At 73.4% G+C, this 461,373-nt stretch carries 360 protein-coding genes, 5 tRNA genes and 7 pseudogenes (2 of these 372 running past the window's edge); 155 read left to right on the top strand and 217 right to left on the bottom strand.

The window, feature by feature from the left end; genetic code table 11:
- A protein-coding gene (locus tag AC5K6T_RS03605) for an ROK family protein (RefSeq protein ID WP_493205540.1) crosses the window boundary here: on the bottom strand, window positions 1-553 show its 5' portion. Its footprint begins 650 nt before the window's first position; the window shows 553 of its 1,203 coding nt (coding positions 1-553); it begins with the start codon at window positions 551-553; the stop codon falls past the left edge of the window.
- 284 nt (window positions 554-837) lie between these two features.
- On the opposite strand from AC5K6T_RS03605, the gene AC5K6T_RS03600 reads away from it, so the two are divergent.
- The 3 genes from AC5K6T_RS03600 (at window position 838) to AC5K6T_RS03590 (ending at window position 6,834) form a co-directional block, all read left to right on the top strand.
- Window positions 838-2,511, top strand: a complete 1,674-nt coding sequence (locus tag AC5K6T_RS03600) for an amylo-alpha-1,6-glucosidase (protein ID WP_493205538.1) — start codon at window positions 838-840, stop codon at window positions 2,509-2,511.
- On the top strand, window positions 2,508-4,448 hold the full coding sequence (locus tag AC5K6T_RS03595; RefSeq protein WP_493205536.1) for an amylo-alpha-1,6-glucosidase: 1,941 nt from the start codon (window positions 2,508-2,510) through the stop codon (window positions 4,446-4,448). The genes AC5K6T_RS03600 and AC5K6T_RS03595 overlap by 4 nt, the downstream gene beginning before the upstream one ends.
- Window positions 4,449-4,716: 268 nt before the next feature.
- Complete coding sequence (locus AC5K6T_RS03590) at window positions 4,717-6,834, top strand: alkaline phosphatase family protein (RefSeq protein ID WP_493205535.1); 2,118 nt, start codon at window positions 4,717-4,719, stop codon at window positions 6,832-6,834.
- On the opposite strand, the gene dusB is transcribed toward AC5K6T_RS03590, so the two are convergent.
- Together dusB and AC5K6T_RS03580 are read right to left on the bottom strand one after the other, a co-directional pair.
- Window positions 6,835-7,992: a tRNA dihydrouridine synthase DusB gene (dusB, locus tag AC5K6T_RS03585; RefSeq protein WP_493205533.1), complete on the bottom strand. Its 1,158-nt coding sequence runs from the start codon at window positions 7,990-7,992 to the stop codon at window positions 6,835-6,837.
- Between the two features lie 146 nt (window positions 7,993-8,138).
- On the bottom strand, window positions 8,139-8,972 hold the full coding sequence (locus tag AC5K6T_RS03580; RefSeq protein ID WP_493207313.1) for a helix-turn-helix transcriptional regulator: 834 nt from the start codon (window positions 8,970-8,972) through the stop codon (window positions 8,139-8,141).
- Between the two features lie 495 nt (window positions 8,973-9,467).
- On the opposite strand from AC5K6T_RS03580, the gene AC5K6T_RS03575 reads away from it, so the two are divergent.
- The 3 genes from AC5K6T_RS03575 (at window position 9,468) to AC5K6T_RS03565 (ending at window position 11,873) form a co-directional block, all read left to right on the top strand.
- Window positions 9,468-10,856, top strand: coding sequence for an MFS transporter (locus tag AC5K6T_RS03575; protein WP_493205531.1), 1,389 nt, complete (start codon window positions 9,468-9,470; stop codon window positions 10,854-10,856).
- A gap of 229 nt (window positions 10,857-11,085) precedes the next feature.
- The gene (locus AC5K6T_RS03570; RefSeq protein WP_493207311.1) at window positions 11,086-11,547 is read left to right on the top strand and encodes a hypothetical protein; all 462 of its coding nucleotides are present in this window, start codon (window positions 11,086-11,088) and stop codon (window positions 11,545-11,547) included.
- A complete protein-coding gene (locus AC5K6T_RS03565) occupies window positions 11,544-11,873 on the top strand; it encodes a hypothetical protein (RefSeq protein ID WP_493205529.1) in 330 nt (109 codons plus the stop codon). Before AC5K6T_RS03570 ends, AC5K6T_RS03565 begins: the two co-directional genes overlap by 4 nt.
- 120 nt (window positions 11,874-11,993) lie before the next feature.
- On the opposite strand, the gene AC5K6T_RS03560 is transcribed toward AC5K6T_RS03565, so the two are convergent.
- A complete protein-coding gene (locus AC5K6T_RS03560) occupies window positions 11,994-12,131 on the bottom strand; it encodes a hypothetical protein (protein ID WP_493205527.1) in 138 nt (45 codons plus the stop codon).
- 94 nt (window positions 12,132-12,225) lie between these two features.
- A complete protein-coding gene (locus AC5K6T_RS03555) occupies window positions 12,226-13,608 on the bottom strand; it encodes a glycine--tRNA ligase (RefSeq protein ID WP_493205525.1) in 1,383 nt (460 codons plus the stop codon).
- 160 nt (window positions 13,609-13,768) lie between these two features.
- On the opposite strand from AC5K6T_RS03555, the gene AC5K6T_RS03550 reads away from it, so the two are divergent.
- From AC5K6T_RS03550 to AC5K6T_RS03535, 4 genes are read left to right on the top strand one after another with little or no spacing between them, the layout of a single operon-like run.
- On the top strand, window positions 13,769-14,743 hold the full coding sequence (locus AC5K6T_RS03550) for a zinc ABC transporter substrate-binding protein (RefSeq protein WP_493205523.1): 975 nt from the start codon (window positions 13,769-13,771) through the stop codon (window positions 14,741-14,743).
- A 17-nt stretch (window positions 14,744-14,760) separates the two neighbouring features.
- Complete coding sequence (locus AC5K6T_RS03545) at window positions 14,761-15,528, top strand: metal ABC transporter ATP-binding protein (RefSeq protein ID WP_493205521.1); 768 nt, start codon at window positions 14,761-14,763, stop codon at window positions 15,526-15,528.
- A complete protein-coding gene (locus AC5K6T_RS03540; RefSeq protein ID WP_493205519.1) occupies window positions 15,528-16,430 on the top strand; it encodes a metal ABC transporter permease in 903 nt (300 codons plus the stop codon). The genes AC5K6T_RS03545 and AC5K6T_RS03540 overlap by 1 nt, the downstream gene beginning before the upstream one ends.
- Before the next feature lie 58 nt (window positions 16,431-16,488).
- Window positions 16,489-16,905: a Fur family transcriptional regulator gene (locus AC5K6T_RS03535; protein WP_493205517.1), complete on the top strand. Its 417-nt coding sequence runs from the start codon at window positions 16,489-16,491 to the stop codon at window positions 16,903-16,905.
- 66 nt (window positions 16,906-16,971) lie between these two features.
- Here AC5K6T_RS03535 and AC5K6T_RS03530 read toward each other — a convergent pair whose 3' ends face one another.
- Both AC5K6T_RS03530 and recO read right to left on the bottom strand, forming a co-directional pair.
- The gene (locus AC5K6T_RS03530) at window positions 16,972-17,805 is read right to left on the bottom strand and encodes an isoprenyl transferase (RefSeq protein ID WP_493205516.1); all 834 of its coding nucleotides are present in this window, start codon (window positions 17,803-17,805) and stop codon (window positions 16,972-16,974) included.
- Window positions 17,806-18,065: 260 nt separating this feature from the next.
- A complete protein-coding gene (gene recO, locus AC5K6T_RS03525) occupies window positions 18,066-18,821 on the bottom strand; it encodes a DNA repair protein RecO (RefSeq protein ID WP_493205514.1) in 756 nt (251 codons plus the stop codon).
- Window positions 18,822-19,156: 335 nt separating this feature from the next.
- Between recO and AC5K6T_RS03520 the strand changes: the two genes are divergently transcribed.
- Genes AC5K6T_RS03520 through AC5K6T_RS03500 form a run of 5 tightly spaced genes read left to right on the top strand, consistent with a single transcriptional unit; the run spans window position 19,157 to window position 25,898 of the window.
- Window positions 19,157-20,749 carry an ABC transporter substrate-binding protein gene (locus tag AC5K6T_RS03520; RefSeq protein WP_493205513.1) on the top strand — a complete coding sequence of 531 codons (1,593 nt, stop codon included), beginning with the start codon at window positions 19,157-19,159 and terminating at the stop codon, window positions 20,747-20,749.
- Window positions 20,750-20,753: 4 nt separating this feature from the next.
- Window positions 20,754-21,716 (top strand): ABC transporter permease, encoded by a 963-nt coding sequence (locus AC5K6T_RS03515; RefSeq protein WP_493205511.1) that lies wholly within the window; start codon window positions 20,754-20,756, stop codon window positions 21,714-21,716.
- A complete protein-coding gene (locus tag AC5K6T_RS03510) occupies window positions 21,713-23,959 on the top strand; it encodes a dipeptide/oligopeptide/nickel ABC transporter permease/ATP-binding protein (protein ID WP_493205509.1) in 2,247 nt (748 codons plus the stop codon). The genes AC5K6T_RS03515 and AC5K6T_RS03510 overlap by 4 nt, the downstream gene beginning before the upstream one ends.
- Window positions 23,956-24,975 carry an oligopeptide/dipeptide ABC transporter ATP-binding protein gene (locus AC5K6T_RS03505; RefSeq protein WP_493205508.1) on the top strand — a complete coding sequence of 340 codons (1,020 nt, stop codon included), beginning with the start codon at window positions 23,956-23,958 and terminating at the stop codon, window positions 24,973-24,975. Before AC5K6T_RS03510 ends, AC5K6T_RS03505 begins: the two co-directional genes overlap by 4 nt.
- Window positions 24,972-25,898 (top strand): dihydrodipicolinate synthase family protein, encoded by a 927-nt coding sequence (locus AC5K6T_RS03500; protein WP_493205506.1) that lies wholly within the window; start codon window positions 24,972-24,974, stop codon window positions 25,896-25,898. The genes AC5K6T_RS03505 and AC5K6T_RS03500 overlap by 4 nt, the downstream gene beginning before the upstream one ends.
- A 585-nt stretch (window positions 25,899-26,483) precedes the next feature.
- Here the strand turns inward: AC5K6T_RS03500 and AC5K6T_RS03495 are convergent.
- The 3 genes from AC5K6T_RS03495 to leuA form a co-directional block, all read right to left on the bottom strand.
- The gene (locus AC5K6T_RS03495; RefSeq protein WP_493205504.1) at window positions 26,484-27,671 is read right to left on the bottom strand and encodes a sialidase family protein; all 1,188 of its coding nucleotides are present in this window, start codon (window positions 27,669-27,671) and stop codon (window positions 26,484-26,486) included.
- Window positions 27,672-27,861: 190 nt separating this feature from the next.
- A complete protein-coding gene (locus AC5K6T_RS03490; protein ID WP_493205502.1) occupies window positions 27,862-28,560 on the bottom strand; it encodes a tellurite resistance TerB family protein in 699 nt (232 codons plus the stop codon).
- 185 nt (window positions 28,561-28,745) lie between these two features.
- Window positions 28,746-30,467 (bottom strand): 2-isopropylmalate synthase, encoded by a 1,722-nt coding sequence (gene leuA, locus AC5K6T_RS03485; protein ID WP_493205501.1) that lies wholly within the window; start codon window positions 30,465-30,467, stop codon window positions 28,746-28,748.
- A 361-nt stretch (window positions 30,468-30,828) separates the two neighbouring features.
- Between leuA and AC5K6T_RS03480 the strand changes: the two genes are divergently transcribed.
- The 3 genes from AC5K6T_RS03480 to AC5K6T_RS03470 all read left to right on the top strand — a co-directional run bounded on the left by AC5K6T_RS03480 (window position 30,829) and on the right by AC5K6T_RS03470 (window position 33,931).
- Window positions 30,829-31,881 (top strand): M4 family metallopeptidase, encoded by a 1,053-nt coding sequence (locus tag AC5K6T_RS03480; RefSeq protein WP_493205499.1) that lies wholly within the window; start codon window positions 30,829-30,831, stop codon window positions 31,879-31,881.
- Between the two features lie 291 nt (window positions 31,882-32,172).
- Window positions 32,173-32,439: a protealysin inhibitor emfourin gene (locus AC5K6T_RS03475; RefSeq protein ID WP_493205497.1), complete on the top strand. Its 267-nt coding sequence runs from the start codon at window positions 32,173-32,175 to the stop codon at window positions 32,437-32,439.
- A 157-nt stretch (window positions 32,440-32,596) separates the two neighbouring features.
- Window positions 32,597-33,931: a GH1 family beta-glucosidase gene (locus AC5K6T_RS03470; RefSeq protein WP_493205496.1), complete on the top strand. Its 1,335-nt coding sequence runs from the start codon at window positions 32,597-32,599 to the stop codon at window positions 33,929-33,931.
- Window positions 33,932-33,993: 62 nt separating this feature from the next.
- Here AC5K6T_RS03470 and era read toward each other — a convergent pair whose 3' ends face one another.
- Window positions 33,994-34,947, bottom strand: coding sequence for a GTPase Era (era, locus tag AC5K6T_RS03465; RefSeq protein WP_493205494.1), 954 nt, complete (start codon window positions 34,945-34,947; stop codon window positions 33,994-33,996).
- Between the two features lie 309 nt (window positions 34,948-35,256).
- Between era and AC5K6T_RS03460 the strand changes: the two genes are divergently transcribed.
- The 5 genes from AC5K6T_RS03460 to AC5K6T_RS03440 all read left to right on the top strand — a co-directional run bounded on the left by AC5K6T_RS03460 (window position 35,257) and on the right by AC5K6T_RS03440 (window position 38,994).
- Complete coding sequence (locus tag AC5K6T_RS03460; RefSeq protein ID WP_493205492.1) at window positions 35,257-36,327, top strand: PhoH family protein; 1,071 nt, start codon at window positions 35,257-35,259, stop codon at window positions 36,325-36,327.
- 13 nt (window positions 36,328-36,340) lie between these two features.
- On the top strand, window positions 36,341-36,838 hold the full coding sequence (ybeY, locus tag AC5K6T_RS03455; RefSeq protein ID WP_493205491.1) for an rRNA maturation RNase YbeY: 498 nt from the start codon (window positions 36,341-36,343) through the stop codon (window positions 36,836-36,838).
- Between the two features lie 7 nt (window positions 36,839-36,845).
- Entirely contained in the window at window positions 36,846-38,147 is a 1,302-nt protein-coding gene (locus AC5K6T_RS03450; protein WP_493205489.1) for a hemolysin family protein, read from the top strand.
- A complete protein-coding gene (locus tag AC5K6T_RS03445) occupies window positions 38,144-38,503 on the top strand; it encodes an MmcQ/YjbR family DNA-binding protein (protein WP_493205487.1) in 360 nt (119 codons plus the stop codon). The genes AC5K6T_RS03450 and AC5K6T_RS03445 overlap by 4 nt, the downstream gene beginning before the upstream one ends.
- Window positions 38,504-38,640: 137 nt before the next feature.
- A complete protein-coding gene (locus tag AC5K6T_RS03440) occupies window positions 38,641-38,994 on the top strand; it encodes a cytidine deaminase (RefSeq protein ID WP_493205485.1) in 354 nt (117 codons plus the stop codon).
- A 217-nt stretch (window positions 38,995-39,211) separates the two neighbouring features.
- Here AC5K6T_RS03440 and AC5K6T_RS03435 read toward each other — a convergent pair whose 3' ends face one another.
- The gene (locus AC5K6T_RS03435; RefSeq protein WP_493205484.1) at window positions 39,212-40,339 is read right to left on the bottom strand and encodes a PfkB family carbohydrate kinase; all 1,128 of its coding nucleotides are present in this window, start codon (window positions 40,337-40,339) and stop codon (window positions 39,212-39,214) included.
- Between the two features lie 322 nt (window positions 40,340-40,661).
- Here AC5K6T_RS03435 and AC5K6T_RS03430 point away from each other — a divergent pair, with 322 nt between their 5' ends.
- The gene (locus AC5K6T_RS03430) at window positions 40,662-41,903 is read left to right on the top strand and encodes an MFS transporter (protein WP_493205482.1); all 1,242 of its coding nucleotides are present in this window, start codon (window positions 40,662-40,664) and stop codon (window positions 41,901-41,903) included.
- A gap of 60 nt (window positions 41,904-41,963) precedes the next feature.
- On the opposite strand, the gene AC5K6T_RS03425 is transcribed toward AC5K6T_RS03430, so the two are convergent.
- The 9 genes from AC5K6T_RS03425 to hrcA form a co-directional block, all read right to left on the bottom strand.
- Entirely contained in the window at window positions 41,964-42,953 is a 990-nt protein-coding gene (locus AC5K6T_RS03425; RefSeq protein ID WP_493205481.1) for an adenosine deaminase, read from the bottom strand.
- Between the two features lie 101 nt (window positions 42,954-43,054).
- Window positions 43,055-43,963, bottom strand: a complete 909-nt coding sequence (locus AC5K6T_RS03420; RefSeq protein WP_493205479.1) for a ribonuclease Z — start codon at window positions 43,961-43,963, stop codon at window positions 43,055-43,057.
- Window positions 43,964-43,969: 6 nt separating this feature from the next.
- On the bottom strand, window positions 43,970-44,323 hold the full coding sequence (locus AC5K6T_RS03415; RefSeq protein ID WP_493205477.1) for a histidine triad nucleotide-binding protein: 354 nt from the start codon (window positions 44,321-44,323) through the stop codon (window positions 43,970-43,972).
- A 666-nt stretch (window positions 44,324-44,989) separates the two neighbouring features.
- The gene (locus AC5K6T_RS03410) at window positions 44,990-46,579 is read right to left on the bottom strand and encodes an IS1182 family transposase (RefSeq protein WP_493205476.1); all 1,590 of its coding nucleotides are present in this window, start codon (window positions 46,577-46,579) and stop codon (window positions 44,990-44,992) included.
- 63 nt (window positions 46,580-46,642) lie between these two features.
- The gene (locus tag AC5K6T_RS03405) at window positions 46,643-49,846 is read right to left on the bottom strand and encodes a S41 family peptidase (RefSeq protein WP_493205474.1); all 3,204 of its coding nucleotides are present in this window, start codon (window positions 49,844-49,846) and stop codon (window positions 46,643-46,645) included.
- A 384-nt stretch (window positions 49,847-50,230) separates the two neighbouring features.
- Window positions 50,231-50,971: a 16S rRNA (uracil(1498)-N(3))-methyltransferase gene (locus tag AC5K6T_RS03400; RefSeq protein ID WP_493205473.1), complete on the bottom strand. Its 741-nt coding sequence runs from the start codon at window positions 50,969-50,971 to the stop codon at window positions 50,231-50,233.
- Window positions 50,971-52,113, bottom strand: a complete 1,143-nt coding sequence (locus tag AC5K6T_RS03395; protein ID WP_493205471.1) for a nitronate monooxygenase — start codon at window positions 52,111-52,113, stop codon at window positions 50,971-50,973. The genes AC5K6T_RS03400 and AC5K6T_RS03395 overlap by 1 nt, the downstream gene beginning before the upstream one ends.
- A gap of 237 nt (window positions 52,114-52,350) precedes the next feature.
- A complete protein-coding gene (dnaJ, locus tag AC5K6T_RS03390; RefSeq protein ID WP_493205470.1) occupies window positions 52,351-53,487 on the bottom strand; it encodes a molecular chaperone DnaJ in 1,137 nt (378 codons plus the stop codon).
- On the bottom strand, window positions 53,488-54,504 hold the full coding sequence (gene hrcA, locus AC5K6T_RS03385) for a heat-inducible transcriptional repressor HrcA (RefSeq protein ID WP_493205468.1): 1,017 nt from the start codon (window positions 54,502-54,504) through the stop codon (window positions 53,488-53,490).
- Between the two features lie 352 nt (window positions 54,505-54,856).
- On the opposite strand from hrcA, the gene AC5K6T_RS03380 reads away from it, so the two are divergent.
- Both AC5K6T_RS03380 and AC5K6T_RS03375 read left to right on the top strand, forming a co-directional pair.
- A complete protein-coding gene (locus AC5K6T_RS03380) occupies window positions 54,857-55,588 on the top strand; it encodes an MBL fold metallo-hydrolase (protein ID WP_493205466.1) in 732 nt (243 codons plus the stop codon).
- Between the two features lie 31 nt (window positions 55,589-55,619).
- Window positions 55,620-56,498 (top strand): DUF3097 domain-containing protein, encoded by an 879-nt coding sequence (locus AC5K6T_RS03375; RefSeq protein WP_493205465.1) that lies wholly within the window; start codon window positions 55,620-55,622, stop codon window positions 56,496-56,498.
- Between the two features lie 344 nt (window positions 56,499-56,842).
- Here AC5K6T_RS03375 and hemW read toward each other — a convergent pair whose 3' ends face one another.
- From hemW to lepA, 4 genes are all read right to left on the bottom strand, one after another.
- Window positions 56,843-58,075, bottom strand: a complete 1,233-nt coding sequence (hemW, locus tag AC5K6T_RS03370; RefSeq protein ID WP_493205463.1) for a radical SAM family heme chaperone HemW — start codon at window positions 58,073-58,075, stop codon at window positions 56,843-56,845.
- 255 nt (window positions 58,076-58,330) lie between these two features.
- Window positions 58,331-60,199 (bottom strand): SpoIIE family protein phosphatase, encoded by a 1,869-nt coding sequence (locus AC5K6T_RS03365; protein ID WP_493205461.1) that lies wholly within the window; start codon window positions 60,197-60,199, stop codon window positions 58,331-58,333.
- A 405-nt stretch (window positions 60,200-60,604) separates the two neighbouring features.
- Entirely contained in the window at window positions 60,605-62,479 is a 1,875-nt protein-coding gene (locus AC5K6T_RS03360; RefSeq protein ID WP_493205460.1) for an AMP-dependent synthetase/ligase, read from the bottom strand.
- 579 nt (window positions 62,480-63,058) lie between these two features.
- A complete protein-coding gene (gene lepA, locus AC5K6T_RS03355) occupies window positions 63,059-64,930 on the bottom strand; it encodes a translation elongation factor 4 (protein WP_493205458.1) in 1,872 nt (623 codons plus the stop codon).
- Between the two features lie 263 nt (window positions 64,931-65,193).
- On the opposite strand from lepA, the gene rpsT reads away from it, so the two are divergent.
- Window positions 65,194-65,460 carry a 30S ribosomal protein S20 gene (gene rpsT, locus AC5K6T_RS03350; protein ID WP_493205457.1) on the top strand — a complete coding sequence of 89 codons (267 nt, stop codon included), beginning with the start codon at window positions 65,194-65,196 and terminating at the stop codon, window positions 65,458-65,460.
- 321 nt (window positions 65,461-65,781) lie between these two features.
- Here the strand turns inward: rpsT and AC5K6T_RS03345 are convergent, their stop codons facing one another.
- The 9 genes from AC5K6T_RS03345 to leuS form a co-directional block, all read right to left on the bottom strand.
- Complete coding sequence (locus AC5K6T_RS03345) at window positions 65,782-66,177, bottom strand: nuclear transport factor 2 family protein (protein ID WP_493205455.1); 396 nt, start codon at window positions 66,175-66,177, stop codon at window positions 65,782-65,784.
- Window positions 66,178-66,494: 317 nt separating this feature from the next.
- Window positions 66,495-67,481 (bottom strand): DNA polymerase III subunit delta, encoded by a 987-nt coding sequence (gene holA, locus AC5K6T_RS03340; RefSeq protein ID WP_493205453.1) that lies wholly within the window; start codon window positions 67,479-67,481, stop codon window positions 66,495-66,497.
- Window positions 67,482-67,887: 406 nt separating this feature from the next.
- The gene (locus AC5K6T_RS03335; protein ID WP_493205451.1) at window positions 67,888-68,133 is read right to left on the bottom strand and encodes a hypothetical protein; all 246 of its coding nucleotides are present in this window, start codon (window positions 68,131-68,133) and stop codon (window positions 67,888-67,890) included.
- A gap of 129 nt (window positions 68,134-68,262) precedes the next feature.
- Window positions 68,263-69,108 carry an arylamine N-acetyltransferase family protein gene (locus tag AC5K6T_RS03330; protein ID WP_493205449.1) on the bottom strand — a complete coding sequence of 282 codons (846 nt, stop codon included), beginning with the start codon at window positions 69,106-69,108 and terminating at the stop codon, window positions 68,263-68,265.
- A gap of 4 nt (window positions 69,109-69,112) precedes the next feature.
- Window positions 69,113-71,938, bottom strand: a complete 2,826-nt coding sequence (locus tag AC5K6T_RS03325) for a ComEC/Rec2 family competence protein (protein WP_493207310.1) — start codon at window positions 71,936-71,938, stop codon at window positions 69,113-69,115.
- Between the two features lie 134 nt (window positions 71,939-72,072).
- On the bottom strand, window positions 72,073-72,759 hold the full coding sequence (locus tag AC5K6T_RS03320) for a helix-hairpin-helix domain-containing protein (RefSeq protein ID WP_493205448.1): 687 nt from the start codon (window positions 72,757-72,759) through the stop codon (window positions 72,073-72,075).
- A gap of 654 nt (window positions 72,760-73,413) precedes the next feature.
- Window positions 73,414-74,259: a DegV family protein gene (locus tag AC5K6T_RS03315; protein ID WP_493205446.1), complete on the bottom strand. Its 846-nt coding sequence runs from the start codon at window positions 74,257-74,259 to the stop codon at window positions 73,414-73,416.
- Between the two features lie 72 nt (window positions 74,260-74,331).
- Complete coding sequence (locus AC5K6T_RS03310) at window positions 74,332-75,159, bottom strand: hypothetical protein (RefSeq protein ID WP_493205444.1); 828 nt, start codon at window positions 75,157-75,159, stop codon at window positions 74,332-74,334.
- 268 nt (window positions 75,160-75,427) lie between these two features.
- Window positions 75,428-78,301, bottom strand: coding sequence for a leucine--tRNA ligase (gene leuS / locus AC5K6T_RS03305; RefSeq protein ID WP_493205442.1), 2,874 nt, complete (start codon window positions 78,299-78,301; stop codon window positions 75,428-75,430).
- A 633-nt stretch (window positions 78,302-78,934) separates the two neighbouring features.
- Between leuS and AC5K6T_RS03300 the strand changes: the two genes are divergently transcribed.
- A complete protein-coding gene (locus AC5K6T_RS03300; protein WP_493205440.1) occupies window positions 78,935-80,221 on the top strand; it encodes a cytochrome b/b6 domain-containing protein in 1,287 nt (428 codons plus the stop codon).
- Complete coding sequence (locus AC5K6T_RS03295) at window positions 80,218-81,831, top strand: NADH-ubiquinone oxidoreductase-F iron-sulfur binding region domain-containing protein (RefSeq protein ID WP_493205438.1); 1,614 nt, start codon at window positions 80,218-80,220, stop codon at window positions 81,829-81,831. Before AC5K6T_RS03300 ends, AC5K6T_RS03295 begins: the two co-directional genes overlap by 4 nt.
- Window positions 81,832-81,963: 132 nt before the next feature.
- Here AC5K6T_RS03295 and AC5K6T_RS03290 read toward each other — a convergent pair.
- The 10 genes from AC5K6T_RS03290 to AC5K6T_RS03245 form a co-directional block, all read right to left on the bottom strand.
- A tRNA-Ala gene (locus tag AC5K6T_RS03290) sits at window positions 81,964-82,036 on the bottom strand.
- Window positions 82,037-82,254: 218 nt separating this feature from the next.
- Complete coding sequence (locus AC5K6T_RS03285; protein WP_019523121.1) at window positions 82,255-82,488, bottom strand: hypothetical protein; 234 nt, start codon at window positions 82,486-82,488, stop codon at window positions 82,255-82,257.
- A 3-nt stretch (window positions 82,489-82,491) separates the two neighbouring features.
- On the bottom strand, window positions 82,492-82,671 hold the full coding sequence (locus tag AC5K6T_RS03280; protein ID WP_493205435.1) for a hypothetical protein: 180 nt from the start codon (window positions 82,669-82,671) through the stop codon (window positions 82,492-82,494).
- A 439-nt stretch (window positions 82,672-83,110) separates the two neighbouring features.
- Window positions 83,111-83,183 (bottom strand) — tRNA-Ala (locus tag AC5K6T_RS03275).
- A gap of 103 nt (window positions 83,184-83,286) precedes the next feature.
- Complete coding sequence (locus tag AC5K6T_RS03270) at window positions 83,287-83,952, bottom strand: histidine phosphatase family protein (protein ID WP_493205433.1); 666 nt, start codon at window positions 83,950-83,952, stop codon at window positions 83,287-83,289.
- Window positions 83,949-84,395 (bottom strand): ribosome silencing factor, encoded by a 447-nt coding sequence (gene rsfS, locus AC5K6T_RS03265; protein ID WP_493205431.1) that lies wholly within the window; start codon window positions 84,393-84,395, stop codon window positions 83,949-83,951. The genes AC5K6T_RS03270 and rsfS overlap by 4 nt, the downstream gene beginning before the upstream one ends.
- A 68-nt stretch (window positions 84,396-84,463) precedes the next feature.
- On the bottom strand, window positions 84,464-86,401 hold the full coding sequence (locus AC5K6T_RS03260) for an LCP family protein (protein WP_493205429.1): 1,938 nt from the start codon (window positions 86,399-86,401) through the stop codon (window positions 84,464-84,466).
- 17 nt (window positions 86,402-86,418) lie between these two features.
- Window positions 86,419-87,195, bottom strand: coding sequence for a nicotinate-nucleotide adenylyltransferase (gene nadD, locus AC5K6T_RS03255; RefSeq protein ID WP_493205427.1), 777 nt, complete (start codon window positions 87,193-87,195; stop codon window positions 86,419-86,421).
- Window positions 87,196-87,275: 80 nt separating this feature from the next.
- Complete coding sequence (locus tag AC5K6T_RS03250; RefSeq protein ID WP_493205426.1) at window positions 87,276-87,440, bottom strand: hypothetical protein; 165 nt, start codon at window positions 87,438-87,440, stop codon at window positions 87,276-87,278.
- Window positions 87,441-87,603: 163 nt separating this feature from the next.
- A complete protein-coding gene (locus tag AC5K6T_RS03245; protein ID WP_493205424.1) occupies window positions 87,604-87,765 on the bottom strand; it encodes a hypothetical protein in 162 nt (53 codons plus the stop codon).
- A gap of 174 nt (window positions 87,766-87,939) precedes the next feature.
- Here AC5K6T_RS03245 and AC5K6T_RS03240 point away from each other — a divergent pair, with 174 nt between their 5' ends.
- The gene (locus tag AC5K6T_RS03240) at window positions 87,940-89,136 is read left to right on the top strand and encodes a M48 family metallopeptidase (RefSeq protein WP_493205422.1); all 1,197 of its coding nucleotides are present in this window, start codon (window positions 87,940-87,942) and stop codon (window positions 89,134-89,136) included.
- 21 nt (window positions 89,137-89,157) lie between these two features.
- Here the strand turns inward: AC5K6T_RS03240 and AC5K6T_RS03235 are convergent, their stop codons facing one another.
- The 27 genes from AC5K6T_RS03235 to AC5K6T_RS03105 form a co-directional block, all read right to left on the bottom strand.
- Window positions 89,158-90,231: an SCO2583 family membrane protein gene (locus tag AC5K6T_RS03235; RefSeq protein WP_493205420.1), complete on the bottom strand. Its 1,074-nt coding sequence runs from the start codon at window positions 90,229-90,231 to the stop codon at window positions 89,158-89,160.
- Window positions 90,232-90,373: 142 nt separating this feature from the next.
- Complete coding sequence (locus AC5K6T_RS03230; RefSeq protein ID WP_493205418.1) at window positions 90,374-90,949, bottom strand: SCO2584 family spore wall biosynthesis protein; 576 nt, start codon at window positions 90,947-90,949, stop codon at window positions 90,374-90,376.
- A gap of 610 nt (window positions 90,950-91,559) precedes the next feature.
- On the bottom strand, window positions 91,560-92,846 hold the full coding sequence (locus AC5K6T_RS03225; RefSeq protein WP_493205416.1) for a glutamate-5-semialdehyde dehydrogenase: 1,287 nt from the start codon (window positions 92,844-92,846) through the stop codon (window positions 91,560-91,562).
- A gap of 378 nt (window positions 92,847-93,224) precedes the next feature.
- Complete coding sequence (locus AC5K6T_RS03220; RefSeq protein ID WP_493207308.1) at window positions 93,225-93,665, bottom strand: DUF8830 family protein; 441 nt, start codon at window positions 93,663-93,665, stop codon at window positions 93,225-93,227.
- Between the two features lie 198 nt (window positions 93,666-93,863).
- Window positions 93,864-94,991 carry a glutamate 5-kinase gene (gene proB / locus AC5K6T_RS03215; RefSeq protein ID WP_493205414.1) on the bottom strand — a complete coding sequence of 376 codons (1,128 nt, stop codon included), beginning with the start codon at window positions 94,989-94,991 and terminating at the stop codon, window positions 93,864-93,866.
- Between the two features lie 382 nt (window positions 94,992-95,373).
- Window positions 95,374-97,668 carry a hypothetical protein gene (locus AC5K6T_RS03210; RefSeq protein WP_493205412.1) on the bottom strand — a complete coding sequence of 765 codons (2,295 nt, stop codon included), beginning with the start codon at window positions 97,666-97,668 and terminating at the stop codon, window positions 95,374-95,376.
- Between the two features lie 187 nt (window positions 97,669-97,855).
- The gene (locus AC5K6T_RS03205; RefSeq protein ID WP_493205411.1) at window positions 97,856-99,355 is read right to left on the bottom strand and encodes a D-ribitol-5-phosphate cytidylyltransferase; all 1,500 of its coding nucleotides are present in this window, start codon (window positions 99,353-99,355) and stop codon (window positions 97,856-97,858) included.
- A 1,007-nt stretch (window positions 99,356-100,362) separates the two neighbouring features.
- On the bottom strand, window positions 100,363-101,808 hold the full coding sequence (gene obgE, locus AC5K6T_RS03200) for a GTPase ObgE (RefSeq protein WP_493205409.1): 1,446 nt from the start codon (window positions 101,806-101,808) through the stop codon (window positions 100,363-100,365).
- A gap of 107 nt (window positions 101,809-101,915) precedes the next feature.
- The gene (gene rpmA / locus AC5K6T_RS03195) at window positions 101,916-102,170 is read right to left on the bottom strand and encodes a 50S ribosomal protein L27 (RefSeq protein ID WP_365884299.1); all 255 of its coding nucleotides are present in this window, start codon (window positions 102,168-102,170) and stop codon (window positions 101,916-101,918) included.
- A 14-nt stretch (window positions 102,171-102,184) separates the two neighbouring features.
- A complete protein-coding gene (rplU, locus tag AC5K6T_RS03190) occupies window positions 102,185-102,505 on the bottom strand; it encodes a 50S ribosomal protein L21 (RefSeq protein WP_493205406.1) in 321 nt (106 codons plus the stop codon).
- 533 nt (window positions 102,506-103,038) lie between these two features.
- The gene (locus AC5K6T_RS03185) at window positions 103,039-107,298 is read right to left on the bottom strand and encodes an Rne/Rng family ribonuclease (protein WP_493205404.1); all 4,260 of its coding nucleotides are present in this window, start codon (window positions 107,296-107,298) and stop codon (window positions 103,039-103,041) included.
- A gap of 262 nt (window positions 107,299-107,560) precedes the next feature.
- On the bottom strand, window positions 107,561-108,367 hold the full coding sequence (locus AC5K6T_RS03180) for a TIGR03936 family radical SAM-associated protein (protein WP_493205402.1): 807 nt from the start codon (window positions 108,365-108,367) through the stop codon (window positions 107,561-107,563).
- Window positions 108,368-108,413: 46 nt separating this feature from the next.
- Window positions 108,414-109,661, bottom strand: a complete 1,248-nt coding sequence (locus AC5K6T_RS03175; protein WP_493205401.1) for a hypothetical protein — start codon at window positions 109,659-109,661, stop codon at window positions 108,414-108,416.
- 229 nt (window positions 109,662-109,890) lie between these two features.
- On the bottom strand, window positions 109,891-110,193 hold the full coding sequence (locus tag AC5K6T_RS03170; RefSeq protein WP_493205399.1) for a DUF1540 domain-containing protein: 303 nt from the start codon (window positions 110,191-110,193) through the stop codon (window positions 109,891-109,893).
- A gap of 254 nt (window positions 110,194-110,447) precedes the next feature.
- Window positions 110,448-111,647, bottom strand: coding sequence for a hypothetical protein (locus AC5K6T_RS03165; protein ID WP_493205398.1), 1,200 nt, complete (start codon window positions 111,645-111,647; stop codon window positions 110,448-110,450).
- 294 nt (window positions 111,648-111,941) lie between these two features.
- Entirely contained in the window at window positions 111,942-112,361 is a 420-nt protein-coding gene (locus tag AC5K6T_RS03160; RefSeq protein WP_493205396.1) for a hypothetical protein, read from the bottom strand.
- Window positions 112,362-112,817: 456 nt separating this feature from the next.
- Window positions 112,818-114,791: a TIGR03960 family B12-binding radical SAM protein gene (locus AC5K6T_RS03155; protein ID WP_493205394.1), complete on the bottom strand. Its 1,974-nt coding sequence runs from the start codon at window positions 114,789-114,791 to the stop codon at window positions 112,818-112,820.
- An 82-nt stretch (window positions 114,792-114,873) separates the two neighbouring features.
- Window positions 114,874-116,688: a CYTH and CHAD domain-containing protein gene (locus tag AC5K6T_RS03150; protein ID WP_493205393.1), complete on the bottom strand. Its 1,815-nt coding sequence runs from the start codon at window positions 116,686-116,688 to the stop codon at window positions 114,874-114,876.
- An 84-nt stretch (window positions 116,689-116,772) separates the two neighbouring features.
- Window positions 116,773-117,972, bottom strand: a complete 1,200-nt coding sequence (gene rodA / locus AC5K6T_RS03145) for a rod shape-determining protein RodA (RefSeq protein WP_493205391.1) — start codon at window positions 117,970-117,972, stop codon at window positions 116,773-116,775.
- The gene (gene mrdA, locus AC5K6T_RS03140) at window positions 117,969-120,272 is read right to left on the bottom strand and encodes a penicillin-binding protein 2 (protein ID WP_493205389.1); all 2,304 of its coding nucleotides are present in this window, start codon (window positions 120,270-120,272) and stop codon (window positions 117,969-117,971) included. The genes rodA and mrdA overlap by 4 nt, the downstream gene beginning before the upstream one ends.
- A 191-nt stretch (window positions 120,273-120,463) precedes the next feature.
- Window positions 120,464-121,141, bottom strand: coding sequence for a rod shape-determining protein MreD (gene mreD / locus AC5K6T_RS03135; RefSeq protein WP_493205388.1), 678 nt, complete (start codon window positions 121,139-121,141; stop codon window positions 120,464-120,466).
- A gap of 14 nt (window positions 121,142-121,155) precedes the next feature.
- A complete protein-coding gene (gene mreC, locus AC5K6T_RS03130; protein ID WP_493205386.1) occupies window positions 121,156-122,100 on the bottom strand; it encodes a rod shape-determining protein MreC in 945 nt (314 codons plus the stop codon).
- 155 nt (window positions 122,101-122,255) lie between these two features.
- Window positions 122,256-123,275 (bottom strand): rod shape-determining protein, encoded by a 1,020-nt coding sequence (locus AC5K6T_RS03125; protein WP_006133575.1) that lies wholly within the window; start codon window positions 123,273-123,275, stop codon window positions 122,256-122,258.
- Between the two features lie 273 nt (window positions 123,276-123,548).
- On the bottom strand, window positions 123,549-123,962 hold the full coding sequence (gene ndk / locus AC5K6T_RS03120; RefSeq protein WP_493205385.1) for a nucleoside-diphosphate kinase: 414 nt from the start codon (window positions 123,960-123,962) through the stop codon (window positions 123,549-123,551).
- A gap of 313 nt (window positions 123,963-124,275) precedes the next feature.
- A complete protein-coding gene (locus AC5K6T_RS03115; RefSeq protein ID WP_493205383.1) occupies window positions 124,276-124,617 on the bottom strand; it encodes a DUF4233 domain-containing protein in 342 nt (113 codons plus the stop codon).
- Window positions 124,618-124,625: 8 nt separating this feature from the next.
- On the bottom strand, window positions 124,626-126,134 hold the full coding sequence (gene folC, locus AC5K6T_RS03110; RefSeq protein ID WP_493205381.1) for a bifunctional tetrahydrofolate synthase/dihydrofolate synthase: 1,509 nt from the start codon (window positions 126,132-126,134) through the stop codon (window positions 124,626-124,628).
- Between the two features lie 659 nt (window positions 126,135-126,793).
- Window positions 126,794-129,418 (bottom strand): valine--tRNA ligase, encoded by a 2,625-nt coding sequence (locus AC5K6T_RS03105; protein ID WP_493205379.1) that lies wholly within the window; start codon window positions 129,416-129,418, stop codon window positions 126,794-126,796.
- Between the two features lie 138 nt (window positions 129,419-129,556).
- Here AC5K6T_RS03105 and AC5K6T_RS03100 point away from each other — a divergent pair, with 138 nt between their 5' ends.
- Window positions 129,557-130,510, top strand: coding sequence for a hypothetical protein (locus tag AC5K6T_RS03100; RefSeq protein WP_493205377.1), 954 nt, complete (start codon window positions 129,557-129,559; stop codon window positions 130,508-130,510).
- Between the two features lie 222 nt (window positions 130,511-130,732).
- On the opposite strand, the gene clpX is transcribed toward AC5K6T_RS03100, so the two are convergent.
- The 5 genes from clpX to AC5K6T_RS03075 form a co-directional block, all read right to left on the bottom strand.
- Entirely contained in the window at window positions 130,733-132,019 is a 1,287-nt protein-coding gene (clpX, locus tag AC5K6T_RS03095) for an ATP-dependent Clp protease ATP-binding subunit ClpX (RefSeq protein ID WP_493205376.1), read from the bottom strand.
- A gap of 195 nt (window positions 132,020-132,214) precedes the next feature.
- Window positions 132,215-132,895: an ATP-dependent Clp protease proteolytic subunit gene (locus AC5K6T_RS03090; RefSeq protein WP_493205375.1), complete on the bottom strand. Its 681-nt coding sequence runs from the start codon at window positions 132,893-132,895 to the stop codon at window positions 132,215-132,217.
- A gap of 50 nt (window positions 132,896-132,945) precedes the next feature.
- Window positions 132,946-133,551 (bottom strand): ATP-dependent Clp protease proteolytic subunit, encoded by a 606-nt coding sequence (locus AC5K6T_RS03085; RefSeq protein ID WP_493207305.1) that lies wholly within the window; start codon window positions 133,549-133,551, stop codon window positions 132,946-132,948.
- Between the two features lie 649 nt (window positions 133,552-134,200).
- A complete protein-coding gene (gene tig / locus AC5K6T_RS03080; RefSeq protein WP_493205373.1) occupies window positions 134,201-135,592 on the bottom strand; it encodes a trigger factor in 1,392 nt (463 codons plus the stop codon).
- Between the two features lie 252 nt (window positions 135,593-135,844).
- Window positions 135,845-135,921: transfer RNA gene (locus AC5K6T_RS03075), tRNA-Pro, on the bottom strand.
- A 166-nt stretch (window positions 135,922-136,087) separates the two neighbouring features.
- Here AC5K6T_RS03075 and AC5K6T_RS03070 point away from each other — a divergent pair.
- Window positions 136,088-136,158, top strand: a tRNA-Gly gene (locus AC5K6T_RS03070).
- Window positions 136,159-136,899: 741 nt separating this feature from the next.
- Here the strand turns inward: AC5K6T_RS03070 and AC5K6T_RS03065 are convergent.
- Window positions 136,900-137,094, bottom strand: a complete 195-nt coding sequence (locus AC5K6T_RS03065; protein ID WP_493205372.1) for a hypothetical protein — start codon at window positions 137,092-137,094, stop codon at window positions 136,900-136,902.
- Window positions 137,095-137,663: 569 nt separating this feature from the next.
- Between AC5K6T_RS03065 and AC5K6T_RS03060 the strand changes: the two genes are divergently transcribed.
- Window positions 137,664-138,863 carry an acyltransferase family protein gene (locus tag AC5K6T_RS03060; RefSeq protein WP_493205370.1) on the top strand — a complete coding sequence of 400 codons (1,200 nt, stop codon included), beginning with the start codon at window positions 137,664-137,666 and terminating at the stop codon, window positions 138,861-138,863.
- A 51-nt stretch (window positions 138,864-138,914) separates the two neighbouring features.
- On the opposite strand, the gene AC5K6T_RS03055 is transcribed toward AC5K6T_RS03060, so the two are convergent.
- Window positions 138,915-139,349, bottom strand: coding sequence for an HD domain-containing protein (locus AC5K6T_RS03055; RefSeq protein ID WP_493205368.1), 435 nt, complete (start codon window positions 139,347-139,349; stop codon window positions 138,915-138,917).
- Between the two features lie 185 nt (window positions 139,350-139,534).
- A complete protein-coding gene (locus AC5K6T_RS03050; RefSeq protein WP_493205367.1) occupies window positions 139,535-140,707 on the bottom strand; it encodes a SpoIIE family protein phosphatase in 1,173 nt (390 codons plus the stop codon).
- Between the two features lie 171 nt (window positions 140,708-140,878).
- Here AC5K6T_RS03050 and AC5K6T_RS03045 point away from each other — a divergent pair, with 171 nt between their 5' ends.
- On the top strand, window positions 140,879-142,153 hold the full coding sequence (locus tag AC5K6T_RS03045; protein WP_493205366.1) for a GNAT family N-acetyltransferase: 1,275 nt from the start codon (window positions 140,879-140,881) through the stop codon (window positions 142,151-142,153).
- A gap of 376 nt (window positions 142,154-142,529) precedes the next feature.
- On the opposite strand, the gene AC5K6T_RS03040 is transcribed toward AC5K6T_RS03045, so the two are convergent.
- Window positions 142,530-143,336: an Fpg/Nei family DNA glycosylase gene (locus AC5K6T_RS03040; protein WP_493205364.1), complete on the bottom strand. Its 807-nt coding sequence runs from the start codon at window positions 143,334-143,336 to the stop codon at window positions 142,530-142,532.
- A 46-nt stretch (window positions 143,337-143,382) separates the two neighbouring features.
- Complete coding sequence (locus AC5K6T_RS03035; protein ID WP_493205363.1) at window positions 143,383-143,868, bottom strand: ribose-5-phosphate isomerase; 486 nt, start codon at window positions 143,866-143,868, stop codon at window positions 143,383-143,385.
- Between the two features lie 218 nt (window positions 143,869-144,086).
- Here AC5K6T_RS03035 and AC5K6T_RS03030 point away from each other — a divergent pair, with 218 nt between their 5' ends.
- Window positions 144,087-145,694 (top strand): amino acid permease, encoded by a 1,608-nt coding sequence (locus tag AC5K6T_RS03030; RefSeq protein WP_493205361.1) that lies wholly within the window; start codon window positions 144,087-144,089, stop codon window positions 145,692-145,694.
- Window positions 145,695-145,840: 146 nt separating this feature from the next.
- Here AC5K6T_RS03030 and AC5K6T_RS03025 read toward each other — a convergent pair whose 3' ends face one another.
- On the bottom strand, window positions 145,841-147,457 hold the full coding sequence (locus AC5K6T_RS03025) for a serine/threonine-protein kinase (RefSeq protein WP_493205359.1): 1,617 nt from the start codon (window positions 147,455-147,457) through the stop codon (window positions 145,841-145,843).
- Between the two features lie 316 nt (window positions 147,458-147,773).
- On the opposite strand from AC5K6T_RS03025, the gene AC5K6T_RS03020 reads away from it, so the two are divergent.
- The gene (locus AC5K6T_RS03020) at window positions 147,774-148,547 is read left to right on the top strand and encodes a hypothetical protein (RefSeq protein ID WP_493205357.1); all 774 of its coding nucleotides are present in this window, start codon (window positions 147,774-147,776) and stop codon (window positions 148,545-148,547) included.
- 85 nt (window positions 148,548-148,632) lie between these two features.
- On the opposite strand, the gene AC5K6T_RS03015 is transcribed toward AC5K6T_RS03020, so the two are convergent.
- On the bottom strand, window positions 148,633-149,214 hold the full coding sequence (locus tag AC5K6T_RS03015; RefSeq protein WP_493205355.1) for a biotin transporter BioY: 582 nt from the start codon (window positions 149,212-149,214) through the stop codon (window positions 148,633-148,635).
- 539 nt (window positions 149,215-149,753) lie between these two features.
- Here AC5K6T_RS03015 and AC5K6T_RS03010 point away from each other — a divergent pair.
- Together AC5K6T_RS03010 and AC5K6T_RS03005 are read left to right on the top strand one after the other, a co-directional pair.
- Window positions 149,754-151,139, top strand: a complete 1,386-nt coding sequence (locus AC5K6T_RS03010) for an amino acid permease (RefSeq protein ID WP_493205354.1) — start codon at window positions 149,754-149,756, stop codon at window positions 151,137-151,139.
- Between the two features lie 223 nt (window positions 151,140-151,362).
- Window positions 151,363-152,004, top strand: a complete 642-nt coding sequence (locus AC5K6T_RS03005) for a superoxide dismutase (RefSeq protein WP_493205353.1) — start codon at window positions 151,363-151,365, stop codon at window positions 152,002-152,004.
- A 105-nt stretch (window positions 152,005-152,109) separates the two neighbouring features.
- On the opposite strand, the gene AC5K6T_RS03000 is transcribed toward AC5K6T_RS03005, so the two are convergent.
- Entirely contained in the window at window positions 152,110-152,766 is a 657-nt protein-coding gene (locus AC5K6T_RS03000) for a mycothiol-dependent nitroreductase Rv2466c family protein (protein ID WP_493205351.1), read from the bottom strand.
- A 199-nt stretch (window positions 152,767-152,965) separates the two neighbouring features.
- Here AC5K6T_RS03000 and pepN (AC5K6T_RS02995) point away from each other — a divergent pair, with 199 nt between their 5' ends.
- Window positions 152,966-155,551 carry an aminopeptidase N gene (gene pepN, locus AC5K6T_RS02995; RefSeq protein WP_493205349.1) on the top strand — a complete coding sequence of 862 codons (2,586 nt, stop codon included), beginning with the start codon at window positions 152,966-152,968 and terminating at the stop codon, window positions 155,549-155,551.
- Window positions 155,552-155,771: 220 nt separating this feature from the next.
- Here the strand turns inward: pepN (AC5K6T_RS02995) and AC5K6T_RS02990 are convergent, their stop codons facing one another.
- Together AC5K6T_RS02990 and AC5K6T_RS02985 are read right to left on the bottom strand one after the other, a co-directional pair.
- The gene (locus AC5K6T_RS02990) at window positions 155,772-156,248 is read right to left on the bottom strand and encodes a hypothetical protein (RefSeq protein ID WP_493205347.1); all 477 of its coding nucleotides are present in this window, start codon (window positions 156,246-156,248) and stop codon (window positions 155,772-155,774) included.
- Window positions 156,249-156,471: 223 nt separating this feature from the next.
- Entirely contained in the window at window positions 156,472-157,743 is a 1,272-nt protein-coding gene (locus tag AC5K6T_RS02985) for a helix-turn-helix domain-containing protein (RefSeq protein ID WP_493205345.1), read from the bottom strand.
- Between the two features lie 964 nt (window positions 157,744-158,707).
- Here AC5K6T_RS02985 and rfbB point away from each other — a divergent pair.
- The 4 genes from rfbB to AC5K6T_RS02965 are packed head-to-tail and all read left to right on the top strand — an operon-like array spanning window position 158,708 to window position 162,232.
- Window positions 158,708-159,721 (top strand): dTDP-glucose 4,6-dehydratase, encoded by a 1,014-nt coding sequence (gene rfbB, locus AC5K6T_RS02980; protein WP_493205343.1) that lies wholly within the window; start codon window positions 158,708-158,710, stop codon window positions 159,719-159,721.
- A 5-nt stretch (window positions 159,722-159,726) separates the two neighbouring features.
- Entirely contained in the window at window positions 159,727-160,683 is a 957-nt protein-coding gene (locus AC5K6T_RS02975) for an ATP-grasp domain-containing protein (RefSeq protein ID WP_493205342.1), read from the top strand.
- Window positions 160,680-161,798 (top strand): DegT/DnrJ/EryC1/StrS family aminotransferase, encoded by a 1,119-nt coding sequence (locus AC5K6T_RS02970; RefSeq protein ID WP_493205340.1) that lies wholly within the window; start codon window positions 160,680-160,682, stop codon window positions 161,796-161,798. Before AC5K6T_RS02975 ends, AC5K6T_RS02970 begins: the two co-directional genes overlap by 4 nt.
- Window positions 161,795-162,232 (top strand): low molecular weight protein-tyrosine-phosphatase, encoded by a 438-nt coding sequence (locus AC5K6T_RS02965; RefSeq protein ID WP_493205338.1) that lies wholly within the window; start codon window positions 161,795-161,797, stop codon window positions 162,230-162,232. Before AC5K6T_RS02970 ends, AC5K6T_RS02965 begins: the two co-directional genes overlap by 4 nt.
- Here AC5K6T_RS02965 and AC5K6T_RS02960 read toward each other — a convergent pair.
- Window positions 162,214-163,413 (bottom strand): UDP-N-acetylglucosamine--N-acetylmuramyl-(pentapeptide) pyrophosphoryl-undecaprenol N-acetylglucosamine transferase, encoded by a 1,200-nt coding sequence (locus AC5K6T_RS02960; RefSeq protein WP_493205336.1) that lies wholly within the window; start codon window positions 163,411-163,413, stop codon window positions 162,214-162,216. The two genes, AC5K6T_RS02965 and AC5K6T_RS02960, sit on opposite strands and share 19 nt — an antisense overlap.
- A 360-nt stretch (window positions 163,414-163,773) precedes the next feature.
- Here AC5K6T_RS02960 and AC5K6T_RS02955 point away from each other — a divergent pair, with 360 nt between their 5' ends.
- Complete coding sequence (locus AC5K6T_RS02955) at window positions 163,774-164,853, top strand: hypothetical protein (protein WP_493205334.1); 1,080 nt, start codon at window positions 163,774-163,776, stop codon at window positions 164,851-164,853.
- A 126-nt stretch (window positions 164,854-164,979) separates the two neighbouring features.
- On the opposite strand, the gene AC5K6T_RS02950 is transcribed toward AC5K6T_RS02955, so the two are convergent.
- Window positions 164,980-166,746 carry a TIGR03767 family metallophosphoesterase gene (locus tag AC5K6T_RS02950; RefSeq protein WP_493205332.1) on the bottom strand — a complete coding sequence of 589 codons (1,767 nt, stop codon included), beginning with the start codon at window positions 166,744-166,746 and terminating at the stop codon, window positions 164,980-164,982.
- Between the two features lie 289 nt (window positions 166,747-167,035).
- Between AC5K6T_RS02950 and AC5K6T_RS02945 the strand changes: the two genes are divergently transcribed.
- Both AC5K6T_RS02945 and AC5K6T_RS02940 read left to right on the top strand, forming a co-directional pair.
- Window positions 167,036-167,599 carry a CGNR zinc finger domain-containing protein gene (locus AC5K6T_RS02945; protein WP_493205331.1) on the top strand — a complete coding sequence of 188 codons (564 nt, stop codon included), beginning with the start codon at window positions 167,036-167,038 and terminating at the stop codon, window positions 167,597-167,599.
- A gap of 170 nt (window positions 167,600-167,769) precedes the next feature.
- Window positions 167,770-171,054, top strand: coding sequence for a S8 family serine peptidase (locus tag AC5K6T_RS02940; RefSeq protein WP_493205329.1), 3,285 nt, complete (start codon window positions 167,770-167,772; stop codon window positions 171,052-171,054).
- A gap of 129 nt (window positions 171,055-171,183) precedes the next feature.
- On the opposite strand, the gene AC5K6T_RS02935 is transcribed toward AC5K6T_RS02940, so the two are convergent.
- Window positions 171,184-172,209 (bottom strand): hypothetical protein, encoded by a 1,026-nt coding sequence (locus tag AC5K6T_RS02935; protein WP_493205328.1) that lies wholly within the window; start codon window positions 172,207-172,209, stop codon window positions 171,184-171,186.
- Window position 172,210: 1 nt separating this feature from the next.
- Entirely contained in the window at window positions 172,211-172,750 is a 540-nt protein-coding gene (locus AC5K6T_RS02930; protein WP_493205326.1) for a sigma-70 family RNA polymerase sigma factor, read from the bottom strand.
- Window positions 172,751-173,186: 436 nt separating this feature from the next.
- On the opposite strand from AC5K6T_RS02930, the gene AC5K6T_RS02925 reads away from it, so the two are divergent.
- Both AC5K6T_RS02925 and pepN (AC5K6T_RS02920) read left to right on the top strand, forming a co-directional pair.
- A complete protein-coding gene (locus AC5K6T_RS02925) occupies window positions 173,187-174,203 on the top strand; it encodes an aspartate-semialdehyde dehydrogenase (protein WP_493205324.1) in 1,017 nt (338 codons plus the stop codon).
- Window positions 174,204-174,503: 300 nt separating this feature from the next.
- On the top strand, window positions 174,504-177,086 hold the full coding sequence (gene pepN, locus AC5K6T_RS02920; RefSeq protein WP_493205322.1) for an aminopeptidase N: 2,583 nt from the start codon (window positions 174,504-174,506) through the stop codon (window positions 177,084-177,086).
- Window positions 177,087-177,240: 154 nt separating this feature from the next.
- On the opposite strand, the pseudogene AC5K6T_RS02915 reads toward pepN (AC5K6T_RS02920), so the two are convergent.
- Window positions 177,241-178,179, bottom strand: a pseudogene (locus AC5K6T_RS02915) (EamA family transporter); the annotation flags it as partial.
- 121 nt (window positions 178,180-178,300) lie between these two features.
- A complete protein-coding gene (locus AC5K6T_RS02910) occupies window positions 178,301-179,659 on the bottom strand; it encodes an MFS transporter (protein ID WP_493205320.1) in 1,359 nt (452 codons plus the stop codon).
- Window positions 179,660-179,792: 133 nt separating this feature from the next.
- On the opposite strand from AC5K6T_RS02910, the gene AC5K6T_RS02905 reads away from it, so the two are divergent.
- Window positions 179,793-180,353: a MarR family winged helix-turn-helix transcriptional regulator gene (locus AC5K6T_RS02905; protein WP_493205318.1), complete on the top strand. Its 561-nt coding sequence runs from the start codon at window positions 179,793-179,795 to the stop codon at window positions 180,351-180,353.
- Between the two features lie 376 nt (window positions 180,354-180,729).
- Here AC5K6T_RS02905 and AC5K6T_RS02900 read toward each other — a convergent pair whose 3' ends face one another.
- From AC5K6T_RS02900 to AC5K6T_RS02885, 4 genes are all read right to left on the bottom strand, one after another.
- Window positions 180,730-180,987 carry a hypothetical protein gene (locus AC5K6T_RS02900; protein WP_493205316.1) on the bottom strand — a complete coding sequence of 86 codons (258 nt, stop codon included), beginning with the start codon at window positions 180,985-180,987 and terminating at the stop codon, window positions 180,730-180,732.
- 67 nt (window positions 180,988-181,054) lie between these two features.
- The gene (gene malQ / locus AC5K6T_RS02895) at window positions 181,055-183,256 is read right to left on the bottom strand and encodes a 4-alpha-glucanotransferase (protein WP_493205314.1); all 2,202 of its coding nucleotides are present in this window, start codon (window positions 183,254-183,256) and stop codon (window positions 181,055-181,057) included.
- Window positions 183,257-183,457 (bottom strand): hypothetical protein, encoded by a 201-nt coding sequence (locus tag AC5K6T_RS02890; RefSeq protein WP_493205312.1) that lies wholly within the window; start codon window positions 183,455-183,457, stop codon window positions 183,257-183,259.
- A gap of 724 nt (window positions 183,458-184,181) precedes the next feature.
- Window positions 184,182-184,718, bottom strand: coding sequence for an HNH endonuclease (locus AC5K6T_RS02885; protein WP_360213324.1), 537 nt, complete (start codon window positions 184,716-184,718; stop codon window positions 184,182-184,184).
- Between the two features lie 362 nt (window positions 184,719-185,080).
- Between AC5K6T_RS02885 and AC5K6T_RS02880 the strand changes: the two genes are divergently transcribed.
- The 12 genes from AC5K6T_RS02880 (at window position 185,081) to AC5K6T_RS02825 (ending at window position 202,731) form a co-directional block, all read left to right on the top strand.
- Entirely contained in the window at window positions 185,081-186,178 is a 1,098-nt protein-coding gene (locus AC5K6T_RS02880; RefSeq protein ID WP_493205310.1) for a mechanosensitive ion channel family protein, read from the top strand.
- Window positions 186,179-186,564: 386 nt separating this feature from the next.
- The gene (locus AC5K6T_RS02875; RefSeq protein WP_493205308.1) at window positions 186,565-187,776 is read left to right on the top strand and encodes an ROK family transcriptional regulator; all 1,212 of its coding nucleotides are present in this window, start codon (window positions 186,565-186,567) and stop codon (window positions 187,774-187,776) included.
- A 294-nt stretch (window positions 187,777-188,070) separates the two neighbouring features.
- Window positions 188,071-189,336 (top strand): 6-phospho-beta-glucosidase, encoded by a 1,266-nt coding sequence (locus tag AC5K6T_RS02870; RefSeq protein ID WP_493205306.1) that lies wholly within the window; start codon window positions 188,071-188,073, stop codon window positions 189,334-189,336.
- Window positions 189,327-190,295 carry an N-acetylglucosamine kinase gene (locus AC5K6T_RS02865; protein WP_493205305.1) on the top strand — a complete coding sequence of 323 codons (969 nt, stop codon included), beginning with the start codon at window positions 189,327-189,329 and terminating at the stop codon, window positions 190,293-190,295. Before AC5K6T_RS02870 ends, AC5K6T_RS02865 begins: the two co-directional genes overlap by 10 nt.
- Window positions 190,296-190,637: 342 nt before the next feature.
- Window positions 190,638-192,110: a GlnX family signal transduction membrane protein gene (locus AC5K6T_RS02860; RefSeq protein WP_493205303.1), complete on the top strand. Its 1,473-nt coding sequence runs from the start codon at window positions 190,638-190,640 to the stop codon at window positions 192,108-192,110.
- A gap of 14 nt (window positions 192,111-192,124) precedes the next feature.
- Window positions 192,125-193,144 carry a glutamate ABC transporter substrate-binding protein gene (locus AC5K6T_RS02855; protein ID WP_493205301.1) on the top strand — a complete coding sequence of 340 codons (1,020 nt, stop codon included), beginning with the start codon at window positions 192,125-192,127 and terminating at the stop codon, window positions 193,142-193,144.
- Between the two features lie 344 nt (window positions 193,145-193,488).
- Complete coding sequence (locus AC5K6T_RS02850; protein ID WP_493205299.1) at window positions 193,489-194,820, top strand: hypothetical protein; 1,332 nt, start codon at window positions 193,489-193,491, stop codon at window positions 194,818-194,820.
- A complete protein-coding gene (locus tag AC5K6T_RS02845; RefSeq protein WP_493205297.1) occupies window positions 194,817-197,534 on the top strand; it encodes a serine/threonine-protein kinase in 2,718 nt (905 codons plus the stop codon). Before AC5K6T_RS02850 ends, AC5K6T_RS02845 begins: the two co-directional genes overlap by 4 nt.
- Window positions 197,535-197,537: 3 nt before the next feature.
- Window positions 197,538-199,334, top strand: a complete 1,797-nt coding sequence (locus AC5K6T_RS02840; RefSeq protein ID WP_493205296.1) for a PP2C family protein-serine/threonine phosphatase — start codon at window positions 197,538-197,540, stop codon at window positions 199,332-199,334.
- A 111-nt stretch (window positions 199,335-199,445) separates the two neighbouring features.
- Window positions 199,446-200,792, top strand: a complete 1,347-nt coding sequence (locus AC5K6T_RS02835) for a vWA domain-containing protein (protein WP_493205295.1) — start codon at window positions 199,446-199,448, stop codon at window positions 200,790-200,792.
- A gap of 98 nt (window positions 200,793-200,890) precedes the next feature.
- Window positions 200,891-202,087 (top strand): FHA domain-containing protein, encoded by a 1,197-nt coding sequence (locus AC5K6T_RS02830; RefSeq protein ID WP_493205294.1) that lies wholly within the window; start codon window positions 200,891-200,893, stop codon window positions 202,085-202,087.
- Window positions 202,088-202,326: 239 nt separating this feature from the next.
- Entirely contained in the window at window positions 202,327-202,731 is a 405-nt protein-coding gene (locus AC5K6T_RS02825; protein ID WP_493205293.1) for a globin, read from the top strand.
- A 240-nt stretch (window positions 202,732-202,971) separates the two neighbouring features.
- On the opposite strand, the gene AC5K6T_RS02820 is transcribed toward AC5K6T_RS02825, so the two are convergent.
- The 7 genes from AC5K6T_RS02820 to AC5K6T_RS02790 all read right to left on the bottom strand — a co-directional run bounded on the left by AC5K6T_RS02820 (window position 202,972) and on the right by AC5K6T_RS02790 (window position 213,177).
- Window positions 202,972-203,643, bottom strand: coding sequence for a DUF8185 domain-containing protein (locus AC5K6T_RS02820; protein WP_493205292.1), 672 nt, complete (start codon window positions 203,641-203,643; stop codon window positions 202,972-202,974).
- A complete protein-coding gene (locus tag AC5K6T_RS02815; RefSeq protein ID WP_493205291.1) occupies window positions 203,640-204,080 on the bottom strand; it encodes an acyl-CoA thioesterase in 441 nt (146 codons plus the stop codon). Before AC5K6T_RS02815 ends, AC5K6T_RS02820 begins: the two co-directional genes overlap by 4 nt.
- 5 nt (window positions 204,081-204,085) lie before the next feature.
- Window positions 204,086-205,750, bottom strand: coding sequence for an energy-dependent translational throttle protein EttA (gene ettA / locus AC5K6T_RS02810; protein ID WP_493205290.1), 1,665 nt, complete (start codon window positions 205,748-205,750; stop codon window positions 204,086-204,088).
- 531 nt (window positions 205,751-206,281) lie between these two features.
- Complete coding sequence (locus AC5K6T_RS02805; protein WP_493205289.1) at window positions 206,282-207,706, bottom strand: Cys-Gln thioester bond-forming surface protein; 1,425 nt, start codon at window positions 207,704-207,706, stop codon at window positions 206,282-206,284.
- A 312-nt stretch (window positions 207,707-208,018) separates the two neighbouring features.
- Entirely contained in the window at window positions 208,019-208,504 is a 486-nt protein-coding gene (locus AC5K6T_RS02800; RefSeq protein ID WP_493205287.1) for a single-stranded DNA-binding protein, read from the bottom strand.
- A 398-nt stretch (window positions 208,505-208,902) separates the two neighbouring features.
- Entirely contained in the window at window positions 208,903-210,555 is a 1,653-nt protein-coding gene (locus AC5K6T_RS02795) for a YfjP family GTPase (protein WP_493205286.1), read from the bottom strand.
- A 1,014-nt stretch (window positions 210,556-211,569) separates the two neighbouring features.
- Window positions 211,570-213,177 (bottom strand): dynamin family protein, encoded by a 1,608-nt coding sequence (locus tag AC5K6T_RS02790; RefSeq protein WP_493205284.1) that lies wholly within the window; start codon window positions 213,175-213,177, stop codon window positions 211,570-211,572.
- 317 nt (window positions 213,178-213,494) lie between these two features.
- Here AC5K6T_RS02790 and AC5K6T_RS02785 point away from each other — a divergent pair.
- Together AC5K6T_RS02785 and AC5K6T_RS02780 are read left to right on the top strand one after the other, a co-directional pair.
- Window positions 213,495-213,567 (top strand) — tRNA-Arg (locus tag AC5K6T_RS02785).
- A 615-nt stretch (window positions 213,568-214,182) separates the two neighbouring features.
- Complete coding sequence (locus AC5K6T_RS02780) at window positions 214,183-214,455, top strand: chaplin (protein ID WP_493205282.1); 273 nt, start codon at window positions 214,183-214,185, stop codon at window positions 214,453-214,455.
- Between the two features lie 260 nt (window positions 214,456-214,715).
- Here AC5K6T_RS02780 and AC5K6T_RS02775 read toward each other — a convergent pair whose 3' ends face one another.
- From AC5K6T_RS02775 to AC5K6T_RS02745, 7 genes are all read right to left on the bottom strand, one after another.
- Complete coding sequence (locus AC5K6T_RS02775; protein WP_493205281.1) at window positions 214,716-215,582, bottom strand: tyrosinase family protein; 867 nt, start codon at window positions 215,580-215,582, stop codon at window positions 214,716-214,718.
- Entirely contained in the window at window positions 215,566-216,099 is a 534-nt protein-coding gene (locus AC5K6T_RS02770; protein ID WP_493205280.1) for a tyrosinase family oxidase copper chaperone, read from the bottom strand. Before AC5K6T_RS02770 ends, AC5K6T_RS02775 begins: the two co-directional genes overlap by 17 nt.
- Window positions 216,100-216,311: 212 nt before the next feature.
- Window positions 216,312-216,830 carry a hypothetical protein gene (locus tag AC5K6T_RS02765; RefSeq protein ID WP_493205279.1) on the bottom strand — a complete coding sequence of 173 codons (519 nt, stop codon included), beginning with the start codon at window positions 216,828-216,830 and terminating at the stop codon, window positions 216,312-216,314.
- 236 nt (window positions 216,831-217,066) lie between these two features.
- Window positions 217,067-217,567, bottom strand: coding sequence for a DUF5949 family protein (locus AC5K6T_RS02760; RefSeq protein WP_493205277.1), 501 nt, complete (start codon window positions 217,565-217,567; stop codon window positions 217,067-217,069).
- A 484-nt stretch (window positions 217,568-218,051) separates the two neighbouring features.
- A complete protein-coding gene (locus tag AC5K6T_RS02755; RefSeq protein ID WP_493205275.1) occupies window positions 218,052-218,342 on the bottom strand; it encodes a hypothetical protein in 291 nt (96 codons plus the stop codon).
- A gap of 549 nt (window positions 218,343-218,891) precedes the next feature.
- A complete protein-coding gene (locus tag AC5K6T_RS02750; RefSeq protein ID WP_493205273.1) occupies window positions 218,892-219,821 on the bottom strand; it encodes a hypothetical protein in 930 nt (309 codons plus the stop codon).
- Between the two features lie 270 nt (window positions 219,822-220,091).
- Entirely contained in the window at window positions 220,092-220,331 is a 240-nt protein-coding gene (locus tag AC5K6T_RS02745; RefSeq protein ID WP_493205271.1) for a chaplin, read from the bottom strand.
- A gap of 701 nt (window positions 220,332-221,032) precedes the next feature.
- On the opposite strand from AC5K6T_RS02745, the gene AC5K6T_RS02740 reads away from it, so the two are divergent.
- The 8 genes and pseudogenes from AC5K6T_RS02740 (at window position 221,033) to AC5K6T_RS02705 (ending at window position 231,112) form a co-directional block, all read left to right on the top strand.
- Window positions 221,033-222,346, top strand: a complete 1,314-nt coding sequence (locus AC5K6T_RS02740; RefSeq protein ID WP_493205270.1) for a glycosyltransferase — start codon at window positions 221,033-221,035, stop codon at window positions 222,344-222,346.
- Window positions 222,343-223,761, top strand: coding sequence for an exopolysaccharide biosynthesis polyprenyl glycosylphosphotransferase (locus tag AC5K6T_RS02735; RefSeq protein WP_493205268.1), 1,419 nt, complete (start codon window positions 222,343-222,345; stop codon window positions 223,759-223,761). Before AC5K6T_RS02740 ends, AC5K6T_RS02735 begins: the two co-directional genes overlap by 4 nt.
- A 4-nt stretch (window positions 223,762-223,765) precedes the next feature.
- A pseudogene (locus tag AC5K6T_RS02730) lies at window positions 223,766-225,163 on the top strand (O-antigen ligase family protein); the annotation flags it as partial.
- A gap of 461 nt (window positions 225,164-225,624) precedes the next feature.
- Window positions 225,625-227,343, top strand: coding sequence for a murein biosynthesis integral membrane protein MurJ (murJ, locus tag AC5K6T_RS02725; RefSeq protein WP_493205266.1), 1,719 nt, complete (start codon window positions 225,625-225,627; stop codon window positions 227,341-227,343).
- Window positions 227,327-228,079, top strand: a complete 753-nt coding sequence (locus tag AC5K6T_RS02720; protein WP_493205265.1) for a polysaccharide deacetylase family protein — start codon at window positions 227,327-227,329, stop codon at window positions 228,077-228,079. The genes murJ and AC5K6T_RS02720 overlap by 17 nt, the downstream gene beginning before the upstream one ends.
- On the top strand, window positions 228,076-229,227 hold the full coding sequence (locus tag AC5K6T_RS02715) for a glycosyltransferase (protein WP_493205264.1): 1,152 nt from the start codon (window positions 228,076-228,078) through the stop codon (window positions 229,225-229,227). The genes AC5K6T_RS02720 and AC5K6T_RS02715 overlap by 4 nt, the downstream gene beginning before the upstream one ends.
- The gene (locus AC5K6T_RS02710) at window positions 229,224-230,006 is read left to right on the top strand and encodes a lipopolysaccharide biosynthesis protein (protein WP_493205262.1); all 783 of its coding nucleotides are present in this window, start codon (window positions 229,224-229,226) and stop codon (window positions 230,004-230,006) included. Before AC5K6T_RS02715 ends, AC5K6T_RS02710 begins: the two co-directional genes overlap by 4 nt.
- The gene (locus tag AC5K6T_RS02705) at window positions 230,003-231,112 is read left to right on the top strand and encodes a GNAT family N-acetyltransferase (RefSeq protein WP_493205261.1); all 1,110 of its coding nucleotides are present in this window, start codon (window positions 230,003-230,005) and stop codon (window positions 231,110-231,112) included. The genes AC5K6T_RS02710 and AC5K6T_RS02705 overlap by 4 nt, the downstream gene beginning before the upstream one ends.
- Window positions 231,113-231,155: 43 nt before the next feature.
- Here AC5K6T_RS02705 and AC5K6T_RS02700 read toward each other — a convergent pair whose 3' ends face one another.
- The 3 genes from AC5K6T_RS02700 to AC5K6T_RS02690 form a co-directional block, all read right to left on the bottom strand.
- Window positions 231,156-232,532 (bottom strand): glycoside hydrolase family 26 protein, encoded by a 1,377-nt coding sequence (locus AC5K6T_RS02700; RefSeq protein WP_493205260.1) that lies wholly within the window; start codon window positions 232,530-232,532, stop codon window positions 231,156-231,158.
- A 1,224-nt stretch (window positions 232,533-233,756) separates the two neighbouring features.
- Window positions 233,757-233,984, bottom strand: a complete 228-nt coding sequence (locus tag AC5K6T_RS02695) for a chaplin (RefSeq protein ID WP_493205258.1) — start codon at window positions 233,982-233,984, stop codon at window positions 233,757-233,759.
- A gap of 305 nt (window positions 233,985-234,289) precedes the next feature.
- On the bottom strand, window positions 234,290-234,703 hold the full coding sequence (locus AC5K6T_RS02690) for a rodlin (protein ID WP_493205256.1): 414 nt from the start codon (window positions 234,701-234,703) through the stop codon (window positions 234,290-234,292).
- A 291-nt stretch (window positions 234,704-234,994) separates the two neighbouring features.
- Here AC5K6T_RS02690 and AC5K6T_RS02685 point away from each other — a divergent pair, with 291 nt between their 5' ends.
- Window positions 234,995-235,393 (top strand): rodlin, encoded by a 399-nt coding sequence (locus AC5K6T_RS02685; protein WP_493205254.1) that lies wholly within the window; start codon window positions 234,995-234,997, stop codon window positions 235,391-235,393.
- 441 nt (window positions 235,394-235,834) lie between these two features.
- Window positions 235,835-236,230, top strand: a complete 396-nt coding sequence (locus AC5K6T_RS02680; protein ID WP_493205252.1) for a rodlin — start codon at window positions 235,835-235,837, stop codon at window positions 236,228-236,230.
- 179 nt (window positions 236,231-236,409) lie between these two features.
- On the opposite strand, the gene AC5K6T_RS02675 is transcribed toward AC5K6T_RS02680, so the two are convergent.
- The 6 genes from AC5K6T_RS02675 to iolC all read right to left on the bottom strand — a co-directional run bounded on the left by AC5K6T_RS02675 (window position 236,410) and on the right by iolC (window position 245,771).
- Entirely contained in the window at window positions 236,410-237,264 is an 855-nt protein-coding gene (locus AC5K6T_RS02675; RefSeq protein WP_493205250.1) for an ABC transporter permease, read from the bottom strand.
- Window positions 237,261-239,915: an alpha/beta fold hydrolase gene (locus AC5K6T_RS02670; protein ID WP_493205248.1), complete on the bottom strand. Its 2,655-nt coding sequence runs from the start codon at window positions 239,913-239,915 to the stop codon at window positions 237,261-237,263. The genes AC5K6T_RS02675 and AC5K6T_RS02670 overlap by 4 nt, the downstream gene beginning before the upstream one ends.
- A 382-nt stretch (window positions 239,916-240,297) precedes the next feature.
- Window positions 240,298-241,800 (bottom strand): CoA-acylating methylmalonate-semialdehyde dehydrogenase, encoded by a 1,503-nt coding sequence (gene mmsA, locus AC5K6T_RS02665; protein WP_493205246.1) that lies wholly within the window; start codon window positions 241,798-241,800, stop codon window positions 240,298-240,300.
- A 14-nt stretch (window positions 241,801-241,814) separates the two neighbouring features.
- Complete coding sequence (gene iolD, locus AC5K6T_RS02660) at window positions 241,815-243,692, bottom strand: 3D-(3,5/4)-trihydroxycyclohexane-1,2-dione acylhydrolase (decyclizing) (RefSeq protein WP_493205244.1); 1,878 nt, start codon at window positions 243,690-243,692, stop codon at window positions 241,815-241,817.
- Window positions 243,689-244,501, bottom strand: coding sequence for a 5-deoxy-glucuronate isomerase (gene iolB / locus AC5K6T_RS02655; protein ID WP_493205242.1), 813 nt, complete (start codon window positions 244,499-244,501; stop codon window positions 243,689-243,691). The genes iolD and iolB overlap by 4 nt, the downstream gene beginning before the upstream one ends.
- 319 nt (window positions 244,502-244,820) lie before the next feature.
- Window positions 244,821-245,771 carry a 5-dehydro-2-deoxygluconokinase gene (iolC, locus tag AC5K6T_RS02650; protein ID WP_493205240.1) on the bottom strand — a complete coding sequence of 317 codons (951 nt, stop codon included), beginning with the start codon at window positions 245,769-245,771 and terminating at the stop codon, window positions 244,821-244,823.
- 339 nt (window positions 245,772-246,110) lie between these two features.
- Between iolC and AC5K6T_RS02645 the strand changes: the two genes are divergently transcribed.
- The 4 genes from AC5K6T_RS02645 to AC5K6T_RS02630 all read left to right on the top strand — a co-directional run bounded on the left by AC5K6T_RS02645 (window position 246,111) and on the right by AC5K6T_RS02630 (window position 248,909).
- A complete protein-coding gene (locus AC5K6T_RS02645) occupies window positions 246,111-247,040 on the top strand; it encodes a sugar phosphate isomerase/epimerase family protein (protein WP_493205238.1) in 930 nt (309 codons plus the stop codon).
- Window positions 247,041-247,299: 259 nt separating this feature from the next.
- On the top strand, window positions 247,300-247,500 hold the full coding sequence (locus AC5K6T_RS02640) for a helix-turn-helix transcriptional regulator (protein ID WP_234847426.1): 201 nt from the start codon (window positions 247,300-247,302) through the stop codon (window positions 247,498-247,500).
- Window positions 247,501-247,664: 164 nt separating this feature from the next.
- Window positions 247,665-248,612, top strand: coding sequence for a PrsW family intramembrane metalloprotease (locus AC5K6T_RS02635; protein WP_493205235.1), 948 nt, complete (start codon window positions 247,665-247,667; stop codon window positions 248,610-248,612).
- Window positions 248,613-248,678: 66 nt separating this feature from the next.
- Entirely contained in the window at window positions 248,679-248,909 is a 231-nt protein-coding gene (locus AC5K6T_RS02630; RefSeq protein ID WP_493205233.1) for a heavy-metal-associated domain-containing protein, read from the top strand.
- Window positions 248,910-249,893: 984 nt separating this feature from the next.
- Here AC5K6T_RS02630 and AC5K6T_RS02625 read toward each other — a convergent pair.
- The 4 genes from AC5K6T_RS02625 to AC5K6T_RS02610 form a co-directional block, all read right to left on the bottom strand.
- A complete protein-coding gene (locus AC5K6T_RS02625; RefSeq protein ID WP_493205232.1) occupies window positions 249,894-251,183 on the bottom strand; it encodes a citrate synthase in 1,290 nt (429 codons plus the stop codon).
- A 365-nt stretch (window positions 251,184-251,548) separates the two neighbouring features.
- A complete protein-coding gene (gene recD2 / locus AC5K6T_RS02620) occupies window positions 251,549-253,804 on the bottom strand; it encodes an SF1B family DNA helicase RecD2 (protein ID WP_493205230.1) in 2,256 nt (751 codons plus the stop codon).
- 29 nt (window positions 253,805-253,833) lie between these two features.
- Window positions 253,834-254,028 (bottom strand): DUF397 domain-containing protein, encoded by a 195-nt coding sequence (locus AC5K6T_RS02615; RefSeq protein WP_493205228.1) that lies wholly within the window; start codon window positions 254,026-254,028, stop codon window positions 253,834-253,836.
- A gap of 8 nt (window positions 254,029-254,036) precedes the next feature.
- On the bottom strand, window positions 254,037-254,867 hold the full coding sequence (locus tag AC5K6T_RS02610) for a helix-turn-helix domain-containing protein (RefSeq protein WP_493205226.1): 831 nt from the start codon (window positions 254,865-254,867) through the stop codon (window positions 254,037-254,039).
- 241 nt (window positions 254,868-255,108) lie between these two features.
- On the opposite strand from AC5K6T_RS02610, the gene AC5K6T_RS02605 reads away from it, so the two are divergent.
- Entirely contained in the window at window positions 255,109-255,519 is a 411-nt protein-coding gene (locus AC5K6T_RS02605; protein ID WP_493205224.1) for an ATP-binding protein, read from the top strand.
- 105 nt (window positions 255,520-255,624) lie between these two features.
- Here AC5K6T_RS02605 and AC5K6T_RS02600 read toward each other — a convergent pair whose 3' ends face one another.
- The gene (locus AC5K6T_RS02600) at window positions 255,625-256,137 is read right to left on the bottom strand and encodes a DinB family protein (RefSeq protein ID WP_493207304.1); all 513 of its coding nucleotides are present in this window, start codon (window positions 256,135-256,137) and stop codon (window positions 255,625-255,627) included.
- A gap of 455 nt (window positions 256,138-256,592) precedes the next feature.
- Here AC5K6T_RS02600 and AC5K6T_RS02595 point away from each other — a divergent pair, with 455 nt between their 5' ends.
- The 3 genes from AC5K6T_RS02595 to AC5K6T_RS02585 all read left to right on the top strand — a co-directional run bounded on the left by AC5K6T_RS02595 (window position 256,593) and on the right by AC5K6T_RS02585 (window position 259,842).
- Window positions 256,593-257,711, top strand: coding sequence for a helix-turn-helix domain-containing protein (locus AC5K6T_RS02595; RefSeq protein WP_493207302.1), 1,119 nt, complete (start codon window positions 256,593-256,595; stop codon window positions 257,709-257,711).
- A 342-nt stretch (window positions 257,712-258,053) separates the two neighbouring features.
- Window positions 258,054-258,443 (top strand): effector-associated constant component EACC1, encoded by a 390-nt coding sequence (locus AC5K6T_RS02590; RefSeq protein ID WP_493205222.1) that lies wholly within the window; start codon window positions 258,054-258,056, stop codon window positions 258,441-258,443.
- A 322-nt stretch (window positions 258,444-258,765) separates the two neighbouring features.
- A complete protein-coding gene (locus AC5K6T_RS02585) occupies window positions 258,766-259,842 on the top strand; it encodes a LacI family DNA-binding transcriptional regulator (protein ID WP_493205220.1) in 1,077 nt (358 codons plus the stop codon).
- A gap of 361 nt (window positions 259,843-260,203) precedes the next feature.
- Here the strand turns inward: AC5K6T_RS02585 and AC5K6T_RS02580 are convergent, their stop codons facing one another.
- Together AC5K6T_RS02580 and sigJ are read right to left on the bottom strand one after the other, a co-directional pair.
- On the bottom strand, window positions 260,204-260,662 hold the full coding sequence (locus AC5K6T_RS02580; protein WP_493205219.1) for a carboxymuconolactone decarboxylase family protein: 459 nt from the start codon (window positions 260,660-260,662) through the stop codon (window positions 260,204-260,206).
- An 88-nt stretch (window positions 260,663-260,750) separates the two neighbouring features.
- Window positions 260,751-261,641 carry an RNA polymerase sigma factor SigJ gene (sigJ, locus tag AC5K6T_RS02575; RefSeq protein WP_493205217.1) on the bottom strand — a complete coding sequence of 297 codons (891 nt, stop codon included), beginning with the start codon at window positions 261,639-261,641 and terminating at the stop codon, window positions 260,751-260,753.
- Window positions 261,642-262,325: 684 nt separating this feature from the next.
- Here sigJ and AC5K6T_RS02570 point away from each other — a divergent pair.
- Complete coding sequence (locus AC5K6T_RS02570; RefSeq protein WP_493204867.1) at window positions 262,326-263,210, top strand: IS982 family transposase; 885 nt, start codon at window positions 262,326-262,328, stop codon at window positions 263,208-263,210.
- A gap of 19 nt (window positions 263,211-263,229) precedes the next feature.
- On the opposite strand, the gene AC5K6T_RS02565 is transcribed toward AC5K6T_RS02570, so the two are convergent.
- A complete protein-coding gene (locus AC5K6T_RS02565; protein WP_493205216.1) occupies window positions 263,230-263,655 on the bottom strand; it encodes a VOC family protein in 426 nt (141 codons plus the stop codon).
- Between the two features lie 195 nt (window positions 263,656-263,850).
- Here AC5K6T_RS02565 and AC5K6T_RS02560 point away from each other — a divergent pair, with 195 nt between their 5' ends.
- Together AC5K6T_RS02560 and AC5K6T_RS02555 are read left to right on the top strand one after the other, a co-directional pair.
- Window positions 263,851-264,651: a sugar phosphate isomerase/epimerase family protein gene (locus AC5K6T_RS02560; RefSeq protein ID WP_493205214.1), complete on the top strand. Its 801-nt coding sequence runs from the start codon at window positions 263,851-263,853 to the stop codon at window positions 264,649-264,651.
- Window positions 264,652-264,939: 288 nt separating this feature from the next.
- A complete protein-coding gene (locus tag AC5K6T_RS02555) occupies window positions 264,940-265,113 on the top strand; it encodes a hypothetical protein (RefSeq protein ID WP_493205213.1) in 174 nt (57 codons plus the stop codon).
- 348 nt (window positions 265,114-265,461) lie between these two features.
- Here the strand turns inward: AC5K6T_RS02555 and AC5K6T_RS02550 are convergent, their stop codons facing one another.
- Window positions 265,462-266,307: an NAD(P)H-binding protein gene (locus tag AC5K6T_RS02550; protein WP_493205211.1), complete on the bottom strand. Its 846-nt coding sequence runs from the start codon at window positions 266,305-266,307 to the stop codon at window positions 265,462-265,464.
- Window positions 266,304-266,729 carry a nuclear transport factor 2 family protein gene (locus AC5K6T_RS02545; RefSeq protein WP_493205209.1) on the bottom strand — a complete coding sequence of 142 codons (426 nt, stop codon included), beginning with the start codon at window positions 266,727-266,729 and terminating at the stop codon, window positions 266,304-266,306. The genes AC5K6T_RS02550 and AC5K6T_RS02545 overlap by 4 nt, the downstream gene beginning before the upstream one ends.
- An 87-nt stretch (window positions 266,730-266,816) precedes the next feature.
- On the opposite strand from AC5K6T_RS02545, the gene AC5K6T_RS02540 reads away from it, so the two are divergent.
- The gene (locus AC5K6T_RS02540) at window positions 266,817-267,428 is read left to right on the top strand and encodes a TetR/AcrR family transcriptional regulator (protein ID WP_493205207.1); all 612 of its coding nucleotides are present in this window, start codon (window positions 266,817-266,819) and stop codon (window positions 267,426-267,428) included.
- A gap of 162 nt (window positions 267,429-267,590) precedes the next feature.
- On the opposite strand, the gene AC5K6T_RS02535 is transcribed toward AC5K6T_RS02540, so the two are convergent.
- The 14 genes from AC5K6T_RS02535 to AC5K6T_RS02470 form a co-directional block, all read right to left on the bottom strand.
- The gene (locus AC5K6T_RS02535; protein WP_493205205.1) at window positions 267,591-268,214 is read right to left on the bottom strand and encodes an OmpA family protein; all 624 of its coding nucleotides are present in this window, start codon (window positions 268,212-268,214) and stop codon (window positions 267,591-267,593) included.
- Window positions 268,215-268,221: 7 nt separating this feature from the next.
- Window positions 268,222-268,803, bottom strand: coding sequence for a hypothetical protein (locus tag AC5K6T_RS02530; RefSeq protein ID WP_493205203.1), 582 nt, complete (start codon window positions 268,801-268,803; stop codon window positions 268,222-268,224).
- Window positions 268,804-268,840: 37 nt separating this feature from the next.
- Complete coding sequence (locus AC5K6T_RS02525) at window positions 268,841-269,437, bottom strand: pilus assembly protein TadG-related protein (RefSeq protein WP_493207300.1); 597 nt, start codon at window positions 269,435-269,437, stop codon at window positions 268,841-268,843.
- On the bottom strand, window positions 269,434-269,622 hold the full coding sequence (locus AC5K6T_RS02520; protein WP_493205201.1) for a Flp family type IVb pilin: 189 nt from the start codon (window positions 269,620-269,622) through the stop codon (window positions 269,434-269,436). Before AC5K6T_RS02520 ends, AC5K6T_RS02525 begins: the two co-directional genes overlap by 4 nt.
- 81 nt (window positions 269,623-269,703) lie before the next feature.
- Window positions 269,704-270,468 carry a response regulator gene (locus tag AC5K6T_RS02515; protein WP_493205199.1) on the bottom strand — a complete coding sequence of 255 codons (765 nt, stop codon included), beginning with the start codon at window positions 270,466-270,468 and terminating at the stop codon, window positions 269,704-269,706.
- Window positions 270,465-271,847 carry a sensor histidine kinase gene (locus AC5K6T_RS02510; RefSeq protein WP_493207298.1) on the bottom strand — a complete coding sequence of 461 codons (1,383 nt, stop codon included), beginning with the start codon at window positions 271,845-271,847 and terminating at the stop codon, window positions 270,465-270,467. Before AC5K6T_RS02510 ends, AC5K6T_RS02515 begins: the two co-directional genes overlap by 4 nt.
- Window positions 271,848-272,095: 248 nt before the next feature.
- A complete protein-coding gene (locus AC5K6T_RS02505; RefSeq protein ID WP_493205198.1) occupies window positions 272,096-272,983 on the bottom strand; it encodes a DUF5936 domain-containing protein in 888 nt (295 codons plus the stop codon).
- A 10-nt stretch (window positions 272,984-272,993) separates the two neighbouring features.
- Entirely contained in the window at window positions 272,994-273,941 is a 948-nt protein-coding gene (locus AC5K6T_RS02500; RefSeq protein ID WP_493205196.1) for a type II secretion system F family protein, read from the bottom strand.
- Between the two features lie 9 nt (window positions 273,942-273,950).
- Window positions 273,951-275,288 (bottom strand): TadA family conjugal transfer-associated ATPase, encoded by a 1,338-nt coding sequence (locus tag AC5K6T_RS02495; protein ID WP_493205194.1) that lies wholly within the window; start codon window positions 275,286-275,288, stop codon window positions 273,951-273,953.
- Between the two features lie 20 nt (window positions 275,289-275,308).
- A complete protein-coding gene (locus AC5K6T_RS02490) occupies window positions 275,309-275,623 on the bottom strand; it encodes a TadE/TadG family type IV pilus assembly protein (protein ID WP_493207296.1) in 315 nt (104 codons plus the stop codon).
- A gap of 484 nt (window positions 275,624-276,107) precedes the next feature.
- A complete protein-coding gene (locus AC5K6T_RS02485) occupies window positions 276,108-276,434 on the bottom strand; it encodes a pilus assembly protein (protein WP_493205193.1) in 327 nt (108 codons plus the stop codon).
- A 281-nt stretch (window positions 276,435-276,715) separates the two neighbouring features.
- Entirely contained in the window at window positions 276,716-277,993 is a 1,278-nt protein-coding gene (locus AC5K6T_RS02480; protein WP_493205191.1) for a CpaE/TadZ family protein, read from the bottom strand.
- A gap of 10 nt (window positions 277,994-278,003) precedes the next feature.
- Entirely contained in the window at window positions 278,004-278,711 is a 708-nt protein-coding gene (cpaB, locus tag AC5K6T_RS02475; RefSeq protein WP_493205189.1) for a Flp pilus assembly protein CpaB, read from the bottom strand.
- A 338-nt stretch (window positions 278,712-279,049) separates the two neighbouring features.
- Window positions 279,050-279,892: a hypothetical protein gene (locus AC5K6T_RS02470; protein ID WP_493205187.1), complete on the bottom strand. Its 843-nt coding sequence runs from the start codon at window positions 279,890-279,892 to the stop codon at window positions 279,050-279,052.
- A gap of 470 nt (window positions 279,893-280,362) precedes the next feature.
- Between AC5K6T_RS02470 and AC5K6T_RS02465 the strand changes: the two genes are divergently transcribed.
- Together AC5K6T_RS02465 and AC5K6T_RS02460 are read left to right on the top strand one after the other, a co-directional pair.
- Complete coding sequence (locus AC5K6T_RS02465) at window positions 280,363-282,072, top strand: chitinase (protein WP_493205186.1); 1,710 nt, start codon at window positions 280,363-280,365, stop codon at window positions 282,070-282,072.
- Window positions 282,073-282,807: 735 nt separating this feature from the next.
- Window positions 282,808-284,163 (top strand): M14 family metallopeptidase, encoded by a 1,356-nt coding sequence (locus AC5K6T_RS02460; RefSeq protein WP_493205184.1) that lies wholly within the window; start codon window positions 282,808-282,810, stop codon window positions 284,161-284,163.
- Window positions 284,164-284,190: 27 nt separating this feature from the next.
- Here AC5K6T_RS02460 and AC5K6T_RS02455 read toward each other — a convergent pair whose 3' ends face one another.
- From AC5K6T_RS02455 to AC5K6T_RS02440, 4 genes are all read right to left on the bottom strand, one after another.
- The gene (locus AC5K6T_RS02455; RefSeq protein ID WP_493205182.1) at window positions 284,191-285,066 is read right to left on the bottom strand and encodes a hypothetical protein; all 876 of its coding nucleotides are present in this window, start codon (window positions 285,064-285,066) and stop codon (window positions 284,191-284,193) included.
- 134 nt (window positions 285,067-285,200) lie between these two features.
- A complete protein-coding gene (locus tag AC5K6T_RS02450) occupies window positions 285,201-285,611 on the bottom strand; it encodes a RidA family protein (protein ID WP_493205181.1) in 411 nt (136 codons plus the stop codon).
- Entirely contained in the window at window positions 285,608-286,375 is a 768-nt protein-coding gene (locus AC5K6T_RS02445; RefSeq protein WP_493205179.1) for an IclR family transcriptional regulator, read from the bottom strand. The genes AC5K6T_RS02450 and AC5K6T_RS02445 overlap by 4 nt, the downstream gene beginning before the upstream one ends.
- 15 nt (window positions 286,376-286,390) lie before the next feature.
- Entirely contained in the window at window positions 286,391-287,455 is a 1,065-nt protein-coding gene (locus AC5K6T_RS02440) for a sugar kinase (RefSeq protein WP_493207294.1), read from the bottom strand.
- 349 nt (window positions 287,456-287,804) lie between these two features.
- On the opposite strand from AC5K6T_RS02440, the gene AC5K6T_RS02435 reads away from it, so the two are divergent.
- Complete coding sequence (locus AC5K6T_RS02435; protein WP_493205177.1) at window positions 287,805-289,085, top strand: amino acid deaminase; 1,281 nt, start codon at window positions 287,805-287,807, stop codon at window positions 289,083-289,085.
- Between the two features lie 183 nt (window positions 289,086-289,268).
- Window positions 289,269-290,879: an N-acyl-D-amino-acid deacylase family protein gene (locus AC5K6T_RS02430; RefSeq protein ID WP_493205175.1), complete on the top strand. Its 1,611-nt coding sequence runs from the start codon at window positions 289,269-289,271 to the stop codon at window positions 290,877-290,879.
- Window positions 290,880-291,019: 140 nt separating this feature from the next.
- On the opposite strand, the gene AC5K6T_RS02425 is transcribed toward AC5K6T_RS02430, so the two are convergent.
- Window positions 291,020-291,931 (bottom strand): S1 family peptidase, encoded by a 912-nt coding sequence (locus AC5K6T_RS02425; RefSeq protein ID WP_493205173.1) that lies wholly within the window; start codon window positions 291,929-291,931, stop codon window positions 291,020-291,022.
- A gap of 281 nt (window positions 291,932-292,212) precedes the next feature.
- Here AC5K6T_RS02425 and AC5K6T_RS02420 point away from each other — a divergent pair, with 281 nt between their 5' ends.
- Window positions 292,213-293,424, top strand: coding sequence for a pyridoxal phosphate-dependent aminotransferase (locus AC5K6T_RS02420; RefSeq protein WP_493205172.1), 1,212 nt, complete (start codon window positions 292,213-292,215; stop codon window positions 293,422-293,424).
- Window positions 293,425-293,540: 116 nt separating this feature from the next.
- Window positions 293,541-293,960: an SCO4983 family protein gene (locus AC5K6T_RS02415; protein WP_493205171.1), complete on the top strand. Its 420-nt coding sequence runs from the start codon at window positions 293,541-293,543 to the stop codon at window positions 293,958-293,960.
- A gap of 541 nt (window positions 293,961-294,501) precedes the next feature.
- On the opposite strand, the gene AC5K6T_RS02410 is transcribed toward AC5K6T_RS02415, so the two are convergent.
- On the bottom strand, window positions 294,502-296,325 hold the full coding sequence (locus AC5K6T_RS02410) for a phosphoenolpyruvate carboxykinase (GTP) (RefSeq protein WP_493205169.1): 1,824 nt from the start codon (window positions 296,323-296,325) through the stop codon (window positions 294,502-294,504).
- Window positions 296,326-296,892: 567 nt separating this feature from the next.
- Here AC5K6T_RS02410 and trhA point away from each other — a divergent pair.
- The 3 genes from trhA (at window position 296,893) to AC5K6T_RS02395 (ending at window position 298,999) form a co-directional block, all read left to right on the top strand.
- Window positions 296,893-297,615, top strand: a complete 723-nt coding sequence (gene trhA, locus AC5K6T_RS02405; RefSeq protein WP_493205167.1) for a PAQR family membrane homeostasis protein TrhA — start codon at window positions 296,893-296,895, stop codon at window positions 297,613-297,615.
- Between the two features lie 175 nt (window positions 297,616-297,790).
- Window positions 297,791-297,946: a hypothetical protein gene (locus tag AC5K6T_RS02400; protein ID WP_493205165.1), complete on the top strand. Its 156-nt coding sequence runs from the start codon at window positions 297,791-297,793 to the stop codon at window positions 297,944-297,946.
- A 321-nt stretch (window positions 297,947-298,267) separates the two neighbouring features.
- A complete protein-coding gene (locus AC5K6T_RS02395; RefSeq protein ID WP_493205163.1) occupies window positions 298,268-298,999 on the top strand; it encodes a Mut7-C RNAse domain-containing protein in 732 nt (243 codons plus the stop codon).
- Window positions 299,000-299,093: 94 nt separating this feature from the next.
- On the opposite strand, the gene AC5K6T_RS02390 is transcribed toward AC5K6T_RS02395, so the two are convergent.
- Window positions 299,094-301,139: a thioredoxin domain-containing protein gene (locus AC5K6T_RS02390; RefSeq protein ID WP_493205161.1), complete on the bottom strand. Its 2,046-nt coding sequence runs from the start codon at window positions 301,137-301,139 to the stop codon at window positions 299,094-299,096.
- 268 nt (window positions 301,140-301,407) lie between these two features.
- Here AC5K6T_RS02390 and AC5K6T_RS02385 point away from each other — a divergent pair, with 268 nt between their 5' ends.
- The 3 genes from AC5K6T_RS02385 to AC5K6T_RS02375 all read left to right on the top strand — a co-directional run bounded on the left by AC5K6T_RS02385 (window position 301,408) and on the right by AC5K6T_RS02375 (window position 303,110).
- A complete protein-coding gene (locus AC5K6T_RS02385; RefSeq protein WP_181802840.1) occupies window positions 301,408-301,791 on the top strand; it encodes a transposase in 384 nt (127 codons plus the stop codon).
- Between the two features lie 203 nt (window positions 301,792-301,994).
- Window positions 301,995-302,201, top strand: a complete 207-nt coding sequence (locus AC5K6T_RS02380) for a hypothetical protein (protein WP_493205159.1) — start codon at window positions 301,995-301,997, stop codon at window positions 302,199-302,201.
- 3 nt (window positions 302,202-302,204) lie between these two features.
- On the top strand, window positions 302,205-303,110 hold the full coding sequence (locus AC5K6T_RS02375) for a transposase (RefSeq protein ID WP_493207293.1): 906 nt from the start codon (window positions 302,205-302,207) through the stop codon (window positions 303,108-303,110).
- A gap of 410 nt (window positions 303,111-303,520) precedes the next feature.
- Here the strand turns inward: AC5K6T_RS02375 and AC5K6T_RS02370 are convergent, their stop codons facing one another.
- The 4 genes from AC5K6T_RS02370 to AC5K6T_RS02355 form a co-directional block, all read right to left on the bottom strand.
- Entirely contained in the window at window positions 303,521-303,931 is a 411-nt protein-coding gene (locus AC5K6T_RS02370; RefSeq protein WP_493205158.1) for a hypothetical protein, read from the bottom strand.
- Window positions 303,932-303,965: 34 nt separating this feature from the next.
- Window positions 303,966-306,407: a glycoside hydrolase domain-containing protein gene (locus AC5K6T_RS02365; protein ID WP_493205156.1), complete on the bottom strand. Its 2,442-nt coding sequence runs from the start codon at window positions 306,405-306,407 to the stop codon at window positions 303,966-303,968.
- Window positions 306,408-306,499: 92 nt separating this feature from the next.
- Entirely contained in the window at window positions 306,500-307,783 is a 1,284-nt protein-coding gene (locus AC5K6T_RS02360) for an ATP-grasp domain-containing protein (RefSeq protein ID WP_493205154.1), read from the bottom strand.
- 197 nt (window positions 307,784-307,980) lie between these two features.
- Window positions 307,981-308,334, bottom strand: a complete 354-nt coding sequence (locus tag AC5K6T_RS02355; protein ID WP_493205152.1) for a hypothetical protein — start codon at window positions 308,332-308,334, stop codon at window positions 307,981-307,983.
- 55 nt (window positions 308,335-308,389) lie between these two features.
- On the opposite strand from AC5K6T_RS02355, the gene AC5K6T_RS02350 reads away from it, so the two are divergent.
- Window positions 308,390-309,457, top strand: coding sequence for an IS630 family transposase (locus tag AC5K6T_RS02350; protein WP_493205150.1), 1,068 nt, complete (start codon window positions 308,390-308,392; stop codon window positions 309,455-309,457).
- Between the two features lie 932 nt (window positions 309,458-310,389).
- Here AC5K6T_RS02350 and AC5K6T_RS02345 read toward each other — a convergent pair.
- The gene (locus tag AC5K6T_RS02345; protein WP_493205148.1) at window positions 310,390-310,932 is read right to left on the bottom strand and encodes a hypothetical protein; all 543 of its coding nucleotides are present in this window, start codon (window positions 310,930-310,932) and stop codon (window positions 310,390-310,392) included.
- A 364-nt stretch (window positions 310,933-311,296) separates the two neighbouring features.
- A complete protein-coding gene (locus tag AC5K6T_RS02340; protein WP_493205147.1) occupies window positions 311,297-311,425 on the bottom strand; it encodes a hypothetical protein in 129 nt (42 codons plus the stop codon).
- Between the two features lie 183 nt (window positions 311,426-311,608).
- Between AC5K6T_RS02340 and AC5K6T_RS02335 the strand changes: the two are divergent.
- Window positions 311,609-312,501, top strand: a pseudogene (locus AC5K6T_RS02335) (IS3 family transposase); the annotation flags it as partial.
- Window positions 312,502-312,756: 255 nt separating this feature from the next.
- Here AC5K6T_RS02335 and AC5K6T_RS02330 read toward each other — a convergent pair.
- Window positions 312,757-312,912: pseudogene (locus tag AC5K6T_RS02330) on the bottom strand (DUF255 domain-containing protein); the annotation flags it as partial.
- A gap of 585 nt (window positions 312,913-313,497) precedes the next feature.
- Window positions 313,498-314,712: a hypothetical protein gene (locus tag AC5K6T_RS02325; RefSeq protein ID WP_493205145.1), complete on the bottom strand. Its 1,215-nt coding sequence runs from the start codon at window positions 314,710-314,712 to the stop codon at window positions 313,498-313,500.
- Between the two features lie 238 nt (window positions 314,713-314,950).
- Here AC5K6T_RS02325 and AC5K6T_RS02320 point away from each other — a divergent pair.
- Window positions 314,951-315,043, top strand: a pseudogene (locus AC5K6T_RS02320) (Uma2 family endonuclease); the annotation flags it as partial.
- 14 nt (window positions 315,044-315,057) lie between these two features.
- Here the strand turns inward: AC5K6T_RS02320 and AC5K6T_RS02315 are convergent.
- Window positions 315,058-317,511: a SpoIIE family protein phosphatase gene (locus tag AC5K6T_RS02315; RefSeq protein ID WP_493205143.1), complete on the bottom strand. Its 2,454-nt coding sequence runs from the start codon at window positions 317,509-317,511 to the stop codon at window positions 315,058-315,060.
- Window positions 317,512-318,379: 868 nt separating this feature from the next.
- On the opposite strand from AC5K6T_RS02315, the gene AC5K6T_RS02310 reads away from it, so the two are divergent.
- Window positions 318,380-318,760 carry a VOC family protein gene (locus AC5K6T_RS02310; protein WP_493205141.1) on the top strand — a complete coding sequence of 127 codons (381 nt, stop codon included), beginning with the start codon at window positions 318,380-318,382 and terminating at the stop codon, window positions 318,758-318,760.
- Between the two features lie 132 nt (window positions 318,761-318,892).
- On the opposite strand, the gene AC5K6T_RS02305 is transcribed toward AC5K6T_RS02310, so the two are convergent.
- The gene (locus tag AC5K6T_RS02305) at window positions 318,893-320,089 is read right to left on the bottom strand and encodes an FAD-dependent oxidoreductase (protein WP_493205139.1); all 1,197 of its coding nucleotides are present in this window, start codon (window positions 320,087-320,089) and stop codon (window positions 318,893-318,895) included.
- Window positions 320,090-320,552: 463 nt separating this feature from the next.
- Between AC5K6T_RS02305 and AC5K6T_RS02300 the strand changes: the two genes are divergently transcribed.
- Window positions 320,553-321,062, top strand: coding sequence for a helix-turn-helix domain-containing protein (locus tag AC5K6T_RS02300; RefSeq protein WP_493205137.1), 510 nt, complete (start codon window positions 320,553-320,555; stop codon window positions 321,060-321,062).
- A 93-nt stretch (window positions 321,063-321,155) separates the two neighbouring features.
- Here the strand turns inward: AC5K6T_RS02300 and AC5K6T_RS02295 are convergent, their stop codons facing one another.
- The 4 genes from AC5K6T_RS02295 to AC5K6T_RS02280 form a co-directional block, all read right to left on the bottom strand.
- Window positions 321,156-321,875, bottom strand: coding sequence for a tryptophan 2,3-dioxygenase family protein (locus AC5K6T_RS02295; protein WP_493205135.1), 720 nt, complete (start codon window positions 321,873-321,875; stop codon window positions 321,156-321,158).
- Window positions 321,872-323,113, bottom strand: coding sequence for a pyridoxal phosphate-dependent aminotransferase (locus AC5K6T_RS02290; RefSeq protein ID WP_493205134.1), 1,242 nt, complete (start codon window positions 323,111-323,113; stop codon window positions 321,872-321,874). Before AC5K6T_RS02290 ends, AC5K6T_RS02295 begins: the two co-directional genes overlap by 4 nt.
- Window positions 323,114-323,188: 75 nt before the next feature.
- Window positions 323,189-323,947, bottom strand: a complete 759-nt coding sequence (locus tag AC5K6T_RS02285) for an SDR family NAD(P)-dependent oxidoreductase (RefSeq protein ID WP_493205132.1) — start codon at window positions 323,945-323,947, stop codon at window positions 323,189-323,191.
- The gene (locus AC5K6T_RS02280; protein ID WP_493205130.1) at window positions 323,940-324,731 is read right to left on the bottom strand and encodes a thioesterase II family protein; all 792 of its coding nucleotides are present in this window, start codon (window positions 324,729-324,731) and stop codon (window positions 323,940-323,942) included. Before AC5K6T_RS02280 ends, AC5K6T_RS02285 begins: the two co-directional genes overlap by 8 nt.
- A 209-nt stretch (window positions 324,732-324,940) precedes the next feature.
- Between AC5K6T_RS02280 and AC5K6T_RS02275 the strand changes: the two genes are divergently transcribed.
- Entirely contained in the window at window positions 324,941-326,182 is a 1,242-nt protein-coding gene (locus AC5K6T_RS02275; RefSeq protein WP_493205128.1) for a cytochrome P450, read from the top strand.
- 117 nt (window positions 326,183-326,299) lie between these two features.
- Here AC5K6T_RS02275 and AC5K6T_RS02270 read toward each other — a convergent pair whose 3' ends face one another.
- Complete coding sequence (locus tag AC5K6T_RS02270) at window positions 326,300-328,315, bottom strand: amino acid adenylation domain-containing protein (protein ID WP_493205126.1); 2,016 nt, start codon at window positions 328,313-328,315, stop codon at window positions 326,300-326,302.
- A 193-nt stretch (window positions 328,316-328,508) separates the two neighbouring features.
- Here AC5K6T_RS02270 and AC5K6T_RS02265 point away from each other — a divergent pair, with 193 nt between their 5' ends.
- The 7 genes from AC5K6T_RS02265 to AC5K6T_RS02235 are packed head-to-tail and all read left to right on the top strand — an operon-like array spanning window position 328,509 to window position 345,445.
- Complete coding sequence (locus AC5K6T_RS02265; protein WP_493205124.1) at window positions 328,509-329,822, top strand: condensation domain-containing protein; 1,314 nt, start codon at window positions 328,509-328,511, stop codon at window positions 329,820-329,822.
- Window positions 329,812-336,411, top strand: coding sequence for an amino acid adenylation domain-containing protein (locus AC5K6T_RS02260; protein ID WP_493205122.1), 6,600 nt, complete (start codon window positions 329,812-329,814; stop codon window positions 336,409-336,411). Before AC5K6T_RS02265 ends, AC5K6T_RS02260 begins: the two co-directional genes overlap by 11 nt.
- Window positions 336,408-341,807: an amino acid adenylation domain-containing protein gene (locus AC5K6T_RS02255; RefSeq protein WP_493205121.1), complete on the top strand. Its 5,400-nt coding sequence runs from the start codon at window positions 336,408-336,410 to the stop codon at window positions 341,805-341,807. Before AC5K6T_RS02260 ends, AC5K6T_RS02255 begins: the two co-directional genes overlap by 4 nt.
- Window positions 341,804-342,946, top strand: coding sequence for a saccharopine dehydrogenase NADP-binding domain-containing protein (locus AC5K6T_RS02250; RefSeq protein ID WP_493205119.1), 1,143 nt, complete (start codon window positions 341,804-341,806; stop codon window positions 342,944-342,946). Before AC5K6T_RS02255 ends, AC5K6T_RS02250 begins: the two co-directional genes overlap by 4 nt.
- On the top strand, window positions 342,943-344,022 hold the full coding sequence (locus AC5K6T_RS02245) for a Gfo/Idh/MocA family oxidoreductase (protein WP_493205117.1): 1,080 nt from the start codon (window positions 342,943-342,945) through the stop codon (window positions 344,020-344,022). Before AC5K6T_RS02250 ends, AC5K6T_RS02245 begins: the two co-directional genes overlap by 4 nt.
- Entirely contained in the window at window positions 344,019-344,810 is a 792-nt protein-coding gene (locus AC5K6T_RS02240; protein ID WP_493205115.1) for a thioesterase II family protein, read from the top strand. The genes AC5K6T_RS02245 and AC5K6T_RS02240 overlap by 4 nt, the downstream gene beginning before the upstream one ends.
- The gene (locus AC5K6T_RS02235; RefSeq protein WP_493205113.1) at window positions 344,807-345,445 is read left to right on the top strand and encodes an O-methyltransferase; all 639 of its coding nucleotides are present in this window, start codon (window positions 344,807-344,809) and stop codon (window positions 345,443-345,445) included. The genes AC5K6T_RS02240 and AC5K6T_RS02235 overlap by 4 nt, the downstream gene beginning before the upstream one ends.
- Window positions 345,446-345,540: 95 nt before the next feature.
- Here the strand turns inward: AC5K6T_RS02235 and AC5K6T_RS02230 are convergent, their stop codons facing one another.
- Complete coding sequence (locus AC5K6T_RS02230) at window positions 345,541-346,920, bottom strand: FAD-binding oxidoreductase (protein WP_493205111.1); 1,380 nt, start codon at window positions 346,918-346,920, stop codon at window positions 345,541-345,543.
- A gap of 162 nt (window positions 346,921-347,082) precedes the next feature.
- Here AC5K6T_RS02230 and AC5K6T_RS02225 point away from each other — a divergent pair, with 162 nt between their 5' ends.
- Window positions 347,083-347,433 carry a VOC family protein gene (locus AC5K6T_RS02225; RefSeq protein ID WP_493205109.1) on the top strand — a complete coding sequence of 117 codons (351 nt, stop codon included), beginning with the start codon at window positions 347,083-347,085 and terminating at the stop codon, window positions 347,431-347,433.
- Between the two features lie 5 nt (window positions 347,434-347,438).
- Window positions 347,439-348,593: a class I SAM-dependent methyltransferase gene (locus AC5K6T_RS02220; RefSeq protein ID WP_493205108.1), complete on the top strand. Its 1,155-nt coding sequence runs from the start codon at window positions 347,439-347,441 to the stop codon at window positions 348,591-348,593.
- A gap of 277 nt (window positions 348,594-348,870) precedes the next feature.
- On the opposite strand, the gene AC5K6T_RS02215 is transcribed toward AC5K6T_RS02220, so the two are convergent.
- From AC5K6T_RS02215 to AC5K6T_RS02185, 7 genes are all read right to left on the bottom strand, one after another.
- Window positions 348,871-349,755 carry an alpha/beta fold hydrolase gene (locus tag AC5K6T_RS02215; RefSeq protein ID WP_493205106.1) on the bottom strand — a complete coding sequence of 295 codons (885 nt, stop codon included), beginning with the start codon at window positions 349,753-349,755 and terminating at the stop codon, window positions 348,871-348,873.
- Between the two features lie 21 nt (window positions 349,756-349,776).
- The gene (locus AC5K6T_RS02210; protein ID WP_493205104.1) at window positions 349,777-351,141 is read right to left on the bottom strand and encodes an NAD(P)/FAD-dependent oxidoreductase; all 1,365 of its coding nucleotides are present in this window, start codon (window positions 351,139-351,141) and stop codon (window positions 349,777-349,779) included.
- A 2-nt stretch (window positions 351,142-351,143) separates the two neighbouring features.
- Window positions 351,144-351,974, bottom strand: a complete 831-nt coding sequence (locus AC5K6T_RS02205; protein WP_493205102.1) for an ABC transporter permease — start codon at window positions 351,972-351,974, stop codon at window positions 351,144-351,146.
- Window positions 351,971-352,786, bottom strand: coding sequence for an ABC transporter permease (locus AC5K6T_RS02200; protein ID WP_493205100.1), 816 nt, complete (start codon window positions 352,784-352,786; stop codon window positions 351,971-351,973). The genes AC5K6T_RS02205 and AC5K6T_RS02200 overlap by 4 nt, the downstream gene beginning before the upstream one ends.
- A complete protein-coding gene (locus tag AC5K6T_RS02195; RefSeq protein ID WP_493205098.1) occupies window positions 352,783-353,721 on the bottom strand; it encodes an ATP-binding cassette domain-containing protein in 939 nt (312 codons plus the stop codon). Before AC5K6T_RS02195 ends, AC5K6T_RS02200 begins: the two co-directional genes overlap by 4 nt.
- Before the next feature lie 53 nt (window positions 353,722-353,774).
- Window positions 353,775-354,044 (bottom strand): acyl carrier protein, encoded by a 270-nt coding sequence (locus AC5K6T_RS02190; protein ID WP_493205096.1) that lies wholly within the window; start codon window positions 354,042-354,044, stop codon window positions 353,775-353,777.
- A 74-nt stretch (window positions 354,045-354,118) separates the two neighbouring features.
- The gene (locus AC5K6T_RS02185) at window positions 354,119-355,783 is read right to left on the bottom strand and encodes an AMP-binding protein (RefSeq protein ID WP_493205095.1); all 1,665 of its coding nucleotides are present in this window, start codon (window positions 355,781-355,783) and stop codon (window positions 354,119-354,121) included.
- Window positions 355,784-355,932: 149 nt separating this feature from the next.
- Between AC5K6T_RS02185 and AC5K6T_RS02180 the strand changes: the two genes are divergently transcribed.
- The gene (locus AC5K6T_RS02180; protein WP_493205093.1) at window positions 355,933-357,540 is read left to right on the top strand and encodes a (2,3-dihydroxybenzoyl)adenylate synthase; all 1,608 of its coding nucleotides are present in this window, start codon (window positions 355,933-355,935) and stop codon (window positions 357,538-357,540) included.
- A gap of 113 nt (window positions 357,541-357,653) precedes the next feature.
- On the top strand, window positions 357,654-358,409 hold the full coding sequence (locus AC5K6T_RS02175) for a 4'-phosphopantetheinyl transferase family protein (RefSeq protein ID WP_493205091.1): 756 nt from the start codon (window positions 357,654-357,656) through the stop codon (window positions 358,407-358,409).
- Here AC5K6T_RS02175 and AC5K6T_RS02170 read toward each other — a convergent pair.
- Window positions 358,364-359,578 carry a cytochrome P450 gene (locus tag AC5K6T_RS02170; RefSeq protein WP_493207292.1) on the bottom strand — a complete coding sequence of 405 codons (1,215 nt, stop codon included), beginning with the start codon at window positions 359,576-359,578 and terminating at the stop codon, window positions 358,364-358,366. The two genes, AC5K6T_RS02175 and AC5K6T_RS02170, sit on opposite strands and share 46 nt — an antisense overlap.
- A gap of 197 nt (window positions 359,579-359,775) precedes the next feature.
- Here AC5K6T_RS02170 and AC5K6T_RS02165 point away from each other — a divergent pair, with 197 nt between their 5' ends.
- Window positions 359,776-361,014, top strand: a complete 1,239-nt coding sequence (locus AC5K6T_RS02165) for a cytochrome P450 (RefSeq protein ID WP_493205090.1) — start codon at window positions 359,776-359,778, stop codon at window positions 361,012-361,014.
- 216 nt (window positions 361,015-361,230) lie between these two features.
- On the opposite strand, the gene AC5K6T_RS02160 is transcribed toward AC5K6T_RS02165, so the two are convergent.
- Window positions 361,231-363,636, bottom strand: a complete 2,406-nt coding sequence (locus tag AC5K6T_RS02160) for an AfsR/SARP family transcriptional regulator (RefSeq protein WP_493205089.1) — start codon at window positions 363,634-363,636, stop codon at window positions 361,231-361,233.
- Between the two features lie 1,148 nt (window positions 363,637-364,784).
- Here AC5K6T_RS02160 and AC5K6T_RS02155 point away from each other — a divergent pair.
- Both AC5K6T_RS02155 and AC5K6T_RS02150 read left to right on the top strand, forming a co-directional pair.
- A complete protein-coding gene (locus AC5K6T_RS02155; RefSeq protein WP_493205088.1) occupies window positions 364,785-366,062 on the top strand; it encodes a DUF6623 family protein in 1,278 nt (425 codons plus the stop codon).
- A gap of 230 nt (window positions 366,063-366,292) precedes the next feature.
- Complete coding sequence (locus AC5K6T_RS02150; RefSeq protein WP_493205086.1) at window positions 366,293-369,517, top strand: tetratricopeptide repeat protein; 3,225 nt, start codon at window positions 366,293-366,295, stop codon at window positions 369,515-369,517.
- Between the two features lie 763 nt (window positions 369,518-370,280).
- Here the strand turns inward: AC5K6T_RS02150 and AC5K6T_RS02145 are convergent.
- Window positions 370,281-370,529, bottom strand: coding sequence for a hypothetical protein (locus tag AC5K6T_RS02145; RefSeq protein WP_493205084.1), 249 nt, complete (start codon window positions 370,527-370,529; stop codon window positions 370,281-370,283).
- On the bottom strand, window positions 370,522-371,403 hold the full coding sequence (gene mca, locus AC5K6T_RS02140) for a mycothiol conjugate amidase Mca (RefSeq protein ID WP_493205082.1): 882 nt from the start codon (window positions 371,401-371,403) through the stop codon (window positions 370,522-370,524). Before mca ends, AC5K6T_RS02145 begins: the two co-directional genes overlap by 8 nt.
- Window positions 371,404-371,602: 199 nt before the next feature.
- On the opposite strand from mca, the gene AC5K6T_RS02135 reads away from it, so the two are divergent.
- The gene (locus tag AC5K6T_RS02135) at window positions 371,603-372,001 is read left to right on the top strand and encodes a DUF4307 domain-containing protein (RefSeq protein ID WP_493205080.1); all 399 of its coding nucleotides are present in this window, start codon (window positions 371,603-371,605) and stop codon (window positions 371,999-372,001) included.
- Window positions 372,002-372,188: 187 nt separating this feature from the next.
- The gene (gene greA, locus AC5K6T_RS02130) at window positions 372,189-372,689 is read left to right on the top strand and encodes a transcription elongation factor GreA (RefSeq protein WP_493205078.1); all 501 of its coding nucleotides are present in this window, start codon (window positions 372,189-372,191) and stop codon (window positions 372,687-372,689) included.
- A 78-nt stretch (window positions 372,690-372,767) separates the two neighbouring features.
- Here the strand turns inward: greA and AC5K6T_RS02125 are convergent, their stop codons facing one another.
- From AC5K6T_RS02125 to ilvA, 3 genes are all read right to left on the bottom strand, one after another.
- Window positions 372,768-373,616 carry an ABC transporter permease gene (locus tag AC5K6T_RS02125; RefSeq protein WP_493205076.1) on the bottom strand — a complete coding sequence of 283 codons (849 nt, stop codon included), beginning with the start codon at window positions 373,614-373,616 and terminating at the stop codon, window positions 372,768-372,770.
- Window positions 373,613-374,635 carry an ATP-binding cassette domain-containing protein gene (locus AC5K6T_RS02120; RefSeq protein WP_493205074.1) on the bottom strand — a complete coding sequence of 341 codons (1,023 nt, stop codon included), beginning with the start codon at window positions 374,633-374,635 and terminating at the stop codon, window positions 373,613-373,615. The genes AC5K6T_RS02125 and AC5K6T_RS02120 overlap by 4 nt, the downstream gene beginning before the upstream one ends.
- 731 nt (window positions 374,636-375,366) lie before the next feature.
- Window positions 375,367-376,596, bottom strand: a complete 1,230-nt coding sequence (gene ilvA, locus AC5K6T_RS02115) for a threonine ammonia-lyase (protein ID WP_493205073.1) — start codon at window positions 376,594-376,596, stop codon at window positions 375,367-375,369.
- A 163-nt stretch (window positions 376,597-376,759) separates the two neighbouring features.
- Here ilvA and AC5K6T_RS02110 point away from each other — a divergent pair, with 163 nt between their 5' ends.
- The 3 genes from AC5K6T_RS02110 (at window position 376,760) to AC5K6T_RS02100 (ending at window position 378,534) form a co-directional block, all read left to right on the top strand.
- Complete coding sequence (locus tag AC5K6T_RS02110) at window positions 376,760-377,284, top strand: MarR family winged helix-turn-helix transcriptional regulator (protein WP_493207290.1); 525 nt, start codon at window positions 376,760-376,762, stop codon at window positions 377,282-377,284.
- A 403-nt stretch (window positions 377,285-377,687) separates the two neighbouring features.
- Window positions 377,688-378,191, top strand: coding sequence for a sigma factor-like helix-turn-helix DNA-binding protein (locus tag AC5K6T_RS02105; RefSeq protein WP_493205071.1), 504 nt, complete (start codon window positions 377,688-377,690; stop codon window positions 378,189-378,191).
- Between the two features lie 94 nt (window positions 378,192-378,285).
- The gene (locus AC5K6T_RS02100) at window positions 378,286-378,534 is read left to right on the top strand and encodes a hypothetical protein (protein WP_493205069.1); all 249 of its coding nucleotides are present in this window, start codon (window positions 378,286-378,288) and stop codon (window positions 378,532-378,534) included.
- 3 nt (window positions 378,535-378,537) lie between these two features.
- Here AC5K6T_RS02100 and AC5K6T_RS02095 read toward each other — a convergent pair whose 3' ends face one another.
- Window positions 378,538-379,692, bottom strand: a complete 1,155-nt coding sequence (locus tag AC5K6T_RS02095) for a cystathionine gamma-synthase (RefSeq protein WP_493205068.1) — start codon at window positions 379,690-379,692, stop codon at window positions 378,538-378,540.
- Window positions 379,693-379,842: 150 nt separating this feature from the next.
- On the opposite strand from AC5K6T_RS02095, the gene AC5K6T_RS02090 reads away from it, so the two are divergent.
- The gene (locus tag AC5K6T_RS02090) at window positions 379,843-380,961 is read left to right on the top strand and encodes a hypothetical protein (protein WP_493205066.1); all 1,119 of its coding nucleotides are present in this window, start codon (window positions 379,843-379,845) and stop codon (window positions 380,959-380,961) included.
- A 332-nt stretch (window positions 380,962-381,293) separates the two neighbouring features.
- Here AC5K6T_RS02090 and msrA read toward each other — a convergent pair whose 3' ends face one another.
- Window positions 381,294-381,806 (bottom strand): peptide-methionine (S)-S-oxide reductase MsrA, encoded by a 513-nt coding sequence (gene msrA / locus AC5K6T_RS02085; protein WP_493205065.1) that lies wholly within the window; start codon window positions 381,804-381,806, stop codon window positions 381,294-381,296.
- 332 nt (window positions 381,807-382,138) lie between these two features.
- Between msrA and AC5K6T_RS02080 the strand changes: the two genes are divergently transcribed.
- Window positions 382,139-383,362, top strand: coding sequence for an FG-GAP-like repeat-containing protein (locus AC5K6T_RS02080; protein ID WP_493207288.1), 1,224 nt, complete (start codon window positions 382,139-382,141; stop codon window positions 383,360-383,362).
- A gap of 332 nt (window positions 383,363-383,694) precedes the next feature.
- On the opposite strand, the gene AC5K6T_RS02075 is transcribed toward AC5K6T_RS02080, so the two are convergent.
- From AC5K6T_RS02075 to AC5K6T_RS02065, 3 genes are all read right to left on the bottom strand, one after another.
- On the bottom strand, window positions 383,695-385,137 hold the full coding sequence (locus tag AC5K6T_RS02075; RefSeq protein ID WP_493205063.1) for an MFS transporter: 1,443 nt from the start codon (window positions 385,135-385,137) through the stop codon (window positions 383,695-383,697).
- A gap of 249 nt (window positions 385,138-385,386) precedes the next feature.
- Window positions 385,387-385,770 carry a VOC family protein gene (locus AC5K6T_RS02070; RefSeq protein ID WP_493205062.1) on the bottom strand — a complete coding sequence of 128 codons (384 nt, stop codon included), beginning with the start codon at window positions 385,768-385,770 and terminating at the stop codon, window positions 385,387-385,389.
- Between the two features lie 768 nt (window positions 385,771-386,538).
- Window positions 386,539-387,579 carry an NAD(P)-dependent alcohol dehydrogenase gene (locus AC5K6T_RS02065; RefSeq protein ID WP_493205060.1) on the bottom strand — a complete coding sequence of 347 codons (1,041 nt, stop codon included), beginning with the start codon at window positions 387,577-387,579 and terminating at the stop codon, window positions 386,539-386,541.
- A gap of 173 nt (window positions 387,580-387,752) precedes the next feature.
- On the opposite strand from AC5K6T_RS02065, the gene AC5K6T_RS02060 reads away from it, so the two are divergent.
- Entirely contained in the window at window positions 387,753-388,658 is a 906-nt protein-coding gene (locus AC5K6T_RS02060; protein WP_493205059.1) for a helix-turn-helix domain-containing protein, read from the top strand.
- Window positions 388,659-388,894: 236 nt separating this feature from the next.
- Here the strand turns inward: AC5K6T_RS02060 and AC5K6T_RS02055 are convergent, their stop codons facing one another.
- The 5 genes and pseudogenes from AC5K6T_RS02055 to AC5K6T_RS02035 all read right to left on the bottom strand — a co-directional run bounded on the left by AC5K6T_RS02055 (window position 388,895) and on the right by AC5K6T_RS02035 (window position 397,032).
- A complete protein-coding gene (locus tag AC5K6T_RS02055) occupies window positions 388,895-392,209 on the bottom strand; it encodes a S8 family peptidase (protein ID WP_493205058.1) in 3,315 nt (1,104 codons plus the stop codon).
- A 313-nt stretch (window positions 392,210-392,522) separates the two neighbouring features.
- Window positions 392,523-393,197 (bottom strand): annotated as a pseudogene (locus AC5K6T_RS02050) (ABC transporter ATP-binding protein); the annotation flags it as partial.
- A gap of 323 nt (window positions 393,198-393,520) precedes the next feature.
- The gene (locus AC5K6T_RS02045; RefSeq protein ID WP_493205057.1) at window positions 393,521-394,981 is read right to left on the bottom strand and encodes an ABC transporter permease; all 1,461 of its coding nucleotides are present in this window, start codon (window positions 394,979-394,981) and stop codon (window positions 393,521-393,523) included.
- A gap of 295 nt (window positions 394,982-395,276) precedes the next feature.
- Window positions 395,277-396,548, bottom strand: a complete 1,272-nt coding sequence (locus tag AC5K6T_RS02040) for a L,D-transpeptidase (RefSeq protein ID WP_493205056.1) — start codon at window positions 396,546-396,548, stop codon at window positions 395,277-395,279.
- Window positions 396,549-396,768: 220 nt separating this feature from the next.
- The gene (locus AC5K6T_RS02035) at window positions 396,769-397,032 is read right to left on the bottom strand and encodes a hypothetical protein (RefSeq protein ID WP_493205055.1); all 264 of its coding nucleotides are present in this window, start codon (window positions 397,030-397,032) and stop codon (window positions 396,769-396,771) included.
- A 26-nt stretch (window positions 397,033-397,058) separates the two neighbouring features.
- Here AC5K6T_RS02035 and AC5K6T_RS02030 point away from each other — a divergent pair, with 26 nt between their 5' ends.
- From AC5K6T_RS02030 to AC5K6T_RS02020, 3 genes are all read left to right on the top strand, one after another.
- The gene (locus AC5K6T_RS02030; RefSeq protein WP_493205054.1) at window positions 397,059-397,181 is read left to right on the top strand and encodes a hypothetical protein; all 123 of its coding nucleotides are present in this window, start codon (window positions 397,059-397,061) and stop codon (window positions 397,179-397,181) included.
- 555 nt (window positions 397,182-397,736) lie between these two features.
- The gene (locus tag AC5K6T_RS02025; protein WP_493205053.1) at window positions 397,737-398,054 is read left to right on the top strand and encodes a hypothetical protein; all 318 of its coding nucleotides are present in this window, start codon (window positions 397,737-397,739) and stop codon (window positions 398,052-398,054) included.
- Between the two features lie 47 nt (window positions 398,055-398,101).
- A complete protein-coding gene (locus AC5K6T_RS02020) occupies window positions 398,102-398,920 on the top strand; it encodes a hypothetical protein (protein ID WP_493205052.1) in 819 nt (272 codons plus the stop codon).
- Window positions 398,921-399,029: 109 nt separating this feature from the next.
- Here the strand turns inward: AC5K6T_RS02020 and hutH are convergent, their stop codons facing one another.
- The 3 genes from hutH to AC5K6T_RS02005 all read right to left on the bottom strand — a co-directional run bounded on the left by hutH (window position 399,030) and on the right by AC5K6T_RS02005 (window position 402,801).
- Window positions 399,030-400,568: a histidine ammonia-lyase gene (gene hutH, locus AC5K6T_RS02015; protein ID WP_493207287.1), complete on the bottom strand. Its 1,539-nt coding sequence runs from the start codon at window positions 400,566-400,568 to the stop codon at window positions 399,030-399,032.
- A 217-nt stretch (window positions 400,569-400,785) separates the two neighbouring features.
- Window positions 400,786-401,928, bottom strand: a complete 1,143-nt coding sequence (locus AC5K6T_RS02010) for a GGDEF domain-containing protein (RefSeq protein ID WP_493205051.1) — start codon at window positions 401,926-401,928, stop codon at window positions 400,786-400,788.
- A 69-nt stretch (window positions 401,929-401,997) separates the two neighbouring features.
- The gene (locus tag AC5K6T_RS02005; RefSeq protein WP_493205050.1) at window positions 401,998-402,801 is read right to left on the bottom strand and encodes an enoyl-CoA hydratase/isomerase family protein; all 804 of its coding nucleotides are present in this window, start codon (window positions 402,799-402,801) and stop codon (window positions 401,998-402,000) included.
- Between the two features lie 251 nt (window positions 402,802-403,052).
- Between AC5K6T_RS02005 and AC5K6T_RS02000 the strand changes: the two genes are divergently transcribed.
- Window positions 403,053-403,883, top strand: a complete 831-nt coding sequence (locus AC5K6T_RS02000; RefSeq protein WP_493205049.1) for a hypothetical protein — start codon at window positions 403,053-403,055, stop codon at window positions 403,881-403,883.
- Window positions 403,884-403,960: 77 nt separating this feature from the next.
- Here AC5K6T_RS02000 and AC5K6T_RS01995 read toward each other — a convergent pair whose 3' ends face one another.
- Together AC5K6T_RS01995 and AC5K6T_RS01990 are read right to left on the bottom strand one after the other, a co-directional pair.
- On the bottom strand, window positions 403,961-405,079 hold the full coding sequence (locus tag AC5K6T_RS01995; protein WP_493205048.1) for an adenylate/guanylate cyclase domain-containing protein: 1,119 nt from the start codon (window positions 405,077-405,079) through the stop codon (window positions 403,961-403,963).
- Between the two features lie 303 nt (window positions 405,080-405,382).
- Window positions 405,383-406,240, bottom strand: coding sequence for a biotin--[acetyl-CoA-carboxylase] ligase (locus AC5K6T_RS01990; RefSeq protein WP_493205047.1), 858 nt, complete (start codon window positions 406,238-406,240; stop codon window positions 405,383-405,385).
- Between the two features lie 128 nt (window positions 406,241-406,368).
- Here AC5K6T_RS01990 and AC5K6T_RS01985 point away from each other — a divergent pair, with 128 nt between their 5' ends.
- The 4 genes from AC5K6T_RS01985 (at window position 406,369) to AC5K6T_RS01970 (ending at window position 409,268) form a co-directional block, all read left to right on the top strand.
- Window positions 406,369-407,964, top strand: a complete 1,596-nt coding sequence (locus AC5K6T_RS01985; RefSeq protein WP_493205046.1) for an acyl-CoA carboxylase subunit beta — start codon at window positions 406,369-406,371, stop codon at window positions 407,962-407,964.
- A 20-nt stretch (window positions 407,965-407,984) separates the two neighbouring features.
- Window positions 407,985-408,194, top strand: coding sequence for an acyl-CoA carboxylase epsilon subunit (locus AC5K6T_RS01980; RefSeq protein WP_493205045.1), 210 nt, complete (start codon window positions 407,985-407,987; stop codon window positions 408,192-408,194).
- A 176-nt stretch (window positions 408,195-408,370) separates the two neighbouring features.
- Window positions 408,371-408,499, top strand: coding sequence for a morphogenic membrane protein MmpB (gene mmpB, locus AC5K6T_RS01975; RefSeq protein WP_493205043.1), 129 nt, complete (start codon window positions 408,371-408,373; stop codon window positions 408,497-408,499).
- Between the two features lie 160 nt (window positions 408,500-408,659).
- Window positions 408,660-409,268, top strand: a complete 609-nt coding sequence (locus tag AC5K6T_RS01970; RefSeq protein WP_493205041.1) for a Maf family protein — start codon at window positions 408,660-408,662, stop codon at window positions 409,266-409,268.
- Between the two features lie 280 nt (window positions 409,269-409,548).
- Here AC5K6T_RS01970 and AC5K6T_RS01965 read toward each other — a convergent pair.
- A pseudogene (locus tag AC5K6T_RS01965) lies at window positions 409,549-410,067 on the bottom strand (hypothetical protein); the annotation flags it as partial.
- 458 nt (window positions 410,068-410,525) lie between these two features.
- On the opposite strand from AC5K6T_RS01965, the gene AC5K6T_RS01960 reads away from it, so the two are divergent.
- Window positions 410,526-412,298 carry an acetyl/propionyl/methylcrotonyl-CoA carboxylase subunit alpha gene (locus tag AC5K6T_RS01960; protein ID WP_493205040.1) on the top strand — a complete coding sequence of 591 codons (1,773 nt, stop codon included), beginning with the start codon at window positions 410,526-410,528 and terminating at the stop codon, window positions 412,296-412,298.
- Between the two features lie 324 nt (window positions 412,299-412,622).
- On the opposite strand, the gene AC5K6T_RS01955 is transcribed toward AC5K6T_RS01960, so the two are convergent.
- Together AC5K6T_RS01955 and AC5K6T_RS01950 are read right to left on the bottom strand one after the other, a co-directional pair.
- Window positions 412,623-413,576, bottom strand: a complete 954-nt coding sequence (locus tag AC5K6T_RS01955) for a DeoR/GlpR family DNA-binding transcription regulator (RefSeq protein ID WP_493207285.1) — start codon at window positions 413,574-413,576, stop codon at window positions 412,623-412,625.
- Window positions 413,577-413,790: 214 nt separating this feature from the next.
- The gene (locus tag AC5K6T_RS01950; protein ID WP_493205039.1) at window positions 413,791-415,251 is read right to left on the bottom strand and encodes an NAD(P)H-quinone dehydrogenase; all 1,461 of its coding nucleotides are present in this window, start codon (window positions 415,249-415,251) and stop codon (window positions 413,791-413,793) included.
- 158 nt (window positions 415,252-415,409) lie between these two features.
- Between AC5K6T_RS01950 and AC5K6T_RS01945 the strand changes: the two genes are divergently transcribed.
- From AC5K6T_RS01945 to AC5K6T_RS01930, 4 genes are all read left to right on the top strand, one after another.
- Window positions 415,410-415,847 (top strand): gamma-glutamylcyclotransferase family protein, encoded by a 438-nt coding sequence (locus AC5K6T_RS01945; protein WP_493205038.1) that lies wholly within the window; start codon window positions 415,410-415,412, stop codon window positions 415,845-415,847.
- Between the two features lie 33 nt (window positions 415,848-415,880).
- The gene (locus AC5K6T_RS01940; RefSeq protein ID WP_493205037.1) at window positions 415,881-416,153 is read left to right on the top strand and encodes a hypothetical protein; all 273 of its coding nucleotides are present in this window, start codon (window positions 415,881-415,883) and stop codon (window positions 416,151-416,153) included.
- A gap of 18 nt (window positions 416,154-416,171) precedes the next feature.
- Window positions 416,172-416,996, top strand: a complete 825-nt coding sequence (locus tag AC5K6T_RS01935; protein ID WP_493205036.1) for a purine-nucleoside phosphorylase — start codon at window positions 416,172-416,174, stop codon at window positions 416,994-416,996.
- Window positions 416,997-417,625: 629 nt separating this feature from the next.
- The gene (locus tag AC5K6T_RS01930) at window positions 417,626-419,257 is read left to right on the top strand and encodes a phospho-sugar mutase (protein ID WP_493205035.1); all 1,632 of its coding nucleotides are present in this window, start codon (window positions 417,626-417,628) and stop codon (window positions 419,255-419,257) included.
- 190 nt (window positions 419,258-419,447) lie between these two features.
- Here the strand turns inward: AC5K6T_RS01930 and AC5K6T_RS01925 are convergent, their stop codons facing one another.
- Window positions 419,448-420,080, bottom strand: a complete 633-nt coding sequence (locus tag AC5K6T_RS01925) for a PH domain-containing protein (protein ID WP_493205034.1) — start codon at window positions 420,078-420,080, stop codon at window positions 419,448-419,450.
- A 418-nt stretch (window positions 420,081-420,498) separates the two neighbouring features.
- Here AC5K6T_RS01925 and deoC point away from each other — a divergent pair, with 418 nt between their 5' ends.
- The 3 genes from deoC to AC5K6T_RS01910 are packed head-to-tail and all read left to right on the top strand — an operon-like array spanning window position 420,499 to window position 423,780.
- Window positions 420,499-421,458 (top strand): deoxyribose-phosphate aldolase, encoded by a 960-nt coding sequence (gene deoC, locus AC5K6T_RS01920; protein WP_493207284.1) that lies wholly within the window; start codon window positions 420,499-420,501, stop codon window positions 421,456-421,458.
- A complete protein-coding gene (locus AC5K6T_RS01915) occupies window positions 421,458-422,894 on the top strand; it encodes an aldehyde dehydrogenase family protein (RefSeq protein ID WP_493207283.1) in 1,437 nt (478 codons plus the stop codon). The genes deoC and AC5K6T_RS01915 overlap by 1 nt, the downstream gene beginning before the upstream one ends.
- The gene (locus AC5K6T_RS01910; RefSeq protein ID WP_493205033.1) at window positions 422,887-423,780 is read left to right on the top strand and encodes an aldehyde dehydrogenase family protein; all 894 of its coding nucleotides are present in this window, start codon (window positions 422,887-422,889) and stop codon (window positions 423,778-423,780) included. Before AC5K6T_RS01915 ends, AC5K6T_RS01910 begins: the two co-directional genes overlap by 8 nt.
- Window positions 423,781-423,933: 153 nt before the next feature.
- Here AC5K6T_RS01910 and AC5K6T_RS01905 read toward each other — a convergent pair whose 3' ends face one another.
- Window positions 423,934-424,341 carry a hypothetical protein gene (locus AC5K6T_RS01905; protein ID WP_493205032.1) on the bottom strand — a complete coding sequence of 136 codons (408 nt, stop codon included), beginning with the start codon at window positions 424,339-424,341 and terminating at the stop codon, window positions 423,934-423,936.
- Between the two features lie 125 nt (window positions 424,342-424,466).
- Between AC5K6T_RS01905 and AC5K6T_RS01900 the strand changes: the two genes are divergently transcribed.
- Window positions 424,467-425,102 carry a uridine kinase gene (locus AC5K6T_RS01900; protein WP_493205031.1) on the top strand — a complete coding sequence of 212 codons (636 nt, stop codon included), beginning with the start codon at window positions 424,467-424,469 and terminating at the stop codon, window positions 425,100-425,102.
- A 558-nt stretch (window positions 425,103-425,660) separates the two neighbouring features.
- Here AC5K6T_RS01900 and AC5K6T_RS01895 read toward each other — a convergent pair.
- Entirely contained in the window at window positions 425,661-426,443 is a 783-nt protein-coding gene (locus AC5K6T_RS01895; RefSeq protein WP_493205029.1) for a SigE family RNA polymerase sigma factor, read from the bottom strand.
- Window positions 426,444-426,670: 227 nt separating this feature from the next.
- On the opposite strand from AC5K6T_RS01895, the gene afsQ1 reads away from it, so the two are divergent.
- The 5 genes from afsQ1 (at window position 426,671) to AC5K6T_RS01870 (ending at window position 430,817) form a co-directional block, all read left to right on the top strand.
- Window positions 426,671-427,348, top strand: a complete 678-nt coding sequence (afsQ1, locus tag AC5K6T_RS01890; RefSeq protein WP_493205027.1) for a two-component system response regulator AfsQ1 — start codon at window positions 426,671-426,673, stop codon at window positions 427,346-427,348.
- Complete coding sequence (locus AC5K6T_RS01885; protein WP_493205025.1) at window positions 427,345-429,063, top strand: ATP-binding protein; 1,719 nt, start codon at window positions 427,345-427,347, stop codon at window positions 429,061-429,063. Before afsQ1 ends, AC5K6T_RS01885 begins: the two co-directional genes overlap by 4 nt.
- Window positions 429,060-429,662, top strand: coding sequence for a hypothetical protein (locus AC5K6T_RS01880; protein WP_493205023.1), 603 nt, complete (start codon window positions 429,060-429,062; stop codon window positions 429,660-429,662). The genes AC5K6T_RS01885 and AC5K6T_RS01880 overlap by 4 nt, the downstream gene beginning before the upstream one ends.
- A gap of 230 nt (window positions 429,663-429,892) precedes the next feature.
- Window positions 429,893-430,549: a VanZ family protein gene (locus AC5K6T_RS01875; protein WP_493205022.1), complete on the top strand. Its 657-nt coding sequence runs from the start codon at window positions 429,893-429,895 to the stop codon at window positions 430,547-430,549.
- A gap of 64 nt (window positions 430,550-430,613) precedes the next feature.
- Window positions 430,614-430,817, top strand: a complete 204-nt coding sequence (locus AC5K6T_RS01870) for a PspC domain-containing protein (RefSeq protein ID WP_493205021.1) — start codon at window positions 430,614-430,616, stop codon at window positions 430,815-430,817.
- 92 nt (window positions 430,818-430,909) lie between these two features.
- Here the strand turns inward: AC5K6T_RS01870 and AC5K6T_RS01865 are convergent, their stop codons facing one another.
- Both AC5K6T_RS01865 and AC5K6T_RS01860 read right to left on the bottom strand, forming a co-directional pair.
- Window positions 430,910-431,260 (bottom strand): ATP-binding protein, encoded by a 351-nt coding sequence (locus AC5K6T_RS01865; protein ID WP_493205020.1) that lies wholly within the window; start codon window positions 431,258-431,260, stop codon window positions 430,910-430,912.
- Between the two features lie 165 nt (window positions 431,261-431,425).
- Window positions 431,426-432,589, bottom strand: coding sequence for an adenosine deaminase (locus AC5K6T_RS01860; protein WP_493205018.1), 1,164 nt, complete (start codon window positions 432,587-432,589; stop codon window positions 431,426-431,428).
- Window positions 432,590-432,702: 113 nt separating this feature from the next.
- On the opposite strand from AC5K6T_RS01860, the gene AC5K6T_RS01855 reads away from it, so the two are divergent.
- The gene (locus tag AC5K6T_RS01855; protein ID WP_493205017.1) at window positions 432,703-433,476 is read left to right on the top strand and encodes a dienelactone hydrolase family protein; all 774 of its coding nucleotides are present in this window, start codon (window positions 432,703-432,705) and stop codon (window positions 433,474-433,476) included.
- Between the two features lie 149 nt (window positions 433,477-433,625).
- Here AC5K6T_RS01855 and AC5K6T_RS01850 read toward each other — a convergent pair whose 3' ends face one another.
- Window positions 433,626-434,579 (bottom strand): LysR family transcriptional regulator, encoded by a 954-nt coding sequence (locus AC5K6T_RS01850; protein WP_493205015.1) that lies wholly within the window; start codon window positions 434,577-434,579, stop codon window positions 433,626-433,628.
- A 63-nt stretch (window positions 434,580-434,642) separates the two neighbouring features.
- Between AC5K6T_RS01850 and AC5K6T_RS01845 the strand changes: the two genes are divergently transcribed.
- Both AC5K6T_RS01845 and AC5K6T_RS01840 read left to right on the top strand, forming a co-directional pair.
- Window positions 434,643-436,058, top strand: coding sequence for an MFS transporter (locus tag AC5K6T_RS01845; RefSeq protein ID WP_493205013.1), 1,416 nt, complete (start codon window positions 434,643-434,645; stop codon window positions 436,056-436,058).
- 241 nt (window positions 436,059-436,299) lie between these two features.
- Window positions 436,300-437,313: a sigma-70 family RNA polymerase sigma factor gene (locus AC5K6T_RS01840; RefSeq protein ID WP_493205012.1), complete on the top strand. Its 1,014-nt coding sequence runs from the start codon at window positions 436,300-436,302 to the stop codon at window positions 437,311-437,313.
- Here the strand turns inward: AC5K6T_RS01840 and AC5K6T_RS01835 are convergent.
- The 8 genes from AC5K6T_RS01835 to AC5K6T_RS01800 all read right to left on the bottom strand — a co-directional run bounded on the left by AC5K6T_RS01835 (window position 437,197) and on the right by AC5K6T_RS01800 (window position 446,392).
- On the bottom strand, window positions 437,197-437,583 hold the full coding sequence (locus tag AC5K6T_RS01835; RefSeq protein ID WP_493205010.1) for an STAS domain-containing protein: 387 nt from the start codon (window positions 437,581-437,583) through the stop codon (window positions 437,197-437,199). The genes AC5K6T_RS01840 and AC5K6T_RS01835 overlap by 117 nt on opposite strands.
- Before the next feature lie 98 nt (window positions 437,584-437,681).
- Window positions 437,682-438,965: a thymidine phosphorylase gene (locus tag AC5K6T_RS01830; RefSeq protein ID WP_493205009.1), complete on the bottom strand. Its 1,284-nt coding sequence runs from the start codon at window positions 438,963-438,965 to the stop codon at window positions 437,682-437,684.
- 73 nt (window positions 438,966-439,038) lie between these two features.
- Window positions 439,039-439,428 (bottom strand): cytidine deaminase, encoded by a 390-nt coding sequence (locus tag AC5K6T_RS01825; protein WP_493205007.1) that lies wholly within the window; start codon window positions 439,426-439,428, stop codon window positions 439,039-439,041.
- Complete coding sequence (locus tag AC5K6T_RS01820) at window positions 439,425-440,690, bottom strand: ABC transporter permease (protein ID WP_493205006.1); 1,266 nt, start codon at window positions 440,688-440,690, stop codon at window positions 439,425-439,427. Before AC5K6T_RS01820 ends, AC5K6T_RS01825 begins: the two co-directional genes overlap by 4 nt.
- The gene (locus AC5K6T_RS01815) at window positions 440,687-441,811 is read right to left on the bottom strand and encodes an ABC transporter permease (RefSeq protein WP_493205005.1); all 1,125 of its coding nucleotides are present in this window, start codon (window positions 441,809-441,811) and stop codon (window positions 440,687-440,689) included. Before AC5K6T_RS01815 ends, AC5K6T_RS01820 begins: the two co-directional genes overlap by 4 nt.
- Window positions 441,811-443,358 (bottom strand): ABC transporter ATP-binding protein, encoded by a 1,548-nt coding sequence (locus AC5K6T_RS01810; RefSeq protein ID WP_493207282.1) that lies wholly within the window; start codon window positions 443,356-443,358, stop codon window positions 441,811-441,813. Before AC5K6T_RS01810 ends, AC5K6T_RS01815 begins: the two co-directional genes overlap by 1 nt.
- A gap of 209 nt (window positions 443,359-443,567) precedes the next feature.
- A complete protein-coding gene (locus tag AC5K6T_RS01805) occupies window positions 443,568-444,614 on the bottom strand; it encodes a BMP family lipoprotein (protein ID WP_493205004.1) in 1,047 nt (348 codons plus the stop codon).
- Window positions 444,615-445,348: 734 nt separating this feature from the next.
- Window positions 445,349-446,392 (bottom strand): BMP family lipoprotein, encoded by a 1,044-nt coding sequence (locus AC5K6T_RS01800; RefSeq protein WP_493205002.1) that lies wholly within the window; start codon window positions 446,390-446,392, stop codon window positions 445,349-445,351.
- Between the two features lie 1,248 nt (window positions 446,393-447,640).
- Between AC5K6T_RS01800 and AC5K6T_RS01795 the strand changes: the two genes are divergently transcribed.
- Window positions 447,641-448,522 (top strand): GNAT family N-acetyltransferase, encoded by an 882-nt coding sequence (locus AC5K6T_RS01795; protein WP_493205001.1) that lies wholly within the window; start codon window positions 447,641-447,643, stop codon window positions 448,520-448,522.
- Between the two features lie 25 nt (window positions 448,523-448,547).
- Here AC5K6T_RS01795 and AC5K6T_RS01790 read toward each other — a convergent pair whose 3' ends face one another.
- Together AC5K6T_RS01790 and AC5K6T_RS01785 are read right to left on the bottom strand one after the other, a co-directional pair.
- Window positions 448,548-449,780, bottom strand: coding sequence for a M20 family metallopeptidase (locus AC5K6T_RS01790; protein WP_493207280.1), 1,233 nt, complete (start codon window positions 449,778-449,780; stop codon window positions 448,548-448,550).
- 419 nt (window positions 449,781-450,199) lie between these two features.
- Window positions 450,200-451,195 carry an O-methyltransferase gene (locus tag AC5K6T_RS01785; protein ID WP_493204999.1) on the bottom strand — a complete coding sequence of 332 codons (996 nt, stop codon included), beginning with the start codon at window positions 451,193-451,195 and terminating at the stop codon, window positions 450,200-450,202.
- Between the two features lie 836 nt (window positions 451,196-452,031).
- Here AC5K6T_RS01785 and AC5K6T_RS01780 point away from each other — a divergent pair.
- On the top strand, window positions 452,032-452,916 hold the full coding sequence (locus tag AC5K6T_RS01780; protein WP_493204867.1) for an IS982 family transposase: 885 nt from the start codon (window positions 452,032-452,034) through the stop codon (window positions 452,914-452,916).
- Window positions 452,917-452,997: 81 nt separating this feature from the next.
- Here the strand turns inward: AC5K6T_RS01780 and AC5K6T_RS01775 are convergent, their stop codons facing one another.
- A complete protein-coding gene (locus AC5K6T_RS01775) occupies window positions 452,998-454,584 on the bottom strand; it encodes an IS1182 family transposase (protein WP_493204868.1) in 1,587 nt (528 codons plus the stop codon).
- Between the two features lie 160 nt (window positions 454,585-454,744).
- Here AC5K6T_RS01775 and AC5K6T_RS01770 point away from each other — a divergent pair, with 160 nt between their 5' ends.
- Complete coding sequence (locus AC5K6T_RS01770; protein WP_493204997.1) at window positions 454,745-456,334, top strand: IS1182 family transposase; 1,590 nt, start codon at window positions 454,745-454,747, stop codon at window positions 456,332-456,334.
- 347 nt (window positions 456,335-456,681) lie between these two features.
- On the opposite strand, the gene AC5K6T_RS01765 is transcribed toward AC5K6T_RS01770, so the two are convergent.
- A complete protein-coding gene (locus AC5K6T_RS01765) occupies window positions 456,682-458,010 on the bottom strand; it encodes an alpha-2,8-polysialyltransferase family protein (protein ID WP_493204996.1) in 1,329 nt (442 codons plus the stop codon).
- On the bottom strand, window positions 458,010-458,996 hold the full coding sequence (locus tag AC5K6T_RS01760) for a glycosyltransferase family 2 protein (RefSeq protein ID WP_493204994.1): 987 nt from the start codon (window positions 458,994-458,996) through the stop codon (window positions 458,010-458,012). Before AC5K6T_RS01760 ends, AC5K6T_RS01765 begins: the two co-directional genes overlap by 1 nt.
- 198 nt (window positions 458,997-459,194) lie before the next feature.
- Here AC5K6T_RS01760 and AC5K6T_RS01755 point away from each other — a divergent pair, with 198 nt between their 5' ends.
- Window positions 459,195-460,532 (top strand): DUF6716 putative glycosyltransferase, encoded by a 1,338-nt coding sequence (locus tag AC5K6T_RS01755; protein ID WP_493204993.1) that lies wholly within the window; start codon window positions 459,195-459,197, stop codon window positions 460,530-460,532.
- 284 nt (window positions 460,533-460,816) lie between these two features.
- Window positions 460,817-461,373 carry the beginning of a cytidylyltransferase domain-containing protein gene (locus AC5K6T_RS01750; RefSeq protein WP_493204992.1) on the top strand. Its footprint extends 682 nt past the window's final position, so the window shows 557 of its 1,239 coding nt (coding positions 1-557); its start codon is at window positions 460,817-460,819; its stop codon lies off the right edge, out of view.

Here is a 461,373-nt window from a genome sequence, read left to right as displayed (position 1 = left end):
CCGTGCTCTCACTGAACGCCCTGACCAGCCTGCCTCTTATGTCGTAGCCGTCCCAGCCGGGCATGATCGGCGGCTGGACCACACGGCCCGTCTCGCTGTCCACGGGGCCGGGCACCGCGAGCCCGATGCCGCAGACCTCCTCGGGCCGGTGCCCCGCCTTCTGGAGCAGCTCACCGAACCAGCGGCCCAGCTCCCCGAGCACCGCGTCGGGGCCGTCCTCGATCACCAGCGTGCCACCGTGCTCGGCACGGATCTCCCCCGTCAGCGACAGCAGCGCCACCCGCGCGTGCCGGGTGTCGAGGTCCGCGGCCAGCACGACCGCGTGCTCCCCGTCGAACTCCAGGGTGATGGAGGGGCGTCCACCGAGCGGGGAGCCGACCGGCCCACCCGCCCCCTCACGCAGCCAGCCGGCCCGGAACAGCCGGTCCAGGCGCTGGCCGACCGTGGCCCGGGACAGCCCGGTCGCCTGCTGCAACGCGCCGCGCGTGGTGGCGCGGCCACTGCGCACCAGCTCCAGCAGCTCGCCCGCGCCGGCCTGACTTCTGGCAGTCATGCACACCCCCTTGTGTTTCTCAATCCTGCATTACATAGTGAGTTTTGCGTGTTAAATAGACGTAACTCCACGATGGCCAGTGGTGACCTGGCCGACCGTGTTCCCACCTGCGCTCATCCGTCTGAATCCCTCAAGTCCGCCCGAGTCCGCCCGAGTCCGCCCCCCGCGCCCGGCCGTCGCGCCGAGCGCGGCCGTCCGTGTCCGTCGTCATCCGTCGTCATCCGTCGTCATCCGTCGTCGTCCGTCGTCGTCCGTCCTCGCTGCCATTCTCGCGGGAGCCCCGAGTGGATCGCACTGCCCAGCTCATCGCCCGGCGACCCGGGTCCGCCCTTGTATACGAACTGCCGTCCCGCGCCGACGCGCTGCAGGTCAGAGCGGCCCGGGTGCTGCGGGACAACTGGACCGGAACGTCGACGGTGCCCTCCCGCGGTCTCTACCCCCATCAGTGGTCCTGGGACTCGGCGTTCATCGCCATCGGCCTGCGGCACGTCTCCCCGTTACGGGCCCAGACCGAGCTGGAGACGCTGCTGGCCGCCCAGTGGGCCGACGGACGGATTCCGCACATCGTGTTCAACCCCGCCGTGCCGCTGGACGCCTACTTCCCCAGCCCCGACTTCTGGCGCTCCTCCACCGCCGGCCGTGCCGCGGGCGCCCCGCCCTCGTCGGAGACCTCGGGGATCGTGCAGCCGCCGGTGCACGCGCTCGCCGTCTGGCTGGTGCACCGCGCCGACCCCGAGCTCTCCCGCGCCCGCGGCTTCCTGGCCCGCGCCTACCCCAAGCTCGCCGCCTGGCACCGCTATCTGCTGCACCGTCGCGACCTCGGCGGCGACGGGCTCGCCTCCGTGGTGCACCCCTGGGAGCAGGGCATGGACAACAGCCCGGCCTGGGACACCCCGCTCGCCCGGGTCGCCCCGGCCCCGGCCCGCTCCTTCCGCCGGGCCGACCTCGACCACGGGGCCGCCGAGGACCGGCCGACAGACCTGGACTACGGGCGCTATGTGCGGCTGGCCGCGGACTACCGCGACGCGGGATACCTGGAACCCCCGGACGTACGGCACCCCGGCACCGGCCACGGACCCGACGGAGGCGAGCCCGACGGAGGCGGCTTCGCCGTCGAGGACCCCTCCTTCAACGCCCTGCTCATCGCCTCCGAACACGCCCTCGCCCGCATCGCGCGCGAGCTGGGGGCGACCGGAACCGCACGGCACGCCCGCGCCGAACGTCTCACGGCCGCGCTGATCGGCCGGCTGTGGGACCCGGCGGCGGGCCTCTTCCTCTGCCGCGACCTGCTCGGCGGGCACCTGCTCCCCGAGCGGGGCGTCTTCGGCCTGATCCCCCTGATCCTGCCGGGGCTGCCGCAGGACATCGCGGCCGCCCTGGTACGCACCCTCACCGGCCCGCACTTCGGCCTCGGCACCACCACCCGGCTGACCCCCAGCTACGACCTGCTGGGCGAGGCCTTCGACCCGCACCGCTACTGGCGCGGACCGGCCTGGTTCAACACCAACTGGCTGCTGGAGCGCGGCCTGCGCGCCCACGGCGAGTGCGGACGGGCCGACGCGCTGCGGCGGGCCTTCCTGGACATCGCCGCGACGAGCGGCTTCGCCGAGTACGTCGATCCGTACACCGGTGCGCCCTGCGGGGCCGGGGGCTTCGGCTGGAGCGCCGCGCTCACCCTCGATCTGCTGCACACCCCCGCGCACGGCGGCCCGGACGAACCGGACGGCTGCGGCCCGGGCGGCGGCAGCGGCCGTGACGAGGGCGCCGGGACCGGTACAGCCGCCGGCACCGGCATCGGCACCAACAGCGGCACGGACAGCGGCACCCCCACGGGTGCGCGCACCGGCACAGACACAGGCACAGGCACAGGCACAGGCACAGACAACGGCACCGGCACCGGCACCGGCACCGGCACCGGACGCAAGAGCAACAGGAACAAAGGAGGGGATCGGGGATGACCGATCGGCAGCATCTGCTCCTGCACGGCGGGACGTTCGCCGCCGTGGGCGACGGCGGCGACATCAGCGGCGTACGCGGCGGCAGCCTCCCCGACGGGCTGTTCGTCCGCGACGCCCGGCACCTGAGCCGCTGGCAGCTCACGGTCGACGGGGCGGTACCCGAGACGCTCACGCCCGTGTCCGACGGCGACACGGCGCGCTGCGTCCTGGTGCCGCGCGGCGGCCGGCTGGAGCCCGCCGCCTACACCGTCTTCCGCGAACAGGCCGTCGGTGACAGCTCGTTCGTGGAGACCCTGCGCGTCACCGGCAACCGGCCGGTGCCCACCGTGTTACGGCTGGCGATCACCGTGGACGCCGACTTCACCGACCAGTTCGAGCTCCGCTCCGACTACCGCACCTACGCCAAGCCGGGCGCCGTGCGCCACCGCCAGGTCCTCGACCACGGGGTGGAGTTCACCTACCAGCGCGGAGCCTGGCTGTCCCGGACGACGGTCAGCGCCGAGCCCGCCCCGGACGCGGTGGAGGAGACCGGGACCGGCGCCCGCCGCCTGGTGTGGACCCTGGACCTTCCGCCCTACGGCACCACCGAACTGACCCTGCGCGTGGTGGCCCGCCCGCACGGCGAGAGGCGGGCTCTGCGGGTGCCGGCCTCCCCGGCCGCGGTGGCCCGTCGCCTCCAGGAGACGGAGGGCGCCTTCATGGAGGGAGTGGCCTTCCCCACCGGCTGGCCCGAGCTGGCCGCGGCCTGCGCGCGCGGGCTCGCCGACCTCGCGGTGCTCCAGGTCCCGGCCACCGGCCCGGACGGCGAGGAACTGCGCGTCCCGGCCGCGGGTGCCCCCTGGTTCCTCACGCTGCTCGGCCGGGACGCCCTGCTCACCGCCCTGTTCGCGCTGCCCTACCGGCCGGACCTGGCCGCCCGGACCCTGCCCGCGCTCGCCGCCACGCAGGCCGGGCCGGGCAGCGGCCCCGGCTCCGCCGCGCAGCCCGGCAAGATCGTGCACGAGATGCGCCACGGCGAGCTGGCCTACTTCCACCAGGTGCCCTTCGGGCGCTACTACGGCTCCGTGGACGCCACCCCGCTCTTCCTGGTCCTGCTCGGCGCCTACACCGAACGCACCGGCGAGACCGCGCTCGCCCACCGCCTGGAGCCGCACGCCCGCGCCGCCATCGGCTGGATGCTCGACCACGGCGGCCTCACCTCCCGCGGCTACCTGGTCTACCGCGCCGACGAGGGCGGCCTGGCCAACCAGAACTGGAAGGACTCCCCCGGCGCGATCTGCCGCTCCGACGGCAGCCGTCCCACCGGCGCGGTCATGGCGGCCGGCGCCCAGGGCTACGCCTACGACGCCCTGCGCCGCACCGCCTGGCTGGCCCGCACCGTGTGGGACGACCAGACGTACGCCGCCCTGCTCGAACAGGCCGCCGGGGACCTGCGCGACCGCTTCCAGCGCGACTTCTGGATGCACGACCGCTCCTTCCCCGCGCTCGCCCTGGACGGCGCGGGCCACCAGATCGACGCCCTGGCCTCCGACGCCGGGCACCTGCTGTGGTCCGGGCTGCTCGACAAGGAGTACGGGGAGCTGGTCGGCCGCCGTCTGCTGGAGCCCGACTTCTTCTCCGGCTGGGGCGTCCGCACGGTGGCGGCGGGGCAGCCCGCCTACCACCCGCTCTCCTACCACCGCGGCTCGGTCTGGCCGCACGACAACGCGCTCGTCGCGCTCGGGCTGGCCCGCTACGGCCTGCACGACGAGGCCCGCACCGTCGCGCACGCCCTCGTCGACGCGGCCTCCGCGTCCGGGCACCGCCTCCCGGAGGTGATGGCCGGGTACGCGCGCGACGACCACATCCGGCCGGTCCCCTACCCGCACGCCTGCGTCCGCGAGTCCCGCGCGGCGGCGACCCCGCTGGCGCTGCTCACCGCGGTGGGCGGGGCCTGAGCGCTCCGCCGGAGGTGCCGCGGTCCGGCGCCGGCCGACCCCGGCGCCGTCGTGGCCCCGGTCGCGCGGTTCCCCGCGCCCCTGGAGGGTGCTGCCGGACCGCAGGCGGCTTCGCCCGGCCGGCCGGGCGCTCCCGGTGCCGCGACCGGGAAGGGTTTGCGCGGAGTTTGCCGGGGCGCGTGAACGTCCTCCGGGAGCGTGCCGTACGAACGGAGGGGACCCGGCTTCCGTGCCGCGTCCGCCGTCCCCGTACGGAAGGACCACAGGGGTGCCCGCCTTCACGCGCCTGCGCCGGCTGACCGGCACGACCACGACCGAGACACCCGGAGCCGAGACACCCGGAGCCGGGATACCCGGAGCCGGGACGCCCGGGGCGGAGACTCCCCCGGCGGAGGCGCCCGCAGCCGGAACGCCCGCGACGCGTGCGGCCCATACCGCAACGGCCGAGGGCGAGCCACCCGGGAGCGGGACCGCCGGGACCGAGCCGGCCGAGACCGCCGGAGCCGCCGGAGCCGCCGAGACGGCAGGGGCGCTCGCGGGAGAGTCCTCCGCCGCCGGGGCGCCGGCACCGGACGGCGGCACGGGGGACCTCGGCGTACCGGACGACGGCCCCGCCCCCGCCGCCGCGGACCCGGCAGACGCGGCCCCGGCGGACTCGGGCTCCGCGGACGCGGACCCGGCGGGTGCCGGGCGGCCCGAGCCGACCGGACAGCCCGGGGCGTCCGGGCCCGCCGGTCCGTCCGGGCCCCGCGCCGGCCACGGCTCCCTGGGAGGGATCGCCCTCACGGTGCTGTGCGCGCTCCTGGTGACGGCGGCGCTGCTGCTGCCGAACGCCTTCGCGGCCCTGCGCCCCGACCGGTTCCTGCGGCTGCCCGGCGAGCTGGTCATCGGCGCGATGGTGCTGCTCCTGCTGCCGCGCCGGGCGCACACCCCGTTCGCGCTGTCGGCGGGGCTGGCACTGGGCGCGCTGACCGTCCTGAACGTGCTCGACATGGGGTTCCGGGAGTATCTGGGCCGCGCCTTCGATCCGGTCCTGGACTGGGCGCTGCTCGACGACGCGAAGGCCTACACCGAGGACACCATGGGCGACGCGGCGACCCTCGCCGCGACGGCCGGGGCGATCGCGGCGACGGTCGCGGTGTTCGTCGTCCTGGCGCTGGCCACCGTACGGCTGTCCCGGGCGGTGGAGCGCAACCGCTCACCGGTCGCGCTCGGCGCGCTGGCCGCCGGCACGGTGTGGGTCGTCTGCGGTGCGCTGGGCGTGCAGTTCGGGCGGGTGCCGTTCGCCGCCGACCGGGCCGTCCAGGCCGGTCTGATCGAGGCCCGCCGGGTGCAGGCGACGCTGCGGGACGAGGCGGAGTTCGCGAAGGAGGCGAGGGCGGACTCCTTCGGCGGGACCCCGCCGGCCGAGCTCGTGCCCGACCTGCGCGGCAAGGACATGATCTTCGCGTTCATCGAGAGCTACGGGCGCAGCGCGATCGACGACCCGGCGATCGCGCCCGGCGTGAACGGGACGCTGGACGCGCGCACCCGGGACCTGGAGCGGGCCGGCTTCCACGCCCGCAGCGGCTGGCTCACCTCGGCGACGTACGGCGGCAGCAGCTGGCTGGGGCACTCCACGTTCCTGTCGGGCCTGTGGATCGACAACCAGCAGCGCTACCGCACGGTGTCCACCGGCGACCATCTCACCCTCACCCGGGCGTTCCGCGAGACGGGTGCCTGGCGCACGGTCGGCATCGTGCCGGGTGTGCAGAAGGGCTGGCCGGAGGCGGAGTTCTTCGGCCTCGACCATGTCTACGACTCGTCGCGGCTGGGATACCGGGGCCCGAAGTTCAGCTGGTCGACCATGCCGGACCAGTTCGCGCTGGAGGCGTTCCAGCGGCTGGAGCACGGACGGGAGCACGACAAGCCGCTGATGGCGGAGGTCATCCTGACGTCGAGCCACCAGCCGTGGGCGCCCCTGCCCCGCACGGTCGGCTGGGACGAGCTGGGCGACGGCCGGATCTTCGACGGCATCCAGAAGGCCGGCGTCGACCCGGAGGACATCATCACGTCCTCGGCGCGCTCCAAGGAGGAGTACGGCAAGTCGGTGCAGTACTCGGTGAACAGCCTCACCGGGTGGCTGGAGCGCTACGGCGGCGACGACACCGTGCTGGTGTTCCTCGGCGACCACCAGCCGATCGCCCGGGTCAGCGGCGAGCGGGCGAGCCGGGACGTGCCGGTCACGATCGTCGCCAAGGACCCGGAGGTGCTGGCCGCCGTCGACGACTGGCACTGGACCGAGGGGCTGCGCCCGGACGACTCGGCGCCGGTGTGGCCGATGAGCGACTTCCGCGACCGCTTCCTGACCGCGTACGGGTCGGTGCCGCACCCGACGACGGGCTGATCAGCCGCCGGAGGTGTCCAGTTCGGCGTCCTCGCCGACGCCCGCGCAGTCGTAGGGGTCCCTGAGCCAGCCGTCCGGCAGCACGACCCGGTTGTTGCCGGACGTCCGGCCGCGCGGCCCGTCGGCGCCGGCCGGCCAGGACTGGTCCAGGTCGAGCTCGTCGAGGCCGGCCCGCAGCGCCTCCAGGGAGGAGGTGACGGCGAGCCGCCTGCGCAGCTCGGAGCCCACCGAGAAGCCCTTGAGGTACCAGGCCACGTGCTTGCGGAAGTCGATCACCCCCCGCGACTCGTCCCCGATCCACTCCCCGAGCAGGGTGGCGTGCCGGACCATCACGTCGGCGACCTCGCGCAGCGCGGGCCGGGCCGGTGACGCGCTGCCGGCGGCCGTGCCGCCCTCGAACGCGGCGACCAGGTCCGCGAAGAGCCACGGCCGGCCGAGGCAGCCGCGCCCGACGACGACGCCGTCGCAGCCGGTCTCCCGCACCATGCGCAGCGCGTCCTCGGCGCACCAGATGTCGCCGTTGCCGAGCACCGGGATCTCGGGGACGTGTTCCTTCAGCCGGGCGACGGCGTCCCAGTCCGCGGTCCCGCCGTAGTGCTGGGCGGTGGTCCTGCCGTGCAGCGCGACGGCCGTGACGCCCTCCTCGGCGGCGATACGGCCGGCGTCGAGGTAGGTGAGGTGGTCGTCGTCGATGCCCTTGCGCATCTTCATGGTGACGGGCAGGTCACCCGCGCCGCCGACCGCCTCGCGCAGGATGGCGCGCAGCAGGTTCCGCTTGTAGGGCAGGGCCGAGCCGCCGCCCTTGCGGGTGACCTTCGGCACCGGGCATCCGAAGTTGAGGTCGATGTGGTCGGCGAGGTCCTCCTCCACGATCATGCGGACGGCCTTGCCGACGGTGACCGGGTCGACGCCGTAGAGCTGGATCGAGCGCGGCCGCTCCGTCGCGTCGAAGTGGATCAGCTGCATGGTCTTGTCGTTGCGCTCGACCAGCGCCCGCGTGGTGATCATCTCGCTGACGAACAGGCCCTTGCCGCCGCTGAACTCCCTGCACAGCGTGCGGAAGGGCGCGTTGGTGATCCCGGCCATGGGGGCCAGGACGACGGGCGGCTGGACGGTGTGCGGGCCGATCCGGAGCGGGGCGGTGGTGGGCGTGGACATTCCTCCATTGTGCCGTGCCCGGCAGGAGCCCCCGCGCCGTGCCCGGCAGGAGCCCCCGCGCCGTGCCCGGCAGGAGCCCCCGCGCCGTGCCCGGCAGGAGCCCCGCGCCGTGCCCGGCAGGAGCGCCCGCGCCGTGCCCGGCCGGGTCACCTCGCCTCGCGTGCGAGGGCGACGGCGTGCAGGCGCTCCAGGCGCTCGCGGGTGGTGTCGTCGGACGGGACGTACGTCAGCATCCGCGGCCCGGTCTGCGGCGCGAGCCACAGGTCGGTGTGCTCCAGGGTGAGGTGGCCGACGTGGGCGTTGCGGAACTCCTTGCGCTTGGTGCGGTGGGTGACCACCTCGTGCCGGTCCCAGACCTCGCGGAACTCGGCGGACTCCGCGCGCAGCCGTGCGACCAGCGCCTTCCAGGCGGGCTCGGCCAGGTGCCCGGCCATCGCGGCGCGGAACCGCGCGGCCATCAGACGCCGCGTCTCGGCCAGGTTCACGATCGAGGAGCACCAGTCGTCGTGGGTGTACGACAGGAGCAGGCAGTTGCGGTCCTCGGGCGGTACCGCGTCCAGGTCGCACAGCAGCAGCCCGTAGGTGCGGTTGTGGGCGAGGATGTCGTACCGGCTGTTCTGCAGGCACGCCGGGAACGGCTCCAGCTGCTCCAGCAGGGCCCGCAGCCCCGGTGTCACCGACGGGCAGGCGGTGGTGGGGGCCGGGTCGACGGCGGCGGCGAGCCGGAAGAGGTGGGCGCGCTCGCCGGGGTCGAGCAGCAGGGTGCGGGCGAGGGCGTCGAGGACCTGCGCGGACACCTGGATGTCGCGGGCCTGCTCCAGCCACGTGTACCAGGTGACGCCGACCGCGGAGAGCTGGGCCACCTCCTCCCGGCGCAGTCCCGGGGTGCGGCGCCGGCGGCCGCGCGGCAGGCCCACCCGCTCGGGGGCGATGTGCTCGCGGCGGTGGCGCAGGAACGCGGCGAGTTCGTGCCGGCGCACCCGGTTGTCGGCGGCGGTGTCGCGGGGCCCCGGGGCGACGGGGGCCGCGGAGGCGCCCCGCGCCCCGGAGGCGTCAGCCGGCCGGGAGACGTCACCCGTCCCGGGGGCGTCACCCGTCCCGGGGGCGTCAGCCGCCCTGGAGGCGTCACCCGTCCTGAAGGCGTCGGCCGGCCCGGAGGCGTCCGGTGCCGCGGACGCGTCGCGGGCCGGAGCCCCGGCCCGCGGGCCGGCCGGGCGGGCCTGGTCGGTGGGGTCGCTCGGGGCCGGGGCCGGGGCCGTCGTCGTCATGGCCCCCATCCTCGCGCGGGCCGCACCCTGGTGCCAGGTGGTTCCAGTACCAGGACAAGGACACTCTGGTACCCGGCTGTGCGGCCGCGCAGGCTCGACGGCGTGACACACTCCACCGCAACCTCAACCTCCACCTCCACCTCCACCTCAACCTCCGCTTCCGCCACGCCTTCCGCCGCCCTCCCGCCGGACCGGGTCCGCGCTCCGGTGCGCACGCCCGGCCTGGGCGGCCTGGGACTGTTCACGGTGCTGCTCGGCGCGGCACTCCCTCTGATCGACTTCTTCATCGTCAACGTCGCGCTGCCGGACATGGGCCGGGACCTCGCGGCGGGCGAGTCCGTACTGGAACTCGTCGTGGCCGGGTACGGAGTGGCGTACGCCGTGCTGCTGGTGCTCGGCGGACGGCTCGGCGACCTGTTCGGACGGCGCAGACTGTTCCTGGCCGGGATGGCGGCGTTCGGGCTGACCTCGCTGGCGTGCGGGCTGGCGCCCGGGGCGTGGAGCCTGGTCGGGGCGCGGATCGCGCAGGGCGCGGCGGCCGCGCTGCTGCTGCCGCAGGCACTCGCCACGCTGCAGGCGGCCACCAGCGGTCCGCGCCGGGCGCGGGCGATGGGCCTGTACGGGGCGACGGCCGGGCTTTCCATGGTGGCCGGGCAGATTCTCGGCGGACTGCTGGTGGCGGCGGACCCGGCGGGCCTCGGCTGGCGGGCGGTGTTCCTGGTGAACGTGCCGGTGGCGGCGGCCGGGCTGGTACTCGCCGCGGTCGCGGTGCCGCAGACGCGTTCGGCGCGGCCGGAGCCGGTGGACGGCACCGGTACGGTGCTGCTCGCGGTGGCGCTGCTGGCACTGCTGGTGCCGCTCACGGAGGGCAGGTCGGCGGGCTGGCCGTGGTGGACGTGGCTGTCGCTGGCGGTGTTCCCGCCCGCCGCGGGGGCGTTCTGCGTGGTCGAGCGCCGGGCCGAGCGGGCGGGGCGGACGCCGCTGGTGCCTCCGAGCCTGTTCGCGCACGTGCCGCTGCGGCGCGGGCTGGTGATGGTGCTGCCGTTCTCGGTCGGCTGGGGCGGGTTCCTGTTCGTCACAGCGGTGGCGCTCCAGCGGGGCGCCGGGCTCGGGCCGGTCGCCGCGGGGGCGGCGCTGTCTCCGCTGGCCGGGGCGTTCTTCGTGTTCTCGCTGGCCGGGCCGCGGCTGGTCGCCCGGTACGGAAGCCGCGTGGTGACCGCGGGCGCGGTGCTGCAGCTGGCGGGCGTCGGACTGCTGACCCTGGCGCTGTGGGCGACGTGGCCGGACCCGGGGTGGTGGGCGCTGCTGCCGGGCGGGGTGCTGGCGGGCGCGGGGCAGGCACTGCAACTGCCGGTGCTCTACCGGATCGTGCTGTCCTCGGTGCCGGCGGACCGGGCCGGGGTGGGCAGCGGGGTGATGAGCACCGCCCAGCAGTCGGCGCTGGCCGTGGGCGTGGCCACGCTCGGCACGCTGTTCCTGTCCCTGGTCCCCGGGCTGGGGATGCGGGACGCCCTGGTCACGACGCTGCTGGTGCAGATGGCGGGCGTGGTGCTGACCGGGCTGCTCAGCCTGCGGCTGCCGCGGACCGTGGACTGAGCGGGACGGGTCCGCCCGCCCGGAGCGCGGGCCGGGCGGGACCGGGTCCGCCCCGGCGTGCGGGCGGCTGTCACAGGGCTGTGACCGGAGGTATGGCCTCCGTCACTGCCGCGGCGGGCGGCCACTGGTGGGGTGGGCGGATGCGTGCACCCCACAACGGGCCTTCGCCCCCCGGACCAGGACACCGGCGCTCCGGCCGCGGCGGTGGCACACGGCGGTGGCGCCCGTGATGCTGCTGCCGCTCGTCCTCCTCGCCCTGTGCTTCCTCCTGGCCGGGTGCGTCGCGGTGCTCGGGATGCTGCTGCCGGGCCGGCCCGAACCGTGGCGCCGGCATCTGCTGCTCAGGCTCGCCTGGCTGGCCGCGGCCGGGGCGGCGGCCGTCTATCTGTCGGGCCTGGCGGACGTGGCGCTGAGCGAGCACGCCTTCGGCAACGGCGCGGACTCGGTCCCGGCGCCGGCCTGCCGGGACGGCATCGCCCCGGAGGTCCGGGCGGGGCTGAGCCGTCACCGGGCGTCGTATCTGCCGCTCGCCTTCGACTGCGTCCGCGAGGACGGCAGCAGCTACCCGGCCAACCCGGCCTACGCATGGATGAACCCGGTGTCCGCGGGTCTCGGGCTGGCGGCCGCCGGGCTGGTGACCGGGGCGTGGTACGCGACCGGGTTCCGCGGGCGCGGCGGGGCCGCCCGGTGATCCGGCGGTATGCGCTGCCGCTGCTGCTGAACCTGCTGCTGGGGGTGCCGGCACTGGTCCCGTTGATGTGTGCCCGCTGGTATGCGGCGTACGGCCACTGCGACCTGGACGACCTGCACCGGCCGGACCTGGACGGCTGTACCTACGACCAGATCGAGAACAGCGGGTTCGCCCTGTTCGGTCTGGTCGGCGGGGGCCTGGCCGTGCTCGGGCTGGTCCTGCTCGCGGACGTGGTGCTGCCGCTGCGCCGGGGGCGTCCGCCGACGCCCGCGCTGGTCACGTCGCCCGCGCTGTTCGTGCCGTTCGCCGTGCTGCTGGGCGTCTGAGCCGGCGCGCCACTCGGTACGGGTCCGGGCGCACAGGCCGGGCGCGCGGCTCTCCCGCCCCGGCGCGGGGCCCGGACGGGCGGCCCCGCAGGCCGGGCCCGCAGGCCGGGCCCGCGGGTCTCAGGCGCGCAGGCCACGGACCAGGAGGTCGACGACGGCGGTGAGTTCGGCCTCGATCCCCTCCTGCTCCCCCTCACGGGCGTGGCACGGGCCGGGAACCGGCCGGGCGCTCCAGGCCCGCTGAGCGGCCCGTACCACGCACGACGCCCGCCCGCCGTCCGGCGGTACCGGGCGACGGGCGGGCGTTCGGCGGATCGGGGGCCGCGGCCCCCGGGCGGCGGGGAGCCGGGGGTCAGCAGCCCAGCAGACGGGAGGCCAGGTAGCCCTCGATCTGGTCGAGGGAGATCCGCTCCTGCTTCATCGTGTCGCGCTCGCGCACGGTGACCGCGTTGTCGTCGAGGGTGTCGAAGTCGACGGTGACGCAGTACGGGGTGCCGATCTCGTCCTGGCGGCGGTAGCGGCGGCCGATCGCACCGGCGTCGTCGAACTCGATGTTCCAGTGCTGGCGCAGCGCCTGGGCGAGGCCCTTGGCCTTCGGGGACAGCTCGGGGTTGCGGGACAGCGGGAGCACGGCGACCTTCACCGGGGCGAGGCGGTGGTCGAGGCGCAGCACGGTGCGCTTCTCCATCTTGCCCTTGGCGTTGGGCGCCTCGTCCTCGACGTAGGCGTCCAGCAGGAAGGCGAGCATGGCGCGGCCGACGCCGGCCGCGGGCTCGATGACGTACGGCGTCCAGCGCTCGCCGGCCTCCTGGTCGAAGTACGACAGGTCCTGGCCGGAGGCCTTGGCGTGGGAGGAGAGGTCGTAGTCGGTGCGGTTGGCGACGCCCTCCAGCTCGCCCCACTCGCTGCCGCCGAACTGGAAGCGGTACTCGATGTCGGCGGTGCGCTTGGAGTAGTGGGAGAGCTTCTCCTGCGGGTGCTCGTACCAGCGCATGTTCTCCTCGCGGAGACCGAGGCCGGTGTACCAGTTCCAGCGCTGCTGCATCCAGTACTCCTGCCAGGTCTCGTCCTCACCCGGCTTGACGAAGAACTCCATCTCCATCTGCTCGAACTCGCGGGTGCGGAAGATGAAGTTGCCCGGCGTGATCTCGTTGCGGAACGACTTGCCCATCTGGGCGATGCCGAACGGCGGCTTGCGGCGCGAGGTGGTCTGCACCTGGGCGAAGTTGGTGAAGATGCCCTGGGCGGTCTCGGGGCGCAGGTAGGCGACCGAGCCGGAGTCCTGGGTCGGGCCGAGGTGGGTGGAGAGCAGGCCGGAGAACTGCTTGGGCTCGGTGAACTGGCCCTTGTTGCCGCAGTTGGGGCAGTTGACGTCGGCCAGGCCGTTCTCGGGGGCGCGGCCCTTCTTCTCCTCGTAGGCCTCCTCCAGGTGGTCCGCGCGGAACCGCTTGTGGCAGGAGGTGCACTCGGTGAGCGGGTCGGTGAACGTGGCGACGTGACCGGAGGCGACCCAGACCTCGGGGGCCAGGATCACGGACGAGTCGAGACCGACGACGTCCTCGCGCGAGGTCACCATGTAGCGCCACCACTGACGCTTGATGTTCTCCTTGAGCTCGACACCCAGCGGCCCGTAGTCCCAGGCGGCACGCTGGCCGCCGTAGATCTCACTGCACGGGAAAACGAAGCCACGGCGCTTGCTCAGGCTGACGATGGTGTCGATCTTGTCGGCGGCCACGGTGCTCTCTTCATTACGACGACGGGCGACGAAGCGAGGTGCTTCCAGCGAAGGCCTCAGGTTACCGGCGTTGCCTGCCCCGCGGCCAAATCGGTCCGGTCTTCGGTCCGTTCACCCAGCTTGTTGACAATGGTTTCCATCTTTGCTGAAAATGAGTGTCATGAACGTACGACGACCTCATATATCCGGGATCACCGTCGCGGCCCTCGCCGCCCTCGGCCTCGGCGCCCTGTCCGCCTGCTCCACCGACAGCGCCGCCGCGGGCGGCACGGACCGGCTCGACGTCGTCGCGTCGTTCTACCCGATGGAGTTCCTCGCCGAGCGCATCGGCGGAGAGCATGTGCACATCACCACCCTCACCGAGCCCGGCCAGGAGCCGCACGACCTGGACGTCAGCGCCCGCCAGCGGGCCCGGCTGGAGGAGTCCGACGCGGCGCTCTACCTCTCCGGCCTCCAGCCCGCCGTCGACGAGGCGATCGCGCAGTCCGGCGTGCAGACGAAGATCGACGCGGCCCGGCTCACCGAGCTGGAGGACCTCGGCGTCGAGGACGGCCACGGCCACGGCGGCGAGGAGCACACCGGCGCGGCCGGCGACGAGCACGCCGACGCCTCCCACCTCGACCCGCACGTCTGGCTCGACCCGGTCCGCTACGCCGAGATCGCCGCCGGCGTCGGCAGCGCCTTCGAGAAGGCCGACCCCGGACATGCCGCGGACTACCGCGAGAACACCGACGCGCTGGTCAAAGAACTGAAGAAGCTCGACAGCGACTACGCGCAGGGCCTGAGGAACACGAGGACCAAGGTCTTCTTCACCAACCACGCCGCCTTCGGCTACCTCGCCGAGCGCTACGGCCTCACCCAGGAGGCCATCACCGGCCTCGACCCGGAGAGCGAGCCCAGCCCCGCCCGGATCAGGGAACTCCAGCAGGAGGCGAAGGCCGACGGCGTCACCACCGTGTTCTACGAGACGCTCGTCTCCGACAAGACCGCCAAGACCCTCGCCGCCGACACCGGCCTGAAGACCGACGTCCTCGACCCCCTGGAGGGCATCACCGACGCCTCCCGCGGCGAGGACTACCTCCAGGTCATGCGCGCCAACCTCAAGGCTCTCGAAACGGCCCTGGGCACCCGGTGAACACCATGGAGGACGCCATGAGCGAGCCCGTCATCACCCTGCGCGGCATACGTGCCGAGCTGGGTTCGCGCACCGTCCTGCGCGGCGTCGACCTCACCGTGCGCCGGGGCGAGGTCGTCGCCCTGCTCGGTGCGAACGGCTCCGGCAAGTCGACCGCCGTACGCAGTGTCATCGGGCAGGTGCCGGTCGCGGCCGGCGAGATCGAGCTGTTCGGCACCCCCCGCCACCGCTTCCGCGACTGGCACCGCGTCGGCTACGTCCCGCAGCGCACCACCGCCGCGGGCGGCGTGCCCGCCACCGTCACCGAGGTCGTCTCCGCCGGCCGGCTCTCCCGCGCCCGCCTCGGCATCCTCCGCAGGGCCGACCACGCGGCCGTCCGGCACGCCCTGGAACTCGTCGGCATGGCCGACCGGGCGAAGGACTCCGTGGACGCCCTCTCCGGCGGCCAGCACCAGCGGGTGCTGATCGCCCGCGCGCTCGCCGCCGAACCCGAACTGCTGATCATGGACGAGCCGATGGCGGGCGTCGACCTCGCCAGCCAGGAGGTGCTCGCCCGGACCCTGCGCACCCAGGTCGCCGCGGGGGTCACCGTGCTGCTCGTCCTGCACGAGCTGGGCCCGCTGGAGCCCCTCATCGACCGCGCCGTCGTGCTGCGCGACGGCTGCGTCCTGCACGACGGCCCGCCGCCCCGGGCCGTCGGCCAGCACGCCCTGCCCGGCCACGACCACGTCCACCCGCACGCGGCCCACGACGCCGAGCCGCTCCGCACGGGACTGCTGAGCTGATGGAACTCCTGAACTACGCCTTCATGCAGCGGGCCCTGCTCGCCGCCGTCCTGGTCGGCATCACCGCCCCGGCCATCGGCATCTACCTCGTCCAGCGCCGCCAGGCCCTCATGGGCGACGGCATCGGCCATGTCGCCATGACCGGTGTCGGCCTCGGCTTCATGCTGTCCTGGTCCCCCGTCTGGATGGCCACCCTGGTCTCCGTCGCCGGCGCCGTGCTCATGGAGCTGATCCGCTGGTACGGCAAGACCCGCGGCGACCTCGCCCTCGCCATGCTCTTCTACGGCGGCATGGCCGGCGGCGTCATGCTGATCAACCTCGCACCCGGCGGCGCCAACGCCAACCTGCTGTCCTTCCTCTTCGGCTCCCTGTCCACCGTGTCCGAGTCCGACGTGCGGACCATCTGCGTCCTCGCCGCGTTCGTCATCCTCACCACGCTGCTGCTGCGCCGCCAGCTGTTCGCCGTCAGCCAGGACGAGGAGTTCGCCCGGGTCACCGGGCTGCCGGTGCGCGCGCTGAACCTGCTCGTCGCCGTCACCGCCGCGGTGACCGTCACCGTCGCCATGCGCGTCGTCGGGCTGCTGCTGGTGTCCGCGCTGATGGTGGTCCCGGTGGCCGCCGCCCAGCAGATCAGCCGCAGCTTCGCCGCCACCTTCGCCCTCGCCGTCACCATCGGCGTCGGCGTGTCCCTCGGCGGCACCGTCACGTCGTACTACCAGGACGTGCCGCCCGGCGCGACGATCGTGCTGCTGGCCATCGGCGTGTTCGTCGCCCTGACCGCGCTCGCCGCGCCGCTCGCCCGCCGCAGAGCAGGCGCGGCCGCCGCCGCGCACCCCGCCGCGGACCCCGCGGAGTGCCTGATTCCGGCCGGCCGGGAACCCGGGGAGGGAGTCGGCGTCTGACCGCCCCCGGGCCGGGCTGGCACAATGGCCCGGCAGGCGAGACGTGAGGAGGCAACCGGTGACGACCGCTGGACCGCCCGTCAAGGGCCGCTCCACCCGGCAGCGGGCCGCGGTGGCGGCCGCTCTCGACGAGGTCGACGAGTTCCGCAGCGCGCAGGAGCTGCACGACATGCTCAAGCACAAGGGCGACTCGGTCGGGCTCACCACCGTCTACCGCACCTTGCAGTCCCTCGCCGAGGCCGGCGAGGTCGACGTCCTGCGCACCTCCGACGGGGAGTCCGTCTACCGCCGCTGCTCCACCGGAGAGCACCACCACCACCTGGTGTGCCGCTCCTGCGGCCGCGCCGTCGAGGTCGAGGGTCCGGCCGTGGAGAGCTGGGCGGAGGCGATCGCCGCCGAGCACGGCTACGTGAACGTGGCGCACACGGTCGAGATCTTCGGCACCTGCGCCGACTGCGCGGCGAAGTCCGGCTGACCCGCCCCTCCCGCGGCGACACCGGCCGGCCCGCGACCCGCGCGGCCGGCCGCCGCCGTTCCCGGCTCAGGAGGAGCGGTCCTCCGCGGCCGACAGCTCCTCGTTCGGGATCGCGCCGCCGAAACGCCGGTCCCGGGAGGCGAACTCCAGGCAGGCGCGCCACAGATCGCGCCGGTCGAAGTCCGGCCACAGCACGTCCTGGAACACCATCTCCGCGTAGGCGCTCTGCCACAGCAGGTAGTTGGACGTGCGCTGCTCGCCGCTGGGACGCAGGAACAGGTCCACGTCCGGCATGTCCGGGTAGTACAGGTACTTCTGGACGGTCCTCTCGGTGACCTTGGCCGGGTCGAGCCGTCCCGCCCGCACGTCCTCGGCGAGCGCCCGCGCGGCGTCGGCGATCTCCGCGCGGCCGCCGTAGTTCATGCAGAAGTACAGGGTCAGCCGGTCGTTGTCCTTCGTCTGCTCCTGCGCCACCTGGAGCTCCTTGGCCACCGACTTCCACAGCCGGGGCATCCGTCCCACCCAGCGCACCCTGATGCCCAGCTCGTCGAGCTGGTCGCGGGTCCTGCGGATGAAGTCCCGGTTGAAGTTCATCAGGAAGCGCACCTCCTCCGGCGAGCGCTTCCAGTTCTCGGTGGAGAACGCGTACAGGGAGATGTTCCCCACGCCGATCTCCACGGCGCCCTGGAGCACGTCGAGCACCCGCTCGGCGCCGACCTTGTGCCCCTCGGTGCGCGGCAGCCCGCGCTCCTTCGCCCAGCGCCCGTTCCCGTCCATCACGATCGCCACGTGGTCCGGGACCAGCTCACCGGGCAGCTTCGGCGGCCGCGCGCCGGACGGGTGCGGTTCCGGCGTCCTGTACTCGCGGCGCTGGCGCCCCAGGAACCCGCGTACCACCATGTGCGTCTCGTCTCTCTTCTCTGCGACTGCTTCTCGGACTGCTTCTCGGACTGCTTCTCGGACTGCTACTCGGACTGCTTCTCGGACTGCTTCTTGCCTCGCGTGCGTGCTCCGTCGGGTGCGCCGCCCGCCCGTGCTGTGCGCCCGGGCCCCGTACGTGCTTCCGTGCCCGTGCTCCCGTGCCCGTGCTTCCGTGCCCGTGCTCCGTGTCGTGCTCCGTGTCGTGCTTCGTGCCCGCGCTTCGCTTCCGTGCCGCCCGGCTACCTCTCGACGTGCTCGACGTAGCGGAGCGAGCGGAGTCCGCGCTCCAGGTGCCAGTGCAGATAGGCGGACACGAGCCCGCTGCCCTCCCGCACGTGCCTCGGCTCCGACGCGTCCGCGGTCTCCCAGTCCCCCGTCAGCAGCGCCCCGAGCAGCACCAGTGTCTGCGGCGACGGTACGACGCTACCGGGCACCCGGCAGTCGGTGCACACGGAGCCCCCGGAGGCGACCGAGAAGAACCGGTTGGGGCCGGGCATCCCGCACTTCGCGCAGTCGCCGAAGCTGGGCGCGTAGCCGTTCACGGCGAGGGAGCGCAGCAGGAACGCGTCGAGGACGAGGTGCGGGGCGTGCTCGCCGCGCGCGAGCGTGCGCAGCGCGCCCACCAGCAGCAGGTACTGCTGCACGGCCAGCTCGCCCTCGTGGTCGGTGAACCGCTCGGCGGTCTCCAGCATGGCGGTCCCCGCCGTGTAGCGGGCGTAGTCGCCGACGATGCCGCCCCCGTACGGTGCGATGGTCTCGCTCTGGGTGCACAGCGGCAGGCCCCGCCCGACGAGTTCGCCGCCCCGGGCGAAGAACTGCACGTCCACGTGCGAGAACGGCTCCAGCCGGGCCCCGAACTTCGACTTGGTGCGCCGTACCCCGCGGGCGACCGCGCGCACCCGCCCGTGGCCGCGGGTGAGCAGCGTGATGATCCGGTCCGCCTCCCCCAGCTTCTGGGTGCGCAGCACGATGCCGTCGTCGCGGAACAGGCTCATGCCCTCATTCTCTCGTACGGCCGGCCGGGCGGGGGCCGACGGGGTGACCGGGACCCCGGCGAAGGGGACACCGGGCGGCGGAGCCGGCGCCGGACCCGCGCACGGGGCAGGGAGCCGGCGTCGGTCCCGCACATCGGGCGGATCCGCCCTTACCATGACGAACCCGAGCCGATCGGACGTGCCCGGCGTCCCCGCCCCACCGCCTCACCGTCCCACCGCCCCGCCTCCGCCCCTCACCTCCGCCCTTCGCCACCGCTCCGGCCCCGTGGCCCCGGCGCTCCCCGGCGCTCCCCGGCGCTCCCCGCAGGATCCGACCTCCCCCTGGAGGACCCGACGTGCCCCCTGGTGTCCCGGCCCCGCACCGCCGGTCGCTGCTGAAGTACGCCGGGGCGGTCGGCGCCGCCGGAGCGGTCGGCGTGCTGCCCGGCTGCGGGCCGGAGTCGACGATCGACCTCGGCGGCGGGACGACCCTGACGGCCGTCATCGGCTACGGCAACGACGGCAGCTGGGACCCCACACAGACGGCGTCCGCGTTCTCCATGGCCGCCAACCACCACGTCTACGAGGGCCTGCTCGACACCGACCCGGTGACCCGCGAGCCGTATCCGGCGCTCGCCACCGCGCTGCCCGCCGACCCCCGGGCCACCACCTGGCGGTTCACGCTCCGCCCGGGAGCCGTCTTCCACGACGGGCGCCCCGTCACCGCCGACGACGTGGTGTTCGTCTTCGACCGCGTCCTCGACCCCGGCACCCCGACGCTCGTGCAGGGCTTCTTCGCGCCCTGGCTCGCCTCGGTCCGCGCGACCCGCCGCGACCAGGTCGAGCTGACGCTGAAGTTCCCCTTCCCGGACGGCCTGTCCCGCCTCACCCTCGCCAAGGTCATGCCGCGGCACGTGTTCGGCCGGCCCGGCGGCTGGGACGAGGCCGCCAAGGGCCTCGCGGTGGGCTCCGGGCCGTACCGGCAGACCGCCCACCACCCGAGGTCCAACACCGCCTTCGCCGCGTTCGACGGCTACAACGGCCCGCTGCGCCCGGCGTTCCCGAAGATGAACTGGCTGTCCATCGTGGACGCGGCCCCCCGCGTGGCCCGGCTCTCCGGCGCGGGCGCGCAGGTGTCCGACAACATCCCCTACGCCGACATCGGCCGACTGCGCGACGACGGCCTGTCGGTGGCGGGCGGGGCCGGGATGAACAACCTGTTCCTGATGTTCAACACACGGCACGCGCCGTTCGGCGACGTCCGGGTGCGGCAGGCCCTGCGGTACGCCGTCGACACCGGGCAACTGGTGCGGGTGGCCCTCAAGGGGCACGGCACCCCGGCCTCGTCGTTCCTGGACGAGGGGCATCCGGCCTACCGGCGCGCCCGCACCGTCTACGCCCACGACCCGGACCGGGCGCGGGCGCTGCTGAGGGCGGCCGGAGCGGAGGGGCTGCGCGTCGACCTGCTCGCGGTGAACGTCAGCTGGGTCGTGGACTGCCTGCCGACCATCAAGGCGTCCTGGGACGCGGTCGGCGTCCGCACCACGCTCTCCCCGCAGGAGACGACGGCGGTGTTCACCAAGCTGGACCAGCGGCGCGACTACCAGGTCGTCGCGGCCGCCTCCAACCCCGGCCAGTTCGGCCTGGACGCGGACCTGATCCTGCACTACAACCACGGCCCGCGGAACCTGTGGATGGAGTACGCGCGCTGGACCGGCGACCCGGTCGCGCGCAGGCTGTTCGCGGACCTGGACCGGGCCACCCGCGAGATGGACCCGGAGCGCAGGAGGACGATGATCCAGGACTGCGTCGACGTCGTCGCCGAGCAGGGCGTGCTGTACCCGGTCGTCCACAACGAGCTGATGACCGCCTGGGACCCCCGGCGGCTGACCGGCCTGCGGGCCCAGCCGTACCCGGGACTCAACCTCCTGCGCGCGGCGTGGGTGTGACGCCGTGACCACCGTGCTCGTCATCCTCGCCCGCCGTGTGGCGCTGCTGGTGCCGCTGCTGCTGGGCATCGCCCTGTTCGTGTTCGTCGTGATGCGGTTCTCCGACGTGGACCCGGCGTCGGCGTTCTTCCAGGGCGCCAACCCGACGCCCGAGCAGCTGCACGCGTTCCGCGAGCAGCACGGCCTGCTCGACCCGCTGCCCGTGCGTTACGTCCACTTCGTCGGCGGCCTCCTCCACGGCGACCTCGGCACCAGCGCGCTGACCGGGGCGCCGGTGCTGGACCTGGTGGCGACCGCGCTGCCGCTCACCCTCCAGCTGACCTTCCTCGGGCTCGCCGTCGCGATGGTGCTGGCCCTGCTCGGCGGGGTCGCCGCCGCCCTCCACCGGGGCCGGGCGGCCGACCAGTTCATCCGCGTGGTGTCGCTGGTCGGTGTCGCCGCGCCCGGCTTCTGGCTGGCCCTGCTGATGATCCAGTACCTGGCGGTGGAACTCGGCTGGTTCCCCTCCGGCGGCTACATCAACCCGGCCGACTCGGTCACCGGCTGGCTGCGCACCATGGCGCTGCCGGCGCTCGCGCTGTCCCTGCCGGTCGCCGCCCAGCTCACCCGGGTGGTGCGCACCTCGATGGTGGAGGAGCTCGACAAGGACTACGTGCGCACCGCGATCGGCAGCGGACTGCCGCCCCGCGTGGTGGTCGGCCGGAACGTGCTGCGCAACGCGCTGGTCAACCCGCTGACCGTGCTCGGGCTGCGGGTCGGCTACCTGCTCGGCGGCGCGGTCGTCATCGAGACCGTCTTCGCACTGCCGGGCATGGGCAAGCTGATGATCGACGCCGTGCGCAACGGCGACCCGGCCGTCGTGCAGGGCGTCGTGCTGACCACCGCCGCCGGCTTCGTCGTGGTCAACCTCGTGATCGACGTGCTCCATCTGCTGGTCAACCCGCGCCTGAGGGAGGCGAGCCCGTGATCACGCGCAGGCGTCTGACCGAGGCGCTCAGCCGGCCGGGCGGGGTCCGGGCGCGCCGCCTGCGGCAGTTGCCACGGCCGTCGAAGGCCGCGGTGTGGCTGCTCGCGGTGGTCGCCCTGACCGCCGTGCTGGCCCCGCTGCTCGCCCCGTACGACCCGCTGGACCAGCAGCCGCTCACCGACGGCAGCGGGCATCCGTCGGCCGCGCACTGGATGGGCCAGGACAGCCTCGGCCGGGACGTCATGAGCCGCCTGATGCACGGGGCGCGGTGGTCGCTCGCCATCGGGCTGGGCGCGACCCTGCTGGCCCTGGTGGCGGGGGCGCTGCTCGGCGCGGTCGCGGCGACGTCCCGCAAGCGGGTCGACGAGACGCTGATGCGCTGTCTGGACGTGGTGATGGCGTTCCCGGGGATCGCGCTCGCGGCGGTCCTGGTCGCGGTGTTCGGCGGCGGCATCACGGTGCTGATCTGCGCCATCGCCTTCCTGTTCACGCCGCCGGTGGCGCGGGTGGTGCGGGCCAACGTCCTCGACCAGTACGGCGAGGACTACGTGACCGCCGAGCGGGTGATCGGCGCCCGCACCCCGCACATCGTCGTCCGGCACGTGGCGGTCAACTGCCTCGCCCCGGTCCTGGTGTTCTGCACCGTGCAGGTGGCCGAGGCGATCGTGTTCGAGGCATCGCTGTCCTTCGTCGGGGCCGGGGTGCGGCCCCCGGACCCGTCCTGGGGCAGTGTTCTCGCCGACGGCAAGAACATGGTCCTGACCGGCGGCTGGTGGGCGACCGTGTTCCCGGGGCTGCTGATGCTGGCGACCGTGCTGGCGCTGAACGTCCTGTCCGAGGGCGTGTCCGACGCCTGGGCGGCCCCGGCGCCCGCACCTGCCCCGGCCTCCGCGCCGGCTTCTGCGCCGGCTTCTGCGCCGGCTTCTGCTGCTGCTTCCGCACCGGCCTCCGGGCCCCCCGCGCCGACGCCGTCCACCGGGAGGCCGGCCGCTCCTTCCGCGCCGGCCGCGTCCGCCGCACCGTCCGCCGCACCGTCCGCCGGGCCCTCCACCGGGCCCTCCGCGCCGACTCCTCCCGCCGCGCCCGGGGAGCCCGCCGGGGCCCCTGTCCGGCCCGGCTCCGCTCCCCTCCCGGCGGAGCCCGCACCCGTCCCCTCCCCCGGTGGCGGACCGGGGCCCGGCGCCCCGCTCCCCCCGGACGGCACCCTGCCCCTGCCCGCGCTGCGGGCCGCCGCCGAACGGCTGCGGTCCCGGGCCCGGCCGCTGCCCGCCGGGGAACCCGTACTCGCCGTCGAGGACCTCCGCATCGGCTTCCCCGGCCGTCACCGCGGGGTGGACGTGGTCGCCGGAGCCGGCTTCGAGGTGCGCCCCGGCGAGGTGCTCGGTCTGGTCGGCGAGTCCGGCTGCGGCAAGTCGCTGACGACGCTCACCGTGATGGGCCTCGCGCCCCGGGGCGCCCGGGTACGCGGCCGGATCGCCTTCCGGGGACGGGACCTGACGGCCGCACCGGCCAGGGAGCGGCGGCGGCTGCTGGGCCACGAGATGGCCATGGTCCACCAGGACGCCCTGTCGTCGCTGAACCCGGCGATGACCGTACGGGCCCAGCTGCGGCAGGTGGTGCGGCGGGGCGGCCGCCGCAGCCCCGCCGCACTGCTGGAGCTGGTCGGCCTGGACCCGCGGCGCACCCTGCGCAGCTACCCGCACGAGCTGTCCGGCGGTCAGCGCCAGCGCGTCCTGATCGCCATGGCGCTGTCCCGGGACCCGAAACTGATCATCGCCGACGAGCCGACCACCGCGCTGGACGTGACCGTCCAGGCCCAGGTGATGCGGCTGCTGCTGGAACTGCGCCGGGAGCTGGGCTTCGCGCTGGTCCTGGTCTCGCACGACCTGGCGCTGGTGGCCGACGTCACCGACCGGGTGGTGGTGATGTACGGCGGGCAGATCGTGGAGTCGGGCGTGACCGCCGAACTGGTGGGGGCGCCCGCCCACCCCTACACGCGGGGGCTGCTCGGCAGCGTGCTGTCCCTGGAGTCCGCCGACGCACGGCTGACGCAGATCGGGGGGATGGTGCCCGCCCCGGCGGACTTCCCGGACGGCTGCCGGTTCGCCGACCGCTGCGACCGGGCCGACGCGCTGTGCCGCTCGGTGGTCCCGCAGCCGGCCGGCCCGCCCGCCCACCGGGTCGCCTGTCACCGGCCCGCCGTCGATCCGGCCGCCGGCCCGTGGGGCGAGGTGCCGGCATGAGCGCGCTGGCGGAGCTGACCGACGTGGCCGTCGTGCACCGGGCTCGCGGCGGCGGCCTGCTGCGCCGCGACCGGGTGTACGCGCTGACGGGTGCGTCCCTGTCCGTCGCGCCGGGCGAGACGGTCGGCGTGGTCGGCGAGTCCGGCTGCGGGAAGTCGACCCTGGCGAAGGTGCTGGTGGGAGTGGAGCGGCCGACGGCCGGCTCGGTGGCGTTCCGGGGCCGCGACCTGTGGGCGGTGCCGGCGGCCGAACGCCGGGCCCTGGTCGGCCGGTCGGTCGGGATGGTGTTCCAGGACCCGTCGACGGCGCTGAACCGGCGGCTGCCGGTACGGCGGATCCTGCGCGACCCGCTCGACGTGCACGGCTTCGGCACCGCCCGGGACCGCGAGGCGCGGGTGCGGGAGCTGATGGCACTGGTGGGCCTGGCACCCGCGCTGGGCGACGCGCTGCCGGGGAGCCTGTCCGGCGGACAGCGCCAGCGGGTGGCGATCGCCCGCGCGCTGGCGCTGGAGCCGGGCCTGGTGGTGGCCGACGAGCCCACCAGCGCGCTGGACGTGTCGGTGCGCGCGCAGATCCTGAACCTGCTGCTGGACCTGAAGGAGCGGCTCGGGCTGGCCCTGGTGTTCGTCTCGCACGACATCCAGACGGTGCGGCGGATGAGCGACCGGGTGATCACCATGTACCTGGGCCGCATCGTGGAGGAGTGCCCGGCCGCGCGCGTCGCCGACCGGGCGCGGCACCCGTACACCCGGGCGCTGTTCTCCGCCGCGCCCGGGCTGCTGGCCCCGGCGGAGCCGATCACGCTGAGCGGCCCGGTGCCGTCGGCGTCCCGGCCGCCCAGCGGGTGCCCCTTCCGCACCCGCTGCTGGAAAGCGGACGAACCGTGCTCCGCCACCATGCCGGACTTCTCCGCCCCTTACGGGACAGATCACCGCTTCCGATGTCACCATCCTGTGCAGGAGGACGAGTCGACCCGCGATCTCGCCGCCCAGAGCCGCCCCCGGGAGTCCCCATGACGCTGCCCGTCCCGCTGTCCGGTGTCGTACCGCCCGTGTGCACACCGCTGACCCCGGACGGCGAGGTGGACGTGACCTCGCTGCACCGGCTGATCGACCATCTGGTGGCGGGCGGCGTGAGCGGACTGTTCGTGCTGGGGTCGACCTCGGAGGCGGCGTTCCTGACCGACCGGCAGCGCGGGCTGGTGGTGCGGGCGGCGGTGGACCACGCGGGCGGGCGGCTGCCGGTGCTGGCGGGCGCGATCGACATGACGACCGGGCGGGTGCGCGAGCAGGTGGCCGCCGCGGCGGAGGCGGGCGCGGACGGAGTGGTCGTCACCGCCCCGTTCTACGCCCGCACCCACCCGGCCGAGATCGCCCGCCACTACCGCCTGGTCGCAGCCGCGTCCCCGGTCCCGGTGGTGGCCTACGACATCCCCACCGCGGTGCACACCAAGCTCCCCGGTGGGCTGGTGCTGGAGCTGGCGGCGGAGGGCGTGCTGGCCGGGCTGAAGGACTCCAGCGGCGATCTGGGCGCCTTCCGCGAGGTCGCCGCCGGGGCGCGGGCCCTGCCGGGGTTCTCGGTGCTCACCGGCTCGGAGGTGGTCGCCGACGCGGCGCTCGCGCTGGGCGCGGACGGGGCGGTGCCGGGGCTGGCGAACGTGGACCCCGAGGGGTACGTGCGGTTGTTCCGGCTGTGCCGGGCGGGCGACTGGGAGCGGGCGCGGGCCGAGCAGGAGCGGTTGTGCGTGCTGTTCGGCATGGTCGGGGTGGGTGACCCCGCGCGTATGGGGCCGAGCTCCTCGGCGCTGGGGGCGTTCAAGGCGGCCCTGCATCTGCGGGGGGTGATCGACTGTCCGGTCACGGCCGAGCCGCAGGTGGGGCTCTCCGCGGCGGAGGTGGAGCGGGTGGGGAAGGTGCTTGCTGCGGTGGGCCTGCTTTAGCGCTGGCCGCTTGGGGGGGGCGGGGCCTTCGCTGGGGGTGGTGCCCGTCTTGGCGGGCCTCGGCGCCGTCGTGGTCGGGTGCGCAGTTCCCCGCGCCCCTTCGTGGGCGAATGCGGCGCCGTCGTGGCTGGGCGCGCAGTTCCCCGCGCCCCTGAGGGTGTGGCGCCGGGCGGCGTGAAGAGTGAGCGGGGGCCGCGCTCCCGTCGCAGCTGCCGCGCCGTCGTGGTCGCGTGCGCAGTTCCCCGCGCCCCTTCGTGAGCGAATGCGGCGCCGTCGTGGTCGGGTGCGCAGTTCCCCGCGCCCCTTCGTGAGCGGCTGCCGCGCCGTCGTGGTCGGGTGCGCCGTTCCCCGCGCCCCTTCGTGGGCGAATGCGGCGCCGTCGTGGCTGGGCGCGCAGTTCCCCGCGCCCCTGAGGGTGTGGCGCCGGGCGGCGTGAAGAGTGAGCGGGGGCCGCGCTCCCGTCGCGGCTGCCGCGCCGTCGTGGCTGGGTGCGCCGTTCCCCGCGCCCCTGAGGGTGTGGGGCCGGGTGGCGTGAGGGGTGGGTGGGGGTGTTGGGCGCGGCTCTGGGGGTGGGGGCCGGAGGGGTCAGAAGAGGAGGGCGGAGGGGAGTCTGCGGAACTCGATGGTTTCGTAGGGGCTTTCCTTGCCGGTCTCGTAGAGGACGCCCACGGTGCTCTTGTCGAGGCGGGTCAGGTCGGAGTAGGCGGCTTTGCGGTCGGTGAGGGTGAGCACCTTGGTGAAGGTGCGCCCGCCGTCGGTGGAGCGCCAGACGGCGAGGGACCGGCGGGCGGTGGGCACCGAGGGGCCGGAGAAGAGCAGGGGGGCTCCGGGGCCGTCCAGTTGCAGCACGCTCGCCTGGACGACCGGCACGTCGTTGAGGGTGGGCTGGACGGCATAGGGCCGCTCCAGGGTCTCGCCGCCGTCGGCGGAGTGGCTGTCGAGGCGGTTGCCGGTGGACAGGCCGTGCTGGTCGCGGGCGGAGAAGTACAGGCGGCCGTCGGTCAGCTGGGTGGCGCTGGTCTCGTTGGCGTTGACGAACCCGTCGTAGACGTCGTCGACGAAGCCCAGCCGCCAGCTGGCTCCGCCGTCGTCGCTGTAGAGGGCGTGGCCGCCGTAGTAGCGGGGTTCCTGACCGGTGTCGGTGGAGCCGGCGGGCGGGGCGGCCGAGTGGTTGGCGGGCACGACCAGGCGCCCGGCGTGCGGGCCCGAGGTGAGGGCGACGGCATGGCCGGGCCCGGTGGCGTACCAGCGCCAGCCGGGGCGTTTGACCTGCGCGGTGATCTCGTGGGGCGGTGTGAAGCGGCGGCCGTCGTCCCAGCTGTGCTGCACGAACACCCTGCGGCTCTGCGCCTCGGTGACCTCCCCGCGCATGATCTGCGCCTCGGTCACCGATCCGCTGTTGTAGGAGGTGACGAGGACGACGGTGTCGGTGCGCGGGTCGACGACGGGGGCCGGGTTGCCGCGGGTGTCGCCGCCGCCGGGGGCCACGACGGTGAGCGGGCCCCAGGTGCAGCCGCCGTCGGTGGAGCGGCGCAGCACCACGTCGATGGTGCCGGTGTCGCCGGCCCCGTCGCGGCGGCCCTCGGCGAAGGCCAGGACGGTGCCGCGGCCGGTGGTGACCACGGCGGGGACGCGGTAGGTGGCGTAGCCGCCCTGCCCGGAGACGTAGGGGACGGACCCCGAGCAGCCGGCCGCGGCGGAGACGGACATCGGGGCGGCGAGGGGGCCGAGAAGCACGGCGGCGACCAGGAGGGTGCGGCTCAGTCGGGACATCCCTCTCCCTCAGGGGTGGTGGAGACCCCGATGATCGCACGGTTTCTGACGGATCGTAGTATTTTCTCCGTTCCGTCGTTGCGTGCGTCACCGTCTCCGGGCCCAGGCGTGCGACGGCCCGCTCCACCCGGCGACGAGGGCAGGGTGCGCGGCGCGGGCGGCGGAACCCGAGCCCCGGAACGGGACGGCGTCAGGACGGGGTGCAGGCTGCCGCGAGCAGACGGGTGACGCCCTCCGTGTCGATGGTCAGCGCGGAGCCCACCGTGGCGAGCACCTCGCGCTCGGCCGGTGTGTACGGTCCGTCGGCGAGGGCGATCCGGGCGCCCTGGAGGAGGACCGCGTCACGGCCGGCCGGTGCGAGGTGCGGCGCCAGCGGGTCGAGTGCCTCGTGCAGCTCTATGGCCAGACCGGGCCCGCAGGGCGCACCGTGGACCCGGCCGGTGTCCGCGGCGAGCGCTTCGACGAGGGCGTCGAGCTGCTCCTCGGTGCAGTCGTCGAAGCCGGCCCGGCGGACGGCGTCGGCGGCGGCGCCGAGGGCGAGCCGGGTGCGCGGTCCGCCGCCGGCCGCCAGCACCGCGAGGGCGACGGTGTGCACGGCGTCCCGCAGCATCGCGGAGAACCGGCTGGTGGTGGGGTGGTCGAGGGCGCCGGTGCCGTAGGTGCGGCGGCAGGCGGCGCACTCCACGACCGGGCCGGTCTCGCCGCGGGCCAGGACGGGCACGCCCAGCACGGTGAAGCGGCGGCGGCCGGTGAGCCGCTGGTAGTTGCGGTCGCCGCCGCAGCCGGGGCAGTAGAACTGCCCGTCGCCGACGGCGGTCCACACCGTGCGGGTGCCCAGGATGCGCGCGACCTTGCGGGCCCGGTCGTCTCGTCCCCGTCCTGGCAGCACGTCGCACCTCCTAGACCCCGCGGCAGCATCGCCGCGCTGGCGTGATGTTAGCCACATGACGGAGGCGTAGTCAGCACCCTGGACGAGACCTTTCCGTGACCTGCGCCTCCCGGTGGCCGATATGCGACGGTGCCCCGCCCGCCCGGGACGGGGCGGGCGGGGCGGTGGCGGCGGGCCGGACCAGGTCAGCGAGCGGCGCGGTTGACGGCGGAGACGACCGCCTTCAGCGACGCGCGGGTCGTGTTCGCGTCGATTCCGATGCCCCACAGAACCTTGCCGTCGATGGCGCATTCGATGTAGGAGGCGGCCTGCGCGGAGGCACCCTCGCTCATCGTGTGCTCCTGGTAGTCCAGCAGGCGTACGTCGATGCCGATGGACTGCAGGGCGTCGAAGAAGGCCGAGATCGGACCGTTGCCGGTACCGGACAGGACGGTGTCGGCGCCGTCCACCGTGGCCTCCACATGGAGCGTGTCCACGCCGTCGGTGTCGGTGGTCGACTGGCCGGTGCGGACCTGGATGCGGCCCCACGGGTTGTCCGGATTCGGCAGGTACTCGTCCTGGAAGACCGCCCAGATGTCCTTCGGGGTGATCTCGCCGCCCTCGGCGTCCGTCTTCGCCTGGATGAGCCGGGAGAACTCGATCTGCATCCGGCGGGGCAGGTCCAGCTTGTGGTCGTTCTTCAGGACGTAGGCGACGCCGCCCTTGCCGGACTGGGAGTTGACCCGGATGACCGCCTCGTAGGAGCGGCCGACGTCCTTGGGGTCGATGGGCAGGTAGGGGACGGCCCACTCGATGTCGTCGACGCCGACGCCCCGCGCGGCCGCCTCGGCCTCCATGGCGTCGAAGCCCTTCTTGATGGCGTCCTGGTGGGAGCCGGAGAAGGACGTGTAGACCAGGTCGCCCACGTACGGGTGGCGCGGGTGGACCTCCATCTGGTTGCAGTACTCCCAGGTACGGCGGATCTCGTCGATGCGGGAGAAGTCGACTTGCGGGTCGACGCCCTGGGAGAACAGGTTCATGCCCAGGGTGACCAGGTCGACGTTGCCGGTCCGCTCGCCCTGCCCGAACAGGCAGCCCTCGACGCGGTCGGCGCCGGCCATCAGGGCCAGCTCGGCGGCGGCGACGGCGGTGCCGCGGTCGTTGTGCGGGTGCACGGACAGGCAGACGTACTCGCGACGGGACAGGTTGCGGTGCATCCACTCGAAGCGGTCCGCGTGCGTGGACGGCGTCGACCGCTCCACGGTGGCGGGCAGGTTCAGGATGATCTCGCGGCCCGGTCCGGGCTGGTAGACGTCCATCACCGCCTCGCAGACCTCCAGCGCGAAGTCCAGTTCGGTGTCGGTGAAGATCTCCGGGCTGTACTGGTAGCCGAACTCCGTCTCGGGACCCAGCAGCTTCTCGGCGTACTCGACGACCAGGCGGGTGCCGTCGACGGCGATCTGCTTGATGTCGTCCTTCGAACCGCGGAAGACGACCCGGCGGAACACCGGGGCGGTGGCGTTGTACAGGTGGACCGTGGCGCGGCGGGCGCCCTTCAGGGACTCCACGGTCCGCTCGATCAGGTCCTCGCGGGCCTGGGTGAGCACCGAGATGGTGACGTCGTCGGGGATCGCCCCGGGCTCCTCGATGATGGAGCGCACGAAGTCGAAGTCGGTCTGGCCGGAGGAGGGGAAGCCGACCTCGATCTCCTTGTAGCCCATCGCGACGAGCTGGTCGAACATGCGCCGCTTGCGCTCGGGGGACATCGGGTCGATCAGGGCCTGGTTGCCGTCGCGCAGGTCGGTGGAGAGCCAGCGGGGGGCTGCCGTGATCCGCCGGTCGGGCCAGGTCCGGTCGGGGATGTCGACCTGCTCGTAGCGGCCGTACTTGTGGACCGGCATGGTGCTGGGCTGCTGGCGGTTCGCCATGGGTGCGGGGCTCCTTGGGGTGTCCGGAAGGACGGCCGACGAGGCAACGCCAAGCTCCGCGGGGAGGGAGTCGACCTGGACTACAGGCCCTCGCCGCGGCAGCTAAGAAGAAGCAGCCCGAAACGCATGATGCGCAGCATGCTAGCCGAGCCTCCCCGGGTGCGGCGGTGCGTATCAGTATGCGGGACCGCGACCCCATACCGGACAAAAGGTGCGCTTCTTCACATTCGGCCCGGCGGGCAGGGGTCCGGGGCCCGGGGTGTAGCACAGCGCAACCGTCAAGGGCGGCCGCATCCCCACATTTCACCAATCATGGTTGCAGGTGGTGACAGCCCGGTGGCCCGGTGCGATGGTGCCCGGCATGACGACCGTCTTCTGCACCATCGTCCCGCCGCACGTCCTCGACCGGCTCGCCCGGTCCGAGGACCCCGCGCTCGCCGGACCCGCCCGGCGGACCCTCCAGCGCGACGCCTTCGAGCGCACCCAGCGCCGTCTGACCACGGTGATCGGCGCGCCCGCGGCCACCCCGCCCGACGAGGCGGAGCCCCGCACCCCGCGCCGCACGGTGTACGACGCCCGCCACCGCACCGGCCTGCCCGGCGAGCGGGTCCGCGCGGAGGGCGAGGAGCCCGGCACCGACGCCTCCGTCAACCGCGCCTACGCCGGCCTCGGCGCGACGTACGAGCTGTTCCTCGACGCCTTCGACCGCGACTCCGTCGACGGACGGGGTCTGCCGCTGGACGCCACCGTCCACTACGCGCGCGACTACAACAACGCCTTCTGGAACGGCTCGCAGATGGTGTTCGGCGACGGCGACGGCGAGATCTTCCTCGACTTCACCCTCCCCGTCGACGTCATCGGCCACGAACTCGCCCACGGCGTCACCCAGTACACCGCCAACCTCGCCTACTTCGGCCAGTCCGGCGCCCTCAACGAGTCGATGTCCGACGTGTTCGGCTCCCTGATCAAGCAGCGCACCCTCGGCCAGACCGCCGGGGAGGCCGACTGGCTGATCGGCGCCGGCCTGCTCGCCCCCCGGGTCACCGGCACCGCCCTGCGCTCGATGAAGGCCCCCGGCACCGCCTACGACGACGACGTCCTCGGCAAGGACCCGCAGCCCGCGACGATGGACGACTACGTCCACACCGGGCGCGACAACGGCGGCGTCCACATCAACTCCGGCATCCCCAACCACGCCTTCTACCTCGCCGCCACCGCCCTCGGCGGCCACGCCTGGGAGCGGGCGGGCCGCATCTGGTACGACGTCCTGACCGGCGGCAGGCTGACGGAGGACGCCCAGTTCACGGACTTCGCCGCGCTCACCGTCGAGGCGGCCGCCGACCGCTACCGCGACGGCGCGGAACTCCAGGCCGTCAGCAAGGCCTGGGAGGAGGTCGGCGTCCTCACCGCCTAGATGCCGCCCAGGTGCACCCCCAGGTGCACACCCCAGGTGCACACCCAGGTGCACCCCCAGGGGGACATCCCAGGTGCACGCCCCAGGTGCCGCGCGGACGCCGGGCAGGCCCCAGCAGCGCGTACGGCGGCCGGGCGGCTCCCACGGGGCGGGCGCGCGACTCCCCTGGGGCGGGCGCCCGCCCCAGGGGGGTCCCCGGCGGACGGGCACGGCGGACGGGCACGGCGGACGGGCACGGCGGACGTGCACGGCGGACGTGCACGGCGGGCCGATCCGTACTAGACAGGAATCATGCGGATTCTGGTGAGGCGGACGGGCGGGTTCGGCGGCATCGAGCGGCACGCCGAGCTGGACACCACCGGCCGCGCCGACGCCCGGCAGTGGCACGACCTCGCCGAGCGCGTGCTCGCCGACGGACGGGACGTGCCGCCGGTCGGCGTGCCCGACGGCTTCAGCTACCAGATCACCCTGGACGACGTCACCGTCTACTGCGCGGACCCGCGGCTGACCGACGACCAGCGCACGCTGATCAGCAGAGTCCTCGAGGAAGGCGCCTGACGCTCCTCCCCGCGCCACACCGCCGCCCGGCGCCGACGCCTCCGCGCCCCGCCCGCCGAGCCGCGCCGCGCCGGGGCCCGGCCGCCTCCCCGGCCGCCCGTCGGCTTCCGCGGGCCTTCCGCGGCCGCCCCGTTGACTTCCGTCACCGGCGGTACGGATGATCCGGCGCATGGTGACCGAAGAGCGCGACCCGATGCCCCGCTTCCCGTCCGGTTTCCTGTGGGGCGTGTCGACCTCCGCCCATCAGATCGAGGGCGCCGCGGACCGCCGCGAGGCGTCCGTGTGGGACGTCTTCACGGCCGAGCCCGGCCGGATCAAGGACGGCTCGACGGCCGACGTGGCCTGCGACCACTACCACCGCTACCGCGAGGACGTGGCCCTGCTGGCCGGCCTCGGCGTGGACGCGTACCGCTTCTCGGTGTCCTGGCCGCGCGCCCGCTCCGCCGGCGGCCTGGACTTCTACGACCGCCTCGTGGACGAGCTGTGCGCCGCGGGCGTCCGCCCCGTGCCCACCCTCTTCCACTGGGACCTGCCCGCCGGCCTGGACTGGCGCGAGCGGGACACCGCCCATCGGCTCGCGGAGTACGCGGCGGACACCGTCGAACGGCTCGGGGACCGCGTGCAGAAATGGATCACCCTCAACGAACCCGCCGAACACACCCTGCTGGGACACGCCCTCGGCGTCCACGCTCCGGGCAGCCGGCTGCTGTTCGACGCGCTGCCGGTCGCCCACCACCAGCTCCTCGCCCACGGCCTGGCCGTACAGGCACTGCGCGCGGCCGGCGTCTCGGACATCGGCATCGCCAACTCCCACGGCCCGGCCTGGCCCGCCTCCCGCGAACCGGCCGACCTGGAGGCGGCGGACTTCTACGACCTGCTGCTCAACCGCCTGTTCGCCGACCCCGTGCTGCTGGGCCGCTACCCGGAGGGCATCGCCGAACTGATGCCCGGCGGCCCCGGAGACGTCGAGGCCGACCTGAAGGTGATCGGGCAGCCCCTCGACTGGTACGGCGTCAACTACTACGCACCGACCCGGGTGGGCGCCCCGCAGGGCACCGGGACCGACTTCGGCGGCGTCCGGATGCCGGCCGGACTGCCCTTCTCCGTCCGCGAGATCACCGGCGTTCCGGTGACGGACTTCGGCTGGCCGGTGGTCCCGGACGCCCTCACCGAACTGCTCACCGCCTTCCGCGACCGCTACGCCGACCGCCTCCCGCCCGTCGTCATCACCGAGAACGGCTGCTCCTACGAGGGCGTCGACGACCGGGACCGCATCGCCTACCTCGACGGCCACGTCCGGGCCCTGCACGCGGCCGTGCGGGCCGGGGTGGACGTCCGCGGCTACTTCGTGTGGTCGCTGCTGGACAACTTCGAGTGGGCGGAGGGCTACGCGCGCCGCTTCGGCCTGGTGCACGTGGACTTCGCCACCCTGGCCCGCACCCCGAAGGCGTCGTACGCCTGGTACCGGGACATGCTGCGCGCCCAGCGGTGACGCGCCCGCACGGTCGGGCCCGCACGGTCGGACCCGGGCGGGTCCGGGACCGGGCGTGCGGCTCAGAAGCCCAGCCGACGGAGCTGCTTGGGGTCCCGCTGCCAGTCCTTGGCGACCTTCACATGCAGGTCCAGGAAGACGGGCGTGCCCAGCAGGGCCTCGATCTGCTTGCGGGACTTGATGCCGACGTCCTTCAGCCGCTTGCCCTTGGGGCCGATGATGATGCCCTTCTGGCTGGGCCGCTCGATGTAGACGTTGGCGTGGATGTCGAGCAGCGGCTTGTCGGCGGGCCGGTCCTCGCGCGGCAGCATCTCCTCCACGACGACGGCGATGGAGTGCGGCAGCTCGTCGCGCACCCCCTCCAGGGCGGCCTCGCGGATCAGCTCGGCCACCATGACCTGCTCGGGCTCGTCCGTCAGGTCGCCCTCGGGATACAGGGCCGGGCCCTGTGGCAGCAGCGGCACGAGCAGGTCGGCGAGCAGGGCGACCTGCTTGTCCCCGACGGCCGACACCGGGACGATCTCCGCCCACTCGAAGCCCAGCTCCTTGCCGAGCTGGTCGACGGCGATGAGCTGCTCGGCCAGCGCCCTGCCGTCCACCAGGTCCGACTTGGTGACGACGGCGATCTTCGGCGTCTTCCTGATCCCGGCCAGCTCCTTGGCGATGAACCGGTCGCCGGGCCCGATCTTCTGGTCGGCGGGCAGGCAGAAGCCGATCACGTCGACCTCGGCCCAGGTGGTGCGCACCACGTCGTTCAGCCGCTCGCCCAGCAGGGTGCGCGGTTTGTGCAGGCCGGGGGTGTCGACCAGGATCAGCTGCGCGTCCGGGCGGTGCACGATGCCCCGCACGGTGTGGCGCGTGGTCTGGGGCCGGTTCGAGGTGATCGCCACCTTCTGCCCGACCAGAGCGTTCGTCAGGGTGGACTTGCCCGCGTTGGGCCGTCCCACGAAGCACGCGAAACCGGCCCGGTGGACGTCCTCGGCCGGCTGTTCGGATGACTGGGTGCGAACGCTCATGCCGCCCATTCTCCCTGATCCCCGGGTGCCCGCCGCACCACGCACCCCCGGCCCGCCCGCGCCCGCCCGCGCGGACCCCCGTCGGGGCCGGCCGGACCGGCCCCCCGGGGACCGGGCACGGCCCGCTCCCCGGCCTGTCACGGGCGCGGCCCGCCACCCGCGGGTCACGGAGCGGCATCGCCGGGCCTCCGGCTGCGGAAAAGCCCTCGGCGATGTCACCGGGGAGTCGTAGGCTGGATTGCACCAGACGAACGCGTGTCACGCGGCGGACGCCGCAGAGGAGGATGTGCAGGCCTTCAGCGCCGGCCCATGACTCAGTCACCCACAGCTCACACCCCCGCGCAGGGGCAGGCCCGAGCCCGGTTCACCGTTCCCGCCCAGCACCCGATGGTCACCGTGCTGGGATCCGGCGACTCCCTGCTGCGGGTGATCGAGAAGGCCTTCCCGGCGGCCGACATCCACGTCCGGGGCAATGAGATCAGCGCGGTCGGCGACGCGGTGGAAGTCGCCCTGATACAGCGCCTGTTCGACGAGATGATGCTGGTGCTCCGCACCGGGCAGCCGATGACGGAGGACGCCGTGGAACGCTCGATCGCCATGCTGAGATCGGGCGGCGACGGCGAGGGCCCGGAGCAGGAGACCCCGGCCGCGGTCCTCACCCAGAACATCCTGTCCTCGCGCGGCCGCACCATCCGCCCCAAGACCCTCAACCAGAAGCGGTACGTCGACGCCATCGACAAGCACACCGTCGTCTTCGGCATCGGCCCCGCCGGCACCGGCAAGACGTATCTCGCCATGGCCAAGGCCGTACAGGCCCTGCAGTCCAAGCAGGTCAACCGCATCATCCTGACCCGCCCGGCGGTCGAGGCCGGCGAGCGGCTCGGCTTCCTGCCCGGCACGCTCTACGAGAAGATCGACCCCTACCTGCGTCCCCTGTACGACGCCCTGCACGACATGCTCGACCCGGACTCCATCCCGCGCCTGATGGCCGCCGGCACGATCGAGGTGGCCCCGCTGGCGTACATGCGCGGCCGCACCCTGAACGACGCCTTCATCATCCTCGACGAGGCGCAGAACACCAGCCCCGAGCAGATGAAGATGTTCCTGACCCGGCTCGGCTTCGACTCGAAGATCGTGATCACGGGCGATGTGACGCAGGTGGACCTGCCGAGCGGCACCCGGTCGGGGCTGCGTCAGGTGCAGGACATCCTGGAGGGAGTGCAGGACGTCCATTTCTCCCGGCTGTCGTCGCACGATGTCGTCCGGCACAAGCTGGTGGGCCGTATCGTCGACGCGTACGAGAAGTACGACAGCCAGCACGGCACGGAGAACGGCGCGCACAGGGGCGGCCGGGGCAAGGCCGGGCACAAGGGGAAGTAGACCGAGCACGACCATGTCGATCGACGTCAACAACGAGTCCGGAACCGAGGTCGACGAGCAGGCGATCCTCGACATCGCCCGCTACGCCCTCGCACGGATGCGCATCCACCCGCTCTCCGAGCTGTCGGTGATCGTCGTGGACGCCGGCGCCATGGAGCAGCTGCACATCCAGTGGATGGACCTGCCCGGCCCGACCGATGTCATGTCCTTCCCCATGGACGAGCTGCGCCCGCCCGCGAAGGACGACGACGAGGCCCCGCAGGGCCTGCTCGGCGACATCGTGCTGTGCCCGGAGGTCGCCGAGAAGCAGGGCGCGGAGGCGCCGACGCAGCACACCATGGACGAGGAGCTCCAGCTGCTCACCGTCCACGGTGTGCTGCACCTGCTCGGCTACGACCACGAGGAGCCCGACGAAAAGGCGGAGATGTTCGGGCTCCAGGCGGCCATCGTGGACGGCTGGCGCCAGGAGAGGGGCCTGACCGGCCCGTCCCCGGCCCCCACCGTGGCGTGAGCCGGCCATGAGCCCGCAACTCGTCCTCGGCGCGATCCTGCTGGTGGTCGTGGCCTGGCTGGCCGCGTGCGCGGAGGCCGGCATCGCGCGCGTGTCCAGCTTCCGCGCCGACGAGGCCGTCAAGTCGGGCCGTCGCGGCAGCGCCCGCCTCGCCCAGGTCGCCGCCGACCCCACCCGCTATCTCAACGTGGCCCTGCTGGTGCGGGTGACCTGCGAGATGGCGGCCGCCTCCCTGGTCACCTACGCCTGCCTGGCGGAGTTCGACTCCACCGTCCAGGCGCTGCTGGTCGCCATCGCCGTCATGGTCCTGGTGTCGTACGTCGCGGTGGGCGTGTCCCCGCGCACCATCGGCCGCCAGCACCCGCTGAACACGGCCACCGCCGCGGCCTACGTGCTGCTGCCGCTGGCGCGGATCATGGGCCCCGTCCCCTCCCTGCTGATCCTCCTCGGCAACGCCCTCACCCCCGGCAAGGGCTTCAGGCGCGGCCCGTTCGCCTCCGAGGCCGAACTGCGCGCCCTGGTCGACCTCGCCGAGCAGGAGTCGCTGATCGAGGACGAGGAGCGCCGCATGGTGCACTCCGTCTTCGAGCTCGGCGACACCCTCGTGCGGGAGGTGATGGTGCCGCGCACCGACCTCGTCGTCATCGAGCGGTACAAGACCATCCGGCAGGCCCTCACCCTCGCCCTGCGCTCCGGGTTCTCCCGGATACCGGTCGCCGGTGAGAGCGAGGACGACATCGTCGGCATGGTGTACCTGAAGGACCTGGCCCGCAAGACGCACATCAGCCGCGACGCCGAGTCGGAGCTGGTGTCGACGGCGATGCGCCCGGCGTTCTTCGTGCCCGACACCAAGAACGCCGGCGACCTGCTGCGCGAGATGCAGAAGGAGCGCAACCACGTGGCCGTCGTCATCGACGAGTACGGCGGCACGGCCGGGATCGTCACCATCGAGGACATCCTGGAGGAGATCGTCGGGGAGATCACCGACGAGTACGACCGTGAGCTGCCGCCGGTGGAGGACCTCGGCGACCACCGGCACCGGGTCACCGCCCGCCTCGACATCACCGACCTCGGCGAGCTGTACGGCCTGGAGGAGTACGACGACGAGGACGTGGAGACGGTCGGCGGTCTGCTCGCCAAGGCCCTCGGCCGGGTCCCCATCGCGGGCGCCCGGGCGACGGTCGAGCTGCCCGACGGGCGCAGGCTGCGGCTCACCGCGGAGGCCGCGGCGGGCCGCCGCAACAAGATCGTGACGGTGCTGGTGGAGCCGGAGGAGCCGGCCGCGACCACGGAGGAGCGAACCGAGTGACCCCCGAGGAGCTGCGCGCGCTGTGTCTGTCGTTCAACGCGGCGGTGGAGGACTTCCCGTTCCGCCCGGAGGTCTCCGTCTTCAAGGTGCTGGGCAAGCTGTTCGCGCTGACCGACCTGGGCGCGCGACCCCTCACGGTCAACCTCAAGTGCGACCCGGAGGACGCGCTGCGGCTGCGAGCCGGGCACCCGGGCCTGATCGTGCCCGGCTACCACATGAACAAGCGGCACTGGAACACCGTGACCGTGGACGGTGAGCTGCCCGCGGACCTGGTCGGAGAACTCGTCGAGGACTCCTACGACCTGGTCGTGGCCGGCCTGCCGCGCGCCGACCGGCTCCGCCTCGGCCGGCCCTGACCCGGTGCCGCGCGGCGCCGGCCCGACGCCGGCGGTGCCGCGGCTCGCCCGGGCCCCGGCGCGCCGGCCGGGCGGCGCGCCGGCCGGGCGGCGACCCGGCGCGCGGCGGGTGCGCCGCCGCTCCGTATCCTCGCTCCATGACCGACAGCAACGCGCTCGACCCCGAGGACCGCAAGATCGTCACCCTGGCCCGCTCGGCGCGCGCCCGCAACGGCGTGCCGGAGGGCGCGGCGGTGCGCGACGAGACCGGCCGCACCTATGTCGCCGGGACGGTGGAGCTGGCGTCGCTGAAGCTGAGCGCGCTGCGCACGGCGGTGGCGATGGCGGTGGCGTCCGGGGCGCGCTCGCTGGAGGCGGCCGCCGTGGTGACGGAGGCGGACGCCCCGGCCGGGCCGGACCTGGCCGCCGTACGCGACCTGGGCGGCCCGGGCACTCCCGTACTGGTGGCGGCGCCGGACGGGAGCGTACGGGCGACGGTGAGCGCGGGCTGAGCCCTCCGGAGGCAGGGCCGGGCCGCGGCGGGACCGCCGGGGCCGGGGCGGCCCGGGCCGGCCGTGGTGGGTGACCGGGTGCTGGGCCCCGCCCGGGGCCGGGACGGACACCGGTCTGCACGGTCTGCGCGGTCTGCGCGGTCTGCGCGGTCTGCGCGGTCCGCGTCGCGGCCGCCGGGGCGCGGCCCGTGCCGCACGGGGCGGGGCCCGGCCGCCGTCACATGGACCGGCCGAAGCCGATCGTCGGCACGGCCCGGCGCAGTGGCCAGGGCCGGACGCAGCCGTCGGGCACCAGGGCGTCGAGGAACGCGTAGCGGCGCAGCGCGGCCGGGTCCTGGCCCGGGTGGGACTGGACCTCGCCCCACCAGGCGGCGATCTCGCTCCAGCCGGGCGCCGACAGCGAGCCCCCGAACTCCTGCACCGACAGGGCCGCGGTCAGCCCCGCGAAGGCCAGCCGGTCGGCGAGCGGCCAGCCGGCCAGGGTGCCGGTGACGAAGCCGGCGACGAAGACGTCCCCGGCCCCGGTCGGGTCGAGCGCCTCGACGGCGATCGCGGGCACCTCGGCGGTCTCCCCGGTCCGCCCGTCGACCGCGCAGGCGCCCTCGGCGCCGAGGGTCACCACGGCCACCGGGACATGGGCGGTCAGCGCACGGGCCGCCTGCCGCGGACACCGCGTGCGGGTGTAGCGCATGGCCTCCTCGGCGTTGGGGAGGAACGCCTCGCAGTGCTCCAGGCCGGCCAGCCCGGACAGGTCCCAGGCACCCGTGCCGTCCCAGCCGACGTCCGCGAACAGCCGGGCCCCCTTCGCCGCGGCCCGGGCGATCCAGGGGGTGCGGGTGCCGGGGGCGAGGGAGACGACGGCGGCCCGCGCGGGCGGCGGGCAGTCGGTGGCGGGCTCCTCCGGGGGCGGTTCGTGGCCGTGCGACACCATGGTCCGCTCCCCCTCGTAGGCCATGGACACGGTGACCGGGGAGTGCCAGCCGGGCACGGTCCGGGACGGTCCGAGGTCGATGCCCTCGCCCTGTTCGAGGGCGTCCCAGCAGTACTCGCCGTAGTGGTCGTCGCCGAACGCCGCCGCGAGGCCGGTGCGCAGGCCGAGCCGGGCCAGGGCGGTGGCCATGTTGGCGACGCCGCCGGGGCTGGAGCCCATGCCGCGGGCCCAGGACTCGGTGCCGCGCACGGGGGCGGAGTCGAGTCCGGTGAAGATGATGTCGAGGAAGACGGTGCCGGTCAGGTAGACGTCCCAGGGCGGGTCCGCGGGGGTGCGCAGGCCGGCGAGCGGGTCGACCGCGACCGGGGAGCGGTGCTGCCGCCCCTCACCCGGGGACACCTCGGACGCGCTCACGACGACACTCCCTGGGACACGGTGGACGCATGGTGGGGATGGTGGCCAGTGTGCACCACGACGCCCCGGGGACGGGTCCGGGGACGGGATGCGACCGGTCGGGCGCGACCCGCGAAAAGACGCGCTTTTACCCAGTGAAACACGCAGCAAACGGAGAAGTGACCTAGATCACATCGCAGGCCCTCCCGTGGGCGCGTCCCCGCTTGATACAAATTGCCCGCGCGTTCCTGTCCGTCGACGGTCGTCGCCTCCCTCCCCCTCCGTGCCGTTCAGGCCGTCCGTGCCGTCCGTGCCGCTTCCTCCGCATGTTCCGGGAACGCCTGTGTCCGCCCCCCGCACCACTGCCTGGCCCCTGGTCGCCCTCTTCACGGCCGGGTACCTCGCCCCCTACCTGCTGCCGACCATCGTCGGCCGGCTCGCCACCTACCTTCCGCTGACGACGACCGAGGCCGGCGCCATCGGCAGCGCGCTGCTGCTGAGTTCGGCGGCGGCCGGCTTCGTGACCGCCTCCCTGGTGGAGCGGGCCGGCGCCCGGGCGCTCGCCCGCGCCGGGCTGGCCCTCGCCGCCGCCGGCTACTGCACCATGGCCCTCGCGGACCCGCTGGCGGTCATCGTGCTCGGCGCGGTCGTCGGCGGGCTGGGCTCGGGCACGGTCACCGCGGTCGCCGCCACCCGGATCGCCGCCGAACCCGACCCGCACCGCACCTCCACGCTGGGGCTGCTCGGGGTGTCCGCGCTGGCGGGCGCCGTGTACCTGACGATCCCGCACCTCGGCCCGGGACACGGCCCGGCGCCCGCCGCGATCGCCCTGACCGCGCTCGCGGTGTGGCCGCTGACCGGCCGCCTGCCCGCCGCCGCCGCGGCGGCGGCCGCGCCGCACGCCGGGCTCGCCGGACGCGCCGCACGGGCCGCACGGCGTGCGCGGGCCCCGCTGCCCCGTCTGCGCGCGGGACTGGTCCTCGCCGCCGCCATGCCGTTCTGGTCGCTCGCCCAGAACGCCCTGTGGGGGGTCAGCGGAACCATCGGGGTCACCCAGGCACACCTCACCGAGGCGGCCGTCGGCGCGGTCTTCGCCACCGCACTGGGCGCCGGGCTGCTCGGGGTGCTCGGCGCCGGGGCGCTCGGCCGACGGCTCGGCCGCGCCCTGCCCATCGGCGCCGGTACGGCGCTGATCGCCGGGTGCGTCGCCGTCAGCGCATCGGCCGGCGGCCTGCCCGCCTTCGCGGGCGGCGAGATCGCCTGGAACGTCTGCTACCCGGTCGTCCTGTCCTACCTGCTCGGTCTGGCCGCGTCCCTCGATCCGCGCGGCCGCTGGGCGGTGTACGTCGGCTCGGCCTCCGCGCTGGGCACGGCGGCGGGCCCGCTGACCGGCAGTGTGCTCGCCGCGGAGGCCGGATTCCCGGCGATGGGCGCGATCCTGGCGGCCGGGCTGCTGCTGATCGCCGTACCGATGACGGCGGTCGCCCTCCGCACCGCCCGCGGGCCGCTGCCCGTGGTGGAGATCCCCGTGGACACCGCCCCGGCCGAGGCCCGCCGCGCCTACGACACGGCCGAGGCGGCGTAGCGCCCGGCGCCGCGGGCGTCACGGTCTCACCGGACGCACCTCCCCGCGCGGCCGCACGCGTCAGAAGGCGTACGCCTCGACCTCCGCCAGGCAGCGGGCCCGCCGTTCCTCGTCGTCCTCCAGGAAGGCGGCCAGGAAGGAGTTGCGGGCCAGCTCGCGCAGCTGCTCGTCGGTGAGGTGCAGCTCCCGGCGTACGGCGGTGAAGTTGTCGTCGGCGTAGCCGCCGAAGTACGCGGGGTCGTCGGAGTTCACGGTGCACCGCAGGCCCGCGCCGAGCATCGCGGGCAGCGGGTGCTCGGCGAGGCGGCCGACCGCGCGGAGCCGGACGTTGGACAGCGGGCACAGGGTGAGCGGCACCCGGTCGCGGACCAGCCGGTCCACCAGGGCGGGATCCTCCATGCAGCGCAGCCCGTGGTCGACGCGCTCCACCCCGAGCACGTCCAGGGCCTGCCGGATGTACTCCGGCGGTCCCTCCTCGCCCGCGTGCGCGACCCGGCGCAGACCGAGTGCGGCGGCGGCCTCGTACACCGCGCGGAACTTCACCGGCGGATGGCCGGCCTCCGCGGAGTCCAGTCCCACACCGGTGATCCGGTCCAGGTACGGCTCCGCGTCCCGGAGGGTGCGCAGCGCCGACTCGGCGGACTCGTCGCGCAGGAAGCACATGATCAGGCGGGTCGAGACGCCGTGGTCGGCCTCGCTGCGCCCCAGCACCCGCCACAGGCCCTCGACGACGGTGCCCAGGGGGACGCCGCGGGAGGTGTGGGCCTGCGGGTCGAAGAAGATCTCCGCGTGCCGCACGCCCTGCCCGGCGGCGCGCTCGACGTACGCGCGGGCCAGGTCGGCGAAGTCCTGCTCGGTGCGCAGGACGGCCGTCAGCGCGTAGTACAGGTCCAGGAACGACCGGAGGTCGTCGAACCGGTAGGCCTCGCGCAGGGCGTCCGTGTCGGCGTACGGCAGGGTCACGCCGTTGCGGGCGGCCAGTCCGAAGGCCAGCTCCGGCTCCAGGGTGCCTTCGATGTGCAGGTGCAGTTCCGCTTTGGGGAGGGGCATTACGGCATCGTACGGCCGTCTGGCCATGGTTTGCCGCCTGCGGCCCGGCACGGCCCGGCGACACTCGGCTCCGGTTCCGGGCCGGGGCCCGGGCCGGGGGCTCAGCGTCGTCTGGGCAGCGGCACCCGCAGCAGGTCGTGCGCGACGGTCAGTTCGCCCTCGTACCCGGCGGCCCGCGCCTGGCGCTCGAACTCCCCCTCGGTGCCGGTGTAGCGCTGGCTGAAGTGGGTGAGCACGAGGTGCCGTACCCCGCCGTCCCGGGCCACCCGGGCGGCCTGACCGGCCGTCAGATGGCCGTGGTCGGCGGCGAGCCGCGCGTCCTCGTCGAGGAAGGTGGACTCGATGACGAGCAGGTCGCAGTCCTCGGCGAGGGCGGACACCCCGTCGCACAGCCGGGTGTCCATGACGAACGCGAAGCGCTGCCCGCGCCGGACCTCGCTGACCTCCGCCAGCGGGACGCCGCGCAGGACACCGTCGCGCTGGATGCGGCTGACGTCGGGTCCCGTGATGCCGTGCGCGGCGAGCCGTTCGGGCAGCATGCGGCGGCCGTCGGGCTCGACGAGGCGGTAGCCGAACGACTCGACGGGGTGGGAGAGCCGGCGGGCCTCCAGCCGGTAGTGCGGGGTCTTTGCGACGACGCCGTCCTCCGCGACGGGTGCCTCGGTCAGCGGCACGGTCTCGCGGTAGGCGGTGGCGTACCTGAGGTGGTTGAAGTAGCGCCGGCCGGACCGGGGGTAGTGGGCGGTGACCTCGTGCGGCACCTGGTCGAGGTTGACGCGCTGGATGACACCGGGCAGCCCGAGCGCGTGGTCGCCGTGGAAGTGCGTGACGCAGATGCGGTTCAGGTCGTGGGCCGCCACCCCGGCGCGCAGCATCTGGCGCTGGGTGCCCTCGCCGGGATCGAAGAGGAGGCCCTCGCCGTCCCAGCGCAGGAAGTAGCCGTTGTGGTTGCGGTGACGGGTCGGAACCTGGCTCGCGGTGCCGAGCACCACCAGTTCACGCACGGACACGGCGGCTCACCCCGGGGGCCACTGCATGCCGCGGCCGCCGAGGACATGGGCGTGGGCGTGCCACACCGTCTGGCCCGCGCCGCTGCCGGTGTTGAACACGATCCGGTAGCTCTCCAGCTGGTCCTCGTCGGCGACCGACCGTGCCTCCCGCAGCACGTCCGCGGCGATCTGCGGTTCCGCGGCGGCGAGTTCGGCGGCGTCCGCGTAGTGCACCTTGGGGATGACCAGGATGTGCGTGGGGGCCTGGGGGTTGATGTCCCGGAAGGCGACGGTCGTGTCGGTCTCACGGACGATCGTCGCGGGGATGTGCCCCCCGACGATCTTGCAGAACAGGCAGTCTTCCTGGGGTTCGCCCGCCATGCGGGTGCCTCCTCGGGCCGGATGATCCGTTGCCCCCGAATCGTATCCCCGCCGCCCCCGCCGCCCCCGCCGCCCCTGCCGCCCCTGCCGCCCCGCCCTGCACGACCGCGGGGCCGGCCACGAGGCCCCGCGGTCACCCGCGACCGCACGGGCCACAGGAATCGACACCCCGGCGCAACACCCGCCGGGCGCGCGGGAAGCCGCGCGCCCGGCCGCCCGGCGGCGCACCCGGCCACCACGCAGACCACGCAGACCACGCGACCCCACACCCCGGCACAACCGCCCCCCGAGGGGCGTGGGGAACCCCGCGGCCTCCCACGGCGCGGCCGCGCCCGGCCGACGGGGTCACGGCATCCGCGCCTCCGGCCAGGAGGACCCCGCCTCGCCCGTCCGCAGCCTTCCCTGGCCGTGGCGGGGCCGGCCTGCCGTAGGGCGTGTTTCGAAAGTCCCGCCTGCCTGGCGGCGTCTGGCACGCACGCTCGCCGCGTTGTCGGGCTCGCCCCGATACATCCAGTATCGGGGCGACCCTCCGCCTTGCGATCGCACGCACCAGACGCCGCCAGACCTGCCCTTCGGGCAGACGACGCTACTTTCGAAACACGCCCTAGAAGGCTGCTGAAAATCTTGTTGGGGGCTGTCCGGCCTGAGGCCGGATGGCCCCTTTCCCTATGCGGTGGCGGGGGTGAGGTGCCAGGTGGTAGTGCTGGTCCGGGTGAGTCCGAGGTTGATCAGTCGGCGGAGGTTGAGGGCGGCGGCGCGGTGGTGGAGCCAGATGTTGTTGGCGATCACGCCGCGGTGGGGGACTCTGCGGTTGCCTTTGCCGACGAGCCAGGCGATGGCGCGTTCGACGGGGGGCCGCCATCGGCGGTATTCGTCCTGCCAGGCGGGGTCGGTGGCGGCCTGGTGGCGGGCGGCGGCCAGCAGTTCGTGCTGGGGGTGGACGTTCACGGTGCGTCCGGTCTTGGAGGTGGTGCAGCGTTCCCGCAGGGGGCAGTCGGCGCAGAGGCGTTTGAACTGGGCGGTGCGGGCGCCGTCTGCTTTGACCTGCCCGAGGTTGGCGGTGTGTCCGGCCGGGCAGGTCGCGGTGCCGGCGGCCAGGTCGAGGCGGAAGTCGTCGATGGTGAAGCCGCCGGGGACGGCCGTCCGGATCGGCGGCGGTTTGATCACCAGGGTGTGGCCCTGGCCTTGAAGGCGCTCGCGCAGTTCGCCGGTGCCGTAGGCGGAATCGCCGAGCACGGTTAACTCCGTGCCCTCTTCTTCGTCGGCCAGCAGGTCGGCGGCGATGGCGGCCTCGTGGTTGCCGGGCCCGTAGCCGCCGGTCAGGGCGACGGCGGTGAACAGTGCGGTCTCCGGCTCGAAGGAGACATGTCCTTTGAAGCCGTCCTGGTGGCGGGTGCGGTTCTTGTGGATGTGCCGGGCGTCGGGGTCGACGGTGGACACCGTCCGGTCGGGTGCTGTGCGCTTGGCGATGCGCCAGCGGCCGTCGCGGCCGTCGGAGTCCTTGGCGGGTTCCACGTCCTGTCCGGCGACCAGGGCCAGCAGGCCGACGGCGTCCGCCGCCTTCTCGCCCAGGTTCTGCTCGGGCAGGTGTCCGAGCAGGTTGAGGGCGTCGGTGACCAGCGCGTCGACCAGCGCGGCGCGGGCCGTCTCGTCGTCCCAGGCGATCCTCGGTTTGCCCGGGTTGGTGTAGTCGTGGGCCGTGCACCACCGGCCGGCCGTCTCCTGGCCGCCGGGAACCTCTCGGATCACCCGCCGGATCGCGGAAATGATCTGGGTGACGGTGTCCTGGGTGGCCACCGCGTCATCGAGGACGGTGGAGTCCAGCGCCCGCCGCTGCTTGCCCTTGAGCACCCCGGTCGCGGCCACGACCTCCTTGACCTTGGTGAAGATCCGCGTCGGATCGGCCGAGTTGCGCAGGCGGCGCCGGAAGTACGTCAACAACGACGGATCGAACGCGGTGTCGTGCAGGCCGAGCCCGCAAGCGGCCTTCCACCGCAGGTCACACCGCAATTCCTGAACGACCTCGAAGTCCGACAGCCCGTGCAGGCTCTGCAGCACCACGGTCGCGGCCAGGACCTGTGGCGGCAGACTCGGACGGCCGTTGGACGAGGGATACATGTCCGCGAACATCTCCGCCGGGAACAGCACCTCGCGGTGCTCGGCCAGGAACGCGAACACACTCCCCGCCGGGATCAGCTCCCGGCACGTCTCCCACACATCCGGCCCGACCGGCTCCCCGGCCCATTCCCCCTGCATGCCTACAAGACTGGCCCCGACTCCACCGAGCCGGGGCCAGAACACCAGATTTTCAGCAGCCTTCTAGGCCGGCGGTGGCGTCCGCGCGGCCCGGTGCTCGAGCCCCTCCAGAGCGACCCGCACCGCCTCGTCCAACTGCGGATCCCGCCCGGCCGCCCAGTCCTGAGGCCGCTGGACCACCTCCACATCCGGGTCCACGCCGTGGTTCTCCACCCCCCAGCCGGGGCCCTCCAGCCAGAACGCGTACTTGGGCTGGGTGATCAGCGTGCCGTCGACCAGCCGGTACCGGCTGTCGATGCCGATGACCCCGCCCCAGGTGCGGACCCCGACGACCGGCCCCAGCCCGAGCGCCTTGATCGCCGCGTTGACTATGTCCCCGTCCGACCCGGAGAACTCGTTGGCGACGGCCACGACCGGTCCGCGCGGGGCGTCCTGCGGGTAGCTGTAGGGCTCCATGCCCCGGGGCACCGCCCAGCCGACGATCCTGCGGGCGAGCTTCTCCACGACGAGCTGGGAGGTGTGTCCGCCGCGGTTCTCCCGGAGGTCGACCACGAGGCCCTCCCGCGCCACCTCGATCCGCAGGTCGCGGTGGATCTGGGCCCAGCCGGGCGCCTGCATGTCGGGGACGTGCAGGTAGCCGAGCCGGCCGCCGGAGGCCCGGTGGACGTGGGCGCGCCGGTCGGCGACCCAGGCGTGGTAGCGCAGGGGCTCCTCGTCGGCGAGCGGGACGACGACCACGTGGCGCGGGCCGGCGCCGCCCGCCGGGGCGACGGTCAGCTCCACCGGCCGGCCGGCGGTGCCGACGAGGAGGGGGCCGGGGCCGGTCACGGGGTCCACCGGCTGCCCGGCGACCGCGACGACGGCGTCCCCGGGCCGTACGGCCACGCCCGGCGCGGCCAGCGGCGAGCGGGCGTCGGGGTCGGAGGTCTCCGCGGGCAGGACGCGGTCGACGCGCCAGGCGCCGTCCTCGTGGCGGGAGAGGTCCGCGCCGAGCAGGCCCTGACGGTCGCCGGAGCCGCCGGAGCCGTCGGGGACGACGTAGGCGTGGGAGGTGCCGAGTTCTCCGTGCACCTCCCACAGGAGGTCGACCAGGTCGTCGTGGGTGGCGACGCGGTCGAGGAGGGGCCGGTAGCGGTCGAGGACGGCGTCCCAGTCGACGCCGTTCATGTCGGCGCGCCAGAAGTGGTCGCGCATGATGCGGCCGGTCTCGTCGAACATCTGGCGCCACTCCGCGGCGGGGTCGACGGCCTGCCGGACGCGGCCGAGATCGACGGTGATGTGGGTGTCGCCGGCGGAGTCGGTGGCGGCCCGCCGGTCGCTGGGGACGACCTTGAGGAGGCCGTCGGTCCACAGCAGGACCCGCTTGCCGTCGCCGCTCACCTCGAAGTGGTCGGCGTCGGCGGCGAGGTGCTCGACGCGCTGCTCGGCGAGGTCGAAGCGCTCCAGTTCGGTGTGCGGGTCGGGGGCGTCGGGGGTGGCCCGGGAGGCGCCGAGGACGCCGCGCACGGGGTGCCGCAGCCAGAGCACGCCGTCCTTGGCGGCCCTCAGGTGGGAGTAGCGGGCGGCCTCGACGGGGAACGGCACGATGCGGTCGGCGAGGCCGTCCAGGTCGATGCGGGTGGCGGGGGTGCCCTCGCTGTCGGGGGTCTCGTCCTTGTCGGACACCTCGAAGGGGCGGCCGTGCCGCTGCGGGCCGAACGGGGACGGCGTGGTCGCGGCGAGCGTGATCAGGTGCGGGCGGGAGCCGGTGACGAAGGCGAGGTCGAAGACGTGCTCGTCGTAGACGGGGTCGAAGGCCCGGTGGGAGAGGAAGGCGAGGTGCCGGCCGTCGCGGGTGAAGGCGGGCGCGTAGTCGTCGAAACGCAGCGGGGTCGCCTCGGTGACGGTGAGGTCGGTGGTGTCGGCCAGCTTCAGCTGGCGCAGCGGCCGGGGGCCGGGATGGGACCAGGCCAGCCAGGCGGAGTCGGGCGAGAAGGTGAGGCCGGTGGCGTCGCCGTGCCTGCTGCGGTCGACCTCGCGGACCTCGCCGCTGTCCCGGTCGACGAGCAGGACACGCCCGTCGTGGGAGGCGACCGCGGCGCGGGTGCCGTCGGGGGCCATGGCGAGATCGAGGACGCGGCCGAGCCGGCCGCCGGCGATCCGGTGCGGCAGGGCGCCGGGTGTGCGGCCGGTGGCGGGTGCGAACTCCAGGGCGTCCTCCCCTTCGGCGTCGGTCACCCACGCCGCCCACTGCTCGCCCTCGGCCCGGAAGGTGCGCGGCAGCCGGGCGCGGACGCCGGGCTCGGCGGCGAGGGCGCGGGCGGGACCGGAGCGGTGGGTGACCCAGTGGACCGCGCCGCGCACTCCGACGGCGCTGCCGCGGCCGCTGTGGTCGGGGGCCGCCGCCCCGAACCAGCGGGCGGCGTCCACCGGGTGGGGCTGCCGGTCGGTGCGCTGTCCGCCGAGCCGGATGTCCAGCTGGCGCGGCGCGGCGCCGTCCAGGCCGTCGAGGAGCAGGAGTTCACCGCCGCACGCGTAGACGACCCGCCGGCCGTCGCCGGCGGCGTGCCGGGCGTAGAAGCCGTCGAGGGGGGTGTGGCGGCGCAGGTCGGAGCCGTCGGCGAGGGAGGAGTACAGGGCTCCGGTGCCCTCGTGGTCGGACAGGAACGCCAGCCGGTCCCCCACCCAGCAGGGGTGCTCGATGTTGCCGTCGAGGTCCTCGTGCACCCGCACGAACGCGCCGTCGCCGTCCCGGTCGATCCAGAGCTTGCCCGCGGTACCGCCGCGGTACCGCTTCCACCAGGCGGCCTCACGGCCCATCGGGGCGGACAGCAGCACGGTGGCGGGGCCGGACGCCACGTCGCCCACGGGCCCGTACGGCAGGGTCTCGGCGGGGCCGCCGTCGAGCGGGACGGCGTGCGCCCAGGTGCGGCGCAGGGTGGCCTGGCCGTGGGTGCTGAGGGCCAGGATCCGCCCGTCCGGGGTCCACCCGCGGACCTGTGTCTTCCAGCTGCCCCAGTACGTCAGCCTGCGGGCGGGCCCGCCGTCGACGGGGGCGGTGTGCACCTCGGGGGCGCCGTCGCGGGTGGAGGTCCAGGCGACGTGCCTGCCGTCGGGTGAGATGCGGGGCGTGGTCACGGGAGTGTTGTCGGCGCTGACCCGCCAGGCCCGGCCGCCGCCGAGGGGAGCGAGCCAGACGTCGTCCTCCGCGGTGAAGGCGACCGACTCGCCGTGGACGTGCGGGTGGCGGAGGTACGCCGGCAGGGCGGGGGCTGGGGTCTGCGTCACGCGATCAAGCGTAGGCAGCGCGGGCGGCCGTGGCCCGTGGTTCGGATCAGTTGGCCGTTTTCGGCGGGGACTTCGGCCGGCCCGGGGAGAAGCCGGCGCTCCGGGCCGGGTCCGGCCCCGGCCTGCGGGCGCGGACGCCGGCCCAACCGGTGGCGGGCGGCCGAGCCGGTGAACGGCATGCGGACCCGGACGGGTTCCCCGGCCCGCCGGACCCCCCGGGGTCCGCCGTCGTCAGGACCAGCGTCCGGTACGGCCCAGCAGCAGCGCAGCGGCGGCGGTCCCGGCGGTGGAGGTCCGCAGCACGGTACGGCCCAGCACGTACGGCAACGGCATGCGGACCCGGACGGGTTCCCCGGCCCGCCGGACCCCCCGGGTCCGCCGTCGTCAGGACCAGCGTCCGGTACGGCCCAGCAGCAGCGCAGCGGCGGCGGTCCCGGCGGTGGAGGTCCGCAGCACGGTACGGCCCAGCACGTACGGCAGGGCCCCGGCCTGCTCGAACAGCGCCAGCTCCTCCGGGGAGACGCCCCCTTCGGGTCCGACCACGAGCACGATGTCGCCCCCGGCGGGCAGTTCGGCGGTGGCGAGGGGGCGGCCGCCGCTCTCGTGCAGCACGGCGGCGAAGTCGGCCCCGGCCAGCAGGGCCGCGACCTGTCTGCTCGTGGCGGCGTCGGCGACCTCGGGGAAGCGGACCCGGCGGGCCTGCTTGCCGGCCTCGCGGGCGGTGGCCCGCCACTTGGCGAGGGCCTTGAGGCCGCGCTCGCCCTTCCACTGGGTGATGCAGCGCGACGCGGTCCACGGCACGATCGCGTCCACGCCGGTCTCCGTCATGGTCTCCACGGCCAGTTCACCGCGGTCGCCCTTGGGCAGTGCCTGGACGACGGTGATGCGGGGCTGCTCGACGGGCTCCTGGCGGACCGGGCCGAGGCCGGTCAGCACCAGCCGGTCCTTGCCCTCGGCGGCCTTCACCACGGCCTCGGCCCAGCGGCCCCGCCCGTCGGTGAGGACGACGTCCTCGCCGGGCCGCAGCCGCTTCACCGAGACGGCGTGCCGCCCTTCGGGGCCGTCGAGCACGAACTCGGGCCCGGCGTCGTCGAGTCGGTCGGTCACGAACACCGGAGCCGTCATCAGAACGCACCTCCTCGGGCCGGCCCGTCCGACAACGCTGTCCAGGCGGCGGCGAGTTCGGCGGACAGCAGCTCCACGAGCCGCCCGGCGGGCAGGTCGCACGCCATCCGGTGGCCCTGTCCCGCCCACAGCGACATGGCCTGGGCGTCCCCCGCCTTGGCTGCCGCCTTGCGCAGCGGCGCGGTGAGGTGGTGGAGGTCGGGGTAGCCGGGCGGCGCGTACGGGCCGTGCTCGCGCACGAACCGGTTGACCAGGCCGCGGGCCGGGCGGCCGGAGAACGCACGGGTGAGTTCGGTGCGGGTGAACAGCGGGTCGGTCAGGGCCTGTTTGTGCAGCGGGTGCGCGCCGGACTCGGGGGTGGCGAGGAACGCGGTGCCGAGCTGGGCGGCGCTCGCGCCCGCGGCGAGGACGGCGGCGATCTGGCTGCCCCGCATGATCCCGCCGGCCGCGACGATCGGCAGCGCGACCGCCTCGCGGACCTGCGCGAGCAGGGCGAGCAGTCCGATGCCGGCGCCCTCCGTCTCGGGCTGGTCGCGGTGGCTGCCCTGGTGGCCGCCGGCCTCCACGCCCTGCACGATCACCGCGTCCGCGCCGGCCCGCTCGACGGCCACCGCCTCCTCCACGGAGGTGGCCGTGGCCAGCGTGACGGTGCCGGCGCGGCGCAGGGCCGCCAGGGCGTCCGCGCCGGGCACGCCGAAGTGGAAGGAGACCGCCGGGACCGGGTCGTCGAGCAGCACGGCGAGCTTGGCGTCGTAGCCGTCGTCACGGCCGCTGTCGGGGTCACCCAGCTCGGTCCGGTACCAGGCGGCCTCCCCGGCGAGCTGCTGGGCGTAGAGGTCGACCGCGGCGGAGTGGGCCGGGGCGGCCGCCGGCGTCCCGGACGCCTCGAACGCCGCGTCGGGGTCGGCGCCGGAGTGGTCGGGGCTCGGCATGAAGACGTTCACGCCGAAGGGGCGGGAGGTCAGTCCGCGCAGCTGCTTGATCTCCTGGTACATGCCGTCCGCCGTCTTGTACCCGGCGGCCAGGAACCCGAGCCCTCCGGCCTCGGACACGGCGGCGGCGAGCTGCGGCACGGAGACACCGCCCGCCATCGGTGCCTGCACTATCGGAAGCGGGGCGAGATCGGTCAGCGCGGAGGACATGACCGCATGGTGCCATGTCCCCCGGACAAGTCCGAATCGGGACTTCCGGCGGGTACGGGCCCGGCGCGGAGGCCTTGCGCCGGCCCGTCCGGGGCGTGTTGCGAAAGGCGCGCCGGCCGCCCGGAGGCGGGCCGGGCGGGACGGTCGCCGGCCGCCCCGGCCCCGCGACACGACGCGCCGCGGGGCCGGGGCGGCCGCGCGCGGTCCGCGAGGACGCCGCGCGCGGGGGCCGACGGCTCAGCGGCCGTTGAAGGCGTCCTTCAGCCGTGAGAACAGGCCCTGCTGCCCCGGCTGGAACTGCCCCTGCGGGCGCTCCTCGCCGCGCAGCTTGGCCAGTTCGCGCAGCAGCCGCTCCTGCTCGGGGTCCAGCTTGTTCGGCGTCTGCACCTCGACGTGCACGACGAGGTCGCCGCGGCCGCCGCCGCGCAGGTGGGTGACGCCCCGGCCGTGCAGCGGGATCGACTGGCCGGACTGGGTGCCGGGCCGGATGTCGACCTCCTCCATGCCGTCCAGCGTCTCCAGCGGCACCTTCGTGCCGAGGGCCGCCGCGGTCATCGGGATGGTCACCGTGCAGTGCAGGTCGTCGCCGCGCCGCTGGAACGTCGAGTGCGGCAGCTCGTGGATCTCCACGTACAGGTCGCCGGCCGGGCCGCCGCCGGGGCCGACCTCGCCCTCGCCGGCCAGCTGGATGCGGGTGCCGTTGTCGACGCCGGCCGGGATCTTCACCGTCAGGGTCCGGCGGGAGCGGACCCGGCCGTCACCCGCGCACTCCGGGCAGGGGGTCGGCACGACGGTGCCGAAGCCCTGGCACTGCGGGCAGGGCCGCGAGGTCATGACCTGGCCCAGGAAGGACCGGGTGACCTGGGAGACCTCGCCGCGGCCGCGGCACATGTCGCAGGTCTGCGGGGAGGTGCCCGGCGCCGCGCCCTCGCCGCTGCACGTGGTGCAGACGACCGCGGTGTCGACCTGGATGTCCTTGGTGGTGCCGAAGGCGGCCTCGTCGAGCTCGACCTCGATCCGGATCATCGCGTCCTGGCCGCGGCGGGTGCGCGAGCGCGGGCCGCGCTGCGACGCCGTGCCGAAGAACGCGTCCATGATGTCGGAGAAGTTGCCGAAGCCGCCGGCTCCGAAGCCGCCCGCACCGGCCCCGCCGGCCTGCGTGAGGGGGTCGCCGCCGAGGTCGTAGACCTGCTTCTTCTGCGGGTCCGAGAGCACCTCGTAGGCGGCGTTGATCTCCTTGAACCGCTCCTGGGTCTTCGGATCGGGGTTGACGTCCGGATGCAGCTCGCGCGCGAGCCGCCGGAAGGCCTTCTTGATCTCGTCCTGCGAGGCGTCGCGGCGCACGCCGAGAACGGCGTAGTAGTCCGTGGCCACTTACGACTCCGCCAGGATCTGTCCGACGTACCGTGCCACTGCGCGTACCGCTCCCATCGTTCCCGGGTAATCCATGCGGGTCGGGCCGACCACGCCGAGCTTGGCGACTGCCTCGCCGCCCGAACCGTAGCCCACCGACACCACCGAAGTGGAGTTGAGCCCCTCATGGGCGTTCTCGTGACCGATGCGCACGGTCACGCCCGGATCCTTCGCCTCGCCCAGCAGCTTGAGGAGCACGACCTGCTCCTCCAGGGCCTCCAGGACGGGGCGGATGGTGAGGGGGAAGTCATGTCCGAAGCGGGTCAGATTGGCGGTGCCGCCGATCATCAGCCGTTCCTCGGTCTGCTCGACGAGCGTCTCCAGCAGGGTGGAGAGCACCGTCTGGACGGCGCCGCGGTCCTCCGGCTCGAAGCCCTCCGGCAGGTCCTGCACCAGCTGCGGCACGTCCGTGAAGCGGCGGCCCGCGACCCGGCTGTTCAGCCGCGCCCTGAGGTCCGCGAGGGAGGTCTCCCCGAACGGGGCCGGACAGTCGACCATCCGCTGCTCGACCCGCCCGGTGTCCGTGATCAGCACCAGCATCACGCGCGCCGGAGCCATCGCCAGCAGTTCCACGTGCCGCACCGTGGACCGGGTCAGCGACGGGTACTGCACGACGGCCACCTGCCGGGTGAGCTGCGCGAGCAGCCGCACCGTGCGGGCCACGACGTCGTCCAGGTCGACCGCGCCGTCGAGGAAGTTCTGGATCGCGCGCCGCTCCGGTGCGGTGAGCGGCTTGACCTCGGCGAGCTTGTCGACGAAGAGCCGGTAGCCCTTGTCGGTGGGGATACGCCCGGCACTGGTGTGCGGCTGCGCGATGAAGCCCTCGTCCTCCAGGGCCGCCATGTCGTTGCGCACGGTCGCCGGGGACACCCCGAGGCTGTGCCGCTCGGTGAGCGCCTTGGAACCGACCGGCTCCTCGGTGCCCACGTAGTCCTGGACGATGGCGCGCAGCACCTGCAGCCTTCGTTCACTGAGCATCGCGCACACCTCCAGCTCTCGTCATGGTCGGCGCCCGGCCCCTGCGGGCCCCTCCGGTCACGGGGCCTGGCACTCGGAGCAGACGAGTGCCAGCCTCACCGGCCCAGTGTACGGCCGTCGGGTGGCCCCGCGGCAAGGCAGGTCGCGTCCGGCGGCGCCCTGCGCGGGGACACCTCCGGTGCGGCGGCCGGCACGGTCCACCGGGACGTCCCGGCCGTCCGGCGGGGTGCACCCCCCGCGGCGGGGCGTCACCCGGGTACGGGCCGTACCGGGGTGACGCGACGACGCGGCGGTGCCGTGCCGGGCGGCGCGACCCGGTGAACCTCTCCGGTCGCAGCACTAGCGTTGCCGTATGACCGTGACTTGGGAAGAGCTGGGGTGGGAGCGGCTGGCCCCGGGGGTGGGCCGGTGCCGGCTGCCGGGGTGGGACTGCACGGCGGGGCTGGTCGTCGGCGAGGGGGCGGCGCTGCTGATCGACGCGGGTTCGAGCCTCTCCGAGGGGGCTCTGCTGCGGACCCGGGCCGAGTGGCTGTCCGGCGGCGGTGTGACCCATCTCGCTCTCACCCACCCGCACTTCGACCATGTCTTCGGGGCGGCGGCGTTCGCGGACGCGGAGGTGTTCGGCGCGGTGGGCGTGGACGCAGCGCTCAGCGGCGCGCGGGCGCGCAGCGAGCTGTACGCGGACGCGGTCCGCAACGGGCTGGCCGAGGAAGTCGCGCGGGAGGCCGCGGACGCGCTGGCCGCTCCGCGCCACCACGTCACCGGGGAGTGGACGCTCGACCTCGGCGGCGGCCGCCAGGTCCTGCTGGCGAACGTGGGGCCGGGCCACACCGCCCACGATCTGGCGGTTCTGGTGCCCGGCTCGCCGGAGACCGTGTTCTGCGGCGACCTCGTCGAGGAGTCCGGCGCGCCGCAGGCGGGCCCGGACGCCGTGCCGTCCCGCTGGCCGGACGCCCTGGACCGGCTGCTGGCCCTGGGCGGTGAGGACGCACTGTACGTCCCCGGACACGGTGCGGTGGTGGACGCCGGGTTCGTGCGGCGGCAGCGGGACGAGCTGGCGGACCGCTTCGGCGTGTCGCTCTGACCGGGCGGGCGCTTCTCCTATCGTCATCCGAATGCGCCCACCCGCCTCCCGCCGCCGCCCTCCCGCCGAGGGCCCCTCGGGCCCGCGCCCCCGCGCGTACTCCCCCGACCTGACCCCGCCGTGGAAGAAACCCGCCGCCGTACCGGAGGTCCCCGCCGAGCCGGGCCTGGTGGTAGAGGAGCCGACGACCGGCTTCTGCGGCGCGGTGATCCGCTGCGAGGCGGGCACGGTGACCCTGGAGGACCGCTTCGGCAAGCACCGGGTGTTCCCGCTGGAGCCGCGCGGCTTCCTGCTGGAGGGCAGGGCGGTGACGCTGGTCCGCCCCGCCCCGGGACCGGCCCGCCCGGCCCGTACGGCGTCCGGGTCCATCGCCGTCCCCGGGGCGCGGGCGCGGGTGGCCCGTGCGGGCCGGATCTATGTCGAGGGGCGCCACGACGCGGAGCTCGTGGAGCAGGTCTGGGGCGACGACCTGCGCATCGAGGGCGTGGTCGTGGAGTACCTGGAGGGCGTGGACGACCTGCCGTCGGTCGTGGCGGAGTTCGCGCCCGGCCCCGACGCCCGCCTCGGCGTCCTCGTCGACCACCTCCTGCCGGGCACGAAGGAGTGGCGGATCGCGCAGCAGGTGACCGGCGAGCACGCCCTGGTGGTGGGGCACCCGTACATCGACATCTGGGAGGCCGTGAAACCGTCCTGCCTCGGCATCCCGGGCTGGCCGCAGGTCCCCCGCGGGCAGGACTGGAAGACCGGCGTGTGCCGGGCGCTGGGCTGGCCGCCGGAGAACACCGGGGCGGTGTGGCAGGCCATCCTGAAGCGGGTGGGGTCCTACCGGGACCTGGAGCCGGAGCTGCTGGGCCGCGTCGAGGAACTCATCGACTTCGTCACGGCCGGCGGTGACGCCGGACCCCGGTAGCGCGGCGGGGCTGTCCCTTCCGGTCCCGCCCCATCCCGCCCCATCCCGCCCCGACCCGCCCCGTTTCGGTCCCGTTTCGGTCCCGCCCCCTCCGGTTCCGCCCGCATGTCCGTCCCGCCCTGCCCCGTTCCGCCCTACCTCGCCTTGTCCCGTCCCGTCCGCGGCCGTCCCGCTCCGCCTTGCCCCGTTCGCCGCCGTCCGTCCCGCCCTGCCCCGCCTCACCCCGCGCCCGTCCGCGGCCGTCCGTCCCGCTCCGCCTCGCCCTGTCCGCCGCCGTCCGTCCCGCCTGGCCCTGCCCTGCCTCGGACTGAGCTGTTCCGGCCTGTGCGGCTCACCTGTGCGGCTCAGTCGACCAGGTCCCTGACCACCGCGTCCGCGAGCAGTCGCCCGCGCAGTGTCAGCACCGCGCGCCCCTCGTCGTACGGCCGCTGCTCCAGCAGGCCCTCGGCCAGTGCCCGGCGCGCGGCCGCGAGTCCCCGTTCGCGCAGCAGGGTCAGCGGCGCACCCTCGCGCAGCCGCAGCTCCAGCAGGATCCGCTCGACCCGCCGGTCCTCCTCGGCCAGCACCTCCCGGCCGGCGCCCGGTGAGCGGCCCCCGGCGAGTGCGGCCGCGTACCCGCCGGGGTGCTTGACGTTCCACCAGCGCACCCCGCCGACGTGGCTGTGGGCGCCGGGGCCCGCGCCCCACCAGTCGGCGCCGCGCCAGTACAGCTCGTTGTGGAGGCAGCGGGCGGCCGGGGAGGTGGCCCAGTTCGAGACCTCGTACCAGTCGAAGCCGGCCTGCGCGAGCACCGAGTCGGCGATGAGGTAGCGGTCGGCGTGGACGTCGTCGTCCGTCATCGGGACCTCGCCGCGGCGGATGCGGTGCGCCAGCCGGGTGCCCTCCTCGACGATCAGCGCGTAGGCCGACACATGGTCGGGTCCGGCTCCCAGCGCGGCCTCCAGCGAGGCCCGCCAGTCGTCGTCGGACTCGCCGGGGGTGCCGTAGATGAGGTCCAGGTTGATGTGGTCGAAGCCCACGGCCCGGGCCTCGCCCACGCAGGCCTCCGGCCGGCCGGGGGTGTGGGTGCGGTCGAGGACGTCGAGCACGTGCCTGCGGGCACTCTGCATGCCGAAGGAGATCCGGTTGAAGCCGCCCTCGCGCAGGGCGCTCAGATAGGCGGGGTCGACGGAGTCGGGGTTGGCCTCGGTGGTGACCTCGGCGTCGGGCGCCAGGCCGAACTCGTCGCGGACCGCGTCCAGCATCCGCACCAGGTCCGCGGCGGGCAGCAGGGTCGGGGTGCCGCCGCCGACGAACACCGTACGGACCTCGCGCGGGTCGTCGCCGAGCACCTTGCGGGCCAGGCGGATCTCGTCGGCCAGGGTCTCGGCGTAGTTGTCGCGGGAGGCGAGGACACCGCCGGTGCCGCGCAGTTCCGTCGCGGTGTACGTGTTGAAGTCGCAGTAGCCGCAGCGGGTCGCGCAGTAGGGAACGTGCAGGTAGAAGCCGAGGGGCCGGTCGGCGGCCCGGGCGAGCGCGGCGGCGGGCAGCGCGCCGTCGGCGGGGACGGGCTCGCCGTCGGGGAGTGCGGAGGGCATGTCCTCCAGTGTCCCTCATACGTCCGGTACGCCCGTGCCCCCTCGCGGACGCCCCTCGCGGACGCCCCTCGCGGACGCACCTCGCGGGGGGGGGACGCCTCCCGGGGACGGCGCCCGCCGTCCGTACGCGCTCCCGTGGCGCCCCCCGGTGCCTGCGTGCAGCTGTGACGCCGGTGCGTGCGCCGCGCCTGTGACGCCGGTGCGAGCGCCGCTCGGGCCCGGCGCCCCTCGGGCCCGCGCCGCTGTGGGACGGCCTCACTCCGCCTGCAGCACCAGCAGCGCCAGGTCGTCCTCGGGGGGCAGGACCCCGAAGTCGTGCACGAGCCGGCGGATGCGCTCGGCGATGAGCCCGGCGTCGAGGCCCGCGCAGCTCGCCAGGGCGGCGGCGAGGCCGTCGGCGTCGTCGAACTGGCGGGACCCGTCACGCCGCTCGGTCACCCCGTCCGTGACGCACAGCAGGCTGTCGCCGGGCAGCAGTTCCAGGGTGTCGCTGGTGTAGGTCTCGTCCTCCACGACGCCGAGCAGGGTCTGCGGCCGAGCGACCGTGCGGACCCCGCCGTCCGGGCCGAGCAGCAGGGGCAGCGGGTGTCCGGCGGCGGCGAGGGTGCAGCGCAGGCCGCCGCCGTCGAGCAGGACCAGCTCCCCGTACAGCAGGGACAGGAAGCGGGTCTGGGGGCCGTCGCCGGGCGGTACCGGACCCGCCAGGGCGCGGGCGGCGGCGTCGGCGGCCTCGGTGGCGTCGTCGAGGAGCAGCTGGTTGAGGCGGTCCAGGACGTCCGCGACGCGGTACCCCTCGCGGGCCAGCAGCCGCAGCCAGGGCCGGGCCAGGCCGATCACCACGGCGGCCTCGGGGCCCTTGCCCTGGACGTCGCCGACGGCGAAGCACCAGCGGCCGTCACCGGCCGGGAACAGGTCGTAGAAGTCGCCGCTGGGGCCGCCCTTGTCGCGCGGTTCGTGGACGAACGCGCTGCGCACCCCCGGGATCTCGGGGAGCGCGCCCGGCAGCAGGCCGCGCTGGAGCACGGCGCTGATGGTGGCCTGCCGGGCGTACTGCCGGGCGGCGCCGACGGCCAGCGCGACCCGCCGGGCGAGGTCCTCCACCAGGCCGGTGACCTCGTCGGGGAAGCGGAGGATCCCGGCCCGGCCGAGGACGAGTGTGCCCAGCGGGCGGCCGCCGGCGATCAGCCGGTAGGCGAGCGCCGCGCCGTGCGGTGCGCCGGGCGCGAGCGCGGACGCGGGCCAGGGATGGGCGACCGGGCCGGAGCGCGGTGCGCCGCCGGGCCGGGGCGGCTCCTTCTCCAGGGTGCGGCGCAGCTCCTCCACCCGGTCCTCGCTGCCGTGCCAGACCCGCCCGAGGCGCGGCCCGCGGGCGCCGAGGCCGCTCCAGCCGCGTCCGGTGACCTCGTCCTCCAGCCAGATCGCGCACCAGTCGGCGAGCCGGGGCACGATCAGCTGGCCGGTGAGAGCGACGACGAGGTCCTCGTCGAGCTGTCCGGCGAGCAGGTCGGAGGCCTCGGCGAGGAAGGACAGCGCGCCCCGTCCGAGCCAGTCCCCGTCGCGGTCGGCACGCGGGACGGGCGGCACCAGGAGCGCGGCGGCGTGCGGGGCGCCCTCGGGATCGCAGCGCTCACCCTCCTCGGCGCCCAGCCGCGCCCACACGGTCTTGCTGCCGGGGCGGTAGGTGACGCCCCAGGCCTCGGCGAGCCCGGCGACCAGGCGCAGCCCGTGGCCGTGCTCCGGGCAGCCGTCCGGGACGTCGCGGGGCGGACGGGCCGGGTGCCGGTCGGTGACCTCGACGACGAGGGCTCCGCCGTCGTCCTCCAGCCGGCATCCCAGCTCGACGTCGGTGCCGGCGTGCACGACCGCGTTGGTGACCAGTTCGCTGAGCACGATCAGGGCGTCCCCGGTCAGCCGGTCCCCGAGGCGTTCGGCGCCCGGGACGCCGAGCTCCGCCCACTCCCGGAACGCGGCGCGCGCCAGGGCCCGCGCGGTGCCCGGGGCCGTGGGGCCGCCGTTCACCGTGGTCCGCAGGCAGGGGGCGCCGGGCCGGGCGGAGGCGGGAGCGGCGGGGCAGGCCGGGGTCTGGGGGGAGGCGGTCTCCCGTTGCACCGGAATGGCCCCCATGGAACGGCTCCCGAACAGTCGGACGTGGACGCATCTGTCGACCGCCAGAGTGACAGAAAGAACCCGTCCGTGAGCAGGTAGTCACGGAAGAGAGGCGTCACGGCCCGGTCTCCGTGCTACGGTGCGCCGCTCTGCCGCCCCCGCGCCGCCCCCGCGAGGCCCCAGACCACGACGGGCCTCGCCGCGGGGGCCGGCCGTGCGGAGGCCGGGCAGGTGAGGGCCGGGCAGGTCAGGGCCGGGCAGGTCAGGGCCGGAGGTGGCCGCGCGCCCGCCCAGCCACTGCCGCCGGGCGCGCGGGGGCGGGGACGACTACCGGGCCCGGCCGGATGCCCAGGGCCGGCTGTCCCGGGGCGGCTGTCCCCGGCGGCTGTCCGGGGCCGGAGCTCCCGGGTCCGGGCCGTCCCTCTACGCCTCGCGGGCGCCCGCGTACATCTCCTCCAGCAGGTGCCGGTACTCCCGCTCCACCACCGGCCGCTTCAGCTTCAGGCTCGGTGTGATCTCACCGTGCTCGACGTCGAGGTCGCGGGGCAGCAGCCGGAACTTCTTGATGGTCTGCCACCGCTGGAGGCCGGAGTTGAGCTCCTGGACGTAGCCCTCGACCATCTCGACGGTGGCGGGCGCCGCCACGACCTCCGCGTACGACCTGCCCTGGAGGCCGTGCTCGTCGGCCCAGGCGGTGATCGCGGCCTCGTCGAGGGCGATCAGGGCGGTGCAGAAGTTCCGGTCGGCGCCGTGGACGAGGACGTTGGACACGAACGGGCAGACCGCCTTGAACTGCCCCTCGATCTCGGTCGGCGCGACGTACTTGCCGCCGGAGGTCTTGAAGAGGTCCTTCTTGCGGTCGGTGATGCGCAGGTAGCCGTCCGGGGACAGCTCGCCGATGTCGCCGGTGTGGAACCAGCCGTCCGGCTCCAGGACCTCCGCCGTCTTCTCGGGCAGCTTGTGGTAGCCCTCCATGATGCCGGGGCCGCGCAGCAGGATCTCGCCGTCGTCCGCGATGCGCACCTCGCAGCCGGGCAGCGGCTTGCCCACGGTGCCGGTGCGGTAGGCCTCTCCGGGGTTGACGAAGGACGCGGCGGAGGTCTCGGTGAGGCCGTAGCCCTCCAGGATGTGGATGCCCGCACCGGCGAAGAAGTAGCCGATCTCCGGTGCCAGGGCGACCGAGCCGGAGACGCAGGCGCGGAGATTGCCGCCGAACGCCTCGCGCAGCTTGGCGTAGACGAGGGTGTCGGCGACCTTGTGCTTGGCGGCGAGACCGAACGGCGCGCTCGCGGTGCCGGTGCGGCGGAAGTTGTCCTGGGTGACCTTGGCGTACTCGCGGGCGACGCCGGCCGCCCACTGGAAGATCTTGTACTTGGCGGCACCGCCCGCGCGGGCCTTGGCCGCGACGCCGTTGTAGACCTTCTCGAAGATGCGTGGCACGGCCGCCATGTAGGTCGGCTGCACCACCGGCAGGTTCTCGATGATCTTGTCGATCCGTCCGTCGACGGCGGTCACGTGGCCGACCTCGATCTGGCCGGAGGTGAGCACCTTGCCGAAGACGTGCGCGAGGGGCAGCCACAGGTACTGCACGTCGTCCGGGCCGACCAGGCCGGTCGCGGCGGTGGCCTTCGCCATGTACGACCAGTTGTCGTGCGGCAGGCGCACCCCCTTGGGGCGGCCGGTGGTGCCGGAGGTGTAGATCAGCGTGGCGAGCTGGTCGGCGGTGATCGCCGCGACCCGCTCCTCGATCAGCTCGGGGTCCTTCTCCAGCCGCGCGGCACCGCGCTTCTCCAGCTCGGCGAGGGACAGCACCCGGTCGTCGGTCTGCACGCCCTCGTCGTCGATGACGACGATGTGGGTGAGGTCGGGCAGCTCGGCGCTCCGCTCCTGCGCCTTGGCGACCTGTCCGGCGTCCTCCGCGATCAGCACCCGGCTCTCGGAGTCGGAGAGGATGTAGGCGGCCTCGTCGGCGTTGGTCTGCGGGTAGATCGTGGTGGTGGCCGCGCCGGCGCACATGATGCCCAGGTCGGCGAGCAGCCACTCGATGCGGGTGCCGGAGGCGAGGGCGACGCGCTGCTCGGGCTGGACACCCAGTTCGATGAGGCCGGCCGAGATGGCGCGGACCCGCTCGGCCGCCTGGGACCAGCTCAGCGACTTCCATACGTCGGGCCCCTGGCCGGAGGCGTCTGGCACCGGATAGCGGTAGGCCTCGGCGTCCGGCGTGGCCGCCACGCGCTCCAGGAAGAGGCCCGCGACAGACGGCGGACGGTTCTCGATCAGGGTCTGTGTGTCGCTCACGACATCCTCCGGGGCCCGCGACGATGCGGCTGGCTCAGGGCGGCTTGCGCCGGCACTGCGGCTTTTTCTCACTCACGGGCCGTTGTTTAACTCGTGAGTAACTATCGGGCAGGGACAGGTTAGAGCCCGATCGGCTCTCGCGTAAGGGTGTGCGGCCTGTCACTTTGCCCGCACATGGGCCGCGCACCTAATCGACGGTCCGGCCGGTGGTCCGCTCAGTGGTCCACTCAGTGGTCCCCTGCGAGGTCCGCTCCGCGGTGGATCCGGACGTCCCGGCGTGGGCCCTGGTGGGGTCCTGCTCGGGCGTACCCGCCGGCCTGCAGAGGGGCCCGCCACACTTTCGTGTGACGAGCCCCGGAACACCTCCGTTCCGGCGCTGCCGGACCGGGCACGGACACGGCTCGGACCCGGCAGGGAACGCGGAACGGAACGGACACGGCCCGGAGCCCACGGCCCGGAGCGCACGGCCGGGAGCGCACGCCGGGAAGCGGGGACGGCTGGGAGCCGGCGCGGGGCCGGGAGGGACCCGGCCTCCGGCACGGCCGGGGGCCCGGGCCCGGGGGCCGCCGCCCGGCGGCACTACTTCTTCGGCTTGCTCGACCCGCTGTCGTCGCTGGACAGGACCGCGATGAAGGCCTCCTGCGGAACCTCGACGGAGCCCACCATCTTCATCCGCTTCTTGCCCTCCTTCTGCTTCTCCAGCAGCTTCCGCTTGCGGGAGATGTCACCGCCGTAGCACTTGGCGAGGACGTCCTTGCGGATGGCGCGGATGGTCTCGCGGGCGATGACCCGGGACCCGATGGCGGCCTGCACCGGGACCTCGAAGTTCTGCCGGGGGATGAGCTCCCGGAGCTTGGCGACGAGCCGCACTCCGTACGCGTAGGCCTGGTCCTTGTGGGTGATCGCCGAGAAGGCGTCGACCTTGTCGCCGTGCAGCAGGATGTCGACCTTGACCAGGGAGCTGTTCTGCTCGCCGGTGGGCTCGTAGTCCAGGGAGGCGTAGCCGCGGGTCTTGGACTTCAGCTGGTCGAAGAAGTCGAAGACGATCTCCGCGAGGGGCAGTGTGTAGCGGATCTCGACACGGTCCTCGGAGAGGTAGTCCATGCCGAGCAGGGTGCCGCGCCGGGTCTGGCACAGCTCCATGATCGCGCCGATGAACTCGGTCGGGGCGAGGATCGTCGCCCGGACGACCGGCTCGTACACCTCGGCGATCTTGCCCTCGGGGAACTCGCTCGGGTTGGTGACGACGTGCTCGACACCGTCTTCCATGATCACGCGGTAGACCACGTTGGGCGCGGTGGCGATCAGGTCCAGGCCGAACTCGCGCTCCAGCCGCTCCCGGATCACGTCCAGGTGCAGCAGGCCCAGGAAGCCGACGCGGAAACCGAAGCCGAGAGCCGCCGACGTCTCCGGCTCGTAGACCAGCGCGGCGTCGTTGAGCTGGAGCTTGTCCAGTGCCTCGCGCAGCTCCGGGTAGTCGGAGCCGTCCAGCGGGTACAGGCCGGAGAAGACCATCGGCTTGGGGTCCTTGTACCCGCCGAGCGGCTCGGTCGCCCCCTTGACCTGGCTGGTGACGGTGTCGCCGACCTTGGACTGGCGGACGTCCTTCACACCGGTGATCAGGTAGCCGACCTCGCCGACGCCGATGCCGTCGGCGGGCAGCATCTCGGGCGAGTTGGTGCCGATCTCCAGCAGCTCGTGGGTGGCGCCGGTCGACATCATGCGGATGCGCTCGCGCTTGTTGAGCTGGCCGTCGATGACCCTGACGTACGTCACGACGCCCCGGTAGGAGTCGTAGACCGAGTCGAAGATCATCGCGCGGGCGGGCGCGTCGGCGACGCCGACCGGCCGGGGGATCTCGGCGACGACCCGGTCGAGCAGGGCCTCGACCCCCAGGCCGGTCTTGGCGGAGACCTTGAGCACGTCGTCCGGGTCGCAGCCGACCAGGTTGGCCAGCTCCTCGGCGAACTTCTCCGGCTGCGCGGCCGGAAGGTCGATCTTGTTGAGCACGGGGATGATCGTGAGGTCGTTCTCCATCGCCAGGTAGAGGTTGGCGAGGGTCTGGGCCTCGATGCCCTGGGCGGCGTCGACGAGGAGGATGGTCCCCTCGCAGGCGGCGAGCGACCGTGAGACCTCGTAGGTGAAGTCGACGTGCCCCGGGGTGTCGATCATGTTGAGGATGTGCGTGGTGCCCTGGTCGGGGCCCGACGTCGGGGCCCAGGGCAGACGCACGGCCTGGGACTTGATCGTGATGCCGCGCTCGCGCTCGATGTCCATGCGGTCGAGGTACTGAGCGCGCATCTGCCGCTGCTCGACCACGCCGGTCAACTGGAGCATCCGGTCGGCGAGGGTGGACTTGCCGTGGTCGATGTGCGCGATGATGCAGAAGTTGCGGATCAGAGCCGGGTCGGTACGGCTCGGCTCGGGCACATTGTTAGGGGTCGCGGGCACGCAGGGTCCTGATTCTTGAGGTATCCGCAAGCGGTGGGCGGTCTCGGGTCGGATCGATACGTAGCCTCCATGGTCCCACGGGCGGCGACCGGCATCCGGTTTGGGCTGGCCGCGGAGGCGCTGGTAGCCTGGGTGGCTGTGTCTCATGCCCTCTCAGCGCGAGGCACACCATCAAGAAATCACCTGGTAATCACCTGGTACGGGTCCGGGATCCCCTGACGGGAGTCCCGCTGACGCGTGCCTGAACCTGAAAAGGCTCATTCGTGGCGAACATCAAGTCCCAGATCAAGCGGATCAAGACCAACGAGAAGGCCCGGCTGCGCAACAAGGCCGTCAAGTCCTCCCTGAAGACCGCGATCCGCAAGGCCCGCGAGGCCGCTGCCGCGGGTGACGTCGAGAAGGCCACCGAGTACCAGCGCGCCGCCGCGCGTCAGCTCGACAAGGCCGTCTCGAAGGGCGTCATCCACAAGAACCAGGCCGCCAACAAGAAGTCGGCGCTTGCTTCCAAGGTCGCGGCCATCAAGGCCTGACACCTTCTTTGATCTGAGCGGTTCCCCCGGGGACGGCCGGCCCTCACGGGACGTGGCCGGACCAGCGGGACCGCGTCGCCGGAAGGAACCCGGGCGGGCCCTCTCTCATCCGCCCCCGGCCGGCGCCCCGAGCCTGTACGCGGCCTGCGTTCGCCACGCGGGTACGGGCTCAGCAGCGTGAACCGAAGGCCCCGCTGCCCGTCCTTCCCCAGGGCGGGCGGCGGGGCCTTCGTCGCGCCCCCGCCGCCGGTCGCGCGCCTTCCGGCCGAGGCCTCTGGCTTCACGACCGCGGCGTCGGTCGCACTGCGCCGACCGTGGTCGTCACGACCAGAACTCGTTGTCCTTCTCGATGTCCACGACGCACTCGTCGATGTCCGTGATCTTGTCGCCGAGGATGCGGAAGACGAGGCAGCCGTCCTCGTCGTACCGCTTGCCCTGCCGCTCGGCCGACAGATGGTGCAGGGACACCGCATGGCCCCGCCCGTCGGTGAAGACCGAGCGCAGATCGGCCCGCATGTTGCCGCCGGTCTCCTCGAACATCCGGCCGTACATGCCGACGATCGCGTCCTGGCCCTTGAAGTCACCAGAGAGCGGGTGGCTGCCGGGCACATGGTGGGTGCAGTCCGCCGTCATCAGTCCACGCAGGGTGTCCATGTCCCCGCGTGCGAAGGCGTCGTAGCCCTGGCGGACCAGCTGGGCGTGGGGGTGTTCGGCCATGGTGACCGCCACCTCTCCTCGGATCGGTGTGGCTGGCTGACACCCCCGATTCTCCTCCGCGGCGCCGGGCGCGTCCTCCGGAGGGCCGCTCCCGCACCCACACGGCGCGAACGCGGGGCGGCAGCGGCAGCGGCAGCGGCAGCGGCAGCGGCAGCGGCAGCGGCAGCGGCAGCGGCAGCGGCAGGAACGGTCCGGGTCCGGTACAGGTCCGGGTCCGGTACAGGTCCGGGTCCGGTACAGGTCCGGGTCCGGTACAGGTCCGGGTCCGGGTCCGGTACGGGTCCGGTACGGGTCCGGGTCCGGTACGGTCCGCGAGGTCAGCGGCCCCGGGAACGAGCCGCCCGCGCGACGATCACGACAGCCTTCTCCAGGGCGTACTCGGGGTCGTCCCCGCCCCCCTTCACTCCCGCGTCGGCCTCGGCGACGGCCCGCATCGCCACCGCCACACCGTCCGCGGTCCAGCCCCGCATCTGCTGCCGCACCCGGTCGATCTTCCACGGCGGCATGCCCAGCTCACGCGCCAGGTCGGCGGGGCGGCCTCCCCGCGCGGAGGACAGCTTGCCGATGGCCCGCACCCCCTGCGCCAGCGCGCTGGTGATCAGCACCGGCGCCACGCCGGTGGACAGGGACCAGCGCAGCGCCTCCAGTGCCTCGGCGGCGCGCCCCTCCACGGCCCGGTCGGCGACCGTGAAGCTGGAGGCCTCCGCCCGTCCGGTGTAGTAGCGCCCGACGACGGCCTCGTCGATGGTCCCCTCCACGTCGGCGACCAGTTGCGCCGCGGCCGACGCCAGCTCCCTGAGGTCACTGCCGATGGCGTCGACCAGCGCCTGGCAGGCCTCCGGCGTGGCGGACCGCCCGTGCGTGCGGAACTCCTGGCGGACGAAGGCCAGCCGGTCCGCCGGCTTGGTCATCTTCGGGCACGCCACCTCGCGCGCCCCGGCCTTGCGCGCCGCGTCCAGCAGCGCCTTGCCCTTGGCGCCGCCCGCGTGCAGCAGCACCAGGGTGATCTCCTCGGCGGGTGCTCCGAGGTACGCCTTCACGTCCTTGACCGTGTCCGCGGACAGATCCTGCGCGTTCCGCACCACCACGACCTTGCGCTCCGCGAACAGCGACGGGCTCGTCAGCTCCGCCAGGGTGCCCGGCTGCAACTGGTCCGAAGCCAGGTCCCGTACATCGGTGTCGGCGTCCGCGGCCCTGGCCGCGGCCACGACCTCCCGCACGGCACGGTCCAGCAGCAGTTCCTCCTGTCCCACGGCGAGCGTCACCGGGGCGAGGGGGTCGTCGTTCGCAGTCTTCCTGGCCATCGCCCCAAGCATGGCACGCCCCACCGACAACGACGCCACACCCGCCGACGGGCGACCGGAGACAGCCGACCGCCAGGGCGGCACCGGCATCGACACCGGTGTCCGCACCGGTACCGGCATCGACACCGACACCGGTGTCCGCACCGGTACCGACACCGACACCGACACCGACACCGGCACCGGCACCGGCACCGACAGCAGCGCCCAGGACGGCAGCCGAGCGGAGGGTGCGGCAGTGGGCCGGTCCCCTCGACGGCCCGCGTGCCGAGGACGGACGGCGCCGCCGCCTCCGCCCCGAGGACCGTACGGAGCCACCGCCCCCGGACGCAGGCGTCGCCCCGGCCGCCACCCGCAACAGCCACCCTCCGCGGCGGGTGCCCGCGAGCGGAAGGCACCGCCGAGGCTTCTACGGCTCCTCGCGCCAGCCCTCCCACTCACCGGCGAACGCGTCCAGGTCCGCGGGGTCCAGCCGCTCGTCCTCGTCGCGGAGGAGGACGAGCCACTGGGCGTCCTCCGCGTCGTCCTCGCCGGCCAGCGCGTCCCGCAGCAGCCGCGGCTCCTCGTGCAGGCCGAACCTCGCCCCCAGTGCCTCGGCCACCTCCTCCGCAGCGTCCCGGTCGGGCAGCACCAGCACATGTCTCACATCGCTCACGGCCCCATCCTCCGGCACGCGGTCGGGCGCTCCTCCCCCGGCCCACCGGCGCAGGACGCGGGCGCCCGCACGACGGCCCGCGGATCCCGGTTCCGGCCTCCGGGCACGGCCGGCCGACGCCCCGCGCCCTCAGCCGCCGTCCCGCGGCGCCTCCCGCACCGCAGGCACCCTGTCCAGCCGAATCCCGAACCTCTCCCGGTACAGCGCCAGCACCTCCTCGTCCGTGTCCGGTTCGCGCACCTCACGCTCCCCTCCGGGCGCCGTCACGGTGAGGCTCCGGCCGCTGAGGGTGATCCGTCCCCCGTCCTCCGTCAGCCGCGAGCACACCAGCGACCGCCGGAAGTGCGACCGCGGGGAGGTGCTGTGCCACCACGCCCCGACGGCGAAGTCCGCCAACGCCCTGGGCCGCACCTCCAGCCGGTACACGGGCCGGCCGGCCCTCAGCACGTCCAGGTCCCCGAACTCCTCCGCACCGTCGCGCGCCCCGCGGGCCCCGGCGCCGTCCCGCCGCGCCTCCACCACGCGGAACACCCCACCGGGGTCCTCCTGTTCGCCGCGCGCACCGAACTCCAGCGGCAGATGGGCGTGCGCCCCGAAACCGACGTCCGCGAGCCACTCTCCCCCGTCCACCGTCCGCACCCGCAGCGCGAGATGGTCGTACGGGATGCCCAGCCGCCCCTCCTCCCCGTACACGCGTGCCGCCAGGTAAGCGACGTCGAACCCCAACGCGGTCAGCAACGCACCGAAGGCGCCGTTGAGTTCGTAGCAGAAGCCGCCCCGGTGCGCTCCGACCAGCTTGTCCAGCAGCCGCTTCGGCTCCAGTTCGACGCCCTCCCCGAGGTGGATCGACAGGTTCTCGAAGGGCACGGTCCTCAGATGCCTCAGGTGCAGGTCGCGCAGGACGTCCACGGTGGGCCACGCCGGATGGTCCGCCCCGATGCGGGCGAGATAGGCCTCAACCTCTTCCGAATGCATGTTCTCAGTGTCGCGCCACCCGCACCTCCCTGCCCTCCCCGGTCACCGCCACCGCTCCTCCCTCGTCCGTCCGCAGCACCACCGCCCCCGACTCCCGCAGGGCCGCCACCGTGGCGGGGGCCGGGTGTCCGTAGGGGTTGTCCCTGCCCACGGAGACGAGCGCCAGTCGCGGCGCCGCCCACCGCATCAGCTCGGCCTGCTGATACGCGGACCCGTGATGAGCCACTTTCACGACATCCACGCCCGCGAAGAGCGCGGCCGCGGGCGACCGCAACAACGCACGCTGCCCCGGTGGTTCCAGGTCCCCCAGCAGCAGCATCCGCAGCCCCGCGGACCGCACCACCAGGGTGACGCTCGCATCGTTCGGCCCCTCCGGCTCCGGCATCCCGGGCGTGGTGGCCGCCCCGGCGGTGGGCGGCCCGCTCCCGGGAGGGACGCCCCCGACAGCCGGGGCCGTCCCCAGGGGCGGGCGCCCGTCCCCCGGCGGAACCAGGGGTGCCGCGCGTGGCGGCGGCCACACCACATCCCAGGTCAGGGGTCCGGCACGGCCTCGTTCACCGGCCGCCGCCCGGCCGACCGGAATCCGCCGGGCGGCCGCCTCCCGGCGCACGAACGCCACCTGCCCGGCCGGTTCCTCGAACCCGGTCGTCCGGATCTCCCCCACCGACCGGCCTCGCAGCACGCCGGGCAGCCCGGCCACATGGTCCGCGTGGAAGTGCGTCAGCACCACCAGGGGCACCTCGGTGACGCCGAGTCCGCGCAGACACCGGTCGACCGGTTCCGGGTCGGGGCCCGCGTCCACCACCACTGCGCTGCCCGCACCCGCCGCCAGCACCAGCGCGTCCCCCTGGCCCACGTCGCACATCGCCAGCCGCCAGTCGGGCGGCGGCCAGCCCGTGATCACCATGGCCAGCGGAGGCGGCCGCACCACCGCGAGCAGCAGCAGCGCCCCGCACACCGCGGACAGCCACGGCCGGACGAGCAGCCGCCGGCCCAGCCACACCACCGTCGCGGTGAGCAGCGCCAGCAACAGCGCCCCCGTCCAGCCGGCCGGCCAGTCCACTCCCCCGCCGGGCAGCGCGGCCCCGGCCCGCGCCACATCCGCGATCCACCCCACGGGCCAGCCGGCCGACCACGCCAGGCCCTTGGCGACCGGCATCGCCACCGGGGCGACGCCCAGCGACGCGAACCCCAACACCGTGGCCGGACCGACCGCGAACTCCGCCAGCAGATTGCACGGCACCGCCACCAGGCTGACCCGCGACGACAGCACCACCACGACCGGCGCGCACAGTGCCTGTGCCGCCGCGGCCGCGGCCAGGGCCTCCGCCACCCGCGGCGGAACACCCCGCCGCCGCAGTGCGGAGCTCCAGCGCGGCGCGATCGTCAGCAGCGCGCCCGTGGCCAGCACCGACAGCAGGAAGCCGTAACTCCGCGCCAGCCACGGGTCGTACAGCACCAGCAGCAGCACCGCCGTCGCCAGCGCCGGGATCAGCGCTCGGCGGCGTCCGGTGACCAGGGCCAGCAGCGCGACGGCTCCGCAGGCGGCCGCCCGCAGCACGCTGGGATCGGGCCGGCACACCACCACGAACCCCAGGGTCAGGACCCCGCCCGCGAGCGCGGTGGCCCGCAGCGGGATGCCCAGACGCGGGGCGAGACCGCGCCGCTCGGCCCGCTGCGCCAGTCCGGCGGGGCCGAGCAGCAGTGCCAGGACCAGCGTCAGGTTCGCACCGGATACGGCGAGCAGATGTGCGAGGTCGGTCTTCTTGAACGCGTCCGCCAGCTCGGGCGTGATCCGGGAGGTGTCGCCGACCACGAGGCCGGGCAGCAGGGCCCGCTCGTCCTCCGGCAGCCCCGCGGCCGCCTCCCGCAGCCCGGCCCGTAGCCGCCCCGCCAGCCGCTGGTGCGCCGACGGCTCGCCGGTCACCTCGGGCGCCGTGGCGCCCCGCACCCGCAGCAAGCCCGCGATCCGGTCACCACCGACGAGGGCCGGTGCCAGCCGCCCGGTCACCCGCAGCCGCGTCGAGGGCAGCAGGCCCAGCCAGGAAGAGCCGGCCCGCTCCGGGCCTCCGGCACCACGGACCGGCACGGATCCGTCTCCCGGCACGGATCCGCCTCCCGGCACGGGGGCGTCTCCCGGCGCGGGTCCGTGTCCCCGGTCGGCTGCCCGTCCCGGCGCGGGCCCCCGCGGCTGCCCGACGTCGGCCATCACGAGCACCGGGGTACGCGTCACCGACGCGGTCCCGTCCGGAGCCACGACCGTGCGCACCTCGGCCGCCACGAGGACCACGGCCGCGGCCATCCGGTCACCCCGCACCTTCGGCCGGGACAGCCGCGGGTCCGCCGTCACGTCGATCTCCGCGGTCACCGTGGCGTACCGCCGGACCAGCTCCGGCACCGGTCCGCGGCGCACGTCGGCCCCGTGCGCCACCGCCGACGCGGCCGCCCCGGCCGCACAGAGCAGCACGGCCGCCGCCATGCCCGCCGACCACGACCACGACCACCGCCCCGGCCCGAACCTCATCTCCGGCCCCGGCCCCGGGTCCGACCCCGCACCCGGCCCCGCCCTCGACCGTGGCACCCACCGCCGCACCCACCGCGCCGGCCCCGCCCTGCGCCGCGGCCCACCACGCCCCAGGCTCACCAGCAGCCCTGCCGCCGCAACGGCACACGTGACCGCGACGGCGAGCACCGGGCCCGGCGAGGCGTCCAGTGCGAGGGCGGCGGTGGACCAGGCCGCGAGCGCGGGCGGCACAAGCCGCAGGTCCGGCGGCGCCTCCGCCGGCCGGGGGTGGGCGCGGCCGAGGCGTCCCCCGGACTCGGCGTGCACGGGGCTGCGGGCCGGGGCGGTGGGGGCGGTCGGACCGAGCGCCCCCGTTCGGCCCGTCGGGCCGCCCGCCGTCGCTCCGCCCGCCCCGCCGCCGTCCGGCGTTCCGCCCGCCCGCGGCGTGCCCGCACCGGCTGTCACGGCCGCACCAGGTTCCGCAGATCGGCGAAGCGGCGCTCACCGATGCCGTCGACCTCCCTCAGTTCGTCGACCGTGCGGAACCCGCCGCGCCGGGTCCGGTAGTCGATGATGTGCTGCGCGAGCACCGGCCCCACACCCGGCAGGCCGTCCAGCTGTTCGGCCGTGGCCGTGTTCAGGGAGACCGGTACCGCGGGAATCGCGAGGGCGGCGGCCGCCCCGGTCCCGGCACCGGCCGCCGCACCGGCCGCCGGACCGCCGGCCGGACCGTCCGGGCCGGCGGCCGGCGGGCCTCCGACATGGAGCTGCTCCCCGTCCACCAGGAACCGGGCCCGGTTGAGGCCGTCGACACGTGTACCGGGCCGCACCCCTCCCGCGGCCCGCAGCGCGTCGGCGACACGTGACCCCACCGGGAGTTGATGGACGCCCGGTTCCCGGACCTTGCCGACCACGTCGACCAGGATCCCGGCCACCGGCAGCGCCCCCGGCCGGGCCCCCGGCTGCGCAGCGGCCGTCGGTGTGTCCGGGGGCCGGGCCGGTGCGGCGGAACCCATCGTCCCTGCGGCCTCGTAGGTCCCGGTGGCGCGCACGATCTCGGGGGCGGACACCGTCCGGGTCCGGCCGCTCCAGAAGTGCTGGGCGGCGAGTCCCGCCGCGACGAGCAGCACCAGGGCGAGCGCGGCCACACTGCGCCGCTCCAGAGCGCACCTGGTCTGTGCCCACAGGGGCAGTCGCTCCCGCAGGGCGAGCGTCGCCCGTTCCCTCCAGCCGTGGCCCCGGCCGCCGGACGGCGGGCCCCCGCCACGGCCCGGTCCGTCGGGTTCTGCGTCCTTCGCGCTCGGCCCCACCGCGGCCGGCCGGAGCGTTCGCCCCGCCTCCGTCTCCGGGACCGGCCCCGCCGAGCCCGGAGACGGAGCCGGCGTCGGGCCCGGGCCGCCGTCCCCCTCGGCCGGCTCCCCCGGCCACGCCGCCTCCGGCGGTTGTGCGCGCTCCCGCGGCGCGGGCACCGCCCCCGGCGGCCCGGCCCCGGTCCCGGTCCCGGGGGGCGCCGGCGGCCGGTCGGGGAACAGCGTCGAGGCGCGGCGCTGGAGTTCGCCGGCCGCCCGGTCGGCCCGTCGGGCCCGGGCGGGTCGCCGGCGGTGACGGATGCGGCCGTCGGAGAGCGGGGCCCGGCCGGGGCCACTGGTCGCGGACGGTGTCTGCGCAGATGATCGAAGTGCCATGCGACGAGGATCACGTGCCGCACGACGCCGTGGTGATCTCGCTCGAATCCCGTGGACAACGCGGTAGTTGTGGATAACCCCGCCACCCGGACGGGCGACCGTCGGCAGGCGCCCCGCTCAGCGCGCCGAGACGACGACCCCGAGCAGCCCCGGTCCGGTGTGTGCCCCGATCACCGCGCCGACCTCGCTGACATGCAGGTCGACCAGACCGGGCACGCGGTCGAGGAGGTGGTCCGCAAGGGTGTCGGCCCGTTCGGGGGCCGCGAGATGGTGGACCGCGATGTCGACAGCCGCGACACCGGCGCGTTCGACGACAAGCTCCTCCAGGCGGGCGATGGCCTTGGAGGCGGTGCGGACCTTCTCCAGCGGGCCGATGCGGCCGCTGTCGAGCTGGAGCAGGGGTTTCACCGCGAGAGCGGAGCCGAGGAGCGCCTGCGCGGCCCCGATCCGGCCGCCGCGGCGCAGGAAGTCGAGGGTGTCGACGTAGAAGTACGCGGAGGTGCCCGCGGCCCGCTTCTCCGCGGCGCCGACGGCGTCGTCGAGTGTGCCACCCGACTCGGCGGTCTCGGCCGCCGCGAGCGCGCAGAAGCCGAGGGCCATCGCGACCATGCCGGTGTCGACCACCCGCACGGGCACGGGGGCCTCACGGGCGGCGAGGACGGCGGCGTCGTAGGTGCCGGACAGTTCGGCGGAGAGGTGGAGCGAGACGATGCCGGTGGCCCCGGAGGCGGCGACCTCGCGGTAGTGCCGTGCGAAGAGCTCGGGGCTGGGCCGGGAGGTGGTGACGGGGCGTCGCTTCTGCAGGGCCTGGGCGAGCGACCGGGTGGAGATCTCCGTGCCCTCGTCGAGCGCCTGGTCGCCGAGCACCACGGTCAGGGGGACCGAGGTGATGCCGTGACGCTCCATCGTCCGCTGCGGCAGGTAGGCCGTTGAATCGGTGACGATCGCGACATGGCGGGACATGAGCTGGAGGTTACCTGGCGTAGCGCTGGTGCGGCAGCCCGGCCCCGCTCGGCGGGGGCATCGGAAGCGTACTCAGGTGGTGCTCTCGGGACGGGGCTTCTTCTGCCAGGAGTAGGTCGGACGCCGGCCGGGCGGGGTGATCGCGGGCCGGTCCGGTTCCCCGGTGGGCCGTGCTTGCGGCTCTCCCGGCCAGGTCTGGCCGGCCGCGGCACCCGCGTCCTCGGGCGTGGGCCATGCGTGCCGCGGGGACTGCTGCGCCGGCTGTTGCGCCGGCTGTTGCGCCGACTGCTGTGGCGGCTGCTGGGGCGATCGCTGCGGCGACGGGCGCGACGCCTGCTGCGGTGCGGCCGACTCGTCCGTCGCCCAGTGGCGCAGGGCGCCCGCCTCCAGGTCGATCTGTGTGCTGAGCGAGTCCAGGTCGTCCTCGGCGAAGCGGCGGGCCCGGTCGCGGGCGGCCCAGCGGAGCGCGTCCGCGGAGCCGGTGATGCGCTCGGTGCGCTCGCGCAGCGCGGGCAGGCGCGCGGTGAGCGTGGACCGGTCCGGCTCCGATTCCAGGCGCCGGAGCTCGGCGTCGAGCTCGCGGCCGTGCGCGCTGAGGCGTTCGAACAGGCCGAGGGACTCTCTCAGGGACTCGTCCTCGGCCACGCCCGCGTGCAGCGCGTCCTGGGTGGCCCGCATGGAGGTCCGCAGGGAGAGTCTGAGCTGGGCGACCTCGCCCGCCGGGCCCGGCTGGGCGAAGGACTTCGCCCGCAGGGCGTGGTCCTCGACCGTGCGGCGGGCCTGGGTGAGGGTGCGGTCCACGCCGCGCTTGGCGGCACCGACCGCCTTGACCGCGGCGTACGCACCGGCCGCCAGGAACAGCACGAGGAGCAGGGCCATCACTGCGAGCACCGCTTCCACCACTCTCCTCCTCCGGCCGGCCGCGGCACACCGCGTGCCGCTCTTCAAACGGTAAACGCAACGGGCAGGTTCGGAGTTCCAGCGGAACCCGGAACCTGCCCGTAGGGGACTACCCCCAGCCGGAGGCGACCACCGCGGTGCACGGCCGCCGGACCCGGAGACCATGGCCCGAAGACCACAGCCCGGAGACCATGGCCCGAAGACCACAGCCCGGAGACCGCGGCCCGGAGACCGCGGCCCGGAGCAGGCGCTCCGTCGTCGGCCGGCCTCAGGCCGTGACGATGTTCACCAGCTTCGGCGCGCGCACGATGACCTTGCGGACACCCGCCCCGCCCAGTGCGGCGACGACCTTCTCGTCGGCCAGCGCCGCCCGCTCCAGCTCCTCCTCGGAGATGCCCGGCGGCACCTCCAGGCGGGCCTTGACCTTGCCCTTGATCTGGACGACGCAGGTGACGGCCTCGTCGACGACGTACCGCGGGTCCGCCACGGGGAAGTCGTGGTGGACGACGGAGTCGGTGTGGCCCAGCCTGCGCCACAGTTCCTCGGCGACGTGCGGGGCCAGCGGCGCGATCATCAGCACCAGGGCCTCGGCCACGTCGCGCGGCACGGCGCCGCCGGTCTTGGTCAGGTGGTTGTTCAGTTCGGTGATCTTGGCGATGGCGGTGTTGAAGCGCATGCCCTCCAGGTCGCCGCGGACACCGTCGACCGCCTTGTGCAGGGCGCGCAGGGTCTCCTCGCCGGCCTCGGCGTCGACGACGGTGACCTCGCCGGTGGCCTCGTCGACGACGTTGCGCCACAGCCGCTGCAGCAGGCGGAACTGGCCGACGACGGCGCGCGTGTCCCAGGGCCGGGAGACGTCCAGCGGGCCCATGGCCATCTCGTACAGGCGCAGCGTGTCGGCACCGTACTCGGCGCAGATCTCGTCCGGGGTGACGGCGTTCTTCAGGGACTTGCCCATCTTGCCCAGCAGCCGGGAGACCTTCTCGCCCTGGTGGTGCCAGGCGCCGTCGCGCTCCTCGACCTCGGCTGCGGGCACCGCGATGCCACGGCTGTCGCGGTAGACGTAGGCCTGGATCATGCCCTGGTTGAACAGCTTGTGGAACGGCTCCGCCGAGGACACGTGGCCCAGGTCGAAGAGGATCTTCGACCAGAACCGGGCGTACAGCAGGTGCAGCACGGCGTGCTCGGCACCGCCGACGTACAGGTCGACGCCGCCGTGCGGAGCGCCGTCGCGCGGGCCCATCCAGTACCGCTCGATCTCCGGGTCGACCAGCTTCTCGGAGTTGTGCGGGTCCAGGTAGCGCAGTTCGTACCAGCAGGAGCCGGCCCAGTTGGGCATGGTGTTGGTCTCGCGGCGGTACTTCTTCGGCCCGTCGCCCAGGTCCAGGGTGACATCGACCCAGTCCTCGTTGCGCGACAGCGGCGTCTCGGGTTCGGTGTCGGCGTCGTCGGGGTCGAAGGTGCGCGGGGAGTAGTCGTCGACCTCGGGCAGTTCCAGCGGCAGCATCGACTCGGGCAGCGCGTGCGCGGTGCCGTCCTCGTCGTAGACGATCGGGAAGGGCTCGCCCCAGTAGCGCTGGCGGCTGAACAGCCAGTCGCGCAGCCGGAAGTTGACGGTGCCCTCGCCGATGCCCTTGCGCTCCAGCCACTCGGTGATGCGCGCCTTGGCGTCGGCGACGCTCAGGCCGTCCAGGCAGATGCCGTCGTTGGCGGAGTTGATGATCCTGGCGTCGTGGGCGGTGTAGGCCTCCGTCCAGGTGGCGGTGTCCGTGCCGCGGCCGTCGGCGGGCTCGACGATGCACCGGACGGGCAGGTCGAAGGCGCGCGCGAACTCGAAGTCGCGCTGGTCACCGGCCGGCACCGCCATGATCGCGCCGGTGCCGTAACCCATCAGGACGTAGTCGGCGATGAAGACCGGGACCTGCTCGCCGTTGACCGGGTTGACGGCGAACGCGCCGGTGAAGACGCCGGTCTTGTCCTTGGCCTCGGCCTGCCGCTCGACGTCCGACTTGGCGGCTGCCTGGGCGCGGTAGGCGGCGACGGCCTCGGCCGGGGTGGCGTGGCCGCCGGTCCACGCCTCGCGGGTGCCCTCGGGCCAGACGGCGGGGGTGAACTTCTCCACCATCGGGTGCTCGGGGGCCAGCACCATGTAGGTGGCGCCGAACAGGGTGTCGGGCCGGGTGGTGAAGACGGTGATCTGCTCGCCGTCGATGGGGAAGTCGACGCGGGCGCCCTCGGAGCGGCCGATCCAGTTGCGCTGCTGCAGCTTGATGGCCTCGGGCCAGTCCAGCTCCTCCAGGTCCTCCAGCAGGCGGTCCGCGTATGCGGTGATGCGCATGTTCCACTGGCGCAGCTTGGCCTTGAAGACGGGGAAGTTTCCGCGCTCGGAGCGGCCGTCGGCGGTGACCTCCTCGTTGGCCAGGACGGTGCCCAGGCCGGGGCACCAGTTCACGGGTGCGTCGGAGGCGTAGGCCAGGCGGAACCCGCCCAGGACGTCGGCGCGCTCAGTGGCGGTCAGTTCGCTCCACGCGCGCGTGTGCCCGGGTACGGTGCGCTCCCCGGTCTCGAACTGGGCGATCAGCTCGGCGATCGGGCGGGCCTTGCGGGCCTCGTCGTCGTACCAGGAGTTGAAAATCTGCAGGAAGATCCACTGGGTCCACCGGTAGTAGTCCGGGTCGATCGTGGCGAACGACCGGCGCTTGTCGTGCCCCAGGCCCAGCCGTCGCAGCTGGGCCTTCATGTTCTCCATGTTGGCCTCGGTGGACACCCGCGGGTGCGTGCCGGTCTGCACGGCGTACTGCTCGGCGGGCAGGCCGAAGGCGTCGAAGCCCAGGGTGTGCAGGACGTTGTGCCCGGTCATGCGCTGGAAGCGGGCGTAGACGTCGGTGGCGATGTAGCCCAGGGGGTGGCCGACGTGCAGTCCCGCGCCGGACGGGTACGGGAACATGTCCATGATGAACTTCTTGGGCCGGTCCACCACGGCGGGGTCGCCCGCCAGGTCGCCGCGCGGGTTCGGCGCCGCGTAGGTGCCGTCGGCGTCCCAGAAGTCCTGCCAGCGTGCCTCGATCTCCGCGGCCATGGCGGCCGTGTAGCGGTGCGGCGCGGCCACCTCGGCGGCGGCAGCGGGGGTCGTCTCGCTCATGATCCTCAAAGCTCCATCGATCGTCTCTGCCAGCGGCTGCCATTCGGAAACGAAAAATCCCCTCGCACAGGAGGGGACGCCGCGCCGACTCCGGCCTCTCGGTTCATCCGGGGCCGGGACTGATCAGCGCGGCTCGCTAAGCAGAAGGCGTACGGCACGCATGGCGTCAGGGTACCGCAGCCCCGGAGCGCGGTGCGACGGCCTTCCACAACCCCTCCGGTACGCCGTGTCACCGCGGTCCGGGGCCTGCCGGCCGTCCCATGGCGGCCCGCCGCCCCTCCCGGCGCGCCGCCCGGGCACTCGCCGCCTCCCGTTCCGGCGCAGCTCACCGCCCTCCCTGTCCGGCACGTGGCGTCATCCCGTCCGCACGCCGCGTCACCGGACCGGGCCTGCGGCAGGCGGCGGTCCAGCCCCCGCGCGACGCCTCCCGCGTCACACACGCCAACCGGTCGGCACCGCCCGATCCTGAACCATAGTCAGAAATTACTTCGCGTAACACCCATTAACGGGGCATCGCAACGAGCCGATTGTCCTTTGATAACAACGCAATAACTCAAACCTCGTACTCTCCGGTATGCAGCCACTTAGAGTGCGGCCCCGGGACCGCTTTCCCGAACCGCTCGGAGTTGCCCCATGAACCCTCGACGCAGTACCAGCTCGCTCCCCAGGACCGGCCGCTCGGCCTATGGGGCCGCGACGGCTGCCGCTCTGCTCCTGATACCCCTGGTCGTCCTCGTGGGAGGTGAAAGGGTCCGGGACTTCCTGAACTTCGGCGCCGGCGTGCTGTCCCTCGTCTCGCTCAGCTGCTCGGTGATCTGGGGGCTCGTCGCCCAGGACCGGATCGTCCTGCGCACCCGGCAGCGGATCGTGGGCCAGGCGGTGCACCGGACCACCGCGGTCGCCTCGATCGCGTTCCTGCTGCTGCACATCACCACCAAGGTCGCGCTCGACCACGTGGAACTCGTCGGCGCGGTGGTCCCCTTCGCGCTCGGTGTCACCGGCAGCGAGGGCCTGATCGGTCTGGGCTCGCTGGCCGGCCTCATGATGATCTTCGTGGGCGTGACGGGCGCGCTGCGCAGCGCCTTCGCCTCCCCCGCCCCCGTCGCCGCCCGCTGGCGGGCCATGCACATGCTGGCCTACCCCGCCTGGTGCGCGGCTCTGGTGCACGGCCTGTACGCCGGCCGCGCCGCGAAGCCGGTGTTCGTGATCCTCTACGGCCTGTCCGTGCTCGGCGTGATGGCCGCGGTGGCCCTGCGTGCCGCCCCCCGCCCGGTCAAGCGCAAGATCGCCGACCGGGCCGCCGCCCTGCTCGGCGGTGAGGAGCAGCCGGGCCGGGAGGAACTCGACGCGAGCCGGACGAGGACGGCGGAGTTCGCGTCGGCGGGCCGGGGCGGCGGCGTGCCCCCGCAGCGGCAGTCCGCCGAGGCCTACGAGGCGCCCGCCGAGCCGGCGAACGGCTTCGCGGCCGCCTACCGGGCGGTGTCGCAGCCCCCGCGTGCGGAGGACTCCTTCACCGCCGGCCAGACCGCGCGGATGGACCTGTCCGGCGTCCAGCCCACCGTCCAGCCCCCGGTCGAGTCCGGCGTCCACGCCACGGGGCCGCTGCCCCGCGTGGACAGCCCGTCGGGCAGCTGGCCGATCCCGTCGCCGCCCCCGGTCGGCGAGGCCCCGCCGTCGGCCTACGACCCGCTCAGCGACACGGGATACACCATCCCGGCCTATGGCACTCCGGACACCGGCGCCTACGGTTCACGTGACGTGTACGACACGAATGAGTCGAACACCCTCTACGGCACGTACCACTCGGGTGACACGTACAACAGCGGTCCCGCCACAGAACCATTCCCCGGTGTCTCCTCCGACTACGAGGCACCGGGTTCGGGCGAACCTTGGAACACGCCCTCCGGAGGCTTTAAGTGAACGAGGCCCTGCCCGACGTCCCGGAAGTCCGCGTCGTCGGACTCCCGCAGCTCACGTCTGGCTTCGACCTTGTCGAACGGCTCGACCTGCCCATGCACCTGAAGGTGCACGGGCCGCTCGAGCCGACGGGCGGCGAGCAGCTCGCCCAGCTCGCCGAAAGCATCAACCTCAGGGGCCGCGGCGGCGCGGGCTTCCCCTTCCACAAGAAGCTGCGCTCGGTCGCCGAATCGGCGATCCGGCGCGGCGTCAGGCCGGTCGTGGTCGTCAACGGCAGTGAGGACGAGCCGGCCTGCCGCAAGGACACGGTGCTGATCAACCGTGCTCCGCACCTGATCCTGGACGGCGCGCTGCTGGCCGCGGAGGCCCTCGGCGCCCGGACGCTCGTCGTCGGGGTCACCCGCGAGTCCACCCAGCGCTCGATGGAGGCCGCGCTCGCCGAGCGGGGCCTGACCAACGGGCGAAGATCGGCGCTGCGCGCGCGTGTGCAGCGCAATCCGGTCCGCATGGTCACCGGGGCCGCCGCCTCGCTGATCCGCTCCATCGACGGCGGCCCGGCGATCCCGCCCGGCCGCAAGATCAGTGCCTCGAAGACCGGCGTGGGCGGCGCGCCCACCCTGCTGTCGAACGCCGAGACGTTCGCCCAGCTGGCCATCGCCGCCCGCATCGGCCCGGAGCGCTACCGCAACACGGGCCTGTACGACGAGCCGGGCACGGTTCTGCTGACCGTGTCCGGCGCGGTGGCCCGGCCCATGGTGATCGAGGTCCCCTCGGGGGTGCCGCTGCGCTACGTCCTTCAGCTGGCGGGCGCCCCGCCCGTCCCGCAGGGCGTGCTCACCGGCGGCTACCACGGCAAGTGGATCGACGCCGCGACCGTCAACGAGGCGATCGTCTCGCGCAACTCCCTCGACGCGGTGGGAGGTTCGCTGGGCGCCGGCGCCATCCTGCCGATCAGCCAGGAGACCTGCCCGCTGGGCGAGTCACTGCGGGTGGCGCAGTGGCTGGCGGAGGAGAGCGCGGGACAGTGCGGCCCCTGCTACCTCGGCCTGCCGGCCGCCGCACGCGGGCTGGAGGACATCCTCAACGGCGGCGGCCCGGCGGCGCTGGAGGCGGTGAAACAGGTCGCACGGAATGTGAAGCGGCGCGGGGCCTGCTCGCACCCGGACGGCTCGGCGATGTTCCTGGAGTCGACGGTGAAGGCGTTCACCGACGACCTCGCGGCGCACGTCCTGGGCAACGGCTGCGGACGCCCCGTCGCGGGTGTGCTGCCGCTCTTCGAGGGGGGCCGGGCCCCTACGGGCATCCCCGGTGGCGGCGAGGACGAGGAGAACGGCCCCAGCCGTCAGAAGATCTTCGTCGACTGGACGCTGTGCCGGGGCCACGGGCTGTGCGCGGACATCCTGCCCGAGGTCTTCGAGCTGGGCGCCGACGGCTTCCCGACGGTCGCCCAGGCCGCCGTGCCCCGCTACGCGGAGGCCAAGGCCCTGCGCGCGGTGCGCCGCTGCCCCGCGCTCGCCCTGCGCATCGAGGAGGACACGCGAGGACAGGCTCCCCCGCGCAACAACCTGCCGGTGCTGTCCCAGGGCCGCGGCCGCCGCGCGCTGGGCCGCTGAGCGCCCCCGCGGCCGGCCGTCCCGCGATGGCCGGCCGCCGCGCGGTGTCCGGCGGGCCGGACGCCCCCGCGTCCGCAGGCAGCGCAGACGGAAAATCCCGCCGGATCATTCCTGATCCGGCGGGATCTGCTGTGGAGCTAAGGAGAATTGAACTCCTGACCTCCTGCATGCCATGCAGGCGCTCTACCAACTGAGCTATAGCCCCCTGCGAAGTGCCGTCCGCCCGGTTCCCTTCGGGGTTTCCCTCGCGGCGACACGGAGAACATTACACGGTCCCCCGGGTGGAACACCAAATCGTTTCGGCCCTGCGCCGTTGCACCCCATGTGTCCCGCGCGGCGCGGTCGGCCCGGCCGGCAGCGGCGCACCGCCGGCACCGCCTGCGCGGACGGTCCGGCCCCACCGCACCGGGCCCCGGCCCGGCCTCAGGCCGTGACGAACGAGTAGAACCGCTTGAGGGTGCAGTGCTCCTCCAGGAGGCGGCCGTAGATCGGCTCTCCCTCCAGTTCCCGGTAGGTCTCGATCGGGTCGCCCTTTATGATCAGCGCCCGCGCGCACTCCTCGCACCAGTACTGGTAGTCGGGGTTCAGCGGCTCCATGTCGCGGACGATCGGCGTGCCGCTGCCGCACCAGTCGCACTTCCGCCTGTGTGCACCCATCGATCAGCTCCAGCTGTGGCCGCAGGCCGTGCACACGTAGGAGATCCCGCCGTTGTCGCCGAGCACCTGGGCGACGTGCGCGGAACCGCAGGAAGGGCAGCTGAGCCGGGTGGCCGTTCTCCGTATCAACGCCGCTCCGACGAAGAGGCCGCCGACCTCCCCGTCGAGGATGCTCGCAGGCATCGCCACTCCCTCCCGTAGGGCCGCGCTCCCTTCCGGCCGTCTGATTCTGCCACGGCCGGACCAATACGGTCAGCGACGCCGTCGTACCGGTCCGGACACGGCCGCCACCCTCCCCGGCCTGCACGCACCCGGATGCCCACCGCGCCTCCGGAGAGGTATACGCCTGTGGGCGTCGAGCGACTCAAGCCGGTTCCGCGCCGGTCCGTCCGAGGGCCGTGACAGGGGTGCGCCGGCCGGGCCGGGCGGTCGGCCCGCACCCGGTTCCGGGAGTCCGTCGCCGTCCGTACGGCACAGCCGGGACGGGACCGAGCCGGCATCACGGGGGGCCGGCCGCCGAGTTACGGGAGCGCTCCCTGCGCGGCCTACGAAAAATCCCGCCCCCAACGGGGACGGGATCCTCGGTCACTGCTCTCTGACAGTCCGGCAGACTGTCCTTGCGTGGAGCTAAGGAGAATTGAACTCCTGACCTCCTGCATGCCATGCAGGCGCTCTACCAACTGAGCTATAGCCCCTCGCGTTCTTCCCGCTCGGCGGGGCGAACAAGAAGAACTCTAGCCTGCGACCTGCCGGAAAGTGAAATCCGGGTCCGGCGGGGTCGCGGGCGGGGTCGGGGACTCAGTCGTCGTCGCCGAGGACCGGCTCGGGCAGGGTGCCGGCGTTGTGCTCCAGCAGTCGCCAGCCGCGGGCGCCCTGGCCGAGCACGGACCAGCAGCAGTTGGAGAGGCCGCCGAGGCTCTCCCAGCTGTGCGGTTCCAGGCCGAGCAGCCTGCCGATGGTGGTCCGGATGGTGCCGCCGTGGCTGACCACGACGAGCGTGCCGTCCTCGGGCAGCTTCTCGGCGTGCCGCAGCACGACGGGGCCGGCCCGGTCGGCGACCTCGGCCTCCAGTTCGCCGCCGCCCCGGCGCACCGGCTCACCACGCTTCCAGGCGGCGTACTCCTCGCCGTACCGGGCGATGATCTCGTCGTGCGTCAGGCCCTGCCAGACACCCGCGTACGTCTCCCGCAGCCCCTCGTCCCGGGTGACGTCCAGGCCGGTGAGCGCGGCCAGCTCCGCGGCCGTGTCCGCGGCCCGCCGCAGGTCGGAGGCGACGATCGCGTCCGGCTGGAGGGAGGCCAGCAGCCGCGCGGCACGGCGGGCCTGGGCGACACCGGCCTCGGTCAGCTCGACGTCGGTGGTGCCCTGGAAACGGCGCTCCACGTTCCAGGAGGTCTGGCCGTGCCGCCACAGGATGATGCGGCGGCCGCGTCCCGGTGCCCGGCCGGGGCCCGGGGTGGTCATCGCCGCTCACCGCCCGCCTCGGCCGCGTCCTCGGCGGCCGCCAGCCGGGCGTGCTCCTCGGCCCTGCCGCGGGTGGCCTTGGCGTCGGCGGGCAGCTCCAGCTCGGGGCAGTCCTTCCAGAGCCGCTCCAGGGCGTAGAAGACGCGCTCCTCGCTGTGCTGGACGTGCACCACGATGTCGACGTAGTCGAGCAGGATCCAGCGGGACTCGCGGTCGCCCTCGCGGCGCACCGGCTTGGCGCCGAGCTCCTTGAGGAGCCGCTCCTCGATCTCGTCGACGATCGACTTGACCTGGCGGTCGTTGGGCGCGGACGCCAGCAGGAAGGCGTCCGTGATCGACAGCACGTCGCTGACGTCGTACGCGATGACGTCGTGGGCGAGCTTGTCGGCGGCCGCCTGGGCGGCGGTGGTGATGAGCTCGATGGAGCGGTCGGTGGCGGTCACTACGTGGCTTTCCGTCGGCGGGCACTTGCCCCCAAGGGTCTCACGGACCGCCGACGGCCCCCCACGCCCTAGGAGGACTCGGGGGCGTAGTCCTGGCCGAGGACCACGGTGACGTTCGCGTTGGCCGAGACCTCTCCCCGGGCGACGGAGTCGGTGGGCAGGCCGAGCGTCTTGGCGACCTCGATGGCGTTCTCCCGGTCGGCCGCCTCGGCGTAGAGCACCTGGGAGCGGCTCTCGGCGCTGTCGGCCGTACCGCCGTCCAGGAAGGTGAAGCCGCCGTTCAGCAGGACGACGCGGGCCTTGCCGGAGCGGGCCTCGGTGCCGCTGGCGTCGCGGACCGAGACGCGCACGGCGGCGTCCTCCGCGGGGCTCTTCGCGGTGCCGCCGAGGATGTCCTTGACGACGCTGGAGCTGGCCTTCGCATCGAGGGTGCCGTCGCCGCGGACCGGCAGCAGCGCCGTCTTGTGGTCACCGCCCTTGGCCAGCTCGGAGAGCCCGGCGAGGAAGGCCCCGAGGTCGCTGTCGCTCAGGGAGGGGTCGAGGATCTGCGCGAGCGTCTGCACGGTGACCGTCGCGGCCTGCGGGTCGGAGGAGATCTTGCGCAACACGCCCTGCATGACCTGGCCGAACCGCTGGAGCTGGGCGTTCTCGTCCTCACCCGGGGCGCGGTAGGTGGCGTAGGCGACGGCCGTCTTGCCGCTCAGGGTCTGGTCCTCACCCTGATGCACCAGGGGGGCCGCGCCCTTGGCCTTGGCGGACGGGTCGGGCACGTCGGTGTCGGTGTCGACGTCGATGTCGCCGACCAGGTCGACGAGGACCTGCAGATAGGGCGTGTCCAGCCGCCAGGTGCCCTGGATGCTGGTGCCGAGGACGGTGTCCAGCGCCTCGCGGGTGCCGGCGGAGCCGTCGTCCTCGACCGAGTCGGCGAGCGTCGTGGCGGAGCCGTCCTCGGCGGTCAGGGCGAGGGAGTTGGGCAGCAGGACGGTGGTGCCCTGCCGGGTGGTGGTGTTGTCGACCAGCAGCACCGTGGAGGTGCCGCCCTTCTTCGTGTGGTGCAGGTGGACGACGATCACGTCGCGCTTCTGCGCGGCGGCGGCGACCCCGGCGCCCTTGCCGCCGTCCGGTGAGGAGAGGCCGGGGAGCTTCCCGGCGTACCAGAGGTAGCCGACCCCGCCGGCCGCGACCAGGGCGAGCACGACGACGAGGGCGACGACACGGCTGCGCGCCCGGCGCCTGGCCTCCTCACGCCGCTCGGTGCGGTTCTCGGTGAACTGGAGCCAGTCGATGACGTCCTCGGAGTCCCCGTCGGGCTCCTCGACGAAGGCGAACTGCTCCGTGCGGTAGTCCCGGTCCCCGCTGCCGCCGGCCGTCCGCGCGGCGGCGGAGCGCGCCGCGGCGTCCGGGGCGTCCGGGGCGTCCGGGGCGGCGTCCGGGGCGTCCGGGGCGGCGTCCGGGACGTCCCAGGTGCCGGTGTGCGCGGCGGGCCCGGGCTCGTGGACGGGCGCCGCCTGCTGCGGGATGTAGGCGGTCTGCTCCGCCACGCCCGGCGCCTGCCGTCCGGGGGCCTGCTGCCCGGACGCGGGCGCCCCGGGCGGGGCGTACGGCTGGTAGGACGCGCCGGGCGCCGTGCCCGGAGTCCCGGCCTGGGCGGCGCCGTAGGGGTCGTGGGTCCCGTACGAGTCGTAGGGGCCGGGTGCGGACGGGGGCGGCTGCCGGGCGGTGTCGTAGGCGTTATGAGCGTCGTGGACGTCGTAGGCGTCGTAGGCGTTGTGGACGTCGTGGGCGTCGTGGACGTTGTGGGCGTCGTAGGCGTCGTACGGCGGGGCCGGATGCTGGGCGCTCGTCGCGTAGGGGTCGTAGCCGTGGCCCTGCTGTGCGTAGGGGTCGTAGGACTGCCCGGTCGGCTGCTGCGGGTGGACCTGCCGGTACACAGGCCGGCCGTACTCGTCGTAGCCGACGAGCTCGTACCCCTCGCCCCCGTGGCCAGCGTCGTATCGGTCGTTCACCGGTGCCCCCTCTCGGCTCACTCGCCGCGGTACAGCTCTCGTTTGGCGATGTAGCGCACGACTCCGTCCGGCACCAGGTACCAGACGGGGTCCCCGTTGGCGACTCTCGCACGGCAGTCCGTGGAGGAGATGGCGAGGGCGGGCACCTCGACGAAGGAGACGCCGCCCTCCGGCAGACCCGGGTCCGCCAGGTGGTGGCCCGGCCGGGTGACCCCGATGAAGTGTGCCAGGGAGAACAGCTCGGCGGCGTCCCGCCAGGTGAGGATCTGGGAAAGGGCGTCGGCACCGGTGATGAAGAAGAGGTCCGTGTCCGGGTTGAGGACGCGCAGGTCGCGCAGGGTGTCCACGGTGTAGGTGGGGCCGCCGCGGTCGATGTCGATGCGGCTGACCGAGAACTGCGGGTTCTCGGCGGTGGCGATGACCGTCATCAGGTAGCGGTCCTCGGCCGGGGAGACCTTGCGGTGGCTCTTCTGCCAGGGCTGGCCGGTGGGGACGAAGACCACCTCGTCGAGGTGGAACTGCGCGGCGACCTCGCTGGCGGCCACCAGGTGCCCGTGGTGGATCGGGTCGAACGTTCCGCCCATCACGCCGAGCCGGCGCTTGCCGGGGTGCGCCGGGCCCTGGCCGGGGCCCTCGGCGCGCAGCCGGGCCGGGGGGTGGCCGGCGGCCGGAGCGTCGTCCGTGGCCCGGGCGTCGGCCGTGACCGGGGCGTCGCCCTGGCCGTGCGCCGGGTCGTGCGCCGGATCCCGCGCCGGGTCGTGCGCCGGACCGGTAGGCATGTCCTGCTCTCCCATGCGTGCAGACCCTACCGGCCCGGTCCGTGCGCCCCGGCGGTCAGCTCCCCCGGTGCCCGCGGCGCCGCGCCGTGGCGCGTTCAGCGGTCGCGGTTGAAGCGGGTGGTGACCCACAGGAGCAGCAGCAGGATGACGAACGCTCCGCCCCCGGTGAGGTAGGGGTTGAGGCTTTCGTGGTTTCCGCCGTGCTCCTCGCCCTCGGCGGCGAGGGTGACCAACTGGGCGGCGGCGCTGTGGAGGCTCATCTTCGGCAGGACCAATCCGGTGTGGGCGGGATAAAGATGTCGGCCCATCGTAAGCGGGCGGCTCCGCGCCGCTCACGCCGACTCCGCCGTGGGGACATCGGGGGAAGCACGTAGGGGAAAGGTCGGGGTTCCGGAGATCCGGCCGCGGAACTCGGGGGAGCCGTCAGTCGTCTTTCCTCTTGTAGCCGCGAAGCAGGAACCAGGCGGCCAGCACGCATCCGACGACCATCACGATCAGTACGACCCGGAGCAGATCCCCCGCCCCCTGACGCTCGGCGGCAACGGCGGCCTGGGTGAGCCAGGCGGCTGAAGGGCTGTGTTCCATGACGCTGGACTCCGTTCGCTGTGCTGCCCGACCACGGTAGCCCGGCCTAGGCTGGGCGCTGTCCCGGGGGCACGGCCGGGCCGTGCCCAGGGCGGCGGGACACCCGGCGGAGCAGGCGCACACACGCACACACACGCAGACAGGCACGCTCGCACGTACGCACTGGGGGAAGACATGGCCGACGACCGCGACCAGCACCACGGGCACGAGCACGAGCACGTGCCGAGCCGGCAGCGCCGGCGCTTCCCGGAGATCTCGTCCCGGGCGTACGAGCACCCCGCGGACCGCTCCGCGCTGGTGGCGCTGCGCAAGCTGAGCGGATTCGACACCGTCTTCAAGGCGCTGAGCGGGCTGCTGCCCGAGCGCAGCCTGCGGCTGCTGTTCCTGTCCGACTCCGTCCGGGTCTCCGACCGGCAGTTCTCGCACCTCAACGACATGCTGCGGGACGCCTGCTACATCCTGGACCTGGAGAAGGTCCCGCCGATGTACGTCACCCAGGACCCGCAGCCGAACGCGATGTGCATCGGCCTGGACGAGCCGATCATCGTGGTCACCACCGGGCTGGTCGAGCTGCTCGACGAGGAGGAGATGCGGGCGGTGATCGGCCACGAGACCGGTCACGCGCTGTCCGGGCACGCGGTCTACCGGACCATCCTGCTGTTCCTGACGAACCTCGCCCTGCGGGTGGCGTGGATCCCGCTCGGCAATGTCGCGATCATGGCGATCGTGACGGCGCTGCGGGAGTGGTTCCGCAAGTCGGAGCTGTCCGCGGACCGGGCGGGGCTGCTGGTGGGCCAGGATCTGCAGGCCTCCATGCGCGGTCTGATGAAGCTCGCCGGCGGCAACCACCTGCACGAGATGAACGTGGACGCGTTCCTGGAGCAGGCCGAGGAGTACGAAGCGGGCGGCGACCTGCGCGACTCGGTCCTGAAGATCCTCAACATGCTGCCGCGCACCCACCCCTTCGCGGCGGTGCGGGCCGGCGAGCTGAAGAAGTGGGCCGCGTCCCGCGACTACCAGCGGATCATGGACGGGCACTACCCGCGGCGCGGCGAGGACAAGGACACCTCGGTCAGTGACTCCTTCCGCGAGTCGGCGTCGAGCTATGCGGGGCATGTGAAGAACTCCAAGGACCCGCTGATGAAGCTCGTGTCCGACATAGCCGGCGGCGCGGGCGACCTCGGCAGCCGGGTCCGGCGCGGCTTCAGCGGGTTCGCGGGCTCCGGCGGGAGTTCCGGCGCGGGCTCCGGCGGGGGTTCCGGCACGGACTCCGGCCCGGGCAGGGGTTCGGGTTCCGGTGACGGTTCGGCCGGGGCTGACGGCTCCTCGGACGGCCCGCCGCAGGACCGGCCCCCGCGAGACGAGAACTGAACCCCGGGCCCTCCGCGGGCCTCAGAGCTTCGGCTGCGCCTCCTCGGCGAGAGTCCCGCACAGTGCGGCCACCTCGCGCGTGGCGAAGGGGTTGGTGCTCGCGGGGGTCTCGGACCCGGCGGTCTGCCCGGCCAGGAGGGGGCGCAGATGGTTGGTCGCGTCGGCGGCACACGACAGCGGCCCGGCCTGGAGGGAGGAGGCCACCAGCTGGGCCTGGTGCAGGCGCAGGTCGTCGCGGTCGAAGTGGAAGCGGACCTCGCGGCGCAGGGTGAACAGCGAGGCGGGGGCGTCGTCCGGTGACCCGGCCGGCCGCAGGGCGTACACGAACGTGTGGTCCGCGGTGACCTCCAGGGTGTCGGAGTCGGTCTCGGCGGCGTGCAGGCTGCCCCGGACGCGGATGCCGCGGTCGGCCAGCTCGGTGGCGGAGGGGTCGAAGCGGACCAGCCACCCGGTGGGGGTGTGCAGGCCGTCGGCGGCGGGGTGCGCGAAGCTCTCGTCGAACTGGTCGAGCTGGTCGGTGGCGACGAGCAGGCGCACCGGCCGGACCTGCTCTCCGGTGAGCACCTCGGGATAGAGGGAGGAGCGGACGAGGTAGTCCTTGGCGGTGGTCAGGGCGGTGACGACCTGGCTCTCGGAGAAGTTCGCGGTCCGCCGGGCGGCCGGCAGGGGGATGCCCTCGGCGCCGACGCGGTAGGAGGCGGCAGGGCTGTGGGCGTACAGGTCGGCCGGGTCGGCGGCGCCGGGCACAGCGTCCTTCGGGGCGAGCGGTACGACGGTCATGTGCAGGGGCTCAGCGGTCGGCGCGGCGGCCTGCGGCGACTGGTACGGATGCCGTACGCCCATGTAGATCGCGGTGCCGAAGGCCAGGGCGATGAGCATGACGAGGATGAGTGCCTGCCGGGACAGCCCCTTGCGCAGCGGCGGGCGGCTCCGCACGGCGGGCGTGTGGTCGGCTATTCGCTCCTGCGCGGAGAACTCCTGGAGGCGCGCAGCGCGGACGAACGACTCGTCGAAGACGACGGACCGGTACTCGTCCTCTGCACCGCCGGGGGCGCCGTCGGGGGTGCCTTCCGGTGGCTCTCCTGGCCCTCCCATACCTTCAGGGTAGGTCTCCGCGAGCCGCGGTAAACGCGCTGTTGCGGGACAAGTTCCGGCAGGTTCGCACCTGGACTCGGGGCACGGCCAGGGGCCGGTGAGGGGGCTCGACAACCGGCGGCGGCGGTGTGCCGTGCGGGTTTCAGGGGCTCTGCGGGACCAGTGACACGGCGGGGAGGGAGTGGTCGGCGGAGGGGGGCGGAGAAGTTGTGCCTCCTTGCTCCAGTTCAGTGGTGGCGGGCGGCGGGGTGTGGTCCTGGCGGCCCGAGGACGCGCCCCGGTAGACGGCCGCGAAGGCGAGCACGACCATGCCGACGCCCATCATGAGGGCGAGCACCCAGGCGACGGGCCGGTGCCAGCGGACGGGCCCGCCGAAGGGCCCTGCGGCGTCGTAGTGGCCGTCGGGGAGGTCGGCGTCGTCCTCGTGACCGAGGTCGGGATCATGGCCGAATCCGGATCCTCGTCCGTCCGGGCCGTGGCCGTCGTAGGGGTCGCCGCCGCGGCGGGCGCGGCGGGCTTCGGCTTCGGAGGCCTCGGCTCTGGCCTGCGCAGCGGCCAGGAGGCGTTCGACGGCGGTCGGCTCGTGTATCCGCGCCGCTTGCACGAAGGCCTCGTCGAAGACCACGGAGGCGAACTCTTCGTCCGACACCCCGTGGTCGTGGTCGTCGTCGGGCTCCCGGCCGTCCGAGAACGGCGTGCCCCCCACGTCCTCCGGCACGGGTCCAGCGTAGACCTGAGGGGTCATTTTGGGCAGACGGTATGGAAATTATCCGCCGGACGGGGCAGGGAACCGGCGCACCGGTGCGGGCCGCAGGCGACCCCCGTCCCGACCGGCCGGACGGGGCCGCCTGCCGCGCCGGGCCCCGCCGTCCGCCGTGCGCCCGGCCGACCCGGCCGGGCCCCGCTCCCGGACGGCCCTGAGCCCGGGGGCGGCGGCAGGCCGCCGTGGCGTGGGCCGGGATGCGCCGTCGGCCCTGCGGCCGGAGGACGTGCCGGGGAGCCGGCGGCATCCGGTGGGGTGCACCGCACGGCGGAGCATCACCCGCTCACGGGACGTACCCGGGCGGTGCGACGACACGGCGGGGTGCCGCGCCGGGCAGCGCGACGGCATGGAGGGGTGCCGTGCCGGGCCGTACGACGACACGGCGGGGTGCCGTGCCGGGCCGTACGACGACACGGCGGGGTGCCGTGCCGGGCCGTACGACGGCACAACGGGTTACCGCGCCGGGCAGCGCGAGCCGGCGCGCCCTTCCGGTCGCCGCGCCGGCGCTGCGGCCGGCCCTGTGGGCGGCCCTGTGGGCGGCGGCGGACGGCCGGCCGGGGCGGGGTCAGCGGCGGATGTGGCCGTCGCCGGTGACGATGTACTTCGTGCTGGTCAGCTCCGGCAGGCCCATCGGACCGCGGGCGTGCAGCTTCTGCGTGGAGATGCCGATCTCGGCGCCGAAGCCGAACTGGCCGCCGTCGGTGAAGCGCGTGGAGGCGTTGACGGCGACGGTGGTGGAGTCGACCAGCTGGGTGAAGCGGCGGGCCGCCTGCTGCGAGGTCGTGACGATGGCCTCGGTGTGCCCGGAGGTCCACAGCCGGATGTGCTCGACCGCCCGGTCCAGCGAGTCGACGACCGCGACGGCGATGTCGTAGGACAGGTACTCGGTCTCCCAGTCCTCCGCGGTCGCCTCCACGACGGTGGCGCGCGAGTCCTTGGCGTGGGCCAGGACGCGTTCGTCGCCGTGCACGGTCACTCCGGCCTCCGCGAGGGCGTCCAGGGCGCGCGGCAGGAACTCGGGGGCGATGTCCTGGTGGACGAGGAGGGTCTCGGCCGCGTTGCAGACGCTGACCCGCTGGGCCTTGGAGTTGATCAGGATGTCGACGGCCATGTCGAGGTCGGCGTGCGCGTCGACGTAGACGTGGCAGTTGCCGGTGCCGGTCTCGATGACGGGGACGGTGGACTCGTTGACGACCGTCCGGATCAGGGAGGCCCCGCCGCGCGGGATGAGCACGTCGACGAGACCACGGGCGCGCATCAGCTCGCGGACGCTGTCGCGGCTCTCGCCGGGCACGAGCTGGACGGCGTCGGCGGGCAGTCCGGCCCCGCCGACGGCGTCGCGGATCACCCGGACGAGGGCGGTGTTCGACGCGTAGGCGGAGGCGGAGCCGCGCAGCAGGACCGCGTTGCCCGACTTCAGGCAGAGGGCGGCGGCGTCCACGGTGACGTTGGGCCGGGCCTCGTAGATGATGCCGACGACGCCGAGCGGGACGCGGACCTGCCGCAGGTCGATGCCGTTGGGGAGGGTGGAGCCGCGGACGACCTCGCCGACCGGGTCGGGCAGGGCGACGACGTCCCGCACGTCGGAGGCGATGGCCCGCACCCGCTCGGGGGTGAGGGTGAGCCGGTCGATGACGGACTCGCTGGTCCCGGCCTCGCGGGCGGCGGCCACGTCCTTGGCGTTGTGCTCGATGATCTCGGTCGTACGGACTTCCAGGGCGTCCGCGATGGCGAGCAGCACGTCGTCCTTCGCGGCCCGCGGCAGCGGTGCGATGTCGGCGGCAGCGGCCTTGGCCCGGTAGGCGGCCTGGGTGACCGGGGACATGGAGTCGTACGGGGAGAGCGTGGTCATGGGCAAAGGGTAGTCCGCCCGGCTCACCGCCCCCGGGGGCGTCCCACTGCCCGAGACACCTGTTCGGGCGGCTCCCCGGTGCGGACGACTCCCCCGGCCGGGCCGGGGCGGTCCCGCCGTCGGGCCCGGGCCCGTGCGGCGCGGGCCTGCCGGACGGAGGCCTGCCGAGCGGGGACTCCGCCGGGCCGGCCGTGGCCCGTTCCGGTGCGGGGCCGCGCGGTCGGAGCCCGCCGGGGCCGAGCCCGGCAGGCCCGGCAGCCGCGGCAGACCCGGCAGACCCGGCAGACCCGGCCGGACGCGGCATGCACGGCAGGTCACCGCCGGACGCGACAGGCGCAGCCGGACGCGGCGGGCCGGGAAGGGCGGGCCGCGACCGGCTCAGTAGGGATGCACGCCCACCGGAGTGGCGGGCGGCGGGCCGTAGCCCTCCGCGATGCGCTGGTGGTAGGTGTCGCGGTCGATGACCTCCAGGCCGACGATCTCCCAGGGCGGGAGTCCGGCGGTCTGCCGGTGCTCGCCCCACAGCCGCAGGGCGACAGCCGCGGCGTCGTGCAGGTCGCGGGCCTCCTCCCAGTAGCGGATCTCGGCGTGGTCGTCGGCGTACCGGCTGGTCAGCAGGAAGGGATGGTCGTGGGCGAGCTGTTCCAGGGCCCGGCGCACCTCGGCCAGCGGGGCCGCCGCGCCGGAGACGCTGAGGGTGACGTGCCAGAGCCGGGGCAGCGGGGGTGCCTCCTCGGCCTCGTAGCGGTCGCCGGCCGCGACGCTGGTCAGGACCCGCTCCCCGCCGGTCGCACGGGACGCCGCCGCCCCTGGGCGCACTCGGCTCACGACGGCCTCCTCGTCCGCAGTGCCCGGACGCCGCCCCGGCAACGACCGAGCAGCACCCCAGCAGCCTTGCCGTGCCCGGACGGACAGGTGCGCCCGGAACACGTCCTTGAAGCAAAGTTGAGCAGGCCGCAAGCCGCTGCGGGGCGGTTTTACGGAACGTCCCCCACCGGGGGCGGACGTTTCGGGTCTTTACGGGTGCAGCACGACGAGGTCGTCCCGGTGTACGACCTCGCGTTCGTACGCGGGCCCCAGTTCGGCGGCGAGTTCGCGCGTGGAGCGCCCGATCAGGCGGGGGATCTCCTTGGCGTCGAAGTTGACGAGTCCGCGGGCGACGGGGTGTCCCCGCCCGTCCCGCAGTTCTACGGGGTCACCCGCGGTGAAGTCGCCCTCGACCGCGGCGATACCGGCCGGCAGCAGGGACTTGCGGCGTTCGACGACGGCACGTACGGCCCCGTCGTCGAGGGTGAGCGCGCCCTGCGGCGCGGAGGCGTGCTGGAGCCACAGCAGGCGGTCGGCGGAGCGCCGGCCGGTGGGGTGGAAGTAGGTGCCGGTGTCCTGACCGGTGAGGGCGTCGGCGGCGTGCACGGCGCTGGTCAGCACGACGGGAACGCCCGCGGCGGCGGCGATCCCGGCCGCCTCGACCTTCGTGACCATGCCCCCGGTGCCGACGCCCGCCTTGCCCGTGCTGCCGATCTGGACGTGCGCCAGGTCGGCGGGGCCGCGGACCTCGGCGATCCGGGAGGTGCCCGGCCTGCCGGGGTCGCCGTCGTAGACGCCGTCCACGTCGGAGAGGAGAACCAGCAGGTCGGCCCGTACCAGGTGGGCCACGAGAGCGGCGAGGCGGTCGTTGTCGCCGAACCGGATCTCGTCGGTGGCGACGGTGTCGTTCTCGTTGACGATCGGCAGCGCGCCCATCGCGAGGAGCTTGTCCAGGGTGCGGGAGGCGTTGCGGTGGTGGGCGCGGCGGCTCATGTCGTCGGCGGTGAGCAGCACCTGCCCGACGCGGACGCCGTAGCGGGCGCAGGAGGCCGTGTACCGGGCGACCAGCAGCCCCTGGCCGACGCTGGCGGCGGCCTGCTGGCGGGCCAGGTCCCGGGGGCGCCGGCGCAGGCCGAGCGGGGCGAGCCCGGCCGCGATGGCGCCGGAGGAGACGAGGACGATCTCCCGCTCTCCCCCGCTGCGGATCTTGGCGAGGACGTCGACCAGTGCGTCGACCCGGTCGGCGTCGAGCCCGCCGGAGGCGGTGGTCAGCGACGAGGAACCCACCTTGACGACGATCCTGTGGGCCTCGCGCACGCCCTGCCTTGCCCCTGCCACCTGCTGCTCCATCCCCTCACATCGACGCGTACCGCTCCGGGCGGACGGGCCGCCCGGACGGCCCGCCGGTCGCGGCCCTCTTGAGGTCCGGCCGTCGTGACCCGCGCACCACGGCCCGCCCGCAATGTACGCGAAGGGGGCGCGTCACGCGCGCCCGTTCCACCGCCCGGAACCCCACCCGCCGGGCACGCTCTCGCCGCCACGGGCACCCGGGCACCCGGGTACCCCGGTCGCTCCGGCCGCCGCCCCGCTGCCACGGCACCCGCGGGCCCGGCGCTCCGGGTCGGGCCCGCGAGCCGGACCGCTGCTCGGACCGGGCCCCGGAGGCCACGAGCCCGAACCTGGCTCTGCGAAGAAGGTAGGGGGCACCGCCGTGCGCGGTTCACCGCGGGGCGGGTCCCTCCGGCCTGGGGCGGCGGCGGACGGTGACGACGTCGGCCATCTCGGCGGGAGCACCGCTCTCCTCGGCCGCGGCCCGCGCCGACTGCCCCAGGTTCCGGGTGTCCGCCTTCAGCGCGAGGTCCGCGACGGCCGCGTTGAACCGGTCGATGGACCTGGGCTCGTCCGGCCCGAGCAGATAGCGCTTGAGGGCGTCGCGCTCGGCGGCCAGCGGGTCCGTGGCCGGGTCGCGGACGGCGTCCAGCAGTCCGCCCAGTTCCGTGGCGTCGTTGGTGAGGATCACCGCGGCCCGTACGGCCGTGTTCTGCCGCTTGAACTCGTCCGCGCCCAGGGCGGCGGAGTCCGTCACGGCGTAGGGCTTGCCACTGGCGATGAAGTCGGAGACGACGGACGAGATGTCGGAGACCAGCGCGTCGGAGACGTTGAAGCAGTCGTACAGGTGAGGCTCGGCGCCGGTGACGACGCGGTGCTCCCAGTGGGGGAACGAGCGCCAGTACGCCTCGTTCCACTCGGCGCGCAGCCGGGCGATCTCCTGGTGCCGGCCGACGTCGACGAGGCCGTCCCGGGTGGCCTCGGCCTCGTCGCGGGACTCGGTGTCGCCGGTCAGCTCGGTGAGCCGTGCCTCGATCCGGGCGAGCTCCTCCCGGGCGCGGGCCAGGGCGTCCGGATCGGCACCGACGCCCGCGGCGGTCGCCGCGGCGGCGCGCCGGGCGGCCGCCTGCTCGACGCGTGCGGTGATCCGCAGGTGGGCGGCCTTGGCCTGGGCGCTGACCGTGCCGGTGAAGGGGTGCGGCTTGTAGAGCACGCGGACGGGCGGGTCGGCCTGTACGAGCGCGTCGACGATGTTCTCGCCGGCCAGCACGAGCGAGGTGTTGCCGGGGTTGTCGTCCCAGCCCTCCCAGGTGGGCGCGTACAGGACGGTGGGACAGCGCCCGCCCTCGCCGCCGAAGCCGCCGAGGTCGCCGGCGGCTCCGGCACCACCGGAGTCACCCGAGCCACCGGAACCGCCAGAACCACCGGAACCACCGGAACCAACGCAGCCGTCGGGGCCGCCGCCCTCGCGGCCGGCTTCGCGTCCGTCCTCGCGGCCGGGGCCCGCGCCGTCGCCCGGGTCCGCCGGCCCCGTCCCCTGCCGGGTCCGGATGGACGCCAGCTGGGGGCGGCCGACCTCGACGATGTCCTCGTCGCGCACACCGACGTCGGCGATGGCGTACCGGTCGCGGCCGGCCCGCCCCGCGGTCCACACCTCGTCGTAGACCTTGCTGAAGGGGTTGACGCTGGCGATCTTGTCGCTGTCGCCGTGGCCGACGAACACGTGCTTCATGGTGGGAACGCGCAGCAGGTGGATGTTCTTGCCGACGTTCGCCGCGTAGAGCGCGACCCGCACCGTGGAGAGGTCCAGGTTCATCAGGTGCACTCCGCCGGGCACGCACAGGACGGGCACGGTGGTGGGCGCCAGCCGCTCCAGTATCGGGCGCTCGCGCAGGATGATCAGCGGGGTGGAGTCCAGCTGCTCCATGGTCTCCAGCCACATGTTGACCTGGTAGGCGGAGTCCTTGGAGCCGGAGAAGTAGAGCAGCGTCTCGGGCCGGTGGGAGCGGAGCCAGTCGTCCACGGCGGCCAGCACCTGCTCGGCGCTGGGCGGGATGCGGTCGCCGCGCACGTACGGGGCGAGGGCGAGGACGTAGGCGGTGCCGAGGGCGAGGGTGAGGGCGATGCCGACGAAGCCGTACAGGTCGGAGTCGGTGATCGTGGTGAGCAGTATCCCGGTGACCGCGAACAGGTCGAGGTGGAGCATCTTCTCGGTGGGGCGGTGCAGCAGTGCGCGCGGCGGGGCGTCGGGGATGCGGATGCGCGCGGCGAGGTCGATGTTGCGGGTGACGACGGGCAGGCGGCGCCGGTTGCGGATCAGGGTGATCAGTGCGCCGTGCGGGGCCTGGAGGCCGAAGAACGTCGCGAAGCAGGCGACGGCGCTGTAGAAGACGGCGCTCTCCGAGAGACCCATCCGGGCGAGCAGCAGCACCAGCAGCAGTTGCCTGACCAGGAAGCGGATGGAGACGCCCGCGCGCACCTTGCTGAGGCGGCTGATCAGATAGCTGCCCTTGTGGTGCAGATAGTGGTCCGCCGCGTACGTCACGGCGGCCGCGGTCACGAAAGCGGGCACGCTCGGGACGAGCGCGGCCACCAGCAGTGCCGGGAAGCCCAGCGTCAGCAGGGCGGCGGCGGCCAGTTCGGCCGCGCTGCCGACCCGGGCGACGCGAATAGCGGTGGATATCACGGAAAACCTGCTCTATGGGATACCGATGGTGAAGAGTCCTGCAATCGTCGACCTCAGCCACCCGCCCGCAAAAGTCAGAAGAACATCACGTGACATTTTTCTTAATTTTACGTATTCAGGCCTCTGTGAATGCTCCCCGAGCGGACATTCACAGAGGCCTGAATAGCAGAAGGCTATTTGAACGCGATTATGCCATGCCGTCCTGCCGGTCCAGCACGCTGGCCAGCGCCTGCTCGAAGCCGGAGGCCCGGCCCGCGGACGCCGTCGGATCCTGCTGCCGTACGTCGATGACGTGCCCGGTCAGCTCGGAGAGCAGCACGTCGAGCGAGGTGCGGGCGACGGCCTCGGAGGAGAGCAGACTGCCCTCCGGTTCCCGCCCGAAGGCCTTGGTGCGCATCGGCGTGGCGGTCCGCTCCGGGTTGATGCAGTTCACGCGGACGCCTTCGGCCACCCACTCGTCCGCGAGGGCCTGGGTGAGGTTCACCATGGCGGCCTTGGCCGAGGAGTACAGGCTGTACTCGGCGCGGCCGCGGGTGTAGCTGCTGGAGGTGTACAGCAGCAGCTGGCCCTTGGTCTCGGCGAGGTACCTGTACGCGGATCGGGCGATCTGCACGGGGGCGAGGTAGTTGACCTTCAGCGCCTCCTGGATGGTGGCGTTGTCGGTCTCGGCGAGCCGGCCGATGCGCAGCACGCCCGCGGTGTTGACGACGTAGTCGACCCGCCCGGTCTCGGCGTGGGCCCGGGACAGCGCCCCGTCGACGTCCTCGGGGTTCTCCACGTGGGTGCCGGTGGTGGAGCGGCCGAGCGCGTACACGGTGGCGCCGTAGGACTCGGCGAGCTTGGCGATGTCGCTCCCGATCCCGTACGAGCCGCCGAAGACGACGACGGTCCGGCCGGTGAGCAGCGCGCGGTAGTCCTCCTCGCCGTTCTGCGCCGGCGCGGCGGTGGAACCGAGCTGGAACAGCTTGTCGGCGATGAAGACGTCGACCGGCTGGGTGACCTTCATGTTGTACTCGTCGCCCGCGACGACGTGGATCGGGACGTCCGGCAGGTACTTCAGTACGACGGAGCAGTCGTCGGTGGCCTGGAAGTGCGGGTCGCCCGCGGCGATCTCGTAGGCGTGCCGGATCGTGGACAGCTTGAAGGCCTGCGGGGTCTGCCCGCGACGCAGCCGCGAGCGGTCCGGGATCTCGGTGATGAACTCCCCGTCCTCGCCGTGCGTACGGGTCACGATGATGGTGTCCGCGGACGGGATGGCCACGTCGACGGCCTGGTACCGCTCCAGCGCCGCGACGCAGTCGTCGATGACGCGCTGCGACAGCAGCGGGCGTACCGCGTCGTGGAACAGGACGTTGAGGTCCTCGCCCTCGGCCAGTCCCTCGCTCAGGGCGTCGATGGCGCGCTCGGTCGTCTCGTTGCGGGTGGTGCCGCCCTCGATGACCCGGCGGACCTTCCTGAACCCGGCCCGGGTGACGATCTTCTCGATGTCGGGCACGTAGCCGGGCGCCATCAGCACGATGACGTCGTCGATCGAATCGGCCTTCTCGAAGGAGGTCAGGGTGTGTTCGATGACTGCCTTGCCGGCGATCTTCAGCAGCTGCTTGGGGATCGACAGACCCACCCGCTGACCGGTGCCACCGGCCAGGATCACTGCGGTGGTACGGGGCTTGGCTACGTGCTGAGACACAGATGACCTACCTCGGGAGGGCTGGGAGCCGAGAAATCGTCCCACTGTCCGTCACCGCGGTGCAAGGCGGACGACCTTCACAGCATATGCGTCCGCAACCTGTCATTCACCCGGCCCGTCCGACGATTGCGAAGACCGTGCGTTCCGTCGAATTGCCGTGAGTTGCCCCACAGCAAATGTTCGATTACGTGACGTGATAGAGCCGTCGCGGAACGCGGAACTCCCCCCTGCGAACCCTTCCGTTTCAGCCGCCCCACCTGGGGCTTTCCCGCGTCGGCGGCCACCACGGCCGCGGGCGGCGATCCGGCCGCCCGCGGCCGTCGCCTCTCTTTCGGGTACTCCGTACACCGGCCGCGTCCCCGCACGCAGGGGCAGGTCTTCACGCCCCGGGAGGAAGGGCTCCACCCGTTCTCCGAATACCGGGGCGGCCCGAATTCACCTCCGCCGTCACTATCCGCCGAGCTCCCCCGCTGCTTCCGTAACGGCGTCCGCCGCGGAACGGTACGGCTTCGGCCTTCCGAATCGGCGGGGCGATGCGGCCCGAATCGCCACGGCCCCGGTGCCTGACCGACATTCCGCGGCCACGCGCCCACCCGGCCGCTCGCCCACCCGGCCGCTCGCCCGCACGACCGCTCGGTCGCTCGCCCGCCCGGCCTCCCTGCTGCCCGGCCGCTCGCCCGCCCGGCCGCTCGGCACGGGCATCAGGCCGGCAGGGCCGCAGGCGCGGGCGGCAAAGCGCCCCCTCGGCAAGGGAACCGAGGGGGCGCCCCGCGGCCGGAGGCCGGGGAAGGCGGCACGGGCCGCCGGGGTCCGGGACGGGGCTCTGCACCCTAGGGCGTGTTTCGAAAGTAGCGTCGTCTGCCCGAAGGGCAGGCCTGGCGGCGTCTGGTGCGTGCGATCGCAAGGCGGAGGGTCGCCCCGATACTGGATGTACCGGGGCGAGCCCGACAACGCGGCGAGCGTGCGTGCCAGACGCCGCCAGGCAGGCGGGACTTTCGAAACACGCCCTAGAAGGGCTCGAAGTCGTCGAACTCGCGCTGGGAGTCGTCGCGTTCGGCCTGCTTGTCCCGGCGTCGCTGGGCGGCCGGGCGCTGCGCGTCGAAGCGGTGGTCCTCACCGCGCCGTCCCAGCATCTCCGCACCGGCCATGACGGTGGGCTCCCAGTCGAAGACGACCGCGTTGTCCTCGGGGCCGATGGCCACGCCGTCGCCCGTCCGGGCTCCGGCCTTCATCAGCTCCTCCTCGACACCGAGGCGGTTGAGCCGGTCGGCGAGATAGCCGACGGCCTCGTCGTTGTTGAAGTCGGTCTGGCGGACCCAGCGTTCGGGCTTCTCGCCGCGCACCCGGAACAGCGGCTCGCCGCCCACGTCCTCGCGTACGACGGTGAAGCCCGCGTCGTCCACGGCCTTGGGCCGGATGACGACCCGGGTCGCCTCCTCCTGCGGCCTGGCGGCACGCGCCCCGGCGACCAGCTCGGCCAGCGCGAAGGACAGCTCCTTCAGGCCGAGGTGCGCCACCGCCGACACCTCGAAGACCCGGAAGCCGCGCGCCTCCAGGTCGGGCCGCACCATCTCGGCGAGGTCCTTGCCGTCCGGCACGTCGATCTTGTTCAGCACGACCATGCGGGGCCGGTCGTCCAGGCCGCCGTACTGCCGCAGCTCCGCCTCGATGACGTCGAGGTCGGAGAGCGGGTCGCGGTCCGACTCCAGCGTCGCCGTGTCCAGGACGTGCACGAGCACCGAGCAGCGCTCCACGTGCCGCAGGAACTCCAGGCCCAGCCCCTTGCCCTGGCTGGCGCCCGGGATGAGGCCGGGGACGTCGGCGATGGTGTAGACGGTGCTGCCGGCGGTCACCACACCGAGGTTCGGCACCAGCGTGGTGAACGGGTAGTCGGCGATCTTCGGCTTGGCCGCGCTGAGCACGGAGATCAGCGAGGACTTGCCCGCGCTCGGGTACCCCACCAGAGCCACGTCGGCGACGGTCTTGAGCTCCAGCACGACGTCTTGCAGGTCGCCGGGCTCACCGAGCAGCGCGAAACCGGGCGCCTTGCGGCGTGCGGAGGCCAGGGCCGCGTTGCCGAGCCCGCCCCGGCCGCCCTGCGCGGCGATGTACGAGGTCCCGTGCCCCACCAGGTCGGCCAGGACGTGGCCCGCCCTGTCGAGCACGACCGTGCCGTCCGGTACCGGAAGGACCAGGTCCTGGCCGTCCTTGCCGGACCGGTTGCCGCCCTCGCCGGGCTTGCCGTTCGTGGCCTTGCGGTGCGGGGAGTGGTGGTAGTCGAGCAGGGTGGTCACCGACTGGTCGACCGTCAGGATGACGTCGCCGCCCCGCCCTCCGTTGCCGCCGTCCGGGCCGCCGAGCGGCTTGAACTTCTCGCGGTGTACGGAGGCACAGCCGTGACCTCCGCTACCCGCGGCGACATGCAGTTCGACGCGGTCCACGAAGGTGGTCATGGTTCGGTGCCTCCAGATACGTACGCGATGGTCTACTGCTTAACACGCGAAAGGCGGACCCGCCTTCCCGACCGGGAAGTGAGGTCCGCCTCGCGAGAGTGTTCCGGTCAGGCGACCGGGACGATGTTCACGACCTTGCGGCCGCGGTGGCTGCCGAACTCCACCGCACCGGCCTGCAGGGCGAACAGCGTGTCGTCGCCGCCACGGCCGACGCCGGCGCCCGGGTGGAAGTGGGTGCCGCGCTGGCGGACCAGGATCTCGCCCGCGCTGACGACCTGACCGCCGAAGCGCTTGACGCCGAGGCGCTGGGCGTTGGAGTCGCGGCCGTTCCGGGTGGACGATGCGCCCTTCTTGTGTGCCATTGCTCAGTCCCTCTTTACTTCGCGGCCGTCGGGATGGACGTGACCTTGATCGCCGTGTACTGCTGACGGTGACCCTGGCGACGGCGGTAGCCCGTCTTGTTCTTGTAGCGCAGAATGTCGATCTTCTGGCCCTTGTGGTGGTCCACGACCTCGGCCTGGACCTTGATGCCGGCCAGCACCCACGGGTCGCTGGTCACGGAGTCGCCGTCGACAACGAGCAGGGTCGAGAGCTCGACCGTGTCGCCAACCTTGGCAGTGGAAATCTTGTCAACCTCGACGACGTCGCCGACAGCAACCTTGTGCTGGCGACCGCCGCTGCGCACGATGGCGTACACGCGGATCTCTCTCTCGCTCGGAAACGGCACCCCCGAAGGCCAGCCGCCCGGCACGGAGCACGGGCGACCTCTCCCTGCCGCCGTGCAGCTCGGGGCGGCTCGGGAGGAGAGGTTTACGGGGATGTAGGCGTGTTCAGTGGACACGCCGACGGTCAAGGTTACGGGGCGGCGGCCTGGAGGGTCAAACCGGGCCGGTCCCCCCGCGCGTGCGCTCGGTCACGCCACCGCGCGCCCGTCACGGCGGAGCGCCCCGCGCCGCCTCCGCAGGGGCACGTCGCGGCCCCGGCGGCGCCGCGCGACGAGGGCCCGTACCGACCACGGGCCGGGACGGGACGGGACGGGCCGGGACGGGCCGGGACGGGCCGGGACGGGCCGGGACGGGACGGGTATCGCGGCCCGGCATCAGCGGTCCGGGCGCCGGGGAGGCGGCCGCGGACAGCGGCCGGTCCGGGCGGGCACCGCGGGGGTGTCCGCCCGGACCGGTTGCCCGGACCGGTTGCCCGGACCGGCCGGGGGCCCGGCCGGGCGGCGGCTCAGTCCTCGTCGGTGGAGGCCGTCACGGTGGGCAGCGTCGGCTGCGCCGCAACGGTCTTCTTCGACGCGGTCTTCTTCGCTGCCGTCTTGGCGGTCGCGCTCTTCGCCGCCTTCTTGGCCGTCGTCTTCTTGGCGGCGGTCTTCTTCGTGGCCGCCGTCTTCTTGGTGGCGGCCTTCTTCGCGGTGGCCTTCTTGGCCGTCTTGCGCGCCGCCGCCTTCTTGGCCGGAGCGGCCTCCGCCGAAGCCTCGGCGGACTCGGCGGACTCGGCGGACTCGGCGGATCCGGCGGCCGGTGCGGTCTCACCGGCGGCTTCGGCCGCGGGGGCCTCGCCCGCCGGGGCCTCACCCGCCGGGGCCTCACCCGCCGGGACCTCCGCCGCGGGAACGACCACGACGGCCGTGTCCTCGGACGTGGTCGGCGCGGTGGCCTTGCGCACGGCTCGGCGCCGCGGACGAGCCGGAGCGGCGTCCTCGGCAGGTGCCTCGGCCGGTGCTTCGGCGGCCACCGGTGCCGCCTCCTGGGGAGCGTCCGGTGCCGCCGGCTCGGCGACCGTCACCACGGCGGCCTCGGCGCCCTCGGGCGATCCGGCCGGCGCGGACACCTTGCGGGTGGCACGGCGCCTGGTGCGGCCCTGGGGAGCGGCCTCCTCGGCCACCGGAGCGGCCGGGGACGCCGCGTGCAGGACCGGGTCCTCCACGGCGGCCGGCTCGGCCTGCACCTGTGCGGCGGACTCCGGCTGCACCGGGCGCTCCACCTCTTCGGCGACGGTCACGTCCTCGGCCGTGGACGGCGCGGACACAGCGGACGGCGAGGCCGTCTCGGCCGCACGCCGCTGACCGGCTCCGGACCGGGGCGCGGTCTCCGCCCGGGGCGCACCGGCCGGAGCCGAGGCGCGCCGGCCGGTGCGCCGCCGCGAACGGCCGCGGGAGGCCGCGGCCTCCGCCTCGGCGACGCTGCTGTACAGCTCCTCGTCCGGCGCGAACGTGTCCGCCGCCGGCTCCGCGGCGGAGGCCACGGCGGCGGCCGGAACCGTCTCCACGGGCGTCTCGGCCTCGCTCTCCGCCTCCTGCTCGGCGGTCACCGCCGGCTGCTCCGCGGCCACGGCCTCGTGCTCGTGGTCGGCGGCACCGGCGCGGGCGCGCTTGCGGCGCTTGCCGCCGCCCCCGGCCGCCGTGGCCTGCTCCATGTGCACGATGACACCGCGCCCGTTGCAGTGGACGCAGGTCTCCGAGAACGACTCCAGCAGCCCCTGGCCGACCCGCTTGCGGGTCATCTGGACCAGGCCCAGCGAGGTCACCTCGGCCACCTGGTGCTTCGTACGGTCCCGGCCGAGGCACTCCAGCAGGCGGCGCAGCACCAGGTCGCGGTTGGACTCCAGGACCATGTCGATGAAGTCGATGACCACGATGCCGCCGAGGTCGCGCAGCCGCAGCTGGCGCACGATCTCCTCGGCCGCCTCCAGGTTGTTCCTGGTGACGGTCTCCTCAAGGTTGCCGCCCTGGCCGGTGAACTTGCCGGTGTTCACGTCGACGACGACCATGGCCTCGGTCTTGTCGATCACCAGGGAGCCGCCGCTGGGCAGCCACACCTTGCGGTCCAGCGCCTTGGCGAGCTGCTCGTCGATCCGGTACGTCGCGAAGACGTCGACCTCGGAGGTCCACCTGGACAGCCGGTCGGCCAGGTCGGGCGCGACATGCGAGACGTAGCCGTGGATGGTCTGCCAGGCGTCGTCACCGCTGACGACGACCTTGGAGAAGTCCTCGTTGAAGATGTCCCGCACGACCCGGACGGTCATGTCCGGCTCGCCGTAGAGCAGCGTCGGGGCGTTGCCGCTCTTGGCCTTCTTGCGGATGTCCTCCCACTGCGACTGGAGCCGTTCGACGTCGCGGCGCAGCTCGTCCTCGCTGGCGCCCTCGGCGGCGGTGCGCACGATGACGCCCGCGTCCTCGGGGACGATCTTCTTGAGGATGGTCTTCAGCCGGGACCGCTCGGTGTCCGGCAGCTTGCGGCTGATGCCGGTCATGGAGCCCTCGGGGACGTACACGAGGTAGCGGCCCGGCAGGGAGACCTGGCTGGTCAGGCGCGCGCCCTTGTGCCCGATGGGGTCCTTGGTGACCTGGACGAGCACGGACTGGCCGGACTTCAGCGCGGACTCGATGCGGCGCGGCCCGTTGGACAGGCCGAGCGCCTCGAAGTTGACCTCGCCGGCGTACAGGACGGCGTTGCGGCCCTTGCCGATGTCGATGAAGGCGGCCTCCATCGACGGCAGCACGTTCTGCACCTTGCCGAGGTAGACGTTGCCGACGTACGAGGTCGACTGCTCCTTGTTGACGTAGTGCTCGACGAGCACGTTGTCCTCGAGGACGCCGATCTGGGTGCGGTCGCCGTGCTGGCGGACGACCATCACACGCTCCACGGCCTCGCGCCGGGCGAGGAACTCGGCCTCGGTGATGATCGGGACGCGGCGGCGGCCCTGCTCGCGGCCTTCGCGGCGGCGCTGCTTCTTGGCCTCCAGGCGGGTGGAGCCCTTGATGGACTGCACCTCGTCGGACGGCTCGGCGGCCTTGCGGGGCTCACGGACCTTGACGACGGTGCGCTCGGGATCGCCCTCGCCGGACTCGGCGGCGGAGGAGCCGTCCCCGGCGCGGCGGCGGCGCCGACGGCGCCGACGGCTGGAGGCGCTGGAGCCGCCGGCCTCGTCGGCCTGCTCGTCCTCGGCGTCCTCTTCCTCCTGCTCGGCGGTGTCCTCGGCGTCCTGCGCGGCCTGCTCGGCGGCGGACTCCTCGGTGTCACCGGCGTCGGCGGACTCGACGTCGGCGGAGTCGGCGTCGGCGGAGTCGCCGCGACGGCGACGGCGGCCGCCGCGACGGCGGCGACGGCGCGAGCCGGTCTCCTCGGAGTCGTCGTCGCCGTCCGCGGCGTCCTCGGCGGAGGTCTCGTCCTCCGCGTCCTCCTCGGCGGCGGGCGCGGCCGGCTCCGCCGGCCGGGCGGGCTCACCGTCCCCGTCGGCGGCGCGGCGGCGGCGCCGGCGGCGCGGCGCGGCCTGCTCCTCGGCGACCTCCTCGGGCTCCGTGCTCTCGCTGTCCCCGGTGGTCTCCTCCGCGGCGGACGCGGCGGCCTCGGCCGCGGCGCGCTCGGGCGTCTGGAACTTCGGCTCGGCGAACACCGGCGCCTGGAACACCGCGACCGCGGGGCGCGCCGGACGGCGGCGCGACGGCTGGGGTGCGGCGCTCTCCTCGGCGGCGGGCTCGGCGGGTGCGGCGGCCCGGGCGGCGGGCTCGGAGAAGCCGGCCGCCGCCTTGCGGACGGCCCTGCGGCGGCGGCGCGGCGCGGCCGTGTCCTCCGGCGCGGGCTCGGCCGCGGCGGGCTCGGCCGGCCGGTCGGTTCCGGCGGGCTGGGGCGCCTGCGGCGCCTCCGGGGCCTGCTCGGTCCCGGCGTCCTGCCCGGCCTGCGCGGTCTCGGCGGAAGCGGCCGGAGCCGCGACGCGACGGGTGGCGCGGCGACGCGCACGGCGCGGTGCGGCGTCCTCCTCCGCGGCCGGGGCGGTCTCGGTCCCGGCCTCGGTGGCGGGCGTCTCGGGGGCCGTCACGGTCTCGGCCGCCTCCGCGGCCTCGGCTGCCTGCGGGGCACCGGCGGGCGCGGACGCCCGACGGGCGGCACGACGCCGCGTACGCGGCGCGGACGCCTCCTCGGGCTCCGCAGCCTGCCGGGCGACGGGCTCGGGGGCCTCGGCGGGTGCCGGGGCCTCGGCGGCGTCGGCGGCCTGCGGAGCACCGGCCGGTGCGGACGCCCGACGGGCGGCACGACGCCGCGTACGCGGCGCGGCGGCCTCCGCCGTCGCGCTCTCCACCGTCGCGGTCTCCACCGTCGCGGTCTCCGCCTCGGCCACCGGCTCGGCCGCCTCGGTCCCGGCGGAGTCCGGTGCGGCGGCCACCACGACCTCCGCGGCTTCCGCGGCCTGCGGGGCACCGGCGGGCGCGGACGCCCGACGGGCGGCACGACGCCGCGTACGCGGCGCGGACGCCTCCTCGGGCTCCGCAGCCTGCCGGGCGACGGGCTCGGGCTCGGCCCCGGCGTCCGGCTCCGCCTCGGTGGGGTCGGCCGGGTCCACGGGCGCCACGATCTCCTCGGGCGTGTCGGCGGTCGCGGCGGGCGGGCCCGCCGGTCGGGAAGCGGCACGGCGCCGACGACGCGGCGGCAGGGTGTCGCTGGGGGTGTTCGGTTCGGAACCCTCGACGGGCTCAGTCGGTTCGAGCATGCGGGCTTGTCTCCCGTCAGGCTCCCGGGCGCCGCGCCGAGGTCCGGCGAATGCCGGTGACGTCCGCGGCTCGCGCGGTGCGCGTGTGCCGCCGTCCGGGGCGCGGGCGCCGCACGGGAGCTCTCTGTGTCCTGTCTCGCCGGTTCCGTACGCCTTGTCGCTTACGGCCTGGCGAAAGTCTTCTGGTGGGTGCGCTGCCCGACCCAGGTGGCTCCCGAGTACGAGGGCGGCGCTTCGACGTCCGTCCCTTCGCGGGACTTCCCTACGCAGGCTCCTTCGCGGCGGCAGTCGCCGCGGCCGGATGGGCCGCTGCTGCCTCGCGGTCGGGCGCGAGCGGGTCGGTCACCGTGCCGGTCTCTTCATCGAACAGCCCCTGCGCCAGCCTGGTCACCGCTGCGGGGACCGGCGGCGCCAGGTCGGCCACGGCGCGAAGACCGGACAGGACGTCGTCGGGTCGCACGGCAGGCGTCACGTGCCGAACAACCAGCCGCAGTATCGCACAGGGCCGGTCGCTCGGCCTATCAGCCGGCGAACGATGCGTTTCCGAGCGGTCCCCGCCGGTCTCCGGCGCGGTCTCCGCCGCGCTGTCCAGGGCGACTACCGCGGGGCGGGCGTCGAAGACGCGGATGCCGTTCTTCGTCATCCGCTCGACCTCGACGGTCTCGGCGCCGTTGAAGGCGGCCACCGCACGACTCGCGTCCGCCGGGTCCACGCCGTCCAGGCGCAGCTCCCACACGGAGGCGGTGAGCCGGTCGGCGAGCCCCGGGGTACGGGCCTCGACCGCCTCGGTCACGTCGAGCCCGGGGGGCAGCGACGCGTCGAGGAGGGCGCGCAGTGTCTCCGGGTCGCGCGCTTCGGCGAGCGCGATCTCCAGATACTCCGCCTCACTGCCCGTGCCGGTGGGTGCGGCATTGGCGTAGGACACCTTGGGATGCGGCGTGAAACCGGCCGAGTAGGCCATCGGGACCTCGGCGCGGCGCAGCGCACGCTCGAACGCGCGCTGGAAGTCGCGGTGGCTGGTGAACCTCAGGCGGCCGCGCTTGGTGTAACGCAGTCGGATGCGCTGCACCGCGGGTGCCGGCGGCGGGCCTTCGGGCTGTCGCTTGCCCAGTGTCCTAGTCCTTCGTGAGAACGGTCGTACTGCTACCTAGAGTACGTGCCTCGCGGGCCTCGGGTTCCCGCCGGACCTCTTCCACCCTCTGCCGGGGCTCTCCGAAGAGCACCCGGCGGACGTCTGCGCGGGCCTGCCGGGCGGCTTCCCGTGCCGCCGCGAGGGCCTGCCCGGCGGTTTCCCACGCCACCGCGAGGGTCTGCCGGGTCACCCTGCCCACGGTGCGCGCGGCCTCGGCGGCAGGGCGCAGCACGATGTCGCGGACGGCGTGCCCGACGGGTGTGAGGACCGTCCGGTACACCCAGCGCACGGGCTCGACGACGATCCTCCGGAAGGCGGCGGCGAGGAACCGGCCGACGGCGCGCGACAGGTAGCCCGCCACCCGCCAGGCGTGCCCGAGCGCCTCGCCCGTCTCCCGCGCCACGACCGCGAGCAGGCGGCCCGCCGGCACCAGCACGTGCCGCCACAGGGCGGCCAGCGGCAGCGCGACCAGCACCCGCGCGGTCCAGTACAGGGCGGCCCCGGTCGCCGTGGCGGCCGTGACGAGCACCCGCCACAGGCCGCGGGCGCACCAGGCGGTCACGTGCCCCAGCGGCGTGAGCACCCGGCGGTACAACCACCCGGCGGGCACCACGACGAGGTATCGCACGACGAGGACGACGACGGCGAGCACCGCCGCCACGAGGTACAGCGCCCCGCGCCCGGCCGGCACGAGCAGCCGCGCGCAGAGCCGGCCGAGTGCGGCGGCCGTCCCCCGCAGCGCCCGGGCGAGGACCGCGGCGACACCGCGCACCGCCCGGGCGAGGACCGCTCCGGCACCACGCACCGCCCGGGCGAGGACCGCACCGGCACCACGCACCGCCCGGGCGACGACGTGCCCGGACGGCACCAGCACGGTCCGGTACAGCCACCCGGCCGGCACGGCGACGAGCACCCGCCCGAGCCGGGCGAGTCCGGCGCCGAGCCGGCGCAGCACCCAGCCGAGGGCGTGCCCGGACGGCGCCAGCACGTACCGCCACAGGGCGGCCAGCGGCAGGACGAACACGGCCCGCCCGGCCCACAGCAGCGCCCGGCCCAGAGGCCGCAGCACGGCGTCGTTCAGCAGCCGTCCCGCCGCGACCAGGACGTCCCAGGCCATGCGCACGGGAACGACCAGGACGAGCACGACGATCCGCACGGGCAGGCGGACGGCGGTGACCAGGCACCCCTCCGCCCCGCGAGGAGGCTCGGGCGACGGCTTCTGCGGTTCCATACCCCCAAGGACGCGTCTCCCGCCCCTGCGGATCACCGCCCCGCGTTGCGAAGCAGTCACGGCCCCGCCGCTCCTTGGCGGCCACCACCGGCGGCAGCCCGGCGAGGGCGCAGCGGCAGGGCCACGGCCCACGCCGACGGGCCCGTGCCAGGGCTCGCGCCGGGAACGAGGCGGTGGCGCGCGGGGCGTGGGGCGTGGGGCCCGGGGCCTGGGGCGTGGGGCTTGGTGGTCAGGCCGGGGAGTAGGAGAGGCAGTCGATCTCGTTCTCGTGGAATCCCACGGTGATCGCCGACGCGTGGCACTCCAGGCCGACGTTGTGCCGGCAGTCGGCCATCTTGCAGGCGCCCACACGGCCGGTGACGGACGGCTCGCCGCCCGCCATGTCCGTGCTCACGTACGTGTCGCAGACGGCGCTGCGGACGTCCCCGACCGTGATGGCCGCGGCATGGCAGGTGTGCTCGGTGTTGTAGGCGCAGTTCTCGGCCGCGCAGTCGTCGACGAGGGGCAGGTGCATCACCGGTGCGCTCGACATGTGACGTGGTCCTTCCGTGTCCGTCGCGGAACGGGCCGGCGTGGCCGCGCGACCGCCCGGCCCGGGCGGAGCGCCGTACGCCGGTGACGCCGGTCGACGACGTGCTCGTCCGCCGGACGGAACAGCCCCGCTACGCCGCCGGCCCCCGCCTCCACCCTCCGCCATCCGCGTCGCCACGGCATCCCGAACGCCCCGGCGGGCCCGCCCGTTGCACTCGCACCCCAGGACGACAGAGGCTCATCGGGCCAGCCGTCCTACGGATCTAGACGGTATTCAGCGATCACTTGTCTGAATTCGTCACGAACCAGAGGATCGACTGATTCGATTTCGACGCCATGACTCGACGCCCCTTGCCGCGACCCGTATTTCGTTTCCAGATAGGGGGCTTCTTTCGGCAACATGTCGAGCTTCAATACCGTCTGCGCAAATGGACCATCATCAAGCTTACTCCTGATCCAACTTTCAGGAGGAAAATCTCGCCGCGAGCAGGAGTTGAGAGAGGATTTCGCCCTGCAGTGCGCAAGCTTGGAGTCGCCACCCGGGGTGACCATGGAGATATACGCAGTCAGTCGAACCAGATCCTGCCGATGCTCTCGCGCATCGAAGACAAATGAACGAGATAGACTCTCTCCCGGACCCAGACTGTCTCCAGAAGCGAGAATGTCATCGGTCGTCAGAAGCGCAACGAAGCGACCAGGGTGCCGCCTATCCTTGCCTGACAGATCCAGGACATCTCGCGCCTGACTCCGCGCCATGTCGACCGGCGACCCGATCCGATGCTCAGTCACCACATAAACAGCCCGAAGAACCTGAGCAGAGGACTCGCCGTTGTTCTTCAGTGTGACGACACCTTTCAAGCGAGCGACACCGTTCACTGAATCCACTCTTTCAACATTTGTTGAAACATCTACACGGGGACGCTCATTGGCAGGCTTGTAGAACGCAGTATATGCGAACTGCAGGAACCCCAGCACGGGCAGGAGTGACCCCACGGCAATCCACCCGAATCCCACACGCCCCATCACTAGCGCCCGAACCAGCAATCCGACCGCGAACAGGAAACCCACACAGGCGGACGCCAACAGCATCCCGTCAGGCCTCCACTCCGTGGAAGGGCTTTTTAGTTCAATCCAGATAGGAATGAACAACATAGGAAGGGCGGCCGCTTCAGCGGCCAGAACGAGGGGGTCGGCCCAAAGGTCTCGTTTCCCCAATCCCGGCAAAACCAGCTGCCCAGGCTGCGCAAGCCCTAACAGTCGAGTCGCCACTCTGAAGAGAGCCGCGACACTGAGTACAGCGATCACGAATCGCAGGGTTGCAGAAATGACCGTATGCCTGCCATAATCGATGAAATCTACGTACGCACTGAAAGAGAACGCAATGGTATTGACAAGCAAAGACAGTACTAGGGCGGAGTTTTTCGCGATTTCCTTTACGTCATGCGCTGTCGGCATGCCACGAGCGTAAAGAAGGAACGGCTCTCACACTAGCGACACGCTGCAACTCCCCAAGCATGCAGCCAGACTCCAAATCTCGTTCAATGCTAAAGGAGTCAGATCGGCGTCCTGAGCCGATCTGGGAAGTCACTGAGCTTCTTCGACGTTGCCGCTCGAAGGGTGCTTCGGCGGCCGACGTCGTGCAGTTCCGGCCGCATCGGGATCGGCGAGTGATCCGCCATGACCTCGTGGCGTGATCCCGAACCCGTCGGCGATCCTCGTCGGTTGCCGACCCAGCCACCGCCGACCTACTCAGAAGCTGGCGGTCCGGTTGAAGCTGGTGATGTTGAGTGTGACGCCTTGCATGGTCTTGAGCGTCGTGGGGTACTCGCCCTGGGCCGTCTGGCCGGGTTGTACGTCGGTCTCCAGCTGACTCCCGTTCGCCAGTCGGGTTCCGTCGGCGTCGACAGCCTCCCAGTCCCATGAGTAGTCGGACTTCTCGCTGCTGCTGTTCTTGATCGTCCAAACGATCCAGATGTTGGTGATCCCGGCCTGTGAACGATCGTCCAGCTGGAAGCTGATGAGGTCCGCTCGCTCGCCCTGCGGCTCCTGCGAGGTCGTCGCGTTCCGCGGCGTGTCACGCGGCGTGGTGCTGCTGGGCGCCGGTGTCGTGCTCTCGTCGCCGCCGCCCCCTGCAACGACAAGCACCACAACCACGACGATGACGATCACCGCGGCCAGAGCTCCGACGCACCCCCACAGACAGCCACGACTCGGCCGGCTCTTCCGCGGCGGCGCGGCAGGGGGCTGCGGCTGCCCAGGAGGAAGGGAGCCGTCTCCCCTGCTCTCCCACCGGGAACTGTCCGCAGGTGGCTCGCGTTCCGGCATGGCTACCTCCTACGCAGCGCGTACGGCCACGCTAGGAATCCGCCGGAAGCCGTGCGAGCGGAAAGGGGCCACTCGGGCGACGGCAGCACCTCGTGCGCTGCCGTCGGGACCGGCAGCCCCCGGATCCACTGCACCTCCGCGTGGACGGTCGCGGACCCCGGGCGGGCGGCCGCGGCGGCGGCGCGCGCACGCTCCCCGCCGGCCGTGCTCGGCACCCGGCGCTCGCGGGACGGCTGCCGCTTCCGCCTCGCCGGCTCCCGCAGGGCACGCGCGAGGCGCCGCGACGCCTCGCCGCTCTCGTCAGTGAGTGTGTCCGCTGCCAGCCCCGGCGTCCTGCTTGACCGTCAGCGGGAGCAGCTTCTTGCCGGTCGGGCCGATCTGAATCGCCGTGTCCATGGCAGGACAGACCCCGCAGTCGAAGCACGGGGTCCAGCGGCAGTCCTCGACCTCTGTTTCGTCGAGGGCGTCCTGCCAGTCCTCCCAGAGCCAGTCCTTGTCGAGGCCGGAGTCGAGGTGGTCCCAGGGGAGGACCTCCTCGTAGGCGCGCTCGCGGGTGGTGTACCAGGCGACGTCGACGCCGAAGGGGGTGAGTGCCTTGTCGGCGCAGTTCATCCAGCGGTCGTAGGAGAAGTGCTCGCGCCAGCCGTCGAAGCGGCCGCCGTCCTCGTAGACCGCGCGGATGACGGCGCCCACGCGGCGGTCGCCGCGGGAGAGGAGGCCCTCGACGATGCCGGGCTTGCCGTCGTGGTAGCGGAAGCCGATGGAGCGGCCGTACTTCCTGTCGCCGCGGATCTTGTCGCGGAGCTTCTCCAGGCGGGCGTCGGTCTCCTCGGCGGAGAGCTGGGGCGCCCACTGGAAGGGGGTGTGCGGCTTGGGCACGAAGCCGCCGATGGACACCGTGCAGCGGATGTCGTTCGACTTGGAGACCTCGCGGCCCTTCTGGATGACGCGCGTGGCCATGTCGGCGATCTGGAGCACGTCGTCGTCGGTCTCGGTGGGCAGGCCGCACATGAAGTACAGCTTCACCTGGCGCCAGCCGTTGCCGTAGGCGGTGGCGACGGTGCGGATCAGGTCCTCTTCCGAGACCATCTTGTTGATGACCTTGCGCATGCGCTCGGAGCCGCCCTCGGGGGCGAAGGTCAGGCCGGAGCGGCGGCCGTTGCGGGTCAGCTCGTTCGCCAGGTCGACGTTGAAGGCGTCCACGCGGGTGGAGGGCAGCGAGAGGCCGATCTTGTCCTTCTCGTAGCGGTCCGCGAGTCCCTTGGCCACGTCGCCGATCTCGGAGTGGTCCGCGGAGGACAGCGACAGCAGGCCGACCTCCTCGAAGCCGGTCGCCTTCAGACCGCGGTCGACCATCTCGCCGATGCCGGTGATCGAGCGTTCCCGCACCGGACGGGTGATCATGCCCGCCTGGCAGAAGCGGCAGCCGCGGGTGCAGCCGCGGAAGATCTCCACCGACATCCGCTCGTGGACCGTCTCGGCCAGCGGGACCAGCGGCTGCTTCGGATAGGGCCACTCGTCGAGGTCCATGACCGTGTGCTTCGACACGCGCCACGGCACGCCGCTGCGGTTCGGGACGACGCGGCCGATCCGGCCGTCGGGCAGGTACTCCACGTCGTAGAACGCCGGGATGTACACCGAGCCGGTCTTCGCCAGCCGCAGCAGCACCTCCTCGCGGCCGCCGGGGCGGCCCTCCGCCTTCCAGGCGCGGATGATGCCGGTCATGTCGAGGACGGCCTGCTCACCGTCGCCGATGACGACCGCGTCGACGAAGTCGGCGATCGGCTCCGGGTTGAACGCGGCGTGGCCGCCGGCGAGCACGATCGGGTCGTCCAGCCCGCGATCCCGGGACTCCAGCGGGATGCCCGCCAGGTCCAGTGCGGCGAGCATGTTCGTGTAGCCGAGCTCGGTGGAGAAGCTGAGGCCGAACACGTCGAAGGCGCCGACCGGCCGGTGGCTGTCCACGGTGAACTGCGGCACCCCGTGCTCGCGCATGAGCGCCTCCAGGTCCGGCCACACGCTGTAGGTGCGCTCGGCGAGGACGCCCTCCTGCTCGTTGAGGACCTCGTAGAGGATCATGACGCCCTGGTTGGGCAGGCCGACCTCGTACGCGTCGGGGTACATCAGCGCCCAGCGGACGTCGCAGGACTCCCACGGCTTGACCGTGGAGTTGAGCTCTCCTCCGACGTACTGGATCGGCTTCTGCACATGCGGGAGCAGCGCTTCGAGCTGCGGAAACACGGATTCGGCGGCCGCAGCGGTTTCGGCAGGCATCTCGCGAACCTTCATGGGGCTGGACGGAACGGACAGGGGGTGACCCTCAAGACTAACGCGCCCGTCGGGCCGCCCCGCACGCTCAGACGCCGGTCCCCGAGGTGATCGCGGCCCACTGCTCCGGCAGCGCCTCCTCGTCCCGGGCCGCCCGCAGCTCCTCCCGCCCGTACAGCACGCCGTAGGTGAAGGAGCTCTCCTGCGCCGCCTGGGCCTGCGCGGCGAGCTCGCGCAGCGCGGCCCGGGTCATGACGCTGTCCTGGTGGTCGCCGAGGAGGTTCTGGAGGGACTTCATCGACTTCACCAGCCCGGCGGCCGGGTCCCCGAGCGCGGGCACCCCCGCCTCGGCCGCGTACCGGGTGCGCTTGGCCTTCTTGCGGGCCTCGTGCAGGGCGAGGTCGCGCTCGTGGCCGGGGGCCAGCTCCAGGGCGTGCTCGACACGGCGGGACAGCTTCCGCAGGTCCTTGCGCACGGCCTTGCGGACGGCCTTCTCCGGAGCGCTGGTGGCCGCCTTCAAGAGCGGCGGGTCGGCGATCAGCGCGTCCAGCGTGTCGAGGAGCCGCAGGTAGCGCCTGCCGTCCAGGACGGCGATCAGCCGCCGCCGTGATCCCCCGCGCCGGGCGTGCGTCCAGGTGCGCAGCCGGCCGCGCACGGGTCCGGTGAGCAGTGTGCGGGGCAGGTCGTCGAGAGCGGCGGTGATCCGCTCGGTGAGGACCTCCCGGTCGCGGTCGACGCCGAGCTCCCCGGCGAGCCACTTCAGCTCCTCGCCGACCGGGTCCGTCACCGAACGGTCGAGGATCCCCCCGAAGGAGCGGAAGGCGCTGCGCATGCGCCGGGTGGCGACGCGCATGCTGTGCACGGAGTCCTCCAGATCACGGCGTACGGCCGGGTCGTACGCGACGATCGCGTCGCGCTGGGCGCGGACGTACGCGAGGACGTGGTCGCCCGCGCTGTCCGCGGGTCCCGGTGTGCCGCCGCCCCCGCCGACGGCCCCCTCGGCGACGCCGGCGGCGACACCCGACGGCGTGGCCGCGGTGCCTCCGGCGGGCTTCCCGGCCGTCGTCGCCCTTCCGGATGCCGCGGCCTTCCCGGCCTTCCCGGCCTTCCCGGCTTTCCCGGTGCCCCCGGCCTTCCCGGCCTCGCCGCTCCCGGCCTTCGCCTCCTTCCTCGCCTTCCGCCGCTTCGTCTTGTCCTTGTCCTTGTCCTTGCCCTTTGCCTTTGCCTTCTCCTTTGCCTTCTCCTTTGCCTTCCCGTCCCTCCCGCTCCCGGTCCCGGCGTCTCCGCGCTCCGGTGTCTCGTCGGGCCGGGCGGTCTCGGCGAGGGCGCGGGCCAGCTTGGACGCCGACGAGGACGGTCGTACGCCCGCCTTGCCCAGCCGCTCCTCGACCGCGTCGAGGAAGGCCGGGTCCACGTCGTCGGCGAGTTCCACCTCGATCTCGGTCCACTGGGCCAGGCCGCCGCCCGGGGTGAGCCGCTCGGCGCGCACCGCGTCGACGCTGACCTCGGCCAGCAGCCTCCCCTCGGCGTCGGTCAGCTCGCGCACGTCGCGGTCGGAGCGCAGCCGGACGACGGGTTCCAGCGCGGCGTCCCGCACCCGTGAGCGCAGCAGTCCGGCGAGGGCGCGGGGCAGGGTGTCGGAGAGCGGGGCGCTGATCTCGTCGCGCACGCCGGGTGCGACGGGGAACTTGAGGTGCCAGCCCGCGTCGGAGCCTCCGGTGCGCCGGCGCAGGGTGATGGCGTCGGCGGCCAGCCGCTGGTCCGCCGTGTCGTAGTAGGTGGCGTCCAGGTGCGCGACACCCTTGTCCACCACGGCCGCGACTCCGGCGACGCCGGTCAGGTCGGGCAGGCCGCTGTCGTCGGATTCGTACTTCCGCTCGATCTCGCGCTTCGTGTCCGCCATGCACTGAATCTAGTGGCCGACAGGCCAGGACAACAGGGCAAGAAGCGTCAACGAACATCAGGGAAACAGCGGGAAAGCGGACGGCTACGCCGACAGGGGCCGTTGCACCCGGATGGACTGCAGCAGGCCGACCGCGACCCACACGGCGAACATCGACGACCCTCCGTACGACACGAACGGCAGGGGCAGGCCGGTGACCGGCATGATCCCGAGTGTCATCCCGATGTTCTCGAAGGCCTGGAAGGCGAACCAGGCGACAATGCCCGCGGCGACGATCGTGCCGTAGAGCTCGCTGGTCTCGCGGGCGATGCGGCAGGCCCGCCACAGCACCACACCGAGCAACAGGATGATCAGGCCGCCGCCGACGAAGCCGAGTTCCTCGCCCGCGACCGTGAAGACGAAGTCGGTCTGCTGCTCGGGCACGAACTGGCCGGTGGTCTGCGAGCCCTCGAACAGGCCGGAGCCGGTGAGGCCGCCGGAGCCGATGGCGATGCGGGCCTGGTTGGTGTTGTAGCCGACGCCCGAGGGGTCGAGGTCGGGGTTGGCGAAGGCGGCGAAGCGGTTGATCTGGTACTCGTCGAGGACGCCCAGTTGCCAGACGGCCAGCGCGCCGAGCACACCGGTGCCGAGCAGGCCGAACACCCAGCGGTTGGAGGCGCCGGAGGCCAGCAGCACGCCCAGCACGATGATGACCATGACCATGACCGAGCCGAGGTCGGGCATCAGCAGCACGATCAGCATCGGCACGGCCGCCAGGCCCAGCGCCTGGAGCACGGTCCGGTGGTCCGGGTAGGGCTTGTCACCGGCGTCCACTCTGGCCGCGAGCAGCATCGCCATGCCCAGGATGATCGTGATCTTCACGAACTCCGAGGGCTGGAGGGAGAAGCCGCCGCCGAGCACGATCCAGGAGTGTGCGCCGTTGACCGTGGAGCCCAGCGGGGTGAGCACCAGCAGGATGAGGAACACCGAGGCGCCGTACAGCAGGGGCACGGCCGTGCGCAGGGTGCGGTGGCCGAGCCAGACGGTGCCGGCCATCAGGGCGAAGCCGATGCCGGTGTTCATGAGGTGCCGGATGAGGAAGTAGTAGGGGTCGCCCTGGTTGATCTCGGTGCGGTTGCGGGTCGCCGAGAAGACCAGCAGCGAGCCGATGAACGACAGGGCGAGCGCGGCCGTGAGTATCGGCCAGTCCAGCCTGCGGGCGAGCGAGTCGCGGGCGAGCAGGCGCGTCCAGCCGGCCCGTTCGGGGCCGTAGCCGGAGACCTGGAAGCTGTTGGCGCCGGTCATGTGCACTTCCTCCGGCCGGGGCGGCGGGTGCGCCGCCTGCGCCGTGTCTCGCGGTTGTCGGCCTCGGGGGACGGCACGGTGGCCCCGGCGTCCTGCTGCGGGTCGGCAGCCGGGCCGGTCGTGGTCCCGTCGGGGCCGACGACGGCGCCGTCGGCCGTCTCGACGGTGCCCTGCTGGAAGGCCTGCTGGTCCTTCGCCGGGTCCTTGGACAGTTTCGGCGCGGAGATCGAGCCGTCCTTGCGGATCTTCGGCAGGGTCTTCTGCGGGGTCGGCAGCAGGGCGTCCTTGCTGCTGACGGCTCCGTCGTCGGCGACGCCGTACAGGGCGTCGTAGATGTTGCGGACGGCGGGGCCGGAGGCACCGGAGCCGGTACCGCCCTGGGAGATCGTCATGACGATCGCGTAGTCCCTGGTGTACGTGGCGAACCAGGAGGTGGTCTGCTTGCCGTAGACCTCGGCGGTACCGGTCTTGGCGTGCATCTCGATCTCGTCCTGCGGCCAGCCGCCGAACCGCCAGGCGGCCGTACCGCGGGTGGCGACGCCCGCGAGGGCCTCGTCCATCTGGCTCAGGGTGGCCCGGTCCACGGGGAGCTTGCCGTGCGCGCTGGGCTTGATGGGGGTGATGTCCTTGCCGTCGGCGCTGATCACGGCCTTGCCGATGGTCGGGTCGTAGAGCGTGCCGCCGTTGGAGATGGCCGCGTAGATCGTCGCCATCTGGATCGGCGTCACCAGGGTGTCGCCCTGGCCGATGGAGTAGTTGATCTCGTCACCGGCGCGCATCTTGTTGCCTTCGAGGCAGTTCTCGTAGGCGATCCGCTCGACGTAGTCGCCGTCCTTCTTGCCGCTCTTGCACCAGGCGTCCTTGTTGGCCTCCCAGAACCGCTGCTTCCATTCGCGGTCGGGGACCCGGCCGGTGACCTCGTTGGGCAGGTCGATGCCGGTCTCGTCGCCGAGGCCGAACTGGTGCGCGGTCTTGAAGAACCAGTCGTTGGGCTTCTTCTTCGGGTTGATGCCACCGTCCTTCTGCCACTGCGCGTGCGCGAGGCGGTAGTAGACGGTGTCGCAGGAGACCTCCAGGGCGCGGCCGATGCTGATGGGGCCGTGGTTCTGCGACTCGAAGTTCTTGAAGACCTGGCCGCCGACGTTGTACGCGCTGGAGCAGTCGTAGCGGCCGTTGAAGTCGTATCCGGCGCGGACGGCGGCGGCCGAGGAGACCACCTTGAAGATCGAGCCGGGGGCGGCCTGGCCCTGGATGGCGCGGTTCAGCAGGGGGTAGTTGGAGTCCTTGCCGGTGAGCGCGGCGTAGTCCTTGGAGGAGATGCCGCCGACCCAGGCGTTGGGGTCGTAGGTCGGGTTGGAGGCCATGGCGACGATCCGGCCGGTTCTGGCCTCCATCACGACGACGGCGCCCGCGTCGGCCTTGTAGCGCTCCTGGGTGTTGCGGTCCCACTGCTGGCGTGCCGTCTTCATGGCCTCGTTCAGCTCGTACTCCGCGACGCGCTGCACGCGGGCGTCGATGCTGGTGACCAGGTGGGAGCCGGGCTGCGCCGGGTCGGACTCGGCCCGGCCGATGACGCGGCCGAGGTTGTCGACCTCGTAGCGGGTGACGCCGGCCTTGCCGCGGAGTTCCTTGTCGTACTCCCGCTCCAGGCCGGAGCGGCCGACCTGGTCGGAGCGCAGGAAGGGGGAGTCGGTGTCCTTGGCCTTCTGGATCTCCTCGTCGGTGACCGGGGAGAGGTAGCCGAGCACCTGCCCGGTGTTGGCCTTGCCGGGTGCCGGGTAGCGGCGTACGGCCTGCGGCTCGGCGGTGATGCCGGGGAAGTCCTCGGCCCGCTCGCGGATCTGGAGGGCCTGGCGCGGGGTGGCCTCGTCGGTGATGGGGATGGGCTGGTAGGGCGAGCCGTTCCAGCAGGGCTGGGGGGTCTCGGCGTCGCAGAGCCGGACCTTCTCCTTGACCTCCTTGGGCTCCATACCGAGCACACCGGCGAGTTTGGTGAGGACGGCGTCGCCGTCGTCGCGCATCTTCAGCAGGTCGGTGCGGGAGGCGGAGACGACCAGCCGGGTCTCGTTGTCCGCGAGGGGCACGCCGCGCGCGTCCAGGATCGACCCGCGCACGGCGGGCTGGACGACCTGCTGGACGTGGTTGCCGGAGGCCTCCTTGGCGTAGGCCTCGCCCTCACGGATCTGGAGGTACCAGAGCCGGCCGCCGAGCGTGCCGAGCAGGGAGAGGACGAGGATCTGGATCACGACGAGCCTGGTCTGGACGCGTGGGGTCCGCCCGGTCTCGGGAATGTTGGTCACTGCTGCCTCCCCCTTTCAGCCGATGGCCGTGGATGCCGTCGTGCGGACGGCTCGCGCCGCACTCGCGGCCTCCGCCCCGGGCATGGCCTTCGCCCTGCGGACGGCTCCCGCCGTGTGTACGAGTGAGGAACGAAGGGCCGACGCCCGCCGGTTCCGTGCCGCCTCGCCCGAACGGGTGAACTCTGCCGTGCTCACAGCCGTTTGACCCCCTTGATGCGCCCGGCACGCGCCGTGCGCGCGCGGGCCGCCTTCACCTTCAGCCCGATACCGCCGCGCTGTCCGCCGATGCGCAGCCCGGTGCCGGAGGAGAGCCAGCCGGAGGAGATGTCCGAGGACTTGGCGGCCGAGCCCGCCTCGGTGAGCGGGTCGTGGTCGGCGCGGCGGGCCAGCGCCATCACCCCGGGCACCACGAACGGCGCGAGCAGCAGGTCGTACACGGCGGCCGTGAAGAGCAGTCCGGGCAGGCCCACATGGCGGGCGGCCGTGTCGCCGACGAGGGCGCCGACGAGGGCGTACAGCAGGGTGGTGCCGACCGCGGCGACGGCCACCACGGCCAGCGGGGCGGTGGCCGACTTCAGCCGGCCGTTCTCCGGCCTGACGAGTCCGGCGAGGTAGCCGATGACGCACAGCACGAGCGCGTAGCGGCCGGCCGCGTGGTCGGCGGGCGGGGCGAGGTCGGCGAGGAGTCCGGCACCGAAGCCCACGAGGGCGCCGCCGACATGGCCGTAGACCAGGGCGAGGCCGAGCACGGTGAGCAGTACCAGGTCGGGCACGGCGCCGGGCAGGTGCAGCCGGGCGAGCACGCTCACCTGGAGGACCAGGGCGACGACGACGAGGGTGGTGGCCAGCAGAATCCGGTTGAAGCGCATCGAGTTCGGCTCCCCTACTGCTGCTCTTGCTGGAACGGGCCGCCGACGGGTGCGGACGGGGTGACGGTGACCGTCACGGTCGGCGTCGGGGTGGGCTTCGGCTTGGCCGGGAGCACGGTGTCGCGCGGGTCCTTCCCCGGGGCCCGGACGACGACGCCGACGATGTCGAGCTTGGAGAAGCCGACGAACGGGGTGACGTACAGGGTGCGGGTGAGGTCGCCGCCGGAGGGGTCGACGCGGGAGACGACGCCGACCGGGACGCCGGGCACGAACGGCCGGTCGGCCTGGGAGCCGAACGTCACCAGGCGGTCGCCCTTCTTGATGTCGGCCTTGCCGTTGAGCAGTTCGACCCGCAGCGGGCGGTCGCCCTGGCCGGAGGCGAAGCCGAGTTCGTCGCTGCCCTCCATGCGGGTGCCGACGGTGAAGTCGGGGTCGTTGGCGAGCAGCACGGTGGAGGCGTCGGGGCCGACGGTGGTGACGCGGCCGACGAGGCCGTCGCCGTTGAGCACCGTCATGTCGCGCTGGATGCCGTCGTGGGCACCGACGTCGATGGTGATGGTCCAGGAGAATCCCTGGGCCGCTCCTATGGCGATGACCTGGGCGCCCTTGATGCCGTACTGGCCCTCGCCGGCGACCTTCAGCATCCGGTCGAGCTGCTTGAGGCGGCTTCGGTTGCGGTCGTCGCTGCCGAGCCGGGCCTTGAGCGCGGCGTTCTCCGTCTCCAGCCGGGCGATGCGGTCGTGCCGCTCGCCGGAGTCGCGGATGGCGGCGACGGCGTTGCCGACCGGGTCGACGGCCGAGGCGACGCCGTTCTCGATCGGGCCGAAGACGGAGGCCGCGGCCTGGCGGGCACCGTCGACCGGCGAGTCCTCTCCACCGCGGATGTCCACCGTGATCAGCGCGAACGCGATGGCGACCAGCAGCACCAGGAGCAGCCGGCTCTCTCGTGTGTCCCTCACGTGCGGCGGCCGTGCCCTTCTTCGATCGGAGTTCTCGGAGTTCGGGGAGCCCCGGAGGGTTCCGGGGCACTCGTTTTGTGGCAGCTTATGCCTCTATATCAACGATCCGCCGTACGAGAGCAGGTCATCTCGTACGGCGGAATCGAAGAGTTACGTCATCTGCGCGGCTGGGCGTCCAGGACCTGCTGGAGCGCCTCGAACTCCTCCACGCACTTGCCGGAGCCGAGCGCCACGCTGTCCAGCGGGTCCTCGGCGATGTGGATGGGCATGCCGGTCTCCCGGCGCAGCCGCTCGTCGAGGCCGCGCAGCAGGGCTCCGCCGCCGGTCAGCACGATGCCGCGGTCCATGATGTCGCCGGACAGCTCGGGCGGGCACTTGTCCAGGGTCGTCTTCACGGCGTCGACGATGGCGTTGACGGGTTCCTCGATCGCCTTGCGCACTTCGGCGGCGGAGATGACGACGGTCTTGGGCAGCCCGGAGACGAGGTCCCGGCCGCGGATTTCGGTGTGCTCGTCGGTGTCGAGGTCGTACGCCGAGCCGATCGTGATCTTGATCTGTTCGGCCGTGCGCTCACCCAGCAGGAGGGAGTACTCCTTCTTGATGTGCTGGATGATCGCGTTGTCCAGTTCGTCGCCCGCGACGCGGATGGACTGGGCGGTGACGATGCCGCCGAGGGAGATGACCGCGACCTCCGTGGTGCCGCCGCCGATGTCCACCACCATGTTGCCCGTGGCCTCGTGGACCGGCAGGCCGGAGCCGATGGCCGCGGCCATGGGCTCCTCGATGATGTGCACCTGGCGGGCGCCGGCCTGGGACGACGCCTCGATGACGGCACGGCGCTCGACGCCCGTGATGCCGGAGGGCACACAGACGACGACTCGCGGACGGGCCAGATACCGGCGCTTGTGGATCTTCAGGATGAAGTAGCGCAGCATCCGCTCGGTGATCTCGAAGTCGGCGATCACGCCGTCCTTCAGTGGACGCACGGCCACGATGTTGCCGGGGGTCCGCCCGATCATCTTCTTCGCTTCGGCGCCGACCGCGAGGATGCCACCGGTGTTGGTGTTGATCGCGACGACGGACGGCTCGTTGAGTACGATCCCGCGACCCCTGACGTACACCAGCGTGTTGGCGGTCCCGAGGTCGACAGCCATGTCACGGCCGATGAACGACATTGAGTTCCCCATCAGGATTCGTCTGGCCTTCCCACGAGCTTTTGAGGGCTTTTCAGGTTGGCGCGGTGGGTGCTGTGACGCGGAGGCTCCATCGTAGACGGGCCTTCGCGGACCCCGTGTGAGGGTCTTTGCCATTGTCAGCAGATGATGTGCGGGTTCGCTTCTGGAGACGGGCGTTCGGGGACTCACGTTCCCTCGATCGCCGCCCCCATGCCAGAAAAGTCCGGAGCATGCCCCGGACTTTTCGAGCGGCTTGCGGCGAAGAGTACGCGGTCAGGCGCGCCCGGGGAAGAAGATCTTGACCTCGCGTTCGGCGGACTCCTCGGAGTCGGAGGCGTGGATGAGGTTCTCGCGGACGATCACACCGTAGTCGCCGCGGATCGAGCCGGGCGCGGCGGCGACGGGGTCGGTCGGGCCGGCCAGCTGCCGCACGCCCTCGATGACCCGCTCCCCCTCGACGATCATCGCGACGACCGGGCCGGACAGCATGAACTCGACCAGCGGCTCGTAGAAGGGGCGGCCCACGTGCTCCGCGTAGTGCTGTTCCAGGGTGGCGCGCTCCAGGGTCCGCAGCTCCAGTGCCGTGATCCGCCAGCCCGCCTTGCGCTCGATGCGGCCGATGATCTCACCCGTCAGCGAGCGGCGGACGGCGTCCGGCTTCAGCAGGACGAGGGTGCGCTGGGTCATGGTGTTCGGCTCCTTGCAGGCCAGGGACTGTGCGATGGGGCCGAGGCTACCGGGTGGGGCCGAGCGGGCGGCACCCGGACCGCCGGGAGGGCGCCCCCGGGGCAGCGGGGACCGTGACCGGTCGTGCCCCCGGCACGGAAGACCGGTCGTGCCCCGCGCGCGAGGGAGCGCCGGCACACAGCAGGCACGGCGACACGAAGCCCGGGAGGCACCGGACGCACGGGAAGCAGCGCAGGCACCGGAAGCGCTGGAAGCACCGGAAGCACCGCAAGCGCTGGAAGCACCGGAAGCGCCGGAAGCGCCGGCAACTCCCCTACCGGGCCTCGGCCTCCGCCGCGAAACGGGCCTTCGCCTCGTCGACCTTCCGGCCGAAGTGCACCGATGCCCACCACAGCGCGGCGAACATCGCGCCCAGCACGAACATCATCGGCACCACGAGCCCGGACGCGATCAGGCCGAGCTGCAGCGTCCAGCCGAGCGCGACGCCGCCCGGCCGGGTCACCAGGCCGCACAGCAGCAGGCAGAAGGCCATGGCGATGCCGCTGACCGTCCAGACCGTCCCCATGGACAGATCCGGGTCCTTCATCGCGACGAGCGCGGCGAAGCCGATCACGAAGAACTCGCTGATCAGGGTCGAGGAGCACAGCGTACGCATCGGAGGGTTCAGCCCTTCCCCAGGAGCAGGCGGGCCTCGCCCACCGTGATGACGGATCCGGTGACCAGCACGCCGCCGCCGGCGAACTCGCCCTCCTCCTCGGCCAGCGTGATCGCGGCCTCCAGAGCGTCGGGCAGCCGCGGCTCGACCTGGACGCGCTCGTCGCCGAAGACCTCCACGGCGATCGCGGCCAGTTCGTCGGCGTCCATCGCGCGGTGGCTGGAGTTCTGGGTGACGACGACCTCCGCGAAGATCGGCTCGAAGGCCTCCAGCAGCCCGCGCACGTTCTTGTCGCCACTGGTGCCGACGACGCCGATCAGGCGGCTGAAGTCGAAGGCCTCCCCGACCGCGTCGGCGGTCACGCGGGCACCGGCGGGGTTGTGGGCGGCGTCCAGCACGACGGTCGGCGAGCGCCGCACCACCTCCATCCGGCCCGGCGTGGACACGGCCGCGAACGCCTTGCGCACGGTGTCGACGTCCAGCGGCTCGGCCCGCTGCGCCCCGACGCCGAAGAACGCCTCGACCGCGGCGAGCGCCACGGCGGCGTTGTGCGCCTGGTGGGCGCCGTGCAGCGGCAGGTACAGCTCGGGGTACTCGCCACCGAGCCCGCGCAGCGTGACGAGCTGGCCGCCGACGGCGACCTGCCGGGCGACGACCCCGAACTCCAGGCCCTCCCGGGCGACGGTGGCGTCGGCCTCGACGGCCTTCTTCAGGAGCACCTGGGCCGCGTCCACCGGCTGCTGCGCCATGATCACGGTGGCGCCGCTCTTGATGACGCCGGCCTTCTCGACCGCGATCTCGGCGGGGGTCCCGCCCAGCCGGTCGGTGTGGTCGAGGTCGATGGGGGTGACGACGGCGACGTCCGCGTCGATGACGTTGGTGGCGTCCCAGGAGCCGCCCATGCCGACCTCGACGACGGCCACGTCGACCGGCGCGTCCGCGAAGGCGGCGTAGGCCATGCCGGTGAGCACCTCGAAGAAGGAGAGCCGGAACTCCTGCTGGGCGTCGACCATCTCGACGTACGGCCTGATGTCGCGGTACGTCTCCACGAACCGCTCGGCGGAGGCCGGCGCGCCGTCGAGGCTGATGCGCTCGGTGATCGACTGCACGTGCGGCGAGGTGTAGCGGCCGGTGCGCAGTTCGAACGCGCCGAGCAGGGCCTCGATCATCCGGGCCGTCGACGTCTTGCCGTTGGTCCCGGTGATGTGGATCGACGGGTACGACCGCTGCGGCTCGCCCAGGACGTCCATCAGCGCGGCGATGCGGCTGACGGAGGGCTCCAGCTTGGTCTCGCCCCAGCGGGTGGCGAGCTCCGTCTCGACCTCGCGCAGGGCCTGGTCGACCTCGGGGTCGTCGGGCCGCCCGGGGACGTCCGCCTGCGGAGGTCCGCCCTGGGTGCGCAGGGTGCGGCTGCCGGCCTCGATCACCGCGAGGTCGGGGTCGCGTTCGGTCTCGGCCGAGATGATCTCGTCGAACGTGTCGAGGGGGTCGGGCTGGTCGTGGGTGGGGTCGCTCACGGAGCCAGTCTACGGAGCCGGGCCGGCGGCGGGCGCGTCGGCTCGACCCGTGCACGAGCTCCGCCCGGAGCCGGGGCTCTCGTACGCGGGTGGGCGGGGCGCCGTGAGCGGAGCGAGCGGCCGGCCCGGAGGGCGACCCGCGGGCGGCAGGCGACCCGCGGACGGCAGGCGGCCGACGGACGGCAGGCGGCAGGCGGCAGGCGGCAGGCGGCAGGCGGCAGGCGGACGGTGGGCGACCGACGGACGGTGGGCGACCCTCGGGCGGCAGGCGACCGACGGACGGCAGGCGACCCGCGGACGGCAGGCAACCGACGGACGGCAGGCGACCCGCGGACGGCAGGCAACCGACGGACGGCAGGCGACCCGCGGACGGCAGGCAACCGACGGACGGCAGGCGACCCTCGGGCGGCAGGCGGCAGGCGGGCGGTGGGCGACCGACGGACGGCAGGCGGCAGGCGGGCGGTGGGCGACCGACGGGCGGCAGGCGAGCGGGCGCACGGCTGCCGCGGGGGCGCCGCGCGGGAGCGTGCCCGTGCGCACATCGCTCCCGTGTGCCCGCGAGGTACGGCCCGCCCCGGTCGCCCCGTGCGCGCCGCAGCTTGCGTGCGGCGGTGCCGGGGCCGGGTCGTGGCCCGGCCCCGGTACCGCCGACGGACGCGTTACGGCCGGGGCAGCTTGTCCAGCTGGCTCTGGATCCGGGCGATGTCCTCGTCCGCCTTGGCGAGGCGGGTGCGGATCTTCTCGACGACCGGTTCGGGTGCCTTGGCCAGGAAGGCCTCGTTGCCGAGCTTGGCCTGGGCCTGCCCGCGCTCCTTCTCGGCCGCCGCGAGGTCCTTGGTGAGGCGCTTGCGCTCCGCGGTGACGTCGATGGTGCCGGACAGGTCCAGGGCCACCTCGGCGCCCGCGACGGGCAGCGTCGCCGTCGCCGTGAAGGAGTCGCCCTCCGGCTGCAGGCGCAGCAGCTGGCGGATGGCGGCCTCGTGTGCGGCGAGGGCCGTACCGTCGAGGGTGAGGCGGGCCGGGACGCGCTGGCCGGGCTGGAGGCCCTGGTCGGCGCGGAAGCGGCGGACCTCGGTGACGACCTGCTGGAGGTTCTCGATCTCGGCCTCGGCGGCCTCGTCGCGGAAGCCGCTGTCGGCCGGCCAGTCGGCGATGACGACGGACTCGCGGCCGGTCAGCGTGGTCCACAACGTCTCGGTGACGAACGGCATCACCGGGTGCAGCAGCCGCATCAGGACGTCGAGGACCTCGCCGAGGACCCGGCCGGAGACCTGAGCGCCCTCGCCGCCCGCCATGAACGTGGTCTTCGACAGTTCGACGTACCAGTCGAAGACCTCGTCCCACGCGAAGTGGTAGAGGGCCTCGCTGAGCTTGGCGAACTGGAAGTCGTCGTAGTGGGCGTCGACCTGGGCGACCGTCTTGTTCAGCCGGGACAGGATCCAGCGGTCGGCGGCGGACAGCTTCTCGGCCGGGGGCAGTTCGCCCTCGACCGTGGCGCCGTTCATCATCGCGAACCGGGTGGCGTTCCAGATCTTGTTGGCGAAGTTGCGGGACGCCTGGACCCAGTCCTCGCCGATGGGGACGTCGGTGCCCGGGTTGGCGCCCTTGGCGAGGGTGAAGCGGACGGCGTCGGAGCCGTAGGTGTCCATCCAGTCGAGCGGGTCGACGACGTTGCCGAACGACTTCGACATCTTCTTGCCGCGCTCGTCGCGGACCAGGCCGGTCAGGGCGATGGTCCTGAACGGGACCTGGCCGTCCATCGCGTACAGGCCGAACATCATCATCCGGGCGACCCAGAAGAAGATGATGTCGTGGCCGGTCAGCAGGACGTCGGTGGAGTAGAACTTCTCCAGGTCCGGGGTCCGCTCGGGCCAGCCGAGGGTGGAGAACGGCCACAGGCCGGAGGAGAACCAGGTGTCGAGGACGTCGGTGTCCTGGGTCCAGCCCTCGCCGGCGGGCGGCTGCTCGTCGGGGCCGACGCAGACGATCTCGCCGTCCGGGCCGTACCAGATCGGGATGCGGTGGCCCCACCACAGCTGGCGCGAGATGCACCAGTCGTTCATGTGGTCGACCCAGTCGAAGTAGCGCTTCGACATGTCGGCCGGGTGGATGGTGACGCGGCCGTCGCGGACGGCGTCCCCGGCGGCCCGGGCGAGCGGGCCGACCTTGACCCACCACTGCAGGGAGAGCCGGGGCTCGACGGTGGTCTTGCAGCGGGAGCAGTGCCCGACGGAGTGCATGTAGGGGCGCTTCTCGGCGACGATGCGGCCCTGCTCGCGCAGGGCGCCGACGACCGCCGAGCGGGCCTCGAAGCGGTCCAGGCCGAGGAACGGGCCGTGGACGGTGATGACACCGTGCTCGTCCATGATCGTCATGGCGGGGAGGCCGTGGCGCCGGCCGATCGCGAAGTCGTTCGGGTCGTGGGCGGGGGTCACCTTGACGGCGCCGGTGCCGAACTCGGGGTCGACGTGGGTGTCGGCGACGACCGGGATGGTGCGGTCGGTGAGCGGCAGCTTGATCTGCTTGCCGACCAGGTGGCGGTAGCGCTCGTCGTCCGGGTGGACGGCGACCGCGGTGTCGCCGAGCATGGTCTCCGCGCGCGTGGTGGCGACGACGACGGAGTCCTCGCCCTCGCCGTAGCGGATGGAGACCAGTTCACCGGCGTCGTCCTGGTACTCCACCTCGATGTCCGAGATGGCGGTCAGGCAGCGCGGGCACCAGTTGATGATGCGCTCGGCGCGGTAGATCAGCTCGTCGTCGTAGAGCTTCTTGAAGATGGTCTGGACGGCGCGGGAGAGCCCCTCGTCCATGGTGAACCGCTCGCGGGACCAGTCGACGCCGTCGCCGAGGCGGCGCATCTGGCCGAGGATCCGCCCGCCGTACTCCTCCTTCCACCGCCAGACCCGCTCGACGAACTCCTCGCGGCCCAGGTCGTGGCGGGACTTGCCCTCCTCGGCGAGCTGCTGCTCGACCTTGTTCTGGGTGGCGATGCCGGCGTGGTCCATGCCGGGCAGCCACAGCGCCTCGTGGCCCTGCATGCGCTTGCGGCGCGTGAGGGCGTCCATGAGCGTGTGCTGGAAGGCGTGGCCCAGGTGGAGCGAGCCGGTGACGTTCGGCGGGGGGATGACGATGGTGTAGGCGGGCTTGTCGCTCTTGGCGTCCGCGGTGAAGTACCCCTTGTCCACCCAGCGCTCGTACAGCGTCCCCTCTACCTCGGCCGGCACGTACTGGGTCGGCAGTTCGGTGGTGGGCGCTGGCGGCTGCTGCTGAGTGTTCTCGGTCACGGGGCTCAGTTTAGAGGTGTCACGGGCCCGTCCCGAAACCCGATTCCTTTGTAACGGTCGGCACCCTGCCCCCGTCGGCTTGGTGTGTCTGCGTCAGGATGGCCGGGACGCACAGGTATCCGGAGGGGAACCCCAGGGATGAGTCACAACCAGCCGGGCCCGTACGGCGGGCAGCCCCAGCAGCCGGGCCCCTACGGCGGGCAGCCCCCGCAGCAGCCCGGCCCGTACGGCGGGCAGCCGCAGGCGCCGCAGCCCGGCCCGTACGGCGGGCAGCCGCAGGCGCCGCAGCCCGGATACGGCTACCCCCGGCAGCCGCCCGCACCGCAGCAGGGCTACGGCTACCCGCAGCAGGCGCCCCAGGGGGTGCCGCCGCAGCCCGGTTACGGCCAGCAGCCCCCGTACGGCCAGGCCCCCTACGGCGTCCCGCAGCCGCCGGCTCCCGGCGGCGGCAGGAACAGGACCGGCCTGGTCGTCGGCGCGGTCGCGGTCGTCGCGGCCGTCGCGGTCGGCGCGTACTTCGTCCTCTCCGGCAGCCCCGGCTCGGACATCGCGGACGACGGCCCGCACAAGCTGATCACGCCGCAGACGGTGCTCACCGACTACCGGCAGTCCGACGACGCCGACAGCGGAGGCTTCGACGACCTGAAGGACGCCGAGAAGCACGGCGTCACGAACGCCAAGGACGTGCACTCGGGGTACCAGGCCGGGGACGAGTCCAACCCGCTGGCCATGAAGGTGCTCAACTTCATGGGCGTCTACGGCGAGATCGAGGACCCCGAGAAGGTCGTCGACGGGATGTTCGTCGAGATCAAGAAGGAGGCCTCCGCGGACACCGGTGAACTGGTGGGCTCACCGGAGGCGTTCGCCCTCGACGGGGCCGTCCTCAAGTGCCAGGCGACGACGATCAAGGACGACTCGGGGGAGGGCCCCGGGGAGATGAGCGTGCCGATCTGCATCTGGGGCGACCACAGCACCATCGGAGTCGCCATCCACGTCGAACTGGCCGACGCGCTGGCCGGCAAGCCGGCCGACCTGAAGGCGTCCTCGGAGCTGACCGCGAAGCTCCGCGAGGACGTCCGCGTCAAGGCCTGACGCCGCCGTACCGGCACCCGGACAGGGCCTCGGCCGACCGGCCCGGCCCGTGACGCCGCGGTGCGGGCGGGCTGTTGGCACGCGACGTACGTCCTTGGGCCGGCACCGGCGCCGGGAAGCACCACCCGGTCCGGCCGTGCCGGCCCGGCCCGAGGCCGTCCGGCAGCTGCGCGAGGGGCGCCCGGTGGGTGTCCACCGGGCGCCCCTCGCGTCGTGCCGCCGCTACGCCGACTTCTGCTCGCCCGAGCCCCGGCCGCGCGCGTCGCGCGGGATCAGGGTCGGGTTGACGTTGGAGTGCACCACCTCGGCGGTGATGACGACGCGGGCCACGTCCTTGCGGGAGGGCACTTCGTACATCACCGACATCAGCACCTCCTCCATGATGGCGCGCAGCCCGCGCGCGCCGGTCTGGCGGAGGATGGCCTGGTCGGCGATGGCCTCCAGCGCCTCCCGCTCGAAGTCCAGTTCCACGCCGTCGAGTTCGAAGAGCCGCTGGTACTGCTTGACCAGGGCGTTGCGCGGCTCCACCAGGATCTGCAGGAGCGCCTCGCGGTCGAGGTTGTGGACCGAGGTGATGACCGGCAGACGGCCGATGAACTCGGGGATCATGCCGAACTTGACCAGGTCCTCGGGCATGACGTCCTCGAACTGGTCCTTGGACTCCAGCTCGCGCTTGGAGCGGATCGTCGCGCCGAAGCCGATGCCCTTGGCACCCGCGCGGGACTCGATGATCTTCTCCAGGCCGGCGAAGGCACCGCCCACGATGAACAGCACGTTCGTCGTGTCGATCTGGATGAACTCCTGGTGCGGGTGCTTGCGTCCGCCCTGCGGCGGCACCGATGCCGTGGTGCCCTCCAGGATCTTCAGCAGCGCCTGCTGGACGCCCTCGCCCGACACGTCGCGCGTGATGGAGGGGTTTTCACTCTTCCGCGCGACCTTGTCGATCTCGTCGATGTAGATGATGCCGGTCTCGGCCTTCTTGACGTCGTAGTCGGCGGCCTGGATGAGCTTGAGCAGGATGTTCTCGACGTCCTCGCCCACATAGCCGGCCTCGGTGAGCGCGGTGGCGTCGGCGATGGCGAACGGCACGTTCAGCATGCGCGCCAGGGTCTGCGCGAGGAGGGTCTTGCCGGAGCCGGTGGGGCCGAGCAGCAGGATGTTGGACTTGGCGAGCTCGATGGCGTCCTCGCGGCCGGCCGCGCCGCCGTTCTCGCCGGCCTGGACCCGCTTGTAGTGGTTGTAGACCGCGACCGACAGGGCCTTCTTGGCGGCCTCCTGGCCGACCACGTAGCCCTCCAGGAACTCGTAGATCTCGCGCGGCTTGGGGAGTTCCTCCCAGCGCACCTCGCTGGTCTCCGCGAGCTCTTCCTCGATGATCTCGTTGCAGAGATCGATGCACTCGTCGCAGATGTACACACCAGGGCCTGCGATGAGCTTCTTGACCTGCTTCTGGCTCTTGCCGCAGAACGAGCACTTGAGCAGATCGCCGCCGTCACCGATGCGTGCCACGGTGTGCTTCCCCTTCGCCTGGGAGACGCCTGGAGGCTTTCGCCGCCAGCGGCTCCTGGTGCTGCCTTATTCCGACGGTACCTTGCCGAGCCCCCCGTTCGGGCCCCCCTTGGCAGGGTTCACTTTGACGTGCACCTTGTCGCGCACCGGGTGAGACCCTGCCGAGGGGCGGCAGACGATACTTCCGTGCCCGCCTCAGCGGACGGAGCCGTTGTTCATCTTCCGGGTGGAGATGATCTGGTCGACCAGGCCGTACGACAGCGCGTCCTCGGCCGTGAGGATCTTGTCGCGCTCGATGTCCTCGCGGATCTTCTCGATCGGCGTGGTGGAGTGCTTGGCCAGCATCTCCTCCAGCTGCGAGCGCATCCGCAGGATCTCGTTGGCGGCGATCTCCAGGTCGGAGACCTGGCCGCGGCCGGTCTCGCTGTAGGGCTGGTGGATCAGCACGCGGGCGTTCGGCAGCGCCATGCGCTTGCCGGGCGTGCCCGCGGCCAGCAGCACCGCGGCGGCGGAGGCCGCCTGGCCCATGCACACCGTCTGGATGTCCGGCTTGACGAACTGCATCGTGTCGTAGATCGCCGTGAGCGCGGTGAAGGAGCCGCCGGGGCTGTTGATGTAGATCGAGATGTCCCGGTCGGGGTCCATCGACTCCAGGCACAGCAGCTGCGCCATCACGTCGTTGGCGGACGCGTCGTCGATCTGGACGCCGAGGAAGATCACGCGCTCCTCGAAGAGCTTCGAGTACGGGTTGTACTCGCGGATGCCCTGGGAGGTCCGCTCGATGAAGCTCGGCAGGACGTAGCGGGACTCGGCGGCCGGACCCGTGTACTCGGCGCGCATGCGGTCGTACAGGCCGCTGCCGGGGAACTCGTTCACTGTGTGTCTCCTAGGGGCTGAAGCGGTCGGCTGGGGGCTGTGCAGGGGGCTCAGGCCCCGGTGCCGCCGCCGCCCGGCATACCGGCGGCCGTCGGGATGACGTCGTCGATGAGGCCGTACTCCTTGGCCTCGAAGGCGTCGAACCAGCGGTCGCGGTCCGAGTCGCGGGTGATCTGGTCGACCGTCTGGCCGGTGTGCAGGGCGGTGAGCTCGGCCATGCGCTTCTTGGTGTGCAGCAGCCGCTCGGCGTGGATCTTGATGTCCGAGGCCGAGCCCGCCAGACCGGCGGAGGGCTGGTGGATCAGGATCTCCGCGTTCGGCAGCGCGAACCGCTTGCCCGGCGTGCCGGCGCTGAGGAGGAACTGGCCCATGGACGCCGCGAGGCCCATGGCGATGGTGACCACGTCGTTCTTGATGAACTGCATGGTGTCGTAGATCGCCATGCCGGCCGTGATCGAGCCGCCGGGGCTGTTGATGTACAGGAAGATGTCCTTGTCCGGGTCGGCGGCAAGGAGCAGCAGCTGCGCGGTGATCTTGTTCGCGATGTCGTCGTCGACCGGTTGGCCGAGGAAGATGATCCGCTCGTTGAGCAGCCGGTTGTAGACATGGTCGCCGAGGCCACCGCCGATGGAGGGCTCGCCGGCGGCGGAGGGCATCAGATTCGTCACGTATCCACCTGCTCGTCTTGCGACGGCGCCGGGCCGTCTCACGTGTACTACGTATTCATGGACCCTAACGCCGGAGCCGTCCGGGGGAATCCCGGTAACGGGAGTGTTCGCCGGGGGCGTAGCGGGGTCCGGCCGCCGGCGACGCGGCCCGTGGCGGCAGCCTCGGCCGGGCGGGCCGGGACACGCCGGGGGCGCGGCGCGCGGGGCGGCGGGTGGGGCGGCGCGGGGCGGCGGGTGGGGCCGCGTCCGGCGGACGGGACCGTGCGGGGTGCCGCACGGCGCGGATGTCCGGGCCCCGGGGCGCGCGGGTGGGCGCGGTGGGGCGGGGTGGGGCGGGGTGGGGCGGGGTGCGCCGGTGCCCCGGGGCACGCATCCGGGTGTCCGGGGCCGCGTGCGCGGGCCCGGCTGTGCGGCTGTGCGGCTGTCCGGCTGTGCGGACCCGCCCGAACGGTCCGGGCCGGGTGCCGGAGACCGGGTCCGGGCCGGGGCCGCCGGGCAGGTCCGGCACCTGGACCGGGCCGGCCGGGGGCCGGCCGGGCCTGGCTGCCCGGACAGCGCACGGACCCCGGGTCACATGTACCCGGGGTCCGTCCGAAGCGTGCTGCTCAGGTGCCGTGCGGCTCAGATGCCGTGCGGCTCAGGCCTCCGGCTTCTCCTCCGCGGCGGGCTGGGTGCCCTCGGCGGCCTCGACGGTCTCCGTGGCGGCCTCGGTCTCGTCCTCGTCCTCCAGGTCGACGACCTCACCGTTGGTGTCCTTGACGGTGGCGGCCTCGACGACGACGGCCAGGGCCTTGCCGCGGGCGACCTCGCCGACCAGGAGCTGCACCTGGTTCTGCTGCACGACGGCCTGGGCGAACTGGTCCGGGGACATGCCGGAGGAGGCGGCCCGGCGCATCAGGTGCTCGGTCAGCTCGTCCTGGTTGACGTTGAGCTTCTCGGTCTTGACGAGCTCGTCGAGGACGAACTGGGTCTTGATGCCCTTGACCGCGGCCTCGCGGGTCTCGGTCTCGAACTCCTCGGCGGTCTTGCCCTGGAGCTCCAGGTACTTGTCGAGATCGAGGCCCATCTGGCCGAGCTGGTGGTGCTCCAGGCTGTGCTTGCGGGTGTTGATCTCGTCCTCGAGGAGCTTCTCGGGGACGGGCACCTCGACGAGCTCCAGCAGCTTCTCCAGGACGCGCTCCTGGGCCTGCGTGGCCTGGTCGAACTGCTTCATCCCGGCCAGCCGCTTGCGGCTGTCGGCCCGCAGCTCCTCCAGGGTGTCGAACTCGGAGGCGAGCTGCGCGAAGTCGTCGTCCAGCTCGGGCAGTTCACGCGCGGCGACCTGGGTCACCTTGACGGTGATCTCGGCCTCCTTGCCGGCCGCGGAGCCGCCCTTGAGCTCGGAGGTGAAGGTGGCCTCGCCACCGGCCTCCAGGCCCTTCACGGCGTCGTCGATGCCGTCGAGGAGCTCGCCGGAGCCGATCGTGTAGGAGACGCCGTCGGCGACACCGTCGGCCAGGACCTCTCCGTCGACCTTGGCCTGCAGGTCGATCGTGATGACGTCGCCGTCCCCGGCGGCGCGCTCGACCGGGGAGGTGGAGGCGAAGCGCTCGCGGAGCTGCTCCACGGCCTTCTCGACGTCCTCGTCGGTGACCTCGACCGCGTCGACCTCGACCTCGATGCCGGAGTAGTCCGGGATCTCGATCGCCGGGCGGACGTCGACCTCGGCGGTGAAGTTCAGCGTCTCGCCGTCCTTCAGCTCCGTGATGTCGACCTCGGGCTGGCCCAGCACGTCGATCTCGGCCTCGCCGACGGCGGCCGTGTAGAACTTCGGCAGCGCGTCGTTGACGGCCTCCTCCAGCACGGCGCCGCGGCCGAACCGCTGGTCGATGACCCGGGCGGGGATCTTGCCCTTGCGGAAGCCCTTCACCGTGACCTGCTGGTTGATCTTCTTGTACGCCGCGTCGAGGCTGTCCTTGAGCTCCTCGAAGGGCACCTCGACAGTGAGCCGAACCCGGGTCGGGTTCAGGTTCTCAACGGCGCTCTTCACGGTTCGGTCTCCTTGATGGCTGACTTCTGGATTCTGCCGGGGCCAGACTGGTCCGGCGGATTTCGCCGCCCGGAGGACTTCGTACGAGACATACGGGGTACGAGACATACGGGCGCGCAGCTTGCATAGTAACCGCAGCCGCCGAACGCCCCAAAAGGCGATCACCGCGGGCATCGCACGGACGAGCGCGCGAGGGGAACGCGGGAGAAGCCCGGAGAGCGTCCGCGGGATCAGGCGGCGGGAACGCGCGAGTGGTCGGGGTGGCGGGATTTGAACCCACGGCCTTCCGCTCCCAAAGCGGACGCGCTACCAAGCTGCGCCACACCCCGTCTGGTGCGACACGTAGGGTACATGCCCGCAGGCAGCGGGGCCGCCGCATTCACGCAGGTGCCCCACGGGTCTCGCCGCCGGGCCGGAAACGGGTGTGCGGCCACGGGGTTCGACCCGCTACGATGCCTGCAGTGCCGCGGCCTTCGGACCTGCGGCGCGTCCCGTGCGGGCGTAGCTCAATGGTAGAGCCCTAGTCTTCCAAACTAGCTACGCGGGTTCGATTCCCGTCGCCCGCTCTGTAGGGCTCAGGGCCAGGTCGGAGGATGTCTCCTCGGCCTGGCCCTGAGTGTTTCCGGGACCTCGGCCGGCCCGTCGTGTCCCTCGTGTGCCCCGTGTGTCCCGTGTGCCCCTTCGGCTTCCGGCCTCGCGGTCACGGCCCGGCAGACACGACGTCGGGCCGTGACCGTCGAGGCCCGCCCCTCCCCGGGCGGCTCTCCCCCGACGGCGCCCCGCCGTCCTGCCGCCGGCGCCCGCCGGGCGTCCCGCCGGCCGCGACGCCCGGAGGAGCTTCCCGGGGCGCCCTCGGCAGGGCGGCGAAGCGGGCGGCGGCCGCGGGGACCGGACCCCGGGCGGCTTCCTGGAGGCTCGGCGGGCGTGGGTGACCGGTGCCCCGGGGTGGTACGCGAGCCACGGCCAGGAGTTCCCGCCCCGGGGACCGGACATTCCCGGCCCCGGCCCTGAGCGCAGCGCGGTTCCACGGGTGACGCCGCGTCCTTGGCGGTCCCCCGCAGGAGCGGCGGCACGCCGCGCCCCGGGCCCGGGGGGGGTCCGAGCAGCGCCGTCCCCCGCACGGGGGACGGCGAGCCGTGCGGGCCGCCCGGGCGCCGCAGACGGCGGGTCCGCTCGCGGACGGCGGCACGGTGCCGCGCGCGGGTCGGCCTCCCGCAGCACCCTGTCCGCGCCGTCCCGGTCCCGCCCGGCCCGTGACCAGGTCCGGGCACAGCCGCATCGCGCCGGGGACCGGCCCGCGCACCGGGTCAGAAGCTGATCGAGTTGATCGTCTCCGCTATCGAGTCGAGGAAGCGCTGGATCGACGGGGCCATCCCGGTGGAGGCGAGGAAGAACCCGAAGAGCATCGCGACGATGGCCGGCCCGGGTTTGATGGAGCCACCCCGCATCAGCACCACCAGGATGATCGCCAACAGCAGCACCACTGACAGCGAAATGGCCACAACTGATCACACCCTTGATCCGGTCCAGCTCTCCCGCCGGAAGCGCTGCTCGGACGCGCCCCCGCCAGAACCATCGTGCCACCAACCACATCAGGCTATGCGGCCCGTGACGCATCGTCGGCAGACCGGTGTTCGACCGGAGGCGCCACCGCCGCCCGGCCGGGGCGCGGCCGTCCCGCGATCTGCGGGCGAAGGGCGCGTGCGGAACGGGGCGTTGCGCGGCGGCCGGTACGGGAATGCGATTCCCTGTCCGCGGTCGGCCCCCACCCCCTCCCGGCCGCCTCCGCCGGCCCGCTCTCCGACAACTCCCCTGCCGCTTGCGCCCGACGGCATTCCCGCCGTCCCGCGAGATCCTTTTCCCGGCCCGACCCGCCGTCGTTCCGGATTCCGCACATCGTTTCCACGGGAGATCCCAAGACGCGCACACCTCTCGCACAGCTGACTGTTATGAGCGCTTTACCCCGGGCGAACAAGGACACTTCGGGCGGGAGTCGGGAACACGGCCACGGAAATCGGCTCTGACGTCGGGAGTTGTACGCCGTCGCCGATACGACGCTAGGCTCCCTCAGATGTTCCACGCTGTGACGACCCCCCACCACACGCACGGCCACCACAGAACATCCCTTCCCCCACACCGCGACGCGTTCTTCGACAATGCGAAGTACCTGGCGATCGTGCTGGTGGCCGTGGGCCACGCCTGGGAGCCGCTGAACGGTGACAGCCGGGTCCTGGCGGCCGCCTACACGGTGGTGTACGCGCTCCACATGCCGGCGTTCATCGTCGTCTCCGGCTACTTCTCCCGGAACTCCGACCTGCGCCCGGACCGCGTCAGGCGACTGGTCACCGGCATCCTCGTGCCGTACCTCGTGTTCGAGACGGCGTACTCGCTGTTCGCACGGTTCGCCGGCGACGAACCCGGCCGGCCGGTCTCGCTGCTCGACCCCTGGTACCTGACATGGTTCCTGGTCGCCTTGTTCGTGTGGCGGCTGACCACACCTGTGTGGAGGCTGATCCGCCACCCGGTGCCGGTCGCGCTCGGCATCGCCATGCTCGCGTCCGTCTCCCCGGAGATCGGCAACGACCTGGACCTCCAGCGGGTGCTGCAGTTCCTGCCGTACTTCGTGCTGGGGCTGTGCCTGAAGCCCGGGCACTTCCGCGGGGTGCGCCGCCGCGCGGTGCGGTTGGCCGCGCTGCCCGTGTTCGCCGCCGCGTTCGCCGCGGCCTGGTGGATCGTGCCGCGCACCACGACCGCGTGGCTGTACCACCGCGACTCCGCACAGGAACTCGGCGCGCCCTGGTGGTACGGACCGCTGCTGCAGCTCGCGCTGTTCGGCTGCTCGGTGGTGCTGGCCGCGGGGTTCCTCGCCTGGGTGCCGGGCCGCCCGCTGTGGTTCACCGCGTTGGGCGCGGGCACGCTGTACGGCTACCTGCTGCACGGCTTCCTCACCAAGTCCGGCGACTACTACGGCTGGTACCGGCCGGCCTGGCTGCACGGGCCGCTCGGTGCACTGACCGTGACCGTGGTGGCGGCCGCCGCCGTGACGGTGCTGTGCTCGCCGCCCGTCCGGCGGGTCTTCCGGTGCGTGGTCGAGCCGCGGATGGAATGGGCGTTCCGCCCGGACCCCGCGGAGCCGGCCCGGGAACGGGAACGGCAGCCGGACCGGCGGCCGGGGCGGCAGGAGGACCAGCGGCCGGGGCAGCCACCGGGTCCGGTGCGGGCGCGGCAGTCGGAGCAGCCCGCCCCGCACCGGGAGCGCCAGCGCGTGTGACGGCCGGGGCCGGCGTGCGGCGCCCCGCCCGCGCCCGCGTCCCGGGAGCCCTCACAGGCCGAGCAGCCCGCGCGTCCTCGCGTACTTCTCGGTCAGCCGCAGCCGTGTCGGGGCGTCCAGGCGGGCCAGCCGCACCGGGTCCGTGTTGTGGGCCAGGTCGGCCTGTTTGACCAGGAGCGCGCCGGGGGTGGCGAGGACACGGGCGGCGTAGTCCTGCGGGGACTCCCCCGGCCGCTTGGTGACGGCGAGCACGATGTCCCGCGTGCGGCGGCTCAGCGCGGCCTCGGCGAGGCCCTGTTCGGACAGCACGTCGTCCTCGACGGCGTCGTGCAGCCAGGCGGCGGCGATCTGGTCGCGGTCGCCGCCGAGGGCGCGGACACCGGCGGCGACCGCGGCGAGGTGCTCGGCGTAGGGGCGACCGGACTTGTCGGTCTGGGACGCGTGGAGGTCCCGGGCGAGGGCCTCCACCTCGGCAAGGGTGAGCACGTCGGGCTGCTCCCGTCAGGCGGACTGGGCTTCGGGCGGACTGGGCTTCGGACGGAACGGGCTTCGGACGGAGCGGACTTCGGACGGAACGGGCTTCGGACGGAACGGGCTTCGGGCGACCCGGCTTCAGGCGGAACGGGCGGGCGGAACGGCTTCAGGCGGAACGGGCTTCGGGCCAGCCGGCTTCAGGCGGACTGGGCGGTCGGGCCCTCGCGGCAGATGAGCAGCAGGGCGCGGTCGTCGTTGACGTCCTTCGCGACGGCCTCGATCAGATGCCAGGCGGCGCCGCGGAATCCGGCGGCGACATAGCGGTCGGCCTCGCCGGTGAGCCGGTCGATGCCCTCGACGATGTCCCGCTCGGCGGTCTCCACCAGCCCGTCGGTGAACAGCATGAGGACGTCACCCGGGCGCAGCACGCCCTTGACGGGGTCGAACTGGGCGCCGTCGTACACGCCGAGGAGCGGCCCTTCGGCGGCCTTCTCCTCCCAGCGGCCGCTGCCGGCGCTGAGCTGGAGTCCGGGCGGGTGGCCCGCCGAGTACAGCTCGTAGTCGCCGGAGTCGAGGTCGAGGACCAGGTGGATGGAGGTGGCGAAGCCCTCGTCCCAGTCCTGGCGGAGCAGGTAGCCGTTGGCGGCCGGCAGGAAGGCGTGCGGGGGCAGGGAGCCCAGCAGGCCGCCGAAGGCCCCGGACAGCAGCAGGGCGCGCGAGCCGGCGTCCATGCCCTTGCCGGAGACGTCGGTGAGGACGACCTCCAGGGTGCGGCCGCCCCCGGTGCGGGCCGCGACGACGAAGTCGCCGGAGAAGGACTGCCCGCCAGCGGGCCGCAGCGCCATCTCGTGGTGCCAGCCGCGCGGCAGCTTGGGCAGCCGGCTCTGGGTGCGGATGCGTTCGCGCAGGTCGAACAGCATGGTGCCGCCGCGCCGCCAGGGCACGCCGACCCGGCTGCGGAACTGGGCGATGAGCAGCCCGAAGAAGCCGCATGCGGCGACCACCAGCACGACGCCCGGGGTGACCCGGGACGGGCCCTGGGTGTACGGGCCGAGGCGGACGGACTCCACGATCAGCGCGGTGGCAGCGGCCGCGTACAGGCCGAGCAGGCTCGCCGGACGCAGCAGCAGGCCCCCCGCGACGATGGGCAGAACCAGCGCGGAGGGGGCGCACCAGACCGGGTTCGCGAGGGTGGTGGCGGCGATGAGCGGGACGGTCAGCAGCAGCCCGGCCAGGGCGACCCAGTCGGAGCCGTCGCCGCGGAAGTAGTCGACGGCGCTTTTGCGCAGGCCGACGCGGGCCCGGTGCCACAGCACGCGCACCCGGGCCGGGAACGTCTGGGCGGCTGCGCGCCGCTGTCGTCCTGCCATCGTCCGGACCCTATCCACCCGACCGGCCGCCTGGCACGGGAGGTCCCACTTGTCCCCCGTCCGGGACCGGCCACAGCCGTGGGTCCCAGTGAACTGCACGGGCGGCCGGCCTGCCCCGCACACGCGGAAAACGAATAGCTCGTCCCGCATTGCGCTGATAGGGATGGCGGTATGACGTTCAAGAACACGGTGACGACGCGTACGGCGCCGGTGGTACGGGAACTGCGGCCCGACGAGTGGGATTCGTGGTACAGCCATCTGATGCGCGCCTTCGGCGGGCCCCCGGAGCCGGCTGAGGAGCAGCGGCTGTGGCGGGACCTTTCCCGGCCCGATCTGTCCGGGCCCGCCCGGTTCCTGGGCGCCTGGGACGGGCCGGAGTGCGTGGGCACGGCCGGGGCGTTCACGTTCCGGATGACGGTGCCGGGCGGTGCCGCGGTGCCGGCGGCGGGGGTCACGGGGGTGAGCGTGGCGGCCACGCACCGCCGGCGGGGGCTGCTGACGGCGATGATGCGCCGGCAGCTGGACGACGTCCGCTCCTGGGGCGAGCCGCTGGCGGTGCTGACGGCGTCGGAGCCGGACATCTACGGCCGGTTCGGCTACGCCGCGGCGAGCTTCTCGCTCAGCGCGGAGATCGACACCGGCCGGGTGGTGCTGTCGGCGCCGGCCGGGACCGACGAGGTGTCGGTGCGGTACGCGGAGCCGTCCGCGGTGCTCGACGCGTGCGAGGCGGTCTACGCGGGGCTGGTGCCCGGCCGTCCGGGGATGCTCGTGCGGCATCCGGGCTGGGAGCGGCTGGGGCTGCTGGACGGGGACGCGCACCGGGAGGGCGGCTCGCCGCTGCTGTGCGTGGTCGCGGAGCGGGACGGCGCGGTGGCCGGGTACGCCCGGTTCCGTACGAAGCCGCAGTGGGGGCCGGCGGGCCACGACGGCACGGTGACGCTGTCGGAGCTGGCGGGGGCGGATCCGGCGGCCGACGCGGCGCTGTGGCGGTTCCTGCTCGGGATGGACCTGACGACGCGGCTGGTGGTGCGGGGGCGGCCGGTGGACGAGGCCTGGCAGTACCAGGTGTCGGACATCCGACGGTGTCTGCCGCGCACGCGGGACTCGTTGTACGTGCGTCTGGTGGACGTGGGGGCGGCGCTGGAGGCGCGCACGTACCAGGCGCCGGTGGACCTGGTGTTCGAGGTGGAGGACGCGTTCTGCCCGTGGAACGGCGGGCGTTGGCGGCTGTCCGGCGACTCCAAGGGCGCGGTGTGCGAGCGCACCCGGGACGCGGCCGACGTCGCCCTGTCGGTGCGGGAGCTGGGCGCGGCCTATCTGGGCGGGGTTTCGCTCGCGGCGCTGGCCGCGGCGGGCCGGGTCCGTGAGCTGCGGGAGGGCGCGCTGACGCAGGCCGCGGTGTCCTTCGGCTCCCCGGTGGCCCCCTGGCTCCCGCACGGTTTCTGACCGGAGGGTCGCCGGGCGCGGCGGCCCTCCCGAGGGGCGCGGGGAACGGCGCGGCCGGCCACGGCGGCGGGTCGCCGCAGGACACCGGCTGCCGGACACCGGCTGCCGGACGCCGCGCCCGGCCCCCGCGCTCCGATGCCGGCCCGGGCGACACCCCGTGGGGCGCGGGAAACCGCGCGACCGGCCACCACGGCGAGCCGGCCGGAGAACCACCGGCAGCGGGTCGCCGGGGCGAGCACGCCGGCACCGGCCCGGCCGACGCCCTCCAGGGGGCGCGGGGAGCCGGCGCGGCCGGGCCCGGGTCCGGCCGGCTTCGTGCCGTCGGCCGCAGGCCCGCGCCGCGGTCGGCGGCGCGGCCACCCGCGGGCGGACCGGGTCAGCGCCGCTGGCAGCCCGGGCACCAGAAGAGGTTGCGGGCGGCGAGAGCGGCGGTGCGGATCTCGCCGCCGCAGATGTGGCAGGGCCGGTTCGCCCGGCGGTAGACGTAGACCTCGCCGCCGTGGTCGTCGACGCGGGGCGGGCGGCCCATCGCCTCGGGGGTGTGTTCCGGGCGGACGGTGTCGATGCGGTTGTGCCGCACGCCCTCACGCATCAGGCCGGCCAGGTCGGCCCAGACCGCCTCCCACTCGGCGGGGGTGACGTCCCTTCCGGCCCGGTAGGGGTCGATGCCGTGCCGGAAGAGGACCTCGGCGCGGTAGACGTTGCCGACCCCGGCGATCACCTTCTGGTCCATCAGCAGGGCGGCGATCGTGGTGCGGCTGCGGGAGATCCTGCGGTACGCGGCCGCGGGCTCGGCGTCCGCGCGCAGCGGGTCGGGACCGAGCCGGTCGTGTATCGCGCGCTTCTCGGCGTCCGTGATCAGCGCGCAGGTGGTGGGCCCGCGCAGGTCGACGTACGAGGCGTCGTTCGCCAGCCGCAGCCGGACGGTGTCCGTGGGCGGGGGTGCGGGGGCGCCGCCGAAGGCCACCTTGCCGAACAGGCCCAGGTGGATGTGGATCCAGGACGCGGCGAAGCCGAGGAAGAGGTGCTTTCCGTGGGCGTCGGCGGTGTGCAGGACGCCGCCGTCGAGGAGGGCGGCGGCGTCGCTGAACTTGCCCTGGGGGCTGGTCACCCGGGAGGCGGTGCCGGAGAAGGCGGCGGCGTAGTCCTCGGCCAGCCGGTGGATCGTGTGCCCTTCCGGCACGGTGTGTTCCGCCTTCCTGCGTCCGCGGGCGGGGTGCCCCCGATGCCTACTGCTGCGGGTGGTGGGCCGGGATCGGCGGGAGGTCGCCGGTGGTCTCGTACGCCGAGAGCATGTCGATGCGGCGGATGTGCCGCTGGTCCTCGGAGAACGGCGTGTTCAGGAAGATCTCGACGAACTTCGTCGCCTCGTCCCGGGTGTGCATGCGCGCCCCGACGGCGACGACGTTGGCGTTGTTGTGCTCGCGGCCGAGCGCGGCGGTCTGCTCGCTCCACGCGAGGGCCGCGCGGACGCCCTTGACCTTGTTCGCGGCGATCTGCTCGCCGTTGCCGGAGCCGCCGATGACGATGCCGAGGGTGCCGGGGTCCGCGGCGGTGCGCTCCGCGGCACGCAGGCAGAACGGCGGGTAGTCGTCCTGGGCGTCGTAGATGTGGGGCCCGCAGTCGACGGGCTCGTGCCCTGCCGCCCTGAGCCATTCGACGAGGTGGTTCTTGAGTTCGTAGCCCGCATGGTCGGAGCCGAGATACACGCGCATGGGAGGAGTGTGTCATGCGCGGGCGGTGGGCGGCGGGCCGGGTGCTGGACCGGCATGGCCGAGATGGAACCTGTAAAACCTCAGGAAAGCCTCAAGTAGCGATCAAGTTTCGAAGGTTCACTCATATCGTTACCTCCGATTCACTGGATCGACTCGTGATCCGGTCCCCTGATCGCACACGAGGACTTTCTCTCCCCCGGCGCAAAGGAAATCCATCCATGACCTCGCAGCCGACCCCGGCGAAGGCCGCCGGCGATCCCGGCTCCGGCCTCCAGGCGGGACTCAAGAACCGGCATCTGTCGATGATCGCCATCGGCGGTGTGATCGGTGCCGGACTGTTCGTGGGCTCCAGCTCCGGCATCGCCGCGGCCGGCCCCGGCATCCTGCTGTCGTACGCGCTCGTCGGCACGCTCGTGGTGCTGGTGATGCGGATGCTCGGCGAGATGTCCGCGGCCAACCCGTCGTCCGGCTCCTTCTCCGCACACGCCGACCGGGCGCTCGGCCGCTGGGCCGGCTTCTCCATCGGCTGGCTGTACTGGTTCTTCTGGGTGGTCGTGCTCGCCGTCGAGGCGACCGCGGGCGCCGCGATCCTGGAGGGGTGGATCCCCGCCGTCCCGCAGTGGGCGTGGGCGCTGATCGTGATGGTGGTGCTGACCGCCACCAACCTGGTCTCGGTGGGCTCCTACGGCGAGTTCGAGTTCTGGTTCGCCGGCATCAAGGTCGTCGCGATCGCCGCGTTCGTCGTCGTCGGCGGCCTCGCGGTGTTCGGGGTGCTGCCCGGCGCGGACAGCGACCGGGCAGGGCTGTCCAACCTGACCGGGCACGGCGGCTTCCTGCCGAACGGGCCCGGCGCCGTCCTGACCGGTGTGCTGCTCGTCGTGTTCTCCTTCATGGGCAGCGAGATCGCCACCCTGGCCGCGGGCGAGTCCGAGGACCCGCAGCGCGCGGTCACCAAGTCGACCAACAGCATCATCTGGCGCATCGGCGTCTTCTACCTGGGCTCGGTCTTCGTCGTGGTGTGCCTGCTGCCGTGGAACGACCCGGCCATCGAGAAGGACGGCTCCTACGTCGCCGCGCTGGACTCCCTGGGCATCGCGCACGCCGGGCAGATCATGAACTTCATCGTGCTGACCTCGGTGCTGTCCTGCCTCAACTCCGGCCTGTACACGGCCTCGCGGATGGCGTTCTCGCTCGGCCGGCGCGGTGACGCGCCGCAGGCGTTCGCCCGGACCACCGCGAGCGGTGTGCCGCGGACGGCGATCCTGGTCTCCGTGGTGTTCGGCTTCGTCGCGGTGTTCTTCAACTACAAGTTCCCCGACTCCGTCTTCCTCTTCCTGGTCAACTCCTCCGGAGCGGTCGCCCTGTTCGTGTGGCTCGTCATCTGCTTCTCGCAGCTGCGCATGCGGAAGATCCTCCAGGCGGAGGCGCCGGAGAAGCTCGTGGTGCGGATGTGGCTGTACCCGTACCTGACCTGGGCGGCGGCCGCGCTCATCGTGTTCGTCCTCGGCTACATGCTCACCGACACCGAGCACGACGGCCGCGAGACGGTGCTGCTGTCGCTGCTGGTCGCCGCGGGCGTGCTGGCGGTCGGTGCGGTCCGGCAGCGGCGGGGCGCGGGCCGTCCCGCCGCCCCGGCGACGGTCACGCACGGCACGGCCGACGGCACGACGGCGCGCACCACGGCGGGCACCACGGCAGGCACCACGGCAGGCACGACGACGGGCACCGCGGCGGCAGGTACGGCCGACGGCACGGCGGCAGGTACGGCCGACGGCACGGCGGCAGGTACGGCCGACGGCACGGCGGACCGCGTCCGCACCGGCTGATCCCGGCCGGATCCGGTCGGGCGAGCGGCCCGGCGAAGGGCCCTGCGGCGGTGCCGGACGCTCTTGACCAACAGCGTCCGGTGCCGCCGCGGGGCCCTTCGCCGGGCCGGACCCACCGGACCGCGCCCCTCGGCGGCCCGCCGGGCTCACAGGACGGTGAAGGTGTCCCTGACCTCCTCGTAGACCTCCAGCGCCCGCGGCTCGGCGTGCGGCTGGTACCAGGTGTTGATCTGGTACGACGTGCCGTCCTGGTCGAACCCGAGCAGCCGGGCGTGCCAGGGGACGCCGCCGAGGGTGAAGGTGTACTCCCACACGACGGCCGGCCGGCCGCGGAACTCCGTCTCCGCCAGGCGGATCTTGCGGTAGTCCCGCCCCTGGTGGGCGTTCTGCTCCGAGGTCCGCCAGGTCTCCATGAGGTCGCCGCGGGCCAGGGCGGACTTGGCCACGAGTTCCTGGGTCCCGTCGGGGGCGGTGTAGTGCACCTCGGCGCCCGTCTTCACGTCCCGCCGCCACCCCTCGGGCGGGACCCAGGCGTAGCCGCCGGCCTCCCGGCGCGCCCCGGGCGGAAGGCTCGGCGGCCGGGAGGTGCCCTCCACGGTGGCCGGCCCGGAAGCCCCGGTCGAGGCGGGCCCCCCGGACGCCCCGGACCGTGCCGGGGCCGCCGACGCCGTGGCGGTACCGCCGGGAGCGCGGCCGTCGCCGTGCGGCGGTCCGGAGGTGGTCGCGGTGAGGGCGACCGCTGCGACGGCCGCCACGGCGGCCGCACCCACCACGGCGGCGACGGCGACACGGCGGCGAACGCGCGGCCGGGCGGCACCCGCAACGGGCGCCGACACCACAGGCGGGGACACCACGGGCGGGGACACCACAGGCGGGGACACCACGGGCGGGGACGCCACGGGCGGGGCGGGCGAGTGCGGCTGCGGCTGCGGCGGGTGCGGGGGCGCAGGCCGGGTCAGCGTCACCGTCGGGGACTGCTCCGGATGCGCGAGCGGCCGGAGCGCCGCCTCCAGGTCGTCCAGCGTCGGCCGGGCGTCGGGGTCCTTGGCCAGCAGCGCGGTCAGCACGGGCCGCAACGGGCCCGCGGCGGCCGGGATCCGGGGCTCCTCGTGGAGCACCGCGTGCAGAGTGGCCAGGGTGGTGCCCCGGGAGAACGGCGAGCTGCCGCTCAGCGCGGCCGCGAGGGTCGCGCCGAGGGACCAGAGGTCGGACGGCGGGCCCTGGGGCCGCCCCGAGACGCGCTCGGGAGCCATGTAGTCGGGCGAGCCGACCAGCATGCCGACCATGGTGAGCGCCTTGGCGTCCTGGATCGCGGCGATGCCGAAGTCGGTGAGCACGACGCGCTGTCCGGCCGCCTCGATCAGCACGTTGCCCGGCTTGATGTCACGGTGCAGCACTCCGCGGGCGTGCACCTGGCACAGCGCGGCGACCAGGCCCAGTCCGGTGCGGGCGGCCTCGCGCGGGCCGAGCGGGCCCTGCTCGGCGATGATCCGCTCCAGGGAGCGGCCGGCCACCAGTTCCATCACGATCCACAGGCGCTCCCCCTCGTCCACCACGTCGTACACGCGGACCACGTTGGGGTGGTCGATGCGGGCGGTGGCCCGCGCCTCGCGCAGGGTGCGCTCGCGGCGGGTGCGCGCGTCCTCGGGGTCCTCGGGGCCCCGCCCGCCGATGCGGATCTCCTTGATCGCGACCGACCGGTCGAGCACGGCGTCCGCCGCTCGCCACACCCGCCCCATTCCGCCCTGGCCGATGCTCTCCACCAGCCGGTAGCGCCCGCCGACCGCCGTTCCCGAAGGCCCGCCCTGCCGCGCACCCCCCGGCGCCCCCGCGCTTCCCGGGTTTCCCGCGCTTCCCGCATTCTCCGCGTTTCCCGGGTTTCCCGCGCTTCCCGTATTCCCCGCGTTTCCCGCTTCTCCCGTACCGCCCGGCAATTCGCTGCACCCCCTCAACGACGCCTCGCACAGCCCCTATTGAAACACAACGGTCACACATGGAGGCATAGCGGCCGAAGTCCGGGAAATCTTGTGGTACCTCTTCGAGTACGTCGAATTCAGGCGCGGGACAAGGGGGGCGAACATGGGTTCACGTCGTAGGGCCGTGACGGGCTCGCTGGTCACGGCGGCATTCTCGGCGGTGGTGATGCTGTCGGCGACGGCTGCCGCGGATGATCAGGGGTCCGGGAGCGACAAAGGAGGAAAGCCGGTCGACACAGCGCCGGACGGTGTCGAACTGACGACTCTGCTGCCCGAGCGGATCTCCGTCGACAACACCACGGAAAAGACCAGGATCACCGCCACGGTGAAGAACGACGGCACAGCACGGAGCGGTGACATCAGGCTTCTCGTCGTCGGTTTCAACGGTCTTGAGGTGAAAGGAGTGAAGGGCTGTTCGCGGTTGGCCCGGGGCGACCTCCCGGAGGGCTCGAACAGCGGTTACAGCTGTGCCGTGGGCGGGCTCGCGGCCGGGGCGGCCATGACGTACACGGTCGACGCGGTGTACGACCTGGACGGGACCGGGAAGATCTGTCTGCCGGTGCAGAGCGCCGACGGCAGCCGGACGTTCTGGCAGCAGGGGCCGGTCCCGTTCGGCACGGTGAACCCCTCGCCGAACGCGCCCGCCACGCCCCTGCTGCTGGGCACGGACAACCAGCCGGTGGTGCCGGGCGGCGAGGAGCTGCCGCGGACCGGGGCGGCCGGGAAGCAGGTGCTGCCCCTCGGCGCCGCGGGCGCGGGGCTGCTCGTGGCGGGCGCGGCCGGGCTGTGGTGGTCGCGGCGGCCGCGGCACACCCTCGGTGCGGCCGCCGCCGGCCCCGCCGGGGGCCCGACCCCGGAAGCGGACCCGGGCGTCTGACCGCCGCCTCGCCCCGGGAAGCGGCGTGGAGGCCCGCCGGGCGCTCCGGCGGGCCTCCAACGCAGGCCGGGCGGGGTACGGACGGTCAGCGCCTCACCAGCTTCCAGGCGGCGGGCAGCAGGCCCATCGCCAGGGCGGCCTTGAGGGCGTCGCCGATCAGGAACGGCACGAGGCCCGCGTCGATCGCGGCCGAGGCGGACATGTCCTTGGCCAGCGCCAGGTACGGCACGCCGACCGCGTAGATGAGCGCCTCGCCGAGCAGCATCGCGCCGGCCGTGCGCAGCACCGAGCGGTCGGCGCCGCGGCGGGCCAGGGCGCCGACGACGGTGGAGGCGAGGACCATGCCGAGGATGTAGCCGAAGGAGGGGATGCCGGCACCGGAGGCACCGTCGGCGAACCACGGCACGCCCGCGACGCCCGCCAGCGCGTACAGCACGAGGGAGAGGAAGCCCCGGCCCGCGCCGAGGGTCGTGCCGACGAGCAGCGCGGCGAAGGTCTGGCCGGTCACCGGGACCGGGGTGCCGGGGACGGGCACCGCGATCTGGGCGGCGAGGCCGGTCAGGGCGGCGCCGCCGACGACGAGCGCGAGGTCGCGGACACGGGTGGCCGGCAGCAGGTCGGCGAGGACCTGCCCCGGACGGACGGGGGCGGCGACGGCGGTGCTCATGGGGACTCCGCGGAGGGTGGGGGCAGTTCGGGGACACGGCGACGCTATCCCAGCGCTCTCGGCACGATCACCGTCAGCGATCGACAAAGGGCCGAGCGCGAGCTTGGTGGGCTCTCGACAAAGGCGACTCCTGACACCCGGTGCAGGGTGATGCTGATCACTGAGGCAGTGGCGTTGCCCTCACACAAGAGGCGGTAGGGCACCGCATGGCGCTCTGTAAGGTCTCACCAAAGGTACCGACGCGCGCCTCGGCCCGCGCCTCACCGCGGGGCGCCCCGGGCGGCGCTCCGTCCGGACCGCGGGACGGTCACCGGGTCCTCACCCTCCGGGGTCGAGGTGTCCGGATAGTGGGCATCGTGCACCGCTGAGCGGGGCAGCTGCCCAGACTGTGGGACCTTTCCCGCGCGTGGCGTCCCCGCGGGGGCGCCCGCACCCTCCTGCCCCCCTGCGCCCAGCGCCGCCGTGCCCCTCGAACCCCTCCGGTTCCCGTGACCTCTCCCGCCCCTGTCCCCTGCCTCACGTAACGGACGTTCCGCTCCATGCCCAGCACCACCACCACCGCCGGGACCACACCGGCGGCGGACGCCTCCCTCACCCACGGCCTGAAGCAGCGCCATCTGTCGATGATCGCCCTCGGGGGCGTCATCGGGGCCGGCCTCTTCGTCGGCTCCGGCGCCGGCATCGCCGCCGCCGGTCCCTCGATCGTCCTCGCCTACGCCCTGTCCGGCCTCCTGGTGATGCTGGTGATGCGGATGCTGGGCGAGATGTCGGCGGCGTATCCGTCGTCGGGTTCGTTCTCCGCCCACGCCGAGCGGGCCTTCGGCCCCTGGGCCGGGTTCACCGCGGGCTGGTCGTTCTGGGTGCTGCTGTGCACGGCCGTCGGCCTGGAGGGCATCGGCGCGGCGAAGATCGTGACGGGCTGGCTGCCGGGCACCCCGGAGTGGGCCTGGGTCGCCCTGTTCATGGTCGTCTTCTGCGCGGCGAACCTCGCCGCGGTGAAGAACTTCGGCGAGTTCGAGTTCTGGTTCGCGGCGTTGAAGGTGGGCGCGATCAGCCTGTTCCTGGTGCTGGGCGGCCTGGCGGTGCTCGGTGTGCTGCCGGGCACGGACTCGCCCGGCACGGCACACCTCACGGACTTCCTGCCGAACGGCGGCGAGGGCCTGGTCATCGGTCTGCTCGCCTCGGTGTTCGCGTACGGCGGCATGGAGACCGTCACCATCGCGGCCGCCGAGTCGGAGGACCCGGTGCGCGGCGTGGCGAGCGCCGTCCGGACGGCGATGTGGCGCATCGCGCTGTTCTACATCGGCTCGATGGCGGTCGTCGTGACGCTGGTGCCCTGGGACTCCCCGGCCGTCGTGGAGAAGGGCCCCTACGTCGCCGCCCTGGACGAGCTCGGCATCCCCGGTGCCGGCCAGCTGATGAACGTGGTGGTGCTGGTGGCGCTGCTGTCCGCGATGAACGCCAACATCTACGGCTCCAGCCGGATCGCCTACTCGCTGGTCCGGCGCGGTCTGGGCCCCGAGGCGCTGGGCCGGGTGGCGGGCGGGGTGCCGCGGACCGCGGTGCTGGCCTCCTGCTCCTTCGGCTTCCTCTGCGTGGTCCTCAGCTACTGGCGGCCGAACGACGTCTTCGCCTGGCTGCTGAACATGATCGGCGCGGTCATCCTCGTCGTGTGGATCTTCATCGCGGCGTCCCAGCTGCGGCTGCGGCGGCGCCTGGAGAAGGAGGCGCCGCAGCAGCTGACCGTGCGGATGTGGGCGTTCCCGGTGCTGACCTGGGTGGCGCTGGCCGGGATGGCTGCGATCTTCGTGCTGATGGCGCGCGAGTCCGGCACGCGGGTGCAGCTGCTGTCGACGGGCGGGATGACGCTGTTCCTGGCGGCGGCCGGTTACGCCCGGCAGCGGTCGCGCGCCGCACGGGCCTGAGCCCTCTCCCCCTTCCCTCCCGCCCCCTCCCCGGCCGGACGGGGATGGGGCGGGCCGGACGCCCAGGCGGCCGTCCGGCCGACCCCGCCCTCCCGCCCTCCCGCCTTCCCGCCGGCTCGCCCGGTCGGCGGCACGCAGGCCCCCGTGTGATCCGCACGGGGGCTTTTTGCTGTTAGCTTGTTGTTGCGCAATACTTGCAATAAGAGGCTCGGAGGGGACCCTCATGTCCGTGTACACGCTGCCCGAACTGCCGTACGACTACTCCGCGCTGGCCCCGGTGATCAGCCCGGAGATCATCGAGCTGCACCACGACAAGCACCACGCGGCGTACGTGAAGGGCGCCAACGACACCCTGGAGCAGCTGGCGGAAGCCCGGGACAAGGAGCAGTGGGGCTCCCTGAACGGCCTGGAGAAGAACCTGGCCTTTCATCTGTCCGGCCACATCCTGCACTCCATCTACTGGCACAACATGACCGGCGAGGGCGGCGGCGAGCCGCTGGCCGCGGACGGTGTGGGTGAGCTGGCGGACGCCATCGCGGAGTCCTTCGGGTCGTTCGCGGGCTTCAAGGCGCAGCTGACCAAGGCCGCCGCGACCACCCAGGGCTCGGGCTGGGGCGTGCTCGCCTACGAGCCGGTGAGCGGCCGTCTGGTCGTCGAGCAGGTCTACGACCACCAGGGCAACGTCGGCCAGGGCTCCACCCCGATCCTGGTGTTCGACGCCTGGGAGCACGCCTTCTACCTGCAGTACCGCAACCAGAAGGTGGACTTCATCGACGCCATGTGGGCCGTCGTCAACTGGCAGGACGTGGCCCGGCGCTACGCGGCCGCCAAGTCCCGGGGGGACAGCCTGCTGCTGGCTCCCTGACCGGAGGTCCTGCTCGTGATCGTCTTCTCACCGCTCACCGGGCAGGCACCGGAAGAACAGGAGGGGCCCCCGCGAGGACGTGACGCGCGAGGGCCCCTTCTGCGGTCACAGATTGCTGAAGTCCGGGCCCTTGGTGCGGGTCCGCTTGATCTCGTAGAAACCGGGAACCGAGGCGACCGCGACGGCGCCGTCCCACAGGCGGGCCGCCTGCTCGCCCTCGGGGGCCGGGGTGACGACCGGGCCGAAGAAGGCGATCTGCTCGCCGTCCGGGCCGGGCAGTGCGATGACCGGGGTGCCGACGTCCTGGCCCACCAGCTCGATGCCCTCCTTGTGGGAGGCGCGCAGTTCGGCGTCGTAGACGAAGTCCTCCTGCCCGGCGTAGTCGATCAGGCCGGCGGGCAGTCCGGTGTCGGCGAGCGCACCCGCGAGCGCCTCCAGGGTGGGCCCCTCGCCCTTGGTGTGGATGCGGGTACCCAGGGCGGTGTAGAGCGGGCCGAGAACGGCGTCACCGTGCTGCTGCCAGGCCGCGGCCACCACGCGGACCGGCGCCCACGCCTTGGTGGTGAGCATCTCCCGGTAGTCCTCCGGCAGCTCGTCCAGTTTGTCCTCGTTGAGGACGGCGAGGCTCATCAGGTGCCAGCGGACCTCTATGTCGCGCAGCTTCTCCACTTCGAGCACCCAGCGTGACGTCATCCACGCCCAGGGACAGAGGGGATCGAACCAGAAGTCGACGGGGGTCTTGGCGGGCGCGGTCTCGGGCATGACTCTCCTTGTGGTACGGGCTTCTCACCTCGCAACACCCCGGTTCGGCCGCGCCATTCCCGGCTACCCGGCCTCCTGGGCACGTGGCAGGATCAGTTCCGTTCCGCATCCGGGACGCCGGTGTCCCAGGGGGCCGGCGCCCCGCCAGACCGGCGTCGACCACGACGTACGTCCGTGACGATCCAAGGGAGTGCCGCCTGTGCCCGGTGAGAACCTGTCCCGCGACGAGGCCCGTGAGCGGGCCGCGCTGCTGTCCGTCGACGCCTACGAGGTGTCGCTCGACCTGCGCTCCGCGGTCGGCGAGCACAGCGGCGACGGACCACGGACGTTCAGGTCCGTGACGACGATCCGGTTCCGCTGCGCCGAGCCCGGCGCGGGCACCTTCGCGGACCTGATCGCTCCGCGGGTGACCTCCGTCTCCCTCAACGGGCGCGACCTGGACCCCGGTGAGGTGTTCGACGGCGCCCGCATCCTGCTGGAGGACCTGGCCGCCGAGAACGAGCTGGTCGTCGACGCCGAGTGCGCCTACTCCCGCACGGGTGAGGGCATGCACCGCTTCGTCGACCCCGAGGACGGCGAGGTGTACCTGTACACCCAGTACGAACCGGCCGACTCACGCCGGGTTCTCGCCAACTTCGAGCAGCCCGACCTCAAGGCCCCGTTCCGGTTCGAGGTGCGCGCGCCGGAGGGCTGGACGGTGTGGAGCAACGGCGCCGGCCGGCTCGCCGACGGGGTGTGGCGGTTCGCGGAGACCAAGCCGATCTCCACGTACATCACCTGCGTGGTGGCGGGACCGTACCACTACGTCACCGACAGTTACTCCCGGACGTTCGACGACGGGACCACGCTGGAGATCCCGCTGGGCGCGCTGTGCCGCAAGGGTCTCGCCCCGTACTTCGACGCGGACGACGTGTTCCTGATCACCAAGCAGGGCCTGGACTTCTTCCACGACCATTTCGACTACCCGTACCCCTTCGGCAAGTACGACCAGGCGTTCGTGCCCGAGTACAACCTGGGCGCGATGGAGAACCCGGGTGTGGTGACCTTCCGCGAGGAGTACATCTTCCGCGGCAAGGTGACGCAGGCGTCGTACGAGGCGCGCGCCAACGTGGTCCTGCACGAGATGGCGCACATGTGGTTCGGCGACCTCGTCACCATGGAGTGGTGGGACGACCTGTGGCTGAAGGAGTCCTTCGCGGACTTCATGGGCTCCTTCGCGCTGGTGGGCGCGACCCGGTTCAGCGACGGCTGGGTCACCTTCGCCAACCGCCGCAAGGCCTGGGCCTACCGGGCCGACCAGCTGCCCTCCACGCACCCGGTCACCGCGGACATCCGCGACCTGCAGGACGCCAAGCTCAACTTCGACGGCATCACCTACGCCAAGGGCGCCTCCGTGCTCAAGCAGCTGGTGGCGTACGTCGGCCAGGACGCGTTCCTGGAGGGCGCGCGGCGCTACTTCAAGCGGCACGCCTACGGCAACACACGGCTCGGGGACCTGCTGTCGGCGCTGGAGGAGACCAGCGGTCGGGACATGGCGGCGTGGGCGCGGTCCTGGCTGCAGACGGCCGGCGTCAACGCGCTGACCCCGCAGGTGCTGCTGACGCCCGAGGGCCGGGTCGAGGAGCTGGCCGTGGTGCAGGAGGCGGCCGAGTCGCACCCGGAGCTGCGGCCGCACCGGGTCGCCGTCGGCCTGTACCGGCGGTCCGAGGGCGCCGAAGGGCCGGTGCTGGAGCGGTACGCGCGGGCCGAGGCGGACGTCGCCGGGCCGCGCACCGTGGTGGCGGACCTGGCGGGCGCCGAGGCGCCGGACCTGGTCCTGGTCAACGACGACGACCTGACGTACTGCAAGACGCGCTTCGACGAGACCTCGCTGGCCGCGCTGCGGGAGAACCTCGGCGACATGACCGACCCGCTGGCGCGGGCGCTGTGCTGGTCCGCGCTGTGGAACATGACGCGGGACGCGCTGCTGCCGGCCCGGGACTTCATCGGCCTGGTCCTGAGGTTCGCCGGCCGGGAGAGCGACATCGGCGTGCTGCAGACGCTGCACACCTGGGCGGGTTCGGCGGCGGTGGGCTACGTGGCGCCCGAGCGGCGCGAGGCGGCCGGACGCGAGCTGTCGCAGGGCGCCTCGGACCAGCTGCACGCCGCCGCGCCGGGCAGTGAGCACCAGCTGGCGTGGGCGCGGTTCTTCGCGCAGACGGCGAACACGCCGGCCGCGTTCGAGCTGCTGGCCGCGCTGCTGGACGGCACCGTGACGCTGCCGGGACTGGAGGTCGACCAGGAGCTGCGCTGGGCGTTCCTGGAGGCGCTGGCCGTGCACGACGTGGTCGGCGAGAAGGAGCTGGCGGCGGAACTCGCCCGGGACGACACCGCGTCGGGCAAGCGGCACCAGGTGCGCTGCCTGGCGGCACGGCCCAGCGCCGCGGTGAAGGCGCAGTGCTGGGCGCAGGTCGTGGAGTCGGACGAGTTGTCCAACGCGCTGGTGGAGGCGACCATCGCGGGCTTCGCGCAGCCCTCGCAGCGGGAACTGACCGCGCCGTACGCGGCGAAGTACTTCGCGGCGATCGACCGGGTGTGGGCGGAGCGGTCCATCCAGATCGGCATGGACGTGGTGCGCGGGCTGTTCCCGCTGCTGCAGGACCCGCCGGAGACGCTGGCGGCGGCGGACGCCTGGCTGGCGGAGCACCAGGACGCGCCGCCGGCGCTGGTGCGGCTGGTGCTGGAGTCCCGGGACGACCTGGCGCGCTCGCTGCGCGGCCAGGCCTGCGACGCCGCCGCGGGCTGAGCCCTGCGGCCCGGATTCCCGGGCGCGGCGCGACCGACGCCACGCGGTCGCACCGCGCCTGCGGGGGGCGGGCGGGGGCGGCACACAGCGCACGAGTCCGCGCAGCAGGGGCCGGCAGTGCAGCACGGCACCTGCCTGTTCCGAAACGTGCCGCAGCCGCTGCCACGGCGCATCCGCCCCCGGCGCGTCGGCGCTGATCACGTCAGCACCGCTGTGGTGATCAGTCTCTGGAGGCGCCTTCAGGCCAGAGCACCTTCACGGGCACTCCCTTCTCCTCGGCACAGGTGACAACGTCGGCAGTGCCGCCATGGCCGCGGGCCGGTTGTCCGTCCCAGACGGCGAGGAGTTGGTCGACCTGGTCGACGAGGAGTTCGCTCCCGGCCATGTGAGCGTGGGAGTCGGAGGCGTCCAGCCTGGTGCGGTGGATCTCGGCGGCGCGGGCCAGGAGGTCGTCATAGACGGGATGGTGCCAGTCGGGGAGGTCCGCGCGGTACTGCTCGGCGGGAAGGACGACCTCGATGCGTCCGCCATGGTCGAGTACGGCCTGCGCGAACCAGGCGTCCGGGCCGTCGGCGATGCAGCTGATGCCGACCAGGTCGGTCGCGTCGTATGCCTTGACCGTCTCGGTGAGGGCGTGGCGGACCTGCTGTCCGACCTCGGGGGACAGGCCGCGGTGTCCGGTGATGCCAACTCTCATGTCTGGAGGGCTCCGACTTCTTGTCAGGGGCTGGGCGACTGCGCTGCTAGGGCGTGTTTCGAAAGTAGCGTCGTCTGCCCGAAGGACAGGTCTGGCGGCGTCTGGTGCGTGCGATCGCAAGGCGGAGGGTCGCCCCGATACTGGATGTATCGAGGCGAGCCCGACAACGCGGCGAGCGTGCGTGCCAGACGCTGCCAGGCAGGCGGGACTTTCGAAACACGCCCTAGAGACAGGCGTCGTTGAGGCGCGCGTCGAAGTCGCGGACGACGGTCGGCGGGGTTGGTGAGGAGTAGGCGCGGCGGAAGACGCGAGCGCGTTCGACAATGCGGCCGGAGCGCAGACGCAGGCCGGTGTCGAGGGCGTGGGTGGCCAGGGCGAAGGCGGTGTCGAGGTGGCCGGAGGACATGTGGCCGCAGGCAACGTCCAGGCCGAGCAGGGCGCGCTGTTTCTCATGGGTTGAGGACAAGGCCGCCGTCGCGTCGTCCAGGGAGCTGAGGACCCAGCGAGGTCGAGCGAGGCGGGCGCCACAGGTAACGCGTGCGGCGGCAACCTTGCGCTGGTCGAAGGCGAACACCCAGGGCCATGGGGGTGCCTCCTCGCCGGGAATCAGCTCGACCTCGGCCGCGCTGGTCAGGAGGGCACGGTCGGCGGCACGCTCGTCCCCTGCGGTGGCGTGTGCGACGGCCTCCAGGGCGGACAGCCATGCGGAGGCGATCCCGGGGCGGTCGACGCCGAGTTGGCGGCGGGTACCCTGGATCAAGCTGAGCCCCTGGGCGGCGTTGCCGGCTTCGACTTCGAACTGAGCCAGGCTGCCGCGCTGGTAGGCGATCAGCAGCCGGTCACCGGATCGCCGGGCGGCCTTGATCGCCGATCCGTACCAGGTGCGGGCAGAACCGGCGTCCGCCAGGTCCCAGCTCAGCCATCCCGCCAGACCGGCCGCTTCGCTTCCCGCTGCCGCCAGCCGAGCCCGGCTGACCTGATCCGGTGCCTGCGCGGCGATCGCACGGATCAGGCGCATGTGGCCCTGCACGGCGTCGGAGAGCTGCCGGGCGGGGACGGTGGCGTCCATGCGGCGGTAGGAGCTGGTGGCGATGCGCAGCACAGCGGCCTGTTCGATTCCCCGATCCCGATCGGGGAATCGAGGCGATGAGCCTTGCAGGGCGGGGGTCGCCGTGGTCGCGAGGGCCCCGGCGAGGAACTGACGCCGTTGCACTGGATCAAGTCCTTCTGCTGGTACGGCGGGTACCGCACCGATGTCCGCGAGACCGAGCAGCGTCGGCGGAATGCCGAGATGACCGGCGGCTCTCGCGAGGGTGGTCATGTTGTAGTCGCCGACACCCCGCTTCTCCATTCGGGAGATCGCGGGCTGTGACAGGCCGCAGGCATCACCGAGTTGCCGCTGGGTCATCCGCGCTGCCCGCCGGGCCAGCTCGATGACCCGTCCGTAGTCGCCGGCCCGTGATGCCTCCCGCGCGGCGCCTTCCGCCCAGTTCAAGTCTGCCTGCTCCTCAGGGTAGGTATCACGCCAGTGGTTTGCGAGCCGGGACATGCATCCCGCGCATACGCGCATCATCGCCGTGCATCAACGCTGGCCGCTCCTCCGCCGGCCGCGTTTCCCTCGTGACGCGGCTTCACGCACCGGCCGCAAAGGATCGAGGAGGGAGCACCTTCGATGCGGGCCAGGCAGACCACCCCCACCCCATCCGGCTGGGCGCGAAATCTCTGTCAGCCAAGGCTACTTGCGGCCGGAGAGGAGTGGGACGCCGTCTGCGTCGAGGCCGACGTCGGGGTACGTGCGGTGAGTCTCCTGGACGCTGCCGGGGCTCCGGTGGGACCCGTGCTGCACGACCTGTGCAGCAACAGGACGTACTTCCTCACCCCACCGGGTACGGCGGGCTCCTGGCAGGAGCCGGGCACGCGCGCGCTCGGATCGGGATCATGGGTCGTCCTGGCCCCTCCCGCATGGGACGGCCTCCTGCGCTGGGTCATCGAGCCGACCACAGGACCCCCGCACACCCCGATCGAGGACCTCAGGCCCGCTCTCCAGGTGGCGTTCGCGACAGCGCAGCAGCGAGATGAGCTCGCGGCCCGGCTCATCGCCAGAGGCCGCACGGTGCGCTCGCGGGACATACATACCCGGTGACCACTGACGGGCCGCGGGACGCCTTCGGCAGTTGGGCTGGACCGCCCATGAACCGCTGGAGCGGTTGGTCGAGATGGGCTGCCTGAAAGAGACGGCCTGATCGGCTTCCTGCGACAGGAGGAACCCGTCGCGCTCGGGCTCTCCCGAGGAGCACCGCCGCGAACGGGAGCAGCACCCGGCGTGGGACAGAGTCTTCCGGCCCTTCCCTCACGGCAGGACGCGTCTCCGTGCCGGGCCCACCCTGCCGCCCGGTGTCCTCTCATCCGGGTGGCAGAGAAGCACACAACCTGGCGTTCCCTACCTTGGGAGAGGCACTATGCGAACGGTGCTCGTCACAGGCGGAGCCGGCTTCATCGGCTCCCACTTCGTCAAGCGCCTCCTGCGGTCCGAGGACGTGGCCGCGATCACCGTCCTCGACGCGCTCACCTACGCCGGCCACATCGAGAACCTCGGCGAGGCGTTCCTCGACCCGAAGCTGGACTTCGTGGAGGGAAACATCCTGGACACCGATGTGGTGGACGACCTCGTAGCCCGGCACAGCCACGTCGTTCACTTCGCCGCGGAGTCCCACGTCGACCGCTCCTTCTACGAAGCCGGCAACTTCCTGACCACGAATGTCCTCGGTACCCGGACGCTTCTGGACGCAGCCTGCAGGCTGCCCGTGGACAAGTTCGTGCACGTCTCGACCGACGAGGTCTACGGGCCGCTTCCGACAGGCTCGGCGGACGAGTCAGCGCCACTGCGGCCAAGCGTTCCCTACGCCGCATCGAAGGCAGCCAGTGACCTGGTGGCCCTGTCGTACTTCCAGACCTACGGGGTTCCGGTGTGCATCACACGGTCCTCCAACAACTACGGTCCCGGTCAGCACCCGGAGAAGATCATCCCCCTGTTCCTGACCCGTCTGCTGATGGGCGAACCGCTCACACTCCACGGACGCGGCCAGCACATCCGCAACTGGCTCCACGTGGAGGACAACTGCGCCGGTATCGAACTCGTCCTGGACTCCGGTGTGCCCGGCGAGATCTACAACATCGGCGGCGGCACAGACCTGACCAACAAGGAACTCACCAGGCACATCCTGCGGGTGTGCGGCGCCGACTGGAGCGCGGTGACGTACGTGTCCGACCGCCAGGCCAATGACCTGCGCTACGCGATGGACTGGTCGAAGATCGTACGCGAACTCGGCTACCAGCCCACCCGTCCGCTGGAGAGCGGCCTCCGGGGGACCGCCGACTGGTACCGGGCCAACCCCGGACGATGGGCTCCCCTGCTGCGCAGCCCGAAGGCGTGTGCACCGCAGGTCCGTGTTCCCACCTCGGAAGGAGCATGAGACGCATGGCCCAGCACATCCTCGTCACCGGCATCGGCGGCGCGCCCGGCTTCGATCTCGCGCGCAGTCTGATCACGCTCGGCTTCAGAGTCATCGGTACCGACAGCGACCCCCTCGCCTACGGGCTCGCCCTGGAAGGCATCACAGCCCGTACCCTGCCGCCCGTCGGCCACCCTGACTACGCGGCCCGGCTGCTGGACCTGTGCCGCACGCTGCGGCCCCGTGCGCTGCTGTCCACCGTCGAGGCCGAACTGCCGATGCTGCTCACCCTGCGAGCGTCCCTCGGGGCCTTGGGCGTACGTACCTGGCTGCCCGGCCCGAGCGCTGTACAGGCGTGCGGTGACAAGGCCCGCTTCCACGACGTCATGGCCCGCAACGGCATCCCCACACCGCACAGCGTCGGTCCCGAGGCGATCGACGATCTGCCGGACGGCCTGCTGGTCGTCAAGCCGCGCCGAGGCCAGGGCGCGAAGAACGTGCACGTCTGCCAGACACGACAGCAAGCCCGCGTCCTGTGCGAACTGGTACCTGACCCCATCGTGCAAGAGCACGTCACTGGGCAGGAGTTCACCGCAGACTGCCTCATCGACCGGGCCGGCCGGGCCTCGGTCATCCCGCGGTGGCGGCTGCTGGTGAAGGCCGGGCTGTCGATGGTGTCGGCCACCTTCGATGATCAAGGGGTGGTCGACCAGGTGAGGCACGCGCTGGACGCCGTCGGAATGGAGGGCGTGTGCTGCGTGCAGGGCTTCGTCTCCGGGGACCGTGTCGTCCTGACCGAGATCAACGCCCGTATCGCAGGTGCCTTTCCGTGTGCCGAGGCGGCAGGCGCGGCGCTCGTCGAGCAGACCGTCAACGGTCTCTTCGGCCGGCCTGTCGACCACGACCGGCTCGCTTACAAGCCCGGCCTGTACCTCACGAAATGCTTCGAGACGCTGAGCCTGCAGGTGAGGGGTGCCCGATGACGCTGTCCGCCGAAGCCGGTCGCAACGCCCGCCCGTACCTGCACGGCCCGGAACTCGAGGCCGTGGCCGAGGCCATGCGCATCGGCCAGTACGGGCACTCCGAGACCACCGAGCGATTCGAGACCGAGCTCGCACGATACCTCGGTGTTGCCGACGTGGTGGCGGTCGCCTCGTGCACTGCCGCGCTTCACCTTTCACTGCTGGCCGCCGGAGTCGGACCGGCCGACGAGGTGGTCGTCCCGTCACAGACGTTCTGCGCGACGATTCAGGCGATCATGTCCGTCGGCGCTGTCCCACGCTTCGTCGAGGTCAGCTCCCGCACGATGTGTGTCGACAGCCGCACGGTACGCGACGCCCTCACGTCGGCGACCCGCGCGGTCCTGCCGGTCCTGTACGGCGGCCGAGCCGTCGACCTGAAGGACATCCGCCCCATCCTGCAGGAACGGGGCATCACCGTCATCGAAGACGCTGCACACGCCTTCGGCTCTCGTGCCGGCGACGTAGCCGTGGGCGCCACCGGCGACCTCACCTGCTTCAGCTTCGGCCCGATCAAGAACCTGACGTGCATCGAGGGCGGCGCCGTCGTGCCACGCGACCTGGACGAGGCAGACGTCCTGCGCGAATTGCGCATGCTTGGCATCACCCAACCGCAGGCTGAGCGCATTCGTACCACAACCTACGCCGTAGCCCGCCACGGCCTGCGCGCTACGATGTCCGCCGTGCACGCCGCCGTCGGGATCGCCCAACTTCAGCAGTTCCCGGCTGTGGCCCGGCGGCGCCGAGAGCTCTGGCGGGCGTATGCAGCCGAACTGGCGGGCATCGGCGTGGACGTGGTCGACGTCGACATCGACCGCACGGTGCCGTTCAACTGCGTCGTCCGCGTGGTGCAGCGCGACCGGGTGCACGCGATCCTGAACGGTTGGGGCGTCGGAGTCGGCGTGCACTACCCACCCAACCACCTTCAGCCCGCGTTCGCCCCATGGCGGCGCAGCCTGCCCGACACCGAGCAACTCGGGCGCGAGATCCTGAGTTTGCCCTTCCACCCGGCCATGACGACCGCAGACGCGGCCGACGTGGTCTCGATGCTGGACCTGGCCCTGGAAGAGGTGCGATGAGCCGCCGCCGTATCCTGACCGTGTGCTACGGCAACATCTGCCGATCACCCCTCGCCGCTGCCGTACTCGCCCGGCTCGGCGGAGACGCGGTCGAGGTACGGTCCGCGGGCATCCGGGACAAGTGGGCCGGTAGCCCCGCCCACCCCGCCATGGCCAAGGCCGCCGCCGAGCACGGCTACGACCTCGGCGGACACCGCGCCCGCCAGGTCGACCGCGAGCTGATGCGCTGGGCCGACTCCATCCTGGCCATGGACGCCTCGAACCTGGCGGCACTGCGCGATCTGGCCGACGGGCACATGATCGCCCGACTCGCGCTCTACCTGGGCGACCGCGATGTGCCCGACCCGTTCGGAAAGCCGGACGGCGCATTCGACGACTGCATCGAGCTGGTCGTCGCCGGCGCCGCCCGCCACGTTCAGCGCCTGGACGGCTGACCTGCGGCCGACAGGACCGCATCTACCAGCCGGTCCGCCGCATCGGGACGGCCATGAGCTCGCGCCCGCCCGGCGACGCTCGCGCGCTGTTCGCGGTCGGTGAGCAATGGACCGACCGCAGCCTGCAGGCTCGCCGGTGACACCTCGTCCAGCAGGGCGACGGCGGCACCGGCATCCTGCAGATGGCGCGCGTTGTGGGCTTGCTCGTTGCCGGCCGACGACGCCAAGGGGACGAACACCGCAGCCTTGCCGAGTGCGGTCAGCTCGGCGATCGTCCCGGCACCGCTGCGGGAGATCACCACATCGGCCAGGGCCAGCACGTCGGGCAGTTCGTTGCCGACGAACCCGGTCAGGTAATAGCGGCCCGCCAGCGCGGACGGCAGGGTGAGCGCCTGCTCTCGCATGGCGGAGAGGTTGGCCTCGCCGCACTGGTGGATGACGTTCGCGTGGCTCAGCAGCCACGGGAGGATTCCGCCGACCGTCCGGTTGATCTGGGCGGAGCCCTGCGCGCCACCGGTGACGTACACAGTGGGCGAGGAATGGTCGAACCCGGTGAGCTGCAGGAGGTCCACGGCCTTGCCCGCCTGTCCCGCGAGCACCTCCGGCCGTACCGGGTTGCCTGTCACCACTGCGGTCGCCCGGGCTGCCTCCGGCAGCAGCGGCAACGTGGACTCCGACGACACCGCGACGACCGCCGCAGCCCGCGCGAGAGCCTTGTTGGCCAGGCCGAGACGGACGGTCTGCTCGTGCACCACCAGCGGCCGTCGGCACATCTTCGCCGCGAGCCCCACCGGCACAGCCACGTAGCCGCCTGTGGCGAGCACCACGTCCGGCCGGAAGTCAGCGACGATCTTCCGTGCCTGCCCCACGCCACGCGGCACGTTCGTCATGTCCTTCACGTTGGCCGGCGAGACCAGCTTCAGCGGGTTCTTCGAACGACGGATCTTGCCCGTCGCCACCTCGACGAACGGAATCCCCTCCGAGGCGGCGACACGGGCCTCCAGACCGCTCGCCGTGCCCGCCCACAGCACATCCAGAGCCCTGCCTGCAGCGGCCAGACGCGCCTGCAGAGTCCGAACCGCCGTGAGGGCCGGGTACGTGTGCCCGCCGGTGCCGCCGCCCGTGACGATCAGGCGGAACGCTGCAGGGCTGGTACCGCCGCCCGTGAAGAAGTCAGCCATTCCGGGAGGGTAGCGCGGTGACCACAAGAGACGTCGCGGGTCGGATACCCGCCCGCCAGTCCCGGACGCCTCGCCCGCCCGTCACCGTCTCGGCGAGCAGCGGTGTTGGGCTGTGCAGCGGACACCGTGACGTTCAACTCCATCGCCTTGAGATCGGATTGCCAGGGATCTGACGCCATGTCCTGGTCCGGGTTGCTTCCGTGGTGAACCCGCAGGTTCAGCCGCCGCCCCCGTCATTCGATCCTGTGGCGCCGTTACTCGGCATCCGAACATCCGTCCTTTAGTGCGGGGTTGTCCTGGTTTGTCGACGGGCGTGTAACAGGGGTTCGCGGGCGGTCCGGGTGCGGGAACCTCACCGGCATGAACCACAACACCCCGCTCTCCTCCCGCCCCCTGCGCCACCTGTCCGAGGTGCACCGTGGAGTGCTGAGCGCCGCTCAGCTGCGCGCGCACGGGTTCCCGGCTGCCGCGGTCGCCGAGCGGTGCCGGCCCGGCGGCCCCTGGCAGCAGCTCCTGCCCGGTGTCTTCCTGCTGCATCCGGGGCCGCCGACCGGTGAGGAGCGGCTGCACGCGGTGCTGGCGTACGCCGCCCGCGCGATGCCCGCGGTCGCGGTGCCGGTCCAGCCGGGTGCCGGGAAGCCGCACCGGGGCGGGTACGCCGGGGGGCCGCACCGGGTCGGCTACGCCGAGGCGATGGTCACGGGGCCGGCGGCGCTGGCCCTGTACGGGTTCGCCGCCGCCCCCGCACTGACCTCGCTGGAACGGATCGACGTCCTGGTGCCGCGGGCGCGGCGGCTGCGGTCGGCGGGCTGCGCCCGCCTGGTGCGCACACCGGAGCTGCCGGCGCCGTGCACGGTGACGGGGCTGCCGGTGGCGCCGGTGGCGCGGGCGCTGGCCGACGCGGTGGCGCGGCTGTCGGACCCTGGCCTGGTGCGGCGGCTGCTGACCGAGGCGGTGCGCGGCGGGCACTGCGAGGCGGCCTCGGTGGTCGGGGAGTTGAGCCGGGCGCGGCTGCTGGGCCGCCCGTACGTGGTGGACGCGGTGGACTCGCTGGTGGCCGAGGGGCGGGCGGTGGCGGAGGAGCGGCTGTACCGGATGGTGCGCGAGTTCGGCCTGCCCGACCCGGTGTGGAACGTGGACCTGCGGCTGCCGGGCGGCCCCCCGCTCGGCGGGGTCGACGCCTACTGGCCCGAGCAGGCGGTCGCGGTGGAGCTCGACGCCCGCGGCGTGCGCCAGGGGCCGTTGCAGGACGAGGACGCCCAGTGGTCGGAGTACGCCAGCAAGCGCGAGCATCTGGAGCGGCTGGGCATCACGGTGGTGCACCTGACGCCCCGCAAGCTGCGGGACGGGCTGGAGCAGCAGGCCGCGGTGGTGCGGACGGCGCTGATGGCGTCGGGGGAGCGTGATCCCGCGGCGTATGTGGTGGTGCTGCCGCGGTAGCGCGCCCCGGCGCGCACGTCGTGGTGCTGCCCGGCCGTCCGTGGCCGGGAGGGCATCAGGAGGGGAGAGGAGGGGCCGTCGGGCGACCGGCGGTCCCTCCTCGTGTCCGGGCCCGGACCGGGGCGGTCAGCGCTTCTTCAGCACCAGTTCGGTGTTGCGGTCCCGGGCGGCGCCGGCGAGGTCGGTGCGGCCGCCGGGGGCGTTGAAGGAGATCTCCCGGTAGAGGGCGGCGAGCCCGGTCTGGGAGAGGTCGGCGAAGTCGGTGCGGTGGGGCGCGGCGGACTCCACCAGCGTGGTGAACAGCGACAGGGTGCCGTCGTGGTTGTCGGCCAGCTCGACGACGCGGGCCAGTTGGGGGAACTCGACGTGGGAGGCGGTGGAGATCTCCCAGAAGGAGCCGCCGCCCGAGGCCGGGTGGGCGAGGATCTCGTTGCGGTGGATGTGGCCGTTGACCCAGGCCAGCACGTTGCGGTGGCGGCCGAGCAGGGCGACGAGTTCGGCCCCGTCGTGGCGGCGCTCGTGCGGGCGGGCCGGATCGGGCAGCGGGTTGTCCATGGACGCGCTGGTGTGGTGGCTGAAGACGACGGCGTGGTCGTCCTCGTACTGGTTCAGGGTGCGCTCCAGCCAGTCCAGTTGGGCGGTGCCGATGGAGCCCTGGTAGTGGCCGCCGGGGTCGGTGGTGTCGAGGCTGATGCCGATGACGCCGTCGGCGATGCGGAAACCGTAGTACTGGGTGCCGGTCTCCACGTTGGCGGTGGAGTAGCCGTGGCCGGCCGGACCGGGACCGGTGTGCGCCGGGTCGAGGTGGGCCCGCAGCCAGTCGGCGGGGGTGTAGGGGGCGCGGCGCTCGTCCGGGGTGACGGGGCGCAGGTCGCGGGCGTGCGCCCGCAGCAGGTCGCCGAGGGCGAGGCCGCGGGGGTCGCGGGCGCCGCGGATGGCGTCCTGGAGCTTCCTGGCGTCGGCGGGGGCGAGGTCCATCAGTTTGCGGCCGCCGGCGGCGAACTCGGTGAGGTAGGGGTCGTTCTGCCCGTAGCAGCCCAGCGGCAGGGAGTCGTGGTTGCCGACGGTGGAGTACCAGGGCAGGTTGAGGCCGGGGCTGCGGACCTCGCGGACGGCGGCGTCGAGATAGCCCGCCAGGTGCGGGAAGCCGCGCTGCTTGTCGTCGTCGCGGACGGGCGTGTCGGGGTGCCAGTACCGGGCCAGGCCGCTGTTCTGGACGCCCTCGTAGTGGCCCGGGTCGCCGGAGTCGGGGGTGATGCGGCCGCCGCTCATCACCGTGAGGTACCACTGCAGTTCGGTGTGGGCGTTGTTGTCGGTGTTGTCGCCGGTGGTCATGGCGAAGTGCAGGGGGGCGCCGGTGGCGGGGCCGCCGCGCAGCGCGTTGATCCGCTCCACCAGCGACACGGCGCCCTGCACGGTGAGCGCCTCGTGCGGGCGCCAGGCACGGATGTCCGCGGAGCGCAGGAACTCCAGCCGCAGGGGGTGTTGTACGTCGGTCAGGTGCAGGTCGGTGAGCTGCACGAACGCGGCGAGAGGGGTGCGGCGGTCGGCCCGGCCGGGCCGGGGCGGCGCCAGGTCGTCGCGGACCACGCGGGCCCAGCCGGGTCCGTCGCCCAGCCGCCGGTAGCCGCCGTCGGTGCGGGGCGCCGCCACCGCGGCGGCGGTGGTGCCGCGGGAGTAGGGGGCGAGGGCGGCGGCGGGGGCCCGGCGGGAGGAGGCGACGGGCGCCTCGCGCCGGGCGGGGACGGCGGCTGCGGCCCGGCCCTCGGTGGGGCGCAGGGCGTGGCCGATGCCGGCGGACAGCGACACCGCGCCGGCGGTGGCGAGGAGGGTGCGGCGGTCGACCGCCGGGGCGAGGACGTCGGAAGCGGCGGCAGAGTGTGAGCGCGGCATGGCGCGGTCTCCCCGGGTGCGAACGCGTGGGCGATGGTCGCGGGGCGGGCCGCCGGGCGGTCCTCCCGCTCGCTTCGGATCGTTGGCACCGGGAATGGCCCGCGTGTGAACGCGGCGGCAACGAGCGGCACCGATACCGGTACGTGGATCACGTACCGGCGGGTTCGTCCCGAGCGGCTCGTCCGGCGGCCCGGAACCGGTCACTCAGGGTTCATCCGAGGGGAGAGTGCCGGGTGTGCGGAAGCCCGCGCCGCGGGGCGTGACGGTCGGACCGAAGGGAGCCCACGAGATGTCCGCAGACCCCCGCCCCCTGACCGGCGAGCCACTGGCCCTGGATCCGCTCAACACGCGGTGGATGCGCGACGGCACCCTTCAGGACCTGCTGACCGGCACCGAGGGGCTTGCGGTGTGGCTCGCGGTGTGGCTTGCGGTCTGGCTCGCCGCGAACGGGCCGGCGGAGCGGTTCCCGGCCGGCGAGGCGACCCTGCGGCACACCCTGCGGGCGCGCGAGGCGCTGCGGGCGGCGGTGGACGGCCCGCCCGGCGGCCCGGGGACCGCCGCCATGGACGCGGTCCTCGCGCACGGCCGGATCCGGCCGACCCTCGGCCCGGACGGCCCCGGCGAACGGCCCGAGTCCCGCGACGCGTCCTGGGGGCCGGCCTGGCGCGCCGCGCGCGACTGCCTCGCCCTGCTCGCGACCGCCCCCGACCGCATCCGCGCCTGCGCCCACGAGGCCTGCGTCCTGCACTTCTTCGACACCGCGCGCAACGGAACCCGGCGCTGGTGCTCGATGGCGGTGTGCGGCAACCGGGCGAAAGCCTCCCGGCACCACGCCCGCGGCACGGACTCCTGACCCAAACCGCCCTACCGGGACCAACCCGCGCGAAACCCATAGCGGGTTTTCCCCATACATCCATTTCGATTCGGTCAACTCACCCCGAACACCTGTCCCTTGCGCCAGGCTGAGCGATCGTCCGGGACCGCATTCCGGACTCCTCCGTTCCTTACGTGCAAGGGATGCCGATGACCAACACCCCCCAGCGCGAACCGAATCCGGCCACCAGACGCGCGGCTCGCATAGCCGTGGCCGCGGGTCTGGTGGCCGCTCTGTGCGCGCCGATCCCCGTGGCCTTCGCCGGCGACCAGGACTCCCCGGTCGCCGACCCCGGCGTGAAGTCCGCCCACGCCAAGCTGGGCGCGGACGACGCCGACGTGCTCGCCGAGGCCAAGGCCGAGGGCGAGAAGACCGTCACCATGATGGTCGCCACCGCGCCCGGCCAGACCGAGCAGGTGGCACGGCAGCTGGACTCCGTCGAGGGCGGCCTGGTCGGCCGCACCTACGACAAGCTCGGCTACGTCCGGGCGACCGTGCCGACCGCGAAGGCGGACGCGGCCATCGCCGCCGCGGCCAAGCTCTCCTCCGTGCACGGCATCGACCTGCGCCAGGAGATCGCCCTGGACGACCCGACGCCGGCCGGCGACCGCGCCGAGGGCGCCCCCTCCGGGTCCCGCGGCCACTACTCGGGCCCGGGCAGGAAGACCCCGGCGAAGAACCCGTACAACCCGTCGTTCGAGACGGGCGCGGTCGACTTCGTCCGGCACAACCCGAAGGCGGACGGCCGGGGCGTCACCATCGGCATCCTCGACTCGGGCGTGGACCTCGGGCACCCCGCGCTGCAGAAGACCACCACCGGCGAGCGCAAGATCGTCGACTGGGTGACGGCCACCGACCCGGTCTCCGACGGTGACGCCACCTGGCGCCGGATGAACAACCCGGTCAGCGGGCCCACCTTCGCCATCGCGGGCGCGACCTGGAAGGCCCCCGCGGGCGACTACCAGTTCAACCTGTTCCGCGAGTCGTACACGGCCGGCGGCGACGCCAAGGGCGACGCCAACCGCGACGGCGACACCACCGACGTCTGGGGCATGCTCTACGACGCGGCCGCGGGCACCGTCCGGGTGGACCTGAACAACAACTTCGACTTCACCGACGACACGCCGATGAAGCCGTACAAGGACGGCCACCAGATCGGCTGGTTCGGCACCGACGACCCGTCGACCGACGTCGCCGAGCGCCAGCCGTTCGTGGTCGAGATCCGCAAGGACGTCGTCTACAACGGCGCCGGCGCCACGTCGGACTACGTCAACATCGGTGTCATCGAGTCCGAGCACGGCACCCACGTCGCCGGCATCACCGCCGCCAACGGCCTGTTCGGCGGCCGGATGAACGGCGCCGCCCCCGGCGCGAAGATCGTGTCCTCGCGGGCCTGCACCTGGTCCGGCGGCTGCACCAACGTCGCGCTCACCGAGGGCATGATCGACCTCGTGGTGAACCGCGGCGTCGACATCGTCAACATGTCGATCGGCGGTCTGCCGGCGCTGAACGACGGCAACAACGCGCGCGCCGAGCTCTACACCCGCCTGATCGACACCTACGGTGTCCAGCTGGTGATCTCCGCGGGCAACTCCGGCCCCGGCGCCAACACCATCGGCGACCCCGGCCTCGCCGACAAGGTGATCTCGGTCGGCGCGTCCGTCTCGCGCGAGACCTGGGCCGCCAACTACGGCTCGATCGTGAAGAGGCGCTACCAGATGCTGCCCTTCTCCTCGCGCGGCCCGCGCGAGGACGGCGGCTTCACGCCGACCCTGGTCGCCCCGGGCGCCTCGATCAACACCACGCAGACCTGGCTGCCCGGCAGCCCGGTGGCCGAGGCCGGCTACAGCCTCCCGGCCGGCTACTCGATGCTGCAGGGCACCTCGATGGCGTCCCCGCAGGCCGCCGGCGCCTCGGCGCTGCTGCTGTCCGCCGCCAAGCGCAAGGGCATCGAGCTGACCCCCGCGACGCTGCGCACCGCGCTGACGTCGACCGCGGACCACATCCGCGGTGTGCAGGCCTACGAAGAGGGCGCCGGCCTGATCAACATCGTGGACGCCTGGAAGGCGATCCGCCGCGGCGTCACGGCCCACGAGTACACGGTCAAGGCTCCGGTCGACACCGCGATCGACCAGTTCCTGAAGACCCCGGGCTACGGCACCGGCCTGTACGACCGTGAGGGCGGCCTGAAGGCCGGCCAGAAGAAGACGTACGAGATCACGCTGACCCGTACGACCGGCGCCGACCGCCCGGTGCTGCACACGCTGCGCTTCGTGAACAACGCCGGACGCACCTTCCGCGTCCTCGGCGGTCACGTGGTGCGTCTGCCGCTGAACGAGCCGGTCACCGTCAAGGTCCAGGCCGCGCCCCGCTCCGGCGGCCTGAAGAGCGCGATCCTCGAGGTGGACGACCCGCGCACCAGGGGCGTCGACAAGCAGGTCCTGACCACGGTCGTGGTCTCCACCCCGTTGAAGTACACGTACTCGGCGTCGTCCAGGGTGGCGCGCAACAGCACCACGTCGTACTTCGTGACCGTGCCCGAGGGCGCCAAGTCGCTGGAGGTCGCGATGAGCGGCCTGGCCGGCAAGAGCCAGACCCGCTTCATCGCCATCCACCCCTACGGCGTGCCGGCCGACACCACCAGCACCCCGTACTGCTACAACAACTACCTCGACGGCAACGGCTGCCGCCCGGACGTGCGTTCCTACGCCGACCCGCAGCCCGGCGTCTGGGAGATCGAGGTCGAGGCGCGGCGCACCTCGCCGCTGCTGTACAACCGGTACACGCTGGACGTCTCCGTGCTCGGCGCGGCCTTCGACCCGGAGACCGTGACCGTGGCCGAGGCCCAGGTCGGCACCCCGGCCGCCGTCTCCTGGGACGTGACGAACGGGTTCGCCGCGATCGACGGCAAGCTCGTCGGCGGCCCGCTGGGCTCGTCGAAGTCGGCCCGCCCGACCATCGCGACCGGTGAGACCCACACCACCACCGTCGAGGTGCCCGAGGGCGCCACCTCGCTGGACGTGGCCATCGGCAACGTCTCCGACGCGGCCGCCGACCTCGACCTGACGGTGTACGACGCCGACGGCAAGGTCGTCGGCCAGTCCGCCGACGGCGACTCGGAGGAGTCCGTCTCCCTGGCGGACCCGGCCGCCGGCACCTACACCGTCGAGGTGTACGGCTACGCGGTCCCGGCCGGCTCCACCCTGTACGACTACCGTGACGTGTTCTTCTCCGCCGCCCTCGGTTCCGTCGCCGTCGACGGCGCGGGCTCGGTCGAGCTCGGCACGGGCGCGTCGGCGAGCGTCTCCGGCAGCGTCACCGCGAGCGCGGCGGCGCCCGAGGGCCGCGAGTTCTTCGGCCAGGTGTCGCTGGTCAACGCGCGCGGCACGGTCGCGGGCGTGGGCAGCGTGAAGATCGAGAAGGTCACGCCGTGACGGCCTGACACCTCCGCGGGCGGGCGTCCAAAACGGGCGCCCGCCCTTCCTCCTCCCGTACGGGCGGCCCTCCGGGCGGCCGGGCGAAGAGCCCCGGCGGCGCCGGGAGGGCCGCCCGGCCCCGTTCCCTCACCCGCAGCCGGCCCCGCCGGAGGGCGGCTGCGCCTCGGCGATCCAGGCCCGGGCGCGGGCGACCTCCCGCTCGCCCACACCCCACACGTCCGGTGCGGCCGCCCCCTCGGGGACGGCGACCAGGGCCAGGTCGCCCGGGTGCAGCCGGGGGTCCTCGGCGCGGTCCCGCAGAAAGGTGACCTCGGCGGCGCCGTGGCCGGGCTTGAGGTGACGGGTGACGCGCAGGACGACACGGTCCTGCCGCCCGCCGGGCGCCGCCTCGACCGCCGTGACCTCGCCCTCGGCGATGAGCCGGGCGCAGGCGACGTAGCCGTACGGGCCCGTCGACGCCGTGTCCCCGCCGGGCTGCCCGGACTCACCGGACTGCCCGCCGCCGGAGTTCCGGTCCGCCGCCGCGCCGGCATCGGAGTCGGACCTCTCACCCCCGCCCGTCTCCAGGACGACCCACCCCAGGACACCGAGCACCCCCACCGCGCACGCCGCCCCGGCCGCGCGCACCGCGAACCGCAGCGGGCGCCGCCACCGCACGGGCGTCGGCCGGAGCACCGGATCGGGCACGGCCTCGGACGCCGCCCCGGGGTCCGCCACGGGTCCGGGCACTCCCGGTGCTCCCGGTGCTCCTGGTGCTCCCGGTGCTCCCGGTGCTCCCGGCACTCCTGGAACGTCCGCCGCTCCCGACGGCTCCGCCAGGACCCGCCCGAGCACCCCCAGCTGCTCGCGCAGCAGCATCACATCGGCCTCGGCGGAGCGGTGGGCGGCCAGGAGGGCCGCGTCCGACCGGGCGTGCTCCGGCAGCGGCTCCCCGGTGAGCACGGCCATCAGCGGATCGGGGGCGGGCGCGGGACCGCCGCCGCGGCTCCCGGGACCGGCGGGGACACCGCGGCCGGGCCGGCCGCCGGGGACCTCGCCCGCGCCGCGGGTGTCTCCGGCACCGCGTCCGGCACGGGTGTCGCGCCCCTCGCCCGCGCCGCGGCCGCCGGGGCCGCCGGGGCCGCCGCCGTATCCGTCGTGTTCGGCGGTCACGTCACACCACCTCGTCCTCGTGCAGCCGGGTGCGCAGGGCCCGGACCGCGGTGTGCAGCCTGCTCTTGACGGTGCCCTCGGGAATGCCGAGCTCCTCGGCGATGCCGCGCACGGGCAGATCGGCGTAGAAGCGCAGGACGAGCACCTGCCGCTGGGCGTCGGGCAGTTCGTCCAGGCCCTGGGCCACCGCGAGGGAGAGCACGCTGGTGTCCTCCCCCGAGGGGTGCTCGGCCTGCCGCAGCGAGGCCAGCCGCTCCCCGAGCCGCTCCTGGCGGCGCTTGGCCCGATGCCAGTCCATGGCGAGGTTGGAGGCGACCACCGCCGCCCACGCGGACACGTCCCGCGGCGCCTCGCGGCCACCGGCGGCCCGCTCCAGCAGCCGCAGGCGGACCTGCTGCACCCCGTCCGGCAGGTCCGCCTGCGGTACGCCGCCCAGGGCGAGCACCGCCCGCACCCGGCGCTCCTGGGCCGCGTCCAGGGGATCACCCACCGCGTGGTCCGCCCCCTGGCCGCGACGGGCCCTTCTGCGCAGCACAGCCACCCCTCTCCTCGCCGCGTTTCCCCTATGACGCGGGAGGCGGCGGAAACGTTCGCCGCCCGCCGGCCCGCAACGAGACAGCCGCCCGCCGGCCCGGAACGAGACAAAGGTCACCCCCGGCCGGGGACGCGGCCCGCGCGGTCCTCGCCGGGACCCGCGCCCGCCGCGTACGCGGACCGCCGAACGGCGCCGGGGACCGGGGCCGAAGGGGCACGGGTCCGGGCGCGCCGCGCGGTTCCCGCAGGCGGTGCCTGCCCGCGGGCAGGCACCCCCCGGACGGCCGCACGGCGGTCCCGGGAACCGCCGGAGTCCATTCCTTGGTCATGGACTCCAAAGAATTGGACAGGAGGACCGGGGGCGGCCGCATCATGGAAAAGCGCAGGCCGCAGAGTCGCCATACCCGTCACACCCGTCACACCCGTCACATTGAGGAGTCGCCGTGAAGGTAGGAATCGTCGGAGCCACCGGACAGGTCGGCACGGTCATGCGCAGGATCCTGGCCGAGCGGAAGTTCCCGCTCGACGAGCTGCGCCTGTTCGCCTCGGCCCGCTCGGCGGGGACGGTCCTGGACGGCGTGACGGTGGAGGACGCGGCGACGGCCGACTACACCGGCCTGGACATCGTGCTGTTCTCGGCGGGCGGCTCGACCTCCCGGGCGCTGGCGGAGAAGGTCGCCGGGCAGGGCGCGGTCGTGATCGACAACTCCTCGGCCTGGCGCAAGGACCCCGAGGTGCCGCTGGTGGTCTCCGAGGTCAACCCGCACGCGATCGCCGACCGCCCCAAGGGCATCATCGCCAACCCGAACTGCACCACGATGGCCGCGATGCCCGTGCTGAAGCCGCTGCACGAGGAGGCCGGCCTGGAGGCGCTGGTCGTCGCCACCTACCAGGCGGTCTCCGGCTCCGGCCTCGCGGGCGTCGCCGAGCTGCACGGCCAGGCCCAGAAGGTGGTCGCGGACGCCGACCGGCTCACCCACGACGGCGAGGCGCTCGAGTTCCCCGAGCCGGGCGTCTACCAGCGGCCCATCGCCTTCAACGTGCTGCCGCTGGCGGGCTCGATCGTCGACGACGGCCTGAACGAGACCGACGAGGAGCAGAAGCTCCGCAACGAGTCCCGCAAGATCCTGGAGATCCCCGGCCTGAAGGTCTCCGGCACCTGTGTGCGGGTCCCGGTCTTCTCCGGCCACTCCCTCCAGGTGAACGCGCGCTTCGCCCGCCCGATCAGCCCCGAGCGGGCCACCGAGCTGCTCGGCGGCGCCCCCGGCGTGGTCCTCACCGACATCCCGACCCCGCTCCAGGCGGCCGGCAAGGACCCGTCGTACGTGGGCCGCATCCGCAGGGACGAGACGGTCGAGCACGGCCTCGCCCTGTTCGTCTCCAACGACAACCTCCGCAAGGGCGCCGCGCTGAACGCGGTCCAGATCGCGGAGCTGGTGGCCGCGGAGCTGAAGGGCTGACACCGGGCGCCGCAGGAGGGCGTTCACCGTCGGTGACGGTGAGCGCCCTCCTCCCTCGGAGCGCCAGGTGCCCACCCGGCGCGGCGCCGAGCGGCCGCGCGGCGCACCCGGGCAGGTCCTCCGCTGCCGAGAACACGGCGTCCACCCGGTCGCCCGCGGCCGGCCGGCGGCGCGCCCCGCCCCGGCAGAGGGTTTCCCCTCGCCTCCGCCGGGGCGGGCCCGGACCAGCCCGAATCGGCTCCCTCGCATGGAAGGATGGCCCGACCGAAACTCACGAGGGTGGACCGAGGAGATGACCGCGTGCCTGGCACAAACCTGACTCGCGAAGAGGCGCAGCAGCGGGCGGAGCTGCTCACCGTTGACTCGTACGAGATCGATCTCGACCTCTCCGGCGCGCAGGAGGGCGGCACCTACCGGTCCGTGACCACGGTGCGCTTCGACGTCGCCCGGGACGGTGCGGAGTCCTTCGTCGACCTGGTGGCGCCCGCCGTCCACGAGGTGACCCTGAACGGCGACGCGCTCGACCCGGCGGAGGTCTTCGCCGACTCCCGGATCGCGCTGCCCGGCCTGCTCCGGGGCCGCAACGTGCTGCGGGTCGTCGCCGACTGCGCGTACACCAACACCGGTGAGGGCCTGCACCGGTTCGTCGACCCGGTCGACGACCAGGCCTACCTGTACACCCAGTTCGAGGTGCCGGACGCCCGGCGGGTGTTCGCCTCGTTCGAGCAGCCCGACCTGAAGGCCACCTTCCGGTTCACCGTGAAGGCGCCGGAGGGCTGGACGGTCGTCTCCAACTCGCCGACTCCGGAGCCCAAGGACAACGTCTGGGCCTTCGAGCCGACCCCGCGCATCTCGACGTACATCACGGCCCTGATCGTGGGCCCGTACACGTCCGTGCACAGCGTGTACGAGAAGGACGGCCGGACCGTGCCGCTCGGCATCTACTGCCGGCCGTCGCTGGCCGGGTTCCTGGACTCCGACGCCATCTTCGAGGTGACCCGGCAGGGCTTCGAGTGGTTCCAGGAGAAGTTCGACTACGCATACCCGTTCGCGAAGTACGACCAGCTGTTCGTGCCGGAGTTCAACGCGGGCGCGATGGAGAACGCGGGCGCGGTGACCATCCGCGACCAGTACGTGTTCCGCTCGAAGGTGACCGACGCGTCGTACGAGCTGCGCGCGGAGACCATCCTGCACGAGCTGGCCCACATGTGGTTCGGCGACCTGGTCACCATGGAGTGGTGGAACGACCTCTGGCTGAACGAGTCGTTCGCCACCTACACCTCCATCGCCTGCCAGGCCCACCACCCCGACTCGCGCTGGCCGCACTCGTGGACCACGTTCGCGAACTCCATGAAGACCTGGGCGTACCGGCAGGACCAGCTGCCGTCGACGCACCCGATCATGGCGGAGATCCGCGACCTGGACGACGTGCTCGTCAACTTCGACGGCATCACCTACGCCAAGGGCGCCTCGGTCCTCAAGCAGCTCGTCGCCTACGTCGGCATGGACGAGTTCTTCACCGGCGTGCAGGCCTACTTCAAGCGGCACGCGTTCGGCAACACCCGCCTCGGCGACCTGCTGACGGCGCTGGAGGAGACCTCCGGCCGCGACCTGAAGACCTGGTCGGCGAAGTGGCTGGAGACGGCCGGCATCAACGTGCTGCGCCCGGAGATCGCCACCGACGCCGAGGGGGTCGTCACGTCCTTCGGCATCCGCCAGGAGGCCCCGGCCCTGCCCGCCGGCGCCAAGGGCGAGCCGGTGCTGCGCCCGCACCGTGTCGCGGTCGGCCTGTACGACCTGAACGAGGCGGGCCGGCTGGTGCGCACCGAGCGCGTCGAACTGGACGTGGACGGCGAGCTGACCGAGGTCGCGGACCTCGTCGGGCGCCGCCGCCCGGACGTGGTGCTGCTCAACGACGACGACCTGTCGTACGCCAAGGTCCGCCTGGACGAGGCGTCGCTGGCCTTCGTCACCGAGCACCTGGGCGACTTCGAGGCGTCCCTGCCGCGCGCCCTGTGCTGGGCGTCCGCCTGGGACATGACCCGCGACGCGGAGCTGCCCGCGCGGGACTACCTGTCGCTGGTGCTGTCCGGCATCGGCAAGGAGTCCGACATCGGCGTGGTGCAGTCGCTGCAGCGGCAGGTGAAGCTCGCGATCGACCTGTACGCCGCCCCCACGTCCCGTGAGGCGCTGCTGACCCGCTGGACGGACGCGACGCTGGCGCACCTGCGGTCCGCCGAGCCGGGGAGCGACCACCAGCTGGCGTGGGCGCGTGCCTTCGCGGCGACGGCCCGGACGCCGGAGCAGCTGGACCTGCTGGACAGCCTGCTGGACGGCTCCCACACCGTCGAGGGTCTCGCCGTGGACACCGAGCTGCGCTGGGCGTTCGTGCAGCGGCTGGCGGCGGTGGGCCGGTTCGACGAGACGGAGATCGCCGGCGAGTACGAGCGCGACCGCACGGCCGCCGGTGAGCGGCACGCCGCGACGGCCCGTGCCGCGCGGCCCACCCCTCAGGCCAAGGCGGAGGCCTGGGCGTCGGTCGTGGAGTCCGACAAGCTGCCCAACGCCGTGCAGGAGGCCGTGATCGCCGGCTTCGTGCAGACCGACCAGCGTGAGCTGCTCGCGCCGTACACCGAGAAGTTCTTCGACGTGGTGAAGGACGTGTGGGACTCGCGTTCGCACGAGATGGCGCAGCAGATCGCGGTGGGCCTCTACCCGTCGGTGCAGGTCTCCCGGGAGACCCTGGACCGCACGGACGCCTGGCTGGCCTCCGCCGGCCCCACCGCGGCGCTGCGCCGTCTGGTGTCGGAGTCCCGCTCCGGCGTCGAGCGCGCCCTGAGGGCGCAGGCGGCGGACGCGGCGGCCGCAGCGGCCGCCGTCTGACGCACCGCTGAACCGCCGGGGGGGCGGGCGACCGGACGGGTCGCCCGCCCCTCAGGCGTTGTCGCCACGGGCCGGGGGGACCGAGCGGGCCGGGGGGACGGCGTGGGCCGGGCGGACCGAGCGGGCCGGGGGGACGGCGCGGGTCCGGCGGGGTGCGGCCGGGCCGCCCACCCGCCGCCGTCCCGGTGCCGCCCGGTTCCCCGGCGGGCGGGGTCGGCTGCTGTGCGGGCGGGCTCTGCGCGGGACGGCCGCCGAGCTGCCCGGCGACGGTCGCGCCGAACGCCAGCGCCATGCCCGCCAGCTGGAGCGGGGTGAGCGCCTGGCCGAGGGCGGCCCAGCCGACGGCCGCCGCGGTCAGCGGGGAGAGCGGGCCGAGGAAGGTGACCTGGCCGGCGGACAGGCGGCCGATGCCGCGGAACCACAGCCAGTACGACACGGCCGTGTTGCCCAGCGCGAGGTAGACGTAGCCGCCGACCGCGGGGCCGTCCAGGGCGGGCGGGGCGCCCTCCACCAGCAGGGCGAGCGGCGCGATCAGCAGGCCGCCCGCGGTGAGCTGCCAGCCGGTCAGGGCGAGCGGGCCGACGCCCTCGGGCCGGCCCCAGCGCTTGGTGAGGACCGTGCCGGCGGACATCGACGCCGTGGAGGCGACGGCCGCCAGCACGCCGACCGGGTCCAGGGCTCCGGCCGCGCGCAGCACGACCAGGCTGACCCCGCCCGCGGCCGCGATCCCGGTGAGGACCGAGCGCACGGTGGCCCGCTCACCGAGCAGCAGCGCGGAGAGGGCGATCACGAACAGCGGCGCCGTCGAGCCGACCACCGCGGCCGTCCCGCCGGGCAGCCGGTAGGCCGCCAGGAACAGCAGCGGGAAGAAGGCCCCGATGTTCAGGGTGCCGAGCACGGCGGCCCTGCCCCACCAGGCGCCGCGCGGCAGCACCCGGGAGAGGCCCAGCAGGAGCAGCCCGGCGGGCAGGGCCCGCACCAGCCCGGTGAACAGCGGCCGGTCGGCGGGGAGGAACTCGGTGGTGACGGCGTAGGTGGTACCCCAGGAGACCGGGGCGAGAGCGGTGAGCAGCACGGTCGCGGAGCGCTTCATGGGGGGGTCCTGCCTTTCGGGGAGGGGGCGGGGGACGCGGGGCCGACGGACCGTCAGGCCGAGGGAGGCTTCGGGCCGACGGAAGGCTCCGGGCTCCGCGGGGACGGCCGGCGGCGGCCGGTCAGACGGCCCGGCGGGCTCCGGCCGGAGCGGGGGCACCGGTGGCGGCCGGAGCGCCGGCGGGGGCCGCGGCGCCGCGGGCGGCCGGAGCCGTGCCGGTGACCGGCACCGTGACCGGGAGGGGCCGTACCGCGTCCGCCGGCAGGCGGTGCTCGACGCGGAGCAGCAGGACGGCGGCGAGCACGCAGGTGGCGATGAGGACGGCCCAGGGGGCGCGGCCGTCGAGGGCGAGCAGGGTGGTGAACAGCCAGGGCGCCAGGGCCTTCGCCAGCGACCAGGAGACCTGGTAGACGGCCATGTAGCGGCCGCGGACGGCCTCGGGTGCCGCGGAGACGGCGAGCACCTCGGCGGCCGGGCTGTGGATCAGCTCGCCGACGGTGTAGAGGACGACCACGGCGGCCAGGGCACCGCCCAGCACCGCGGTGTTCTGCGGGCGCAGTGTGCCCAGCACGATCTGCGCGGCGAAGGCGGCGGCGAACAGCAGGCCGCCGAGGGCCGCGGCCCGGGTGCGCCGGGCGCCGGTCCGCCGGACGCGGGAGCCGACGTACACCCCGGCGGCCGCGCACAGCACGGTGTTGAGGGTGAACGCGGAGCCGGTGAGGACCGGCGGGGCGGCCAGCCACTGCACGAGGAACAGCGGGAAGAGCACCGACAGGGCGGAGTAGTTGAGCGCGTTGAGGAAGTTGGCGCCGGTGACGACGAGGAACGGCCGGTCGGCCAGGACGAGGCGGTATCCGGCACCGGCCGGGCGGACGGGCGCGGTACCGGCCGCCCGCACCGGCTTCAGCGGGTGGACGAGCAGCGCGGCGAGCGCGAAGCACAGCGCGTTGCCCCAGGCGGCGTACACGTAGCCGGACGGGCCGGCGAACGCGATGACGAGCGTGACCAGCAGGGCTCCGGCCCCGTTGCCGCCGTTCTGGAGGGCGCGGGTGGACGCCTGGAGGCGGTCACGGCCCTCGCCCCGGGCCACCTCGCCGATCAGCGACTGGTTCACCGCGGGGAAGGCCCGGTCGGCCGCGGCGGTGATCAGGGCGACGGCGGCGAAGGCGGGCAGGGACCGGGCGAAGGGGTACAGCGCGAAGCCCGCCACGCGGACGCCGTAGAGGACGTACAGCATGCGCTTGGCGCCCCAGCGGTCGATCGCGGTCCCGGCGAGTGGCAGCGCGGCGAGGCCGGCCAGCCCGGTGACGGTGAGCACGGCTCCCACGGCGGCGAACGACAGCCCGGTGACGTGGTGGAAGAAGACCAGGGTGAACGGGACGTACAGGCCCATGCCCACACCGTTCACCGCGGCCGTGACGGGCAGCACCCACTCCCCCGGGACCCGCTCGCCCGGATCGTGCCTGTCCTGTGCGCGCATGCTGGCCCCCTGCTCCCCCGACGGGATGACGTGACGCACCAGAAGTGCCTTACGAGAAAGTAGCTTAACAGTAAGCAACTTTCTCGTCAGCTACTTTCTTGCGGCCGACCGAAGGCGGGCGGATACTGCTGCCATGGACCCGAACTCCGAACCTCAAGGGCCTCAAGGGCGTCAGGGGCGTCAGGGGCCTCAGGACCGCGGGGACGCGGTCGACGCGATCATCGGTCAGTGGGCCGACGTGCGCCCCGACCTGGACACACGCGCCATGGAGGTGTTCGGCCGCGTCTACCGGCTGGCCCGCACGATGGGCGACCGGATGGAGAAGGCCTACGAACGCTTCGGGATCTCCCGCGGCGAGTTCGACGTCCTGGCCACGCTGCGCCGCTCCGGGGAGCCCTACACGCTCTCGCCCCGCCAGCTGTCCTCCACTCTGATGCTGACCACGGGCGGCATGACGGGCCGCCTGGACAAGCTCGAACGCGCCGGGCTGCTGCGGCGCTCCCCCGACCCGCACGACCGCCGCGGTCTCCAGGTCACGCTCACCGCCGAAGGCCTCGCCCTCATCGACGAGGCGGTCGGCGCCGGACTCGCCGTCCAGACGGAGGCCCTCTCCGAACTGACCCCCGACCAGACCGCCCGCCTGGCCGCCCTCCTGCGCCATCTCCTGGCGGGCACCGAACCCCCCGCCTCCTGAGCGACGCGGACCACCACCCGGCCGGCCCCCAGGGGCTCGACGGACGGCGCGACCGGCCCGGCAACACCCCCGAAGGAACGCGGGGAACCACACAACCCGCCGGGCAGCGCCCCGAGGGACGAGGGGGACCACACAACCCGCCGGACAGCGCCCCGAGGGGCGCGGGGTACCCCGCGGCCGGCCACCACGCCGCCGCACGCGCCCACCGCGGCCGGGTCACTCCCGGGGACGCGGGGAACCACGCGGCCGGCCACGACGGCGCGCAGCCGTCAAGCGGGGCCGGCCGCGCCGGAGAGCCGGCCGAACGAACGAGGGCGCCGCTCCCGGCCGGACACGGCGGGAGCGGCGCCCTCGAAGAAGCGCGGGCTGCGAAGGATCAGGCGCGCGCCCCGGCCTTCGCCTTGGGGGCCCGGTCCGTCGAACGGTCCAGGACCATCACCAGGCCGACGATGACCCCGAACAGCACGAGCGGGGCCAGCACGAACAGACCCAGCGTCTCGACGACGCTCAGTCCCGTGCCGGGGTCGTCACCGTCGTCGCGCGTCAGCGCGAGCGCGGGAGACGACATGAGCAGCATCATCAGCGTCGTACCGGCGGCCAGGGCGCCGGCGCGCAGGGCGTTCTTCTTGTCCACGGTGCAAAAGTAGCGAACGCCCTGCGCGGCCGCGCGGCCGGGGGGTCCGTTGTGAGGACGCGCCACGTCAGGGGCCGTGGCCCGGGGGGCGCTGCCCGGAGGGACCGCCCCCGGCCACCCCCCGTCGCAGCAGTTCGGCGAGCGCCCGCACGCGGTCCGAGGCGGCCAGTTCCTCCAGGGTCACCGGTCGCCCCGCCGCGTCGGCGACGGGCAGCCGCCAGTTCGGATACTGGTCCCACGTGCCGGGCAGGTTCTGCGGGCGCCGGTCCCCGACCGCGTCCGGCAGCCACGCCCCGACGAGCCGGGCGGGCGTGCGGAGCAGGAACCGGTGCACGGCCTGCACCTCGGCCTCCTCGGCGGGCGGCCCGTCGCCGGGGTCCACGAGCAGGCCCAGGCCGGTGAGCAGGGCGAGCCACTCGGCCGTGTCGGCGGCGGCCTCGGCGCGTTCCTCGGCGAGGGTGCGGGTGAGCAGGCCGAGCCGGTCGCGGAGTTCGACGTGCTCGCCGGTGAGCCGGGCGGCGGTCGGCGGGAGGTCGTGCGTGGTGGCGGTGGCGAGGCAGTCGGCCCGCCACGCCCCGGGCGGCAGCGGCCGCCCGTCGCCCTCCCAGTCCCGTTCGAACCACAGCACGGACGTCCCGAGCACCCCCCGCTCGCGCAGCACCTCCCGCATGCCGGGCTCGACCGTCCCGAGGTCCTCGCCGATGACGGCCGTGCCCGCCCGGGAGGCCTCCAGCACCAGCACGGCGAGCATGGCCTCGGCGTCGTAGCGGACGTAGGCGCCCTCGGACGGCGGCAGACCCCGGGGCACCCACCACAGCCGGAACAGGCCCATGACGTGGTCGATGCGCAGGGCGCCGGTGTACCTCAGGAGGGCGCGCAGCAGAGCGCGGAAGGGCGCGTAGCCGGACTCCGCGAGCCGGTCGGGCCGCCAGGGCGGGAGCCCCCAGTCCTGGCCGCGGGCGTTGAACGCGTCCGGCGGGGCGCCCACGGACATCCCGGCGGCGAAGTGGTCCTGCCCGGCCCAGGCGTCCGCGCCGCCGGGGTGCACGCCGACCGCGAGGTCGTGGACGATGCCGAGCTCCATCCCGGCGTCGCGCGCGGTGCGCTGCGCGGCCACGAGCTGGGTGTCGGTGAGCCAGGCGAGCCAGGTGTGGAAGTCGACGCGGTCGGCGAGTCGGGCCCGTTCCCGGGCGGTCCCGGCCGACCGGGGGTCCCGCAGCCGGGCCGGCCAGAGCGCCGTGTCACCGCCGTGCGCCTCGGCGAACGCGCACCAGGTGGCGTGGTCCTCCAGGGCGGGCCCCTGCTCGGCGCAGAAGGCCCGGTAGGCGGCCTCGCGTCCGGGCCCGAGGGGCACGGCGCGGACGAGTTCCAGCGCCTCGCGCTTGAGGCTCCACACGGCGTCCCGGTCGATCAGGGCGCCCTTGCCGAGGACGGACTCCCGGAGCCGGGTGGCGCGCTCCAGCAGCGCGGTCACCCGGTCGCGGTCCTCGACGTGGGCGTACTCGGGGACGTTCTCCACGCGCAGATGCACGGGGTCGGGGAAGCGGCGGGAGGACGGCCGGTAGGGCGAGGGGTCGGTCGGAGTACCGGGTACCGCCGCGTGCAGCGGGTTGACCTGCACGAAGCCGGCGCCGAGCGTCCGCCCGGCCCAGCCGGCCAGCTCCTGGAGGTCGCCGAGGTCGCCCATGCCCCAGGAGCGGCGCGAGAGCAGGGAGTAGAGCTGGACGAGGAAGCCGTAGGAGCGGCCGGCGGGGGCGGGCAGCCGGGCCGGGGCGACGATGAGGTGGGCCTCGGCGGTGCGCCCGTCGGGTGCGAGGGCGGTCAGCCGGTGCACCCCGGGCGGCAGTCCGGCGACGGTGGTCCGCAACGGCCGGTCTCCCGGGGCCTCCCCGGCTCCGGGGGCGTCACCCGAGCGGTGGTGGCCGTCGCGTCCGGTGCGGGTACGGGTCCGTTCCCGTTCGGTCCCGACGCGCAGCCGGGTCCCCGCGGGCAGTGCGTCCAGCGCCGCCGGAGCGCCGCCCTCCCAGGCGACGACCGTCGGCGGCAGCAGCCGCGCGTCCCGCTCGCGTTCGCCCGCGGTGAGCGAGGCGCGTACCGCCCGGGGCGTGCTCGCGTCGACTCCCAGCGCGGCGAGGACACGGGTGACGGTGGCCGGTGAGGCGGTGACCGTGCGGTCGGGGGCGGGGCGGTAGGACGTGGCGACACCGTGCAGTTCGGCGAGCCGGGCCAGGTCGTCGGGCAGCGGCCCGTGGGGGCCGGGTGCGGTCATCTACGGCCTCGTGGTGTCGGCGTCCGGGGCGGCGAGCGGCGGTTCGCTGGTGAGGGGCTCGGCGTAGGGCAGCGGGGGTTCGCTGGTCAGTGGGGTCTGGGCCCAGGCGCTCTCGGCGGAGCACACACGCGCGGACTCGGCGGTGGGCTCCGCCGGGCGTTTGGACTGGGCGGGCAGCAGAAGCCCGGTCGAGGCGGCCATGAGGGGTCTCCTTCGTCCATCTCGGAACACGGAACAAGAAAGCCCTACCCAGCGCGCGCGACGGCAGACGTACGAAAGACGAATCCCGCGTGTCGCCGCAATCTCCGTCGGTTCCGCGTCCGTGTCCCGCATATCTTTCCGCCCCGCACCTCTTTCCGCCCCGCGCCCCGGGCACCGCCCCCGGCGACGGCGGAGACGCACCCCCGGCCGGGGGTGGCCGGGGGTGGCCGGGGGCGGCCGGGGGCGGCCGGGGGCGGCCGGGGGCCGGTCCCGGCGGCGCGCCAGGGCCCGGCGCCGGCGCAGGCCGGAACGACGGCACCGCGGAGCGGGGAGGACAGCGGGCCGGGACAGCGGGCCGGGCGAACGGGCCGGGACAGCGGACCGGCCCGGCGGACCGGAACGGCGGACCGGAACGGCGGACCGGAACGACGGGCCGGAACGACGGGCCAGGACAGCGGACCGGGACAGCGGGCCAGGACAGCGGACCGGGACAGCGGACCGGAACGGCGGGCCGGGGCTTCGGGCGGGAGAACGGGCCGGACGGGACGACGGGCCGCAGCCGCAGGCGGGTGCGGCGCGGCAGACCACGACGGCCGGAGGCCCTCGGCCCGGGTCGGGGCGTCCGGCCCCGGTCGCCCGGCTCCGGACCCGCCGCGGGCGGGCGCGGAGCGGGCCCGGGCCCGGCCCCGGACCCGGGCGCGTGGGAGTGCGAAGGCCCGGATCGTCAGGCGGAGATGCCGTCGATCCGGGCCAGGGCGTCGTCCGCGCCGTACGGCTGCAGGTACGGCAGCCAGCGCGGATCCCTATGGCCGGTGCCGATGATGCGCCAGGCCAGGCCGGTGGGGGGAGCGGGTTTGTGGCGCAGGCGCCAGCCGATCTCGCCGAGGTGGCGGTCGGCCTTCACGTGGTTGCAGCGGCGGCAGGACGCCACCACGTTGTCCCAGACGTGCTTGCCCCCGCGGCTGCGCGGGATGACGTGGTCGACGCTGGTTGCGACACCACCGCAGTACATGCACCGGCCCCCGTCGCGGGCGAACAGCGCCCGGCGGGTGAGCGGAACGGGCCCCCGGTAGGGAACCCGGACGAATCGCTTGAGCCGGACCACGCTGGGTGCGGGGACGGTGACGGTCGCGCTGTGCAGGAAGGCGCCGGACTCCTCAAGGCAGACGGCCTTGTTCTCCAGGACGAGGACGAGCGCGCGGCGGAGCGGTACGACGCCGAGGGGCTCGTACGACGCGTTGAGGACCAGGACATGCGGCACGGATGCCTCCTTGTACGCCGGCGGCGCGTGGCTCGCGCCGGGACGATCTGCAGTCAGTCTCCCCTCATGCCTGGTGAACGCGCCACCATGTCCCGGTAACGGGCTGGGAGTGTTTTGGACCACATCTGCGTCGTCCCCGGGACCGCACCGGGCTGATCCCCCCTGTTCATCCCCTGGTTCACGCGCTTTCTCCCTCGAACGACGCGGCGGGAACGGGCGCAATGCCCCGATAGTGTGGTGCCGCTGCCCTCCGGTGACCTTTTCGTGACCTTTACCAGTTCGACCAACGGTTCGACCAATGGTTCGACTGACGGTTCGACGGCCGTACTGAAGGGTGGATCGAAGCATCTGGAGGTACCGACGTGTCGTCCCTGTCCGTTGCGCCGGCCGCCGCGGCGAGCCCGCCCCCGTCCCCGTCCCCGTCGGACACGGCCCCTGCCGTCCCGACGCTGCAGGACGCCCACGAGAGCGCGACCGAGGCCGCCGGCTGGGTCGAGCAGAACTGGTCGACGTGGCTCGCGATCGGGCTGCGGGTGCTGCTGATCCTGGTGATCGCGGTGGTGCTGAGAGCGGCCGTCCGGCGGGCGATCACCAAGCTGACGGAGCGGATGAGCCGTGGCAGGCAGACGGTGGACGGCACCGCGATAGGCGGCCTGCTGGTGAACGTGGAGCGGCGCCGGCAGCGCTCGCAGGCCATCGGGTCGGTGCTGCGCTCGGTGGCGAGCTTCCTGATCCTGGGCACGGCGGGCCTGATGGTCCTGTCGGCCTTCGACATCAATCTGGCCCCGCTGCTGGCGTCGGCCGGTGTCGCGGGCGTGGCGATCGGTTTCGGCGCGCGGAACCTGGTGACCGACTTCCTGTCCGGGGTGTTCATGATCCTGGAGGACCAGTACGGCGTCGGCGACCAGATCGACGTGGGGGTGGCCTCCGGCGAGGTCATCGAGGTGGGGCTGCGCGTGACGAAGCTGCGCGGCGACGGCGGCGAGATCTGGTACGTCCGCAACGGCGAGGTCAAGCGCGTCGGCAACCTCTCGCAGGGCTGGGCCACGGCGGGGGTCGACGTCACGGTCCGCCCCACGGAGGACCTGGACCGGCTCAGGGCCGTGCTGACCGAGGCCGGCGAGCGGATGGGCAAGGAGGAGCCCTGGAACGAGCTGCTGTGGGGGCCCGTCGAGATCCTCGGCCTGGACAACGTCCTGCTGGACTCCATGGTCGTCCGGGTGTCCGCCAGGACCATGCCGGGCAAGGCGCTGACGGTCGAGCGGGAGCTGCGCTGGCGCATCAAGCGGGTCCTCGACCGGGAGGGCATCCGCATCGTCGACGGCCTGCAGCCCGAGGGGGAGGCCTTGGCCAAGGCCGATCCGACGGCCGGCATGGCCGCGCCGTCGGCGTACGCCCTCTCCACGTCCCCGCAGTCGGTCGCGGCGTCCCCCCTGACCCCGCCGAACACGACGAAGTAGCCCGCCGCCGAGCGGTTCCGCGCGGCGCGGCGCGGCCCGTGCCCGGGGCCGTGCCGTACGGCCCCGGGCACACCGGCCGGCGGCGGGAGCCTGCCCCTGCCGGACCCGTGTCCGACCCGCGGCACCTCCCCGTTCCCGGCGGCCCGACCGCCGGCCACCGCCGCCCGCCGCCGCCCGCACCGGCATCGCACCCTCGGTGCCGCCGCCCGCACCGCACCGGGCCGCGCACCTGCCCGCACCCCGTGCCGCCGCTCTTGACGCCCGCTCCCCGGCCGGCATACGGTCCTGCGACTGACAGTAAACCTTCTTAACAGTTCTCTTGCGCAGCACAGCCCCGGCCCCCGGGCGCCGCGTGAGAGGCCGGCCCCGAAAGGCAGGTGTCGACCGTGGCAGGTGCGGCCGGTACGCCGGGCACCCCGCGTGTGCTGCGCGCCATGAACGACCGGGCCGCGCTGGATCTGCTGCTGGAGCACGGGCCGTTGACCCGGACCCGGATCGGCAGGCTGACCGGCCTGTCCAAGCCGACCGCCTCGCAGCTGCTGGCCCGCCTGGAGGCCGCCGGGCTGGTCCGGGTGACCGGGACCAGCGAGGGCCGGCCGGGCCCCGGCGCCCAGCTGTACGCGGTCGACCCGTCCGCCGCCCACGCCGCGGGGCTGGACGTCACCCCCGAGCGCATCCGCGCCGCCGTCGCCGACATCACCGGCCGCACGGTGGGCGAGTACGAGATCGCCACGCCGGGCCGCCGGGCCGCCCGGCCCGTCGTGGAGCAGGTCACCGCCGCCCTGGACGGCGCGGCGAAGAGCGCGGGCCTGACCCGGGCCGGCCTCCACCGCCTGGTCATCGCCACCCCCGGCGCCTTCGACCCCTCCACCGGCCGCCTGCGCTACGCCTCCCACCTGCCCGGCTGGCACGGTCCGGCCCTGCTCGGCGACCTCGCCGCCGCGCTGCCGATGCCGGTGGAGTACGAGAACGACGTCAACCTCGTCGCGGTGGCCGAGCAGTGCCGCGGCGCGGCCCGCGGCCACGGCGACTTCGTGCTGCTGTGGAACCAGGAGGGCCTCGGCGCCGCCCTGGTGCTCGGCGGCCGCCTGCACCGCGGCTGGACGGGCGGCGCCGGCGAGGTCGGCTTCCTGCCGGTGCCGGGCACCCCGCTGGTCCGCCGGGTGACCCGCGCGGGCAGCGGCGGCTTCCAGGAACTGGCCGGCTCCCGGGCGATCCCCGAACTGGCCCGCCACCTGGGCGTCGAGGACATCCCCTCCGGCCCGCCCGCCGACGTCGCCGCCGCACTGGTCGCCCGCGCCGCCGACCGCGCCGACGGCCCCGACCGCCGCCTGCTGGAGACCTACGCGACCCGGCTCGCCACCGGCCTGGCCTCACTGGTCTCGGTCCTCGACCCCGAACTCGTCGTCCTCAGCGGCTCCTGCCTGACCGCGGGCGGCGAGGTGCTGCGCGGCCTGGTCCAGGCGGAGCTGACCGAGCTGGCCGCCGCCCGGCCCCGCCTCGTCGTCGGCGAGGTGACGCAACACCCGGTGCTGCGCGGCGCGTTGGAGAGTGCCCTCGCGACCACCCGCGACGAGGTCTTCGACACCACCCGCTGAGCACCACCCGCTGAGCACCACCCGCTGAGCACCACCCCGAGTCCTGTCCGCCCCCGAGCCTCGTGCGCCCCCGGCCCCCGTCCGCCCCGAGCCCCGTCCGCCCCTGCGCTCCGGGACCCCCGCCGCCCGGCCCCCGCCCCACGGCCTGGAGTCCCTCACCGGCGCGCACCCACCGACTGGAACCCCACCACGGCCGCCACCGTGGTGGTCATGGCCCCGTGACCCTCGTGCCCCTCTCCGCGCAGAAGGCGTTCGCCGCGGGTGTCACGCTCACCGGAGTGAAGGATCAGACACGTGAAACTCACCGTGGTCGGCGGCGGTTCGACCTACACACCCGAACTCATCGACGGCTTCGCCCGCCTGCGCGACACGCTGCCGGTCGAGGAACTGGTACTGGTCGACCCGGACACCGAGCGCCTGGAGCTGGTCGGCGGGCTCGCCGCGCGCATCCTCGCCCGGCAGGACCACCCCGCCCGGGTCGTCACCACCGGCGACCTGGACGCCGGCGCGGACGGGGCGCACGCCGTGCTGCTGCAACTGCGCGTGGGCGGACAGGCCGCCCGGGAACAGGACGAGACCTGGCCGCTGGAGTGCGGCTGCGTCGGCCAGGAGACCACCGGGGCCGGCGGCCTCGCCAAGGCGCTGCGCACGGTACCCGTCGTCCTGGACATCGCCGAACGGGTCCGCCGGGCCAGCCCCGACGCGTGGATCATCGACTTCACCAACCCGGTCGGCATCGTCACCCGCGCCCTCCTCGGCGCCGGGCACCGGGCCGTCGGGCTCTGCAACGTGGCGATCGGCCTGCAGCGCAGGTTCGCCGCCCTGCTGGACACCGAGCCCGCCCGCCTCCACCTCGACCACGTCGGCCTGAACCACCTCACCTGGGAGACGGGCGTACGGCTGGGCGGGCCCGGCGGCGAGGACGTGCTGCCCCGGCTGCTCGCCGAGCACGGCGGGGCCCTCGCCGCCGACCTGCGGCTGCCCCGCCCGCTGCTGGAGCGGCTCGGCGTCGTCCCGTCGTACTACCTGCGCTACTACTACGCGCACGACGAGGTCGTCGGGGAACTGCGCGCCAGGCCCTCGCGCGCCTCCGAGGTCGCCGAGATGGAACGGCAGCTGCTGACGCTGTACGGCGACCCGCACCTGGACACCAAACCCGCGCTGCTCGCCCGGCGGGGCGGCGCCTTCTACTCGGAGGCGGCCGTCGACCTCGCGGCCGCGCTGCTCGGCGGCTCGGGCAGCCCCCACCAGGTGGTCAACACCCTCAACCGGGGCACCCTGCCGTTCCTCCCGGACGACGCCGTGATCGAGGTGCAGGCCGCGGTCGGTGCCGAGGGGGCGGTGCCGCTGCCGGTCCCGGCCGTGGACCCGCTCCACGCGGGCCTGATCGCATCCGTCACCGCCTACGAGGACCTCGCGCTCCGAGCGGCCCTGCACGGCGGCCGCGAGCGGGTCTTCCGGGCGCTGCTCGCCCACCCGCTGATCGGGCAGTACACGTACGCCGACCGGCTCACCGACGCGCTCCTCGCCCACAACCGGGAGTACCTGACGTGGGCGTGACCGCGGCCGTGCTCGCCGTGGACGCGGGCAACAGCAAGACCGACGTCGCCGTCGTCACCGCCGAGGGGGAGGTGCTCGCCACCGCCCGCGGCGGCGGGTTCCGGCCGCCCGCGGTGGGGGTGCGGGCAGCGGTGGACAACGTCGCGGCGGCGGTGGAACGCGCCTTCGCCGAGGCCGGGGTGAGCGGCGTGGCGCAGGTGTCCGCCTGCCTCGCCAACGCCGACTTCCCGGCCGAGGAGGCGGAGCTGGCGCAGGCGCTGCGGGCCCGCGGCTGGGGTGCGGCCGTCGAGGTGCGCAACGACACCTTCGCGATCCTGCGCGCCGGGGTCGACGAGCCGCGCGGAGCGGCCGTGGTGTGCGGGGCCGGCATCAACTGCGTCGGCATGCGCCCGGACGGACGTACCGCCCGCTTCCCCGCGGTGGGCCGGATCTCCGGTGACTGGGGCGGCGGCTGGGGCCTGGCCGAGGAGGCCCTCCACCACGCGGCGCGCGCGGAGGACGGCCGCGGCGGGCCCACCGCGCTGGCGTCCGCCCTGCCCGCCCACTTCGGCCTGGAGAGCATGTACGCGCTGATCGAGGCGCTGCATCGGGGGCACATCCCGCCGCGGCGGCGGCACGAGGTGACGCCGCTGCTGTTCACGACGGCCGCCGCCGGCGACCCGGTCGCCCGCTCACTCGTCGACCGGCTCGCGCACGAGGTGGCGGCCATGGCCGCGATCGCGCTGGCCCGGCTGGACCTCCTCGGCGAGGAGACGCCCGTGGTGCTCGGCGGCGGCGTCCTCGCCGCCCGGCACGCGTTGCTCGACGACGCCGTCCGCGAACTCCTCGCCGCCCGCGCGCCCGCAGCGGTCCCGCGCGTGGTGACCGCCCCGCCCGTGCTCGGCGCGGCCCTGCTGGGCCTGGACCGGGCCGCACCGGGCACGGCGGCCCGGGAGAGGGTGCGCGCGCACTTCGGCTGACCACCGGTGCGTGCGCGCTCCGGCCGGCCGCGAGCACACGAGCCACGACCGGCCGCAGGCAGACAGGCAGACAGGAAGGCCTGCAGGCAGGTGTACGACGGGCGACTCCTCGTGCGGGCGGACGCGCTCCGGCCGGCCGGCGGTCCGCACGCCCGGGGCCGCCCGCGCACGGCATCCCGTCCGCGGGGAACCGAACCGGCGCGCGGGGCGTATTCATGGGCAGGGGGTGGTGCGGGACCGGCCCCACGCTGCGATCCGATCAAGATCGGGGCAAGGCCGGTGCACAGGCCGGTGCCGGACAGCGATACTTGCGGCGACGGATGACCCTGGGGGAGGTCAGCAGTGACACACCCGCCGAAGAGCAGCGCCCCGCCACCGGCGGGCGTGGGCGCGCCCACGCCGGCCGCCGTACCACCGCAGTCGGGACCGGGAGCCGGGCACGGTACGCCCCCCGGCCCGCACGGCCTCGGCCCCGACGGCGTCGGCCGGCCGCGCCGGACCGCGTTCGCCGAGGGCGTGGACCGGGTGCGGGCCGCCGCGACCACCGAGCCGGGCCGGCTGCGGGTGATCGGCGCGGTCCTCGCCGCCCTGGTCGTCGCGTTCGGCGCCGTCACCGCCGTGCAGACCGGCGAGCGCGCGGACGCCGCCGACGCGGTGCTGCACGAGAGCCAGCCGCTCAGCCTCGCCGCCGCCGACATCTACCGCTCCCTCGCCGACGCCAACACCGCGGCCTCCAGCGGCTTCCTGGCGGGCGGCGCCGAGAGCAGGGCCACCCGCGAGCGGTACGAGAAGGACATCCGCACCGCCGCGGCCGGACTCGTCGACGCCGCCGGGAGCACCGACCCGGACTCCCCCGCCGCCACCACCATCGCCGAACTCAACCGGCTGCTCCCCGAGTACAAGGGACTCATCGAGGCCGCCCGCGCCAACAACCGGCTGGGCTACCCGCTGGGCGGCGCCTACCTGCGCTACGCCAACGACACGATGCAGACCAGGATGCTGCCGGCCGCGGAGAAGCTGTACACCTCGCAGAACCGGCGCCTGGACGACGACTACGCCGACGCCACGCCCTACCCGTGGATCGCGATCGGCCTCGGCGCCGCCGCGCTGACCGCCCTCGGCTGGGCGCAGCACCGCACCTACCGGCGCACCCACCGCGTCCTCAATCCCGGCATGGCCGCCGGGACCGTCGCCACCGCGGTCGTGCTGCTGTGGCTGGTGGCCGGTCACACCCTGGCCCGCGCGGGCCTGAACGACTCCTACGACCACGCGGTGCGCTCGCTGAACGTGCTCAACGACGCGCGGATCGCGTCGCTGAAGGCGCGGGGCGACGAGAACCTGACGCTGGTGAACCGGGGCGCGGAGACCGTCGAGGTCGAACCGGGCCGGTTCCGCGACAAGTTCGACGTCGCGTTCGAGGACTCCCTCAAGGCGCTCGCGGACGGGCTGGCCACCGCGGAGCGGCTCGCCGACGACACGTCGGGCGCGCGGCCGGTGCAGGCGGCGGGCGCCGGCATGGAGGAGTGGCGCGTCCGCCACCGGGAGGCCCGCGCCGCCGACGACGCGGGCGACTACCAGACCGCGCTGGACCGGATCATCGGGACCGCCGAGGACAAGCCGACCCGCGAGTGCTTCGACACCGTCGACCACCAGCTCGACATGGCGTTGCGGCACGAGCGGAGCGAGTTCCGGCAGGCGGCGGGTGACGGGCGGGCCGCCCTGACCGGTCTGGCGGTCGGAGCGGCCGGGCTGGCCGTACTGGGCGCCGCCGGGGCGCTGCTGGGCATCGGGCGCAGGCTGTCGGAGTACCGGTGAGAGGGGGCGTGAGGATGCGGGCACGACGGTTGCGGGCCGGGCTGAAGGGCTGGGGCGGGGTGGGCGCGATGGCCGTCCTGTGCGCGCTCGCCACGGTGTTCGCGTTGCTGCTGCCGCTCACCCAGCCCTCCGGGGACGGCAGTACGGGCCTCGGCGGGCCGGGGCGCGCCCGGGGCACCCAGGTCCGGGCCGACACGTGCACGGCGCCGCAGGACCGCAGTCCCGCTCCCTCCGCCGCCGAGGGCGCCTCCGTCGCGGCCATCAGGAAACGCGGCTACGTGTCGGTCGGCGTCGACCAGAACAGCTACCGCTGGGGCTACCGCAATCCCCACAGCACCGGTGACGACGTCCGGCTGGAGGGCTTCGACATCGACCTGGCCCGCCGGATAGCCGACGACCTGCTCGGCTCCCCGGAGCGGATCCGCTTCAAGGCGATCCCCACCAACCAGCGGGTGCCCGCCATCCGGAGCGGCCGCGTCGACATGGTGGTGCGCACCATGACCATCACCTGCTCCCGGCTGGAGCAGGTGGCCTTCTCCGCACCGTACTTCGTCACCGGGCAGCAGGTGCTGGCCCCGATCGGCTCCGGCATCGAGGGCTACGACGACTCCCTCGCCGGGCAGCGCATCTGCTCGGCGGCCGGCTCCACCGCGCACGACAAGCTCGACGCGGACCGCAGGGCGGGCCGGCTGGCCGCGACCGCGGACATCTCCACCAGCGTTCCCAACCAGCTGGACTGCCTGGTACGGCTCCAACTCGGCCAGGTGGACGCGGTGGTGACGGACGGGGCGCTGGCCGCCAGCCAGGCCGCGCAGGATCCGACGGTGGAGCTCAAGGGCGAGCGGTTCACGACCGAGTACTACGGCGTGGCGATGAACCGGAAGGCCACCGATCTGGTCCGGCGGGTGAACCGGATACTGGAGGAGTACCGCGCCGACCCGGACGGCTGGCGCGCCTCGTACGACACCTGGCTGCGGCCGACGCTGGGCGCGGACTCGGAGTCCGCGACCCCGCCGGTGCCGACGTACCGGTGACCGGGCGGCCACCGGATCCGGGACACGGACCACCGGGCGCCGGGCACCGGCCGGACGTCCCCGGCGGCGACGCGGCACGGCGGAGCGGGCGCAGCGGAGGGAACGGACGGACGCAGGGGACGGACGGACACTGCGGACGGACGGACGGAACGGACGGACGGAACGGACGGAAAAGACCAGGGCGGAGCGGACGGAACGGACCAGGGCGGAACGGGCGGGCGCAGCGGACGGGCTGAACGGGCGGAGAGGCGGGCCGACCGGCCGGAGGACGGGCCGGCGGGCTGCCGGACGGGTAGGCAGGCGCGCGGTCGGGCCTGGGGACACGAGAGCGACGAGGGGTGATCATGGGCGCGGGACCCACCGGGCCGGTGCTGGACCGGGACGAGGTGGACCGTGCGCTGGCGCGGCTCGGCGCGGAGCACGAGGCGATCGAGACCTCGCTCCTCGCCCTGCAGGACCACGCGGGCCGCAGACTCCTCGAAGGCGCCGAGCTCACCGGCACGACCAGGGAGCGCTGGCAGCTGACGGAAGCGTCGATCACCCGGCTGTGGGCGTACTTCGACGCCTACAGCGGGGCGCTGCGCGCCGCCCGCGAGATCCGCTCCCGCCGCCGCTGGTCCAGCCGCGATGACCTGGCGGAGCTGACCGAGCTGCTGCGCGGCGAGTCCGTCACCGTGGCGGACTCCGCCCTGGCCGCGGTCCCCGGAACCGGTCCGCAGGGCTCGGGCCGGCTGAGCCACCGCTTCACGCTGGCCGCGCTGGTGGACCGGATGAACGAGCTGTACGCGGGCGCCCTGGACGTGGTCGTCGCCGCGGACGCGGTGTGGTCGGCACTGCCCGCGCGGATAGACCTGCTGTCCGCGGAACTCCAGCGCACCCGGCGGCTCGCGCACTCCGTCGGGGTGCGTCCGGGCGAGCACCCGGCGGGGGACGACCTGGAGCGCATCACCCGGACCCTCACCCGGCTGCGCTCGGAGGTGGTGTCGGACCCGCTGGCCCACTGGACTCCCGCCGAAGGCAGTTCGGCGCCCGGCGGCGGCCGCCCGGACACCACGGTGTACGACCGTGAGGCGCGCGCCCTGGAGGAGGTACGGCGGGAGATCGACGCCGTGCTGACGGTACGGCAGGACGCCGAGCAGCGGCTGATCCGGCTGCGGGACGTGCTCTCCCGCGCGGACCGGACCCTCGCCGAGGCGCGGACCGCGCGCGGTGAGGTCCTGGCGAAGATCGCGGCGACCGAGGTGCCGGTCGTCAGCGGCCCGCCGACCGCGCTGCAGGAGCAGTTGTCCGCGGCCGCCGAGTACCGGCGGCACGCGCAGTGGCACCGGCTGTCGCCGCTGCTGGAGTCGCTGGAGCGGAAGGCGGAGGACGAACTGCTGCGCGCCCGCGCCTCGCTGACCGCGGTCACGGCACCGCTCGCGGTCCGTGCGGAGCTGCGCGGCCGGCTGGACGCGTACCGGGCGAAGGTGGCCCGGCACGGACTCGCGGAGGACCCGCTGCTGATCGAGCGGTACGACGCGGCACGCCGGATGCTGTGGAGCGCGCCGTGCGACCTGCGGGTGGCCGAGCAGGCCGTGCTGCGCTACCAGCGGGCGGCGTCGGAGCTGCTGGGCGGGCCGCGAGTGCCGGAGCAGGGCGGACCCGAGGACCGCGGAGAGCAGGGGGGTTGGTCATGAGCCAGGAGGGGCGCGGCTGCCAGCGGCCGGGGTGCGAGGGGTCGTACGAGGACGTGGGCGGCGGCGAGCTGTACTGCGACACGTGCGGTCTGGCCCCGGTGGTGGCGGCGCGCGGCGCGGGCCGCCCGGCGGGCGACGGGCCGCAGGCGGGACCGGGCGGCACGGGACCGGGCGGCACGGACGGGACCGGTGCGCACCCCGGCGGACCGGCCGGCTCGCAGGCCTCGGCACATCCGTCGCCGTCGTCACCGCCGTCACCGCCGTCGCCGTCGTCACCGCCGTCGCCGTCCTCGTCGCGGTCGTCGCAGTCGTCGCAGTCGTCGCGGTCGTCGCGCTCGTCGCAGTCGTTCAGGTCGCGGCGCTCGGTGTCGGGCCGGCTCTCGCGTTCGCTGCCGGGCGCGGCGACGGGCCGTTCGGTGTCGGTGCGCGGCTCGTCCTCCTCCTCGTCGTCCTCGGGCCGCGGCCGGCTGGGGGCGGGGCTGGTGCAGGTGCCGCAGATCCCGCGGCCGGACCCGCGGGTGATGGTGCTGGAGAACCCCGAGGTGCCCGAGCGGAAGCGGTTCTGCTCGCGCTCGGACTGCGGTGCGCCGGTCGGCCGGGCCCGCGGCGACCGGCCGGGCCGCACCGAGGGGTTCTGCACCAAGTGCGGCCACCCGTACTCCTTCGTGCCCAAGCTGAAGGCCGGAGACGTGGTGCACGGCCAGTACGAGGTGGCGGGCTGCCTGGCCCACGGCGGTCTGGGCTGGATCTACCTGGCGGTGGACCGGGCGGTCGCCGACCGCTGGGTGGTGCTCAAGGGCCTGCTGGACACCGGCGACCAGGACGCGATGGCGGCCGCGATCTCCGAGCGGCGTTTCCTCGCGGAGATCGAGCACGCCAACATCGTGCGGATCTACAACTTCGTGGAGCACCTCGACCAGCGCACCGGCTCCCTCGACGGCTACATCGTCATGGAGTACGTCGGCGGCAAGTCGCTCAAGGAGATCGCGAACGCGCGACGCACCCCGGAGGGGCGGCGCGACCCGCTGCCGGTGGAGCAGGCCTGCGCCTACGGCATCGAGGCGCTGGAGGCGCTCGGCCACCTGCACAGCCGCAACCTGCTGTACTGCGACTTCAAGGTCGACAACGCGATCCAGACCGAGGACCAGCTCAAGCTGATCGACATGGGCGCGGTGCGCCGGTCGGACGACGAGGAGTCCGCGATCTACGGCACGGTCGGCTACCAGGCGCCCGAGGTCGCCGACGTCGGACCGTCGGTCGCCAGCGACCTGTACACGGTGGGCCGCACCCTCGCCGTCCTCACCTTCGACTTCCAGGGCTACACCGGCGGGTACGTCGACTCGCTGCCCGACCCGGACACCGTCGAGGTGTTCCGCCGGTACGAGTCCTTCTACCGGCTGCTGGTGCGCGCCACCGACCCGGACCCGGCCCGCCGGTTCGCCTCCGCCCAGGAGATGAGCGAGCAGCTGACGGGCGTGCTGCGCGAGGTGGTCTCCCTCCAGACCGGCCGGGCCCGCCCGGCGCTGTCGACCCTGTTCGGACCCGAACTGCGGGTGACGGACACGGAGTTGGTGCCACCGCTGGCGGAGGACGTGTCGCGGCTGGGGATGCGCGCGGAGCGCGGGCGCCGGGCGCGGCGGAGACCGGGCGGTCCGGCCGGGCTTCCCCCGGTCCCGCCCGCCCCGGGTGTGCCGCCCCCGGTGGCACCCGCCCCGGTCGTGCCGTCGGCGAGTGCGTCCGGGCCGGCTGCGTCCGCACCGCCGGCGGGGCTGGTGAAGCCGGTGGACAGTGCGGCCGCGGCCCTCGCGCTGCCTCTTCCGAGGGTCGATCCGGCCGACCCCAACGCCGGGTTCCTGTCGGGTCTTTCGGCCACCGCCCCCGCGGAGCTGCTCATCGCGCTGGCGGCGGTGGCGGCCCCGTCGGTGGAGTCGCGGCTGCGGCAGATCCGGGCGCGGCTGGAGGCCGGCGACCTCCCGGCCGCGCTGGGCGCGCTGGACGCGCTGGAGGGGGAGCGGCCGGACGACTGGCGGGTGGTCTGGTACCGGGGGGTGGCCGCGCTGGCGACCGGTGACCTGCGGAGCGCGGCCCCCGCGTTCGACGCGCTCTACGACGCCTTCCCCGGGGAGACCGCACCGAAGCTGGCGCTCGGCCTGTGCGCGGAGCTGCTGGGCCAGGCGGACAACGCCGCCGAGTACTACCGCCTGGTGTGGGCGACCGATCCGGGTGTGGTCAGTGCGGCGTTCGGGCTGGCCCGGGTGCAGCTCGCGACCGGGGACCGGGTGGCGGCGGTGGCGTCGCTGGAGTCGGTGCCGGAGTCGTCCATCCACTACACGGCGGCCCGGGTCGCCGCCGTACGGGCCCGGCTGCGGCGGCGGTCGGGCGACGCCGCCGGCGCTCTGCTGCCGGACGACCTGTCGGCCGCCGCGCGGCAGACCGAGGCGCTGGACGCGTACGGTCTGGACCCCACGCGGCGCGAACAGTTGTCGGCCGAGGTGCTCGGTTGCGCCCTGGACTGGATACTCTCCGGTGGCCAGGGGTCCGCCTCCCCCGCCGCCGGGGGACGGACGCTGCTGGGCAGCGCGTGGGACGAGCGGGGCCTCAGGTTCGGCCTGGAACGCTCGTACCGTGTGCTGGCCCGGCTGGCGCAGGGCGGCGAGGAGAGGATCCAGCTGGTGGAACGTGCCAACCGTTACCGCCCCCGGACTTGGGTGTAGTTGATGTCGCAGATGTCCGAGCAGGCGTCGGTGTCGAGGTGTCCGAGCTGTGCGGAGCCGCTGGAGCGGGGGGACCGCTTCTGCGGTGCGTGCGGGTACGACCTGTCGGTCGTGCCCGAGCCGCCGCGGGACCCGCCGACGCTGGCCATGAACGGCCCCGGCCCGCAGGCGCCGGCCGGTGCGCCGGGCTGGCCGTCGGCCGCCGTCCCGGACCCCTCCGGCACTCCGCCCGCGGTGCACCTGTCCGCGGACATCCAGGGCACGGACTCCGGCGGCGGGCCGCTGGACGCGCCGCACCACGGGGTGCCGCGGGCCGCGCGGGGGGACGGGGACGAGCCGGCCGGGCATCCCGCGGCCGGCCCGCAGGGCGTCGCCGGCCCGCAGGGCGTCGCCGGCCCGCAGGGCGTCGCCGGCCCGCAGGGCGTCGCCGGCCCGCAGGGCGTCGCCGGCCCGCAGGGCGTCGCCGGCCCGCAGGGCGTCGCCGGCCCGCAGGGCGTCGCCGGCCCGCAGGGCATGGCGGGCGCTCCGCGGGCGGCGGGCCGGTCCGCTGCGCCCGCGCCCGCGGCCGGCCTGCGGTTCGATCACCGGGCCGAGCCGGACGAGTACCGCCTCCAGGCCCCCGGCGCCCCTCAGGCGCCCGGCATGCCGGCGTCCGGCCCGCAGACACCCGGTCAGGGCTCCGGCCCGCGGGTTCCCGACCCGCGCCCGGCCGCCGCCGGGTCGGCTGCCACGGAGGCGGCCGGCCCGGTGGCGGCCGGCCCGCGGCCGGGCGGCCCGGCTCCGCAGGCCTCCTGGCCGGATGGCCGGGGCGGTCCCGGCGGCGCGCCCACTGCCGGGACCGGCACCGGGTCCGGTGACGGATCCGGCGGCGCACCGGGGGACGGTCCGGCACTGTGTGTGGCCTGCCGGGCGGGACGGGTCGACGGGGACGGCTACTGCGAGAACTGCGGCCACGCGCAGCCGCGGGAGCGTGACCACCAGGAGCGGGAGTGCGGTCCGGTGGCCGCGGTGAGCGACCGGGGCCTGCGCCACCACCGCAACGAGGACGCGTTCACGCTGGCCGCGTCCGCACTGCCGGACGGCTCCCCGGCGGTGCTGGCGGTCGTCTGCGACGGCGTGTCCTCGGCCACCCGGCCCGACGACGCCTCCGCGGCGGCCTCGCACGCGGCGAGCGAGTCGCTGCGGGCCGCCCTGCCCCGCGGCACGCATCCGCAGACGGCCATGCACGAGGCGATCCTGGCCGCGTCCCGGGCCGTCAACGCGCTGGCCGCGGAGCCGGAGACGATCCGCGGGCAGGCCCCGCACCAGAACGCCCCAGCGTGCACCCTGGTCGGCGCGGTGGTCACGGCGGACCTGCTGGTGATCGGCTGGGTCGGCGACAGCCGCGCCTACTGGGTGCCGCTGGACCGGTCCACACCCGCCGCCCGGCTCACCGAGGACGACTCGTGGGCCGCGCAGATGGTGGCGGCGGGCCTGATGAACGAGGCCGAGGCGTACGCCGACGAACGCGCCCACGCGATCACCGGCTGGCTCGGCGCCGACGCCTACGAACTGGAGCCGCACACCGCGTCGTTCAAGCCGGACCGGCCCGGCGTGGTGGTCGTCTGCACCGACGGCCTGTGGAACTACGCCGAGACGGCGGAGGAGATGGCGGGTGCCGTTCCGCCCGACGCCGCCGTACGGCCGCTGCACAGCGCCCGGGTGCTGGTGGGCCGGGCCCTGGACGGCGGGGGCCACGACAACGTAACAGTGGCGGTCGTGCCGTTCCCGCTCCCGCCGCAAGGGGCAGGATCGGCCTGAGGCCGCGCGCGGCCGTGCACCACGGGGAAGCGGGGACGGACCGGAGGGGACCGGTCCGCCCACAGTCAACGCCCCGCCGCTGCGGGGTCGTCAAGGGGGATGTGACAGAGCATGGCCAATTTCGCAAAGCCGAGCGTGCCGCAGTTCTCGGTGGACGTGTACCAGAACGCGTACCTGCCTCAGGGCGGCCGCGAGGTCAACGCGATCGTCACCGTCACCGCGACCGGCGGCGGCACGACCGGCGGCGCGGTCACCGCGCCCCACCTGTACGCGCCCGGCCGGGGCCCCTCGGCGGCCGTGGCGCTCATGGTGGACTGCTCGGGCTCGATGGACCACCCGCCCACCAAGATGCGCAACGCCCGCGACGCCACGGCCGCCGCGATCGACACGCTGCGCGACGGCGTGCACTTCGCGGTGATCGGCGGCACACACGTCGCCCGGGAGGTCTACCCGGGCGGGGGCCGGGTCGCACTCGCCGACGCCACCACCCGCGAGCAGGCCAAGACGGCGCTGCGGCGCCTCGGCGCGGGCGGCGGCACCGCCATCGGCACCTGGCTGCGGCTCGCCGACCGGCTGCTGTCCTCGGCGGACGTCGACATCCGGCACGGCATCCTGCTGACCGACGGCCGCAACGAGCACGAGGCGCCGCAGGAGCTGCGCGCCGCGCTGGACGCGTGCGCGGGCCGGTTCACCTGCGACGCGCGGGGCGTGGGCACCGACTGGGAAGTGAAAGAAGTCACAGGGATCGCGTCGGCGCTGCTCGGCAGTGCCGACATCGTCGCCGACCCGGCCCACCTGGCGGCCGACTTCACCCGGATGATGGAGACGGCGATGGGCAAGGAGGTCGCCGACGTCGCGCTCCGGCTGTGGACGCCGGTCGGCGCCGCCGTCCGGTTCGTGAAGCAGGTGGCGCCCACCGTCGAGGAGTTGACCGGCCGCCGCACCGAGGCGGGCCCGCGTGCCGGGGACTATCCCACCGGTTCCTGGGGGGACGAGTCCCGCGACTACCACGTCTGCGTGGAGGTTCCGCCCGCGCAGCTCGGCCAGGAGATGCTCGCCGCGCGGGTCTCGCTGGTGGTGCCCGAGCCCGGCGGCGGTGTCCGCAGCCTCGGCGCGCAGGGCCTGGTGCGGGCGGTGTGGACCGACGACCTGTCCGCCTCCACCTCGATCAACCCGCAGGTCGCCCACTACACCGGCCAGGCCGAGCTGGCCCAGGTCATCCAGCAGGGCCTGGACGCACGCAAAGCGGGCGATATCGACGGTGCAACGGCCAAACTGGGCCGGGCCGTTCAGCTCGCCGGAGCGTCCGGCAACGCCGACACTGCGAAACTGCTTTCGAAGGTGGTGGACGTGGTCGACGCGGCGACGGGTACTGTGCGACTGAAGGCGCGGGTGGCGGAGGCCGACGAGATGACGCTCGAGACCCGGTCCACCAAGACCGTCCGCGTGAAGAAGTGACGCTGTCCGACCGACTGCCCGACGAACCGATGCCCGACCGACCGACCGATCGACTGCACGACCCGTGCAGGCCATGAAGGAGAGGGGGACGCGCCGACATGCCGACCTGCCCGAACGGACACCAGTCGGGTTCCGACGACTGGTGCGAGGTCTGCGGTCACCGCATGGCCGGTGCCGTACCGCCGCCGCCTCCGCCGCCCGGCGGCTACGGCTTCCCGCCGCCGCCCGCGACCGGCGGGGGCGCCCCGCACCTGTCCGTGGTGCCGGACCGGGAGCCGGAACTGTGCCCGCAGTGCCGCACGCCGCGTGAGGGCGGGGCGCCGTTCTGCGAGGAGTGCCGCTGGAACTTCCTCACCAACACGGCGACCTCGTACACCCCCGCCGCACCGCGCCCGCCGGCCGGCGGCGGACCGGGCGCGCCGTACCAGCCGCCCGCCGGGCCGTCGTACGGAGGGACCGACTCCTACGAGTACCGGGGTTCGCGGCCCTCGCAGGTGAACCGGCCGGCGGAGCCGATCCCGCCCGGTCCGCCCTTCGGCGGCGAACCCTCCCGCCCCGTCCCGCCCCCGCCGGGTCCGGCTCCGGGCGCACCCGGCGTGGGCCCCGGCCGGCCGGGCATGCCCGGCGGCGGGCACCCGGGCACGTCCGGCGGCGCCGCGGCGGGCCCCGGCGCGGCCCAGGCGTTCCAGCAGTCCGCCCCGCCCGCACCCGGCTTTCCGCGGGAGTCCGGACGGCCGCAGGAGCCGGCGCCGGCCGCCGACGACTGGCTGCTCCCGCCTCCGTCGACGGGCGCTCCCGCCGGACCGGGCGCACCGGCCGGCCCGCCGCCGACCAGCGGCTACGGCTATCCGCAGCCCGGCGGCCCGGCCCAGACCGCGCCGCCGCGCCCGCTGACCTGGACGGCGACGATCGGCCCGGACCGTGAGTACTTCATGGCGATGATGCAGCGCTCCGGCCCCGAGGCCGCGGGCCTGAACCTGCCCGCGTACTCGCCCGAGCAGCAGCGCACGCTGACCGGCAGCCAGATCAGCATCGGCCGCCGCCGCCACTCCACCGGCGAGACGCCCGACATCGACCTGTCGGTCCCGCCGGAGGACCCGGGTGTCTCGCACCAGCACGCGGTGCTGGTGCAGCAGCCGGAGGGCAACTGGGCGGTGGTGGACCAGAACTCCACGAACGGAACCACGGTCAACGGCGGGGAGGACCCCATCCAGCCGTTCGTGCCCGTCCCGCTCCAGGACGGCGACCGGGTCCACGTGGGGGCCTGGACGACGATCACGATCCGGCGCGACTGAGCGGAGCGGCCCCGAGGGTGCCGGGCACGCCCGCCCGCCCGGCACCGTCCCGGCCCGCGGCACCGGCCGGGCCCGCGGCATCGTCCCGGCCCGAGGTACCGTCCCGGCCCGAGGTACCGGCCCGGCCCGCGGTACCCACCCGGCCGGGCCCGCCTCCGGGACGTGCCCGGGAGGCGGGGGGCCGTCCGCCGGGTCCTAGGCCTTGAGTCCTCGTCCCCCCTGTCTGAGAGCATGGGTGCGTGAGAGAGATTCGGCGCGGCACACTTCAGGAGCAGACCTTCTACGAGCAGGTCGGCGGGGAGGAGACCTTCCGCCGTCTGGTGCACCGGTTCTACGAGGGGGTCGCCGGGGACCCGCTCCTGCGGCCGATGTACCCCGAGGAGGACCTGGGTCCGGCCGAGGAGCGCCTCGCACTGTTCCTCATGCAGTACTGGGGCGGCCCCACCACGTACAGCGAGAACCGCGGCCATCCCCGGCTGCGGATGCGCCACGCGCCGTTCACCGTCGACCGGGCCGCGCACGACGCGTGGCTGCGGCACATGCGTGCGGCCGTCGAGGACCTCGGACTGTCCGAGGACCACGAGCGCACCCTGTGGAACTACCTGGAGTACGCGGCCGCCTCCATGGTCAACACCCCCGACTGAGCCCCGGCGCCGGCTCCCGGTGGCGCTCCCGTCATGAGCGGCCTCCACCGTTCGACGCGCTCGTCGCCGCTCCTCCCGGGCACCTCCGGTCGTACGGCCGCCGGAGAAGCGGCGACGTCCGGTGCAGGCGGGCGCGGGGCGCCGGAACACGCTCGGAGCGGAGCCACTGCGTGCCGTGACCGGCCCGGCCCCGGCCGCAGCGAGTCAGCACGGGGGTCAGCACGGGGGTCAGCGCGGAGGTCAGCGCGGGGTGAGTCCGAGCGGCCCGAGTCCGGCCGCGGCCCGGCGGACGGCGACCGACCCGTACGGGGTGCGCAGCCGCAGCCAGCCGCCGGACGCGAACAGGGCGGGGTCTTCGCCCCGGAGGAAGCCCAGGGACTGCGCGGCGTGCACGGCACGCACCGGCAGTCCGGTGTCGGTGACGGTCCGCGACCAGATGTCCCGCCCGATCCGGTCGAGTGCGGCACGGGTGCGCTGCTCGGGCGGCAGTTCCTCGGTGCGGGAGCGGAACTCGGCGACGACGCCGGCGACCATGGAGCGCAGCGCGTCCGCGGCGGGCAGTCCGCCGCGGGGCTGCCAGCCGCCGCGCGGGGGCAGCACTCCGGCCCAGGGCGGCCCGGTCACGGCGGCGGGCACGGCGGCGGTGGCCGCCGGCTCGGCGATGCCGTCGAGGAGTTCACCGGCGGAGACGGTGACGTCGAGGGTGATGTCCAGCCCGTTCTCGTACGGCTTGGCGAGCCGCGCCGAACGGATCGCGAGCACCTCGAAGGACGGCGGCCGGCCGAACACGGCCAGTGCCGTGCCGGCCGCCTGCAGGCGCACCGAGGCCGCGCGGTCGTAGTGCAGCAGGCGTGAGAGGAAGGCCGCGAGGTCCGCCGCCTCCCCCTCGTCGGCGAGATGGAGCACCGTCATGCGGCGACGGCCTCCTCCTCGTCGCCGCGGCCGGAGCCGTCCCGGGCGTCGTCGTCCGTGTACTCCCCAAGGAACGCGCGTTCCTCCGCGGTGATACGGCGCGGACGCTGGGCCTCGAAGTCGAACGGCACGATCACCGTCGAGGCCCGTACGTAGACCTGGTCGTCGTCCTTCACCTCGTAGGTGAGGGTGAAGGACGCCGCCCGTATCTCGGTGACCCACAGCTCGATGTCCACGGGCGCGTGCCGGTGGACGAGCTGGCGCTTGTAGTCGATCTCGTGGCGCGCCACCACGGACCCCTGCTGGAAGTCCTTGTCCGGGCGGAAGAGGAAGTCGATACGGGCTTCCTCCAGGTAGCGCAGGAACACCACGTTGTTGACGTGGCCGTACGCGTCCATGTCCGCCCAGCGCAGCGGGCAGCGGTAGAGGTGGCGCAACGAGATCAGCCCCGGGTCAGCTTCTTGTAGGTGGCGCGGTGCGGGCGTGCCGCGTCCGGGCCGAGACGCTCGATCTTGTTCTTCTCGTACGACTCGAAGTTGCCCTCGAACCAGAACCACTTGGAGTCGCCCTCGTAGGCCAGGATGTGGGTGGCCACGCGGTCGAGGAACCAGCGGTCGTGGGAGACGACCACGGCGCAGCCGGGGAAGTCCAGCAGCGCGTTCTCCAGCGAGGACAGCGTCTCGACGTCGAGGTCGTTGGTCGGCTCGTCGAGGAGCAGCAGGTTGCCGCCCTGCTTGAGGGTGAGCGCCAGGTTGAGGCGGTTGCGCTCGCCGCCGGACAGGACACCGGCCGGCTTCTGCTGGTCGGGGCCCTTGAAGCCGAACGCGGAGACGTAGGCGCGCGAGGGCATCTCGACCTGGCCGACGTTGATGTAGTCGAGCTCGTCGGAGACGACGGCCCACAGCGTCTTCTTGGGGTCGATGTTCTCGCGGCTCTGGTCGACGTAGGAGATCTTGACGGTGTCGCCGACCTTGATGGTGCCGGAGTCGGGCTGCTCCAGGCCCTGGATCATCTTGAACAGCGTGGTCTTGCCCGCGCCGTTGGGGCCGATGACCCCGACGATGCCGTTGCGCGGCAGGGTGAAGCTGAGGTCGTCGACGAGGACCTTGTCGCCGAAGGCCTTGCTGAGGTTGTTGACCTCCACGACGACGTTGCCCAGGCGGGGGCCCGGCGGGATCTGGATCTCCTCGAAGTCCAGCTTCCGCATCTTCTCGGCCTCGGCGGCCATCTCCTCGTAGCGGGCGAGGCGGGCCTTGGACTTGGCCTGGCGGCCCTTGGCGTTGGAGCGCACCCACTCCAGCTCTTCCTTGAGCCGCTTCTGCCGCTTGGCGTCCTTCTGGCCCTCGACCTTCAGACGGGTGGACTTGGTCTCCAGGTAGGTGGAGTAGTTGCCCTGGTAGGGGAAGGCGCGGCCGCGGTCGAGCTCCAGGATCCACTCGGCGACGTTGTCCAGGAAGTACCGGTCGTGGGTGATGGCCACGACGGTGCCCGCGTACTTGGCGAGGTGCTGCTCCAGCCAGTTCACCGACTCGGCGTCGAGGTGGTTGGTGGGCTCGTCGAGCAGCAGCAGGTCGGGCTGCTCCAGCAGCAGCCTGCACAGGGCGACGCGGCGCCGCTCACCACCGGAGAGGGTGGTCACGGGCCAGTCGCCGGGCGGGCAGCCCAGCGCGTCCATGGCCTGCTCCAGCTGCGCGTCCAGGTCCCAGGCGTTGGCGTGGTCGAGCTCCTCCTGGAGCTTGCCCATCTCCTCCAGCAGCGCGTCGGAGTAGTCGGTCGCCATCAGCTCGGCGATCTCGTTGAACCGGTCGAGCTTGCCCTTGACCTCGGCGACACCTTCCTGGACGTTCTCCAGGACGGTCTTCTCCTCGTTCAGCGGGGGCTCCTGCAGCAGGATGCCGACGCTGTACCCGGGTGACAGGAACGCGTCACCGTTCGAGGGCTGCTCCAGCCCCGCCATGATCTTCAGCACGGTGGACTTGCCGGCGCCGTTCGGGCCGACCACACCGATCTTCGCGCCGGGCAGGAAGTTCAGCGAGACGTCGTCAAGGATGACCTTGTCGCCGTGAGCCTTGCGCGTCTTGCGCATGGTGTAGATGTACTCAGCCAAGAGAAACCGTCCGGCAGCTTGAAATCTGGCAGTGGGCAGATACACCCCATCTTGCCGTACCGCTAGGCCTGGGCGGAAACGCGTACGGCCGGGCGCCCCTGACCTGCGGCGGAACCGGCTTGCCGGGTCGCAGGTCAGAGCCTGTTCCAGGGTCTGCAGTCATGATCTCGGCCACGCGGCGCGACCGGCGACAGGACGAGGGCGTCAACGCAACCCCGGCACGGCGGCGAACGTAGCTCTGGCCGACGTCTCTCCTGAAGCGGCCCTGGCCGCCGCCTCCGTCCGGCCGAACGGGCCCGGCGTCGTGGTCGTCGGCGACTCCTCCGGCGGCTGGTCCCGCGTCCGTTCGCCTCACCTGCCCCTCGACGATGCGGCGGCCGTCTGCCGTGACACCGCCGCCCTGGTGCCGGAACTGCCCCGGCCGGACGCCGCCTTCCGGCCCGCCGTCGCCGTCGCATCGGCCGAGCCGTCCTCCCCGGCTGCTGCCGTGCCCATGGTTCGCCCGGCAACCGAGAGCCGCATCCCCTGGGGCTACTCGTGCGGGTCGGGGTGGCGCTCGCGGAGCAGGAGGAGGGCTGCGCCGCCGATCAGGACGAGGAGGATCGCCGCGCCGCCGATCAGCGGGGTGGTGTCGGTGCCGCCCGTGGAGGCGAGGTTGATGTCCCCGGTGGTGCCGCCGACCGTGGCGGGGCTCGGCCCGGTCATCAGCCGGGTGCGCTCGTCGGTGGTGGTGTCGCCCTGGACGCGGCAGTCGAGCGTGCCGGTGAAGCGCTTGGCGAACCCGTCCGGGCCGGTGATGGTGAAGTCGTAGGCCTGGTCCTCCTGGAGCGGGACCGCCACCGTGCGCTTCGTGCCCGCCGGGACGGTGTGCTCGATGTCCGTCAGCGCGAAGGTGAACGCCTCGTCGCCGGTGTTGTCGACGGTGAGGTCGACGCCGCCCTCGGCGCAGTTCTCCCGCGCCGACAGTGCGGGTATCGCCCCGCTGTCGGCCCAGTTCGCGCCGGCCGCGGCCGAGACGGTCGACTCGCTGGAGCCGGCCAGGATCTGCGTCTGGCTGCGGCTCTCGGCGGCGAAGGCCCGACCGACCGGGACGGTGGTCGAGGCCTGCACGGTCAGCTCGGCCGAGCCCGGCCCGGTGCCCTCGGGGACGTCGAAGTAGAGCCGGCTGCCGTTGCGGGCGGCGGTGACCGGCTCGCCGTCCTCGCCGACGATGCGCACTCCGTCCGCGACCGCGTCCGCCGGCGGGGTCAGGGTGACGCTCTCGGCGTTGGTGTGCACGGTCACCGGGCCGAGCAGCCCGCCGGACCGGCCGGCCACCGCGGGCGGGTCCAGGGTGAGCGAGGCGTGCGGCTCCGCCAGGGAGCGGGCGCTGCTCTGCAGGTAGTCGGCGAGTCGCTCCGCCTCCGGGTCCACCGCGTCGACGTCGGCGCCGTCGGACCAGCGCCAGATCGCCACCTGGGTGCCCGCCGCCGCGTCCTGCTCGGTCAGGCCGGCGCCGATGCCGGCCCGGCGGGCCAGCTCCGCCAGGTCGTTCACCTGCGGATAGGAGTTCTGCAGGATCCAGCGGATCTTCCCGGAGTTCTTGTTGCCGCCCAGCGAGGTGCTGCTCCAGGACGTCTCGCGGTACTTCGCCTCCCGCTGCGTCGGGTGGTAGAGGTCCACGCAGTACGTCCGCAGGGTGCCGCCGCCCTCGACGGACATCTCGAACAGGCCCGCCGGGACCTCCTGGTCCCCGCCCTCGCCGTGGATGACCGCCGTGCCGTACGTCTCCAGGCCGCCCATGGTGGCGACCGCCCCGCCCGGTCCGCGCTGCGGCCCGCCGTCGGCGGCGGCCGCCGGCTCCGCGACGGTGAGCGTTGCGGCCGCCACGAGTCCCGACGCCAGCGTCGCCACGGCCAGGCGCACCGCGCCCCGCCTGAGCGCGGATGCCGCGACCGGCACGGAGAGCCAAGACATCACACACATCCCCTTCGAGCAGGACCCGTTGAGCCGCAGGTCACACCGGCCTCAGGTCTCGCCGGCAGCATCAGCGGCCCCGAGCGCCACCCCCGGCATCCTAGGGAGACGGCACACCGCACTTCCCTGTCATATCGTCCGACCGGTGATCCGACTCGCAATCGTTATCGCCGGAACCGGCCTGCGAGCTGGGCATATCGACAAATCCACCGCTTGACGCCCCCCGGAGACGGGCCGCGGGAGGGCCACAGGCGCCGAGTCGGGAGCCGGCGCCGGACTCCGCCGCCGCGATCCCGTCCCCTTCCCCTGACGTCACGTCACCGCCGCCAGCTCGGCCTCCTGTGGGGACCCGGAGCCCGCCTCACCCGCCGGGCCGGCCGCAGGCGTCTCCCAGTCGGGCTCCGGACGGCGCACCACCCCGGGCTCACCGCTCTCCGCCCGCGCCCCGCCGCGCCGGAAGGCCGACGTGCCCCGCGCCAGGTCGTGGCCGATCGCCACGGCGTCGATGTCGGCCGACGTCCGGCTCTGTCCCTCGCGCAGGTCCTGACGCACCTTCAGCCTGCCCTGTACCACGACCGGGTCGCCCACGTTCAGCGAGGCGGCCGCGTTCGTGGCGAGCTGGCGGTTGGCCCACACCGTGAAGAAGCTGGTGTGCCCGTCCGTCCACACGCCCTTCTCGCGGTCCCAGTAGCGCGCGGTCACCGCCATCCGGAACCGCGCCGAGGGTCCCGACGCCGGCTCCCGGTACACCGGCTGCGTCGCCACCCGGCCCACCGCGCAGATCATCGTCTCGTTCATCGCACACCCCTCCAGCGCCCCGCCGTCTCCGGCCGGGCCTGCTTCCGTGCGAGCCGCTCCCGCACGTCTCGAAGCCACCCTGCCCGGCGGCCACGGCCCCCGCCGCGGCCTGTGCACAGGCCCCGCCCTGTGGAAAACCCCGTCACCCGGCCGAGTGACCCGTATCGGCGTGCGCGTCCCTCACCCGTGCCGAAAGAGCACGCGGCGGGCGCGGACGCCGCCACCCCACCGTGGCCTGCATCGCCGACGCGGCCGGCCCGGCCCGCCTGGCCGACACGTCCGCCGCGCCCGTGGTGTCCGCCGCGCACGCGGTGCCCACCGTGTCCGTCGCGCCCCGCACCGCCCCGTCCGGGCCACGCCCTCGCGGCCCGCCCGTCCCGTACGCGCCACCCGCACCGCTACACGGCGCCGAGGACCCTCGCGTACTGCTCCCGGACCTCCCGGTAGCGCAGCAGTTCGGCCGCGATCGGGTCCAGCACGCGTGCCCGGCCGCAGCCGGCGGCCGCCTCGCGCAGCCGGCGCTCGGCCTCCTGCCCGTAGCGCCGGGCGGGGCCGCGCGCGGCCAACCGGCAGCTCCACTCCACCAGCGGGCCGCCCACGATGCCCAGCACCATCAGCAGCACCGGCACGCCCAGGTTCGGTGCCATCGCCCCGGCGATCTGGCCGACCAGCCACAGCCCGCCGACGGCCTGGAGGAGCGTCATCCCCGCCTGGGTGAGGACGGCTACCGGCCACCAGCCGGGCCGCGGCGGCCGCCCCGGCGGCAGTCCCGCCCGGGTCGCCAGTTCGTCCAGCGCCTCGGGCAGGCCGTGCGCGCCACGTGCCGCGGCCTCGCGCACCGTCTGCGCCCAGGGCGCCGGCAACCCGTCCGAGGCGCGGTCGGCGACGATCCGCACGGCCTGCTCCACCCGCTGCCGGGCGGTGGCCTCCTCGTCGGCCTGCGCGCGCAGCGGCTGCCGCCCGGTCGGAGGGTCGCGCCGGTCCTGGTACCAGTGCCACAGCCGCAGCCACGGCGTCCCGCAGGCCCGGTTGGCGTTGCGCAGCCAGGCGCGTTCGGCGGCCTCGCCGGCCGCGGTCGCACCCACCGCGTCGGCCAGCCGGGCGGCGAACTCGTCGCGCGCCTCCTCGCTCAGCGCGGCCCGCCGCCCGTTGGCGTAGACGGGCCGCAGCCCGGCCGCGGCGGCGTCCAGGTCGGCCGCGACACGGCGGGCCGGTGCGCCCCGCTCGGCCACGAACTGACCGAGCGCCTCACGCAGTTCGCCCAGCCCGTCCCCGGTCAGCGCGGACAGCGCCAGCACGTGCGCCCCTGGCTCGCCGTACTCGCCGAGCGCGATGCCGTCCTCGTCGAGCAGGCGGCGCAGGTCGTCGAGGACCTGCTCGGTGGCCTCGCCGGGCAGCCGGTCGACCTGGTTGAGGACGACGAACATCACCTCCGCGTGCCCGGCCATGGGCCGCAGGTAGCGCTCGTGCAGCAGGGCGTCGGCGTACTTCTCCGGGTCCACGACCCAGATGACCGCGTCGACGAGGGCGAGCACCCGGTCCGCCTGCTCGCGGTGCGCCACGGCCGCGGAGTCCAGGTCGGGCAGGTCGACCAGGACCAGGCCGCGCAGCTGGGCCTCCGCCTCCGGGCTCTGCACCGGCCGGCGGCGCAGCCGGCCGGGGATGCCGAGCCGGTCGATGAGAGCCGCCGCCCCGTCGCTCCAACTGCACGCGATGGGCGCGGACGTGGTGGGCCGCCGTACCCCGGTCTCCGAGATCGCCACTCCGGCCAGCGCGTTGAACAGCTGCGACTTGCCACTGCCGGTGGCGCCCGCGATGGCCACGACCGTGTGCTGCCCGGAGAGTCTGCGTCGGGCGGCCGCCTCGTCCAGGACGTGTCCGGCCTCGGAGAGCATGCGGCTGTCGACCCGTGCGCGGGAGAGGCCCACCAGTTCGCGCAGCGCGTCCAGACGGGAGCGCAACGCGCCGTCGTACGCCAACGGGGCGGGGGTCTGGGGCGCGGACGCCCGGGGCTCCGTCACCGCTGCCGCCGCCTGCTCGCCCTCACTCACCCGCCGCGCGATCAGCCCGTCGTCCCAGACCCCGGCGGCCCCGGGGGTGTCGGAAGCCTCGGAGGCGTCGGGGGCGTCCGTCGGACCCGCGGCCTCCGTGGCCCGCGCCGCCCGGCCGTGGACCGCGGGCCGGTCACCGGGCTCAGTCCCGCCGTCGCCGCTTCGTCTGCGGTCGGCGCCCCGGCCGGTGTCGGCGGCCCGCCCGAGGCGTGTGCCCCGGCCGGCGCCGGCGGCGGCCCCGCCGGTCGTGCCACGCGGGCCGCCCGTGCCACGCGGGCCGCCCGTGCCACCGGAGGGGCTGCCCCCACCGTCCGCACGGCTCACGCCGCCGGTGCCGGCCGCGCCGCCGACGACGCATTCCGGTACGTCGGAGCTCCGCGCGCCGTCGGTACGCGGACGCGCGTCGGCACGCCGGGACACACCGTCCCCCGCCGTGCCCCCGGACCCATGGCCGTCCTCCCCCGCCGCGCGCGCGGGCCGGCCGTCAGCCGCCTCGCGGGCGCCCGCGGCGGTGTCCTCGCCGCCACCCGAGGCGGCCCTGGCTCCGGCTCCGGCCTCGTCTCCGTCTCCGGCCCCGTCTCCGGCCCCGTCCGCGGCCCCTGGCTCAGGCCCCGCCCCCGGCGACCCGGCGTCGGACCCGCTCCGGTCGCTGTCACCGGCGGGGCCGGTGGGGCCGGTGGGGCCGTCAGGGCAGGTGGGGCCGTCGGGGCCGGTGGGGCCGGTGGGGTCACCGGGATCAACACCTTCGGCCCCGTCCGTGCGACCGGAGTGGGCGGAGTGGTCCGTGTGGACGGAGTGGTCGCCGCGCCGAGTGCCGTCGGTGTGACCGCCGCTGTCGCCGTCACCCGTACGACCCGGCTGATCCGCACGACCCGGGTGAACCGTCTGATCCGGGTGATCCGTCTGATCCGTCTGATCCGGGTGATCCGGGTGGTCCGTCTGATCCGGGTGGTCCGAGCGACGATCCGAGTGGTCCGTGTGATCGTGATCCTGGTCAGTGAGGGCGGTCACCGGTCACCTCTCCTTCTGCAGTACGGACAGCGCGGCGATGAGCTCGGCCTGTGGCTCGGGGTGGACTTCGAGGCCGTCGAGGGGGGCGAGGCGGCGCTCACGCTCGGTGTGCAGAACGCGGTCGGCGAGTTCGGCGAGCAGGCGCCCGCCCCGGTCGCGGAGCCGCAGCGCCCCGTGCGCGCCCAGCCGCTCGGCGAGCCGTTCGCCCGCGGAGCGTGCCCGGCGGCCGCCGAGCAGCACGGTGGCGACCAGTGCGGCGACCGTGTCGGGGTCGGGAGCCTGTCCGCGGTCGAGTTCGCGGATCTCCTCCTCGGCGTACTCCTCCAGCTCGCGCCGCCACCGCCGTACGGCCATCCCGATGCGGTGCTCCGCGGTGTCCAGGCCCGGTTCGGGGGTCCGGAGCTCCGGCGCGGCGGAGGCGGGTTCGCGCCGCCAGGCGTCGTCGACGCGCTCGTCCGCGGCGGTGACGGCGCACAGCAGGAGGGCGCTGAGGCTGTCGACGAGCGCGTCGAGCAGTTCCGAGGCGGTGCAGTCCAGGGGGAAGGCCCGCCAGCGTTTGAGGGCGCCCCCGGCGAGGACCGCACCGGACTGGAGCCGCCCGCGCACACGGGTGTACTCGCTGTCGTAGGCCGCGTCGACGGCGGCGGTCAGCCGCAGTGCGGCGGCGTACTGCGCGGCGGCTGCGCCGGCCAGCTCGGGCATGCGGGCCTTGAGCGAGTCGAGGACGCCGTGGGCGGTGCGGGCCATGACGTGCCGGCGGGCGCCGGGGTCCTGGGCCTGGTGCACCAGCCAGGTGCGGAGCTGGGCCACGGCGCTGGCGGGCAGCAGACCGCCGCCCCAGGCGGACTCGGGCAGTTCGGGCACCGTGAAGCGGGGCACGTCGCCGAGGCCCGCCTTGGTGAGCAGGGCGGCGTACTGCCGGGAGACCTCGGAGACGACCTGGTGGGGTACCCGGTCGAGCACGGTCACGAGGGTGGCGTCGTACTCCTTGGCGGTGCGCAGCAGATGCCAGGGCACTGCGTCGGCGTAGCGGGCCGCCGTGGTGACCATCACCCAGATGTCGGCGGCGCAGATCAGCTCGGCGGCCAGGATCCGGTTGCCGGCGACGAGCGAGTCGACGTCGGGCGCGTCCAGCAGGGCGAGGCCCGGCGGGAGCGTGTCGGCGGTCTCGATGCGCAGGACGCGCCCGGGGTGCTCGTCGGCCGGCAGGAGGTCGTCGCCGGGGTCCCGCCGGGGCACCCACACCCGCGTGAGGTCGGGCAGGACGCGCATGCCGCTGAACCAGTGATGGTCCTCCGGATGACACACCAGCACCGGTGTACGCGTCGTCGGACGCAGCACTCCCGCCTCGCTGACGCGCCGTCCGACGAGGGAGTTGACGAGGGTCGACTTGCCCGCGCCGGTGGAACCGCCCACGACGGCGAGCAGAGGCGCTTCGGGATCTCTGAGCCGGGGCACCAGGTAGTCGTCCAGCTGGGCGAGCAGCTCGTCGCGGTTGGCACGCGCGCGTGGGGCCCCCGCCAGGGGCAGCGGGAAGCGTGCGGCGGCGACACGGTCGCGCAGGGCGGAGAGTGCGTCGAGCAGTTGAGGCCGTACGTCCAAGGTCACCACATGCGAAGAATGCCCAATTTTAGGGGAATTCTGAAGCATATAGGCATCTCTGCGCGCCGAAGGACACAAGGGGCGGAAGGGACGTCCGGGACACGCGCCGAGGCCAGGCATAACGAGTGCACAACACCCGGGGCCCCCGACGTCAAAAGCGATGCACGATTCGTCACTGGCTGCAATTATCAGGATCGTTTCACCGAACCTCCACATCGAGCCACGGAGGCGAGGCGACAGGGACGAGGATCGGGGAGCCCTATCCTTGTCTCCGGCGACGTCAGGGAACAGCCCGTATCCGGGCACCACGACCGAGGCCACATCCGGCCCCCGTAGCTCAGTGGATAGAGCAGGCGCCTTCTAAGCGCTTGGCCGCAGGTTCGAGTCCTGCCGGGGGCGCCCAGTCCCAGCCCTCCCTCGGGGAGGGCTTTTCTGCTGGTCGACGCCGGTGCATCCACCCACAGGGCGGCGCCGGCCCCCGCACCGGGGGGGCGCGAGCGGGGTCCCGGCCCTCGTCGCAGGCTCCCGCCGCACGCTCGCACACGGACTGGTCGACGACTCCCGCACCGGCCTCGGCCCGTTCCCCGCACTGTGCCGGATCCCGCCGGATCCCGCCGGATCCACGGCGACGGCGGTGAGACCCGTGGCTTGAAGTCGGACGCCACGATTTTGCCCGCCACGGCGCGGACGCAGCCTGAATCCGCCGGGATCCGCCGGGATCCGCCGGGATCCGCCGGGATCCGCACGCCAGGATGTCCGGAAGACGAGCCTCCGGCGCCGGGCGAAGGGAGTGCCCCGACGGCGCCGGTCCGCCACGGCGCCCGGCCCCCGCAGCGGTCGGCCCGCCGCCCGCGCACCCGCCGGGACGGGCGGGGGTGTGATCCCGGTCCGCTGTTCAGAACGAGTGATCCGTACGGCTGCACCGTGACCCGCTCCCACCGGCCGCGTTGAACGGGAAGTGCGGCTGCGAGTCCTGCCGCCGCGCCTATCGAGTCGAGCAAGAAGGAGAACGTGATGTCTCGCATCACGAAGGCGACCGGCGTCGCCCTCGGTACGGGTGCCATGGTCATCGGCGGGGCCGGCCTGGCCCTGGCGGACGCGGGCGCCCACGGCGAGGCCGTCGGCTCGCCCGGCGTGCTCTCGGGCAACCTCATCCAGGTTCCCGTCAACGTCCCGGTCAACCTGTGCGGCAACACCGTCGACCTGGTCGGCCTGCTGAACCCCGCGTTCGGCAACACCTGCGCCAACATCGGCGGCGACACGGGCCACGGCGGCTACGGCGGCTGACCTCCCGGACCGTACGCGGAAGCCCCGGCACTCCGAGCGCCGGGGCTTCCGCACGTCCGGGCGGCACCGCGGTCGGCCGAGAGGGCCCGTTCACGCCCGGGTCCCGCCCTGCAGCCGCCCGGAGCCCACCGGAACGGCCGGCGGGCGACGCCGACGGACCGACGCGGGCGGGCCGACGGAGGCGGACCGACGCGGGCGGACCGACAGAGGCGGACCGACGCGGGCGGACCGACAGAGGCGGACCGACGCGGGCGGGCCGGTCAGGCGTAGCGGTAGAGGTGGCTCACATCCTCCAGCCGGTCCGGGGTCACGTCCCACGGCGGCAGCTTCTCGTGCCGGGACACGATCCGGCCGCGCTGGCGGTCGCCGGGCGGGGGAGGCTGGGCGGGCAGGTAGCGGTGCGGGCTGTGCCGCCGCTGCCAGCGGTCCCACTGGAGGTCGACGAACGCGTGATGCAGCCAGAAGACCGGGTCGTTGACGGAGGCGCCGCCCACCATCACGCCGCCCACCCAGCGGTGCACCCGGTTGTGGTTGCGCCAGGACACGCTGCCGCGGCCGGTCCCCCAGCCCTCCAGCTTGTTGCGGAACCCCCGGTCGACCGTGGAGTCCCAGGGCGCCACGTCGTACACCGGGTCCTGGAGCGCCCCCTCCAGTTCGCTCCCGGTGGGCAGGTCGAGGGGGTTGCGGGCCCGGCCCAGGTCCCGGGTGAGGTACTCCCCGTCGGTGACGCCCTCCCTGAGCGTCCAGTCACCCGTGCGGTACGCGAACGGACCGGTCGTCACCTGCCGGTCCCAGCTGCGCCCGTTGCCGCCGAGCAGGTCCTCGGTCCACGGCACGGAGGTGGCCGTGCGGTCCCGTGTCCAGTCCCAGTACGGCAGCGTCACGGACGCGTCGACGCGCCGCAGCGCCTTCTCCAGCTCCAGCAGGAACTGCCGGTGCCAGGGCAGGAACGAGGGGGCCATGTGGGCGGTGCGCAGGCCGCCCTCGCCGTCGGAGACGTAGTACTCGATGTGCATCCGCACGAACTCGTCGTACTCGCCGCGCCGTTTCACCTCCAGCATCGCCTGGACGAACCGGCGCCGCTCGGCGCGCGTCAGGGTGCTGACGTCCTTACGGACGTACGCCATGGTGGTGTCCCCCCTGGTGTGTGTCGTGGTGGGTACGGGCCGCGCGGCCGGCCTCCTCGCGCAGCCGCTGCGCCGGGCCGAGTTCCTCCACGGCGGCTCGGGCGGCCTCCAGCGGTGTGGCGTAGGAGGCGTAGTGGTCGACCATGGTGAGCCAGGTGCCGTCGGCGCGGCGCATCAGGTGCAGTGGGCGGCCGTCCACGGTGACCCGCCACTCGCCCTCGCCGAAGGTGCGGCCGGGCAGCGTCTTGATGCCGCGGATGTGGTGACCGAGGTACAACTCGTCGAAGGCCTCGTCGCCCGGTCTGCCGTCGGCCGGTTCCCCGCGTCCGACCGGCCGGGACGCGGCGACCACCGGAGCGAGCGCCAGCGCGCCCGCCGCCGCGGCCAGCCCGCGCAGTACCTCCCGCCGTGACCCGCCCGCCCGCCGCGCGGGCCCGGCGGCGCCCGGCTCCGCCCCGACCGCCACTCCGCCGACACCGACACCAACGCCCACGCCCACGCCCACGCCCACGCCCATCGTCTTCTCCTCGTCCGGTTCGGTGTGCTGTGTTCGCTCCGTACCGGTAACCGCCCGCCGCGCCGCCCGGTCACCGCCCGTACGTCCATATGAGGAACGGTCCGGCGGCATGAGGAACGGTCCGGCGACGGAGGCGGGCGCCGCCGAACGCGGGAGGCCCGGACGACGCGCCCGTCCGGGCCCCACGCACACCGGCCGCGGCCGCACGCCGCTCACAGGCCGTCGGCGACTCCGAGGTCGGCGGTCGGCACGGCCTGCAGGGCCGGTGTGAGCACACCCGCCTCGGGGAGCTTGGGGGCGGGCAGGCCGAAGGCGTCCGGGTTCGGCGGGGTGAGGGGAGCCTCCAGGGTCAGGCCCGGTGCGAGGGTGTGCAGGTCGGCGGCCGGGGCCTCGGCGGCGACGTGGTCGAAGTCGTCGCCGAGGACGTGCGGCAGCGGGGCGCGCAGGTCCGCGCCGGGCAGGCCGCCGGCGACCGGGAGCTGCGGCAGCGCGCGGTCGGGCAGCACCCGGCCCGGGACGTGGCGCGGGCCGTCGGGCACGCCGGGCTCGGGCACCGGCAGCTGTCCGGAGGCCTCGGGCAGTTCCATGCCGAGGGACTGCTCCACGCCTTCCAGCGGCACGGGGACGGGAACCGTGCCGGCCGCGGCGGCGGGCGTGGCGGAGGCGGCACCCACGGCTGCCGCGACGCCGGTGAGGACAGCGGCAAGAGTGCCTCGTGTGCTCGACTTCATCTCAGGTACGGTCCTTTGCAGGCTCGACGGGCTCATCGTCCGTACCGCGTAACGAGTACGGACGGGTCGGGCGCGCACAATTCGCCCGAAAGCCGCAGTCGTACGACCGGTCGGCCCGTCCAGCCCTCTCGTCGGTAGCGGTGTGCCGGCCACGGCCGTCAGCAGCGGCGGTGCATGGCCGCGGCCGGCTCCGGCAGTGCCGTCCGCCAACTGTCCGGGGAGGCGGTCACCCGGTGTCAGGCGCGCAGGCTGCGGGCCGGCAGGACGACGTGCGCGGCGGCGGTCAGGGTCTCCTCGGCACCCGCGAACGCGGCCAGCGCCTCGGGCTCGATCGCCGTGCCGGGCTCGGCCTCGGGCCAGGGGCGGGTGGTGAACACCAGGTAGGCGTAGCCGCGTTCGGCGACGGCGGCCAGCCACTCCGGCGGGGCGGGGCACTGGGCGTTCAGCGGGGCCATGTTGAGGACGGCCTGGCCGGCCTCCACGAGCAGGCTGACCGGCAGACTGGGCGTGGCGTTGCCGTCCACGAGGTCGCCGCCGACGGGCAGGTTGTTCCGGGCGAGCAGCTGCGCCACGGCCTCACTCGTCGCGTCGGGGCCGTCGGGGCCGTCGCCGAGGGTGTAGGCGAGGAGGTAGGGCATGTCGCTGCCGTCGGGGGCCTCGCCGCTCCAGGCCATCACGACGAGCGTGCCGAGATCGGTGAGGCGGAAGGGACGGTCGGTGCTGGGGGTTGTGGTCACCGCGCGACCCTATCGACGGGGCGGGGAGCCGCCGGGCGGGTTCTCACCCGACCGGGGGACACTGCCCGCCCGCTCCACACGATCGGGGGACAGCGCCTCCGGAGTCCCGGACGGGTCCGCCGGGGCCACGGGAAGCCGCGGGACGCGGGAGGCCCCGCGGCCCCTGCGCACCGCGGACCCTGCGCACCGCGGACCCTCACGGATACGCGGGCACGCCCCGGACACTCCGGGAGCCGGCGCCGTACGGTGCGTGCGGCGCACCACGGACGGGTGGACCGCTCCGTAGGGAGCCGGCTCCGGCGGAGGGCCCTCGCCCAGGGTCCCGCCGGGCCCTCAGGACCCGCAGGGCCGAGAGGACCGGCAGGACGGAGAGGCCTGGGAGGACCCGCGAAGACCCGCGAGACCCGCGAGACCCGCGAAGACCCGTGAGGACCCGGGCCGCAGGGCGCCCGGGCCGAGGGCTGGACGGGGTGGTGGGGGCGGCTCAGCCCTGGAGGGGCAGGCCGCCGAGGAGGCCGCCGGCGGAGTTCAGCGCGGTGGTCGCGCCGTTGACCGTGTTCAGCACGGAGTCGGGGTTCTCGGTGTTCAGCGCGTCCGACTGGTGCTGGAGCGGCATCACGTCGGCAGGCTGGAGCTGCGTGCTGGTGAGGGTGTTCACGGCGCCGTCGAGGCTGGAGGGGGTGAGCTCGGCGGCGTTGTGGGCGAACGCGGGCGCGGCGGCGCCCGCGAGGGCCAGGGAACCGGCGGCGACAGCGACAGCCTTCAGGGACTTCATCGGGTTCCTTTCTTCGACGCTCTCGGACGTCCTCGGACGACGCCGGACGGCGTGCCGTCACGCCGGGTGCGGCGTGCGGCCACATCGGGTACGGCGGGCGGCGGCGTCGGACGTCCTGGGGCAGCGTCAGACGGCTATGAGACGGCGCTCCGGCGACTCGTGTCGCCGGAGGCGTTTCCGACGCCGTGCACAACGACCGGGCCCCGGACCGGAAACCCCGCGCGGAGAAGAAATTTCTGCACCGGTGATCCCTCATACGAGATACGCGCCACACGGCGACCGGCCGCTCCCTCCACGCCGGGCTGAACAGGGCGGACGCGGGTCCGCCCCGACAGCCGCGGGCGCACCCGACAGCCGCGGGCGCATCCGGCAACTGCGGGCGCATCCGACGACCGCGGACGCACCCGACGGCCGGGCAGACGGACACGACGGCCGAGCGGCCGGAGGACGACGGCCCCACGGCCGGACACGACGGCGCGGCCGCAGCCGCGGGCCCGCCTGCGAGGCGGGTCCGGCGGCGACGGCCGCGGCGCGCGTCGGGGCGCGGTGTCAGGTGCCCGGCACCAGCCCCGAGACCGGCAGCTGCGCAGTCGACACCGGCAGGGCCGGCGGGGCGACGGGCAGCTCCGGCGCGGCGACCGGCAGTTCGGGCGCCGCCACCGGCAGTTCTGGTGTGCCGACCGGCAGTTCTGGTGTGCCGGCCGGCAGCTCCGGGGTGCTCACCGGTAGTTCGGGGAGCTCCGGCAGCCCGGGCAGGCCGGGTACGGGCAGTCCGCCGCCCAGCAGGGTCGCGGCGAGCAGGTCGACCAGGCCGCCCACCACACCGGTGGCCGCCGGGACGACCCCGCCGACGGCACCGGAGGTGACGGCCGCGAGCAGCGTGTCGAGCGCCTCACGCAGGGCGGTGAGCGCGTCGCCCGGGAGGTCGGCCGGCGCCTTGGCCGCGCTCCGGCCGGGCGAGGGCAGCCCGGGGACGGCCGGAGCGTCGGGCAGCGACGGCACGTCGGCCACGGACGGCACGCTCGGGACCGACGGCACGCTCGGGACCGACGGGGCGCTCGGAACCGACGGCACGCTCGGGACCGACGGGGCGCTCGGGACGGCGGGCGTCAAGGGCAGCACGGGCGTCTCGGGCAGCGCGGGCGCCGCGACCGGTGCGGCGGCGCTCACCTCGGCGAGCGCGGACCTGGCCGCGTCACCGAGCCTGATCGCCTGGCCCGACGTCAACTGACCGTTGTCCGCGCCGAGCGCGGCGTCGAGCAGGTCGGTGACGGGGGTCAGTACGCCACCCAGCTCGCCGAGGCTCCGGACCTGGGCGGCAAGCGCGTCCGCGCCGGCGACGGGCGCTCGGGGGGCCACCTGGGCGCGCTCCCGGACCGGACCGCCGTCGGCAGCGAACGCGGCCGGGCCGGCGATTCCGAGGACGAGGGTGGCGCACAGAGCGGTGGAACCGATACGCCGTACGGGCAGACCACGCATGAGTGTTCCCTTCGGTGGTGCGTCGGGTCTTGGCTCCACCGTGGGAGTGATGTTCGCCCTCTGCAACCGATCGGTTACACCACGTGCCACGTCCGTCACGGCCGTGGGCCTCCCGCACCCCCGTTTCGCCTGGTCGGAGGCCGGATGGGGGGCGATTCCGGAGGCCTGCTCCCCCATCCCCCGTTCGGCTCAGCGGACCGTACGCACCCGCAACGACGAACCGGCCGCACTCCTCGTCGAGGAGTGCGGCCGGCCACGCCGGGAACCGCGTCAGTCGTTGACGCAGGTGTTGCCGAAGGCCGGGTTCAGCAGGCCGATGACGTTGACCGTGTTGCCGCAGACGTTGACCGGCACGTGGACCGGAACCTGGACGACGTTGCCGGACAGCACACCCGGGGAGTGGGCGGCGGCACCGGCCGCCTCGGAGTCGGCGGCGGCCACACCGGCGCCGCCGGCGACGGCCGCGACGGCGGCGGAGGTCAGGACCAGGCCCTTCGCGATACGCGACATGGAGAGGTGCTCCTTGGGGTTGACGCAAACATCCGGGCGGGGATGCCCGGCGCTGTGAAAACGCGCGGCACGCCGGGTGGTTGTGCCGCCAATGGAGTGATCTCGCGGGTCACCGCACTTCACCGTTCCGACACACTTGTCCGGTTTCAACGGATTAATACGGATAGCAGTTAGAGTTGCGGATCTCCCGACCCACCCCTATAGCAAGCAAATCGCACGAAAGGGCAGTCGGTCATGCGTCTTTGCCTGGGTCCGCCGCCGCGCCGCGCGACGCCGGACGCGCTGCCCGCCGCACGCGCCGCCGCGCCGCCCGGCGCACCCGTCGCGGTCCCCGCCGCGTCGCCCGGCGCCCCTTCGGACGCGCCCTCCCCCCGACGCCCCCGACGCCCCGCCCGGCTCCCCGTCCGGCCGCCCGCCACCACCGCACGGCCGGCCACGTCACCCGGTCCGGCCTGCGCGTTCTGGCGCACGGAGCGGGCGACGGGAGCGCGCGGACCGGCGTGCGCGCACGCACGCGCCCCCGGCGCGGCGGCGTTCGAACGGAACGGGGGTCCGCGGCGTGGCGGTGACCAGCCGCCCGTCCGGCTCGTTCCCCCACGGGACGCGGGGTGGAACGGCGCGCTCTTCGCCGCCGTCGACGCCCACCACTGAAGCGCGTTCCGGCACCTGCCCAGCGTCACCCGTGAGCGAGGAAGCCGCGTATGCACCAGCCAGCAACCGACCCTCCGCCGCGGGTCCTGCCCCGGGGCCTGCCGCGGGTCCTGTCCCGGGCCCTTCCTCGGGGCGTGCCGCATGTCCTGCACGTGACGCAGCCCGTGGACGGCGGGGTCGCCCGGGTGGTCGCCCAGCTGGCCCGCGCCCAGCTCGCGGCCGGCCTCCGGGTGACCGTGGCCTGTCCGGACGGCCCGCTGACCGGCGGCCTGCGCGCGGCCGGGGCCTCCGTTCGGCACTGGCCCGCGACCCGCTCGCCGGGCCCCTCGCTCGCCCGTGAGGTGCGCTCCCTCGGCCGTCTGATCGAGGAGACGGGCCCCGAACTGGTGCACGCGCACAGCGCGAAGGCGGGCCTGGCGGCCCGGCTGGCGGTGCGCGGGCGGATCCCGACGGTGTTCCAGCCGCACGCCTGGTCGTTCGAGGCGGTCACCGGCACCACCGCCGCACTCGCCCTCAACTGGGAGCGCCTCGGGGCGCGTTGGGCACACCGGACGGTGTGCGTGAGCGCCGCCGAACAGGAGCGCGGGGTGCGTGCGGGCATCCGGGCGCGGTGGAGCGTGGTGCCCAACGGTGTGGACCCCGGGGTGTTCCACCCGGCCTTCGTGGACACCGTACGGGCGTCCCTGCTGCCCGCCGCCGGGCGGGCGGACGCGCTGGTGGTGTGCGTGGGGCGGCTGTGCGAGCAGAAGGGGCAGGACGTCCTGCTCGACGCCTGGCGGCGGATCGCCCGGCGGGTGCCGGGAGCCCGGCTCGTGTTCGTCGGAGACGGGCCGGACCGGGCAGGGCTGGCCGCCGCCGCGCCGGAGTCGGTGCTGTTCACCGGGGCCGTGACCGATCCCGTGCCCTGGTACCAGGCCGCCGACCTGGTGGTGCTGCCCTCCCGCTGGGAGGGCATGGCTCTGGCACCGCTGGAGGCCATGGCGTGCGGCCGCCCGGTGGTGCTGACCGACGTGGACGGCTCCCGCGAGGTACTGCCGGCCGCGCTCGCCGGCCGGTGCCTGGTGCCGGCGGATGATCCGGCCGCGCTCGCCGGGGCGGTCACCGGCCTGCTGCTCGACCCGCTGCTGCGGGAGTCCCTCGGCCATCAGGGCCGCCGCCATGTGCTCGCCGCCCACGACGTGCGGCGCGCCGCCGAAGGCGTCGAGCGCGTCTACCACGAACTGCTGAGCGGTGTACGGGCCACGGCGCGCGCCGCGGCCGCCGAGGCGAGAGTCACCCGCGCCGAGGACGCCGAGGACGCCGAGGACGCCATGGACGCCAAGGACGCCGAGGACCCCGAGTACAGGGAGCACATCCACTCGTGACCGCGGAAAGCACCGTCCCCTCGCCCGGCGCGCAGCCGCGGGGCCACGGACCGACGCCCCTCACCCTCCTTCCCCCGCGCGGCAACGCGGAGGGCTTCCGGCTTCCCGCCCGCAGGCCGCCCGCCCGCCCCGAGTCGCCGCTGCCGCTGCCGGCCTCCGACGGCACGGCCGCGCTGCTCGGCACGCTGGCCCTGACCGACCGTCACCCGGTGCTGGTGGCGCTGCTGGTGGCCGCGGCGGTGGTGCCGTACCCGCTGCGCGGCCGTCGGGTGCAGGGCGTGCTGGACGAACTGCCCGCCGTGTGCGCGCGGATCGCGGTGACCTGGCTGGCGCTGGCCGCGCTGCTCGCCGCGTACTCCCCGCAGCACGCGCTGTCCGGGCGGACCCTGGTCACCGGGATCGCCGTCCAGGCGGTGGCGGGCTGCGCCGGGCGGGCCGTGGTGCACTGGCGGCGGCGCGCGGCGCTGCTGCGCCGTCCGCGCGCGGCGCTCGTGGTCGGCCCGGCGGACACCGCGCAGCGGGTGGCGGCGGCCGTGCTGCGGCACCCGCGCTGCGGGGTGCGGCCGGTCGGGGTGGTGGCCGGCCGGACGGACGACGCGGCCGGGCTGCCGGTGCTGACCAGCGGGGCGGAGGTCCAGCGGGCGCTCATCCAGAACGCCGTGCAGGACGTCCTCGTCGTGCACCCCTCGGCGCGGGTGCGGCAGGCCCCGCTGCTGCGGGCGCTGGCGGAGTCGGGCTGCACGGTGTGGGAACTGGACCCGGACTCACCCTCCCACAAGGCCCGCGACCTGCTCGCCGGGTTCTCCTGCCGCAGGCTGCGGCTGGCCCCGGGGCTGCACGACAGCCCGGGGAAGCGGACCCTGGACATGGTGGTGGCCGGGGCGCTGCTGCTGGCGGTCAGCCCGCTGCTGCTGGTGTGCGCGGCCGTGCTGCGGCTGACCGGGGGGCCCGGCGTGGTCTTCCGCCAGGAACGCGTCGGCAAGGACGGGCGTCCCTTCACGCTGCTGAAGCTGCGCACCCACCGTCCGGCCGACGAGCACGAGGCGGCCACCCGCTGGAGCGTGGCGAACGAACGGGACATGCCGTGGTTCTGCCGCTTCCTGCGCCGCACCTCCCTGGACGAGTTGCTCCAGCTGTGGAACGTGGTCCGCGGCGACATGAGCCTGGTCGGTCCCCGCCCCGAACGCCCCTACTTCGTGGGCCAGTTCAGCAAGACCTACCCCGGTTACGCGGCCCGCCACCGGATGCGGGCCGGGATCACCGGGCTGGCCCAGGTCAACGGGTTGCGCGGCGACACCTCCATCGAGGACCGGGCCCGCTTCGACAACGCCTACATCGACAACTGGTCGCTGTGGCAGGACATCTGCATCCTGCTGCGGACCGCGGTCGCGCTCGTGCGTCCGACGGGGAGCTGAACCGATGGCCCTCGCTCTGCCGCCGACGCCCCGCCGGACACCGTCACCGGTGTGGCCGGTGGTGGCCGTGGTCGCCCTGCTCGGGCTGCCGCCCGCCCCCGGCGCGGAGGGCGGCGCGGGCCCGGCCGACGCGCTGTCGGCACTGGTCGTCGCCTTCTGCGTGGTGCGGCTGCTGCGGCAGCGGCGCCGCCCGCTGAGCCGTACCGCGGCCGTCGTGCTGGCCCTGCCGGTGGCCGGTCTGGCGGTCGCCGCGATCGGCGCGGCCTCGCCGGGGGAGGCGCTGACCGGCCTCGGCCGCTACCTCCAGGTGTTCGTGCTGGTCCCGGCGGCGGTCGTGCTGCTGATCCGCGACCGGGCCGACTTCCGGCTGCTGGCCTGGGCGTTCGTGGCGCTGGCCGGGTGGGAGGGCGCGGTCGGTGTCCACCAGTACGTCACCGGCACCGGGGCCTCCTACCAGGGCCAGCAGATCCGCGCCGTGGGCACGTTCGGCGCGCAGGACGTGATGGGCATGGCGACCGTGGTGTCGTTCGGCCTGGTCTGCGCGGTCGGCCTCGCTCTCGGCCGGGCCCCCCTGCGGCAGCGGGGCGTCGCCCTGGCGTGCGCGCTCGGGCTGCTGCTGCCGCTGGCGCTGTCCTTCAGCCGGGGGGCCTGGATCGCCACGGCCGTGACCTGTGCGGCGCAGCTCTGCCTGGCGGGGATGCGGCGGGCGCTGAAGACCGGCGCGGCGGTCCTCGCCGCGGGTGTGCTGCTGGTCGGCGGGTTCGGCGTCGGCACGGCGATGTTGCAGGAGCGCATCGCCAGCATCACCCGGGTCGCCGACGCCCCCGACCAGTCCGTCACCGACCGCTACACCATGTGGGCGGCGGCCACCGGGATGTGGCGCGAGCGGCCGCTGACCGGCGTCGGGCTGAAGGGCTTCCCCGAGCACCGGGACGCGCACGCCTCGCTCGCGCTGTCCTCGGGCAGCGACATCGAGGGCGCCGGCGCCGCGTTTCAGAAGCAGCCGCTGCTGTCCCCGCACAACATGTACCTGCTGGTGCTGGCCGAACAGGGCCTGCTGGGGCTGCTCGCCCTCGCCGGGAGCTGGCTGGCGCTGCTGGTGTGCGCGCTGCGCGGCCTGGTCCGGGTGCGCCGGGCCGACGGCCCGGCCCGTACGGCCCGTACAGCCGGTACAGCCCGTACGGCCGGTGCGGGCAGCCCGGCGGGTGCGGGCCCGGGGGCGGGCCTGGACTGCGCGCTGGTGTCCTGCGGGCTGCTGGTGTGGCAGCTGACGGACTTCGTGTACGCCGACATCGGGGGCCCGGCGACCGTGCTGACGGCCGTCTGCCTCGGGCTGGCGGCGTGGTGGGCGCTCGTCGGCGCGGCCGGCGGGCCCCTGGCACCCGCTCCGGAGGGCACCGCGCCCGCGACGAGGACACCCGAGGCGTGCGGGCGCGTGGCGTACGGGGCCGCGGCCGGAACGCCCACGGCGTACGGTTCCGCGGCACACGCTGCCGCGGCACACGGCCGCGCGAAGCACCAGGCCTCGGCGGACGGGTCCGCCACGGGCGGCTCCACGGCGGACGGACCCACGCCGTGCGGCTCCACCACGGACGGCACCCCTGCGGACGGCACCACGGCGGGCAACTCCACGGCGGGCGACTCCACGGCGGGTGCACCCGCCGGGAACGGCCCCGCCGCATCCCTCGCCCTCGCCCACGAGGCCGCCGCGCACACCCCCGCCGCGCAGGCACCGGCCCCGCACCCGCAGGTACCGGCCCCGCACGACGCCGCGGTGAGCGCCCACCACGAGGCCGCCCCGCACGACGCCGCCCCGGTGAACGCCCACGACGCCGCCGCGCGTCCACGAGGAGGCGCGGCGCGATGAACGTGACGCCCTCCCGGCCGCCCCGGGCCGAGCCCGCGGGCACCGTGCCCGCGGCACGGCCCGTCCCGCCGGCCGAGGAGACGGGCGGACTCCCCGCCGCCTCCGGCCGGTTCCTCGCCCGCGCGGCGCTGGTCACGGCGTTCCTGTCGATGGCCGGGGCGCTGCTCGGGCTGGTCCGCGACCAGGCGCTCGCCCAGCTGTTCGGGGCGGGCAGCGACACCGACGCCTTCCTGGTGGCCTGGACGGTGCCGGAGTTCGCCGCGACCCTGCTGATCGAGGAGGGGGTGGCGTTCGCCCTGGTGCCCGCGTTCAGCGTGGCCCTGGCCCGCCGGGCCCGCGACGGCCGGGACGACCCGGTGCGGGCGCTGGTGCGCAGCACCCTGCCCCGGCTGGCCCTGGGCTTCGTCGCCGTCGGCGGCCTGCTCGCGCTGACCGCCCCGTACCTGGTCCGCGCCCTCGCACCCGGGCTGCCCGACCCCGGCCTCGCCGTCGACTGCACCCGGCTCACCGCCACCTGCGTGATCAGCTTCGGCCTCGCCGGGTACTGCAGCGCGGCGCTGCGCGCGCACCGTCGCTACGTCGCCCCGGCGGCGATCTACGTCGCCTACAACACCGGCATCATCACCGGCATGTTCGTGCTCGGCGGCCGCTGGGGCGTGCGCTCCGCCGCGGTCGGCGTGGCGGTCGGCGGCTGCCTCATGCTCCTCGTGCAGCTCCCTTTCCTGGTGCGGCAGTTGCGGCGCGGCCCGGCAGCCGCCCCGGCCGTCGCCGGGCCCGGTCCCGGGGCCGCTCCGGAACCGGGGGCCGGGACCGGGGCCGAGGCCAGGGCCGGGGCCGGGCGCGCCGTCGGCCTCGCCCTGATCTCCACCGTGCTGCTGTTCGCGCTGTGCCGGCAGTCCCAGGTCCTCATCGAACGGTTCCTCGCCTCGCACCTGCCCTCCGGGGCCATCTCGCACCTGAACTACGCCCAGAAGGTGGCGCAGATGCCGATGGTGCTGTCGATGATGCTGTGCACGGTCACCTTCCCCGTGGTCGCGCGGGCCCTCGCCGACGGCGACACCGAACGGGCCCGCACCCGCGTGGAGCGGGATCTCGCACTCGCCGCGTGCGTGGTGCTGCTGGGCACCGCCGCAGTCCTCGCCTGCGCTCCGCAGATCGTCGAACTGCTCTTCCAGCGCGGCGCGTTCACCGCCCGGGACACCACCGCCACCGCCGCCGTGATGCGGGTGTACGCCCTCGGCCTGCTCGGCCAGACCCTGGTGGGGGTGCTGGCCCGCTCCTACTTCTCCGCGGCCCGCGCCAGCTGGTACCCGCTCGGGGCGATGGCTCTCGGCATCGTCGCCACCTCGTGGATCGGCGCGCTGACCGTCGGCCCCTGGGGCGTGCTCGGCATCGCCGCCGCCAACGCCGCCGGCATCACCCTCACCGCCGCGCTGATGCTGGCCGGCATGCCCTCCCGCAGCGTGCCCGTCGACGTGCGCCGGGTGCTGCGGGAGCTGGGCCGGCCGGTGTGCGCGGCGGCCGCGGCCGGGGCGGCCGGGGCGTTCGCCGCGGGCCGCTTCGCCGGGCCCGCGGCGGGCCTGGCCGCCGGCGGCGCCACCGCCACCGTCGTCTTCGTCCTGCTGGGCTGGACGCTCGGCGCCCAGGGCATCGCACCCGTCATCCGATCCGTACGTTCCGCGACCCGAAGGCTCCCGCATGGCCGTAACCGCTGAGACCGAAGGACTCCCCTCGACCGCCTCCGCCCCCTGGGTGGCCATGTACCACTCGGTGGCCGACTGCGCCGACGATCCCTATTCGATCACCGTCACCCCCGACCGGCTGGACCGGCAGCTGGCCTGGCTGCGCCGCCGCAGGCTGACCGGCGTCTCGGTGCGCGAGCTGCTCGCCGCCCGGGCCCGCGGCCGGGCCCGCGGCCTGGTCGGCCTGACCTTCGACGACGGCTACGCCGACTTCGTCACGGCCGCCCTGCCGGTGCTGCGCCGGCACCGCTGCAACGCCACCCTGTTCGTGCTGCCCGGCCGGCTCGGCGGCGAGAACGCCTGGGACCCGCTCGGCCCGCGCAAGCCGCTGCTCACCGCCGACGGCATCCGCCAGGCCGCCGCCGAGGGCGTGGAGATCGGCTCGCACGGGCTCACCCACATCGACCTCACCACGGCCGACGAGCCGCAGCTCACCGCCGAGGTCAGCGACAGCAGAACCCGGCTCGCCGAGCTGACCGGCACCCGGGTCGCCGGGTTCTGCTACCCGTACGGCGCGGTCGACCGGCGGGCCGTCGACGCCGTCGCCCGCGCCGGGTACAGCTACGGCTGCGCCATCGACCCCGGCCGGCTCACCGGCCCGCTCACCCTGCCCCGGGTGCACATCGGCCAGAAGGACACCGCCGTACGCCTCTATCTCAAGCACCGGCTGCACCGGTGGCGCCGCCGGCCCGTCGGAGGTGCCGGATGAAGGCCCTGCACGTGATCACCGGGCTCGGGGCGGGCGGTGCCGAACAGCAGCTGCGGCTGATGCTGCGGCATCTGCCCGTCGCCTGCGACGTGGTGACGCTCACCAACCCCGGCGCGGTCGCCGACGGCCTCGCCGACGACGGGGTCCGCGTGACGGACCTCGGCATGGCGGGCAACCGCGACCTGGCGGCCCTGCCCCGCCTGGTCCGGCTGATCCGGGCCGGCGGCTACGACCTCGTCCACACCCACCTCTACCGGGCCTGTGTCTACGGCCGTCTCGCCGCCCGGCTGGCCGGGGTCCGCGCGATCGTCGCCACCGAGCACTCCCTGGGCGACTCCCAGATGGAGGGCCGCCCGCTCACCGCGGGCGTCCGCGCCCTGTACCTGGCCAGCGAACGCCTCGGCCGCACCACCGTCGCCGTGTCCCCCACGGTCGCCGGCCGGCTGCGCCACTGGGGGGTGCCCGCGCCACGCATCGAGGTCGTCCCCAACGGCATCGACCTGGACCGCTTCCGCTTCGACCCGCTCCGGCGGCACCGCACCCGCCAGCGCCTCGGCCTGCCGGAGAACGCCTACGTCGTCGGCGGCATCGGCCGCCTCGCCGCCGGCAAGCGCTTCGACGTCCTGGTGCACGCCCTGGCCCGGCTCCCGGCGGACCACTGGCTGCTGCTGGTCGGCGGCGGCCCCGAGGAGAACGTGCTGCGGCGCACCGCGCACGAGGCGGGCGTCGCCGACCGGGTGCTGTTCACCGGCGAGCGCCCCTACCTGCCCGACGGCTCCCCCGGCCCCGACCTGCCGTCCCTCGCCTCCGCCATGGACCTGCTGGCCTCGCCGTCCTCCGAGGAGGCCTTCGGACTGGCCGTGGTGGAGGGCCTCGCCTCGGGCCTGCCGGTGCTCTACGCCTCCTGCCCCGCCGTGGAGGACCTGCCCCCGGGGGCCGCGCCCGCCGCCCGCCGGGTCACCGGCGGCGCCGAGGAGTTCGCCCGCGCGATCGCCGAGGCCGCCACCACCCGCCCCGGGACGCGCACCGCGCCCGAGGCGGCCCAGCACTACAGCATCACCCGCAGCGCCGACCGGCTCATGGCCGTGTACACGGGCGCGGCGGCCCCCGCGACCTCCCCCACACCCCAGGAAGCAGTCCCCTCATGACCGACAGCACCCTGACCGGCACCACGACCGCCCCCGACACGCACACCCCCGGCCCGCACCCCCACGGCGCCGGGGCCGGCGGCGCGGAGCCCGCCGGCGGCACCGCCGCGCAGCACCGCGCGTCCCGCACCGCGACCCGGCCGCTCGGCCCGCTCGTCCGCCGCCTGGCCCGTGCCCGGCGCCTGCCCCCCTGGACGCTGATCGTCGCGGGCGCCCTGGCCGGCGGAGTGCTCGGCGGCGCCTACGGAGCGCTCAAGGCACCCTCCTACACGGCGACCGCCTACGTCGTCGCCGTGCCCACCGAGAAGTCCGAGCCGGCGTCCGCCCTCGGCTTCGCCCAGGCCTACGGCCGCGTCGCCACCCAGCTCGCGGTGCTCGGCGACGCCCAGGTCTGGGCGGGCGTCCCCGTAGACACCCTCAGGTCCAGCGTGCAGACCTCCACCTCTCCCGACGCCCCGATGGTCGCCGTCACCGCCACGTCGGCCCGGCCCGGCCTCGCCGCCGACATGGCCAACGCCGTCTCCCGGGCCCTGACCCTGCACGCCGACCACACCTCCGACGCCACCCACGTCGAACTCCAGCAGTTCGCCCGCGCCACCGAGCCCGCCGCCCCGTCCTCCGCCTCCCCCGCCCTGACCGGACTGGTCGGCGCGAGCGCGGGCGGCCTGCTCGGCGGCATGCTGCTGCTGGCCCGGCCCCGGCGCGCCCCGCGCCCCGGTGAAGGCGCCGCCTCGCTGCCCGCCCCGGCCGCCGCAGCCGACTCCCGCGGCGCGCTGTGACAGCCCCCTACCGCACGGAACCGGTCACCACCGAGGCCGCGTTCGCCGCCCTGGCCGCCGACTGGGCGGGCCTGTACCGGCGCTGCGCGGCGGCGACCCCGTTCCAGAGCCACGCCTGGCTGCACTCGTGGTGGGTGTCGTACGGCAGACGCGGCCGGCTCCGGCTGTTCCTGGTCCGTGACGCGCACGGGCGGCTGGTCGGCGCCGCGCCCCTGATGGCCGTACGCCGCCCCGTGCCCGCCCTCGTACCGCTCGGCGGGGCGATCTCCGACTACGGAGACGTCCTGCTGGACGAGGAGCACGCCGACGGCGCGGTCGCCGCCCTCACCCAGGGCCTGGCCGGAGCCGCCCGCGGCGCGCTCGTCGACTTCCGCGAGGTGCGGCCCGGCGCCGCGGCCGAGCGCGTCTACGACCGCTGGAGCGGGCCGCGCCGTCGCGTCAGCGACTCGGTGTGCCTGGAGCTGCCCGCGCTGCCCATGGACGGACTCGTCGCCCGGCTGCCGTCCGCGAAGGCCCAGCAGCGGGCGCGTGCCAAGCTCCGCAAACTGCACGCGCTCGGCGTGCGCCGCAGCGTCGTACGCGCCGACGGGGTGGACGACGCGCTGCGCCGGCTGCTGGAACTGCACCGGCTGCAGTGGCAGGGCCGCAAGGTGACCGGGGAGCATCTGCGGCCGCGGTTCGGCGAGCACCTGGTGCGCTCGGTGGGGCCGATGGTGCGCTCGGGGGACGCGGTCGTCACCGAGTTCCGCCTCGACGACGACGTGGTCGCCGTCGACCTGACCCTGACGTCGCCGCGCCTGGCCGGCGGCTACCTCTACGGCGCCCATCCGAGCCTGCGCGAACGCAAGGCGGACGTGGCGGTGATACTGCTGGACGCGTGCGCCGAGCGCATCCGCGAGGGCGGGCACGGCACGCTGAGCCTGCTGCGCGGCAACGAACCGTACAAGCATCACTGGCGGCCCGAGCGGGTCGTCAACCAGCGGCTGCTGATGGCCCGCCGGCGCACCGCCCCCCTGCTCGGGGCCGCGCTCGCCCAGGACGCGGCCCGCAGAAGGGCCAAGGCGCTGCTGCACCGCGGGGAACACGCCGGCGGCGGCGGGTCCTGAGGGAACCCACCGCCGCCGGGGCGCATCCGGTCGGCGCAGCCGGTCAGCGCAGCCGCGACCACCAGTCGAACCTGATGCACAGCTTCCCGCCGAGCCAGTACTCCACCCAGTCGCCCAGTTCCAGCGGCGAGCAGTTCACCGGCGGCTGTCCGGGATCCTGTGGCGTCGGCACCGTGGGCGTCGGTTCGGGTGTACCGGGGACCGGCGTGTCCGGTGCCGTGGGCTCCGGCGTCGGCTCGGGCAGCGTCGGCTGCGGTGCCGGCTCGTCGGGCCGGCCGGACAGCACCGACCGGAACACCTCGGCCGACCGCGGGTTCTGCCGGCACTGCCACACGCCGTGCGGGCAGTAGTCCGTCACCGTGTGGTAGAGCGCCCCGTGGTCCTCCATCCAGGCGAGCATGCGCCGCATGTACTCGGCGTTGTCGCCGTTGCGGAACAGGCCCCACTCGGGGAACGAGATCTCCTTGCCGTGGGCCTTCGCGAAGTCCACGTGCGCCTGCAGCCCGTACGGCTCCGACACCTGCCGGTCGAAGGACAGCCCCTCCGGCTGGTCGTAGGCGTCCATGCCGATGATGTCGACCGTGGCGTCGCCGGGGTAGCACTGCGTCCAGGGGACGGCGTCGCGGCCGCGGCTCGGGGCGAAGTCGAACTTCAGCTGCTGGCCGGGCACCGAGCGCATGACGGTGACGATCCGGTTCCAGTACCTCTTCCAGGACGCCGGGTCCGGTCCGCAGCGGTGGGTGTAGGTGACGCCGTTCATCTCCCAGCCGAGCACGATCACGGTGTCCGGCACCTGAAGCTGCACCAGCCGCTCGGCCAGCCGCCGGAAGTGGTGGTCGTACGCGCCCGCCGCGCCCCACCGCAGCAGTCTGCGCACCTCGGCGTCGGACACGCCGGCCTCGTTCCGCTCCAGCATCGGCACGTTGAGCACGAGCATCCGGTCGGCCTGCTCGGTGCGCCAGTCCGCCCAGACGTCCAGGAAGCCCGGGCGGCCCTCGATGTTGCTCCAGCGGTCACCCGGCAGGTAGGTGTGGCCGACCCGGATCTCGGCGCCGTCCAGCCAGGTGCTGAGCTCCGCCATCCGGGCCACGCCGCGGGGGCCGTAGTCGAGGTAGGCGCCGAACGCGGGGCGCTTCCGCTCGGGAGCCGGGGCGTCCGGGGCCGGGCTGTCCGGGGCGGCGGCATCCGCAGCGGCGGGACCGTCCTGGACCGACGCCGCCGACGGGGGTGCGGGGACGGTGGCCGGGGCGGCCTCCTCGGCCGCCGCTGCGGCCGGCGCGGGAGCGGGAGGGTCGCCGACCGCCACCACCCCGAGTCCCGCGGCGAAACCGGGACCGGACGCCAGGGCGGCCGATGCCGCGGCCGTCGCTGCGATCAGCGCGAGCCGCCGGGACCGGGACCGACGTTGCTGTGGGGCCATGCCTGCTCCTTCCTCCACTCGTTCATGCTTGACACTCAGTCATATGAACGGGTGGGCCGCCAGTCCGCTACGGCGTCCGGGTGCCCTGCTCGCCCGCACGGGTGATCCCGGACACCGTGCCGGTGCCGGGCGGGCGGCGTGCCGGGCGCCCGGCACCGGACGCGGATGCGCCCCGGGCGACGACGGCGAGGTCGTCACCCGGGGCGCGCTTGACGGCGGCTCAGACGGGCCGGGGGTCCGCGGTCAGACTCCGGTCACCGCCGGGATCCGCGGCCCCGCCGGAACAGCACCGCTCCGGCCGCGATCAGCGCGGCGCTGACACCCGAGGCGGCCAACAGGGCCTGACTGCCGGTGTCGGGCAGGTGCGGCGGGTGCCCGTGGTCACCCCCACCGGGCGGACCCTCGTGCCCACCGCCGGGCGGCTGGGTGTGCGGGGGCTTGGTGGGCGGCGTGTGCGGCGGCTTCGTCGGAGGCGTATGCGGCGGCTTGGTAGGCGGCGTGTGCGGCGGCTTCGTCGGAGGCGTATGCGGCGGCTTCGTGGGCGGCGTGTGCGGCGGCTTCGTCGGAGGCGTATGCGGCGGCTTCGTGGGCGGCGTGTGCGGCGGCTTCGTCGGAGGCGTATGCGGCGGCTTCGTCGGAGGCGTATGCGGCGGCTTCGTCGGAGGCGTATGCGGCGGCTTCGTCGGAGGCGTATGCGGCGGCTTCGTCGGAGGCGTGTGCGGCGGCTTCGTCGGAGGCGTGTGCGGCGGCTTCGTCGGAGGTGTGTCGCCGTAGCCGCCGTCAGGAGGGGGCGCACCGCCGTGGTCGTCCCGGCAGTCACGGCCGTAGCCGCCGCCGTCCGGGCCGTTCATGCCGAAGCTGTCGTCGCACCCTTCGGGGCCGCCGTGACCGTCGTGTCCACCAGGACCGGGGCCCTCGGGGCCGGAGCTGTCCGCGCCATAGGCGTGGTCGTCGTCGGAGGGGGCTCGGTGGTGGCCCGACATGGCGCCGGGCGAGCCGGAGGCGGCTCCGCCGGCCACATGGCCGGCGAGGGCGGGGCTGCCGCCCAGGGACAGGATGCTCGTCGCGGCGGCGGCCGCGACCACTCCCCTGCTCAGGGTCTTTCGCACTCTCGTCGTCTTCCTGCTTGATGAGATGGGAAAGGCCGGCCCCGGAACGGTGTTGAGGAACGGTCCGAGGCCGGCCGTGTGCGCGGCCGCGCGGGTTACGTCACGACCCGAGAGGTCAGTCGTTGACGCAGATGTTGCCGAACGCCGGGTTCAGCGCCGCGAGGACGTTCACGGAGTTGCCGCAGACGTTGATCGGGACGTGGACCGGGATCTGGATGACGTTGCCGGAGAGGACACCCGGGGAGCCGATGGCGGCGCCCGCGGCGTCGGCGTCGGCGAAGGCCGGAGCGGCGGCGCCGAGGGCCAGGATCGCGCCCGCGACGAGGGCAGCGGTCTTCTTCATGGACTTTCCCTTCTTCTGCGGTCATGCCGTGTTGTCGGCCGAAGCCGAGCGGACCCAACAGGGAGGTCCGCACCATGACCGGCAGGCTGTAGAACGAGGGATAGACAGCTGAAGAAACTCATGAACGCGAGTCGCGGGGGAATTCACTCAAACGCCTTCGACCCTGCGCATTCGGGCGTCAGCAGGAGAGGAAACGCTTCGCCTGAGTGGCGGACATACGGTCGGTCATACGTTTACCGAAGCCGGTGGCGCGGTTCGGGGCGGTGTGCGAAACACCGTGCGCCCGAACCGCGCCTGACGGCGATTCAGCCGTTCTTCACCCCGTTGCCGGACAGCGCCGAGATGTCGCTGACGATGTGCGACAGCGGCTCGTCGCCCTTGGCCTGGGTGGAGTTCTCGGCGCACTGCTGGTTCTGCTTGGCCGACAGGACGTTGATGTCCTGGGCGGTGACCGGGACCAGCACACCGACCAGGGAACCGGCGTTCACCTTGACCGGGATGCCGGCGCAGAGCTTGTTGGCGGAGCCCTGCACCAGGGTGGCCTGCGGGCTCATGGAGCCCTTGGTCACCGAGTTGCCGAACGCCGACTTGGCGTCGTTGCCGCTGGCGGACTTGGTGCCGTCGCCGTCACCGATGGCAAGCGCCTGGGGGGCGGCCGCCGCCGACGCGCCCACGACGGACGCGGCGACCGCCGCCGCGGCCATTGCCTTCTTCAGCATTTCGCTTCCTTTCCTGCCCCACCACGCGGGATTCCTGACCCGCCACGCGGGTTCCTGCTGACCCATCAAGCGGGTGCCTGCTCCCGCATCAACCCGGTGCGGCCGGATTGGTTGCGGCCTTTCACCCGTAAGGACCGCTCCCCGGACGCGTTTTCAGGGAAGGCACCCCGTGCCCCCGGCAACAGAGCCGAGAGCATGCGCCATTCGAGTGAATGGGGGCAACCAAGCGGGACGGAGACAGGTTGATCAGGGCACTCCGGTGGACGGGGTTTCTCCAGAAGGGACTAGCAAGTGATCAAGAAGGTTCTGGCCATCGCCGCGGTCGCCGCTTCCGTAGCCGGTGCCGCCTCGCCGGCCATGGCCATCGGCAACGACGACGGCACCCACTCCGCCAGCGGCAACGGTGCCATGCAGTCGTTCGGCAACTCGGCCACCTACGGCAACATGAGCCCGCAGATGGCGCTCATCCAGGGCTCGCTGAACAAGCCCTGCATCGGCCTGCCGGCGAAGGTCAACGCCGGCTCCCTGGTCGGCCTGGTGCCGATCACGGTCCAGGACATCAACGTCCTGTCCTCCCCGCAGAACCAGCAGTGCGTCGAGAACTCCACCCAGGCCAAGGGCGACGAGCCGCTGTCGCACATCCTGGACGACATCTCGGTGCTCGCGGGCAACGGCGCCGGCAACCACTGAGCCGTCCGTACCGGACGGTCGGGCTCCGAACGCTGAGCCCTGGGGCGGCACCTCGCCGCCCCGGCCCACGGGCCGCCGAGTCTCTCGGCGGCCCGTTCGTCATGCCCGGGGCCGGGTCCCGCGGGGCCGCCCGCCCGCTCCCCGACCCGCGGGTGGCTCCTACGACGGGCGCGGGGCGGGCTCGGGACGGGCGCGGGACGGGCGCGGGGCGGGCATGGCACGGGCGGGGCATGACACGGGACGGGCGTGGGGCGGGGCGGGCCCGAGGCGGGCGAGGAGCGGGTGAGGGGGTGCGGGGGTGCGGGGAGGCACCCGGGGGCGCTCATCGCATGATCCGAATGCGCTGCGCCGATCGGGTCCCTCCCCGCAACCCGGGCCGCCTTCATGCCGTTGACGATCACGCAACTCCCCACCGGAGTCCGCTTCTCGAAGGGAAAGATCATGAAGAAGCTGTGGGCAACCGCGGCTGTCGCCGCTTCCGTCGTCGGCGCCGCCTCCCCCGCCATGGCCATCGGTGACGGCGACGGCACCCACTCCGCCAGCGGCAACGGTGCCATGCAGGAGTTCGGCAACTCGGCCACGTTCGGCGACATGAGCCCGCAGCTCTCGCTGGTCCAGGGTTCGCTGAACAAGCCCTGCATCGGCCTGCCGGCCAAGCTCAACCTCGGCTCCCTCGTCGGCGCCGTGCCGATCACCGTCCAGGACATCAACGTCCTGTCGGCGCCGCAGAACCAGCAGTGCGTCGAGAACTCCACCCAGGCCAAGGGCGACGAGCCGCTGTCGCACATCCTGGACGACATCTCGGCCCTGTCGGGCAACGGCGTCAGCAACGGCTGAGCCGGCCTCCCGCACCCCCGCGACGGCGGGCCCCCGGTTCCGGCCGGCGGCCCGCCGTCGTGCGTTCCCCCGGGGCGGGCCTCACGCCCCGGGGCTCGTTGCGCTAGGGCGTGTTTCGAAAGTCCCGCCTGCCTGGCGGCCTGCCCTTCGGGCAGACGACGCTACTTTCGAAACACGCCCTAGGAGACGATGTCCTTGCGCGCGAAGCCGCGGAAGGCGAGCGCGAACAGCACCAGCGCGTACGTGACCGACAGCGCGGCCCCCTGGATCATGCCGGACCACTCCGGGTGGGGCTGGAGGGCGTCGGCCCAGGCGAACTGCCAGTGCGCGGGCAGGAAGTCGCGCCAGTCGCCGAGGGCGGTCACCGCGTCCAGCACGTTGCCGACGATGGTCAGGCCGACCGCGCCGCCGACCGCGCCGAGCGGGGCGTCGGTCCGGGTGGACAGCCAGAACGCGAGCCCCGCGGTGACCAGCTGGGACACGAACAGGTAGCCGACGACCACCACGAGGCGGCCGGTGGCGGTACCCGGTTCGAGGGCGCCTCCGGTGGGGATCTGCAGCGGCCCCCAGCCGTAGGCGGCGGTACCGACGGCGAGGGCGACGACCGGCAGCAGCACCATCGCGGCGAGGCTGGTGGCCAGCCCGACGGCCAGCTTGGACCACAGCAGGCGGGCCCGCGGCACCGGGGCGGCGAGCAGGTAGCGCAGGGAGGACCAGCCGGCCTCCGAGGCGACGGTGTCGCCGCAGAACAGGGCGACGGGGATGACGAGCAGGAACCCGGCGGACACGAACAGGTTGACGGCGGCGAAGTTGGCACCGGAGGCGGTGGCCGTGTCCAGCAGGGTGACCCGGCCGTCCCGGGCGTCGGGTTCGCCGCCGATGGCGAAGGCGGCGACCAGCACGAACGGCAGCGCGGCGAGGATCACGGCCATGACCGCGGTGCGGCGGCGCCGCAGCTGGCGGGCGAGTTCCACGCGCAGCGGCAGGGTGCGGCCCGCCCGGTAGCCGGGGGCGGCCTCGGTGAGGGTGCTCATGCGGTCCCTCCGATCAGGGTGAGGAAGGCGTCCTCCAGGCGGCGGTGCGGGCCGACGGAGGTCACGGGCACGTCCAGCCGGACGAGTTCGGTGACCAGGTGCTGCGGGGTGGAGCCGGCGGCGAGGCGGACCAGCAGGCCCTGCTCGGTGCGGGTGGCGGCGGCGACGCCGGGCAGCGCGGCCACCTTCTCGACGACGGCGTCCGCGACCGGCGCGGGCGTGCCGACCAGCAGCGTGTCGCCGTTGCCGGTGATCTCGCCGACCGGGCCGGCCTGCACCAGCCGGCCGCGGTCCATCACCACGAGGTGGGTGCAGGACTGCTCGACCTCGGCCAGCAGATGGCTGGAGACGATCACGGTGCGGCCGGCGGCGGCGTAGCGGATCATCACCTCGCGCATCTCGCGGATCTGGGGCGGGTCGAGGCCGTTGGTCGGCTCGTCCAGGATCAGCAGGTCGGGCAGGCCGAGCATGGCCTGGGCGAGGGCGAGGCGCTGGCGCATGCCCTGGGAGTAGGTGCGGACCGCGCGGGCGAGCGCGTCGCCGAGCCCGGCGATCTCCAGGGCCTCCGCCAGGTGGGCGTCCCCGGGCGGCCGGCCGGTGGCCCGCCAGTAGAGCTCCAGGTTCTCCCGGCCGGACAGGTGGGGCAGGAAGCCGGCGCCCTCCACGAACGCGCCGACCCGGGACAGCACGGGCGCGCCGGGCCGGACGGCGTGGCCGAACACGCGGATCTCGCCCTGGTCGGGCCCGATCAGGCCCATCAGCATGCGCAGGGTGGTCGTCTTGCCGGCGCCGTTCGGCCCGAGCAGGCCGAGCACCTGGCCCTGTTCCACCCGGAAGGACAGGTCACGGACGCTGTAGCGGTCGCCCTTGGCGTACTTCTTGCTGAGGTCCGTGATCTGGAGCGGTACGGCGGCGAGCGCCGGGTCGGGGGCGGGGGCGGCGGTGCGGCGGCGGGAGAGGACCGGCAGGGCAAGGGCGGCGGCGGCCGCGGCGGCGGGCAGCCACCACACCCAGCCGGGCAGCGGCGCGGCCGCGGTGCGCACCCCGGGCGCGGTCGGCACGGACAGCGGGCTCTTCACGGCGACGGTGTAGGTGGCGGGGGCCGCCGGGGAGGCGTAGCCGAGGTCGGTGGCGGCGACGGTCAGGCGCAGCCGGTGGCCCTTGTCGAACTCGTGGTCCACGGCGGGCAGGGTGAGGGTGACGTCCTTGCCGCCGCGGGCGTCCTCGACGCGCACCGGCGTGACGAGCTGGGCGGGCAGTACCTGGCCGGTGCCGTCCGGGCCGACGTCGTACACCTTGGCGAACAGGACGGCGTCGGCGCTGCTGGAGCCGACGTGCACGGTGACGGTGGGCGTGCCGGTGACCCGCAGCGCCGACGTCAGGGGCGCGGAGTCGAAGCGGGCGTGCTGGCCGGGGAAGTCGAGGGAGACGCCGACGCCGAGGGAGGACAGCTGGGCGAGGCCGCCGCCGGCGCCGAGGCCGGGCAGCGCGGACACGGCGGGCGGGCTGCCCCCGGCGGGGTTGGCGAAGGTCTGCTCCCGGCCGGTCAGCGCGATCCCGCGCGGGTCGGCGCGCAGGCCCGGGTAGCTGCCGGCGCTCGCGCCGCGCAGCTGGGCGGTGCCGTCGGTGGAGTCGACTCCTCCGGTGCGGGTGACGCGGAAGGCGGGGCCGGTGTCGGTGGCACGGTCGTCCTTGAGGTGGCGGTCGAACCAGGCCGTGACCCGGTCCCGGATCCGGTCCTCCTCCAGGTCGCCGCCGTCGTGGCCGCCCGCGATCCAGTCGACGGCGACGGGTGCGCCGTTGGCGCGGATCGCCCGTGCGGCGGCGTCGGCCTGGCCGAGCGGGAACAGCGAGTCGGTCTGGCCCTGCACCAGCAGGGTGGGCACCTTGACGCGTCCGGCGACGGCGGCCGGGGAGCGGGTCCGCAGGAGCTCGCGGGCGGCGGCGTCGGGCGTGCCGGTGCGGGCGACCCGTTCGTACATCGCGCACAGCCGGGGCTCGAAGGCCTGGCAGCCGCCGCCGGAGGTCACGAACACGCCCGCCCACAGCTTCTTGAACACGCCGCCGGGGAACAGGGCGTCGGCGAGGTTCCAGTAGGTGACGGCCGGGGCGACGGCGTCCACCCGGTCGTCGTGCCCGGCGGCCAGCAGGGCGACCGCGCCGCCGTAGGAGGCCCCGGCGACGCCGACCCGTGGGTCGCCCGGCGCGTCCAGCCGGACCTGAGGGCGGGCGGCGAGCCAGTCGATCAGCCGGGAGACGTCGGTGACCTCGCCGGCGGGGTCGTTCAGCCCGATCTTCCCGGTGGAGGCGCCGAAGCCGCGTGCCGACCAGGTCAGCACGGCGTACCCGTCGCGGGCGAGGTCCTCGGCCTGCCCGCGGACGTCGTCCTTGCTGCCGCCGAAGCCGTGCGCCAGCAGCACCGCGGGGCGGCGGCCGGACGCCCCGGACGTGAAGTACGAGGTGTCGAGCCGCACTCCGCCCGCCATGGTCATGACCTGGTCGGTACGGTGCACGCGGGGCGGGTCGCCGGCGGCGGCCGAGGCCGCCGTCCAGGTGCCGGCCCCGGCGAGCACGGCGAGGGCCGCCACGGCGGCCGCGGGCCGGCGCAGCACGCGCGGCGGTTCGCGCCGGCGCAGCCGTCGAAGATCCATGCCGCCCACGGTACGGGGCCCGGGCGACGCCCCGGAACAGCCCGCGGACGGAGCCGCCCCCCTCCCCCGGACGTACGGCGGCGGCTCCCCCGTACCGCGCCCGCGGTACGAGGGCACCTGACGCGGGACCGGAGCGCGCCCGGCAACCGCCCCGGGCGGCGGGCCCGGTGTCGCGCCCGGTGCCGCGCCCGCACCACGGCCCGCACCACGGCCCGCACCACGGCCCGGCGTCGGTCCCGGGGATGCCCGGCGGGGCGGCGTTCCCCGGCGGGGGGCGGTACGGGCGGTACGCGACGGCGCCCCGCCGCCTCCTCCGGGGCGGGAGGGGGTGCGGGGGCGCTGCCGGCGGCTGCCGCCGTCGCCGGCCGTTGCCGACGGGGGGTCAGTGGTTGCGGGGGAAGCCCAGGTCGACGCCCGCCGGGGCATCGGAGGGGTCCGGCCAGCGGGTGGTGACGACCTTGCCGCGGGTGTAGAAGTGCGTGCCGTCGTTGCCGTAGATGTGGTGGTCGCCGAAGAGGGAGTCCTTCCAGCCGCCGAAGGAGTGGTAGCCGACGGGCACCGGGATCGGCACGTTCACACCGACCATGCCCGCCTCGATCTCCAGCTGGAAGCGGCGGGCGGCGCCGCCGTCGCGGGTGAACACCGCGGTGCCGTTGCCGAACGGCGAGGCGTTGATCAGGGCCACGCCCTCCTCGTAGGTGTCCACGCGCAGCACGCACAGCACCGGGCCGAAGATCTCGTCCTGGTAGGCCCTGGCGCCGGTGGGCACCTTGTCCAGCAGGGAGATGCCGATCCAGTGGCCGTCCTCGAAGCCGTCGACGGTGTAGCCGGTGCCGTCGAGCACCACCTCGGCGCCCTCGGCGGCCGCGCCCTCGACGTAGGCGGCGACCTTGTCGCGGTGGGCGGCGGTGATGAGGGGGCCCATCTCGGAGGCCGGGTCGTCGCCGGGACCGATCTTGATCTTCTCGGCGCGCTCGCGGATCTTCTCCACCAGCGTGTCGCCGATGGAGCCCACCGCGACGACGGCGGAGATGGCCATGCAGCGTTCGCCGGCCGAGCCGTACGCCGCGGACACCGCCGCGTCGGCGGCCGCGTCGAGGTCGGCGTCGGGCAGCACCAGCATGTGGTTCTTCGCGCCGCCGAGCGCCTGCACGCGCTTGCCGTTGGCGGAGGCCGTGGTGTGGATGTGGCGGGCGATGGGGGTCGAGCCGACGAACGACACGGCCTTGACGTCCGGGTGCTCCAGGAGGCGGTCGACGGCCACCCTGTCGCCGTGCACCACGTTGAACACGCCGTCGGGCAGGCCCGCCTCGGTGAGCAGCTCGGCGATGCGGACCGCGGCGGAGGGGTCCTTCTCGGACGGCTTCAGCACGAACGTGTTGCCGCACGCGATGGCGATCGGGAACATCCACATCGGGACCATCGCCGGGAAGTTGAACGGCGTGATGCCCGCGACGACGCCGAGCGGCTGGCGGATCGCGGCCACGTCGACCCGGTTGGCGACCTGGGTGGACAGCTCGCCCTTCAGCTGCACCGTGATGCCGCAGGCCAGGTCGACGATCTCCAGGCCGCGGGCGACCTCGCCCAGCGCGTCGGAGTGCACCTTGCCGTGCTCGGCGGTGATCAGCTCGGCGATCTCGTCGCGGTGGGCGTCCAGCAGGGCGCGGAACCGGAACAGGATGGTCGTGCGCTGCGCGAGGGAGGACTGCCCCCAGGTCGCGAAGGCCTCCTTGGCGGTGGCGACCGCCGTGTCGACCTCGCCGGCGGTGGCGAAGGCGACCTTGGTGGTGACCTGGCCGGTGGCCGGGTCGGTGACCGGGCCGAAGCTGCCTGACGCGCCTTCGACGGTGCGGCCGCCGATCCAGTGGTTGACGATCTTCGTCATGCCCAGTTGCTCCTTCACAGATGGCGGCGTCGGGTCGAGACGTGCCGGTCGTACTCCTCGCGGGCCGCGACCGCCGACGCTCGGGTCGCGGTCTCGGCCACAGGAACATCCCACCAGGCCTGCGCGGGCGGCGCGCCCGACACTGTGTCTGCCGTTTCGGTCTCGACGTAGACACATGTGGGAGTGTCCGCGGCGCGCGCCTCGGCGAGGGCCGCCCTCAGCTCGGCGACCGTGGCGGCGCGCAGCACCCGCATGCCGAGGCTGGCGGCGTTGGCGGCCAGGTCGACGGGGAGCGGCGCCCCGCGGTAGGTGCCGTCGGCGGCCCGGAAGCGGTAGTCGGTGCCGAACCGCTCGGCGCCCACCGCCTCCGACAGGCCGCCGATGGAGGCGTAGCCGTGGTTCTGCACCAGTACGATCTTGACGGCGATGCCCTCCTGCACCGCGGTGACGATCTCCGTGGGCATCATCAGATACGTGCCGTCGCCGACCAGCGCCCACACCGGGCGCCGGGGCGCGGCCGTCTTCACCCCGATGGCGGCGGGGATCTCGTAGCCCATGCACGAGTACCCGTACTCCACGTGGTACTGGTCGCGGGACCGGGCGCGCCACAGTCTGTGCAGGTCGCCGGGGAGGGACCCGGCCGCGTTGACGATGATGTCGGTGGCGTCGACGACGGCGTCGAGCGCGCCGAGGACCTGCGCCTGGGTGGGGCGCGCGGTGGGGTCGGGGGCGGCGAGGCAGGCGTCGACGCGGCGCTCCCAGTCGGCCCGGCCGGCGGTGTACTCGGCGCGGTAGGCGTCGGTGACGCGGTGGGCGTGCATGACGAGGGCCTCGGTGAGTTCCTCCAGGCCGCTGCGGGCGTCGGCGATCAGGGTGCGCCCGGCCATCTTGTGCCCGTCGTAGGGGGCGATGTTGAGGTTGAGGAAGCGGACGCCGTCGCCGGTGAACAGGGTCGCGGAGGCGGTGGTGAAGTCGGTGTAGCGGGTGCCGACGCCGATGACGAGGTCGGCGGTGCGGGCCAGCCGGTCGGCGACCGCGCTGCCGGTGTGGCCGATGCCGCCGACGTCCTGGGGGTGGCCGTGGGGCAGGGAGCCCTTGCCGGACTGGGTGGCGGCGACGGGGATGCCGGTGGCCCGCGCGAACTCGGCGAGGGCGTCCTCGGCGCGGCTGTGGCGGACGCCGCCGCCGGCGACCAGCAGGGGCCTGCGGGCGCCGAGCACCGCGCGGACGGCCTCGGCCTGTTCGGCGGGGTCGGGGCCGGGCCGCCGTACCGTCCAGGTCCGTTCGGTGAAGAAGTCCTCCGGCCAGTCGTACGCCTCGGCCTGTACGTCCTGCGGCAGGGCGAGGGTGACCGCGCCCGTCGCGGCGGGGTCGGTGAGCACGCGGGCCGCCTGCAGCGCGGCGGGGATCAGGGCCTCGGGCCGGTGTACGCGGTCGAAGTACCGGGACACCGGGCGCAGGCAGTCGTTGACGGAGACGTCGCCCGCGTACGGCACCTCCAGCTGCTGCAGGACGGGGTCGGCGGGGCGGGTGGCGAAGGTGTCGCCGGGCAGCAGCAGCACCGGCAGGTGGTTGACGGTGGCGAGGGCGGCGCCGGTGACGAGGTTGGTGGCGCCGGGGCCGATGGAGGTGGTCACGGCGTGGGCGGAGAGCCGGCCGCGCTGGCGGGCGTAGCCGACGGCGGCGTGCACCATGGCCTGTTCGTTGCGGCCCTGGTGGAAGGGCATGGCGTCGGCGTGCTCGACCAGGGCCTGGCCGACGCCGGCGACGTTGCCGTGGCCGAAGATGCCCCAGGTGGCGGCGATCAGCCGGTGGCGTTCGCCGTCGCGTTCGGTGTACTGGGCGGCGAGGAAGCGGACGAGTGCCTGTGCGACGGTGAGCCTGACGGTCATCGGTACCCCTGGGTGTGGTCCGGGTGGAAGCAGATCCGCCACTCCCGGGTGGCGCCCGGCCCGGCCATGACGTTGAGGTAGTACAGGGCGTGGCCGGGCTGGGCGACGGACGGGCCGTGCCAGCCGTCGGGGACCAGGACGGCGTCGCCGGAGCGGACCTCGGCGAGCACGTCGGCGCCGCCCTCCCGGGAGGGCGACACGCGCTGGTAGCCGTAGCCGTGCGGGCCGTCGACCTCGAAGTAGTAGATCTCCTCCAGCTCCGACTCCAGGCCGGGCCGGTGCTCGTCGTGCTTGTGCGGCGGGTACGAGGACCAGTTGCCGCCGGGGGTGACGACCTCGACGGCGATGAGCCGGTCGCACGCGAAGGTGTCGGCGGCGGCGAAGTTGCGGACCTCGCGGGCCGAGGTGCCGCTGCCGCGCTGTTCGACGGGTACCTCCGGCGCGGGGCCGTGGCGGGCGGGGAGTCGTCGCTCGCACTTCGCTCCTGCCAGGGCGAAGCGGCCTCCCGCGCCGGAGGCGATCTGCACCCGGGCGTCGCGGGGAACGTACGCGAAGTCGGTGACCGACGCGAACACGCTGTCCCTGCCCAGGAGTCGGACGACCCCGTCGGTGGTGCGGACGGTGCAGCCGCCGCTGAGCGGCAGCACGATCCATTCGCTGTCCCCGGTGTCGAAGGCGTGCGTGTCGCCCGCGGCCAGTTCCAGCACCCGCAGGCTGCTGTGGGTCCAGCCGGCCCGCTCGGGGTCGATGTCGACGCTGTAGGCGCCGTGTCCGGTCGTCCCCCGGGGGATGTGGAGTTCCCTGCTCATGTCGTTGCTCATACGGCCCTCACAGCGGTCCTGCGGCGGTGTCCCCGGGGGACGACCGGGGGACGGGTGACGGAGCCGGTCGCCAGATCGTCGCGCGGCCGCCCTTCGGGGGCGCGACGGCAGATGAACGGCCCGGCGAACACGGGGAGTCGGCGGGCACCCGGCCCGCCACCGGCGGGACCCGCCGCCGGCGACGTCCCGGTACCGCCCGGGGCGGCGCCCTCGGAGTGCGCCCCCGGCGCGCACAGCAGGCCGGTACGCGCCCGCGTGCTCCCGCCCCCGCCCCGCCCGAGGTGGCCCCGGCCCGGCCCGGCGCGCCTCATCGGACCGCCCCTCGGCTCAGGGCGGCCTCCACCTCGGCGGCGGTCGGCATGGCGGAGGAGCACTCCAGGCGGGAGGCGACGATGGCGCCCGCCGCGTTGGCGTGGCGCAGGGTGCGCTCCAGGTCCCAGCCGGCCAGCAGACCGTGGCAGAGGGAGCCGCCGAAGGCGTCTCCGGCGCCGAGGCCGTTGAGGACGGTCACCGGCAGCGGCGGCACCTCGGCGCTCTCGCCGTCGGCGGCCACCGCGAGCACGCCCTTGGGTCCCTGCTTGACCACGGCGAGCCGGACGCCCGCACCGAGCAGCGCCCGTGCGGCCGCGTGCGGCTCCCGCCGCCCGGTGGCCACCTCGACCTCGTCGAGGTTCCCGACGGCGACGGTGGCGTGCCGCAGGGCCTCCGCGTAGTGGGGGCGGGCGGCGCCGGGGTCGCGCCAGAACACGGGCCGCCAGTCGAGGTCGAACACGGTGGTGCCGGACTTCGCGCGGTGGGCGAGCGCGTCGAGGGTCGCGGTCCGGCTCGGCTCCTCGCTCAGCCCGGTGCCCGTCACCCAGAAGACGCCGGCCGCGCGGACGGCGTCCAGGTCGAGTCCGGCGGTGTCGATCTCCAGGTCGGGGGCCTTGGGCCGCCGGTAGAAGTACAGCGGGAAGTCGTCGGGCGGGAACACCTCGCAGAAGGTGACCGGGGTGGGCAGCCCGGCCACGGGTGTCACCCACCGCTCGTCCACGCCGAACTCCCGGAGCGTGTCGCGCAGATAGCCGCCGAAGGGGTCGTCACCGGTACGGCTGATCAGCGCGGTGCGGCGGCCCAGGCGGGCCGCGGCGACGGCGACGTTGGCCGCGGAGCCGCCGAGGAACTTGCCGAAGGACGTCACCCGCGCCAGTGGGACGCCCGTCTGCAGCGGATAGAGGTCCACGCCGATCCGCCCCATGGTGATCAGCTCGTACGCCATCGCCTTCCCTTCCCACCGCCGGCCGGCCTCGGGGAGGGTCCTCCCCGCCGGTCCGGACCGACCCTGCCGATACGGACCGCCCGTCGGATGCGGACCATCCGACAGGCGCGCGGGCGCCCTCGCCTCCCGCCTCTCCTCCCGCCCCGCCTTCCCGCATCACCCTTCCCGCATCGCCCTTCCCGTCTTCGTGCCGTCCCGGGCGTCCCGGGCGTCCCGGGCGTCCCGGGCGTCCGTCCCGTCCCCGCTGTCCTGCCCATCCTGCCCGCCCGCACGCCCCCTTGTCCGGACATTCGGACCAGTGCTTGACACTCCGTTCCGGGCGACCCCAGGCTGGCGGCCATGACGTCGACGACGCCCGCGCGGTCGCCCTCCCCCTCACTGTCCCGCATCCGCATCGGTTCGGCTCCCGACTCCTGGGGCGTGTGGTTCCCGGACGACCCCCGGCAGGTGCCCTGGCCGCGGTTCCTCGACGAGGTCGCCGAGGCCGGGTACGAGTGGATCGAACTGGGACCGTACGGGTACCTGCCCACCGACCCGGGCGTACTCGCCGAGGAGACGGCGAAACGGGGCCTGAAGGTGTCCGCCGGGACCGTGTTCACCGGCCTGCACCACGGCCCGGCCGTGTGGGACCGCACCTGGGCGCACGTCGCCGAGAACGCGGCGCTGGCCCGGGCCGTGGGCGCCCGGCACCTGGTGGTCATCCCCTCCTTCTGGCGGGACGACAGGACCGGCGAGGTGCGCGAGCCGGACACGCTCACCCCCGCGCAGTGGCGCGATCTCACCTCGCTGACCGAGCGCCTGGGTCGCGAGGTGCGCGAACGCTACGGCCTGACCGCCGTGGTCCACCCGCACGCCGACACCCACATCGACAGCGCCCGGAACGTCGCCCGCTTCCTCGACGGCACGGACCCCGACCTGGTCTCGCTCTGCCTGGACACCGGCCACTACGCCTACTGCGGCGGCGACAGCGTCGAGCTGATCGAGACCTACGGCGAGCGCATCGGCTACCTGCACCTCAAGCAGGTCGACCCGGAGATCCTCGCCGAGGTGCGGGAGCGGGGCACGCCGTTCGGACCGGCCGTCGCCCGGGGCGTCATGTGCGAGCCGCCGGGCGGAGTGCCCGAGCTGGGCCCCGTACTGGAGGCCGCCCGGCGGCTGGACGCCGACCTGTTCGCCATCGTCGAGCAGGACATGTACCCCTGCGCCCCCGACCGGCCGCTGCCCATCGCCCGCCGCACCCGGGCGTTCCTGAGGTCCTGCGGGGCGTAGCACCCCCTCCGCGCGCTGTCGCGCGGTTTCCCGGCCCCTCCGCTCGCCCCTTCGCATCACTTCTGTCACGAACACCACCGTCCTGTCACACATGTCCCGTGTACGCACGCCGCTCGTCACACTCGGTTCACAACCGCTCCCCCTCTGTCACCTCGGGTCGTTCACGGGGCACAGGCTTGATGATCGCCAGCACCGCGCCCCGGCTCCCCCGACGGCCGCCCCCGGCCGCGCCGCGGCGCACCGCAGGGAGGTGCGACTCATGACCGACCGACGGCTGTGGTCCTACAAGGAGATCGCGGCGCACATCCGGGTCCAGCCGGACACCGTGCGCTCCTACCGCAAGCACGGGCTGCTGCCGCCGCCCGACCACGTGGAGGGCGGCAAGCCGTACTGGTACGCCGACACGGTCCGCGCCTGGGTCGCCTCCCGGCCGGGGAACCGGGGCCGCCGCGCCGACTGACCTCACGGACATCCGCATCCGCGCCGTGCCCCGCCGCCGAGGCGGGGCACGGCGCGGCGCCCGGGCCGGTCACACACCGCAGTGGATCTGCGACAACGGGACACTCCACATAAAGTGCGGACAAACCGCTCCGCCCGAGCTCCAGGAGTACGAGGGGACCCGCAGTGACCCACTCCCAGCCGCCCGGTACGCCGCGCGCCCGCATCCCCGGCCCCCAGCCCCCTCCGGACGACCTCCGGCTGCGCGGCGGGCTGTGGCGGCGCTGCCTGTGGTGCGGGCCGGCCCTGTGGGTGCTGACGGCGCTGGCGACGTACACGACGCGGAACACCGCGCTGCTGCCGACGCTGATCCTGCTGGGCAGCTTCCTGATGCCGGTGGTCTTCGTGCTGTGGGCGTACGAGCGGCACGGCCGGGACCTGGGCACGGGCACGGTCCTGGGCTGCTTCCTGACCGGCGGCGTCCTCGGCGTGCTGGGCGCGTCGCTGATGGAGTACCACCTGCTGCACCCGTCCCCGGCGGTGTTCGCCGGCGTGGGGCTGGTCGAGGAGGCCGCGAAGCTGGGCGCGCTGGCGTTCGTGCTGCGCTCCCGGCCGCGCCTCCGCGGGACGCGCGCGGGGCTGGTGCTGGGCGGGGCCGTCGGCTTCGGGTTCGCGGCCCTGGCGAGCGCGGGCCACGCCTTCCACGCCGCCGTGTCCCCGGCGGGGGCGGATCCGAGGGCCCTGCTGGAGACGGAGATCCTGCGCGGGATGCTGACGCCCTTCGGGCACGGGCTGTGGACGGCCGTGGCCGGCGGGGTGCTGCTGGCGCACCGTCGCCCCGACGGCCGCTTCCGCCTGTCGGCGCCGGTGCTCGGCACCCTTCTCGGCGTCTCGCTGCTGCACGCCCTGTGGGACTCGACGCACGGGATCGCGCTGTGGCTGGTGGCGCGCCTGACCGGCATCGGGGCGCGGCCGGAGCTGTTCTCGCAAGGGTATCTGCCGCGGCCGACGGCGGCGCAGCAGCACATGTTCGCGGTGTTCTCGATCGGCGGACTGGTGTGCGTGGCCTTCCTCGGCGTGCTGTGGGTGCGGGCGCTGACACGCCGGGACCCTTCTTGGAGAGGTACCCCCTAGGGGTATAGAGTCGGAGTGTGCCGCGGGGGCCGCACCAGCCCCCACACCTCGACAAGGAGCAACGACATGACCGCCCAGACCGACACCGTCACCACCGTCTACCAGGTCAGCGGCATGAGCTGCGGACACTGCGAGGGCGCCGTCTCCGCCGAGATCTCCCAGCTCCCCGGCGTCACCTCGGTGAAGGCCGTCGCCGCCGGCGGCGAGGTCACGGTCGTCTCCGCCGCCCCCCTCGACGAGGAGGCCGTCCGTGCCGCCGTCGACGAGGCCGGCTTCGAACTCACCCCCCGCCCCTGACACCCCCGCCCCGCCCCCTCTCGACGCCCCTCACCCCTCGCCCCCTCGGGGCGACCGGCTTCCGGAGGATCGCGGCCGCCCACCCGCCCCCCGAGGCCTGCTTCCGGGGCCCCCACAGCCGGCCCGGTGGCCCGCTTCCTCCACACACCCCCGCCCTGGGGGCCCCGGGGGGCGCCCGGGGGGCGCCCGGGGGGGGGTGGCTGGATTCGGGGAATGGTGGGGGGGCTCTGGAGTCCGGGGCGGGCCTCACATAAGCTCTTCACAAGTCTCGCGCATCTTCCCTACGCTGGGGCATCGTTCGCCGAACGGACCTCTTGCGTACTCAATGGGACATTTGCAAGAGACGCAGATCACAGTGACGCGAACGTAACCATCGAAGGGGTTCGAAGGTCTAAGTTGGCGATGTCGGAAGGCGTCTTGGGGGGCGCCGACCGGCAGCTGGGGATGTCTTGGGGGACTTCCTCAGAGATTGCGTTGCCGGGGCACGCACACCGGGAAGCCTTGAGCGGCCCTCCCCGTGTGTGCGCTGTCCCGGCAGACCGCACCTACAAGAGCAGTGCGGGCGTACGCGCCTGCCCTGTACGACAGCGATTCAGGCGCTGTGTCCTCACAAGCGCCCGGCCGGATCCCGTGGGGGGAATCCGTACCGGGACATGGGAAGGCGCCCTGGTCGTCGGCCCGTGGGGGGACCGACGCACCGGGGCGCCTTCCGCTTCACCGGCCTTCGCCGGCCTTCGCCGCTCTACCGGCCCTCGCCGGCCTTCGCCGCTTCACCGGCCCTCGCCGCTCTACCGGCCTTCGCCGTCCTTGGCGCCGCCGCCGTCCCCGGTCGTTCGCGGTGGGGCGCCGCCGCCCCTGGTGCTCCCCGGTGGTGGTGCCGCCCCTGACGGTCGCCGGCGCCTGCCGTCGCCGCCCCCGGACACGGCGAGACCCCGCGCCGGGCGACCGGGCGGGGTCTGACGTGGTGGGGTCGGGGCGCGGAGGTCAGCGCTCCTCGACCGGGACGAAGTCGCGCTCGACGACGCCCGTGTAGATCTGGCGCGGGCGGCCGATGCGGGAACCCGGCTCCTTGATCATCTCGTGCCACTGGGCGATCCAGCCCGGCAGCCGGCCCAGGGCGAACAGCACCGTGAACATCTCGGTGGGGAACCCCATGGCCCGGTAGATCAGGCCGGTGTAGAAGTCGACGTTCGGGTAGAGGCTGCGCGAGACGAAGTAGTCGTCGGAGAGCGCGTGCTCCTCCAGCTTCAGCGCGATGTCGAGCAGCTCGTCGGACTTGCCGAGGGCCGACAGGACGTCGTGCGCGGCCGCCTTGATGATCTTGGCGCGGGGGTCGAAGTTCTTGTACACCCGGTGGCCGAAGCCCATCAGGCGGACGCCGTCCTCCTTGTTCTTCACCTTGCGGATGAAGGAGTCGACGTCGCCGCCGGAGTCGCGGATGCCCTCCAGCATCTCCAGCACGGACTGGTTGGCGCCGCCGTGCAGGGGCCCCCACAGGGCGTTGATGCCGGCCGAGATCGAGGCGAACATGTTCGCCTGCGAGGAACCGACCAGGCGGACGGTGGAGGTCGAGCAGTTCTGCTCGTGGTCCGCGTGCAGGATGAGAAGCTTGTCCAGGGCGGAGACGACGACCGGGTCGAGGTCGTACTCCTGGGCCGGGACCGAGAACGTCATGCGCAGGAAGTTCTCGACGTAGCCGAGGTCGTTGCGCGGGTAGACGAACGGGTGGCCCACGGACTTCTTGTAGGCGTACGCGGCGATCGTCGGAAGCTTGGCGAGCAGGCGGATGGTGGAGAGGTTGCGCTGCTGCTTGTCGAAGGGGTTGTGGCTGTCCTGGTAGAACGTGGACAGCGCGGAGACCACCGAGGACAGCATCGCCATCGGGTGCGCGTCGCGCGGGAAGCCCCGGTAGAAGTTCTTGACGTCCTCGTGCAGCAGGGTGTGCTGCGTGATGTCGTTCTTGAACACCGTGAGCTCGTCGACGGTCGGAAGCTCACCGTTGATCAGCAGGTAGGCCACCTCCAGGAAGGTGGACCGCTCGGCGAGCTGCTCGATCGGGTAGCCGCGGTAGCGCAGGATGCCCGACTCGCCGTCCAGGTAGGTGACGGCCGATTTGTAGGCGGCGGTGTTGCCGTAGCCGCTGTCCAGCGTCACGAGACCGGTCTGGGCGCGCAGCTTCCCGATGTCGAAGCCCTTGTCCCCGACGGTGCTGTCGATCACCGGGTAGGTGTACTCGCTGCCGTCGTACCGCAGTACTACAGAGTTGTCGCTCACGTCTTCCCTCACCGACGTAGTGCCTCATCTTCGAGGTGCCCTGACTGTCTCTACCATCCCCCATTTGGCTCAGGAGAGTGCACTCGGGGTCGACCATTGGGCTTATGGACGGCACTGAGTGCCGCCAACTTGCCCATCCTGCCCGGTTCACCGGGCGACGGGAAGTGCTCTGTGACCTTTACGACTCGTTTGATCGATCATTTTTTTCGCGGAGGCCCCGCCGGGCGTTCCGGGCGCTCCCGGGAGCCCGCGGGACGGCGCCGGGACCGCCTGTGCCGGGTCCGGTGTGGGCCGGGTCCGGCGTGGGCCGGGTCCGGCGTGGGCCGGGTCCGGTGTCGTGCACCGGTGCCGGCGTGGGCCGGGAGTCAGCCTCCCGCGAGCCGGAAGTCCAGTGCGGTGCAGCGCCGGCCGGCCGAGACGGTGCGCACCGCCTGGGCGATCGCCCGGCGTGAACCGACGAGGACGACCAGCTTCTTGGCCCGGGTGACCGCCGTGTACAGCAGGTTCCGCTGCAGCATCATCCATGCACCGGTCGTGACGGGGATCACCACGGCGGGATACTCACTGCCCTGCGAGCGGTGAATGGTCACGGCGTAGGCGTGGGCCAGTTCGTCCAGTTCGTCGAAGTCGTAGGGCACCTCCTCGTCCTCGTCCGTCAGCACCGTGAGGCGCTGGTCGACCGGATCGAGTGAGGTCACCACGCCCACGGTGCCGTTGAAGACACCGTTCGCCCCCTTGTCGTAATTGTTGCGGACCTGGGTGACCTTGTCGCCCACACGGAAGACGCGCCCGCCGAACCGCTTCTCGGGCAGGTCGGGCCGGCCGGGGGTGACGGCCTGCTGGAGCAGCCCGTTCAGCGTGCCCGCGCCGGCGGGGCCGCGGTGCATGGGCGCCAGGACCTGCACGTCCCGGCGGGGGTCCAGCCCGAACCGGGCCGGGATGCGGCGCGCGGCCACGTCGACGGTGAGCCGGCCGGCCTCCTCGGTGTCGTCCTCGACGAAGAGGAAGAAGTCCTTCATGCCGTCGGTGAGGGGGTGCCGCCCGGCGTTGATGCGGTGCGCGTTGGTGACCACCCCGGACTGCTGGGCCTGCCGGAACACCCGGGTGAGGCGGACGGCGGGGACCGGGCCGCCGTCGGCGAGGAGGTCCCGCAGCACCTCACCAGCGCCGACGCTGGGCAGCTGGTCGACGTCCCCGACGAAGAGGAGGTGCGCACCGGGCGGCACGGCCTTCACCAGCTTGTTGGCGAGCAGCAGGTCGAGCATGGACGCCTCGTCGACGACGACCAGGTCGGCGTCGAGCGGCCGGTCCCGGTCGTAGGCGGCGTCACCGCCGGGCTTGAGCTCCAGCAGGCGGTGCACCGTGGACGCCTCGGCTCCGGTCAGCTCGGCCAGCCGCTTGGCGGCCCGCCCGGTCGGCGCGGCCAGCAGCACCTTCGCCTGCTTGGCGCGGGCCAGCTCCACGACCGACCGCACGGTGAACGACTTGCCGCAGCCGGGCCCGCCGGTCAGCACCGCCACCCGCTCGCTCAGCGCCAGCCGTACGGCGGCCTCCTGCTCGGGCGCGAGCTCCGCCCCCGTACGGGTCCTCAGCCAGCCGAGCGCCTTGTCCCAGTCGACCGAGGCGAAGCCGGGCATGCGGTCCTCGTCGGTGCGCAGGAGCCGCAGCAGCTGGGCGGACAGCGACAGTTCGGCGCGGTGGAAGGGGACGAGGTAGACGGCGGTGACGGGCTCCCCGTCGGGGTCCGGGCCGGGCACCTTCTCGCGGACGACGCCGGGCTCCTCCCCGTCCGGGCCGGGCTCGGCGAGTTCGGCGAGGCACTCGATGACGAGGCCGGTGTCGACCTGGAGCAGCTTCACCGCGTCCGCGATGAGCCGCTCCTCCGGGAGGAAGCAGTTGCCCTGGTCGGCGGACTGCGACAGTGCGTACTGGAGTCCGGCCTTGACCCGCTCCGGGCTGTCGTGCGGGATGCCGACGGACCGGGCGATCTTGTCGGCGGTGAGGAAGCCGATGCCCCAGACGTCGGCGGCCAGGCGGTAGGGCCGCTCCTTGACGACCGAGATGGAGGCGTCCCCGTACTTCTTGTAGATCCGCACCGCGATCGACGTGGAGACCTCGACGGTCTGGAGGAAGAGCATGACCTCCTTGATCGCCTTCTGCTCCTCCCAGGCGTCGGCGATCTTCCTGGTGCGCTTGGGGCCGAGCCCGGGCACCTCGATGAGGCGCTTGGGCTCCTCCTCGATGACCCGCAGCGTGTCCAGCCCGAAGTGCTGGGTGATCCGGTCGGCGAAGACCGGCCCGATGCCCTTGACCAGGCCCGAGCCGAGGTAGCGGCGGATGCCCTGGACGGTGGCGGGCAGCAGGGTCGTGTAGTTCTCGACCAGGAACTGCTTGCCGTACTGGGGGTGCGACCCCCAGCGCCCCTCCATCCGCAGCGACTCCCCCACCTGGGCGCCCAGCAGCGCGCCGACGACCGTGAGCAGGTCGGCGGCGCCTCTGCCGGTGTCCACGCGCGCGACCGTGTAGCCGTTCTCCTCGTTCGCGTACGTGATCCTCTCCAGCACGCCTTCGAGCACGGCCGTGCGCCGCTCGCCGGAGGGGTTCGCGGTGTTCTGGGACATGGTCCGACGTTACCGGTGAGGTGTGACAGTCAGTGGGCCCGTCCCTCTTTGAGCGCCCGGAGGAAGGGGGCGAAGGCGGCCGGGCCGAAGGTCAGAGTGGCCGCCGCCGGGGCCTTGGAGTCGCGGACGCCGATGCGGGTGGGGGTCGTGGCGACCTCCACGCAGTCGTTGCCGTCGCCCTCCCCGGAGAAGGACGACTTCCGCCAGTTGTTAGATGCGAACATGCAGAGCCTCACAGTTCCTTCGCCAACTCATGGATGAAATCGCGCGACCGTGCCGGATCGAGGGATACCTCTTCCATCATATGGAAGCGCGTTCGGTAGGCATTGAGCGTTGCCTCAGCGTCCAGGAACAGCGAGCCGTGCGGGGCATCACGGATCACCGTGTCCAGCTTGCGCAAGGGGCCGCCCAGGTAGGTCATCGTCGCCGATGCCCTGGTGAAGCCGTCGAGGTCGAACGGAACCACCTTCAAGGTGATGTGGTCGGCCTCCGAGCGCTCAACGAGCCGCCTGAGTTGCGACCGAGCAGCTGCACGGTCTCCGGCTCTGATGCGGAGCGCCGCCTCGTGGATCACGACCTCGTACGGGAAGACGGCCTGCTGCCGCCTCAGCCGATGCTCAACCCGCAAGTCCACCTCGTCAGGGACGAGTTCCGGGATTCTCGACGAGAACACGGCACGGGCATAGGACTCCGTCTGCAACAGGCCGGGCACGTAGAGGATCGCGACCTCGTTCCGGAACCTGGCATGGTGCTCCAGCTCGGCCAGATCGAGGAACGAGTTCGGCAGTGAGCCGCGGAACTCCTCCCACCAGCCCCGCGTACGGTCGGTCGCCATGGCGACGAGGGCGTCGACGAACTCGGTGTCCGTGCAGGCGTAGTGGGAGGCCAGGCGGCGGAGCCGCTGTTCGCTCACTCCGGCAAGTCCGGACTCGATGTGGGTGATCTGGGTGGGGCTCACGCCGAGCAGCGCCGCGGCCTGGCGTGCGTTGAGGCCCGCCGCCTCGCGGAGTCTGCGCAGCTCTGTGGCCAGACGAAGCTGCCGTGCCGTTGGTTCGCGCCTCAAAGCCCTCGACCGCTCCTTGTCTCAACGCGCCCGCAGGCACGACTCGTTCGGATTCAGATTACGCGATCGGCTTGCAGTGTCTCTACATTTAGATCTACCGTCGGTGACGCGACGCACACATTCTGGCATTCCGGGGCGCCGGAAGCGCACCGCACCGTCCTGCCGCGGCGGCTGCGGCAGGACACCGGCGAGCCTCCTCTTCGACGCCTCTGACTCCCCTCCCTACGAACGGAGTTGACGCATGTCCGGAAGCGAACCGTGGGAGTACACCCTGTACATCCCGCACGACGTCCGAGCGGTCACCGTGAGCCGCAGGACGCTGCGGCTGATCCTCACCCTGCACGGCCTGATCGGGCTGGTGGACACCGCCGAGCTGCTGGCCGCGGAGCTGGTGGCCAACGCGGTGCGGCACACGAAGGGGCCGGCGGCGTTGCGGGTGGGGTGGGTGCCGCCGGGGACCCTGCGGATCGGGGCGTGGGACGCCGATCCCGAACCTCCCGAGCCGCCGGGGGCGTTGGCCGCGCTGGTGGAGGCGGAGGAGGGGCGGGGGCTGGCGCTGGTGCGGGCCTGTTCCGATCTGTGGGGGTGGCAGCCGCTGTCGCGGCACGGCAACCCCGGCAAGTACGTGTGGTGCGAGCTGGCCTCGGCCTGAGTCAGGGGCAGCCGGACGCGGACCCGGCCGGGCCACCGACCACAGCCGGGCCACCGACCACAGCCGGGCCACCGACGGTGGGCGGGGCTACCGACCACAGGTGGGCTACTGGCCGACCCTGCCGTCCACGCACTCGCGGAGCAGGTCGGCGTGGCCGCAGTGGCGGGCGTACTCCTCGACGCGGTGGACGAGGAGTTCCCGGATGACGACGTCCTCGCGGCCGACCCGCTCACCCAGGTCCGTGAAGCGCGCCAGTTCCGCGTCGGTCGCGGCCTGTTCGCGCTCCAGGTCGCGGAACGCGGCGTCCACGGCGGCCTGTTCGGCGACGGCACCGAGGAAGTCCGAGTCGCGCTCGCCGTAGAGCTTGGGCAGGGGGTCGCCGTCCGCGATCCAGTTGCGCCAGTCCCGTTCGACCTCGGCGAGGTGCCGGACGAGCCCGAGCAGCGACATCGTCGACGGCGGGACCGACCGGCGGGCGAGCTGCTCGGGGTCGAGGCCCTCGCACTTCAGGCGGAGCGTGAGGCGGTAGTTGACCAGGTAGTCCTGGAGGGTGGCCGACTCGCCCTCGGGACCGGGACCCTCCATGTTGCGGGGGTCGTCGTCGGGGTCGGCCCACATGTCGGGGTAGACGGTCGCCCGGGTCCACCGCTCGGGCTGCTCGCTGTGGTCGGACTGCTCGGACTGCTCGGACTGCTCGGACTGCTCGGACTGGCCGGGGCGTTCGGAGAGGTCGGTCATAGGCGGCATGCTCGGGGATCCAGGGCCGGGACGCCACCGAATTCCGGCTCCCCCCGCCGCCACGGCCACGCGCACCTCGCGGCGGCCCTTCCTGAACAGGCACAAGGGGCGTGCCCGGTCCGTCGGACCAGGGGCACGCCCCTTCGCTCTCCCTCCCCGTCAGGGTTCCGTGACATCCCCCCGGATCTCCCCCCAGGAACCCTGATGCCATGTACGACACACAGGGCACCGAAAGGGTTGCACCCGGACGGGATGAATTTTTCCCGCGGCTGCGGCATCCCTAGGATGTGGCGTGCTCAAGCAGGAGCCGTGCGTTACGCGTTGGGGGCGTGGCCATGCTGGTGAACGAGTACCGGACGGACGTCGTCCCGTCGCACGAGCGCTGGGACCTCTGGCAGGACATCGTGGCCCGGACGCATCTGCCGATCCTGCTGCGCAGCGGGCAGGACGCCGACTTCCGGGCGGTGATGCGGGTGCTGTCGCTGGGCGACGTACAGGTGGCGGACGTGTCGTTCCCCGACCTGGAGTCGGCGCGGACCCGCCGGGCGATCCAGCGCTTCGACCCCGAGGTGTACCAGATCAACTGCCAGTTCACGGGCACGGGCGGGGTCGCCCACCACGGGCGGCGGTCCTCGTTCGGGCCGGGCGACCTCGTGATCGTCGACAGCAGCACGCCGTACGAGGCCCGGCACACACCGCCGCCGGGGCGCCGGGAGGGCTGCTCGGGCAGGACGGGCGGGCCGGACCGTACCGGGGGCACGGGCGGGGCGGACGGGGCGAGTGGTGCCGACGGGGGCGGAGGCGGAGGCGACCGTCACGCCGGAAGCGGCACCGGCGCCGACACCGACACCGGCGCCGGAGTCAACGCGGTGTCCGTCGTCGTCACCGTGCCGAGGGCGCTGCTGCCGCTGCCGCCCCGGACGTTACGGCGGGCGCTGGCGGTGCCGATCCCGGTGGGCCGGGGCATGGGCGGGGCGCTGCACCGCTGGCTCGCCGATCTCACCGCCCGCGCCGACGAGTTCGGCCCCGGCGACGCGGCCACGCTGGGCGGGGTGACCACGGATCTGCTCACCTCGGTCCTCGGGCACGCGCTGGACGCGGAGGACACCATGAGCCCGGAGTCGCGGCGCCGGGCCCTGCACACCCGCACACTGGACTTCATCGACCGCAACCTGGGCGACCCGGCCCTGTCCCCCGCCACCGTCGCCGCCGCGCACGGGGTGTCCGTACGGCATCTGCACCAGGTGTTCGCGGAGGAGGGCGACACCCCGGCGGCCTGGATCCGGCACCGGAGGCTGGAGCACTGCCGGCGGGACCTCGCGGACCCGGGTCAGCGGTCCCGGCCGATCGCCGCGCTCGCCGCCCGCTGGGGCTTCCAGGATGCCGCCGCGTTCAGCCGCCAGTTCCGCCGGGCGTACGGCATGTCGCCGAGGGACTACCGGCACCGCCCCTGATTCACCCTCTGGTTCACCTGATGCGGCTTCACCTGACGCAGCTGCATCAGCCGGCTCGCGGCTCGATCGCCTCCGACCGCCGGCCCGGGGACCGTCGGCCCGGGGACCGTCGGCCGGGCACATTCCGTTTCCCCGTCGGCCGCACGCGGTCCGTGACGGAAGGAACGCGTGCAGAAATCGCCAAGATCCGTGCAGGCTCGGCCAACGAAGTACGGAGCCCGGCGTGGTCACCTTTTCCCTCCGCCCCCCTTCCTTCTCCGCACGGTCAGGGGGAAGCGGGGGGAAGTCGGTGTGCGGCGCGCCCGGAACACGGTCGGGGCACCGCACGCACCGTACGGGGTGATGGACATGCGTGTGGGGATCACCGTGGAGAGCCGGGCGACCGGTTCCGGTGTGCACGAACTGTGGCGGCGTCTCGCCACCGAACCCGCCCTGCGCGGCCGGGTCCGTACCGACGGCGCAGGCGTCCTGCCGACCGGAGCGCCCGACGCCCGGCCCCCGTCGCTGCTGGTGGTGCTCGAACCGGGGGCGGTCACCGAGGCGTTCGCCGGGAGCCTGGTCGCCTGGCTGGCGGCCCGCCGCGAGTGCACCGTGCACCTCACCCGGGCCGACGACACCCGGATCGTCCTCACCTCGGCGCTCGTACGGCGGTTCACCTTCCTGGAACGGGCGGCCTTCGTCCGCGACCTCGGCACGGTCCTGGAGGCGGCCGCCCGCGGCACGGGGTGCTGACCGACGGCCGGATCCGGCCGGGGGCCGGCCCGGCCCCCGCTCGCGTCGGGGCCTCCGTCCGCGTCGGCACAAAGGCGCCGTCCGTCGTGATGGGGGGCCGGCCCCTGGTCGTCGGACCGGCGGGGCTGCGACCCCCTCGATTTGATCAAGAGGGCTCGCCGCGGGGGCGGAGGGCCGTAGGGTGCACGCAACCCGCTGCCCGCACCGCACGTGTCGCGTGGCTCCGTGGCCCGGTGAACCCCGCGGCCCCGGGATCCGTGCTCCGTGATGCCGTGCCCCCCGCGACGCCGGGCGGCCCTGCACGACCGGAGGACGACGAAGGATGACGGTGACCCTGGCGGACGTGGCGGCCCGCGCCCAGGTCTCGCCCGCGACGGTGTCGCGCGTGCTGAACGGCAACTACCCCGTCGCCGCCGCCACCCGCGAACGCGTCCTGAAGGCGGTCGACGAACTCGACTACGTCCTCAACGGCCCCGCCGGCTCCCTCGCCGCCGCCACCTCCGACCTGGTCGGCATCCTCGTCGACGACATAGCCGACCCGTTCTTCGGGATCATGGCGGGCGCCATCCAGTCGGAGATCGGCGGACCCTGCGGGCGGGCGGGCGGCGAGCGGCTGGCCGTCGTGTGCAACACGGGCGGGTCGTCCCGGCGCGAGCTGACCTACCTCACGCTCCTCCAGCGGCAGCGGGCCGCGGCCGTGGTGCTCACCGGCGGCACCGCGGTGAACCCCGCGCACGCCGCCGCCGTCGCGGCGAAGCTGCACCGGCTCGCGGACGCCGGGACGCGGGTGGTGCTGTGCGGGCGGCCGGAGATGCCCGGCTCCGGCGCCGTCTCCCTCGCCTTCGACAACCGCGGCGGCGCGCAGCGGCTGACCGGGCACCTCCTCGACCTCGGCCACCGGCGCATCGGCTGCGTCGCCGGCCCGGAGCAGCACACCACCACCCGGCACCGGCTGCAGGGCCATCGCGCGGCGCTGGCGGCGGCGGGGATCGACGACGATCCCGCCCTGCTCGTGCACGGCCGCTACGACCGGCCGTCCGGCTACGACGCCACCCTCGAACTCCTGCGCAGGGACCCCGGTCTGACCGCCGTCGTCGCCGCCAACGACACGGTCGCGCTCGGCGTGTGCGCGGCGCTGCGCGCCATGGGCCGGCGCATCCCGGACGACGTGTCCGTGGCCGGCTTCGACGACCTGCCGTTCAGCGTGGACGCCGTGCCCGCCCTGACGACCGTACGGCTGCCGCTCGCCGAGGTGGGCGCCCGCGCGGGCCGCATCGCGACGGGACGCGAGGGGGCGCCGCCCGGTGGGGTCGGCATGGTGCGCGGGGAGCTGGTGGTACGGGGGTCGACGGCGGCGGCCACCGGGTGCGCGGGGGCCGCCGGGTGCGCGGGCGGTTAGGGCCGCGCCGCGCCCGTGGGCCGCGCGCGGGTCACGAGGTGGCAGGCCGCGCGGTTCCCGGCGCCCCTGGGGGTTGACGCCGGGGCCGCCGTGCGCCGGGGCCGTGCCTGCTTCGAGCGGAGGAACTGCCGGCAGCCGGCCGGACAGGCCGGTCACACCCGGCGCGGGCCGCCGTGGCGCCGCCCGCGCCGCACCCGCTGGGACGCCGACGCTGTCCGCGACGGCGTCAACGGCTCGATCCGGTCCCACAGCGCATCGGTGATCACTGTCGGACGGGCCCATCCGGTCGACCGACCTGCCGGCCGTGGAGACACGCGCTGGGTCCCGTGACGTGTTCGCGTCGCCGGTGTCACCGTCGAGGTCAGCTCTCGACCGGGTACCGGCTGGTGATCGCGACACGGTTGAGCATGTTCATCAGGGCTGCGAGCCAGGAGACGGCCGAGACCTGGTCTGCGGTGAGTACCGCCGCGGCAGCGTTGTAGTCCTCGTCGCCGACGTGTCCGTCCGGCACGTGTGTCACCGCCTCGGCCAGGCGGAGGGCACCGCGGTCGGTCTCGGAGAAGTAGCCGGTCTCTTCCCATCCGGGCAGTACGGCGATCCGGTCGGGGTTCTCGCCCTTCTTCAGGGCGTCGCGGGTGTGCATGCGCAAGCAGAACGCGCAGCCGTTGATCTGGGAGACACGGATCTTCAGCAACTCGACGAGGAGCGGGTCGAGGCCCGCTGCGGCAGCGGCCTCCTCCACCTCCGACGACAGGGCGACGAGGGCCTTGTAGGCGGCCGGGTGCTGCTTGCCGATGTGGACTCGCTGGGGATCGTTCACTGTTCCTCCGACTCGTCGCTCGTTCGCTGTCTCGTCGCTCGTTCGCTGTCTCGTCAGGGAGACGACGCAGCCCCCGCGGGTGTGACAGTCAGACGCGCACGAGTTTCAGGGGATTGACGACCCGGCGGTACTCGGTGATCAGACCGCCTGTGATCTGGACCGTGTCCACGGAGTGGACCCTGCCTTCGCGGCGGAACACCAGGGCGAGTTCGCCGCCGACCTCCGCCAGGCCGACACGGTCCAGCCGCCGTTGGCGCCCCACGCGCAGCATGACCTCGGCGATGCGCTCACCGCCGTGGATGGCCTTGCGTGCCGCGGACACGTTGCCGCCGCCGTCGGTGACGAACACGGCGTCCGGGTGCAGGAGCCTGACCAGGCCGGCCAGGTCCCCGGCCTCGTACGCGGCGCGGAAGACTCCAAGGACACGTGCGCGCTCCGCCTTCGACGCCTGCGGCACGGACTGCTTCGCCCTGGCCACCCGCCGTCGCGCCCGCGAAGCGAGCTGCCGGGCGCCCGGCACGGAGACGTCCAGCACTCCGGCGATCCTGCCGAACTCGACACCGAAGACATCGTGCAGGACGAAAGCCACCCGTTCCGGCGGGCTCAGCTCCTCCATGATCAACAGCATCGCGGAGCTGACGGACTCGTCGACGAGTACCGGCTGTGACGCGTCCGGACCCGTCAGCAGCGGCTCCGGAAGCCACGGCCCGACATAGCTCTCCCGACGGACACGGGCACTCCTGAGAATGTCGTACGACCGCCGCGCGGCCACCGTCACCAGCCAAGCCCGCAGGTCACCGACGTCCCGCAGATCCGCTGCGGCCGCCCTCAACCACACGTCCTGAGTCACGTCCTCGGCATCGGCCACACTCCCCAGCAGCCGGTACGCCGCACCGAAGACCGCGGGCCGGTGACTCTCCCATCCGGCTCCGAGCGAGTCCTCCTGCTCGGACCACACGGACCCGTGCCCGTCGCCCATACAGATCGCAACCTCCTCCGGCTCGCCGATCCAGCGTAGCCATCCGAACCCGGCCCGCCTCCGCGCACCCGACGAGCGCAGCTCCGCTCCCCCGGCTGCGAGGACGGGAGAGGGGCATGCTCCTCCCGGGCCACCCGCAGCCACCCGCGGGGCCGGGAGATCCGTGCGGTCGTCCGGCGGCCTTCCGGCCAGATCGGCCACCGGCATCGGCGGGCCGCCGCGGCGGCCGACCGCACCACTTCCTCGTCTGGACGGGACACCGGCCGGAGAGACAGGCCCCGGCCGGGGCGTGGCGCCGGGGCCTGATGCCGGGGCCTGGCGCCGGTGAGCCGGGTGAGCCGGTGAGCCGGTGAGCCGGGGGCGTGCCTCCGATGCCGTTGCCCCGCCGCTCACCTGCGGGGTGCGGGCCACGTCGTGGCTCGTCGCCCAGTGCCCCGCTCCCTAGGGCGTGTTTCGAAAGTCCCGCCTGCCTGGCGGCGTCTGGCACGCACGCTCGCCGCGTTGTCGGGCTCGCCCCGATACATCCAGTATCGGGGCGACCCTCCGCCTTGCGATCGCACGCACCAGACGCCGCCAGACCTGCCCTTCGGGCAGACGACGCTACTTTCGAAACACGCCCTAGATGAATGAGTCCGATGTCCGTGCTGGTCGCGACCATGGCGAAGGGCGCCCGTTGGTCAGTGTGTGAAGACAAACCTGGACGCCCTTCTTGCGGCACTGTACGTGTTCATCGACGACCACGTGGCGCCTTGTCGCCGGATCGGGCGACCTCCGAAACTGACGGACGCCGAACTGCTGTGCCTGGCCGTCGCCCAGGTCCTGCTCGGTTTCCCCTCGGCCCGGCACTGGATCCGCTTCGCCCACGCCCGGCTGGGGCACCTGTTCCGCTATCTGCCCCAGCAGTCCGCCTACAACAAGCGCCTGAACGCCGCAGGTCCGCTGATCAGCCAGGTGATCGAGGCACTGGCCCGGCAGGTCCCGACCTGGCACGACGACCTGCGGCTGATCGACTCCACCCCGCTGCCCTGCGCGGCCTCCCGCGAGACCGTCAAACGCTCCGCCCTGGCCGGGCACGGCAGCTACGGATACTGCCGCAGCCACTCCCGTTTCTTCTGGGGCCTGCGCCTCTACCTGGTCACCACCGCCGAGGGCATGCCCGTCACCTGGTGCCTGGCCAACCCGAAGATCGGCGAACGCGAGGTGATGGCGGCGCTGCTGGAACGCGACCACCACCTCGTCCGCCAGGGCCAGGTGATCCTCGCCGACAAGGGCTTCGCCGGGAAGGAGTTCGAAACCTTCGTCAGCGAGCGCCTCGGAGCCCACCTCGTGCGGCCCGACCGGAAGGACGAGCCGGTCCGGCACGGCAAGATCGCCCGGGTCCGGCAGTGGATCGAAGCCGTCATCGACACCCTCAAGGGCCAGCTCAGCCTCGAACACCACGGTGGCAGAACCCCGGCCGGAGTCTTCGCCCGCACCGGACAACGACTCCTCGCCCTCGCCGCCGGCATCTGGCACAACTGGACCACCGGCGCCCCAGTCAAACGATCACTGATCGCCTACGACCACTGAAGACATCGGACTCATTCATCTAGGGGATCGGGGCCGGGGGTGGTACGTCGTGGGGGACGGGAGTGGCGGTGGGGCGGGCGCGTTCCGCGGCGCTGCGTTCCACGCAGAACACGTTGCCCTCAGGGTCGGTCAGGGTCACCCAGCCGGTGCCGTCCGGGCGGCGGCGGTCGCTGTGGAGGGACGCGCCGAGGGCGAGGAGCCGGTCGACCTCCTCGTCGCGGGTGCGGTCCTGGGGCTGGAGGTCCCAGTGGACCCGGTTCTTGACGGACCTGGCGTCGGTCACGCGGACGAACAGCAGGTCGGCCGTGGCGGTGGTGACCGCCGCCTCGGGGTCGCCGGGCAGGTCGTCGTCCCCGAGCCTGCCGTCGAGGGCCTCGGCCCACCAGGTGGCCAGCGTGCAGGGATCGGTACAGTCCACGGTGAAACGGCGGATGAGTGAGGTCACGCCGGATACCGGACCACGGCCCGGCATATCGGTGCAACAGGATTGCGGCTCGGCCGGGGCCGGCCGCCGGCACGCGACAGGCCGTCGGTGCGGCGCCCCGCGCCCCGCCGGCCGCGCGAGGGCGTGCGCGACGCCGGGACGCGCGGGGCCGCCGTTCGGGGGTGTTCCGGCGCGACCGCCAGTAAGGTCGCGGGCATGAAGCTGGCGTTCTCCACTCTCGGCGTTCCCGGTCTGCCCCTGCCCGATGTCCTGCGGCTCGCCTCGGACCACGGCTTCCACGGCGTGGAGCTGCGCGCACACGCCGGGGAACCCGTCCACCCGGGTCTCGGCCCCGCCGAACGCGGCCAAACCGCAAGCCGGTTCAAGGCGTCCGGCATCGAGCCGCTCTGTGTCGCCGGGTACGCGCGCGTCGCGGCGGCGGGGCCCGACGAGCCCGTCCTCACCGAGCTGCGCGAGCTGGTGGACCTGGCCCACGACCTCGGCGCCCGCTACGTGCGGGTGTTCCCCGGCGCCGCCGAGCACGACCCCGCCGAGGAGGCCGACGCCCGGGCCGCGCGCCGCCTGGCCACCGCCGCCGAACACGCCGCCGACGCCGGGGTGCGGATCCTGCTGGAGACGCACGACTCGCACCGTACGGGCGCCGACGCGATCCGCGTCCTGGGCCTGGTGGGGCACCGCAACGCGGGCGCCCTGTGGGACGTCATGCACACGTGGCTGGGCGGCGAGGACCCGGCACAGTCCTACGCCGCCCTGGCCCCCTACCTCGGCTACGTCCAGGTCAAGGACATCGCGTCCGCCGACGACACCGCCCCGCTGCCCCTCGGCTCCGGCGTGCTCCCCCTCACCGAGTGCGTGGACGTCCTGGCCCGGCACGGCTGGGACGGCTGGCTCTGCTGGGAGTACGAGAAGCAGTGGTACGAGTCGGCCCCGCCGCTCCCCGGCCTCCTCACCGCCGGCCACGACCACCTGAGCCGACTGCTCAACGAGTCCGCGTAGAGGGCGCGCTTCGCCGGAACCATCTGGTCCGGCCTCCGGCCTCCGGGCGGCCGCGGTCCGGACCGGCCGTGCGGAACGGTTGACCGGGCGTGTCGGACGCGCCTAGCTTGACCGGCGGAGCGTCCGCACGCCAGTTCTCCGAACGCCGTGACCGACGTACCGGCGTACCGACGTACCGACGTACCGACGTACCGGTGTACCGGTGTACCGGTGTACCGACGTACCGGTGTACCGACGTACCGGTGTACCGACGTACCGGAGACACGGGAAGCGCGGAGGAAGCGGGCGATGACGAAGGACGACGGGCAGCGTGCCGAGAGGCTCGATCCGGAGGTGCTGGAGGCGCTCAGGGTCCTGGGCGGGTATCGCAAGACCGCCGTGCTGCGCAACCGCATCGCGATCGTCTTCCTCTGCATCGCGGTCGGCCTGACGGTGTTCGCGATGGGCACCCTGCTCTACTGAGGGGCTGCCTGCGCCCGCCGGCCGGGTGCGGGCGTGCGCTCCTTCCGGCCGCGAGGAGTGCCTCTTCATCTGCGAAGCGTCGGCGGTCACGTCGTCGAGTCGGCCATGTCGTGAAAGCCCCCCTTCTCCGCCTTGTCCACCCGTCGTGCTCGGCGGCCGCGAGGGCGTCGCGGAAGCGGGTGACGCCGGGCGGCCGAGTTCTTCCTGCACGGCAACCCCCACGAGCCGCGCATCGACCCTGCCTGCCAGCGGCGGTCGCGACGGCTGCACAGACGTCCGAGTGTCCGGAAACGGCCGGGCCGAGATGACGCAGGGTCTCGAACCAGAACTGCTGATCGTCCTGGAACATCAGCTGCCGCGTATCTCCCTCTCAAGGAGGGCCCGGAAGGCGCGTGGGGGCCGACCGGTGAGGCGCTGGACGGTGTCGGTGATGCGGTCCTCCGCGCCGTCGGCGATGGCGCGGTCCATGCCGGCCAGCATCGCGGCGAACTCCACGGGCATCTGCGTCATGAGGCGATCGCGCATCTGCGCGTAGGACAGACGGCGGTGGACCACTGACCGGCCGGTGACCTCGGTGATGATCGCGGCGATGTCGTCGTAGCCCAGCGCCTCGGGTCCGGTGAGGAGGAGACCGGTGTTGGGGGCTTGCTCGTCGGTCAGCGCGCGGACGGCGACGGCCGCGATGTCCTCGGCGTCGACGAAGCCGACCCGGCCGCTTCCGGTGGCGGTCCGGATGATGCCCTCGTCGCGGATGCTGCGAGCGTGCGCGTGCGAGCCGGTGAGGTTCTGCATGAACCACGAGGGCCGGAGTGCCGCCCACTGTTCGAAGAGATCGGGCAGGGCCTGGTGGACGGTTCCCACCGCCGGACCGCCCTCGGGGATGGCCGAGGAGCTCAGCAGCACCGCGCGGTGCACACCGGCCGTGCGGGCCTGGTGGAGGAACGGCAGCATGGTCGCCGCGGGGTCGGAGTCGCCCGGGGGCGGTATGAGGTAGACGCGGTCGACGCCGTCGAGGGCGGCTGTGTGGGTGGCAGGGTCGTACCAGTCGAAGGAGACCGGCTCGGTGCCGGCGACCGGGGTGGCCCGGCGGCTGGCGGCCTTGACGCGGTGACCTGCGGCCGTCAGCTGTGCGGCGGTGCGGCTTCCGGTGGTGCCGGTGGCGCCGATGACCAGTGTGGTGCCGGTGGTGGTCATCGGCTGCTCCCGGTGAAGTCGAGGCCGGGCTCCTGGACGGCGAGGGGGTTCCAGTAGTCGCGGTAGGAGGTGAAGTGTCCGTCTCGAACGGTCACGACGGCGATGTAGGTCATGTCGAAGGGAGCGCCGCTCTCCACCAGGCGGCCCACGCCACGCATCTCGACCACGATGGTCCGAGGATCGGTGGTCCGGTGGATCCGCAGGTCGGGGAAGTCGTGCAGGTCGATGTGGTCGGGGTGGTGGCGCATGTAGGCGGCGATGGCCTCCTTGCCCTCCAGACTCCGCGGCCAGCCGTCGGGCGCGAAGGGGAACTCCATGAGGCCGTCCTCGGCCCACAGGGCGACCCACGCGGCAATGTCCTTGTCGAGCAGCAGTCGCAGGCTGTGGCGGTACAGATCCGCCGGGGAGGTCGATGCGGACACGGATGTCCTCCAGTCGTAGAATACGGACCAAGGGTCCGCTTCAACGATATGGACCGCGGGTCCGCTTTGCAAGTGGAAGGTGCCTGTATGCCCGAACGCCAGTCGTCTCGCAAGGACGCCATCCGCAACCGGGAGGCCGTGCTCGCAGCCGCCGACGCCCTCTTCACCCGCCGGCAGAGCCCCGAGGACGTCACCATGGCCGACGTCGCGGCAGCGGCCGGCGTCGGCAAGGGCACGCTCTTCCGGGCCTTCGGCAATCGCGCCGGGCTACTCCGCGCGCTGTACGAGGCACGGCTCGAACCGATCAGGCAGGCCGTCGAGTCCGGCCCACCGCCTCTGGGGCCCGCGACCCCGCCACGGGATCGCGTGCCCGCCCTGCTCGATGCCGTCCTGTGCTTCAAACTCGACAACCGCCGCCTCGCGCTGGCCCTGGAGGAGGGCGGAAGCGGCAGCCCGTACCGGGCAGAGCACTACGAGCGGTGGCACAGCCTGCTCCGGGCCGTGCTGGAGCAGATCCCCGGCCTGACCGACAGCGACTTCACCGCCCACGCCCTGCTCGCCGCCACCCGAGCCGACCTCGTCGAGCACCTGGCGGGAGAAGAGCGCATTCCGCGGGAACGCATGCGGCCGCAGTTGGCGAACTTCGTCACCAGAGTCCTGGCCTCCGGCCACCGGCAAGGCTTGACCGCCGAGGAGTGACCGGGAGGAGGGCGACCCCATGATCGGCGGGCCTCCCGCGAACGGCCCCTTCCGGGAGCAGGGCCGGAAACGGCCGTCAGGGGCGGCCCGGGTGCCCGACCGGTTCTCAGCACCTGTTCCCGGCCGAGACCATGCGGTGCCTTGTGAAGTCCTGCGACGTGGTCAGCCCTCGCCTCGCGGGAAGGAGATCTCCACCCGGCGGTTCTTCTTCCGGCTGGCCTCCGTGGCGTTGGAGGCGATGGGGTACTGCTCGCCGTAGCCACGGACCTCGAAGGTGACGCCGGCGTCGTTGAGCGCGGCGTCCAGTACGTCGTGCACGGCGTTGGCGCGCTGCTTCGACAGCACGTCCCCGTGCGCGGCGGAGCCGAGGTTGTCGGTGAAGCCGAAGACGCGGATCCTCGTCGCGTTCTGCGCCCTGATCTCGCGCGCGATCGCCGTGATACGGGCCTTCGCCTCCGGGTCGAGTTTCGCGCTGTCCTTGCCGAACAGCACCTCGGCCTGGAGGGCGAACTTCACGTCCGCGTTGGTGTCCTCGCGGCGTTCGTCGCCGCTCTGCTCCTCCACCACCTGTTTGATGTCCAGCACCTTGGGCTCGGCCAGCGTGGCCCCCTCGGGGAGCCTCAGGTCGGGGTCGTTGCCGTCGACCTCCACCGGTGCCGCCGCCGTGGGTTCGGTTCCGGGCGGCACGCTGGGGCTGTCGTCGGCCCACGCGGGCGTGGTGGTCGCCGCGAGGACGAGTGCCGTCGCCGGCAGGGTCAGGGCGAGGGTGAGGCGGGTTCCGGTCATCTTGGCCTCATCCGGAGATCTGGATGGGGGCGGAGGCGAAGGTGGGGAGCTGGAAGGTGACTTCCGTGGTGCCTTCGGGGGGTGCGGGGAACTGCATGAAGACGGGGATCGAGGCGCCGGCCGCGATGCGGGGCATGTTCGTGGTCGCCAACGGGCGGCCGTCGGTGTCACGAAGGACGTAGAAGCGCTTCTTGGTCACCGAGTCCACAAGTGTGGCTCCGCCGAGGGACTCGCCATGGCGAATGACCTCGGTCTCGTCACCGCGGGTTTCGATCGGCACACGGGCGGGTGCTGCTCCGTCGTTCTTGATCTCCCCACTGACGGTCACGAACCCACCCGCGTCGCGTTCCACCGAGGCAATCCTCAGGATCAGACCGCCCTCACCTTTGAGCTCGGCCAACGGAGTGTCCGTGCCCTGCTGCGTGTCCGGGTCGGACGCCTCGTTGTGTTTCGTGACGGAAGCCGAGGCTTTGGGGTCTTCGTTGCCGCCCTGCCCGCCACTGCACCCGGCCACACCAAGGGCCATTCCCACCGCAACGATGAATGCGGCCGACCCTCTGTAAGCCTTCGTTGTGAACCGCATGCTCATGTCTCTGCTTCCTTCACCCTCGTTCGTCACTCGCTCGTCAGTCGGCCAGATGGACGTCGAACAAGTCCTCCGGTTCGGGAAGGACCCGGAGATCCTTGGGGTCGAGGTCCCAGATACGGCCGTCGTCGCACGACAGGGAGGGCAGCACATCCTCGTCGGCCTCCTCGCCCGGCGGGTCGAAGCCGCAACGGGGTTCGATCACGGCGCGGGCGGAGGCCGTCGCATACATGTACTCCGTGTCCGGAACGATCGAGTCCCCCACCGAACGGGTACTCCTGACCGTCACCTTGAAGCTCAGCGGGCCGTCCGGGGAGCACTGCGCAGTGGCGTCGTTGCGGGCAGCCAGGTCGTAGGCGCGCCAGCAGGAGTCGTCGACCGGCGCGACGCCGCTGAAGATGGCCTGCCACTCGGCGGGGTCGAGGACCACATCGACCCAGGAGTCCGCGAGTTGGTCCCGCTTCTCCTGGGCTGCCGCGAGGGCCGCCGCGTCGGCCGCTGTCTGGGCACCGTTCCGGTTGGCCGCCGCCTGACCGACCGCGAGGTAGGCGAACGCAAGAAGAAGCAGGCCTCCCACCACCGTGATGTAGACGGGGAAAGCCTGCCCGGCATCGCGAGTTCCGAGACGGAGCGTCAGCCTCCGGTGATCGCGTCGATCTGACTCACGATGGCCGCGTAGATGGTGCTGCCGATATTCGTCCCCGTGATCGCCAGCACGATCGCGACGACCACCGCGATGATGCCCAGGTACTCGACCGCGGTCTGTCCCTTGTCGTTGCGCATGGCGCTCCCCTCCGGCGGCACCGGAAACTCTGTGGTCATGTGCGTCGTCCTCGATAGCAGTACCCCGGGACGCGGCGGGGCGGGAGGGCCCGTGGGCCCAGCCGGGGGCCCAGGTTCGGGTCATGCCGGGCCTCCTCGGTGGTCCGGTGCGGTGCCGAGCCATTTGGCGGCGGCTTCGCCGCGGGTGGTGCTGTGCAGTTTGGCGAAGATGCGGTTGATGTGGTTCTTGACCGTCTTCTCGGAGATGAAGCAGGCCGCCGCGATCTGGTGGTTGGTCATTCCGGAGGCGATGAGGTCCATGATCTCCGCCTCTCTGGCGCTGAGCCCGTGACTCGGCCTGTCCGGGCTGCGTACGGTCGACTGTCTCATAGATGCTTGCAGTTGCGAAAGATTCTGGGATCCTAAAACCCTTTTATCGTCCGGGGTTTGCCTGTCGTGCATTGCAGTCGCACCTCCTCGCAACTGGGCGAGCACCACCGCTCCGGCGCTCGGGGTGAAGTGCGGCCGGCCGCGTCTGACGTCGCGTACGGCGGTGATGAGCTCGTCCGCGGTGAACTCGCCGTGGACGAGGTAGCCGACGGCTCCGCTGCGCAGCGCCTGGTGGACGGTCTCCGGGGCGCTGCTGTAGGTGAGCATGAGCACGGGGGCGAGGCGGGCCAGGTGCGGGAGGGCGGCGAGGCCGTCGAGGCCGGGCATGCGGACGTCCAGCAGGACCACGTCGGGACGGTGACGTTCGGCCGCGGTGCAGGCCTCGCGGCCGTCGGCGGCCTCGGCGACGACGGTGATGTCCTCGCGGGAGGAGAGCAGGGCGGCCAGGCCGGCCCGGACGACGGGGTTGTCGTCGGCGATGACGACGCGCAGGTGCTGCCGCGGGTCGGCGGTCATCGCGGCTCCTCTCCGCCGGGCGGCGGGGGCGCCCCGGGCGGCGGGGGCGCCCCGGGCGGCAGGGGGACCCGGAGGCGCACCCGGGTGCCTCGGCCGTGTCCGGCGGGGCCGAGGGTGAGGGCGGCGTCGAGGAAGTCCGCGCGTTCGGCCATGCCGAGCAGGCCGAAGTGGCCCGCGTTGCGCAGGTTCCGGAGGGTGGTCCCGGGAGGCAGGCCCACTCCGTCGTCGGTCACGGTGATCTCCAGCGCGTCGGCGTGCACCGCGGTACGTACCCGTACGTGCCGCGCCCGCGCGTGGCGGGCCGCGTTGTCCAGGGCCTCGCCGACGATCGCCAGGACGTGGCGGCTGCGGGTGCGGGTGAGGGCCGCGGGCGGTGCGGTCGGGGCCACCGTCGTCTCGTAGGTCGCCCGCAGGGCGGTGCGGGTGTCGAACTGCTGGATCGTGGCTGCCAGTTCGGCGGCCAGGTCCACTTCCGTGACGTCCTGGGCGTCCGGCGCGCGGCGCAGGTCGCAGAGCAGTTCGCGGGACTGTGCGGCCGCTCTGCGCGCCGACCGGGCGACGAGGTCGGCCTGGGCGCGGAGCGCGGCGGGGTCGGGGGAGGCGGCGGAGGCCGAGCGGGACAGTGCCTCCGCGGCCAGGGCCACCCCGTGCAGGGTCTTGGCCACCGAGTCGTGCAGTTCGCGGGCGAGCGCGGCGCGTTCCTCGGCGATCGCCAGCCGGGACCGTGTCGCGGACAGGGCCTCGGTCGCCTCACCGAAGCCGAGCAGCAGCTTGCGCAGACTGGAGCCGACGGCGCCGGTGACGACGCACAGGCCGGGCAGGAGGAGGGACTCGGCGGGGCCCTCGCCGGTGCCCAGGGCGGCCTGGACCAGCAGCAGGATCAGGCCCTGCAGCGAGGCGAAGAAGGCCGCGCCGCGCCAGCCGTAGACGATGCCGGCCAGCAGCGGGGTGCAGACGCTGACGTAGGCGAGGGTGGTGCCGGGGCCCGCCGAGACGAGCAGGAGTGCCCCGGCGAGGGTGTCGGCGGCCAGCAGGGCGGGGTGGCGCAGCAGGAGCGGCCCGAAGCGCTCCCAGTCGCGGAAGCAGACGTAGGAGCCCATGAAGGTGAGCACGACGGCGGCGCCGACCAGGCGTACGCCCAGGCCGGGCCCGGCGTTGAGGAGCGCGGCCGGGGCCGCCACGGCGATCATGGCGAGGCGGAATCCGAAGACCTGGCGGCACAGCGCCTGCACGGCGTTGGTCTGGAGGGGCAGGGCGGCGGGAGGGGCCTGACGGGCACCCCTGGCCCTGGCGCTCCGCGCCGTACCGCCTCGCGCCGTGCCGGCCCGTGCCGTGCCCGCCCGCACCGCACCGGCCCGGACCGCGTCGCCCCCGCCCAGGCGCCTGAGCAGCCGGGCGGGGCCGCGCCTGCCGGGGTGTTCGGGTGCGGAGGTGCCGGGGTGCTCCGGCCCCGGCGTGCCGCCCGGCGCCGGGCCGCCCGTGCGGGCGGGTCCCGGCCCGCCGGCCGCTCGGGCGGGAGCGGGGCCCTGGCGCGGGGCCCCGGGGCCGCTGCGCGGGGTGCCGTGCGGGGTGCCGTGCGGGGTGCCGTGCGGAGTGCTGGTGAGGGTCGCCACGGTCCGTCTCCTCCCTACCGGCCCGTGAGGGAGCCGAAGTCGGTTCCGGAGCCCAGGAGCAGGCCGGCGGCGAGCAGCAGCATCGTGGCCGGGACCATGAAGGTGGTGATCATCATGGTGGCCTTGGGGACCGCGCGGGCGGCCTTGCGGCGGGCGTTCTGGGCGTCGGTGCGGCGCATGTCCTTCGCGAGGGAGACCAGGGTGTCGACGATCGGCGCGCCGAGTTCCTCGCCCTGCTGGAGTGCGGTGACGAACATGGCGACCTGCTCGCTGTCGTTGCGGCGGCGCAGTTCGGCGAAGGCCTCGCGGCGGCTCATGCCGAGGTCCATCTGGCGCAGGGTGATGCGGATCTCGTCGGCCCAGGGGCCCTCGTAGCGGGAGGCGACGCGGTCCAGGGCCTGGCGGAAGCCGAGGCCGGCGCCGACCACGACGGCGAGCACGTCGAGGAAGTCGGGCAGGGTGCGTTCGATGACGTCCTTGCGGATGCGGATCGCGGACCAGATGCCGACCTCGGTCCAGAACGCGCCGAACGCGAGGAGCAGCAGCGCCACCAGGTAGTCGCCGCGCAGCAGGAACACCAGCGCGCCGACGCCGCCGAGGGCGCCGTAGACGGCCCGGCGGGCGGCGTAGCGGTTGATGGTGAGGCCGCCGGGGTTGCCCGCGAGGTCGATGCGGCGGCGGTACTTGGCGACCTGGCGGGGGCCCATCATGCGGAGCACGGCGGGTGCGTAGCGCATGCCCATGCGGTCGACGAGGGAGTCGACGGCGCCGGTGCGGGTGGCGCCGACCTCCAGGGCGAGGGCGAGGTCGCCGGGGAGTCTGGCGTCGGCCCGGTACAGGCGGATGCCGGCGATGGCGCCGACGACGCTCAGGGCGGTCAGCAGGGCGAGCAGCAGTGCCATGGCGGCCTCCTCAGACGTCGATGCGGGACAGGCGGCGGATGAGGACGAAGCCGACGGCGTACAGCCCGAAGGCGATGAGCACGCAGGCCTGGCCGGCCGGGGAGCCGGTCATGCGGTCCAGGGCGCCGTCCTTGACGCCGTTCATCAGGAACAGCGAGCCGACGCCCATGACGGGGACGGCGTAGGAGGTCATGCTGACCTGGGAGAGCTGGGTGCGGATCTCGCGGCGGGTCTCCTTGCGTTCCTCCAGGGTCTCGGTGAGGTTGCGCAGGGCTCCGACGACCTGGCCGCCCGCCCGGTTGGACAGGACGAGGGTGGTGACCAGGACGACGAGTTCGCGGGAGGGCAGCCGGTCGGCGAGTTCACCGAGGGCGTCGTCCATGGAGACGCCCATCGCCAGGTGGTGGTCCACCTTGGCGAGTTCCTCCCCGGCGGGTGCCTCCAGTTCCTCGGCGGCCATGCCGATGGCGGTGCGCAGGGAGAGGCCGGCCTGGGTGGCGTTGGCGAGGATGCGGGCGAGTTCGGGGAGTTGGCCGATGAACCTCTCGATGCGCTTCTGGCGTTGCCAGGTGAGGAACTGCCAGGCCGCCCAGACGCCGAGGAGCGCGGCGATCGGGCCGAAGAAGGGGGCGAGGGCGGCCTGCCCGACGAGCCACAGTCCGGCGACGGCGGTGAGCACGGCGGCGGCGAACTCGCCGGGGGTGAGGTCGAGTCCGGTGGCGGCCAGGCGGAGTTCGATGCGGCGGCCGAGGCGGGTGCGGCGCAGCCGGCGGTCCAGGCCGGGGAAGTGGTGGCGGCGGCCTGCGGGCGGGGTGTGGCCGCTCTCCAGGGAGAGCCGGTCGACGAGGGCCTGACGCTGGGCGCGGCCGGAGGCGTAGGTGTGGACGCCGAGGACGGCCAGGAGGCAGGCCAGCAGGGTGAGGCCGGTGGTCAGCCGGACGAGGTCGCTCAGTTCCATGGGGCGGTCCTACCTGGCTTCTCGGGTGGCGAGCTGGTCGTCGTGCAGGGCGACGCCGAAGGCCTGCGGGAGGGGCTGGCTCGCCATGTAGAGGCGTTCGGCGGTGCGGCGCGGCAGGGGGAAGCAGCGGAACGCGCCGGGCACGCGGCCGTCGGGCGTCATCGGCTGTGCCTCGAAGCGGGCGACGGTGACGAGGCGGTACGGTTCCCCGCCGTGGCTGTCGACGACGGCGATCTCGGTGACGCGGCGGGCGCCGTCGGCGAAGCGGGTGAGCTGGACGAGGACGTCGACGGCGCTGTTGATCTGGTCGTGCAGGGCGGCGAAGGGGATCTCCACGTCGGACATGGAGGCGAGGGTCTGCAGCCGGGTGAGGGCGTCCTCGGCGCTGTTGGCGTGGACGGTGGCGAGGGAGCCGTCGTGGCCGGTGGACATGGCCTGGAGCATGTCGAGGGACTCGCCGCCGCGGACCTCGCCGACGACGATGCGGTCGGGCCGCATGCGCAGCGAGTTGCGCACCAGGTCGCGGATGGAGACGTGGCCGCTGCCCTCGACGTTGGGCGGGCGGGACTCCAGGCGGATGACGTGGGCCTGCTGGAGCTGGAGTTCGGCGGAGTCCTCGATGGTGATGATGCGTTCCCCGGCGGGGATCAGCCCGGACAGCGCGTTGAGCAGGGTGGTCTTGCCGGTGCCGGTGGCGCCGGACACGATGATGTTGAACTTCGCCTGGACCAGGCCGGCGAGGAGGAACAGCATGTGCTCGTCCAGGGAGCCGAAGCCGATCAGCTCGTGCAGGGTGTAGGAGCGCGGGAAGCGGCGGATGGTGAGGATGGGGCCGGTCAGGGACAGCGGCGGGATGATGACGTTGACGCGCTCGCCGGAGGGCAGCCGGGCGTCGACCATGGGGTTGGACTCGTCGACGCGGCGGTTGACGGTCGACACGATCCGCTCGATGGTCTGCATCAGCTGGTCGGCGGAGGCGAACCGGAGCGGCAGTTGCTCCACCCGGCCGCCGCGCTCCACGAAGATCGCGTCGGGTCCGTTGACCATGATCTCGGTGATGGAGGTGTCCTCCAGGAGCGGTTCGAGGATGCCCAGGCCGAGGGCCTCGTCCACCACGCGGCGGATCAGCTGGGAGCGTTCCGCGGTCGACAGCACCGGGCCCTCGCGGCTGATGATGTGCCCGAGGACGCGTTCCAGCCGGACCCGGCGTTCGGCGGCCGCGAGGGAGCTCATCTCGGCGAGGTCGATCTCCTCCAGGAGCTTGGCCCGGTAGGAGGCGACCAGATGGCCGTCCTCGCGCCGGCCGCCCTGCTCCTCGGGGGAGTTGATGCGTGCCCGCAGGCTCATGGCTTCTCGTGCTCCCTCGGTCAGCGGTCCATCGGCATGGTGGCGGTCTTCGTGGCGGCTCCGAAGTCCCAGCCGGGGACCACGGAGGGGATGCCGATGCGGGCGGTGACGGTGACCTCGTCGCCGCCGTAGGCGGCCGGGCAGCTGGTACGGCCGGCGAGCCAGCCGCTCACCGCCCGCGCGCACGCGTCCTGCGCGCTGTCCTGGAGGGAGGCGCTGCGGGCGCCCGCGCGCGCGGCCGTCCCCGCCTGCTGTGCGGTGTAGGCGACAAGGCCGATCTGGACGCCGGCCAGGGCGACGAGGACCAGGATCGGCAGGAAGCCCAGGAACTCGATCGCCGCCTGCCCGCGGTCCCGCCCGGCGGCCCCGCGGTACGGGGCCGAGGCCCGGTCGCGCCGGGTACCGGCCCGCTCGTACGTGGCCCGGGCCCGGCGGCGCGGGGCCTCGGCCCGCTGATCCGAAGTCCCGGCCCCACCGCACGAGGCCCCGGCCCGCCCGTCCGAAGTCCCGGCCCCGCCGCGCGAAGCCCCACCCCGCCCGTCCGAAGTCCCGGCCCCGCCACGCGAAGCCCCACCCCGCCCGTCCGAAGTCCCCGCCCCACCACGCGAAGCCCCACCCCGCCCGTCCGAAGTCCCGGCCCCACCACGCGAAGCCCCACCCCGCCCGTCCGAAGCCCCCGCCCGGCCGGAAGGCCCTGCGGCCCGCCGCTCCCACGCCGCGGCCCTGACGGTCGCAGCGGGGTGGCCGGGCGCCGGGTCCGGCCGCTCGGGGGCGCCCTCGACCCGCCCGTACGGCGCCCCGGTCCGCTCGTACCCCATGTCAGTCCACCTCCTCCTCGACCGCGCCCGCGTGCCCCGTGACCTGGAACGGGAAGGAGACCGTTCCCGGGAACAGCACGGGTACACGCAGCCTGACGTCGGCGGTGACGATGCCGGTGCCCGCGCAGGTGACGGTGGCGCCGCCGGTCCAGGCTCCCGGCAGATCCTCGCGGCCCGCCGCCTCGCACGCGCCCTGCCGGGCCCCGGACGGGGCGGCGGTGGCGGCGCGCACGGCCTCGTCGGCGGCGTTGCCGGCGAGGGTGAAGGTGTAGCCGGCCAGGACGAACTGCCAGACGACGACGAGGGTGATCAGGATGGTGGGGGTCATGCCGAGGAACTCGACGGTGACCTGGCCGTGGTCCGCCCCGGGCCGGCCCGGCCGGCGCGCCGCCCGCCCGGCCGCAGACTGCCCCCGCCCGGCCGCGGGCAGCCCCCACCGGGCCGCGGAGAGCCCCCGCCGGGCCTCCGGCGCACACGTCCGGAGCCCGAGCCCCCTGACGTCCCCGACGTCCCCGACGTCCCCGACGTCCCCGACGCTTCCCACGCCGACCACGCCGACCGCGCCTGCCACGCCCCGGGCGCCTGCGACGTCCGCCGTCCCGGGCCGGCTCATCCCGCGCTCTCCTTGCGTCGCCGCAGTCCGCCGACCGTGCCGCGCTCGGCGCGCGCGGCCCGGTCGCCGCGCAGCCGGCCGTGCCGCTGGTGGCCGCCGGGTGGGGTCTTGACCAGGCCGAGTTCAGCGGCGAGGGCCCACAGGGCCTGGCGGATGTGGCCCTTGGCGTCGAGTTCGTGGACCCGCCCGGCGTCGACGACGGCCTGGAGCTCCTTGAAGCCGGCCGGGATCGTGGTGCCGGCGAGCGCGGTGCCGGTGATCCGCTGGATGAGGGGAGGCTGGATCTCCGCGCCGCGGCTGTGCCGGTTGACGACGACGGTGGTCTCCTCGGCCTTGCGGATCTGCAGCCGGTCCCACATCCGGACCACGCGCTTGGCTCCCCGTACGGCGATGACGTCGGGGGTGGTGACCAGCAGGGCGGTGTCGGCCAGTTCGACGACGGCCGCACCGGCCGCGCCGAGCTGGGCGCCGCAGTCGACGACGACGGTCTCGTAGCGGGCGCGCAGGGCGCCGATGATCTGGCGGGCGGCGCGGTCGGTGACCTCCTCGCCGCGTTCGCCCTCGGCGGGCGCGAGGAGCAGGACGAGGCCGCTGTCGTGGCGGAAGACGGCGTCGGCGAGGACCCGGGAGGTGATGTCGGTGATGGTGGCGAGGTCGACGACGGAGCGGCCGAACCGGACGTCGACGTAGGAGGCGACGTCGCCGGTCTGCAGGTCCATGTCGACCAGCGCGGTGCTGCGGCCCGAGGCCTGGGAGGCGAGGGCGAGCTGGACGGCGGTGAGGGTGGCGCCGACGCCGCCCTTGGCACCGCTGACGGTGACCACGGTGCCGCCGGTGCCGGGCACGGTCTCGGCGCCGTGGCCGAGGTGGCGGCGGACCCCGGCCGCCCACTGCGCGGCGGCGTGCACCCGGCTGGCCATCTCCTCGTAGACCAGGGGGAGGGTGACCAGGCCCCGGGCGCCGGAGTCCATGGCGGCGGAGAACAGGCCGGGGCTCGCGTCGGTGGTGACGAAGATGACGCCGACCGCGGGGAAGCGCAGGGCGACCTCGCGGATCAGCTCCAGCGCGGGGACGGGTCCGATGCGCTCGTGGACGACGACGACCTCGGGCAGTTCGTCGACCGACTCCGCGGCGAGGCGGGCGAGGGTGTCGACGAGCTGGGTGGAGTCGACGACGGGAGCCGCCGGTTCGGCGTCCGGAAGCTGGCTGAGCAGCGTCGTGAGGGACCGGACGGCGTCCGCGTCGCCGACGGCGGGGAGGATCCTCGTGGGCATGCCGGTCCTCTCACTTGTCCTGGGAGAGTTCGTAGGTGCGGTCCTTGTCGGGGACGGCGGTGTCGGTGCCGGGCGCGACCAGGGCGAGCCGGACGCGTGCGGCGAAGGACTCGGCGTACGTGAGGCGCTGGGCGTCGAGCGTGGACAGCGCGAAGGTGATGGGCACGGCTTCGGTGGGGCGGCGGGAGCGGTCGGAGGAGCCCGGTTGGAGGGCGGTGAGTTCGCCGACGTCCAGGACGCGCGCGTCGGTCACGATGATCTTGGACTGGTCGGGGTCGCCCTCGCGCTGTCCCTCGAAGGTGGCGTACACGTTGACCCGCGCGTCCGGGGTGATCTTGCCCGCCACCCCGGTCGCGGCGTCGATCATGATGGCGACCTCCTGCTCGCCGGGCCGCAGGGCGGGGCGGTCCACGATCATGTCGCTCTGGAGCAGGGAGCCCTTCTTCAGCGTGGTCACCGCGATCTTGCCCCGGATGGCGGAGAGGTCGGTGACGGCGTTGGCCGACAGCCACCGCTCGGGCATGCCGATCTCGCGGAACTGGCCCGGTTTCAGGGCCGTATAGGGTTCCACGTCGCTCTTGATCTCGTACGCCGTGACCTCGGGGCCGACCTTGGACTTCGCGTCGTTGACGACGGACAGCACGCCGCCGAAGGCGCCGAGGGCGCCGAGGACCGACAGGAGCAGGAGTATCACGCCGCGGCGCTGACGGGAGTTCATGAACCGTGCAACCTCGATGGGGGTGGACTCGACGGGGCGGGTGGTGCGGGGCTCTACCGGGTCGGGCGGGCCCGACGGGGCCGGGCTCGGCGGGGGCGGCGAGGGGTCGGCGGGGGGCGGCGGGCGGATCCGGTCGGCGGATGCCGCCCTTCGGCGGCCGGCCGGCTTCGGTCGCGGCTTCGGCTTCGGCTTCGGTCTCCCTGTCGGTCTCCTGTCTCTCTCGGCTCGGCGGCTGTCCCGGCTGTCCCGGCTGTCCGGGTGTCGTTCCGGGCGCCGGCCCGGGCGCCGGTCCCGGGGTCGGCGCGGGGGTCGGTCCGGCTCGGGGCCGGTGGGGACGGTCAGCCGGTGAGCATGCGGTGCTCCGGGGTGGGCGGGACGGCAGAGCAGAAGACGCAGCGGTCGCCGATGACGTCGAGGCCGCACCAGTGGCATACGTTCTGCCGTACCGAGGTGACCAGTTGGTAAAGGACGGACAGGTCGGGCAGGAAACCGCAGAACTCGGTCATCCGGCCGGTGCCCCACCAGCGGGGCGACTCCGCAGGCAGCGCCGTCTCGCGCAGGCCCTGGGCGTTCCAGGCCGGGGCCAGGGTGCCGGTGACCCAGTCGGCGGGCAGCTGCCCCTTGGCGACCAGCATCCAGGTGCCGAACTCCGGTCCGGCGAGGACGGCTTCGGGGCCGAGACGGACGAGCTGGGGTTCGGGGTGGGCGACCACCGCGAACTGGCTGCCGGGCACCCATGACTTGGCGTGCGCCCTGAGGGTGACGGGGACGTGGTCGAGCCGGGCCACCGAGCCGAGGACGGCGCCCGCGTGGATGTAGTGGGTCAGCAGCCGGCCTGCCGAGGCGAGCACGCCGGGGCCCAGGTCGCAGGAGCCGAGCTGACGCAACTGGCGGGCCAGGACGGCGATACCGAGGGGGGGCAGTTCGGGCCGGAACAGGGCGATGCGGTCGCTCTCCAGCAGGGCGCGCACCGTGCGCAGGCGGCGTTCGACGGCCGGCGGGACGGCCGGGGAGCACACCACGATCAGATGCCCGTGCTGTTCGGTCAGCGCGTACAGCCGGGCGACGGCCTGCTCCAGCGGCTCCCGGTCGATGTCCGCGAGGACGGTCGCGGGCAGGGTGCGCTCGTCCAGCGGCGGCAGCGCCAGGTCCGCACTGGTCACGGCTACGGCAGTTGGCACGCGCGGCTCCCCGAATCCACGCCGGTCGGCACACAGGGGGTTGCTCCGGCGCACCGAGATGACTTCATTGCGTGACTACCTGGGCACTTTACCCACGCCACTGTGACCGGAGAACAGCGTTTGGTGAGCTCCGGAGGAACTACTGACACACAAGTCGCGCCAAAACGGGTCAGGTTGCGCACCGCCGGGCCTCCTCCCCGGCCGGAAGCCGGGCCCACGGCACCCGCCCGGCACGGGTCCACCTGCCGACGGCTCCACCCGCCCGGCACGACCCGACCCGCCCGGCTCCACCCGCCCGGCACGGGCCCGCAGCCGGCTCCCCTCTCCGGGAGGCCGGCCGGTCCGGACTCTTGACAACTCCGATTGGTCTGGACCAACTTGGACATCCAACGGTGGCCACCGTCCTCCCTCCCTCCCCCCGCCCGCATCCCCACCCCCATCCCCATCCCCCTTCCCCACCGGAGGCCCCAGTGGACCGCGCACAGCACGCTCCGCCCGGCCGGAGGCGACGGATCAGCCTCTGGGCCGGCGCCGTCACCGCCGCGCTCGGCCTGTCCCTCCTCTCCGCCGGCCAGGCGTCCGCCGCCGACGTCAACAACGCCAGGAACGCCGGGTTCGAGTCGGGCCTGGCGAACTGGACGTGCACGGCCGGCAGCGGCAGCACCGTCGGCTCGCCGGTGCACGGCGGCGCGGCCGCGCTCAGGGCGGCCCCGGCCGGCCTGGACAACGCCCGCTGCAGCCAGACCGTCGCGGTCAAGCCGGGATCGACGTACTCCCTCAGCGCCTGGGTGCAGGGCAGCTACGTCTACCTCGGCGCGACCGGCACCGGCACCGGCGACGTGTCGACGTGGACGCCCGACGCGTCCCCGTGGAAGCAGTTGTCGACGACGTTCACCACGGGCGCCTCGACCACGTCCGTCACCGTGTTCCTGCACGGCTGGTACGGCCAGCCCGCCTACCTGGCGGACGACGTCTCCGTGTTCGGGCCCGACGGCGGCGGGGGCGGCGACCCCACGCCGACGGTCCCGGGCGCCCCGGCGGGTCTCGCCGTCTCCGCCACGACGTCCTCGTCGGTGTCCCTGGCCTGGACCGCCGTGTCCGGCGCGACCGGGTACCACGTGTACCGCGGCGGCACCGAGGTCACGGCGGTCACCGGCACCTCGGCGACCGTGACCGGGCTCGCCCCGTCGACGGCGTACTCCTTCCAGGTCACCGCCGCCAACGCGGCGGGCGAGTCGCCCAAGTCGGCGGCCGTGACCGCGACCACCGCGCCGAACGGCGGCGGGGGCGGCTCGCTGCCCAGGCACGCCGTGACCGGCTACTGGCAGAACTTCGACAACGGCGCCACCGTGCAGAGGATCTCCGACGTACCGGCTCAGTACGACATCATCGCGGTCGCCTTCGCGGACGCCACCGCCACACCCGGCGCCGTCACCTTCCACCTCGACTCGGCCGGACTCGGCGGCTACACCGTCGACCAGTTCAAGGCCGACATCCGCGCCAAGCAGGCCGCGGGCAAGAAGGTGATCATCTCGGTCGGCGGCGAGCGCGGCACGGTCAGCGTCAACAGCGCCTCCTCGGCCGCCAACTTCGCCGACTCGGTCCACGCGCTGATGCAGACGTACGGCTTCGACGGCGTCGACATCGACCTGGAGAACGGCCTCAACGCCACCTACATGACGCAGGCCCTGCGCTCCCTGTCGGCCAAGGCGGGCTCGTCGCTGATCCTCACGATGGCCCCGCAGACCATCGACATGCAGTCGACGTCCAACTCCTACTTCCAGACGGCGCTGAACGTGAAGGACATCCTCACGGTCGTCAACATGCAGTACTACAACAGCGGTTCGATGCTCGGCTGCGACGGCAGGGTGTACTCGCAGGGCTCGGTGGACTTCCTCACCGCGCTCGCCTGCATCCAGCTGGAGGGCGGCCTGGCCCCGTCCCAGGTGGGGCTCGGCCTGCCCGCCTCGACCCGCGGCGCGGGCAGCGGCTACGTCTCGCCGGCCGTCGTCAACAACGCCCTGGACTGCCTGGCCAAGGGCACCGGCTGCGGCTCCTTCAAGCCCTCTCGCACCTACCCCGACCTGCGGGGCGCGATGACCTGGTCCACCAACTGGGACGCCACGGCCGGGCACGCCTGGTCGAACGCCGTGGGCCCGCACGTCCACGCACTGCCCTGACGCGGCGGCGCGGACGGGGCCTCGGAGGTGGCGCCGCCGCGGACGCAGACGCAGACGCACCAGTGATGTGACGGTGACACGGCCGGCACCCGTTCCGCGAACGCTCCCGTTCCGCGAACGCTCCTGCTCCGCGGCCCGAGACGGCCGCACGGTGCCGACGGCCCGACACGGTCCCCACGGCGGCTCCGGACCCCGGCGGGTCAGGTGCCGCCGGAGTCCGGGCCGTCCGGGGACGGAGTCGCTCGGGTCCCCGGAGCCGCGGGCTACGGCTGTCGCCGACCGCAGCCGTCGCCGCGCGCGTCCACCGGTTCCGGGGCGTGTTCCGAAAGGAGCGCCGTCCGCCCTGCGGGCGGGCCCGGACGGGACTCCCGCAACGTGCCCCAGGCCTGACGGGCCGGGGCCGCCACTCTGTCCCTTCTTCCGCTCCTCCGCATCTCCGGCTCACACGAACGAGTGGACTTGTGCACAACTCCCCCACCGGACAAGAGGTCCACGTAGAATCCGCGGCCGATTTACGCACCGTACGAGCCGTCACACCCGGGCCCACTATTGACCCGAACATGCCATGCCCGCACCATGAGCGCCACACCCACACCCGCACCCGGACCCGGCCCGGCACACCCAGGCAGGCCCCACCGCCGAGGGCAGGGTCCGCGCACGTCGCACCGAAGCACCACCCCCCGCTCCACTCCCCTTCCGGAGACCCCGGAATCCCTGGAGACACAAGGAGACTTCATGCGACTCCGCATGCGCGGTCCGGGCGCCCGCGGCACCCGCAGGACCGCCGCGCTGGCCGCCGTCACGGCGCTCGCGCTCGCCGCCCCCGTCTCGGCCGGACTGACCGGTGCCAGTGCCGACAGCGCCGCCCGGCCCGTCCCCGCCGCCGACGCCGTCCGGCAGTACGAGGTCCACGTCCACAACAGCACCGCCGCCGAGCGCAGTGCCGTCATGACGGCGGGCGTCACCGTCGACGAGGCCGACGAGGAGGGCCTGGTCGTCTCCGGCCGCGCGGCGCAGATCCGCACGCTGCGCGCCCGGGGCTACGACGTCACGGCACTCCCCGACCCCTCCGGCCGGATCGCCGGCGACGAGGTACGGCTCCACGACTTCCCGTCCTCCGACTCCCGCTACCACAACTACGCCGAGATGACGGCGGAGATCGACCAGCGCCTCGCCGCCCACCCGGACATCATGAGCAAGCGGGTGATCGGCACGTCCTACCAGGGCCGCGACATCGTCGCCATCAAGGTCAGCGACAACGTCGCGGTCGACGAGGCGGAGCCCGAGGTGCTGTTCACCCACCACCAGCACGCCCGTGAGCACCTCACCGTGGAGATGGCGCTGTACCTGCTGCGCGAACTCGGCTCCGGCTACGGCAGCGACCCGCGGATCACCGGCATGGTGGACAGCCGCGAGATCTGGATCGTGCCCGACCTCAACCCCGACGGCGGCGAGTACGACATCGCCACCGGCTCCTACCGGTCCTGGCGCAAGAACCGCCAGCCCAACTCCGGTTCCTCGTACGTCGGTACGGACCTCAACCGCAACTGGGACTACCGCTGGGGCTGCTGCGGCGGCTCCTCGGGCTCGACGTCCTCGGAGACCTACCGGGGTACGGCGCCGGAGTCCGCGCCCGAGGTGAAGGTGGTGTCGGACTTCGTGCGCAGCCGGGTCGTCGGCGGCAAGCAGCAGATCACCGCGGGCATCGACTTCCACACCTACAGCGAACTGGTGCTGTGGCCCTTCGGGTACACCTACTCCGACACCACCACCGGGATGACGGCCGACGACCGCGACGCCTTCGCCACGGTCGGGCGGAAGATGGCCGCCAGCAACGGCTACACGCCGGAGCAGTCCAGCGACCTGTACATCACGGACGGGTCGATCGACGACTACCTGTGGGGCGCGCACAAGATCTTCGGATACACCTTCGAGATGTATCCGACGTCCCGTTGGGGCGGCGGCTTCTACCCGCCCGACGAGGTCATCGAGCGGGAGACCTCCCGCAACCGGGACGCGGTGCTGCAACTGCTGGAGAACGCCGACTGCATGTACCGGTCGATCGGGAAGGCCGCGCAGTACTGCAGCTGAGCCGCGCGGCTCCCCGCGCCGCCGTCCCTACCGCCGGGGGGCGCCGTCCGCCCGGTCCGCGGAGTCGTCCGGTGTCCGGGTCCCGGTACCGGTCCCGGTACCGGACCCGGCCGCGGACCCGTCCCGGCCGTCGCCCTCCGGACCGGCGGTGGTGTCGGCGGTGTCCGCCCCGTCAGCGGTGTCCGCCCCTTCGGCGGCCTCTGCGCCCCCGGCGCCTCCGGCGTCCTCGGCGTCCTCGGCGTCCTCGGCGCTCTCGGCGCTCTCGGCGCCGTCGGATCCACGGGCTCCTTCGGCTCCTTCGGCTCCGTCGGCTCCTTCGGCTCCGTCGGTCCCGTCGGCTTCGTCGGTTCCGTCGGCTCCGTCGGCTCCGTCGTCGAAGTAGGCGTCCAGGACCTCGTCCAGGAGGGCGTCCCACTCGGCGTGCCGGGCGCGGGAGGCGGCCTCGATCTCGATGGGGTACCAGCGGCGGTCGGGGGTGTGGACGGTGACCGTGAAGAGTCTGCCGAACCGGGCGGTCTCCGTCTCCACCGCGCCGATCTCCTCCCATCGGAACTCGCACTCCTGGTCGTCCAGGGCGAGCCGGACCCCGGAGGCGTCCGCGACGATCCGCGCGCGCCGGTCGGCGGCCTCGAACACCGGGCCGTCGGCCGGGGCCGCGTCGGCGGGCTCCCCGTCGGCCGGGCCGAACTCCTCCGCCTCCTCGGCGGCGGTCTCCGCCGCCACGGCGTCCGCGGCTGCACCCGTGTCCGCGACCGCGTCCGCACCCGCATCGGTGTCCGGGACCGCGTCCTCGGGCCCGGCCTCCGGCGCCTTCTCGGGCAGGGGGGCCGTGAGCCCGGGGATGTGCGCCGGGTTCACTCCGGCGTCCAGGGGCTGACTGCTCGAACCTATGCGCTGCTCCACAGCGCAGCAGTATGGTCGACGATCCTGTGCGGAGGACAGTCAGCCCCCGCTTCGTTACACGACTCCGTCCGATCGGGTGTCCGGCAGCCGCCGGACCGGACCGGCGGCCCGGCCGGACCGGCGCGTGCCCGGTGTCAGCCGAGGACGGCGAGAGCGTCGATCTCCACGAGCAGCCCGGCCGGGAGGCCGACGTAGACGGTGGTGCGGGCGGCCGGAGGGGCGGTCAGCCGCTGCTCCGCGAAGTAGGCGTCGTAGATCTCGTTCATCTCGGCGAAGTGCGCCACGTCCGTCAGGTAGACGCGGATCATGACCGCGTCGTCCCAGGTGGCGCCGCCCTCCTCCAGGACCGCCCGGACGTTGTCGAGGGTCTGCAGGAGCTGCTCGCGCAGGCCGGGACCGGCGGGCGCCGGGGGCCGGCCGCCGGTCGCGGGCCGGAAGCCGACCTGGCCGGCCACCTGGAGGATGGCGCCCTTGCGGACGCCGTGGGAGAACGTCGCGGGCGGGGCGGTGTGGGTCTTCGGGGTGAGCGCGGTCTTCTCGGTCATGGGGTGACTTCCTGGGCCGGGGTGGTTCTGCCGGAGTACTCGCCGCTGACGGCGTCCGCGGTGCGGCGCACCAGCGGGAGCAGGGTGAGGAGTTCGTCGGCGCCGGCCACGACGTTGGGCGCGGACACCGACAGCGCGGCGGCGACCCGGCCGTCGGCACCCCGGACGGGTGCGGCGACGCAGTTCACGGACTCCTCGTGGCCGCCGAGGTCGGTGGCCCAGCCCTGTTCGCGCACCTTCGCCAGCTCCTTGAGGTACGCCGCCGGGTGTGGTGTCGAACGGGCCGTGTACAGGGGGTAGTCGAGCTTCTCCACGAACGCCCTGCGCTCGGGCTCGGGCAGGTCGGCGAGCAGGAGCTTGGCGACCGCGGCGACCGTGATGGCGACGGGCCTGCCGATCCGCGAGTACATGCGCACCGGGTAGCGGCTCTCGACCTTGTCGAGGTAGAGCACCTCGCCCTCCTCGAACACCGCGAGGTGGACGGTGTGCCCGCACTCCTCGTTGAGGCGGACCAGGTACGGATGGGCGATCTCGCGGACGTCGAGGTTCTCCATCGCCTCCTGGGCGAGGCCGATGAGCCGGGCGCCGAGCCGGTAGCGCTGGTCGGACTGGCGGTGGACCAGGCCGTGTTCGTGCAGGGTGCGCAGCAGGCGCAGCGCGGTGCTCTTGTGCACGCCGAGGCGCGCGGCGACCTGGCCCAGGTCGGCCGGCCCCTCGGCGAGCAGCGGCAGGATGCTCAGCGCGCGGTCGACGGTCTGGCTCATGGCGTGGGTCCCTCCTCACGGTGCCTGGCCGGCCCGGGTCCAGCCGGGGCCGAGTCGCAGTGTCTCCCACGCGGCGTCGTCGAGCCCGGCGAGCCGGTCGGCGAGGTCGCGGGCGGGCGGCTCGGCGAGGTCTCCGGGCGCGGTGAGCGCGGCGGCCGCCCACAGGTGGCCGTGCCGCAGCCGGTCGCGGACGGGGAGCCCGCGCAGGGTGGCGGAGAGGAACCCGGCGGCGAAGGCGTCCCCGGCGCCGACCGCGGCGACGACGTCGACACGGGGCGCCCGCGCGTGCGTGACGAGGCGGTGGCGGCCACGGCGGCCGGCACCGCCGCCGACGCTGCCGGGGTCCTCTCCGGGGTCCCCGCCGGGGTGCTCGTCGAGGTCCCCGCCGGGCTGACCGCCGGGATCCCGGCAGAGGGCCGTCGCTCCGCCCGGGCCGTGCTTGACGACGACGGCCGCCGGTCCGTGCAGGGCCTCCCGGACGGCGCGCGAGCCGAGCGGGCCCCAGGCCTGGCGTGCCTCGTCGGCGCCGAGGAACACGAGGTCGGCGCGGCGGGCGAGTTCCAGCAGGACGCCGGCCCCGTCGCGGCCCCGCCACAGTGCGGGGCGGAAGTTCACGTCGAAGGAGACCAGGGGGCGCCCGGCGCGGGGGGCGGTGAGCTCCCGCAGCAGGTCCAGGCAGTCGGCCGACAGCGCGGCGGTGATGCCGGACAGGTGCAGCACCCGGCCGGCCAGGGCGGCGCCGACGTCCGTGTTCCCGGCGGACATGGCGGAGGCCGCGGAGCCCGCGCGGTAGTAGGCCACCTCGTGCGCTGCGGTCCCGCGCTCTCCCGCCGTGCGGAAGTACACGCCGGTCGGCCGCGCCGGGTCGCGGCGTACGGCCGTGACGTCGACGCCGTACGCCGCGACCGCGTCCACCAGGTGGTCGCCGAAGGCGTCCGCGCCGACCCGGCCGACCCAGCGCGCGGTGTGCCCGGCGGCGGCCAGGGCGCAGGCCACGTTGGACTCGGCTCCCCCGATCCCGCGCCGGTAGGCGTGCGCGTCGGCCAGCCTGCCGGGGCGGTCGGGGCGGAACGCCACCATGGACTCGCCGAGGGCGACGACGTCCACGGTCCCGGGGACGGCGTCCACGGCTCCGGTCCCCCCGGTCCCGGCACGGGCGGTGTCGGTGTCCGCGGTGTCGGGAAGGGGCTTGATGGCCGTCACGATGCTCGGATGCTCCTCGGGCCGCTGCTCCTCGGGCCACGCGGGTCGGTGCACTGATCCGGCCGCTGGTACCAGTGCCGGCCGACAGCTGATCGGCAGCCGGCCGGCAGCTGTCCGCGCGGCTGATCCTGTCGTTGACCCGGCGTCGGCGGAGATGCTAGACACCAGTAGCGCCATACGCAACGGCTGTTGCAGCTGATGCAACATGCCTGATCAGGGAGGTTCCATGAGCTCGGAGTCCGTCGCCCGGCTGGCCGCGGAACGGGTGGACCACCGCTTCAAGGGCCTCCCCCCGGACGCCGACGGGCTCACCGTCGGCGAACTGACGGCGCAGCGCCGCAACCTCTTCACCGGCGGCTTCACCACCCCCGTGCTGGCGCTGTCCGCCGAGCGGCTGGAACACAATCTGCGGCTGATGGAGACGTACGCCGAACGGCACGGCCTCGCCTTCGCCCCGCACGGCAAGACCACGATGGCGCCGCAGCTGTTCCGGCGGCAGATCGAGCACGGCGCCTGGGGCATCACCCTCGCCGTGCCCCACCAGGTGCGGGTGGCGCGGGCGTTCGGGGTGCGGCGGGTGTTCCTCGCCAACCAGCTGGTGGACCCGGCGGCCCTGGCGTGGACCGCCGCCGAACTGGCCGCGGACCCGGACTTCCGGCTCGTCGTGTACGTCGACTCCGAGCGCGGCGTCGCCCTGATGGACGCGGCCCTGAAGGACGCGGCCCCGGCGGGTGCCGCGCGTCCGGTGGACGTGGTGGTGGAGCTGGCGGCGGGCGCCGAGGCCCGGACGGGCGTGCGCACGGAGGCGGAGTGCCGGGAGGTCGCCGAGGCGGTCGCGGCCGCCGGCACGCTGCGCCTGGTCGGCGTGGCGGGCTACGAGGGCGAGGTCCCGCAGGCCACCGGGGAGCGGGTGAGCGCCTGGCTGCGCCGGCTGGTGGCGCTGGCGGCGGACCTCGACGGGGCCGGCCTGTTCTCCGACGCCGACGAGATCGTGGTCAGCGCGGGCGGCAGCGCCTGGTTCGACGCGGTGGCGGACGGGTTCGCCCGGATTCCGGAGCTGTCCCGGCCGGTGCTGAAGCTGCTGCGCTCGGGTGCGTACGTCTCGCACGACGACGGGCACTACCGCAGGCTGACCCCGTTCAACCGGATCCCCGAGGAGGGCGCCCTGGAACCCGCCTTCCGCCTGTGGACCCAGGTGGTCTCCCGCCCCACGGCCGGGCAGGCCTTCGTCAACGCGGGCAAGCGGGACGCGGCGTACGACCTCGGCCTGCCCCTCGCCCAGGTGGTGCGCCGCGACGGCACGGAGCGCCCGGCCACCGGCATCGAGGTGACGGCCCTGTCCGACCAGCACGCGTGGCTGCGCACCGACGGCACGGCGGATCTGGAGGTCGGGGACTGGGTCGGGCTGGGACTGTCCCATCCGTGCACGTCGTTCGACAAGTGGCCGCTGATCCCGGTGGCCGAGGAGGACGGCACGGTCGTGGACTACGTCCGCACCTTCTTCTGACCCGACCACGCGCCGCCCCGCCCGGGCCGGTACGTACGCCCCGGCACGTCGCACCCCGCCGCGGGGTGCGCGCACCCCGATCCGCCACGTCGTCCTTCCTTCTTCCCTTCCTTCTTCCATCTTCCATCTGCCATCTGCCCTTCCTTCGTCCGGCCGTCCGCGGACCTGCCCCCGGGGGTACCCATGACCGACCTGGTGATCCGCGGCGCGGACGTGGCCGACGGCTCCGGCGCGCCCGTGTACCGGGCGGACGTCGTGGTCGACGGCGGCCGGATCGCGTCCGTCGTCCCGGAGACGGCCGCCGCGGGCCGCCGGCGGCCCGCGGCCCGGCGGACGCTGGACGCGGCGGGCCTCGTCCTCTCCCCCGGCTTCATCGACATGCACGCCCACAGCGACCTCGCCCTGCTGCGCGACCCGGACCACAGCGCGAAGGCCGCGCAGGGGGTGACCCTGGAGGTCGTCGGGCAGGACGGGCTGTCGTACGCGCCGGTCGACGACCGCACCCTTCACCAGGTGCGCCGGGCGATCACCGGCTGGAACGGGTACGGCGACGACATCGACTTCGACTGGCGGTCGGTCGGCGGATACCTGGACCGCCTGGACGAGGGCGTCGCCGTCAACGCGGCCTACCTGGTGCCGCAGGGCACGGTCCGCGCGCTGGCCGTCGGCTGGGAGGACCGCCCGGCGGCGCCCGAGGAACTGGACCGGATGCGGCGGCTGGTCGCCGAGGGCCTGCGGCAGGGGGCGGTCGGCCTGTCGTCGGGGCTGACGTACACGCCGGGCATGTACGCCCCGGACGCCGAACTGGCCGAACTGTGCCGGGTGGTGGCGTCGTACGGCGGCTACTACTGCCCGCACCACCGCTCCTACGGCGCCGGGGCGCTCGCGGCGTACGCGGAGATGGTGGAGCTGGCCCGGACGGCGGGCTGCGCGCTGCACCTGGCGCACGCCACCCTGAACTTCGGGGTGAACCGGGGCCGGGCCCCCGAGTTGCTGGCGCTGCTGGACGAGGCGCTGGACGCGGGCGCCGACATCAGCCTCGACAGCTACCCGTACACCCCCGGCAGCACCACGCTGGCGGCGCTGCTGCCGGGCTGGGCGAGCGAGGGCGGCCCGGACGCGGTGCTGGCCCGGCTCGCGGACGAGGGGACCGCCGAACGGATCCGGCACGAGCTGGAGGTGGTCGGCGCGGACGGCTGCCACGGGGTGCCGGTGGAGTGGGGGACGGTCGAGATCTCCGGGGTCGCCGATCCGGCGTTCGACGGGTACGTCGGGCGTACGGTGCGCGAGTCGGCGGACGCGCGCGGCGAGACGCCGTGGGCGACGGCTCGGCGGCTGCTGCTGGCGGACCGGCTCGGGCCGACGATCCTGCAGCACGTCGGGCACGAGGAGAACGTGCGCGCGATCATGCGCCACCGGGTGCACACCGGCGGCTCCGACGGCATCCTGCGGGGCAGCAGGCCGCATCCGCGGGCCTACGGCACGTTCCCGCACTATCTCGGGCGGTACGTCCGCGAGCTGGGCGTGCTCACGCTGGAGGAGTGCGTGGCCCGCCTCACCGCGCGGCCCGCGGCCCGGCTGCGACTGCCGGACCGCGGGCTGGTGCGCGAGGGCTACCGCGCCGACCTGGTGCTGTTCGACCCGGCCACGGTCGCGGCCGGCGCCACGTACGCGCGGCCGCGCACGCTGCCGACCGGCATCCCGTACGTCCTGGTCGACGGCCGGTTCGTGATCGACGGCGGCCGCCGCACGGCCGTGCTGGCGGGACGGTCGGTACGGCGGACGCCGGTGTAGGAGCCGGCCGGGGCGGTGCGGCCGTCAGGGCGGTGCGGCCGTCAGGGTGCTCAGGGCCGTCAGAGCCGTCAGGGCCGTCAGGGCCGTCAGGGCCGTCAGGGCCGCCAGAGCCGTCAGGGCCGTCAGGGCCGTCAGGGCCGTCAGGGCTTGGGCAGGGTGCAGCCGGCCGCGGAGAGGTCGAGCTTGTTGCCGAGGCCGAAGCAGTCGGTCAGGGGGTAGGTCTGCTGGGCGTAGTTGATGCCCTGGCGGACCGTGATGCCGCCGGCCTCGTCGACCTCGCAGGGGTTGTTCAGGGTGCAGCGCCCGCCGTCCTCGTTGCCGGTGTTGTTGACGGCGACGACCCGGCCGGTGTTCCGGTCGACCACCGGCGAGCCCGAGGTGCCGCCAATGGTGTTGCAGGAGGAGGTGTAGCGGACGGAGTCCTTCCAGGTCCAGCCGCCCTCGCGGAGGCGGTAGGCGAAGCCGTCGACGGAGCAGGTGTAGATCCGCTTCCAGTAGCCGGAGACGACACTGATCGGGGTGCCCGCGGCCGGCCGGACGGCGTCGAGGGTGAGCGCGTCGATGCCGTAGGAGGCGCGGATGGAGGCGTAGCTGCGGGTGAGTTCGTAGACGGTGACGTCGGTGTCGGTCATCGTCGCGTAGGCGACCTTGGCGGCGCGCAGGGTGCCGACGCGGGTGCCGGAGGAGTTCAGCAGGCCGAAGGAGCGGCTGGAGCGCTGGTCGACGATCACCTCGCCGGGGTCGGGGAAGCCGGTCTCCAGGCAGTGGCCGTTGGTGAGCACGAGCGCGGGGTCGCCGTCGGTGGAGCCGGGCATGCGGACGACCGAGCCGGAGCAGTTGCTGAGCGCGACGGTGCCGGCGAAGGAGACGGCCCGCAGCGCGGGCGCCGTGTCCGGGGCCTGTCCGGCGGGGGCCGCGGTGGCCGCGCCCCGGGCCTGCTGGGCGGCGGCCGGTGCCGCGGGGCCGGCCGGCTCCGCGGCGGCGAGTGCGGGCGCCGCACCCGCCCCGGTGATCACCAGGGCGGCGAGCGCGGCGAGGAGAGGCTTGTTCATGTGGGGGTCCCCTCTGTGGGCGCGAGCTGCCGGAGGTCGTCCGGCCGCCCGCGTGGTTGTCATGCGCATTGTTAGTGCGGACACGAGAGGGGACAAGGAGCCGATTCCGGCCACGGAACGGCTCCCCGGAGCGGCGGCGTTGACGGTGTCCAGACATATCTCGGCATGCCGGGACGTGCGGGCCCGCGGACCGGGGCGGCACCCCGGCCGGAGGAGACGCGTTGTCTCGCGTGTCGGAAAACACCACGCGCGAAGCGTTACCGGGCCGTAAGCTCGCTCACATGCAGGTGATCCAGTCGACCAAGCTCGCCAACGTCTGTTACGAGATCCGGGGGCCGGTTCTCGAGGAGGCCATGCGGCTTGAGGCGGCGGGCCACCGCATCCTCAAGCTCAACACCGGCAACCCGGCCGCCTTCGGCTTCGAGTGCCCGCCGGAGATCCTGGAGGACATACTCCGCAACGTCTCCACCGCGCACGGCTACGGCGACGCGAAGGGCCTGCTGGCCGCACGCCGCGCGGTCGTGATGCACAACCAGACCCTCGGCATCGAGACGGACGTCGAGCACGTCTTCATCGGCAACGGCGTGTCCGAGCTGATCGTGATGGCGATGCAGGGCCTGCTGGACGACGGCGACGAGGTGCTCGTGCCCGCACCGGACTACCCGCTGTGGACGGCCGCGGTGTCCCTGTCCGGCGGCACGGCGGTGCACTACCGCTGCGACGAGCAGTCCGACTGGATGCCGGACCTGGCCGACATCGAGCGCAAGGTCACCGACCGCACCAAGGCGATCGTGATCATCAACCCGAACAACCCGACCGGCGCGGTCTACGACCGGGCGATGATCGAGGGCCTCACCGACATCGCCCGCCGCCACAACCTGCTGGTCTGCTCGGACGAGATCTACGACAAGATCCTCTACGACGGCGCCACGCACGTGCCGACCGCCTCGGTGGCCCCGGACCTGCTGACCCTCACCTTCAACGGCATGTCGAAGGCGTACCGGGTGGCCGGCTACCGGGTGGGCTGGATGTCGGTCTCGGGCCCGCGCACCCACGCCGACTCCTACATCGAGGGCCTGACGATCCTGGCGAACATGCGGCTGTGCGCGAACATGCCCGGCCAGCACGGGGTGGTCGCCGCCCTCAGCGGACGCCAGACGATCAACGACCTGGTGCTGCCGGGCGGCCGCCTCAAGGAGCAGATGGACGTCGCGCACGCGATGCTGACCCAGATCCCGGGCGTCTCGTGCGTGAAGCCGAAGGGCGCGCTGTACCTCTTCCCGCGCCTGGACCCGGCGGTCTTCAAGATCAAGGACGACCGGCAGATGGTCCTGGACCTGCTGCGCCGCGAGAAGATCATGGTCGTCCAGGGCACCGGCTTCAACTGGCCCGAGCCCGACCACTTCCGCGTGGTGACCCTGCCGACGGCCCGGGACCTGACCGAGGCGATCGAGCGCATAGGGAACTTCCTGGACGGCTACGGCCAGCCGTGACCCGGAGCCGTCCGTGCGGGCCGTGCGGACGGCTTTCCCGTCCCCTTCTCCCCACTTCCCTCAACTTTAGACTCGATCCAAGGTAGGATGACTTCTGTAGACACAGGAGGCCATCCATGTACGAACAGATCCGCACCGGCCCGCCCCGCAGGTCCGTGCCCAACTCGATGGCCGGCCCGTCCCGGGACTTCCCGCACCGCACCCGCGAGGAGGAACTGGACATCCAGCTCGCAGGCCACCTCGCCGCACTGCTCGCCGTCACCGACGAGCTGCGCGCCCTGACTCCCGGAGCCGACCTGGACCCGGCGGCGGACCGCCTCGCCGAACAGGTGGCGCGGCTGAGGGGCGGCACGGCGCCGTCCCGCGCGAAGGCGCCCGCCACGGGCGACCCGGTCGCGCTGCACCGCCGCGCCCACACCCTGGCCGGCCGGGCTCTGCTCGTCGCCGCGTCCCGGGCGGACACGGCCGCGGCCATCCTGGCCGCCCAGCGCATGGACGCCCACACCGCGGCCCTGCGGGAACCCGCCCTCCCCTGAGCCCCGGGGTGCCCGGCCCGCGCGCGGGCCGGGCACCGCTCACGGGCTCTCCTCGAACGGCCCCGGTCCGCGTGCGACCGCAGCGACGCGCGGACCGGGCGCCACAGCCTGCGCTCCGGCCCCGGACGCCGGACCCGGACCGAGGCGCTCTGTACCAGCGGCTTCGCACCCTGAGGGCGCGCAGGACGCGGGGACGCACTCGATCGCCTGAGAGCCGGGGTCGTCGCCGGCCGGCCCGGAAGGCCGTGGAGCGCCGGGACCCGTCCGGTCCTGCACCGTCCGTCCGGTCCTGCACCGGTCCGTCCGGTCCTGCACCGGTCCCGGCGTGCCCCTCGCAGCGGCATGTCCTCCGGTGTGCGGAGACGGCAGCACGGCCCCGCACGCCATTGTGCGGGGCCACGGTTCGTGACGGTGTGCCGCCGCCCGCGGCCGGCCGTGACGATCACTGGTCAGGGCTCCCATCGGGGCCGGCCGCGGGGGATCGTGGGGGCGCCGGCTCCTCGGCTGCGGGCCGAGGAGCGTCGCCCGTGCGGTGCGGGTGTCAGCCCAGGCGCTCGACCAGAGCGCGGTACTGGTCCCACAGCTCCTTCGGCGTGTGGTCGCCGAAGGTGTTGAGGTGCTCGGGCACCAGGGCGGCCTCCTCGCGCCACACGTCCTTGTCGACGGTGAGCAGGAAGTCCAGGTCGGTGTCGGACAGGTCCAGGCCGTCGGTGTCCAGGGCCGCCCGGGTCGGCAGCACCCCGATCGGGGTCTCGACGCCGTCGGCCTTGCCGTCCAGGCGCTCGACGATCCACTTCAGCACGCGGCTGTTCTCGCCGAAGCCGGGCCACACGAAGGCGCCCTCGTCGTTCTTGCGGAACCAGTTGACGTAGTAGATCTTCGGCAGCTTCGCCTGGTCCCTGCCCTTGGCGACCTCGACCCAGTGGCCCATGTAGTCGCCCATGTTGTAGCCGCAGAACGGCAACATGGCGAACGGGTCGCGGCGCAGCTCGCCGACCTTGCCCTCGGCGGCGGCGGTCTTCTCGGAGGCCACGTTGGCGCCGAGGAAGACGCCGTGGTTCCAGTCGAAGGACTCCGTCACCAGGGGCACGGCGGAGGCCCGGCGGCCGCCGAACAGGATCGCGGAGATCGGCACGCCCCGGGGGTCCTCCCACTCGGGCGCGATGATCGGGCACTGCGCGGCGGGGACGGTGAAGCGGGCGTTGGGGTGCGCGGCCGGGGTCCCGGAGGCGGGCGTCCAGTCGTTGCCCTTCCAGTCCGTCAGATGGGCCGGGGTCTCCTCCGTCATACCCTCCCACCACACGTCGCCGTCGTCGGTGAGCGCGACGTTGGTGAAGACGGAGTTGCCCCACAGCGTCTTCATCGCGTTGGCGTTGGTGTGCTCACCGGTGCCGGGCGCGACGCCGAAGAAGCCGGCCTCGGGGTTGATGGCGTACAGACGGCCGTCCTCGCCGAAGCGCATCCAGGCGATGTCGTCGCCGATCGTCTCGACCGTCCAGCCGGGCACGGTGGGCTCCAGCATGGCCAGGTTGGTCTTGCCGCAGGCGGACGGGAAGGCCGCGGCGACGTACGTGGACTCGCCGGACGGCGGGGTCAGTTTCAGGATGAGCATGTGCTCGGCGAGCCAGCCCTCGTCGCGGGCCATGACGGAGGCGATGCGCAGGGCGTAGCACTTCTTGCCGAGCAGGGCGTTGCCGCCGTAGCCGGAGCCGTACGACCAGATCTCCCGGGTCTCCGGGAAGTGGGAGATGTACTTGGTCCGGTTGCAGGGCCAGGGCACGTCCTGCTCGCCCGGCTCCAGCGGGGCGCCGAGGGTGTGGACGGCCCTGACGAAGAAGCCCTCGGAGCCGAGCTCGTCGAGGACGGGCTGCCCCATGCGGGTCATCGTGCGCATGGAGACGGCGACGTAGGCGGAGTCGGTGATCTCGACGCCGATCGCGGACAGCGGCGAGCCGAGCGGGCCCATGCAGAAGGGGACGACGTACATGGTGCGGCCCTTCATGGAGCCGCGGAACAGTCCCTTGTCACCGGCGAAGATCTCCCGCATCTCGGCGGGGGCCTTCCAGTGGTTGGTGGGACCGGCGTCCTCCTCCTTCTCGGAGCAGATGAAGGTGCGGTCCTCGACGCGGGCGACATCGGTGGGGTCGGAGGCGGCGTAGTAGGAGTTCGGGCGCTTGACCGGGTCGAGCTTCCTGAAGGTCCCCTTGGCGACCAGTTCCTCGCAGAGGCGCTCGTACTCGGCCTCGGATCCGTCGCACCAGACCACGTTGTCCGGCTGCGTCAGTTCGGCGATCTCGTTGACCCAGGAGACCAGTTCCTGGTGGTGGGTGGGGACGACGGAGGGAGCCGCGATGTCTCGCGCCACGATTGCTCCTAGGTGAGGGTTTTGTGTCCTTGTCTGCCCCGTGGGGGCCGCGACCCGGATGCTGTTCTGCGCTCATCCGGTGCCGACCGCACTCATTTGATCATCCGACGATACCGCGCATCTGTCCAGAGGGACTCACAGGTGAGCGGAGTGAGGATCGCCACGTGTAGCGGTGCATCTTTGCGTCCACATGACGTTCGGCAGGAATTCCTTTGCCCTGACGGCGGACGACGGGCACCCGGAACCGGGGGCGCACCCACGGCCGGGGCAGGAGCACCCGCCCCGGAGCCGGGCGCCCGCCCCCGGGCCCGTCCGGGGCTTCCACGACGTGACCTCGTACGCCCGCCCGTGACCACCGCCCCGGACGCACCCACGGCGGGGCCGGGGCGCGCCCGCGACGCGGACGGGCCGTGCACGCACGGCCGGGCCGGGGCACGCCCGTCACCGCGGCCGGGGGTGCGCTCGCCGCCAAGACCGGGGGCACGCCCATGAGATGATGGCCACTCTTCGCGTGTGGGACGGTCGGACTGACCCGTAACTTACGGACCCGTAGGTACGATGCGGCGCATGACTGCGTCCGCCACCGACGCGCCTCTGGACTCGCCGGCCGCCGGCCGCGGTTCCGTCGCGCCCTCACCGTCGCACCCGCTGCACACGCTCAAGCCCAGGCTCCGCGGTTGGCTGCACCTCGGCATGTTCCCGGCCGTCCTGGTCTCGGGACTGGTCCTGACCGCGCTGGCGGACTCCCCGCGCGGCCGGGTGGCCTGCGGGATCTACGTCCTCACGGCCTGTCTGCTGTTCGGCGTGAGCGCGCTGTACCACCGGGGCAACTGGAGCCCCCGGATGGACGGCGTGCTGCGCCGGCTCGACCACGCCAACATCTTCCTGATCATCGCGGGCACCTACACCCCGCTGACCCTGCTGCTCCTGCCCGGCGCCAAGGGACAGTGGCTGCTCTGGGGGATCTGGGGCGCGGCGACGGCCGGGATCGTCTTCCGGGTGTTCTGGGTCGGCGCCCCGCGCTGGCTGTACACACCGTGTTACATCGCGATGGGCTGGGCGGCCGTCTTCTTCCTGCCCGACTTCATGCGCAGCGGCGGCATCGCCGTACTCGTCCTGGTCATCGTGGGCGGCGTCCTCTACAGCGCGGGCGGCGTGGTCTACGGCATCAGGCGGCCCAACCCCTCGCCGCGCTGGTTCGGCTTCCACGAGGTCTTCCACTCGTTCACACTGGCCGCCTTCGTCGTCCACTACGTCGGCATCTCGCTGGTCGCCTACCAGCACGCCTGACAGCCCCGCCCCCCGCCTCCCGGCCACGGTTCACCCGAACCGTGGCCGTTTCTCGCGCACCGGCGGCCCGGCAGATTGACAGCACGTTGCTTTTGAAAGCTACTCTCATTTCATGGCCACTCCGCTTTCTCGCCGTCGCGGGTCCCCCGGCACCCGTCGCCGGACACGCGCCGCGGTGAGCGTGTGCCTGGCGGTCCTCGCCTTCACCACCCTCCTCACCGCCCGGACGACGGCCGACCCCGCGTCCGCCCTCACCCCGCTCTCCCTCTCCCGGGCCGCCCTCCGCCTCTGGCACCTGACCGTCCACGACCTCCCCGCCCCACCCCCCTGACCCCCCTGACCCCCCTGACCCCCCTGGCCCCCCTGACCCCCTGCCCCCCGACGCCCCTCCGGGCCCGGGTCCCCGGCGGCCGCGCACCCGGCCGCACCCCACCCGGGGACGCGAGCAACCGCGCACCCGGCCGCAACGGTGCGGCGCCTCCACACGGCGGGCCGGCCCAGGGGCGCGGAGAACCGCACGAGAGGCCGCACCGCACGCGCGGCCGGCCACCGACGCACCCCGGCCCGACGTGCCCCGCCCCGGCCCGGCCCCGGCCCCGGCCCCGCCGAAAACCCCTCAGCCGAGCCGGCGCAGGCATGCCATGCTGACCCCGTGAGCGCCAGCGAGATCCGCATCCACGTCAGCCCCGAACTCGCCGTGTTCGTCCCGCACCACCGCCGAGGCGACACCACCCCCCTCGCCGTGGACGGAGTCTCCACGCTCGGCCATGTCGTCGAGTCCCTCGGCATCCCCCTGACCGAGGTCGGCACCCTGCTCGTGGACGGCGGGGAGGTACTCCCCGGGCACATACCGGCGCACGGCGAGTCCGTGACCGTGCGCCCCGTCCCCCGCCCCCAGCAGGTCCCCGGCGCCCCCCTGCGCTTCCTGCTCGACGTCCACCTCGGCACCCTCGCCCGGCGGCTGCGCCTGCTCGGTGTGGACACGGCCTACGAGTCCACCGACATCGGCGACCCCGCGCTCGCCACCCGCTCCGCCACCGAGCGGCGCGTCCTGCTCAGTCGCGACCGCGGCCTGCTGCGCCGCCGGGAGCTGTGGGCCGGCGCCTACGTCTACAGCACCCGCCCCGACGACCAGCTCCGCGACGTCCTCGACCGCTTCGACCCCGAACTCGCCCCCTGGACCCGCTGCACCGCCTGCAACGGACCGCTCCGGGAGGCCACCAAGGACGAGGTCGCCGACCAGCTCGAACACGGCACCAGGCGCTCGTACGACGTCTTCGCGCGGTGCGCGGACTGCGGCCGCGCCTACTGGAAGGGCGCCCACCACGACCAGTTGGAGGCCATCGTCGAAGGCGCCCTGAGCCGGCGCGTCCGGCGAGGCTGAGCACCGCGGCGGAGCGGGCGCCCGGCCGGCCCCGCCGCCCGGAGCCGGGCCGCGCCGTCGCGGGCCCCCACGCACGGGGCGGACGCCGGCCGCGTCAGCCGCCGAGGGCCGCCCGCAGCCGCTCCGGGCCGGTGGCCGGGGCGTCGCAGGTGAAGCCCCGGCACACGTACGCCGCGGCCCCGCCGTCCACCAGCGGGCGCCCGGCGAGCAGCGGGAACTCGTCGCTGCCGGCCACGCCGTACGCCACGACGGCGCCGGGCGCGGTGGACAGCAGCGCGGTCCGGTGCAGGGCACGGGCGTCCGGGTCGTCGGGCGAGGAGCCGACCAGGGCGACCTCGCGCGGCCCGTCCAGCAGCGCCTCGGCGACGGCAAGCCCCCAGCCGATGAACCGGGGCACGCGCGGGCCGAGCGCCTTCACCACGCCCAACGCCCTTTCGGCGGCGGTGCGGTGGGGCTCGGACCCGGTGTGCGCGGCGTAGCCGAGCAGGGCGCCGGCGGCGGCGGTCCAGCCGGAGGGCGCGGCGTTGTCGGTGGGGTCCTGGGGCCGCCTGATCAGCCGCTCGGCGTCGACGGCCGTGTCGTACAGCGCGCCCGACTCCTCGTCGGTGAAGCGGGCCAGCACATGGTCGAGAAGGAGCCCGGCGAAGTCCAGCCAGACACCCTCGCCGCTGACCGCGGCCAGGGCGAGGAAGCCCTCGGCGACGTCGGCGTAGTCCTCCAGGACGCCCGCGTTGGCGCCGGCCCGGCCGTCCCGGCTGGTCCGGGTGAGGCGGCCGTGGTCGTCCAGGTGGACCCGGACGAGCAGGTCGGCTGCGCCCACGGCGGCCTCGACGAGGTCCGGGCGTGCGAAGCAGGCGCCGGTCTCGGCCAGCGCGGCGACCGCGAGGCCGTTCCAGGCGGCGACGACCTTGTCGTCCCGGCCGGGCGCGGGACGCCGGTCCCTCGCCGCGAGCATGCGCTCCCTGACGGAGCGGACCCTCCCGGCGTCGAACACGCCGTCCTGCTGCGGGAGTCGCAGCACGGACGCGCCCTGCTCGAAGGTGCCCTCCTCGGTCACGCCGAAGCAGCGGGCGGCCAGTCCGGCGTCCTCGGCTCCGAGGACGCCGGCGAGCTGGGCGGGGGTCCACACGTAGTAGGCGCCCTCGACGTGCCGGCCGGTGCCGTCGTCGCTGTCGGCGTCCAGCGCGGAGGCGAACCCGCCCTCGGCGGTGCGCAGTTCCCGCACCATGAACTCGGCCGTCTCCACCGCCACCCGCCGCGCGGACTCCGCCCCGGTGGCCCGCCACAGATGCGTGTACGCCCGGCACAGCAGGGCGTTGTCGTAGAGCATCTTCTCGAAGTGGGGCACCAGGGGGCCGTGGGCCCTCGGTGTGAGGACGTACCGGTGGAAGCCGCCTCCCACCTGGTCGTACAGGCTCGAACGGGCCATCGCGCCGCACAGCCCCTCCGCCATCTCCAACGCGGCCACGGAACCGGCCCGCGCGTGGTGGCGCAGCAGGAACTCGACGACCATCGACGGCGGGAACTTGGTGTCCCCCTTGAACCAGCCGCTCGCCGGGTCGATGTCCCGGGTCAGCTGGAGGAGGGCCAGGGCCTGGGTCTCCTCGGTGGGCGTCCCGGAGTCCCCGGTGCCCAGCTCCAGCTCCCGGCCGGCCAGGTCCCGGGTGATCTTCCCCGCGACCTCGCCCACCTCGTCCCGCCGGCTCGTCCAGGCACGGTGCACGCCTTCGAGCACCTGGCGGAAGGACGGCATACCGTGGCGCGCCTCGGGCGGGAAGTAGGTGCCGAAGTAGAACGGCTCCCCGTCCGGCGTCATGAACACCGACATGGGCCAGCCGCCCTGCCCGGTGGCGGCCTGCACGGCCTCCATGTAGACCGCGTCCACGTCGGGCCGCTCCTCGCGGTCCACCTTGACCGACACGAAGTGCCTGTTCATGTACGCGGCGGTGTCGTCGTCCTCGAACGACTCGTGCGCCATGACGTGGCACCAGTGGCAGGCGCTGTAGCCGACGCTCAGGAACACGGGGACGTCGCGCCGCCGTGCTTCCTCGAACGCCTCCGGCTCCCAGGGCCGCCAGTCGACCGGGTTGTCCGCATGCTGAAGAAGATAAGGCGAGGTCGCACCAGCCAACCGGTTCATGCGGCCCAGCCTCTCACAACGTACGACTCCAGCGACGAAGCCCGCGACCCCTTCCCCTGTGTGCCCGATGTGCACTCACGCGCCATCACGTGACGCGCTTGGTGCCGAGGGGCGGTAGTGGTGCTCGCCGTTACACCACTCTGCGGGACGCGATCCTCCGGCAGCGGCGCCTACCTGCTGAAATTGGGCCCCTCTCTGCCAGCCTTGGGTGAGACATCCCGCTTCGTCGGGTTAGCCTGAGAGGGCACGACAGGAGAACCATCCCCTCATGACCAGCACCACCCCCGCCGGATCCGACCCGGCGCCCCGGCCGAAGCGCCGCACGTTCAGTCCCGAGTACAAGCTGCGGATCGTGGCCGAGTACGACGCCGCGCCCAAGAACGAGAAGGGCGCGGTCCTGCGCCGCGAGCGGCTGTACCACTCGCACGTCAAGGAATGGCGGGCCGCGCGGGACGCCGGGGCCCTGGAGAAGCTGGTCGACCAGCGCACGAGCCCGGCGAGGCCGAAGAAGCCGGCTGCCGAGGCGGAGAACGAGAAGCTGCGCCGCCAGGTGGAACGACTGGAGAAGGAACTGGCCCGCAACAAGGCCGCGCTGGAAGTCATGGGAAAAGCTTCCGCGCTCTTGGAAATGATCTCCGAGGGCGCGGACTGAGCGCTGCCGCCGCCCCGGTCACCGACGATGCCTTCGCCGGCGTCGAGGACGCGCTGGGCATCACTGCCGCGTGCCGGCTGACCGGCCGCTCCCGGGCCACCCACTACCGCCGGCGGCGGCCCCCAGCGGAACGAAAGCCCAGGAAACCGCAGGTCCAGCCCTCGGCTCTGACGGTCGACGAACGGGCCGCGGTCCTGGAGCTGATGAACTCGGGCGAGTACGCCGAGCTGCCGCCCGCCCAGATCTGGGCTCGCGAGCTGGATGCCGGGCGTTACCACTGCTCCGTCTCCACGATGTACCGGATCCTGCGCGAGAAGGGGCAGTCCGGCGAGCGCCGCCGCCAGGCCACCCACCCGGCCAAGGCGGTGCCCGAGCTGGTCGCCACCGCACCCTCGCAGGTGTTCACCTGAGACATCACCAAGGCGGCCGGACCGGCCAAGGGCGTCTGGTATCACGCCTACGTCATCCTCGACATCTTCAGCCGCTACGTCGTCGGCCATACCGTCGAGCGGGCCGAATCATCCGTGCGGGCCGAGGAGTTGATCCGCGAGACCATCGCCCGCAACGGCATCGTGCCCGGGACCGTGCACGCGGACCGTGGCACCTCGATGACCTCGAAGAAGGTCTCGCAGTTGCTGATCGACCTCGGCGTCACCCGGTCGCACTCGCGGCCGAAGACCTCCAACGACAACCCCTACAGCGAGGCCCACTTCAAGACCACGAAGTACATGTCCGACTACCCCGAACGGTTCGATTCGCTGGCCCATGCCCGCGAGTGGTTCGACGCGTTCATCGCGTACTACAACCACGAGCACCGGCATTCGGGCATCGGCTGGCACACGCCCGCCAGCGTGCACTTCGGCACCGCCGAGGAGGTCCGCGACCAGCGCGCCGTCACCCTCGCCGACGCATACGCCCGCCACCCCGAACGCTTCGGCCGCCGCCCCCGACCACCCCGGATACCCCAGCAGGCATGGATCAACGACCCGGCCAAGCGCAGAGAACCCGCACCACAAACCTCATGGCGTCACGACCGTCTCACTGGACTTGAAATCTTCCGAGGCCCCGTTGGCTGCGAACGCGCGCGCTCTCTTCATACGCGTGGCGTCGAACGCGTCCACCGTGCCTGCTCCCTCATCGCCGGGCCCCTCGTCCCAGCCGCGGATCTTCCGGGCGACGCCCTTCAGCCTCGGGTGGCCCGGTGTGCAGGCGATCTGGAAGTGGGACTCCTTCGGTGTCCTCAGATCACCCCCCCACACGACGACGCCGTCCAACTCGGCCACGATGTCGCGTACGACGACCAGCTCATGCGGGTATAGGCCGCCCTGGGGGCCGACCGGGTAGGCGTGCGGGCGGATCGCTATCGCGGTGCCGGACAGGTGGTTCGACTCGTAGTTCTCCTGGATCCTCCGGTCGCCGGTGAAGCCGTGGACGTCGCCGCTGCGGAGCTGGTCGATCTCATAGTTCCAGCGGCGTGCGACGTGCAGCAGGACGGTCGCCGCGTCGCCCTGTGCCAGGCGAACCTTCTGGTCGCTTCCCTCGATGCCGAACGTCTGGGCCTCTGCCAGTACGGGCCAGCCGTTGGCCGACGTGTCTTTGGCCCAACGGTGATCCCCAGGTGTCTTCGCCGTCCTCGGAGCAGCGAAAACCTGTGTGGATGGCAGGGTGGCGAGGGCGGTTGCGATTCCGCCGCCGACGGCGAGTACGCGACGCCGGCCGATGAGCTGTGTCAAGAGCGTGTCCTTTTGTCGATGGCCACCCACACCGCTCCCAAGGCGGCGAGGAGCGCGAGGGCGGCACAGATCACAACGGTGGGGTTGACCCATGCGGGAACCAGATCGTGGTGGGCGCTGCACCAGTCGTGCAGCGGAAACAGTTGCCGGGAGTCGCCGGAGTGTGCTTCGGCGAACCCGCTGTCATAGTCGGCGCCGTCCAGTCGGCATGCATCCTCTTTGCCCATGAGACCGGACTGGGAGAACAGTCCGGACACCCACGCCACGGTTCCAGTGAACGTGAATGCGCAGGCGGCCTGGATCCACCAGCGAGGACGTCCCCATGCTCTGAGGAGACATCCCTTAACCGTCAGGACGATGCTTCCGATACCCACGACCGTCCACACGGCGAGGCCCAGCACGGCCATGAGTGCGATGAGACTACGGTCCGCCATGATGCGGCTACCGGCTGCTGGCGGTCGCCCGGGAGCCCGCCGCCCTCAGATACTTCTCATGGTTGGAGCTGAGCGTGGACAGGCTTCGGGTCTCCATTCCCATGCGTGCCAGCAGGGCGTCGACGAAACCCTGCTCGAAGCGCTGCAGCTTGTCGAATCCGCCGGGGGCGTTCTGGTAAACGGAGGGAAGCACAGCACCGCTATAGCTGATGAGTTGCTTGCGTGCGATGCCGAGTGTGGCGTCGGTGGCGGTCAGTGCGTTGTGTGCCGACATCTTGCAGTCGGAGGCGTTGCCCCAGCGGCCGGTCAGGAAGTTGTTGAAACGGCGCAGCCCCCCGCCGCCGTTGTAGTGATCGCGCACGGCCTGGGCGATGTTCTTGCCCCCGCGGACGGCTCGGGCGATGAGGTAGCCGTCCGCGTCTTCGATGAGGTCGCTGAAGCCGAAGGTGGAGGCGACACCGGGAACGGCGAGCTTGTCGTGGCAGAACTTCAAAGGGTCGGCGTACTGTTCCTCCGAGTTGCGCCAGTCGGCCCAGAACGTCATCAGGTCACCGGCCCAGCCGCCTACGTCACCTCCGTTGGCCGCCTTCTTGTTCGAAGGCTGGTCCGTCAGGTAGTGGGCATTACAGGTGGCCATCATGTGCTCAGCACCCAGCTCGTATCCCGTGAACGGGTCCTTGAATGCCTTCATGACGCTCATGCCCTTGGAGTTGGCGTATTTCACGAAGTCCTCGTCGAAGCCGCCTATGAGGTACCACCATCCCAGCTGGTTGAGAAGATCCTTGCTGCCGTACTCACGATGGCGGATGTACTCCATCACCAGCTGGGACGGGCTGCGGTCGGATGAGCCATAGGCGACCGCGATGTCGTACAGCCGCTGAACGTAGTTGATGAAGTCGTCAGCCGGACCGGTCTTTCCGTTCACCGACGATACGGCCGGGTCCGCTCCGGATATGACATCGCGGTCCAGGTCGAACGTGTCGGATCCGTTGGTGACCTTGAATTCCTTGATCTGGTTGAAGGACCAGTTCCTGGGGATCGGGAAGCCGAGGTTTCCGGAGAATCCCCAGGACATGCCGGATACGAAGGAGTAGCGGGCGAACGTCTTGTCAGTGACGTTGATGCAGACGTTCCGCGACCCGTAGACACCGTGGTTGTACTTCTTTCCCCTGCTGGCGAGCGCAGCTTGGACGCCGTGGAAGTAAGTGACGACCCCGTTCGGCTGGCCGTCGATGCCTTCCTGAGTGGCGTCGTAGTCGACGGCGAAGTAGATGGTGGTGCCGCGGTTGAAGCCGTAGCCGGACGCCAGGTCGTGGGCCTTGAGACCGTGCTGGTACCCATGGTTATAGGAGAAGTCGTCCAGCCGACGGGCATTATCCTGGAAGATTGGGAAGACCTTGAGCCCATTGCGGAAGATGGTGTCGAGTTCCCCCGGCTTGATTTCCTTGTCGAGGTCGGAGCCGGGCGGGTCGTAGAGGTAGCGGCCGACGACCTCGTAGCCGTGGGACCTCAGCCACTTGGCCCGGGAGTCGGTGATCTCGAACCGGGTGTCGGAACCAGTCGCGTGTCGGTCCGGGTCGCCCATGGAGACCAGAAGCTGTGCCCAGGTCTGGTAGTCGCCATGGCCGTTGTCGTCGAGCCTGTTGAACTGCTGGAAGATCTTGACCCACTCGACGAGCTTAGCGTCGTAACCGGTTCGCCACGAGGTGGTGACCGCTTTGCCCTTGGCGTCGTAGGTCGGGGAGTTGAAGAGGCATGCGGCGGAGAAGAGCTGCACGAAGACGCCGGAGTCGCCCTGGGAGAGGGTGTGTCCCTTCAGACCCGCCTGAGTGCCCGGCCCGAAGTTTCCATTGGGCGACGACAGACCCAGTTCGTACTGGAGGGCGATCATGAGTGACCTCTGCACATCTCGGGAGTAGACGCCGTCGCAGGGGCCGATGTTGTAGGCACTCTTCTGCCAGTAGCGGCTGTTGAGCCATCGCTGGATCTCCCGGACGCCGTCCGTGCCGCCTGCGACGACCACGTAGGCGTCCATGTTGAGGATGGCTTTGGCGAGCTTGGCGTTGATGACTCCCTCACCGCCGATGCCCATGTCGGCACGCAGTTTCTCCACGGCAGCCCGGGTGACGCCGGTGAACCATCCCTCGCTGCCGGGTTCGACGGCCCAGTAGCCCTTGCACCACAGGCCGAACTGGAGGATGGCCGTGATGTTGCGGTTCTTGTCCCAGTTGAATCCTATGTCGCCGAGCGCGGCAAACTTCGAGTAGGTACCAGGCCCGAAGCTCGCCACGACGGGACTGATGCCAAGTTCATGTTGGAGGCCCATGATGAGTGAGTACATGGTGGCCCATCCGGTGCGTCCGTCCTCTGGGCAGCGCTTGTAACCGGAGACGTCGCCATACTTCTCGTTGACCCACTTCTGTGCCCTGCGGACCTGCTCATCAGCCATGGGGGAACCTTTCGGGAAGGGAGAGGTGAAAGGACCACGGAAGCGGAAATGTTGTTCCAGCTCTCGGTGTGTCCAGGACGTGTTCGCCGTCTTCAGGGTTCGCGGCGCGTGTCGATGTGGATCACGGACGCGGCCCGCCTGGCCTTGCGTAGCGCGTTGTCGGCGCTGTCGGCGTGCGCGAAGACGAAGCCGACAGAAGTGGATGGGTCCAGTAGGGTGCCCGGATTGCCGCCGAATTCCGGGTGCAGGCTGATCCGCGCGCCGCGCTGGTGAATCTCTCTGAGGCCGCCGACGCCGATGAGTCGGCCGGGTTCGCCGGGGAAGAGGATCACGGCGGCCGCACCTCCGACGGGCCCCCTGTCGGGACGGCCTGGTGCGATGGGTTGGCCTAGGGCGAGCAACTGGGCATCCAGGTAAAGGTTCGTTCCGCAGACCTCCTCCACCAGCTTGGAGACCACGGGATCCGGAGGCCGCGTGTCGACGCTAGTGATACGCGGCCCGTCCTCGGTGATCACCACGCTGGTATGGGCCGGCCCCTGTCGGTACCCGATGGCCTTAAGCGTGCGCCGCACGCACTCCTGCACCTCGTTCCACACATCGGCGCCCAGGCCCAGCGGGAAGGAGTGCGCCTCTTCCCGTGTGGTCGCCTCGCACAGGTACGTCGAAGTCACACCGAAGAAGTGCGTCCGCCCTGCGAACGTGACCGACTCCACGCTGGTCTCCAGCCCGGTCACGCGTTCCTCGAACAGTACCTGACCAGCGCGGCGCTGACCGCGAGGTGGCCGCCGGGCGCGCGACAGCTCCTGCCAGGCGTGCATCGCCTCCCGCCCGTTGGTGCACACACGGACCTCGTTCGAGACGGCCTTTGACGCCGGCTTGGCGATGCACGGCAGACCGACGTGGTCCAGCGCTTCCCGTAATTCCCCGAGGTCCTTCACCAGCCGCCAGCGCACGTTCCCCGGGTCCCCAGCGAGCGCGGCCCGAAGCAGGTGGCCGTAGTTGGCCGCACGCAGTGCCGACAGACCTGGCGAGGGCAGACCGAGGTGTTCCGCTGCCCGCGCGGTGCCCTCGGCGTGGCGGTCGGATAGCGACAGCAGACCCTGCACCAACGGCTGACCGTCCGGGTCGGTTACGGAGTCGGCAATCGCCTGCCAGTCGTCGGTGTCGGCGTGCAGAACCTTGTCCACCCTGGCCTGCGGGCCCTCAGCGGACCGCCATCCCGAGGCGTCCCAGCCCTCGTCTCGAACAAGCAGCCAGATCTCGCACCCGAAGTCGCGTGCTACGTCGATGCCGTCGAAGAACATCTCGTGCACAAGCGGCTCGACGATGGCGAGCGCCTTGCCCGTGAAACGGGTGTAGTCGCTCGGCCGCTGCAAGAGCCTCTCCTGTCGCACAGAGAATCGAAACGGGGCGCCCTGAAGCGGTCATCCGTTGGCCTTCGCTTCCGCCGCTCTCCGGTGTTGCGGCCAGCCACGATGACGGCGTTGTTGCTCGGATCACCTGTCCGATCGCTGACGCCTTTGAGACTTCCGGGGTGGTCAGCCCAGGTCGTGTGTTTGAATTGCAGCCTAACCTAAACGTCCGTCAACTTCCAATCTTGTAGGATGAATGCGACCTTCCGGATGCCTGAATCGATGCCGGTCATCACCTCATGACTCCGCTGCAGGCAGGCCGCGACGATACCGTGCAACTCCGCCTCATCCGTCTTTGACGGGTACGTTGCGAACAACGCGAACCGCACCCGCGCCCTTTTCCTGTTCGATGCCCGAGCCGAGCCGGCGCTGGTGAGGGCAATCGCGGCACGTCCCCGGCTCGGGGCTGCCCCCCCGTGCACCGCCGCCTTCACGAGCATGGAGCCGATGGCCGTCTTGCCCGTCCGTTCGGCCTCCGCCCTGTCGTCGGCGCCGGTCACCTCCACCCGGATCAACTTCGAGGTTCCCTATTGATCCGAAACGGTTTGGATTCTGGGTCGTTGGTGGGGTGTGAGCGATCTGGTGGGGGACGCGCGACATCTGTCGCCGTCGGCGCAGGAGGCCCTGCGGCTGCGGGCGGTGGCCGCGTTGGTGGCGGGCCGGGACCGTGAGGACGTGGCGGCGGTCTTCGGGGTGTCGCTGAAGGCCGTCGACGGGTGGTGGGCGAAGTGGCAGGCCGGCGGGCGGGAGGCGCTGGTCATGCGGCCGCGGGGCAAGCCGGTCGGGGTGCACCAGGTGCTCGGGGAGGCCGAGCAGGCCGCCGTGCGGCAGGCGGTCCTCGACCACCGGCCCTGCGACGTGGGGCTGAGTGGGCAGTTGTGGACGCGGCGGCTGGTGGGCGAACTGATCGCGAAGCTGTACCGGGTGCGGCTGACCGAACCGGGGGTGGGCAAGTACCTCAGGCGTTGGGGGCTGTCCTTCCAGCGTCCGGACAAACGGGCCGTCGAGCAGGACCCGGAGGCGGTGGCGCGCTGGCATCAGGAGACCTGGCCGGAGATCCGTGCGAAGGCGAAGGCGAAGGTCGAAGGCGGTGAGATCCTCTTCGCCGACCAGGCCGGCATCCGCTCGGATCAGGTCACCGGCCGCACCTGGGGTGAGAAGGGGAAGACGCCCGTGGTGCGGCGGAGCGGGAACCGGTTCCCGGTGAACGCGATGTCGGCGATCAGCACCAAGGGCCGGATGCACTTCATGGTCTTCACCGAGAGCTTCACCGCGGAGGTGATGTGCCGCTTCCTGGACCGGCTTGCCGGCCACTTCGACCACAAGGTCCACCTCGTGGTCGACGGGCACTCCGCCCACCGCTCCAAGAGGGTCCGCGACTGGCTCGCCGCCCACCCCGACGACGTCGAACTGCACTTCCTGCCGCCGTACTCGCCAGAGCTGAACCCCGACGAGCTGGTCAACGCCGACCTCAAGCACAGCCTGCCCCGGCAGCACCGAGCCCGTGACCAGGCCGAACTCGCCGCCGAGACCCGCCGCTTCTTCCGCAGACGCCAGCGTCAGCCACACATCGTCCGCGGCTACTTCGGCGGCCCACACGTCCGCTACGTCCTGGACGAGAACCCCATGAGTTACTGATCAATAACTTCGGTGGAACTCCTGACGATGGCGATTCGGGGGTTCTCCGGAACTGGCTTGCCCGGATCGGCGAATGTCAGCTCAGTCGGCCACGACGCGCCTGGATAGACGCCTACTGTGTCGGTTTCCAAGGACCGTGTGACATCGAACCCACCCGGACCGGTCACCCGTACCTCAACCCGGTAGATCATCCTCTTTGTGCCTGTGTTCGTGATGTTCACGGGTACTGTGATTTCGTCGCTGCTCCTGACGGGGGGGAAGGCGGCCACGTCTCCTCGCTTCGCGACAGGGTCACCGAGGTCTTCGCCGCCTTGTGCCTTGCCGGGCGTGACCGGAACGGCACCGGGTACGGCTTCTCGTTCCGCCCGCTCCCTACTCACGTCGTCCTGCTTCTCCCCCTGCGACGGTGCTGCGGCAGGAGCAGGCGGGGCGGTTTCGGGGAGTGCCGCAGGCTGCTGCACCGATGGGGCGTCTGGAGGCGCTCCGCAGCCGGTGGACAGAGCGCCGAGTGCAACGGCCGAGATGAGTACGGCAGCCGATGTGTGGCGGGTTATGGAAGAAAGCATGACTTGCTCGCCCTCAGTTGCACCTTATGGTCCACGCGCGGTCGATCAGAGCCGCGGTGAAGGTCTTGTAGTGTTTCATGATCGCCGTGACACGAGAGCACCATCCGTTTTCAGCGTCGGCCCCTCCCTTGCCCTCTTCCTGCGAACCGCATCCGTCCACTCCAGGCGAAGACAGAGCGAGCATTGGGCTCGGCGGCACTGGAGCAGGCGGTGTTTCCGGCCCGAAAGCCGACGCGCAACTTCCGGACCAGCGCAGGAGCTACACATAACTCCGATTGCCGAGGCCGCTAAACTGGCCGAAGTGAGGGCTCGTCGCGAAGTTGATCGACCACCGTATCGTTTCTCTATTAGCCGCCCGCCTTCCCGCTAGTCGCAGAGGATACGGAACTGCCGGTCAATGAGCGCCTTGGAAGACGTACGTGAATCCTTCATGATCGCTGTCACCTGGGCGCAGCCGTCATCATTTACTCGCACAGGTCCCGCATATTGGCTGAAGGTTCCCTCATCCACAGCGCACGGCTTGGTGCGATTGTTGGGGCAAAGCTTAAGCTTCATATACTTAGCAACGCCCAGATTGTTGTCGAAAAGAGCGCATGCCTTAAATGGCTTTTCGTTAGTCAGATACGTGAACAGCGTCCCAAACCTGCGTGCATCAGGCAGGCGCTCCACATATTCGAGCCTGTAGCCAGTCCCGCAGATGTTGGCTGTCGCCCGAACGGCCTGAGGCTTGGAAGCCGCGATTGCGCGCGTGTCGGCCGATGCTGTAGGTGATATTTCGACGCCGGCCACCTCGGTGACGACGGTGGCACTTTCAAATCGTTCCTGTGCCGAGGCAGGGGCAGTTATGCCGATCGATACGAGGCCGACGGCAGCAGCTGCAGCCGCCAAACGCAGTCGACTGAACACCATGCAGGACTCCAGATTCAATAGCAATCGATTGCTCGGTAAAGATTGAGGTGACACCTATCCGGCCGCTATCGACAGAGGCCGACCCACCTCAAGGGTGGATCACTCAGAAACAGATAGTCGCACCTTGGAGCGCCTCTCCGGTCTCGTGCGGGAAGGATGCGGCGCGAGTGACTCAAACTGCACGCACATGTGACCTATTTGCGCATGGCATGCATGAACATGACATGATCTCGGCCGTGACGGGCCCCGACTACTGAGGTTGAACCCGCGATAGCGGGCGGGCTGGTCAAGCAGGCTCGATGATCAGGCTGATCCCGGCGAGGCAGCCGTCGAGCAGGTGCGGGCGGTACCTGACCTTCTTCAGCTAGCGCTCCATGACGCGGACGAGGTGATCGCGGTTGGCGGCGAAGTTCTCCAGCGACCGTTTGAGCAGGGACCACACCCCCTTGGTGGGGTTGAGGTCGGGAGTGTAGGAGGGCAACTTGAAGCACACGACGCCGGCTACGGAGCCTTGGGCCTGGTTGGAGCCACATACCCCCATCACCGGCGTCCTACCGCGCCGTGCCCTGGTACGTCCCTTCGGCGACCTCATGCCCTGGCCCGCTCGGGGACCTGTCCCGGGTGGTGGCCACCTCTGATCCCTGCCCCGGCAGGGGTCGGGTAGGAGGCATCTTTTATGGTGACGGATCCGAGCCATACCTTCGAGGGCATCGGCAAGGATCTGGGGATCAGCCGCGAGACGCTGCGTAACTGGGTGCGGGCCGAGCGGGCCCGCCACGGCGGGGGCAGCACGACGAGCACGGAGAAGGACACGGTGGATTCCCCGCCGACGGCCGAGGAACTTCAGGCCGTGAACGAGGCCCTGCGCCGCGAGCTGGCAGCGGCCCACAAGGAGATGCACAAGCTCGCCACCGAACGGGCCATCCTCCGCAAGGCCACGAAGTCTTTCGCACAAGAGATGACCTGGTGACCAACCGCTTCCAGTTCATCGAGGACCACCACCACGCCTGGGGCGTGAAGAGGTTGTGCGCCGTACCGTAGGTCGCCCGCTCCAGCTGCTACAAATGGCGGTCCGGCCGCGAGGCCCGCGCCGCACGTGAACGGGCGGATGCCGCTCTCGCCGCGCGGATCAAGGCCGTCCACGCCGAATGGGACGGCGCCTACGGCCGGCCCCGGATCACCGCCGAGCTGAGCGACGACGGCGAGCGCGTGAACCACAAGCGCGCCGGACGGATCATGCGCAAGTACGGCATCGCCGGGCTGCGGCTGCGCAAACGCCAGGTCACCACCCTGCCCGAACCGCCCGCCACATTGGTGCCGGACCTCCTGGGCCGCGACTTCACCGCGAGTGAGCCGAACACCAAGTATGTCGGGGCCATCACCTACCTGCCGGTGGGCGACGGCGAGTTCCTGTATCTGGCGACGGTGATCGACTGCTTCTCACGCCGCCTGGTGGGCTGGTCGATCGCCGACCACATGCGCGCCGAGCTGGTCACCGACGCACTCCAGGCCGCCGCCCGGACGCGGGGCAGCCTCGCCGGAGCCGTATTCCACAGCGATCACGGAGCCCATGACCCAGTTGTGGTGACGATCGCCCTTGGTCCCGTGGCCGGTGCGCATGCGCGTCCAGGCACGCCGCAGGATACGGGCGACGAGTTCGAGGGCGGTGAAGCGGCCGGCCGGCGTGCTGACGTGGTGGTCGGAGCGGACCGCGAGGGCGTAGTTGAAGCCCAGGAGACGTGCGGTGTGCCGCAGACTACCGCCGTAGACCTCGCCCCGGCCAGCGCCTTGACACCCAGCGCACGGGCACGCTGCAGTTCATTGGCACCAGTGGCAGGCGCTGTAGCCGACGCTCAGGAACACGGGGACGTCGCGCCGCCGTGCTTCCTCGAACGCCTCCGGCTCCCAGGGCCGCCAGTCGACCGGGTTGTCCGCATGCTGAAGAAGATAAGGCGAGGTCGCACCAGCCAACCGGTTCATGCGGCCCAGCCTCTCACAACGTACGACTCCAGCGACGAAGCCCGCGACCCCTTCCCCTGTGTGCCCGATGTGCACTCACGCGCCATCACGTGACGCACGCTGGAGGCACTGGAGAACCTCTGGACGGCCGTCTGCCACCGCCTGCGCACCTGACCAGCCGGACCGACTACCCGCCCACGACCCGAAGGACCTCAAAGACCCCGCCACCGGACCGGCCATCCGGCACCCGCCCCCGCCCGAAACCGGACACTCATCCGGAAAACGATCAGCAGACCCGATCAGGATTCACGCGGTGGATCCAAGCTGACAGCTCAGTAGGGTCAGTCACCCCTGAGCATCCACGACATGCCTCGATCTCGTGGTCTGCCACGGCCAATCGGCCGCTGTTCGGGAGAGACGACACGACTCAGGCAGTCCGATTGTTGATCACCGCCACGAGGGCGAGCAGCGCACCGGCGGCCCACTACGGAGTCCTGCGCATGGGGACGGCCCCGCCTGGATGATCAACGGCTGAAGCCCCTTCGGGCGCGCTGTTCGGATGCGCCCTGTGGCACTGGTGGCTGCTTCGGTTCGGAGCGCCCGCGATCAGAACCCGGGCTGGTTCCAGGTGATCAGGACGTAGCCGTCCCCGCCGTCCTGGCTGTTGGATCCGACCTTGCCTTCGGCGCCGTCGCGGCCCGAGTTCTCGGGTCCGCGCTGGTTCGTGGCTCCTTCGGCTCCTCGGCCGCCGTCACCGCCCCTGCCGCCGGTTCCGCCGTCACCGCCTCTGCCGACATACGACGGAGGTGCGATGTCGGAAGCCGGGACCGCGCCGCCCGCACCACCCGCACCGCCCGAACCGCCCGCACCGGGCTGCCCGGCAGGGGCAGCAGGCAGGTTCCCGCCAGCGCCGATGTACATGCCGCCGTCCCCGCCCTTCCAGCCGTGGGAACCGGGGTTGCCAGTCTGGCCTTTCCCGCCGTCACCGCCGCCATACCACTGGCCCTGGACGTTCGGGTCGACAACACCATTGCCCCCGCCCCAACCTCCCTTGCTGAGCGGGCCGCCCTGGCCCGGAGCGCCGCCGTCACCGCCGCGCATCGGGTAGGACGGCGGCTGATTCGGAATCGGGATGGGAGTGGGGGCGTAGACGGCGCAGTTGGGGCCGGTCCAGTCGCCGCATCCTCCCTCCCCGCCCTTGCCACCGTTGCCGTGTCCGCCGCCGCTTCCCCCGCCGATGTCCAGCAGCCACGTGCGGGCCTTGATGTCGGTGATGTTCGAGCCGCCGCCGTTGCCGCCGACTGCAGCGTTGTAGGCGTCCTTGCCCCCACCGCCCTTCTCGGCCTGGGAGCCGGCCCCGCCGGGACTTCCGGTGCCGCCCGCAGCGGCACCCTTCCCACCACGGCCGACGAACACCTTCAGCTTCTGCCCGGGAGTGACCTTGATCGTCCCGTACGCGTAGCCTCCCGCGCCGCCGCCGCCTCCGCCGGCACCACCACCTCCGCCTGCACCGCCGCCACCACCACCGTTGCGGACGTTCTTGACGAGGATCGACGACACATTGGTGCCGCCCCCGCCCCCGCCGCCTCCACCGGTGGCTCCGCTGCCGCCACCTCCGCCCGCGCCCCAGACGTAGGCGGTGAGACTGTGCACACCCTTGGGAACCGTGAACTCGACCCACTCCTGGGTCTTGGTGAACTCCGCACGGCACACACCGTCCGCGCACCGTCCGTCGGCGGCCTCGGCACTCAGCGTGCCGGCCGACAGCGACCCCGCAGCCAGCGCCGAGACCAGAACGGCCCGGACCACTTTCCTCGCCAACCCGAAACTCCATCCTGAACGTGTCCGCCCCGATGACGGACACACACAGTCAAAGTCGGACCCTGCCCGTCACGAACGGCCTTCGACCAAGATTCACCCAAACGCACGAACAGGTGCGCATGCGTCTGATAGCGGCGTTCGACTCTCAGCCGACGCCCACGGGCGGCCCGACACCTCGGAACAGTAGGCCGGGCGCAGCAGTGCCAGCCCTGACGAGGCTCCTCGAAGGAGGTGGCCCATGCCCGCCGAGAGGGTGGCGCCCGCGTGGATGCATTCGCAGATCAGCGCGGAGCAGTACGACTCCTGGTCCGAGGAGCAGTGCGCCGGCATGATCGGCGGCCGTCCTCAGGCGGCCGTGTCGATGGGCTCCTCGGCCCAGATGGACTTGCCGCGTGCGTGGTAGCGGGTTCCCCACAGCTCTGCGAGCTGGGCGACCATGAACAGTCCGCGCCCTCCCTCGTCCGTCTCCAGCGCCCGCCGCACGTGGGGTGAGGTGCTGCTGCCGTCGGACACCTCGCAGATGAGGTTGCGGTCGCGGATCAGGCGCAGCGTGATGGGCGGTTTGCCGTAGCGGATGGCGTTGGTGACCAGTTCACTGACGACGACCTCGGTGGTGAAGTCCAGCTCCTGGAGCTGCCAGTCGGCCAGCTGTCCGGAGGTCAGTTTGCGTGCGCGGGGGACGGACTCGGGGGCGGAGGCCAGTTCCCAGGTGACGTGGCGGCCGTCGTCCAGTGAGTGAACCCGGGTCACCAGGAGCGCGACGTCCCGGTGCGGGAGGGACGGGAAGAGACGGCGCAGGACGGTGTCGCACAGTGTGCTCAGCCCGGTGCCGGAGCCTGGCCGGTGGGCGGCGCGGGCGGCGGCCAGGACCTCGCTCAGCGGTGTGTGGCCGGAGTCGGGGGGCTGCCGGCCGTCGTGGCGGTCGAGGCCGCGGGTGTGCAGCACCAGCAGATCGTCGTCGGCCAGCTGCACCTCGTCGCTCGCGAAGGGGATGCCGCTGACGCCCAGGGGCGGCCCGTGGGGCAGCTCCAGGGGGGTGATCTCTCCGTCGGCCGTGATCCGCAGCGGCGCCGGGTGGCCGGCACTGGCCAGGGTGCAGCGCCGTGAGATCGGGTCGAAGGTCGCGTACAGGCAGGTCGTTCCGGTTGCCCCCACGGCCCCCGGCCCCTGTTCCTCCTGCCAGCGTTTGACCTGCTCGTCCACTTCGGTGAGCAGTTCCTCGGGTGGCAGGTCCATGTCGGCGAGGGTGCGTACGGCGGTGCGCAGGCGGCCCATGGTGACGGCCGCCTGGAGCCCGTGGCCCGGAGCGTCGCCGACGACCAGGCCGGCGCGGGCGCTGGAGAGGCGGATCACGTCGAACCAGGCGCCCCCCAGGGTGCCCCGGCCTCCGGCGGGCAGGTACCGCGAGGCCGTCTCCAGGCCGCTCAGCGCGGGCAGGCGCTGAGGCAGGAGGCTGTGCTGCAGCGCCAGCGCCGTGGTGCGTTCGTGGGTGTAGCGGCTGGCGTTGTCGAGGCACACGCCGGCCCGCGCGGCGAACTCCTGGGCGAGGAGGATGTCATCGGCCTCGAAGGGATCGGCCTGCCGGAACCGGGTGAAGACGACGGTGCCCAGCGCCGTGCCCCGCGCGTACATCGGCACCAGCATCCAGGAGCGCACCCCGTGTTCGCGGGTCAGGGTCGCCCGCCGGGGGTCTGCTGTGACGAACTCGTGGAACAGCTGCTCACCGGTCAGCAGCCGCGGCTCGCCGCTGGCGAGTACCTGGGCGACGAGCGAGCCGGGTGCGGAGGCGAAACGGTCGCGCTCCCCGCGGGTGACGCGGGTGTCGACGGGCCCTCCGGGGATCACGGACTGCGCCGCGCGGCGCAGCGGCACGGCGTCGCCCACCGGGCCGGGCTCCGGCTCCCTGCCCGCAAGCACCGAGTCCAGCAGGTTGACGTAGGCGTAGTCGGCGAACCCGGGGACGACGACGTCGGTGAGTTCCTGCGCGGTCTGCATGACGTCCAGGGTGCTCCCGATCCTCGCGCCGGCGTCGTTGACCAGGGCCAGGCGTTCTCGGGCGCGGGTCTCCTCGGTGATGTCGAGCACCAGGTGGGCCAGGGCGAAGATCTCTCCCGCGCCGCTGCGCAGCGGGACGATGGTCTCCGACCACACCGCGTCGCGGTCGGCTTCGGGGAGACGGCCGCGGACCTCGTTGGCGATCATGGGCTCGCCGGTGGCGAGAACGCGCCGCTGGCGCTCCTCCAGGGCGTCGAAGTCCAGCAGTCCGGGCGGGGCGGCCTCACGCATGGTGAGACCGGTGACACGATGGGTGAAGCCCGTGGCGCGTACCTGTGAGTGGTTCTGGGCCAGGAAGCGCAGCTGGTCGTCGAAGACGTCGATGATGTACGGGGACTCGGTGAACAGTCCCCGCAGCAGGGCACGGCGCAGATCGCCCTGGCGTGCGGCATCGGCGGTGTCCGCCTGGATGAGCCGGTAGTTCCCGCCGTCGGCGCCGAGAACGGAATGCGACCGCAGCACCATCTCGACGGTGGTGCCTTCTTTGCGGCGCATGCGGGCCGAAGTGACGGAGTCGGCCTGGCCGGGTGGACCGGAGCCGGTCAGCCGCGCGGCGGTCGCCGCGCCGTCGAACAGCTCGGACAGGCGAAGCCGCCGCAGGTCGGCCGCGGAGTATCCGAGGAGCTGCTGCATCCGGCGGCTCCAGCTCAGCAGGGCGCCCTGCGCGTCCACGAGAAGGTAGGCGGCCCCGCCGGGTTCGGGAAGGTCGCCGTAGGGAGCCAGGAGCGCGGTGTCGTTGTCCATGGCATGTCCGCGAGCTTGTGGGATCTTCTCGGTTCATTATCCCGCTCGCAGCCGCCCGCGTGCGGGCCGCGAGTGTCGGGACCGGTGGTCTCGGGACCGGTGGTCTCGGGACCGGTGGTCTCGGGACCGGCGGCGTCGGGACCGGTGGTCTCGGGACCGGCGGCGTCGGGACCGGTGGTCTCGGGACCGGCGGCGTCGGGACCGGTGGTCTCGGGACCGGCGGTGTCGGGACCGGTGGTCTCGGGACCGGTGGTCTCGGGACCGGCGGCGTCGGGACCGGTGGTCTCGGGACCGGTGGTCTCGGGACCGGTGGTCTCGGGACCGGTGGTCTCGGGACCGGTGGTCTCGGGACCGGTGGTCTCGGGACCGGTGGTCTCGGGACCGGTGGTCTCGGGACCGGTGGTCTCGGGACCGGTGGTCTCGGGACCGGTGGTCTCGGGACCGGCGGTCTCGGGACCGGTGGCGTCGGGACCGGTGGCGTCGGGACCGGTGGTCTCGGGACCGGTGGCGTCGGGACCGGTGGCGTCGGGACCGGTGGTCTCGGGACCGGTGGCGTCGGGACCGGTGGTCTCGGGACCGGCGGCGTCGCCGGCAGGGGTCCAAGCGGGGCGCGACCCGTGTGGACGTCCCTGACGACAGTACGGTCCACAGCCCCGTCGGTGTCCCTGGCATCGGCGGCAGCGCTCCGCCCGACGGCCTTGCCGGAACGGGGACGTCGTGGCGCCGGGCCTCCGCGAACGCCTCCGGCTCCCCTCGCGCCCTCCGGCGCACGGTGCGGCCATCCGGGAGGGGAGGGCGTCCGCGGCACGTGGCTCGAACCGAGCGCGTCACCCCTGCGGGCCGCCGCGCAGGGAAATAGAGTCAACTCATGAGTCTCACGCCACGGTTGATCGTCCCGGACCCCGACACCGCCGCGACCTACTACCAGAAGGCCATGGGCGCCCGGGAGGTCTTCCGCGCCCAGGACGACAGCGGCCGCGTGATGGTCGTCGTCCTGCAGGTCGGCGGTTCCCCGCTCTCCCTGTCCCCCGCGGTGCCCGAGTGGGGCTGGCTCTCGCCCGACGACGTCGGCGGCTCCCCGGTCCTCCTGGAGGCGGAGTTCACCGACCAGGACGCCGTCGCCGAGCGGATGGTCGATGGCGGCGGCACCGTGGTCGTACCGGTGGAGAACCGCCCCTACGGCAAACGGGAGGGACGCCTGCGCGACCCCTTCGGTCACCTGTGGATCGTCACCGGCGGGCTGCGCTGAGACGCCGGCCCCGGCGGACGACGGCAGCCGGCGGCCCTCCGTGCCGCCCGCGCCGGCCCTCGCGGGGGCGCGCCCCCGCGAGGGCCGGCCGCACGAGGCCCTGCGGCTGCTGCTGCCGCGCCCGGGTGCGTCTCAGCCGACCCGCACGGGCCACGGTGAAGGCCGGTAGGAGTAGGCCTCGGTGCCCTTGCGCACCCCCTGCCTGATGGCCACCGGCAGCATCAGGTCGCGTATCACCCGGGTGATCCACCGGTCGGGAGTCATCACCGCCCCCGTCTGCCGGGCCTGCTTCGCCAGCGCGGCGACCCGGTCCCGCCGGGACTCCTCGAACGCGGTGAACGCCTGCGGCGCGGTCGGGTGTTCGTGCAGTGCCAGGGCGAGCTCGTAGGCGTCCTCCATACCGAGCGCGGCGCCCGCGCCCAGGTGCGGGGCCACCGCGTGCGCGGCGTCCCCGAGCACCGCGGCGCTCCCCCGGTGCCAGGTGTCCAGGGGCGGCACCTCGTGGACCGGCCACCGGCCGACCGGTCCGGTGGAGGCGCTCAGGATGCGCCGGATCACGGCGGGGTCGGGGCGGTGCCGGTCGGCCAGCCCGGCCACCCACCGCGCGTCGTCGATCTCGGCGAGCTCGGCGAAGCTGCGTTCGCGGGTCTCCTGGTGGTTCTCGAACCACCACACCACCCCGGGCGACATCACCTGGTACCCGAAGAAGCCGCGCAGGCCGAAGACCATGTGGAACCGGCCGTCCACGGGGAGTTCCGCGGCGCCGGTGCGCGAACTGCCCCCGGAGCCGACCACCCCGGTGTAGGTGGGCCGCGGCGCGTCGGGGAGCAGCAGGCGGCGCGTGGTGGAGTTCACGCCGTCGCAGCCGAGCACGATGTCGGCCTCGGCACGCGCGCCGTCCTCGAAGCCGAGGTGCCAGTGGCCGTCGTCGTCCTCGTCCAGGGCGACGAGGCGCTTGGCGGTGTGCAGTTTCACCCCGCCGTCGACCGCCGCCTCGCGCAGGGCGCCGCTGAGCTCGCCGCGCATGATGTTGGTGGTGCGCTCCGGGTTCTGCACGAGTTCCCGGCCCCTGTGATTGGCGAAGCTGATGGAGTGCGCCGCGGTGCCCCGGGCGAGGATCCGGTCGGCCAGCCCCAGGCGCTCCAGTACGGCCCGCCCGTTCGGAGCGAGGTTGAGGAACGAGCCGACGTCCTGCGCCCTGCGTACGTAGGCCTCGTACAGGTTCACCTCGAAACCCAGCCTCGCCAGGCACAGGGACAGCAGGGGTCCGGTGATGCCGGCGCCGACGACGGCGGCCCGGCGGCTCGATGTGCTGTTCTCGTTCGTCATCGCGTGCTCCTGAGCATGACCGCGGCGGTCGGGGCGGTCGGTTCCCTTACGGGGTGTCTTGCCGATCACCGGGCGGGCCCATGCGACCATGTCGTGGTTCTTTCGGAGCCCCGCCGCGCCCCGCAGCGCCCCGCCCCGCCCCGCCGCGCCGCGCCGCGCCGCGCCGCAGGAGCGCGGCACGCTCGAAGCGGAATCGAGTTCCCGTCGAAGCGGAACCGACCCGGAACCGGCCTGGAATCGAGACCCGACAGGATCGGCGTCACGGGGGCCGGTGACGACGTCACGCGGGAACCGGCGTCGAAACCGGGCAGCAGAATCCTTCACGAGCGTCGCGGACCGGCTCCGCCGGCCCGTCGGCCGGCCGCTTCGGCGGCGGCGCCCGAGAGACGCTCGCCCGCCCCGACGACGCCGCGGGGTCCTCGACCACCAGCTGTCACTTGTCACGGGAAACGGGGTCACGACCATGGCCACGCTCACTCACCAACAAGAAGTCAGATTCCTGCGCTGGCCGGTGCAGAGCCGGGAACGGGACCAGCTGCGCGAGGCGGGACTGCCGTGCCTGCTGGTCCTGGAGGGCCGGACGGCACCGCCGAGCGACATCTCCCCCACCGAGGACTGGGTGCGCCCGCCGGTGGCCCGCCTCGACCTGGCGGCTCGCGTCCACACCCTGCAGCAACGCACCGGAACCGACTTCATGCCCGCGCTGGATCCGACGGGGGTGCTCTACTACGGCGGACAGTCGGTGCCCATGTCCGAGGCACAGAGCGAGATGATGCGCTGCTTCCTGGCCGACTTCGGCCACCTCGTCCGCCGGGACACGCTGAAGGAGGCCCTGGGCCGCATCAACAACGAGGCGGTCACCAGCAACGCGGTGGACCTGCACATCATGCGGCTGCGCCAGCGGCTGGACGGCGTCCGGCTGAGCCTGCGCACCGTATGGGGGCGGGGCTACATCCTGGAGACCGCCGGCTGACCCGACCGCTCCGGAACGCGCCCCGGAACGCGCCCCGGAACGGGCCCCCCGGAACGCGCCCGCGGGTGCGTTCCGGGGCTGTTCGCGCCGCGGTCAGCCCGCCGGCCGGCGCCGGCGCTCGTGCATCTTGCCGCGCAGTTCGTGGAGTTCGGTGAACGGCATCGTGGCGCGGTCCAGGAGGTGCGCCGCCCCCGAGGTGCCGGCGGTGCCCCGCTGTTCCCCGATCATCTTCATCACCAGGCCCACGTGCCCGATCTTCCACTGGAAGTAGCCGTTGCCGACCCTGAGCATCGCCTCCACGACCCGGTGGAACGAGCCCGCCTCGACACCCGCCTCGACGATCTCCTCCAGGTCGGCGCCGATCCGCTCCAGCCCGGAACGGAAGGCGAGGAACAGCGTTCCGGAGCGGCTGGCGCTGCCGAGTACCCGCTCCAGCTCGTGGGACTGGCTGGACTGGGCGCCGCTGGCCGTGCCGAGGTACTGCCGGAACCGGACGAAGTCCTCCAGCGGCAGCCGTTCGAGCGCCATCAGCTGCTCGTGCAGCAGCCCCAGCAGCTCACCGGACCGGTAGAGCAGGTCCACGGACCGCTCCAGGCCCGCGGTGGACATCGTCCGGAAGTGGCCCTCCACGGCGGCGAGGTCGCCGAGGATCTGCTTCAGCCACAGTTCGCAGGTCTGGTGGCTGACGATGAAGAACTGTTCGGAGAGCACCGTGGTGAGGTCCGCGTCCTCCTCGGGGGTACGCGGTTCCTGGAGGGTGAGCAGTGCGTCGAGTTTCAGGTAGGAGGCGTAGGTCACCTCGGTGGGTGTCACTGCTGCCTCTTCTCACGGACCAGTGCGACCAGACGTTCCACGCCGGTGACGAGCTGCTCGCGGTCGACACAGAACGCGATCCGGACCAGGCCGGACGCGACGCCGCCGGGCGCGAGCGGGCGCATCGTGCCGTCCGGGGCGAAGTCGGGCCGTGCGGAGAACCCGCTGCCGGGAACCACCACGACGTCGTGGCGGTGCATGAGTTCGGCGCTGAACTCCTCGCCGGTCAGACCGGTGCAGGAGATGTCGGCCATGGCGTACCAGCCGCCGCCGGGCAGCGCGGGCAGCAGTCCTTCGTCGACCAGCGGGGCGAGCGCGGCGTCGCGGTTCCCCCGTACGAAGTCGTGGTTGCCGGCGAGGGCTCCCGACGCGTCCAGGGCGGCCAGTCCGGCGTACTGGACGGGGGCGTTGGGCGCGATGATGCAGGACTCCTGGACCGCGCGCATGGCGTCGGCCGTCTCCGGCCGCGACACCGCGACGTAGCCGAGCCGGTAGCCGGTCATCGCCGGCCCCTTGGAGAAGGTGAAGACGCTGTTGACGATGCGCCGCGCCGCGGGGCGGTCGCGCTCCAGGGCGGCGATGGACCGGTGGGGGCCGGAGAAGGCGAAGTCCTCGTAGGCCTCGTCGCTGATGATCTGCCAGCCCCGCTCGTCGGCGATCGCGTACAGGGCCTGCTGCAGCGGCAGGTCGGCGACCGCACCGGTGGGGTTCGAGGGGGTGTTGAGCAGCAGCGCCCGGGTCGCGGGGGTGGCCGCCTGCCGGATCGACTCGGGGTCGGGTGCGAAGTGCTCGTCGAGCTGGTAGAACACCGGGCGGAATCCGGCGAGAAGGGCCTGTTGCAGGTGCACGGGCCAGTGGATCTCCGGCATCAGGATCTCCGCTCCCGAGCCGGCGAGGCAGCGCATCAGGGCGCTGAGCCCCTGGCACGACCCGGGGGTGACGAAGAGCCGGGAGGGCTCGGTGTCGATGCGGTTGACGGTGCCGAGCTTGTCCGCGAGACGCTCCCGGAGCTCCGGGAGCCCCTGCACGTCGATGTAGCGGGCCCGGCCGTCCATGACCGCGGCGGCGAACTCCTTGGCGACGGAGTCCGGCGGGCCGAAGGCGGGCTCACCCACGTGCAGCTTGATCTGGCCGGGGTGCTCCCGCTCGCGCTCGTTGGCGATCCGGAAGGACTCGTACAGCCAGGAGGAGGGGATCGCCGAGGCCGGGGCGAACCACGGTGAAGCTGTCTGCGTCATCTGATGCATGCCTTTCCGCTGAGGGCAGGACCGGCCGGACCGGGCCGGCCGGGTGGTGCTGCTGTGCCGCGTGGCTCAGGCCGTACGTCCGCCGTCCACGGACATCAGGGATCCGGTGACCCAGGACGAGGTCCCGGGGTCGACGAGGTGGCACACCCAGGCCGCCACCTCCGGCGCCAGACCGAACCGCCCCAGGGGGGTGCCGGCCACGATTCCTTCGCGCAGGGCGTCCGCGTCCTCGCCCGCGGCCAGGTCCCACAGGCCCGTGTCGACCGGGCCGGGCAGCACCGCGTTCACCCGGACCTCGGGCGCCAGTTCCACCGCGAGCGACCGGGTCAAGGAGTTCAGGGCGGCCTTGCTGGCCCCGTAGAACGACCGGTTCGGCATCGCCAGGACGCCGCCGACGGAGGACACGTTGACCACGCAGCCCCGGCTGGCGCGCAGCAGGGGCAGCAGCGCCCGGATCAGCAGGGCGGGAGCGACCAGGTTGGTGTCGACCATCTGACGCAGGTCCGCCTCGGCGGCGTCCTCCAGGCGGTCGAAGACCGCGTGCCCGGCGTTGTTGACCAGGGCGTCGACGCCGCCGAGCACGTCGCCGGCGTGCTCCGCGATCCGCGCGGCGGCGCCGGGGGCGGTGACGTCGACGGCGTAGGGCACCGCGGTGCCCGCGCCCTCGGCCCGCGCCCTCGCCGTCACCTCCGCCAGCCGGCCGGCCCGCCGGCCGACCGCCAGGACGTCGGCGCCCAGCCCGGTCGCGCGGGCGACCACGGCGGCCCCGATGCCCGAACCTCCGCCGGTGACCACCAGCCGCAGGCCCGCCCAAGGACTACTCATGCGCCGGACCGCCTCCCTTCGTGTGGGTGGGAACCCTCCGCGCCAGGCCCTCCAGCAGCGGCGCGGGGTCGTCGAAGACGTGGAAATGGGCTCCGTGACGGATGTCGATGCTGGTGTTACCGGTGGTCAGACGGCCCCAGTGGCGGCCGGCCGGGACCGGTACGAGGGGATCTCCCCGGGCCATGCAGACGTGCACGTCGCAGTGGAGCGACACCGGGTCCGGGCAGCCGAGGTAGCGCTCGTGCGCGGCGATGTCCGCACGCATCGCGGGCAGCAGCAGGTCGCGGAGCTCGGTCTGCGAGGCGATGCCGGGGTCGATGCCCCCGAGGGCGACCAGCCGCTCCCAGAGTTCCCCGTCGGGCAGCAGGTGTTCGCGGCGCGGGGGCCGGGCCGGGTCCCCCGGGGCCCAGGCGCTGGACGCGACGAGCAGGACGACGTCGATGCCCGCCCCAGGACACCGGCGGGCCACCTCGCAGGCGACCGCCGAGCCGAAGCTGTGGCCGAAGAGCAGCAGGTCCGCCGGGGGCAGCCGGGACAGGTCGGCGACGATCTCCTCGGCGATCGCGCCGACCTCCTTCAGCGGCGGCTCCGCCAGCCGGTCTCCGTGCCCGGGGTACTGCGCGGCGCACAGTTCCACCGCGGTCGCGGGGAACGCGGCGGGGAGCGCGTCGCGCCACCCGGTGAAGTTCTCCGCGCGGCCGCCGGAGTGCGGCAGCCCGAGCAGCCGGAGCCGGGGGCGGTCGGTGCCCGACACCGTGCGCACGGATCCGCGGTGCACGCCCATGGCCGATCTCCCCCTTCGCCGCCTCGGATGTGAGAATCGCACGCACGCCCGGGGCCGCAGCGGAAACCTTCATCATTCATTCAGGGCCGCCTCGGGCGCGGGCGGGAGAGGTGAGGATCGGGGCCGGAAACGAGCACCTCCGTACGGGCCCGGTGTCCAGGCCGAGCCCCTCGTGCAGGCCCGCTGTCCGGGCCGAAAGGAGTCTCCCGGTGGTCTCCTCCCGCAACGCCCCCGTCTTCGGCGGCCGGTACGACGACGCCTGCGGGGCGGCGCTCGACCTCGCCGACCCGGCCGCGTTCGTCGAGCACGACCCGTACGCGTACTGGGACCGGATGCGCCGCAGTGATCCGGTGCGCTGGCATCCCCCCGCGGCGGGCCGCCCCGGGTTCTGGGCGGTGGCCCGGCACCGGGACGTCCAGGACTGCTACAAGGACGCGACCCGGCTGAGCTCGGCCCGGGGGACGGTGCTGGACGTCCTGCTGAGCGGCGGCGACTCGGCCGGCGGGCGGATGCTGGCGGTGATGGACCGTCCCCGCCACCGGGAGCTGCGCCAGGTGATGCTGCGTGCCTTCTCGCCACGGGTGCTGCGGCACGTGGAGGAGGCGGTGCGGCGGCGGGCCGACGCCCTGGTGGCCGCCGTGACCGGTGCGGGCGAGGCCGACGCCGCCCGGGACATCGCCGAGCACCTGCCGCTGAACACCGTGTGCGACCTGCTGGAACTGCCCGTCGCCGACCGGCCCCTGCTGCTGGGCTGGAACAAGCGCGCGCTGTCGTCGGAGAGCGCCGAGGACGACCCCTTCGACGCGCTGGAGGCCCGCAACGAGATCCTGTCGTACTTCGTGGACGTGGTCCGCGAGCGCCGCCGCCGTCCCGGCGAGGACGTGATCAGCATGATCGCCGGCGCCCGGGTGGAGGGCGGGCCGATGACGGAGGACGATCTCGCCCTCAACTGCTACAGCCTGATCCTGGGCGGCGACGAGTCCACCCGGGTGACCACGATCGGCGCGTTGCACGCGCTGGGCACCCACGAGGAGCAGTGGCACCGGCTGCGCACCGGCGAGGCCGCGGTGCGCACGGCGGTGGAGGAGGTCCTGCGCTGGGTGACCCCGGCCATGCACTTCGCCCGCACGGCCACCGCCGACCTGCGGATCGGGGAGGCCGAGGTGTCGGCGGGCGACATCGTCACCCTGTGGAACATCTCCGCCAACAACGACCCCGAGGTCTTCGCGCGGCCCCGCAGCTTCGACGTCGGCAGGGAGCACAACCCGCACCTCGCGCTCGGGCACGGCCCGCACTTCTGTCTGGGTGCCTTCCTCGGCCGGCTGGAGCTGTCCGCGGTGCTGGACTCGCTGGTGCGCCGGGTGGACCGGATCGAGATCCTGGCGGAACCGCCGCGCCTCTACTCCACCTTCCTGTTCGGTCACAGCGCCCTGCGCCTGCGGCTCGACTGAGCCGCGTCCGGCCGCCTGCAGGTGCCGCCGGCCTCCGGGCGGGCCGCCCGGCCGGGGCGTGGGCCGCCCCGGCCCGGACCGGGCCCCGCGCCGGCCCGGGCCGCGCCCCGTCCCGGTTCAGTCCGCGGTCAGCGAGCCGGCCAGCTCCACCATGGTGGACCGCTCGAAGACGGCCCGCACCGGCAGGTTCATCCCCCACTCGTCCCGTACGGCCTTGGCGAGCCGCACCGCCAGGACCGAATGCCCGCCCCGGTCGAAGAAGTTGTCGTCCGGCGCGACCGCGGGCACCCCCAGCACCCCGGCGGCCAGTGCGCACAGCGCGGCCACCGGGTCGGACAGGCCGGCGGCGGGCCCGGCGGCGCTGCCGGCGGCGGGCCCGGCGGTGCTGCCCGCGGCGGGCCCGGCGGCGCTGCCGGCGGCGGGCCCGGCGGCCCGTTGCTCCAGGACCCGCCGGTCGATCTTGCCGTTGCTGGTCATCGGCAGGGACGCCACCACCTCGACACGGGAGGGCACCATGTGCGCCGGCAACCGCGCGGCGAGCCGCCCGCGCAGTTCCTCCGCGAGGCCGTCGGCCGGGTCCGTGCCGGGCACCACGAAGGCGACCAGGCGCGCCGAGTCCACCTCGCCGGTCACCACGACCGCCGCGAGGCGGACTCCCTCGCAGGACTCCAACGCCGCCTCCACCTCGCCCAGTTCGACCCGGAAGCCGCGCAGCTTGACCTGGCGGTCGGCGCGGCCGGTGAAGTAGAGCATGCCGTCCTTGTCCCGGTGGCCGAGGTCGCCGGAGCGGTACATCCGGCTCCCGGGCCCGCCGTACGGGTCCGCGACGAAGCGCTCCGCGGTCAGGGCGGGCCGGTTGAGGTATCCGTCGGCCTCGCCCTCGCCCACCAGGTAGAGCTCGCCCTCCTCGCCGGGCCGGCACGGCCGGAGGTCGGCGTCGAGCACCCGGACCTCGTTGCCCGGCCACGGCTCCCCGATGCTGACCGGCTCGCCCGGCCGCACCGGGCCCGCCATGGTCACTCCCACGGTCATCTCGGTGGGCCCGTACCCGTTGAACATGCGCCTGCCGGGCGCCCATCCGGCCACCAGCGCCGGGGTGCAGGAGTCGCCGGTGGAGAGCACCACCCCGCCGGGCAGGACGCCGTCCGGGTCGGTGGCGGTCAGGGCGACCGGGGGCAGCACGGCGTGGCTGATCCGCCGGTCGATCAGGGTGCGGCGCAGTTCCTCGCCGGGCAGCACGGCGCGGTCGTCGGTGAGCACCAGGGTGGCGCCCGACAGCAGGGCCAGCGTCAGGTCCCAGAAGCCCGCGTCGAAGTTGAACGAGGCCCACTGCAGCACCCGGTCGCCGGGGCCGGGGCCGATCCAGTGCCGCTGCGCCGCCGCGAGCGCCGCCATGCCCGCGTGCGGGATCACCACGCCCTTGGGCGTCCCGGTGGAGCCGGAGGTGTAGATGACGTACGCGGTGTCCCCGGAGTGCAGCGGCCGCCGCCGCTCCTCGTCGGCGACCGGCCGGGCCGGACGGGCAACGGGGTCGGGGGTGGTCGGATCGAGGGTCCGCGGACCGGTGACGTCCACCGGCGGGGGGCCGGTGTGCAGCAGGGTCCGCAGGCCCGAGTCGGCCGCCATGTGGCGCAGCAGCGCGGCGGGGTATCCCGGGTCCAGGGGGACGTAGCCCGCTCCGGCGGTCGTCACCGCGAGCGCGGCCGTCACCTGGTCGGTCCCGCGGGGTACGCAGATCCCGACGAGGTCGCCGGGTCCGAGTCCGGCCGCGATCAGCCGCCGGGCCAGCCGGTTCACCCGGTCCGCCAGTTCGCCGTAGGTCAGCGTGGTGCTCTCGCTCTCGACCGCGGGCAGGTCCCGGTGCCGGGCCGCCACCCGTTCGAAGAGCACGGGAAGGGTTTCGGCGGGGGAGGCGGGGGAGGCGGCGGACCCGGCCGCCGCGGGCGGGCGGCGGCGTACGTCCGGCCAGACGTGTTCGACGTGGGCGCGGGCGCGGGCGCGGGAGGTCGCGGGCAGTTCCACCGGCCATCCGGCGGGGGCCGGCAGCCGGGCGGGCCACAGCGACCGCTGGCCGCGCTCGTTGCACAGGACCAGGTAGCTCTCGTCCGGGTCTTCGAAAGGGTTGGCGGGCATCGAGCGACCTCCTGTGTGACGGTGCCGCTGGACGGGTCCGGCGCCCTGCGGGGGCGCCGCGCGCGACACAGGTGCCCCCACCCTGACCCGGGCGAGGGGCGGGGCCCGTGTGGCCGGAAAGGAAGCTGAAGGTCCTCTCAGCTTTCTTTCAGCGGCGGCCGCACGGGCGACGGCCGTCGTTACGTTGCCGGACGTGACAGCCACCGAGATCCGCCCGTCCGTGGGCCAGACACTGCTGTGGTTCCTCGACCGCTACCGGGGCGAGGAGGGCGCGCTCAACTGCCCGGTGCTGTGCAGGCTGCGCGGCCCGCTCGACCGCGACCGGCTCCGGGAGGCGATCGGCCGTGTGACGTCCCGGCACGAGGCGCTGCGCACCACCTTCACCGGCGGCGGGCGCCGCCTCAAGGCACTGGTGCACCCTGACGTGTCCCCGCGGATCCGCGAGGTGGACCTGTCCGGTGAACCGGATCCCGGTGCGTGCGCCGACCGGGAGGTGGCCGGGGAGCTGGGCACCCGGATCGACGCCACCGAGAGCGCCGTGCGCCTCACCCTGTGGCGGCTCGCCGAGGACCATCACGTGTTCTGTTTCAACATGCACCACATGGTGACCGACTCGTGGTCCTGCAATGTGATCTTCGAGGACCTGTGCGCCGCGCTGGAGGGCAGGCCGTGCGGCGACGCCGCCGCGTACTCCCGGTTCGCCGAGGAGCAGCGCGCGACCCTGGCCGGTCCGGCCGGGAAGCGGCTGAGCGCCTTCTGGGGCGAGCGCCTGAAGGACGTGACGCTGCCCCCGCTGCCGATCCGGCCGGCCACCGCGGGCGCGCCGCGCGACACCAGGCTCGTGCAGCACGTCCTGGACGCGCCGACGGTGGCCGCGCTGGACGCCCTGGCCAAGCGGGAGCGGTCGACGATGTTCGTGGCCCTGCTCACCGCCTACTACCGGGCCCTGAAGTCGGTCAGCGGGGCCGAGGACCTGGCGGTGGCGACCCTGTTCGCCAACCGCGGCGCCGAACACCGGCGCACCGTGGGGTTCCTGGCCAACATGGTGCTGCTGCGGACCCGGCTCGCCGGCGGCGACTTCGCCGCGCACCTGCGGGCCACGCACGGCACGGTGATGGAGGCGTTCGTCCACCAGGCGCTGCCGTTCCAGATGCTGCCGATCAGTCCCGGCGGCACCGACCGCCGGCTCGACGACGTGGTCTTCCAGATGATGGCGGACCCGGTGTACTCGACCCGGGCCGGCGGGCTGGACATCGAGGTCCTGGTGCCCGACGACGTCGCCACCCGCTTCGAGCTGGAGCTGGTCGCCGTGCCCGACCGGGACACGGTGCGGGTGCTGCTGTTCTACAACCCCGACCGTTTCGACCCGCGGTTCGTCGAGTCGCTGCTCGCCGCGTACGTCGACATCTGCACGACCGCCGCCCGCAGCGCGGCGCCCCCCACCGACCGCACCGACCACGCCGGGGCGCGCCCCCGGCAGCGCACGGGAGGCCACGATGACCAGTGAGGTGACGGCGGGACGGGCGCTGTCCGCCGAGGAGATCCGCGACACCGTCGCCGCGCGGCTGGAACTCCCGGTCGCGGAGATCGGCCTGGACGAGGACCTCGTCACGCTCGGCCTGGACTCCCTCGGGATGATGGGCCTGGCGGCCTCCTGGCAGGAGGCCGGCGTGGAGGTGACCTTCGGCGACCTGGTGGAGGAGCCCACCGTGCGCGCCTGGGCGGCGCTGCTGTCCGGGACCGACGACGCCGCGGGCCCGCGCCCGGGGGCGGAGCCGGACACGGCCGCCGGGACGGGCGAGTTCCCGCTGGCCCCGATGCAGCACGCCTACTGGTCGGGCCGTCAGCCGGGCATGCCGCTGAACACCGGGTCGCACTTCTACTTCGAGTTCGACGTCACCGCCGACGTCGCGCGCTGGGACGGCGCGGTGGCCGCGGTGCGCCGCCGGCATCCCATGCTGCGGGCGGCCGTCGGCGAACAGGGCCAGCGCATCCTGCCGGAGTGCCGGGGGCTGGACGAGGTCGTCGACCTGACCGGTCTGGAGCGTCCGGAGCGCGAACGGCGGCTGGCGCGGCTGCGCGAGACCCTGTCCCACCAGACGCTGCCGGTCTCCGAGGGGGGCGGGCTGGACGTGCGGCTGGCGCTGCTGCCGGCCGGGAAGGGCCGGCTCTGCCTCGACATCGACATGGTCGTCTGCGACGCGTCGAGCTTCCGGATCGTCGTCGCCGACCTGGCCCGCCACTACGAGGACCCGGCCGGCGCGCCCGCGCGGCCCGCCCTGACCTTCCCCGAATACCGCCGCCTGGTCGCCGAGCGCGGCCGGGAGCCCCGCCCGGCCGACGTCTCCTACTGGCGCGACCGCGCCGAGGACCTGCCCGAGGCGCCCCGGCTGCCGCTGGCCGCGCCGCCGGAGCGGATCGAGCGCGTGCGGACGGTCCGCCGGCACGCCTGGCTGGCCCCGGAGACGTACGAGCGGTTCACCCAGCACGCGCGCAGCAACGGCCTGACGGTGTCGATGGCCGTCGCCGCCGCCTACGCGGACGTCCTCGCCGCCTGGAGCGAGGAGCCGGAGTTCCTGCTCAACCTGCCGGTGCTGAACCGCGTCCCGGTGCACCCGGACGTCGGCCGGATCGTCGGGGACTTCACCGACCTGCTGCTGCTCCAGGTGGCGCCCGACACGCGGCGCACCTTCGTCGAGCGGGCCCACGCGGTGCAGGAGCAGTACCGGCGCGATGCCGCGCACGCGGCGTACGGCGGCACGTCGGTCCTGCGCGACCTGGCCCGGACCACCGCCGGGGCGAACCGGCGGGCGGGCGTCGTGTTCACCAGCGCGCTCAGCCTCGGTGAGCTGTTCGACGGGGCGACCCGCGCGGTGCTCGGCACCCCGGTGTGGATGAGTTCGCAGACGTCGGGCGTGTGGATCGACCTGCAGCTGACCGAGCACGACAACGGCATGATGATCAACTGGGAGACCGCCGAGAACCTCTTCGAGGCCGGTGTTCCCGAGGCGATGTTCGCGGCCTTCGTCAAGCGGGTGCGGCTGCTCGCCTCGCAGCCCAGCGCGTGGTGGGAGAGCCTGCCGGTGCGACCGCCCGCACCGCAGCTCCAGGCCCGCCGCAGCGCCAACGACACCCGCGCGGACCTGCCCCGCCGGGCGCTGCACGAGGAGTTCTTCCGGCAGGCGGCCGAGCGCGGTGGGGCACCGGCGGCGTTCTGGGGCGACGGCCGGGTGCTGACGTACGGGGAACTCGCCCGGCGGGCCCTGCGGCTGGCCCACGTCCTGCGCACCGCCGGTGTCACCGCGGGCGACCGGGTCGTGATCACCCTGCCCAAGGGCGTCGAGCAGGTGGTCGCGGTGCTGGCGGTGCACGCGCTGGGCGCGGCGTACGTGCCGGTGGGGACGGAACAGCCGGAGGCACGGCGGCGCACCGTGGAGTCGCTGTCGGGCGCCCGGTGCGCGGTGACCTCGGGTCCGGCCCGGGACGCGGCCGGCGGCCGGATCCCGCACATCGACGTACGGTGCGGCACCGACCGTGGGCTGCCGTCGCTGGACCGTCCGGTGGACGTTCCGCCGGACACCCCCGCCTACGTGATCTTCACGTCCGGCTCGACCGGGGAACCCAAGGGCGTGGAGCTGACCCACGCGGCGGCCCACAACACCGTGGCCGCGCTGAACGAGCGCTACCGGATGGGCCCCGACGACCGCACCCTGTGTCTGTCGGCGCTCGACTTCGACCTCTCCGTCTACGACATCTTCGGCCCCCTCGGCTGCGGCGGCGCGCTGGTCCTGGTGGACGACGAGGAGCGGCGCTCCCCCGAGACGTGGCTGCGCAGGGCGGCCGAGCACCGGGCCACCGTCCTCAACTGCGTGCCGGCGCTGCTCGACATGGCGCTGACCACGGCCTCGTCGCGGCCGGAGCCGGGCGGCTGGCCGTTCCGGCTGCAGCTCCTCGGGGGCGACTGGGCGGGGCTCGACCTGCCGGGCCGGGTGCACGCGCTGCGTCCGGACAGCGTGTTCGTGGTCCTGGGCGGCACCACGGAGACCGCGATCCACTCGACCGTCCAGGAGGTCACGGAGGTGGATCCCTCCTGGGTCTCGATCCCGTACAACGTGCCGCTGCCCAACCAGTGCTGCCGGATCGTCGACGAGCACGGCGGCGACCGCCCCGACTGGGTGGCCGGGGAGCTGTGGATCGGCGGGGCCGGGGTGGCCCGGGGGTACGTGGGCGCACCGGAGCTGACCGCCGCGAAGTTCGTGGAGGCGGACGGCGTGCGCTGGTACCGCACCGGCGACCGGGCCCGCTACCGGCCCGGGGCGGTGATCGAGTTCCTCGGCCGCGCCGACCTCCAGGTCAAGGTGAACGGCTACCGGATCGAACTCGGCGAGGCCGAACGCGCACTGGGCCTGCATCCCGGGGTGCGCGACGCCGTGGTGACGCCGGTTGCCGGGCACGGCGGCGCGCTGTACGCCCTGGTCGCTCCGGGCACGGCCGACACCGAGGACGTGCTGGCCACGGCCGCCCGGCAGGTGCCCGCGTACATGGTGCCCGCCCGGGCGGTGGCCGTCGGCGAACTGCCGCTGAGCCGCAACGGCAAGGTCGATCGCGCCGCGGCGGCGCGGCTGCTGGCCGCGATGCTGGGCGAGCGGACGTCCGGCGGCGCGGCCGACGCCCCGCGCGGCGCGGCGGAGGAGACGGTCGCCGCGCTGTGGGCGGAACTCCTCGGGTGCGGCCCCCTCGGCCGGAACACCAACTTCTTCCACGTCGGCGGCGACAGCCTGCAGGCCGCCCGCCTGCTGGCCGCCCTGCGCCGGCAGGGGTACGAGGCCAGGCTCGGCGACCTGTTCACCCGTCCCACGGTGAGCGGCTTCGCCTCGACGCTGACGCGCACCGGGGCGCAGGTGCCCGGCACGGTCCCGGCCGACCCGGAGCACCGGTACGATCCCTTCCCGCTCACCGACGTGCAGCGCGCCTACTGGCTCGGCCGCGACCCCGACTTCGTCCTCGGCGGCGTCGCCTCGTACTGGTACTGGGAGTTCGAGAGCGACCACGTCGACCTGGAGCGGCTGGAGGCCGCCTGGAACGCGCTGGTGCGGCGGCACGAGATGATGCGCGCCGTGCTGGACGGCGAGGGCGGCCAGCGCATCCTTCCCGAGGTGCCGCACTACCGGTTCGCGGTCACCCGCACCACCGCGGCCGACCACGAGGAGGCGGTCGCCGCTCTGGGGGACATGGCGCAGCAGGTGCTCGACGTGACCTCCTGGCCGCTGTTCGACGTGCGCGCCGTGCAGCGGGACGACGGACGCACGGTGTTCGGCGTGGGCTTCGACTACGTGGTGCTCGACGCGCTGTCCATCATGACCCTCTTCACCGAGCTGAACGCGCTGTACGCCGACCCCGGCCGGGAACTCCCGGCGCTGGAGCTGTCCTTCCGCGACTACCTGCTCGCCCGGCGGACCGACCCCGCGGCGAAGGCGCGGGACGAGGAGTACTGGCTGAAGGCGATCGAGGAGCTGCCCCCGGCTCCGGCGCTGCCCACGGCCCTGGACCCCGAGCACGTCGGCCGGCCGCGGTTCGTGCGGGAGGAGTTCCGCATCGACCCGGCGACCTGGGCGAAGCTCCGCCGCCTCACGGCCGACGAGGGGCTGACCGCGTCGACGGTCGTGGCGGCGGCCTTCGCGGAGGTGCTGGCGGCGTGGAGCGCCGAGACCTCGCTGACGCTCAACCTGACGGTCTTCGACCGGCAGGACGTGCATCCGCAGGTGAACCAGGTGGTCGGCGACTTCACCTCGCTGCTGCTGCTCGGCCACCACAGCCGTCCCGGGGATTCCTGGGCCGGCACCGTGCGCCGTCTGCAGGGGCAGGTCTGGGAGGGCATCGGGCACCGCGAGGTCTCCACCACCTGGGTGCTCCAGCAACTGGCCCGGCGCTCCGGGGGCGGACAGATGCTGATGCCGGTGGTGTTCACCTCCACGCTCGGGGTGAGCGCGGACTTCAAGGACCTCTCCTTCGGTTTCGGCGAGCTGCGCCGCGGCCTCTCCCAGAGCCCGCAGGTCGCCCTGGACTGCCAGGTGGTGGAGCGGGACGGCGGACTCGCCGTCAACTGGGACCATGTCGAGGGCCTCTACAGTCCCGGGGTGGTCCCGGCGGCCCTGGAGGCGATGCGCCGCCTGCTGGTCGCGCTCGCCGACAGCGACTGGTCCCGTCCGGCCCCGCCGGTCGCCCTCCCCGAGGCGCAGGCGAGGGTCCGCGCCGAGGCGAACGACACGGCCGTGGCCCGCCCCGCCCGTACGCTGCACGAGCCGGTCCTCGACGTGGCCCGCCGCACCCCCGGTGCCGTCGCGGTGCGCACGCCCTCCGGCGGGTCCCTGACCTACGGCGAGCTGGCCGGCCGGGTTCTCGGTGTCGCCGGACACCTGGTGTCGCTGGGGGCGCGGCCGGGCGACACCGTGGTCGTCTCACTGCCGAAGGGGCCCGACCAGGTGGTCGCGGTGCTCGGCGTGCTGGCCGCGGGCTGCGCGTACGTACCGGTGGGAGTGGGCCAGCCGGCCGCGCGCCGCAACCGGATCGTGCGGTCCTCGGGGGCGCGCCTGGCCCTGGTCGCGGACGGCCCGGAGCCCGGCGGGGACTGGGACGAGGCGGTGCGGCTGGTGCCGGTGGCCGAGGCGTCGGCGGCCGCGCCGCTGGCAGGGCCGGTGCCGGTCGACCCGGGACGGCTCGCGTACGTCGTCTACACCTCGGGCTCCACGGGCGAGCCCAAGGGGGTGGAGATCACCCACGCGGCCGCCGCCAACACCATCGACGACGTCAACGCCCGCTACGGGGTGGGGCCCGCCGACGTGGTCCTGCAGGTCTCGGCGCTCGACTTCGACCTGTCCGTCTACGACCTGTTCGGGCTGCTCGCGGTGGGCGGCACCGTGGTGACGCTCACCGAGGACGTCCGGCGGGAGGCGGCGGTGTGGGCCCGTCTCGCCGCCGAACACGGGGTCACCGTCTGGAACACGGTGCCCACCCTGCTCGACATGCTGCTGGTGGCCTGCGAGTCGGGCACGAGCCTGCCGCGGCTGCGCGTGGCGATCGTCTCCGGCGACTGGGTGGGGCTGGACCTGTGCGACCGGCTGCGGGAGAGCGCCCCGAACGCCCTGCTCGTCGCCATGGGCGGGGCCACCGAGGCCTCGATCTGGTCGAACGCCCACGAGGTGAGGGCCGTCGACCCCGCGTGGGTGTCGGTCCCGTACGGGCGTCCGCTGGCCAACCAGCGCTTCCGCGTGGTCGACGCGCACGGCCGGGACCGGCCCGACTTCGTGCCCGGCGAGCTGTGGATCGGGGGCTCGGGGGTGGCGCTCGGCTACCGCGGGGACCCGGACCGCACGGCGGCCTCCTTCGTCTCGGCCGGGGGCGAGAGGTGGTACCGCACCGGCGACCTGGGCCGCTACCACCCCTCGGGGATCCTGGAGTTCCTGGGCCGGCGCGACCACCAGGTGAAGGTGCGCGGGCACCGCATCGAACTCGGCGAGATCGAGACCAGGCTGCGCGAACTGCCCGGTGTCTCGGGCGCGGTGGCGTGGGTCGACGCCGGCGCCGGCGGGCACCGCCTGGCCGCGGTGGTCACCCCGGAGCAGGGCGCGGATCCCGCACCGGCCGCGGCTCAGGTGCGGGCGGCGCTGGCCGGGCACCTGCCCGCCCACATGCTCCCCGAACACCTCACGGTCGTCGAGCGGCTGCCGCTGAACGCGAACGCCAAGGTCGACCGCGCCGCCGTCGCGCGGACCTACGGGCTGCGTCACACGGCGCAGGAGCCCGCGGCGGACGACCGTCCGCGGGGGGACACCGAACGCGCGGTGGCCGAGGTGTGGGCCGATCTGCTGGAGGCCCCCGGGGTGGGCCGCAGCGCCGACTTCTTCGGCCTGGGCGGCGACAGCCTCACCGCCACCCGGATCATCCAGCAGTTCGCCCGGCGTTTCGGCGTGGAGCTCTCGCTGCGCCAGCTCTTCAACCACCCGACCGTCGCCGGGATCGCCGCCGTCGTCGACGCCGAGATCTCCGGCGGCCACCCGCGCCAAGCCTCCGTCCGACTGGAAGAAGGTGTCCTGTGACCGCCGCCTCCGACATCATCAGCGAACTCGAACAGGCCGGACTGCACCTGTGGGAGGACGACGGCCGGCTCCGGTTCCGGGGCCCGGAAGGGACCATGACCCCCGAGCGCCGTGCCCTGCTCTCCGGCTGCCGGGAGGACGTGCTCCGGGCGCTGCGCGAGCGCGGCCCGCAGCAGGTGCGGCCCGATCCCGACGCGGCCCACGAGCCGTTCCCGCTCACCGAGGTGCAGTCGGCCTACCTGCTGGGCCGCCGGGGCGCCTTCGAGTACGGTTCGGTGCCCTGTCACGCCTACGGCGAGCTGGAGTTCCCCGCGCTCGACCGGGACCGGCTGCTGCGGGCCTGGCAGCGGGTGGTCGACCGGCACGAGATGCTGCGCGTGGTCATCGACTACGACGGCTACCAGCGGGTGCTGAAGGATCCGCCCGCCCCCGTCATCGGCTGGCACGACACGAGCGCACGGCCCGCGGCGGCGGGCGAGGAGACGCTCCGCGAGGTCCGCGGCCGGCTCTCCGCGGAGTCCAAGGACGTCACCGCGTGCCCGCTGTACTCGCTGGAGGTCACCGAGTTCGCCGACCGGGCCGTCCTGCACTTCTCCATCGACTTCCTGATCGCCGACTACGTGAGCATCTACCGGCTGCTGGACGAGTTCGGCACGTTCTACGAGGACCCCGACGCCGCTCTCGCGGCCCCCGCGATCTCGTTCCGTGACTATCTGCGGGCGGAACGGGCGGTGCGCCAGGGGCCGGCGTACGAGCGCGACCGCGACTACTGGACGGCGCGCCTGGACCGTCTGCCGCCCGCCCCCGAACTGCCGCTGGTCGACCGGCCCAGCCGGCACGGTGCGGCCGGCTTCACCCGGCGCGAGCTGCGGCTCGAACCCGCGCGGTGGTCGGCGCTCAAGACCCGTGCCGGGAAACAGCAGGTCTCCGCCTCGACGGCGGTGATGGCCGCCTACGCCGAGGTGATCGGCCGCTGGAGCCGCAGCCCCCGGTTCACGCTCGACGTGACGGTGCTCAGCCGGCTGCCGCTGCACCCGGACGTGGGCGACATCGTGGGCGACTTCACCTCCGTCGAGCTGCTGCCCGTCGACGGCGGCTGCGCCGGCACCTTCGCCGGACGTGCCCGCGCGGCGGGCCAGCAGCTCTTCGAGGACCTCGACCACCGGCTGTTCTCCGGCGTGGAGGTGCTGCGCGAGCTGACCCGCCGCCGGGGCCAGCAGGGTTCGCTGATGCCGGTGGTGTTCACCAGCGCGATCGGGCTCTCCGACGGTCTCGCCCCCCGGGGCATGATGCGCTCCCGGATCCGCAGCGGCATCAGCCAGACGCCGCAGGTCTGGGTGGACTGCCAGGCGATGGAGGACCAAGGGGCGCTGCTCGTCAACTGGGACGTGCGCGACGACACCGTCCCCCAGCCGGTCCTCGACGACATGTTCGCCGCGTTCGGCGACCTCCTGCAGCGGCTCGCCGACGGGGACGAGGCGTGGCAGGGCGACCCGATCGCCCTGCCCGCGCACCAGGCGCGGCGGCGCGCGGCGGTCAACGACACGGCCCGGCCGGTGAGCGAGGCGCTGCTGCACCGGGCGCTGCTCGACGAGGCACGCCGGTGCCCGGAGGCGACGGCGGTGATCGACCACCGCGGGAGCGTCGACCGGGCGACGCTGACCGGCCGGGCCGCCGCCGTGGCCGCCGCGCTCACCGCGCGGGGCCACCGGCCGCACGAGCGGGTCGCGGTGGTGCTGGAGAAAGGCTGGGAGCAGATCGCCGGGGCGCTCGGGGTGCTGCTGGCCGGGGGCACGTACGTGCCGGTCGAGGCGGGCCAGCCCGACGCCCGACGCGACAGGATCATCGAGTCCGCCGGGATCGGCCTGGTCGTCGCGCACAGCACGGTCGGCGGCGAACTGCCCGCAGGCGTGCGGCGCATCGACGTGGACCGGCTGTCCACGGCCGCCCCCGACGAGGTCGCCGTCGAGGCGGGCGACTCGGCGTACGTCATCTTCACCTCGGGCTCGACCGGGGAACCGAAGGGCGTGGAGATCAGTCACCGTGCGGCGGTCAACACCCTGGACGACGTGTGCCGGAGGTTCGGGATCGGCGGGGGCGACGTCGCGCTGGGGCTGTCGAGCCTGGGCTTCGACCTGTCGGTCTTCGACGTCTTCGGCGTCCTGGGCCGGGGCGGCACCCTGGTGCTGCCCGACCCGGAGCGGCGCAGCGACCCCTCGCACTGGGCCGAGCTGATCACCGGGCACGGTGTGACGGTGCTGAACACGGTGCCCGCCCAGATGATGCTGCTGGAGGAGTACCTGCGCGCAGACGGCCGCGACTGCGCGAGCGTGCGCCTCGGCCTGATGTCGGGCGACTGGATCCCCGTGACGCTCCCCGACGCCGTCCGTGCACGGCTCCCCCGGGTGGAGCTGTACAGTCTCGGCGGCGCCACCGAGGCGTCGATCTGGTCGGTCTTCCACCCGATCGGCGAGGTCGACACGGCGGCCCCGAGCATCCCGTACGGCACTCCGCTGGAGAACCAGCGCTTCCACGTGCTCGACGCGTTCCTGCGGCCCAGCCCCGACCTCGTCGTGGGCGACCTGTACATCGCCGGCACCGGCCTCGCCGAGGGCTATCTGGGCGACCCGGAGAAGACCGCGGCGAGCTTCTTCGCGCTGCCGGACGGCGAGCGGGTGTACCGCACCGGCGACCTGGCCCGCTATCTGCCCGACGGCACCCTGGAGTTCATCGGCCGCGACGACCGGCAGGTCAAGATCCGCGGCCACCGCATCGAACTGGCCGAGGTGGAGTCGGCCCTGGCCGCCGATCCGCAGGTCGACGCGGTGGCGGTGACCACGCAGGGCGAGCGCAACGACCGCCGGCTGGTCGCCTTCGTCTCGCCCGCGCCCGCCGGCCCGGCCGACCACGCCGTGGACGCGGCCCTGGTGCCCGAGGTGCTCGCGGCGGCCGGGGAGATCCGCGACGGGGTGGACGTCGCGAAGGTGGTCGAGTTCGCGGCCGTCCTCGACGACGCGGCGCTGCGCCGCATGGTCGACGTCCTGCGCCAGGAGGGCGTGTGGCCGCACGCCGCCGCGCGTCACAGCACCTCCGAGATCATGCGGCTGGCCCGGGTGGCCGCCCGGCACGAACGGCTGGTGCGCCGCTGGCTGGCCGCCTGCGTGGAGAACGGCTACCTGGACCGCGCCGCGGACGGCACCTTCGGCTGTCCGCGCCTGGTCACCCCCGAGGACGTCGAGCAGGCGTGGGCCGAGGTCGACCGGCTGCTGCCGGAGGCCAACGACCGTCCCGAGCTGGTGAACTACTTCAAGCTCGCCGCCGCGCACCTGCCGGAGCTGATGCGCGACGAGCGGGACCCGCTGCGGATGCTGTTCCCCGAGGGCGACCTGAGCATCCACGAGGCCGCCTACATGGAGGGCTTCCTCTCCCGCTACCTCAACCGGCTGGCCACCTCCACCGTGCTGGGCGTGGCCCGGCGCAACACCTCCGGCCGCCCGCTGCGGGTGCTGGAGGTCGGCGCGGGCGTCGGCGGCACCAGTGCCGACACCGTTCCGGCGCTGGACGGCGAGAACGTCCGCTACACCTTCAGCGACGTGTCGCAGTTCTTCCTGAACAAGGCCGGTGAGCGGTTCGCCGGGCACCCCTGGGTGGACTACGCGCTGTTCGACTTCAACGAGCCCTTCCGGGAACAGGGCGTCAGGCCGAACTCGGTGGACGTGATCCTGTGCGGCAACGTCATGCACTACGCGAAGGACGCCCGCGCGGTCCTGCGCCGGATGCGCGAGGCGCTGGTGCCCGGCGGGTGGCTGGTCTTCATCGAGACGACCCGCGACAACTACCAGATCCTCACCTCGATGGAGTTCCTCTTCGACGCCACCGCCGGGGACTTCCAGGACGTGCGCCACGGCAGGGACCAGACCTTCATCGGCCGCGGACAGTGGTACGACCTGCTGGCCGAGGCGGGGGCCCGCCTGGAGCTGTGCGTCCCGGCACCCGAGGACGAGCTGGCCCGCATCGGGATGCACGTCTTCGCGGCCCGCTTCAAGACCGACCGCGCGCCGCTCGACACCGAGGAGCTGACCCGTCGGCTCGCCGAGCGGCTCCCGGCGGAGATGATCCCCTCGCGCTTCGAGATCCTGGACGCGCTGCCGCTGACCGGCAACGGCAAGGTCGACCGCGCCGCCCTGGCCCGGTGGGCCGAGGAGCACCGCGCGGCGGGCGCCGCGGTCGCCGGGGAGAGCGTGCGCGAGGCCGGCGAGCTGGAGTCGGGCGTCGCCGCGGTGTACGCGGAGGTACTGCGCGAGCCGGAGGTGCCGCTCGACACCAACTTCTATGCGCTGGGCGGGGATTCGCTGCTCGCCGCCCAGCTGGTCACGGCGCTGCGCGAGCAGGTGCCGGCCGCGGCCGAGGTCTTCTTCGACGAGCTGCTGCGCGAGCTGCTGGGCGGTGCGTCGGTGCGCGAGCTGTCCGCGTTCCTCCAGCAGGGGCAGGACGTGTCCGAGGAGAGCGGGGCCGGCGACGAGCCGGCGCTGACCGGGGCGGCGGACGCGCTCGGCAACCCGGTGCACGTCCTGGTCGGCGACGGGCTGGGCGGCCACGCGGAGCGGCTCGCCGCCGGCCTCGGCAGGCTCGACCCGGTGCTGGTGGTGCCGCCGGTGCGGGTCGCCGGGGGGCGGAGCCTGGACGACGTGGCGCAGGAGATCGTGGCGCGGGTGCGGGCGCTGAGCCCGGGTCCGTTCCATCTGGTCGGCGCGCACAGCGGGGGGGTGCTGGCGCTCGCCGTCGCCCAGCAGCTGGCCGAGTCCGGCGCCCCGGTGTGCGGGCTGACCGTGTTGAGCAGCTACCCGCTGCCCGCCACCGTCCGCGACGACGTCCTCGAAGAGGCGCTGCTCTGCCTGGACCTCGGGCGGGACCCGGCCGCCCTGGGCTACCCGGACGTCCCCGCGCTCGGGTCGGCGCTCGCCGCACTCGCCCCCGCCGGTGACATACCGCCGGGTGCGCCGGCCGCACTGGCGGACCGGAGCGAACCGGAGCTGCGGGCCGTGGGCGAGACGGCCGCCGCGCTCGGCGCGCTCCCGCGCGAGGAGCGGCTGGCCCGGCTCGCCGGGGCGCTGGGGCTCGGCGCGGACGAGCTCGCCGAACGCCTCGCGCGGGGGCGGGCGCTGGCGGCCTGCGTCGCCGCCCACGACCCCGGCCTGTACACCGGGGAGGCCCGGCTGCTGGTGCACGACGAGGAGTCCCCCGTCTGGCCCACCATGGCCGCCGACATGACCGCGCTGTGGGAGTCGGTCTGCGTGGGCGGACTGCGGTGCCGGACCGTGCCGGGCGACCACTTCACCTGCCGCGAACTGGTCACCTCCGATGTGATCGACCTGCCCGATGAGGAGAACGCGTGAGCGAGCACAGCACCCCGTCGGTCGCGGTGGTCGGCGCCTACGGCGCCGTCGGCGCGGCCGCCGTACGGGCCGTCGCCGACCGCCTTCCCGACGCCGTCGTACGGCTCGGCGGGCGCGACCGCGCCCAGGCCGAAGCCCTGCTGGCCAAGTCCGGTCTGCGCGGCGAGGCGGTCGAGGTGGACCTGTACGACGGCCGGTCGCTGGCCCGGTTCTGCCGCGGCGCGCGTGTCGTCCTCAACTGCGCGGGCCCGTCCTACCAGGTCCTCGACCGGGTGGCCTGGGCCGCGGCGGCGGCCGGCGCCGACTATGTCGACCCGGGCGGCGACGAACCGCTGCTGGAGGCACTGACCCGGCCGGGCACCTTCACCGGTACCGCCGTCATCACGGCGGGCATGCAGCCGGGCCTGACCGGTCTGCTCCCCCGCCACCTGTGCTCCGCCATGAGCCGCCCGCAGCGGCTGACCGCCTACGTCGGCACGATGGACCGGCTCACCCCGGCCGGCGCCGCCGACTACCTGCTGTCCATGGGCGGCGCGTACGGGGAGGCCCGCGGCGCGATCCGGGGCGGCATCCGCGTGGAGCGCGAGCTGGAGCCCCGCACCGGCGTCGAACTGCCCTACGCGCAGAACCGGGTGGACGTCTACCCGTACCTGAGTTTCGAGTCCGCGCGGCTCCCCGAGGTCACCGGGCTCACGGAGATCGACTGGTACAACGTCTTCGACGGCGGCGCGCACATGATGAGCTGCCTGAGCAGACTCCAGGGCGCGATGCGCGGCGAGTCCGCTCTCGCCGAGGCGGCCGGGGAACTCACCCGTGCCGCGGCGCTCGACCTGTTCGGCAGGGACCCGTTCCAGCTCATGCTGTTCGAGGTCACCGGCACCGACGGCACCGGACGCCCGGCCACCCGCAGCCTGGCCCTGCGGGCCGGCGACACGTACGCCCTGACCGGCCTCGCCGGCGCGCTGGCCGTGCTGGCGGTGCTCGGCGGCACGACCGGACCCGGGGTGCACTTCGGCTCCGACGTACTCGACGCCGAGACCGTGCTCGCCGCCCTGCGGGCCGAGCCGGCGGTCGGGCTGCTGGAGATCACCGACCGGCCGATCCTCGCGGCCCGCGCCATGGAGGAGGGCGAACTGTGACCCGCCCCCGCGTCCTGGTGGCCGGTACCGGCTTCGGCCGCGCCTACCTGGCGGCCTTCGAGCGGCCGGACTCCGGCTTCGAGCTGGCCGGGATCCTCGCGTCCGGCAGCGCCCGCAGCCGCGCCTGCGCCGCGCACCACGGCGTACCGCTGTGGTCCACGGTCGAGGAGGTGCCCGATGACGTCGACCTGGCCTGTGTGGTCGTCGGCGGGGTGATGAACGGCGGGCCCGGGCCCCGGATCTCCCGGGCGCTGATGCGCCGCGGTGTGCACGTGCTGCAGGAACACCCGCTGCACCCGGACGAGTTGGTGGCGTGCCTGCGCGCGGCCACCGAGTCCGGGGTGGTGTTCCGGCTGAACACCCACTATCCGCACGTGGAGCCGGTGCGCCGGTTCATCGGCGCCGCCCGCGGCCTGGTGGCCCGGCAGCAGCCGCTGTTCCTCGACGTGACCTGTGCCTTCCAGGTGCTCTACACGGTCTTCGACATCCTGGGCCGGGCCCTGGGGTCGATCCGCCCGCACGGCGTCGACGGGGCGCTCGCGGAGACCCCGGGGGCACCGTACCGGAGCCTCACCGGGCGCTTCGCCGGTGTGCCGATGTCCTTCCGGCTGCAGAACGAGCTGGTGCCCTCCGACCCCGACAACTACAGCCACCTCTTCCACCGCATCACCCTGGGCACGGACGGCGGGCACCTCACCCTGGTCAACACGCACGGCCCGGTGCAGTGGAGCATGCGCCCGCACATGCCCGGCGACATGAGGGAACTGGTGCGCTTCGGCGACTGTGCCGCCCCGCACCTGGACGTGCCGAGCGTGGAGCACCTGGGTCCGGCGCAGGGCGCCTCGTACCGCGAGGTGCTGCGCGACCTGTGGCCCGAGGCCACGGCCCGGGCCATCGCCGCGACCTGGGACGCGGTCCGGTCGGGTGCCGACAGCCGGGGGCACGTGCAGTACCACGTGGCCCTGGCGAAGCTGGCGATGCGCGTGAGCGAGGCCTGCGGACCGGTACGGCTGCGCCACCCGAAGGCGCCGCCGGAACTGCTCGCCGCCTCGGATCTGCCGGAGGTCCCGGCATGAGCACCGATGTCCCGAGCCCCTGGCTGCGCGGCTACTTCCCCCGGCCCGGGGCCGCGCGCCGCCTGGTGTTCCTCCCGCACGGCGGCGGGGCGGCGAGCTTCTACCGCCCGCTGGTGCGCGACCTGCCCGAGGACGTCGAGGGCCTGGTGGTGCAGTACCCCGGCCGGGAGGACCGCATCGGCGAGCCCTGCTGCACCGACATGCCCGGCCTCGTGGAGCCGCTGGCCAAGGCGCTGACCACGCTGGACGACAAGCCCGTGTGGTTCTTCGGGCACAGCATGGGCGCCTCCGTCGCGCACGAGGTCACCCGGCTCCTCGGCACGGCGGGCGAGGCGCTCCCGGAGCGGCTGGTCGTCTCCGGCCGTCCGGGACCCTCCCGGCAGCGCCCGGACGACAAGCACCTGGACGACGAGCGGCTGTGGGCCGACGTGTGCCGGCTCGGCGGTACCGACGCGCGGTTGCTCCAGCTGCCGGGCCTGCGCGAGATGGCGCTGCCGATGCTCCGGGCGGACTACCGCCTGGTGGGCACCTACCGTCCCGGGAGAGGCCGCGACCTCTCGGTGCCGGTGAGCGTCTGCTACGGCGCCGAGGACCCCGAGGTCGACGCGGCGGACGCGGCGGCCTGGGCGGAGGTCACCTCGGCGCAGACCGAGCTGGCGGCGTTCCCGGGCGGCCACTTCTATCTGCGCGGGCCCGGCCGGGACGGGCTGGCGCGCTGGCTGGCCGGGCGGCTGCGCGGCCGCCCCCGGCACCCCCACACCGACCCCGCGGGAAGGAACCGAGGATGATCGTGCGACCCGTCGTGGAGAAGTACGCCGAGGAGGTCTCCTCCCCCGCGCCGTCCCGGCTGGCGGCCCTGGTCGCCGACACCGAGGCCGAGACGGACCTGCCGGCCATGATGGTGGGGAGTCTGGAAGGGGAGTTCCTGGCCTCCCTGGTGTTCGCCCTGCGGCCCCGCCGCATCCTGGAGATCGGCACCTTCACCGGCTACTCCGCGCTCTGCATGGCCCAGGCGATGCCGGAGGGCGCCGAGCTCCACACCTGTGAACTGAGCCCGCTGCACGCCTCGATCGCGCGCAAGCACTTCGCCGCCTCCCCCTGGGCGGACCGCATCCACCTCTGGGAGGGCCCGGCCCTGACGTCGGTCGGTGACCTGCCCGGTCCCTTCGACCTGGTCTTCGTCGACGCCGACAAGCCCGGGTACATCGACTACTACGAGGCGGTGCTGCCGAAGCTGTCCCCGCACGGTCTGCTGCTGGCCGACAACGTCCTGCAGTTCGGAGGCGTCGCCAACGAACGGGACCAGCAGCCCGACACCGTCGCGATGCGCGCGTTCAACGCGCACGTCGCGGCCGACCCCCGGGTGCGGCAGAGCGTGCTCACCGTGCGCGAGGGCGTGAGCGTCATCCGGCGGGCCGGCTGAACCCACCCGCGCGCACCCGACGGCGCCCGGACCCCCGCACGGGGTCCGGGCGCCGTCGCAGGCCCGCCCGGGTGGAGCGGGCGGGCCCGCCCGGCTCAGGTCGCCGGCTTGATGTTGTTGTTCGTGTGGAAGAAGTTCTCGGGGTCGTAGACCGCCTTGATCCGGGTCAGCCGCTCGTAGTTCGCGCCGTAGGCGTCCTCGATGCGCTCGGCGGAGTCCGCGCCCAGGTGGTTGGCGTAGACCGCGCCGGTGGTGTACGGCAGGAGTTCGGAGTACACCTTCTCGGTCCACTCGACGGCCTCCTCGTCCTTGGCCGGGTCGGTCCAGGAGGTGAGGATGCTGGTCAGGTAGCCCTCGCGGTGCAGGAAGGGGGTCTCGGACGCCGGCACGTTCGACATGACGCCGCCCATCAGGCCGCCGCCGACCAGGCTCCGTTCGGAGGGGGCGTTGACGAACCCGTCGGCGAGGATCTGCAGCGGTTCGTCGCGCAGTTCGGGCAGCAGGAACGAACGCGGGTAGTACCGGTGACCGGCGACGGTGTTCTCGTCGAGCATCCGCTGCACGGCCACGTACGGCATCAGGCCGCAGTGGTCGAGGAGCGCGCCGGTGCCGAGGCCGCGCATCCGGCCGATCAGGTCCTCGGTGGAGTCGTCGGGGGCCGCGTGCACGAAGCCCAGGCCGATCGCCGGTGCGCCGCCCGGGGCGGTGAGGAAGGCGAAGGAGGTGGTCAGCTCGTCGGGGGCGGTCCGGTTGAACTCGTCGAGCCGCCGGGCCACGTCCACCGTCTGGTCGATGGGGAAGGCGAGCAGCCCCGCCATGCAGTCGCCCTGCGGGTACAGGTCGAACTCGAAGCGGGTGGCCACGCCGTAGTTGCCGCCGCCGCCCCGGATCGCCCAGAACAGGTCGGGGTGGTCCTGCGCGGTGGTGGTCACCAGCTCGCCGCTGGCGAGCACGATGTCGGCGGAGACCAGGTTGTCCACCAGCAGACCCCGGTAGCGGGCGAGCCAGCCGAGGCCGCCGCCCAGGGTGAGGCCGCCGATGCCGATGTACGACTCCTGGGAGCCGGTGACGGCGAGCCCGAAGCTGGTGGTCTCGGCGTCGACGTCGCCCTGCTCCAGGCCGGGCTGCACGACCAGGCGCCGCCTCGCCGGGTCGACCCGTATGCCGCGCAGCCGGGAGGTGTCGAGCAGCAGTCCGCCCTCGACGGTGCCGGTGCCCGCGAAGCAGTGGCCGCCGCCCTTGACGGCCAGTTCGATGTCGTTCTCACGCGCGAAGTTGACGACCTTGATCACGTCGGACGCGCCGTCCACCTGGACGATCGCCCCGGGGCTCTTCTGGAAGTACCCGTTCCAGATCTGCTTGCGCTCGTCGTAGTCGGTGTCCTGCGCGGTGATGGTCCGGCCCCTGATCGCCTCCCCCAGCTCCGCGAGCCTGGATTCCGGGATGGCCGTACCGGTCGCGGTGACGAGTCCCACGTCAGTCCTCCTTCGGGGTTGGCGAGTTCGGCCGGCGCGCCCTCGCGCGCAGGGAGGCCGGTGCGAGGAGAACGTACGGCCGCCGGAGGGTCCGCGACGCGGGGGTGAAAGAGGGCGGAAAGGCCCCCGGGGCCGCGGGGCGCGGTGGTTACGCTGGCGCACATGTCTGCACTCCGCGCGATGCCGCTGCTCACGGTGAGCGATCTCGATTCCGCAGTGGAAGCCCACGTCCGGGTCACCGGAATGGAAGTGATCATGAATCACGGCTGGATCGTCACCCTCGCTCCGCCGGCCGACCACTCCGTGCAGGTCAGCCTGATCACCAAGGACCCCACCGGGCCGGTGAACCCGGCGGCCTCCATCGAGGTGGCGGACCTGGACGCGGCGCTCGCCGGAGCCCGTGCCGCCGGCCTGGAGATCCTGTACGGCCCCGCGGAGGAGGAGTGGGGCGTACGGCGCTTCTTCTACCGGGACCGCGACGGCAACGTCGTCAACGTCCTCGCCCACCTCTGACCGCCGTGGCACCCGCCTTCCGCACCCCCTCCCCCGCCCGGCCGGGGAGACCGGCCGCGCCCGCGGCGGACTCCCCGCAGGCGTTCTCCCTGCGGCTCTTCGGCGCCGGGCTCGCCTCGGCCGAACTGATGACCTGCTACCTGGGCCTGGAACTGGGCCTGTACGAAGCCCTGCGCCGCACCGGCCCCGCCACGGCCGCACAGGTCGCCGCGGAGAGCGACCTCGACGCCCGGATGGTACGGGAGTGGCTGGAACAGCAGACCTGTGCCGGGGTGCTGACCGTCGACGCACCCGACGCGCAGCCGGAGACCCGGCGTTTCACGCTGCCGCCCGCCCACGCGGAGGCGCTGCTCGACGCCGGCAGCCCGCACTGGATCGCGCCGCTGGTGGTGATGCCCATCGGCGGCATGGCGGCCGTGCTGCCGCAGCTGACGGACGCCTACCGCGGCCGCCGGGGCCTTCCGTACGCGGCCTACGGCGAGGCCCTGCGCGGGGGGCAGGCGGGCCTGAACCGCGGTGTCTTCGAGCACCACCTGCCCGGCTGGATCAGCCGCCACCTGCCCGACATCGACGCCCGGCTGCGGGTGCCGGGGAGCAGCATCGCCGACGTGGCGTGCGGTTCCGGCCTCTCCACGCTGGCGCTGGCCCGGATGTTCCCCGACGCCGAGGTGCACGGGCTCGACCTGGACGAGGCGTCGATCAGGGACGCCGAGGCGAACCTCGCCGCCGCCGATCCCGCGGAGGGGCTGGGCGACCGGGTCCGCTTCCGCGCCGGGGACGCCGGTGAGGCGGGGGGAGAAGGGCCGGCGGGACACACCCTGGTGTGCGTGTTCGACGCCCTGCACGACATGTCGGCGCCGGTGGACGTGCTCCGGGCCTGCCGCCGGCTGATGGCGCCCGGGGGTGCGGTGCTGCTGATGGAGCCGTCCGTCGGCGAGCGGTTCACCCCGGCGGCACCGGACAGCGAGCGCTTCCACTACGCGGTCAGCGTGCTGCACTGTCTGCCGGTCGGGATGAGCCGGACGCCGAGCGCGGCCACGGGCACGGTGATGCGGCCGGACACCGTGCGCGGATACGCCGCCGAGGCGGGCCTGGACACCCGGGTGATCGACGTGGGGCACCCGTTCCACCGCCTGTACCGGCTCACGGCCCGGCCGTAGGGCGTGTTTCGAAAGTAGCGTCGTCTGCCCGAAGGGCAGGTCTGGCGGCGTCTGGTGCGTGCGATCGCAAGGCGGAGGGTCGCCCCGATACTGGATGTATCGGGGCGAGCCCGACAACGCGGCGAGCGTGCGTGCCAGACGCCGCCAGGCAGGCGGGACTTTCGAAACACGCCCTGGCGCGGCAGGGCAACGGCTCCCGGCCTCTCACGGAGGCCGGGAGCCGTCCCGTTGCGGGAGGTCTCCGCCGTCCCGGCGCCGCCCCCCTTCCGCCCGGGCGTCAGCTGTCTTGCGTGCGGCTCTCTTCCGTACGGTCCTCGGAGAGCCGGCGTGAGCCGCGCGGGGTACCGACCCTGCCCGAGCGCAGGTAGTCGGCGACCAGCGCGTTGACCTCGGTGGGCTTCTCCAGCAGGCAGGCGTGCCCGCAGTTGCGGATCTCGGTGTACTCGGCGGTGGGGATCAGGTCCGCCAGCTCCCGCGACAGGTGCCGGGGGGCGACGATGTCGTGCTCCATGCCCACGACGAGCAGCGGCACCCGCACCGCGGCCACCTCCTCGTCGCCGGGCCGGAAGGCGGTGCTCGCCTCGGCGTGCCCGATGGCGCCGTGCCCGCCCGACTCCGCGAGGCCCGCCAGCCCGTCCAGGTAGGGGGCGATGAACTGGTCGCGGTTGAGCGCCCGCGGCCCGAACAGGTACATCGCCCGGAAGACGCCCTCCAGCAGGGCCGGCACCTGGTGCCCGTTCCTGAGCCGGTCCACCGCCTCGGCCTGGATGGCCTGCTGCAGTGTGCCGGGCTTCCACGGAACCCCGATGAGCGCGGCGCGCTCGATGAGTTCGGGGCGCTTCATCGCCAGTTCCAGCAGGATCATCGCGCCCACCGAGTAGCCGATGTAGGTGCAGGGGCCCAGCTCCAGCGCCTCGTTGAGTGCGGCCAGGTCCTGCCCGAGCAGTTCCACCGTGTACGGCGGAGCGGTCTCCTCCGAGGGGTGCACACCGCGCAGGTCGAAGGTGACCACGCGGTGTCCGGCCTTCGTCAGCTGCGGCACCTGCATGGTCTCGAACAGGGACGCCTGGTGCTGTCCGGGCACGAGGACGACCACGGGGCCGTCCTCGGGGCCGTAGATGTCGTAGCTCAGCGTGACGTCCGTGGGCAGGGTGACTTTCATCGTGTTCCCTTCTGTGGGCGCTCAGCCGGTGACCAGGCGCTCGAAGTCCTGACGGCTGGGTCCGACGTGCTCGCGCCGGAGTTCGGGGTGCTCCCGCAGGAACGCGAGCACCCGGCGGGCCACCTTGCGGTCCCGCATCAGCTCGGCCGGGGTGAGCAGCATGTGGTAGACGCGCTCGGCGGCGACGCGCACGTGCGCGTCCTCCTCGCGCAGGACGGCGAGGGCGGTGAGCACGCGGGCGGTGAGCGAGTCGTCGTGCGCTCCGCCCGCGAGTTCGGCGAGCCGGGCGGCGTCGGTGGCGACCTGCTGCTCGAACCACAGCCCCAGGCACCGTTCGGTGGCCTCGTGGGTCTCCACCGCCCAGTCCGGCGGGTCCCGGTCGAGGCGGCCGAGCTGGTCGGCGACGGTCCTGGCGTGCGCCAGGGCGAGGGACACGCCGCGTCCGAAGGTGGGGTTGGTCTGGACGCAGGCGTCGCCCACCAGCGCGAACCCGGTGACCAGCGGGGCGCCGTCCGCGACCAGCGACCGGCGGCGGTTCTCCAGACCGGCCATCGGCATCGGGGCGCCGACCGGCGTCGCCCCGTCCAGCCAGTCGCGCACCGGAGCGACGCTGGCCAGGAACCGCAAGTAGACCGGGAGTTGCAGCAGCCGGGTCCGTGCGGGGTCGTGGGAGGAGACGGTGGTCGACAGGTGGAAGCGGCCGTTGTCGCCGGGGAAGGCCAGCACGGTGGCGAAGTCGAGTTCGTGCACCACCGGGGCCCGCAGGGACGGGAAGCGGCCGCCCGCGTCCAGGGCGAACTCCTGGGCGATGTAGGAGAACCCGCACGACTGGACCGTCTCCCGGGGCGGGGTGCCACCGATCGCGGCGAGCCAGGCGGCCGCCGGGGACCTGCGGCCGGTGGCGTCCAGCACCACGTCGGCGGCCACCTCGCCGCCGCCCGCGAGGCGCACCCCGCGCACCCGGGGAACGCCGTGCGGCGTCCCGGCGCTCAGCAGTCCGGTGACCCTGTCGTGCAGCAGCGTGACCGCGGGGCCGGCGGCAGCCCGGCGGCGCAGCGCCGCCTCGAAGACCAGCCGGCGGCTGAGCAGGCCGAGGTCGTCGCCGCCCGTCTCCAGGGGCACGGCGACCGCACCGCGGCCGGTCAGCTCCGCCAGCACCTCGGGGCACTCCTCGCGCAGCACCCCGATGCCCAGCCCCAGCAGGGCGTGCCCCTGGCGGGCGTGCGGCACACCGCGCCGCTCCCAGTCGGCCACCTCGGTGTGGGGCCCGCCCCCGGGGGGCGGGCCGTCCCGTTCGACCAGCGTCACCCGGTGTCCGCGGCGGGCGGCGAAGACCGCGAGCCCGAGACCGGCCACTCCCCCGCCCAGTACGACGACGTCCGCCACGGTCAGCCGCGCTTCACGAGCGTCGAGAAGCGGCGCGTGGCGACGCCCGTGCACACCGCCGTGACGCCCAGGGTCCAGGCGGCGGTCCCGAGCACCGGCGCGGTCAGCGCGCCCTGGTGGGAGAGTCCGGCCAGTGCGTCGGCCGCCAGCGAGACGGGGTTGACGCTCACCGCCGGCCGGATCCAGCCGGGGAACGCCTCCAGCGGTACGTAGCCGCTGGACATCAGGGTCAGGACGAGCGTGGGCATCTGCACGTAGCGCACGATGACGCCCGGGTGCTGGGCGACGAGGGCGACGGCGACGGCCAGCGCGCTGCACATCATCCCGAACAGCGCCACGATCCCGAAGAAGCCGAGCGCCGCCAGCGGCCCCCGGGAGAACCGGAAGCCGACCGTGTGGGCGACGAGCGTGACCAGGACGGCCACCCCCATGATGCGTACGAAGTCGCCGCCGATCCGCCCGAGGACGTAGGCCCGCATGTCCAGCGGCATCGCCCGCAGCCGGTCGAACACCCCGCTGCGGATGTCGCTCCACAGGGCGATCGCCGTGGTGAGGACCGAGGAGAACGCCGTGGTGAGCACGATCAGCGGGGCGAGCCGCCGCACGTAGTCGACGTCCTGGGTGTCGCGCACCAGCACGTCGAAGGCGGCCAGCAGCATGAAGAGCTGAAGCAGCGGGAAGGCGACGGTGACGATGATCATCATCCGGTTCCGGACGAACTGGCGGAGCACCCGTCCGGCGATGACGACGCAGGCTCCGGCCAGAGTGGCCGGGTCGGGCGAGGGGGACGGCGGCACCGACGGTGCCGCCGTCCCCGGCGACTGCACGGTCATCGGATGGCCACCTTCCTGAAGGCGACGGTCGTGGTCCGGAAGAAGAGGGCGAGGAGACCCGCCACCCACGCGAGGCCGGGCAGCATCGCGCCCCAGGTGAGTTCGGCGGTCGACAGGGCGCGCAGCGCGTCGATCACCGCGGACACCGGGGAGGCGGTGACGACCGGCTGGAGCCAGCCGGGGAAGAGGTCCGCCTCGACGAAGCCGGTGGAGAGCACCAGCAGCGGCAGATACGGCAGGTGGAGCACCGCGCCGAGCGCCTCCAGGTTGCGCAGGCGCAGCGCGATGGTGGCCGTGGCCAGCGACAGGGCCACGGTGAACGCCACGGCGAACACCGCGAAGCCCAGTGCGGCGAGCACTCCGTGGTCGAAGCGGAAGCCCGCCGGGAGCCCGGCGAGCACGATGGCGACGCTGGACAGGAGACCCTGCAGCGCCACCACGGCCAGATGCGCCAGGCTCATCGCGCGCAGGTCGACCGGGCTGGTCAGCAGGCGGGTGAAGACGCCGCTGGAGCGGTCGGCGGCCAGGTCGGTGGCGCTTGCGATGGCCACGAACATCAGGGCCTGGACCAGGACGGTGGGCGTGACGAAGCGGCCGAACTCGATGCCCCGGGCGTCCAGCATTCCGGCGAAGGTGCAGTAGAAGACGGCGAAGAAGAGCAGCGGCTGCACCACGGTGGCCACCAGGCCGCCCCGGGAGAACGAGCGCGTTCGCAGCCGGTCGAAGAGCACCTGGAAGTCGTGGTGCCGGCCGGCCGGACGGCCCGGCGGCGGGGCGGCGGGCGCCGCCGCGGCACCGGGCGCGGTGCTCATCGGGTGGCCTCCTTCTCCATCGGCTCGGTGAGGGCGAAGAAGACCTCGTCGAGCGTCGGCTTGGTCACCTCGATGTCGGCGATCCGCAGTCCCCTGCCGTCCAGCCGGCCGAGCACCGTGCCGACGTCCTCGGGGCGCGCCACGGGCACGGCGACCTTGTCGCCCTCGGCCGTCACCCCGGGGAGGTCGCCGAGGGCCCGGCGGGCCGCTGCGGTGTCGGCGGCGCCGGTCAGGGTGAGGCGGCACATGAGGCCGCCGACGTCGAGCTTGAGGTCGTGCGAGGAGCCGTCCGCGAGGACCCGGCCCCGGTCGATGACGACGATGCGGTCGGCGAGCTGGTCGGCCTCCTCCAGGTACTGCGTGGTGAGCAGGACGGCGACGCCCCGTGCGGCCTCGGCCCTGACCATGTCCCACAGGAGTCTGCGGCTGCGCGGGTCGAGGCCGGTGGTCGGTTCGTCCAGCACCAGCACCGGCCGCGGGACCACCAGGCTCACCGCGAGGTCGAGGCGGCGGCGCATGCCGCCGGAGAGGTATCCGACGGGGGTGTACGCCGCTTCGCCCAGCTCGAACCGCTCCAGCATCTCCCCCGCCCGCTGCCGGGCCGGGCCCCTGCCGAGGCCGAGGAGCCGGCCGAAGAACACCAGGTTCTCGCGCGGGCTGATCTGTTCGTCGAGGGCGGCGAACTGCCCGGTGACGGCGATGTTGGCGCGCACCAGGGACGGGTCGGTCGCGGGGTCGTGGCCCAGGACGCGGACGGTGCCGCCGTCCGGCCGCAGCAGCGTGGTCAGGCAGTTGATGAGGGTGGTCTTGCCCGCTCCGTTGGGGCCGAGCAGGCCCAGCACGCATCCGGCCGGTATCCGCAGCGACACCCGGTCGAGTGCGGTCTGCTCGCCGAATCGCTTGGTGAGGTCCGAGAGGAGGATCGCCTCGGTCATCGTGGCTCCTTCATTCCTTCATGACGTCGTCGTGCTCGGGGCGGTGGCGGCGCTCACGACGGTGTCCGGACCTCGACCTGGCTCAGGACGTAGCTGAGCACCTGTTCGGTGGTCTGGATGGCGCGTCCGGTCTGCTCGTCGATCGGGGGCAGGTCGAAGTCGTCCTCGATGGCGAACGCCATCTCCAGCAGGGCCAGGGAGTGGAACCCCAGGTCCTCGACCAGACGCATGTCCTTGCCCGGCTCGAACCGCTCCCGCTCGGGGGCGAGCTGCTCGATGATCGCGAGCACGGTCTCGCGCACCTCTTCACTGGAGTAGGACATGTGGTCTCCTGTTCTGGGGCCGGTCGGGCAGGGGTGTGCGGGGCCGGTGAGGCGGGCCGGTGAGGCGGGGCCGGTCAGGCGGGGCCGTCGCTCGCGGCGGGCACCGCGTCGAGGACGTGGTCCCGGCTGAGGTGCTGCCACAGCTGACGGCGGCGGCTCTTGCCGCTGCTGGTACGGGGGATCGCGCCGCGGGGCACCCGGGCCACGTGCCGGCGGGTGCCGGGGCAGGCCGCGGCGAGCACGTCCGCGGCCACCTCGGCCGCCCGGGTGTCGAGTCCCTCCAGCACGGCCACGGCGTGCGGGCGGCCGTCCGCCTCGCCGAGCACGACGCAGACCCTGCTCAGGTTGAGTCCGGCCCTGCCGAGCATGAGCTCGACGTCCTCGGCGAAGAGCGAGCGGGCGTGCACCTTGACGCTGTCGCCGGCCCTGCCCAGCACGTAGAACTCGTCCGCCAGCCGGAAGGCGACGTCGCGGGTGAACAGCCGCCCGTCCGCGAAGGCGGTGCCCCCGGCGGAGCCGTCCGCGAGGTAGCCGTCGGCCAGCGAGGAGCCGGAGAGGGCGAGTTCGCCGACGTGGCCCTCGGGCAGGGGCTCTCCGTCCTCGCCGACGACCTCCACCGTCAGGCCGTCCAGTGCGCGGCCGCAGCTCATCACCTGGACCGTCGCCCGGTCCGTGTCCTGGGCCGCGAGGCTCACCTCCGCTCCGATGCGCAGGTCGTCCCGGTGCACCAGGACCGCGCGCGGGACCTCCTCGACGGGCACCCCGGTGACGGCGAGGGTGCTCTCGGCCAGCCCGTAGGCGGGGGTGAGGGTGTGCGGGGACAGGCCGTGCGGGCGCATCAGCTCCGTGAAGCGGGTCACCAGTGCGGGGTCGATGCGCTCGGCCCCGACGATCACCGCCCGGGTGCGGGAGAGGTCGGCGCCCGCCAGGTCGGCGTGGCCGACCCTGTCCACGATGCGCTGCAGGCCGAACGCCGGGGTGGCGGTGATCGTGGCGGGCTGCCCGACCCGGTTGGCGTCGAAACGGGTGACGTACGACAGCGGATGGCGCAGGAACGTCTCGGGCCTGCACACCGCCAGCCGGTTGTTGCCGGAGACGGGCACCACCAGGCAGCCGATGAGCCCCATGTCGTGGTGCATCGGCAGCCAGGAGCACCAGGAGTCGTCGCGCCCCGCACGCTCCCAGGAGCGGATCGCCGCGGTGTTGGCGTCGAGTGCGGCATGGCTGATCCGCACTCCGCGCGGGCGGCCCGAGCTGCCCGAGGTGAACTGGACGAGGGCCTGTTCGGCGGGGTCCCGTCGGCCGGGATCGCCGGCGGCGAGCTCCTCCAGGGCCAGGACGCGGGTGCCCGGACCGGTCTCGGCGAGGACGTCCACGGCGTAGTCGTGGTGGGCGGCGTCGACCACCACGGTGCCGGCGTCCAGCGCGGCGACGACGGCGCGGACGTGGGCGCGGGCGGCCTCGCCCGACATCCGGGTGGGGGGCGCCAGCACGCTCACCGCGCATCCGGCGGCCTGCACCCCGTAGAAGGCGGCGACGAGGTCGGGGCCGGTCGAGCACAGCAGCGGCACGACCGCCCCGCGGGGCACGCCCCGCGCGATCAGCCCGCCCGCGATCCGGAGCGCCGCGTCGGCGAGTTCGGTGTAGGGCCGGTAGGTGTGGGAGACCTCGTCGAACATCTCCACACCGCTGTCGTCGCGAGGTGCGTCGAGCCAGCTCAGCGTACGGGGACGACTCATCCATCACTCCTAGGCGGGGCGTCCCGGGGGCCGGGATCTCGTCGGCGACGCTGGTGACGATAGGAGCGATCGCGGTGGCGCCCCCCGTCTCTTTCACGGCTCTGTTCGTCCCGGCCGGCGCGGCCCCGGGCGCCGGGACACTGGCTGTCATGGATGAGTTCACGCCGTGGAGCGACGAGGACGCCGCCCGCTACCGGGCCGCCGGGATCTGGCGGGGGGTGCCGCTGGGCGACGCGCTGACGGAGACGGCGCTGGCCTTCCCCGGCCGGACCGCGGCCGTGGACCGCACGCGCCGCGTCACGCACGGCGAGGTGCGCGCCGAGGCCGACGCCGTCGCGCGCGGTCTGCTGGCCCGGGGCGTGAACCCCGGGGACCGGGTCATGGTCCAGCTGCCGAACGTCGTCGACTTCCTCACCGTCACGGTGGGGCTGTTCCGGGCCGGGATCATCCCGGTGTTCGCGCTGCCGGGACACCGGGAGAGCGAGGTGCGGCACCTGATCGAGGCTTCCGGGGCGGTCGGCTACGTGACCGCCGGCCGCTTCCAGGGCTTCGACTACCGCACCCTCGCCCGGCATGCCGCGTCCCTCCCCGGCGTCCGCACGGTGGTCGTGGCGGGTGACGGCGCGGGCCTCACTCCGCTGTCCGAGGTCCGCGCGCAGGGCGCAGGCGGCGGACCGCTGCCCGAGGTCGATCCCTCGGGTGTGGCGTTCCTGCTGCTCAGCGGCGGCAGCACCGGCAGGCCCAAGCTGATACCGCGGACGCACGACGACTACCTCTTCAACATCAGCGCCTGCGCCCGGGCCCTGGAGTTCGGCGCGGAGAGCGTGTACCTGGCGGCGAACCCGGCGGCGCACAACGCCGCCCTGGGATGCCCGGGGGTGCTCGGCGCGCTGCTGGTGGGCGGCACGGCGGTCCTGGCCGCGAGCCCCTCCCCCGACGAGGTGTTCCCGCTGATCGAACGGGAGGGCGTCACCCATACCACCGTGGTGCCCGCCCTCGCGGCGCTGTGGTCCAGGGTCGCCGCGCAGCGGCCGGTGGACATGAAGGGCGTCCTCCTCCAGGTGGGCAGCTCCAAGTTCGACGAGCAGGCCGCCGGCCGCACGCAGTCCGCGCTCGGCTGCCGCATCACGAACTGGTTCGGCATCGGCGAGGGCCTGCTCACGTACACACGCCTGGACGACCCGGAGGAGGTGGTGCACGGAACCGAGGGGCGCCCCCTGTCCGAGTTCGACGAACTGCGCCTCGTCGACGAGGAGTTGCGCGAGGTGCCGACGGGCGCCGTGGGCGAGCTGGTCACCCGCGGCCCGTACACGATCAACGGCTACTGGAACGCGCCGGAGGCCAACCGCACCGCGTTCACCCCCGACGGCTTCTTCCGCACCGGTGACCTGGCCAGGCTCACCCCCGAGGGCAACCTGGTGGTCGTCGGCCGCGCCAAGGACGTGATCAACCGGGGCGGCGAGAAGGTGTCGGCGGACGAGATCGAGGGGCACCTGCGCGGCCACGAGGCCATCGACGACGCCGCCGTGGTGGCCCGGCCGGACGCCGAACTCGGCGAGGCCGTCCTCGCGTTCGTGGTCCCGGGCGGCGGGCCGGGGCGGGCGCCCACGCTGACGGAGATCAAGCGGTACCTGGCGGGCAGGGGGCTGGCCGCGTTCAAGCTGCCCGACGAGGTGCGCGAGCTGCCGGCGCTGCCGCGCACCCCGGTCGGCAAGATCGACAAGGTGGCGCTGCGGGCGACGGCGGCATCCGGTTGACCCGCGGCACGGCGTTCCCCGGCCCGGCCGGTGGGGCGGCGCACTCCGGTACGGCCCGTGCGGCCCGTGCGGAGCCGGGCACCGGCACCGCCCGTGCGAGGGCCGTCCCCGGTGTGATCCGGACGCTGCTGCCCGCGTACGCGGCGGCCCTGGAGAGCACCCGGGAGCTGACCGGCCCCGCGCTCTTCGAGGCGGAACGGCGGCAGGTGGCCGACGCGCTGCCCGCGCGCCGCGCGGAGTACGCCACCGTCCGACGGGTGGCGCGCGCCTGTCTGGCCGAACTGGGCGTCCCGCCCGCCGCACTGGTGCGCGGCACCGGCGGTGCGCCCCGGTGGCCGGCCGGGACGGCCGGCTCCCTGACGCACTGCCGGGGCTACCGGGCGGCGGCGGTGGCCCGGTCCCGGGACGCCGACGGTATGGGCATCGACGCCGAGCCGTGCGCCCCGCTGCCCTCCCGGGTGCTGGCGCAGGTGACCTCGGCGGCCGAGCGGGCCCACCTCGCCGAGCTGGGCGCGGCCCGGCCCGGCGTGCCGTGGTGCCGGGTCCTGTTCAGCGCCAAGGAGGCGTACTACAAGGTCTGGTATCCCGCAACGGGACACTGGCTGGGCTTCGACGACGCCGAGGTGGTCCTCGAACCCGGCCCGGGCCGGGGCACGTTCGCGGTGCGGCCGGTCTCGGGCGGGGTCCGCCGGGCCCGCCGGGCGGACCCCGACTTCGACCCGGCCGCCACCGGCTTCCCGGCCCTGAGCGGACGGTGGGCCGCCGGTGCGGGCCTCGTGGTGACGGCGATCGCCGCGCCGGCGGGCTCCCTGCCGCGCCGGGCTCAGGCGGGCCGGACCGCCACCGGCACGCTGCGGTGGGCCCAGTAGGGGAAGCGGAAGCCGCCCGCGCTGGGCTCCCACTCGCCCTCGCCCGCCGACTCGATGTCCGCGAACCGGGCGACCAGCCGCTCGAAGACCACCGCCCCTTCCACCCTGGCCAGCGCCGCGCCGAGGCAGTGGTGCACTCCCCCGCCGAAACTCAGGTGCGGGTTGGGCGACCTGGTCAGGTCGGCCCGGTCCGGATCGTGGAACACCCGCTCGTCGTGGTTGGCGGAGGCGAGCAGCAGCACCACCACGCGTCCTGTGCGGACCGTCAGTCCCGCGACCTCGATCGGCTCCAGGACCATCCGGGTCGTGGCGTGGATGGGCGCGTCGTAGCGCATGAACTCCTCCAGCGCGCTGCCGACGACGCCGGGGTCCTCCCGCAGCTGCCGCTGCGTGTGCGGCTGCCGCACGAGGAGGTCGCCGCCGGTGGCGATGGCGTTGGTGGTCGTCTCGAAGCCCGCGTAGTAGACGAACAGCGCGTTGTCGATGATCTCCTCGTCGGTCAGCGGCTCCTCGCCGTCCTTGACCGCGGCGAGCATCCGCGACAGCAGGTCCTCGCCGGGGCGGCGCCTGCGCTCGCGGACCAGCTGGGCCATGTAGTCGCGCAGTTCGACCACGGCCCCGTGCGCCTCACGCTGCTTCTCCGGCGGGATGAACACCGCGAAGGCCTGGGCGAGCGAGGTGGCCAGGCGGGCGATGTCGGCCCGGTCGGGGCGGGGGATGTCCAGCAGCTCGCTCATCACCGTCATCGGTACGGGCACGGCCAGGTCGGCGACGAGGTCGAGGCGGCGCTCGTCGGCGAACCGGTCCAGCAGGCCGTCGACGAGCCGGGCGACGGGCTCGCGCAGCCCGCGCACCATCGCCGGGCTGAGGGACTTGACGAGCAGTCGGCGCAGCCGGGTGTGGCCGGGCGGGTCGCGGTCGACGACGATGCGCCGCAGGTAGTCGTTGGCCGGCCCCGCGCCCACCGACACCGCCTGGTACTCCTCGGGGAACTCCCGGCCGAGCCGGGGGTCGCGGAGCAGCGCGGAGACCTCCTCGTGCCGCGGGAAGACCCACTGTCCCGGACCGCCCCGGCAGACCGGGCCGTACGCGCGCAGGCGGCGGTAGACCGGGTAGGGGTCGCGCATGGCGCGTGCGTCGTCCAGCAGGAAGCGCGGCATGTTCAGCACGGTGTTCAACGCTGCGTCACCTCCCGGCACCCTCGGGTGCGCGGCTCGGGTCCGGTGGTTGCCTGGCCCGCCCAGTCTGCGAGCCCGCTCCGGGGCGCCGGACGGCGGTGAAGGACTGGCGACAGGTTCCCCCGCCCCCGCTCCGGAGCTGTCAGGCTCACCGGACACCACGCGCAGTCACAGGAGGTGCCGGACGCATGCGAGAGCTGCCCGTCAAGTTCGACTCCCGCGATCCCTCCGTGGTCGCGGACCCCTACCGGGTGTACGCCGGTCTCCGCGCGGCCGGCCGGCTGGCGCGCGGCGCGGCCGGCCAGTGGGTGGTGTCGCACCACCAGGACGTCAGCCGGCTGCTCAAGGACCGTCGGCTCGGGCACGAGTACCCGCCGGAGTACCACGAGTTCTCCACCGGGGCGGGGCCCGCGAACGAGTTCCTGAAGCGGATCGTGCTGGACCAGGACGCGCCCGCGCACACCTTCCTGCGGGGCATCATGCAGCGTTCGTTCAGCCCGGGGCTGATGCGCAGACTGGAGGACTACGTCGCAGCCCAGGTGGACCGGCTGATGGCCGGGGCCCAGGACCGGGCGGGCCCGGGCGGGGTGCTGGACGTGGTCGGCGACCTGGCCTTCCCGTTGCCGGTCACGGTGGTCTGCGAGCTGATCGGCATTCCGGACGTGGACCGGGACGCGGTGCGGCCGCACGCGGTGGAGCTGGCCAAGGCGTTCGCCCTGTACGTGCCCGTGGAGGAGCGGGCGGCGGCGCACGAGGCGGTGACCTGGCTGCGCGACTACGTCTCGGCGCTGGTCGACGAGCGGGCGAAGCGGCCCGCCGACGACCTGATCAGCAATCTGCTGGCCGCCCGGCGCACGCATCCCGGCTTCGACCGGGAGACGCTGGTCGACAACGTGGTGTTCCTGTTCTTCGCGGGCTTCGAGACCACCACCAACCTGATCTCCACGATCTTCTCCGCGCTGCTGCGGCACCCGCAGCAGCTGGCCCTGTTGCGGGACCGGCCGGAGCTGGCGGTCCCGGCCGTGGAGGAGTTCCTGCGCTACGACGCGCCGATCCAGGCCACCGCGCGCTATGTGAGGGAGGCGGTGGAGATCGACGGCCGCACCGTGCGCGCGGGCCGCATCCTGGTGCTGCTGCTGGGGTCCGCCAACCACGACCCGGCCCGGTTCGCCGACCCGGGACGGCTCGACATCACCCGCGACCCCAATCCGCACGTGAGTTTCGGTGGCGGGGTGCACCACTGCCTGGGCGCGGCACTGGCCCAGGTGGAGGGGCGCGCCGTGGTGCGGTGGCTGGCGCACGCACCGGCCACGCCGACCGCGGCCGGCGTCGTGGAGCGGCGGCCCAGCGTCACCTTCCGGGCCTACCGCAGCATTCCGGTGAGGTTCGAGCCCGCCGAGCGGCCGCGGGTGGCGTCCGCGCCCTGACTCCCGCCCGTCCGGCCGGCGCGGGGTGCGCCGACGCCCCGGCCCCGGCCGCTTTCGCGCCCCGCCGCCGCCGACCGCACCGCCGCGCCTGCGGCCTCCCCGGGCCCGCGCGGGCCCGGCCCGGAGGATCCGCCCGCGGCGGGCCCGGTGAGGAGGATCCGCCCGTGCGGGCCCGGGAGGACGTCGCGCCGCACCCGTGCGGTCCGGACGGCCCGGCTACGGCGCCCGCTCCCCGGAGCGGGCGCCCCGGGTTCCGGCCGGGCTCATCGCCGCGGCGGTCAGCGTCGCGCTCTGCTCCGGCAGGCCGATGTCCCGGCAGACGGCCGCCAGACCGAGCAGTGCCGTGCGGTACGCCTCGGCCTCCCGGGAACCGGTGGCCCCGCCGTCGTGCTCCTGGCTCCTCTCCTCCTCCTTCCCGCAGGCGCCGCCGCCTTCGGGTGACAGGACGAACCGCAGGTTGCGCGCGAGCTGCGCGGCCGGGCCGAAGAACTCCTCGTGCCCGACGGCGCACAGCGTCTCCACCATGGCGGGCAGTTCCCGCTCGCAGATCTCCGCCGCCTCCTTCCGGCTGCTGATCCCGGGGAGCGCGGGGAGCACGGGGAGGTGGGGGAGGCAGGGGACGGCGTCGGGTCCGGCACCGGACCCGACGTCCGGCCGCCCGAGCAGGAGGCGGCTCCGGGAGGTGACCGCGAGGTGGTGGGCGAGCAGCCGACGGAGCGCGGAGTGCCGCCCGCCGCCGCGCAGGAGCTGCTCGAACTCCCTGGTGCCCGTCGTGACACCGGCCACGAGCCCGTGCAGGGAGTACCGGCCGATGCGGGGCTGTTCGAGGAGGTTCACGTCGACCAGGCCCTCCAGCAGCAGCTCGGCTTCGGCCGGGCCGGTGCCGAGCAGGGCGGCCGCCTCGTACACGTCCGGGCTCGCGTCCGGCACCAGGGCCAGCACGCACAGGGCGTGGTGCTGCGCCGCGGTCAGCGCGTCGAAGGAGAGCCGGAGCACCGACCGGACGCTCCGGTCGCCCGCCTGGAGTTCGACGGGGCGGCGGCGCATGTCGCCCATCCGCTCCACCAGATGGCGCAGCGTCCAGGTGGGGCGGCTGCGCAGTTTGGCGGCGGCCAGGCGCAGTGCCAGCGGGAGTCCTCCGCAGTACGCGACGAGCCGTTCCGTCGCCTCGGACTCCAGTTCGCCTCCGAGCAGCCGCTCGACGAGTTCCCGGGAGTCGCCCGCGTTCATCCGGGTCACCGGGCAGGGCTCGGTTCCGTCGAGGCCGTAGAGGCGACGGCGGCTGGTGATCAGGGTGAGGGAGCCGTTGCCCGGCGGCAGCAGCGGCACGATCTGCGCCTCGCTCGCGGCGTTGTCGAGCAGCAGCAGCACCTTGGAATCGGCCAGCCGGGCGCGCCACATGGCCACCTGGCTGTCCAGGTCCGCCGGGATGCGCTTCGCCTCGACCCCCAGTGAGCCCAGCAGCACCTGAAGCGCCTCGGCGGGTTCGCGGGACCGCTCGCACGGGCTGAAGCCGTGCAGGTCGACGTAGAACTGACCGTCCGGGAAGTCCTGGGCCAGCCGGTGGGCCGCGTGCAGGGCGAGAGCCGTCTTGCCGATGCCGCCCATGCCGTCGACGCAGATGAGCAGCGGCCCCGTGCCCCGGGAGCCCGCCCGGGCGGTCCGCAGCAGGGTGCCCACCTCCTCCCGGCGGCCGACGAAGTCGGTCAGCTCGTGGGGCAGGGTGCAGGTGGCCCGGACGGGCACCTTCCGGACCGGTGGTGCCACCTGCTGTCCCCCCACGACCAGTTCGGCGGCAAGGGGCTGTTCGTGGTCACGGGGCGGGGCTCCGGCGCGCAGGTAGGCGAGCGCGTCTCCGCACAGCACCGCTTCGTGCACCCGGGCCAGCGAGTGATCGGGGTCGATGCCCAGTTCGTCGCGGAGCAGGGTGCGTATCTCGGCGTACTCGGCGAGCGCGTCGGCCTGCCTGCCCGAAAGGGACAGCGCGAGCATGAGCTGGGCGCGCAGGTCCTCCGCGAGCGGGTGCTGCGCCACGAGGTCCCGGAGGTCCTCTATCACCAGCGCCGGCGCCGACGAACGCAGCCGCAGCGAGATCAGTTCCTTCTGGACCGCGAGCCGCCGCTCCTCCACCACCCGTGCGGCCGCGCGGATCAGGCCGTTCTCCAGCTCGTCGCCGTCGACGATGTCGGCCGCGACCTGACCGCGGAAGAGGGACAGGGCCGTCTGCAGTTCCTGCACGAGCTGGGCCTCGCCCGCTCCGCCCGCCGCGAGCTTGCGGGCCCGCAGGCGGCGTTGGTTGAACTCCACCAGGTCGGACTCACTCGCGCCGACCTTCAGCCGGTAGTTCGGGCCGTCGGTGAGCAGGTGCGCGCCCGCGCCCGGTATCGACTGGCGGAGCTGGGCGACCGCCTTGCGCACCTGGTTGGAGGCGGTCGCCGGGCAGCACGAGCCCCAGACCGCCTTGGCGAGGCGGGGGGTGCTGAGCACTTCGCCGGGGGACAGCATCAGCACGGTGAGCACCCGGCGTGCGACGGTGCCGGGCAGACGGGCGGGGGAGTCCCCGCAGCGCACCGCGACCGACCCCAGCACCTGGAAGCGCAGGCCCTCTTCCCGCGAGGTCATGCGGCCGGCTCACAGGACGCGGGCCGTGCCGTCCACCGTTCCCCCGCGGCGGTGACGGCTCTCGGACATCGGGGGCCGGCCGACGGTGTGTCACCCCCCGCCGTGCCCGGGTGCTCTTCGCGACGCTCCGCGACGGCATCTTCTTCCAGCCCCATGCCATCCCCCAAACCGCCTGAACCACGACAGAAAAACTGCCCCACCCCTTGACAAGAAGACAGAGGCATCCCACACGGGAAGACAGACACGGCGACCCCGGTGGCCACCGAAGCCACGCAAATCTGACACAAGAAGCACACAAACGTGCAAGGCGTACCCACGAACGTCATTCGCAAACGTGTCCGAATCAGCCTCGCCGCCCCTCGGGGGCAAATGGGGCCACAGACACGTGATTCGCCTGCCCCGATGGGCGGAATCCTCCATTCTGTCGCACGCTGCCGATGCCGGATCGACTGAAAGCGTGCAGTCTCCGCGCGTTCCGGCCCCGTCCGGCGCCGTCGTCGCCGGACGTCGTCCGCCGTCGTCCGCCGTCGACCGCCGTCGACGAGAACCGGGGGACGACCGTGGTGAGCCTCCCCCGGGACGACTCCGACCGGCCATTTCACAGGGCGACATTTTTGGACGTCGCGGAGGGCGCCTTCGCGTGACGCGCCGCTTGGCGCGGGGAGCCCGGAGCGGACGCCCGCACGGCCGGCACGGCCCCCTCGTTCGCAGCGGCCCCGTGCGGAAACGCGGTGCGGAGACGGCAGCTCGGCCCCCCGTGGCCTCCGCGTTCGGGGCCCGCGGACGCCGTGGGGTCGTCCGGTGCTCGCGGGGGAGGACGACCGGGTACTCCCCGCCGGGGATCACCGACGGTCACGACACCGACGGTCACGACACGGACGACGACGGCCACGGCCGCGGTCCGTCCACACCGATGCCACGCCGCACCGCCCACCGTTCCCGTGGCGCGGTGAGCGCCCCGTGCGGCCGGACCCGCCGGGCTCCGCCACGGCGCAGTGTCCCCCTCCCCCTGCCACGTCCCCGTACGCGGGCCCCGCGCCTCCGGCCGGAACCGGCACATCGTCCCGGCGCATGCGGAGATGCACGCGGAGAACACCGGGCCGACACTGGGAGGGGGCCAAGACCGCGCCCGGAGCCGAGGTGACGCCATGAGAGAGCAGCCGGCGCCTCGGGACGACGCGGAACTCCAGACATTCCTCCTCGGCCTCGGCTATCTGGCGTCCCCTGCCGACTCGTCCCGGCCCGAGGCGTCCGCCGGACCGAGAGCCGTCGCCTTCCTGGCGCGGGCAGGCGGTCATGATGCCGCCACCAGGGCCGCGTTGGCCGCGTTCCAGGCCGACCACGGGCTGCCGCCGACAGGGGACGTGGACACCCCCACGCAAGAGGCGATCCACAACGTCTTCTGCCGTGAAGGCCACAGCCGGGTGCTCGATCTCGCACTCCCAGGACCGGAGGAGAAACGCGTCTACTCGTACCGCATTCTGAACAACCCGCCGCGGCTCCCGGCATCCGACGTGTCGCACGCCGTCGCCATGGCGTTCTCCATCTGGGCGCTGCACACACCCCTGGTGTTCCCCCAGGTGCCCGAGACCACGGACTCCGACATCACGATCAGCTTCACCCGGATGGACGGCCCCGGAGGCGTCTTCGGGAACGCCCTCATCGAGCTGGACGTGGACGAGCCCTGGAGTGTGACCCCGGTTCCGGGACTGGCGACCGTGGACCTCACCTCGATCGCCCTGCACGAGATCGGCCACCGGCTCGGCCTGAACCACAGCGATGAACCGGGCTCGGTGATGTGGGACTCGTACTCGCCCGGCGATCGCTACCGCCGGCTGCATTCCTCCGATGTGACCAGCGTGCGCGCCCTGTACGGCAGTCCGGCCGTCCGCGAGATGGTGTGGAGCCACGGTGCCTCGGTCACCCCTGAACACCCGGAAGCGCTGGCTGACTTCAGACCGAGGGGGTTCAGGGCCGTCGCCGCAGGGCTCTCCGGAACCAGTGAATGGTTCCATTTCCCCCTGCCCACACCGGTGTTCCGTGACGGTCGGGCCAGCCGCCTGCACGGGATCCATCTGCGACTGCTGACGCACTCTTCCGTGGAGATCGAAGAAGTGCACATCTGGGACGGAGACCGTCTTCTCGCCAAGCACCGGCTCGACTTCGCCGGTCACGCGAACGCCGAACTTCCGAGGCGGTGGGACCTGCGACTCGGAGTGGCCGACAAACCCCTGCTCTACGGCGGGGTGAACGTCTCGGTCCTGATCGACTTCAAGTTCGGGAGCACGGCTCGGCGGCGCACGGTGGAGTTCGCGGGAGCCGGCCTGGCCCTCATCGACCCCGAGGTGCGCCGATTCCCTCCCGACCGGACCCACGCGCCCGGATGGGAGCAAGCCGTCGGCCGACCCACCCGACCGAGCCCCTGACCGTCGGCACCGGCGGCAGGTGTGCCGCCCTCCCGGTGCGCGCGGATGCCGACGTGGCGCTCGGATGCCGGCCGGGAGCGGCAGTCGACCGAGGAGGGGGACGGGCCGTGACCCCGTTCCTGGCCCAGGGTTCTGTGCCGGCCGGGCCGTTGATCCACGCCCCCTGTCGCTGCGGCCTCGGCGGAAGGACACTCGTGGGCAAGGGAGTTGCCGCAGGAGGGGGACGGGGCGTGCGGGACGCACATCGGGTGGAGGCGGAGCGGCTGCTGGCGCGGGCCGTCGAGGAGGAGGTGCGGCGGTCGGGCGGCGACGGGCAGGTGCTGCTGACCCGGGCGCGGGGCGCCCTGGACGCGATGGCGCAGGCGGCCGCGGAGGAGTACGAGGCGTTCGTGCGGGCGCTGGACGAGGCGGACGCGGGGCGGCTGACGTTCGCGCAGCGGTACGCCCGGTCGGGTGGCGGGACGCTGCTGGTGGCGGCGGTCGCCGCGGGCTCCGCGGTGGTGGCCGACCTCGCGCTGGGCACGGCGGCCGGGACGGCGTTCGGCGCGGGGGCCGCGGCCGGCCTGGCGGGGGCCGCGGCCACGGTGGTGCGGGTGGCCGGTCGGCATCTGCCGGCCGCGCACCGGCGGGCGGGCGCCGCGGGCCGGCCGGGCGGCCCGCAGCAGTTGCGGCTCCAGTGGCTGACGACGCTGGAGGTACGCGGCATCCGGCCGTATCTGGACCAGCAGCGGATGCTGGCGGCGTCGACGGGCACCGGGAAGGCTCCGCCCGGACTGCTGGGTGCGGACAAGAGCGGGGCGGCGCGGGTGCGCAGGGTGCTGGAGCAGTCCTTCGGGCAGCTGCCTCAGGGGTCGGGGCCGTTCGCGGGGCGCCGGGCGGAGCTGGCCCGGATCCGGCAGTGGGTGCAGGCGGGCCGTGCCCACACCAGCACCCGGCCCACGGTGGTGGTGCTGCACGGGGAGCCCGGCAGCGGCCGTACGACGCTGGCGCTGCGGGCGGCGCACGATCTGCGCGACCAGTTCCGCGGGGCCTGCCTGGTGGACCTGCGCGGCGGCGGCTCCGGGGAACGTCCGCTGCCGACGCGGGACGCGCTGCTGCATCTGCTGAACCGGCTGGGCGCGCCGCGCGAGCAACTGCTGTTCCGTGAGCGCTCGGCGGCCGACCGGCGCCAGAAGCGGCTGGGCGAGCTGTACCACCAGCATCTGACGGGCGTCCCCGTGATCGTCGTCCTGGACGACGCGTCCGATCCGGAGCAGGTGCGCACCCTGGTGCCGGAACGCTCGGACAGCCTGGTGCTGGTGACCGCGCGGCAGCCGCTGGACCTGGGGGCGGACCTGCCCGCCTGGGTGCACGCGCTGGCGGTGGAGCCGCTGACGGCCGAGGGCGCCACGGAGCTGCTGGGAGCACGGGCGGAAGGAACCGGTGACACGAAGGCCGCGCCGGACGCGGCGGCCGTGGAGCGGATCCGGACGCTGTGCGGCGGGCTGCCGCTGGCGCTGCGGATCGCCGGGTCGGCCCTGGACGTGCGGCCGGCCGGGGAGGCGCCGGGCAGGCGGTCGGCGTCGGAGCTGGCCGAGGATCTCGGCGCGTACGGGCCGGTGCAGCCGGTGGAGCGGGCGCTGTGGCTGCGCTACACCGACCAGCCGGAGGCCGCGCGGCGGCTGCTGCGGCGGCTCGCGCTGGCGGGCCGGGCCTCGCTGGGCGCGGCGGCGGCCGCGGCGCTGCTGGCGACGGACGAGGCGGAGGCCGCCCGGCATCTGGTGGCACTGGCCCGGGCGAACCTGGTCGACCATGTGCGCGGCAGCCGCTACCGGCTGCACGACGCGGTGCGGGCGTTCGCAGGGGCCCGGCTGCTGGACGAGGAGGACCCGGCCGAGCGCACGGCGGCGCAGGAACGGCTCATCGTGAACTACGCCGATCTCGCCGATGCGGTGCTGCGGCTGGTCGACGGCAACATGTCCACGCGTTCCGACCGGTTCGGCCCGCACGGCTTCACCTCGCTGGAGGAGGCGCTGCGCTGGCTGGACGACGAGTCGAGCTTCATCACGTCGGCGCTGCGGCACGCGGAGGGCGTGGACGAGGCGGCCGTGCTGAACCTGCTGGGCGCGCTCTGCGACTACTGCCTGCTGCGCGGCGACCTGTACCGGCTCGGTGAGATCGACGAACTGGCGCAGGCGGTGGACCAGGGGCTGCTGATCCGCTCGGTGCAGTGGCGCACCGGCATCGCGGCGCGGCAGCTGGGCGAGCTGGACCGGGCGCGGACCACGCTGTCGTCGGTGGTCGGCCTGTACCGCGAGGCGCGGCACGAGGCGGGTGTGGCGCGCGCCCTGTGCTCGCTGGGGATCACGCTGCACCATCAGGGACAGCTGACCGAGGCGGCTGCGCGGCTGCGCGAGGCGCTGGATCTGCAGGCGGCGCCCCGGCTGGCGACGGACCGGGCGTGGACGATGCACGCGCTGGCGGCGGTGGAGCGGGACCGGGCGCATCTGGCGGAGGCCCTGGAGCTGCTGGACCGTTCGCTGCGGCTGCACCGGGCGGGCGGGTCCGTGCACGGAGAGGCGTGGGCGCACTTCCAGCTGGGGCAGCTGCGGCTGCGGCTGGGCGATGTGCCGGCCGCCGAGTCGGAGCTGCGGTCGGCACGGGAGCTGTACGGCAGGACGCGGGACGCCCGCGGTGAGGCGTGGGCGCTGACGCAGTTGGCGCGGGCCAGGCTGGTGGCGGGCGACGCGGCCGAGGCGGTGCGGGCGCTGGGTCCGGCGCAGACCCGCCACCGGGAGAACGAGGACGCGCGCGGTGAGGCGTGGACCCTCTACTACCTGGGCCAGGCGCTGGAGGAGTCCGGCGACCTGGACCGGGCGGTGCGTTCGCTGGAACGTTCACGCACGATGTTCTCCCGGATGCGGGACGTGTACGGGCTGGCCTGTGCCCGGCATCACTCGGCCCGGGTGACCCGTGACCAGCGGGCCGCGCAGACCGGTTCGCTGCGCAACTCGGGGTTTGCGCGCCAGCTGCTGGTGGACGCGCGGGCCGACTTCCAGCGGATCGGGGTGGCGCACGGCGAGGCGTGGACCTGTCTGGAGCTGGCGGTGGTGGACGCGGGCAACGCGCGGGCCGGGCAGGCGCTGGCCCTGTGCGACGAGGCGATCGGCCTGTTCGCCGGGTACGGCGACCGCCGGGGCGAGGACTGGGCGCGCTTCCTGCGCTGCACGCTGCTGCCGTACGCCGCACCGGGCGGGGTCGAGGTCGGTACCGCGGTGGCGCAGGAGGAGCTGGCCCAGTTGTCGCGCGGGGGGCATCCGCTGCGGGACGAGAAGCTGGAGGACTTCGTGGAGGCCTTCGGGCTGCTGCTGGAGCGGGGGGTCTCGCTGGAGGCGGGCTGGGAGGCGTGGCGGCTGCGGATGGTGCCGGACCGGCATGCCCGCGAGGTCATGGGCGTGACCGCGGCGGTGTCCTAGGGCGTGTTTCGAAAGTAGCGTCGTCTGCCCGAAGGGCAGGCCTGGCGGCGTCTGGTGCGTGCGATCGCAAGGCGGAGGGTCGCCCCGATACTGGATGTATCGGGGCGAGCCCGACAACGCGGCGAGCGTGCGTGCCAGACGCCGCCAGGCAGGCGGGACTTTCGAAACACGCCCTAGCCAGGCGGGGTTCGGCGGGGCGTCGTCCGCCCGCAGGGCGGGCCCGCGGCGTCCGGTGCGGGGAGGCGTACCTCCCACGCCGCCGAGGCGGTGCGGGAGCGGCGCACGGCGGAGGGCCGTCCGCGTACCGAGCGTACGCGGGCGGTCCCGACGACGCGGCGAGGTGCCGTGCCGGGCGCCGCGGGCCGGGCGGGATCTGCGGCACACGCCCCGGTGCCGCGACCGGCCGGGGCGTGTGCGGGGCGGAAGCGGTGGGGCGACCCGAGGGTGCCTTCACAGGCGGCGCCGGCGGGGGCGCCCCGGTGCCGGGAGCCGGGTCGGGCGGCCGGGCCGGGCGGCCAGGCAGGGCGGCCGGACAGGGCAGCCGGACAGGGCAGCCGGACAGGGCGGCCGGACAGGCGGTGTCGCGGCTCGGCGGGCCCGGGGCGGGAGGCCGCCCGGGGTCACCGAGCCGCGTCGCGGCGTCACGCCCGGCCGTCCGCGGGGCCGGCCCCCGGCAGGGGACCTCAGCGGGCGACGTCCGGCGGGGGTGCGGCTTCCCGGTGGGGTGCGGCTTCCGGTGGGGCCGGGGCCGGCCCGCTGCCGGTCAGCTCCGGGACGAGGGGGTGCCGGAGGAGGCGGAGGCGGGGCCGTCGTGCTCCTCCGGCTCCGGGGCCTCCTTGAAGTCGACCTTGCCCATGTGGCGGTTCATCGACTTCATCAGGCCCCACACGGCCAGGGCCATCACCGCGAACACGATGAAGCCGAGGACGCCGGGGGTCACCTTGTCCTTGTCGAGTTCCTCGGCGAGGGGGACGAGGTGGGTCATTGCCAGGCTTGCGGTCATGTCAGGCATTGTCGCGGATGCCCGCGAAGAGGTCGTCCTCGGGGAGGGAGGTGTCCACGAGGGACTTGGCGAGCTCGTACTCCTCGGTCGGCCAGACCTGCCGCTGGATCTCCATCGGCACCTTGAACCAGCCGCCGTCGGGGTCGATCTGCGTGGCGTGCGCGATCAGCGCCTTGTCCCGGATCTCGAAGAAGTCGGCGCACGGAATGTGTGTGGTGAGGGTGCGCTCGGCGCGCTGGAACTCGTCCCACCGCTTGAGCCACTCCCCGTACGGCGACTCCAGGCCGCGCTCCAGCATCGCGTGGTGCAGTGCCTCGGTGCGGGGCCGGTTGAAGCCCTGGTTGTAGTAGAGCTTCAGCGGCCGGTGGGCGGGGCCGAACTCGCCCTCCGGGTACTTCCCGGTGTCCGCCGCCCCTTCGAACGCCACCATGGAGATCTTGTGGGTCATGATGTGGTCGGGGTGCGGGTATCCGCCGTTCTCGTCGTAGGTGGTGATCACCTGGGGGCGGAACGCGCGGATGCTGCGGACCAGCTCGCCGGCCGCCTTGTCGACGTCCTCCAGCGCGAAGCAGCCCTCGGGCAGCGGCGGCAGCGGATCGCCCTCGGGCAGGCCGGAGTCGACGAAGCCGAGCCATTCCTGGCGCACGCCGAGGATCTCCCGGGCCTCGTCCATCTCCTTCCTGCGGACCTCGTGGATGTTCTGCTCGATGTACGGGTCGCCCTGGAGCTTGGGGTTGAGGATGGAGCCACGCTCTCCGCCCGTGCAGGTCACGACCAGCACGTCCACCCCCTCGGACACGTACTTGGCCATGGTGGCCGCGCCCTTGCTCGACTCGTCGTCGGGGTGGGCGTGGACGGCCATCAGTCGCAGCTGGTCAGTCAAGACTCAATCCTCAAGTCGATGTCGGCGCCCCGGGTGCGCCGGTACGGTGGTCGGGTGTCGTCCGGTGGGTCGTCGAGGGGCGGCGGTCGGCGCCGTGCGGGCGGCTTCTATAGTGACCGAATCGGGGGGCGAATAATTCCGGGTCCGGGGGCCGGATCCCCTATCGGGACACTCGTCCCGCACAGCCGGGAGGACGATCATGGGTACGGCGGGTACGCGAGTGCCGGAGGGCCGCTACGGCCGCTCCTCGGACGCGCGCACGGACCGCAGGCTCACGGTCCTCGGAATGGCGCTGGGCGGGGTACTGGTCGTCGTGGTGGGCTGGTTCGGCTACCACCATGTGGTGGGCGCCGGCATCAGCGCCGAGGTGATCACTTTCCGGACGGAGGACGACCGGGTCCAGGTGCATCTGGAGGTGCGCAAGGACTCCGGGACGACCGGCTACTGCACCCTGCGGTCGCAGTCCGCGGACGGCGCCGAGGTCGGCCGTGCGGACTTCCGCTTCTCCGGGTCCGGCACACGGATCGACGAGGTGGTCACGCTCCGCACGACCACTCGGGGCACGACGGCGGAGCTGGTCGGCTGCCACGAGGACTGATGTCAACCGGGCAATGCCGTCGCCCGCTCGGATACGGGCCGCTGACCTGCATTGACGGAATTTTAGTGACGTATGTCCTCCCCCTTGGGCCGCTGAATTGTTAGGCTCGTGGTTTCGCCCACTCTTGAAGGAACATTCTTCTGGGTAGGGCGATGCTTTGTATTCCCAGTACCGACGAGGAGCACCTGTGACCCAGACCAGCGAGAACGTCACCTGGCTGACCCAGGAGGCGTACAACAAGCTCAAGGACGAGCTTGCGCACCTTACTGGTCCTGCGCGCACGGAGATCGCCGCCAAGATCGCGGCCGCGCGCGAGGAGGGCGACCTGCGCGAGAACGGCGGGTACCACGCGGCCAAGGAGGAGCAGGGCAAGCAGGAGCTTCGTGTGCGCCAGCTGACCCAGCTTCTGGAGAACGCTCAGGTGGGCGAGGCCCCGTCCTCGGCGGACGGCGCTGTGACGCCCGGCATGGTCGTGACGATCGCGTTCGACGGCGACGAGGACGACACGCTGTCCTTCCTGCTCGCCTCCCGTGAGTACGCCAGTGCCGACATCGAGACCTACTCGCCGCAGTCTCCGCTGGGCTCCGGCGTGATCGGCCACAAGATCGGCGAGGACGCCGAGTACGAGCTGCCGAACGGCAAGAAGGCCTCCGTGCGCATCCTCAGGGCCGAGCCCTACCAGAACTGACCCTGCCGACTGTCTTTCCGACGGGCCCCCGGCGTCCTGTGGCGACGCCGGGGGCCCGCTCGCGCCCGGGGCGGCCGGTCAGGCCGCGGAGCGGTACTTGCGCACGGCCAGGGTGCGGAACAGAGCGATGATCAGCACCGACCAGATCAGCGAGGCCCACACGGGGTGCTGCATCGGCCAGGCGTCCGGCGTCTGGAAGCCCGGGGGGAGGTTGCCGAAGAGTTCGCGGCACGCCTGCACGGTGGCGCTGAACGGGTTCCACTCCGCGATGTGGCGCAGGAAGGACGGCATCTGGTTCGCGTCGACGAACGCGTTCGAGATGAACGTCAGCGGGAACAGCCAGATCAGACCGCCCGACGTCGCCGCCTCGGGGGTGCGCACGGTCAGGCCGATGAGCGCGCCGACCCAGGTGAAGGCGTATCCCAGCAGCAGGAGCAGGCCGAAGGCTCCGAGCACCTCACCTATGTTGGTGTGGGTGCGCCAGCCGACGAGCAGCGCGACCATGGCGAGGACGAGCAGCGTGAAGGCCGTCTGCACCAGGTCGGCGAGGGTGCGGCCGGTGAGGACCGCGCCGCGGGCCATCGGCAGCGAGCGGAAGCGGTCGATCAGACCCTTGTGCATGTCGTCGGCGATGCCCGCGCCGGCTCCGGCGGTGGCGAAGGTGACGGTCTGGGCGAAGATGCCCGCCATCAGGAACTCGCGGTAGACGGACGACTCCGTCGAGCCGCCGATGTTCATGGAGCCGCCGAACACATAGCTGAACAGCACCACGAACATGATCGGCTGGATCAGGCCGAAGATGATCACTTCGGGGATCCGGGTCATGCGGATCAGGTTGCGCTGGGCGACGACGAGTGAGTCCCGGATGGACTGGACGAGCGGGTTCTGCCCGGTGGTGACCGGTGTGGCGTCGGTGACGGCACTCACTGGCCGTCCTCCTTTCTGGTGGTGCGGGAGCGGGGGCCGGCGGTGGCGCTGTCGCCGTCCGCCTCGTCCTGGGTGCCGCTCTCGGCGACGTGGCCGGTCAGGGAGAGGAACACGTCGTCGAGGGTGGGGCGCCGCAGACCGATGTCGTCGATCTCGATGCCCCGCACATCCAGCTCGCGGATGACCTCGGCGAGCAGCTTGGCGCCGCCGGTGACGGGCACGGTGAGCTTGCGGGTGTGCTCCTCGACGGTGGTGTCGCCCTTGCCGAAGCCGGTGAGGACCTCCGCGGCGGGGGCTATGTCCTCGCGCTCATGGACGACGACCTCGACGCGCTCACCGCCGGTGCGGGCCTTGAGCTGGTCGGAGGTGCCGCGGGCGATGACGCGCCCGTGGTCGACCACGGCGATGTCGTGCGCGAGGTGGTCGGCCTCCTCCAGGTACTGCGTGGTGAGCAGCAGGGTGGTGCCGTCGGAGACGAGCTGCTTGATGACGCCCCACAACTGCTGACGGTTGCGCGGGTCGAGGCCGGTGGTCGGCTCGTCCATGAACATCACGGGCGGGGAGACCACCAGCGCCGCCGCCAGGTCGAGCCGACGGCGCATACCGCCGGAGTAGGTCTTGGCGGTGCGGTCGGCGGCCTCGGTGAGATGGAACTGGTCGAGCAGCTCCTCGGCGCGGATCTTCGCGGCCTTGGCCTTCATCTGGTAGAGCCGGCCGACCATCTGGAGGTTCTCGCGTCCGGTGAGCAGCTCGTCGACGGCGGCGAACTGGCCGGACAGGCCGATCGAACGGCGGACCTCGTTGGGCTGCCGGAGCACGTCGAGGCCGGCCACGACGGCCCGGCCGCTGTCGGGGCGCAGCAGTGTCGTCAGACAGCGGACCGTCGTGGTCTTGCCCGCGCCGTTGGGCCCGAGCAGGCCGAGGACGGTGCCCTCGGGGACATCGAGGTCGACGCCGTCCAGAGCCCTTACGTCGCCGAAGGTCTTGACCAGACCTTCGGCATGAATGGCGCCTGGCATATGAATCTCCACGTCGTTGAGGTGTGTCGGAAAGGCTGATGGGTGCGTCTCGTCCTGCTCTGCGGTACGTCAGGCCCGTCGGAGCGCGGCCACGAGGAGACGTTATCGCGATGTATCGCGTTGCTCAATCGAATTTCCCCGAACGAGTGACCGCGGCGCCGCCTGTGGGCCCCGGCCTGCGCGGATGCCCGCGCCCACCTCAGCCCACGCCCGTGAACGCCCGGCCGATGAGCCGTGAACACCTCGCCCCACCGGATCCCGCCGGCCGGATCGGGGCCGGGTGTCGGCAGCGTCCGGGGGCCGGCGGCCTGGCGCGGACGGCCCGGCGGACCGGCCCGGCGCCCGGTCACCGGCCGCGGCCCGTCCCCGGTCCGTCCGCCGCGGCCCGCCGGCCACGGCCCGTCCGCCGCAGCCCGCTCGCCACGCGCCCGTGCACCGCGGCCCGCCGTCCGCGAACTCCCGCGTTCCGCGGCCGGCCCGCGCGGCCGCCATCGCCCGCTCGGCCCGTCACGCGGCGACGACCGGCCGGCCGCGCACGCCGCTCGCCCGGCACCGCGCACCGCGCACCGCGCACCGCGCACCGAACACCCGGCACCCGGCACCCGGCACCCGGCGCCCCGGCTGCCCACCGCCCGGACGACCGCCACCGCCCGGACGAGCACGACCGCCCGTGCGGACACCGACCGCGGGCGGTCGCGCCGGACCGACTGCGGGCGGTCGCGCCGGCCGGCTCAGCCGATGACCGTGTATCCGGCCTCGCGCAGCGCCCGGCCGACCTCCGCGCAGTGGGCGGGGCCCTTCGTCTCCAGGTGCAGATCCACCTCCGCCTCCGTGAGCCCGAGTCGTGGGTCGGTCCGTACATGACCCACATCGAGCACGTTAGCGTCGGCCACTGACAACACCCCCAGGAGCGTGGCGAGCGCCCCGGGACGGTCGGTCAGCCGCAGCCGGACGGCGAGGTAGCGGCCCTGGGCGGCCATGCCGTGCCGCAGCACCCGCTGGAGCAGCACGGGGTCGACGTTGCCGCCCGACAGCACCGCGACCACCGGCCCCTCGAAGGCGGCCGGGTCGCTCAGCAGGGCGGCGACCGGACTGGCGCCGGCCGGTTCCACCACCAGCTTGGCCCGCTCCAGGCACAGCAGCAGGGCGGTGGCCAGTTCGTCCTCGCTGACCGTCCGCACCTCGTCCACGAGGTCGCGGATCAGGGCGAACGGCAGGTCGCCGGGCCGCCCGACGCGGATTCCGTCGGCCATGGTGACCGGGTTCGGCAGGCTCACCGGGCGCCCCGCGGCGAGCGAGGGCGGGTAGGCGGCGGCGCCCTCGGCCTGCACGCCGACGATCCGCACGTCGGGCCGCAGCGCCTTCACCGCGACGGCGATGCCCGCGGCGAGCCCGCCGCCGCCGACTCCGACGACGACCGTGCGCACCTCGGGGCACTGCTCCAGGATCTCCAGACCCACGGTGCCCTGGCCCGCGATGACGTCGGGGTGGTCGAAGGGGTGGATGAGGACCGCGCCGGTCTCCCGGGCGTACTCCTCCGCGGCGGCGAGCGTCTCGTCGACCACCTGGCCGTGCAGCCGCACCTCGGCGCCGTACTCGCGGGTCGCGCTGATCTTGGGCAGCGGGGCCCCCTGGGGCATGAACACGGTCGCCCGCACCCCCAGCAGCGCCGAGGCCAGGGCGACGCCCTGCGCGTGGTTGCCCGCACTGGCCGCCACCACGCCGGCGGCCCGCTCCTCCGGCAGCAGCCCGGCGATCCGGACGTAGGCGCCGCGCAGCTTGAACGAGCCGGTCCGCTGGAGGTTCTCGCACTTCAGGTGGACGGGGGCGCCCACCAGCTGAGTGAGGTGCCGGCTGCCCTCCATCGCGGTCAGCCGCGCCACCCCGGCGAGCATCTTCCGCGCGCCGCGCACGTCGTCGAGGGTGACCGGCGGCAGCGGATCGGCTGTGAGGCGGTTCATCTCTCAAGTCTCGCAGTTCACCCGCGGCGCCGGCGGGTGTGACCAACCTCCGAGACCGGATTGTGCAGCCCCGGTACGACCCGTCCGCCATCCGCGTACTCTGTCCCCCGACTCAGCCGCCCCATCATGAAGTGAGCTCTTGGCCATGCCCAGAACACCTGACATGTCGATGGACGTGACGACCGTCGGTGACACCGGCCTTCTCGACGCTCTGCAGCACGAGGTGGCGCTGTTCGCCCGTCGCGCCGAACAGACCCGGCTCGGCGGGGTCGGCCAGCTGCGCAACTCCATGGACCGCGCCGCGTACCTGCTGCTCAACCGGCTCGACAAGGAGGGACCGATGGGGGTCAAGGCGCTCGCGGCGAGCATGGGCATCGACTCCTCGACGGTCACCCGGCAGGTGGCTCCGCTCGTCGACACCGGGCTCGTCAAGCGCACCTCGCACCCCGACGACGGTCGGGCCGTGGTGCTTCAGCTGTCTCCCCGCGGGATGTCGCGGCTGGCGGAGGTCCGCTCCTCGCGGCGTCAGCTGATGGCCGAGCTGACACACGACTGGGCACCGCAGGAGCGCGAGTCGTTCTGCACGCTCCTGACGCGCTTCAACGACGCGCTGTCCGCCCGCATGGCCGCGCACGACGTGGTGCCGGGCGAGGAGACGGCACAGCAGGAGGAGTCCCCCGCGTCCTGATGGCGGTCCGGGCCGCTCACGCCGTGTCCGCGCGGGTGCGTGCCTCCACGCACCTTCTCCCCCGCCGCACCTCCCTTGGATCTTTTGGATCCCTTGGATCCCTTCGCTCCCTTCGCTCCTTTGGGATCCCTTCGGTCCTTTCACCCCCTTCACGACGACAAGCGCCTGCACGCACTGGTTCACGCCGGTACGCGCCCGTGCCCGCCCGCGCGCTCGGCGTGCGCGCCGTGTCCGCCGTCCGCACGCCGGGTCGCTGCGTGGCTCTTGACCGAAAGGGCACCCCTGGCCTCATATGAGACGGGGACGGCCGACGGGCCGTCGCCACACCGGGGTCCGCCGCACGTGGGGCCGGCTCCGGCGGGGTTCGTCGGTGCGGGTCGGGGCGCTCCCAGGGGGAGGTGCGGTGCGGGATCGGCAGGCGGCGCAGGACGCGCGCCGCGACCGGGAGTTCGGGGCGTTCGTGGCGGGTGCCGCGGGGCGGCTGCTGCACACCGCCACCCTGCTGACGGCGGAGACCCCGGCCGACAACCCGCGCGCCCGGCAGTTGCTCACCCGCGCACTCGCGCACACGTACGCGCGCTGGAACCGGCTGCGCGGCGAGGATCCGTACGCCCGCACCCGGCAGTGTCTCGCCACCCGCTTCGCCCGTACGGCCTGGCACCAGTACGGCGCTCTCGGCCGGGCCCGTCCGCGGCCCGGCAGCGTGCTCGCGGCGCTCACCCCGCAGGAGCGTCTCGTCCTCGTCCTGCGGCTGTACGAGGGGGTCGCGGAGGAGCAGACCGCCGCACTGCTCGGGCTGCCCGTGGAACGGATCCGGGCGGTGTGCGACCGCGCGACGGCTACGCTGCTGCATCCGCCGCGGGGTCCGGCCCCGGCGGTCCGCGGCACACCGGCGGTGGCCTCGTGAGCGGGCGTCGCGGCCCGGTGAGCCCGGGCCGCGGGGCAGGCGGCCCCGTGGGAGACGCGGGAGCGGACGCGCCGGCCGACGGGGGGAGACGGGCGTGAGCCGTGCGGACCGGGAGGCGGCGGCGCGGCGGATCATGGAGCGGACGCCTCCCCCGGTGCCGCCGGAGCTGCACCGCGACGCGGTCCGGCAGGGCGGCCGGGTGCTGCGGCGGCAGGCGCTCGGGCGGCGCCTGCTGTGGCTGCTGCTGTGCGCGGCGGCCGCCGCGTTCGCCGTGTGGGCCGCGGTGGCCCAGCCGTGGGTGGCGCCGCCGTCGGAGACGACGCCACCGCTGACCGGCTGGTGAGGGTCAGCCCAGCGCCTGCTGGAGGTCCTCCAGGAGGTCCTCCACGTTCTCGATGCCGACGGACAGGCGGACGAGGTCGCCCGGGACCTCCAGGGCGGAGCCGGCCGTGGACGCGTGCGTCATCCGGCCCGGGTGCTCGATCAGCGACTCCACGCCGCCCAGGGACTCGCCCAGGGTGAAGATGCGGGCGCGGTTGCAGACCTCGACGGCCGCCTCCTCGCCGCCCGCCACCCGGAAGGAGATCATGCCGCCGAACGACCGCATCTGCTTGGCCGCGATCTCGTGGCCGGGGTGGTCCGGCAGGCCCGGGTAGAGGACGCGCGTCACGCGCGCGTGCCGGGTGAGCATGTCGGCGACCTTGGCGGCGTTCTCGCTGTGCCGGTCCATGCGCACCGACAGCGTCTTGGCCCCGCGCAGCACCAGCCAGGAGTCGAACGGCCCGGCGACGGCGCCCATGGCGTTCTGGTGGAAGGCCAGTTCCTCGCCGAGCGCCTCGTCGGCCACGACCAGCGCGCCGCCGACGACGTCGGAGTGGCCGCCCATGTACTTGGTGAGGGAGTGCACCACCACGTCGGCCCCGAGCGCGAGCGGCTGCTGGAGGTAGGGGGTGGCGAAGGTGTTGTCCACGACCAGCTTCGCCCCGGCGTCGCGGGCGATCTGGGCGACGGCGGCGATGTCGGTGATCCCGAGCAGCGGGTTGGACGGGGTCTCCACCCAGACGGCCTTCGTGCGGGCAGTGATCGCGGCACGGACGGCGGCCGGGTCGCTGGTGTCGGCGACGGACCACTCCACGCCCCAGCGGGCGACGACCTTGGCGAACAGGCGGAACGTGCCGCCGTACGCGTCGTTCGGGATGACCACGTGGTCGCCGGGGCCGAGCAGCGTGCGCAGCAGGCAGTCCTCGGCCGCCAGCCCGGACGCGAACGCGAGACCGCGACGGCCTCCCTCCAGCGCGGCGAGGTTCTCCTCCAGCGCGGTCCTGGTGGGGTTGGCGCTGCGGCTGTACTCGTAGCCGCCGCGCAGGCCGCCGACGCCGTCCTGCTTGTAGGTGGAGACCTGGTAGATCGGCGGTACGACCGCCCCGGTGAGGGGGTCGGCCGTGTTGCCCGCGTGGATGGCGAGCGTCTCGAAGTGCTGACTGATGTGCCTGTCGCTCATGCGGCTGAGCGTAGTCGGCCGGACGGTCCGGTGCCGGGCGAGTCGACCGGCACACGGCAGTCCGGTGGGCCGGGCTCCGCGGGGACGGGGTTATCCACAGGCCGGGGGGCAGGTTGGCCAAGTGTCGGTGGCGTCTGGTTCGCTTGAGGCATGGAGATTCTCTGGGTCCTGATGGCGCTGCTCATGCTGAGCCTGGTGCTGGGTCCGTTCGTCCTGCGCCGGCGACGCGGTGTCGAGCGGGTGGCCCCGGGACACCCGGACGCCGCCGACCCCGCGACGTACGGGTTCGTGCGGCAGGAAGACCTCGACGTGCGCATGCCCGGCCCGGACGGGGACCTGCTGGACGTGCTGGATCTGGTGCAGCGCACTCAGGACCACCGGGCGGCGGCCCAGCTGCTCGCCGGGACCGAGACGGAGGGCGAGCGGCGCTGGCAGCGGGTGCAGGCCTTCGCCGGGGCGGCGGCCCTGGAGCTCCAGCAGCGGCCGGGCGGCGTGAGCGACACCCCGGGCGGGCAGTGGCTGCGGGTGTGGCGGGCTGAGATGCCCAAGGACGCGGGCGGGGCGGCGGTGCACGCCGAGTTCCTGGTGCAGCAGGCGTGGCGTACGGCCACCCCCGGCACGGACGACTTCCGGATCATCATGGAGGAGGCGAGAGCGGCGTGCGGCGAGGCCGCGCTGCTCTCCCCCGGCGACCCGGTCCCGTACATCGTCGAACTGTCGGTGGCCCGCGGGCTGGGCTACTCCGGGCCGGAGTTCGAGCAGCTCTGGCTGAAGATCCTGGACCGTGCGCCGGCCCACATGGGGGCGCACCTGGCGGCCCTGCACTACTGGTGCGAGAAGTGGCACGGTTCGCGTGAGCAGGCGTACGCCTTCGCCGAGGCCGCGGCGGCCCGGGCGCCGCGGGGCTCGCTGCTCGCGGCGATGCCGCTGTTCGCGGTCTTCGAGCACCTGCCGGAGGTCAACCTGGTCAGAGGGTTCTACCAGAGCGAGGTCGTCACCAGAGCGGTGCACGGCGCGCTGTACGCGGTGCACTCGGCGCGGCAGGACGACCCGATGCTCGCGCACGTCCGCCACATGCTGGTGTTCTTCCTGGTGCGGGGTGAGCGCTGGGCGGAGGCGATGAGCCAGCTGGTCCAGGTCGACGGACACGTCGGCGCCCTCCCCTGGACCCTGTCCGGTGACCCGGCCGCGGAGTTCGCGGTCTACCGCGCCCTGGCGGTGGCGGGCTTCGAGGCGAACGGCGGGACGCCCGCGACACTGCCGCACTGACGCGACGCCCGCGACGCTGCCGCACTGAGGAGCCGGGCCCGCGTCCGCGAGGGCACCCGCCCGCTCAGCGCCGGCCCCGGAACGACACCCCGGACCAGGATCGCGCACCGCCCGGCCGTGACGCCCTCCGACGCGGGGCGACCGCGCACTCCCCGGCCTCGGGCAGGCGCCCTTGCGCGCTGCGGCGGACACCCCGTCGGCAGCGTGTGGTCGGCCTCACGGGGGCGGCGGCTCGGCCGCGGGGCTCCGGGCGGGCCGGGGCCGCGGCCCCGGCGAACGGGGCCGCGGCACGGGGCCCGGTCAGGTGCGCGGCAGGACGCGGCCGGTGGCGGTCAGCCCTCCGTGCGCGCGGGGAGCCGCCATCCGGGGCGGGGGAAGTGGCAGGTGTAGCCGTCCGGGTAGCGCTGGAGGTAGTCCTGGTGCTCGGGCTCGGCCTCCCAGAAGGGCCCGACCGGCTCCACCTCGGTGACGACCTTGCCGGGCCACAGTCCGGAGGCGTCCACGTCGGCGATGGTGTCCTCGGCGATCCGCTTCTGTTCGTCGTCCACGTAGTAGATCGCCGAGCGGTAGCTGAGGCCGATGTCGTTGCCCTGGCGGTTCCTGGTGCTCGGGTCGTGGATCTGGAAGAAGAACTCCAGGAGCGTGCGGTAGTCGGTCTGCTCCGGGTCGAAGAGGATCTCGATGGCCTCCGCGTGCGTGCCGTGGTTGCGGTACGTCGCGTTCGGCACGTCACCTCCCGTGTATCCGACCCGGGTCGCCGTCACGCCCGGCAGCCGGCGGATCAGCTCCTCCATGCCCCAGAAGCATCCGCCGGCCAGCACGGCCCTCTGCGTCTGCGCAGCCATCTCGGCCCCTCCATCACTCGTCGGTTCGGTCGCTGGTGCCGCGGCACCAGGGCTGTTCGGCTCGCACATCACCGGCAACCGATGCCCACCCTCCTCAACGCGCGGGGGTTCCCGGCGATTCCGGGCCCCTCCCCGCCTCCCCGGGGGATCGCCCCGCCGGTCCGGTGCGGACGGCCGACGGGATGCCTACGGGATGCCGACGGACCTACGGGATGCCGACGGAATGCCCACGGAACGCCGACCGGAATGCCGACGGGAATGCCGACGGGATGCCGACGGGATGCCGACGGGATAAGGTTCCGCTTCACATGATCGGGAGGGGAACCCAGCAGATGAAGAACCGTCTCACCAGGGGGATGGCCACGCTCGTCGGCCTCGCGCTCGCCGGCACCGGGCTCGGCGCCGCCACCGCGGCCCCGGCGGCCGCCGACTCGTACGACTGCCCGGCGGGCTACTTCTGCGGCTGGAGCGGCGAGAGCACCAGGGGCACGCTGTGGAAGACCACCAAGAGCGTCGCCGACCTGGGCAGCTGGGACAACAAGGTCCGCTCCTACGTCAACCGTACGAAGCTGATCGCCTGCCTCTACGACGACAAGAAGTACGTGCCGTGGGGTGGTTACGCGCCGCTGGAGCCGAACGACCCCGGCGAGTACACCTCGGACCCGGTCGCGACCATCAGCTCGATCAAGTTCGTCCGCACCGAACGGGAGTGCGCCGGCCCCGCCTATCCGCGCTGGTACTCCTCTCCCTCACCGGAGAACCTCGGCTTCGGCGACATGAACGGCGACCGCGCCGCGGACGTGATCACCCGCGATGAGGCCGGCCGGCTCTGGTTCACCCCGGGCGACGGCACCGGGCGGCTCATCGGCGCGGGCGGCTGGAACAGCATGAGCGCCCTCACCCGGCACGGCGACTTCAGCGGCGACGGCCGGGAGGACCTCATCGCGCGGGAGGCCGCCACCGGAAAGCTCTGGCTCTACCCCGGCACCGGCACCGGCTCGCTGGGCTCCCGCCGCCTCATGGGCGCCAGCGGATGGAACGGCATGCGCCTGATCACCGCCTACGGCGACCTCACCCGCGACGGGCGCTCCGACCTGGTCGCGGTCGAGAAGTCCACCGGCAAGCTGTGGCTGTACCCGGGCACCTCCACCGGGAAGCTGGCCGCCCGCAGGCTGATGGGCTCCCGGGGATGGAACGCGATGAACGCGCTCGTCGGCATCGGTGACGCGAACGGCGACGGGCGGCCCGACCTGTACGCGCGCGAGGCGGCCACGGGCAGGCTGTGGTTCTACCCCGGCACCGTCACCGGGCGGCTCGGGGCCCGGGTGCTGATCGGGTCGGGCGGGTGGAACGCGCGGCAGAGCGTCTTCGCCGTGGGCGACTTCTCCGGCGACGGGCGGCCGGACCTCGTCACCGTGACGAACAGGAAGTACGCGATCGACGGGTTCGTCGGACATCCCGGGTGGCTGGTCACCTACCAGGGGCTGGGCAACGGGCGCGTGGCGAGCGGGGTGCGGGTCGACGGTGAGTGGTGGCGGCTCAACGGCTTCTGCTGAGCGATCCACTGGAGCCGGAGGGGGCGGGGCTGTGTCGGGGACCGGCCGCGTCTCCTGCCGGCCGCGTCTCCTGCCGGCCGCGTCTCCTGCCGGCCGCAGGGCCGTGCCGGCCGAGCGTGCCGTTCCCCGCGCGCCCCGGGGGAGAGCGCGGAGCCCCGCAGGCCCGTGCTCGGCGCGCCGCCCCGGCCCCAGGGACCCACCGCGGTGCCGGCCGGGGAGCCGCGCCGGCCACGCGCCGGTCCCCGCGCGCCCCGGCCCGGCGGGACTGTGCCGGACGGCTCGCCGGACCGGCGGAGGGGGCGCCGCACTACTCAAGGTCTGTCCGGCGCGGGTCAGGAGGAGGGCTTCGGTGAACCGGGGGGCATCACGCGGGCGGCGAGGGCGGTGAGGAGGACTGCGGCCACCGCGCTGCCGACCGCCGCCCAGCGCAGTACGCCGTCGATCGCGGCGGAGAGGCCGACATGGGAGGTGCGGACCTCGATGACCGTCGCCGTGGCGGCCACGCAGACGCCCGCCACGCCGATCACGATGGCGAGTTCCACCCCGGAGGCCTGGCCCACCCGCTGGGCCGGTACGACCGCCTGGGTGCCGCTGCTGCCCAGCGTCCAGCCCATCCCGTACCCGAACCCGGTCAGCGCGAGGCCGGGCAGGTAGGACCAGAGGGCGCTGCCGGACGAGACGACGAACAGGCCCACCGCGCCGACCAGGGTCACGACACCCATCATGCGCGGGACGTCGAAGCGCTCACCGAGCCGGCCCGACAGCGGCGCGGCGACACCCGCGGCGACGGAGGCGGCCAGGAAGATCAGCCCGGAGTCCAGCGGCGAGCGGTCGGTCACCTCCTGCAGGTAGATCGTGATGCCGTACATGGCCACGACGAAGCCGATGTTCGCCACGGTCGACATCAGTGTGATGATCACGAAGGGCCGGTTGCGGAACAGGTCGAGCGCGACCAGCGGCCAGCGCGCCACCCGTTCCCGGAACACGAACCCCACCAGCAGCAGCACCCCCGCCACCGCGACCCCCGCGACGACCGCGGGCGGCCACGCCTGCTGACGGTCCACCGTCAGCGTCACGGTGGCGATACCGGCCGTCACCAGGGCCAGCCCCGGTACGTCGAGGGAGTGCGGCACCGTGGTGTCGCGCGACTCGCGCACCCCGAGGACCACCATGACGACGGCCGCGATACAGGTGGGGACGTTGACGAGGAGCACCACACGCCAGCTCAGCAGCTCCGTGACCCCTCCGCCGAACACCGGCCCGAGCGCCAGGGCCAGGGCGCCGATGCCGTACGCGTTGCCGATGGCCCGCATCGTCTGCTCCGGCGGGTAGGCGTCGGTGATCACGGCGACGGCCAGGGGGAAGAGCACGCCCGCGCCGACGCCCTGGGCGATGCGGAGCACGATGACGGGGACCGGCTCGGAGGCCAGGCCCGCGCCCAGCGAGCACAGGGCGAAGACGACGAGACCTGCGATCAGCATCCGCCGCCGGCCGAAGATGTCGCCGAGCCTGCCGCCCGGGATGAGGACCGCCGCCAGCGCCAGCATGTAGCCGCTGATCACCCACTGAAGGTCGGTGGTGGTGGTGTGCAGGTCCGACGCCATCCGGGGCAGCGCGAGGTTGAGCGCCAGGAAGTCCAGCTGCACGACGAAGATGCACAGCGAGGAGGCGATCAGCGTCAGCCGCAGCCGGGGCTGACGGGAGGAGTGGCCGGGCGCGCCGTCCGCCGGGGCCCGGCCTCGGCGGGAGTTCCGGTGCGGCGGACCGACGTGCATGGCGTTCTCCCCTGTGCTGCGCCCTGGTCGCGACCCGGCCGTCGGGCGGCCGTGGAACGGCTCGCCCCTGAAGGCCGGGAAACCTCCGTGCATGCCGGGACATCACTGAATGCCGGGAAAGCGGCGTTGTGAGGGTATCCACTCCGTCCGCCGCCGGGCGCCTCCCCGCGGCGCGTGTCTCCTCGGGCGTGCCACCGCGCGGCGCGGGTGCCTGCGCGGGCGTCACCCCACGGGGCGGGTCTGCCCCGCTCAGGCCCCGCTGCCGTAGGGGCGGGTGAGGATCTCCAGGTTGTGGCCGCTGGGGTCGTCGAAGTACGTGCCCCGGCCGCCGTCGTTGTGGTTGATCTCGCCGGGGCGGGAGTGGTGCGGGTCGGCCCAGTAGGTCAGACCGGCCGCGCGGACCCGGGCGAAGATCGTGTCGAAGTCGGCCTCGGAGACCAGGAAGGCGTAGTGCTGCGGGGTGATGGCGCCGGAGACGTCCATGTAGTCGAGGGTGACGCCGTTGGGGATCTCGACGGGGATGAACGGCCCGTAGCGCGGGCTCACCTCCAGGCCGAGGAGGTCGGCCAGGAAGCGGGCCGAGGCCTCCTTGTCGTGCGCGGCGACGATGGTGTGGTTCAGCTGGACGGTCATCAGGCCTGCCTCCGTGTCGGTTCGCGCCCTCCGCCTCAGCCGCGGCGTGCACCGTCGGTCCCGGCGGGCTGCTCCCTTCCACGCTAGGGCGTGTCGCGAAGGTCCCGCCTGCCCCGCGGCGTGCGGCGCGAGTACCCCGCCGCGTCGTCGGGGTCATCCCGTCCGCGTACGCCCGGTCCACGGACGGCCCTCCGCCCTGCGATGCTCCCCCACTGCCCCGGCGTGGGAGGTGCCCCCGGCATCGGACGCCGCGGGCCCCGCCCTCCGGGCGGACGACGCTGCCTTCGCCACCCGCCCAGGTGCGGTGACCCGGGGGGCCGCGAGCCGGTGGACCGTCCCGGTCACCGCTCCGGGCCGCCCCGGCCCTCCGGCACCCCGGTCCGCGGACCCGGTCCGCACCGGGCGCGGGGCCTGCGCCGAGCGCGGACCCCGGCGGCTGCACCGCCCGGGCACGGACCGGATCCGCCGAAGCACGGCGGCGCAGGTCCGCCGAAGCACGGCGGCGCGGTGCGCCCGGCCGGCGGGCCGGGCGCCCCGCGCCCCGAGGGCGTGCCCCGACGCCGCTTGGACGGTCGTCAGACGGTCTCCGGACGGACTCCGACGGACTCCGACGGACTCCGACGGGACTCGGGCGTCTCGGACGCAAGGCGGACCGTCTCCGACGGTCCTCGACTGATGTCGGGCGCTCTCGGACGGCCTCCGTCGGACTCACACGGACTCCGACGGACTCCGACGGACTCCGACGGACTCAGACGGACTCAGACGGACTCAGATGGTCGAGGTGTCGATCACGAAGCGGTAGCGGACGTCGCTGTTCACGACGCGTTCGTAGGCGTCGTTGACCTCGTCCGCGCGGATCACCTCGATCTCGGCGCCGAAGCCGTGCTCGGCGCAGAAGTCCAGCATCTCCTGGGTCTCGGCGATGCCGCCGATCATGGAGCCGGCGAGGGTCTTCCGGTTGCCGATCAGCGAGAAGAGGTTGAGGGAGACCGGCTCCTCCGGGGCTCCGACGTTGACCAGTGCGCCGCCGGTCCTGAGCAGGCCGAGGTAGGCGTTGAAGTCCAGCGGCGCGGAGACCGTGGAGACGATCAGGTCGAGGCTGCCGGCGAGTTCCCGGAAGGTCTCCGGGTCGCTGGTGGCGCGGTAGTGGTCGGCGCCCAGCTTCAGGCCGTCCTCCTTCTTGCGCAGGGACTGCGACAGCACGGTCACCTCGGCGCCCAGCGCGTGCGCGATCTTGACGCCCATGTGGCCGAGGCCGCCCATGCCGAGGACGGCGACCTTCTTGCCGGGCCCGGCGCCCCAGCGCCGGAGCGGGGAGTACAGCGTGATGCCCGCGCACAGCAGCGGCGCGGCCTGGTCGAGGCCCAGGCCGTCCGGGATCCGTACGACGTAGTTCTCGTCGACGACGATCTTCTCGGAGTAGCCGCCGTAGGTGGGCTCGCCGTTCTTGTCGAGGCCGTTGTACGTCATCACGGCGCCGCCGGTGCAGAACTGCTCCTCACCGGCCCTGCAGTTGTCGCAGACGCGGCAGGAGTCGACCATGCAGCCCACGCCGACGCGGTCGCCGACGGCGAACCGGGTCACCGCGGAGCCGACGGCGGAGACGACGCCGGCGATCTCGTGGCCGGGAACCATGGGGAAGATCGCCTGACCCCAGCCCTCGCGGACCTGGTGAATGTCCGAGTGGCAGATTCCGGCGTACTTGATGTCGATCAGGACGTCGTGCTCGCCGACCGGGCGGCGCTCGACGGTGGTGCGCTCCAGGGGCGCCTTGGCGGCGGGAGCGGCGTACGCGGCAACAGTGGTCATGGCGGGGGATTCTCCTCGCAGAGTGGTCCGCGCCCGGCGGCCATCCGGCCGGGCACGCACCCCAGCCTGCCGCCCACGGCCGGATCCACCCAGACCACGGCTCTGCCTACGTCCGGCGTTCCTACCACCGGCAAGGTCAGGCTCCTGCGCGTACGTCCGGGAATACTGGACGCATGGACGCACAGCACGACTCCGGCGCGGCTCTGGACCGCAGGGCCGAGCTCAGCACGTTCCTGCGTACGCGGCGGGCCCGGCTGAAGCCGCAGGACGTGGGCCTGCCCGAGTTCGGCCGGCACCGCCGGGTGCCGGGGCTGCGGCGCGAGGAGCTGGCCCAGCTCGCCGGGGTGTCGGTGGCGTACTACACGCGGCTGGAGCAGGGCAACGGGCGGAACGTGTCCGCGGAGGTCCTGGACGCGATCGCCCGCGCGCTGCGGCTCACCGACGCCGAGCACGCGCATCTGACGCACCTGGCCAGGCCGAGGCAGCTCAAGAAGAAGGCCGTGGCGCGCAGCGAGCAGGTGCGGCCGTCGCTGACGCAGCTGCTGGACGCGATGGACGCGGTGCCGGCCTATGTGGTGGGGCGGCGCTCGGACGTGCTGGTGTGGAACCGGATGGCGGCGGCCGTGTTCGGGGACTGGGCCGCGATGCCGCCGGCGGAGCGGAACTGGGCGCGGATGGTGTTCCTGCGGCCGGAGTACCGCGAGCTGTTCGTGGACTGGGAGCAGAAGGCGATCGACATCGTCTGTCTGCTGCGGATGCACGCCGGGTGCTATCCGGACGATGCGCGGCTGGCGGCACTGGTGGGTGAGTTGTCCGTGAAGAGCGAGGACTTCCGGCGGCTGTGGGCCACCCACGACGTCAAGGAGAAGAGCCACGGCGTGAAGGAGCTGCGGCATCCGCTGGCGGGAGAGCTGTCGCTGCGCTTCGAGTCGTTCCGGCTGTCCGACGGCAGCGAGCAGGCGCTGGTCACCTACCACGCCGAGCCGGGCACGCCGTCCGCGGAGGCCCTGCGCCTGCTGGCCAGCTGGGGCGCGGACGCGACCCGGGCGGGGCAGGACAGCCCGACCCGGCGGGGCTGAGGGGCGGGGCGCCGTACCGGCCCCGGTCCCACCGGGCCCGGGTCCGGCCCCCGGTCCCACCGGGCCCGAATGCGGCCCGGACGGCCCGGATCCTCCACTCGCGCGCGCCTCGCCCCCGCACGCGCACGAACGGCCCGGCGGAAGCGGGTGCTTCGGCCGGGCCGTTCGCTCAGCGGTGGGCGGTCCGGAGGATCAGGGCCGCGGCCGCGTGCGGCTCACTCGCCGCGGTGCGCTGCTCACTTGCCGTAGTAGGCGTTGTAGATCGACACCGTCGACTTGTTGTTCTTCTTGTCGGTGATCCGGGCGCGGAACGAGACGGCCTTGTTCCTGGCCGGGTTCTTCACCGTGATCCTGCCCTTGGTGACGGTGACCTTCTTCCAGGTCTTGCCGTAGTCGTACGACACGTACACCGCGAGCGACTTCAGGTTCGAACCGCGGGCGGCACCCTGGACGGAGACCGGGACGGTCTGCTTGACGCCGGCCTTGACCCGGCCGTCGGAGCCGGTCCTGGCACCGAAGCGGACGCTGGAGGCGGGCAGGGACACCATGTCCTTGGCGGACTTCTTGGAGCGGAAGGTCCAGCTGGCGTCGATCCGCGTGGAGGCGGCGGCGACCTTGGAGCTGCGCCTGACCGAGGTGGTCAGACGGTACTCGGCGTCGCCGGGCGTGACCGTGAACTCCTTCTCGCCCAGCAGCGGGTCGTGGTGCGAGCCGACCTTGTGGCCGTTGCGGTACAGGCTGGTGGTGGCCGAGGTGAAGGCCGTGAACCCGGTGTGGCCCGCGGAGTCGGCGAACAGCGGCAGCATGCCGCCGATCCGGTTGCCCGCGCGGTACAGGCCGTACTCGGACGACAGCTTCGGGCCGAAGACCGGCTTGTTGAAGGTGGTGGCGTACTTCCTGCCCGGCCGGTAGGTCTGCAGGCGGTCGAGCGTGTAGTAGGCGTCGGCGACCGGGAAGCCGTCGGGGTCGCGGCCGCCGTACTGCTCGAAGTCCACGCCCCACATGATGCCGCCGGCCGTGGACACGTACGCCGTGCGGGTGCCGGGCAGCTTCTGCTCCACCGGCATGCCGCCGACGAAGGCCTCCGGGAAGACACCGTAGAGGGAGACCGCTCCGGTCTTGCCGGGGGTGGCCGCCGCGAGGGTGCTCTTCACCGTGGCGAGTTCACCGGAGGTGAAGTGCTTGGTCCGGGCCCCGACGACCTTGCTGACCTTGGAGGTCAGTGCCACGTCCCACTCGGTGCCCCGGCCCTTGGTCCACTGGCCGAACCAGGTCTGGGCCAGACCGGTGACCGACGGTCCCATGTGCGCGATGCGCATGTCGCCGAAGGACGGTGCGACGAAGCCGATGCCGAAGCCGCCGGCGTCGTAGGAGTAGGAGACGGACGCCAGCCGCGGCTTGGCGGCCCGGTCCGGCACGGTGATGTCGGCGGCCTTGGCCCTGCGGGCGTCGACCGTCAGCGTGAGGTCGCGGGTGACGACGAGCTTCGGCTGGACCAGCCAGTCGATGCCGCCCTTGAAGTTCTCGAGGTCCTCGGTGATCCAGGCGTCCATGCCGTAGGTGCCGCGCGGCACGCGCACCGTGGTGACACCGGACTCGGCCTGCGGGACGTCGAGGTAGCGGCCCGAGGCCAGGCCGCCGTAGCCGAGCAGGGCGGTGACGTACTTGCCCGTCGGGCTGCCGTCCTTGCCGACGTGCCGGATCCTGACGTCGTAGGACTCGACCTCGCGGTTGACCGCCGCGGCGGTACGGACGGACTGCCCGCCGCCGGTCGCGGTCACGTACGCGGAGTACGCGCCGTCGACGGTGCCGCCGAGCCGGGTGTTGACGGTGACGCCGACGGAGGCCGTGCCGCCCGCCGGGACGGTCACGCGGTCGGCCGCCAGTGCGAAGAAGCCGGCCGGGGCGGTGGCGCCCTTCGGGTTGGTGGCGCTGACCTTGAGGTTCAGCGTCACGTCCCGGGTGCCGAGGTTGCGGTACGTGAGGTTCTTGGTGACCGGGGTGTCGTCCGTGTGCGGCCACTGCTGGGTGCCGAAGCCGACCGACACCGGCTCGGCGATCACCGACTGCTTCAGGGCCCTGTCGATCTGGACGCGGCCCGCACCCTGCTCGAACGCGGTGTACTTGCCGCCCTTGGTGGAGGCCGTCAGTACGCCCTTGAGTTCGGCGTAGGTCCACTCGGGGTGCTGCTGCTTGAGGATCGCGGCGGCGCCCGCCACGTGCGGGGTCGCCATCGACGTGCCGGAGATGGTGACATAGCCGGCCGGCTTCTCGCCGGTCTCCTGGGCGATGACGCTGCCCTTGGCGGACGCGGCGGTGATGTCCACGCCCGGTGCGGTGACGTCCGGCTTGATGGCGCCGTCGCCGACGCGCGGGCCGGTGGAGGAGAAGGGGGCGAGCCGGTCGCGGTCGTCGACGGCGCCGACGGTGAGCGCGGCGTCCGCGCTGCCCGGCGAGCCGACGGTCTCCGGACCGGAGTTGCCGGCCGCGATCGCGAACAGCATGCCCTTCTCCGCCGACAGCTTGTCGACGGCGGCCTCCAGCGGGTCGACGCCGGGGCCGTCCGGGCCGCCGAGGCTGAGGTTGACGACGTCGGCGCCCTGTGCGGCCGCCCACTCCATGCCGGCGAGGATGCCGGAGTCGTCACCGGAGCCCTCGTCGTCGAGGACCTTGCCGTTGAGGATCTTCGCGCCCGGCGCCACGCCCTTGTACGTGCCGCGGGACTTGGCGCCGGTCCCGGCCGCGATGGAGGCGACGTGGGTGCCGTGGCCGAACCTGTCGGTGGCGGTCGCGGCCGACGTGAAGTTCTTGGACGCGATCACCTGGGACTTCAGGTCCGGGTGGGTGGCGTCCACACCGGTGTCCAGGACGGCGATCTTAACGCCCTTGCCCGTGTATCCGGCCGCCCACGCCTTGGGGGCGCCGATCTGCGCGGTCGACTTGTCGAGGGTGACGCGGCGGACCCCGTCGAGCCAGACGTGTGCGACACCGGCCGCGGTCCGGTCGCCGTCGGTGACCGCGTCCCACAGCTCGGGCGCGTCGGCCTCCGGCGTCTGCACCGCGTCCGCGTTGAGAGTGCCGAGGCTGCGGCGCAGGGTGCCCGCGTCGCGGACCTCCTGCTTGGCCGCCCTCGCGGCGCCCCGGTAGCCGACGATGACCTTCAGGCCGTGCCGCTGGGACGCGCGGGTGGCCGGCTTGTTCAACTCGGTGATGTCGAACAGCCGCTGGTCGAGCTTGCCGGTGGCGACCAGCCGGGCCGCGTCCGCCGGGATCACCAGGGTGTGGCCCTGGACGTTGCGGACGGCGACGGGTATGTCCTCGCGGCCCTCGGCGCGCTGGAGGCCGATGACGTGGCCCCCGGCGTCCACGGTCACACGGTCACCGGTGATCAGGGTGATCCGGTGATGGGGCGTCAGCTTCGCCGCGGCAGCGCGGTGCTGCGGCGAAGCGGTGGTGCCGGCCGCCGCCGGGCTGGTCAGGCCCGCGGCGAGCGCGACGGCGGCGGCACCTGCGACGGTGGCCGCTCCGACCTTCTTCACTTGTCTGCGCAAGACTCCCCCTGGGAGATCGGATACCGGGCGAATTCCCCTTCACCCGGCCGGGGGTCGTCTGGCACACGTGTACGCCATCCCCCCGGAGCACGCAGTATGCCGGGCGGTGATCGTCCGGCTCAATACGAGGTCTGTCACGACTCCGTCATAAACAGGGGTGTCAGGGGTGATTTCCGGACACGTGAGGTTCGGTGAGGGGATCGGACACGGCCCTTGCGGTGGTGCCGTCCTCGGTGACGGAGCCTCCGGTGACGGCTCGTCCGCTGACGGCGCCTCCGGTGACGGCTCGTTCGGTGACGGCTCGTTCGGTGACGGCTCGTTCGGTGACGGTGATGGCGCCCTTGCGGATGGTCGCGAGCCGCGGGGCGCGACGGGCGATGGCGGAGTCGTGCGTGACCATCACGAAGGTCAGGCCGTGCTCCCGCCACATGCGCTCCAGGACCTCCATGATCTCGTCGCGCATCGACTCGTCGAGGTTGCCGGTGGGTTCGTCGGCGAGCAGCACCTTGGGCCGCTTCACGAGCGCGCGGGCGATCGCGACGCGCTGCTGCTGACCGCCGGACATCTCGCCGGGCAGGTGCCCGAGGCGCTCACCGAGCCCGACGGACTCCAGGGCCTCCGCGGCCCGTTCGCGGCGCTGCCTCGCCCTGACGCCGAGGGGGACCAGGGCGGTCTCGACGTTCTCCTGGGCGGTCAGGGTGGGGATGAGGTTGAAGCTCTGGAAGACGAAGCCGATGCTCTCGCTGCGCACCCGGGTCAGCCGGGCCTCGGGGAGTACGGCGAGGTCGGTGCCGTCGAGGAGGACCTGGCCGGAGGTGGGACGGTCGAGGCCGCCGAGCATCTGGAGGAGGGTGGACTTGCCGCCGCCGGTGGGGCCCTGGATGACGAGGCGGTCGCCGTCCTTGATGGTCAGGTCCACGCCGTCGAGGGCCCGGACGGTCTCCTTGCCTCGTGTGTAGTGCTTCGTCACCGCTGTGAGGTCGTACATGGTGTTCCTTGTCTGCGGGGAGGTCGGAGCGGACGGCCGGTGGTGCGGAGCGGACGGCCGGTGGTGCGGAGCGGACGGCCGGTGGTGCGGAGCGGACGGCCGGTGGTGCGGAGGGGATGGCCGGTGGTGCGGAGGGGGCGGGCGGCGCCGCTGCGGGCGGCCGTACGGACGGTCGTCGCGGGGGCGTCGCGGGGTCGGCCGGTGTGACCGCCGCTCCTCCGGGGCCGGTTGGGGCGGTGGTCGGGCGGCCGGGGCGGGGACGTCCCGGCCCGTCGGCGGTACGCGGCCGGGGAGGCTGCGCCGGGGGCCCGCCCGCCGGGGGCCTACTCGACGCGGCGCAGTGCGTCCGCCGGGCGGAGCCGCGAGGCCCGCCAGCCGCCGAAGGCGCCCGCGACGAGGCCGCCCGTCACCGCGAGACCGACCGCGAGGGCGATGGTGGTGACGCTGACCGGGGCCGTGAGGGCCACCTCCAGCGTGCGGCCCGCCGCCTGCGGGCCGCCGCGCAGGCCGCCGAACCCGCCACCGCCGCCGGGGCCCTGGCCGCCACCGGCGCCGAGGTCGGCCTCCAGGGTCGGGCTCACCGCCGTGACCGCGTATGCGCCGGCCAGGCCCAGGGCGATGCCCAGCGCCCCGCCCACCAGGCCGTTGACGACGGCCTCGCCGACGACCTGGCGGGTGACACGGCCGGAGCGCCAGCCGAGGGCCTTCAGGGTGCCGAACTCCCGCACGCGGCGGGAGACGGCCGAGGAGGTGAGCAGTCCGGCGACGAGGAACGCCGCCGCGAGGACCGCGGCGGACAGCCACGTGCCGACCCTGGTGGCCAGGTCGGAGGCGGTGGACAGGGAGCCGGAGACGGTGTCGGCCAGGTCCGCGGAGGTGGTCACCGTGGTGCCCTGGATGTGGGACTGGATGGCCGACTTGACCGAGTCGATCCGCTGCGAGTCGGTGGCCTGGACGTAGATCGTGGTGACCTCGTCCTCGGCGTCGGCGAGGGTCTGGGCCTGCTGGAGCGGGATGTAGAGGTTCGCCGCAGAGTCCCCGCTGTCGGCGGTCGCGATGCCGATGACCTCGAACCCGACGCCCTTGACGGTGACCGTCGAACCGACCTTGTACTCCTTCTCCTTGGCGTAGGCGGAGTCGACGACGGCGACCTCGGCGTTCGTCTCGGACGCCTCGAAGGTACGGCCGCTGGTGATCTCGGAGGAGGTCAGCGGGCCGAGGGCGGGTTCGGTGACGTCGGTGCCGTAGACCGAGTAGTTGTCGACGTCGAAGTCGGCGCCGCCACCCTCCACCTCGCCCTGCGGGGTCTGCGGCCGGCCGGCGGCGCCGCCGCCCTGTCCGCCGCCGTTCGGCCGCTGCTGGAACTGGCCGCGCGTGAACTCGCCGCTGACCCGGACCACCTGGAGGCTGAGCCCGCCGACCGCGTCGGCGACGCCGTCCTGTCCGGCGACCTGGCCCACGGTGGACGAGGCGAGGGTCGTCAGGCCCTGGACCCGGACGCGGTCGCTGCTCTGCTCCTCGCCGGAGTCCTCCGCACGGGCGTCGAAGCGGAAGCGGGGGCGCCCGCCGTCCTCTCCGTTCTGCGCGGCGGCGGCCTTGGTGACCGTCATGTCGGTTCCGAGCCCGTACAGCGACTCGAGGACCCTGTCCTGCGCCTTGCCCATGCCCGAGGACACGGAGGTGACCACGATGACGAGCGCGATACCCAGCGCCAGGCCGGAGGCGACGACGAGGGCCGCCTTTCTGCGGCGGCGCAGTTCGCGCCTCAGGTAGGTGAAGAACATGCGCCGCAGGCTAGGAGCGCACCGTGATGGGCCCATAAGGCCCGCATAAGAGACCGATGAGAAGCACCCGGCCCGCAGCGCCCGCAGCACCCTCACGGGCCTGCCACGGGCCCGGTCCGGGGATCCGGCCGGGGCGGCACCTGCGGGCACCGGAGTGACGGCCCGGAGGGCGGCCCCAAGGACGGGCCGGGGGGTGGGCCGGGGGGGGCCGGGGGGTGGGCCGGGGGCGGACACACCGATGCCGCCCCCGGGAGGAGGGGGCGGCATCGGTGGCGGTGCCGGGAGAAGCGGCGGGTCAGACGGCGGAGCCGGCCTTCCACTGCGCCCAGTCCATGTTCCAGCCGTTGAGGCCGTTGTCCGGCGAGACGGTCTTGTCGCCGGTGTTCAGCACGACGACCACGTCACCGACGATGGAGTTGTCGTAGAACCACGCGGCCTCGGTGTTGGGGTCGCCGGCGCCCTTGGTGTCGTTCAGGCCGACGCAGCCGTGGCTGGTGTTGACGTTGCCGAAGACCGAGTCGGCGCCCCAGTAGTTGCCGTGGATGAAGGTGCCGGACGTGGTCAGGCGCATGGCGTGCGGCACGTCCTTGATGTCGTACTCGCCCTTGCCGTCGTCGTCGGTGAAGCCGACCGTGGCGCCGTTCATCCGGGTCTCCTTGAACTTCTCGGAGATCACCATCTGGCCTTCGTACGTCTTGTTCTCGGGCGAACCGGCGGAGATCGGGATGGTCTTGACGACCTGGCCGTTCCGCATGACCTTCATCTGCTTGGTCTTGGCGTCGACGTACGACACCTGGTTGCGGCCGATCTTGAAGGTGACCGTCTTCTGCTGGACGCCGTAGACGCCGTCGGCGCCCTCGACGCCGTCGAGCGCGAGCTTCAGCGTGATGGTGGAGTTCTGCGCCCAGTAGTCCTCGGGGCGGAAGTCGAGGCGGTTGGCGTTGAACCAGTGGCCGACGACCTCCTGACCGCTGCTGGAGGTGACGCTGATGGCCTTCTGCACGTCGGCCTTGTTGGTGATGGCCTTGTCGAAGTTGATCGAGACGGGCATGCCGACGCCGACGGTGGAGCCGTCCTCCGGCGTGAAGTAGCCGAGGAAGCTGTTGGCCTGGGACACGGTGGCGAAGGAGGCGTTCTCGTGGGCCTTGCGGCCCTCCGCGTCCTCGGCGGTGACCGCGATCTTGTAGGTGGTGGCGCGCTGGAGCTGGCCGTTCGGCTTCCAGCTGGTCTTGTCGGCGGATATCTCACCGGCGACGGCCGTGCCGTCCGCGGTCGTCATCGCCACGTCGGTGAGCGTGCCCTTGCTCACGGTGACGGCGGCGGAGTTGTTGAGGGAGGCGTTGGTGGAACCGTCCACGGGTGTGATCTTGATCTGGGCCTCGGAGGTCTTCTGCGCGGCCGCCTCGTCGACCTTGGCCTGCGAGGTGTCGTTCCCCCCGTCGCCGCCCGCGGCCTTGGCGTCGTCGCCGCCGGAGCACGCCGACAGCACCAGCACACCGCCGAGCAGAGCGGACGCGGCCATCAGGCCCCTGCGCCGCTTACCGTCCGTCATCACACGCTTCTCCATCGTTGCCGAATCCCCGGAAACCCCGAGAGTTCCCCGCCACAACCTTCAACGCTACGGCCGTCCCGCCCCGTTCCACATGTCCTTTATGTGTGGGGCGTGCCACTTCCCGGCAGGACCGGTGGCAGCGGCAGTCGGCCGACCGCCCCGTGAGACGACGAAACCCTGGACGGTGGTTGCCGTCCAGGGTCACGATCAGGGTCACGATTTGCCCACGTCCGGATCAGCGCGGCGGCCGCTCGCCGTGACCCGCGCCGTCCCCCCTGCCGCGACCGCCGTCCGCGTCGCTCGCTTCCGTACCCTCTTCGTCCTCCCGGCCGCCTGCCTCGTCCCCGGTGCCCCCGTCGTCCTCTTCCCCGTCCTCCCCGGCCTCATCCCCGTCCGGATCGTCCTCGTCGAGATCCCAGCCGGGGGTATCGGGGTCGAAGTCGATGAGCTCACTGCTCCAGGAGGCCTGCCGGAGCTCGACGCCCGGGAGGTCGCCCAAGTGTCCTCGCGCACGGAGTCCTCGGCGTGCGCGCGCTCCGCCTCCGGCATCCCCTCCTCCTCGGCGACCCGGTGCAGTGCCGCGCCGGTGACGGCGTCGACGTCGTCCACTTCGAGGACGAGTTCCACGCGCAGCCGTACGAAACGTGATGTCCCTGGAGTACTCATGACGGGAGCGTACGGCTCCCCGCCCGGCCCATCCGCACGCCGCCGCGACCTCCCTGCGACTCTCGCGCCGTTCTCCTCCGCCTTCCCCGCGACTTCTCTGCCGCCCTCCCCGCGACCTCCCCGCGACTCTCGCGCCGTTCTCCTCCGCCTTCCCCGCGACTTCTCTGCCGCCTTCCCTGCGACTTCCCCGCGGCTTCTCTGCTGCCTTCCCTGCCGCCTTCCGCCTGCTTTCCCCCGCCTCGCCGATGACTTTCCCGCCAATTTCCGGTGACATTCGGGTGACGCCGGAAGGGCCTTTCCCGCACACTCCATGCAGGGTGAACACATCCGATCGCGACGGACCGGAGCGGATTCGCCCGACCGGCGCACGGGGCCACGCCGCGCGGGGTGGAGCCGCCGGGCGGCACCCGACCCGCGCCGTCACGCCGGCCCGCACGGCTGGCCTGATCCGGCCGACAGGCCCTAGCATCGCCCCACACGGCCAATTCGCCAGCGCCACAAGGGGATCGATATTCCGTGTCATCCGCTCGCCGTCCGTTGCTGACCGCCACCGCCGCGGCCACCCTGCTGGGCGCCCTGTGGTTCGTCCCGTCCGCGAACGCGTCGGGCGACTCCGCGGCGAGAGGGCGTCCGGCGACGGCCACGACGACCACCGCGACGACCGCGACGACCGCGACGTCGACGCAGGGCCGGGCCGTCACCGCGAGCGCCGACGGCTCCTCGCCGGGCGGCACCGAACTCGCCGACACCGGAAGCTTCGACAGCACGCCGTACGTCGTCGGCGGCACGCTCTTTCTGACCCTCGGTGCCGGTTTCGTCGTGTATTCGGTACGTCGAGAGCGACTTGGGTTCTAAATACCGAAGTTTGACCGGCCTTTGACCTACCGCCGATAGTTTCGTCCATGAACAGGACTACGGGGGCGCGACTGCGCGCCACGGCCGTCGTCGGTGCGCTTTCTCTGGCACTGCTCACGGGCTGCTCCGACAACGGCTCTGACGACAACAAGAGTTCCGGCGGCAATTCCGATTCCACGGCCGGCTCCGGTTCGTCGGAACAGGGCACGCGTGCGAAGGCCCCGGGCAAGGCCGAGCTGGACAAGCTGATCATCGCCAAGGGCGAGGTGGCCGGCTACGAGGTCGCTCCGGTCGGGAAGACCCGCACCACGGAGAAGGGCAAGCTCAAGAGCGACGAGAAGTGCCTGCCGCTCGTCTACGTGATGAGCGGGCTCGCGCCCGTCGACGCACCGGCCGAGACGAACGTCATGGCCACACAGGAGAAGAAGCCCGGCGACGCGGCCTCGCCGTCCCTGGAGGACCTGGCCGAGGGTCCGGGGGCCATGTACGAGGCGATGAACACCGACGTGACGATCGTCGCGCTGTCGTCGTACGACGGTGAGGGCGCCGCGGACGCGTTCCGGAGCGTCTCCGACGCGGTCGGGAACTGCTCGGGCGGCTTCGAGGTCGACGACGGCAGCGAGCCGACGAAGGCGACCAAGGTCACCGAGGACAAGACCGTCGGCGCCACCGGCGACGAGGCGGTCGCCTTCGCGGTGACCACCGACATCGATGACGACCAGAGCGGCGTGGTGCACGCCCAAGTGGTGCGGCACGGCAACGTCCTCGCGTCGTACTTCACCATGAACATCGGCGCGCTGATGACGGACAAGGACTACACCGTGTCCGCCCCGGTCGTCGACGCCCAGGCCGGCAAGCTCACGTAGGTCCCGGCCCGGACCCGGCGGCCCGGACAGCCCGGACAGCCCGGACAACGGAAGGGCCCCGTCCTCGGCGGCGAATTCGAGGGGCCCTTCCGTTGTCCGGCCGGGGGCGTCAGCGCAGCGGACCGGTCACCGTCTCCGCGGCCGCGACCAGGGAGCCCGCGGCGACGAACGCGTCCGCCGCGGCCAGGTCGGGCGCGAGGAAGCGGTCGGGGCCGGGCCCGGCGACACCGGCCGCGCGCACGGCGTCGATGACCGCGCGGGTGGCCGGGGCCGGGGTGAGGCCCTCACGCAGCTCGACCGCGCGGGAGGCGGCGTAGAGCTCGACGGCCAGGACGCGGGTGAGGTTGCCCACAGCGGTACGCAGCTTGCGCGCGGCCGACCAGCCCATGGAGACGTGGTCCTCCTGCATCGCCGAGGACGGGATGGAGTCGGCCGACGCCGGTACCGCCAGCCGCTTCAGCTCGCTGACCAGAGCAGCCTGCGTGTACTGGGCGATCATCAGGCCGGAGTCGACACCGGCGTCGTCCGCGAGGAACGGCGGCAGGCCGTGACTGCGGTTCTTGTCCAGCAGCCGGTCGGTGCGGCGCTCGGCGATCGAGGCCAGGTCGGCGACGGCGATGGCGAGGAAGTCCAGCACATAGGCGACGGGCGCGCCGTGGAAGTTGCCGTTGGACTCCACCCGGCCGTCGGGCAGCACCACGGGGTTGTCGACGGCCGAGGCCAGCTCGCGCTCGGCGACCAGGCGGGCGTGCGCGAGGGTGTCCCGGCCGGCGCCGGCGACCTGCGGGGCGCAGCGCACCGAGTAGGCGTCCTGCACGCGCGGGGCGTCGTCCTGGTGATGGCCGGTCAGGCCGGAGCCCTTGAGCACGGCGAGCATGTTGGCGGCGGAGTCGGCCTGCCCGGGGTGCGGCCGGATGGCGTGCAGTTCGGGGGCGAGGACCTTGTCGGTGCCGAGCAGCGCCTCCAGGGAGAGGGCCGCGGTGATGTCGGCGGACTTGTAGAGGGTGTCGAGGTCGGCGAGGGCCATGACCAGCATGCCGAGCATGCCGTCGGTGCCGTTGAGGAGGGCCAGGCCCTCCTTCTCGCGGAGTTCGACGGGGGTGATGCCGTGCTCGGCGAGCAGCGCGGCGGCGGGGCGGACGGTGCCGTCCGGTCCCTCGGCCTCGCCCTCGCCCATCAGGGTCAGCGCGCAGTGGGAGAGCGGGGCCAGGTCGCCGGAGCAGCCGAGGGACCCGTACTCGTGCACGACCGGGGTGATGCCGGCGTTCAGCAGGTCCGCCATGGTCTGCGCGACCTCGGGGCGGACGCCGGTGCGGCCGGAGCAGACGGTCTTCAGGCGCAGGAACATGAGCGCGCGGACGACCTCGCGCTCGACGCGCGGGCCGAGGCCTGCGGCGTGCGAGCGGACGATGTTGCGCTGGAGCTGGGCGCGCAGCTCCGGGCTGATGTGCCGGGTCGCCAGGGCGCCGAAGCCGGTGCTCACGCCGTAGACGGGCTCCGGCTTGGCGGCCAGCGCGTCCACGATCCCGCGGGCCGCGGTCAGGGCCGCGACCGCTTCCGCGGAGAGCGCGACCCGGGCGCCGCCGCGCGCCACGGCCAGAACGTCGGACGCGGTCGTGCCGGACGTCCCCACCACCACAGTGTGCATATCCATATTCAGGAGCGTACGCAGTGAATTCGAAAATGTCACCAGTGGTGGAGGGGTTCACTCCTTACCGCCGGACCGGGTGCCGCGCGGGGCCTTGGCCACGCGGGGCCTTGGCCGGACCGGGCTCCGCCGGCCGCCCTCCCGGCCGGACTCCCGGGCGGCCACGCGGTCCCGCACCCGCACCCGCACCGGCACCGGCACCGGCAGACTGCCCGCCTCAGCCGCGGCCGCGGAAGCTGCGGCGTTCGGCTCCGGCCCGGTGCGAGGGCTCGTCGGCGAGGCGGACGACCGGGTCGTCGGGCCCCTGCCGGCCGGCCACCACGGGCCGGGCCGCACGTACCGCCTTGGCACGGTACTGGGCGGCGTCCGCCAGCCGGAACAGGCGGCGCGCGGAGCGGACCGGGCCGATCGGGTCCTCGGTGGACGCCACCCCGCAGGCGACGCCCTCGCCCAGTTCCAGCTCGGCCGCCCGGCGGCACAGCTCGTCGGCGGCCTTCACCACGTCGTCCGCCGGCGGGCCGACCGCCACCAGGCAGAACTCGTCGCCGCCGAGCCGTGCGGCCAGCGCGCCGGGCAGCATCGCGCCGCACAGCGACAGCACCGAGCCGAACCGTTCCAGCAGACGGTCGCCGACGGCGTGGCCCTGGGTGTCGTTGACCTGCTTGAGCCCGTTGAGGTCGCAGACGACGAGGCTGACCACCGTGCCGTCCGCGCGATACCGCTCGACCGCCTCGTCCAGGCGCATGTCGACGGCCCGGCGGTTGGCGAGTCCGGTGAGCGCGTCGGTGAAGGCCAGCCGGCGGGCCTCCTCCAGCCGCTCGGTCTGGGCGAGGCCGGCGGCGACGACAGCGGCGAGCACGGTGGCGAACTCGGCGTCGGCCGACTCGAACACCGGCGCCCCCGAGGGACGGGCCACGTAGAGCTCGCCCCAGGCCCGGCCGTGCAGCATCACCGGGGCGACGACGCAGCTGCCGCGGCCGCGGCGGCGCAGGGCGGCGACACGCTGGTGCACATAGCCGGGGCGGCCGGCGGCGGGGCCGTCCGCGGTCTCCACCCAGGCGTTGGGGCCGCCGCCGCCCGCCCAGCGCTCGTGCAGGAACTCGGTGATCTCCGGGAACTGGTGCACGGGATAGGTCTCGTCGTCGGGGAACTCCCGCTCGTCCGCCACCCGGTCCCCCACATTGACCAGGACCCGCAGCCTGCCGCGTTCCCGCTCCCAGGCGGACAGCGCCGCGAAGCTGCCGTCCAGCGCGCGGCGGGCGCCCTGGGCGGCGGCCCGCCAGGACTCGCGCGGGGCGTGTGCCGCCGCCATGCCCTGCGCCAGCGCGACCACGGCGGACAGCCGCTCATCATCACCCATTACTCCAGGTTAGGGAGCATCTGGGCGAGATGGGACGGTTTACGTGGCGAACAGGTGGGAGAAGGCCGCTCACTCCCCCGGCCACACCGGGGTGCGCTTCTCGTTGAAGGCCCGCACGCCCTCCGCGCGGTCCCCGGAGAAGGCGACCGAACGCCAGGCCGCGTCCTCCACCTCCAGGCCGGCCGCGAGGTCCAGACCGTGCCCGAGCCGCAGGGCCCGCTTGGCGGCGCGCAGGCCCACGGGGGAGTTGGCCGCGATCCGGGCCGCCAGGGCGAGCCCCGCCGCACGGTCCCGGCCCTCGTCCACCAGCTCGTCCACCAGGCCCAGGGCGTGCGCCTCGGCGGCCTCCACCCGGCGGGCGGTGAAGATCAGCTCGGCGGCTCGGGCGGCGCCGACGCGGCGCGGCAGCAGTTGCGTACCGCCGCCGCCGGGGAGGACGCCGACGGACACCTCGGGCAGCCCCACGACCGCCGTACGGTCCGCCACGATCACGTCGCAGGACAGGGCCAGCTCGAAGCCGCCGCCGAGGGCGAAGCCGTGCACCGCGGCGACCGTCGGCACCGGCAGCTCCAGCACGCCGGTGTAGGCCCCGCGGGCCACCGGGCGCTGGCGGACCAGCTCGGCGTCGGTGAAGGAGTTGCGCTCCTTGAGGTCGGCACCGACGCAGAAGGCGCGCTCGTGGGTGGAGGTCAGCACGACCGCGCGCACGTCCCGGTCCGCGCCCAGGGCCGCGCAGGCCCCGGCGAGGGAGCGGGCCATCCCGGTGGACACGGCGTTCATGGCCTTGGGCCGGTCGAGGGCCAGCTCGGCCACATGCCCCCCGTCCCCGTGCCGCCGTACGGCCACGAACTCCCCGAACCGCTCCTCGCTCACAGCACCCTCCGGTTAACGCGGGTTAACAACGACGCCCCGATCATCGCAGCCCGCTCCGTCCGGGGAAAGAGCCGGCCGGCCGGCCGAAGCGCCGCGCGCGGACCGGACGCCGGTCCCGGCTCCCGCCGCGCGTCACCCCCCGACACCCCGTTCGAGTGACATGCCGCCGAAGCCGCGCCCCCGCACCCGCCCGAGCCCGTAGCGTGCCTGCGCCACGCGCCCCGGGGGCGCGCGGCGGGGAGGGATCCACGATGACGACGTACGGCAGCACCACCGCCAGAGGCACGACGACCACCCGCGCCACCGGGACCACCGGGAACGGCGGGACCACCGGGACCACCGGGACCACCGGGAACGGCGCAACCGCAGCAACCGGCACCACCGTCGAGGAGACGGTCAGGGGTCCCGGCCTCGCGGACCTCCCGCGGCCGGCGGCGTTCGCCCGGCGGCGGCTGCGCGGCAGGCACCGCAGGCCCCGGCCCCGCAAGGTGCTGTTCGCCGCGGGCGGCTGCCTGGTGCTGGCGGCCGGGGCGCTGAGCCTCCTGCGGCTCGCGCCGGGGCCGGGGCTGGGCGGGCCCGGGACGGCGGAGGCCGAGCCGTGGCCGCTCCCGCACCGCGGTGCCGACCGGTCGACCCACGCCGGCGCCACCGTCCCCGACGCCCCGCGGGCGAACCCCTCGGCGTCCGCCCCGCTCGTCGGGGCACCCGCGCCGCGCAGCGCGAGCCCGGCTCCTCCGGCGCCCGCCCCGGTCCCGGCCCTGATCCCGGTGCCGGGCGCGAGCGGGACCGCGCCCCGGCCGGGCGCGGTCCGCCCGCCGGGCGGAGTGACCCGGACGGCTCCGCCCGCCCCGCTCGCGCCGACCGACACCGGCATCCCCCGGCAGCCCGGCGGCACACAGCCCGGCGGCACGGCAGCCCCGGCCGCGCCGGACCCGGGCACCGGAACGCCCGCCCCGGGCCCGGCCCGCACGGCCCGGCCCGCCCCGTCCCCGACGCCCGCTCAGCCGGCCCCCGAGCCGACCGCGACGCCGCACCCGGGCCTGTGCGTCCCGTTCATCGGACTGTGCCTGTTCGGCGGCTGACCCCGCCTTCCGCGGGCGTCGCCCGCCCGGGGGCGCCGCGGTTCCCGCCCGGGGGCGCCGCGGTTCCCTCCCAGGCGCTACGGCGCCTCCTCGCGGCGGTTCAGCAGCCACGGCTCGACGACGCCGAGGCCGCGCACCGGGCGCTGCCACATCGGCTGGAGGGCGAAGCGGTAGTCGGGTGCTTCCTCGCCCTCCTTCTCCGCCGCGGCCGCCACCTCCGCGGCCAGGGCCTCGGAGGCGGGCGCCTCGCCGGTACGGACGAGCTCCTCGGCCAGGGCGCTGTCGACGAGGACGGCGTCACGGGGCGCTATCGAGGTGAGCCGGGAGGCCAGGTTGACCGTGGTGCCGAAGACGTCGCCCATCCGGGTGGTGACCGTGCCGAAGGCGATGCCGACACGCACCTCCGGCATCGTCTCGTCGTTGGCCATCGTCTCGATGAGGCGCAGCGCGATCTCCGCGGCCGTGCCGGCGTCGTCGGCGGCGTAGAGCACCTCGTCGCCGAGGGTCTTGACCAGTCGCCCGCCGCGTGCGGCGACCAGGTCCGCGGCGGTGGTCTCGAAGGCCTCGACGAGCTCGCCGAGTTCCTCCTCCTCCAGACGACGGGTGAGGCGGGTGAAGCCGACCAGGTCGGCGAAGCCGACGGCGAGGCGGCGGTCGACCATCTCCTCGTCGTCGGCGGCCTGCACGACCCGCCCCGTCGCGGCGGCGAGCTGGCGGCGCCAGACGTAGACGAGGAACTCCTCCAGTTCCGGCAGCAGCAGCTCGACCAGGGGGTAGGTGACCTCGGTGCGGGTCATGCCCGGCTCGGGCGGCTCGGTCAGGCCCTCCAGGAAGGAGTCGATCTGCCACTCGGCGAGCCGGTTGGTGGTCTGCCCGGTGGAACGGGCCACCTGTACGGCCATGGCCTCGCTGAGCAGCCCCGCCTCGACCAGGCCGGCGAGGCGGCGCAGGGCGAGCACGTCGGCCTCGGTGAGCGCCTTGGCCTGGCCGATGTCGGCGAAGCCCATGGCCCGCCAGAACCGGGACGCCAGCTCCATGGAGACACCGGCGCTGCGGGCCGCCTGGAACGGGGTGTAGCGCCGCTCGGCGCCGAGGATGAGCTGTTCGAGACGGAGCGCGAGCGGGTCCTCACCGGTGTCGGTGCCGTCGGGCGCTGGGGTACGACCCATGCCGGAGCCGGTGTCGTCGACGGTCACGCCTGCTGCCCTTCCGATCTGCCGCGGTCAGGTATCGACCGGCCTCAACTGTACGGCAGGTGTGGGCCACCTCACTCCGCCAGGTGAGCCGGTCGGGGGCGGTGCTCCGCCGGTCGGGGGCAGTGCTCCGCCAGGTGGGAGCGATGCTCCGCCGGTCGGGGGCGGTGCTCCGCCGGGCGGGAGCGGGACGGGAGGGTGCCGCCGCTCCCTGCGGGGGACCGGCCCCCGCTGACACGGCGCCCCCGCGCCCCGCGGACCCGGCCGGTCTCCGTCGCGCCTCGCGGGGCCGTCAGGCCGGACCCGTCAGGCCGGCCGCAGGTGCACGATGTCGCCGGCGCCGATGGGCTCGCGCACTCCCTCCCGGGTGGCCAGCACCAGCCGGCCGTCCCCGTCGACGGCCACGGCCTCCCCGACGACCGAGCGGTCTCCCGGAAGTTCCGCCCGCACGCTTCTGCCCAGCGTCGCGCATCCGGCGGCGTACGTCTCCTGGAGCCCGGACGCGGCGGGGTCGCCGCCTGCCGCGCGCCAGCGGCCGTACCAGTCCTCCAGGGAGCGCAGCACGGCCCGCAGCAGCGGGTCGCGGTCGGTGCCGGCGGCTCCGGCCAGGGCCAGTGATCCGGCCTGCGGGACGGGGAGTTCGTCCTCGCGGAGGGAGACGTTGACGCCCACCCCGACGACGACCATGTCCGCCCCGGCCCGCTCGGCGAGGATGCCGCCCGCCTTGCGTTCCTCGCCGCCCACGGTCACCAGCAGGTCGTTGGGCCACTTGAGTGCCGTGTCCACCCCGGCCGCCCGGGACAGGCCGGTCGCCACGGCGACTCCGGTCAGCAGCGGCAGCCAGCCCCAGCGGTCCACGGGCACCTCTGCGGGCCGCAGCAGCACGGAGAAGAACAGGCCGGAGCGGGGCGGAGCGGTCCACTGCCGGTCCAGGCGGCCGCGCCCGGCGGTCTGCTCCTCGGCGACGAGGACGCAACCCTCCCGCGCCGTGCCCGCGACGGCGCGGGCCACCAGGTCGGAGTTGGTGGAGCCGGTGGCGTGCACCACCTCCACCTCGCGGTACAGGCCGCCCTCGCGGACCAGCCCCCGGCGCAGGGAGGCGCCGCCCAGCGGCGGCCGGTCGAGGTCGGTCCAGCGGTCGTCTGAGTCATCGTGCGACGTCATGCAAGTCACCCTAGGTGTGGTGTACGCCGCAGTGCTCGCCGTCGGGCCCGCCACTACGCTACGCATGAGTCACCTGAGTCACCTGAGTCATCGTCCCCCCGTTTGAGCAGGCAGGGAGCCGCGTCCCGATGTCCGAGCCGGAAGAGATCGACCTTCACACGACCGCGGGCAAGCTCGCGGATCTCGAGCGGCGCATCCAGGAGGCGACACACGCCGGCTCCGCACGCGCCGTGGAGAAGCAGCACGCGAAGGGCAAGCTGACGGCGCGTGAGCGCATCGGGCTGCTGATGGACGAGGGGTCCTTCGTCGAGCTGGACGAGTTCGCCCGGCACCGCTCCGTGGACTTCGGCCTGGACGCCAACCGCCCCTACGGAGACGGTGTGGTCACCGGCTACGGCACGGTCGACGGCCGCCCGGTCGCGGTGTTCTCGCAGGACTTCACCGTCTTCGGCGGCGCGCTCGGCGAGGTGTACGGCCAGAAGATCGTGAAGGTGATGGACTTCGCGCTGAAGACGGGCTGCCCCGTCGTCGGCATCAACGACTCCGGCGGCGCCCGCATCCAGGAGGGGGTGGCCTCGCTGGGCGCCTACGGCGAGATCTTCCGCCGCAACACCCACGCCTCCGGGGTGATCCCGCAGATCAGCCTGGTGGTCGGCCCGTGCGCGGGCGGCGCGGTGTACTCGCCCGCCATCACCGACTTCACCGTCATGGTCGACCGGACCAGCCACATGTTCATCACCGGGCCCGACGTCATCAAGACCGTCACCGGCGAGGACGTCGGCTTCGAGGAGCTGGGCGGGGCGCGCACCCACAACTCCGTGTCGGGCGTGGCCCATCACATGGCCGGCGACGAGAAGGACGCCATCGAGTACGTCAAGCAGCTGCTGTCGTACCTGCCGTCGAACAACCTCTCCGAGCCGCCGGCCTTCCCCGAGGAGGCCGATCTCGCCGTCGGGGAGGGGGACCGGGAGCTGGACGGCATCGTCCCGGACTCCGCGAACCAGCCCTACGACATGCACACGGTCGTCGAGCACGTCCTGGACGACGCGGAGTTCTTCGAGACGCAGCCGCTGTTCGCGCCGAACATCCTCACCGGTTTCGGCCGGGTCGAGGGCCACCCGGTGGGCGTGGTCGCCAACCAGCCGATGCAGTTCGCCGGCTGCCTGGACATCACCGCCTCCGAGAAGGCCGCCCGCTTCGTGCGCACCTGCGACGCGTTCAACATCCCGGTGCTGACCTTCGTGGACGTGCCCGGCTTCCTGCCCGGGGTGGACCAGGAGCACGACGGCATCATCCGGCGCGGTGCCAAGCTCATCTACGCCTACGCCGAGGCGACCGTCCCGCTCATCACGGTCATCACCCGCAAGGCCTTCGGCGGCGCCTACGACGTCATGGGCTCCAAGCACCTCGGCGCGGACCTCAACCTGGCCTGGCCGACCGCGCAGATCGCGGTCATGGGCGCCCAGGGCGCGGTCAACATCCTGCACCGGCGCACCCTCGCCGAGGCGGAGGCGATGGGCGAGGACCTCGAAGCGGTGCGCGCCCGGCTGATCCAGGAGTACGAGGACACCCTCCTCAACCCCTACGTGGCGGCCGAACGCGGCTACGTCGACGCCGTGATCACCCCGTCCGACACCCGCCGTCACATCGTGCGCGGCCTGCGCCAGCTGCGCACCAAACGCGAGTCCCTGCCGCCCAGGAAGCACGGCAACATCCCCCTCTGAGGCCGCGAAGGAGCGCCGCTGTGACGATCAAGGTCGTACGGGGCAACCCGACACCGGAGGAACTGGCCGCCGCCCTCGCGGTGGTCCGGGCACGCGCCGTCGCGGCGGACGCAGCGGCGCCGGGCCCCCAGGCTCCCCGGGCCGCATGGTCCGACCCGTCCCGCATCGCGCTGCGCCGCCTGCCGCAGCCGGGCGGAACGGCGTGGGCGAGATCCTTCTGGCCGGCCTGACCGGCCCCGGCGCTGCCCGCCGCGGTCGGGCAGCGCCCTGAGGGGCGCGGGGAACCACGTCGGCGTCCGCCGCCCGGCGGCGCGGCAGAGCCGGTGGCCGGGCCGGGCGGAACCGGACGTCCGACTTGAGTACGCGTACTCAGGTGCCTTCCCCGGCCCGGCCCCACGCTGGTGACATGCTGTGGTCCGACCCCGACGACGAGCCGCCGGAAGAACTCCGCGAGATGCAGAACATGCTGCGGCGGCTCGGGATCCTCATGGCGGTCGCCATGGTCCTGGCGATGGTGGCCATCGGTCTGCGGTGAGGTCCCGGAGAGGTCGCCGCAGCGGCCTGCGGCGAGGTCGCCCGTCGTGCCCCGGCGGGGTCCGCGGGCGGGCGTGCCCGAGGCGGGCCGGGCGGGACGGCGGTGAGCCGTGTGGGGGCCGGGGCGGGCCGGGCGGGGGTCGCGCCGATACGCTGACGGCATGACAGCAAAGCCCCGCCGACGGCTCGTCCTCGCCTCCCGGTCCCCCGCCCGGCTCGGCCTGCTCCGCCAGGCCGGTCTCGCCCCCGAGGTGATCGTGAGCGGCGTCGACGAGGACGCCGTGACCGCCCCGACCCCGGCCGAGCTGGCCCTCGCCCTCGCCGAGGCCAAGGCCTCCGTGGTGGCGGCCCGGCCCGACGTGCAGGGAGCGCTGGTGATCGGCTGCGACTCGGTGCTGGAGCTGGACGGGCGGGCCCTCGGCAAGCCGGCCGACGCCGAGGAGGCCACCGCCCGCTGGAAGGCGATGCGGGGGCGCGCCGGCGTCCTCCAGACCGGGCACTGCGTGTGGGACACGGCGGCCGGCCGGTACGCCTCGGCGACCGCCTCCACCGTGGTCCGCTTCGGCGAGCCCACCGACGACGAGGTCGCCGCGTACGTGGCGTCCGGGGAGCCCCTGCACGTCGCGGGCGCCTTCACCCTGGACGGCAGGTCCGCCCCCTTCATCGACGGCATCGACGGCGACCACGGCAACGTGATCGGCATCAGCCTGCCCCTGGTCCGCCGCCTCCTGGGCCGCCTGGACGTCTCCATCACCGACCTGTGGACCTGACCGCGAAGGTCCGCCGGACACCGCGCACCGCACCCGTCAACCGCGCCGCCCGCGCCGCCCGCACCGCCGGTGCCGGGCACCGGCACCCGGCCCGGCCGGTACGGTCCCCCCGTTCCGCGCCCGGAACGGTTCAGCAGCCCGCGAGGCCCGGCGCCCCTCTCCGGTCGCGGCGGCCGGCGGGCACGGGCCCGCTCACGGCCCCGGCCGAGTGCGGAGGCACGTCCCCGTTCGCCGGCGGGGCGGGCGGGGCGTCCTTGCGCGGGGCCGGAGCACCCGGAGCCGGAGTGCCCGGAGCCGGAGTGCCCGGAGCCGTGTGACCCGGCCCCTCGCGGTCCGGACCCTCGCCCCCGGGAGCGCGGTGCCCGGGTGCCGGGCCTGCGGGCGGATTCGCGCCGGGCTCCGGCTGCGCGTCGGGGCGGTCGTACGTCATCAGCAGCAGCACCAGCAGCGCCAGTACGACGGCCAGGCAGCCGAACGCGCCCGGCCCTATCAGGCTCCACGTCAGCGCGGCCAGCAGCCCGTGCACCACGGCCGCACTGATCAGCGTGAGGCGGCCGAAGCCGGCGGGCGCCCGGTCGCGGAGGGCGACGAGCAGGGCGACGTAGGCGCACAGCAGGAAGTACAGGCCGAAGACGACTCCGCCGATCTTGGACGACAGGGCCATCGCGTCCGGGTCGAGGCCCGCCAGGGACATGTTCTGGCGTTCGACGACGACCCCCAGGAACCAGTTGACGGCGGCCACGCCGAAGCCCTCGGCGAACAGGACGACCGCCAACAGCCAGGCCACCGGTCTGCGCATCACGGGTCCCCACCCTCTTCCGCCGTTCGCGAGCCGCCCGGTCCGCCCGGGCGGAGACCTCGACTACGCCGAGTACGCCGAGTACGCCGAGTACGCCGAGTACGCCGAACACACCGAACACACCGGGCATCTCGAGTACGGTCGAGTCATCGCGAACGCTACTCATGGGTAAACCTTCGGACAAGAGTTCTGCGACCGGCAAAGATTCGTTGGGCCGTTCGTAGGGACTCGACAAAGAATCCGGGGGCGGCGCGGCGCGCTCTCACAGAGACCCTGACCGGGGCGGACGGCTAGGGTTTCCCGAAGGAGTCCTGCGCATCCGTGCGCGACAAGGGATTTCGCGGGTCGAGCAAGCCTCGAATCACGCTCCGTGTGGGCAAGCTCACCATTGGGGACGGGTCGAACTGTCGTGTCGGCAGTCCCTAAACTCGGCTTGTTTCAAGGAGGGAGCCTCAATCGTGCGCAAGGTGCTCATCGCCAACCGTGGCGAAATCGCTGTCCGCGTGGCCCGTGCATGCCGGGACGCGGGGATCGGCAGCGTGGCCGTGTACGCCGACCCGGACCGGGACGCTCTGCATGTCCGCGCGGCGGATGAGGCGTTCGCCCTGGGCGGTGACACCCCGGCGACCAGCTACCTGGACATCCAGAAGGTCCTGAACGCGGCCCGCGAGTCCGGCGCGGACGCCGTCCACCCCGGCTACGGCTTCCTCTCGGAGAACGCCGAGTTCGCCCAGGCCGTCCTGGACGCCGGCCTGATCTGGATCGGCCCGCCGCCGCAGGCGATCCGCGACCTCGGCGACAAGGTGGCCGCACGCCACATCGCCCAGCGCGCGGGCGCCCCGCTGGTCGCCGGCACGCCGGACCCGGTCAGCGGCGCCGACGAGGTCGTCGCGTTCGCCGAGGAACACGGTCTGCCGATCGCGATCAAGGCCGCCTTCGGCGGCGGCGGCCGCGGCCTGAAGGTCGCCCGCACCCTCGAAGAGGTCCCCGAGCTCTACGACTCCGCGGTGCGCGAGGCGGTCGCCGCCTTCGGCCGCGGCGAGTGCTTCGTGGAGCGCTACCTGGACAAGCCCCGGCACGTCGAGACCCAGTGCCTGGCCGACCGGCACGGCAACGTGGTCGTGGTCTCCACCCGTGACTGCTCCCTCCAGCGCCGCCACCAGAAGCTGGTGGAGGAGGCCCCGGCCCCGTTCCTCAGCGCCGAACAGAACGCCGAGCTGTACCGGGCGTCGAAGGCCATCCTCAAGGAGGCCGGCTACGTCGGCGCCGGCACCGTGGAGTTCCTCGTCGGCACCGACGGCACGATCTCCTTCCTGGAGGTCAACACCCGCCTGCAGGTCGAGCACCCGGTCACCGAGGAGGTCACCGGCATCGACCTGGTCCGCGAGATGTTCCGCATCGCCGACGGCGAGGAGCTGGGCTACGACGACCCGGTCGTACGCGGTCACTCCTTCGAGTTCCGTATCAACGGCGAGGACCCGGGCCGGGGCTTCCTTCCGGCACCGGGCACCGTCACCGTGTTCTCCCCGCCGTCCGGGCCGGGCGTGCGGCTGGACGCCGGCGTCGAGGCCGGTTCGGTGATCGGCCCGGCCTGGGACTCGCTGCTGGCCAAGCTGATCGTCTCGGGCGCCACCCGCGAGCAGGCCCTGCAGAGGGCGGCACGGGCGCTGGAGGAGTTCCGGGTGGAGGGCATGGCGACGGCCGTCCCGTTCCACCGCGCGGTGGTGCGGGACCCGGCGTTCGCACCGGAGCTGACCGGCTCCGACGCCCCGTTCACGGTCTTCACCCGCTGGATCGAGACCGAGTTCGTCAACGAGATCAAGCCCTTCACCGCTCCCGCCGACACCGACACCGACGAGGAGCCGGGCCGGGAGACGGTCGTCGTCGAGGTCGGCGGCAAGCGGCTGGAGGTCTCGCTGCCGTCCTCGCTGGGCATGTCGCTGGCCCGCACCGGACTGGCGGCCGGCGCCAAGCCCAAGCGCCGCGCGGCGAAGAAGTCCGGCCCCGTCGCCTCCGGCGACAGCCTCGCCTCCCCGATGCAGGGCACCATCGTGAAGATCGCCGTGGAGGAGGGCCAGGAGGTCAAGGAAGGCGACCTGGTCGTCGTCCTGGAGGCCATGAAGATGGAGCAGCCCCTCAACGCCCACAAGTCGGGCACGGTCAAGGGCCTGAGCGCGGAGGTCGGCGCGTCCATCACCTCCGGCTCGCCGATCTGCGAGATCAAGGACTGACCCCGGGATCCGCTGGTGCCCCCGTACCCGCCGCGACGGGTGCGGGGCACCGCACGGCCGCCCGGTCCCGCCGACGTGCGTGGGCCGGGCGCGGCACACGGGCCGAACGCCCCGTCCTCTGAGCCCGGCGGCCGGGCGTACGGCCCGGGCCGCCCGGCGCGGCACACACCCCCGGGCGCCCCCGGGCACCGTCGCCCGGCACCCCGGCACCCCGGCACCCTGGTCGGCACTCTCGCCGGCAGCGGCGTCCGGGCTTCGGCGCCGGGCGCCGAAGCGGCCGCACGGGCGGAGCCCCGCCCTCGTGCCCGGCGGGTGCCGCCCGGCTCAGCGGCGCCGCATGTCCGCCACGCGGGCGGCCCGCTCCGCCCCGCCACCGGTGGGCGGGTCGGTGAGCACGGACGAGGCACGCAGGGAGGCCGTTCCGGGGGCGCCGCGGCGGGGAGCCGGCAGCGGGACGTCGCGGCGCGGCTGGCGCGCCGCGGCGGCGTCACCGCCCGGGCCCGTTCCCGCCGTGCCCCCCGGGGCGTTTCCCGGGGCCCCGGCCACGGTGATCTGGACGCCCTGGTCGGCGAGGGCCTGGAGCTCGGTGCCCGCCCGGTCGTCGTGGGCGGGCGGTTCGTCGGTGACGAGCCGGGTGATCACGTCCGTCGGCACGGTCTGGAACATGGTGTCCGTGCCCAGCTTGGTGTGATCGGCGAGGACCACGACCTCCGCGGCGGCCTGCACCAGGGCCCGGTCGACGGACGCGGAGAGCATGTTGGACGTGGACAGTCCGCGTTCGGCGGTGAGACCGCTGCCGGACAGGAACGCCCGGGACACCCGCAGCCCCTGCAGGGACTGCTCGGCGCCGGAGCCGACGAGGGCGTAGTTGGAGCCGCGCAGGGTGCCTCCGGTCATGACGACCTCCACGCGGTTGGCGTGGGCGAGGGCCTGGGCGACGAGCAGGGAGTTGGTGACGACCGTCAGCCCGGGGATGCGGGCGAGCCGGCGGGCCAGCTCCTGGGTGGTGGTTCCGGCCCCGACCACGACGGCCTCGCCCTCCTCGACGAGGTTCGCGGCGAGGTCGGCGATGACCGTCTTCTCGGCGGTGGCGAGATGCGACTTCTGCGGAAAACCGGACTCACGTGTGAATCCGCCCGGCAGGACCGCACCGCCGTGCCGGCGGTCGAGGAGTCCTTCTGCCTCCAGCGCGCGCACGTCCCGCCGTACGGTCACTTCGGAGGTCTGGACGACGCGGGCGAGCTCACGGAGCGACACGGCTCCGTTGGCACGCACCATTTCGAGGATCAATTGGCGACGTTCTGCAGCGAACACGAAACTGACAGTAACCCCAACGACCGTCTGCTTTCAGCAGTTTGCGCCGAATAACAGAAGTTGTTCGCAGCGGGTGGCAGGAGGTGGTATACGGGGCGAACCCCCGTCACTCCCGTCCCCGCGGGACCCGGCACCCCCGTGCCGGGAGGGAGAGCCGGGTTCCGGTCGCGGCGGCAGGTCAGGCCTCTCCGGTGGCCTGGCCGGTGGCCTTGCGGGTGTGCAGCTGCCGCGCCACCTCGGCGATCGAACCGGACAGGGACGGGTACACGGTGAACGCGTTCGCGATCTGTTCGACCGTCAGATTGTTGTCGACGGCGATCGAGATGGGGTGGATGAGTTCCGAGGCGCGCGGCGCGACGACCACACCGCCGACCACGATGCCGGTGCCCGGCCGGCAGAAGATCTTGACGAAGCCGTCGCGGATGCCCTGCATCTTCGCGCGCGGGTTGCGCAGCAGCGGCAGCTTGACGACCCGGGCCTCGATCTTGCCCGCGTCGACGTCGGCCTGGGTGTAGCCGACGGTGGCGATCTCGGGGTCGGTGAAGACGTTCGAGGACACCGTCTTGAGGTTGAGCGGGGTCACCGCGTCGCCGAGGAAGTGGTACATGGCGATGCGGCCCTGCATGGCGGCGACGGAGGCCAGCGCGAAGACGCCGGTCACGTCGCCGGCCGCGTACACGCCCGGAGCGGTGGTGCGGGAGACCTTGTCGGTCCAGATGTGCCCGGTGTCCTTGAGCCTGACCCCGGCCTCCTCCAGGCCCATGCCCGCGGTGTTGGGGATGGCGCCGACCGCCATGAGGCAGTGCGAGCCGCTGATGACGCGGCCGTCGGAGAGGGTGACCTCGACCCGGTCGCCGACCCGCTTGGCGGACTGGGCGCGGGAGCGCGCCATGACGTTCATGCCGCGACGGCGGAAGACGTCCTCCAGCACGGCGGCGGCGTCCGGGTCCTCGCCCGGCAGCACGCGGTCCCGCGAGGAGACCAGCGTCACGCGGGAGCCGAGCGCCTGGTAGGCGCCGGCGAACTCGGCGCCGGTGACGCCGGAGCCCACCACGATGAGCTCCTCGGGGAGCTCGGTGAGGTCGTAGACCTGCGTCCAGTTCAGGATGCGCTCGCCGTCCGGCTGGGCGTCGGGCAGCTCGCGCGGGTGGCCGCCGGTCGCGATGAGCACGGCGTCGGCCACGAGGGTCTCCTCCGAGCCGTCGGCCGCCGTCACGACGACCTTGCGGGAGCCGCCGAGGGCCTGCACGCCGTCCAGCCGGCCCCGGCCGCGCAGCACCCGCGCGCCCGCCCGGGTGACGGCGGCGGTGATGTCGTGCGACTGCGCGAGCGCCAGCCGCTTCACCCGCCGGTTGACCTTGCCGAGGTCCACCCCGACCACCCGGGCGGGGGTGTCGACGTACGGGGTGTCGTCGGCGACGATGATGCCGAGCTCCTCGTAGGAGGAGTCGAAGGTGGTCATCACCTCGGCCGTGGCGATAAGGGTCTTCGACGGGACGCAGTCGGTCAGCACCGACGCCCCGCCCAGGCCGTCGCAGTCGACGACGGTCACCTCCGCACCGAGCTGAGCCGCCACCAGGGCTGCTTCGTATCCGCCGGGTCCGCCACCGATGATCACGATCCGAGTCACGTACTCCATTGTCCCGCACCTTCGAGGCGGCACCGCCCGGGGGGTCCGGCGTGGCACGTCCGTGACACGACGGCCGGACAGCCGTCACCCGGAGGGGTGGCCCGGTGACGGAGAGGGACGCGTGAGGGCGGCGGTGACACGTGGTGCGGCTGCCGTACCCTCTCCCCATGTCGCTCTACGCCGCCTACGCGGGAAACCTCGACGCGCGGCTGATGACCCGCCGCGCCCCGCACTCGCCGCTGCGCGCCACCGGCTGGCTGAACGGGTGGCGGCTGGCCTTCGGGGGCGAGCAGCTGGGCTGGGAGGGCGCCCTGGCGATGCTCACCGAGGAACCGGGCGCGCAGGTGTTCGTCGCGCTGTACGACATCGCCCCCTCGGACGAGGACTCCCTGGACCGCTGGGAGGGCGTGGGTCTGGGCGTCTACCGGCGGACGCGGGTGCGGGTGCACACCCTGGACGGCGAGGAACCGGCCTGGACGTACGTCCTCAACGGCTACGAGGGCGGCCTGCCGTCGGCGCGCTACCTCGGCGAGATCGCCGACGCGGCGGAGTCGGCGGGGGCGCCCCACGACTACGTGATGGAGCTGCGGAAGCGTCCCTGCTGAACGGGCTCGGCTCCTGGACCCGGGACGTTCTCCGTGTCACGGCCCAGAAGCTCCACCGGCGACGGCCGCACGATCCGCCTGACGCGGAGCGTCCTCGTCGAGTACACCGTCAGCCGGGGCCGACCGCTGGTCTTCGACGGCGAAGTCTTCGACGTCGAGGTCTCCGACGGCAAGGTCTCCGACGGCAAGGACATCCCCGTCACCGACGCGCAGCGCCCCCGCTCCCCGGGCGCGCCCTTTCGTCGGAAACGACAAGACAACGATCGCCATCCCGTGACCTCTCTCATCTACGCGCGTAGGCGATGACCGGCTACTCTCGTCAGCGTGAACGCATCTCTCCTTCCGGACGACATCCAGGGCGACCCGTACGCCGCCGCCGACGCCGCCGCCGCGCGCCTGCGCGAACTGACCGGCGCCGAGTCCCACGACGTCGCCCTCGTGATGGGCTCCGGCTGGGCACCGGCCGTGGACGCACTGGGCGAGCCCGACGCCGAGTTCCAGGTCACCGAGCTGCCGGGGTTCCCGCCGCCGGCGGTCGAGGGCCACGGCGGCAAGGTCCGCTCGTACACCGTCGGCGACAAGCGCGCCCTGGTCTTCCTCGGCCGCACCCACTACTACGAGGGCCGCGGCGTCGCCGCCGTCGCCCACGGAGTGCGCACCGCCGTCGCGGCCGGCGCCAAGACCGTGGTGCTCACCAACGGCTGCGGCGGCCTGCGCGAGGGCATGCGCCCCGGCCGGCCGGTGCTGATCAGCGACCACATCAACCTCACCGCCACCTCCCCCATCGTCGGCGCCAACTTCGTCGACCTGACCGACCTGTACTCCCCGCGCCTGCGGGCGCTGTGCAAGGAGGTCGACCCGTCCCTGGAGGAGGGCGTCTACGCGCAGTTCCCCGGCCCGCACTACGAGACGCCGGCCGAGATCCGCATGGCCCGCGTGATCGGCGCCGACCTCGTCGGCATGTCGACCGTGCTGGAGGCCATCGCGGCCCGTGAGGCGGGCGCCGAGGTGCTCGGCATCTCCCTGGTGACCAACCTGGCCGCGGGCATGACCGGTGAGCCGCTCAACCACGAGGAGGTCCTCCAGGCCGGCCGCGACTCGGCGGCCCGGATGGGCTCCCTGCTGACCCAGGTCCTCGGCCGCCTGTAACCCGCGGCCGCCGCGGCCCCGGGCCCGCGACACCGGCCGGTACGCGGTGCCGGCCGGCCGTACGCGGTACCGGCCCGGCACCGGACCCCGCACGGGTGCGGAGCACCGGCCCGGTGCCGCACGGCGCGCCGAACGGGTGCCGTGCCGCCCCCATGGCCCGGCACGGCATCCGGGTGCCGCGACGCGTCGGCCGTACGGCGTGCCGTGCGTGCGGCGCACCGGCTGCCCGCCGCCCGGGCCGACCGCAGCGGCGACCGCACCCACCGCACCCCGGCGCCACAGCCGCACGGCTCCCACCGGTCGGCACCCGTCCGGACCGCGCCACGGCCGGCTGGACGGACGGCTGGACGGTCCGGTCGCGGAACTGTCCGGTCACCGGCACGGCGCAACCACCGGCAGGGGACGCGACCACCACACGGGACGCGACCGCCGCAGGGCGCGACGGCCGTGCGGCCCCCGGCGCCGGGGGCCGGCGCCGGTTCGGCGCGACGGTCGCGCGAAGCTTCAGCCGTACCGCGTCACGGAAGTCATGCGAGACGACCGTACGGCGCACCGGGGTGGGCCCCGGACCCGGGAGGACGGACCGCCCACCCCTGATCCCACTCACACGCACGAGAGGTTGACCGCACGTGACCGACGATCTCATGGCACGGGCCGAGGCGTGGCTGGCCGAGGACCCCGACCCCGAGACCCGCGAGGAGCTCGCGGCGCTCATCGACGCCGAGGACGTCGCCGAGCTGGCCGCCCGCTTCGGCGGGACGCTGCAGTTCGGCACCGCCGGGCTGCGCGGTGAGCTGGGGGCGGGGCCGCAGCGGATGAACCGCTCGGTCGTGATCCGCGCGGCCGCGGGGCTCGCCGCGTACCTGCGGGGCAGGGGCGAGACCGGCGGACTCGTCGTCATCGGCTACGACGCCCGCTACAAGTCCGCCGACTTCGCCCGGGACACCGCCGCCGTGATGACCGGCGCGGGTCTGCGGGCGGTGCTGCTGCCGCGGCCGCTGCCCACGCCCGTGCTGGCCTTCGCGACAAGGCATCTGGGCGCGGTCGCCGGCGTCGAGGTCACCGCCAGCCACAACCCGCCCCGCGACAACGGCTACAAGGTCTACCTCGGCGACGGCTCGCAGATCGTGCCGCCCGCCGACGCGGAGATCGCCGCCGAGATCGACGCGGTCGCCGCGCTCGCGGACGTGCCCCGCCCGGACAGCGGATGGGAGGTCCTCGACGACGCCGTCCTGGAGGCGTACCTGGCCCGCACCGACGCCGTCCTGGCCCCCGGCTCTGCGCGCACCGCCCGCACCGTCTACACGGCCATGCACGGCGTCGGCAAGGACGTGGTGACGGCCGCGTTCGCCCGCGCCGGGTTCCCCGAGCCGGTCCTGGTCGCCGAGCAGGCCGAGCCGGACCCGGCGTTCCCGACCGTCGCGTTCCCCAACCCGGAGGAGCCGGGCGCGATGGACCTGGCGTTCGCCCTGGCCCGCGCCACGGAGCCCGACCTGGTCATCGCCAACGACCCGGACGCCGACCGCTGCGCCGTGGCCGTTGGCGACGGGGCCGACTGGCGGATGCTGCGCGGTGACGAGGTGGGCGCGCTGCTCGCGGCGCACCTGGTGCGGCGCGGCGCCCGGGGCACCTTCGCCGAGTCGATCGTGTCGTCCTCGCTGCTCGGCCGGATCGCCGAGAAGGCGGGCCTGGCGTACGAGGAGACCCTCACCGGCTTCAAGTGGATCGCCCGGGTGGAGGGCCTGCGCTACGGCTACGAGGAGGCGCTCGGCTACTGCGTGGACCCCGAGGGCGTGCGCGACAAGGACGGCGTCACCGCCGCGCTGCTGGTCGCCGAGCTGGCCTCGGAGCTGAAGGAGCAGGGCCGCACCCTGCTCGACCTGCTGGACGACCTCGCCGTCGAGCACGGCCTGCACGCCACCGACCAGCTGTCCGTGCGGGTGCAGGACCTGTCGGTCATCGCCGACGCCATGCGGCGCCTGCGGGAGCAGCCGCCGACCCGGCTGGCGGGCCTGGCCATCACCCGCGCCGAGGACCTCACCCGGGGCACGGAGACGCTGCCGCCCACGGACGGCCTGCGCTACACGCTCGACGGCGCCCGCGTCATCGTCCGCCCGAGCGGCACCGAGCCGAAGCTGAAGTGCTACCTGGAGGTCGTCGTCCCGGTCGCCGACCGCGCCGCTCTGCCGGCGGCCCGCGCCCGCGCGGCGGAGCTCCTGGCGGCGGTCAAGCGCGACCTGGCGGCGGCCGCCGGGATCTGACCCGCCCGTGGCCCGCCCCGGGGCGGGCCACGGCCTCGGCATCACCGGCCCCGTCCGCCCGGCGGCGGGCACCGGGCCGCACGGCGGCAGCGCCCGGCCAGGCCTCCGGTCGCCCTGCCCGGGACATGGAACCGCGTCTCCGGTTGCCCTGCCCGGGGGGGAGGAACCGCCGGGCCGGGCCTCCGGCCGCTCAGCCGAGGAGGGCGAACACCACGAGGAGCACGGCCCCGGCGAGGGTGGGCGCGATGATCTCGTAGGCCCGGCGCACACGGACCTCGCCCTGCGAGGTCCCGGCCTTCTCGCGCGCCTCCAGCATGGCGCGCAGCTCGTCGACGATCCGGTCGCCCTGGTCGGCGACCGGACCGTCGTCGATGTCCCCGGCCGGTCCGAAGAGGCTGCCCCGGACCCGTTTGCCCTGTGCCGCGGCGGCCTCCTGGGCGTCGCGCCGCTGCTGGCGCCGTACGGCCCGTTTGCGTCCCTTGAGGGAGACGGGGACGGCCCACAGCTGGAAGCGGTCGCCGGACCTGGCGACGACCTCGTTGGTGTAACCGGAGCGCAGCGAGGCGACCTCGCCCCAGGGCAGCGTGACGTCCCGCAGCGGGTTGCGCACCCGCAGCCGGTTCTCGTCGGCGAACACGGCGGGCCGGAGCGTGTAGGCGGCGGCGAGCGGCATGAACGTCAGCATCGAGGCCAGGGCCAGCCACGGTGTGCTGCCCTCCCCCCGGACCATGGCGTCGATACCCAGCCACCCGGCAAGCCCCAGCAGGAGCGCTCCGCCGGCGAGTGCCATGGGCGAGCGATAGATCCGGTCGGAGGAGGTCATGCAGCCGATTATGCAACCTCCCCACCCCCGCCTCCCCACCCGCCCACGTCCCCGCCACCCCGCACAACCGGCCACACCGAACCCGCAGGCACCCACCGGCAGCCCCACCCCCGCCCCGGCCGCGCGGGGCACCGCGCGACCGGCCGCAGACACGCCCGCACACGCCCCGGACACCCGGCCCCGCCACCCCGGGGGCGCGGGCCACCGCGCCATCACCCCGACGCGCCCCGCCCCTCACCTCCCCGCACCTCACCTCCCCGCACCTCCCCGCCCCTTCCCTCACCTCACCTCACCGGCGGGGACTCCTCACCCCGGGGCCCGCCCGCCCGTCCCGCACAAGCCGCCCCCGGTGGGATACCCCGATATGTCTCCGGGGCTGTACAGCCGCTACGCGCGTAGATATGCTCACCTGGTGACCATGCCCACCAACGCACCCACCGCAGCCACCCCCCTCGCGGACGCCACGTCGTCCAACAGCACGCTGCGCCGTTTCCTCCACGGGCTGCCCGGCGTCGACGCGGTCGGCCTGGAGGCGCGCGCCGCCTCCCTCGGCACCCGTTCCATCAAGACGACCGCCAAGGCGTACGCGATCGACCTCGCCATCTCGATGGTCGACCTGACGACGCTGGAAGGCGCGGACACCCCGGGCAAGGTCCGGGCGCTCGGCGCCAAGGCGGTCCTGCCCGACCCGACCGACCGGACGACCCCCACCACGGCCGCGGTCTGCGTCTATCCCGACATGGTGGCCGTCGCGAAGGAGGCCGTCGCCGGCTCGGGCGTGAAGGTCGCCTCGGTCGCCACCGCCTTCCCGGCCGGCCGCGCCGCGCTGGACGTGAAGCTGGCCGACGTGCGGGACGCGGTCGCCGCGGGTGCGGACGAGATCGACATGGTCATCGACCGCGGAGCGTTCCTGGCGGGTCACTACCTGAAGGTGTACGACGAGATCGTCGCCGTGCGGGAGGTCTGCGGACCGGCCCGCCTGAAGGTGATCTTCGAGACCGGTGAGCTGTCGACGTACGACAACATCCGGCGGGCCAGCTGGCTCGGCATGATGGCCGGCGCCGACTTCATCAAGACGTCGACCGGCAAGGTCGCCGTCAACGCGACCCCCGCGAACACGCTCCTGATGCTGGAGGCGGTCCGCGACTTCCGCGCCCAGACCGGGGTGCAGGTCGGTGTGAAGCCGGCCGGCGGCATCCGCACGTCGAAGGACGCGATCAAGTTCCTGGTCCTGGTCAACGAGACCGCGGGAGCGGACTGGCTGGACAACCACTGGTTCCGCTTCGGCGCCTCCTCGCTGCTGAACGACCTGCTGATGCAGCGCCAGAAGCTGGCCACGGGCCGCTACTCCGGCCCCGACTACGTGACGGTGGACTGATCGACATGACTTTTGAGTACGCACCGGCGCCCGAGTCCCGCTCGGTCGTCGACATCGCCCCGTCCTACGGCCTGTTCATCGACGGCGAGTTCACCGAGGCGGCCGACGGCAAGGTCTTCAAGACGGTCTCGCCGTCCACCGAGGAGGTCCTGTCCGAGGTCGCCCAGGCCGGCGAGGCGGACGTGGACCGGGCGGTCGCCGCCGCCCGCAAGGCGTTCGAGAAGTGGTCGGCGCTGCCCGGCTCCGAGCGCGCGAAGTACCTCTTCCGGATCGCCCGGATCGTCCAGGAGCGCAGCCGCGAGCTGGCCGTCCTGGAGACGCTGGACAACGGCAAGCCGATCCGGGAGACCCGGGACGCCGACCTGCCGCTGGTCGCGGCGCACTTCTTCTACTACGCGGGCTGGGCGGACAAGCTGGGCCACGCCGGTTTCGGCCCCGACCCGCGGCCGCTGGGCGTGGCGGGCCAGGTCATCCCGTGGAACTTCCCGCTGCTGATGCTGGCCTGGAAGATCGCGCCCGCGCTGGCGGCCGGCAACACGGTCGTACTGAAGCCGGCCGAGACCACGCCGCTGTCGGCGCTGTTCTTCGCGGACATCTGCCGCCGGGCCGGCCTGCCCAAGGGCGTCGTCAACATCCTGCCGGGCTACGGCGGCGCGGGCGCCGCGCTGGTCGCGCACCCGGACGTGAACAAGGTCGCCTTCACCGGCTCCACCGCGGTCGGCAAGCAGATCGCCCGCACGGTGGCCGGCACGGACAAGAAGCTCACGCTCGAACTGGGCGGCAAGGGCGCCAACATCGTCTTCGACGACGCCCCGGTCGACCAGGCCGTCGAGGGCATCGTCAACGGCATCTTCTTCAACCAGGGCCAGGTCTGCTGCGCGGGCAGCCGGCTGCTGGTGCAGGAGTCGGTCCAGGAGGAGCTGCTGGAGTCCCTGAAGCGGCGGCTGTCCACGCTGCGGCTGGGCGACCCGCTGGACAAGAACACCGACATCGGCGCGATCAACTCCGAGGAGCAGCTGGCCCGGATCACCTCGCTGGTGGAGCGCGGTGAGGCGGAGGGCGCCGAGCGCTGGTCGCCGGCCTGTGACCTGCCCGAGAGCGGCTACTGGTTCGCCCCGACGCTGTTCACGAACGTCACCCAGGCGCACACCGTCGCCCGCGACGAGATCTTCGGCCCGGTCCTGTCGGTGCTGACCTTCCGCACGCCCGACGAGGCCGTCGCCAAGGCGAACAACACGCCGTACGGCCTGTCGGCGGGCATCTGGACCGAGAAGGGCTCGCGCATCCTGGCGGTCGCGGGCAAGCTGCGCGCGGGCGTGGTCTGGTCCAACACGTTCAACAAGTTCGACCCGACCTCGCCGTTCGGCGGCTACAAGGAGTCGGGCTTCGGCCGCGAGGGCGGCCGCCACGGCCTGGAGGCGTACCTCGATGTCTGACGCGACCCGTCTTTCCGTCCTCAAGACCTACAAGCTGTTTGTCGGGGGCAAGTTCCCCCGCTCGGAGAGCGGCCGGGTGTACGAAGTGACCGACTCCAAGGACAGGTGGCTGGCGAACGCCCCGCAGGCGAGCCGCAAGGACGCCCGGGACGCGGTGGTGGCCGCCCGCAAGGCGTTCGGCGCGTGGTCGGGCGCGACGGCCTACAACCGCGGCCAGGTCCTCTACCGCGTCGCCGAGATGCTGGAGGGCCGCCGGGACCAGTTCGTGCGCGAGGTCGCGGAGGCCGAGGGCCTGTCGAAGTCCAAGGCCGCCGCGCAGGTCGACGCGGCGGTCGACCGCTGGGTCTGGTACGCGGGCTGGACCGACAAGATCGCCCAGGTGACCGGCGGCGCCAACCCGGTGGCCGGCCCGTACTTCAACCTCTCCTCCCCGGAGCCGACCGGCGTCGTCGCCGTACTGGCCCCGCAGGAGTCGTCGTTCCTGGGTCTGGTGTCGGTGGTCGCCCCGGTGATCGCCACCGGCAACACGGCGGTCGTCGTGGCCTCGGAGCGGTCCCCGCTGCCGGCCCTGTCCCTGGGCGAGGTGCTGGCCACGTCCGACGTGCCCGGCGGTGTCGTCAACGTGCTGTCCGGGCGCACCGCGGAGATCGCGGCACCGCTGGCCGCACACCAGGACGTGAACGCGATCGACCTGGCGGGCGCCGACGAGGTGCTGGCGAAGGAGCTGGAGGTCGCCGCGGCCGACAACCTCAAGCGCGTTCTGCGTCCACAGCCTGTGGACGACTGGTCGGCGCCCGCGGGCACGGACCGCATGACGGCGTTCCTGGAGACGAAGACGGTCTGGCACCCGACGGGCGGCCTGGGCGCGTCCGGCTCCGCCTACTGACCCCGCCCTTGGTCCCGCGCCCGCGGGGACGCGCCCCCACCGGGCGCCCACCGGCCCGCCCCACCGGCCGGGCCTGCCGCCCGGCCGGGACCCGTGCCACCCCCCACCGCGCCGCGCCGCCCCTCCGTCCGGGGGCGGCGCGGCCGCATGCCGTCAGCCGCCCAGCAGGTGCGTGACCTGTCCGACCACCGGCATCGACCCGATCGAACGGGCCTGCGCCACCGGCGCGGTCAGCGCCTGCGAGGTCAGCGGCCGGAAGTCGGCCAGCTGCGTCCCCACGCCGTTGTCCAGCGGGTCCACGCCCGTACCGGCCAGCGGGTTGGGCTGGAGCCCCGCCACCGCGCCCGTGGCGTACCGCAGGGACATGCCGAGCGCGTCCACCCCCGCCAGCGGGTCGACCTGGCCGAGGGACGTCGGCTGGGTCCGCATCACGTCCACGACCGGCTCGGCGTCCGCCGCCGCGGCCGCCGTGGCGGAGGCGCCCAGGGCCACCCCCGCCGTCGCCAGGGCGGCCAGCGCGCGCCGGCCGGTCGGGTGCGGGGAACTGTCGTGTCGGGCCATCGCTCGCCACCTTCTGCTGCGTAACGTAGTCGGTACTCCACGCAGGGTAGTTGACGTGTGATGCGGGCTTCAAAGGCGACCCGCGAGTGGGTGAACGGCAGGTGAATGGCTCAGACTGGTGACCCGTGAGTTCCCATCCGCCCGTACCCGCGCGCGTCGTGCTGCTCTGCGGCCCCTCCGGCTCCGGCAAATCCGTGCTGGCCGCCCGCTCCGGTCTTCCGGTCCTCCGGCTCGACGACTTCTACAAGGAGGGCGACGACCCCACCCTGCCGAGGGTGGCGGGCACCGGGGACATCGACTGGGACCACCCGGACTCCTGGGACGCGGACGCCGCGATCGCCGCGATCGCCGCCCTGTGCCACACCGGCCGGACCGGCATCCCGGTCTACGACATCTCGCTGAGCGCCCGCACCGGCACCGGCAGCGTCGACATCGGTCCGGCGCCGCTGTTCATCGCGGAGGGCATCTTCGCCGCGGAGATCGTCGGACGCTGCCGGGACCTCGGGCTCCTCGCCGACGCGCTGTGCCTGAGCCGCGGTCCGGTCACCACCTTCCGCCGCCGCTTCCTGCGCGACCTGCGCGAGGGCCGCAAGTCCGTGCCGTTCCTGCTGCGCCGCGGCTGGCGGCTGATGCGCGCCGAGCGCTCCATCGTGGCCCGGCAGACCGCCCTCGGCGCCCACGCCTGCGACCGCGAGGAGGCGCTGGACCGGCTCACCGCCGCGGGAGCGGCCGGCCTCACCGCACCGCGCACCGCGGCCTGATCGCCGTACGGACGGGCCGGGCGCCCGTACGGACGGGCCGGGCGCCCGTACGGACGGGCCGGGCGCGGCGGTCGTGCGGCCGGGCCCGGTGCGGCCGCGGCTGCGCGCCCCACGCTCCGGTCACCGCGGGACAGCCGGGACACCCGGCAGAGACCACGGCCGGGGACGCCCGGCACAGACGACGGGCCGCAGGCCACGGCCGGGGACCACGGGCGGAGGCGACGCCCGGGGACGACCGGCACGGACGGCGGGCCGGCCACGGGCCCGGAGGTGAACCGGGGCCGGACGGACCCCGGCCCCCCGGACCCCGTTCTCGCGGCCGCACGCGGGAGCGGGGCTGGACGGACCCCCCGGCCCTCCAGCCCCGCTCCCTCTGTGCTCCCCCGTCGTCCCCCGTGCTCTCCCCCGTTGCTTCCCCCGTGTTTCCCTTGCCTGCCCGCGGGTCGTGCTTCCCCCCGTGCCCCGCGGGCGGTCCGTCCCCCGTGTCTCCCGGACCTGTGAACAAGACCCCCGTACCGTCCCCCTGATACACCCCCGGGGAACTTTTTTCCGTCCGCCTCAGGCCACCAGCTCGCCGAAGGCGTCCGTCTCGTCACGGCCGAGGCTGAGGGCCTCGTCGTCCCGCAGTCGGCGCAGCGACCGCCAGATGCTCGACTTGACCGTGCCGACGCTGATGCCCAGGATGGCCGCGATCTCCGGGTCCGTACGGCCCTCGTAGTAGCGCAGGACCAGCATGGTGCGCTGGAGTTCGGGCAGCCGGGACAGCGCCTGCCACAGCACCGTGCGCAGTTCCGTGCCGCGCATCGCGTCCGTGTCGCCGGGCGTCTCCGGCAGCTCCTCGGTCGGGTACTCGTTCAGCTTCCGGCGGCGCCAGGCACTGATGTGCAGGTTCGTCATGGTGCGGCGCAGATAGCCGCCGACCGCCGCCTTGTCGCTGATCCGGTCCCACGCCCGGTAGGTCGAGAACAGTGCGCTCTGCAGCAGGTCCTCGGCCTCGAAGCGGTCACCGGTCAGGTGGTAGGCGGTGGCGTACAGGGAGGCGCGGCGCTCCTGGACGTAAGCGGTGAACGCCGCCTCGGCGTCCGCCGCCCCCGCCGTGGCGGGCCGCTCCCCCGTCACCTCCCGGTACGCCTCTCCCCCGTGCTTCTCCCCCGTGACACCGTCGACGACCGTCATCCGGGGCACGGCCCCCTGCGGCGCGTACGCGGTGTGCTGACGCCCGGTGCCGCGAGCGCACCCCCGCCCGCTCACCGCACCGGACTTCTCGGAACCCCGGTGCAGGTTCACGTCGTGCAGACGCGTGACCACTGCGTTGGTGCTCGTGGCGTGCAGCGTGTTCATCCCGCGCCCCCCGTCGTGGACTTGCCGGCGTTCTGCCTGGCGTTCTTCCTGGTGCCGAAAATCCTGCCGAAGCCACTTCATCGCCGTGTCCGCCGACTGTCACAGACCTGTCACAGGGCCCGGCCGCCCGTGACGTACGCGATCACGCACCGGAATCGCGCGTGAGGGCAGGGTTCGCTCCGGTCCGCCGGTTCATCCGTACGGCATCCATGGGCCAGAATGAGGCCGTGCCTTCCCTGTTGCTGATCGAGGACGACGACGCCATCCGGACGGCCCTGGAGCTCTCACTGACGCGCCAGGGGCACCGCGTGGCGACCGCTGCCAGCGGTGAGGACGGTCTGAAGCTGCTGCGCGAGCAGCGCCCGGACCTGATCGTGCTGGACGTGATGCTGCCCGGCATCGACGGTTTCGAGGTGTGCCGGCGCATCCGGCGCACGGACCAGCTGCCGATCATCCTGCTCACCGCGCGCAACGACGACATCGACGTCGTCGTGGGCCTGGAGTCGGGCGCCGACGACTACGTCGTCAAGCCGGTCCAGGGGCGCGTCCTGGACGCCCGCATCCGGGCCGTGCTGCGGCGCGGGGAGCGGGAGTCGAACGACGCGGCGGCCTTCGGCAGCCTGGTCATCGACCGCGCGGCGATGACCGTGACGAAGAACGGCGAGGACCTGCAGCTCACCCCGACCGAGCTGCGGCTGCTGCTGGAGCTGAGCCGCCGGCCCGGGCAGGCGCTGTCCCGGCAGCAGTTGCTGCGGCTGGTGTGGGAGCACGACTACCTCGGTGACTCGCGGCTGGTGGACGCCTGTGTGCAGCGGCTGCGCGCCAAGGTGGAGGACGTGCCGTCGTCACCGACCCTGATTCGTACCGTGCGCGGTGTGGGCTACCGGCTGGATCCGCCTCAGTGACGAAGCGGCAAGGGGGCCTCGGCGGCTGGGCCGCCAGGCGCAGGGGAGTGTTCTCACGGCTGCGCTTCACCAGCCTGCGGCTGCGGCTGGTGGTCGTGTTCGGGCTGGTCGCGCTGACGGCCGCGGTGTCCGCCTCGGGCATCGCGTACTGGCTGAACCGGGAGGCGGTGCTCACCCGCGCCCAGGACGCGGTGCTGCGCGACTTCGAGCAGGAGATGCGCAGCCGCGTCGGCGCCCTGCCCGACCGCCCCACCCAGGACGACCTGCAGCGCACCGCGGGCCTGATGGCGGGCGGCAGCCAGCACTTCACGGTGCTGCTGGTCGCCCAGGACCCCGGCGGGCGCACGGTGTACGGCGGTTCGGGCGGGCTGAACGGTTTCACGCTCGGCGACGTGCCCGAGTCGCTGCGCACCGCCGTCAACCGCAGGCAGGCGCTGACCTCGGCCAACAGCGCGGAGTACCACCTGTACTGGCAGCGCGTCGTCGACGGCGGCACCCCCTACCTGGTGGCGGGCACCCGGGTGATCGGCGGTGGCACCACCGGCTACATGCTCAAGTCGCTGGAGCCGGAGGCCAAGGACCTCAACTCGCTGGCCTGGTCGCTGGGGATCGCCACCGCTCTGGCGCTGATCGGCTCCGCGCTGCTCGCGCAGGCGGCGGCGACGACCGTGCTGAAGCCCGTGCACCGGCTGGGCGTCGCCGCGCGGCGGCTCGGCGAGGGCAGGCTGGACACCCGGCTGCGGGTGTCGGGCACCGACGAACTGGCCGACCTGTCGCGGACGTTCAACAACGCGGCCGAGGCGCTGGAGAAGCGGGTCGCGGAGATGGCGTCCCGGGACGAGGCGTCCCGGAGGTTCGTGGCGGACATGAGCCATGAACTACGGACCCCGCTCACCGCCATCACCGCGGTGACCGAGGTGCTGGAGGAGGAGCTGGACTCCGAGGCCGGCGGCATCGACCCGATGATCGAGCCCGCGGTACGCCTGGTGGTGAGCGAGACCCGGCGGCTGAACGACCTGGTGGAGAACCTGATGGAGGTCACCCGCTTCGACGCGGGCACGGCCCGGCTGGTGCTGGACGACGTCGACGTCGCCGACCAGATCACCGCCTGCATCGACGCCCGCGCCTGGCTGGACGCGGTCGAGCTGGACGCCGAGCGCGGCATCCACGCCCGGCTCGACCCGCGCCGGCTGGACGTCATCCTGGCCAACCTGATCGGCAACGCGCTCAAGCACGGCGGCTCCCCGGTACGGGTGGCGGTCCGCGCGTCCGACGCGGTCCGCGCGTCCGACGCGGTCCGCCCGTCCGAGGCGGTGCGCGCGTCGGGAGCCGGCAGCCGCGACGGGGCGGGAGACGGGGACGGACGCAGGGACGGGGACGGACGCAGGGGCGAGGAGGCGGACACGGGCGGGTCCCGGGACGGCGCCGGAGGTGCCGAGGTGGTCATCGAGGTGCGGGACCACGGGCCCGGCATCCCCGAGGACGTCCTGCCGCACGTGTTCGACCGCTTCTACAAGGCGAGCGCGTCCCGGCCCCGGTCGGAGGGCAGCGGGCTGGGCCTGTCGATCGCGCTGGAGAACGCACACATCCACGGCGGCGAGATCACCGCGGCCAACTCCCCCGACGGAGGAGCCGTGTTCACGCTGCGGCTGCCCCGGGACGGCGCCGAGGAGCCCGCCGGGCAGCAGCAGGGCGGACCGGGGGGCGCACAGTGAGGGCGGCGCGCCGGGCCCTGGCGCTGCTGCTGCTCGCCGCACCGCTCGCCGGGTGCGGCATCCGGGCCACGGAGGTGCCGACGGACTTCGGCGGGGCGCCGTCGCGGGCGCACTGCTCGCTGACCGGGCCCGCCGTCACCACGCAGTCCTCGCGGGCGGTGGCGGTGCAGGTGTTCCTGCGCTGCGGCACGTCCCTGGTCGCCGTGGACCGGTCGGTGCGGGTGCCGGAGGGCGCGGCGGACTCCGACCGGCGGGTGCTGCTCGCACAGGGCCTGCTGGACGCGCTGGCGGAGCTGCCGTCCACGGCGGAGCGGCAGGCTGGGTACCGCACCGAGGTGCCGACCCGGCTGAGGGCGGCCGGCCCGCTCGGCGACGACCCGGCGGACACGCTGCGGCTGAGCATCGCGCCCGACCGGCTGTCCTCGTACGCGCTCGGGCAGGTCGTGTGCACCTTCTCCGACTCCGAGGCCGCCGAGGGAGACGGTTCGGTGGTGCTGGGCGGCCCCACGGACCCGCCCCGCCGCTACGAGTGCACGGACGAGGTCCGCTCCGAACCGGGCCGCGTCCGCCCCCCGAGCACGGACGCATCCGCACGGTGACCCGCCCGGCGCGCTGACCGCCGGGCTCCACCGGCCGGGGCGTGCGGCGACGCGCCGAAGCGGGCCTCGTCCGTCCGGGCTCCGCGGGTCCTCCGGAGGATGGGTCTTCCGGAGGATGTTTCCGGCCCTTTCGGGCACGGCGCTTCCGTGTACGCGGTGTGTCGTATGCCTCACCGGACGCGGGGCGCGGGGCCGGAACCGATCGGGCGGGGCGCGGCGTCTAGGGGGTCGTGCAGCGTCAAGGCTCCAGGGGCGGCAGCGCCGCGATCCGCATCCGTGTGACCGGGGGTGTCCTCCTCGTCGCCCATCTCGCGTTCGTCGCCTGGTACACGCTGCGTCCGCTGGACGTCCCGTGGGTGATGCCCGCCAATCTGCGTCCGCTCGCCGGGATCCGCGCCGATCTGGCGCTGGGCTGGCCGGGTGCGGCCCGCCGGATCGGCGCCGAGCTGGCGCTGCTGGCGCCGCTGGGGGTGCTGCTGCCGCTCACCGCCGGCCGGCTGGCCGTGTCCCCGCTGGGGTCGCTGCTGCGTACGGCGACGGCGGGCGCCTTGATCTCGCTGGCCGTCGAGCTGCTGCAGACCGGGGTGCCCGGCCAGGTGGTGGACGTCGACTCGCTGCTGCTGAACACCGCGGGCGTGCTGCTCGCGCACCTGGCGGTGGTCCCGCTGGGCCGGGCGCGGCTGCGCCGCCACGCCGAGCGCCGGGAACGGGACGGGCGGCGGAGGGCGGCGGACGGGGGCCGGGAAAAGGCCCGGGGCGGGGTCCGGGACGGGGTCCGGGACGGGGCGGACGCCGTGTTCGAGGAGACGGCTCAGGGTCGGACCCCGACGATTCCCAGGGTCGGGATCGCACCGTGGAGCGACGCTCTGCCGCCCTCGTCGCCGTAACGTCGATGTCGTAAGGAGGCCGCCGGTCGAGGCGGCCCCGCGAACCGCTCATGAAGGAGCCGCCATGTCCCGCCCCGTCCGCCCCGTCAACGGCCGGATGATCGGCGGTGTGTGTGCCGCGCTGGCTCAGCGTTTCGGCACCTCCGCCACCACGATGCGGGTGATCTTCCTGCTGTCCTGCCTGCTGCCGGGCCCGCAGTTCCTGATCTACCTCGCGCTGTGGGTGATCCTGCCGTCCGAGGACAAGGCCCGCCCCGCGGCCTGGTGAGCCCGCCCGCGCGAGTACGCCCGCGCGAGTACGCCGTCGGGGCGCACCCGGAGGGGACTCCGGAGTACGCCCCGACGGCGTGCGGGGGCGGGTCAGCCCAGCGGGATGCCGTTCACCGGGAGGCCCTTGGTGGGCAGGCCGCCCAGCGGCAGGCCGCCGAGCAGGCCCGCGGCCGGCTTGGTCGGGCCGTCGGCGAGCGCCTTCTGGGCGAGGGGCTGCGCGGCGGCCACGCCTGCGGCGAGGGCCGGCTGCGCCTGGGTGAGCGCCTCACCGGCGCCCGGCAGCGCCTTGGCGACCGTGTCGGTGGGCAGGGCCTGAGTGAGGGAGCCGAGCGCCTGGCCGCTGTCGGGCAGGGCCGGGGCGGCGTTCGCGGCGCCCGCGCCGGTGGCGGCGAAAGCGGCACCGAGAGCGGCGACACCGAGGGTCTTGGCGGCAGACTTCATCGTGAATGCGTCCTTGACTGAATTCGAAGACGGGAACCGAAGACGGGAACGGGGGACGGGAAGCGGTCCCCGAACGTAAACACGGGACGGGGCCCGCCGCAAACATCGAAATGCGGACGGGTTGTGAAAGCCCGTCCGCATCCGCCGCTCCGCGAAGGTCTTCGCTCAGCCCTGCTGCCCGGCAGAACCGCTGGTCGAAGCGGTCTGCTGGAACAGCCATTCGGATTTCAGCTCGGCGTATCCGGGCTTGATGACGTCATTGATCATGGCCAGTCGTTCATCGAAAGGAATGAACGCTGATTTCATCGCATTGACGGAGAACCACTGCATGTCGTCGAGCGTGTAGCCGAACGCCTCGACGAGGTGCTCGAATTCCCGGCTCATGCTGGTGCCGGACATCAGGCGGTTGTCCGTGTTGACCGTGGTCCGGAAGTGCAGCCGGCGCAGCAGGCCGATGGGGTGGTCGGCGTAGGAGGAGGCGGCGCCGGTCTGGAGGTTGGAGCTGGGGCACATCTCCAGGGGGATGCGCTTGTCGCGGACGTAGGAGGCGAGCCGCCCGAGGCGGATGCCGCCGTCGTCCCCGACCTCGATGTCGTCGATGATGCGCACGCCGTGCCCGAGGCGGTCGGCGCCGCACCACTGCAGGGCCTGCCAGATGGAGGGCAGTCCGAAGGCCTCGCCGGCGTGGATGGTGAAGTGGTTGTTCTCCCGCTTGAGGTACTCGAAGGCGTCCAGGTGCCGGGTGGGCGGGTAGCCGGCCTCGGCGCCCGCGATGTCGAAGCCGACGACGCCGCGGTCGCGGTGGCGGTTGGCGAGTTCGGCGATCTCCAGGGCGCGGGCGGCGTGCCGCATGGCGGTCAGCAGGGCGCCGACGCGGATGCGGTGGCCGCCCTCGCGGGCGGCGCGCTCGCCCTGCCGGAAGCCCTCGTCGACGGCTTCGACGACCTCTTCGAGGCTCAGGCCGCCCTCCAGGTGCTGTTCGGGGGCGTAGCGCACCTCGGCGTAGACGACGCCGTCCTCGGCGAGGTCCTCGGCGCACTCGCGGGCCACCCGGACCAGGGCGTCGCGGGTCTGCATGACGCCGACGGTGTGGGAGAAGGTCTCCAGATAGCGTTCCAGGGAGCCGGAGTCGGCGGCCTCCCGGAACCAGAGGCCGAGCTTGCCGGGGTCGGTCTCGGGGAGCGCGGAGTAGCCCTGCTCCCGGGCCAGTTCGACGATGGTGCCGGGCCTGAGCCCGCCGTCGAGGTGATCGTGCAGCAGTACTTTGGGCGCCCGGCGGATCTGGTCCGGGCTCGGGGTGCTCCCCATCCGGTCAGTCTGGCTCGTCATTTCCGCACCCTAACCCCTACGCGCGTAGATGGCCCGTTGCACACGGTGGCCGATACCCAACGGTGACCGCACGGCCGGGTGGCGTACACGTCCGCTTCTGACACTGTTCTGCCATGGCACAGCATGCGACGCCGGTTCGCGAGGCCCGGCTGGGACGGGTGTTCGGCCCGGAACCGACGGCGGTGGGCGGGGCGGTGCTGCTGCTCCCCGGCGGTGACGCGTACTCGGCCCGCCGCCCCTCCCCCCTGCGCGCCACGGCCGCCGTGCGCGCGCTGGGACGCCGGCTGGCCCGAGCGGGGCGCGCGGAGGGGCTGGCGGTCCACGTGGTGCACTACCGCTACCGCGGGTGGAACGGGAGCGAGGCCCACCTCGCCCGGGACGCCACATGGGCCGCCGACGAGGCGGTCCGCCGCTACGGCGACGTCCCGGTGTGTCTGGCCGGCGTCGACATGGGCGGCCGGGCGGCCCTGCACGCGGGCGGCCACGAGGCCGTCAACTCCGTGCTGGCGGCAGCCCCCTGGCTCCCCGAGGACGACATGGCCGCGCCACCCGAACCGGTGAAGCAGCTCGCCGGGCGCCGGGTGCTGATCGTGCACGGCACCAACGACGAGCGCACCGACCCGGAGCTGTCCTTCCGGCTCGCGGCCCGCGCGAAGAAGGCCAACCGCGACGTGTGCCGCTTCGAGGTCCACTCCGACCGGCACTCCTTGCAGCAGCACCGGGAGGAGGTGCTCTGCCTGGCCGAGGACTTCGTGCTGGGCGCCCTGTTCGACCGGCCCTTCTCACGCCCCGTCCAGGACGCCCTCGCCGCGCCCCCGCCGCTCGGCCTGCGGATGCCGCTGGCCTCGGGGTTCGGGCGCTCGCTGCGGCACCGCCAGGGGCACTGAGCCCGGCCCGCGCGGGACCGCGGCCCTGCCCGGACCCGGCCCTGCCCGTCCCGGCCCCGGTACGGTCCCGCCCGGTCCCGTCCGGTCCCGCCCGCCCCTTGCCCCTTGCCCCTTGCCCCTTGCCCCTTGCCCCTTGCCCCCTGGGAGGTTCACGCGTGCAGCAGACGTCCCCGGCGGGACAGCAGGAAGCGCTTGAAGGCGGCCACCGGCGGCGTGTCCGGACGCCCCTCCAGCCAGGCCACCCCGATCTCGCGGGCCGCGCGCGGGGCCGTCACCGTCAGCTCCGCCACCCCGGGCCGGGCCACCGCCGGCGGGGGCAGCAGGGCCACCCCGAGGCCGGCCGCGACCAGCCCGCGCAGGGTCTCCGCCTCCTCGCCCTCGAACGCGATCCGGGGCCTGAATCCGGCCTCCTTGCACAGGTCGTCGGTGATGCGGCGCAGTCCGTAGCCGGGCTCCAGGGTCACGAACACCTCGTCGGCGGCCTCCGCCAGCCGGATCCGCCGGCGCCCGGCCAGCCGGTGCTCGGCGGGCACCACCAGCCGCAGCTTCTGCTCGTCCAGCCGGCGGGCGACGAGGTCGGGGGCGTCCGGCACCGGCGAGGTCAGACACAGGTCCAGCTCGCCCGCCCGCAGCCGCTCCAGCATGGCCTCGCCGTAGTTCTGCACCAGGCTGAAGCGGACCCGGGGATGGTCGGCGCGGAAGGCGTGGAGGAGCCCGGGCACGGTCTCGGCGCCCATGGTGTGCAGGAACCCGAAGGCGACCTTGCCCGCCGCCGGGTCGGCGTCGGCGCGCACCTCCTCCGCGGCCCGCTCGATCTCGGCGAGGGCCCGCTCCACCGAGCCGAGGAACGCGCGCCCGGCGGGCGTCAGGGACACGGTGCGGCCGTGCCGGGCGAACAGGTCGACACCCAGGTCCTGTTCGAGCCGCGCCATCGACCGGGACAGCGTCGACTGGGGGACGTTCATCTCCTGCGCGGCCCGGGTGACGTGCTCGGTGCGCGCGACCCCGGCGAAGTGCACGAGCCGTGGCGCAAGCAGCGCGACGATGTCTTCTGTGTCACCGCTCGGTGACAGGCGCTCTCCTGACCTCTGCTGATGCGTCATGGGAACGATTATGCCGATTCCGTGCATTGGACGGATGAGCGGCGCTCTCCGTACCGTCGAAGCATGAATCCCGCCGATACCGGGGCGTCCGCGGTCGTGGACGCCGTCTCCCCCGCCGCGCCCTCCTCACCCGCACCCTCGTCCGCCGCGTCCGCGTCCGCGTCCGCCGCGTCGTCCGCCTCCCCGGTGTCCGCCTCCCCGGTGTCCTCCTCCCCGGCGGCCCCCTCCGCCGCGTCCTGTGCCGCTGCCGCCGGCGCCCGCGCCGCCACCGCCCCCGACGACCGGCGGATGGCCCCCGGCGGGCCCGGCTACCGCCGGATGAGCCTCGCGCTGTTCCTGGCCGGGGTGGCGACGTTCGCACTGCTGTACTCCACTCAGGCGCTGCTCCCGCTGATCTCCGGCGAGTTCGCGGTCAGCGCGAGCGCGGCGAGCTGGACGGTGGCAGCCGCGACCGGCGGCCTGGCGGTGTTCGTGCTGCCGATGAGCGCGCTGTCGGAGCGCTTCGGGCGGCGGACGGTCATGACGTGGTCCCTGGCGGTCGCGGTGGGCGTGGCGGTCCTGGTCCCCCTCGCCCCCTCGCTGCCCGCCCTGGTGGCGCTGCGCGCGGTGCAGGGGGCGGCACTGGCGGGGCTTCCGGCGTCGGCGACGGCGTATCTCGCCGAGGAGGTCCGGCCGCGGGCGCTGGTGACCGCGATCGGCCTGTTCGTCGCGGGCAACAGCGTCGGCGGGATGAGCGGCCGGGTCGTCACCGGCTGGGTGGCCCAGGAGTGGGGCTGGCGGGCCGCGCTCGCCGTGATCGGGCTGCTCGCGGTGGCCTGCGCGGCCGCCTTCCGGCTGCTGCTGCCGGCGCCGCGGCACTTCACACCCGGCTCGCTGCGGCCGCGGTCCCTGGCCCGCACCGTCCGCGGCCACCTGGCCGACCCGCTGCTGCGGCGGCTGTACGCCATCGGGGCGCTGTTCATGACGGTCTTCGGCGGCGTGTACACGGTGATCGGCTACCGCCTCACCGAGGCCCCGTTCTCCCTGCCGCAGGGCATCGTCGGCTCGATCTTCCTGGTGTACCTGGTGGGCACCGTGTCGGCGTCCTCGGCCGGACGGCTGGTCGGCCGCCTCGGCCGGCGCGGCGCGCTGTACCTGGCGGGCGGCACCACGGCGCTCGGTCTGCTGCTGTCCCTGGCGGACACCCTGCCGGCGGTGCTGCTGGGCCTGGTCCTGATCACGGCCGGCTTCTTCGCGGGCCACGCGGTGGCCTCCTCGGCGGTGGGCCGGACCGCGACGAGCGGCCGCGCCCAGGCCTCGGCGCTGTACCAGTCCGCCTACTACGTCGGCTCCAGCGCGGGCAGCACGGCGGGCGCGATGGCGTTCCACTCCGCGGGCTGGGGCGGCACCGTCGCCGTCGGGGTGGCCGCGGTGCTGGGCGTCGTCGGCATCACGCTGGCGGGGACCAGGGCGGCGTCCCTGGCGGCCCGGACCGCGTGACACCCGGCCCGGGAGGGGCGTGACGCTCCGGGCACGGCCGGAGCGGGACACCCCGCGGCACGGCCGGGGCGGGACGCGGCGGGGGCCCGCCCGGCACCCGGCCCGGCGCCCCGCCCGGGAGGCCGCCCACCTGCACCTCCTCAGGGCCGCCGGGCCGTTGTCAGTGGGCTGCGGTAGCTTCCGGGGTAGTGCACGCCACGAGGCGCGCGCCACACGAACCGGCCACAGGGGTGGGTGGACGATGAGCAACACCGCGACGACAGCGGACCTGGACGTCGAGCTGGAGCGGTACCGCGTCGAGCTGACGGGCTACTGCTACCGCATGCTCGGCTCCTCCTTCGAGGCCGAGGACGCGGTCCAGGACACGCTGGTACGCGCGTGGCGGAGCCACGAGAAGTTCGAGGGCCGCTCCAGCCTCCGCTCCTGGCTGTACCGGATCGCCACCAACGTCTGCCTGGACATGCTCAGCGCGGGCAACAAGCGGGCCAGACCGATGGACCTGTCGGAGGCGACGCCGCTCGCGCAGGCCGCCCTGGCGCCCCGCCCCGACCACACCTGGCTGGAGCCGGTGCCGGACGCCCGTGTGCTGCCGGCCACCGCGGACCCGGCGGAGGCGGCCGTCGCCAAGGAGTCGGTGCGGCTGGCCTTCATGGCCGCGCTCCAGAAGCTGCCGCCCAAGCAGCGCGCGGTGCTGATCCTGCGCGAGGTGCTCGCCTGGCGGGCCGCCGAGGTCGCCGAGCTGCTCGGCACCACGGTCGCCTCCGTCAACAGCGCGCTCCAGCGGGCTCGGGCCACCCTCGCCGAGCGGCCCGAGCCGGGCGAGGACGCGGCGGTGTCCGACCCGCTGGACGAGGAGCAGAAGAAGCTCCTGGAGCGCTATGTCGCGGCCTTCGAGGGGTACGACATGGCGGCGCTGACGGCCCTGCTGCACGAGGACGCCGTGATGACGATGCCGCCGTTCGACCTGTGGCTGCTGGGCCCGGCCGACATCACCGGCTTCATGACCACGGTCGGCGCACAGTGCGCCGACTCGCGGCTGCTGCCGGTCGAGGCGAACGGCCTGCCCGGCTTCGCGCACTACAAGCCGGACCCGGACAAGGGCGGGTTCTCCCCGTGGGCGGTCCAGGTGCTGGAGACCTCACAGGGCCGGATCACCGGTTTCCACTGCTTCCTCGACGTCGAGCGGTGGTTCCCGCTGTTCGGTCTGCCGCCGCACCTCGACGGGCAGCCCGACGAGGTGCAGCAGGACGCATAGCGCCGGATCGGGGTCGCGCAGCCGTATCCGGCCCCCGGCCCGGCGCGCGGTGAGCTGCATCCGCGCCAGCAGGTCGACGGTGCCGAGCCCCGGCGGCCCCGGCCCCGACACCTCGCACTCCACCACCTCGGCGCGGGTCCCCTCCAGAGCCGCCCGCACGGCGTCGCACCACCCCGTCACCTCGTCCCGGGTGACGGGGCCGGCGATCACGAGCACGGGGGGTGTCCTGGCATCCACGTACGGTAGACCGGGCACGCCCCGAGAACTCATCGGGGCGGCCGCGGACGCCCTCCCGGCGGTGGGCCACGGCCCGGAGCAGGCGGGCCCGGTCTCCCGTTGCCCGTCGCCCCGGCCCACCGCGGCGACGGTCAGGCGATGCGCTCCAGGACCACCGGGGAGGCCGTGAAGTCGGTGCCGGGGGCCGCGACGTCGTAGGAGCCGTCGACGGCGCTCAGGGCGTACTCGAAGCGCTCCGGCGTGTCGGTGTGCAGGGTCAGCAGCGGCTGGCCCGCGGTGACGGTGTCGCCGGGCTTGGCGTGCAGCTCGACGCCGGCACCGGCCTGCACCGGGTCCTCCTTGCGGGCGCGGCCCGCACCGAGGCGCCAGGCGGCGACGCCGATGCCGTAGGCGTCGAGGCGGGTGAGGACGCCGGAGGCCGGGGCCTTCACCACGTGCTGCTCGCGGGCCACCGGCAGCTCGGCGTCCGGGTCGCCGCCCTGCGCGGCGACCATGCGCCGCCAGACGTCCATCGCGGAACCGTCGGCGAGGGCCTTCGCCGGGTCGGCGTCGGGGACGCCGGCCGCCTCCAGCATCTCGCGGGCCAGGGCGAGGGTCAGCTCCACCACGTCCGCGGGACCGCCGCCGGCCAGCACCTCGACGGACTCGCGGACCTCCAGCGCGTTGCCCGCGGTCAGGCCGAGCGGGGTGGACATGTCCGTCAGCAGCGCCACCGTGCGTACCCCGTGGTCGGTGCCCAGGCCCACCATCGTCGAGGCCAGCTCGCGGGCGTCCTCGACGGTCTTCATGAAGGCGCCGGAGCCGACCTTCACGTCCAGCACCAGGGAGCCGGTGCCCTCGGCGATCTTCTTGGACATGATCGACGAGGCGATCAGCGGGATCGCCTCCACGGTGCCGGTGACGTCGCGCAGCGCGTAGAGCTTCTTGTCCGCGGGGGCGAGGCCGTCGCCCGCCGCGCAGATCACCGCGCCGGTGGTGTCGAGGACGGAGAGCATCTCCTCGTTCGACAGCAGCGCCCGCCAGCCCGGGATGGACTCCAGCTTGTCCAGGGTGCCGCCGGTGTGGCCGAGGCCGCGGCCGGACAGCTGCGGCACGGCCGCGCCGCAGGCCGCCACCAGCGGGGCGAGCGGCAGCGTGATCTTGTCGCCGACGCCGCCGGTGGAGTGCTTGTCGGCGGTGGGGCGGGACAGCGAGGAGAAGTCCATGCGCTCGCCGCTGGCGATCATCGCCGCGGTCCAGCGGGCGATCTCGCGCCGGTTCATGCCGTTGAGCAGGATCGCCATGGCGAGCGACGACATCTGCTCGTCGGCGACCCCGCCGCGGGTGTACGCGTCGATGACCCAGTCGATCTGCTCGTCGCTGAGTTCACCGCGGTCCCGCTTGGTGCGGATGACGGAGATGGCGTCCATGGCCATGGCTTTCCTTCCGACGTTCTGAGGAAACGGGCGGCCCCTCTGAGCGGGTGCTCTCAGAGGGGCCGCCGGGGTGTCACTGGGTGAGATGGTCCGGCCCGAAGGCCTGCGGCAGCATCTGTGCGAGCGGGATGATCCCCGCCGGTGTGTCCACGAGCAGGTCCGGCCCGCCGAACTCGTACAGCAGCTGCCGGCAGCGGCCGCACGGGACGAGCAGGCCGCCCCCGCCCTCGACACAGGTGAAGTGGGTCAGGCGGCCGCCTCCGGTGCGCTGCAGCTCGGAGACCAGCCCGCACTCGGCGCACAGGGAGAGCCCGTAGGAGGCGTTCTCCACGTTGCAGCCGGTGACGGTGCGGCCGTCCTCGACCCGGGCCGCGACCCCGACCGGGTAGCCCGAGTAGGGCGCGTAGGCGTGGGACATGGCGTCCCGTGCCACGGCCCGCAGGGCCTCCCAGTCGAAGGTCACTTGCCCTGTCCCTTCCGGTACGGCAGGCCGTTCGCCTTCGGCATGCGCAGGCGCTGGGCGGACAGTGCGAGCACCACCAGCGTGATGACGTACGGCGTGGCGGCGACGACCTGGTTCGGGACCTCGTTGGTGTTCGCGTACCAGGCGTAGACCGCGCCGCCGACGACCAGGGTGATCGCGGCCGGGATCCACTTCTTCCGCACGGCCAGCCAGATCGCGCCGATGAACAGCAGCAGCGCGCCGAGCAGCAGCAGGGCGTGGACGTTCTCCGAGCCGCCGCGCAGGTTGAGGCTGTCGGTGTAGCCGAACAGCCCGGCACCCAGGGCGAGGCCGCCCGGCATCCAGTTGCCGAAGATCATCGCGGCGAGACCGATGTAGCCGCGGCCGCTGACCTGGCCCTCCAGGTAGAAGGGGTTGGCCACGATGGACAGGAACGCGCCGCCGAGGCCGGCCAGACCACCGGAGATGATCACGGCGATGTACTTGTACTTGTACACGTTGACGCCGAGGGACTCGGCCGCGACCGGGTTCTCGCCGCAGGAGCGCAGGCGCAGACCGAACGGGGTGCGCCAGAGCACCCACCAGGTGCCGGGGATCAGCGCGATGGCGATCAGGGTCAGCCAGGAGACGTTGGTGACCAGACCGCCGAGCAGACCGGCGACGTCGGAGATGAAGAACCAGCCCTGGTCGTTGAGGTCGCGCAGCCAGCTGGACAGGCCCGGCACCGTGAAGTGGCCGAGGGAGTCGACCGGCGGGGACTGCTTGGCCGAGCCGCCCCGGTGGCCCTCGAAGGCCAGCGGGGCCAGGTAGCGGGTGATGCCGAGGGCGAGGATGTTGATCGCCACACCGGAGACGATGTGGTTGACGCGGAACGTCACGGTGACGAAGGCGTGCAGCAGGCCGCCGAGGGCGCCGCCGAGGACACCGACCACGACACCGGTCCAGGGACCCCACTGGAAGCCGGCCCAGGCACCGAACCAGGTGCCGAGGATCATCATGCCTTCGAGGCCGATGTTGATGACGCCGGACCGTTCGGCCCACAGGCCGCCGAGACCGGCGAGGCCGATGGGCACGGCCAGCTGGAGGGCGGTGGACATCTGGCTGACGTTGGTGATGCCGTCCGCGCCGGTGATGATGCGGACGATCGAGGTCAGTGCCAGGCCGCCGGCGATGACCAGCATCAGGACCGGCAGCGACATCCGGCGGCCGGCCGGCGCCGCGGGCTCCAGCGTGGGCTGGTTGACATCGGACGCGGTGGTCATCGGCCAGCCACCTCCTTGTTGTCGTTGTTGGTGGCCCCGAGGACGTGGCCCGCGGCGAGTTCGGCGCCCACGCGGCGCTGCTGGCGGCGCAGGCCCCACTCGCGGACGGCCTCGTAGGAGACGACCACGGCGAGGACGATGATGCCCTGCAGGATGACCGCGATCTCCTTGTCGTAGCCGTGGAAGTCCAGCTCCGGGGAGGCCTTGTCGAGCCAGGCCCACAGCAGGGAGGCCAGCGCGATGCCGACCGGGCTGTTGCGGCCGAGCAGGGCGATGCCGATGCCGAGGAAGCCGATACCGGTGGGGAAGCTGCGGCTGAAGGTGTGCGTGTCGCCCATCAGGATGGGCAGACCCGCGAGACCGGCGATGGCGCCGGAGATCAGCATGGCGGTGAGCACCATGCGCTTGGGGTCGACACCGCTGGCCGCGGCGGCCGACTCCGAGGCGCCGGAGGCGCGCAGGTCGAAGCCGAAGCGGGTGCGGTTCAGCACGACCCAGTAGCCGACGCCGAGCAGGACGGCGAGGACCACCAGGCCGTAGATCTCGCCCGCGTCGCCGAGGTCGAAGCCGCTCACCCAGCCCGACTCGTACATCTCGCCGGTGGTGCTGTTGTTGCCGACCTTGACGCCGAACACGTCCGGCAGCCAGAGGTAGGAGATGATCGAGACGGCGATCGCGTTGAGCATGATCGTCGCGACGACCTCGCTGACCCCTCGGGTCACCTTCAGGACACCCGCGACACCGGCCCACAGCGAGCCGGTGAGGGCGGCGGCGATCAGCAGCAGCGGGACCTGCAGGACGGCCGGCAGGTTCATGTGCGCGCCGACGATCGCGGCGATCATGGCGCCGAGCTGGTACTGGCCGTCGACGCCGATGTTGAACAGGTTCATCCGGAAGCCGACGGCCACCGCGAGCGCCGCGATGTAGTACAGCGTCGCCTGGTTGACGATCCTGACCTGGACGTCGGAGAACGTGGCCTGCTCGAACATGATCGAGAACGGCTCGACCGGGTTCTTGCCGGAGGCGAGCAGCACGATCGCGCTGATCACGAACGCCACGGCGAGCGCGATGACCGGGCCGGCCACCGCGAGGAGCACACGCTCCTTGTCGAACTTCTTCATCAGCGGGCCTCGTCTTCGGGGGCGTCCGGCGTCTCTTCGTGCGCGAGGTGTCCGGCGGCGGCACCGGTCATGGCCGAGCCGAGTTCCTCGGGGGTGATGGTGGCCGGGTCGGCGTCCGCGACCAGCCTGCCGTTGTAGATCACCCGCAGGGTGTCGGACAGGCCGATCAGCTCGTCCAGGTCGGCGGAGATCAGCAGCACGGCCAGGCCCTCGCGGCGGGCCTCCCGGATGTGGTCCCAGATCGCGGCCTGCGCGCCGACGTCCACACCGCGGGTGGGGTGGGCGGCGATCAGGAAGCGCGGGGCGTGGCTCATCTCGCGGCCGACGATCAGCTTCTGCTGGTTGCCGCCGGACAGGGAGGCCGCGGTGACGTCGATGCCGGGGGTGCGGACGTCGTACTTCTCGACGATCCGGCGGGTGTCCTCCTGGGCCGCCTTGGGGTCCAGCCAGACGCCCTTGGCGAGCGGCCTCTCCGTGACGTGGCCGAGGATACGGTTCTCCCACAGGGGGGCTTCCAGCAGCAGGCCGTGGCGGTGGCGGTCCTCGGGGATGTAGCCGACGCCCTGCTCGCGGCGCTTGCGGGTGGCCCAGCCGGTGATCTCCTCGCCGGCCAGGGCGATGGTGCCGGAGTCGGCGTGCCTGAGGCCGATCAGCGCGTCGACCAGTTCGGTCTGGCCGTTGCCCTCCACGCCGGCGATGCCCAGGACCTCGCCCTCGTGGATGGTGAAGCTGATGTCGTCCAGCAGCGCCTTGCCGCCGGGGGCCGCCAGGCGCAGCTTGTCGACGGTGACGACGGGGCGGTCGGTGACCGTGGACTCGGCGGTGCCGGGCGTCGGCAGCTCGCTGCCGACCATCATCTCGGCGAGCTGGCGCGGCGTGGTCTCGGAGGGCACCGCGGTGCCCACGGTCGTGCCGCGCCGGATGACGGTGATCTCGTCGGCGACGGAGAGGACCTCGCCCAGCTTGTGGGAGATGAAGATGACGGACAGGCCCTCGGCCTTCAGCTCGCGCAGGTTGTCGAAGAGCGCGTCGACCTCCTGCGGGACCAGCACCGCGGTCGGCTCGTCGAGGATCAGGGTGCGGGCGCCGCGGTAGAGGACCTTGAGGATCTCCACGCGCTGACGGGCGGCGACGCCGAGCTCCTCGACCAGGCGGTCGGGCTGGACGCCCAGGCCGTAGCGGTCGGAGATCTCCATGATCTTGCGGCGGGCCTTGGCGCCGATGCCGTAGAGCTTCTCGCCGCCGAGGACCACGTTCTCCAGGACGGTGAGGTTGTCGGCGAGCATGAAGTGCTGGTGGACCATGCCGATGCCGCGCGCGATGGCGTCGGCCGGGGACGAGAAGCTCACCTGCTCGCCGTCGATCGCGATGGTGCCCTCGTCCGGCTTCTGCATGCCGTAGAGGATCTTCATCAGCGTCGACTTGCCGGCGCCGTTCTCGCCGACGAGGGCGTGGACGGTGCCCCTGCGGACGGTGAGGTGGATGTCGTGGTTGGCCACGACACCGGGGAATCGCTTCGTGATCCCGGCGAGTTCGACGGCGGTCACCGAATCGTTGACCGCCGCTCCGGCCGGAGGGCTGCTGGACGCGTTGATGGCGCACACTCCTGGGGACGGGGGTCGTCTACGCGCGTAGCGCCCCTACGGCAATTCAGGGGATCGCGCATCGCCGACAACCGGGTCCGGGGAGATGCCCTCCCCGCACCCGGTCGAGCGAACGCGACCCCGCGGTCACACCCTGCTCAGGGTGGTGGTGCTCAGCTGCTCTGGACCTTGATCTCGCCGTTGACGATCTTCTCCTTGGCGGTCTCGACGGCCTTCTGGATCTCGGCATTGTCCGCGAACTCGGGGTTCGAGTTCGACAGACCCACCTCACCGCTCTTCAGATCGCCCCGAACGATACCCGTCGCCGGCTTGCCGTCCTCGACGGACTTCGCGAGGTTGTAGACCGCCTTGGCGACGTCCTTCATCGCCGAGGTGAGGATCGAGTCCTTGTACTTCGCGAGGGCTTCCTGCTGGTACTGGTCGGAGTCGACACCGATCGCCCACACCTTGTTGGACGCGGCGGCCTGAATCACGCCCTGACCGGACAGACCGGCGGCCGCGTACACGACGTCGGCCTTCTTCTCGATCTGGCCCTCGGCGGCGGACTTGCCCTTGTCCGGGCTGGAGAAGCCGCCCTCCTCGGCCGTCTGGGTCAGGTACTGCGAGAGCACCTTCACCTCCGGCTTGGTGTCCTTGACGCCCTGCTCGAAGCCGGCCTCGAACTTGTGGATCAGCGGGATGTCCACACCGCCGACGAAGCCGACCGTGCCGGTCTCGGTGGCGTTGGCGGCCGCGACACCGGCGAGGTAGGAGGCCTCCTCCTCGGAGAAGACCAGGTCCGCGACGTTCTTCGCCTCGATCGTGGAGTCGTCCACGATGCCGAAGGTGGTGTCCGGGAAGCGCTCGGCGGCGCCCTTCACCGCGGAGGCGTACGCGTAGCCGACGCCGATCACCGGGTTGTAGCCCTGCTTCGCCAGGGACTCAAGACGCTGCTGCTTGTCGCCGTCCGTCTCGCCGTCGGTCGGCTCGATGTCCGCCGTGTCGTAGCCGAACTCCTTCTTCGCCTGCTCCAGGCCCGCGAAGGCGGCGTCGTTGAAGGACTGGTCGCCCTTGCCGCCGACGTCGTACGCGATGGCGAGGCCGAGGTCGCCCTTCGACTCGGACGACGACGAGGTCGAGGTGCCGCCGCAGGCGGAGAGGGCGAGAGCCAGGGAGGCGGTCGCTGCGCCCGCGACCGTGATCCGGGAAATCCGGCGCATGTGTGGTGCTCCTGTCGTACAAGCGCGCCGGAGGACGGTTCAGCTTCGGCGCTGGCTTCGCCGCAGATTAACGCGCGTAGACCTACCTGAAAACCCCTTCTGTCCACCTTGTTATCCGGCCGTGGCCTAGGGCGTGTTTCGAAAGTAGCGTCGTCTGCCCGAAGGGCAGGCCTGGCGGCGTCTGGTGCGTGCGATCGCAAGGCGGAGGCTCGCCCCGATACTGGATGTATCGGGGCGAGCCCGACAACGCGGCGAGCGTGCGTGCCAGACGCCGCCAGGCAGGCGGGACTTTCGAAACACGCCCTAGGTAACTCGGCGGTAGGGGCGGGGCTCGCCGAACGCGAAGGGAGGGTGGCGGTGCGTGACGTTTCGGGCAGGCCGGAGCGGGCGGGTACACCGTCGTACCCGCCCGCTCCGGAGTGCGGGGAGCCGCCCGCGCCCTCGGGGGAGCCGGCCGCTCCCGGCGCCTGGGGGTGGAGCTGTGGCGCTCTCGCTGCGGGTGCGGGGGCTGCGCTGCTGCTCGCGGTCCCTTGTGCCGGGAGCTGTGCGGCACGCCCTCGCCGGTCGCGGAGACGACGCCGACGCACCCTCGCCGGTCGCGGAGACGACGCCGACGCACCCTCGCCGGTCGCGGGGCGCTGTCGCTCCCGCCTGATGCGAGGGGCTGCGCGGCTTCCGTCGCCTGTGTGTGGGGGCGGAGCCGCGCAGCGTCGCGTCGCGTCGCGCCTGTCGTGCTACTCCGTCTTGACCGTGATGGAGCCGCTGATGATGCCCTCCTTGGCCTGGGTGACGGCGTCGGTCAGGCCCGGGATCGAGGCGAACTCCGGGTTGCTCTCGGACAGGCCCACGCCGTCGACCTTCAGGTCGAAGGTCTGCACGCCGGTCAGGGGCTCGCCGTCCTCGACGGACTTCGCCAGCGTGTACACGGCGCCGCCGACGTCCTTGAGCGCCGAGGTGAGGATGGAGTCCTTGTACGCCGCCAGGGCTTCCTGCTCGTACTGGTCGGAGTCGACGCCGATCGCCCAGACGCCGGCCTTCGACGCGGCCTCGATGACACCCTGGCCGGACAGGCCGGCCGCAGCGTAGAGGACGTCGGCCTTCTTCTCGATCTGGCCCTCGGCGGCGGCCTTGCCCTTGTCCGGGCTGGAGAAGCCGCCCTCCTCGGCCGTCTGGGTCAGGTACTGGGAGAGCACCTTGACCTTGCCGTCGCTGGTGTCCGCGACGCCCTGCTTGTAGCCGGCCTCGAACTTGTGGATCAGCGGGATGTCGACGCCGCCGATGAAGCCGACCGTGTTGGTCTCGGTGGCCTTGGCCGCGGCGACACCGGCGAGGTAGGAGGCCTCCTGCTCGGCGAAGACCAGGGAGGCGACGTTGTCGCCCTCGACCACGGAGTCGACGATGCCGAAGGTGGTGTCCGGGTACTTCTTGGCCACGGCCTCCATGGCGGGGCCGTAGGCGAAGCCGACGCCGATCACCGGGTTGTAACCCTGCTTGGCGAGGGAGGACAGACGCTGCTCCTTGTCGGCGTCGGTCTCGCCCTCGGTGGGCTCGATGTCGGCGGTCTGGTAGCCGAACTCTTCCTTGGCCTTGGTCAGGCCCGCGAACGCGGCGTCGTTGAAGGACTGGTCGCCCTTGCCGCCGATGTCGTAGGCGATGGCGAGGCCCTTGTCCTCACCTCCGCCGCCGCTGTCGCTGCTGGTCCCTCCGCAGGCGGTGGCAGCGAGCGCGATGGACGCGACCCCCACCGCGACCTGGGTCAGTTTGGATATCCGACGCATCTGAAGTACCCCATTCTCCAAAGCCCCGCAGTGGGTGCTAGGTTCGGCGCAGATTAACGCGCGTAGACACTCCTGGGAACGGGGTTCCGCGCGGCTGTTATCCATTCGTGCCGATGGCCGGTTACGCCCTTGTTACCCACTGGTCCGAAAAGGACGCAGGGCGACAGACCGCCCGCACTCAGGGCCAGACTCCCCCGGCGTGGGGGCGCGCGCAACCGGTAGCGGTGTCTGGATCGCGCCTGTCGCGAAGCGGGGCGGAACGTCTGTTTTTGCGCAGTTCCCCGCGCCCCCTGTGGGGTGGGGGTGCTGTGGGTGGGCGGGCTGCCTGCCGGTGGTGAGGCGCCGGGCGGTGGTGCGCCGGGGCCGTGGTGCATCGGGGCGGTGGTGCGTCGGGGCGGTGGTGCGTCGGGGCGGTGGTGGGGCACCGGGCCGTGGGTCAGGCGCCGGGCCGTGGGTGGGGCACCAGGCCGTGGGTGGGGCGGGGCCGCGCCGGGGGGTGTCCGTCCTCGGGCCGGAGTCCGGGTGGGCCGGTTGGTGCGCGGGGTTTCGCCGGCCGCTGCGGGCGGGCACCCCCCGGCACGTCCCCTCACCGCCGTACGCCGCCTCGCGCCCGACCGGGCCGACGCCCCCGCCTGCCGCCGTGAGAGTGCCGCACACCGGCACGATCCCCTCAGCGCCGTACGTCGCCTCGCGCCGGACCGGGCCGGTGCCCGCCCCCATACGCCGCCGTGAGAGTGCCGCACACCGGCACGATCCCCTCAGCGCCGTACGCCGCCTCGCGCCCGACCGGGCCGACGCCCCCGCCTGCCGCCATGGGAGTGCGGCACCCCGGCACGATCCCCTCGCCGCCGTACGCCGCCTCGCGCCGGACCGGGCCGGTGCCTGCCCCCATACGCCGCCGTGAGAGTGCCGCACACCGGCACGATCCCCTCAGCGCCGTGCGTCGCCTCGCGTCGGACCGGGCCGGTGCCTGCCCCCATACGCCGCCGTGAGAGTGCCGCACACCGGCACGATCCCCTCAGCGCCGTACGCCGCCTCGCGCCCGACCGGGCCGGTGCCCGCCCCGCCTGTCGCCGGGGGCTGTTTAACCCGTTGCCCGGGAGTCGATCGGCCAGCTAGGTTCACCCAGTCGTCCTGCACGGGTGCGGGGCGGCACCGTCTACGAGGAGGTGTGGAGCACATGCGCAGGAGTGCCCGGGAGCTGAGCTCACGTACTGACAGTTGCCACCTCCTCACGACGGAGACACCTTGTCCCTTCGCATCACCCCACTGACCGACCCCGCTCACGGGCCGCACGGCCGGCGTCTCGCCTGGTTGGCCTCGGACGCGGACTCCATCCCTGTCGGGGCGGCCTTTCTGCGGCTGTTCACCGATCCTGGACAGGAGCACCTGGCCGAACTCGACCTCCGCGTGCATCCCGCGGAGCGCCGCAGGGGCGTCGGCTCCCGGCTCCTCGACACCGCCGTGGCCACCGCCCGGGACCATGCCCGACGCTGCGTCGTCGCACAGGCCGAGGCCGGATCGCCCGGTGACCGTTTCCTGGCGGCGCGCGGATTCCGGAAGGTCCTCACCCTGAGGTACACCCGCCTGGCACTGGCTGACGTGGACACGGCAGTTCTGGCCGGGATCATCGAGCGTCCGCATCCCGGCTACCGGCTGATGTCGTGGCGGGGGACCGTCCCCGACGACCTCGCCGAGACGTTCGCCGCCTCACGCCGCGCCATGGACGACATGCCCATGGACGACACCGACTACGGCACCGTGACCTGGGACGTGGACCGCGTGCGGGCCGCGGCGAAGGCCGTCGAACAGCGCGGCGACCACCTGCACACCGTCGTCGCCGTCGACACCTCCGACGGCTCGGTCGCCGGGTTCACCGAAGTCGTCGTCCCCGGCAACGGCACGGGTGACGGCCAGCACTACGGCACCGGCGTGCTGCCCGGGCACCGGGGGCACGGCCTCGGCCGGTGGATGAAGGCCGAGTCGATCCGACAGGTCCGCGAGGACTGTCCGCACCTCGGTGGGCTCCTGACCGACACCGCCGACAGCAACCGGCACATGAGACAGATCAACGACCGTCTCGGCTACACACCCACCCACACGACACACCAGCATCAGCTCGACCTCTAGGGGGCGAGCGGCCCGGCCACGCTGTCTAGAGCTGGATGTCGATCAGTGCTGCCGCGGTGAAGAGTTCCACCCCGACGGTGATGGCGGATTCGTCGACGTCGAAGTCGCCCTGGTGGAGGTCGCGGACGGTGCGCTCACCGGGGGTGCGCACGCCCAGCCGGGCCATGGCGCCGGGCACGTGCTCCAGGTACCAGGAGAAGTCCTCGCCGCCGAGGCTCTGCTCGGTTCCCTCCACGGAGTCGGGTCCGCGGCGGGCGGTCATCGCCTCACGCAGCAGTTCCGTGGAGCCGGGTTCGTTGACGACGGGCGGCACCCCGCGTACGTAGGTGATCTCGGACTTGGCCCGGTGGAGGTTGGCGACCTCGTCGATCGCCGCGACCACCAGGTCGGGCGCCTGCCGCCAGGTGTCGATGTCCAGGCATCGCACGGTCCCGGAGAGCTCGGCGTGCTGGGGGATCACGTTCGAGGCGTGCCCCGACTCGACCCTCCCCCACGTCACGGCGAGCCCCGCCCGGGTGTCGACACGGCGGGCGACCAGCGCGGGCACGTCGGTGACGACGCGGGCGGCGGCGGTGACCAGGTCGGTGGTCAGGTGGGGCCGGGCGGTGTGTCCGCCGGGCCCGCCGAGAGCGATCTCCAGCCGGTCGCAGGCGGAGGTGATCGCGCCGACCCGGAGACCGATCCGCCCGGCGTCGACCCGGGGGTCGCAGTGCACGGCGAGGATGCGTTCCACCCCGTCGAGCACACCGCAGGTGATGGCGTCCGCGGCGCCGCCCGGCAGCACCTCCTCGGCAGGCTGGAAGAGCAGCCGTACCGGTCGGGGCAGCAGGCCGCGCTCGTGCAGGCCGGCCAGGACGAGTCCGGCGCCGAGGACGACGGTGGTGTGCACGTCGTGCCCGCAGGCATGGGCCCGGTCGGGCACGGTCGAGCGGTAGGCGCACTCCGTCTTCGCGTCCGGGATGGGGAGGGCGTCGATGTCGGCCCGCAGGGCGAGCATGCGCGGGCCGCCGTTCCACACCCCGCCGTCCACGCCGATGTCGCAGATGAGCCCGGTGCCCGTCGCCAGTACGCGCGGCGTCAGGCCGGCCTGCTCCAGCCGGGCCTTGATCGCCGCCGTCGTACGGAACTCCTGGCTGCCCAGCTCGGGGTGCATGTGCAGGTCGCGGCGGAAGGCCACGAGTTCGGCACGCAGCGCCTCGGGGAGCGTGCCGGGAAGCACGGCTTCCCCGGGAGGAACGGCCTCGGACTCAAGGGACATCAGTTGCTTCACCCTCTGAAGGGTAGGACGCCGGGGTGGTCAACTGACCCGCGATCAACAAAAGTTCAGCCCCTTAGGGGAAGAAAATCTGACCGCGTCCGGCATAGCTGGGGGTCGGAGCGGGTAAACTCGCCCGTCCTCCAGTCTTTTGGATCATGAAATCGTTCATGGAATCCACGGCGAGTGCTCCCTCTCTTTCCACGGATACCACGGTTCACCTGAGCCGCGCCGGAGTGTTCACCAGTCGGAACGGCTCTGTGTCATGTCCGTGAGGTATCCGGCGGGGCCTGCCGCCGGCCGGGCCGGTGAGGCCGTGACACCCCTGTGCGAGGGAGCGGGCACGCACGGTCGCCGGTCCCCCGTCCGGGCGTATGCCAGGGTCGTCCGGACGGAGGTATCCGGACATGCCGGGGCGGCGCTCAGTGGCCCACGGCTCGGCGGACCAGGCGCCTGATGCGGCGCAGGGGCGAGCGCCGGGCGGCCTGGGCGCGCCCGGCGTCGCGGGCCCTGCGGAGCTGCGCGAAGTGGTCCGCGCGGGTGCGGCCGAGGTACGGGTCGTCCAGCAGGGGCTCGGCCAGGGCCCAGGCCTGCCGGTGACGGCCCTCGTAGTGGGCGGCGTAGGCCTTGGCCAGCTGGAGGACCGGGGTGAAGGGGATGCCGCCCGTGTGGTCGCGGTCGATGCGCTCCTGGACGGCCGAGATGAGCCCGAGCTTCTCGTCGTAGGAGAAGGCGTCCTCGCTGATGCGGGTCAGGACGTCGGCGGGCAGGGGCCGGGTGACCTCGAAGGCGAGGGTGGAGCGGAGGGGCGGGCCGGCGATCTCGATGTAGGGCAGCAGCGCGCCGGTGCTGTAGTGCAGCCAGGGCAGGCGGGGGCCGGCGAAGTCCTGGTGGAGGACGACGGAGCCGGGGCGCAGCCGGGTGAGGAAGCGGCGGCTGACGCAGGCGAAGACGCGGGGGGTCTTGGCGATGTCGATGTGGAGCAGTTCCACGGGGCTCGTGTCGTCCGGGTCGGAGGTGTCCCACAGGTCGCCGGCGTGTATCTCCAGGAACGGCAGGAAGGGGGCCATGCGGCCCTTGAAGTCCTCCAGGAAGGAGGCGTCGGCGGCGGGTGCCCTGCCGGTGTCGAAGAACTTCTCGGAGGCGAAGGTCCCTCTGCCGACGCGGAAGAAGTCGTAGGCGTGCAGCCGGCCCGTGCGGGGGTCGAACACCGGCGACTCGGCCAGGCCCGCCGCCAGCGCGTAGGTCGATCCGCCGCCGCCCGAGCCCAGCTCCACGATGGGGTCCGAGCCGGTGAGGTGGTGGCGGCCCAGGAGGTACAGGAATCTCAGCTCCCAGGTGCTCACCTGGGTGTAGGGGAGGTTCTCCGGCAGCCGGACGTCGTTGATGAGGGGATAGAGCCGTGCGAGGTTCGACATGGGGGGCCTCACGGGTCACGGGGTCGGTCGGCGCGGCGTGCCGCCATGCGTGATCCTAGGGTTCGGCGGCCCGCCGCCTCCCGCCGGCGAGGGAGCCCCCCGGAATGCTCGTACGGCCTTCCGCCGCGCGTCGTGCGGGGTTCACCGCACCGTGGCCGGGCGGGGAGGCGGCCCGCCCGTCGCCTGCCGGATCCGCCGTCGCCGGCCGGCCCTGCCGCCGCCGCTGGATCCGCCGTCCCGACCGCTCCGGTGGGGACGGGCGGGAGCCGGTGGCCCACCGGTCTGTCGCGTGCCCGGCGGCCCGTCCGTCCGGCCCGCGGCCCGCCGGTCCCTCGTGCCCGCGCGGCCCGCGGGTCTCCGGGGACCCTGCCGGTCCTGCGGCACGGCGGTGTCTCGCGTGTGGCCGGGCGTGGCCCCGCGGCCCGGCGGACCGACACGCCCGAGCCGGGCCGGGCGAGGTCCACCGCTGTCCGGCAGCACCCCGAGGGGGCGCGGGGAACCGCGCGACCGGCCAGGACGGCGCCGCGGCCGGACGACGTCACACCGCGGCACCCCCGGCGGAGCGCCTGCCGCGGCACTGGATGTATTGCCCGGTGAGGGCGGGGCTCGCGGCGTCTGGTGCCGGGGGCACCTCCCACGCCCTTGAGGCAGTGGGGGAGCATCGCAAGGCGGAGGCTCGTCCGCGTACTGGGCGTACGCGGACGATCCCGACAGCGCGGCGAGGTGCCGTACCGGACGCCGCGCGCCAGGCGGGACCCTCGAAACACGCCCTAGATGAATGAGTCCGATGTCCGTGCTGGTCGCGACCATGGCGAAGGGCGCCCGTTGGTCAGTGTGTGAAGACAAACCTGGACGCCCTTCTTGCGGCACTGTACGTGTTCATCGACGACCACGTGGCGCCTTGTCGCCGGATCGGGCGACCTCCGAAACTGACGGACGCCGAACTGCTGTGCCTGGCCGTCGCCCAGGTCCTGCTCGGTTTCCCCTCGGCCCGGCACTGGATCCGCTTCGCCCACGCCCGGCTGGGGCACCTGTTCCGCTATCTGCCCCAGCAGTCCGCCTACAACAAGCGCCTGAACGCCGCAGGTCCGCTGATCAGCCAGGTGATCGAGGCACTGGCCCGGCAGGTCCCGACCTGGCACGACGACCTGCGGCTGATCGACTCCACCCCGCTGCCCTGCGCGGCCTCCCGCGAGACCGTCAAACGCTCCGCCCTGGCCGGGCACGGCAGCTACGGATACTGCCGCAGCCACTCCCGTTTCTTCTGGGGCCTGCGCCTCTACCTGGTCACCACCGCCGAGGGCATGCCCGTCACCTGGTGCCTGGCCAACCCGAAGATCGGCGAACGCGAGGTGATGGCGGCGCTGCTGGAACGCGACCACCACCTCGTCCGCCAGGGCCAGGTGATCCTCGCCGACAAGGGCTTCGCCGGGAAGGAGTTCGAAACCTTCGTCAGCGAGCGCCTCGGAGCCCACCTCGTGCGGCCCGACCGGAAGGACGAGCCGGTCCGGCACGGCAAGATCGCCCGGGTCCGGCAGTGGATCGAAGCCGTCATCGACACCCTCAAGGGCCAGCTCAGCCTCGAACACCACGGTGGCAGAACCCCGGCCGGAGTCTTCGCCCGCACCGGACAACGACTCCTCGCCCTCGCCGCCGGCATCTGGCACAACTGGACCACCGGCGCCCCAGTCAAACGATCACTGATCGCCTACGACCACTGAAGACATCGGACTCATTCATCTAGAAGGCTGCTGAAAATCTTGTTGGGGGCTGTCCGGCCTGAGGCCGGATGGCCCCTTTCCCTATGCGGTGGCGGGGGTGAGGTGCCAGGTAGTGCTGGTCCGGGTGAGTCCGAGGTTGATCAGTCGGCGGAGGTTGAGGGCGGCGGCGCGGTGGTGGAGCCAGATGTTGTTGGCGATCACGCCGCGGTGGGGGACTCTGCGGTTGCCTTTGCCGACGAGCCAGGCGATGGCGCGTTCGACGGGGGGCCGCCATCGGCGGTATTCGTCCTGCCAGGCGGGGTCGGTGGCGGCCTGGTGGCGGGCGGCGGCCAGCAGTTCGTGCTGGGGGTGGACGTTCACGGTGCGTCCGGTCTTGGAGGTGGTGCAGCGTTCCCGCAGGGGGCAGTCGGCGCAGAGGCGTTTGAACTGGGCGGTGCGGGCGCCGTCTGCTTTGACCTGCCCGAGGTTGGCGGTGTGTCCGGCCGGGCAGGTCGCGGTGCCGGCGGCCAGGTCGAGGCGGAAGTCGTCGATGGTGAAGCCGCCGGGGACGGCCGTCCGGATCGGCGGCGGTTTGATCACCAGGGTGTGGCCCTGGCCTTGAAGGCGCTCGCGCAGTTCGCCGGTGCCGTAGGCGGAATCGCCGAGCACGGTTAACTCCGTGCCCTCTTCTTCGTCGGCCAGCAGGTCGGCGGCGATGGCGGCCTCGTGGTTGCCGGGCCCGTAGCCGCCGGTCAGGGCGACGGCGGTGAACAGTGCGGTCTCCGGCTCGAAGGAGACATGTCCTTTGAAGCCGTCCTGGTGGCGGGTGCGGTTCTTGTGGATGTGCCGGGCGTCGGGGTCGACGGTGGACACCGTCCGGTCGGGTGCTGTGCGCTTGGCGATGCGCCAGCGGCCGTCGCGGCCGTCGGAGTCCTTGGCGGGTTCCACGTCCTGTCCGGCGACCAGGGCCAGCAGGCCGACGGCGTCCGCCGCCTTCTCGCCCAGGTTCTGCTCGGGCAGGTGTCCGAGCAGGTTGAGGGCGTCGGTGACCAGCGCGTCGACCAGCGCGGCGCGGGCCGTCTCGTCGTCCCAGGCGATCCTCGGTTTGCCCGGGTTGGTGTAGTCGTGGGCCGTGCACCACCGGCCGGCCGTCTCCTGGCCGCCGGGAACCTCTCGGATCACCCGCCGGATCGCGGAAATGATCTGGGTGACGGTGTCCTGGGTGGCCACCGCGTCATCGAGGACGGTGGAGTCCAGCGCCCGCCGCTGCTTGCCCTTGAGCACCCCGGTCGCGGCCACGACCTCCTTGACCTTGGTGAAGATCCGCGTCGGATCGGCCGAGTTGCGCAGGCGGCGCCGGAAGTACGTCAACAACGACGGATCGAACGCGGTGTCGTGCAGGCCGAGCCCGCAAGCGGCCTTCCACCGCAGGTCACACCGCAATTCCTGAACGACCTCGAAGTCCGACAGCCCGTGCAGGCTCTGCAGCACCACGGTCGCGGCCAGGACCTGTGGCGGCAGACTCGGACGGCCGTTGGACGAGGGATACATGTCCGCGAACATCTCCGCCGGGAACAGCACCTCGCGGTGCTCGGCCAGGAACGCGAACACACTCCCCGCCGGGATCAGCTCCCGGCACGTCTCCCACACATCCGGCCCGACCGGCTCCCCGGCCCATTCCCCCTGCATGCCTACAAGACTGGCCCCGACTCCACGGAGCCGGGGCCAGAACACCAGATTTTCAGCAGCCTTCTAGGTGACTGGTGTTAATCGTGTGAGCTCGCGTCGGTTCTTCAACGTGTGCCAGGCTGCTTGGTGTTGGTCGCTGGGTGTGGGGAGAGGTTGAGCGATGGCAGTGGGCCGGACCCCGATGCAGCCGGGGTTGCTCTCCTCCACGGCGGGTTTCTGCGAGGGTCGGCTGGCGCCGAACTCGATCTACGCGGTGCTGCACCGCGAGTGCCGGGCGTTGTTCCCCGATGAGATGTTCGCCGATCTGTTCGCCGAGGACGGCCGCAGGTCGGTGCCGCCGGTGATCGTGGCGGTCGTGATGGTCCTGCAGCGCCTGGAAGGCTTGTCCGACCGTGAAGCGGTCGAGCGGTTCGCATTCGATGTCCGCTGGAAGTACGCCGCCGGCGGGCTGGACTTCGATCATCCCGGGTTCGTGCACACCGTCTTGGTGGACATGCGCGCGCGGCTGGCCGCGTCCGCCCGCCCGGACCGGATCTTCGAGCGGACGGTGGACGTGGCCGCCCAGGCCGGGCTGGTGGGTCGTCGGCGGGTGCTGGACTCGGCTCCGGTCTATGACGCCGTGGCCACGCAGGACACCATCACGCTGATCCGCTCGGCCGTCCGCGGCCTGCTGCGGGCGGCCGATCACGGGCTGCGGGCCGAGCTGCGGGCGCAACTGACCAGCGGCGATGCCTACACCGACACGGCCAAGCCGGTCATCGACTGGACGGACGCCGGTGAGCGGGAGGCGCTGATCGATTCGCGGGCCCGGGACGGGTACGCGCTCTTGGCCGTGCTGGAGGGCCGGGTGCTGGAGCCGGAGGCGGACCAGGCCGCGCGCCTGCTGGCCACCGTGCTCGGCCAGGACCTGGACCAGGACGGTGACGGAGTGTTCCGGATTGCCCGGAAGGTGGCCACGGACCGGGTCATCTCCACGGTCGATCCCGAGGCCCGGCACGGGCACAAAACCGTCAACCGGTCCTTCGACGGCTACAAGGGGCACGTGGCCGAAGACCCCGACAGCGAGGTCATCACCGCAACCGCAGTCACTGCGGGCAACGCCGGCGACGCCGAGCCCGCCGCCGAGCTGCTGGCCGACGTCCTGAACGCGCCCGCCCCGAACGAAGGGGCCGCGGGTGAGCGGGCCGAGGTCTACGGCGACGCCGCCTACGGGACCGGACCGCTGCTGGCCGAGCTGGACGGGGCCGGCGTCGAGGTGATGGTCAAAGTGCAGGCCGCCAACGCGCCCGGCGGACGGTTCTCCAAGGACGCCTTCACCGTCGACCTGGGGGCGGGGCAGGTCACCTGCCCGAACCAGGTGACCGTCCCCATCCGCCCGAAGTCCGACGGCCGTGGGGCGGCCTGCTTCAAGGCCGCCTGCGCCGCCTGCCCGCTCGCGGCCCAGTGCACGACCGCCAGGGACGGACGCGTCATCACCATCGGCCCGCACGAGGAACACCTGGCACGCGGCCGGGCACGCAGCGCCGACCCGGCCTGGCTGGCTACCTACCGGGCCACCCGGCCCAAGGTCGAACGCAAGATCGCCCACCTCATGCGGCGGCGACACGGCGGACGCCGGGCCCGGGTGCGGGGGCGGGCCAAGGTCGCCGCCGACTTCTCCCTGCTGGCCGCCGCCGCCAACATCGCGCGGCTCGGCGTGCTCGGAATCATGTCCACAGCCGCTGGAAACTGGGCCATCGCCACCGGCTGACCGGCCAGCAAGGCCCAGGGCACACACGAACGACCGCACCCGGACGCACCAAACCCTCAACAGCCTCAAGACCAGGCCACGGGCCGCCCGGAGCACCGCCCCGGCGACACGCCCCTGACGCCCCAGTGACGACACCGCACGCCCAGGAAGCCCCGCTTAACACCAGCTACCTAGGGCGTGTTTCGAAAGTAGCGTCGTCTGCCCGAAGGGCAGGTCTGGCGGCGTCTGGTGCGTGCGATCGCAAGGCGGAGGGTCGCCCCGATACTGGATGTATCGGGGCGAGCCCGACAACGCGGCGAGCGTGCGTGCCAGACGCCGCCAGACAGGCGGGACTTTCGAAACACGCCCTAGCGGCGGACCGCCTTGCGCAGGGCCTTGGCGCGGCGGACCACGCGGCGGGCCGTGGAGTTGCGCGGGAGGAAGGACAGGCGCTCGGGGATGCCGCCGGGCAGGCCCAGGGTGGTGAGGCGGCGGCGCTTGAAGTAGCGCTGGGTGCGGGGGCCGAGGTGGGCGGTGAGGAACCGCTCCGCTGCCGCGCGCCGGGGGGCCAGGAGCTGCGGCTGCATGGTGAAGCCGACGGCCTGGACGAGTCCGGCGAGCTGGTCGTCGGGGAGGGTGCCGGGGTCGGTGGCCTCCAGGTCGGGCAGGGCCGCGTCGGCGAGGGTGAGGGGGATGCGGTTGCTGTTCTGGTAGGGCGTGAGCCGGTCGAGGAGGGGTTCGGTGCCGATGCGGGCGACGGGGAGGCCGTAGAACGCGGAGGCGGTGAACAGGGCGGTGGAGAAGCAGCCGACGACCAGGGCGGGCTGGGCCTTCTCGAACAGGACCTCGGCGAGCACGGGGGTGTCCACGACGGTCAGCTCGACGCCGAGGGCGGCGGCCTCCGTCTCCAGGGCGCGGCTGTAGCCGGCGGGGGCGGTGGGGTGGGGCTTGAAGACGACGGCCCGGTGTCCTCGCCGGACCGCGCCGCGCATCATGCGCACATGGAGGTCCTCCTCCTCGGCGGTGGTGAGGATGTTCAGCGCGGACAGGTACTGGCCGAGGAGCAGGGCCGCGTTGTCGGGAAGCGCGGGCAGGTCGCCCGGGGCGCCGGTCAGGCAGCTGAGGACCTTGCGGAAGGCGGCCGCGGGCACGGTCTGCGGGGGCACGTCGAACTCGGTCAGCAGCAGCGGGGTCAGGCCGGGGACCAGGTCGAGGTGGAGCAGGCGGCGGACGCGGGTGCCGACCAGGGGGTCGATCTTGTTGCGGGTGGGGCCGTAGCTCATGAGGCCGTCGGCGTAGACGTCGACGGGGGCGCCGGTGAAGATCTGCGCGAGCGTGAGCGCGGGGCTGACCTGGATGGACTCCAGCACCAGCTCCACCCGGTCCTCGCCGAGGCCCCACCGCAGCCGCAGGTACCGCTCGAAGAGGGGGAGGTCCTCGGCGCGGGGCACCCAGGCGCCGGGGTGGAAGGGGTGGATGGCCTCGTTGTAGGAGAGCACGTCGTCGAAGTGGTCGCGGAGGTGCTCGAAGCCGGGCATCTCGTCGACGGACGGAGTGGTCTCCGGGGTCGCGGCGTTGTTGAACACCAGCAGGACGCGGCGGTCGGGCTCGGTGAAGCAGTCCGTGTCGATCGCGGCGGCGAGGGTGGCGGCGCCGTAGAGGGTGGAGGCGCAGAAGATCTGGGTGGTACGGGACATCAGGCGGCCGCCTTCGCGCTGGAGGCCCGGCGGCGCAGCCGCCGCAGCTTGGTGGAGCGTTTCAGGTCCATGGTGTCGAGGACGTCGCCGAGCGCCTCCTGCGGCATGCGCTGTATGGCGGCCGCGCTGCGGACGCGCAGTTCCCTGGCCACGGCCGGCTCGAACTTCTCGGTCTCCGCCAGGTGGTGGGCGATGATCGCGCAGTAGGTGCGGACGGCCTTGGGCAGCAGGGCGGCGGCGTCGCGGTCGGCGGCGGCGCCTTCCACGACCTCGTCGAAGGCGCGGATGAAGTCGAGCTGGCGGACGTCGCCGATCTGGGTGAGGGAGGTGGCGACACCGCGCCGGTAGAAGACGCCGAAGAGGCTGAGGACGGCGAAGGACTCCGCCTCGCGGTGCAGCTTCCAGATCCAGGGCCGGTCCTCGGCCGTGCGCAGTCCGTCGGTGAAGTGCAGCAGGCCCCGGTCGAGCAGACGGCGGTGGTAGCAGCCGGCCCAGGCGTAGGCGTAGTCGACGGAGGTGGTGCGGTCGGCGGGGAGGATCGCGTCGCGCGGGTCGAGCACCTCGCCGCGCCGTCCGACGGGCACCCGGTGCACGGTGCGGGCGCGCGCGGTGGCCTGGACGTGGTCGACGCGGACGAAGTCGCAGCCGAGCTCCTCGTGGGCGGCCACCAGGCGGTCGAGGTAGCCGCGGCCGATCCAGTCGTCGCCGTCCAGGAACGTCAGGTACTCGCCGGTGGCCGCGTCGAGGCCGGTGTTGCGGGCGGTGGCGAGTCCGCCGTTCTGCTCGTGTCGCAGATACTGCACCTCGGCGACCCGGGAGAGCTGCTCGGCACCTCGTTCGAGAATGGCCGGGGTCTCGTCCTGGGAGCGGTCGTCCACCAGCACGAATTCGACGTCGCTTCGCGCATTCATGCGAAGACTGCTGAGCGTGTCCGGCGCATATTGCTGGACGTTGTAGAACGGCACGATCACGGAAACCTTTGGCACTCGCGAAATCCTAGAAGGCGGGCCCTGTCGGGAACTTTCCGGTGAGCGTACAGACGGTGAACTCCATGTGTCGGAACGGTGCATCCCCCGTGATTTCCGTTTTCCCACGGGCCAGTTCGGCTTCCGGTGGGATGCTGTTAACCTTCCGTTGAATCTTGGTTGGCCCACAACTAGGAATTCATTTCTAGCGTCTTCGACGTGCCACCTAGTACAACGAAGCCCACCCGGATCGCCGTACTCGCGGATTCGGACACCCGTTGGAAGTGGGGCGCGCTGACCGCGCGCCGCATCGCACCGGGCGAACCGGTCCTCGACGGGTTCCTGCTGCGCGGCCGGGCCACGCCCACCGCCCGTCAGCTGGCCGAGGTGGGAGTGGCCGCGGACTCCCTGCACGAGGTCACGGCCGTGGAGTTCCTGCGCACCATGGCCGAGGGGTCGTACGACGTCCTCGTGCTCTCCCTCGTCGGCGGCGGTGTGCAGGCGATGCTGCACGGTCTCAAGCGGGTGTGGGAGGACCTCCCCGCGGACGGCTCGCGCCGGCGGCCCGTCGTCGTCACCGGCTACGTCGGCGTCGTCTACGAGAAGCTCGCCGACGGTCTGCTGCTGCGGCACGGCGCGGACCTGGTCCTCGCCAACTCCCGTCAGGACGCCGAGCGGTTCCGCGCCGTGTACGAGGGGGTGGGCGCGGACGCCGACGCGGTCACCGAGGTGGCGCTGCCGTTCCTCGGCGGAGCACCCTACGCAGGGGAACACAGCCCCTTCACCGTGGTGTTCGCCGCCCAGCCGTCCGTGCCGGACAACCGCAGGGACCGCACGTACCTGCTGGAGCGGCTGGTGCGGCACGCGCGGCTGCACCCCGAGCGGGAGGTGCTGCTCAAGCTGCGCTCCCGGCCGGGCGAGCACACCACGCACATCGAGGAGCTGCCCTACCAGAAGCTGGCGCAGAAGCACGATCTGCCGCCCAACTTCCGCCTGGTGTACGGGAACATGGGCGAGGTCCTCGACCGCACCGACCTGCTGGTGACGGTCAGTTCGACGGCGGCGCTGGAGTCCCTCCACCGCCGGATCCCCACCGTCGTCCTGACCGACCTCGGGGTGCGCGAGGTGCTCGGCAACCACCACTTCGTCGGCTCCGGCTGCCTCGCCTCCTGGGACCGGCTCGACGCCGGGCACCGGCCCGTGCCCGACGCGGACTGGGTGGCCCGGCAGGGTGTCGTCCCCGGCGGCGACTCGGGGGCGGGTTCGTACGCCACCGCCTTCGACGCGGCCCGGGAGCGGATCGCGGCGCTGCTGGAGCGGCCCGGCGGACTCGCGCCGCTCACGCCCTACTACACGCCCGCGACCGCGCCCGGCTATCTGCCCGGCATCCTCGCCCGCCACCACCTCGGTCCCGACGGCAGCCCGCTGCCGGGCGCCCCCGCGCACGACAGGGAGCCGGGTCCGGTGCGCCAGATCGTGCGCAGGGCCGCGCGGGGCGCCTACCGGCACGGCGTGCAGCGGGTCGCGCCCGTCATCCGGCGCATGGGGGAGCTGTGAGCTCCGTCCCGGGGGGCGCCGCCGGATCCGCCGGAGAGGCCGTCGCAGGCTCCGGCGGCGGGGCCGGCTCTGACTCCGGCGGCGGGGCCGGTCGGGGCTCCGGCGGCGGGGCCGGTCCGGGCTCCGGGCGCAGCGCCGCCTCGGGCTCGGGCGCCGGGCGCGGGGCCGCTCCCGGCCGTCGTCCGCCGGGCGCTCCCGGCCGTCCTTCGCCTTCCGTGCCGTCGCGGCCGGTCGCGCAGTTCTCCGCGCCCGCGCAGGGCGCCACCGCACAAGGAGTGCAGCACATGAGTGACCCCCAGCCGGAAGCCGGCGCCCCGGTGCGCCGCGTGCTCGCCGTCATCCCGGCCCGCGGCGGCTCCAAGGGGGTGCCCGCGAAGAACCTCGCCCCGGTCGGCGGCGTCCCGCTGGTCGCCCGCGCGGTCCGCGAGTGCCTCGCCGCCCGGCACGTCACCGACGTGGTCGTCTCCACCGACGACCACGCCATCGCCGAGGCCGCCCGCTCGGCCGGCGCCGAGGTCGTCCTGCGTCCCGCCGCCATCGCCGGCGACACCGCCACCTCCGAGGCCGCCGTCCTGCACGCCCTCGACGCCCACGAGGCGCTGCACGGCTCCCCCGTCGACGTGGTGCTGCTCGTGCAGTGCACCAGCCCCTTCGTGGTCCGCGAGGACATCGACCAGGTGGCCGGGGCGGTCGTGGCGGACGGCGCCGACACCGCCGTCACCGTCGCCCCCTTCCACGGCTTCGTCTGGCGCGAGGACGGCGCGGAGGCCGGGGGCGGCACGGGCGTCAACCACGACAAGGCCTGCCGGCCGCGCCGCCAGGACCGGCCCCAGGACTTCCT

It is taken from the genome of Streptomyces sp. B8-7 (assembly GCF_058833805.1).
This window is presented reverse-complemented; position numbering and strand designations above follow the sequence as displayed.

Coding starts and splice junctions, on each gene's coding strand:
- rpmA (WP_365884299.1), bottom strand. CDS start 102,170: ATGGCACACAAGAAGGGCGCATCGTCCACCCGGAACGGCCGCGACTCC.
- AC5K6T_RS02955 (WP_493205334.1), top strand. CDS start 163,774: ATGAACCACAACACCCCGCTCTCCTCCCGCCCCCTGCGCCACCTGTCC.
- AC5K6T_RS02235 (WP_493205113.1), top strand. CDS start 344,807: ATGATCGTGCGACCCGTCGTGGAGAAGTACGCCGAGGAGGTCTCCTCC.
- AC5K6T_RS02285 (WP_493205132.1), bottom strand. CDS start 323,947: ATGAGTAGTCCTTGGGCGGGCCTGCGGCTGGTGGTCACCGGCGGAGGT.
- AC5K6T_RS02000 (WP_493205049.1), top strand. CDS start 403,053: ATGACGACGTACGGCAGCACCACCGCCAGAGGCACGACGACCACCCGC.
- AC5K6T_RS02805 (WP_493205289.1), bottom strand. CDS start 207,706: ATGTCTTGGCTCTCCGTGCCGGTCGCGGCATCCGCGCTCAGGCGGGGC.
- AC5K6T_RS02840 (WP_493205296.1), top strand. CDS start 197,538: ATGTCGCAGATGTCCGAGCAGGCGTCGGTGTCGAGGTGTCCGAGCTGT.
- AC5K6T_RS02435 (WP_493205177.1), top strand. CDS start 287,805: ATGAGCTCGGAGTCCGTCGCCCGGCTGGCCGCGGAACGGGTGGACCAC.
- AC5K6T_RS02080 (WP_493207288.1), top strand. CDS start 382,139: ATGAAGAACCGTCTCACCAGGGGGATGGCCACGCTCGTCGGCCTCGCG.
- AC5K6T_RS02850 (WP_493205299.1), top strand. CDS start 193,489: ATGGGCGCGGGACCCACCGGGCCGGTGCTGGACCGGGACGAGGTGGAC.
- AC5K6T_RS02135 (WP_493205080.1), top strand. CDS start 371,603: ATGGGTACGGCGGGTACGCGAGTGCCGGAGGGCCGCTACGGCCGCTCC.
- AC5K6T_RS03125 (WP_006133575.1), bottom strand. CDS start 123,275: ATGTCGTTCATCGGCCGTGACATGGCTGTCGACCTCGGGACCGCCAAC.
- AC5K6T_RS02280 (WP_493205130.1), bottom strand. CDS start 324,731: ATGGGCGTGCACCGCGGATCCGTGCGCACGGTGTCGGGCACCGACCGC.
- AC5K6T_RS02040 (WP_493205056.1), bottom strand. CDS start 396,548: ATGGAGAAGCGTGTGATGACGGACGGTAAGCGGCGCAGGGGCCTGATG.
- AC5K6T_RS03330 (WP_493205449.1), bottom strand. CDS start 69,108: ATGCATTCGGAAGAGGTTGAGGCCTATCTCGCCCGCATCGGGGCGGAC.
- AC5K6T_RS03530 (WP_493205516.1), bottom strand. CDS start 17,805: ATGGTGGTACGCGGGTTCCTGGGGCGCCAGCGCCGCGAGTACAGGACG.
- AC5K6T_RS01945 (WP_493205038.1), top strand. CDS start 415,410: ATGTCGCTCTACGCCGCCTACGCGGGAAACCTCGACGCGCGGCTGATG.
- AC5K6T_RS03450 (WP_493205489.1), top strand. CDS start 36,846: ATGAGCCCGCAACTCGTCCTCGGCGCGATCCTGCTGGTGGTCGTGGCC.
- AC5K6T_RS02695 (WP_493205258.1), bottom strand. CDS start 233,984: ATGAAGAAGACCGCTGCCCTCGTCGCGGGCGCGATCCTGGCCCTCGGC.
- AC5K6T_RS02500 (WP_493205196.1), bottom strand. CDS start 273,941: ATGGAACTGAGCGACCTCGTCCGGCTGACCACCGGCCTCACCCTGCTG.
- AC5K6T_RS03570 (WP_493207311.1), top strand. CDS start 11,086: ATGCTGCTGCCGCTCGTCCTCCTCGCCCTGTGCTTCCTCCTGGCCGGG.
- AC5K6T_RS03410 (WP_493205476.1), bottom strand. CDS start 46,579: ATGCAGGGGGAATGGGCCGGGGAGCCGGTCGGGCCGGATGTGTGGGAG.
- AC5K6T_RS02380 (WP_493205159.1), top strand. CDS start 301,995: ATGAACTCGGGCGAGTACGCCGAGCTGCCGCCCGCCCAGATCTGGGCT.
- AC5K6T_RS01845 (WP_493205013.1), top strand. CDS start 434,643: ATGAATCCCGCCGATACCGGGGCGTCCGCGGTCGTGGACGCCGTCTCC.
- AC5K6T_RS02425 (WP_493205173.1), bottom strand. CDS start 291,931: ATGAACAAGCCTCTCCTCGCCGCGCTCGCCGCCCTGGTGATCACCGGG.
- leuS (WP_493205442.1), bottom strand. CDS start 78,301: ATGAGCGAGACGACCCCCGCTGCCGCCGCCGAGGTGGCCGCGCCGCAC.
- AC5K6T_RS03400 (WP_493205473.1), bottom strand. CDS start 50,971: ATGACGGCTCCGGTGTTCGTGACCGACCGACTCGACGACGCCGGGCCC.
- AC5K6T_RS02270 (WP_493205126.1), bottom strand. CDS start 328,315: ATGCCCGCCAACCCTTTCGAAGACCCGGACGAGAGCTACCTGGTCCTG.
- AC5K6T_RS02780 (WP_493205282.1), top strand. CDS start 214,183: ATGTCTCGCATCACGAAGGCGACCGGCGTCGCCCTCGGTACGGGTGCC.
- AC5K6T_RS03150 (WP_493205393.1), bottom strand. CDS start 116,688: ATGGCGGACACGAAGCGCGAGATCGAGCGGAAGTACGAATCCGACGAC.
- AC5K6T_RS02445 (WP_493205179.1), bottom strand. CDS start 286,375: ATGAGCCAGACCGTCGACCGCGCGCTGAGCATCCTGCCGCTGCTCGCC.
- AC5K6T_RS01970 (WP_493205041.1), top strand. CDS start 408,660: ATGACAGCAAAGCCCCGCCGACGGCTCGTCCTCGCCTCCCGGTCCCCC.
- AC5K6T_RS02770 (WP_493205280.1), bottom strand. CDS start 216,099: ATGGGCGTGGGCGTGGGCGTGGGCGTGGGCGTTGGTGTCGGTGTCGGC.
- AC5K6T_RS03060 (WP_493205370.1), top strand. CDS start 137,664: ATGTTCCACGCTGTGACGACCCCCCACCACACGCACGGCCACCACAGA.
- AC5K6T_RS01770 (WP_493204997.1), top strand. CDS start 454,745: ATGGCAGTGGGCCGGACCCCGATGCAGCCGGGGTTGCTCTCCTCCACG.
- hutH (WP_493207287.1), bottom strand. CDS start 400,568: ATGCACACTGTGGTGGTGGGGACGTCCGGCACGACCGCGTCCGACGTT.
- AC5K6T_RS02415 (WP_493205171.1), top strand. CDS start 293,541: ATGTACGAACAGATCCGCACCGGCCCGCCCCGCAGGTCCGTGCCCAAC.
- AC5K6T_RS03365 (WP_493205461.1), bottom strand. CDS start 60,199: ATGGGGGCCATTCCGGTGCAACGGGAGACCGCCTCCCCCCAGACCCCG.
- AC5K6T_RS02160 (WP_493205089.1), bottom strand. CDS start 363,636: ATGACCTCGCGGGAAGAGGGCCTGCGCTTCCAGGTGCTGGGGTCGGTC.
- AC5K6T_RS03505 (WP_493205508.1), top strand. CDS start 23,956: ATGAGCGCGCTGGCGGAGCTGACCGACGTGGCCGTCGTGCACCGGGCT.
- AC5K6T_RS02910 (WP_493205320.1), bottom strand. CDS start 179,659: ATGCGCGCACAGGACAGGCACGATCCGGGCGAGCGGGTCCCGGGGGAG.
- AC5K6T_RS02600 (WP_493207304.1), bottom strand. CDS start 256,137: ATGTGGGCCGACCCCGACGACGACCCCCGCAACATGGAGGGTCCCGGT.
- obgE (WP_493205409.1), bottom strand. CDS start 101,808: ATGACCACCTTCGTGGACCGCGTCGAACTGCATGTCGCCGCGGGTAGC.
- AC5K6T_RS03440 (WP_493205485.1), top strand. CDS start 38,641: ATGACCGACAGCAACGCGCTCGACCCCGAGGACCGCAAGATCGTCACC.
- AC5K6T_RS03035 (WP_493205363.1), bottom strand. CDS start 143,868: ATGCGCGTGTATCTCGGCTCCGACCATGCGGGCTACGAACTCAAGAAC.
- AC5K6T_RS02460 (WP_493205184.1), top strand. CDS start 282,808: ATGCGACTCCGCATGCGCGGTCCGGGCGCCCGCGGCACCCGCAGGACC.
- AC5K6T_RS02965 (WP_493205338.1), top strand. CDS start 161,795: ATGAGCCGCCGCCGTATCCTGACCGTGTGCTACGGCAACATCTGCCGA.
- AC5K6T_RS03550 (WP_493205523.1), top strand. CDS start 13,769: ATGAACGTACGACGACCTCATATATCCGGGATCACCGTCGCGGCCCTC.
- AC5K6T_RS01905 (WP_493205032.1), bottom strand. CDS start 424,341: ATGGCCCGACACGACAGTTCCCCGCACCCGACCGGCCGGCGCGCGCTG.
- AC5K6T_RS01860 (WP_493205018.1), bottom strand. CDS start 432,589: ATGACGAGCCAGACTGACCGGATGGGGAGCACCCCGAGCCCGGACCAG.
- iolC (WP_493205240.1), bottom strand. CDS start 245,771: ATGGCGTACGAGCTGATCACCATGGGGCGGATCGGCGTGGACCTCTAT.
- AC5K6T_RS02555 (WP_493205213.1), top strand. CDS start 264,940: ATGACGAAGGACGACGGGCAGCGTGCCGAGAGGCTCGATCCGGAGGTG.
- AC5K6T_RS02960 (WP_493205336.1), bottom strand. CDS start 163,413: ATGGCTGACTTCTTCACGGGCGGCGGTACCAGCCCTGCAGCGTTCCGC.
- AC5K6T_RS03010 (WP_493205354.1), top strand. CDS start 149,754: ATGCCCAGCACCACCACCACCGCCGGGACCACACCGGCGGCGGACGCC.
- AC5K6T_RS02670 (WP_493205248.1), bottom strand. CDS start 239,915: ATGGATCTTCGACGGCTGCGCCGGCGCGAACCGCCGCGCGTGCTGCGC.
- AC5K6T_RS03285 (WP_019523121.1), bottom strand. CDS start 82,488: ATGGGTGCACACAGGCGGAAGTGCGACTGGTGCGGCAGCGGCACGCCG.
- AC5K6T_RS01815 (WP_493205005.1), bottom strand. CDS start 441,811: ATGAAGAAGTTCGACAAGGAGCGTGTGCTCCTCGCGGTGGCCGGCCCG.
- AC5K6T_RS02020 (WP_493205052.1), top strand. CDS start 398,102: ATGAACAGGACTACGGGGGCGCGACTGCGCGCCACGGCCGTCGTCGGT.
- AC5K6T_RS02495 (WP_493205194.1), bottom strand. CDS start 275,288: ATGAGCCTGCGGGCACGCATCAACTCCCCCGAGGAGCAGGGCGGCCGG.
- rfbB (WP_493205343.1), top strand. CDS start 158,708: ATGCGAACGGTGCTCGTCACAGGCGGAGCCGGCTTCATCGGCTCCCAC.
- AC5K6T_RS02640 (WP_234847426.1), top strand. CDS start 247,300: ATGACCGACCGACGGCTGTGGTCCTACAAGGAGATCGCGGCGCACATC.
- AC5K6T_RS02060 (WP_493205059.1), top strand. CDS start 387,753: ATGGACGCACAGCACGACTCCGGCGCGGCTCTGGACCGCAGGGCCGAG.
- AC5K6T_RS02385 (WP_181802840.1), top strand. CDS start 301,408: ATGACCAGCACCACCCCCGCCGGATCCGACCCGGCGCCCCGGCCGAAG.
- AC5K6T_RS03475 (WP_493205497.1), top strand. CDS start 32,173: ATGCGGATTCTGGTGAGGCGGACGGGCGGGTTCGGCGGCATCGAGCGG.
- AC5K6T_RS02045 (WP_493205057.1), bottom strand. CDS start 394,981: ATGTTCTTCACCTACCTGAGGCGCGAACTGCGCCGCCGCAGAAAGGCG.
- AC5K6T_RS02430 (WP_493205175.1), top strand. CDS start 289,269: ATGACCGACCTGGTGATCCGCGGCGCGGACGTGGCCGACGGCTCCGGC.
- AC5K6T_RS02550 (WP_493205211.1), bottom strand. CDS start 266,307: ATGACCACCACCGGCACCACACTGGTCATCGGCGCCACCGGCACCACC.
- malQ (WP_493205314.1), bottom strand. CDS start 183,256: ATGACCGCACCCGGCCCCCACGGGCCGCTGCCCGACGACCTGGCCCGG.
- iolB (WP_493205242.1), bottom strand. CDS start 244,501: ATGAGCAGGGAACTCCACATCCCCCGGGGGACGACCGGACACGGCGCC.
- AC5K6T_RS02205 (WP_493205102.1), bottom strand. CDS start 351,974: ATGACCGTGCAGTCGCCGGGGACGGCGGCACCGTCGGTGCCGCCGTCC.
- AC5K6T_RS02190 (WP_493205096.1), bottom strand. CDS start 354,044: ATGTCCTACTCCAGTGAAGAGGTGCGCGAGACCGTGCTCGCGATCATC.
- AC5K6T_RS01785 (WP_493204999.1), bottom strand. CDS start 451,195: ATGTCGAACCTCGCACGGCTCTATCCCCTCATCAACGACGTCCGGCTG.
- AC5K6T_RS03185 (WP_493205404.1), bottom strand. CDS start 107,298: ATGCTCGAACCGACTGAGCCCGTCGAGGGTTCCGAACCGAACACCCCC.
- mreD (WP_493205388.1), bottom strand. CDS start 121,141: ATGCGCTTCAACCGGATTCTGCTGGCCACCACCCTCGTCGTCGTCGCC.
- AC5K6T_RS02630 (WP_493205233.1), top strand. CDS start 248,679: ATGACCGCCCAGACCGACACCGTCACCACCGTCTACCAGGTCAGCGGC.
- AC5K6T_RS02830 (WP_493205294.1), top strand. CDS start 200,891: ATGCCGACCTGCCCGAACGGACACCAGTCGGGTTCCGACGACTGGTGC.
- AC5K6T_RS03540 (WP_493205519.1), top strand. CDS start 15,528: ATGGAACTCCTGAACTACGCCTTCATGCAGCGGGCCCTGCTCGCCGCC.
- AC5K6T_RS03175 (WP_493205401.1), bottom strand. CDS start 109,661: ATGGAACCGCAGAAGCCGTCGCCCGAGCCTCCTCGCGGGGCGGAGGGG.
- AC5K6T_RS03300 (WP_493205440.1), top strand. CDS start 78,935: ATGAACCCTCGACGCAGTACCAGCTCGCTCCCCAGGACCGGCCGCTCG.
- AC5K6T_RS01800 (WP_493205002.1), bottom strand. CDS start 446,392: ATGCGTCGGATATCCAAACTGACCCAGGTCGCGGTGGGGGTCGCGTCC.
- AC5K6T_RS03395 (WP_493205471.1), bottom strand. CDS start 52,113: ATGTCCTCCGCGCTGACCGATCTCGCCCCGCTTCCGATAGTGCAGGCA.
- AC5K6T_RS03270 (WP_493205433.1), bottom strand. CDS start 83,952: ATGACCACCCCGGGCCCCGGCCGGGCACCGGGACGCGGCCGCCGCATC.
- AC5K6T_RS02740 (WP_493205270.1), top strand. CDS start 221,033: ATGCACCAGCCAGCAACCGACCCTCCGCCGCGGGTCCTGCCCCGGGGC.
- AC5K6T_RS02720 (WP_493205265.1), top strand. CDS start 227,327: ATGGCCGTAACCGCTGAGACCGAAGGACTCCCCTCGACCGCCTCCGCC.
- AC5K6T_RS02310 (WP_493205141.1), top strand. CDS start 318,380: ATGAGTCTCACGCCACGGTTGATCGTCCCGGACCCCGACACCGCCGCG.
- AC5K6T_RS02420 (WP_493205172.1), top strand. CDS start 292,213: ATGCAGGTGATCCAGTCGACCAAGCTCGCCAACGTCTGTTACGAGATC.
- AC5K6T_RS02835 (WP_493205295.1), top strand. CDS start 199,446: ATGGCCAATTTCGCAAAGCCGAGCGTGCCGCAGTTCTCGGTGGACGTG.
- AC5K6T_RS03480 (WP_493205499.1), top strand. CDS start 30,829: ATGACGACCGTCTTCTGCACCATCGTCCCGCCGCACGTCCTCGACCGG.
- AC5K6T_RS02680 (WP_493205252.1), top strand. CDS start 235,835: ATGAAGAAGCTGTGGGCAACCGCGGCTGTCGCCGCTTCCGTCGTCGGC.
- leuA (WP_493205501.1), bottom strand. CDS start 30,467: ATGGCGAACCGCCAGCAGCCCAGCACCATGCCGGTCCACAAGTACGGC.
- mmpB (WP_493205043.1), top strand. CDS start 408,371: ATGCTGTGGTCCGACCCCGACGACGAGCCGCCGGAAGAACTCCGCGAG.
- AC5K6T_RS02120 (WP_493205074.1), bottom strand. CDS start 374,635: ATGCCAGGCGCCATTCATGCCGAAGGTCTGGTCAAGACCTTCGGCGAC.
- AC5K6T_RS02195 (WP_493205098.1), bottom strand. CDS start 353,721: ATGACCGAGGCGATCCTCCTCTCGGACCTCACCAAGCGATTCGGCGAG.
- AC5K6T_RS01865 (WP_493205020.1), bottom strand. CDS start 431,260: ATGAAGTCTGCCGCCAAGACCCTCGGTGTCGCCGCTCTCGGTGCCGCT.
- AC5K6T_RS02845 (WP_493205297.1), top strand. CDS start 194,817: ATGAGCCAGGAGGGGCGCGGCTGCCAGCGGCCGGGGTGCGAGGGGTCG.
- AC5K6T_RS02755 (WP_493205275.1), bottom strand. CDS start 218,342: ATGAAGTCCCTGAAGGCTGTCGCTGTCGCCGCCGGTTCCCTGGCCCTC.
- iolD (WP_493205244.1), bottom strand. CDS start 243,692: ATGACCGTCAGGCTCACCGTCGCACAGGCACTCGTCCGCTTCCTCGCC.
- AC5K6T_RS01835 (WP_493205010.1), bottom strand. CDS start 437,583: ATGAGTTCTCGGGGCGTGCCCGGTCTACCGTACGTGGATGCCAGGACA.
- AC5K6T_RS02010 (WP_493205051.1), bottom strand. CDS start 401,928: ATGGGTGATGATGAGCGGCTGTCCGCCGTGGTCGCGCTGGCGCAGGGC.
- cpaB (WP_493205189.1), bottom strand. CDS start 278,711: ATGAACTCCCGTCAGCGCCGCGGCGTGATACTCCTGCTCCTGTCGGTC.
- AC5K6T_RS03085 (WP_493207305.1), bottom strand. CDS start 133,551: ATGCCCTCCGCCGCCGGCGAGCCCTCCATCGGCGGTGGCCTCGGCGAC.
- AC5K6T_RS02645 (WP_493205238.1), top strand. CDS start 246,111: ATGACGTCGACGACGCCCGCGCGGTCGCCCTCCCCCTCACTGTCCCGC.
- AC5K6T_RS03425 (WP_493205481.1), bottom strand. CDS start 42,953: ATGCCCCTCCCCAAAGCGGAACTGCACCTGCACATCGAAGGCACCCTG.
- trhA (WP_493205167.1), top strand. CDS start 296,893: ATGACTGCGTCCGCCACCGACGCGCCTCTGGACTCGCCGGCCGCCGGC.
- AC5K6T_RS03030 (WP_493205361.1), top strand. CDS start 144,087: ATGACCTCGCAGCCGACCCCGGCGAAGGCCGCCGGCGATCCCGGCTCC.
- AC5K6T_RS03165 (WP_493205398.1), bottom strand. CDS start 111,647: ATGCCGACAGCGCATGACGTAAAGGAAATCGCGAAAAACTCCGCCCTA.
- AC5K6T_RS01775 (WP_493204868.1), bottom strand. CDS start 454,584: ATGCAGGGGGAATGGGCCGGGGAGCCGGTCGGGCCGGATGTGTGGGAG.
- nadD (WP_493205427.1), bottom strand. CDS start 87,195: ATGGGAGAGCAGGACATGCCTACCGGTCCGGCGCACGACCCGGCGCGG.
- AC5K6T_RS03005 (WP_493205353.1), top strand. CDS start 151,363: ATGTCCGTGTACACGCTGCCCGAACTGCCGTACGACTACTCCGCGCTG.
- AC5K6T_RS02800 (WP_493205287.1), bottom strand. CDS start 208,504: ATGAACGAGACGATGATCTGCGCGGTGGGCCGGGTGGCGACGCAGCCG.
- AC5K6T_RS03235 (WP_493205420.1), bottom strand. CDS start 90,231: ATGGGAGGGCCAGGAGAGCCACCGGAAGGCACCCCCGACGGCGCCCCC.
- AC5K6T_RS03595 (WP_493205536.1), top strand. CDS start 2,508: ATGACCGATCGGCAGCATCTGCTCCTGCACGGCGGGACGTTCGCCGCC.
- AC5K6T_RS01950 (WP_493205039.1), bottom strand. CDS start 415,251: ATGGAGTACGTGACTCGGATCGTGATCATCGGTGGCGGACCCGGCGGA.
- AC5K6T_RS03000 (WP_493205351.1), bottom strand. CDS start 152,766: ATGCCCGAGACCGCGCCCGCCAAGACCCCCGTCGACTTCTGGTTCGAT.
- AC5K6T_RS02300 (WP_493205137.1), top strand. CDS start 320,553: ATGGCCACGCTCACTCACCAACAAGAAGTCAGATTCCTGCGCTGGCCG.
- AC5K6T_RS02165 (WP_493205090.1), top strand. CDS start 359,776: ATGCGAGAGCTGCCCGTCAAGTTCGACTCCCGCGATCCCTCCGTGGTC.
- AC5K6T_RS02585 (WP_493205220.1), top strand. CDS start 258,766: ATGACGGTGACCCTGGCGGACGTGGCGGCCCGCGCCCAGGTCTCGCCC.
- AC5K6T_RS03020 (WP_493205357.1), top strand. CDS start 147,774: ATGGGTTCACGTCGTAGGGCCGTGACGGGCTCGCTGGTCACGGCGGCA.
- AC5K6T_RS02070 (WP_493205062.1), bottom strand. CDS start 385,770: ATGACCGTCCAGCTGAACCACACCATCGTCGCCGCGCACGACAAGGAG.
- AC5K6T_RS01870 (WP_493205021.1), top strand. CDS start 430,614: ATGTCCCGCCCCGTCCGCCCCGTCAACGGCCGGATGATCGGCGGTGTG.
- AC5K6T_RS02200 (WP_493205100.1), bottom strand. CDS start 352,786: ATGAGCACCGCGCCCGGTGCCGCGGCGGCGCCCGCCGCCCCGCCGCCG.
- AC5K6T_RS02970 (WP_493205340.1), top strand. CDS start 160,680: ATGACGCTGTCCGCCGAAGCCGGTCGCAACGCCCGCCCGTACCTGCAC.
- AC5K6T_RS01895 (WP_493205029.1), bottom strand. CDS start 426,443: ATGAACACGCTGCACGCCACGAGCACCAACGCAGTGGTCACGCGTCTG.
- AC5K6T_RS02505 (WP_493205198.1), bottom strand. CDS start 272,983: ATGGCACTGCTGCTCGCCCTGCTGACCGCCCTGAGCGTCGTCGGCGCC.
- AC5K6T_RS02605 (WP_493205224.1), top strand. CDS start 255,109: ATGTCCGGAAGCGAACCGTGGGAGTACACCCTGTACATCCCGCACGAC.
- AC5K6T_RS01790 (WP_493207280.1), bottom strand. CDS start 449,780: ATGTCCCTTGAGTCCGAGGCCGTTCCTCCCGGGGAAGCCGTGCTTCCC.
- AC5K6T_RS02945 (WP_493205331.1), top strand. CDS start 167,036: ATGTCCGCAGACCCCCGCCCCCTGACCGGCGAGCCACTGGCCCTGGAT.
- AC5K6T_RS02390 (WP_493205161.1), bottom strand. CDS start 301,139: ATGAACCGGTTGGCTGGTGCGACCTCGCCTTATCTTCTTCAGCATGCG.
- AC5K6T_RS03545 (WP_493205521.1), top strand. CDS start 14,761: ATGAGCGAGCCCGTCATCACCCTGCGCGGCATACGTGCCGAGCTGGGT.
- AC5K6T_RS02540 (WP_493205207.1), top strand. CDS start 266,817: ATGCCCGAACGCCAGTCGTCTCGCAAGGACGCCATCCGCAACCGGGAG.
- AC5K6T_RS02225 (WP_493205109.1), top strand. CDS start 347,083: ATGTCTGCACTCCGCGCGATGCCGCTGCTCACGGTGAGCGATCTCGAT.
- AC5K6T_RS03380 (WP_493205466.1), top strand. CDS start 54,857: ATGACCGTGACTTGGGAAGAGCTGGGGTGGGAGCGGCTGGCCCCGGGG.
- deoC (WP_493207284.1), top strand. CDS start 420,499: ATGCCCACCAACGCACCCACCGCAGCCACCCCCCTCGCGGACGCCACG.
- AC5K6T_RS02710 (WP_493205262.1), top strand. CDS start 229,224: ATGACCGACAGCACCCTGACCGGCACCACGACCGCCCCCGACACGCAC.
- AC5K6T_RS02950 (WP_493205332.1), bottom strand. CDS start 166,746: ATGCCGCGCTCACACTCTGCCGCCGCTTCCGACGTCCTCGCCCCGGCG.
- AC5K6T_RS02145 (WP_493205084.1), bottom strand. CDS start 370,529: ATGCCTGACATGACCGCAAGCCTGGCAATGACCCACCTCGTCCCCCTC.
- AC5K6T_RS02365 (WP_493205156.1), bottom strand. CDS start 306,407: ATGGCTGATGAGCAGGTCCGCAGGGCACAGAAGTGGGTCAACGAGAAG.
- ybeY (WP_493205491.1), top strand. CDS start 36,341: ATGTCGATCGACGTCAACAACGAGTCCGGAACCGAGGTCGACGAGCAG.
- AC5K6T_RS02675 (WP_493205250.1), bottom strand. CDS start 237,264: ATGAGCACCCTCACCGAGGCCGCCCCCGGCTACCGGGCGGGCCGCACC.
- AC5K6T_RS03225 (WP_493205416.1), bottom strand. CDS start 92,846: ATGACCACGCTCTCCCCGTACGACTCCATGTCCCCGGTCACCCAGGCC.
- AC5K6T_RS03470 (WP_493205496.1), top strand. CDS start 32,597: ATGATCCGGCGCATGGTGACCGAAGAGCGCGACCCGATGCCCCGCTTC.
- AC5K6T_RS03315 (WP_493205446.1), bottom strand. CDS start 74,259: ATGTCCCGCCATGTCGCGATCGTCACCGATTCAACGGCCTACCTGCCG.
- AC5K6T_RS03495 (WP_493205504.1), bottom strand. CDS start 27,671: ATGTCCCGACTGAGCCGCACCCTCCTGGTCGCCGCCGTGCTTCTCGGC.
- AC5K6T_RS03500 (WP_493205506.1), top strand. CDS start 24,972: ATGACGCTGCCCGTCCCGCTGTCCGGTGTCGTACCGCCCGTGTGCACA.
- AC5K6T_RS03115 (WP_493205383.1), bottom strand. CDS start 124,617: ATGCGTACGCTGTGCTCCTCGACCCTGATCAGCGAGTTCTTCGTGATC.
- AC5K6T_RS02075 (WP_493205063.1), bottom strand. CDS start 385,137: ATGCACGTCGGTCCGCCGCACCGGAACTCCCGCCGAGGCCGGGCCCCG.
- AC5K6T_RS02090 (WP_493205066.1), top strand. CDS start 379,843: ATGGAGATTCTCTGGGTCCTGATGGCGCTGCTCATGCTGAGCCTGGTG.
- AC5K6T_RS03045 (WP_493205366.1), top strand. CDS start 140,879: ATGACGTTCAAGAACACGGTGACGACGCGTACGGCGCCGGTGGTACGG.
- AC5K6T_RS01990 (WP_493205047.1), bottom strand. CDS start 406,240: ATGACGTCGCACGATGACTCAGACGACCGCTGGACCGACCTCGACCGG.
- AC5K6T_RS02480 (WP_493205191.1), bottom strand. CDS start 277,993: ATGCCCACGAGGATCCTCCCCGCCGTCGGCGACGCGGACGCCGTCCGG.
- holA (WP_493205453.1), bottom strand. CDS start 67,481: ATGGCCAGGAAGACTGCGAACGACGACCCCCTCGCCCCGGTGACGCTC.
- AC5K6T_RS02155 (WP_493205088.1), top strand. CDS start 364,785: ATGAGAGAGCAGCCGGCGCCTCGGGACGACGCGGAACTCCAGACATTC.
- AC5K6T_RS02520 (WP_493205201.1), bottom strand. CDS start 269,622: ATGACCACAGAGTTTCCGGTGCCGCCGGAGGGGAGCGCCATGCGCAAC.
- mmsA (WP_493205246.1), bottom strand. CDS start 241,800: ATGACGAAGATCGTCAACCACTGGATCGGCGGCCGCACCGTCGAAGGC.
- AC5K6T_RS02440 (WP_493207294.1), bottom strand. CDS start 287,455: ATGGTGGCGTTCCGCCCCGACCGCCCCGGCAGGCTGGCCGACGCGCAC.
- AC5K6T_RS02855 (WP_493205301.1), top strand. CDS start 192,125: ATGCGGGCACGACGGTTGCGGGCCGGGCTGAAGGGCTGGGGCGGGGTG.
- AC5K6T_RS02260 (WP_493205122.1), top strand. CDS start 329,812: ATGACCAGTGAGGTGACGGCGGGACGGGCGCTGTCCGCCGAGGAGATC.
- AC5K6T_RS03375 (WP_493205465.1), top strand. CDS start 55,620: ATGCGCCCACCCGCCTCCCGCCGCCGCCCTCCCGCCGAGGGCCCCTCG.
- murJ (WP_493205266.1), top strand. CDS start 225,625: ATGAACGTGACGCCCTCCCGGCCGCCCCGGGCCGAGCCCGCGGGCACC.
- msrA (WP_493205065.1), bottom strand. CDS start 381,806: ATGGCTGCGCAGACGCAGAGGGCCGTGCTGGCCGGCGGATGCTTCTGG.
- AC5K6T_RS02485 (WP_493205193.1), bottom strand. CDS start 276,434: ATGACCCCCACCATCCTGATCACCCTCGTCGTCGTCTGGCAGTTCGTC.
- AC5K6T_RS02530 (WP_493205203.1), bottom strand. CDS start 268,803: ATGAGCATGCGGTTCACAACGAAGGCTTACAGAGGGTCGGCCGCATTC.
- AC5K6T_RS01805 (WP_493205004.1), bottom strand. CDS start 444,614: ATGCGCCGGATTTCCCGGATCACGGTCGCGGGCGCAGCGACCGCCTCC.
- AC5K6T_RS02345 (WP_493205148.1), bottom strand. CDS start 310,932: ATGGTGTTCAGTCGACTGCGTTTGGCGGCTGCAGCTGCTGCCGTCGGC.
- AC5K6T_RS01840 (WP_493205012.1), top strand. CDS start 436,300: ATGAGCAACACCGCGACGACAGCGGACCTGGACGTCGAGCTGGAGCGG.
- AC5K6T_RS02745 (WP_493205271.1), bottom strand. CDS start 220,331: ATGTCGCGTATCGCGAAGGGCCTGGTCCTGACCTCCGCCGCCGTCGCG.
- AC5K6T_RS02615 (WP_493205228.1), bottom strand. CDS start 254,028: ATGTTCGCATCTAACAACTGGCGGAAGTCGTCCTTCTCCGGGGAGGGC.
- AC5K6T_RS02240 (WP_493205115.1), top strand. CDS start 344,019: ATGAGCACCGATGTCCCGAGCCCCTGGCTGCGCGGCTACTTCCCCCGG.
- AC5K6T_RS02890 (WP_493205312.1), bottom strand. CDS start 183,457: ATGGCCGCCTCGACCGGGCTTCTGCTGCCCGCCCAGTCCAAACGCCCG.
- AC5K6T_RS03250 (WP_493205426.1), bottom strand. CDS start 87,440: ATGAGCCTCCACAGCGCCGCCGCCCAGTTGGTCACCCTCGCCGCCGAG.
- AC5K6T_RS01830 (WP_493205009.1), bottom strand. CDS start 438,965: ATGGCCATGGACGCCATCTCCGTCATCCGCACCAAGCGGGACCGCGGT.
- AC5K6T_RS01985 (WP_493205046.1), top strand. CDS start 406,369: ATGTCCGAGCCGGAAGAGATCGACCTTCACACGACCGCGGGCAAGCTC.
- AC5K6T_RS02715 (WP_493205264.1), top strand. CDS start 228,076: ATGAAGGCCCTGCACGTGATCACCGGGCTCGGGGCGGGCGGTGCCGAA.
- AC5K6T_RS01910 (WP_493205033.1), top strand. CDS start 422,887: ATGTCTGACGCGACCCGTCTTTCCGTCCTCAAGACCTACAAGCTGTTT.
- AC5K6T_RS02095 (WP_493205068.1), bottom strand. CDS start 379,692: ATGAGCGACAGGCACATCAGTCAGCACTTCGAGACGCTCGCCATCCAC.
- AC5K6T_RS02940 (WP_493205329.1), top strand. CDS start 167,770: ATGACCAACACCCCCCAGCGCGAACCGAATCCGGCCACCAGACGCGCG.
- AC5K6T_RS02750 (WP_493205273.1), bottom strand. CDS start 219,821: ATGCGTGGTCTGCCCGTACGGCGTATCGGTTCCACCGCTCTGTGCGCC.
- sigJ (WP_493205217.1), bottom strand. CDS start 261,641: ATGGGCGACGGGCACGGGTCCGTGTGGTCCGAGCAGGAGGACTCGCTC.
- AC5K6T_RS02110 (WP_493207290.1), top strand. CDS start 376,760: ATGTCGATGGACGTGACGACCGTCGGTGACACCGGCCTTCTCGACGCT.
- AC5K6T_RS02700 (WP_493205260.1), bottom strand. CDS start 232,532: ATGGCCCCACAGCAACGTCGGTCCCGGTCCCGGCGGCTCGCGCTGATC.
- AC5K6T_RS03345 (WP_493205455.1), bottom strand. CDS start 66,177: ATGGCCGAACACCCCCACGCCCAGCTGGTCCGCCAGGGCTACGACGCC.
- AC5K6T_RS02515 (WP_493205199.1), bottom strand. CDS start 270,468: ATGACCGCCGACCCGCGGCAGCACCTGCGCGTCGTCATCGCCGACGAC.
- era (WP_493205494.1), bottom strand. CDS start 34,947: ATGAGCGTTCGCACCCAGTCATCCGAACAGCCGGCCGAGGACGTCCAC.
- AC5K6T_RS01765 (WP_493204996.1), bottom strand. CDS start 458,010: ATGTCCCGTACCACCCAGATCTTCTGCGCCTCCACCCTCTACGGCGCC.
- AC5K6T_RS03415 (WP_493205477.1), bottom strand. CDS start 44,323: ATGGCGGGCGAACCCCAGGAAGACTGCCTGTTCTGCAAGATCGTCGGG.
- AC5K6T_RS01855 (WP_493205017.1), top strand. CDS start 432,703: ATGGCACAGCATGCGACGCCGGTTCGCGAGGCCCGGCTGGGACGGGTG.
- AC5K6T_RS02290 (WP_493205134.1), bottom strand. CDS start 323,113: ATGACGCAGACAGCTTCACCGTGGTTCGCCCCGGCCTCGGCGATCCCC.
- AC5K6T_RS02905 (WP_493205318.1), top strand. CDS start 179,793: ATGGACCCGAACTCCGAACCTCAAGGGCCTCAAGGGCGTCAGGGGCGT.
- AC5K6T_RS02820 (WP_493205292.1), bottom strand. CDS start 203,643: ATGACGGTGCTCCATCTCGCCGACGAGGGGGAGGCGGCGGACCTCGCG.
- AC5K6T_RS02765 (WP_493205279.1), bottom strand. CDS start 216,830: ATGAAGTCGAGCACACGAGGCACTCTTGCCGCTGTCCTCACCGGCGTC.
- AC5K6T_RS02315 (WP_493205143.1), bottom strand. CDS start 317,511: ATGGACAACGACACCGCGCTCCTGGCTCCCTACGGCGACCTTCCCGAA.
- hemW (WP_493205463.1), bottom strand. CDS start 58,075: ATGCCCTCCGCACTCCCCGACGGCGAGCCCGTCCCCGCCGACGGCGCG.
- dusB (WP_493205533.1), bottom strand. CDS start 7,992: ATGTCCACGCCCACCACCGCCCCGCTCCGGATCGGCCCGCACACCGTC.
- AC5K6T_RS02185 (WP_493205095.1), bottom strand. CDS start 355,783: ATGAGTCGTCCCCGTACGCTGAGCTGGCTCGACGCACCTCGCGACGAC.
- AC5K6T_RS02975 (WP_493205342.1), top strand. CDS start 159,727: ATGGCCCAGCACATCCTCGTCACCGGCATCGGCGGCGCGCCCGGCTTC.
- AC5K6T_RS02690 (WP_493205256.1), bottom strand. CDS start 234,703: ATGCTGAAGAAGGCAATGGCCGCGGCGGCGGTCGCCGCGTCCGTCGTG.
- AC5K6T_RS02180 (WP_493205093.1), top strand. CDS start 355,933: ATGGATGAGTTCACGCCGTGGAGCGACGAGGACGCCGCCCGCTACCGG.
- AC5K6T_RS03245 (WP_493205424.1), bottom strand. CDS start 87,765: ATGGAACACAGCCCTTCAGCCGCCTGGCTCACCCAGGCCGCCGTTGCC.
- AC5K6T_RS03015 (WP_493205355.1), bottom strand. CDS start 149,214: ATGAGCACCGCCGTCGCCGCCCCCGTCCGTCCGGGGCAGGTCCTCGCC.
- AC5K6T_RS03050 (WP_493205367.1), bottom strand. CDS start 140,707: ATGGCAGGACGACAGCGGCGCGCAGCCGCCCAGACGTTCCCGGCCCGG.
- AC5K6T_RS02215 (WP_493205106.1), bottom strand. CDS start 349,755: ATGAAAGTCACCCTGCCCACGGACGTCACGCTGAGCTACGACATCTAC.
- AC5K6T_RS03155 (WP_493205394.1), bottom strand. CDS start 114,791: ATGCCTGCCGAAACCGCTGCGGCCGCCGAATCCGTGTTTCCGCAGCTC.
- AC5K6T_RS01820 (WP_493205006.1), bottom strand. CDS start 440,690: ATGACCACCGCGTCCGATGTCAACCAGCCCACGCTGGAGCCCGCGGCG.
- AC5K6T_RS02990 (WP_493205347.1), bottom strand. CDS start 156,248: ATGAGAGTTGGCATCACCGGACACCGCGGCCTGTCCCCCGAGGTCGGA.
- AC5K6T_RS02595 (WP_493207302.1), top strand. CDS start 256,593: ATGCTGGTGAACGAGTACCGGACGGACGTCGTCCCGTCGCACGAGCGC.
- AC5K6T_RS03240 (WP_493205422.1), top strand. CDS start 87,940: ATGGCCGACGACCGCGACCAGCACCACGGGCACGAGCACGAGCACGTG.
- AC5K6T_RS02590 (WP_493205222.1), top strand. CDS start 258,054: ATGGACATGCGTGTGGGGATCACCGTGGAGAGCCGGGCGACCGGTTCC.
- recO (WP_493205514.1), bottom strand. CDS start 18,821: ATGAGCCTGTTCCGCGACGACGGCATCGTGCTGCGCACCCAGAAGCTG.
- recD2 (WP_493205230.1), bottom strand. CDS start 253,804: ATGTCCCAGAACACCGCGAACCCCTCCGGCGAGCGGCGCACGGCCGTG.
- AC5K6T_RS01850 (WP_493205015.1), bottom strand. CDS start 434,579: ATGACGCATCAGCAGAGGTCAGGAGAGCGCCTGTCACCGAGCGGTGAC.
- AC5K6T_RS02305 (WP_493205139.1), bottom strand. CDS start 320,089: ATGACGAACGAGAACAGCACATCGAGCCGCCGGGCCGCCGTCGTCGGC.
- AC5K6T_RS02065 (WP_493205060.1), bottom strand. CDS start 387,579: ATGACCACTGTTGCCGCGTACGCCGCTCCCGCCGCCAAGGCGCCCCTG.
- AC5K6T_RS03170 (WP_493205399.1), bottom strand. CDS start 110,193: ATGTCGAGCGCACCGGTGATGCACCTGCCCCTCGTCGACGACTGCGCG.
- AC5K6T_RS02560 (WP_493205214.1), top strand. CDS start 263,851: ATGAAGCTGGCGTTCTCCACTCTCGGCGTTCCCGGTCTGCCCCTGCCC.
- AC5K6T_RS02775 (WP_493205281.1), bottom strand. CDS start 215,582: ATGGCGTACGTCCGTAAGGACGTCAGCACCCTGACGCGCGCCGAGCGG.
- AC5K6T_RS03100 (WP_493205377.1), top strand. CDS start 129,557: ATGAGTCACAACCAGCCGGGCCCGTACGGCGGGCAGCCCCAGCAGCCG.
- AC5K6T_RS03460 (WP_493205492.1), top strand. CDS start 35,257: ATGACTCAGTCACCCACAGCTCACACCCCCGCGCAGGGGCAGGCCCGA.
- AC5K6T_RS03280 (WP_493205435.1), bottom strand. CDS start 82,671: ATGCCTGCGAGCATCCTCGACGGGGAGGTCGGCGGCCTCTTCGTCGGA.
- hrcA (WP_493205468.1), bottom strand. CDS start 54,504: ATGCTCAGTGAACGAAGGCTGCAGGTGCTGCGCGCCATCGTCCAGGAC.
- AC5K6T_RS02450 (WP_493205181.1), bottom strand. CDS start 285,611: ATGACCGAGAAGACCGCGCTCACCCCGAAGACCCACACCGCCCCGCCC.
- ndk (WP_493205385.1), bottom strand. CDS start 123,962: ATGACCCAGCGCACCCTCGTCCTGCTGAAGCCGGACGCCGTCCGCCGC.
- AC5K6T_RS02535 (WP_493205205.1), bottom strand. CDS start 268,214: ATGACCGGAACCCGCCTCACCCTCGCCCTGACCCTGCCGGCGACGGCA.
- AC5K6T_RS01955 (WP_493207285.1), bottom strand. CDS start 413,576: ATGGTGCGTGCCAACGGAGCCGTGTCGCTCCGTGAGCTCGCCCGCGTC.
- ilvA (WP_493205073.1), bottom strand. CDS start 376,596: ATGAACCGCCTCACAGCCGATCCGCTGCCGCCGGTCACCCTCGACGAC.
- AC5K6T_RS01925 (WP_493205034.1), bottom strand. CDS start 420,080: ATGACCTCCTCCGACCGGATCTATCGCTCGCCCATGGCACTCGCCGGC.
- rodA (WP_493205391.1), bottom strand. CDS start 117,972: ATGACCGGCGCCAACAGCTTCCAGGTCTCCGGCTACGGCCCCGAACGG.
- AC5K6T_RS02370 (WP_493205158.1), bottom strand. CDS start 303,931: ATGGCCGTGCTGGGCCTCGCCGTGTGGACGGTCGTGGGTATCGGAAGC.